Below are 461,373 nucleotides of genomic sequence, written 5' to 3'. Positions count from 1 at the left end.
TCATCCCGAGCGATGTCCAGGTGCTGCCGGACGGTTCGCCGGCGGTCGCGTTCATGCGGCTCGACCGCGGCGACACGCCGGCCGACCATCACACGCTCGCGCTCGCGCAGGGCTTCGTGTCCACCTACAGCCACAGCGCGTTCGAGGTCGTCGACACCGACGCGCTCGGCATGGGCCAGCGCATGCTGCGCGACGCCGGCTGGACCCACGCGTGGGGCATCGGGCGGCACATTCTCGGCAGCCAGGTATTCGATTACTGGCAAGACCCGTGGGGCGCCAAGCACGAGCACTACTGCGACGGCGACCTGTTTACCGCCGACGAACCCACCGGTATCCATCCGGTCAGCCGCGAAGCGATGGCGCAGTGGGGCCCGACGATGCCGCGCAGCTTCACGAAGCCGCGCTTCACGCCGTCGAGCATTGCCGCACTGCTTCGCAACCTGCGCCGCAGCCCTGATCTGACACTCGGCAAGCTGCTGACCCTCGCAAAACTGTTCGCCTGACTCCGACGCCTGTTCGACTCACGAGAGACCCACACATGTCACTGCTAGTCCTGCACTTCCGGCACAACGGCCGCGCCCAGTGGGGCGTCGTCGCCGATGGCGCCGTCACGCCGATTCCCGGCGACTTCGATACGACCGCGCGCTTTCTGGCGGCGAACCCGGTCGAGCGGCTCGTCACGCTCGACGGGCCGACGATTCCTGAGGCCGACGTGGAATGGCTGCCCCCCGTCACCGCCAACCAGCAGTTCGTCTGCCAGGGCGCGAATTATCGCCAGCACATGATCGAATCCGGCATGGATCCGGATGCGAAGAAGTTCAACATGATCTTCACGAAGGCGACGAGTTGCATCGTCGCCGCGAATTCGCCGGTCGTGAAGCCGCGGCACGTGCGGTTTCTCGACTACGAGATCGAGCTCGGCCTGATCCTCAAGCGCGACATCACGAGCCGCCAGCGGATCACGGACGCGAACCTGCACGACTACGTCGCCGCCATCGTGATCGTCAACGACTACTCGGCGCGCGACGTCCAGATCCCGCAGATGCAGTTCTACAAGGGCAAGAGCTTCCGGACGTTCGGCCCGGTCGGCCCTTACCTGTGCCTGCTCGAGCAGCGCGACTTCCCGAAGCTGAAGGCGCTCGACCTGACATTGACGGTCAACGGCACGGTGCGTCAGCAGGATTCGACGTCGAACCTCGTCTATGGCCCGGCCGAGACGTTGACGGAATTGTCGGGCGTGCACGACCTTCACGCCGGCGACCTGCTCGCGACCGGTACGCCGGCCGGGTGCGCCCTCAGCATTCCGTCGCCGCTCAAGCAGCGGGCCGTCGCGCTCTTTCCCGAATCGGTCAAGTGGAAGATGTTCATGAAGGTGCAGGCGGGACGCACGCAGTACCTGAAGGCCGGCGACATCGTCGAAGCCCGGATCGCGAGCCGTGACGGCACGATCGACCTGGGCGTGCAACGCAACGAAATCATGGACGAAGCGGCATGAACGGCATCGCGACCCAAGACGACGTGCTGGCGATCGAAGCGCAGGGCCTTCCGCCGGCGCTGCCTGCCAGCACGTACGAGATGATTTGCGCCGGTGCGGCGATCGATCCGTCCGCTCCCGCGCTGTCCTTCTTTCCGACCGCCGACGCCCACCGCGACGCCGAGCGCTGGACCTATCGCGAGCTGGTGCGCGACATCACGCGGACGGCGAACATGTTCACCCGCATCGGCGTGCGCGCGAACTCGGTGATCGCCTATGTGCTGCCCAATCTTCCGGAAACGCATTTCGTGATCTGGGGCGGTCAGGCGGCCGGCATCGTCTGCGCGATCAATCCGCTGCTGGAAGGCGAAGCGATCGCAAAGCTGCTCGAGGCGGCCGGCGCGAGCGTGCTCGTCACGCTCGCGCCGTTCCCCGGCATCGATCTCTGGCAGAAAGTGGCCACGATCGTCGATCGGGTCGAGTCGCTGCGGCACCTCGTGCTGGTCGATCCGGCGGACCGTCTGCGCGGCCGCACGGTGCCGCCCGCCCCGCGAACGGGCGAGCGCGACGATGGCGGCTTGCGCGCCGCGGTGCCCGCCCACATCGAGATCCACGACTTCGGTACGGCGATTGCGCGGGAATCCGGCGACGCGCTCGATCATCCGCGCCGCGCCCGCCCCGACGACATGTCGTCGTTCTTCTGTACCGGCGGTACCACGGGCCTGCCCAAAATCGCGATGCGCAGCCACGGCAACGAAGTCGCGAACGCATGGAGCGCGAGCCGGTTCCTCGGCGACAGCATCGGCCCCGGCAAGACGACGTTCTGCGGCTTGCCGCTCTTTCACGTCAATGCCGCGATGGTGACCGGCCTGCTGCCGTTCTCGCGCGGCGCCCATGTCGTGCTCGGGACGCCGCAGGGCTACCGGGGGGACGGCGTCGTCAAACGTTTCTGGGAAATCGTCGAACACCATCGCATCAATTTCTTCAGTGGCGTCCCGACGCTCTATGCGTCGCTGCTCGACGTTCCCGTCGACGGTCATGCGATCGATTCGCTCGAATACGGCCTGTGCGGCGCGGCGCCGATGCCCGTCGGCGTGTTCAAGGCGTTCCAGGAAAAAACCGGGATCCGGATCCTCGAAGGCTACGGCCTGACCGAAGGAACGTGCGTGAGCAGCGTCAATCCGCCGACCGGCGAGCGCCGGCTGGGCTCGATCGGGCTGCGCCTCCCGTTCCAGGCGATGAAAACGATCGTCGTGGACGAAGCGGGACGGTACGTGCGCGACTGCGCGGCAAACGAGGCGGGGCTGCTCGTCATCGCGGGGCCGAACGTGTTCAGCGGCTACCTGCGTGCCGACCAGAACAACGGGCTGTGGCCCGATCTCGGCGACGGCCGGCGCTGGCTGAACACCGGCGACCTCGGCCGCTGCGACGCCGACGGGTACTTCTGGCTGACCGGCCGCAAGAAGGAACTGATCATTCGCGGCGGCCACAACATCGATCCCGCGTCGATCGAGGAACCGCTCCATCGGCATCCGGCCGTGCAGGTTGCCGCGGCCGTCGGGCGTCCCGATGCACATGCCGGCGAGCTGCCCGTCGCGTACGTCCAGCTCAAGCCTGGCATGCACGCTACCGAGGACGATCTGGCAGCGTTCATGCAACAGGAAATCGCGGAACGGGCTGCGGTGCCCAAGCACGTGCGGATCGTGGCCGCCATCCCGCTCACAGGCGTCGGCAAGATCTTCAAGCCCGAGCTCAAGCGCCGCGAGACACGTGATGCGTTGCAGGCCGCGTTGGCTCAGGCAGGCGCGCCCTGCACGTCGCTCGACGTCAACACCGACGACGCGGGCAGGATGTCGGTCGCGGTCGCACTGAGCGACCCGGCGCTCGAGGCCGCCGCGCGTTCGGTGCTCGGGCGTTTCCCGTTTGCATTCTCGATCTCGATCGCCGCGCATCCGATGCGGCCGGCCTGACCGACAACGACAGATTCCGGGCGACGAGGGATTCCCGGTCGCCCGGATGACTATCGCGCTTCAAGGCAGTACGCGCCGTTTGATCAGTAATCCATACGAGTTTTGAAAATTGAATCGCCATTCGTAAAACGAATCGAGACGGAGGAGACACGAGATGAATTTCAACAGGACGACGAGCGCCGCAAATATCGCGGCTTGTATCTGCATGGCTTCGCTTGCGGGCCATGCGAATGCGCAGACGGCCGGCAGCATCACGACGTCGGTGGGATGGCTGCACATTGCGCCGCAGGGGGACGCGACGCCGCTGACCGTGCAAAGTGTCGGCGGCGTAACGGTGAATCAGCAGATGACCGGTACCGGCGCACATGCGAGTTCGACCGACACGATGGGCATCACGACCGAGTATTACGTCACGGACAATCTGGGTGTCGCGATACTTCTGGGCATGCCGCTGAAAGTGAACCTGATCGGCGACGGCACCCTGCAGAAGTACGGCACGCTCGGCACGACACGGCCGATGCCGCCCGCGATCGAGCTTCGCTACCACCTCTTTGCAGCCGCATCGAAATTCCGTCCGTACCTCGGCATCGGCGTGAACTATACGTGGTTCACGCAGGTTCGCGCGACCAACAGCCAGTTCATTACCGACAGCTTCGGCCCCGGCGGCTCGGCGCGTGCGACCCTCAGCGCATCGTGGAACCCCGTGTTCGAGATCGGCGCGAATTATGCGCTGACGAAGCACTGGTCGGTCGGCACCTCGGTCAACTACATGCCGGTGAAGACCCACCTCACGCTGTACGGACAAACCGCGACCGGCACGCCGGTGGTGTCCACCTCGACGCTCCGGCTCAATCCGCTGAGCGTGTTCCTGAACGTCGCCTATACGTTCTAGCAGAGCGGGCCGGATGCCGATCGAGGCTGGCCGGGGCAGCGTGTCATCGACCGATCTCGACGCCGGCATCGAGCCAGTCGCGCATCATGATGGCGACCTCGTCACGCAGCCACTGACGGAACAGTCGGTACTCCGGCCGCGAGTGCGCATTCCTGTGCGTGATCAGGTAATGATGGCGATCACGAAACACGAGGACATCCTGCACCGGGCGCACCAGCACGCCCGCGTCGATCTGCCGGTGCACGAGGTGGTGCCAGCCCAGCAGCGTGCCCTCGCCGGCCTCGGCCTGCGCGACGAGCAGCCGGTAGTCGTTGCTTTCCAGATACTTGCTCCCGGCCAGCGTCTCGGTGCCGTCGCTCTGCTGGAACCAGTTGCGCCACACGCGCCAGTCGACGTGCTCGCACACCTGGGCACGGCCGAGCATCGACAGGTTCAGCGTCGGGCACGACAGCAGGTCCAGCGGCTTCAGCGACCGGCCATGAAAATGCCGCTCGCGAAACGACGGACTGCACACCGGATACACGATGTCGTGGAACAGCGGTTCGGCTTCGAACTCCGGGGCGCGCGGCGGGTTCTTCGTGATGATCACGTCAGGCTCGATGAGGCCGTCGAGCTCCATGAAATGCTCGGTGACGATCACGTGCAGCTGGATATCCGGAAACCTTTCGCGAAACGCGGGCAGTCGCGACGACAGCCACAGTGCGGAAAACGTGTGCGACGCGCAGACCATCAGCGCGTGCTTGTCGGTCCGGCGCACGGCCTCCGCCGCCTCGGCGATGTTCATGATCGACAGGTACGACGCGTTGTACAGGACCCGCCCGGCATCCGTCAGCGCGATATGCCTGCCCGTGCGCTCGAACAGCGCGACGTCGAGCGAATCCTCGAGCTCCTTGATCTGCCGGCTGATCGCGGCCTGCGTCACGCACAGCACCTCGGCGGCCTGAGTGAAGCTTTCGTAGCGCGCCGCCGTCACGAAGCAGCGCAGCGCGCGAAGCGACGGCATCTGCGCGAGAAGTCGGTCGGCAAACAATTGCTTCTTCAACATGGCTTCCACTCTCAAAACGGCGGTCGGACGCTGCGCCGACGAACGCGTCGACGGCAGTCCCGCCGGCTGCCTTCGGTCAGTCTCGCCGCAAACCTTTCAATTGGCTGATATCGCAGCTTGCGCATCGGTTGGGCGGTTCGCAAGAACGAGGCGGCCGCGCAAACGGCGTCACGATGACGCCATTTTCGATCGATTGTGCACCGTATCGCTATTATCGGAAGCGATGACGGGGACGGCAACACGCACGTCCGGCAGACACCTACGCTCCATGCCTCGCCGATCCGCGGCACACCGCAGCCGGTACCGTCGCGGTGTCGCGTCGCGCCTCCAGATGCGGATCGCCCTTCCCTTCGCGCGCCACCTGCGGGGCGCTCACGGGCGATCGGCCGGTGACCATGCCCGCACAACAGGGTGCAGCACGACATCGTGGTCGATCAGCGGCAGCGCGCGCGCCGCCGAAACCGCTCCTCCAAGCGCCATCGCGGGCCGTGCGAGCCGTGCGGGCCTGGGATGCCGCGTGCTCCGCATCGCTCAGTCGAGCTTCAGCCAGGTGGTCTTCAGTTCGCAATATTGATCGTGCGCGTACACGGATTTGTCGCGGCCGCCGAACCCCGACTGCCTGAATCCGCCGAACGGCGTCGACAGGTCACCTTCGCCGAAGCAGTTCACCGTGACCGTCCCCGCGCGAATGCGCGCGGCGACCTTGTGCGCACTGTTCACGTTGTCGGTCCAGAGCGATGCAGCGAGCCCGTAGCACGTATCGTTCGCGATCCGCACCGCGTCGTCGACGTCGTCGTACTCGATGAAGCAGACGACCGGCCCGAACACCTCGTCGCGCGCGATGCTCATCCCGGGCGTCACCTGGTCGAAGATCGTCGGCTCGACGAACCAGCCGCCGGTTTCGGCGAGCATTGCCTGCCCGCCGCACACCACGTGTGCGCCTTCCGCCTTCGCCTTCTCGATATGGCCGAGCACCTTGTCGTAGTGCTTCTGCTCGATCAGCGCGCCGAGCTTCACGTCCGGGTCGAGCGGGTCGCCGGTCTTCCAGCCGTCGAGCACCGCCAAAACCTTCTCCAGCAGCTCCGCCTTGAGGCTCGACGGCACGAGGATCCGCGAGCCGGCGCTGCAGTTCTCGCCCATGTTCCAGAACGCGGCCGCGACCGCCTGTTCGGCGACCGCGTCGAGATTCGCGACGTCCGGCAGGATCACCTGCGGGTTCTTGCCGCCGCATTCGAGCACGACGCGCTTCAGGTTCGTATCGGCCGAGTAGTGCAGGAAGCGCTTGCCGGTTGCGGTCGAGCCGGTGAACGCGACGAGATCGACGTCCGGATGGCGGCCAATCGCCTCGCCTGCCTCGCCGCCGAACCCGGTGACGACGCTGAACACGCCCGGCGGCACGCCGGCTTCCCGCGCGAGATCGGCGATGCGCAGCGTCGACAGCGACGTCTGCTCGGCCGGCTTCACGACAACGCTGTTGCCCACCGACAGTGCGGGGCCGATTTTCCACGCGAGCATCAGCGCCGGAAAATTCCATGGCAGCACGGCGCCGACGACACCGATCGGCTCGCGCGTGATCATGCTGACGACACCGCTGCCGGACGGCGACAACGCGTCGTAGCGCTTGTCCGTCACCTCCGCGTGCCAGCGGATGCACGCGGCCGACTCGGGAATGTCGAGCCCCAGGCACTCGCCGATCGGCTTGCCGGCTTCCATTGCCTCGAGCAGCGCGAGTTCCTCCGCATGCTCGTCGATCAGTTGCGCGACGCGCAGCAGCACCGCCTTGCGATGCGCGGGCGCGGCCTTCGACCAGACGCCCGACTCGAATGCATCGCGCGCAGCCGCGACCGCGCGATCGACGTCGCGCTCGTTGCAGCGCGCGACTTCGGCGAGTACCTTGCCCGACGCCGGGTTGAGCGTCGCGAACGTCTCGCCCGACGCCGCCGCACTGCGCTCGCCCGCGATGAACGCGCGGCCGTCGAGCGACAACGCATTCGCCTTCTGCTTCCAATCCTGATGGGTCGTCATGTCGTTTCCTCAATAATCAAAGCTCGGCACCGGCCGAGAATTCCTTCGCCCAGATCGTCGCCGACACGGCAAGGTCGACGAGCGGCCGAACCGGCAGCGGCCGCGGATGCGGCTGCTTCAGCAACTGCTGCACGAGACTGTTCGATTCGCCAAGCGCGTATTCGGCGATCAGCTTGCCGGACGACGATCCGCGGCTCAGCCCGAGACCGTTGCAGCCGATCGCCTCGTAGAGACCGTCGTCGCGCTTGCCGAACAGCGCGCCGTTGTTCGCGGACAGGCACAGCGGCCCGCCCCACGTATATTCGAGTTCGACGCCACCGAGCATCGGAAAGCGGCGCTCGAACGAGCGCTGATGCAGATGCCGCGCCTTCGCAAGATCGGCAGGCGATACCCTCACGTCCGGCCTGAACGCGAAATGGTTGCGCACGCAAATGCGATCGGTGATCAGGCGCCGCACCGTCGTGCCCATCGGATCGGCCGGAATCACTGCCCACGACCGCATTCCGCCGAGCTTCGCGACTTCGTCGGCATTCATCTGCCGCGTGAGCGACGCGAACGTGTAGACCGGCAGCAATCCGTTCGAATGGATGCCGAAGGTCGCTGCGTACGCATTCGTGCACACGATGACCTGCTTCGCGACGATCGTGCCGCCGGCGAAGTGCAGCGCGCGCGTGTCGCCGCGCGGCTCGATCCGCGTGACCGGGCTGAGCTCGAATACCGTCACGTTGTCCGGCTGCGTGGCCGCGAGGCCGCGCATCAGCGCGGCAGGCTGCACCGTGCTGCAGCCCGGCGTGAACAGCGCGCCCGTGTAGAAGTCGGTGCCGGTCACGGCCCGGATGGCCGGCTGATCGAGCCACTCGAACGCTTCGCCGATGCGCGACAGGCCGTCCGCGAAATGCGTGAGCGCGGCGGCGCCCTTCCTGTTGACCGATGCGTGGAATTTGCCGTCGTCGCGCCAGTCGCAATCGATGCCGTAGCGCCGCACGATGTCGCGCACATAGTCGATGCCGTGCCGCTGGAACCGCACGTCGGCGCGGTCCTCGTCGATGCTGCGCGAGTAGCTTTCGCTGCTGATGTCGTGCGGCAGGTCGACGAAGAATCCGGAATTGCGCCCGGCGGTCGTACGGCCGATCCGGTCAGCCTCCACGAGCGCGATCGACGCGCCGGGCGCGAGCTCCGCGAGCCGGCGAGCCGCGCACAGCCCGGTGATGCCGCCGCCGACGACGACCCAGTCGAACCGGCAGTCGGACGTGACGGTGCGCGCGTCCGGTGCGGGCGGCAGGCTCTCCCACCAGCCGTTCATTCCGTCCGGCGCCGGAAACCGCGCGAATTCCAGATTCGAACGCATGATGAATTACCGGCCGTCGCGCAGCAGCGGCTTCACGAGCTTCGCGAACGCGTCGCGCTCGTCGCCCGACAGCGCGCCGAGCGGGGCGCGTGCGACCCCGACCGGCAAGCCGGCCAGTTCGCATCCGTAACGCACGTACTGGATGAACTTGCCGCTGCGCTCGAGCAGTTCGAGCACCGGCAGCAATTGCGCCATCAGCTTGCGGCCGGCCGCGAAATCGCCGCGCGTGACGCACGCGTCGAACAGGTCGGTGTGTGCTTCCGGCAGAAAGTTCGACGCGCCGCCGACCCAGCTGCGCGCGCCCCATGCGAAGAACTCGAGCGCCTGGTCATCCATGCCGCAGCTCAGCACGAGCCGGCCGCTGAAATGTGTGGACAGGTGATGCAGATGCGCGATGTCGCCGGTGCTTTCCTTCATCGCGACGAAATTCTTGCGCTCGAGCAGCGTCTCGAGAATCCCGTCGCCGATTTCGGTGCCGGTGCGGGCCGGAAAGTTGTACAGCATGATCGGCATGTCGAGCGCGTCGTCGATCGTGAGCAGGTGCGCGAGCAGTTCCTGCTGCGTCGGCTGCGCGTAGTACGGCGCCGCCACCAGCAGCGCATCCAGCCCCGCACGTTTCGCTTCGCGGCCGAGGCGCAGCACTTCCTTCGTCGTCGTCGCGTTGATGCCCGCGGTCAGGAACGTCTTGCCGCCGGCGGCAGCCGCGACCGTGTCGAACGTGCGCACGCGCTCGTCGAAGCTCAACGCGTAGTATTCGCCCGTCGTGCCGCCGATGCCGAGGCCGGACACGCGGCCGGCGAGATCGGCCGCATGCCGGCCCAGCAGTGCGTGATCGATTTCGCCGTCCGCGTCGACCGGGGTGACCAGCGGTGTGTGTACGCCCTCGAAGCTCATTTCAATTCCTCATTCAGGTGAGTGGGTGCCCGGTTCCCGCCATCACGCAGGGACGGGCACGGGACAAGACGTCGGCGCGCGCCGCGCGTGTTCCGCGCAGCCACGCCGATCGATTCGTCATGCGGTTCGAACCATGCGTCCGCCCGATCCGGTTCCGGCGATCAGGCAAACGCCTCCGCGTGGGCGTAGATCGGAAACTGGGCGCACAGATCGCGCACGCGAGTGCGGACCGCACGCTCGACGCCCTCGTCCCCGTCCGGATTGCGCGCGAGCGCCGCCAGGACCGCGAGGATCATGTCGCCGATCTGCTCGAACTGCGCGGGTCCGAAGCCGCGCGTCGTGCCGGCGGGCGTGCCGAGCCGGATCCCGGACGTGACGGTCGGGTTTTCCGTATCGAACGGAATTCCGTTCTTGTTGCAGGTGATGCCGGCACGCTCCAGCGCCTTCTCGGCCTGCATGCCGGTAATGCGCCGCGCGCGCAGGTCGACCAGCAGCAGGTGGTTGTCCGTGCCACCGGTCACGAGCGTCAGGCCGCCGGCCGTCAGCACCTGTGCGAGCGCTTGCGCGTTGCGCAGCATCTGGTCGATATAGCGCGTGAACTCCGGGCGCAGGGCTTCCGCGAAGGCCACCGCCTTGCCCGCGACGACGTGCATCAGCGGGCCGCCCTGCAGCCCCGGGAAGACGGCCGAGTTGATCTGCTTCGCGACGTCGGCGTGGTTCGTCAGGATGAAACCGCCGCGCGGGCCGCGCAGCGTCTTGTGCGTGGTCGACGTCACGACGTCGGCGAACGGCAATGGGTTCTGATGGCGGCCGGCCGCGACGATGCCGGCGATATGCGCCATGTCGACCATCAGCTTCGCGTCGACGCTGTCCGCGATCTCGCGGAACGCGGCGAAGTCGAGCGCGCGCGGATATGCGGAATAGCCCGCGATGATCAGCTTCGGCCGATGGCGTTGCGCGAGCCGGCGAACGTCGTCGTAATCGATGCGCAGCGTGTCCGGGCTCACGCCGTACTGCACCGCGTTGAACCACTTTCCCGACAGCGCAGGGCGCGCGCCATGCGTCAGGTGGCCGCCCGCATCGAGCGACATCCCCATCACCGTGTCGCCCGGCTTGACGAGCGCGAGCATCACCGCGCCGTTGGCCTGCGCGCCCGAGTGCGGTTGCACGTTCGCGTGGCTCGCGTCGAACAGCGCGCACGCGCGGTCGATCGCAAGTGCCTCGATCCGGTCGACATGGTCGCAACCGCCGTAGTACCGGCGCGACGGATAGCCTTCCGCGTACTTGTTCGTCAACACGGTGCCCTGTGCTTCCAGCACCGCCGCGGACGCGATGTTTTCGGATGCAATCAGTTCGATCTGCGTCTGCTGGCGACGCAACTCCAACGCGATTTCAGATGCGATCACCGGATCGCGGCTCTGGAGCGTTTCGGCAAAAAAGCGGGCGTTCTCGTTCACTGGGTGACTCCGCGACGCGGTTCATGACGTTCTGCGTGGATTCGAAGCACCGCGCGCTGCAAGGCCGGTGCCGTCGTGACGGCTCCAGGCCGCCGGGCCGCCGGCATCGGCCAGCGTCCGCGCGCGGCTTGCGCGGACGACGCGGCTCGCGTCGTCCACGTGGCCGGCGCGTGGCCTTATTGCTGCAGCCAGGCTTTCAGCTTCTCCGGATGGGTGTCGACGAACTTCTTCGCGGCGCTCGCGTAGTCGTTCGTGCTGTTGCCTTCGAACTCGATCGCCTCGACGTCGGCCAGCGTCAGCTTCAGGTGCTTGAAGAACACGTCGGCGCGCGGAAACTTGCCCGCGAACTTCTTCGACACGAACGCGTGGATCTGCTCGTCACCGCCCAGCGTGCCCTTCGGGTCCTTCAGGTAACGCATCTGCCACTTCTGGAACAGCCAGTGCGGGCTCCACACCGTCGCGACGATCCACTGCTTCGACTGGTACGCGCGCGACACGCTGGCCAGCATCCCGGCCTCGCTCGACGCCTGGAGGGTGTAGCCGTCCAGGCTGTAGCCCTTGATCGTCCGCTCCGACGCCTGCATCAGGCCGCCGCCCGGTTCGATGCCCTGGATCGTGCCGTTCAGCTTGCTCTTGACTTCCGGCTTGTTCAGGTCGGCGATCGACGACAGCGCCGATTCCGGCACGTAGGTCGGCACGGCCCAGCCGTTCTTGCCGCCGGTGTAGATAATGCCCACGTCATCCAGGTCGTTCTTGTACTTCGCGTAGTACGCGCCGTGCGTGACCGGCAGCCAGCCGCCGACCATGATGTCGAGATCGCCGCGCGCGACGCCCTGATACTGGATGCCGATGTCGGCCTGCACGAACTGCACCGGCTGCTTGAGCTGCGTCTCGAGCACGTACTTCGCGACGTTGGCCACCGCGAGCACGTCCGCCCAGTTGGTGACCGCGATCTTGACCGGCTCCGCCGCCGACGCGGCACCCACACCTGCGCTGCAGGCGACCACCGTCGATAGGGCAAGTTTCGCCAGAAGCGACTTGAACACATGGGCATTCATCTAGTACTCCTTTTTAATCACGCGAGTCTTTCGAAGATGAGGAACGCCTTCGATCGGCGTTTCCGGTCTCCACGCACTGCTACACCGGTTCCGCCGCGGCACCGTGGCCGCGGCGCTGCATCGTCCTTCGATGATCTTCGACTGCCGTGTCCGTCAGGTCCGTGCCGCGCCGCGCGGCTCTGCCTTGCCGGCACGCGCGAGCGGCCTTTTCACGTTCTTCTTCGCCTTCACGCCGAAGCTCTCGGTCAGTCGATCCAGCACGATCGCGAGCAGCACGACGCCGAGCCCGCCTTCGAAGCCGATCCCGATGTCGAGACGCTGGATCCCGCTCAGCACGTATTCGCCGAGGCCGCCCGCGCCGATCATCGACGCGACCACCACCATCGACAGCGCCATCATGATCGTCTGGTTCACGCCGGCCATGATCGACGGCAATGCGTTCGGCAGCTGGATCTTCCACAGCAGCTGCCAGTCGGTGCTGCCGAACGAACGGCCGGCTTCGATCAGTTCCTCGCGGACCTGCCTGATGCCGAGCGTCGTCAGCCTCACGACGGGCGGCATCGCGAACACGATCGTCGCGATCACCGCCGGCACGCGTCCGAGCCCGAACAGGATCACGGCCGGGATCAGGTACACGAACGCGGGCATCGTCTGCATGAAGTCGAGCAGCGAGCGCAGGATCATGCCGATCCGGTTGTTGCGCGCGCCCCAGATGCCGAGCGGCACACCGATCACGAGGCTGAAGAACGTCGCCGCGGTGACGAGCGCGAGGGTCGACACCGTCTGCGCCCACAGGCCCATGTAATGGATGACGAGCAGCGCGCAACCGACGAAGATCGAAAACACGACGCCCCGGCGCCACACTGCGAGGCCCACCAGGATCACGACCATCGCGATGAACGGTACGGCGGCGAGACCGTCCTCGAGCAGCTTCACGACCGCGCCGAGCCCCGCCGAGAACGTGTCGAAGCCGCCACGGAAATGCAGAAACAGAAAGTTGACGACGTTCTCCGCGAACTTCCCGATCACCGACGAATTCATGCTGCCCTCCGTTGCATCATCTGCTTGAGTATCGTCCGGCAGGACACGACGCCCGCCAGTCGTCCCGCTCCGTCCGTTACCGGCACGTCGTGCTGCTGCGTCAGCGCGATCGACGCAAGCCGATGCAGATCCGTATCGATCGACACCGCGTTGAAGTCGTTCAGGAACGCGTCGCGAATCGGCTTCGCGCCGGACCGGTGCAGCGTGGCGGGTGTGACGCAGCCAAGGTAACGGCCGGATTCGTCGCACACGTAGCCGCATTCCGCGCCGCTGTCGATCAGCTGGTTCAGATAGCGGTCGGACGGCGTGAGCGCATCGCTGCGAAGCAGCCCGCGCTCGACCGGCGTCATCATGCTTGATGCCTTCATGAAGCGCGACACGTCGACGTTGCGGAAGAAGTCCTGCACGTACGCGTCGGCCGGCGTCTGGATCAGTTCGGCGGGCGTGCCGACCTGGATCAGGCAACCGTCCTTCATGATGCCGATGCGGCCGCCGATCTTGACGGCTTCCTCGATATCGTGGGAGATGAACACGATCGTGCGCTGCTCTTCCTTCTGCAGGCGCAGCAGCTCGTTCTGCATTTCGAAGCGGATCAGCGGATCGAGCGCGGAGAATGCCTCGTCCATCAGCAGCACCGACGGATTCACCGCCAGTGCGCGGGCGAGGCCCACACGCTGCTGCATGCCGCCGGACAACTCGCTCGGCAGCAGTTTCTCGTACGAGCCGAGGCCGACGCGCTCCAGCGCCGCGCGCGCGACCTCGTAGCGCTGCGCCTTCCTGATCCCCGCGACTTCGAGCCCGTACGCGATGTTGTCGAGCACGGTGCGGTTCGGCAGCAGCGCGAACGACTGGAACACCATGGCCATCTTCTGGCGCCGGACGTCGCGCAGTTCCGGCGTCGACATCGGTGCGATGTCGCGACCTTCGAGCACGACCTGCCCGGCCGTCGGCTCGATCAGCCGGTTCAGCAATCGGACGAGCGTCGATTTCCCCGAACCCGACAGCCCCATGATCACGAAGATCTCGCCGGCGCGCACGCTCAGGCTCACGTCGTTGACCGCGACCATGTTGCCGGTTTCCGCGAAGATCTCGTTGCGGCCGACGCCGCGCTTCATCATCTCGATCGCACGCTCGGGCTTCGGACCGAAAATCTTCGACAGGTGCTTGACGGTCAGGATGTCCGTTCCCGTCGCGATACTCGACCGGGCAATCGACGGCGCACCGCCGGTGTGGATTGCCCCGGTGGGAAGTACGTCGCCCGGCGCAAACGTCATATTTGGAGCCATTCTGTCATCCCGACTGACTGGAAAGGGAAGCCGCGAACTTCGTGCGAGTCGTCATCGATAGCCCCCATGGCGTCGGCTCGATGCGGCTCCTGCGTGGTTGACGGCGCTGATGCAGTGAATGCAGCGTATCAATCCAATTTCGTCGCTCCAGATACATTTTCTGTGCGCTTTCCCATACCTTTGGTAATGCATCGTTTCGGGGCGAAAAGGCGTGTTCGCCGCAAAACGGTGCGAAATAGGCGAAACGCAATGCCGGCGCGGCTGTGCTGAATTTTGCGGGGGGGGGGCAGCGGCGCGCGCAGCGCGCGCAAGCGTCCGCTAGGGGAAAATCCCGACGCGGGGACTTCAGGGAAACTACCGAGAAATCAGGCTGGCAACTTCGCGAGCTGCTTTGGACCATGCGTACGCGATGAACTGCCCGCTGCCCCATATCAGGGTGCCGGCGGCGGTCGATCGACAGCGCGCATACCGAACGGCAGCCGCGGCACGCGGATGGCGGCCAATGCCAAGCCCGTCGCGCTTTTTCGCTGCCCGCATCGACAGGTTTCTGCCTAGACTTTCGCTGATCGGCCCACATCACTCAGGGAGCAGCGAGCAGCATGCATGAACGTCCGAAACCCATCGCGGATTTCGTCCGGATCGCCGGCGAACTGTTCCAGTCGGAAAGGCTTCCCGCCGCCGCGCGCGCGTTCGCACCGCACGTATTCGCCCGATTGCAGCAGCCGTCGGACAACGGCTTGCGCAACGCAACGCGCTACCCCGCGCGCGAATGGCTTGGCCCGGCGCTCCAGGCCGTCGCATGCGTGAACCCGACGTTCGCCGCCGTCGCGCGGCTGATCGGGTCGCTGGAGCCGGTAGTCGGCTGGACGCGCCGTACGTCAGGAAAGGACGGTAGCCCAAACTACATCGATGGGCACGTGAACGGAATGATCTGCGGGCCCGGCGGCGCCGAAAGCCGCGACGACATTCAACTCGGCTTCTCGCTGATGATGCCCGGCGTGCGGTACCCCGATCACGGCCACGCGCCGGAAGAAGCCTACGTGCTGATGACCGCCGGTGAATTCCGGCAGCAGAACGGCGAATGGTTCGATCCCGGGATCGGCGGCGGCATCCACAACCCGCCCGGCGCGCTGCATGCGATGCGCTCCGGCGACACGCCGTTCCTCGCGATCTGGTGTCTGCTGAATTGAACCGTCGACCGTTGCGATCAGAACGACGTCCTGATGCCAGCCGTCACCGCCCATGGGTCGAATCCCGGCGTCACCGTCGCCGCCGGGTTGTTCAGAAGTGCGAATCCCTGTGTCGAATGACGGTTGTTCAGGATCGTCGTCGCGAAGCCATACAGCTGCGTGCGCTTCGACAGGTAGTACACGTAGCCCACATCGCAAGCGATCGCACGCGCATCGCCATTCTCGATACGCCGCGACACGCCGACGTTGATGTCGCCGAATCCGACACGCACGCGCGCGTTGAGCAACGCGGCGGACGCGAACCATCCCGTGCCGTCGGTACGCTTCGAATACACGTAGTTCCCGCCCACCACCATGCGACCGAAATCGTATGCGGCGGTCAGTACATGCGTGAGCTGCGACGACGCGTCGGATGCCGTCGCGCTCGCGTAGTACTGGTAGCGGTTGAAGCCATAGCCGACCAGCACGCTGTTCTTCGCGTACTGGAGGTTCACGCCGACGTTGCGCGCGTTCAGCGTCTGCCCGGCAGGATCCTGCGCACCGAACGAATAGCCGATCTCGCTCGACCAGCCGCCGAGCGCTTCCGGCGTCCGGTAGCGCACCGCGTTACGGTAGAACCCGCCGGTGCCGCTCGAACCGAGCGTCGTCGTGTGTTCGAGCGACATGATCGCGGCTGGATTCGCGAGCCCGTACGTGCCGACATCGGACGCGAGAAACACCCAGTAGATCGGCAGGTACAGATAGCCGGCGTCGACGCTGCCGAACGGCCCCGACAGCCCGACCGATGCGCCGCGATTGAACTCGGTCGCGCCGCCTCCCATCCCCGTGTAGATATTGAAGCCCGTCTCGAGGCGGAAATTCGCGCGATAGCCGCCGCCGAGATCTTCCTTGCCGAGCAGCCCGAAGCGCGATGCCTGCAGGTTGCCGCTGGCCGCCGACGCGGTCGTTCCGGTCGTGCTGTTGAAGCGACCGTACTGCACGGCTGCATCGACGATGCCGTACATGACCAGCGTCGACTGCGCGTGCCCGGTGTGGCTGGCGCAGGCGAGCGCGACGGCACCCGCCGTGCGCAGCCCGGTTTTCAGCCGGGGCGTGAAGCGAAAGCGCCAGCGCAATGCGGCGGCGCGGCGAACGGGACGGATGGCGGCGGTACGGGAAGCGAGTCGGTTCATGACAGCGGCTCTGCGAGCGAGTGGAGTATCGAGTCAGCGGGTGAAGGAAACCGGGTGTGCAATGTCAGCGACCTGGATCGCACGCGGAATGACGTTCGCTCGACGGAACGTATCCGCAACGCGTTGCTGCGCGCCGAGCACGGTCGAATTGACGGGCAGCAGCCCGAATGCGGATCGCGCGAGATAGCGCTCGACGACGGGCTGCGGCACGCCGATCTCGCGAGCAATCAACTGCGCGGCGTCACTGCGATGGGCGGCCGTCCACGCGTCGCCGCGCGCGACCGCCGACAGCACATCCGACAACACCTCGGGGTGGGCCTTCGCGAAATCCGGCGCACCGAGAAAGAAGCTGTACGGCTGCACGATGCCCGACGCATAGTCGGCGATCGTGCGCACGCCGAGCGTCTGCTGGACGACCTCGAGATACGGATCCCAGATGACCCATGCGTCGACCTTGCCGCCTTCGAAGGCCGCGCGTGCGTCGGCGGGCGACAAGAAGGCGGGCTTGATGTCCGCATAGGTCAGGCCGGCTTTTTCGAGCGCAGCGACGATCAGGTAGTTCGAACTCGACCCGCGGGCGAATGCCACCGTCCGCCCTTTCAGGTCGGCGACCGATTTGAGCGGCGAGCCGTCGAGCACGATGATGGCCTCGTTGTGCGGGCCAGCGGGTTCGGCCGCCAGGTAGACGATCCGGCTGCCCGCCGCCTGCGCGAAGATCGGCGGTGGCGAGCCCGTATAGCCGAGATCGATCGAGCCGGCATTCATCGCCTCGAGCAGCGGCGGCCCGGACGGGAATTCGGTCCATGCGATGTCGAAGCCGCGCGCGGCGAGCGGCTTGTCGAGCGAGCGCTGCGCCTTCAGCAGCGTGAGCGGCGTGCCCTTCTGGTAGCCGATGCGCAGCGTGCGGGCGGTGTCGGCCTGCGCGCCGCCGGCGAATGGCATGGCGAACGCGGCCACGGCTGCAGCCTGTGCGGTGCGGAGAAACGAACGTCGGGAAAACGTCATGATCGGAGGTTCCTTATCGGATGGATTCGACGGGACGAATGTGTGCGCTACGCACGCACCGGTCGCGGCAGCCCAAGATGCTCGCGCAACGTGGAGCCGGTGTAGGCCGTGCGGAACAGCCCGCGCCGCTGCAACTCGGGCACGACGAGCGAACAGAACGCATCGAGGCCGCCCGGCAGTTCGGCCGGCATCACGTTGAAGCCGTCGGCCGCGTCGCGCTCGAACCACGTCTGCATCAGGTCGGCCACGGTTGTCGCACTGCCGACCACCGTCACGTGCCCGCGTCCCGCCGCGATGCGCAGCACCAGTTCGCGGATCGTCAGGCGCTCGTCGCCGGCCAGCGCGGTCAGGAGTGCCTGGCGGCTGCGCTGGCCGCTGTCCGTGAGCGGCAAATCCGGCAACGGACCGTCGAGCGGATAGCCGGACAGGTCGAAGTTGCCGAGCATCCGCGCAAGCATCGCGACACCCGCGACCGGATCGACGAGCGCCTGCAGCGCGTCGAAGCGCTCGCGCGCCTCGTCGTCGGTACGCGCGACGACGACCGACAGGCCAGGCATGATCTTCACGTCGCCCGGCGCGCGGCCCGCGGCGACCGCGCGCGCCTTCATGTCGCGGTAGAACGCCTGCGCGGCATCCAGCCGTGCGTGCGCGGTGAACACGACGTCGGCCGTCTGCGCGGCGAGGTCGCGGCCCGCCTCCGATGAGCCCGCCTGCACGACGACGGGCCATCCCTGCACCGGGCGCGGCACGTTGAGCGGGCCCGCCACGGAGAAATGCGGGCCGCGATGATCGAGCACGCGCAGCGTGGACGCGTCGTAGTACACGCCGCTCGCCTTGTCGCGCACGAAGCTGTCGTCGGCCCAGCTGTCCCACAGCCCCGTCACGACGCGATGGAATTCCCGGGCGCGCGCATAGCGCTCGTCGTGACCGACGTGTTCGGCGCGGCCGAAGTTGCGCGCCTCCGCCGCGTTGTCGGACGTCACGAGATTCCAGCCGGCCCGCCCGCCGCTGATGTGGTCGAGCGACGCAAACTTGCGCGCGATGTGATACGGCTCGTTGTAGGTCGTCGTCGCCGTGGCGATCAGGCCGATGCGCTCCGTGACCGCCGCGAGCGCAGGCAGCAGCGTCAGCGGATCGAGCCGGTCGGAACGGGCCGATCGCGCGGCGCCGTCACCCACGTTCGCGGCGACACTGTCCGCGATGAAAATCGCGTCGAAGCACGCGCGTTCCGCCGTGCTCGCCAGCGCCGCATACGCACGAAAATCCGTGCCGCCACCGGCCGGCACGTCCGGATGCCGCCACGCGGCTGCATGGTGTCCGGTCTCCATCAGAAAGGCCCCAAGGTGCATGAGGCGGGAAGCTGTCGTCATCCGATATCCTGTCGCGAAAGCAGCGCCTCACCACCGGGCCGCGCATCGTTTCGTGCTGGCGACCGCGCTTGGTTAGCGCTAACATTGCAGGCAGTTTCCCGTGGCGAATTTGCCGCGTCAAATAACGAAATCAGCGGAACATATGTCCGATTCGACTAAAAGCGATGCGCGTCCCCGCCGCACGTCGGGACGCCTGACCCTGCGCGATGTGGCCGAGCACGTCGGCGTGTCGCAGATCAGCGTGTCGCGCTATTTCCAGGATCCGGCGCGGCTGTCCGCGCCGCTGCGCGAGCGGATCGCCGATGCGGTCGCCGAACTCGGCTACGTGCCGAATCTCGTCGCCGGCGGGCTCGCATCGGCGCGCAGCCGTGTCATCGGCATGGTCATTCCGAACATCTCGGGGCCGATCTTTGCGAACACGATCCAGAGCTTCAGCGATGAGGTCACGGCACACGGTTACCAGTTGCTGCTCGCATCGAGCTATTTCTCGACGGATCTCGAGGAGAACGCGGTGCGTGGATTGCTCGGGTGGTCGCCGGCGGCGCTCGTGCTCACGTCGCACTTCCATTCCCCGGGAACCGAGGAACTGATCGAACAGACGCAGGTGCCCGTGCTCGAAACGTGGGACTTCCAGCCGCGGCGCAAACCGCTGCAGATCGGCTTCGTGCACCAGGAAGCCGGACGCATCGCGGCGCGTCATCTGGTGGAACGCGGCTATCGACGCATCGCGTTCGTACTGAACAGCGCGGCGGGCGACGCAAGCGCGCGCGAGCGGTGCGATGGTTATACCGAGATCATGCGCGAGCATGGGCGCGAGCCGATCGTGTTTGCACCGACCGAAGCGCAGCCGATGCACGCAGGACGCGAGGCGCTGCTCGCGCTGTGTTCCGCCCGCCGCACGGCCGACGCGATCGTCTTCGCGAACGACAACCTCGCGTTCGGTGCGCTGCTTTCCGCGCCCGGCGCGGGCATTCGCATACCGGAGCAATGCGCGATCGTCGGTTTCGGCGACTATCCGATGGCGGAAATGCTGACGCCCGGCCTGACGACCGTGCGGCCGCCCGCGAGCGAAATCGGCATCACGGCGGCCGCGCGGATCTTTCAGCTTCTGCAGGAGGATCCGCCGGCGCTCGACGCGCTTCGCAAAAGTCAGCGACCGATGTCGTGCCAACTGATTGTCCGGGCGAGCAGTTAACTGCCGAAGGCAACGAACCGGTTTTCGCGTTCAGCGAACGTAGACCCAAAGGCGTCATCCCGCCTTTCGCCGTCGCCGTCGCCGTCGCCATTGGCCACGACCGCGCGCATACGCGGCGCTCGGCGTTGCGCCCGGCCCGATGGCGCCGCGCACGCGTGCGGCGTGCGGTCGCCCTAATGCGCGGTGCGCCGCAACATCGTCGTGTCGTAACCGAGCGCCCGCACCCGTTCGACGAGCGCCGCGGCCTGTTCAGCGGAAGGCTTCGCATCGCGCGTCAGGATCCACAGGAACCGACCCGACGGTTCACCGACGATCGACCATGCGTAGTCGTCGGCGCGATCGAGCACCCAGTAATCGCCGAGGAAGAACGGCCCGAAGAACGACACTTTCAGCTTTGCGCCCCCGCTGTCCGCCACGATCCTAGCGCGCCCGTCGGCGCTTCGCGCGCGGCCGTCCGGCCCGCCTTCGCGGCAGGTATTGCGCACGCCGACGAGACCGTCTTCCCGCTTCGCATAGTCGGCCGTCACGCCGTCGCATCCGCGCTCGAAGCGGTTTTCATACCGCGCGAACTCGTACCATCTGCCGACGTAGCGATCGAGATCGACGGATTTCGCGGGTTGCGGAACGTGTGCATTCCCGCTGGGCCCGCCGGCGAGGCCTGCACATCCCGCCAGCACCAGGGCGGCGCCCGCCACGATCACGCCCGCCGCCCACAGCGGTCGGCCCACGATACTTCGCTTCATTGAATGACTCTCCAGACACGAAACCCGCTCATTGTGCACGCAACCGACGGTAGTCGGCCGCATCCGCGGCACGTTGCGGCTGCCTGCATCCGCGCGGACGCGTCGCTCGTATCTGGCTGAAGAGATCACAGCGGGCGTTGCGCTGCACAACGTGCAGCGGACGCGCCACCGATCGTTCGATCACATGCATCCGGGAATGCTATATTTCGCTCGACATTCACATCATGGCGGTCCGCGCCATCCACTTCGCATGAGCGACACGCCAGGCGGTGCCAGCGGCTTCGATCAGTCAGCCCCTTCGCGCGATGCCGATGCGGATGTCGCGCGCCGCGAACATCTGAACCGGGTGATGCTTCAGGCAGCAACCGGCGACCAGGCGGCTTTCGCGGAGTTGTACCGGCTGAGCGCGTCGCGGGTGTTCGGGACGATCGTGCGCATGCTTCACGATCACGGGGAAGCCGAGGATCTCCTCCAGGAGGTCTACACGACCGCATGGCGACGCATCGACGCGTTCGACCCGGCGCGCGGCGGCGCGATGACGTGGCTGATCACGCTGGCGCGCAACAAGACGATCGACCGCTTGCGGCAGCATCGCGACGCGCAACTCGACGACGAGCAGGCGCTGGAGCTTCCCGCCGAAGATCCGACGCCCGCCGCGCTGGCGGAGGCCTCGCAGGAGCGCCTTCGCCTCGAGCGATGCCTCGCGCAACTCGATCCGCAGCACGGCCGCGCGGTGCGCGAGGCCTTCTTCAGCGGCGCGACCTACAGTGAGCTGGCAGCGCGACTGCGTGTGCCGCTCGGAACCATGAAGAGCTGGATCCGGCGCAGCCTGATGCAGCTGAAGGTGTGCCTGGAGCAATGAATACGCCGGCCGATCACAATCCCGAATTGCGCTGCGCGGAATACGCGCTCGGCGTGCTCGACGCAGACGCGCGCCGCGAGCTGGAGCAGGCCGCCGCACGCGACCCGGCGTTGCAAGCCACGCTCGAGCGCTGGCAGCGCCACCTCGCCCCGCTCGCGGACGACGTCACGCCCGTCGACCCGCCCGCGCGAACCTGGACGAGGATCCAGCACCAACTGGGCTTCATCCCGCCGTCGCGCCCGCGCAGCGCCGCGCCATCCGACGGATGGTGGAACAACCTGAAACTGTGGCGCTGGGTCGGCATGGGCGCGAGCGTGGCGGCGCTCGGGCTGCTCACGGTCAACGTGATCCGGGTGGGCGAAGCGCCGCCGCGCCCCGCTGCCGAAGACAGCCGCTACATGGCGGCCACGCTGGCACAAGCGGATGGCGTCGCACGGTGGACCGCCACGGTCGACTTGCGGCGTGCCCGGATGGTCGTGGTGCCCGCGAACACGCCGCCGGTCGCCGCGGACCGCTCGACGGAGCTCTGGCTGATTCCGCCGAATGCGAAGCCGATCTCGCTCGGCGTATTCGCGTCGAACGCACCGGCGTCGATGACGCTGCCGCAAGCGATCGTCGCGCGACTCGATGCACGCGCGGTGCTCGCCGTATCGCTCGAGCCTCACGGCGGCTCGCCGAGCGGCCAACCCACCGGGCCGGTGCTCGCCACCGGCGCGATGCATACCACTTGACGCGCGCAACGCGCGCTCGACCCGTAAACGTAAAGCGCGGCGGCGTGCCGCCCGCTGCCGTCTCTCTCGACGAGATCACGCATCTCGTCGCATTCGTCTGCATCCGATCGGCCGCCGGCTCCGTATAAAGGGTATCGCGCCCTCGGAGCCCGTATGCCCGCCGTCGTCGTTGCCCTCCTCGCCTTCGTCGGACTGATCCTGTCCTTCACGGCGGTATGGATTGCCCAATTGCATTCCCGGAACGCCGGGATGATCGATCCGGTCTGGGCCGCGACGCTCGGCGGCGTAGCCGTGTTCGTCGCCGTGCTGGCGACCGGCCCGGAATTGAATCGTGCGCTCGTCGCCGCCGGCGGCGGCATCTGGGGGCTGCGACTCGCGCGACACCTGTGGCGGCGCAATCGCGGGCAGCCGGAAGACCCGCGCTATCGACAGTTCCGCCTGCAGTGGGGCGACGCCGCGCCGCGCAACATGTTCTGGCTGTTCCAGCTGCAGGCGCTGATCTCGATGCTGCTGTCGATCGCGTTCTTCATCCCCGCCTACAGCACGGCAACCCCGTCCCGGTTCGCGATTGCCGCGGCAGTGGCGATCTGGATCGCCGCGGTCGCCGGAGAGACTGCGTCCGACCGGCAGCTCAAGCGGTTTCTCGCGGATCCCGACCACGGCGGCCAGGTCTGTCGCGCCGGCTGGTGGCGCTATTCGCGGCACCCCAACTATTTTTTCGAGTGCGTGCACTGGCTCGCCTACACGGCGCTGGCGATCGGCATGCCGTGGGGCTGGCTGACGCTGTTCCCGCCACTCCTGATGGCATGGCTGCTGCTCAAGGTATCCGGCTTGCCGCTGCTCGAAGCGCGTCTGGTGCAAAGCCGGCCGGGCTACCGCGAGTACATGCGCACGACCAGCGCCATCGTTCCGTGGCCTCCCAGGCCGGCGCCCGGCCCTTCCCCCACTCGATCCGATCACCCTGAAGACCGGAGCACGCGATCATGACTGCTACCACCTCGCAACCGTCGCCGGCCTCGGCGGCGGCACCCAACGACGCCTGGCTGATTCGCTGCTGCGAGCGCGGCTGGCTGCCGGACCGGCTGATCCGGGCCGGCATGCGCTCGCTCATGCGGCAACGCCTGCGCGACGAACACGCGGATGACGGTGAACGGCGCGCGGCGGCCTACGACACGCTGGTGCGTGAACTGGGCGCGAGCCCGATCGCAATCGAGACGCTCGCGGCGAACACGCAGCATTACGAAGTGCCCGGCAGCTTCTTCGAGGCCCATCTCGGCCCGCGGCTCAAATATTCGTGCGGCTATTACCCGCGCGGCGACGAAACGCTGTCGCAGGCAGAAGAAGCCATGCTGGCGTTGTACGCGCAGCGCGCCAGGCTGGAGGACGGCCAGCGCATTCTCGACCTCGGATGCGGCTGGGGTTCGCTGTCGCTTTGGCTCGCCGAACGGTATCCGGCCGCGCAGATCGTCGGCCTGTCGAATTCGCACGGTCAACGCCACTTCATCGAGCGATGCGCGGCGCAGCGCGGGCTGACGAATCTGCGAATCGTCACCGGCAACGTGGTGGAGTTCGACTTCGATCCCGCGGATGCCGGTTTCGACCGCGTGCTTTCGATCGAGATGTTCGAGCACATGAAGAACTACGGGCAACTGCTCGCCAAAATCGCGCGCTGGATGCACGACGACGGCAAGCTCTTCGTGCACATCTTCGCGCACAAGCTGCTCGCCTATCACTTCGCGGTGCACGACGACACCGACTGGATGTCGCGCTATTTCTTCACGGGCGGGACGATGCCGTCGGCCGACCTGCTGCTGCGGTTCCAGGACGACGTGCGCATCGCCCGCCAATGGTGGCTCGACGGGACTCACTACGCCCGCACGGCCAATCAGTGGCTCGCGTCGCTCGATGCGGCGCGCCCCCGGGTCATGCCGATTTTCGAGACGGTCTACGGCGCCGACGCCCGCATCTGGTTCCAGCGCTGGCGGATGTTCTACATGGCGGTCGCCGAGCTGTTCGGCTATGCCGACGGGCAGGAATGGGGCGTCGCCCACTATCTGTTCGACAAGCGCCGGGTTCTCGCATGACGGCCGCGATCGCGTACCGGGTTCTCCGCCGTGCCGCCGTCACGGTCGTGACGGCGCTCGCGATCGGGGCCGCCGGGTGCTCGGGCAGCCCGCCGAACCCGAATCCGCGCGCCGCCGCTCCGCTGTCGACCGTACCCGTCGACCTGCCGCGCTACATGGGCCGCTGGTACGTGATCGCGAACATCCCGTATTTCGCGGAACGCCGCTTCGTCGGCAGCCGGGCCGAGTGGCGCCTGCGCGACGACGGCAGGATCGACGACGCATTCGTCGGCCGCAAAGGCGGCTTCGACCAGCCCGAGACGCACTATCGGTTCGTCGACGCCGTCAAGCCCGGCAGCGGCGGCGGCGAATGGCGCGTGCGGCTGTTCTGGCCGGTGTATGTCACGCAACTGACGCTCTACGTCGATCCCGACTACCGGTACACGATCCTCGGCTACCCGGGCAAGACGCTCGGCTGGATCTTCTCGCGCGAGCCGACGATGGACGAGGCCACCTATCGCTCGCTGCTCGCCCGGCTCGATGCGATGGGTTACGACACGTCGCGCTTCAGGCGGGTGCCGCAAACACCCGACCAGATCGGCAAGCCGGGCTTCGCGTCGCCCGGCGATCGCGAATGACCACCGCGCCTGCATCCGCCGCGTGCGGTGCGACGTATATGAGCACATGTGATTCCCGAACCTGCACTTGTGACTGACGGAGACCATTCGCGATGCACCCGGAACTTTCAATGTCGCTGCCCGGCCGGCGGATTGCCGTCGTCGGCGCCGGCATCGCGGGCCTGGCCAGCGCATACTTGCTGGCCCGCCGTCACCGTGTGACGCTGTTCGAGGCCGCCGACTATCTCGGCGGTCACACGCACACGGTCGACGTCGACCTCGACGGCGCACGCCACCCCGTCGACACGGGATTCCTCGTGTTCAACGACCGGACCTATCCGAACCTGATCGCGCTGTTCGACGAACTGGGCGTGGCCGCCCATTCGACCGACATGTCGTTTTCGGTTTCGGTCGACGGCGGCCGGCTCGAATGGGCCGGCAGCAACCTGAACACGGTGTTCGCGCAACGCCGCAACCTGTTCTCGCCGACCTTTCTCGGCATGTTGCGCGACATCCTGCGCTTCAACGCGTCCGCGCAAGATCACCTCGAATCGGCGAGCCGGCAGCGTCTTTCGGTCGGCGAACTGCTCACGGCCGGCGGTTACGGCGCATCGTTCCAGCATCACTACCTGCTGCCGATGGCGGCCGCCATCTGGTCGAGCGCGGCCAACGACATCCTGCGGTTTCCGGCGGCGACCTTCCTGCGCTTCTGCCTGAATCACGCGTTGCTGCAGGTCAACAACCGGCCGACCTGGCGCACCGTCGCGGGCGGCGCGCGGCAGTACGTCGAGCGCATCGCCGCGACGCTCGACGACGTGCGCGTGAACACGCCGGTCCGCGCGATACGGCGCGACGACGCGGGCGTGACGGTGGCGACCGATACGGCCGGTCACGAGCGTTTCGACGCGGTCGTGCTCGCATGCCATGCGCCGACCAGCCTGCGGCTGCTCGCGGATGCGAGCAAGGCCGAGCGCGACGTGCTCGGCGCCGTGCGCTACCAGCACAACGTCGCGGTGCTTCATACCGATACCGCGTTGCTGCCGCGCCGGCGGCGCGTGTGGTCGGCATGGAACTACCTGGGCGGCCGGCCGAGGCGCACGGGCGGCGAATCGCCGGTGTGCGTGAGCTACCTGCTCAACCAGTTGCAGCCGCTGCCGTTCCGCTCGCCGGTCGTCGTCACGTTGAATCCGGTCGACGAGCCCGCGCCCGACACCCAGCTCGGCCGCTACGATTACGAGCACCCGCTGCTCGATCTCGCGGCCGTGGATGCGCAGCATCGCCTGCCGATGCTGCAAGGGCGGCGCAATACGTGGTTTGCGGGAGCGTGGACGGGCTACGGGTTCCATGAGGACGGACTGAAATCGGCGTTGCGCGTCGCCCGCAGCTTCGGCATCGCGCCGGCCTGGGCTCGCCCATGAACACGCCCTTTGCCCGCGACGGCACGGCCGCCCGGCTTCTCGTCGGCACCGTGATGCATGAACGGCTGCGGCCGGTGCGCCATGCGTTCGCGTACCCGATATTCCAGGTCTGCTGCGACGTCGAGCGGCTGGCCGAGATCGACGCCGGCTGGTTCGGCATCGATCGCTGGGCCCCGCTCGCGCTCGCTTCCCGCGACTACGGCCCGCGCGACGGCCGCGCGCTCGGCCCGTGGATGCGCGATGTCCTCGCGCACGCCGGCATTCCCGCCGACGGCCCGATCTGGCTGCAGACGATCCCGCGCGTCTTCGGCTACGCATTCAATCCGGTGAGCTTCTGGTACTGCTACGACCGCGCGGGCCGGCTGCGCGCGCTGTACGCCGATGTGCGCAACACGTTCGGTGCGCACCACGGCTACCTGCTGAGTGCGATGCGTCACGCGCCGATCGACGCCGACACCGTGCTGGTCTGCCGCAAGACGTTTCATGTCTCGCCGTTTTGCGACATCGTTGGCGATTACGCGTTTCGCGTGCGTCAGTGCGGCGACCACCTGAGCGTGGCGATCGACTATCGCGACGACGACGGCCTGCTGCTGCGCACGGCAATCGCCATGCAGTCCGCGCCGCTGACGGCGGCACGCGCATGGCGCGCGCTGGCCCGGCAGCCGCTGAACGCGATCAACGTCGTCATTCGCATTCATTGGCAAGCGCTGCGGCTGTGGCTCGCGCGCGTGCCGTTCTACGGCAAGACGCCCCCCGGCCGTCCTGCCGCTGCCGATTCGCCATTGTCCCGTTCGCCGGGCGCGTCGCCACGCGGCCGCTCGGCGCTGTCCGATCACGAGGCTCGTCCATGACCTTGCTGCGCCTGCTGTCTCCCGCATCGCAACCGGCGATGCCGCTCTCGGCCCGGTTGTTCCTCGCGCTGCTCCGACAAATCCACGACGGGCACCTGACGCTCGTGACGCCCGAAGGCGCGCAACACGTGTTCGGCGATCCGCACCGCCAGCCGGCCGCGACGCTGCAGGTCCGCGACTGGCGGGCATGCCGTGCGATCCTGCGCGCGGGCGACATCGGATTCGCGGAAGCGTATCGCGCCGGCTGGATCGACACGCCCGAACTCGTCGCGCTGCTGCGCCTCGCGATCCGCAACCAGCCGGTGATCGCGACGACGGTGACCGGCGGCCGCCTGGCACGCCTCTGGTACGCGCTGCGCCACCGGCTGAGGATGAATACGCGGGCCGGCAGCCGCCGCAACATCCACGCGCACTACGATCTCGGCAACGACTTTTACGGATTGTGGCTCGACGACACGTGGACGTATTCGAGCGCCTGCTTCGACGGCGACGCGCAGCGTTCGCTCGCCGACGCGCAAACGGCGAAGTATCAGCGCATCGTCGATTCGCTCGGCCTGCGCGCCGGCATGCGCGTGCTCGAGATCGGCTGCGGCTGGGGCGGGTTCGCCGTGCATGCGGCACGGCAAGGCATCCGCGTGCATGGCGTCACCATCTCGCAGGCGCAATACGCGCTGGCCGCCGAGCGCGTTGCCCGCGACGGGCTGTCCGATCGCGTCACGCTCGAATTGCGCGACTATCGCGACGTCGACGGCCAATACGACGCGATCGTGTCGATCGAGATGTTCGAGGCCGTGGGCGAAACGTTCTGGCCGGTGTACTTCGACACGCTCAGGCAGCGCCTGAAGCCCGGTGCTCGCGCGCTGATTCAATCGATCACGATCATCGATTCGCTATTCGACGCGTACCGCACGTCTAGCGACTTCATTCGCGAGTTCATCTTTCCCGGCGGGATGCTGCCGAGCCCGGAGCGTTTCGTCGATGCCGCGCGGCGGGCCGGCCTGGCCGCCGAACCGGTGCTCGCGTTCGGCGACGACTACGCGCGCACGCTGCGCACCTGGCGGGCCGCGTTCGAGGCGCGCATCGACTCGGTGCGCGCGCAACGGTTCGACGAGACGTTCATTCGCACCTGGCGCCTCTATCTCGCCTATTGCGAAGCGGGATTTGCCGAGCGGCGGACCGACGTGATGCATTTCATCGTGTCGTCGGGCGGCTGACATGCGGCGCCGGCTTGCGATGCTCGCCGCGGTCGCGGCCGCGGCGCTGGCTGCACCCTTGTTCGCCGGCGCGAGCTGCGTCGACGACATCGCGTCGGCGCGACTGATCGGATCCGGCCGGTTCTGCATACTGGGCATTTGCCTGTACGACGCCCAGCTGTGGGCGCCCCGGCCCCCCGGCGCGTTCGACACGCCGTTTGCGTTGTCGCTGGCCTACCGTCACGACGTGAAAGGCGAGCGGCTCGTCTCGACGGGCATGGACGAGATCGAGCGACTCGCACCCGCGCCGTTGCCGGCTGCGACGCTCGATGCATGGCGCCGCGATATCGAACGGGCGTTCACCGACGTATCGCGCGGCGACGTGCTGTGCGGTGTGTATGTGCCCGAGCGTGGCGCACGCTTCTACACCAACGGCCGCCTCACGGCCGACGTGACCGACCCGGCGTTCGCGCGCGCATTCTTCTCGATCTGGCTCGACCCGCGCACGCGGGCAAAGTCGTTGCGCCGTCAATTGCTGGGCGACGATGCGCGCTGATTCGACGGTGAGCGGCAATGGTCCGGTGTATCGACGCCGGCAGCGCCGCGCGACCGGACAGTTCGCCAGGATCCTTCTCGACGCGTGATTCGCCATGGTCAACAAGATGCATTTGCCTGAGAAGACATGCGAGACCTGCGGCTTGCCTTTCAGCTGGAGAAAGAAATGGAAAGCCGCCTGGGACGAAGTCCGATATTGCTCGGAGCGTTGCCGTCGGAATCGGAGGCCGCGCTCCCGCATGAAGCCAAACGCTGCACGTTGGTGACTTCGCGTTGGCGAGCCGGTCGCGAGCAGCGCGCGGGCCCGGATAGCGCTTCGATCCGAGACGGAATGCTCGCGCCTGTTTCGGGGAATCGGGATCGATCGGCGCCGGTGTGCGCATAGGCGCGCTCGTCAGAGCAGTCCTCCCCCTTCCCCGTGGCCCCTTGGCTGCCTACAGGCGGTTCACTCCGCCCCGTTTCAACTGCACGACGCTTGCGGGAACGGCCGCGGACCGGATCCCGCCTTATCGACACGCAAATGTGCGACACGGTCGATGCATGCATCCAAATCGCACATCTCCCGGCGTACTTTCTGGCCCGTCGTGGCACAAATTAACTGCCACCCCATTGACGCCGAAAATCGTTTCATACGCCACACCAACACAAAGTTCCCTTGCATAAATGAGCACTCCCGTGCTCGCAACGCAACCTTACAGCACCGACGAGGCAAATGACTCAAAAGAATCCGGTACATATTGTTATGTGAATCACTTTTCCGCTTCACTTTCCGGAAAATTTGCATACAATCCAGCTGTGACGCATGAATCGACCGAGGGAGGCCCCGTGCCAACACGCAATCACGACATCAAGCCGCGCCGGTTTCCGGCGTGTCCGGCTTCATGGATGGCGCGCGTGTCCGTCGCCCCGGCACGCAGCCCGTCACACCACGCCGGTGCGGCACCCGACCGGCCGATTGCATCGCGTTTGCGGGTCGCCGCGCAGCAGCGCGGCCAACGCTGCCGGCGCCGCTCGCCGCAGGTGACCGACCGGTGTGCAAGCGCCAGCCTGCACGGCGCACTGCCCGAGCGGCGATCGAACACCGTCGCGGCTCGCGTGTGTCCCACGCTACTCGTCACGGGCGTCCTGACTGCATCCGACGAAACGATCGAGCAGGCCGGCCTGCACGTCAGCGAGCGCGTCGAATCGGTGTCGCGGGCGCTACGACAGCCCGGCCAGGCCGTCGACGCGCTGATTGCCGAGGTTTCGTCGTTGCAGATGAATCTGGCGATTCAATTCGTGTCGCTGGCCCAGGCGCGCCGTGTCCGCGCGGCCGCGATCATCTATGAGTACGGCAGCGTGCAGGCCCTCGCGTTGATCCGCCTTGCAGGGTTCCACCTGTTTCACTCGGTCGGCGGCCGCGTCGACCAAGCGTTCGTCCTGGCCAGGTTGCAACAGTCCGCCGCCGTCATGCTCGCGGCGAAGCCGACGGCGAACGACCCGATGTTGCGGTTCCGCCGGGACGTCGGCGGCTGGGCCCCGGCAACGCCAATGGGTCCGTCGTGCGCGATCAGGACCGGATCTCCGGTGACGCTGCCGGGCCGCCATGCACGCCCGCGCACGCCTGGTGAGCGCCACCCCGTCGGCGCGTCGTCGAAATAGCGGCGGCGTTCGCCCGGCTTTTATCCAGGAAACACAGGCAAATCATCGCCTCTGTCGCGATCCATCGCATGACCCCCTAACCTCGAGAAACGAACCGAAATGGGCAATTTGATCGACGCTCCCGAACACACCTTGACTGCGATCGACGAGGGCATTCCTCTGTCGCACATCATCCGTCGTCGGCTCGAGAACGCGGGCGTGCGCTTCCATGCAAACGACAACATCGCCGCGCACCTGCGCGACGGCGAACTGGAGGCGTTGCAGAACGAAGTTGCGCAGGGAATGGAAGCGGTGCTGCGCTCGCTCGTGATCGATGTCGACAACGACCACAACACCCGGGAAACCTCGCGGCGCGTCGCGAAGATGTTCATCCACGAAGTGTTCGCGGGCCGCTACGACGCGGCGCCGTCGGTCACCGAATTTCCGAACGTCGAGCGGCTGGACGAGCTGCTGATCGTCGGGCCGCTGCGCGTGCGCAGCGCGTGCTCGCATCATCTCTGCCCGATCATGGGCCGCATCTGGATCGGCGTGCTGCCGAGCGCCGCGTCGAATCTGATCGGCCTGTCGAAGTACGGAAGGCTCGTGAACTGGGTCATGACGCGCCCGCAGATCCAGGAAGAAGCGGTCAAGCAGATCGCCGATCTCCTCGAATCGCGCATCTCGCCCGACGGGCTTGCCGTCGTACTCGAGGCCGAGCACTTCTGCATGCATTGGCGCGGCACCAAGGACGACCAGGCAAGAATGACCAACAGCGTGATGCGCGGGAAATTTCTCGCGGACGCATCGCTTCGCCGAGAGTTTCTCGCCTTGTTGTCCGGAAAGCATGCGTAATGCGCGCGACAGGCATTCGCGACGAATGCGACGGCACCGTGCCCGGCCATGAGCCGCGCCCGCTCGTCACCGCGGGCGCGCAACAGCAGGAAGCGCAAAGCCATACGGAGTTCCCGATGAACTGCTCGCACGATTCGCTCCGCCCGTCGTCCGGCCAGGGTCGATCGACGAAGCCGCATTCAGGCAGGCAGCAACGCCGGGACGCGTCCCGCGCGAGGTCGCGCCCGGGCGGCAGAACCGAATTCACCGCCGATGCGGTGGTTCAGCCCGACGAAGCACCTGACGCGCATGCGGAACTCGACCAATTGCTGTCTCGCGTCGCTGCCGGCGACGAGCACGCGTTCGCGCAGTTGTATCGATTGACGGCGGCGCGGCTGTACGGCGTGATCGTCCGGATGATCCGCGACCGCCACGAAGCGGAAGACCTGCTTCAGGACGTGTTCACGACGGCGTGGCGTCGCGCCGACTCATTCGACGCCGGACGCGGCACGGCGATGACATGGCTGATGACGCTCGCACGCAATCGGACCATCGACCGGATCAGGCAGCACCGCGAGGTTCCGCTCGACGACGAACTGGCGCTGTCGATCCCCGACGAAAACCCGACACCCGACCTTGGCGCGCAGGCGAGCCAGGAGCGCCTGCGTCTGGAGCGCGGGCTCGCGCATCTGGGCGAACGGCAGGCGTATGTGCTGCGGGAAGCGTTTCATGGCGGGGCGTCGTACGCGGAGCTGGCCGAACGCATGCAGGTGCCGCTCGGCACGATGAAGAGCTGGATTCGCCGCAGCCTGATGCGACTCAAGGTGTATCTCGAGCAATGAGCGCGCGAATCACCTCGCGGTTCGATCGCACTGCGCGAGTCGAACCGCGCGCCGTTGAATCGGCATTTGCAGCGGCGGGGGCAGCGCGCCGCCGACTCGATGGAGACGCGACAGCATCGCCGCCGCGGGCCTGCGATATTTCATCGTGATGCCCCCCGAATTCGATGCTCCGGCATTCGGGTCGGCGAGCTGTTCGGGACGTCGCCACGGAAGGATCCGGATCAACCGTTCATCGAAGGCGCGGCGGCCAGCAGCGAGAGACTTGCCACACTCGTCAACAGGCACCGCAACGCGAAATACCAGGCAGGAGTGAATTCCTTTCTCCACAGCACGCCGTCGACGGCCGCGCAGGCGACGAGCACGATCGCCATTCCCGTGAGCCGCGCGCCAATGCCCGGCATCATGAGCACGGCCCACGCCATCAATGCGGGGATCACGCTCCACCCGTAGAGAATGCGCTGGCGGGGCGGCGATTCGGATGCGCGCAGCGCGACACCCCAATGCACGGCCCCGACGAACGACGCGATACACGCGGCGTAGTTCAGCAGCGCGTGCACGTGATCGTCATTGGCAGCCGACGCGTGGACGCTCAGCCACGACAGCGCGACGAACGGCGCCAGACCGGCCAGCGCCAACGCTGCGGGAACGCGGTAACGATGCAGCGCCGCACGCATGATCATGATCTCGGCGAAACGATCAGCGCGCCCTGGCCGCCATCGACGCCGAATTGCTGGCCGGTCACCCATGACGCATCGGCGCTCAACAGGAACGCAGCAAGCGCGGCGGGATCGTCGCCGACGCCGAGTCGTCCGAGCGGATTGGCGTCCGCGAGTCGCTTCGCGACCTGCGGCGCACTCGTCAGACGCGCGGACATCGCCGAGACGATCAGGCCGGGATGAATGCAGTTGACGCGAATCCCGCGCGCCGCGTAGGTGGCGGCCGCCACCTGCGCGAGCGCGCCAACCGCGGCTTTCGCGCTGGCGATGGCTTCATGGTTCGGGAACCCGGTTCTCGACGCGACACTACCGAACAGCACCGCACTGCCCCCGGCCTGGGCGGCGAGCAACATGCGGACGAACGCGCGCAATGCGTTCCATGCCGAGAAGTAATTCGCCGCGAACGCGTCATGCAGTTCGGAATCCGAAGTCGAATGCATCGGCTTGACGACGATCGAGCCGACGCAATGCGCAAGCCCGTCCGGCACGCCGAATCGCTCGACGCCTGCCTCGAGCGCCCGATCGAGCGCCGCCGCATCAGTCGCGTCGGCGGGCGCAACGACCACACGCTCGCGCGACATCGTGTCGGCAAGGGCGCCGAGACTGTCAGCGTGTCGGGCGGTGAGCACCATTGAAACGCCCTTGGCGTCCAGCCGACGCGCAAGCGCGCTGCCAACGGCTCCCGTTGCCCCGCAAATCCAGACAAAAGCCATGACGACTCCTGTTGCAAGCACCCTTCCCGCGCGGCGACTCCGGCTCCTGCGCGCGCGGCGCTCGACGACCGCCGCACGATGCGCGGCCGGGCCGCGACATGCCGTTTGTTCACAGTTTCTATTCTATGCCAATTCCCGGCAGGATGAAGCGATATGACGACTCACTATGACTTAACGAGTCAAAATTCACGTGTCACATGCCACAAATATCGGCTTCATATGCCCGATCATGACGTAGAATTCAATATAAGCGCGAAGAATTTGCGCAATATTCTGCATTTTCTAAGACGAATCAGATGACTTCATTTTCCGATTCACCCGCCAACATCGCGATCGTCGGCGCGGGAATCGCCGGGCTGGCCTGCGCGCGCGTCCTCACCGATGCGGGCCACCGAGTGACGGTGTACGAGAAAAGCCGTGGCGTGGGCGGGCGCATGAGCACGCGCCGCACGGACGGCTGGCAAGCCGATCACGGCGCGCAGTATTTCACCGCGCAACATCCGGCATTCGTCGCTGAAATATCGCGATGGGTCGCCAGCGGCGCAGCCGCCCCGTGGGCCGCGCGCGTCGCATCGATCGGCTCGCTCTGGCCGCGGGCACTGCTCGCGCCAGCTCAGCGATACGTCGGCGTGCCGGGCATGACTGCGCCGGCGCGCCATCTGTCGGCCGGAATCGAAACGGTGCGCGAGACGACGATCACGGGGTTGATGCGAGACGAACATGGCTGGCAGTTGATCTCGGCCGAGCATCGTGCGCTGGACGCGCGTCACGACGTCGTCATCGTCGCGGTCCCGGCGCCGCAGGCCGTCCGGCTCCTGCAGCGCGCCGAACCGGGTCTCGCGGTGATTGCCCAGCGTACCGAGATGCGCCCGGCCTGGGCCGTGATGGCGCAGTGCGGCCATTTGCCGGACCCGGGATTCGACGCCGCATTCGTCAATTCCGGTCCGCTTGGCTGGATCGCCCACGACACGTCCAAGCCCGGGCGCACCGGCGCGAGCACGTGGGTGCTGCACGCGACACCCGACTGGAGCCAGGCTCATCTGGAGGCGCCGCCCGAGCAGATAACGCGCACGCTGCTGGACGCCTTTCGGGACATCGTGGGCGCCACCGCGGACACGGCAACCGCCCATCGCTGGCGCTATGCCGAGCCGGCGCCGTCGTCTGTCGCGACTCCCGGCCGCTTTGCGTGGCGGGCAGGCCCGCGCATCGGACTGTGCGGCGACTGGCTGGGCGGCGGCAAGATCGAAGGCGCGTGGCTCAGCGGCACCGGCCTCGGCGGCGCGGTGGCCGACACCCTGATCACGCACTGAACGGCGGCGGCCTATGGCGGAACGGCCTACAGCGATTCGATATTCCGCACCACAGTGTCCGCCTGCATGCGAATCGCTTCGAGCGCCTCGTCATCAAAGCGCGCGAGCTGCCGATAGACCATCCCGAGCCGGTTGTTGTGTTGCAGCGCGCCGCGGTGCCGGTCGAAAAAATCCCAGTACAGCGCGTTGAACGGGCATGCGCGCGCGCCGGTTCGCGCATTGCGGTCGTACGCGCAGCCCTTGCAGTAATTGCTCATCCGATGGATGTACGCGGCGCTGGAAACGTACGGCTTGGTCGCCATTGCCCCGCCGTCGGCGTATTGACTCATGCCGAGCGTGTTCGGCATCTCGACCCATTCGAACGCATCGATGTAGACACCGAGGTACCACTCATGCACCTCGTGCGGATCCAGCCCGGCCAGCAGCGCAAAGTTGCCGATCGCCATCAGCCGCAGGATATGGTGCGCATGCGCGTCTTCGAGCGACTGCCGCAGCGCGTGCGACATGCAGGCCATTCGCGTGCGGCCATCCCAGAACCAATGCGGCAACGGGCGGCGATGACCGAACGCGTTGCTGTTTTCATAGCCCGGCATGCGTGCCCAGTACACGCCGCGCACGAACTCGCGCCAGCCGAGTATCTGCCGGATGAACCCTTCGACCGCGGCAAGCGGCGCCGCGCCGCTGCGATACGCGTGCTCGGCCCGCGCGACGACCTCGCGCGGATTCAACATTTTCACATTGAGCGCGAACGACAGCATCGAGTGGAACAGGCGCCGCGCGCTCCCGTGCATCGCGTCCTGGAACTGCCCGAAAAACGGCAGCGCATCCCGGATGAAGGCGTCGAGGCAGGCGAGCGCTTCGGCTCGATCGACGGGCCAGCGGAAGTCGCCGGCCGACGGCTCCCCGAAGCTGCGCACGCCCGCCGCAACGATCTGTTGCCACAGCGCGCGATGATCGTGATGCGGACGCCAGTCGGCCGGTTCCGCGGGCGAGCCGGGCCACGCCTGGCGGTTTTCGGCATCGTAGTTCCACTGGCCGCCTGCCGGTCGCCCTTGCGCGTCGAGCAATACGCGATGCCGCACGCGCATGCTCCGGTAGAAGCGATCCATGACCCATGATCGGCCGGTTCCGAGCACATGTCCGACCTCGTCGCGCGTCGTATGGAAATGACCGGTATCGACCGCGCGAACCGGCACGTTCGCCGCTGCCGCATAAGCGCTCAGTTGCTGGTCGACCCGCCATTCGTCCGGCAGCAGATACTCGATGCACGCTGCGCCGTGAAGCTCGGCGACACTGTCCAGGTTGGCGGGAATGGCCTGACGATTGAGCGGGTCGTCGATCTCGATGTAGTGCACGCGATGGCCCGCATCGCGCAACAGCGTCGCGAAGCGACGCATCGCCGCAAAGATCGCAATCAGCTTCTGAGCGTGATGGAGCGTGTAGTCGGTTTCCTGCCGAACTTCCATCAGCACGTAGATCGTTTCGGCCCGGACATCGGAAAACCAATGATGATTCGGGTCCAGCTGATCGCCGAGAACAAGCCTCAAAGTCTTCATGGGACGCTTCGCGATTGATGATCGCCGCCTGGGTTGTCGAGACACCTGCGCGTGCGCGTCGAACGAAACACCTTGACCCACCGTATGCCCGGCACCGCGCGCGTCCCGGCCGACCTCGCGACACCGAGCGGCACCGCTTCGAAGCATTCTAGCCGGCTCGCGCTTCGCGAACCACCTTTTCGGACGAAAATCCGCACGTTGAATCACTTTCCTGCTTCGTATTTCACGCAAACTGCGTACAATCCTGAGACAACAGTACGTCAACTTCAGGAGAGCAACGATGCCCCCTCGCAAGGATCGCGATACGCCCCATCGCTATCGCAGCGGCGAGGCCGCGCGCCTGGCGCGCATGCCGGCAGCCACGCTGAGAATCTGGGAACGGCGCTATGGCGTGGTTGCGCCGCCCAAAACGCCGTCCGGACAACGGCTGTACTCGGACGACGACGTGCAGCGCATTCGATTGCTGAAAACGCTCGTCAATCAGGGCCACGCGATCGGGTCGATCGCCAGCCTGAGCCGCGAGGAACTCGAGGCGTTGTCGTTGACGAATACGCGTGACCCGGCGTTTCACGAGGCAAGTGTGAGCCTCGCGGTCGTCGGCGCGCTTTCGATTCCGGAAGCCGCGATCGAGCGAATGGGAATCCGGATCGCCGCGCGAATCGACTCGCTCGACGACACGAGCGCGCATGCGGGTACGTCGGTCGATGCCCTCATCGCGACGACCACGTCGCTCCATGAGGATGTCGTTTCGCAGCTCGCTGCCCAGGCGCAACAGCTCAACGCGCACGCCGTGGCCGTCGTATACGGGTTCGGCACGGCAGAAGCGGTCGAGCTGGCGCGTCTGTCGGGGTTCGAGCTGTTCCGGTCGACGGAAGGCCAGACCAACCCGATATCGATCATTTCGAAACTGGCGCAAGCCGTCGTCAAGTCGCGCCAATCGAATGACGCGGATCGCGGGCTCTGGCTGCGCACGCGGCGACGCTTCGACGAGGCGACGCTCGCGTCGCTCAGCGGCCTGTCCACCACCGTCAAATGCGAGTGTCCGCGTCACCTCTCCGAATTGATCATGCAGCTCAGTGCGTTCGAGCGATACAGCGACGAATGCGTGTCGCGATCGCCGGCCGATGCGCTGCTGCACCGCCACCTTGGAGACGCAGCGAACCGGGCAGCCGAATTGCTCGAGACGGCGCTTGCCGTCATTCTCCGCGAAGAGGGATTGGGCGGGACGACGCCGGAACTGAAGGCGCTGTAGCGCGGCACGCGCCGCCGGCTGTTCCGACCTGCCGACGACGGCAGGTGGCGATGCTCTTTCGCGTGCAATGCAGGGCTTGCGTCGATCACTGAGCCGAAACGGAAGAACGAGCCGCTGCGGCAGGCGATGCCGGCGGCCTGCCCGTGGTTCCGGCATTCGACGCATGCGCGACTCGATCCACGAACGCGGAGAGATCGTCGAGCACTGACGCCATCCCTCTCAACGGCGCGCCCAGAACACCGACGATCGACGCATGGCCCACGTTCCGGTAACGCATGACCACGACGGTGTCGCCCTTCTCTTGCAATGCTCGCGCGAAGCGGGTCGTGTTGCCGGGCTCGACCACGGTGTCGTTCTCCGCGGTGGCCAGCCACATCGGCGGCTCCGTACCCTGAATGAACCGGATGGGCTGGCTCGCGGCCCGCACTTCCTGCGGGAATATCCTTTCAAGCGTGGTATCGCGCAGCGGCAGGAAATCATAAGCCCCGGCCAGGCCAATCACGCCGGCGATATCGCTCTTCCGCATCGCCTGTGCCGCCAGATAGCGGCCGTCGGTCGCAAGCAATGCGGCAATCTGCGCGCCCGCGGAATGCCCCATCAGAAACAGGCGATGTGGATCGCCGCCGAACGCAACCGCGTGCTCGCGTGCCCACGCGACCGCCTGCGCCGCATCGTCGACGAAACCGGGAAAGGTGGTCGCCGGATACGTCCTGTAGTCGGGTAAGACGGCAACAAAGCCCCTCGACGCGAGCGCCTCTCCCACGAACAGATAGTCCTTGCGCTCGCCGGACTGCCAGCTTCCGCCGTAAAGGAACACGACCACAGGGGCGCCCGCACTCGCATCGGCCGGCCAGTGATGCAAGACGCGCGTGGGCAAATAGACGTCGAGCACCTGGCGTTCGCCGGATCCGTACGGGATACCTGCGAACAGACTGAACGTGTAGCTCGGCGTCAGCGCATTCAGGAGCCGCACCGGGCTGCACGCGGAGAGGAGACCGGCCGCGAGCAGCACCGACAGGACGACAAGCCCGGCTTTCATGTTCATGGAGATCCCCATTCCTGACGATTCCGGCCGCATCCGCCGCCTGGTACGAGGTTTACGGCGCTTGCGCGCAAGCGGATGCACGCATCGCATGGCAACCGCGCCCCTTGACGGCATCCAGATCTTTCCTGCGCAAGTGCATCCGTCCGCAACGGAGAGTCGTATGTGAATGGATAGGTGAATCAACGCGGAATGCCGACCATCGCTCGCTGCAAAGCAATCGTCCGGTGGCGAGTCCGCTCGTCGACGATAGTGAGAGCCGTCTGCCATGAGCGTTCTACCTGCCACTTACCCCGAGATGCAACGTCGACGTGGCGGCACGGCGACCATGCCGTTACCGATGATCCCGCGCGAACGATCATGAGGAGCGCGCCGAATCAACTGACGTCGAGCACGCAAAAGTCCGGCGCCGCTCGCGTGTACGTCTATCTCGCGACGACCCAGACAGGATGGCTGGTATGCGTGATGACTGCCGCAGCGCATCACGCCGCGTGGGGCGTCACCTATGCGCTGATCGCGACAGCGGGCCATCTTCTCTTCGCGCGTCGGCCCGCATCCGAGGCGCGGATCGTCATCACGGTCACGGTGTCCGGATGGTTATGGGACAGCGCCGTTGCACATTCCGGCCTGCTCGTGTACCCGAACGGCGTTTTTCTCAAAGGTACAGCGCCGTACTGGCTCGCGGGGCTGTGGGCGCTGTTCGCGATTCAACTCAACACCTTGCTGCTCTGGCTTCGGGCGCGACCGCTCGTCTCGGCGCTCGTCGGCGCATTCGCAGGCCCCGCATCCTTTCGCGCAGGTGCGGCGCTGGGGGCCGTTCATTTCAAAGACTCGGCTGCAGCGCTCGTCGTTCTCGCAACCGGCTGGGCGTTCATCTTGCCGGCCGCGCTTGCGATTGCAAGCCATTGGGATGGCGTAACGCCCCCTTCTCCTCCGCCAATCGGCGCAGGCGACATGAATGACGCCCGCGCCGGATAGAGCCGGACGCGTCGTAAGCCAGCGTTATCTCCGATCCCGTTCAAATTGCCAACGTACCTTCTCAGGCACCACACATGACACGCACCGAATTGCCGTATGAATCCCGCCCCGTTATCGTATGGTTTCGGGATGACCAACGACTCAGCGACAATCCCGCACTCTCTCATGCGGTCAGTACCGGCCATCCTGTTGTTTGCGTCTACGTCTACGACCCTGCCCCGAAGCTCGGGCGCGCCATGGGGGGCGCGCAGAAGTGGTGGCTGCACGAGTCGTTGAAAAAACTCGACGACTCGCTTTCCGCTCTCGGCGGCTCGCTGCTCGTGCTTCGCGGTAACGAACACGAAGCCATCAGGAGCCTCGCCGTCGAGACCCGGGCGGCAATGGTTTTCTGGAATCGCCGCTACTCGAAAGCGCAAACGGAAATGGATGCATCGATCAAGAAAGACCTGATCGGGCGCGGCATCGACGTGTCGACATTCAATGGCCATCTTTTGCGCGAACCCTGGACAGTGGCCACGCGCGAAGGCTTGCCGTTCCAGGTATTCAGCGCGTACTGGAGAGCCGCTCGCCGCGATAATTTTTTCCCGCCGTGCCCACTGTCGGCGCCCGCCCGGGTCACGTTCTTTCCCGTCTCCAGAAACGTCAGCGCACACGTCTGTACGCTTCCCGCGCTTGCACTGCAGCCCTCGACGCCGGACTGGGCGGAGGGCCTGCGTGCAACCTGGCGATGCGGCGAGGAAGCGGCCGGGCATCAACTCGAGGCCTTCATTGAACACTCGTTTTCCGACTATGCCGGCGCTCGAGATTTTCCGGCCACTCGAGCGACGAGCCGGCTCTCTCCGTATCTTCGCTTCGGAAATATCTCGGCCCGGCAGGTGTGGTACGCGACGTTATCAGCGGTAGACGCGATGCGAAGCAGGCGAGTTGTTCGCATTGACGATGCCAAAAATGAGTCGTTGAACAAGTTCTTCAGTGAACTCGGATGGAGAGAATTCTCGTATTACCTTCTTTACCACTGCGAACCCCTTCATCAGGTCAATTTCCGGCGTCAGTTTGACGCCATGCCGTGGCGTACCGACGCCAAGGCGCTTCGCGCGTGGCAAAGGGGGAAAACAGGATACCCGCTGGTCGACGCCGGCATGCGCGAGCTTTGGCACACGGGCTGGATGCACAACCGCGTGCGCATGGTGACAGCGTCATTTCTCACCAAGCACTTGCTGATCGACTGGCGCGAGGGCGAAGCATGGTTCTGGGATACGCTGGTTGACGCGGACGAGGCAAGCAATCCCGCCGGGTGGCAATGGGTGTCAGGAAGCGGCGCCGACGCAGCCCCGTATTTTCGAATCTTCAATCCTGTTTTGCAGGGGGAAAAGTTCGACTCGAGCGGCGAATACACGCGGCGGTGGGTGCCCGAACTGTCTGCACTCCCCGCCAAAACACTCCACAGCCCATGGACCGCTTCCGCTGAAGCGCTGCGGGAAGCATCCATCGCGCTCGGCGCAACTTATCCCTTCCCGATCGTGGATCACCAGGTTGCACGCGCGCGAGCCCTCAGTTCGGTAGAGATCCTGAATACACAGAGCCAAATGAAGTGACCTTCGATCGCTAGCCGGGCTCGACCGTGCGACGGGGCGCCCCGACGACATACCGGGGGCGACGTGATGTGCAAGCGCGCACGGCCTGCTTCCGCACATCACGCCTTCCTGCCGATACAGGCTGAAGCATCAGGGCATCAGCACGGAGTCGACCACGTGAATCACGCCATTGGACTGCATGACATCGCCGATCGTGACGTGCGCGACGTTGCCCTTGTCGTCGGTCACGGCCAGCCCGTTCGCGCCACGGCTGACGATCAGGGAATCGCCTTCGACCGTCTTCAGCGTTGCCTTGCCGCCACCTTGCTCGACCGCCCTGGCAAGGTCGAATGCCGTGAGTCGTCCGGATACGACGTGATACGTCAACACCTTGACGAGCATCGCCTTGTTCTCCGGCTTCAACAACGTCTGCACCGTGCCGGCCGGCAACGCGGCGAATGCGTCGTTGGTCGGTGCAAATACCGTGAAGGGCCCCTTGCTCGACAATGTGTCGACCAGCCCACCCGCCTTGACCGCAGCGACCAGCGTCGTGTGATCGTGAGAATTCACCGCGTTTTCGACGATGTTCCTCGACGGGTACATCGCAGCGCCACCCACCTCGACCGTCTGCTCCATCGACATGGATCCTGCCTCGGTGGCAGGCGCGTACACGCACGTTGCGAATGCAAGGGCGAGCGCCGCACCACCCAGTTTAACTTTGCTGCAAGATTTCATTTTCGTTCTCCGAAAGATTGCCGCCGTTGACTGGAAGCAATCGGAGATACGAGTCGAACCGCGCAGCGGATGCGCGATGAGTACTTCATCGCGGACAGATCCGCGATCCAGGGAATGCCGAGGGCGTCGACAACCGTTCGCATCTTCAATCGCCACTGCATCCGTTCTCGCTCGGCCACCGTATCTGCAAATGTCATCCAGCCAAGGTGCTTGGCGTCCCACCTCGGGAAATGGCGTCGCGATGGCATTCAGAGGAGACAACTCATGAAGCTTTTCATCGGTATCGTCGTTGCCGCAGCGGCGCCGTTCGCGCTCAGCGCTTGCGGAGGCGGAGACGACATTGCGCCCGTGGCAGCGCAACATCCGGAGAATCTGGCCATCTGGACCGCGCTCGGCGGTGATTCGGCGGCCCCCGGCGTAGTGGCCGGCGTGGTCAATGCGGCTGTCGCAGGCCTTTTGGCGGACCCGGTCGAAGCGCCCTATTTTGCGGCTGTAACAGGTAATGCCACCCACAGCAGTGCAGCCCATGACACGCCAGCACGGCTTGAAGCCTGTCTCACGCTGCAGTTCGAAGCGCTCCTCGGCGGTCCGTACACCTACCCTGGCCCTGTCAAGGTGGCCGGAGACATCGACGCCCAGCCGGAGATGTGCCAGGACATGACGGCTGCCCATAACGACGTCGGCGTTCCAGGCTGCGTGTTCGACCAGTTCATGGTGGATCTCGTCGCGACGCTGCAAAGCAAGCTCTCGGCCGCGGACTTTGCCGCACTGACGTCGACGACAAATGGAACGTACACGCTCACCGAGAAAAACTCGGCCGGCATCCCGGTCGGCACGAAATTCCAGTTCAGTGCGGTACCTATCCTCTTCAACCTGCGTAATACCATCATCAGCGCCACACCCGGCGGCCCCGTGTATCTGCCCCCGACGGTTGCAACATCATGTACGGGCTGACGGCGGTGCGAAGGACCCACGTGATCGCGTGGGTCGCTGCGGCAATCTCCATGAGCGTTGCCGGGATCGGCTGGTTGCACACGACACAAGGGCGACGGCTCCTCACCGAGCTTGGCGTGAAGTGTCCGGTTGATTCCGTCGATTCCCGAACGGTGCTGTCGATTCGAAACAAAGCCATTTTGCAGGAGAGAGGTGTATCAGCGGCCGCCCACCGTCCTGCGTTCGGCCTGCAGCTCGATCGCAGCACGGAAGCCGAAGTGTTGGAACGAATGTCGCGATACAACGCGCAGTGCCTCGAATTGTCCCGAGGCTTGCGCTACCTGCGCTGTCGAGGCGTGCCTGCCGAATCGCTCGGCTCGAATGGCCCACCCGTGAGCGAAATATGGTTCAGTTTCGCGCCGGATCACACGTTGATGGCCATCAATGTGTACCGTCGCGACATGTCAGCAGATGAAACACGACGGAGCTGGCAGATCGCCGTCCGGAATCTGCACGATGCGCTCGGCGCACCGACATCCGTGTCTGGAGATACCACGCTGGAATCGCTGATAGGCAAACCCGTGGCGGTTGCGCGGGTGAGCTACGCCTATTCGGATTACGTAGCGACGGTCACCGCATCGCACCTGCCATACGGGGGGCTGGCAGTCCGCGAACAGTACATGTCTACCGCGGTCAGGCAGGAGGGGTAAACCGGGCGCGCGAACACGATGCTCGATGCCGCGCAGGTACGACGAGAAACGGATCAGGATCTCGCTTGGGGCACTCAGTCCGATTGACTACAGTGAAAGCTTCGGGCTGACGACACCAACCAGTCCAGGAATTCCGCCGCGCGACGCTCGGTGCATCCTCGCGCGGCGTTAGAATAGCGCCCCTTCTCACAGGAGACGAAAATGTCCTGGTTCGTATACGAAGTGCCCGAATACCACGAAGACGCTGCGCGCATCGAGCCCTTCAGTGACCTGCGTAGCCGTGTGCTGCAAATCAGTGGCCCGGCCATGGCCGACGAACTGGAAAGCGTGCGCGAGAACGCCGCGGCGACGGCCGACAGCCCCGAGCGCCCGCTGCGTACGCCGGAAAATCCGCATGTCTTTCCGATCCCTTACGCCGACTCCATGATCCTGGTCGGGTTCATCTTCGATCTGAAACGCGAATTCCGGCAACTGGTCGTGTCGCCCGTGGAAATGCCCTGGTTGAAAGATGCATAAATGGTGAGCGGGCCTGGTCGGCCCACCGCGGATCATCTCGATCGCATCGCCGCTTGCTTCGGTTTTCCGACTTGCCGCCGCGATCGGCATCCGGGGCGCCGTTATCGCCACGGCATTGCGTTTCATGCAGGGCGTCGGCGTGGGTGGCGAATGGGGCGACTCGGCCCCGATGTCGATGGAGTGGGCGCGCACCCATGCGCATCGCGGTTTCGTCGCGTCGCAGCCGCAGTTCGGCTGGCCGATGGGCTCGTTGTTCGCCAACCTTGCCGTGCTGGCCACGAGCCGGCCTGAAATTGAAAAAGCCGCCGCACGGCGAGATCGTCGCTATCGCGCAGCGGCTCGTCCCGCGGCACCGGATTATCGTTCGCTGACCTTCACGCGCGGCAGCCATTCGGCCTCGGCGCCCTGCGTGACTTTCAGATGAGCAGGCGTCGCGTCCTGCGTGTGTGCGTCGAAGCGGCGTGCCGCCTCGGTGTCGAGATGCCGGCCATCGAACGTCGACTGGCGACGGGTAATCATGTTGATGCGAAGGCGTTTTGCCGCCATGGTCGGTATTCCTTGAGAAAACGGTACCTCGCCGACTGGCGAAGTACCATAGATTTACGCGAGAAAGATGTCGCTGCGATGACGCAGCGCGCGATGCGAATTCCCCGCCGTCGCATTGCTTGCCGCATGCCCCGCAGCGGCGGCACCCGGGCCGCCCGCTCCATCGCCTCAAGGCAGCGATGGACGCAGGCAACTCATGATCGTGATGGACAAGAAGCAGCGCTTCGAGTTCAGTTTGCGCGGCGGCCGCCAAGGTCAAGCGTCACCGCTCGCCGCCCCTTCGTCCCTTTGCCGTTCCAGGCGAACACCTGCGCCGGTCCGTTCACGCATGAACCGGCAAGTGTCGAATGCCGAAACCGAACGGCACCGGCGACGCATCGCGGGGCCGGGTCGATCACTGGATCGGCGACGTCGTACCCAGCTTCTCCGACAGCATCCGCTCATACACGCCGAAGTGCAGATCGACCTCCTTTTGCGTGACGGGCGTGACCGTGATGTTGATCTGGTCGGGCAACAGGCCCAGCACGACCGCCACGGCCGCTTCGAGTTGCGGCGCACAAGACTTGTCCTCCGCGATCGTGGTGCCGACGACGACGTCGTAAGTCTTTTCCTGCCGGCAGACGACCTCGACGAGCCGGGCTCGCGCACTCATGTTGTTGTCGATCGCAAGGCGGCAAACCTCCGCCACGGTGCGCATCGACTCGGTCGGAAACCCCCTCGTTGAACGCAGCCGAATACGATGCCTGCCGAGCGTAAGCCAATCCGTGTCGAATTCCATCGCGTCCTCCGTCATGCAGTACCGATTCGCCGCGATGATAGGGTCCAGCGCAGCAATTTCAAGTGCAAAAAATGACGGTTGCCCCTTGAAATTCTCCGCAGAATTCCTATCTTAGGTTTCGCTCAGGCAGACGCGCGGGTCGCTTCATTCCGCGCGCTGCGTGTTTCGATTTGTTTGCCACGCAGTCAGGCAGGCGAACTGGAGCGCGTAGGCCCGTTCGCCTCCATGCTGCATGCGAGGAGGATAAGATCATGAGCGATCTCTATTTCGGAACCGATCTCTTCAGCGAGTTCGACCGCCTGCGGCAGCAGATGGCGGAACGCTTCGTCGGGTTCCCGTCCAGCATTCGTGCGAGCCGTTTCGGCACTTTCCCTCAGATCAATATCGGTGTGACGGACGATTCAATCGAGATCGTCGCGTTCGCGCCCGGCGTCGACTCCGCCGCGCTCGATGTGTCGATCGACAAGGGGCTGCTGACCATCGGCGGCGAACGCAAACCGGCACAACCCGACGCCGGGGGTGAGCGCCGCACCTATGCGCAAGAGCGCTTTGCCGGGACGTTCCGGCGGGTCATCGAGCTGCCCGAGGCCGCCGATCCCGACAAGGTCCAGGCGCGCTACGAAAATGGGTGTCTATCGATCAGCATTGGCAAGCGTGAATCGTCGAGGCCGCGCGCCATCGCTGTCCAGTAAGAGGAGGAGCCGATCATGAAAGACACGACCCACATGACGGAACGCGACTCGTCCGCCGTGGCGCGTCGCGAAACCGAACAGCCCGTGCGCCGGATGACGCTCGTGCCGGCCGTCGACGTGTACGAGGACAGTCAAGGCGTCACGCTATGGGCCGATTTGCCCGGCGTGACGAAGGACAAGCTGGACGTGAAGGTTCACGACAGCAGCCTCATGATCGAGGCCGAGGCTGTGGTGCCGACGCCGGCAAATCTGCGGCTTCAGCATGCCGAGGTCCGGGAGCCGCATTTCGCCCGCACGTTTACGCTGTCGGCGGATCTCGACTCGTCGAGGATCGAGGCGAGCCTTCAGGACGGCGTGCTGAAGCTGACGATCCCGCGCCGCGACGAAGCGCGTCCACGACGCATCGAAGTCAAGACCGGCTGACGCGTCATGAGCCAAGGCGCAGCGCGGCCCCTGCGTCGACGCAGAACAGGATCGGCGAGGCTTCGCTGCCTGAATTGACGCAGGCGCATGGGTGAGGACACGCGCCCCGGATCCGCACGATCCGCGTGAAACGAATCACGGCGCGCGTGTCCGCACCGGCTGGCTACGCCAGGCTCGAAACAAACTGGAGATCAATCGGAGGACGCCATGAATGTCGATCCGAAAAAGTGGAACCCCTTCAAGTTCCTTCGCGGGGCCACCCGCAAGCCCGATGCGGAAGGCCCGGACAGTACGCCGGCAGGCGAGTCGTGGCGTGCGTCGTGGCCCGACGTTTCGAGACTGTTTTCACGAGAACCATGGCGCGCCATGGAGGAATTCCTGCATGACCCGTTCGCCGGCAACGGCACGCTCGAACGGTGGTTTGGCGACTTCAGTTCATCGCGCTTCCAGCCGCGCATCGACGTCGTCGATGAAGGCCCGGTGCTGCGCGTGACCGCCGAGTTGCCGGGAATGGAGCGCGAAGATCTGAAGGTGAGCGTCGAGGATGGGGCAATCGTGCTGCGCGGAGAGAAAAGGCAGGACGTGCGCAGTGAAGAAAACGGTTGCTACCGGCTGGAGCGCGCCCATGGAAGCTTCGTGCGCACGATCCCGATGCCGGAAAATGCCGACCCCGATCACACCCTGGCAAAGTTTGACAACGGTGTCCTCACGTTGACCGTACCGAAATCGGAGCCGGCCAGGTCCGCCAGTCGCACGATCGAAATCGGCTGATCCGGTTTCCCCTGCCGCGCGACGCATGAGGCCGGAAGCGCTCGACGCATATCGCACTGCGTCGTGCTTCGAGCCCGACTCGATCTCGCACCATAATTCCGGATGACGGGCAGCGGGACGGCGGGCCGCCTCATGCACATCATGCCCCGCGAGCCGACTGGAACCGGCCCGGCCGATTCAGTCGTTCGCCATCAGATAGCCGATCACGAGTGCCGGATCGGCGATATCGAGGATCAGTCGGCGAACGATACGTCGGCGCATGTGTTCCGCGTCCAGGCTCCAGGGCGCCCCCTTCTCGTTCAGATAACGGGTGATGGCGTCCCGGTGATCGGTGTTTGCCGGCAAATCGAGCCGAGCAGCCAGCAGTCCTGCCACGACGTCGTCAAGCTCGATGTCGAGCGGTTTCGAGTCAATGCAAAGTTCGAGTTTCATGTCGATCTTCGGCAAAAAGGGGCGCCGCATGTCCTGGGGCAGCCTGCGGCGCCAAACGACTTGCGCCGGCCGCGACTGTTGGCCGGCGCGTACACGACCCGCTGCCGGGGTCAGTGCTCGAACTCGGGTGCGACCGACTGCGCCGGTTTAGGGTCCTTCGGCGCTTCGGCGACCGTCGCGTCCGTCGTCAGGATGAGCCCGGCAATCGATGCGGCGTTCTGCAATGCCGTGCGCGTGACCTTGGTCGGATCGACCACACCTGCCTCGACAAGATCGCCGTATTCACCGGTGGCCGCGTTGTAGCCAAAGTTGCCCTTGCCTTCAAGCACTTTCGCCACGACGACCGACGGTTCATCCCCGGCATTCGCGGCGATCACGCGCAGCGGCGCTTCGAGCGCGCGCAGCACGATTTGAATGCCCGCATCCTGATCGCTGTTGGCGCCTTTCAGGCTCGTCGCCGTGGAACGCGCGCGCAGAAGCGCCACGCCGCCACCCGGCACGATGCCCTCCTCGACCGCCGCGCGGGTGGCATGCAGCGCATCGTCGACGCGATCCTTTTTCTCCTTCATCTCGACTTCGGTTGCTGCCCCGACCTTGATGACGGCCACCCCGCCGGCCAGCTTCGCCACGCGTTCCTGAAGCTTCTCGCGATCGTAGTCGCTCGTGGTTTCCTCGATCTGCGCACGGATGGACTTCACGCGCGCGTCGATGTGCTGCGCGTCGCCCGCACCGTCGATGATGATCGTGTCGTCCTTGCGAACCTCGACGCGCTTCGCGCCGCCGAGATCCTCGAGCGTAGCCTTCTGCAGTTGCTTGCCGGTTTCTTCCGAGATGACGGTGGCGCCGGTGAGGATGGCGATGTCTTCGAGCATGGCCTTGCGCCGGTCACCGAAGCCGGGCGCCTTGACGGCCACGACCTTGAGGATGCCTCGCATCGCGTTGACCACGAGCGTGGCCAGCGCTTCGCCATCGACGTCCTCGGCCACGATCAGCAGCGGCTTGCCTGCCTTGGAGGCCGCCTCGAGGATCGGCAGGAGATCCCGGACGTTCGAGATCTTCTTGTCGTGCAACAGGATCAGCGCGTCGTCCAGATACGCCGCCTGCTTTTCCGGATCGTTGATGAAGTACGGGCTGACGTAGCCGCGATCGAACTGCATCCCTTCGACGACATCGAGCTCGTTCTCGAGGGACTTGCCATCCTCGACCGTGATGACCCCTTCCTTGCCGACTTTCTCCATGGCGTCCGCGATTATCTTGCCGATCGCCTCGTCGGAGTTGGCCGAGATCGAACCCACCTGCGCGATTTCCCGGTTCGTGGAAATCGGCTTGGACAGTTTGCGCAGTTCATCCAGCACGGCCGCCACGGCCTTGTCGATGCCGCGCTTGAGGTCCATCGGATTCATGCCGGCGGCAACGTGCTTCATGCCTTCCTGCACGATCGCCTGCGCGAGCACGGTGGCCGTGGTGGTGCCGTCGCCGGCCACGTCGGCGGTCTTCGATGCGACCTGCTTGACGATCTGCGCGCCCATGTTTTCGAAGCGGTCCTTCAGCTCGATTTCCTTCGCGACGGACACGCCGTCCTTCGTGATGGTGGGCGCGCCGAAGCTGCGCTCGATCACCACGTTGCGACCTTTCGGCCCGAGCGTGACCTTCACGGCATCGGCCAGCACGTTCACGCCGTCGACGATACGAGCGCGGGCGCTGTCGTGGAATTTGACGTCTTTTGCACTCATCTTCTTGCTCTGGATAGAAGTCGTTGATTCGATGCGTCGCGAACACCCCGTGCGGGGTACGCGATCTGCCCGGTATCTCAGGCGGCCTTGCGGGACGCGCCGGACTCGGCGTCGAAGACGCCCATGACGTCCTCTTCGCGCATGACGAGGAGTTCCTCGCCATCGACCTTGACCGTCTGGCCCGCGTATTTGCCGAAGAGAACCCGGTCACCGACTTTCAACTGGAGCGCGCGAAGCGTTCCATCCTGCAGCAGCCGGCCACTGCCGACCGCGACGACTTCACCCTGCTCGGGCTTTTCCGCGGCCGAATCGGGAATCACGATGCCCGAAGCCGTCGTCCGCTGCGTCTCGATTCGCTTGACGATAACCCGGTCGTAGAGGGGACGAATCTGCATTCTCATCTCCTGAGCGATTAAAGGTTCGAAAAAGGAATCCGCCTGCCAGGCATCGCGACGCAAGCGTCGCTGCCGGGCAGCCGTACCACTGTCTGGCGGAAAGCGAAATAGAGGTGCGCATCGCTCACTTCAAGGGGGGCGAAATCGGCTCTTTGTAACAAATTGTTTCAGCCCGCCAAAACCCTGAACCCACCCGCTGTCTTTGCTCGTTTTATCAAGCGCCAGGAATGGCGGCGGAAAAGCCGGCACGTGATACCGGCGAGCGTTTGACGCATTCCCGGATCGGCCGGCCGCGCAAGATCGCCGGTTTCAGCGAAGCAATCCCGTTGATCACGTTGCGATGGCCTTGGCCGTCTCGCCGCCGTTCACGCCTGTCTGGCCGTGGCCTGCGCCGCCAGCGCGGCCCGCTCGATCCAGCGGATGGCCGGCGCATCCTGCTCGCCCGGTGCGGGCTTGCCGATCAGGAAACCCTGCACCTCGCGGCAGCCGGCATCCGTGATGCACGCCAGTTGCTCCTCCGTCTCGACGCCTTCCGCGACGGTCGTCACGCCGAGGCGCTTGCCGAGATCGGCCACCGTGCGCACGACGGCCGCGCAGTCCGGGCGCGTGACTGCATCGCGCACGAAGCTGCCGTCGATCTTGATCTTGTCGAACGGGAACGCACGCAGATGCGCGAGCGACGAGAAGCCCGTGCCGAAATCATCGAGGGCGACGCGCACGCCCATCGAACGCAGTGCGCGCAGGTCCGCGATGGCCTTGCCCTCGTCGTGCAGCAGCGCGGTTTCCGTCACCTCGATTTCGAGCCGGTCGGGCGCGAGGCCCGCGCCGGCCAGCGCCGCCGCGAAGATCGGCGCGATCGTGCCGTGGCCGAGCTGCCCCGCCGACACGTTGACGGCGACGCGTGCGCCGTCGGGCCAGCGCGCCGCCTCCCGGCAGGCCTGCTCGAGCACGAAGCGGCCGAGCCGGTCGATCAGGCCGCCGCGTTCGGCTACCGGAATGAAGCGGCCCGGCGAAATCCAGCCGGCGCGCGGGTGATGCCAGCGCAGCAGCGCCTCGCGTGTCGTGATCCGGCGGGTGAGGACATCGACGATCGGCTGGTAGAACACGTACAGCCCGTGGTTCTCGTCCAGCGCGACGCGCAGTTTCGATTCGAGCGCGACCCGCTCCTGCGCGCTCGTTTCCATGTCCGGCGAGAACATCCGGTAGGTGCCCTTCCCGGCTTTCTTGGCCGCATAGAGCGCCATGTCCGCGCGTGACAGCAGCACGCCGGCGTCGTTGCCGTGATGCGGCGCCAGCACGCAGCCGATCGATGCACCGATGCGGAACGGCCGGTCGGGCGACGGCGCATAGGGGGCGACGAGCGTGTCGACGAGCCGCGCGGCCGCGCCCATCGCGCGATCCGCATCGGTGTCGCGCAGCAGCACCGCGAATTCGTCGCCGCCGATGCGCCCGAGCATCATCGCCGGCTCCGGGCACTGCCCGCGCAGGCGTTCGGCGACCTGGCGCAGCACCGCGTCGCCCGCCGAATGCCCGCACGCGTCGTTGATCAGCTTGAAGCCGTCGAGGTCGATGAAGAGCAGCGCGAGCACCTTGTCCGAGCGGCGCAGGCTCGCGTCGAATTCGGCCAGGAAGGTCGCGCGGTTCGGCAGGCCGGTGAGCGAATCGTGATGCGCGAGCTGGTGAATGCGCGCCTCCGCCTCGGCCTGCTGCGTGACGATCGACCACGACAGCATCGGGCCGATGTAGCGCCCCTGGGCGTCGCGCACGGCCGAGACCTGGATGTCGAGCACTTCCGGCCCGAGCGGGATGCGGGCGCGATGCGGCAGGTTCGCGGGATCGGCGAGCAGGCGGCGCTGGTGCTGCGGGTGCGGATGGAAGAAGTCGATCGACGCGCCGAGCGCGTCGTCCGCGCGGATCGGCAGCAGGTGCTCGATCGAGCGCAGCAGGTTGCGCGACGTCGCGTTCAGGTAATTGATGCGGAACGTCTCCGGGTCGGCCGTCATCACGGCCACCGGCATGTCGTCGATCATTCGCATCAGCCGCGTCTGCGCCTGCTCGCGCAGACGCGATTCGGCCTGCGCGTCGACGGTGCGCAGGAAGCCGCGGTAATTGACGGAGATGACGGCGATCAGCGCCGCCGACACGAAGGCCATGTTGACCGCGGTGGCGACGAGCGTCGGCTGGCGCGTCGAGAGGAAGAACGCGATGAACGCGACGTTGACGACCAAGGCCACGCCCAGCGCGGCCGTACGCAGGTACATCAGGCTGAAGACGCAACCGATCACCGTGATCGCCATGTAGAACGCCACCTGGGCCTTCTGCCACGCATCGCCGTACGGGAACAGCAGCAGCGCCCAGGTGGTGAACGTCACCGCGACCGGGATCACCACCCAGTTCGTGACCGTGAGCGCGCGCATCACGGCGTCCGGCGTCGGTTCCAGCAGCCGGGTGCGGTGCCAGTGCAGCAGCCGCGCGAGCGCCGCGAGCGTCATCGCGGCCGGCATCGCGACCGACAGCCACCACGGCGTGCTGCCGAAATGCGTGACGGCGAGGCTCCAGGTGCTCGAGATGAGGATCAGGTACGACACCGGGATCTGGCCGGCGAATACCCGGTATTGCGCCGCGAGCAGCTCCGGGTTCCGGGCCGGCGCCGCGATGCTTGCCAGTCTTGCCATCCGTGCGTAGAGGATTTTCATGTGAGCCTGCGGGCTGCAACCCGGGGGCGGGCTGCCGTGTCCGGCGTCGAGGGTTACCCGCGCGGGCCCGGGTCGAGATCGGCCTCGACGGCCGATTCGGACGCAGGAGCCGCCGTGCGGGCGCGGTTGCCGCCGGTCAGCGCAATCTGCCCGCTGCCGACGATCTCGTTGAGGGGAGCGGGCCTGCCGAGCAGGTAGCCCTGCACTTCGTCGCAGCCTTCGTCGGCCAGCAGCGCAAGCTGGTCGTGCGTCTCGATGCCTTCGGCCAGGATCGGAATGCCCAGGCTCTTGCCGAGCGCGAGCACCGCGCGGATGATCGCGCGATCCTGCGGTTTCGCTTCCGCGTCCGCGACGAACGACTGGTCGAGCTTGATGCGGTCGAACGGGAACGAGCGCAGCGTATCGAGCGACGAATAGCCGGTACCGAAATCGTCGAGCGCGATGCTCACGCCGAGCGCCTTGATCTGCCGCAGCGTGTCCAGCGCGCGCTCGCGGCCGGCGAAGATCGTCGATTCGGTCAGCTCCAGCTGCAGGCGCGACGCCGGCAGGCGGGTTTCTTCGAGCACGTTCGCCACGAGCGTCGTCAGGTCCGCATGCATGAACTGCACCGCCGATACGTTCACCGCGACCGCATAGGGCGGCTCCCACGTCGCTGCCCGCGCGCAGGCCTCGCGCAGCACCCACGCGCCGATGTCCAGGATCACGCCGTTTTCCTCGGCGAGCGGAATAAACTCGGCGGGCGGAATCGTGCCGAGCGTCGCGTGCTGCCAGCGCAGCAGCGCCTCGTAACCGCGGATCTCGCCGGTCGCGAGCGACGCCTGCACCTGGTAGTGGACGCTCAGCTGGTTGTCGGCCACCGCGCGGCGCAGGTCGGCCGCGAGGCTGCGGCGCGCGCGGACGATCAGGTCCATCGCCGGCTCGTAGAAGCAGATCGATTGCGCGATGCTGCCCTTGGCGCGGTACATCGCGAGATCCGCGTTGTTGATGAGGATGGCCTTGGTGGTGGCGTCGTCCGGGTAGACGGCGACGCCGAAGCTCGCGCCCGGCACGACCTCGTAGTCGTCCAGCCTGACCGGCTTGTAGAGCGCCGGCTCGAGCCGTTCGAGCAGATCCATCAGGCGCGTGTCGTCGTCCATCCGGCAGAGCGCCGCGAATTCGTCGCCGCCGATGCGGGCGACGAATTCGCCTTCGCGCAGCAGGTTCGCCATGCGGCGCGCAAGGATGCGCAGCACTTCGTCGCCGGCGTGGTGGCCGCGCAGGTCGTTGATTTCCTTGAAGCGGTTCAGGTCGATGCCGATCAGCGCGAGCTTCGTGCGTTGCTCATGCGCAAGCGCGATTTCGAGGTCGAGCCGCTCGTTGAAGCTGGCCCGGTTCGGCAGGCCGGTCAGCATGTCGCTCAGCGCCAGCCGGCGCAGGTGTTCGAGCGATTCGGCCCGCACGTTGCTGTCGATCACGTAGCTCACGAGCCCCGTGCAGACGATCACGAGCGACGTGCCCGCGACCGCCAGCGCGAGCGGACGCAGCTCGCTCACGTCGGCCCAGTTGCCGTCGAGCATCAGCGGCGTGATGCGCAGCGCGGACATCCCGGTGAAATGCAACGCGAGGATCGCGAGCGACAGCACGCCGGCCATCTGGTTGACGGCGTGCGGCGACGGCCGCATCGCGAGGTGCAGCGCGAGCGCGGCGAGCGTCATCGCCAGGACCACCGACGCGATCAGGTAGCCGACGTCCCACGACACGATTCCTTCGACCCGCCACGCGAGCATGCCGGTGTAGTGCATCAGCACGATGGCCACGCCGACGATCGCGCCGCCGAGCGCGGGCGCGACCTTGACGATGCGACAGGTCGTCAGCGCGAAGCCGATCGTGCTGCCGACCACCGCGATCAGCAGCGACACGAGCGTGAGCGGCAGGTTGAAGTGCACGGGCGCGCCGGCTTCGAAGCCGAGCATCGCGATGAAGTGCGTGCACCAGATCGCCACGCCGGCCGAAATGGCCGTCAGCACCTGCCAGCCGAGCCGCTGCGTGCCGGCGGTGTTCACCGTGCGCTGGAACAGGCGCGCGGTAACCCACGAGCCGCCTCCACACAGCAGTGCGGCAAGCAACACCAGCCAGTGATTGTGCCGATGAACGATGCACCCGAAAACTGTCACCAAAACCTTTCTTCCCCTATTCGTCGCATGGGCTGATGCCATTCCCGATCGATGCGGCGGGGGCAATGCCGCTTCGATCAGGCGCGCCCCCGAGATATCGGCATGCGATGAATAAACTGAACGCCGCACGGCCGGGCGCAAACGATTGCCGGCAGATATTTTTTCCGGGGAAAAGCGCCGGGACGACGCGGGACGGGATAGCGGGGGTGCGGGCGATGGCTGGCCTGCCTGATGTGGGGTGCAGGCGACGGGTAATGCTGCGGGTGTAATGAAAGCCGAACTGCAAAAAAAACGACCGCCTGCAATCGCAGGCGGTCGATCAACCTCTGCCCTTCACTCGCCCGGGCATCGTGCGGCTTCGACTGGTTCGCACTACTCCGAAGCGCAGGGTCCGCCACGCGACCCTCGGGCATTCGACGCACTCACACGAGCGCCATCAATTCACCCCGACCGCACTCCACGCGCGAGCGACCGCTGCGCTTTCGGGCGAGTTCGTGCCATACAGGTCGTTCGCCGCCTGGATCGATGCACGGCGTGCGTTCGGGTAGCTGGAGTTGGCGTTCAGATACACGGTCAGCGTCCGGTACCAGATCTTGCCGGCCTTCTCGCGACCCACGCCGCTGAAGGTCGTGTCGCCGTTGCAGACCAGCTGCGCCTTCGTCAGGCCGGTATCGGTCGACGGCACCGTCGGGCCTTCCGCGAGCAGGTAGAACAGGCGGTTGCCGACGCCCGACGTGAAATGCGGATCGTGGCGCGGATTCGACCACGAGAATCCGCCGGACGGGTAACAGCTGAACGACCGGCCGTCGAGATCCTGCTTGTACATCTTGCGCAGGCCGCCGCTCACCACGCGCGCACCGATCACGTAGTTGCCGGGATCGTTCGGGTTGTTGGCGTAGTACTTCACGAGCGTGCCGAAGATGTCGGACGTCGATTCGTTCAGGCCGCCCGCGTCGCCCGAGTAGTTCAGGTTGGCCGTGGCCTCGGTCACGCCGTGACTCATTTCGTGTCCGGCGACATCGACCGACACGACCGGTTTCGGCAGGCTGGTGCCGGGTTGTCCGTCACCGTACACCATCACGTGCGAATCCAGCCACGCCGCATTCGCGCCGGTCGTGCCGCTGCCCGTGTTGAATACGACGTGCGCGTAGCTCTTCACGCCGCGACCGTCATTGAAGATGCCGTTGCGGTTGTGCGTGGTCTTGTAGTAGTCCCAAGTCAGCGCGAGACCATAGTCGATGTCGGCGGCGACAGTCTGCCGGTCGGTGGTCGTATTGTTGCCCCACACGTTCGTGCTGCTCGTGAAGATCGGCAGATCGGTCGCCTGCTCGACGTCGTCCGAGGTCAGCCCGCGGCCGTCGTAGACCGAGCCGGAGCCGCGGCTCGGATCGAGCATCCGGTACGCGTTCGTGCCCGTCTGGTCCGTGGTGAGCGTCAGGTTGCCGTAGTACAACGAACGGCCGGTGCCGGTCGCGGCGGCCGTCTTGATCAGGTCCTGTGCATCGAGCACGGTGCCGGTGCGCGCATCGACGTAGTACAGCACCGCGTCGCCGTGCACATCGGTCGCCTTGCCGTAAACGCGTACCGCGTAGGCCAGCGTCGGCGTGACGTCGCGTGCGAACACGACGAGTTCCGCATCATCGACGCGGCGCACGTCGGAGTCGAAACGCGCGGCTGCGATGCGCTTGACCCGGGCAGCGCCGATGTCGGGTGCGTTGCGTACCACGGCGCGGTTGCCGACCTTGCCGATCGTGCCGGCGAGATTGATCGGCGCGAGCTGCGTCACGCTCGCCTGCTTCAACTGCCCCTTGCTCGAATGGACGACCACGTCGCCGCCGATCACGGGCAGGCCCGCATAGAAGCGGTCGAAACGCACGTGCTCGGTGCCGTCGGGGTCGACGATCACGTCGCGCACCTGGAACTGATCGCCGTCCGCCGGCGCGCTCGCCTGCGGCCCGGCGAACTTCAACGTGCGTGCTGCGCCGCCGGCTGCGAGACTGAAGGCGGACGGGTTCTGCTGGATCAGTTGCAGTGCCTTGTCGACCGCAGCCGACTGGTCACCGGCCTGGGCAAAAGCACTGAGACTCGCGACGGTAATCGCGGAGATGGACAGCAGACGAGACAGTTTCTTCATGTAATCCCCCGGGTTATAAGTGGGTGATGTTCGAGGAATGCATCAAGTACAAACTTTGATTTAAGACATGTCACGAACCGCAGAGGGATGCTAGAAGGTCATTTTTATAATTACAAGATATTTTCTGACAGTTTAATTTTTTCTGTCATCGCTGTTAATCGAGTCATGGTTTGGTGATAAATTCGAAATGATCTTGTCGGCAGCGATGGCGGGATCGACAAGCCTGCATCGGTGGAATGTGCCGGAGAGGCCCGTGACGCCTGGGCGAGGCGGTGCGCGGCACGGGTCGCGCGGGACGAATGAAGTGAAGTCGGCGTGAGGCGCCCGATACTATTTGCTTTATTAAATATTTATTTTGATTGTTGCCATTCCCGATGCATCAATGAAACCTTTAATGGCTGTTCGATTCTCGCTTTCGATGGCGGCGCCCGTGAATTCGTAGCGAAAGTCTTCAGAGCGACGCACGAGGTCATGCTTTCTACGAATCGTTCGCCCGAGCGGCGCGGCGCAATCTATCGCGTGGGGCCGCTGGACGATCCGTCGACGTCCGCCGCCTGGCCGGCCCTCACCTTGAACCGCACCACCAGCCACGTCAGTGCGCCCAGCACGAACACGGCGAGCGTCCACGTGCCGCCATGGTGCTGCAGCACCGCGGCGGTCGCCGCGATGCCCGCCAGACCTTGCTGCAAGAAACCGCACAAGGCCATCGCATGCGCGCCGTGTTCGTGCGCATCGCTGACGGCGGTCGCCATGCTGTTCGGAAACAGCACCGCCTGGCCGAAAATCGCGAGGCAATACAGCGCGATGAAGATCCACAGGCCGCTGAAATGAGCCAGCAGGCCACCCAGCGATGACGCCAGCATCGACGTGGTTGCGAGCGCAACCAGCGCGGCGCCGGCATGCATCAGCCGCACGCCGCCGAGCCGCTTCACGAGGCGATTGACCAGCATCGCGCCACTGAAATAGGCGACACCGAGCAACAGGCCGATACTGCCGAAGCTCGTCACGGCCAGCCTGAAATGCTCCTGGAACACGAACGGACTCACTTCCTGCAAGGTCACGGTCGTCGCGAACCCCAACCCGCCCGCGCAAGCCGGCCAAAGGAAACCCGGGCGCCGCAGCAGGATCCAGTAAGTGCCGGCCATGCCCGACGTGGCCGCGGTGCGGCTTCCCGCCTTCAGCGGCAACGCGTACGACAGGGCGATCGCCAGCGCGGCGATGACGGCCATCAGTACGAAACCGGTTTGCCAATGGCTGTATCGGCCGAACGGGTTTGTCGCTCATGCCAGCCCCCGATTCGCTCGAGACGCGGGCCTGGCCGTTACCCATCCGTGCACACATGCCAGGCTGCTGGCGCGGGTACTACGCACCTGCATGCTGTTCCGCAACCCGGGTTCGGTCGCCATCGTTTCTCTCTCTTGATCTTGTCGGGGTTGGCCGCCGCGGTGTGCGGCAGGATTGTTGTGGTTCGTCGTGCAAAGGCGCAGGCAGCGAACAGCAGACGTCGATGTCACATTCAAATGGCCATTGCGCGGCGGCGAGACTACCCCGCCCGGACACATCTGCTCGCCCCCCGATACAGGCGCTGCCGGCACGTCGCGCCGCGTAATCACGTGTAATCGATTCTGGAAAAAACCGGTCCTATATTGACGTCACTCTTTCGCCATGCGCCTGACTTCAGGCGGATCGAACAGAGCCAATCAAGCGCCGGTCGTCGTTCGATCAACCTCGAGACTGACGGGGAAGAATTCAACGCTCCCGTGCGTACCGTTCGAATGAATCAGGAGAGCATCATGCCAGACATCTTCATCTGGAAGCCCAATGAAAACCAGACATACAGCATGCCGGGTACGAACGAGTTGAGCGCCCCTTCCTTTGACAAGGAAGCCGGCAAATCCTTCTCGATGATCGCGCCCGCTGGAACGTTGACGCTGCTGTCCCGGCAGTCGTCGGTATGGGGCGGAAGTTTCGACAACGACATCCCGCCCGTTGAAATCGATCTTCGTAGCGGTACCCTCGTGATGCGCGGAATCTCCGGCGATGCGCGCGGCGTCGATTTCACGATGGGCCCGTATCCGCACAAGTTCATCGGTCACCCGTTCGTCAACTTCAGGATCGTCGACGCCGCGTTCGAGGCCAGCCGTTTCGATACGGTGAATGCGGGCGGCCTGGTCCCGCCGTTGCTCGGCATGTATATCGACCTTTCCCTCGATCTGGAACTGGCCGGCGCCAGCCTCTATGACGTCTCCTGCCGGTTGTACGCCAGCACCAAGAGGCTGCGTGTTCAGGGCCAGTCCGCGGTGAATGTCCGTGCCGAAGAGATCGTGCTGACATTCAGCGAGTATGCCGTTCTGCCGGCGGCGCTGCCCCGGGGTCCGGGCAACGATTACTCGCTGCACATGGAATCGACGGGCGGCAAGATGGAGATCGCCGAATCGCGTCTCGCGTTCGGAAAGCGTGCGAAGAGCGCGATGACGAGCAAGCAGATTACGTTGCGCAAAAGCGTGCGGGTCTGGGCTCAGGACGATGCAAATGCGAAGTTCGTTACCGACGCGGTCGAGTTTTACGACAGTGCGTCGACGGCAACGTTTTCCATCTCGGACAACGCCAACGTGGAATTCGATACGTATTCCGGCGGAAAACCTTTCGATTTCCTGAGCAACAAGACGTATCCCCAGGGGTTGTTCAACTTCCAGTCGACACCTGATTCCAAGCCGACGGGCAAGTTCACCTTCTACGGCGCCGGCAGCGCGTTCGACCAGTCGGCGATGCTGCACAAGCAGGTCATCGCCATCGACGGAGTACCGCAGTCGAACGACCAGCAACTCCGCTTCGAGTACGTTCGCGTCGGCAACACGCAGAACATGGTGGTATCGCTCAAGAAGTGACCGGAAAGGTTCCGTCTTCAGCCTGCGTGTGACGGGTCCGAGCAACAGCCCGTCAGGCTGATTCGGCGTTGACCAGGCTGCCCCTCCAATGCAGATGGGTTGGCGGAGCAAGCCTGGGCATCGCGAATATTCAACGATGAACCGCGGCATTCGAGGGGCCGCTTCCTGCATGAGGCACGCATGAGGCACAATACGCAGCTTCAAAAATTCAGCTGCGGTCAAACCCATGCGCGTCGTCGTCGTTGGAACCAGCGGAGCGGGAAAATCCACTTTTTCCAGCGCACTGGCGGCAGCAGCCGGCTGCCCGTACATCGAGCTGGATCGGCTCTACTGGGGCCCCGGCTGGACAGCCGTGCCGCCGGAACAGTTCGAGAGCGCCGTGCTGGCCGCGACGGCCGGCGACCGATGGGTCGCCGACGGGAACTACAGCGCCGTGCGCGACGCGCTCTGGTCGAGAGCCACTCACGTGATCTGGCTGAACTTCGGGCGACGGACTGTGTTCTCCCGGGTGCTCTGGCGCACGTTGAGCCGAGGACTCATGCGCACCGAGCTTTCGCACGGAAACCGTGAGTCGCTGCGGATGGCATTCTCCCGGGAGTCGGTGCTGCTGTGGTCATACACCACGTTCGCCAGGAATCGTGTCAAGTTCGCCGGCCTGCGTGACGACCCGAAATTCGCGCATCTGCACTGGGTTGAAATCACCAGCCCATCGCGCACCCGATCGGTCATCGACATGCTGACTCGCGCCGGCGGCTGAGCTTGCGCCAACGGCGCATCACTTCACGGCAGCATTACCGCCGTCGGCGAACAGGGCCGAGCCGGTAACGAAACTGGCCATCGGGCTCGCCAGGAACAGCGCCGCGGATGCGATCTCGTCGGGGCGCGCGATACGCTTCATCGCGTGGAGCCCGGCCGCCCACTCCTTCTGGTCACTGTCTCCCCCCATCGCGGTATCCACACCGCCCGGCAACAGCGCATTCGCCCGAATCCCGCGTGTCGCATAGTCCGCGGTAATGCCCTTCACCAATCCCATCAAGCCGGCCTTGGACGCGCCATATGCGGCCATGCCGGGAAGCCCGACACTGGTTCCGACGAAGCTGGACGTGAAGACGATCGAACCGCCTCCGCGTTCGAGCATCACGGGAATCTGGCTGCTTGCACCCAGGAAGGCCGCCGTCAGGTTGGTAGACAGCGTCTGCTGCCAATCGTCGAGCGAGATGTCGGCGAGCGGTTTGAGCGGCCCGACCGTTCCGGCGTTGTTGATCGCGATGTCGAGACCGCCGAACTCGCGCAGCGCCGTTGCCACGAGCCTTCGATGCGTATCGGCGTGACCGACGTCGCCCGCGCAGGCGCGCGACTGCCCGCCCTGAAGACGGATCGCGTCGGCCACCTGATTCAGTGCGGCTTCGCTTCGCGAGCCCAATACGACTGATGCGCCGTGCGCCGCGAACATCAACGCGATCGCTCGGCCGATGCCGCTGGAGGCACCGGTGACGATGGCGACTTTCCCTTCGAGCAAGGTCATGGTTTTCACATCCCGTGAGTGAGGTTCATCACGGCAATGTAGGCGGCCGTGCGCTGACAGGCACTCCGTTTCTTGCTCTTGAAGTCCTGCGTAGCGGCACAAACCGCGTGTCGGGTGGCGAGTAATGCGAATCGGCGGTGTCGCGCTCTGCGCCGATCTGCACTGGACGGAAATCACCCGGCCTTCGCACACCCGCGCGATCATCGACAGGCTGACTCGCGCCGGCGGCTGAGCGCGGCGCGACGCATCAAACGTCGATGGCCCGAGGGTGAAAAAACCACCCCGGGCCACGGATTTCCAGCCAGTGCCGGGCATCACGACCGATGTCCGGCCCCACCGTTCAATCGATACTGCGCGGACGACTTCAGAACTGGTAACCCGCGCCCACTACCGCGCCGAAGTCCGAGCGCGCGTTGCCAGTCACCGACGCCTTGACGACCCAGCGGTTGCTTTCCGTCACGTACGAGTACCCGGCGGCGAAACCCTGCTGGCCGTGATAGTTCGACGTCGCCGCCGAAACCATCGAGCGGCCCGCGCCCGTCGGTTGCGGCAGGCCGGCCACGGCCATCGCCGATGCCACGCCGCCGTACATGTCCTTCTTCAGGTCGTTGAACGAGTTGTACACCTGGCCGATGCGCTGGTCGGTGTAGCCCTTCGCCTGATTCGACGCGGCCGACAGGTTGTCGTTCAACTGCTGCACGTTCACCGCGTCGGTGGGCGCCGTGCCGGCCGCGACGTTCGTGACCTGGCGCTCGCTGCCCTTCGCGCCGACCGAGAACGAATTGTCGCGATCGGCAACCGAGCCCTGGCCGACCGCCACCGCGTTCTTGCCGGTTGCGGTTGCCGTCGACCCGATCGAACCCGCATCGGCACGTGCGATCCACGACGTGTTCGCATCGGTCACCGCCGCACGGATCTGGTCGTTGGCCGCGACGTTCTTCAGCGCATTGTTGAACTGGCCCATGTTGACCGCGTCGTTGTTGTTCACGCCCGCCGCGACGCCGGTCAGCACGCGGTCGCCCGACGTACCGGAGAAGTTCACGCTGGTGCCGCCGGTGTCCTTCCCGACCGTGATCGCGCCGTTCGGATCCTGCTGCTGCACGAGGCCGGCCTTGCCGTTCGCGATGTTGGTCACGTTCCCCTGCAGGTTCGTGATGTCGGTCGTGTTCTTCGCAACCTGCTGGTTGGTCGCGTTGAGCTGCGAACCGTTCACCGCGTCCGTGCTGGTTGCGCTGAGCGTGCCTGCCTGTACGTTGGTGATGCGCGTGCCGCCGGCGCCGCCGAGCGTGATCGAGCTCTTCGAGCTGTCGTCGTACTGCACCGCGAGCGCGCCAAGCTGGTTGAGACTCGATTGCACGCCCTTCAGCTGCTTCACGTTCACCGCGTCCGTATCGTCGGTACCCGCCGCGACGTTCTTCAGCACGACGGCCGCATTCGTGTCGCCGCCGATCAGCGATACCGAGTTCAGCCGGTTGCCGTTCGTGTCGACGTCGTACTTGACGACGTTCTTCACGGCCTCGCCAGCCTGGTTGGACACCTGCGTGATCTGCTGTTCGAGCGACGACTTCACGCCCGACAACTGGCCGCCGTTCACCGCGTCCGTGCTGCCCGCGGCGATGTTGCCGTCGGCCACGTTCGTCAGCTTCGTCGGTGCGCCGCCGCGCGCCGCGTTGTAGGCGCCGGCCTTCGGGTCGAACTGGAGCGCGTCCTGTTGCAGCCCGGCGATCGCGGCCGTGTTGCCGGCGATGCTCGTTTCGGCGTTGCCGATGCGCGTTTCGTGATTCTCGAGCGTCGTCGTGTTGCTGCCGACGCGGCCGTCGAGGTTCGTGAGCGCATCGCCGACGTTGTTGAACGAACCGCCGCCGACTTTATAGGCCGGCGCGCTGATCGAGCCGTCCGGATTCGCCGTCGCACCGCCGCCCAGCGCGGCCGCCGTGCCGTCGGTCGAGCGGCGCAGTTGCGCGCCGTTCACCGCGTCCGTGCTGCCGGCCGCCACGTTGCCTTCCGCGACGTTGGTCAGGTGCACCGGGCTCCCGCCGTTGCCCGCGCCGAGCGAAACCTGCTTCTTGCTCGCGTCGTCGTACTTCACCGCGAGCGCGTCGAGCTGGCTCGTGCCGTCCTGAATCGCCGCGTTCAACTGGTCGACGTTGACGGCATCCGTGCCGTTCTTGCCGGCCGCGACGTTGCCGATGCGTTGCGGGCCGTTGCCGCCATGGCTCGCATCGTAGGTGCCGAGAGTCGCGTTCCACTGGAGTGCGTCCTGTTGGAGCGCGGCGATGTTGCCCGTGTTCGTCGTCACCTGGTTGCCGAGCGTCGTCACGTTGTTGCTGACGGTCGTGATCGACTGGTTCAGCGTGTCGGTCGCCTTGCCGAGCTGGCCGACGTTCACCGCGTCGCTCGCGGCAACACCATCCGCCACGTTGTGCAGGCCGACCGGCGACTGCGCGCCCTTGCCGCCGAGCGTCACGCCGCTATGTGCATCATCGTCGTACTGCACGGCGTTCTTAGTCGCGTTGCCGATCTGGTTGTTGATCGACGTGCTCAGGTTGCCGAGCGTCGTATTGATGTTGTTCGTCACGCTCGTGCTGAGCGACGACAGGCCGCCGTTCAGTTGCCCGACGTTCACCGCGTCGGTATTCGCGACACCGGCTGCGACGTTGTGCAGCGTCGTGCCGTTCGTGCCGGCGAATGTCACCGAGTCGAAACCGCTCTGCCCGTCGTACTTCACGTTGCGTGCGTCGGCGGCCTGCAGGTTGCTGATGTTCGTGGTTGCGGTGCTCAGCGATGCATTGATGCCCGTGACGCTGCCCTGCAGGTTCGTGATGTTCGACGCCGCCGTCGAGATGGACGATTGCAGCGGTGCGATGCTGCCCGTCAGCTGACCGACGTTGACCGCGTCGGTGTTCGCAACACCGGCCGCGACGTTGCCGATGCGTTGCGGGCCGTTGCCGCCGTGGCTCGCATCGTACGCGCCGAGGTTCGTGTTCCACAACAACGCGTCCTGCTGGAGTGCCGCGATGTTGCCCGTGTTCGTCGTCACCTGGTTGCCGAGCGTCGTGACGCTGTTGCCGACATTCGTGATCGACTGATTCAGCGTGTCGGTCGCCTTGCCGAGCTGGCCGACGTTCACGGCGTCACTCGCGGCAATGCCGTCTGCCACGTTGTGCAGCGCGACCGGCGACTGCGCGCCCTTGCCGCCGAGCGTCACGCCGCTGTGCGCATCATCGTCGTACTGCACGGCGTTCTTCGTTGCGTCGCCGATCTGGTTCGTGATCGACGTGCTCAGGTTGCCCAGCGTCGTGCTGATGTTGTTCGTCACGCTCGTGCTGAGCGACGCCAGGCCACCGTTCAGTTGCCCGACGTTCACTGCATCGGTGTTCGCGACACCGGCTGCGACGTTGTGCAGCGTCGTGCCGTTCGTACCGGCGAACGTCACCGAGTCGAAGCCGCTCTGGCCGTCGTACTTCACGTTGCGCGCGTCGGCGGCCTGCAGGTTGCTGATGTTCGTGGTTGCCGTGCTCAGCGACGTGTTGATGCCGGTGACGCTGGTCTGCAGGTTCGTGATGTTCGACGCCGCCGTCGAAATGGACGTCTGCAGCGGTGCCACGCTGCCCTTCAGCTGGCCGACGTTGACCGCATCGGTGTCGGCGACGCCCGCCGCGACGCCGTTGATCGTCGTGCCATTGGCGCCGTCGAGTGCGATCGCCGCATGCGAATCGTCGGTGTATTTCACGACGTTCTTCGTAGCGGTCACGATGCTGGTGCTGAGGCTGTTGCCGACGCTGGTCACGCGCTGGTCGACATTCGAGATCGTGGTCGACAGCGAATTGCCGACCGACGTCACGCGCGCATCGACCGTGGCGATGCTCGTGCTGAGCGTGCCGTTCACGTTCTTCAGCTGCTGGACGTTGACGGCGTCCGTATCGGCCGCGCCTGCCGCGACGTTCTTGAGCTGGCGCTCCTTGCCGATCGAGCCGAACGACACCGCGCCGCCAACCGGCGCGGCCGTGCCGCCGAATACCGGCGTGCCGCCATTGTTCGCACCGATGCTGCCCGACCCGATCGCCACCTGGTTGTTGTCGTTCGTCTGCGCGCCTGCGCCGATCGCCACGGATTGCGTGCCGCCGGCGCGCGTCTGGGTGGCTGCGTCATACGACGCGCCGGCCGACACGCCGTCGCTCGACGTCGGGTTGGCGCCGCCGATCGCAACCGAACGATCGCCGCTGGCGAGCGCCGAGTGACCCAGCGCGATGGAGCTCGTGCCGTGCGCATCGGCGACGTTGCCGAGCGCCATCGAGAAATCACCGACCGCGGCTGACTGGCGACCGATGGCGAGCGCCGTGTTGCCTTGCGCGACGGCTACCGTGCCAATGGCCGTGGCCGAGTTCGCCAGCGCCTGCGAACCGACGCCGATCGCGATCGCACCGCCGCTGCTGGTGCCGCCATTGCTGCTCGCATTCGACTGGTCGCCGATCGCGATCCCGCTGGTGCCTGCCTTGGCATTCGTGCCCATCTTGACGTTTGCCGTGCTCACTGCCACGTAACTCCCGCTCTTGGTCGCGACGCACAGCGGGTTCGTCCCGTCGATGCACTGGCCGTTCAGCGCGTTGTCCGGGTTGCCGCGGTCGACGAAATTATCCGCATGCACGGCACCCGAGATCAGGACACCTGCACCCGTGAACATGGCGGCGGCAAGCGCCGAAATCTGCTTCCTCTTCATGGTCTTCTGCTCCGTTTTGTAGCGTTTGGTTTGAATACGGACTACTTACTTTTGTTGAAGACTTCACCTGCGATTGCGATTGCGACTTCAGTGCGGAACCCGATTCCCGTGCGTGGCCCGAGCGTGCCGAAGGCGACACGCATCGTTCGCCCGTGGCGACGGGACGTTCGAAAGCGCGGGCACGCCGTTCGCACGACGGCCCGTTCCGTTAATTCATGCAGTGCATTAGGAATGCATATCGTTTTATATGGGCGAATTCACCCAGCGACTGAATCAGGAGATTCAATCCGACGTCATGGACACCCCGTATTTGATGCCGCGCCGACCGCGACCAACCCCGCTTCTTTTATTTCATCCACGGCAACCGGATTTGCGCTTGCGCGTAACGGACATGCGCCCGGAGTGACATCAACTGATGCCTCGGACCCGAATCGCACAACGTCCGTCACAACCTGCCGTGCCTTGTGTTGCTCGGTGCAACCCTTCACTCAAAGTTCGGACGAATTATGAGACACGATTTAAAATTATTGAAGGCGACATTCTTTATAGATTGTAAAATCCCATATATTCAACGAGTTGCGATAAAAACGCGCATCTCGCAAACGATTTCGCACCAGCGAAATTAATTGAGATGTTTTACCGGGAGGATAAAACCTTTGCCGAAACGGATTGAAGAAAAATTCCTCACGAGGTTTTTCCAAAAAAACGCGGAACTGCGCGACTGCACGTGGCGGCACAAATGAAAATGGCGGAAATGGACAGACATCGGCGTGCCGTACCGCAAACAAAAATCGCGATATACGATGAAGTATCCGAAAAACGGCATGAAGCAAATAGAGTCAATGCGTCTGGCGAGAATTGAAATATGCCCCTACAATTCGGCTCGCATCGATACCGGCGGGCGCGCACCTTTCAGCGCGCGACGACGACAACGCTCGGCGCCTTTGCCGGGTCAGTGATCAAAACCCGCCATGCCGGGCATTACGCCGACCGGTTGTCCGTCGTGTCGTCGGGCGAAATCCGACTATCGATACGCTTGTACGTCGCCGTGGAGCAGCTTCCGACGATTGATCCGAACCGGGCCGGCCACCCGCAGGAACGCAGCCAGCAGCCATTCCAGAACAGGTGCACGATGCATCCATCGACCTCCGCATTGGGCGGCGCCCATATCCTGATCGTCGACGATCAGCCCGACCAGCTTCGCTTGCTGATCGACATCCTGCGCGGCACGGGGTGCCGGATCAGCATTGCATCCGACGGGCTGCAGGCGTGCCAGCGTGCGCAGGCGCTGATGCCCGACCTGATCCTGATGGATGTCCGCATGCCGCGCATGGACGGCTTCACCGCGTGCCGGCTGCTTGCCGCCGATCCGCTGACGTGCGCGATTCCTGTGATCTTCCTGACCGTGGCCGGCGCCTTGCACGAGCGCCTCGAGGGGTTCGACATCGGCTGCGTCGACTACGTGGTGAAGCCGTTCGAGCCCGCCGAAGTGCTCGCGCGGATTCGCGTACAGCTCGCGCGGGAGAAGCGCGAGCGGCCCGTCGACGCGGACAGCCCGTTCGCGGCCGGCAAGGACGACGACATCATCGTGCGCGCGGCCATCCGCCACCTGGCACGAACGCTGAACGATCCGCCGACGGTGGAGCAACTGGCCCGCGCGGTCGGCACACATGAAAAACGGCTGTCACGCGCGTTTCGCGACAATCTCGGCCAGACGGTGTTCGAGTATCTGCGCCAAGAGCGGCTGCGGATCGCGCAGGACCTGCTGGATTCGACGTCGCTCAGCATCGCCAGCATCGCGAAGGAAATCGGTTTTTCCACACCGGCGAATTTCGCGACCGCATTCCGCGAGCGTTTCGGCCTCACGCCGACCGAGTGGCGGCGCCAGCGCCACGCCGGCGAACGCGCCGCGCGCCGGGAGCCGCAACGCGACGCGTAGGGCCGTTCCGCGCGTTCGCGATTACCAGTTGTATTTCGCGGTGGCCAGCACGGTCCGCTCGTTGCCGAACACGCAGACGGTATACGACGTGCAGCCGCTGACATAGCGCCGGTCGAACAGGTTCGCCACATTCAGCGCGAACCGCCAGTGCGGCATCTCGTAGTGCAGCGCCAGGTCGTACAACGTCACGCTCGGCACGGTCAACGAGTTGTCGGGCGCGCCGGCCGACGCGCTCTGGTAGCGCACGCCGCCGCCGATCCCGAGGCCGGACAGCGCGCCCGTACGCCAGGTCCAGTCGGCCCACATCGACGCCATCTGCCGCGGCAGCGGCACGGCCACCGGCCAGTTGTTCAACGACGCGTCGTTCGCCTGCACGTTCTTGACGTCCTGATACACATACGACGCGACGACCGACAACTCGCGGGTGACCTTGCCGACCGCGCTCAGCTCGATCCCGCGCGAGCGCACCTTGCCGGTCTGCACGGACGTCGTGCCGGTCGGGTCGAGACTCACCGGTGTCGGCGTCGCGACGTTGGTCTGGTCGATCTGGTAGACGGCCGCACTCAGCAGCAGGTTCCTGCCGGGCGGCTGCCAGCGCAGCCCGGCTTCCGTCTGCTTGCCGCGCGTCGGCTTGGGCATGCCGCCGCCATACATCCTGACGCCGATGACGGGATCGAACGACGTCGAATAGCTCACGTACGGCGACAGCCCGGCGTCGCCCTGATAGGTGAGCCCGACGCGCCCGGAGAACGCACTGACGTCCTGCTGCGCCTGCGTGCCGGCCGTCCGGTTGTCGAACCGCGCATTCACGAAATCCTCGCGGCCGCCGAGCGTCAGCGTCCAGCGCTTCCAGCGGATCTGGTCCTGCGCATACACGCCGAACACGTTCATCGCCGTGTACTGGTCGACGTGGCCGAGCGACGTCGGGCCGGAGAAAATCGCGTCCGTGACGGGACGGTAGACGGGGTGATACAGGTTGAGCGACGGCGCCAGCGCGAGCCACACGCTGTTGGTCGTCGTCTGCCGGTCATATTGCGCGCCGAGCAGCAGCGTATGTTCGAGCGGCCCCGTGCCGAAGCGCGCCTGCGCGTGGTTGTCGATGTCGAACCGGCTGTAGTTGAGCTGGAACAGCCCCGCATAACGCATCATGGTGGTGGTGCTGCGGGGCACGAAGCCGATACCGAACACCGTCGCGTCGTCGAGCGACAGGTGCGACCAGCGCACGTCCTGGTGCAGCGACCAGATCGCATTCACGCGGTGCTCCAGCGCATAGCCGAGCGACCACTGCTTCTTCCGGTAGTCGTTGAACCCGGGGGTGCCCATGTAGATGTCCTGCGACAGCCGGCCGTTCGGGTTCGGCAGCACCGTGCCCGACGCGGGCAGGAAGTTCGACGAAATGTCGCTGCTGTCCTGCAGGAAGGTCGCCGAGAGCGTCAGCGACGTATCGGCGTTCGGCCGCCATCGGAACGACGGCGCCAGCGCGACGCGCCGGTCGCCGTTCGGGCCGGTGACCGCGTTGCCGTCGCGCGCCACGCCGACGAAGCGGTACGCATAGCGGCCGTCCGGATCGAGCGCATCGCCGACGTCGAGCATGAACTGCTTGCGCGCGTCGTTGCCGAGCTGCACGCCGGCTTCGCGGACGCGCTCGCCGTCGGCAAGCTTCGTGTGCGCATCGACGATCGCGCCGGGTTCGCCCGCGCCGTACAGCACCGACGTCGGCCCGCGCAGCACGGCGATCGAGTCGATCGTGTACGGGTCGACGCGCCAGTTCGCGATGACGGCCGTATTCGGCGCGGCCACGCCGTCGACATACAGCGTCGGCGTGAAACCGCGCAGCGCCGCATACCAGTCGGTGCGGCTGTCGGCGCCGAACGTGGCAAATCCCGGCACGTAGCGCAGCGCCTGGTTCAGGTCGGTCGCGCCGGTCATCTCGATCTGCTGCGCGGTCACGAGATTGATCGTCTGCGGAATCTCGGCCACCGGCGTGTCGGTCTTCGTGCCGGCCGTGGTGCGCAGCCCGACGAGCCCGCTCGACGCGCGGTTGCCCTTCCCCGTCACGTCGATCGCCGGCAGCACGGCCGCCGCCGCGCCGGCCGGCGGCGTGGTGGCCGCCCCGATGCCTGCGCGTGTGCGCCGCCTGCCGCCGCCATGACCCACGCGCTCCCGGCAGCGACCGCCCTCGCGCGTCGTGCCGCACCCGTCCCCGTTACCATCGTTCCATGCTCCGTCGTGCTGGTGGCCGAATCGGCCCGATCGCGGCGCGACGCACCGCCGGCGTCCGCCCTGTGTTGTCATGCTTGGGATGCTGGTTGCGCGCGAGTCGGCATGCGCCGGCCAACGGCGTCGTTCACTAGCGCAGCGATGATACCGGGCGAATGTGGCGCAGTCTCAAAAAAGATGCGCCGGCGTTCGGTGCGTGAAAAGCGAAGCCGGTTCGGCATCGGTCCGAGCGGCTTTCGCCAGGCAAGGCAAGGGGGATGAAAGACGGGGACGCCAGACTGCGGGCGCCATTGGAGCGGCCGCGGGTTGCACTGCCACACGTTCGCACCGCTTCCGCTCGTGTTTGCGGCGGAGCTCGTACAGCGGCGCCACATCGATCTCTACCGGGAAAACGACGGCGCGATCGCCGCCTCGCGAATCTCGTCGTCGATGCGGTGGAGAACCCCGCAAGCTTCACGGCCATCACGCCGGTCAGGCAGGAACTGTTCCCGTGGACGTTGCGCAATGAACCGAGCCGGGTCGAGCCCTGCTACGCGCGCTTTCGCGATAGCCGCCTGCCGGCGATCATTGCGCCGCGCCGCCCGTTCGGTGAATGGCGGCTCGGCGTCGACGTGACGGCGGTCCGGGGTGCGCCGCTGCCGTCGACGATCCACGCGCGGGCTACAGCGTGGGTCGTCAACCCCGCCCGCGCCGCATCCTGAGCGTCGCCGACGGCGACTCGCCGAACGCCCGCTTGTACTCGATCGCGAACCGCCCGAGGTGCGCGAAACCCCATTTCATCGCGATGTCCGTCACCGACGCGTGCCCCGGCGCCGCATCGGCCAGCAGTTCGTCGCGCACATGTTGCAGCCGCAACTGCCGCACGAAGCCCATCGGCGTGATCCCGTGGCAATGGCGGAAGCCGGCGAACAGCGTGCTCGGGCTGACGCCGGCGAGTTCGGCGAGCCGTTCGATCGTCAGCGGCTCGTCGAGATGCGCGCGGATGTAGTCCTCGACGCGCCGCACGTAAAACGGCGCAATCGCCACCGGCAGATGCCGCGTGCCGTTGCGCGCGCTGTTCGGGTGGCCGTGCAGCAGCAGGTTGAGCAGCGTCGATTCGAGCTGCTCGAACGCGAGCGGGTGACGCAGCGGATGCGCGTCCGTCGCGATCGCGCCGGCAAGGATCGGCAGCATCTGCGCGAGACACGTTCCCTGTGACGACGACAGGCTGAATTCCGGCTCGAATTCGACCGGCGCGCGCCGGTCGTCGCCGAAATGCCGCTGCGCGTGGCGCTCCATCACTTCGCGCTCGATGCGCAGGATGACTTGCGGGCACGCGTCGCCCCAGCGCATCTTCAGCGACAGCGTCGGCGAGATCAGCGACGCGGTGCCCGGCGACGACACGAAACGTGCGGAGCCGCACTCGATCTCCGCGTCGCCGCGCAGCGGGATCTGCAACAGGAAGAAGTGCTCGAGCGGCCCGGGCTCGATGCTGACGCCGCCGCCATAATCGAGCAGGTTCAACGACAGGTTGCCCCAGCGCGCGTGATGCATGCAGCTGTGCAGCGCGCGCGATTCGCCGGTCGGCGTGAGCCGGTGCGGCTTGAAGACGTCGGCGACGCGTGCGCGCACCTCGTCGACGTCGTTCGACTGCAGCAGCAGGTTGTCGTGATTGAAACAGGCCGTATCCGGCAGCCAGCCCGTTCCGGAAAATTGCGCCATCGATGATCTCCCGTCATGCTCGGTTGCACTCGCGTCGTGCATGCGTTCCCGGTATGGGGGCATTCGCCGCACGATCCGGATAGCGCCCGGAGTATCCGGACAGTCCGGCCGCCAAAGCACGCAAGTCCCGCGCAAACAACGCAAGAAGCGGACCGTTCGCGCATCGTAGAAAACTGTGCGGGCGTTCCGCATCCGCACATACCCGCAGTCAGCCGCGCGCCCGCCCACGCGCGGCGGCCGGTTTCCCAGGTTTCCGGAATTCGCGGATACCGGCCGAAGAAAGCGGATAGAAGTGCCCATTTCGTCCGCCAATACTGGGCCCGTCGCAGCAAAAAACTGGAATGGAGGGACACATGCAAGGACGTCACATCGAGATTCCGTCGCCGGACGGCGGCACGTTTCGCGCGTACCTGAGCACGCCGGCCGCCGGCAAGGGGCCCGGCATCGTGCTGTGCCACGAGATCTTCGGCGCGAACGCGACGATGCGGGAAGCGGCCGACTACTACGCGGAGGAAGGCTATACGGTGCTCGTGCCCGACCTGTTCTGGCGCCAGGCGCCGGCGATCGAACTCGGTTACACGGCCGCCGACATGGAGCGCGCGATGGCCCTTTATCAGGAATACGACGAGAACAAGGGCGTCGAGGACATCGGCGCCGCGCTCGCGGTGCTCACGCAGTTGCCGGAATGCACGGGCGAAGCCGGCGTGCTCGGTTACTGCCTCGGCGGCAAGCTCGCGTATCTCGCCGCATGCCGGCTGCCGGGCGTGGCCGCGGCGGTCAGCTACTACGGCGTGGGCATCGAGCAGGCGCTCGACGAGGCGTCGCACCTGCACGGCCGGCTCGTACTGCAGATCGCGGGGCAGGACCGCTTCTGTCCGCCCGACGCGCAGCAGCGCATTGCCGACGCGCTGGCCGGGCGCGACGGCGTCGAAGTGTATGTGTATCCCGGTGTCGATCACGCGTTCGCGCGCGCTGGCGCCGATCATTTCGACAAGGCCGCCGCGATCATGGCCCATCAGCGCGCGATCGCCGCGTTCCGTGCCGCGCTCGGCCCGCACTACGATCTGTCCACATTGTGGGAAGCGCATCTGAAACACGAATTCGACACGCGCAACGTCGATGCCACGATGGCGACGATGGTTGCCGAACCGTACGTCAACCATGTTCCGACGCTGACGGGCGGCGTTGGCCATGACGAGCTCAAGCGCTTCTACACGCATCATTTCGTGCATGCGAATCCGCCGGACACGACGATCACGCCGATCTCGCGCACGGTCGGCGCGAGCCAGATCGTCGACGAGCTGCTGTTCTGCTTCACGCACACCACCGAGATCGACTGGATGCTGCCGGGCGTCGCGCCGACCGGCAAGCGCGTCGAGATTCCGCTCGTCGCGATCGTCAAGTTTCGCGGCGACAAGCTCTATCACGAGCACATCTACTGGGACCAGGCCAGCGTGCTCGTGCAGATCGGCCTGCTCGATCCGGCCGGCCTGCCGGTCGCGGGTGTCGAAACGGCCCGCAAGCTGCTCGACGAAACCGTGCCGTCGAACGGCCTGATGCGCCGTTGGCAGGACAGCGAACCATCGGCGGGTGCGCATTGACGCGCCCCTTCCCTCACCCCACGATTTCCGGAGACACCCCATGACTGCCCTTGCTGGCAAAGTCGCGATCGTCACCGGCGGCGCCACGCTGATCGGCGCCGCGGTCGCGCAGGACCTGAGCCGCGCCGGTGCGTGCGTCGCGATCCTCGATCTCGATGCCGGGAACGGCGCGCGCGTGGCCGATGCGCTCGGCGAACGGGCGATGTTCGTCGCGCTCGACATCACCGACGATCGCGCGATCGAGCATGCCGTCGCGGCCATCGTCGAGCGGTTCGGCGCGATCGACGTGCTCGTCAATCTCGCGTGCAGCTACGTCGACAACGGGATCCAGGCGACCCGCAACGACTGGCTCGCCGCGATGGACGTCAACGTCGTGTCGGCGGCGATGCTCGCCAAGGCCGTGCATCCGCACCTGGTCCGGCGCGGCGGCGGCGCGATCGTGAACTTCAGCTCGATCTCGGCCCAGTGCGCGCAAACCGGCCGCTGGCTGTACCCCACGTCGAAGGCGGCGATCCGCCAGCTCACGCGCAGCATGGCGATGGATCTCGCGCCCGACCGCATTCGCGTCAACTCGGTGTCGCCGGGCTGGACGTGGTCGCGCGTGATGGACGAGCTGACGCACGGCGATCGCGCGAAAACCGACCGCGTCGCCGCGCCGTTTCACCTGCTCGGCCGGGTCGGCGATCCGTCGGAGGTCGCGCAGGTCGTGACGTTCCTGTGCAGCGACGCGGCGAGCTTCGTGACGGGCGCCGACTACGCGGTGGATGGCGGCTATTCCGCGATGGGCCCCGAACAGGCGTCGCCGGCCATTCCGCGTCTCGCGGAGTGACCGTTCCTCACCGCCGCTTCCCGCAATCAATTCGATTCCGGCCGGCATCCGGCCAACCAAGGACATACCCATGAGACGCATCGCCATCGTCGGCGCCGGCCAGTCCGGCCTGCAACTCGCCTTCGCCCTGCTCGACCAGGGCTACCACGTCACGCTCGCGACCAACCGCGACGCCGAACAGATCCGCAACGGCAAGGTCATGTCGAGCCAGTGCATGTTCCACACGTCGTTGCAGATCGAGCGCGACCTCGGCCTGAACGCCTGGGAGGAAGCGTGTCCGTCCGTCGAAGGGATCGGCATCGCGGTGCCGCATCCGGACGGCAACGGCCGCAAGGTGATCGACTGGTCGTCGCGGCTGACCCGCTACGCGCAGTCGGTCGACCAGCGCGTGAAGATGGCCGACTGGCTCGACGGCGTGAAGCACCGGGGCGCGGACGTGCGCATTGCCGACGTCGGCGTGCCCGAACTCGAGGAACTGACGCGCAGCCACGACCTCGTGCTGCTCGCGGCCGGCAAGGGCGAGATCGTCAACCTGCTCGGCCGCGACGACGCACGCAGCGCGTTCGACCGCCCGCAACGCGCGCTGGCCCTGACCTACGTGAAAGGGATGACGCCGAGCCAGCCGTATTCGCGCGTGCGCTTCAACCTGCTGCCGGGCATCGGCGAGTACTTCGTGTTCCCCGCGCTGACCACGACAGGCCCGTGCGAAATCATGGTGTTCGAAGGCATTCCGGGCGGCCCGCTCGACTGCTGGGCCGACGTGAAGACGCCCGAGCAGCATCTGGACCGCAGCCTGTCGTTTCTGCAGCAGTACGTGCCGTGGGAATTCGAACGCTGCCGCGACGTCGAGCTCACCGATCCGAACGGCACGCTGGCCGGGCGCTTCGCGCCGACGGTGCGCAAGCCGTTCTTCCGGTTGCCGTCGGGCCGCACGATATTCGGAATGGCCGACGCGGTGGTCGTCAACGATCCGATCACCGGGCAGGGATCGAACAACGCCGCGAAATGCGCGAAAGCGTATTTCGATGCGATCGTCGCGCGCGACGCCGCACCGTTCGGCGAAGACTGGATGCAGCAGACGTTCGAAGGTTACTGGGCGTATGCGCAGCACGTCGTGCGCTGGACCAACTCGCTGCTCACGCCGCCACCGCCGCACATCCTCGAGCTGCTCGGCGCGGCCGGCCAGTTGCCGACGCTCGCCGCGGCGATCGTCGACGGCTTCGACGATCCGCGCCGCTTCTCGCCGTGGTGGTTCGAGCCGTCGGCCTGCGCGGCGATGATCCGCGAACACAGCGCACGCACGGAGTAACCGGGATGGAAACGACCGCTACCGATCGCCCGGCCCTTGACTCGCTGCAGTTGCGCGCCGCGTTCGGGCAATTCCCGACCGGCGTGACCGTGATCACCACGTGCGCGGCCGACGGACGCAAGGTGGGCCTCACCGCCAATTCGTTCTCGTCGCTGTCGCTCGATCCGCCGCTCGTGCTGTGGAGCCTGCGCAAGGTCGCGCCGAGCCGCCCGGATTTCGTCGCGGCCACCCATTTCGCGATCAACATCCTCGCGCACGACCAGATCGAGCTGTCGCGCCGCTTCGCGACGCCCAGCGCCGACAAGTTCGACGGCGTGCTTCACGTGGATTCGGAAACCGGCGGCGTGCCCTGCCTCGACGGTGCAAGCGCGCGCTTCGTGTGTCGCAACGTCGGCCATTACGAAGGCGGCGATCACCTGCTCTTCATCGGCCGGATCGAACAGTTCGACACGTTCGGAAAAGCGCCGCTCGTGTTCCACGCCGGCCAGTATCGCGCGATCGCCGATCATCCCGATCTTTTTCGTGTCGTTTGATTAGTTATACCAATAAATAAACAGGAGGTGGTGAACATGAAATTCGGCTCTCGCGTGCTCGTCGTCGCAGGCCTCACGATCGCCGGCATGGCCGCAGGCGTGCCGGCAGGCGCAGCCGACCTGCCGGCGGTCAACCTCGGCATGACCAGCTTCCTCGACGGGATGCCGCCGGCCGGCTCCGGCTGGTATGGCACCCAGTACCTGCAGTACTACACGACCGGCCGCGTCAACGACAATGCGGGCAACAAGATCGGGCTGCCGAAGCAGGACATCGACCTGTTCGCGGGGCTGAGCCAGCTCGTCTATCAGTCGCCGCTGACGTACGCGGGCATGCATCCCGGCCTCGACGTGATCCTGCCGTGGATCGCGTCCGCGCGAACCGACGACGGGATCGGCAACGTCGCGCTGAATGCGCGCGCCGGCTTCGGCGACCTGCTGATCGGCCCGTTCATCCAGTTCGACCCGGTGATGGGCGCGCAAGGCCCGCGCTTCGCGCAGCGCGTGGAGTTCCAGTTCATCGCGCCGACCGGCGCGTACGACCCGTCGCGCGCGATCAATCCCGGCAGCCATGTCTGGTCGTTCGATCCGTACTGGGCAGCGACGCTGTGGCTCACGCCCAAGTGGACCGTGTCGTGGCGGCTGCATTATCTGTGGAACGCGACCAACCACCAGCCGGCCGCGTCGCTCGGGCCGGACGTGACGTCGACGCAGGCCGGCCAGGCGATCCACGCGAACTTCGCGACCGAGTACGAAGTGCGCCCCGGCCTGCGGCTCGGGCTCAACGGCTACTGGCTGCGCCAGACCACCGACATGAAGGAAAACGGGCAGGACGTGCCGGGCACGCGCGAGGCCGTGTTCGCGATCGGCCCGGGGGCGATGGTCAGCTTCTCGCAGCAGGATCATCTGATGTTCAACGCGTACTTCGAGACCTATGCGCGGAACCGGCCGCAAGGCACGCGGATGGTGCTGCGGTATGTGCATCACTTTCAGTGATGGCCGCGCAGGGGACGACGTGCCCCCTCCACCGCTCACGCGCCGTGAACGTCCTCGTCGATCCGCAGCAGCCGCCCCGCGTTCGCGATCACGATGAACGTGCCGACGTTGTGCAGGATCGCCGCCCACACCGCGCCGAGCATCCCGGTCGCGGCGAGCGCGATCACCGCGAGCGTCCACGCGAGGCCGATCGCCGCATTGGTCGTCGCCGTGCGCCGGCATTGGCGGCCGAGGCGGATGCAGGTCGGAATCCGGCGCAGATCGTCGCCCAGCAGCACGACGTCGGCCGACGCGATCGCGATGTCGACGCCGCGCTCGCCCATCGCGATGCTCGTCGAGCCGGCCTTGATCGCCAGCACGTCGTTCAGCCCGTCGCCGACGACGAGCGGATGCAGGCCCGCGCCAATCTCGCGCATCACGTAATCGAGCTTGTCGTGCGGCAGTGCCTGCGCGACCACCGTCTCGATGCCCGTGTCGGCCGCGACCTTGCTGGCCACGCGCTCGAGGTCACCGGTCAACAGGGTCTGCCGCGCAAGGCCCAGCGTCCGCAGTTCGGCTAGCGCGTCGCCTGCATCGGGCCGCAAGGTATCCGCGAAACCGAACCACGCGAGCAGCCGCCCGTCGAGCACGAGGCCGACGATCGGCCCGTCGAATCCCTCGGGGGGTGACGGCAGGTCACCGGCATGGTCGGCGAGCAGCGCGGGCCGGCCGAGTGCCGCCGTGCCGTCCGGCGTGTCGGCGACGACGCCGAGCCCGCGCAATTCCCGCGTGCGCTCGAACGGCGCAACGGCAGCGCTGGCCAGGCCGGACGCGGCGGCATCGCGAACGAGCGCGCGGCTCGCCGGATGCGCGCTGCTTGCGCCGAGACGCGCGGCCAGCGCACGCGCCTGCGCACCGTCGACGCCGGGCTGCAGCCACACCTGCCGGACCTGCAATTCCCCGCGGGTGAGCGTGCCCGTCTTGTCGATGACGAGCGAATCGACCTCGGCGATCTTGTCGAGAAATGCGGCATTACGAAACAGGATGCCGTGCCGCGCGCCGACCGCGATCCCGGCAATGGCCGTGGACGGCGCGGCGAGCACCAGTGCGCACGGGCACGCGGCAACGATGACCGCGAGCATCGCCGACGCATTCGCGGACGTGAACCAGACGATCGCCGCGATCAGCAGGACGAGCGCGAGATACGCGCCCATGTGCCGCTCGAGCACCTGCGTGACGGGCGGTTTCGCCTGTTCCGCATGCTGCATCAGCGCAATGATCTTGCCGAGCGTCGAATCCTTGCCGGTGTGCGTGACGTCGATGCGCAGCACGCCATCGAGATTCAATGCGCCGCCGTACACGGTGCTGCCCGCATCGACGTCGTGCGGCACGGATTCGCCGGTGATCGGCCCGTTGTCGACGCTCGACGTACCCGCCACCACCACGCCGTCGACCGGAATGCGCGCGCCGGCCACCACTTCGATGCGATCGCCCGCACGCAGCGCGTCATACGCGACTTCGACCACACTGCCGTCGGTGCCGATACGTCGCACGCGGCCTGCCGTCAGCCGGCCGAGCGCGCGGATCGCCTCCTGCGAGCCGAGCACGCTGCGCTCTTCCAGTGCATGGCCGAAGGTCATCACGATCGGCAGCAGCGCGGCCGTCGTCATGTCGCCGATCGCCCACGCGGCCAGCATCGCGAGCGCGATCAGGCGGTCGGTCACGCCGTGCAGGCTCGGCGCGCGCAGGCTGTGCCACGCACTCGCAAACACGGGCCCCGCGACGATCAGCGACGCGAGCGCGGCGAGCAGTTGCGCGAGCGTGTCGCCGCCGGCCGACAGCATGCGCCATGCGAACGACAGCACGAGCAGGCCGCCCGCGAGCAGCGCCAGCGCGATCTGCCGCGTGATCGTGCGGCGTTCGTCGGTGGACAGCGCGTAGGCCGTCGCTCCGGCAGGCGCGGCGTCCGACTGGGTGGCCGGTTCGGCGAGCGAATTCATCGGGCGTTTCCGGGCAGGATCAGGTTGGAGGTGTCGTTCGGATCGATCGTCGTCACGCGCCCGGCTTTCGACAGCACGCGCTGCGCGCGATCACGATACAGCCGCGCCAGCAGCCCCGGATCGCCGTTCTCGCGGAGCGTCGCGTCGAGCTGCCGGATTTCCAGCGTGTCGGTCTGCGCGGTCGCGACGCGCTCGGCCGCGTGGGCCTGCGCGTCCTGGACGATGCGATCGGCGTCCTGCTGCGCATCCTGGCGCCGCTGTTCGGCGGCGGTCCGGGCTTGCGCGATGGTCCGCTCGGCGACCTGCAGCGACGTCAGCACCGCGTTGAACGCATCGGCGGCCGCACCCGGAAACGCGGGCTGCACGTCGACGCGCGCGACTTCGACGCCGAGCCCCGCGTGCGCCGCGTCGAGGGCGCGCAGGTGCCGCGCGATCGCATCGGCGAGATCGCCGCGCAACCGTTCGCGACGCGCGGCCATCTGCCGGTCGGCGGCCAGTTGCTCGGGGCGCGCGACCAGGATCGCGTCGAGATCGCGGGCCGCCGCGACCTCGACGGCCGACGCGGACACGATCCGTTCGAGCGCCGCGTCGAGACGGTCCCGCTGCAGCACGTACGCGTACGGATCGCTGACCCGGTAGTAGAGCACCGCGCTCAACGCGACCGCGCCGCCGTCGCCGGTCAGCACGTAGCCGGAACCGGCGAGCGCATCGGGTAGCCGCGCGACGCCCTGCGCGGGCAGCGCAAGCGCGCGCGGATCGCGGTCGAGCGAGCGGATCCGCTGCTCGAGCACGCGCGCGGCGCCCGGCACGAGCAGGACCGATTCGAACGGCTGCGGCCATGCGATCACGAGTCCGGCATCCTGGGTGCGCACGAGCACGCCGAAACGCATCACGACCGCGCGGCTGTCCGCCGGAATCCGCCGGATGTTCGAGCCGGCCCACGCGCATGCGGCGAGCACCGCGAGCGCGGCGACGAACCAGAACGACAGGCGCACGGCCTGCGCGCCCGGCCCGAGCGGCGGTGCGGACGGCTCGCTCATCGCGCGGCCCTGTGCGCCTTCGGCGCCGGCGGTGCCTGCGCCGCCGTGTCGGCGGGGCCCTGCACGAGCACGCGGAACGGTGCGGCGTCGGTGCGCAGGATCAGGTTCGTATTGGTGCCGACCACCGCGTTCAGCGTGTCGAGCGAACGCAGCATCGTGTACAGGTGCGGGTTGCCCGCATAGCTCTTGCCGTAGATGTCGGCCGCGTCCTTGCGCGATTGCGCTTCGATGCCGGCCGCCTTCACGTTCGCATCGGCCAGCGCGATGCGCGCGTCGCGCTCGGCGTCCGAGCGGATCTGTGCGGCCTCGCGATTGCCGTCGGCGGTACGCTGCGCGGCCACGGTCTCGCGTTCGGCGCTCATTCGGTCGACCGTCGCGGCGAGCGTGACGGCCGGCAGCGTGAGCCGTTCGAGCCCCACCTGGGCGACGCGCACGCCGTACGCCGCATAGAGCTGCGCGTCGATCTGCCGGCGCAGTGCATCTTCGAATTCGCCGATCTTCACCTGGGCCGGATCGGTGTTCACGAGCGACGCGAGATCGTACCCGGCGGACGTCGTCTGCAGCGCGGAGCCGACGAGCGAGCGGATCTGCCGCGCCGCTTCGTCCGGCTCGTTGCCGACCGCGCGCATGAAGCGCCCGATGTCGCGCGCATCGGCCGGCACGCGCCATGCGACGTACGCCTCGACGATGATGCGCAGCCCGTCGCGGGTGCCGACGTCCTGCAGGCCGCTCGACGTGGTGTGCAGGCGCAGGTCGACGGGCGTCACCGCATCGATCGGCGCAGGCAGGCGCCACGCGAGCCCGGGTTCGAGCAACACCCGCACGGGCCGCCCGAAGCGCGTGACCACCGACGCCTCGCCGGCACGCACCTGCACGAAGCTCGCGACCGCGAGCGCGACGAGCACGCACAGCACCGCGACGGCCACGCGCAGGCGAAACGCGCCGGGCGGCTGCGGCGCACCGTGGTGCGCGTGATGAGGGTGGCCGTGGCCATGGCCGTGGTGCGCATGGTCATGCGCGTGCGAATGAAACAGACTCACGTTGTCGCCCCGGGTGCGGCGTCGTCCGCGTGCGGTGCGGCGGCACGGCCTGCCGCCGTGTTGCGCCGCCCGCGCGGATGACGCCGCGACATGTCAATGGATGCCGGCCAGATCGCCGGCGGGAGTATTGCGAAGATCGACGGTCGCCCGCGTGCCGTCGGCAAGCCGGTCGTCGATGATCGTCATGCGCGCATTGCGCAGGCCGCGTTGCAGCCGGTCGAGGTAATACTCGAACGGAAACGCGGGGCCGCCGAGCCGGTATGCGACCAGGTCGGCGTCGAAATCGATCTGCTGCACACGCGCCGACGACACCGTGTCGCCGGCCTGCGCTTCGGCATGCGCGACCCGTTCGAGCGCCTGCTGCTGCGCATTGCCGAGCAGGCCGGCCGCGAAGCCGCGTGCCTGCGCGACACTGCCCTGCGCGCGGATCTGCGCGGCCTGCACGTCGTGGAAGGCGGCCGCCGCACCGGTCGGCGGATGCACGCTCTCGATCACGACCGCGATCACGTCGACACCGCTTTGCAGCCGGTCGAGCTGCTGCTGGATCGCGTGCTTCAACTGATCGGCCATCGCGGCCTGATTGGTTTCGAGCAGCGATTCGAGCGTATGCGACGCGAGGTAATGCACGAGTTCGCGATTGGCGCTCGTACGCACCGTGCTTTCCGGGTCGATCGTGCGATAGAGCGCCGCGCGCGCGTCGGCATCGGTCAGGCCGAGCCGGTAGTCGACCCGCACGTCCGCGTTGACGATCTGGAAGTTCTGGCGGTCGCCGTTCGCGCCCGCGATCACCTGGGTGGTTTCCCATGGATGCGGCACATCCCACAAGCGGTCGAGGCGTTCGGGCGTCGGGCCGTCGGCCGGCACGGGCGTCGTATCGGCGCTGCCGTCGTTCGCACTGCCCGCGATCGCGACCTGGTGCACCGCGCCGTTGTCGACGATGCGCGCGCGCCCGAACGGCCAGGGCAAACCGACGTGCAGCCCCGGCTGCCAGACCGCGACCGGCGCGCCGAACCGTTCATAGACCGCGCGCTGCTCCGGGTTCAGCACGACGACGGCGGTGAGCAGCCATGCACACGCGACGGTGGCCGCAAGCGCGCCGGGCAGCAACCGTACGAAGCTGCGCCAGCCCCAGCTCTGCCGCAGGTCGATGCCGTAACGATGGCGCAGTTCCGCGCCGAGCGACGCGAACGGCGACGGGCGCCGGCTCAGCAGCCCGGCGATCGCGCTGGTCGGCACGACGGCGCCGCGCGGCACCGCAAACCACGACAGCACGCCGCGCAAGGCCAGTTCGGCGGCGACGGCCGCATTGAGCAGCGCGGCCGCCTGCACGAGCCTGTCGGCCGTGCGGTGCCGGAACGCGAACCACGCGGCGGCCAGCACACCCGAGAGCGCGGTGACGAGCGCCACGCGCAGCACCCGCGTGAGTGACGCGGACACCGCCGAACGGCTGGCGGCCGCCGCATGATGGCGTTCGGCGACGAGTGTGAGGAAGGCGAGGACGAGGCATGCGGCGCCGGCCGCAAGCGTGGGTTCGGGCGCTGCCATCGCGCGAACCAGCAACGCGGGAGACGGCGGCTGCCACGCGAGCGCGGCGAGCGCGACGGAGAGCACCCCGCCGCCGGCAACGGCCCAGGGCCGCCAGTCGATCGCGGCGGCGATCGCCGGCCACGGATTGTCGTCATGCTCCGGCTCGTGCTTGCGGCTGAATGCATGGCGCAGCCAATCGCCGATCAGCGTGACGGCCGATCCTTCCGGAGGATGGCGGCGTGCGCGGCCCGCGAGCAGCACGCCGATCGCGACGACGAGTACGTTGCACCACGCGCTGGCAAGCGGCGCGCACCAGCGCAGGTCGGCAGGCAGGACGTCGACCGCGCCCAGCGTGCCGAGCGCGGCGACCAGCAACGCGGCGGCGCCTGCGACCGGCGCGAGTGCATCGCGGCCGGCGGGGCTGCCGGGAATGTCGTCGTTGCCTTCCGCCTGTTGCCCCATCGGGGGTTCCTTACGTACGAATTACAGGATGCGCAGGAGTCCGTGCGGAATGCTGCGAGCGGCAATGTAGCGCGGTGGATGATGAAACTCAAGGCATCGATGCGATTGCCGCGACGGATGAAACATGTCGAGCACGAGCTTCCGATTTGCTTTCAGATCGAGCGATACCCTGTGCTCGCTCCGCAGGTCGATCAGGCACGCCGTCGCGATCATCAGCACGATCCCGGATCAGGGCATCCCATGTTCCGAAACCGTGCCGTTGCCCGGCTCGCCCCCGGATCGCGGCCCTCGCGGCCGATACCGCGTCGCGCCGAACGCCGCATAAAAACGGCCGTGCATTCCAGCGATCGTCCGGGCCAACTGCGACCGCACGCTCTTGCGGGTCGTCCCGTACACCTTGGTCAGTCCGTCGGGGGTTTCTTCGAGCATGCCGGATTTTTGCTCGATCACCAGCACACGGCCCGACGGCCCCACGATCACGAAATCAGCCTCGCCGAAAATGGCAAAACCCTTGTCGAGCTGAGTCCAGTGCACGCCGTGGTAGACGGTGTAGCTGTCCGGCAGGCTGGTGCGCAACGTCTCGAGCGTCTCGATTTCGCGCTGTGCCGCGCCACTGACGGGAAGCGCGTCCCAGCCACTCGGAAAGATCGGTGGCATGCGTCGCCCGCTATTCGCCGTAGATCTGCGCGAGCGCACGTGCCTCGGCCGCCAGTTCGGCGCGCAGGCTCGCCGGACCCAGCACCTCGATGTTCGGGCCGAACGATCGCAGCCACCAGCGCAGCCGCTGGCTCAGCATCGCGGTGCCCTGCACGAACAGCGCATCGCCGGCGCGACGCGTCGTCTGGTCGAGCGACAGCGGCGCCTCCAGCAGATGGTCGCCGGCCTGGTTGACGAACTTGAGCGAAAGCGCCACCTCCTTGTCGACCATGAAGTCGAAGCGGCGCTGCTGCTTGACGTAGACTTCGAGCGAAAACGACGCGGGATAGTCGAACGATTCGAGCATCGCCTCGGCGCGCCAGAGCCGGTCCATCCGGTACAGCGTCGGTTCCGGCCGGCCTTCCGTGCCCCCCACCATATAGACGAGACCGCCGACTTCGACGAGGCCGAGCGGCAGCACGACCTTCGACTTCTCGTTGTCCGCGTTGTGGCGCGGCCGGTAAACGATCCTCAATTTGCGCTCTTCGAACAGCGCGCGCGACACCGCCGCAAAAATCTTGCGATCGATGGCCGGATAGTGCAGCGAGAAGCCACCGCTCTCGACCGCGACCTTGGTCGTCCAGCGGGCGTACTTGCGCTCGGATTCGCTGACCGGCCGCTGCAGCCGCGTTTCGGCGATCTGAAACAACGCGGAAATCGAATCGGCCACGAGTCCCGGAATTTGCCGCGACGAAAAGCGCCGTAGCGTCTGCAGCGCGAGCGCCTCGTCGAAGCTCATGATCGACCCGGCCTTCGCGGCCATCCCGCTCGCGCCGGCCTTGCGCCGCCATACCGATGCCGTGCCGCGCCGGTCGGTCTCGACCAGCCCGCGCGCTTCGAGTTCGGCGAGACGACGCAGCACGGTCTTGATCGACGGAATGTCGGGTACGGTCTCCTGCATGCGCACATACAGGTCTGGCGTGGTCACGTAATCGGCCTGAGTGCCGGCATCCGGCAACAGGCGCATGATGTCGCGATCGAGGTCTGGCATAGCGATCAATCCGGGCGTTGAAAATGGAACCTCTCTGGTTAACGGCACCCGACCCGATTTCTTGAATGCCCCCCTACGCTCGGAGATCCGTCCAGACATCGGAGATTCGGGCGAAGCCGCCAACACACACGCCCCCCCGGCATGCCGTTGCCCGACGGCATGCTCAACGGCCTTCCGTGTCCGCCCGCCGTGCATCAGCCGCCACCTTGTCGATGTATTTGGAGAGCGCGGCCGTCGACAACACGCCGGCGGCGAACGCAATGGCAAACGCCGCAAGACTTTCGAGCGGTGACGGGTAATGGGTCATGTTCAAACCTCGAATGAAGTTGTGCGCGCATCGATTTGGTCAGACGGCGTGCCATTGCGACAGCGCCGAAACTGAAACGATGGCACGGGCGCGGCGCCGCTTTCCACGGAAAATCGTGCGCCACGCAACCTCTCCGACCTTTTGTTCGGAGAGAACCTGCCGACCAGATCGACGTACCTCTCGCGGTCGACTCCGCTCGATTGCGAGCGGAGTATCCGGCTGCGTCGATCAGTCGGTTCGCTACGCTAGCCGCGCATCGGGACAAATGACGTCCCGAGATCCGGCCGGCAATAGCGGCGCCCCAAAATAATTCGTGTGGTCCCGCTCGACAACACGAGATCTGCACTTCCGTACGGAACGGGACAGATTTTGACCCGATGGAGGCACACCATCGGCATCCCTTCACTTGCGAATCCCACCCATGACCCGACCCATCGGTAACCCGAACCTCGACAACGCATCGAAAGCGCGCACCGTGCACGGCGACCGGACGGCACTTCGCATTGCGTTGCGGTTGTGGGGAATCGACGAACGCGACGCACAAGCATGGCTCACCGGACCAAGGTCGAAGCCTATGCAACTGGATTGGCGCATCGCTCGCGATCGTGCTGCCGCCGGCGCCGACATCGTGGTGCACGTCGTCAAACAGGCTGCGCGTCGGTCCGATGGATTCTGCTGGAACTGTATCGGCGCAAACGGTGCACTGAACCGGTCGCTCGATCACGCCCGCACCGAAATCGCGCTGTTCGCCGGTGACGCACGCGAGCTTCCCCGGAAGCGCTCGGGCCACTGGGCCATCGCGGGCGCGCTCGACATCCCGTCGGCGCTCGACACGCTCGGCCGTTCCCTGCATGCGTCCGCCGCGCGTCTGCCCGACGGACGAATCACGGTGCGGCGGGATTTGCTCGCGCTGATCGCTACGCGACTCGATGCGATGGTTGCGTCTCACGCCGGGAATCGATAGTCGGACGGCGCAAGCTGCTACCCGGCTTGCGTCGATCCGCATCGACCAAATATGGAATCCGAAACATTACGACAGGCGTCACGACGAATCGGCAGATGGCGAGCATGGTGTCCCGCATCAGGACACCATCTGTCCGAATCGGCATCGACAATATCCGCTCTCCAACGACAGGACACCACGCTTGCTGCCATTCAACCCGGATATTCGCCCCTTTACCTGCCCGATCTGCAACTGCGGAGATAAAAATGACATGAATGGCGAATCGCTTCGGCGTAACAACACGATGTCATTTCATGCGCCGAGCGACAGCGTCGCAAACGCAGGTACCCAGGATGAATCCGCAACGATCCGCGCGCCGCTGAACGAATGGCCAATGCCGATGAAGATTCGGCACGTCGCCGAGTGGATGGCGTGCAACTTTGCCCACCCGGTGACGGTGCGACAGGCCGCCGGCCTCGTCGCCATGAGCGAGCGCACCCTGCTGCGCAATTTCAAGCAGATAACCGGCATGTCGCCCACCGCCTATCTGACGCAAGTCCGGCTGGCCAACGCGTGCCGGATGCTGGAACGCACCGCGCTACCGATCGACTCCATCGCGCGCCGCTGCGGGCTCGGTAACCGCGACTACCTGGCGCACCTGTTTCGCCGGCACTTCAACACGACGGCGACCGATTATCGCCGTGCCTGTGCGCTCGCCCGCGCCGATTCCCCATCGCAGGTCTTGCGAAAGCAGTAGGGGGCCACCCGCGTGGGCGGTGGACTACGGCTTGATCCATGGCCGACCATGGGTCCAGGATGCCTTGACGCCGCTATGGTCAACCTGTCTCGCGGCGCCGCCTGGGGAGGGAGCCTCCATGAAGCCTGTTACCGTGCCGGCCGGCGGGGGTGGCCGGCCGGCACGCAAAACCTTGATCGACGATTCAGACGATCCCGTTGCCCCGGCATGACGCCGGTTCGCCGCTCACGGCGACATCCCGACGAACGTCGGCAGCAACACGCGATAGACGTGAATCATCGCCGGCCCGAGCAACACCATCATCAGTGCGGGGAAAATGCAGAAGATCAGCGGAAACAGCAGCTTCAGCGCGATCTTCGCGGCCCGCTCTTCCGCGCGCATCCGCCGCCGCGTGCGCAGCAGGTCCGACAGCACGCGCAGCGATTCGCTGATGCTCGTGCCGAAACGATCGGCCTGGATGAGCATCGCGCAGAACGACTCGATGTCCTCCACGCCGGTACGCAGCGCGAGATTGCGCAGCGCTGTCTCCTTCGTGAAGCCGGAGCGCATCTCGAGCAGCAGCAGGTCGAGTTCGCTCGCGACCACCTCGCTGCTGAACCGCAGCTCCTCGCTCACCTTCATCAGCGCCGCATCGAGCCCGAGCCCCGCTTCGACGCACACCGTCAGCAGGTCGAGCGCATCCGGGAAATCCTCGAAGATCTTCCGCTGGCGCACCTTGACCCGCTGCGACAGCACGACGTTCGGGATGTAGTAGCCGATGCCGGCGAGTGCGACGAGGATGACCGACAGGATCGCGCGCTCGTCGCCGAGCGACGTCGTGATCAGCACCGGCAGCGCCGCGCACGGCAACCCGAGCGCGAGCGCCGTCTTCGCGGTGAAATACAACGCGGCCGCGCTCTGGTTGCGCCAGCCGGCATTCATGAGCCGGATGCGCAGCGGCGAATTCTCCCAGCCCTCCTTCGGCACCGACAGCTTCGAGATCGGCGTGGACAGCTCGACCAGCTTCGCGACCCAGCGCGACGCCAGGTCGTCGCCGTCGCCCGTGCCCGCCGTGCCCGCCGCGCCGGTCGCGCCCATCCCGGCCCCGCCGGCCTGCTGGATCCGGCGCTGGATGCTGCGCGGCGCGAACAGCAGCATCGCGACGAGCGCGCCGCCGGCCACGAAGAGGAACAAGCCGCCCAGCATCACGGCCTGGACTACGCTCAGGTTTTGCATGACAGCCTCGCAACGGTTCGTTATACGGCTCGCGCGTCAGACGCGAATGCGGACGATACGGCGGATCCAGATCAGCCCGAACAGCATCGACACCAGCATCGTGCCGACCATCCGGATCCCCGCCGGGTCCTCCCAGAGCACGGACAGGAATTCGCGATTCAGCAGCGCCATCACCGCGGCGGTGCCGAACGGCAGCAGCCCGAGAATCCACGCCGACAGCCGCCCTTCCGCCGACAGCACGCGCACCTTGTCGAACAGCTTGAAGCGCTCGCGGATCAGCGCGGCGATGCTGTCGAGCAGCTCGGCGAGGTTGCCGCCCGTCTCGCGCTGGATCAGCACCGCGATCACGAAGTAGCGCAGGTCCTGCACCGGCACGCGCGTGACGAGGTTCATCAGTGCGTCGTGCAGTGACACGCCGTAGTTGACCTCGTCGAACGTGACGCGGAACTCGCCGCCCATCGGCTCGGGAAACTCGTCGCCGACCATCCCGAGCGTACTCGTGAACGAGTGACCGGACCGCAGCGCGCGCGCGATCATGTCGCAGATGTCCGGCAACTGCCGCTCGAGCTTGCGCATCCGCTTCCCGCGGCAGCGCATCACATACATCATCGGCAGGCATCCGGCGAACAGCGCGACCGGCAGCGCAGCGAGCTGCGGCAACGTCGCGAAGCTCAGCGCCAGCCACGCGAACGCCGCGAACACCGTGCTGAGCATGATCAGCTTCGGCAGCGTCCAGTCGAGGCCCGATTGCTGGATCACGAGATCGAGCCGATGCACGCGCGGCATGCGCAGCAGCAGCCGGTCGAACGGCTTCGATTCGTCGAGCATCCGCTTCTTCAGGATCGACAGCCGTTCCTGCTGCACGTTGCCGCCGGCCGACATCGCGCGGATGCGCGATTCGATCCGGCGCGCGGCCGCGCCATGCCGCGCGTTCCACCATTGATAACCGCCTTCGATCGCGAGGACCACCGCGACGAAGGTGAGAATCACAAAACCGTAAAAGATCGTGTTCATGAAGCCTCCCCGGCAGCAAACGGCGCCCTGTCGTCAGTTCGTCTCGTACCGCTGAGACGGGTCGTACAGCGAATCCGGCAGGTTGATGCCGAATGCCTGCAGCCGCTCGACGAACTTCGGCCGCACGCCCGTCGCGCAGAAGTGGCCGCGTACCGAACCGTCGCGGTCCACGCCCGTGCGCTTGAACGTGAAGATCTCCTGCATGTTGATGATGTCGCCCTCCATCCCGGTCAGCTCCTGGATGCTGACGATCTTGCGCCTGCCGTCGGTCAGCCGCGCGGCCTGCACGACCACCGAGATCGCCGACGTGATCTGCTGGCGCATCGTCTTCGGCGGCAGCGTCAGGCCGGAGACGCTGACCATGTTCTCGAGCCGCGTCAGCGCGTCGCGCGGCGTGTTCGCGTGGATCGTCGCGAGCGAGCCTTCGTGGCCGGTGTTCATCGCGTTGAGCATGTCGAGCGCCTCGGCGCCGCGCACTTCGCCGAGGATGATCCGGTCGGGGCGCATCCGCAGCGCGTTGCGCACCAGCGTGCGCTGGGTGATCTCCCCCTTGCCCTCGATGTTCGGCGGTCGCGTTTCGAGCCGTAGCACGTGCGGCTGCTGCAGTTGCAGCTCGGCGGCATCCTCGATCGTCACGATCCGCTCGTTGCGCGGAATGAAGCCGGACAGGATGTTGAGCAGCGTCGTCTTGCCGCTGCCGGTGCCGCCCGACACCAGCACGTTCACCTTCGCGCGCGACAGCGCGTCGAGCAGCTCGGCCATCGGCGGCGTCAGGCTGTGATAGCGCACGAGGTCGTCCATCTTCAGCGGATTGACCGCGAAACGCCGGATCGACATCAGCGGCCCGTCGATCGCGGACGGCGGGATGATCGCGTTCACGCGCGAGCCGTCGGGCAGCCGCGCATCGACCATCGGGCTCGATTCGTCGATGCGGCGCCCGACGCGCGACACGATCTTCTCGATCACCTTCATCAGGTGCGCGTCGTCGTAGAACGTCACGTCGGTCAGTTCGAGCTGGCCGAAGCGCTCGACATAGACCTGCCGGTACGTGTTCACGAGGATGTCGGAAACAGTCGGATCGCGCAGCAGCGCTTCGAGCGGGCCGAAGCCGAACATCTCGTCGTACACGTCGATCGCGAGCTGCCGCCGCTCGATGTCGTTCGCCGGCAGCCGCTCCTCGTCGAGGATGCGCGTGATCAGCAGGCCGATCTCCATGCGGACCGATTCCTGCGGCATCCGCGACAGGCGCTCGAGTTCGACGCGTTCGAGCACGGCCAGGTGGATTTCGCGGCGCAGCTTCTGGTATGCGTCGCGCACGGACGAATGGGCCGGGCCGGTCGGTTCGCTGCCCGTCGCCAGTGGCGGCTGGGCCCGCTGCAACGACATCTGTTCGCGCAATGACATGATGGTTCCCCGAAAGACTTACATGGACTTGAGCTTCGGCGTGGCCTTGCGGCCGAACAGCCGGGACATCAGCGGTTCGCTATGCGTCGCGCCGTGCCCCGCGCGCACCTCCCCTTCGACGAGTTGCTTCGCATACCCTTGCAACGCACGGACGACCCCCGTGCCGCGCGCGACCCGCGACACCGGGTGGCCCTGGTTGATCGCGTCGAGCACGGTGTCGGCATCGTCGGGAATCGTGCAGGCCGCGTGCAGGCCGAGCACTTCCTCGAGCGCCGCCCGGGTGCGGTCGCTCGCGCGCGTCGCGCGGTTCACGATCAGCCGCATCTGGTCGGTCGAGTAGCCGAGCGACACGAGGATCTCCAGCAGCCGGCGCCCGGCCCGCACGTGCGGCATCGCGGGCTGCAGCACGAGCTCGATCTGATCGCTGCGATCCAGCGCGACCATCGACAGCGGATTGATGCAGACGCCGACGTCGAAGATCACGAAGTCGTAACGCGGCGCGGCGACGCCCAGGATCCATTCGAGCGCGTCCTCGCGCATCTCGGCGGCCTTGACCGGGTCGCCGGCGCCCGCGAGCACGTGGAAGTTTTCCGTCACGTGCGCGACGCTCGCATCGAGAAACGCGCTGTCGAGCCGTTCGATCTGCGCGCACAGCTGCGGCAGCGTCGACGGCGGGGTTTCGTCGCTGACGAGGAACGCCGCGTCGGCGAACTGCTGGTTCAGGTCGATCAGCAGCACGCGGCGCTTGAAGCCTTCTGCAATCTCGAATGCGAGGTTGCTGGCCGCGAAGCTCGTGCCGGCCCCGCCCTTGCACGACATGAACGACACGATCCGCGTGTCGTCGGTGTCGCGCCGCGTGCTTTGCGCGGCGGCCCGTTCGAGCGCGTTGCCGAGCGCCTGCGGGTCGAGCGGCCACTGCAGCACGTCGCGCGCGCCCGCGCGCATCGCGTCGAGCAGCACGTGCGGCGACGTGTCCGCCGTCACGAGAATGCAGGTCAGGCTCGCGTGCGCGCGGCAGATCCGTTCGATCGCCGACAGCTCGGACGGCTCGAGCGACGTACCGTCGACCAGCAGGATGTCGAACGCGTCGAGCCCGTCGGTGCGATGTTCGATCTGCGACGGGCGCCCGGTCGCCCGTGTCGCGCGATAGTGACCGCAGTCGGCCACGAGGCGCGCGATCTGCGTGAGTCGCGCGGTGTCGTCGGAAGCTACGAGGATGTTGATCATGTCGTGTGCCTCGCCTGTTCGATCAATTGCAGTTGGCGCCGCCGGTCGCGGAAGTGAGACTTTCGCGCGGCAGTGTCGTCGTGAACGGCGGCATCGTCACCGTGATGTTCACGAACGGGATCATCGTCTTGACGGTGACGTTCGTGACGCTGACCGTCACGAACGCGCACGAATTCACGTCGCAGCTCGCGGGCGAGTAGTTCACCGACACGTTCGCGGTCTGCAGCAGCGGCAGCAGCGCTCTCACCCGCTTCACGACGCCGGCCGCATTCACGTCGCACACCACCGCCGTGCGCGCGCCCAGGCGCACGGCTTCGCTCGCGGTGCCCCAGTAGAACAGCACGCGGCCGAATTCGAAGATGCCGATCAGCAGCATGATCAGGATCCATGCGATCAGCGCGAACTCGACGATCGCCGAGCCGCGTTGGGCACGCCGGCGTGACGGGGGGGCATGGCGCGCGTTCATGAGACTTGCCTCATCACGGTGACGATGTTGTTGAAGGTGATCGACGGCAGCCCCGGGAACGCGGGGATCGGCTGGTACTTGTAGCCCGTGATCTTCACTTCGACGACGCTGATCGCGCCCGTCGCGGTGCCGCCCGACGCGTTGTTGTTCGAGTCGTAGGTCGGCAGGTTCGCGAACTGCGCCGGGTCGGACGGGTCGCTGCAGCCGGTCGTGCGCTGCGCGTCGCAGATCGTCACCATCGACGTCTTGAGCCCCGGCACCAGCTCGGTGCCGGCCGTGCCGCACGTCGTGCTGCCGTAGACGACGAGGCACTGCGCCTGCGAGGCCGGATACGCGCTGTCGGTCGGCAACCAGACCGACAGGTAGCGCGCCGCATCGCGCGTCGCCTTGGTCAGCGTCTCGAACTGGTAGATCGCGCGGCCGAACTCGGCCACGCCGGTCGCGAGCATGATCATCGGCATCAGCACGAGCGCGAACTCGACGGCGACGGCGCCGCGGGTGCGCGAACGGCGAAACGGGGGCTTGTTCATGATCCGCTCTCCGCTATTGGACGAGCATCGGGACCTGGGTCCCGGACGCGCTGCCGCTGCCCGGCAAGCCGTGCGTCGCGCACGGGTTGTTGCCGGAGACCGACGAGCCGAGGTACTCGAGATGCGCGACGATAGCGCCGCTGCCCGCGCTGAACGGCAGCGGATCGAGCATCAGCACGCAATCCCATTGCGTGACGTGCACCTTGCCGCTGCTGCCCTTCAGCGTCGAACAGTCGCCTTCCGGCGCGAGCGCGACACGGCGGTCGCTGCCGTAAGTCTGGTAGTTGCTCGCCGTCGCGGTGCCGTTGGTGTTGATCCCGCTGCCGGTCGGCGGCGCGCCGTCGCCCTGGTAGGACTTGAAGGCTGCGCGGTCGGCCACGAACTGCGTGTACGCGTCGCCCTTGATGCCCGCCGTTCCGGGCGGCCCGTAGTTCGGGCCGACATACGCATAGCCGGTGAAGTCGGGCTGGCCGCTCGAGCCGTTCGCGCCGTTCGTATAGATGCCGAAGCGCGTGTTCCAGGCCCGCAGCGACGCCGACTTCAGGCCCGTGGTGGCAAGATCCGGCGGGCTCGTGATGTTGCAGGTGTTGCCCGACAGCTCGCTCGCGAGAGTCGGTTCGTTCGTCGAGCCGTCGAGCGCCGCCCAGCCGAAGTTGCCCGGCCCGTACGTCGACGACGACCCGGACGGCGACGCGATCCAGTCGCCGACCTTGTAGACCGGATCGGACGGGCCGCGACACACGAACACCGGAATCGCGCAGGTCGTCTGCCCGCCGCCGACGGTGGCGATCGCGCTGGCCGACACCTCCGCCGCATTCGCGAGCTTCGTGCCCGGCAGCACGTTCAGTATCTCGATGAACCAGTGCGCGATGTTGCTCAACGTGGCGGTGCACTGCACGTACTTGATGTTCGCCGGCTTCGTGACCGAGGTCTTCGTCAGGAACGGGTTGGACAGCGAGTCGCTGAACGTGACGTTCGCGTTCGTCGACATCTGCACCGACTTGTTCTGGAAGAACACGAAGTTCAGGTGGCCGGCGGCGATGCCGTCCGCCTCGGCCACCGACAGGCTGATGGCCGACGTCAGGTCACGCGCAGCCGACAGCGCGCAGGCATCGGCGCTGTTCTGCAGTTCGCTGCGCGTGACGTACAGCTTGCCGAGATCCAGCGCGAGGCCGACGAACCCGATCATCACCGCCAGTGCGAGACCGACGATGATCGCGACGGCACCGCGCTGGCGATGCAGGCGGCGACGCATGACTTTCGGATGGCGAGCTGCGCTGTTCATGGCGTTCTCCCTGAGCGTGCCGTCGTTACTGGGTGGTCTTGCCGATGCCGATCACGAACGCATTGGCAGGCGGCACGGTCTGCTTGAACGACTTGTCGTAGTTGTCGAGCGCGGCCGCGGCGGCGGCGCCGTCGACGCCCGGTGCCGACACCGAGGCCGCGTGTTCGCCGGCGTGCGGGTCGATGATCTGGGCCTGCGTCACGGCGCGGACCGAATCGCCGAAGCGGGTGTCCCACACCGGGGTCGACGACATGCAGCCGGCAAGCGCGAACGCGAGCGGTGCGGCGAGCGCCACGCGGCGCACGATGACGAGGTAGGCGGATTTCATGAGCGTCCCCTTGGATGGCTTCAACGATCGGTGGATTCGGGTGCCGCGCTCACGCGCGCGACCTGCTGCGCATGGGCCGCCGCCGGTGTCCGGCGCTTCGGCTGCCCCGCGGGCGGGGCCGGCGTGTCGGAACCGGCTGCCGCAAGACGTGCGGCGGCGGCTTCGATACGCGCGATGCGGGCCGCGTTGTCGGGTTCGTGCTGCGAGACGGCGGCGGCCACCGGTGCAGGCGTCTTCTGCGGCTCGGCCGTCGCCGGCGGCTGCGCGTCCGTCCCCTGCGGCGCGCGCGGTGCGGGCAGCGCGGCGGCCGGGCCGGCGGGCGCTTCCGATTGCGGTGCCGGTGCCGGTGCCGGTGCCGGTGCGGGGCCGGTGCCTGGGCCGGTGCCTGGGCCGGGGTCTGCGGTGCGGCTGCCGCGCCGGTGGCCGGTTGCGCACCGGGCTTGCGCACCCCACCGCGGCCTTCCATGTTGCCGGTCGCATACACGTCGATTTCGTTCGGCTTCGAGAAGCTGTCGGTCGGCAGCGGCACGTCGGCGGTCTGCAGCGGCTTCACCAGGTGCGGCGTGATCACGAAGATCAGCTCGGTGCGGTCCTGCTGGAACGATGTACTGCGGAGCAGCGCGCCGAGCACCGGAATTTCGCCGACGCCCGGGAGCGCCTTCAGTGCGCCGGTCCCGTTGTCCTTGATCAGCCCGCCGATCGCGAACGTTTCGCCGTCGCCCATCTGCACCGTCGTCGATGCGCGCCGCGTCGTGATCAGCGGCAGGATCGACGTGCCGCCGATGTTGGTCGCGCTCAGCGTGACGCCCGTCTGCGACAGCTCCGACACTTCCGGCGCGACCTTCAGGCTGATCCGGCCGTTGCCCAGCACGGTCGGCGTGAACTTCAGCGCGACGCCGAACTCCTCTTCCTGCAGCGTGATCGACGACGTGCCGTTGCCGCTGCTCTGCGGGATCGGGATGAAGATCTTGCCGCCGGCGAGGAACGTCGCTTCCTGGCCGCTGATCGTCACGAGATTCGGCTCCGCGAGGATCTTGACCAGGTTGTCGGTGTTCTGCGCGTCGGCCGCGAGGTTGAACGGCCGGTTGTTCGCCTTGCTGAAGGCGATGCCGGTGGCGACGCCCGCGAGCAGGTTGCTGACCAGCGCGCCGCTCCACGACCCGAAGCCGCCCTGGATGTTGAGCGCGCTGCCCATCTGGTTGATCAGCGTCTTCGACACCTCGGCCACCTTCACCTCGAGCATCACCTGCTGCGGCGACGTGACGTTCAGCATGTTGAGCACCCCGCCCGCCTTGCCGCCGCTCGCCGGATCGCCCGCGCTGTCGCCGTACGCCCGTGCGATCTGCATGGCCTGCTGCGCGGCCATCGAGCTCGACACGGTGCCGGCCAGCACGATCGTGCCGGCGGCGGTCGACACATGGATGTCGCGCTCGCTCGGCATCAGCTGCATCAGCGACGCCTGCAGGCCGCCGGCATCCGCGCCGACCGCGACGTCGATCACGCGGCATGCGCCGCTCTTGCCCTGCACGATCATGTTGGTCGTGCCGACCGCGAGCCCGAGGATGTACAGCGTCTGCGGCGACACCATCGTGGCCTGCGCGACGGCCGGATTGCCGATCGTCCGATTGCGCACCGGCTCCGGCATCGGCACCAGCAGCGACTTGCCGAGCGGCACGCTGACGCTGGTCGATTCGCGCACAGCGCCGACGCAGTTCGGCCCGCGCAGCGGCCCCGCCGCTGCGGCGGGCGCGGCGGCCGCCACCGGCGCCATGCTGATCGTCATCTGCATCGGCCCCTTGCCGACCGCGGCCGGTGCGCTGGCGCCGCCCTTGGTCAGCACGGCCGATTCGACGCCTTCCTGCGCGAGTGCGCCGTAAACGGTCAGCCATCCAGAACAAAGGATCGCGGCCATCATCGTGCCCCGTGCGACGCGTGTCTGCCGCGGGCCGGTACCTGTGCGTTGCGGTTTGATCTTCATTTCGTCTGATCCCCCGAGAGACCGGCGCCGTGCCGGTGATCGACTTCCAGGGCCGCCGCGCGTTGACGGCGGCCGTTTATGTGACTGTAATGAATCGATTCAGAAGCACTCGACGCTGCCCTTCACGCCCGTCAGCACGCCGACGCAGTCGCGCCGCACTTCCGGCGCCGCATGCGATGCGACGTGCACGCGCACCGTCTTCACACGGGCCGGTGCCGGCGCTGCTTCGGGTGCGGGCTCCTTGCCGAGCAGCGTCAGCTTGGTCGCCCCGTCGGTGTTCAGCGTCTTCTGGTCGACCTGGTTGCGCAGCACGAGCGACAGCGTGCCGACGCTGCGTGCGAGGTCGAGCCGTTCGGCCTGGTCGGGCGTGACTTCCAGCGTCACCGCGTTGACCACCTTCGGCGCCGTGTCGTCGCGGCTGACCTGCTGCGCGACGGCGAGCACGAGGATGTGCTCGAGCACGATCTTCGAGATGCTCTGCCCGTCGGTCTTGCCCTGTTGTTCCTGCGTGTTGACGATCACGTCGACGTAGTTGCCCGGCAGCGCGAAGCCCGCGACGCCGACCACGTCGTTCACGCGCACCGTGATCGCGCGGCTGCCGTCGGCGATGACCGCGGACAGCCCGCCCTTCGTGCCGACGGGTGCGAGCTTCGACTCGATCACCGGCTCGCCGCGTGCGAGGCTGGTGCGCACGACGCGCCCTTCGAGTCCCTTCGTATCGGTGAACGCGCCGGTCGGCACGCTGCCCGACGGCCAGCTGACCATGTGGATCTGGTTCGGCCCGAGCGGTTCGCCCAGGTTCAGGTCGGTGGTGGCCACCGCGACCGGCGTGACCGAACTCGTGGATGTCTGCACCAGCCAGTGGGACGCGAACACGACCGCGGCAAGACCCGCGATCATCGCGACGACCAGCATCATGACCGCTCGACTGTTTTTCATGGCAATGCTCCTCGACGAATCGTGAAAGAAACGGCTCAACCGGTGACGTAGGTGCGTCCGCCGCGCTCGACGGGCGGCGGATGGCTGCCGTCCCGTTCGGGCACCGTGCCGAAATAGCTCGCCCATGCGTCGTACAGCGCGTCGTGCGTCACCTCGGGCGGATCGCCGCGGTAGCGCGCGCCAGCGGCCACGAGACGCAGCAGGTCCGCCGGGAAACAGGCGAGAAACGCCTTGCCGGTCGGCAGGTGCAGCCGATGCAGCAGGTAGTCGAATGCATCGCTCGCGGATACGAGCCCGAGCGATGCGCAGGCCGCGTTGTACACCGCGCGGTAGTCGTCGATCGACATCGCGCCGACGTGCAGCTTCGAACCGAGGCGGCGCAGGAACGCGTCGTCGCCCAGTTGCTCCGGCGACAGGTTGCTCGAGAACACCGGCCAGACGTCGAACGGCATCACGAAGCGGTTGCCGGATTCGAGCGTCAGCAAATCGACGCCGCGATCGAGCGGGCGCAGCCAGCGATTGAGCAGGTCGCGCGGCTCGACGCGCTGGCGGCCGAGATCGTCGACGACGTACATGCCCAGGTTCGCCTTCATGTGCGGCGGCGCCTGGTAGAAGCCGGCGGCTTCGTCGCGGCGCAGGTCGAGCTCGTCGAGCGTCAGTTCGCCGCCCGACATCACGACCGGCCGTTGACACAGGCGCCAGCGGCGATCGACCGACAGGCCGCCGGACGGCCCTCCCGCGTCGACGTGCACGAGCGGGTCGTAGATCTGGATCACTTCGCCGGCCGCGCAGATCGCGTGCGGCACCGGCACGCGGCCGCGCATCAGCGAGCCGAGCCGCTCGGCGAGGAAGGTCTTGCCGCTGCCGGCCGGGCCGTGGATCAGCAGCGGACGGCCGGCGTTCAGCGCGGCCGCCGCCGCGTCGAGCAGCGACGTGTCGATCACGATCCCTTCGAATGCCGCCCACACCTCGTTCTGGCTGATGCGAAGCTTGCGCACCGAATGCGCGTCCAGGCACGCGATATAGGCATCGAGCGTCACCGGTGCTGGACCGCTGTAGCCGCTGCGCGAGCGTTCTTCCAGCGCGAGCACGCGGCCCGCGTCGGTCAGGCGGAACGTCACGTCGAGATCGGTCGCGCCGCGATGGGTGAGCTCCACGAGGTGCTCGCGCACCAGGAATGCGAAGACGTCGTCGAGCACCGCGAGCGACAGGCAGTGCCGCTCGACCAGGTCGCCGTACGACGGGCGGCCCAGCATCAGCGTCGACTTCAGCACGAGGCCGGCAACGAACGTCATGCTCAACCCGGTTTCCTCGAGCGAGCGCGGCGCCGCAGGCAACTGCGCGCCCAGCTTCGTATGCGCTTCCCGCGACGGCAACGGATCGGGCAGGCGTGCCACCTGTGCGTCGCGTCTCGGTTCGGTGTGATTCGTGTTCATGATCGTTGCGTCCTCGTTGCGGATGCGTCGCGCTATGCGCACGACACGAACAGCATGCCCAGCGTGCCGGCCGCGATCGCCACGCCGTACGGCAGCGTGCCGACCGATGCGATGGCGACGGGGCCGCCGGCAGCCTCGGCGCTCGCGCCCGGCGAGCGCCGCGCGAGCAACGCGCGCACGTTCGCCCACATCTGGCGCAGCCGCCCGCGCAGCAGCGCGAAGGCGATGGCGCCGATCCCGCCGGCCAGGAAGGTGGCCAGCACGATGTAAAACGTCATTTCCGCGCCGACCCAGGCGCCGATCGCGAGCATCAGCTTCACGTCGCCGGCCGCCATGCCGCGCAACAGGTAGAACGGCAGCAGCATGCCGAAGCCGGTCGCGGCGCCGGCGAGCCAGCCGAGTGCACCGGCCACGACGCCGTGCAACAGGCACTGGGCAACCAGCGCGCCGACCAGGCCGAGCAGGACGAGACGGTTCGGAATGCGACGGGTCGCGATGTCCGTGCTGGCCGCGGCGACCGCGAGCAGCGTCACGCACAACGGAACCGGGTAAGGCGGCGCAACGGGGAGCATGGCGAACCTCGCAGTCGAATCGGTCGAGTCGGTGGAATCGGTGGAATCGATGGATCAGGAAACCATTGCCAGCGCGGTGGCCACGGCAGCCGTCACGGCCGTCGCGATCACCTCGTACGTATCGGCAAGCGAGCCTTTCAGCGTGACGACGCTGCCCAGCACCGCAACGGCAAACATCGCGCCGAGCAATGCATATTCGGTCGACGTCACACCCTGCTCGTCGCTGATCCAGCGACGTACGACGCGCATCCTGGCTTGCATGATGGTCTCCGGTTCCCGGTTGATCAGAGGACCGGGGACGGCTCGCGCGCTGCACCGGCCGAGCCGTCCGCGGCACGATCCATCAGATGGCTGCGACCGCCGAATCGAGGTCGTCCGCGATCGTGGCGAACACGGTCTTGAGGTCCTTGCCGACCGTCGTCAGCGCGGCGATGATGCCGATGGCGATCAGTGCGGCGATCAGGCCGTATTCGATGGCCGTCACACCGTCTTCGTCGCGGATGAAACGGCTGGCTTGTTGAATGAACTTGGACATGATGATCTCCTTGCGTAGTCACTTTCAGATCCCTCGCGCGCCGGCAGGATCGATCGATCCGGCATCGATACGTCGAGGCATGGTGTTAATGCCGTGTGGCGCCAACAAACGAATCGGACGAGCCGTTCGCCGCACCGTCCATCAAATCGCAGCTACTATCGAATCCAGATCGTCGGCGACCGTGCTGAATACGGTCTTCAGATCGGTACCGACGGTCGTCAACGCGGCGACGATGCCGATCGCGATCAGCGCGGCGATCAGGCCGTATTCAATGGCCGTCACGCCGCCCTGATCCTCGACGAGCCAGGCGATCTTCTCGATGATTCTTGACATGAGCATTCTCCTTTCGGACTGCTATGAAATACCCTTCGTCCGTCAGGACGTCGGGGGCGGGCACCACCGGCACTACTCGAAAAATCGGAATGCGTCGCTCAGCCGCGGGAGCGGGGATAGACACCCCTGTCCGTGCGAACGGGTATCAGTGAGGCAGAGAGCGAGAGAGGCGTGTACGGTGCGACCGGCCGGATGAACCGAACGATCCGATCGACCATAACGGCACGACTGCCGTTCGACGCATGGAATCCTGTTGAGCGGGAAACAAACTCCCGGCAAAGCTGCAATGTGTCTTTAACGCGGTTTGCAAGCCGCGGTGTGCTGTGGTCTTTCATTTTTATTCCCCATATGCTGCCATGCCGATTTCTTATTGCCCTGACGATACCGGGTCTCTTGGGTCATTCGACGAAGTCTTGCCCGGTTGATCGACCTGGAGCGCGTGTTCATCGTCGCGCTCCGGCCTTTCTTTCCGCAGGTGATTCCGAAGCGGGTTCCGTCCGACTTTGCTGGAACCGCCCGGTCGTCACCTCGTCGACTGCCGTGCCAACGCTTACGCAAAGAGCAGGCCACCCCGAACGAAATCCAGGCGCATCAAGCGTTCCCGGCATGCCCGTGCGCTTCGGCCCGAGGCGCGATGCGCGAAATGTTTCAAAATTGATCTATCCCGCCGGCGCCAGCGTTGCACGCCGGAACGCCCGCAGCCGCCCTGCAGCAAGGGTCCAAATTTTTTTCTCGGGACTTTCCCGAACACGTCACGCCGCTCGGGCGCCGCGATATCGGCGGCACGCGAACCCGGTAAAAAATGCGGAATGTTTCAAGCCAGATACATGAAATCCGGTCGCGCCGTTTTCTCATACGTGAAAACGCGGTTTTCACGCGCATCGCTGAACAATTTAAATACCCGCCGTCCGGGTGCGGTTTGCATCGCGCGATTTTTTCTTCAACAATGAATTCACCGGACAACGCGATTTCAGCGCGATTCGATCCGCAGGCACGCCAACATGAAAACGGCTGTGAAAGACCACGCAGCCCTCACGACAGACGGGGAATCATGTACACAGCCAACCGTGAAATCCGCGGGCGTGCAATACGCCGCGTCCAATGGCTGACAGCCGATCGGATCATTCCGTACAGCTGCATCATGCTGATGCTCTTCATCGCATTGCTGATCGTATGGGGAATCGTGACCGACGGCTTCACGTCGACCACCACGGTCCGCCCCGGCACCGACTTCTCCGTCTTCTGGACCGCATCGCATCTCGTGTTGCAAGGCCACGCCGCATCGGTCTACGACATTTCGTCATTCAAGCAGGCCGAGTTCGCGCACTTCGGTGCGTCTCTGCAGCATCAGCCGCTTCCCTGGCTCTATCCGCCGACGATGCTGCTGTTCATCGCGCCGCTTGCCCTTGTGCCTTTCCTGCCCGCGTATTTCCTCTTTTTGGCGGGCAGTCTTTTATGCTACGCGTTCGCCGTCTCGCGGTTGTCGGGATTGCGCGCGCATCTTCCCCACCCGCGCGCTGCCACGCTCGTCGTGGTCGCGTACTCGGGGGTGTGCCTGTCCGCGCTGTTCGGCCAGAACAGCGTCCTGACCGCCGGCCTCGCCGCGCTCGCGCTGCATCTGCTGGGCAAGCGCCCGGTCGTGGCCGGCGTGGTGATCGGGTTGCTTGCGATCAAGCCGCAACTCGCCGTCGTGTTCCCGTTCGTACTGATCGCGGCGCGGGCATGGCGCACGTTCGCGGCGGCCGCGCTGAGCGCGACGCTGTTCGCGGCGGCCGGGATTGCACTGACCGGCCCGGGCGCGCTGCACGGTTTGAGCCAGGCCATGGCGACGGTACGCGACATGCATTTCATGCTCGCGTCGTACTGGTTCGCGTCGCCGACGCCGTTCGCCGCGTTGCGGCTCGCGGGTGCGCCGGTGGCCACCGCGCTTGCCGCGCAAGCGGCAGTCGCACTGCTCGCCATCGCCGCGGCTGTCGACGTATGGCGCCGTACGCCCGACATGCGCCTGCGCGGCGCGGTGCTGGCGGTCGCCACGCTGCTGACGACGCCCTATCTGTGGCACTACGAACTGACGTGGCTCGGCATCGCGATCTTCTGCCTGATCGCGCACGGCCTCGACGAAGGCTGGCTGCCCGGCGACCAGGGCATCCTCGTGCTCGCATGGCTGCTGCCCGTCTTCGAGCTGTTCAACCGGTTGACGAAGCTGCCTCAGATCGGGCCGCTCGTGCTGCTCGCGGTGCTGCTCGTCGTCGTGCGTCGCGCGACCCTCGCGTCACGGAACACGCGATGAAAGCGCCTTCGTTCGCCCGTCACGCGCATGCCGCCACCGATGTGCACCCGGAACTCCCGATCGCGGGCCCGCGCCGCTATCCGCACTGGCTCAATCGCGAACGCGTGCGCCTCTATGCGACCGCCGCGCTGATGGCGGAACTGCTGTTCATCGGCATCTACTCGATCCGCGTGCTCCTGTCGCACCACGGCGCACCGGAACCGCTGTCGCCGGATTTCTCACCGATCTGGAGCGCGGCGTGGCTCGCCGCGCACGGGCAGGCGGCCGACGCGTGGCATTTCCCCGCGCTGTTCGCAGTCCAGAAGCTCGCGATTCCGGCGATGAACCTCGCGGACGGCTCAATGCCGTGGCTCTATCCGCCCTCGATGCTGCTGCTCGTGCTGCCGCTCGGCTGGCTGCCGTACACGCTGGCGCTCGTGCTGTGGCTCGGGCTCACGTATGGGCTGTTCGCGGCAGCGATCCACGCGACCGTGCAGCGCGACGCGGCGTGGCTGTGCGCGCTCGCGTTCCCCGGCGCGTTCCTCACGGTGATCGTCGGGCAGACCAGCCTCTTCACCGCGTTGCTCGCCGGCGCCGGCCTGCTCGCGCTGAACCGCCGCCCCGTGTACGCCGGGATCTGCTTCGGTTTGCTGACGATGAAGCCGCAGCTCGCGGTGCTGTTCCCGCTCGCGCTGCTGTGCGCGGGTCAATGGCGCGCACTGGCCGCGTGGGCCGCGACGATCGCGTGCAGCGTCGCGCTCTCGACCCTCGCGTTCGGGTTCGGCCCGTGGCTCACGTTCATGCATGTGATCGACAACGTCTACGCGATCGTCGGCGCCGGCCAGGCCAGGCTCGTGCGCATGCCGTCGGTGTTCGCGCTCGCCACGCTGGCAAGCTGGCCCGCCATCGTCGCGAACGGCCTCCAGCTGCTATCCGCCGCGACCGCGGCCCTCGCCGTCATCTACGCCTGGCGCGGCGCCTGCTCGTACGCACTGCGCGCCGCGACCCTCGCGTGCGCCTGCCTGCTCGTCAGCCCCTATCTGTACGACTACGACCTGACCTGGTACGGCATCGTGATCGCGTGGTACGCGCGCTATGCGTGGACGCACGGCTGGCGCCGCTTCGATCGCGAATGGCTGCTGCTGCTGTGGCTGATGCCGCTCGCGGGCCTCGCGGTCGTGCCGCATCTGTCGTTCCAGTTCATGCCGCTCGTCACGCTGGCGTCGCTCGCGCTGCTCGTCAGCCGGGTCGCCCGGGAACGACACGACGTGCCGTCGATGCCGGACACCCACGACACCTCGACCGAAACCGCGTTCACCCATCAGGCCCGAACGCACCACCGCCCGGCGTACGGAATGCGCCGCACCGGCCGACCGACCATCGGCGCTCATCGGTGAAACGACATCACAAGGGGAATCACCATGCGGGAACCACTCTATACACCGCTCATCTCGCTGGTCGTGCCGTTCTATAACGAAGGCGAGGCCGTCGAGCACTTCTTCGACGTCGTAATTCCGCTGATGACGTCCATCGACGCGATCCGTTTCGAGATCGTCTGCGTGAACGACGGCAGCCGCGACGACACGCTCGACCGGCTGATCCGGATCAGCACCGCCGAGCGGCGCGTGCGCGTGATCGATCTCACCCGCAACTTCGGCAAGGAAGCGGCGCTCACGGCCGGCCTCGACGAAGCGCTCGGCGACGCGGTGATCCCGCTCGACGCCGACCTGCAGGATCCGCCGAGCCTGATTCCCGTGATGATCGAGCACTGGCGCGACGGCGCGGAAGTCGTCGCGGCGAAGCGCAGCAACCGCGCGTGCGACTCGTTCGCGAAACGCACGGCGGCCGCGATCTACTATCGCGTGCACAACCTGCTGTCGGACGTGAAACTGCCGGAGAACGTCGGCGATTTCCGGCTGATGGACCGCAAGGTCGTGAACGCGCTGCGCAGCCTGCCCGAGCGGCATCGCTTCATGAAGGGGCTGTTCGCGTGGGTCGGCTACCGCACCGTGATCGTCGAATACCAGCGCGACGCGCGCAGCGCCGGGCACTCGAAATTCTCCGGCTGGAAGCTGTGGAATTTCGCGCTCGAAGGCATCACCAGCTTCAGCACCGTGCCGCTGCGCAGCTGGACCTACATCGGCGTGGGCATCGCCGCGCTCGCGTTCCTGTACGGCGCGTTCATCATCCTGCGCACGCTGGTGTTCGGCAATCCGGTGCTCGGCTACGCGTCGCTGATCTCGGTCACGCTGTTCATCGGCGGAATCGAGCTCATCGGGATCGGTGTCGTCGGCGAATACATCGGGCGGATCTACGACGAGTCGAAGCAACGGCCCGTCTACCTGGTCCGCCGCCGCTACCAGGCGCACGGCAAGGTGATCGAACTGCCGGTCGCGCGCGACGCGCGCCGCCAGATGGCCCGCCGGCGCGTGCAGCCGACTCGCGCGCGGATCGGCGAACGCTGACGCGCGCCGACGGCCATGATCGGTCTGCTCCAGGCCGAACGCACGCGGCTCGTGCGCTTCGGCGTGTCCGGGCTCGGCTCGACCGCGATCCACACGCTGGTCGCAGCGGCACTGTTCGCGCAGTTCGATGCGACGCTGGTGACGGCGAACGCGATCGCATTCCTCTGCGCGACGGCGTTCTCGTACGTCGCGAATACGCTGTGGAGCTTCTCGTCGACGGTCGGCACGCGCAACGCGGTGCGCTTTCTCGCGGTCACGCTGGCCGGCTTCGGCGAAACGATGCTGCTCGCGCGTGCGACCGAAGCGCTGGACGGCTCCCGCGGGATGAGCATCGCAGCGATCGCGCTGCTGGTTCCGCCGACCACGTTCGCGCTGCACCGGCTGTGGACCTACCGGTAAGCGATCCTTCCCCGCCCCACGGCAGCCGGACATTGCCGGACATAATCGGCGATTCAATTAACAGGTTCAATGTCGTTATATTTATGTAACGCATCGAGCCGATTGAATCCGATTTTCAAATTACCGTCTGAAATAATATTAAATACCCTGTTTACTTTTACAGCTTCCAGAATTAACCGAACGGGATAATCTGCATTCGCCATCCCGCCCGCACGTGCCTTGATCGGCGCGAAGCCTTGCAGGGCAAGGCGATGGCGGCCGCACGAAGAAATTCGCGCAACAATAAGTCCCATTCATTCAAACGGGAGCTTCTATGTCACGCGTCACCGATGTGCTCGTCTCTTTCGATACCGAAACCATTCTCAAAAAATATCCGAATCCCAGCAAGAACCCGGCCGCACCGACGCTGATCGACTGGCGCTATGTCTATATGGTGACCAACCAGGACAACGTGATCTCCGGGCAGGCGGGCGGCGAACTCGACCTGAAGGCGCAGGTCGGCGACCTGATCCGCTGGCGTGAAACGAGCCTGTCGCTGGGCTTCGAGAACCAGGTCGTGTTCTACAAGTTCGTCGGCAACGTCGGCAACGAACTGATCTCGACGCCCACGCCGCGCGTCGCGGAAGCGTCCATTCCGGTGCCGAACACCAGCAAGCCCGAAGTGCCGACCTGCCAGAAGGTCGCGAACTACTACTGGTCGTCGGAATGCCTGAAAGTCGGCCGCGTGACGTACCACTTCCAGTTCCAGATCATCGATCGCAACTGCCAGAGCCAGGGCTGCTTCTCCTGGGATCCGTTCATCTCGATCCATAACTGATCGCGGCAGGCGGGCGGCCGCGCGGCGGCTGCCCGCGTCATCCACTTGTTGCGGAGGAAGCGCTCATGTCTGGTCTTCGTTGCGATGTGCTGGTGATCGTCGATGCCGTCACGTTGCTGTCGGCCTACCCGGAGGCAAGCCGGGACCCGGCCGCCCCGACCGTGATCGACGGCCGGCACCTCTATGTGGTGAGCCCCGGCGACGCCGCGCAGCTCGGCCACAACGACAGCCGCCTCTTTACCGGCCTGTCGCCGGGCGACCAGCTGCGCCTGCGCGAAACCGCGCTGGCCCTGCGCGCCGAGGTGAGCGTGCTGTTCATCCGGTTCGCGTTGAAGGATGCGGGCATCGTCGCGCCGATCGAACCCGAAGTGCGCGATGCGGCCACGCCCGTGCCGAATGCCGACGACCTGCTGCATCCGCCGTGCCATCCGATGAAGGACCACTACTGGCGCAGCGACGTGCTGGCCGCGGGCGCCACCACGTGCACGGCCGATTTCGGCGTATACGACCGCGACGGCAACGTATCCGGCTATTTCCGCTGGGAAACGTCGATCGAGATCGCGGGGAGCCGGCCGGACACGAAGCAGCCCGGTTTCAAGCCGTCGTCGGATCGCAATGGCCGCTTCACGCTGCCGCCGAATACGGCGTTCAAGGCGATCTTCTATGCGAATGCCGCCGACCGGCAGGACCTGAAACTCTTCGTCGACGATGCGCCGGAACCGGCCGCATCGTTCGTCGGCAACAGCGAGGACGGCGTCAGGATGTTCACGCTGAACTCGAAGGGCGGCAAGATCCGGATCGAGGCGTCGGCCAACGGCAGGCAATCCGCGACCGATGCGCGCCTCGCGCCGCTGTCCGCGGGCGACTCCGTCTGGCTCGGCTGGCTCGGCGCGGAGGACGGCGCCGATGCCGACTACAACGACGGGATCGTGATCCTGCAGTGGCCGATCACGTGAGCATCGCGGCAATCGGCACACGGGCGGCTCAGGTGCGCGGCAGCCCCGGCGGGTTGGTCTGCGACCGGTCGATCGCTTCGGCGTCGAGGCTCCAGCGGCCGAGCACCTTCCGGTAGCTGCCGTTCGCGATCAGCGCATTGATCGCGACCGTCAGCGGCTCGGCGAGGCCGCTGCCCTTGCGTGTCGTGATCGCGATGTCCGCGGTGCGCGGCCAGCCGCCGCTCACGGTGCCGATCAGCTTCGCATCGCCGCGCAGCGACGCCTGGTACGCGAGCATCGAATTCACGCTGAAGATCGTGTCGACGCGCCCCGACTGCAGCGCGACCCAGCGCTCGGCCGCATCCGCGTAATACTGGATCTCGACCGGCGCGAGGCCGCGCGCGACGTTCTGCCGGTTCCACTCGAGCAGGATCTTTTCCTGGTTCGTGCCCGAATCGGTCACGACGCGCAGCCCGGCAACATCTTTCGGCTCGCGGATCGCCGCAATCCGGCTGCCGTTCTTCACGTAGAAGCCGAGCTGATCCTTCCGGTAGGTCGAGAAGTCGAATTTCTCCTTGCGCTGTTCGGTCACCGTCACGTTCGAGATCACCGCGTCGACCTTGCCGGACTGCAGCGCGAGCGGCCAGTCGGCCCAGGAAAGCGGCACGATCTTCAGCTTGCGGCCGATGCTGTCCGCGACGAGCTGCGCGAGATCGGGATCGAAGCCGACCACCGTCCGCGCATCGGTCGCATAGGTGCTGAGCGGCGGCAGGTTCGGCGCGATGCCGATCGTCAGTGTGTTCGCTTCCGCAAACCGGAAGCCGGCCGGCAACGCCTGTTCGACCGCCGGGTTCACGGCGCCGCGTTGCCGGCCGGGCTGCTCGGGGCTCAGGTCGAACGTCGCGGCCTGCGCGGCCACGCTGCTGCCGATCAGGACGGCGGCCAGCACGCGAACGACGCGCACGACGGGGAATGCTGTTCTTATCATGTCTTCCGGATTCCTTTGTTTTTTGATGATGCGGGCGCGGAACGCGGGCGGAGCGAACGATTTTCAGCGCCCGTCGCCGCCTGGCGTTCCCGGCCCGCTCAGGCGGGCGTCGCCTCGAGTTCGGCCGCGGCCGCGCGTTGCGTGACCGGTTGCGCAACCGGCGACGGGCGCGTTGCTTGCGACTCGCCCGCATACAGCGCCTTCGGATCGAACACGCGCGCCTGCAGCGGCGTGAACGCGCGGAAGTTCCACAGGCTGCGTGCGACGAACACGCGCTGAACCCAGCGCAATGCCCGGTCGTTCTCGTCGTATTGCGGATCGAAACGGTCGCGCGAATGCAGCGTGAAATGATTGTTGATCAGCACCAGCTTGCCCGGTTGAATCTGCACGCCGAACGACACCTCGCGCACCGCGCGATACAGGTTGGCCAGCGCCTCCTGCGCGCGCGTGTTGACCGCCAGCACCATGTCCGGATAGAACGCGACCGTCACGCGCGGCGCATCGAGCGGCCCCGACAGCACCGCGCTCAGGTCGGTGTTGTCGCGCGGCGTCGGCGCCGCCCCGCGCCACCGGTATGGCACGCGGATGATGTAGTGCTCGCCGTAGAGCTGCGCGATATCCTCCGGCGACAGCAGCTGCAGTGCGCGACGCGCATCGGCGAGCCGCGTGTACGGGCCGCCGCCTGCTTCACTGCGCACGCCGAGCAGCAGCAACGCGAACGGCGACGTATCGCCTTCCGGCATGTGCGCCTGCGCGGCGTTCTCGATATGGAAATCGAGCTCGACCTCGGAGCCCAGGCCCGTATAGTCGCGCGCGGTCGCCTTGTGCGGCGTGAGGTTGTTCACGAGCTCGCGGCCTTCGTGCGCAATCGAATACGGCTCGCCGGCCAGCGTGCTCAACGCGACCAGGACGTTCTCGCTCAACACGCCGGCCTTGAACGAGCGGCCGGTTTCCTCGAACCTCGGGCTGCCCTTCACGCCCTCGTCGATCGGCAGGTTGTCGATCTCGATCGAGCCGTGCGCATCGGCGGTCGGCGCCTTCGCGCGATCGAACGCGTCGACGACCCGGTCGGGAAACGCGTTGTAGGCGAGCTTGCGCACCGCGCTGATGTAGCCCGCGCCGCCGGCCGGATCATAGGCCAGTGCGCCGAGCGTCGTCCGGATATGACTGGATTCCGCTGCCGTCAAAACGATGCGTTCATCTGCGAGATAGGTCATAGGTCTCTCGTATAAAGATCGGGGGTCGATAAGCGGTAGGGCACTACCGCCGCGCGTTGCCGTCCTCGGGGCTCAGCGCTCGACAAGACTAGGAGACCGTCATTGCATTTCGAAATGATATTAATTCGATTGCAAACAAAAAATTTCGATATAAGTTCTGCAATGCTGAGAGTGGCTGTCCACGTCGTTCGCACCGCCGCTTAACACGAATAGTTGTTAAATAATCGCGGCATATTATTTGTATTCGCTAACGGGTCGATGCTAGTTTTCTGTCGGATTCGACGATGCGCCGGCCGTCGATCGGCAGCCGGCGCCCTTCCTCCGCCCCACGGAAACCCGTTAGATGAACCGATTCCATCTGCTGCGCAGTTCGCCCGCAAACGACGCGCCGCCGGCTGCGTGCCGCCCCCCCCGCCACGCGACGCGGAGGACACGATGAGCGATCGCGCGCCGGCACTCGAGCGCTCGCTGCCAGCCGGCGCGAGGCCGTACCGCACGTCGCTGCGCGCGATCTTCCCGACCGTCGCGGCCGCGAGCCTCGGCTTCGCGATCGTCCAGCTCGACGTGACCGTGGTCAACGTCGCGATTCCGAGCCTCGGCCATTCATTCGGATCGAGCGTCCACGGGCTGCAATGGATCGTCGATGCGTACACGCTGTCGTTCGCCGCGCTGCTGCTGACGTCCGGCACGCTGGCCGACCGCTTCGGCAGCCGCCGGCTGTTCGCATACGGTCTCGCGCTGTTCCTGCTGGCATCGCTCGGCTGCGCGCTCGCGCCGTCGCTGGCCGCGCTGATTGCCGCGCGCGTCGCGCAGGGCGTAGGCGCCGCGATGATCCTGCCTACGTCGCTCGCGCTCATCACCCATGCTTGCGCGAACGATGCCGCCGCCCGTGTGCGGGCGGTCGCGTGGTGGAGCGCGACGGGCGGCGCGATCAGCGCGGCCGGGCCGACGCTCGGCGGCCTGCTGATCGATTCGCTCGGCTGGCGCGCGATCTTCTTCATCAACCTGCCGATCTGCGCAGGCGGCCTGTGGCTCACGCTGCGCCATGTGCGTGATTCGGCCGCCGCGCGCACGCGGCTGTTCGATCCGGCCGGCCAGATCGTCGCGGTGCTCGTGCTCGCGCTGCTGACGGGCGGGATCATCCGGGCCGGCGCGCAGGGGATCGGCGATCCGTATGCGGCCGGTGCGCTGGCCGCGTCGGTCGCGCTCGGCGCGCTGTTCGTCGCGATCGAGCGGCGCGTGGCCGCGCCGATGCTGCAGCTCGCATTCTTCCGGATCGCGCGCGTGCCGGGCGTGCTCGCGATCGGCGCAGTCACGAATGCCGCGTTCTACGGGCTGATCTTTTCGCTGAGCCTGTATTTCCAGAACGCGCGCGGCTTCACCGCGACCGAGTCGGGGCTCGCGCTCGCGCCGCTCACGATCATCATGCTCGCCAACATCGCGAGTGCGCGTCTCGCCGTCCGCCATGGATTCCGCGCGACCGTCATCGTCGGCCTCGCCGTGTCGTTCGCGGGCTACGTGTGGCTGTGGCAGACGCTCGGCGCGCACACGCCGTATGCGCTGCTGGCGCCCGGGCTCGCGGCGATGGCGATCGGCGGCGGCATCGCGATTCCCGCGCTGACGTCGACGATGCTCGGCAGCGTCGAGGCCGGCCGCTCGGCCACCGCGTCGGCGATCCTCAATACCGCGCGCCGGTGGGCGCGGCCGTCGGCGTCGCGGCGCTCGGCGCGCTGGTCGCGGGCCGGGGCGCGGCGATCGTGGCCGGCGCGGCGCGCGGGTTCGCGGTCGCGGCCGTGCTCGTCGCCCTCTGCATCGTGCTGGCCGCGCGCTGGCCCGGCGACGCGCCCGACAGCGGCTCGCGGGCCTGAGCCCATCCCCCCTTCAACCGACCCCACAGCACAGCGAGGAATCCATGCCGCATCGTTTCATCGATACCGTCCTGATCGTCGACGGCGCGTCGACAGCCGCCTATCTGGCGCCCGCGTTCCGCGCCTACGGCATCCGTTGCGCGCACGTGATCAGCGATCCCGACCTGCCGGAAATCTACCGGAACCAGTTCGTCCCGTCCGACTATATCCGCCAGGTCCAGCACCACGGCGACGTCGACGCGACGCTCGCGCAGTTGCGCGATCTGCGGATCGGCGCGGTGCTGCACGGCCTCGACGCGGCGCTGGAGCTCGCCGACACGCTCGCCGAGCGGCTCGACGTGCCGACGCGCAATCCGCTCGCGACGTCGGCCGCGCGGCGCGACAAGTACGCGATGAACGAGCGCATTCGCCAGGCCGGCCTGCGTGCCCCGGCGCACTTCCACAGCACGTCGGTCGACGCCGCACTCGAATGGGCGCGCGCGTACGGCAAGCTGCCGCTCGTGGTGAAACCGGCGCGAAGCGCGGGCGTGACCGGCGTGAAGATCTGCCGCACGCTCGACCAGGTCGAGGCCGCCGCGCGCGACGTGCTGGCCACCCGTTCGCTGTACAACCAGCCGAACGACGACATCGTGATCCAGAGCTATTCGGAGGGGCAGGAATACATCGTCGATTCGGTGTCGTTCGAAGGCCGCCACCGGGTGGTCAGCCTGTGGGAAGTGCACCGCGACCGCACGCACGCGCCGCGGCTCGACAAGATGCTGGTGCTGAATCACGCCGATCCGCGCTACGCGCCGCTGCTCGACTACGCGACCGCCGTGCTCGATGCCCTGGACGTGCGCTTCGGGCCGACCCATCTCGAACTGTTCGATACGGCCGACGGCCCGACGATCGTCGAGCTGAACGCGCGGCTGCACGGCAGCCTCGATCCGCGGCTGACGAGCGCGGTCAGCGGCGAGAATCACGTGTCGGCTGCCGTCGAAGCGGTGCTGCACCCGGAGCGACTGTTCGGCGAAGTCGCCGCGCCGACGGATTTTCGCGGTTTCTGCGGGCACGTGCTGCTGCTGTCGTCGCGCAACGGCGTACTGCGGCAGGACTTCACGTGGCAGGCGATCCAGGCGCTGCCGTCGTTCGTCGGGCTCAAGCAATGGGCCAGGGTGGGCGACACGCTGCGCGTGACGACCGACCTGCAGACGGCGCTCGGCACCGTCGGCCTTTACAGCCCGACGTTCGAGCGACTGCTGGAGGATTGCCGGCGGATTCGCGAGATCGAGGCTGAATTCTTCGCGGATGAACGGGCGGTCGTGCCGGCGTAGCGCGACCGGCGCAGCACTTGCGGTGCGGCGCGCCGAAGTGCGCTCCGCTAGCGCCCGAGCAGCGCCCCTGCCTGCCGCCCCAGCACCGCACGCAAGGTATCGAGCTCGGGCAGCTCAGGCGCTTCTTCGGACGTGACGAGATAGGTCGTCACGCTGTCGAGATCGTCGAACGCATGCGCCCGCAGCTCCTTGCGCGCCACGTGCTCGGTCGTGATCCGCTTCGGCACGATCGCGACGCCCATCCCGGCCGCCACGCAGCCGAGGATCGCGCCGAACGTGCCGAACGATGCCACCGACTCGATCGCGACGCCGCGTGCCTTCAGCCAGTGCTCCGCGACCGCGCGATACGGGCAGCCGTCGTGAAACGCGAGCAGCCGCACCGGGTTGTCGGCCAGCACCTGCCGCCGCGTGGCCGTGGCGACGCTCACCAGCACCATCTCTTCGGCGAACGCCGGCTCGTAGCGCAACCCGGGGCGCACGACCGCGCGCGCCGTAAGCGCTGCGTCGATCCGGCCGCGCAGCAGCGCGTCGGCCAGATCCGGTTCGCTGCCGATCTGCACCGCGAGGCCGAGCGCCGGGTCGCGCGCCTTCAACGCGGCGGCGAGCGCCGGCAACCGCGTGGCCGCCGTGCTTTCCATCGAGCCGAGCCGGAAGTTGCGCGCGACCGGTGCTTCGCGCACCACCTGCGTCGCTTCGTCGACGAGGCGCAGGATGCGGTCGCAATACGGGATCAGCCGGCGCCCGGCGTCGTTCAGCACCAGCCGCTTGCCGTGCCGGTCGAACAGCGGCGCGTCGAGCGACGCTTCGAGCTGGCGCAGCCGCGCGGTGACGTTCGACTGCGTGCAGCCGAGCCGTTCGGCCGCGCGCAGCGCGCTGCCTTCCTGAACGACGGCCCGGAAGGTTTCGAGCAGAGGGATGTTCATATCACTTTCTCTTGTTACAGATTGTGTTTATATCATTTTACTTCGCCAAAAATCCGGATTAGCCTAGCGAATACCCGGTGCCCGACGGCCCGCTCCCGAGGAATCCGCATGCCCTTCTCTGCCTGCCCAGGTCGTACGCCCGTCCGCCGTCGCTCCGAGGCGCGCCCGTGGGCACGCTGATCGCCGCGCTGGTGCGGCGCGGTCCGACCGTGCTCGCGTGCGGCGTCGGCCTCGGGCTGCTGGTGCCGCCGCTCGCGGATCTCGCGCGGCCGCTGATGCCCGTCACCGTGTTCCTGTTCGTGCTCGGCACGCTGCTGCGCGTCGAGCCCAGCGCGGTGCGCGCGGTCGCGCGGCGGCCGGCCGTGTCGCTGCTGCTGCCCGCCGCGACGATGATCGCGTGCCCGGTCGCGCTCGGCATCGCCGCCCGGCTCGCCGGCATGCCTTACGACTGGGTCGTCGCGCTGGTGATCGCGTACTGCGCGCCGCCGTCGAGCGGCACGTCGACGATCGCGCGGATGCTGTCGCTCGACGCCAGCGTCGCGCTCGTCGCGACCCTCGCGTCGATGGTGTTCGTGCCGCTCACCGCGCCGCTGCTGACGGCCTGGTTCAGCCACGATGCGGCCGTGTCGATTTCGCCATTGACGCTCGCGTGGCGGCTCGCGCTGCTGATCGGCAGCGCCGAGGGCGTCGCGCTGCTCGTGCGGCGCTTCGCCGGCTCACGGCTCGACCGCTATGCGACGCCGATCGATGCGACCGTCGTCGTCGCACTGCTGGTGTTCGCGCTCGGCACGATGGCCGGCATGCAGCAATCGATCGTCGACGCGCCGCACCGCGCATTCACCGCGATCGCCCTCGCGTTCGCCGTCAACGCGGGCTTCCAGGTCATCGCGTACGGGCTCACGCCCGGCGATGTCCGCACGCGGCTCAATGTCGCGCTGATCGTCGCCAATCGCAACGTCGGCCTGATGTGGGCCGCGCTCGGGCTCGCCGCGACGCCCACCATGGCGCTCGTGTTTACCTGCGCGCAGTTGCCGATCTACACGCTGCCGCGCGTCGTCCAGCATCTGCGGCCGCGCCTCGAAGCACAGCGCCTGCGCCGCCGTGCACGCTAGCCGGCACGCGATGCCGTTCCATCTTTCCGCCTTCGATCAAGGATCCAGCATGAAGCGACTCATCGTGATCGGCGCCCGCGCCACCGGCAGCAGCCTCGCGCTCGTGCGTGGCGCGCTTGCGCGGCAAGCGGCCGTGACCGTGATCACCGCCCCCGGGCACCGTCTCGACGGCGTTTTTCCGGCGGGCGTCGAGACGATCAACCTCGAACCCGATGCCGGCCAGCTCGCCGGCTGGCTGCGCACGCGCTATCCGGACGAGATCGACACGCTGCGCGTGACGACCGCGCACGACACCTATGCGCGCACCGCCGCATGGGTCGCCGACGCACTCGGCCTGCCCGGCCCCGATGCGCGCCACGTCGCGCACGCGGTGTCGAAGTCGAACCAGAAGGCACTGCTCGCCGCGCACGGCATCCCGTCCGCGCAATTCGTCACGGGCACGCTGGCCGCGCCGGCGGCGCTCGCGGCCGACCCGCTGCGCTTCCCGGTCGTCGTCAAGCCGTCGGAAGGCTCGGCGAGCGACGGCGTGCGGCGCTGCGAGAGCATCGCCGAGGTGCGTGCGCAGCTCGACGCCCTCGCCGCCGGACACGCCGACGCGCAAGCGCTCGCGACCGAGCGCGTCGTGATCGAGGAATTCCTGAGCGGCAGCGAATACTGCGTCGAGTATTTCGACGGCCGGTACGTCGGCGCGCTGCGCAAGCTGAAACGGCATGGGGCAGGCTTTCTCGAGCGCGGCTATACGTCCGAACTCGACCTCGATACCAGCACGCTGCGCGCACTGATCGACATCGGGACGCGCGCCACGGCGGCCGCCGGGCTGACCTGGGGGCCCGTGCACCTGGACTGCATCGTGCACGACGGCGTGCCGCACGTGATCGAACTGAATCCGCGCATCGCGGGCAGCTTCATCTGCGACATCGTGCGCGACGGCTATGGCTTCAACATGGCCGAAGCGTTGCTCGACAAACTCGACGGACGCCCGGTGGAGATTTCCGAGCGGTTCGAACCGCAAGCGTATGCGCGCGCGGAATTCCTGCTCGACAGCGATCCCGGCTCATGGCGTTTCGCGCAGGCGGGTGAGATCCACGACGGGACGGTCACGATCAGTTACGGACCGCAGGTGCTGCCCGACCGCGAGCGGCGTGCGTTTCTTTATGTACGGGTTGCGCTGCCGGTCGCGCACGGTGCGGATGGTGCGCCCGCGCATTCCGGTTCGTCGGCCCACGGGAATCCCGTCGGGCAGCCCACCGTTTCCGGCTAGCCGTGAAACGACCGACTGGATGCCTTCCCGGGCTCGGCCGCGAGCCGTCGTGCCGCGCGGCTTCGGTCAGGCGCGGTCACAAACGGCGCCCCAGCAACTGCCCCGGCCACCCTTCCACGTCGAAGGGTGAAATTCGCTCATAGCCGCACGACTCGTAGAAACGCACCAGCGCGCCGGTCCCGCCGCCATAGCAGTCCACCCGCAAGCGCTTCACCCCGGCCGCGCGGGCGCGCTCGTCCGCGAAGGCCATCAGGCGCCGGCCGACACCCCGCGCCCGCGCATCGCGCGACGCAACCAGCACGCGCACATAGATTTCCGGCTCGGTCGCGGGCGGCACGTAGGGCATCGACTCGCCGAGGATCAATGCGCCCAGGACGCGGCCGTCCTGGTCTTCTGCCACCCACGCGTCGGGCAGCGCGCAGGCGTCGGTCACGAGTGCGATCCGCCGGGGTTGCGTCGACCAGGGCTCGCGGCCCCATTGCCCGTCGTTGCCGATGGAGACGAACCACGCAATCACGCCGTCGAAAATCGACAGAACGGCCGGGGCATCGAGTGCGCTGGCACGACGAATTCTCACCTTGTCCCCGCCTGTCAACGTCACGTTCAACACTCCTTCGCCTGTGTCATCGACCGGCGCGCAATGGGATATCGAGCCGGGCGGCCCGAGGACACGCGATGGAAGCCCGGTGATCAAGCCTGCTACGGTACTGAAATTCCACCCGGTTGATCAAGATGTGACAGCCCGCGATTCGACATGACGGGTTGTCTTCGTGAAAAACCCGGGAATCGGCGCAAGGCTGGGTGTCAATCGACCTTCTCAAGCACGAGCCTGGCCGCCCCGCTGCCGGCGGATCGGCACGGCAAAAGCGGCTCGGGGCATAGCAAGGAAGCCGAAAGATCATGCTGCAGCGCATTGCCCACGGCGCTCCGCTGCGCCGGCAAGCCGACGCGCCGCCTGCTCCCCGCCGGATCGCAGCGGATCGATTCCCGCGCGAATGTCGCGGTTCACGGCAAAAATATACAATCGACGCGATGCATCGCAGGCATGACGCGCCAGCCGCCCACTCTCGCTCGCCACCATGAACGCACCCGCTGATTCCTCCCCCTCCGCCGCGTCGGTACTCGGCGTCTATCGTCAACTGGCGGACCCGTCCGCCGGGCAATGGATCGTCAGCCGCTCGGAACGCGCGCACATGTACCGCATCCAGCATCACCGGCCTGACGGCAGCACGTCGGTCGATACGGTCGTCGATGCGGACAACCTCGATGCGAAACTGCACAAGTGGATCCAGGAAGGCTTCGTCCGGCGTGAAGCCGGCGATCGCGCGGCGCCCGCTGATCGCGGCGCGTTCATGCAGGCGCTGCGAAGCGCGCACGCGTCGCGGCCTGCCGCAGCCGGCGATGCGACGCACGTCGCGCAGGTGGGCGGCGTGCCGATGCCGCGCGGCCCGGGCGGGCCGCTCGTGCCGCCGGTGAACCCGGCCTACCTGTTCACCGCGCGCGTGACGAACGTGCTGGAAGACATCGTCGAGAACCGGCGCATCCTGCTGATCGGCCACACCGGCACGGGCAAGACGAGCCTCATCGAGCAGGCCGCCGCGCTGGCCGGCCATGGCGTGCTGCGCTCGAACATGAACGGGCAGACGACGGTCGGCGATTTCGTCGGGTTCTGGACCGTCAAGGGCGGCGAGACGATCTGGGTCGACGGCGTGCTGCCGACCGCGATGCGTGAAGGGCTGTGGCTCATCGTCGACGAGATCGACTTCGCGGAACCGGCGATCCTCGCGGTGCTGACGGCCGTGCTCGAACCGGCCGGCCGCTTGTTGCTGAAGGAGAAAGGCAACGAGATCGTCGTCCCGCATCCGTCGTTCCGGCTGTTCGCGACTGCCAATGCGGTGGGTGCGATGGGGCAGTTCCGCCATCTGTACCAGGGCGCCAACGTGATGAACGAGGCGTTTCTCGACCGCTGGCGAGTTTACCGCCTCGACTACCTGCCGCCGCCCGACGAGGCGCGCGTGCTGCAGCGCACGTTCGGCGCGGCCATGACCTCGGAGATGGCCGACACGCTTGCGGCAATCGCGGCCGACTGCCGCGCCGCGTTCGTCCGCGAGGATCTGGCCAGCGCGTTCTCGACGCGGCGCCTGATCGACTGGGCCGAGCTGATGCTGCGCACCGGCGATCCCGAAGCGGCCGCCGGCCCGACGATCTATGCGAAGGTCGGCGCGGAAGACGCCGACCTGATCCGCAGCATCATCCGCCACTACATCGACGTCGAGGCCTGACGCGATGGACCGGGACGACGACGCGCGGTCGCTCCACCTGACCCGTCTGGCCCGCACGCTCGCGCAACGGCACGGCATCGAGGTACGGTTCGCGCAACACGGGCCCGTCGCGCAACCCGACCTGCTGGTGCTGCCCGACACGCTGCTCGCCGGCGACGTCGACGACGATGCGATTATCGGCCTCGTCGACCTCTACGCGGCGCGCATCCGCTTCGGTGCGATCGATGACATAGCCGCACTGGCGTCGCCCGTGGTGCGGGCCATTGCGCAGGCGATCGACGACCGGCGCGCGGCCGGCTGCCTCGCCGCGATCTATCCCGGCGCGACGACGTTCCTGCAGCGGATGCGCGCGGCGACGGCCGCCGACACGCACCGCCGGTGGCCTCGCATGGCATGGCGCGACAGGCTGGTGTGGCGCATCGAACGTGCGCTGTGGAGCGAGCCGCCGCCTTCCATCGAGCGCGTGCCGTCGCTCGACGCAACGATGGCTGCATCGAGCGACCTCGTCGACGCAGCGCGTGCAGCAACGTCGACCTCCGACAGCATCCGCGCCGCGCACCGGATCGTCGAACGCGTGCGCGCGCTGGCGTCGGCCGGTGCGAACAACATGATGTTCACGGCCGATCCGGGCAGCACGATCGACAGCGACAGCATCGCCGCCGAATTCGAATCGGACGGACAGGGCGCGCCGGACGATTCCCGGGCGCCCGTTTCCGCCGAATCGGGCGGCGGTGCGATCGCCGACACGGCATCGTCGGCCGAAGCGCCGACGCCGGGCGACGCAGCTCCCCGCACGATCCGCCTGTCCGCGGACAACCGGCCGCTGCTGTCGGTCCCGCTGACCACCGCGTTCGATACGGTGACGGACTTCACCGGCAACGGCGAACCGGCGCGCTGGCACCGCCTGCGAAGCGCGGCCCGCGCGCAGACCGAGCCGCTCAAGCTACGGCTCGAACGTGCGTTGAAAGTGGACGAGCAGACGCGCTGGAAACGCGAACAGGAGCGCGGCGAGCTCGACCGGATGTCGCTCGCCCACCTCGTCACGTCGCCCGGCTATCGCACGCCATTCCGCGTCCCGCGCGCCGCCCCCGGGCGCGACGCGGCCGTCAGCCTGCTGATCGATTGCAGCGGGTCGATGGCCGGCAGGAAGATCGAACTCGCCAGGCTGTGCGCGGCGGCGCTGTGCGATGCGCTGACGCAGCTCGGCTTCGCGTGCGAAGTGCTCGGCTACAGCTCCGTCGAGGATGCCGCGATGCGCGCGCATTACCAGCGCTGGATCGACGCCGGCCACGACACGTTCGGCTATAACCGGTTCGTCGAACGGCTCGACCTGCGCGTCTACAAGCGCTTCGATTCCGACAACCCGAGCGGCCTCGCCTGCATCGAATGCGGCCACGAGAATCCCGACGGCGAGGCGTTGAGCTGGGCCGCCGAGCGGCTGCTGGCGAAACGGGCACGGCGGCGAATCCTGATGGTGCTGTCGGACGGCTATCCGGCCACCGGCGACGGCAACCCGACAATCCTGCGCACCGACCTGCGCGCCCGCGTCGATGCGCTGCGCGAGCGGCGCGTCGAACTGATCGGTGTCGGGATCCTCGACGATGCGGTCGAAACGTTCTATCCGGTCAGCCGCGTGGTCGAGCATCTGCATGAATTGCCGGGCGCGGCGTTCAGCGTTTTGAGCGATACACTGCTGGATCGGCGCTAGCCTCGCGCGCGACAGGGTCGAAGCACACTTCGATTCGCCGGCGCGTCACATCGGACGGCTAACATCGCCGATGGCCGACTCGAATCGCCGCGGTGACGCAGGATCGGCGTTGCGTTGCATTCGGCCGGTCGCCCGGTTTCGATGTGCGCGCGGCCCGCAGCACGATCCTTGCTCCGCGCCTCTTTCGATTGTCAACTCGACGGCGGAGTCGGCCGCATCTTCCTGCCACGGTCGGCCGCCGGCACGAAACTGCACATGCCCAGGAAAAAAACCAGCCTCTGGTTGCGGCACCTCGAACTGCTCTCCGTCGCTGCCGGCACGCGCGCGGCGAAGCGCAAGAGCAAGCCGCGACCGGCCGCCAAGCGGGCGGTCAAGCCGGTCGCCCGGCCGGCCGGCACCGTGCGCACCGCCAGGCGCACGGATACCGTGCCTGCCGCCCGCGCACCGGCGGACAAGGCGCCCGGCACGTGGCTTCGCTCGTTTCATTCCGCGGGCCCGAGCGCCGGCCGTTACGTGAACCACGTTGCCTACGCGCTGTATCTCCCCACCGCGCCGGCGGCGACAGCCGGCATGCCGGCCGTCGTCATGCTGCACGGCTGCAAGCAGAGTGCCGAATCGTTTGCCGCGGGCACGCGCATGTGCCGTCTCGCCGAGCGGTCGGGGTTCGCCGTGCTGTTTCCCGAACAGGCCAAGACGGCGCACGCGCACCGCTGCTGGCACTGGCATGGTGATGCGACGGAGTCGGAAGCCGCGGCCGTCACGTCGCTGGTCGACGCAATCGTGCGACAGCACGGCTTCGACCGCGACCGGATCTACCTCGCCGGCATGTCCGCCGGAGCAGGGCTCGCCGCGGCACTGGCGATCCGGTATCCCGACCGCTTCGCGGCAGTCGGCCTGCACTCCGGCCCGGCCATCGCCCCGCCGTCGTCGACGTTGGCGGCGATGAACCTGATGCGCCGAGGCCTGCGCGACGACCCGATACGCGCGGTCGAGGCCTGCGCCGACGTCACGTCCTATCCCGGCATGCCGGCCCTCGTGATGCACGGCGCGCTCGATACGGTCGTGACCGACCGGAACGCGACGCAGCTCGGCATCGCGTTCGCGCGGCTCAACCGGCTCGTCGACGAACACGGCGCGATGCGGGTCGGCGAGCAACGCACCTATGCGCGCGACGATGCCGACTACGTCGACTATCTCAAGGCCGGGCGTCTCGTCGTCAGGGTCTGCATCGTCCGCCGGCTGCCGCATGCATGGAGCGGCGGCGACCCGCGCGAGCCGTTTCACTCCGCCACGGGGCCGGACGCCACCGCGATGTTCTGGCATTTCTTTCGTCGCCAACACCGCCAGCGGCTGAGCTGACCGGCAACAACCGCGCTGGCCCGTGGTGCGCGACGCCGTCGCGCGATCACGCCCGTTGCTCAAGCTCCGCCGTGTTCGCGCGATCGCCGGCCCGCCGGATCGGTATCCGGACGCAGAACGTCGTGCCCCGCCCGGGTTCGCTCGTCACGTCGATGGCGCCGCGATGGCGCTTGACGATGCCGTGCGAAACCGACAGGCCCAGCCCCGTGCCTTGCCCGACCGGCTTCGTCGTGAAGAACGGATCGAAGATCCGGCGGACGACGTCGGGCGTCATGCCCGTGCCCGTATCGCTGATCGCGATCGACACCTGCTCGCCATCGCTCGACGTGCGGATCGTGATCACGCCGCGCTCGGGAATCGCCTGCGCCGCGTTCACCAGCAGGTTCATGAAGACCTGGTTCAACTGCGACGGCAGGCATTCGACCTGCGGCACGTCGCCGTAATCGCGCACGATGTCGGCCTTGTACTTGAGTTCGTTGTGGACGACGTTGAGCGTGCTTTCCAGGCCCGCACGGAGATCGACCACGCTCCACTCGTCGCTGGCCGGGCGCGAGAAATCGCGCAGGTCCTGCACGATGCGCCGCACGCGCAGCGCGCCGTCGATCGATTCGTCGATCAGCGTCTCGATCTCGCCGCGCACGTAGTCCAGGTCCGCCGCGCGGCCCGTCGCCGCCAGCGCGTCGCGCGCGGCCGGGTCGAGCTGCGGCAGCGCGGCTTCATGCGCGGCGATCACGTCGAGCAGACTGCGCACCCACGTCTTCAACGTGTTGAGGTTCGCACTGACGAAGCCGATCGGATTGTTGACCTCGTGCGCGACACCGGCCGCGAGCTGGCCGATCGACGCGAGCTTTTCCGATTGCAGCAGCTGCACGTGGGTTTCCTCGAGCACATGCAGCAGGCGCCGCTGCTCCTCCTTCTCCTGTTCGAGCCGCGCCTGCGCGGCCTTGCGTTCGTCGATCTCGGTCGCCATGTTCTCGCGCGTGTGCTGCAGCATCGCCGTCGTCTGCTCGTAGCGGTGCAGCGCGCGTTCCAGCTCGGCAGTGCGCAAGCGTACGAGCCGCTCGAGCGTATCGGCCATCCCGCGCAGGAAGGTTGTGCGCGCATCGAAGCGGCTCAGCAACAGCGTGACGACCAGGGTGGCCGTCGTGAACAGCGTGACCGTCGTCGCGAGCCACGGCATGTCGACCCCGTTCGCGGCCCCGCACCGCGCGTCCGGCGCGAAATGCGCGGCCGCCATCGCCGTGTAGTGCATGCCGGTGATGGCGATGCCCATCACGAAGGCCGCACCGACCCGCTGGGCGGTAGCATGGCGCGCCTGCTGCACGCGCAACGCCTGTGCGATCCAGAGCGCGGCAGTCGACGCGATCACCGCGATGCCGATCGACGCGGCGAACAGCGCGGCATCGTAGCGGATGCCGGGTTCCATGCGCATCGCGGCCATCCCCGTGTAATGCATGCCGGCGATCCCGGCGCCCATCAGTGCGCCGCCCACGAGCAGCCGCCGCCAGCCCAGCCGTGCGCGCGTGACGACGGTCAGCGCGAAGTACGACACGAGCACGGCAATCGCCAGCGACGCGCCCGTATCCGGCCATGCGTAGCCGAGCGGAATCGGCAGCGAAAACGCGAGCATGCCGACGAAATGCATCGACCAGATGCCGGTGCCCATGGCCACCGCGCCGCCGCCCAGCCACGCACGCTTGAGCTTCGGATTGTCGAGCAGCGAAATGAAGGCGGCCAGGTCGAGTGTCGTATAGGAGGCCAGCGTCGCGATCGCGAGCGACAGCAGGACGAGCGGGAGATTGTAGGTGCCGTACATGATCGAGCGCCCGGATCGAGGTGAGTACGTTGCCGCGGCGCGCAGTCGCGCACCGCGGCCATCAGGCCGCGCGGCCGGGCTCAGGCCGGTGCCGCGCCTGCATTCGGCGCGCCCTGCGCCGGCTTCGCCGCGGCCTGGCCGGCCAGCACGAGGATGTCGAACGACGTCCCCTCGCGCGTCTCGAAGCGGCGCACGAGCTCGATCTGGTGCGCCGACATCACGCTGCCCTTGGTCATCAGCAGCACGCCGCGATGCGTGCGCAGATCGTCGGCGAGTTGCATCCCTTCGCGCAGTTGCGCCGACTTGACCTCCGCGACGGACGCCGCGATGCCGAGGCTCGCCGGGTCCCGCATCAGTTCGTTCAGGCCGTCGACGATCCGCGGGTCGTAACGCACGCCGGCCTGCGAGCGCAACGCGTCGAGCGCCTGCTCGACCGAATGCGGCGCCCCGATGTCGCCATTGCGCAGCCCTTCGAAATCGCGTGCGATCGCCAGGATTCGCGAGCCGAGCGGGATCGCGTCGCCCGCCAGGCCGTCCGGCGTGCCGCGTCCGTTGAAGCGCTCGTACTGGTGCAGCACGATCGACGCGACCTTGTGCAGTTGCGCGACCGGTGTCAGCACCATCTGCGCGCGCAGCGGATGCTGCAGGTACAGGCCGTGCTCTTCCGCCGTCATCTTCGTGAGCGGCTTGCGCAGCAATTCGTCCGGCAGCGACAGCTTGCCGATGCCGTGCAGCAGCCCCGCGAAATAGACGTCCTGCGCATGCAGCTCGCTCATCCCGGAATTCAGCGCCAGCCGCCGCGCAATTTCGCCGACCCGCATCGCGTGACCGCTGGCCGACCCGCAGCGTATCTCGATCATGCTCGCACAGACCTGGACCATCGCGGTGAAGCTGCTTTTCAGGTCGCGTTGCGCGGCTTCGAGGAACATCACGGTCTGGCCGAGTTCTTCCGTGCGCGCGCGAACCTGCGTTTCGAGTTCCGTGTTGAACCGGCGCAGCGCTTCGTTCTGAGCTTCCGTCAGCGCGGCCAGCCGGGCCGCTTCACGCCGCAGGCGCCGTTGCTCCAGCGCCTGTTCGAGGGTCAGCAGCAGGTCGTGATCGTCCCATGGCTTGTTCAGGTAGCGATAGACGCCGCCGTCGTTGACGGCCTGCACGACCGACGCGATTTCCGCATAGCCGGTCAGCAGGATGCGCATCGTGTCCGGGTACAGCGACCGTGCGCGGGCGAGGAACTCCGCGCCGCTCATGCCCGGCATCCGCATGTCGGACACGATCAGGTCGACTTCGGTCGACGCCAGGACCTCGAGGGCCGCCTCGCCGCTTTCCGCGGTCAGGATCTCGTAGCCGGCGGGCCGGAACACGCGCCTGAGCGCCGACAGCACGCTCGGCTCGTCGTCGACCAGCAGGATCGACGGCACGCCACCCGCATCGTCGGAGGTCGCTGCCGCCCCGGTCGTTTCAGGCGATACCGCATTCGGTCCGTTTGTTGCAGATGTCGTCATGATGGCCTCGGATCATGTATTTATAGTCTCTCTGCATCATCGGCATGCGCCGCGCATTCCGTATCCGGGAAAACGCTGATGCGTTCGCCCGGATCGCACCGCGGATGCGATCTACACCGTCGTCGCACCCGGTGCGCGCACGTAGTAGATGTCCCACTCCGCTTCGTCTACCTGCACGAAGCCGTGGCGGGCATAGAAGCGGTTCGAATCGCTGCCGCGCAGCGCGCCGACGCGAACGGGCACGCGCTGCGAGTCGGCGTCGGCAAGGATCCTGCGCAGCACGGCCGCGCCGATCCCCTTTCCCTGATGCTCGGGCACGATGTACAGATGGTCGAGCAACCAGTGATCTTCCTGCGGCCGGACCACGAAGAAGCCCGCGTTCACGCCGTCGGCATCGATCAAGCGGCACAGCGCAGGATCGAACGACGTGAGAAACCGGTCGCGCGCACGCTGGGGATCGAAGCGCCCGATGCGCTCGAGGCTGTCGCGCATCGCGGCGATGCGGATGGCGACCAGCGTCTCGGCGTCGGATCGGGTGGCGACGGGAAAGGTCAGGTTCATGGGCAGGTTGCGCTTGTATGGAGAAGGCGGCGGGCATCACGCGCCGGCGTCGGAGTTTTCTCGCGCCGCGCGCCGGCCGGCGGCGCGAACCGCGTGCGTCAGGGCGTCTCGATGCCGTCCGCCCGCGTCGCCAGGAATCGCAGGTACTTGCCGTCCTCGTCCTCGAACAGCTCCGGGCCGCCGCTCGCATAGGCGCGCATCAGCTCGTCGGCCGCACGGTCGAGATTGCCGAGTTCGAACTGGCACTGACCGAGCCGCAGGTGCAGGAACGGGTTGCCGATTGCGTTGGGGAAATGCATCGACTGGGCGAGCGTATCGCGCCCGGCCGCGTAGTTCTCTTGATGGAAATTCGCGTCGCCGATGGCGGCCATCAACCAGGTGCCGGCTTCCCAGTTGGTCTTGGGTTCGGGAAGCAGGTCGAATCCCGCCCAGAATTTCTCGAGCGCGCCTTCGTAGTCGCCGTCTTCCATCAATGCATCGCCTGCGTCGCTCAGCGCGCCGATCCGTTCGTACAGCGCGTTGTCCAGTTCTGCCATGTCGAGTCCCTGTTCCGGAGTTGAAGTCGGCCCGGTGCGGCCGGTGATTGCGAAGCAATCGCGGTGATTGTGTGCGGTTTTGCCGTCCTGATCGCTCGTCCGGCCGGCGTTCGTCCAGCATACTCGACCTGTATGACGCGCGCGTCTCGACTTTCAGCGACGGCGCATTGCCCGCGAGTCCGACGAGGCGGTAATCCGGATGCTGCGCCGGCAGATACCTGAGCCCGCTTTCGCGTCCGACGTGACGCTTCGCGTTGATGGTTCCTCATACGACACGGCGATCTCATGCGCGTCGCCACGGCCACCGAATACGGATGTGGTTGTGACGCGCCGGCCGCCGTGGCACGATGCCGGGTTCGTTTGCACAGTGAATGGGAGCCGGAAGCGATGTTGTCTTGCCGATTGAGGTGGTACGCGCACGCGACGTCCAGCCTGCTGCGCAGGCATTGGCAGGCACTGCTCCTGCTGGCCATGCTGTTGCTGCCGGCGATGCCGGTGTTTTCGCAAACGCGCATCCTCGGCGCCCCGGTACTCGCCGCGCTGGCGCCGTCGCACGGCATCGAATGGCGGTTCGCGTGGGTGCACCTGCTCGAAGCCGTGGGCATCCTGTGGGTACTGGCGCAGCGTACCGCCATCACCGGGGGGCCGTTCGGCGCCTTCCTTGCGTCGTTGCCCATCCCTGATGGCCGCCGCCGTCTCGTTGACGCGATCGTCGTGATCATCGCGAGCACACCGCTGCTGCTGCCCGTACTGGCTTCAGCAGTCGCACTCGCCTTTCTGCCGCAGAAGGCGATCAACTACCTGTTCGTTCTCGACCTGTTCCTGATTACGCTCGGCTGGCAAATGACCGCGCTGTCGCGTAATACACGCAACGCAATCGCGTTGACGGTTGCCAACGTCTTCCTCGTCGGCGGCTTTCATGCAGACGGCGCGTTACGTCCCGTGTTGCTGACCGTGCCGTTGTTGCTCGCGGCATTCACGATTGCGCATATCGCCCCTGCGTCGGCCGCTCGCTCGCGAGTAGCGGGGGCGTTTTCGCGACGCGTCGCGGATTCCATCCGGACCCGTGTGAGGAACGGACTTTCTCCGGTGGCCAGGCTGCAAATCGGCATCCTGCAGGACCGAGCCGCAAGCACCGTCGGACATTGCCTGATGATGGGTTCGGTCGTCGCTTCGACATGCTTCCTGCTCGCACTCTGGGGTTTCGACAAGCGCGCCGTTCCGCTGACGCTGATGGCGCAGGCCGCCATTTCACTGATCGCGGCGGCGACCTATCGCGATCTGCGGGCAGCTCACCTGCATGCGGCTCACTTCATGCGATCGTTGCCGATGTCTGCTTTTGCGAAGCGCCGTGCCGACTGGCTAACCGTTGCCGCACTGGCGCTGCCGTTCGCCGCCGTCGCTCCGCTGTTGCTGGCGATGCATGGCGTGCTGTCATCGCAGATGGCGATGGCGCTCGTGTGCTCGGGCGCACCGCTCCTCGCATTACACTATCTGCCTCAACGCTTTGCGTCCCGACAATCCGTGTTGCTGGGCCTGCTGCTGACCGTCGTCTGGGTCATGCTCACCTGGCCAATCTTCGTTTGATCACCCGATCCATGCTCCGCTTCGACAATCTCGGCAAGCGCTACGACAAGCGCGTCATCTTTCAAGGGCTCAATCATGCATCCGGCGCCGGATGCGTTGCGCTGTGCGACGAAAACGGCAGTGGCAAATCGACGTTGCTCGCCATTCTCGCCGGCACGATCGACGCGGACGAAGGTGAAGTATGGCTCGGCGGCCATTCGCTGCGCACCGCGCCGCTCGACGCGAAATCCGCGCTGGCATACGTGCCCGACGATTGCCTGGCCTATCCGTTTCAGACCGGGCGCGAGTTTCTCGATCTCGTGGCGGCCGCCAAGAAGACCGTCGTCGATACCCGCACGCTCGAGCTGGCGGATCGGTTCGGGCTTGCGCCCCACATGGAGAAGCGCTTCGAGCAGATGTCGCTCGGCACGCGCAAGAAACTGTTCCTGACGGCGACGATGCTCGGCGCGCCCACCGTCGTGATCGCCGACGAACCGGGCAACGGGCTCGATGCTGCGTCGCGTGCAGTGCTGATCGATCTGTTCAAGACGTTGGCCAAAGACCGTGCCGTCTTTTTCTCGAGTCACGATCCGGCGCTGGCGCGCGCATGCGACGCAAGGGTCACCACGTTTGCGGAGCTTGGATTCGCTGGATAGACGGTAGCGTCGCCGGCGCAGTGCCGGGGAAGGATCGGGTGTGGCGGCTGGCCGGAGGGGGAACTACGCACCGGCAATCGATCGCTGTCTTTTGCCGGAAGAACGTGCGAAGCGGCCCCTCCCGCCCCGCACTTCCGTGACCTTCACGATACGCACGGCCGGCGCGCCGGGCCCCGATCAACCGACTGTCCGACACCCCAGCCGATCCATCGTTCGCCCCGCGCACGCGCCCGGCCATGCGCCCCGTCAGGCCTTCAACGCCCCGAAGACCTCGTCCAGCATCTTCTTCGCGTCGCCGAACAGCATCCGGTTGTTGTCCTTGTAGAACAGCGGGTTGTCGACCCCCGCATAGCCGGACGCCATGCTGCGCTTCATCACGATCGAGGTCTTCGCCTTCCACACCTCGAGCACCGGCATGCCGGCGATCGGGCTCGCCGGATCTTCCTGCGCCGCCGGGTTCACGATGTCGTTCGCGCCGATCACCATCGACACGTCGGCTTCGGGGAAGTCGCCGTTGATCTCGTCCATCTCCATCACGATGTCGTAAGGCACCTTCGCCTCGGCGAGCAGCACGTTCATGTGCCCCGGCATGCGGCCTGCTACCGGATGGATCGCGAAACGCACGTCGACGCCCTTCTCGCGCAGCACCTTCGTGAGTTCGCGCACGGTGTGCTGGGCTTGCGCCACGGCCATCCCGTACCCCGGCACGATGATCACGCTCTTCGCATCGCGCAGCAGCTCGGCCGTCTCCAGCGCGCTCACCGCCACCACTTCGCCGGCCGGCTGTGCACTGCCGCCCGCCGCCGCGGGCGCACCGCTGCCGGTGCCGAAGCCGCCGGCAATCACGCTGATGAAGTTGCGGTTCATCGCGCGGCACATGATGTACGACAGGATCGCACCGGACGAACCCACCAGCGCGCCGATCACGATCAGCAGGTCGTTGCCGAGCATGAAGCCGGTGGCCGCCGCCGCCCAGCCCGAGTAGCTGTTGAGCATCGACACCACGACGGGCATGTCCGCGCCGCCGATCGCCATCACCATGTGCACGCCGAACAGCAGCGACACCACCGTCATCACGATGAGCGGCGTCAGGCCGTCCTGGACCGTCTCCGCATGCAGGAACGCGCGGCCGAACACGATCACCACCACCAGCGCGGCCAGGTTGAGCCAGTGCCGGGCCGGCAGCAGCAGCGGCTTGCCGCCGATCTTGCCGGAGAGCTTGCCGAATGCGATCACCGAGCCCGCGAAGGTCACCGCACCGATCAGGATGCCGACATAAATTTCCACTTCGTGGATGGCGTGCTCGGCACCCGTGAACTGCACCGACGTATCGATATAGCTCGCGAAGCCCACCAGGCACGCCGCCAGGCCGACCAGGCTGTGCATCAGCGCAACCAGCTCGGGCATCTGCGTCATCTGCACCTTCTTCGCAGCGTAGAGGCCCACCGCGCCCCCGACGACCAGCGCAGCCACGATGTACGGAATGCCCTCGGCCGACACGCGCGGGCCGAGTACCGTGGCGAGCACGGCGATCAGCATGCCGATCATGCCGAGCAGGTTGCCGCGCCGTGCGGTCTCGGGATTGGCCAGCCCGCCGAGGCTGAGGATGAACAGAATGGCCGCGCCGATATAGGAGACGGTAGTCAGATTGGAAGTCATTGTTGTCGTCTCCTTACTTGCGGAACATTGCCAGCATGCGACGCGTCACCGCGAAGCCGCCGAACATGTTGACGGCCGTGAGCGTCAGCGCGCCCACCGCCAGGCCCAGGATCAGCCCTGACGGACGGCCCTCCGCCGCCGCGTCGCCCAACGGCGGCGCGACCTGCACGAGCGCGCCGATCGCGATGATCGACGAGATCGCGTTAGTGACGCTCATCAGCGGCGTATGCAGCGACGGCGTGACGTTCCAGATCACCATGTAGCCGACGAAGCAGGCCAGCACGAACACCGTGAAGTGCGCCAGGAACGTGGCCGGCGCGAACTGGCCGACCAGCAGGAACGCCAGTGCGCCCACGGCGAACGTGATGGTGAGCGACTTCGCCGACATCGGCGCGCCGCTGCCGTGGCCGTGGCCCTTGGACGCGGCGGCCGCGACCGGCGGTGTTGCGGGCTTCGGTGCGGCGGCCGGCTGCTGGATCGGCGGCGGCGGCCACGTGACGTTGCCTTCCTTGATGACCGTGAGGCCACGGATCGCGTCGTCGTTGAAGTCGACGTTGATCGTGCCGTCCTTGCCCTTGCACAGCTCCTCGACCACGCGCAGCAGGTTGGTCGCATACAGCGTCGACGACTGGCGCGCCAGGCGCGACGCGAGATCCGTGTAGCCGACGATGGTCACGCCATGACGCACCACCGCTTCGCCCGGCACCGTCAGCTCGCAGTTGCCGCCCTGCTCGCCGGCCATGTCGACGATCACGCTGCCCGGCTTCATCGACTGCACCATCTCGGCCGTGATCAGCTTCGGCGCCGGCTTGCCGGGAATCAGCGCGGTGGTGATGATGATGTCCGCCTCCTTGGCCTGCTGCGCGTACATCGCGCGCTGCGCCTGCTGGAAGCCTTCGCTCATCACCTTCGCGTAGCCGCCGCCGCCCGAGCCTTCTTCCTCGTAGTCGACCTTGACGAACTCGCCGCCCAGCGACTTGACCTGGTCGGCCACTTCCGCGCGCGTGTCGTTGGCGCGCACGATCGCGCCGAGGCCCGCGGCCGTGCCGATCGCCGCGAGGCCGGCCACGCCTGCGCCCGCGATGAACACCTTGGCCGGCGGCACCTTGCCCGCGGCCGTGATCTGCCCGTTGAAGTAACGGCCGAACGCATGGGCCGCCTCGATGACGGCGCGGTAGCCGCTCACGCCGGCCATCGACGTGAGGGCATCCATCTTCTGCGCGCGCGACAGCGTGCGCGGCAGCGAATCGATCGCCAGCACCGTGGCCCGCTTCGCGGCCAGCTGCTGCATCAGTTCAGGGTTCTGGGCCGGCCAGACGAAGCCGATCAGCATGCCGCCTTCGCGCATCAGCGCGACTTCCTCGCTGCTCGGCGGGCGCACCTTGAGGACGATATCGCTGCGGCCCCATAGATCGGCGGCCGTCGGCACGACTTCGGCGCCGGCCGTGCGGTAGTCGTCATCGCTGAAGTTCGCGCCGGTGCCGGCACCGCTTTGCACGGCCACCGAGAATCCGAGCTTGATCAGCTTTTCGACCACGTCGGGAACGGTCGCTACGCGCCGCTCCTCGTGGGCCGTCTCCAGAGGGACCCCAATCAGTAATGTCATATCCTGAATTGTCAGTAGTGGCCGTCGCGAGGAATTACGGCCTGCGTTTCAAGTCACCCAACTCAATCCGTGTCCGACTTTGCTCCGCGCGCAGCTTGGCACTCCCGCGCGGATTTCACAAACGATCGGTCCTCTAATCGGTTGTCTTGTCAGAGCAAACCCGTTCATGCTCTTGCCTGATTATGCTGACGAATATCCGGCGTATGTTCCGATCGGATAAAACCCGTCAAGCATATCCCGTGCCAGAGTCTTTCCAAAATTTATATTTTGAATCGGCGCGCATTCAATCCATGAATCCCCTGTCTGGACACAATGGGGCCGGCACCCACCCGCTCCCGGCCCGCACCGCGCCGCTGGGCTCGGCAGCACGTGAATCCGTTTGAAACCTGACTGAATGGCGATTCGCACAAAAGCATGGGAATCGGTTTCATCGAGAATCCCACCGCTCGTCGGCAGAATACGATCTGTCGCGCACAAACGACATAGTCCATTTGGCCGACGATCTGCGGTGCAGGCGAGTTTAAGGGAGAACGCAGCCGGTCCGGATCCAAAATCCGGCGACGATCATTCACGCTGCGCGTCGACGTGGGCACGAATGCGGCGCGCGCCTTCCTCCGGCGTGCAGGTCGAGGTATCGATGCGCAGCGCATACGGCCGCGAGTAAGCGGGATGCCCGAACTGCGATCGCGCCATGCCTTCGCCTCGATCCACTCTCGCGCGTTCGCGCTGTTCGAGGATATCCAGCGGACACGTAACGCCGATGACAAAGGTCTGACGGGGCGACAGCGCAGCAATGCATGCGTCGAGCGCGCAGAGATCCCGAAGCACGAGGTCCAGCACGATCTCGAAATGGCTGGCCGCAATCCGCGCGAGCGTCGACTGCAGGTTGAGTTGGTGAAGTCTCAGCGCCTGATTCAGTTCTTCTTCCGATCGCATGTCACGCCGGCGCGACATTTCGACGAACGCGTCGAGCGACACGTGAAACATGGGCACGTCCGAGCGCTGCTGGAGCGCCCTCGCCAGGCTGCTCTTCCCTGCACTGGTCGGGCCGTGCAATACGACAGCAACGGGTTTCATGGCGATGGTCCGCGGGAGAGATTGCCGGTTGTCCGGGTGCAGCGCTAGATCAGCTCGGCGACGCGCACGATGACGAGCGCGGCCGGAACGAGCACCGCCTGCGCACACACCGTGCCGAGCACGCGTGCGCCGGCGAGTGTCGTGATGGCCCGCCGAAAGCTGTTCTCCGAGATCCGCCCTTCGATGACGTCGTCGGTCATGACGGAAACCTGCGGGTCGATGACGACCGCCAGCACGACGGTCGCGAAACCGTTGATGACGGACGACAGGTTCGCGCATGTCACTCTCAGCTCGGGCTTCAGGTAGCCCGCGTACAGCGACGCGAATACGCCGACCGTCCAGATCGCCATCGCGGCGACGTTCAACGCAATGACGCGCCACGACACGCCGGTGTTCGCGGTCAGTTGCGTGACGTTCTGGCTCGAAGGCAGTCGCGCGCCGACGCGCAGATAGTTGATCCCGGCGCGACTGCACGCATGCAGCAGCAGGCGGGGAATCGAGCGGTTCACCTGGAAGTGTTCGACGGCGCGACTGAAATAGCGCTGAAATGTCGGGATCAGGAACGACCCGACGATGGTCGCCACGGTGGCGGACAGCAGGAACCACCGGAAGTCGGCCAGCAACCCGCTCCCCATCCGGTGCGCGATGTCCATTTCAACGCGTTTCGCGATGAACGGCCCCTGAAAGGAATTGGCCGTTCGGGACACCAGCGCGATGATCCCGAACAATGAAAACGACAACGCGATGCGACGCGTGCGCACGCCGGCGATCCGCACGGCATACGCCAGTGTCGCGATCATATGGATGACGAAGGTAAGCCCGCAGATGATCCAAAGCTGACTGTCCATGCTGGTGCCGCGTGCGTGACGGGATCACGAGTGTACCCGAGCGCGGCGCGGCGCATCGGCCTGGCGAAGCTGCCTTCGCAAGCGTCACGGTTGGGCGACGAGCGTCAGGCGCTACCGTGCGGCGCCAATCCCCGTGCTTCATCCAGCATCCATGTCGCGAAGGCCTGCAACGGCCCGTTGGCCAACTCGATCGGTTCGGGCAGCACGAGGCAGAAGTTTTTCGTCACCGTCTTTCCCGCCGGCCACGGTGCGACCAGCCGGCCCTGCTCGAGCTCCGCATCGATGTACAGGCGCGGCACCAGCGCGACACCGAGGCCGGCCAGCGCCGCTTCGATCAGCATCGAATGAAGGTCGTAGCGCGCGCCCACCGCCGAGTTGGTCAGCACGATGCCGCACGCCTGCGCATAAGCCTGCCATGCGTCCGGGTTCTGTCGCCGGTGAAGACGCGGCAATGCATCCAGCGACGGGTTCTTCCCGGCGCCGGCGAGCAGCGCCGGACTGCAGACGGGCACCAGCACTTCCTCCAGCAGCGGATGCAGATGCATCCCCACCCAGGCCGGATGCTCGAAATGAATCGCTGCGTCGAAACCGCTCCCGGCCAGCAGGAACGGCTCCATCCGCTCGGCGATATGCACGGTGATGTTCGGATGCCGGTCCTGAAAATGTTTCAGCCGGGGGATCAACCAGCGGGTGGCGAAGGTCGGGATCGCGGCGATATCGAGGCTCGCGCCTTCGATCGGCTGCCCCATCAGGTACAGGCTGTCCCGTTCGAGCCGATCCAGAATCTCGCGAACCTGCACCGCATAGCGCGCACCGTTCGGCGCCAGCCGCACCCGGTTGCCGATTCGCTCGAAGAGCGTGACGCCCAGGAACGCCTCCAGCCGGCCGATCTGACGGCTCACGGCACCCTCGGTGCGTGCCAGCTCCTCGGCGGCTCGGGCAAAGCTGCCGTGTCTGGCCGCGGCTTCGAACACCTGGAGTGCGGAATTGCTTGGAATCTTGCGGGACATGGAAGTCTCGTGGGTCGGGATATGTTCGCCATCAGCTTGAGTAAATGTCACTGAAGGCTGACTTTATTTCGTTTTATGGCGCGGAATGGCGAGCTTAGCATTACGTTAGCGCACTGAACATCACATGTTCGCGGATGGATGCGCACCCTGCCCAAAGGACAAACCCATGATCTACACCGTGGAATGCAGCTTCGCCGACCTCGACAGCGAAGCCGAATGGAACGACTTCTACAGCCTTGAAAAGCTGCCCGCCCTGATCTCGGTCACGGGGTTTCACACGTCGCAGCGGTTCAAGGCGATCACCCGCGGTTGCCCGGTCTATCTGGCGATCCACACGATCGACGGCCTCGATGTCCTGACCGGCGACGAATATCGCCGGAAAGGCGGCGGCAATTTCGCGAAATGGCAACGGCACATCACCGACTGGCACCGGAATCTCTACAGCGATATCGGCTTCGCGCCGGCGGTAAAGGACGGTGAACATCTCGCACTGAGCGCCGATGGCCCGGATTCGCTGCTTCGATTGGGCCTCGAACCGCTGGCCATGCAGGCCGTTGCGCTGGAGAAGTTTCCGGCGCGCCGTTGGCTCGCCGTCGTGCCACGGAATAGCGCGCGGCTTGTCGAGGCGCTCCCCGAAGGTATTCACCTTTACGCACCGATGACGGAGCAGTTGACGAGCACACACGCCCTTTCGATTGCGCAGGAGTAGACCGCGATGCCGAACGTCACGATTTCGGTCGACGCGAAGCGGATGCCGGCTGATGAAAGCCTTGCCGAGCTGTCGCGCGACTGCGTCGAGCTCTGCACGCAGGTGCTTGAGGCTGAACTCAAGAACGTCCACGTCATTTTCCTGGCGGTTCGGCACGGGCATGGACGTCCCGTCTTCGCCGACATCCGGTATCGCGTCGGCACGCGTCGCACGCCGGAGGTCATGAACCGGTTCATGGAAGCGCTGGATCAGGCGATCGTTCGCCGCACCGGCCTCACGGCGCGCATTCGGTGTTTCGGTTACACCGCGTCGAACCTTCACGCCCGCAATTAGCCGATTCGGAGCAACACGATGTCCACCCTTACCTTTCCCGTTCAGCAAGTCGGCGACTTCACGATTACCGCGATCAGCGATGGATACCTCACTGCGAGCCTCGACTTCCTGTCGAATATCGATTCGGATGACGCATCAAAAATGCAGCGTGATGCGGGGCAGAAAGAGCCGGCGGCCGTTCATATCAATTGCTACGTCGTACGCGGAGCGGGCCACACCGTGCTCATCGACGGCGGGGCTGGCGGGTTCAAGCAATGGGGCGGCCAACTCCGGACCAACCTGGCGCTTGCCGGTATCGAACCCGCTGCGATCGACACCATCCTGCTTACCCACGCGCATCCCGATCACGTCGGCGGGCTGGTGAATGATGCAGGACAGGTCGCGTTTCCACATGCCGAGCTGGTCGTCCATCAGCAAGAGGTCAAGTTCTGGCAGGACGACGGAAATCTCGGTCGCGCCAGCGAGCGGGCCCGCGGCAACTTTGCGAAGGCGCGTCAGGTGTTCGACGCTTATGTCGACAGGCTTCGCATGTTCGACGATGGACAAGTGCTCCCCGGTATCAGCGCGCTGCCGCTGCCCGGACACACCGATGGACACACCGGATATGTTCTTGAATCCCGCGATCAAGGTCTGCTCGTGTGGGGGGATGTGGTGCACTTTCCGCATATCCAGATTCAGCGGCCGGACGTATCGATTGCGTTCGATCACGATGCATCGCTGGCAGCCGCTACACGGTCACGCCTTCTCGATCAGGTCAGCGCGGACGGGCTTCTGATCGCCGGCATGCATCTGGGGGAACTCGGGTTCGCACGCATCAAGCGGACGAACGGCGGGTATGGGTTGCTTTACGAGAATGAAGGCTGAGGCCACACGCGTACGGACGTGCGATGCCGCCACCTCACGCCGAAATACATGAGTCACCCGCCTGATCCATGTGGCGTTTTTTGAGGGTTATTCGACCTTTGTGCCATCGGCTTCGCGCTCCATACTGCACGTGGAAGATCGAGCAGGGAAACGCACAAACGCCATCGCGTCTTGCGCTTTCTGCCCGATCAATCACGACGTGGAAAGGAGCAGAAGATGAGGCTTAAAAACAAGTCGGCGTTAATCACCGGCGGTACCAGTGGCATCGGTCTTGCCACCGCGAAGCGGTTCATCGCGGAAGGCGCCCGCGTCGCAGTGACGGGGCGCGACGAGGCTGTATTCGAGCGCGTGAAGGACGAACTCGGTGGTCATGCGCTCGTTCTCAGGGGCGACGTCCGTTCGATCGAGGACATGCGGTCGATTGCCGCCGAGATCGACGAGAAGTTCGGCGGCCTGGATATCGTGTTCGCGAACGCCGGCTGGGCGTTCCCGTCCGCACTCAACGATATCGACGATGCGCTCTACGACGAGATCATGGACATCAACGTCAAAGGCGTGGTGTTCACGCTTCAGGCGGTGCTGCCGCACTTGCGAGAGGGCTCGTCCGTCATTCTCAACACCTCGTTCGTCGCGCAGACCGGCAAGCACGGCATCTCGTTGACGGCAGCCGCGAAGGCCGCCGTGCGATCGCTGGCCCGCAGTTGGTCCTACGAGTTTCTCGACCGGAAGATCCGCTTCAACGCGATCGCACCCGGCGCGATCGACACGCCGCTGCTGACCAGGTGGGGCATGCCGGACGAATGGGTTCGCGACCGCAAGGCCGAGTTCGCCGGCGCCATTCCGGTGGGCCGCATGGGCAGCGCCGAGGACATCGCCAACGCCGCGCTCTATCTCGCCAGCGACGAATCCTCGTATGTCGTCGGCACCGAGCTGGTCGTCGACGGCGGCGCGTCGCAGCTTTGAGCCTGCGGCGAGCCCTGCGCGTGATCGCGGCTCATCCACCTTACTGACCTCACGTCCGCCACGCTTTGAGTCGCGGCGGCTATTTCACTCGGCCCAGCCCGGTAGCGCTCGCAGCGGGGCCGACGTGCAAGGAGAAATGATCTTGACCGACAGTAGCGAAAACAATACTTCCGGACCTCCACTCACCCGAGCCGGTCGATCGCGCCGCGATGCGCTCAAGTTCGGCAGCATCGCCACGCTCGGCGCCGTCCTCGGTGGCGGCGCCTTGCTTGGACACACCGCGCCTGCGCTCGCACAGTCCGGCAGCGACGGCGCACTTGCCCCGAATGATCCGCTCGATATCCTGATCGTCAATTACGACGGCGGGACGCTGCTCGACTTCGCCGGCCCCAGCGAGGTCTTCCATCGGCTACCGAATACGAACGTTCGCTACGCGAGCCTCAATGGCGGCAACGTGACGCTCGAATTCGGCGTCGTGTACGGCAAGACCGAGCGACTGGCCGATATCGACAAGACGGACGTGCTGCTCGTCCCTGGCGGGTCCGATCTGTCGGCGCCGATGCGCCCCGCATATCAAGCGCAGATCCGGCGCCTGGCAGAAAGCGCCAGGCACGTGACGTCGGTGTGCAACGGATCGCTCGTGCTCGCCGCAACGGGCATTCTCAATGGAAAGCGAAGCGCCTGCCATTGGGCCTTCGTCAACAAGCTGGCCGAATATGGCGCCATTCCCGTGCCCGAGCGCTTCGTCGAAGACGACAACGGCCGGTTCATGAGCGGCGGCGGTGTAACGGCGGGCATCGACTTCGCCCTTCGCGTGGCCGCGAAGCTGCGCGGTCAACAGGCCGCCGAGCTCACGCAGCTCGTGATCGAATATGATCCCGCGCCGCCGTTCCACTCCGGCCATCCGAGAGAGGCGCGGCCGGAACTCATCGCGATGGTCGACAAGAAACTGCCCGGTGCATCCAGGGGGCTCGCACGCGTGCCAGGCGTTCGTTGAAGAGCTTGCAGGCAATGTGAGCCAGCCCATCTACAGACTGCGATGAACACAGCGACCGACATTGCCTGCGTCATCCTTTATTTTTTGTAGTCCTCTCAATTTAAACCATGCACGGAAATCACTCGATGCAACAGACTCGTATTTTCACTGCTGCTCTTGCAGCCTGCGTCACCTTTTTCGCGTTCGCCGCACCGGCGGCTGCCGGTGGTTCGCCGCGCCCGCCCGAAGCGGCCATCAAGGCCGAGAATGCGCGATGGGCGGATGCCTTTGCGCGAGGGGATTACGAGGCGATCGGTCGACTCTACACCCGCGACGGTACGCTCCTGCCGCCCGGAGGCGACAAGATCAAGGGAAGCAGTGCGATCGTCGGGTACTTCACCAAGGGGTATGCCGGATCAAAACCCGCCACCGTATCGTTCAGCAATTACGAGTTCTACGGTAACGACCAGGTCGTGACAGAGGTGTCGGATGCGGAGATCCACGACCACGATGGCAAGCTCAAATACCGCGGCAAGCAGACTCTCGTCTTTCTGAAAGAGGGCGGCGCGTGGAAGTTGCATCGTGACATGTGGAACGATGACGGCCCGCTGACCACGGACGACCATTGAGCGTCTGGCGAAACGCATGGCGATCTACCGAAAGCGCCGCCGGTCCGTTGGAAGGACTTCGGCCGGGCAGGGGTCGATGGTCGATCAGCGCGCGCCGTTCGATCGGCTCTCGCGTCGAATCGCTTGCGGCGGGTGCCCATGCAGTTTGATGAAGGCCCGGCGCATCCGCTCCGGGTCGGTGAACCCAACGGCCAGCGCAATCTGTTCTATCGGTTCGCTGCCCCCCTGCAGGCGCAGCCGCGCCGCTTCGACACGCAAGCGCTCGACCGCCTTCGCAGGCGTTTCTCCGGTTTCCCGGCGAAATGCGCGCCCGAACTGCCGCAAACTCAAGCTTGCGGCCTCGGCGAGCCGCTCGACAGGCAACGCTTCCGCCAGATGTTCCCGCGCAAAATTCAGCGCGATGCGGATGCGATCCGATTCCGGCTCCATCTGCGACATCGCCGAGAATTGGGACTGACCGCCCGGCCGACGATACGGAACCACCAAAAGCCGGGAGACAGCGCGCGCAACCTCCGCACCCATGTCTCGTTCAATCATGCCGAGCGCCAGGTCGATTCCGGACGCGATGCCCGCCGACGTCCAGATGCGGCCCTCCTCGATATAGATACTGTCGCCTTCGACCCTGGCGCGCGGGAAGCGCGACTGCAATCGAGCCGCGTATCGCCAGTGCGTCGTCGCTCTCAAGCCGTCCAGCAAGCCGGTTTCCCCAAGCAGAAACGCCCCCGTACACACGCTTGCCACCCGCGCGGCCCGCGCGCCCAGTTTCCTGGCGGCGGCGATGTTCTCCGGCGTCTGCATCGGATCGATGTCACCGCCCACGAAGATGACGGTGTCGAACGTGCGCCTTCCGATCGGCTTCGTGTCGACCGACAGGCCCGTATTGCCCGGAACCGGTCCACCGGGCTGCGAGATGACGTGGAGATCATAGGGCGCGTGGCCTGCCGCCGTGGCGACCTGGTTGAAGGCCGACAGCGGCCCGCCCAGATCGAGCGCATCGTAGCCACGGCAAACGAAGAATCCGATTCGATGCATGACGAAGTCGTTATCTGAAAATCCCGTAAAGTCGCATTTTACGAGGAACCCTCAAATGGCGCCATTCAGCCTGAAATGAGGGAAAAACGTCGTTTACGTCGTGATCGATTGTCCGTATGGCCGCTGAGATCCGAAGCGGGCAACGTGACTTTTTTCAGCAGCGCCCTCATCTTCTCTGTGGAATCCCGAACGACGTCGTGCAACGTCAACAGTCCGTTCAATGGCCTGTCGGCCTGACGCATTCCCCCATTCGCCATTCGAGGCAGGCACCCCGTCGCGTTCCGTCTTCAATGCGCGAGTGGCATGTCGGCAGAAATGGTGTTGGATTGCCCCGCCCTGGCACCCTCGACCACGGGTGCAGGTCAGGCAATCCGTCCTGGCACGCGTCACGCGTGCAGGCTTACGCGGCCTTGGCCAGCTCCGCATCGATAGCGGCGACGAGCTTCGGGTCGTCCGCGGTCGTATCGGGCGAGAAACGCGCAACCACTTCGCCCGTGCGGCTCACGAGAAACTTCTCGAAGTTCCACAGCACCTCGGGCGCCGGGTTCGGTTGAATGCCGTAGCCTTCGAGGCGCGCACGGAACGGGCCGTCGCCGGCGGCCTGCGGCTGCGCCTGGGTGAGCGAGCGATAGAGCGGATGCTGGTCGTCGCCGATCACGGAGATTTTCGAGAACAACGGAAACTTCACGCCGAAGGTGCCGGTGCAGAACGACTGGATCTCCGCGTCGGTGCCCGGCTCCTGGCCCTTGAAGTTGTTGGCGGGGAACGCCAGCACTTCGAGACCTTCCGCGCGCTTGCCTTCGTAGAGCGCCTCGAGCCCTTCGTATTGCGGCGTCAGCCCGCATTTGGACGCCACGTTCACCACCAGCAGCACTTTGCCTTCGTAGGCGCGCAGGGTTGTTTGCGCGCCGTCGATCGCGTTGACGGGAATATCGTAAATCGTGCTCATGTCTGCATCCTTCAATTGATCAAATTGATTGGCGAACCGCCGGAATCGCGGTGTATCGCGTTCATTGAAAACCCTGGACGTCGGACAGCAAAGGCGCGTTGTCGACGCTCGTGATCTGCGCGTAGCAGAGCCCTATCCTACTGCGAACGGTCAACTTCCTGCTTGCAGGCGCGGACCGCGGGGCCCGGCATGCGACCTGGATAGGCCCAGGCTTCGATACAACAGCAGAATGGCCGCATAAGCATCGCCCGTTGCGGGGGGTACGCCATCAGCGGATGCGGTGCTTGGCGACATCCGAGCCTGGGTCATACTTCCGAACGGTCCACTACCACCTCACTGATTTGAAGCACGGGTTGTATATCCGTGTAATTGGCGATGTCGGCCATGATCTCCTGCGCGTGCGGGTCGCGAGCCGCCTGGAAAGCCTCGATAGAAGTGCAGACGAAGTCGCATTTGGCCACGTAGACAGGATCAGTGCCCGGAGCACCGCCTGCGATGCCCTTGTCGACCGCGTAGTACAGACATGCCGCACCGAGCCGCTGCTTCACCATTGGCATGTGCTTGTCGCGGTAGTAAGCATGATCGAATCGCGCGCCTGCGGCGTACGGGTACATGACACTGACTTTGATCATCGGGTTCTCCTGTTGCTGCACGGTAATCGAGGCGCCAACGCTCGCGACACGACATCGAGGCCGCCGATATAGGGCATGGCGAACGCTTCTTGCAGAATCGGCGTACTGAATCATCTGATTGCAAGCACCGATGAATCCGTCTTGCCGGTTTGGCGGCACTGAGTGTACAACGGGCGAGTGGCCGACCTTTGCGCAGCTCCGTTCGGGACCGCAGGAAAACCAGGGCCGACAAAACTCCTTCCCACCCAGATACTTTACGTGGCGCGATGCCACCGAGACCATTCACCAGTCGGTAGCTTACGATTTTCATGCGACGTTCAATTGCCACCGGAGCGGGGGCTTTCAAACGGTCGGGAACAGGCGATCCGACAAGACGGCACGTCCGTCGAAATCCGTGAAGCAGCGCGCTCTCCGCATCCGGTTACGACATGTTGCGGATGCTTGCGACATGGCTTGCAATCAACCGACAACTTCCTGTCGATGCAGACAAGACACGCGCAAATCCATTTCGTACGTGCACCGCAATTCGTAGCGGCATGCTCAACGTCGTGGTAGTTTCTCGCTTCCCTCCTCGCAAGAGGAAAATAAGAAACCACGAGGGCAATCCACATGCTGATTGCGCGAGACGGCCGATCCATTTCAATCGGTTGCATGCTACTGTCACACCTCGCGGTGGCGGTAGCCGCCATGCACGCTGCTGCCGCTTTTTCCGCTGATTTCTCTCCACCCGCAACCGTCTTGTCCGACGACACGCTCTACACGGTGAATCGCGACAGTTCGTCGATTCGTGATCAATCAAGGTCGATCCGGATAGAGACGGAACAGGGCGTCAGGTCGTACGGTCAGGTTTCGTATCGATATAGCCCCGCGTTGCAGAAGTTCGACGTGATCGAGGCTTACACGACCACGCGCGACGGCGTGCGGATCGACGTCTCGCCCAATGCAATTTTCACTCGTCAAAGTGCGTCGGGCGTCCACGCCCCTACCTTCGACGATAACCTCGTCAAGACGATCGTCTTTCCCGGCGTAGAACCTGGCGCGACCGTGACCATGCGCACGCGCGAGACGCAGGTAACGCCGCTATTCCCCGGTCATTTCTCGGCTGACGACACGTTTCCGAACAACAAGCCGATCCAAAGCGCCAGCATTACGATCAATGCGCCATCCTCAATGAAACTGTATACCGATGTCGTCGATATGCAGGGCGGACTGGTTGCAGCGGATGTCGACGGCCGGCAGACTTGGCGCTGGACGATAAAAGGTGCAACTGCGCAGCCACTTGAAGCCAATGCACCGAGCATCGACGATCGCAGCCCACGGATCGCGGTCACGACGTTTCCGGGTTACGCGGCACTTGGGCAGGCATACGCCGCCCGCGCGCTGCCCCAGGTGACCATTACGCCCGACGTGCAAACACTGGCCGACGAAGTCACGAAGGGAGTCGCCGGCCGGCGCGATCAGGCAGATGCGCTCTATCAATGGGTTAGCCGAAACATCCGCTATGTTGCAGTGTTCCTCGGTGTCGGCGGAGTCGTTCCGCATAGCGCACAAGACGTCCTGCATGCGCGCTATGGCGACTGCAAGGACCATACGACGCTGCTGCAGGCGCTGCTCGCCGCAAAAGGCATACCGAGCAACACGGTACTCGTCAATGCGGACAGCCGCTATTGGCTACCTTCGGCCGCCAGTCCATTGGCTGTGTTCAATCACGCGATCACCTACGTTCCCGAGTTCGATATCTACCTTGACTCGACAGCGGGCACGGCACGATTCGGCACGCTTCCTTTCAACGAGCAGGGAAAGCAGGCGTTGTTGACCGGCGTCGGCAATGAACAGTCTCGCCTGGTCGTCCTTCCCGTTGCACGCCCCGATGCCGACACGGTGACGGTCACTACGCACGTCGCACTCGACAAACTCGGCACCGTTCGTGGCGATAGCGAAGTCAAGAACGGCGGCGAATACGACTGGATCGCGCGTTCGATATTCGCCCAGTTGCCGGCTGGTTCGGAACCGGTGTTTGCGCAAGCGTTTCTGACGGCGAGCGGGACGGACGGCACCGGCCGCTACCTCCACGGCGACATCAATGATCTCTGGATGCCGTTTTCGTTTTCCAGTGTGTTCGAACTACCGGACTACACTGCTCTCCCCGGCCCCGGCGCCATGCGCGTCCCAAGAGGATTGGGTGGCTTCAACACGATCTCCAGCGCTCTTGACGGGGTAGGTTCGGCCACGCGTAAAACTCCGTTCCGCTTTAAGGCAGGACACTTCAGCGAAGTCACGAAACTGGAGTTGCCGGCCTCGATGAAAGTGTTGAGCCTTCCCAGGCCCGTCACCGTTACTTCGCCGTTCGGGACTTATACGTCTTCGTATGCGAGCGAAGGCAGAACCATCAGCGTGACCCGGACGCTTGATTTGGTGTCGAAAGTGCCGTATTTGCAGCCGGACGAATATCCTGAGCTCGGAAGAATGGCGACATCGATCAAACATGACCTTGCAGCACAGATCGTCTATCAATGATCGGTTTTGCGGGGTGACAAACCCCTTCGATTGCTAATGTTTCCAAGTTGATCGCAGAAACGCCTGACTAGACCACGCATAAACCATCTGGTCGTCTGACGTCAGTACCCAACGAAAATCAGCCCGCGATCTGGCGCTGCATGAGAAAGAACCTCATGTCATCACGACCCTGCATTGAAATCGGTTTCGGATCGCGATTAAAGCCGAGCATTTCATAAAATGGGCAGGCCGATTCGCGTGCCGTACACCAGAGCAATAATCCATGCTGTTCGCGGGCATAACGAATGGACAGATTGACCAGAAGGCGTCCGAATCCCATACCACGCACCGATGGATGGACGGCCATGCCGCGAAGGCGCCAGGCTTGAGCGTTCAAAACACCGGCATGCCCTTCATGACATACCGACGCCACGGCCACAATACCGTCATTATCATGAACGGCAAAGTGCATTGACGTCGGGGCGAGATCTCCGGGTAGGGCACTCCCTTCCTCATCTCCGGCCATCAGGATTGCGGCCCTGAGTGGATAGGTTTCTTCCGCACGAACGGCGCAGATGGTAAAGCGCACATCTTGTGAAGTCATCTAATTTGTCAGCTCGCTTCATGACGAAGATTTTCTTCCGGATCGCTTTCGGCATACCCACTCGCAAAATTATCAGTTGCCGTGCGCTACCAGTAAGGGTAATTTCCTATCCGTTATCTCTTTTTCAATCATACGCTAACTGCGATCACAGATGACGTTGAAAGTCTCGACAGATGCAGAGCTTGCCTACGACGAGATCCGATCGAGGATCTTTGACGGCCGGCTTGCGCCTGGGCAGAAAGTATCCCATCGAGGCCTGTCGGAGGAACTCGGCTTCGGCCAAATGCCCGTGCGCAGCGCATTGCATTTGCTCGAGTCCGAAGGGCTGGTCGTCGTGATTGAAAAAAGCGGGACGTATGTCGCCTCGCCGACGACGAGCGATCTGCGCGAAATTTTTGAAATGCGGCTGGCCCTCGAGAGTACGGCTGCATTTCTTGCAGCCAGGTCGGGTGTAACAGCGGACCTTCGCGACGCGGCAGAGAAAATGCAGGACCTGATTGAACGGGACGTCGCGGACATCATGCTCGAGCAACGTATCGGCTGGGTGTTTCATCAAGCGTTATTTGCTGCAGCAAGGAACGTGCGAATCTCATCGGCGTATGGCCTATTGCGAGCCCAAACCTTGGCGCTGAACGAACTCCCACGTAGCGACGCCGAAACCGTTCGGCGCGGCACGATCGAGCACCTGCACATCTTTCACGCAATCGAAGCGAACGACGGCGAGCTTGCGCGTCAGCATATGTGGAATCACATCGTTGACGGTACGCCCGCACGGATAAAACTACTAAAGGCGCGGCATGAACACGAAAAATAAGGGCCTTTCCCTTCCGATGCAAATGCTTGGCGGGCTTGTACTTGGCGTCGCTTGCGGCGTATTTGCTCCCGGCTTTGCCGGGAAGCTGGGCTTTCTCAGTGCGATGTTCGGCCACGCGATCAAGATGGTCGTCATGCCGTTGATTTTCCTGTCGGTCACGGTCGGTGTCTTTCGTGCGGGCCGACTGCGCGAACGGCTCGGAAAGGTCGCACTCTCCAGTATCGTCTTCTTCGTTTTGATGACTGGCCTGGCAGCGTCGCTCGGCCTGCTGCTCAATTTTGCATTTCGTCCGGGTCTCGGGGCGAGCCTCACTCACTCCGGATCGATGCCGGCAGCACTCGCATCCAGCATCGACTGGACGAAATTTCTCGTTGATCTGATCCCCGCGAACATCGTCGCTGCGCTCGCTGCGGGCAATTCTCTCCCGGTACTCGTTTTCGGCGTCATTTTCGGTGCGGCATTGGCGGCTGCCCCGGAGCGGGCCGAGCCCGCGATTGCCGTTTTCGAGGCGCTGCTGTCCGGCCTGTTCAAGATGACCCAGTGGGTGATCGCATGGTCGCCGCTCGCGATCTTCGCCGCGATCGCGCAGCTGTTGTCGGCCAAGGGCTTTGCCGGCGTGCACTCGCTCGTCGAGCTTCTGGGCGTGGCCTATCTCGGCATGGCGATTCTGGCGGTGGTCCTCACCCTCGTCATTCGCATCGCCGGTCAGTCGCCTCTCGCCGTTCTCAGGAAGGTGAAGGAACCGCTGATCCTTGGTTTCACGACGCGGTCGTCCGAAATCACGTACCCGTTGCACCTGAAGAAGCTGGTTGAATTCGGCGTTCCCCACGGCGTGGCGTCCACGATTTTGCCGCTCGCCTATATTTTCAATCGCGACGGCGCGGTCCTCTACACGGCCCTCGCAGTCGGCTATCTGGCCGACGCATATCATCTCGCCTGGTCCTGGCCGCTGGTGATTACGATTTTGCTTTTGACGATCATCACCATCGACGGAGCAGCCAATGTGCCCTCTGGAGCGATCGTCGCCATCACCATCGTGCTGACGTCGATCGGGTTGCCGGCCGATGCGGTGCTGCTGCTGTTGGGCGTCGACGCCTTCTTCGACATGGGGAGAACCGCCCTCAACGTCTACGGGAGCACGGCGGCGGCAGCTGTTGCGGTGAAACTTTCCGGTTCGGAGGACAGTCTCGCCGCCGAAACCGCGACGCGTCAGGCGAGCGTGTGAGTGCCTCGGAAGCGACCGGCGCAGCGCGCTTCACTGTTGCGCCCGCCGATTGCAACGCGCCGGGGCACATCCACTCGAGTATCCGAACCGGATTGGATGAACGTTCGGTTTCATTGATCTTCAGTTAGCAGAACGACGGATCTTTTGCAGGAGAAACGGTATGGTTGGTTCAGAGTCCGCAGATTATTTCATGCTGCGCCTAGGCACGCCGCATCCGACATGGGCGTTGACCGATGACAGCAACATGATCGGCATTGGCAATCGTGACGGCGTGGTGAGTGCGCTGTTCGAGCTGGATCGCGACCAAATCGCACGGATCAGAGGATTGGGCCAATCGGTGGAGAGAATCAGGTGTGTGTGCGACCGCGCTGGCCGGGAGCTGCACTTTTATCTCCATGGCAGGCAGGTGTCTCGCGGCGTGTGGGCCGGGGTCGCGTCGGCCGATCCCGACTATCTGCCGACCGCCGCGATGATCGCAACATGGACGGTACCGAAGAAGCCCTGCGATGCCTTCCAGTTTCCGAGCGTGAACACGCGTCTGGTCGCATCGGTTAGCCCAGCCTAAACTGCGATCACAGATTGTTGCGCAAGGTCGAGCCGGATAAGCCCCGCCTTTCGGGGCCGATCGTTCGACATGTTCGCCCGGGTGCACGCGCACGCCGCTCAGTGTCTTTGGTTCTGGCACACTCAACCTCGGATCGCCAGGACCTTTTTGCTGGCCAGTTCACCGGCCAGCGCTTTTCGTTCGTGGGTGGGTGGTCATCGAGCGACGCCCTTTCATCGCGAGGCTCGATCACGAGACTACGCGGAAGCCCGCAAAAAACATCCCGCCAGCACCGCAGCAGTGCCTGCTCCGCACGTGACGAGACGCAACGCGTGACGCTCGCCAAGCTCCACGCCCGCCCGTTTCAAGACCGAGAATTCCGCTCCCCTCAACCGCCCTGCGGCGTTCACCGCATCACCGCCCAAGCCCCCTGCTCGCCCCGAGCACTCCCGGTTCGAACAAAATCCGAAACATTCAGCGAAACCGTATCGGCCTTTGCCTTTGAGCGCGTCTTCCGCGCGACTGCCAGAATCGGCGTCAAATGCTCGTAAAAGCATTCGAGCTGTCGTGCATCAGACGCCAGTCGCTCAAGTTCGCACGCCTTCTCGAGAATCAATCGAGCAATATGAAAACGCTGAAGGCCCTGGCCGACCCGAACCTGAAACACGACGCCATCGCTGCTATGCGGCACCCCCGCCCACACAAGCGAACTTCGATCCATAAAGCCTCCGGAAAATCCCAATCGTCACATCAATATGCCAGCCATCTCCGACGTTGCATATTTGTATTTCAAAATTGTGGCGTTTCACACATTGGCATTTTCGTAAAACTCGAATATTGCGCCGCAGCAAAAGTGTCCGTAGACTGGGTTCGCGCGTCCGATGTAGTTGCCCCGCAGTCGCCCCACGACGGGAGAGCACGCGATGACGACTTCTTCACCAGCACTGAACCAGGCCCCCCCTGCGCTCCACGTGTTCCAGCAAGATGGCGGCTGGCACTGGGGCATCACGGTTCCTCGCTCCGCGGGATCCGGCTTCAAACTGATCGCATTCAGTACCGACATCTTTTCCACTGAAGACACTGCCCAACGCGACGGCGATCGTGCATTGGCCTCCATCGTCGCCACTGACGTGCATTGAATCTGGCGGATCGAGCAATTGCGCCTTCCTTGAATTTTCACAGCCAACTGCAATACTCCTAGCACCCTTCGTTGCGAGACCGCTTACCGCGCACGATGACGGACTTCGCCACTCGCCTGAGCTACCCGATCGTCAGTGACGATCCCGACCAGCCGGTCGCTACGTGCGGTCTCGGTTGCGGTACGTTGCAATCAACTTTCCGGCGAATGTCATACGAGAAAGATGCGGCACGGAGGCTACTGCCCCGGCGCAATCGCGCATCGTGCTCGAAAGCAATCGAGAGACGATCATTGCCGCGGTCAATCGACAGACGTTGCCGAAAGGCGGCCGGCGGCCCCCGCTCGACCAGTCAGACTTCTCAACCGAGGCCTGCTTGCGGGCCGGCATGCCGATAGCAGACGGGAGGCGTTACATGAACATCCGGATCTTGATGCCCTGCACCCTGGTTCTTGTTGCCTTCAATGTTCATGCGGCAGATATCACCGGCGCAGGCAGCACTTTCGCAGCACCGATTTATGCAAAGTGGGCAGATGCGTACAAGAAGGCGGGCGGCGGCAAGGTCAACTATCAAGGTATCGGCTCGTCGGGCGGACTGAAGCAGATCAACGCGAAGACGGTCGACTTTGCCGGTTCGGACGCCCCGCTGAAGGATGACGAGCTCGCGAAGGCGGGCCTGTTCCAGTTCCCGACGGTGGTCGGCGGCGTGGTGCCGGTCGTCAACGTGCCGGGCGTGAAGGCCGGCGAACTGACGCTGTCGGGCCCGGTGCTGGGCGACATCTACCTCGGCAAGATCAAGAAGTGGAACGACCCGGCGATTGCCGCGCTGAACCCGAAGGCCAAGCTGCCGGATACGGACATCGCCGTGGTTCGCCGTGCTGACGGCTCGGGCACGAGCTTCATCTGGACGAACTACCTGTCGAAGGTCAACGGCGAATGGAAGTCGAAGGTCGGCGACGGGACGACGGTCAACTGGCCGACGGGCACGGGCGGCAAGGGCAACGACGGCGTGGCAGCGTTCGTGCAGCGCCTGCCGGGCGCGATCGGCTACGTCGAATGGGCGTACGCGAAGAAGAACAACATGGTCTACACCGCGCTGAAGAACTCGGCGGGCACGGTGGTCGAGCCGAAAACGGAAACGTTCAAGGCCGCCGCTGCAGGCGCGAACTGGTCGAAGTCGTTCTATCAGATCCTGACGGACGAGCCGGGCAAGGGCGCATGGCCGGTGGTCGGCGCGACGTTCGTGCTGCTGCATGCAACGCAAGAGAAGCCGGCACAAGGTGCGGAAACGCTGAAGTTCTTCGACTGGGCGTTCCACAACGGCAACCAGGCCGCCACGGAGTTGGACTACATCTCGCTTCCCGAATCGGTGGTGTCCGAAATCCGCACGCAATGGAAAGCGAAAATCAAGGATGCGTCCGGTAAGTCGATTTCAAACTGAGGAGTCCGGACGAGACGCGCAATCGCCCGCATTCGCCGCGCAGCGCAGGAAGACGCCCCGTTGATGACTACCTTCCGGAAGGTCCGTCACGACCGCCGATCGACGCACACCGCGACGGCGAGCAGGCCTGATTCAAGCATGGAACGGACGCACTGCCGATCACGTTGCAATCAGCGGACAATTTGAACGATGAGCGAAGAAGTGATTCACCGCGCCGACGCGTTCCTGAAAGGCTGACGCACATGCGTTGCGAAGCCTCCACGAACATGCGCATGATGTCCGATCCCGTCGCACATCGCGGACTGGTGGAATTGCACAAGCCAACGAAATTGCGGCCGCTCGGTCGGCCGCCAATCGTCGTGCGACAGTATCGCTGCCGCCTTTGCACGACGAACTGGCTGGTGGAGTCCGATCCGTTGCGGACCGGCGCCACCGAATGGCTCTGCCTGAACGAGTCATCGAACATTCTCGCCCCCTCTTCCACGCGGCAGCCGGACGACGTGGCAACCGGGCACGTGGGAGAAGCCGGCGTCGGGAACCCGACGTCACCGCCGAACCCGGCTCACTGCGATGGTGGCAGCGCGATTTTTTTGCGCGCTACGGCAGGTAAGGCGTGATGTTCGACAACGCACGAGAAACGTACGCCTCCTTCTCCCCGACCGGCGCCACATAGTGCAGTGCGCTCCGCGCGGCTTCCTCGCCCTCCAGGCGCGCAATGATCCACGCGGCCAGATACTGCGAAGCAAAGCAGCCACCTGCCGTTGCGACATTGCCTCGTGCGAAGAATGGCTGATTGAGGACTTCGACGCCCGCCTCGACGACCCAGGGTTTGGTCGTGAGGTCCGTGCACGCCGGAATGTCGTCGAGAAGGCCAAGCTTTGCCAGAACCAGCGTGCCCGAACATTGGGCACCGATCAGTTGCCGGGTCGGATCGAGATTCAGTTGCTCCATCAACGTCGCATCGTTGACGACATCCCGGGTTTGGATACCGCTCCCGACGATGACGGCATCCGCCGCGCGTGCGTCCGCCAACGTCGATTGCGCCTGCACGGTCACGCCGTTCATCGATGTGACGAAATGCTCCGGGCATGACAGCGTCACCCGCCATTCGGGTTTCTTGATTCGATTGAGCACGCCAAGCGCGATGAGGGAATCGAGTTCGTTGAAACCCTGGAAGGTCAGAATGGCGATGTGCATGGGGTGCCCTGGCTGAGGTCGGTCGATGCATATTGCCAGATCGGCGCGATGTATGGATTCACGTTGGCGAAGACCTGACGGTTGCTGTTTCGGGAACGGGGGTCTGGTCGGAGGGTGCGTGTCGTGTTCTCGCATCGGCGCTGCGTTCCTGGCCCGCAGTTATCGACCCGAAGCGGACTTCCGCGCGTGGCAAAAGCGGCCGTTGTGCCAGTGTCTGCAGGTTTTGCGCGACGATCGCGCGCGCCTTACTTCAATACCGTGATTGGATGCGAAAAGTGAATCATTAAATAAAGCGGTATGCAAAACACGACCACGAAGATCGCCCGGATAGATAGGTTACGAAAGCGACCCGGCCCCCAAGCAAAAATCGAGCGGGGAGTCGTATCAAATTCGTGATAATCAAGTTCACCCAATCGTCCCGCAATCATCGCAAGTTTTGAAACCAAATGCCAACCGCCGCTAGGATCGAGCGACAGCGGCCGAGAAATCGTATTCAAGCTCGCGACCAGCCGCATATCAGTGCATTCCAAGTCAAACGCATACTGATCGAGGACGAAGCGTAGCGCAGAACAAAGCTCGTGATCATGTCCAATGACGCGGGACAGAATCTCTGCCCGGTCGCCGTAAATATACAGCCCCTGTGGCATTTCAAAGTGGCGAAGGAATGGAAATAGGCGGCCAAGCCATTCCGCGGAATAAGTCGTCGCGAAGCCTACATCAATCCCTGAAGGTAGTTTCATTGGCATGTGGACGTAAGTGGCTCCCCTGATATGATCCACCGCCCCGCCATACCTTTTTATTAGCGTTTTGAGTTCGCTCATGTCTATAGGTCCCCATCGGATCGGCCTCGAAAGGTCCCAACGACACCGTTCGGTACTTTGCCCGTGGGGCGCTTAAACCCGACACATATGTGAATGTCATGCCAATTCAATGGAGTGTCAGTCTTCTGATGCTCCCCGGTCACTAACAACACTGACGATTGCCGGCAATTCGAACCATTCGGCCCTGTGTCTCCTCCTGGCCGGCCGCTATCCAATGCGGCCGCCCACGCACGCCCCATTGCAGCAGATCGAGCGGTGCACCTCGATGGCAAGTGTCGGAGCACAACAGTCACGCGTTCCGAAGATCCGAAAATCTTCCCCCCCCTTGACGGATCGGCTTCAGCAACCGAAAGCCCGGCGCACCTCGCGCTTGACCGGACTCCAGCGCCGCATCCGGCACGACCTGCGCCCCCAATGGCAAGCAACGATCAGAGATCTCCGCGCACTTCACCGGTTCCCAGCGCGTTCCGCTGCCGGTTGACCTCCGCCCAAAGCTCATCGCTGTCGTCGTCGCGCAGCACGACCATCCAGTCCAGTTGATCGTCGGTCACGTCGAAGTATTCCAGGATTTCCCGTCGAGCCGCGTCGATGAACTGCGCGTATTCCGGGGTTGCCTGGGCCCGCGCGTGCAACGCGTCGTATTCGGCATCGTCCGCGCCGCCGCCGTGCTCGTCGATATAGCGCGAGATCCACTGGTCCCGTTCGCGGTCGTAGTCGGCCTCGGCGCGCATCGCCTGCAACGCCGTGTAGAAATCCAGTTGGGCAAACGCGGCGATCGCCGCCGTTGTCGCCTCGTCGAATGGTGTCGTCATTCCATCTCTCATGTCGTTCAACGCACATCATCGCACGGGCCGCACCGGGGCAAGCGCCTCGAATACGGACCGCACGCACATGCCATAATTCGCCCGTTCCCGAGCTACCGGATACATCGTGTCATACGCGAAATGATTTTGATCAGATCACTTGCCGCCTGTCTGCTGATGGCTGGATGTCTTGCTGCGGCGCACGCCGAGACCTATCCACCCGAAGTATCGAGAAGCATCGACAAGCTTCAGTCCCAATGCGCCCGCAAGTCCAACGATCCGAAGGCGCCAGCCTGCATCGAATACAAGGCCACGTTGGCGCGCACCATTCCCGCCGACGTCCAGGCATTGATGCATCAGGAAGAAGTCGCCAATGACAAATGCCGGAACGGCCCGGCACCCAGATTGTTGCCTGACGGGCAATATGCACCGGGAAGCGCCTGCGCACAACGCGAACAACTGATGAAGACCCTTCACCAGCACAACTGGTGCTGGGGCCATACGGACATGGATAGCTACCTTCCCGGTTGGGTGATCTGTCATCCCGGTGAATGGCAGTAAAGCCGCACCAATAGCAGGACAGAATGCCGCACGGCCGAGGAGCGGATCGCAGGGCCCAGTCTTCACCGGCGATGCTCGCATTCGCAGTTGCCGCAGCAAGCAGTCGAACAGGTTTCCCGGCGATTCGTCCAGTCTCTCGATCTGCCTTTGCAGCGCGAATCCTCACCGCCGCCCTGGCATCAGCAACGGGGCTCGTCCCGGCGGACTTTCCTGAACCTTCCGTTTCAGCCTGAAACGGTGGTTCTGAAATTTGCGCCGACGGATCGCAATTGGCTGCAGATTCAACCCGACGACGCCACACGCTCGAGGTTGCCTTCAGCCGCCGAGCCGCCAGCCAGACTCAATGGCTGGCGAGCGGCATCCCCACGCATCAGGACGGACGTTTCCCGCGAGCGCCAGCGGGTTTGCCAGCCGGCTTGCGCGCGCCCGCCGCCGGCTTGCCGGCAGATTTGCCACGCGACTTCTGCACGCTGAACGGGCTGCCGACGGTGTAGTCCGGTCCGTTACCGGCCGGCTTCGCGTGCGGCGCCGCAGCCTTGCGCTTGTTCTCGCCGCCTTGCGGACGCGGCTTCTTACCCGCCACCGGCATGGCCGCCGACGCAGCTTGCGGCACTTTCGGCTTCTTCGGCTTTTTGGGTTTCTTGATGATCTGGCCCGTCGCGCTGGTTTCCGGCACGCGGTGTTCGGCCTCGAAACCCGGCTCTTCCTCGCGGCGCAGCGTTTGCTTGATCAGCGCCTCGATCGCGGCCAGTTGCGGCGCTTCATCCGCACACACGAGGGACACCGCCACGCCACTGGCGCCCGCGCGGCCGGTACGGCCGATGCGGTGCACATAGTCTTGCGCCACGATCGGCAGGTCGACGTTGATCACGAGCGGCAGGTCGTCGATATCCAGCCCGCGCGCCGCCACATCGGTGGCCACCAGCATCTGGACTTCGCCCGTCTTGAAACGCTCCAGCGCACGCAGGCGCGCCGGTTGCGGCTTGTCGCCGTGGATGGTGTCGACGGCGTAGCCGGCTTCGTCCAGCATCGCCGCCAGGTAATCCACGCCGTTGCGCGTCTTGACGAATACCAGCGCATGCTCCCACTTGTTCTCGGCCACGAGGTGCATGAAAAGATCGGGCTTGTTCCGCTTGTCCACCGTCACCACCCACTGCTTGATCTTGCTGGCCGTGGCATTGGGCGGACTGACGCTGATGTTGACCGGACTGCGCAGGATGGTCGCCGCCATCGCGCGGATATCGTCGGTAAACGTGGCCGAGAACAGCAGCGTCTGGCGCTGCGCGGGCAGCGCGGCAAAGACGGCGTTGAGCTCGCGTGCAAAGCCGAGATCCAGCATGCGGTCGGCTTCGTCCAGCACGAGCGTCTGCACCTGATCGAACTGCACCGCGTTCTGGCGATTGAGGTCCAGCAAACGGCCCGGCGTGGCCACGAGCACATCCACGCCCTTGCGCAACTTCATCATCTGCGGATTGATGCTCACGCCGCCGTAAGCGGCCAGAAACCGCAAATCGAGGCCGTTGCCGTAAGCGATGAAGCTTTGCAGCACCTGTTCAGCCAGTTCACGCGTGGGCACCAGCACCAGCACACGTGCGCGGTTGCTGGACACCGCCGGGCCGTGTTGCACCAGCCGCTGCAGCAGCGGCAGCGCAAAACCCGCCGTCTTCCCCGTGCCGGTCTGGGCGCCCGCCATCACGTCCTTGCCACCGAGCACGGCAGGAATCGCCTTGGCCTGCACCGGCGTGGGGGCCTGGTAATTGAGGTCCTGCAGGTTACGCAGCAAGGGATCGATCAGGCCGAGCGAGGCAAAAGACATGGACGTATTCCGGACTAAAACCGCAATTCTAGCGGTTGCCGGGCGAATCAAGGCCCACTGCGCCCGGCTGGACGGCGCCGGCGGGGTGCGGCATGGCCAACCGGAAGCAACCACGGGGCGACGCAAGGCAGGCAAGCCCGGCACCTTTTCCAGCACTGATGCCCCCTTCGTCGCGACTCTGTCCCTTTACGTGCCCATCACTTCATGGCGGATGGTTCACGCCACTGGACGAGGAAACGGCATATGCCGCGCGTCACCGCGTTCGCAACGAAGGAAGTCAAGCTTGCGCCGCTCGACGGTGCTCGATGACGAAAGCCAGGTGATAAGCTCGATGCCGGCGCGCGGTCGCACATCGACGCGCGCCAAACCCTGCCCCTACGACCGCCACGAGCCACCCATGCCCCTCGCCCCTTCCGTCCTCTCCGCGTTCACGCCGACCGGCAAGCTGCGCGCGTCGATCAACCTCGGCAACCGGATCCTCGCGAACCGCGACCCGGCGACGGGCGAACCGTTCGGCGTGTCGATCGATCTCGCGCGCGCGTTCACCGAGCGCCTGTCGGCCGAGCTGGAACTGGTCGTGTTCGACACCGCCGGACAGTCGGTGCAGGCACTGACCGACGAGCGTGCCGATTTCGGCTTCTTCGCGGTCGATCCGCTGCGCGGCGAAACGGTCGCGTTCACGGCGCCGTACGTGCTGATCGAGGGGTTCTATCTGGTGCGCGACGCTTCGCCGATCCGCACGAACGCGGACGTCGACCGGCCGGACAACCGCGTGACCGTCGGCAAGGGCAGCGCCTACGACCTGTTCCTCACGCGCGAACTGAAGGCCGCGCAGATCGTGCGCGCGCCCACGTCGCAAGCCGTCGTGCAGACCTTCCTCGAACAGCAACTGGAAGTGGCCGCAGGCGTGAAGCAGCAGCTCGAGGCCGACGCCGCCAAAACGCCCGGCCTGCGCCTGCTCTACGAGCGGTTCATGGTGATCCGGCAGGCCATGGGCGTGCCGAAGAGCCGCGGTGAAGCGGCCGCGGCGGCTCTCAATGCCTTCGTCGAGGAAATGAAGGCGTCGGGCTTCGTCGCGGATTCGCTGCGGCGGCATGGCATCTCTGGCGCATCCGTCGCGCCGCAAGCGTGACGGCACGGGGCGTCACCCAGCGATCCAGGATCGGTTATCGCCCCGCTTCCCGCCGGCCGCTTGAGCTTGCACGATTCGGCACGGTGGTTGCGGCCAGCCAGAGCGAGGCCCCGGCGCTCAGTACGACTTGACCGCCACCGTGGCCGGCGACTCGCTCAACGGGACGAACTGGCGCGTCGTGCCGTCGAGTGCGTCGATGCGCCCCATCTCGATGTCGTAGACCCAACCGTGCAGATTCATTCGTCCTTGCTCGAGCGCGAGCGCAACCGACGGATGCGTGCGCAGGTTGGCGAGCTGTGCGATCACGTTCTCGCGCACCAGACCGTCGAGCTTGGCCCGAGGGGAGTCGAACTGATGCGCGGCGTTGATGACTTTCGCGGCATCGGAATGGCGCAACCAGTTCGCGACAGCCGGCATATGGTCGAGACACGTACACCGTGAGATCGCGCCCATCGCGCCGCAATCCGAGTGCCCGCAAATGACGATATCCCGCACGCCGAGCACGGCGACCGCATACTCGACGGTGGCCGACACGCCGCCCGGCTCCGGGCCGTACGACGGCACGATGTTGCCCGCGTTGCGAATCACGAACAGTTCGCCCGGTTCACGCTGCGTCAGCAGTTCGGGCACCACGCGGCTGTCCGAGCACGTCACGAACAGCGCCTTGGGATTTTGGGCAGACGCGAGCTGCTTGAACAGCTCGACACGTTGCGGATAGACCTCGCGCTGAAAGCGCAGAAAGCCGTCGATGATGTCGCGCACGGGACTCTCCTGATACGAATTCACGGCGGGCGGGCAACGCGATCGTACGCTGCCGTCCGCCAGGGCGGCCGACATTATCGCAGATCGGCGACGTCGTGATGAGGCTGGCGCGGACGTCGGCCAGCCGGACTCCCTCGGCGCGCCGCCATGCGCGCACGGCGCATTCGACCCGGTCCGCCCGGGACCGAAAAACCGGCACGATCCCCGGATGTCCGTCGCACCGACGCACCACCCTAACTCGGCAGCGGTGCCCTTGATTCGATGCGGGGTTTCGGTATATTTGCGGGACACACGAGGGGATGGCGCACTCGCAAAAACAGGGCGCCCTCAAACGACCAAAAAGCCTATAACCGAGAATAACGATCATGTCCGGCACCTACGACCTTACGCTCGTCGTACTTTCCTGCCTGCTTTCGATCCTCGCATCGTTCACGGCACTCAATATCTCCGATCGCCTGAATCTCATCGGGAATCGTTCGATCTGGCCCTGGATCGCTTTCGGCGGTTGCATCATGGGGCTCGGCATCTGGTCGATGCATTTCGTCGCCATGCTGGCATTTCACCTGCCGGTGGCCGTCGGATACGACATTCCCACCACCGTCGCTTCCCTGCTCATCGCGATTGCCGCTTCGACAGTCGGCTTCATCCCGCTCGCCCGCTTCGCGCTGCACTGGCCGCAACTCATCGTCAGCGCAGTCGTCATGGGACTGGGCGTCGCCGGCATGCACTATCTCGGCATGCAGGCAATGAGCATCTGCTCCGGCATTCGATACCAGCCCTGGTTGGTCGTGCTGTCCGTCATCATCGCGATCCTGGCAAGCGGCGCCGCCTTGTTGCTGGCCTTCGACCTGCGCCGGCCGAGCGCATTCGGCAGGACACGCCAGATCGGTTCGGCCATCGTCATGGGCGTGGCCGTGTGCGGAATGCATTACTGCGGCATGGCAGCGGCCAGTTTCGAACGAGGCAGCGACTCGGCGGCGACCCTCGCCAATCTGCCCGCACCGTGGCTGGCCGGTATCGTCGTGACTTTCAGCCTGGTGATTTTCCTGGTCGCCGCCGTGATCATGGTGCTGGATGCGAGGATCAACACCCAGGCGCGAGAACGCGTTCAGGCGACATTGAGCAGCCATCTCGATCGACGGAACCCCACGCGCTGACAGGGCCCGCTCGGTTTCATCCGGGCACGTCGAACTCGCCTTTCGCTTGTTCTTCCAGCCCGGCACACCAGGTGCACGAGCGCACGGCCGCTTCGGCGCGCCGCGCAAGCGGAAGGCGCATCCGGTTCTCGAGCGCGCCGCCCCGTGCATCGGCGCGCATCATCCCGATCGACGCACTGCCGTTCAACGGCAACGGCAAGCTCATGCGGCGGGAATTGCTCGCGCGGCTGTAGCGTGTGAAGGCGTGCCGGCGCGATGTCTCCTTCCCCGAAAAACCGCAAAATCTGCAAACCCGCCGACCCTACATTGCTCCTCCAGGAGCACGCAATTGAAAACCCGAACCCTGACCCAATACGCCCGGCGCATGGATCCCGTCCTGCGCTGGCTGGCAAGCCACCCCGACGCCGACCCGGATCTGTATCTGCTGGCCGACCTCGCGTGCTTGTCGCCGTATCACTTTCATCGCGTCTACCGCGCGATGATCGGCGAGACGGTGAACGCCACCGTGCAGCGCATTCGCATGCACCGTGCGGCGGTCGCGTTGGGCGGGACCGGGGTGCCATTGCGCGAGGTTGCGCAGCAAGCCGGCTATACGTCGGATGCTGCCTTCAGCCGTGCGTTCGGCGCGACCTTCGGCCTGTCGCCGGGGCGCTACCGCGCGGCCCGCTCCGTTCCGTTCAATCCACAGGAGCTCGGCATGTATCCCGTTACCATCGAAACGTTCCCTGGCGCCGTACTCGCCGCACTGCCGCACCACGGCAGCTATCAGGCAATCGGCCCGGTCTTCACCCGTGCCTTCATGCTGGCCGCCGCCCGCGGCCTGGCGCACCCTGAGGCGATCGGCTTCGGCGTGTATTTCGACGATCCCGAGCAGGTGCCGGCCGACCGCTTGCGCTCGATGGCCGGCATGTCCGTCGCGCCGGACGCCGAAGTGGGCGACGAGTTGGAACGCTTCGAGATTCCAGCCGGCCGCTGCGCGATCCTGACCTACACCGGGCCGTACAACGAAATGGACCGGCCGTATAACTGGATGTTCTCCGAATGGCTGCCCGCGAGCGGCAACGTGCCGGCCGACTTCCCGATGTTCGAGCAGTACCTGAACGACCCGCGCAGCACCCCACCCGCGCAGTTGCAGACGCGCATCTGCATGCCGTTGAAGTAAGCGCCGCACGGCCCCGCGGAGTCACGCCGGGCCCGCCCCGGCGATGGCTGACTCCGGCCCGGCACGCCGCCGGAGTCAGCCACGATCGCCCTGGAGGCAGTTCACGCCAACAACGGGCTCGTTCTAGCCCAGCCAGCGCGCATCGGGCCAGTCGCCCTGGTCGAACGTAGCCTTCACGCAATCGAGCAGCACACCGACCACGCAGCGCACCGGCGCCGTGGCCTGCCGGCTGCTGGGCGCCGCGAGCACGATCGTGCGCCGGACGCCCGGCGACGCGAGCGGCGCCGCGCTCAGGATCCCGCGCTCGACCTCCTGCGTCACACCGACGGCCGGCAGGATCGTCCAGCCGTGGCCTTGCGCGACCAGTTCCTTCTGCACGCTCAGCGCATTGGTTTCGGCGAACACCTGCAACGTCACGCCCGCCTCGGCCGCCGCGTGCTCGATCGCAGCGCGCAGGCCCTGCGGCGCGGAAGGCAGGATGAACGGCTCGCGCGCGACCCGATCCAGCGACACCGGCCGCTTGTGCGACAGCTTCGCCGACGGCGCCGCGACGGCCCACAGACTTTCGTCGATCAACGCCTTGACGTGCAGCGCGGGCGTCTCCTTCTGCCCGTACAGCAGCGCCGCATCGACATCGCCCGCTTCGAGCCAGTCCTGCAGATGGCCCGCGTAGCCGATCGTGAGCCGCAGGCGGATGTGCGGGTAGCGCCGCGCCACCTCGCCCGCCAGCCGCGTGGCCAGCAGGTCCGACGTGCTGGCCAGCAGCCCGATGCTCACGATGCCCGCCACCGGCCCCTCGGTCGGCTGGATCTCGGCCTTGGCCCGCGCCACCTCGTTGAGGATGCGGCGCGCGTATTCGAGCATCGTCTTGCCCGACGGCGTAAGCCGCATGCCGTGGCGGCTGCGGTCGAACAGTTCCGTCCCCATGTCGTCCTCGAGCAGGCGCAGCTGGCGCGACACGGCCGGCTGCACGAGATTCAACAGGCTCGACGCCCGGGTGACGTTGCCCGTTTCGGCCACGGTGACGAACGCGCGCAATTGCTTGAGATCCATCGCGGATACCTCGATACCAAAAACTGATTCGACGATCAGGAAATTCTATTGTTTAAGAAATCCATCAAAACTTATTATGGGCTCAACCCATGCCAATGACGAGACACGATTCATGAGCGCCTCCGTTTTCTCCGCCCCCGACCAGTACCAGGAAATCCGCGACGCGGTACGCGGCCTGTGCAATCAGTTTCCGGCCGACTACCACCGCAAGATAGACGAGGCACGCGGCTATCCCGAAGCGTTCGTCACGGCCCTCACGCAGGCCGGCTGGCTGGCCGCGCTGATTCCGCAGGAATACGGCGGCCCGGGGCTGTCGATGGCCGAGGCGTCGGTGATCATGGAAGAGATCAACCGCTCCGGCGGCAATTCGGGCGCGTGCCACGGCCAGATGTACGTGATGAACACCATCGTGTTCAGCGGCACCGAAGCGCAGAAGCAGCGCTACCTGCCACGCATCGCGGCGGGCGAACTGCGCGTGCAGTCGATGGGCGTGACCGAGCCCACCACCGGCAGCGACACCACCAAGCTCAAGACCACGGCCGTGAAAAAGGACGGCCGCTGGGTCGTCAACGGCCAGAAGGTATGGATCTCGCGGGTCCAGCACAGCGATCTGCTGATCCTGCTCGCGCGCACGACGCCGCTCGACCAGGTGCAGAAGAAGAGCGACGGGCTGTCGTGCTTCATCGTCGAGCTGGACAAGGCGATCGGCAACGGGCTGACGGTGCGCCCGATCCTCAACATGGTCAACCACGAGACCAACGAGCTGTTCTTCGACAACCTGGAGCTGCCGGAAGACGCGTTGCTCGGCACCGAAGGCAAGGGGCTGAAAGTGATCTTCGACGGCCTGAACGCCGAGCGCACGCTGATCGCGGCCGAGTGCATCGGCGACGGCTACTGGTTCCTCGAGAAAGCGCGCAACTACGCGAGCGAGCGCAAGGTGTTCGGCCGGCCGATCGGCCAGAACCAGGGTATCCAGTTCCCGCTCGCCGAATCGTTCATCGAGCTGGAGGCCGCGAACCTGATGCGCTGGCGCGCCTGCGAGAAGATCGACGCGCGCCAGAATGCCGGCGTCGAGGCCAACATGGCCAAGTACCTGGCCGCGAAAGCGAGCTGGGAAGCGGCCAATGCTTGCCTGCAGACGCACGGCGGCTTCGGTTTCGCCTGCGAATACGACGTGGAGCGCAAGTTCCGCGAAACGCGCCTGTACCAGGTCGCGCCGATTTCCACCAACATGATCCTCGGGCATGTGGCCGAGCACGTGCTGCAGCTCCCTCGTTCCTACTGATTCCGGAAGGATTCCTCTCCATGAAGATGCTCGTACCCGATCGACCAGACCGGCGAGATCGTCGCGCCGCAACAGTACATCGCGGCCGGCATCTCGGGGACGATCCAGCACTTGGCCGGCATGAAGGGTTCAACGGCAGTCGTCTCGATCGACAAGCATTCCGAAGCACTGATCTTCAGCGTGGCCGACTACAGCCTCGAAACGGACCTGCTCCGGCCGTACCCGACCAGGTCAACGCACGCTGACGGCAAGGGCAGCCGGCACCTGAAATACCGGCGTCGATTGCCTGCCGGACACTTCCATCACCTAGTACGAAGCACCATGAATGTCGAGCTTTCCGAATCCTTCGACGCGTGGGTCGGCCGCAGCGAAGGCCATACGGACCGGATTACTCGGGCGCCCGTCCGTCTGTTGCAGGCAACTCTGGACTACGCGACCCCATCCGAACTCCCCGCGACGCTGCCGCCACTGTGGCACTGGCTGTACTTCCTGCCGGGCGAGCGACAGTCGAACATCGGCGTCGACGGTCACCCGCAGCGCGGCGGCTTCCTGCCGCCCGTCACGCTGCCGCGCCGCATGTGGGCCGGCGGACGGCTGCAGTTCCTTCGCCCGCTGGCCGTCGATGCACCCGTGCAGCGCCGCTCCACGATCCTCAGCGTGCAGAGTAAATCCGGCCGCAGCGGCCGGCTGGTGTTCGTCACCGTGCTGCACGAAACGAGCGACGCCGAGGGCGTGGCCATCCGCGAAGAACAGGACATCGTGTATCGCGATGCGCCGCCGCCTGCCACTGCCGGCGCGCCGACACCTGAGCCAGCACCGGCGCCGACCGACGAACAGTTTTCGCGCATCGTCACGCCCGATCCGGTGCTGCTGATGCGCTTTTCCGCGCTCACCTTCAACGGCCACCGGATCCACTACGACCGGCCCTACGCGATGCAGGAAGAAGGCTATCCGGGCCTCGTGGTGCACGGCCCGCTGATCGCGATGCTGCTGCTGGAGGAACTGCGCCGCACGCACTCCGGCAAGACCGTTCGCCGCTTCGAGTTCAAGGCTGTGAGCCCGCTGTTCGACACCGCGCCGTTCACGGTGAACGGCAAGCTCGAAGGACATGCCGCCCGCCTGTGGGCGCGCGGCCCGCAAGGGCGGCTGGCCATGCAGGCCAGCGCCGAACTGGAGTAACGTTCCGACCATGCAAGCTCGCAAAGCTCAACCCGGCCCGCTGAGCGGGATGACCGTCGTCGCGCTCGAACACGCGATTGCCGCGCCGTTCTGCACACGCCAGCTCGCCGACCTCGGCGCCCGTGTCATCAAGGTGGAACGCCCTGGCGTGGGCGATTTCGCGCGGGCGTACGATCACCGCACCCGCGGCCTCGCGTCGCACTTCGTGTGGACCAACCGGTCGAAGGAAAGCCTCACGCTGGACCTGAAGCAACCGGCCGCGCAGGCGGTGCTGGGCGAACTCGTGGGCCAGGCCGACGTGCTGGTGCAGAACCTCGCGCCCGGCGCGGCCGCGCGCCTGGGCCTGTCGTTCGATGCGCTGCACGCGAAGCACCCGCGGCTGATCGTCTGCGACATCTCGGGCTATGGCGCCGACGGCCCGTACCGCGACAAGAAAGCCTACGACCTGCTGATCCAGAGCGAGGCGGCATTCCTGTCGATCACGGGCACGGCAGACGAGCCCTGCAAGGCCGGCAACTCGATCGCCGACATCGCGGCGGGCATGTACGCGTACACCGGCATCCTCAGCGCGCTCCTGCAGCGCGGCGTCACGGGCATCGGCTCGCACGTGGAAATTTCGATGCTCGAAGCGCTGGCCGAGTGGATGAGCTTCCCGATGTACTACGCGTACGACGGCCAGCAGCAGCCGGCCCGCAACGGCGCCGCGCACGCGACCATCTACCCGTACGGCCCGTTCAAGGCCGGCGACGGCCGCGTCGTGATGCTCGGACTGCAGAACGAGCGCGAATGGAAAGCGTTCTGCGATGTCGTGCTGCGCGACCCGGCGCTCGCGACCGACCCGCGCTTCGACGCCAACGTGCGCCGTTCCGAACATCGTGCGGAACTGAAGGCCGTGATCGAACAGGCATTCTCCTCGCTCACCGCGCAGGACGTGATCGCGCGCCTCGACGCCGCGCAGATCGCGAACGCCGCCGTGAACCAGATCGGCGATCTCTGGACGCATCCGCAACTGCACGCGCGCCAGCGCTTTCGCACGATCGACTCGCCGGCCGGCGAACTGCGGGCGCTGCTGCCGCCCGCAACGATCGACAGCTTCGACGCGCGCATGGATGCAGTGCCCGCGCTGGGCGAGCACAGCGCGGCCATCCTGCACGAACTCGGGCGCACCGACGCCGATATCGAACAACTGCGCGCCGCCGGCGTGATCTGAGCCATGTCCAAACCCCTCTCCCCCGTCCATCACGCGCGCAGCCTGCTGTTCGTGCCGGCCACTCGCCCCGAGCGCTTTGCGAAGGCGTTCGACTCGGGCGCCGACTGCATCATCGTCGACCTCGAGGACGCGGTCAGCCCCGACAGCAAGGACGACGCACGCGCGCAACTCGCGCAGCACCTGCCGTTGCTGACGGCCGAGCAGCGTGCGCGCACCGTCGTGCGCGTGAACGCGGTCGGCACGCCGTGGCACGACGCGGACATCGCGCTGCTGCGCGACCGGGCCGCGCAACGCGTAGTCGTGATGCTGCCGAAGTCAGAAGATGCGGGCGCGCTGCGCCAGGTCGCGGAGCAGCTCGGCGCGCACGCGCAACTCGTGGCGCTGATTGAATCGCTGGCGGGGCTCGATGCGGCCGATGCGCTGGCGCGCGACCCGCAGGTCGTGCGTGTCGCGTTCGGGCATCTGGATTTCCAGCTCGACCTCGGCATGCGCGCGACGCCCGACGAGCCGGAGCTGGCCTTTGCGCGCCATGCGATCGTGGCCGCGTCGCGTCGCGCACAGTTGCCCGCGCCGATCGACGGCGTGACCACGCGCACCGACGATGCCGAGCGTCTGACGGCCGATGCCCGACGCGCGCGCGCATTCGGTTTCGGCGGCAAGCTGTGCATCCACCCGGCGCAGGTCGCCGGCGTGAACGATGCGATGGGCTATTCGGAAGACGAGCAGGCGTGGGCGCGCCGCGTGATCGACGCCGCCGCGAAACACGGCGGCGCCGCGTTCAGCCTGGACGGCCGAATGGTCGATCTCCCGGTGATTCGTGCGGCCGAAGCGATCCTCGCCGGTACGCGGAAATGATCCGTCGCTACGACGCGGCAAGATCGGCGACTTCGACAGCCGGCCTCGCGCGGCTCGCGCCGAACGCGCTGCCGGGAAGCCCGGCTCGCCGTTGAACGGCGACACGACCGTCCCGCCGAAGGCGGAGTCGCCGCGACGGTCGCCAAGAGGCTCGCCCCCCGGTCAGACGCCTTCGACCAGCACGGCCCGAAAGCGTCCACCCTTGACGCGATGCTGAACAATGGCCTGGTATGCCGGGCTGTCGTACCACGCGCGCGCGGCGTCCGCGGACGGAAACTCGACGATCACGACCCCTTCCGGGCCGTCACCCTCGAGCGCTTCCTGCGGGCCATACGCGGCCAGCACCTTCAACGGGTGGCCGGCGATCGTCGCGCCGACCTTGTCCTGGTAGAGATCGAGTTCCTGCTGATCCTGCGTGCTTTCATGCGTGAAGACGATATAGGTCGCCAAGATTGCACTCCTGATGCGTTCGAGAATGATGGGACGATCCGAAGATCGTCCGCCGGACAACGACATTCATCCTAACCATCGGGCGCGCTTTCTCTTATCCCCCTGATTCCAACTCTCTATTCGAGCCGCATTAACAATGGACAATGGACGCACCCGATCGGTCGGGCGCGTGTCGCGGCCGCCGCGATGGCGGCAGCCTCGTCATCTTGTTCGCATGCGATGTCCATCAGCCATTCCCGGTGCTCGCCGGGTTCGAGACCTGGCAGCTTGCGTTCATGCCGATCGGACTGCCGGCCTGTGGCGGCGGGTGCACCACGCGATCACGGCGGCGGCATAGGGCGTCGACCGCAGCCCCAAAAGAAAACACCCCTCGACGAGGGGTGCATGAGCCGGATCGCGGTGCGCCCCCAGCCGCTTGCAAGTCAGCTGGGGGCGCACCGCCCGGCACCGGGGCCGTCGAGACGAAGCGTCGCGCTCACCCTACCCGCGCTTCGCCCTCGCGCTCGGCTTCCCCTTCGTCCGACCCGGTTCGCGCCAGCACCGGCTTGAGCGCCTGCCCGGTGTGGCTTGCACTCACCTGGACGAGCGCTTCCGGCGGTGCCGCCGCGACGATCGTGCCGCCGCCCACGCCGCCCTCCGGCCCGAGATCGATGATCCAGTCGGCTTCGGCGATCACGTCGAGGTCATGCTCGATCACGACGACGCTGTGGCCCGCATCGACGAGCCGGTGCAGCACGCGGATCAGCTTCGCGACGTCGGCCATGTGCAGGCCGACCGTCGGTTCGTCGAGCACGTACAGCGTGTGCGGCGCCTTCTGGCCGCGCCGCGTGATGTCGTCGCGCACCTTCGTCAGCTCGGTGACGAGCTTGATGCGCTGCGCCTCGCCGCCCGACAGCGTCGGCGACGGCTGGCCGAGCGTCAGGTAGCCGAGCCCGACATCCTTCATCAGCTGCAGCGGATGCGCGATGTTCGAGATCGGCGCGAAAAACTCCACCGCCTCGTCGATCTCCATCGTCAGCACGTCGCCGATGTTCCGGCCGCGCCACGTGACGGCGAGCGTCTCCGGGTTGAAGCGCTGCCCGTGGCACACGTCGCACGGCACCTTCACGTCGGGCAGGAAGCTCATCCCGATCGTGCGCACGCCTTGCCCTTCGCATGCGGGGCAGCGCCCGTCGCCGGTATTGAACGAGAAGCGCGATGCCGTGTAGCCGCGCGCCCGCGCTTCGAGCGTATCGGCGAACAGCTTGCGGATCGTGTCCCACACGCCGATATAGGTGGCCGGGCACGAGCGCGGCGTCTTGCCGATCGGCGTCTGGTCGACTTCCAGCACGCGATCGATCTGCTCCCAGCCGCTCAGCGACTCGCAGCCCTGCCACGCATGCGTGACGTTCAGCGACGGCCGCGGCGCGCTGCGCGCGAGCACGCTCGACCGGCGATTGGTGGCCGGCGCGTCCTGCTGCGCGGCCTTGCGTGCGCGGCGCGTGGCCGGCGACGACAGCACCGAGCGGCCGACCGCGTCGAGCAGGTTCGTCATCAGCACGTCGCGCGCGAGCGTCGACTTGCCCGAACCGCTCACGCCCGTCACCGCGACGAGCCGCGCGAGCGGAATGCCGACCGTGACGTCGCGCAGGTTGTGCAGCCGCGCGCCATGCACGGTCAGCCAGGCCTCCGGCACCGCGGCGCCGCCTTTCTTGCCCGGCGGGCTCACGCTGCGGCGCGGCTGCAGCGGGTGCGTCATCGGCTGCGCAAGCAGGCGCCCCGTGACCGAATCGGATTGCGCGGCGAGATCCGCGACCGCCCCCTGCGCGACCAGCGTGCCGCCGCGCTTGCCGGCGCCCGGGCCGACGTCGATGATGTGATCGGCGCGACGGATCGTGTCCTCGTCATGCTCGACGACGACGAGCGTGTTGCCCTTGTCGCCGAGCTTGCGCAGCGCGTCCAGCAGGATCTGGTTGTCGCGCGGATGCAGGCCGATCGTCGGTTCGTCGAGCACGTAGCAGACGCCCTGCAGGTTGCTGCCGAGCTGCGCCGCGAGCCGGATGCGCTGTGCTTCGCCACCCGACAGGCTCGGCGCCGCACGATCGAGGCTCAGGTAGCCGAGCCCGACTTCCTCGAGAAACGCGAGGCGGCTGCCGATCTCGCTGACGATGTCGCGTGCGATCTGCGCGTCGCGCCCCGTCAGCTCCAGCCCGTCGATCCAGCGCCGCGTGTCGGACACCGTCCATTGCGCGACCTCGACGATCGGATGCGCGTCGAACGTGACCGCGCGCGCGGACGGGTTCAGCCGCGTGCCGTTGCAATCCGGGCACGGCTCGTTGCCCACGCCTTCCGGTTCCTGCTCGTCGGACGGCAGCGTCTGCTCACGGCCACGGTCATCCCCGGCGAGCACGGTGTCGTCGTACGCGGCGCGCTGTTCACGTGTGAGCGTGACGCCGGTGCCGACGCAGGTCGTGCACCAGCCGTGCTTGCTGTTGTACGAGAACATCCGCGGGTCCAGCTCCGGGTAGCTCGTGCCGCACACCGGGCACGCGCGCTTGACCGACAGCACCTTGACCGTGCCGACGCGCGCGGTCGAATGATCGTTCTGCATCGCATCGTGCAGCCCGTCGAGCGGCGCGAGCAGATGCATCACGCCCTTGCCGAGCTCGAGCGTCTCGTCGAGCACGCGCCGCAGTTCGGCCTCGTTGTCCGGCGACACGACGATGTCGGCCACCGGCAGCTCGATCGTATGCTCGCGGAAGCGGTCGAGCTTCGGCCACGGATCGACCTGCACGAACTCGCCGTCGACGCGCAGATGCGTGCTGCCGCGCGCCTTCGCCCATTTCGCGAGATCCGTATACACGCCCTTGCGGTTGACGACGAGCGGCGCAAGCAGCCCGACGTGCTCGCCGCGATGATCGCGCAGCAACTGCGCGGCGATCGATTCGACGGACTGCGACGTGACGGGCGTGCCGTCGTGGATGCAATGCTGCAGGCCGAGCTTCACGTACAGCAGCCGCAGGAAGTGCCAGACCTCGGACGTGGTCGCGACCGTGCTCTTGCGGCCGCCGCGCGACAGCCGCTGCTCGATCGCGACGGTCGGCGGAATGCCGTACACCGCATCGACTTCAGGGCGGCCGGCCGGCTGCACGATCGAGCGCGCATACGCATTCAGCGACTCGAGGTAACGGCGCTGCCCTTCATGGAACAGGATGTCGAACGCGAGCGTCGACTTGCCGGAACCGGACACGCCGGTGATCACGTTGAACTTGCCGTGCGGGATGTCGACGTCGAGCGCCTTCAGGTTGTGCTCACGTGCATTGACGATCCGCACGACGTCTTCGCCTTCGATCGCACGCCGCTCGCGCGCCGCGTTCAGCACGGCCTGCAGCGGCTTGCCTTCGTCGGCGAGCGCCAGCTCGGCATCCATCGCGCGGTCGTACTGCAGCAGCGCCACGCCGGTATGCGATTCGGCGCAAGCCTTCACGTCGTCGGGTGTGCCCGCGCACAGCACGAGGCCGCCGCCGTCGCCGCCTTCCGGGCCGAGATCGATCAGCCAGTCGGCCGCGCGGATCACGTCGAGGTTGTGCTCGATCACGATCAGCGAATGGCCGGCGGCGAGCAGCTTGCCGAACGCCTGCATCAGCTTCGCGATGTCGTCGAAGTGCAGCCCGGTGGTCGGCTCGTCGAACATGAACAGCTTCGCCCGCGCGATGCGCGCTTCTTCCGTGACGACCCGGCGGCCGTTGACGGCTGCCGCCGATTCGGCGAGGAAGCCGGCAAGCTTCAGCCGCTGCGCTTCGCCGCCCGACAGCGTCGGCACCGGCTGGCCGAGCTTCACGTATTCGAGGCCGACGTCGACGATCGGCTGCAGCACGCGCAGCACCTCGGCGTCGGTCGCGAAGAACGCGGCCGCTTCGCTGACGGTGAGGTCGAGCACGTCGGCGATGCTCAGCGCGCGGCCGTCGCGCTCGATGCGCACCTCGAGAATCTCGGCGCGGTAGCGGCTGCCGTCGCAATCCGGGCAGCGCAGGTAGACGTCGCTCAGGAACTGCATCTCGATGTGCTCGAAGCCCGAGCCGCCGCAGGTCGGGCACCGGCCGTCGCCCGAATTGAAGCTGAACGTGCCGGCGCCATAGCCGCGTTGCAGCGCGAGCGGCGCCTTCGCGAACAGCTTGCGGATTTCGTCGAACGCGCCGACGTAGCTCGCCGGGTTCGACCGCGTGGTCTTGCCGATCGGCGACTGGTCGACGAACACGACGTCGCCGACCTGGTCGGCGCCCGTGAGGCCGCGATACGCGCCCGGCGACTCGGTCGCCTTGCCGTGGTGGCGGGCCATCGCCGGATAGAGCACGTCCTGCAGCAGCGTGGACTTGCCGGACCCCGACACGCCCGTCACGCAGACGAGCCGCTGCAGCGGAATCTCGACCGTCACGTCGCGCAGGTTGTGCTCGGTCGCGCCTTCGAGCACGATGCGCGGCGTGTTCGCGTCGACCACCCGGCGCGCCCAGTTCGACGCATGCGCGACATGCTTGCGGCCGCCGAGATACTCGCCCGTGAGCGTGTGCGCCGAACGAATGTCGCCCGGCGTGCCGTCATACACGATCGTGCCGCCGCGCTCGCCCGGGCCGGGGCCCATGTCGATCAGCCGGTCGGCCGCGAGCATCACCGACGGATCGTGTTCGACCACGACCAGCGTATTGCCCGCGTCGCGCAGCCGCTGCATCGCCTCGACGATCCGCGTGAGGTCGCGCGGATGCAGCCCGATGCTCGGTTCGTCGAGCACGAACAGGGTTTTCGTGAGCGACGTGCCGAGCGCCGTCGTCAGGTTGATCCGCTGCACCTCGCCGCCCGACAGCGTGCGGCTCTGCCGGTCGAGCGTCAGGTAGCCGAGCCCCACGTCGCACAGATATTTCAGGCGCGTGCGCACCTCGGCGAGCAGCAGCTTCAGCGCATCGTCGAGCAGCGCGCTCGGCAGCGTGATGTCATCGAAGAAGCGGCGAATGCGCTCGATCGGCAGCAGCATCAGGTCGTGCACGGTCAGGCCCGGCAACGCTTCGAGCTGCGCGCGGCTCCAGTCGACGCCGCGGGGCATGAAGCGGCCGGCCGGCGCGAGCACGGCGTCCGCGTTCTCTTTCGAGCCGAGCCGCCATTGCAGCGATTCCGTCTTCAGGCGCGCGCCGCCGCACACGTCGCACGGCGTGTAGCTGCGGTATTTCGACAGCAGCACGCGGATATGCATCTTGTACGCTTTCGACTCGAGATAGCCGAAGAAGCGTTTCACGCCGTACCACTGGCTCTGCCACTTGCCGTTCCAGTCGGGCGACCCGTTGACGACCCAGTCGCGCTGGGCGTCCGACAGCTCGGACCACGGCGTGTCGCGCGGGATGCCGGCTTTCGCCGCGTAGCGCATCAGGTCGTCCTGGCACTCCTTCCAGGCTGGGGTCTGCATCGGCTTGATCGCGCCGCCGCGCAGCGTCTTGCGCGCGTCGGGGATCACGAGGCCGAGATCGACGCCGATCACGCGGCCGAAGCCGCGGCAGGTTTCGCATGCGCCATATGCCGAATTGAACGAGAACAGCGCCGCCTGCGGCTCCGCGTAGCGCAGGTCGCTGTCGGGATCGTGCAGGCCGGTGGAGAAACGCCACACCAGCGGCTCGGCAACCGCATTCTCGGCGTCGGCCGGCAGCACATAGACGTTCACGCGGCCGCCGCCGCGTTTCAGCGACGCCTCGATCGCCTCGACCACGCGCACCTTGTCGGCGCCCTGCACGCGGAAGCGGTCGGCCACCACGTCGAGCACCTTGCGCGGCCCGGTGGCTGAAGCGACCTCGCGCTGCGCCTGCACGCGCGTATAGCCGCTCGCCGACAGCCACTGCGCGATTTCCTCATCGGACACCGCTTCCGGCAGCTCGACCGGGAACGTGACGACGACACGCGGATCGTCGGCTCGCGTGCGTTCGACGAGCTCCGCGTAGATCGTCTCCGGCGTGTCGTGCCGCACCTGCCGCGCGGTCTTGCGATCGAACAGCTCGGCCGCGCGCGCGTACAGCAGCTTCAGGTGATCGTTCAGCTCGGTCATCGTGCCGACGGTCGAGCGCGAGCTACGGACCGGGTTGGTCTGGTCGATCGCGATTGCCGGCGGCACGCCGTCGACACGCTCGACCTGCGGACGGTCCATCCGGTCGAGGAACTGCCGCGCGTACGCGCTGAAGGTTTCGACGTAGCGCCGCTGGCCTTCCGCGTACAGCGTGTCGAATACGAGGCTGGACTTGCCGGAGCCCGACGGGCCGGTAACGACCGTCATCTCGCCGGTACGCAGGTCGAGATCGAGGTTCTTGAGGTTGTGCTGACGCGCTCCGCGAATGCGGATCAGATTGCTGGATGACAATTTGCCTGCCCGTCTGAATGAGTTAGCCAGAGTTCACGGTGCCGGAACGCTGCGGCGGATGCCCGCAGGCGCGGCGCACGGGCCGCAAGGTTGTACCCGTGCGACTCGATTTCGACGGACACTATACTGTATATTCATACAGTTTTCCATGACGACCCTTGGGGCGTCATGGGCAGGCGGCTGGCGCAGGGGGAGACGCCTGCCGGAACGGGTGGCGCCGGCCGCGATACGCCAACGTTTCCCCCTTCCCCACGTCTCGCTCGCGCGACGGAGACGGCCGAACAGGCGCCCCGTTGCATGCGGGTTCGCTGCCGTATTGGGAGCGCACTGCCAACCATTCGAATCACCCTGTCGCCGGCTGACGACTGGTGCAGCCGCCCTGCCCAGTAGCGCTCGAAAAAGTTGACTTGTAGATGTCGTAACTCATTAGTAGCATTCTCTACATGAGTACTTCATCGATCTGGTCACTCCTTGTACTGACCCTTCCAACAGAAAACGCGACGGCCCGCATGCGATTCTGGCGTGCGCTCAAATCGAAGGGCTGCGCGGTGCTGCGCGACGGCATCTACCTGCTGCCGCACACCGCAGAGCATGAAGCGACCCTGCGCGAACTCGCGGACGCCATCGCCGACAGCGGGGGCACGGCCTACCTGCTGCGCGCGCCCAGTCTCGACGCGTCGCAGGAACAGGAATTCCGCGCGCTGTTCGACCGCGACGACGACTACGCGACCTTCACGCGCACGCTCGTCGACGCGCGCAAGACACTTGCCGGGCAGTCCCCCACGGAACTCACCCGCCTGCTGCGTCGCCTGCGCAAGGATTTCGACGCCATCCGGGCGATCGACTATTTCCCGGGCGATTCGGCCACCCGTGCCGAAGCCGCGCTGCAGGATTTCGTCGCGCTGGTCGACACCGTGCTGTCGCCGGGCGAGCCGCACGCCGCCGATCGCGCCATTCGCCCGCTGGCGATTGGCGAGTACCAGGGTCGCACGTGGGCGACGCGGCAGCGGATGTGGGTCGATCGCGTCGCGAGCGCATGGTTGATCCAGCGATTCATCGACGCGCGCGCCCGCTTCATCTGGCTGGCGTCGCCGGCGGATTGCCCGGCCGACGCGCTCGGCTTCGATTTCGACGGTGCGACGTTCACGCACGTCGGCGAGCGCGTGACATTCGAGGTGCTACTCGCCAGTTTCGGGCTCGAAAACGACGCCGCGCTGATGCGGCTCGGCGAGATCGTTCATGCACTCGACGTAGGCGGCTCCGCCGCGCCTGAAGCGGTGGGCTTCGAGGCCGTGATGGCCGGCACGCGCCAGCGCACCGAGAACGACGATCAGTTGCTCGAGCAGATGGGCGCCGTGCTCGACGCCCTGTATGCGCACTTCACGTCGAGCGGAAAGAACCCAACCACCGCCAGATCATGACGACTACCATCGCCACCACCGAACCGACCTACTCGCTGGGCGAACTGGTCGCCTACATGCTGCGTCTCGGCACCTTGGGTTTCGGCGGGCCGGTCGCGCTCGCGGGCTACATGCGTCGCGACCTGGTCGAGCGTCGCGGCTGGATCACCGAGGCCGACTACAAGGAAGGCCTCACGCTGGCCCAGCTCGCCCCGGGGCCGATGGCGGCCCAGTTGGCGATCTATCTCGGCTTCGTCCACTACCGCCTCCTCGGCGCGACGCTGGTCGGTTTCGCGTTCGTGGTGCCGTCGTTCCTGATGGTGGTCGCGCTCGGGTTCGCGTACGCGCATTTCGGCGGGCTGCCGTGGATGCAGGCCGTCTTCTACGGCGTCGGCGCCGCGGTGGTCGGCATCATCGCGATGAGCGCCTACAAGCTCACGACCAAGACCGTCGGCAACGACAAGCTCCTTTGGGCGATCTTCCTGACCCTGGCCGCGGTGACCTTCATCACGGAATCGGAAATCGCGTGGCTGTTCGTCGCGGCCGGCCTGATCGGCTGGCTGTGGCGCGCGCCACCCAAGTGGCTGCACAAGGGCGGCCTGAATGCCGTTGCCGCCGCCAATCTTCCCGCAGCCAGCGGATGGCTGAGCGGCATCGATTTACCGCAGCTCGTCCAGATCGGTGCGTTCTTCATGAAGGCAGGTGCGTTCGTGTTCGGCTCCGGGCTTGCGATCGTGCCGTTCCTCTATGGCGGCGTCGTCACCGAACATCACTGGCTGAACGACAAACAGTTCGTGGATGCCGTCGCGGTCGCGATGATCACGCCCGGCCCGGTCGTGATCACCGTCGGCTTCATCGGGTATCTGGTCGCGGGATTCCCGGGCGCACTCGTCGCTTCGCTCGGCACGTTCCTGCCTTGCTACCTGTTCACGGTCATCCCCGCGCCTTACGTGAAAAAATACGGGCACCGACCGGGCGTCAAGGCGTTCGTGAACGGCATCACCGCCGCAGCCGTCGGCGCGATCACGGGCTCCGTCCTCGTGATCGCGAAGCGATCGATCGTCGACATCCCGACCGCCCTGCTCGCCGTCGCCACCGTGCTGCTGCTGTGGCGTTTCAAGAAGCTCCAGGAACCGGTGATCGTGACGGCTGCCGCCGTCATCGGGCTCGTGGCGTTCCCGCTGCTCCATCATTGACTCGCGTCGCCGGGAGGCGAACGTGATGGGTCCGATTGCCGAAACGCTGCGGCGGATGCCCGCTGGCGAACCCCGACCGAGAAACGACTCCCCCTTCGCTACGCCTTTTTCGTATAACTGTTGCACCAGCCTTTCGCATTGACCTGCTTGCCGCCGAAAACCGCGCACGGCCCCGTCGCGGCGCCGGCCTTGCCCTGGAAGAACTGGCAATTCGCACAGGCGTCGCCCGCGTGGAATTTCGGGTACTTCGCATGGTCGACCCGGCCGGCATCCGCCTTGTAGCCGAGCGCCCGGGCATTGGCATCGGTTTCCTGCACGACACCGGTCGCGGTATCGGCCGCCGTCGCGCGGCGTCCAACCGCGAGCGCGGAAGCAAGCACGGTGGTGACTGCAATAAAACGTCGACGTGAAAATTTCATGGAGTCCTCACTTCAGCTTTGCATGACCGGATGTCGGGGAAGCGCCGTTCCCCGATGACGGGACGCCACCCGCTCCGAAACGGCGCCGGCCAATCGCGCACGTATCGCGCCCATCACACCGACGCATGATCGACGCCGGAATCAGTGAAAAAACAACGCCCGCATCCCGAACGTGTGATGCGCTTCCGCCGCCATCAGCACCATGAGCACCAGCAGGCTCAGCGGCGGGATCAGGATCGCGTACACGAGCGCCAGCCGCTCCCACATCATGTGCATAAAGATCGACACGATCAGCCCGGCCTTCGCGATCATCAGCACGACGATCAGCACCCAGCGCATCAGGCCCTGCACGTTGAAGTAGTCGACCAGGTACGACAACGTGCTCAGCACGAACAGCAGCCCCCAGATCTTCAGGTAGAGGCCGATCGGATGCTGCTGGCCGTGCGCGGCGTCGGGTCGATCGGCGGGATCGATGTGCTCCATGGCTGCCTCACCACAAATAGAACAGCGCGAAGATGAACACCCACACCAGATCGACGAAGTGCCAGTACAGCCCGGCGATCTCGACGATCTGGAAGTTGCCGTGTTCGGTGAACCCCGGCTGCAGGATCTTGCGCGCGATCAGCAGCAGGTAGATCACGCCGCAGGTCACGTGAAAGCCGTGGAACCCGGTAATCGTGAAGAAGCACGCGCCGAACTGCGCGGCGCCCAGCGGGTTGCCCCACGGGCGGATGCCTTCACGGAAGATCAGGTTGCTCCATTCGAACGCCTGCAGCGACACGAAGGTCGCGCCCAGCAGCGCGGTGGCCAGCAACAGCGCGGCGGCGGGCCGTGCGTTGCGCCGGTAGCCGAAGTTGACGGCCATCGCCATCGTGCCGCTGCTGCTGATCAGCGTGAACGTCATGATCGCAATCAGCAGCAACGGCACTTCCACGCCGCCCACGCTGAGCCCGAACACCTTCGCGGTATCGGGCCACGGCGCGGTGGTCGACATGCGCACCGTCATGTAGCCGATCAGGAAGCTGCTGAAGACGAAGGTGTCCGACAGCAGGAAGATCCACATCATCGCCTTGCCCCACGGCACCCTGAAGGCTTCGCGGTCGGACGACCAGTCGGTGACGATGCCGCGCCAGCCGTCGGGCCGCGCGTCGGCGGGCATGCCCACGGGCGATTCGGCCGCGGATTCGGTGTGGGCGGTGGGCGCGGTCATGGCGCGGCTCCATACAACGGCCCGCAGATCGCGGCGACGATCCCGGGGGTCAACCACCACATCGCCGCCAGCAGCACGAGCCAGACCACGAGCAGGAAATGCCAGTAGAGCGCGCACAGCGCGATGGCCCGTTGAGCCCGAAACGGGTCCGCGCGCCGGAGCCGCGCGATCGTCACGCCCCACGCCGCCAGCCCGCCCAGCACATGCAATCCGTGCAGGCCGGTCAGCAGGTAGAGGAAACTGTCGGACGGATTGACGGTGACGGTCTCCCCGGCTGCCGACAGCACGTGCCACGCAATCAGTTGCCCGATCACGAACACGGCCGCCAGTATGCCGCCGGCTACCAGCCACACCGTGCGGTACGGGCCTATCCGCCGGGCTCGCTGCATCGCAATGCCGGCCAGCGCCAGCGCGCCGGTGTTCCACCACAACAGCGCCGGATGCGGGATCGGTTGCCAGTCGGATTCACGCATGCGCATCGCATAGGCGAGCAGCAGCAGCGAAAAGAGCGTCGTCGCAACCGCCATGAACACGACCAGGCCGGTGCGCCCCGCATTCGGCAGGCCGGGTGGCGCATCGGGAACGAAGGGGCGCGGCAGCGTAGTCATTCTTGTGCCTCGCCCGGATGCAGCGTCGGATGAGCCGCTTTGGCTTCGGGCGCCGTCGCCGGCGGCTGATTCTGCGGCACGAAGTCTTCCTCTTGCCCCGGCGGACTGTATTCGTATGCCCAGCGGTAGACGACGGGAAGCGTCGGCCCCCAGTTGCCGTGTACGGGCGGCGTTTGCGGCGTCTGCCATTCGAGCGTGGTGGCCCGCCACGGGTTGCCGTCCGCGCGCCGGCCGTGCCCGAGGCTCCATGCGAGGTTGAACAGGAACAGCAACTGCGCCGCCGCGACGATCAGCGCGACGATCGTGATGAACGTGTTGAGCGTCTGCGCCGAATGCGGGATGAAGCTGTAGCCCTGATACGCGTAATACCGCCGCGGCATGCCCAGGATGCCGAGATAGTGCATCGGGAAATAGATCGCATAGGTGCCGACGAAGGTGATCCAGAAGTGCGCGCGACCGAGCGTGTCGTCGAGCATGCGGCCGGTCACCTTCGGGTACCAGTGATACAGGCCGCCGAACACCACGAGGATCGGCGACACGGCCATCACCATATGGAAGTGCGCGACCACGAAATACGTGTTCGACAGCGGGATATCCACGCTCACGTTGCCGAGGTAGAGCCCGGTCAGCCCGCCCAGCACGAAGGTGCTGACGAAGCCGATCGCGAACAGCATCGGCACGGTCAGGTGGATGTCGCCGCGCCACAGCGTCAGCACCCAGTTGTAGACCTTGAGGGCGGTCGGGACGGCGATGATGAGCGTCGTGGTAGCGAAGAAGAAGCCGAAGTACGGATTCATGCCGGCGATGAACATGTGGTGCGCCCAGACCACGAAGCTCAGCGCGCCGATGATGACGATGGCCCATACCATCATCCGGTAGCCGAAGATGCTCTTGCGCGCGTGCGTGCTGATGAGATCCGACGCGATGCCGAAGGCCGGCAGCGCGACGATATAGACCTCCGGATGCCCGAAGAACCAGAACAGGTGCTGGAACAGCAACGGGCTGCCGCCGGCGTGCTTGAGCGTCTGCCCCATCGACACCACGGCCGGGATGAAGAAGCTGGTGCCGAGCGTCCGGTCGAACAGCATCATCACCGCCGACACGAACAGCGCCGGAAACGCCAGCAGCGCCATGATGGTCGCGATGAAGATGCCCCACACCGTGAGCGGCATGCGCATCAGCGTCATGCCGCGCGTGCGCGCCTGCAGCGTGGTGGTCACGTAGTTCAGGCCGCCCATCGTGGCCGCGACGATGAAGATCGCCAGCGACACGAGCATCAGCACGATGCCCCATTCCACGCCCGGCGTGCCCGGCAGAATCGCCTGCGGCGGATACAGCGTCCAGCCCGCGCCGGTCGGCCCGCCCGGCACGAAGAAGCTCGCCACCAGCACCAGCACGGCCAGCAGGTAGACCCAGTAGCTCAGCATGTTGAGAAACGGAAACACCATGTCGCGCGCGCCGAGCATCAGCGGGATCAGGTAGTTGCCGAAGCCGCCGAGGAACAGTGCCGTCAGCAGGTAGATCACCATGATCATCCCGTGCATCGTGACGAACTGGTAGTAGTGGTTCGCGTCGATGAACGCAAACTTGCCCGGAAAGCCGAGCTGCAGCCGCATCAGGTCCGACAATACGAGGCCGACCAGGCCGATCGCGATGGCCGTCAGCGCGTACTGCACGGCGATGACCTTGTGGTCCTGGCTCCACACGTAGCGGGTCCAGAAGCTGTGCGGGACGTGGTCGGTGTGCGCGTAGGTCATGGCGTCTGCTCCGTCTGCTTCGTCCGTTCCGCTAGGGCTGGGCCGCAGTGCCGGCGGACGTCCCGCCTTGCGCCTTGATGTAGGCCACCAGTGCGGTCAGTTCCTGCTCGCTCAGGTCGAAGTGCGGCATGATCGGCGAGAAGCCCTTCACGACGCGGGCCGTCGGATTGCGAATGAACGCGCGCAGATAGGCCTCGTCGACCTTCGCGGTGCTGCCGTCGGTCATCGTTTCCGTCTTGCCGTACAGGCCCTTCCAGGTCGGGCCCACGAGCGGGCTGCCGTCCACGGTATGACAGGCGACGCAGCCCTTGGCCGCCGCGAGCGTCTTGCCCAGGTTGGCCAGCGCCTGCGCGCTGCCGCCTGCCGCGGCCGGTGCGGCCTGCACGTGGGCCATCTGCTGCTGCGCGAACGTGGTCTGCTGCGCGAGCCAGCGCGAGAACGCGGCTTCGTCTTCCACCACCACCACGCCGCGCATGCCGGAATGCCCGATTCCGCAGAGTTGCGCGCACAGGATGTCGTAGCGCCCTGCCTTGGTCGGCGTGAACCAGAAAGTAGTGACCATGCCCGGCACCATGTTCATCCGCGCGCGGAACGGCGGAACGTAGAAGTCGTGCAGCACGTCGCGCGACCGTGTCAGTACCTGGACCGGCCGGTTGAGCGGCAGGTGCACCTCGGGACTTTCGATCAGGTAGTTGTCACGGCCGTTGGGGTCGGCAGGGTTCAGGCCGAACGGGTTGTCGTTGCCGATGTAGCGCACGTCGGTCGTGCCCAGCTTGCCGCCGGGCCCGGCGAAGCGGAAGCGCCATTGCCATTGCTGGCCGAGCACTTCCATCTGCAGCACGTTGCGCGGCGGCCGGATGTAGTCCGCGTAGACGAACAGCCCCGGCGCCAGCAATGCCGCCACGCCGACGATGGTCAGGCCGATCAGCCACCATTCCAGTTTCCGGTTGTGCGGTTCGTAGGCCGCACGATGCCCGCTGCGGTGGCGATAGCGCACCAGGGCGACCACGATGAACAGGTTGATGGCGATGAAGAATGCGCCGGTGATGACGAGCGTGATCGTCAGCATGTCGTCCATGCGCACCCAGTTCGACGCGATCGGCGTGATCCACCACGGACTGGCAAAGTGAAACCCCACCGCCAACAGGATGATCAGGACCAGGGCAATCGCAAGGGCCATAGGCCGCCTCGCTGCATGTCACTCGCCGGAGCCGCCGACACCGGGTTACGCGTCTCCCGCGGGCGCCGCGTGTGCACGGTCGGCGCGGCGGGAAACGCGATGGGTCAGTCGTCCATGTTCTGCTTGCGCAATCGCTCCAGCCTGCCGTAGGTGATGGCCGCAACCACGCCGAACAACAGGTTAGCCAGCAACGGCCCGGAACCGCGCTCGGAGACGAACCAGGGGAACACGGCCGTCATCACGTAGAAGTTCCACCCGTACGCGACGATCCCGAACGCCAGCCCGATGGCGGCTTCCATGCCCACGCTCGAATCGAAGCGGAAAGGCGCCATGATCGCGGCGAGCATCATCCCCATGATCGCGCCGAGCACGTAGTGCAGCAGCAGCGCCATCGCCACGATCTCAAGGTTGAATTGCGTCATCTGGCCGAGCGCGCTGCGGCCCATCACCATCGCCGCGATCTTGTGGGTCGGTTGCCACGGGCTCGAGCCGAGCACCAGGGTCGACCAGACGAATTCCAGCGCGATCACCAGCGCGCCGCCCGCGAGGCCAGCCACGGCAGCGGCGACCCAGTCGGGCGACCGACGCTCCCAATGGTGCGATTGAATGTGCAGTTCCATACGGCCTCCTTGCCGACGGTTCGACGTTGGCACTTCGATTCCCAAGGCATCCCGCGCGTCCAGCCTGCGTCGCTTGCGCGATTCGGCATGGCCGACAGGATTGCCTGCGCAACGTGCGCACGCCCCGCTCCCCGCGCGGCTCGCGGCCGCGGCCGTGCGCTCGACGAAACGCGTCGATCGACGCGGTTGTCGGGCCAGCCGATTTGCTGTCGTGTGTCAGGGGAAGATCGGTGACGTAGGCTCGGCGCCCTCCAGGTCCGCCTTCGGAAAATGCTGGGCGACCATCTCTTCGATTTCCTGTTCTCGCAATGCCGGAACATCGGCCATGATCAGGATCTGGCCTGCCTGGATAGCCTCGCGAAATCGCTGGAGTCGCGCGTTCGGCTCGGCGATGCCGATCATCGCGGCGGTCCACGCCCCGAAACCCGCGCCGGCCAACGTCAAGCCGACGACGGCGCCGCCCGCGATCACGAGCTCCGCCGGAGGAAAGACGAGCGCGACGAGGCCGATCAGCGCGCCGGCCGCGCCGCCGAGCGCGACACCGCGTTCGAGCGCATGCACGACGTCGCTGCTTTGCAGCAACGATGCTTCGGGTAACTGATCGAGTGTAACGCTGTGGTCGGCGAGAACGTGGATATGGCGCCAGGTGATGCGTGCGCGCAATAGATCGTCGACGATGGCCTTCGCCATCTGGGTATCGGGTACGAGGAAATAAAGGCGTCTCATGTTGGCACCCCTTTTCTTGCCATCAACGCGTCCAAGGGACTGCTTTATATTCTATGTCAGCATCGGCAACGTGCCAGGTACATGCGGGCCACGGACGGGGTCGCATGCGAGCATTCGGCACGCGTGGCAGGGGTGGTTGAAGCGCGGTGGGGATCGCGGTCGATCGATGCGGGGGCGCGGGACATTTGCCCCCCAACTGGCGCTATCCGCACTATCCGCGCTTTCGCAACGGCGCCAGCAAGTCCCGCAGACCGTTGTGGTCGATCTCGTGCATCAGCGCGAGCTGCCGGCCAATTTCGCCGCGCGGAAACCCTTCGCGCGCCAGCCAGTTGAGGTAAGGCCCGGGCAGGTCGGCAATCAGCCGGCCCTTGTATTTCCCGAACGGCATGACGACGGTGACGAGTTGTTCGAGGTCTGGATTTTGCATGCGGGTATTGTGCACGGCTTTTGGGTCCCGTCGCTGACCTTGCGAGAAGGATTCAGCGAACCACCTGCGCCCCTTTTCTCGCCTGCTAGACTGGAATTCCCCCCCCTGCACACGATGGAGGGAATCATGATGTCCGTCTATGTCGTGAAGACCGGCGAGCAGTTCCTCTGCACCGCCGAGGATGGCGATATCGGCATGGCACCGGCCGTTGAGGATGCCACGTCGTTTGGTTCGTATGAAGAAGCGGAAAAGGCGGCGCACGTGCATGCCGACCCCGGATACGAAATCGTGGCCGTCTGCGTGATCAGGCACTGACAGGGCGCCCGGCGACGGACGCCCGGCGCGCATTCCCCCGTACGCGGCGCCGCAAGGAATCGGCGCGTCGTTGCGCCGCTTTTATCGTCTGGGCCCTTTCATGCCCTCCGACTCCATGGCCGCGTGCCACTCCTCATTCGCCTCGATCGGGTCCATCGCTTCGTCGACGGAGGCCGTCGCGCGCTCGGCGGCCGCTCTCGTCTCGTCTGCCGGGGAGGCGAAATCATCGTCGCCATCGCGATCGCCATCACCGTCGCCCGGGGGGTGCAGCATGTCCTTGAGCATCGCGCTCAGTTCCGACGTGTCCCACGGCAGCCCACGCCGAGTCCGATCCTTGATGTAGTGCCTCACTTCCGCGTCCTGCTCCACGGTCAGCGGCAGCCCTCGGAAGGTGCTTTTGGGGCCAGCGTCGATCATCGCATTCTCCTGTTTCTAGGGCATTTTCAGTGTACTCGCCATTGGGAACGCGGGCGCCATATTCGCTGCGCGCTTGCGGCAGATCAGACGGGCGGGCTCGACAGGCGAGCCGGTTCTTCGGAGGCGATGCACAACGTGAGCATCGATGATTTGAACGCCGGCATGGGCGGTGTTCGCGCTCGCGTCACCTGCCAACTGCGAAGCCGCAGTACAGGCGCGTGTTCCCCGATAACGATCAGTCTTCCTGCGCCAGCCGAAACAGGACGTCAGCGAGGGCACGAATCTTGGACTGTGCGGCTCGTTGGGATGGGTAGACGACGAAGTACGACAAGCCGTTTTGCGCCACGTCGGCAAAAGGCGTCGTCAGTGTCCCCGCCTGCAGGCGGTCCCTCGCCATCCGGGGATCGCCGATCGCCACTCCATGCCCTTCCGCCGCAGCGGAGAGCGTCAGTTCGAGGGTATCGAAAACGAGCCCACGGCTCGCGTCGATCTGCCGTGCCCCCACGCTTTCCAGCCAGCATCGCCACTCCTCGTGGCCGTGTCCGGGATGAAGCAACGTGACATGAGCAAGGTCGGCTGCCGAGCCAAGTGATGCGGCCATTTCGCTGGTACACATCGGGGTGAGTCGCTCGGCAAACAACGGCACCGCGTCCATACCTGGCCACTGCCCGGTTCCACGCACAACGATGGCGTCGACGTCGGGTGTCGTGAAATCCGGCGTGTCGTCCGCCGATGTGGAGATGCGAAATTCCGTTCCGGGCAACGCGTGATTGATGTCCGCCAGCCGTGGAAGCAACCAGCGAAGCGCAAACGTGGATGGCAACCGCAGCGTGACGACAGGCGCTGCCTTGGCGTGAATGTCTGCGTGCTGAACGAGTTGCGTGAGAACGCTGACAGCCACGGTCAACAGTTCGCTTCCTTCCGCCGTCAGCGTCAACCCTGACGCATGGCGCACGAAAAGTGCACACCGGTAGTGCGATTCCAGTTGCTGGACCTGACGGCTCACCGCACCCTGCGTTCGACACAGATGGTCGGCGGCCCTGCTGATGCTCCCGAGTTGCGCCGCGGCGACGAACGACTGGAACGATGTCAGCGGCGGCAGCGGCCGTGTCAGGTCGCCCAATGGGTATGCATGGGTTGCATACCCGGGTTGCGGATTTTTCGATTGTTCGGTCATCGGGGCATCGCTATCTTGCCTGTACCGGATGCGCGCCCGTCCGAATGCGCGGCGTTGTCAACGAATGATCGGAGAAAAAAGATGGTCTCATCGTCGGAAGCACTATACACCCGGCAGGTTCGCAACTATCTCGCGGAGCTGGAGCGCGGCGATGTCGCGGCGATCTGTGCGTTGTTCACGCCGGACGCCCAGGTCTTCTCGCCGTTTCTCGGCTGGATGAACGCCGCGCCATTCTTTGCGAAGGTCAATGCCGCGTCCGGGGCGAGCAAGATAACGCCCATCGACATCTGCGTCAGCACGACGGGGGCTCGACGTGCGACCGGTTACTTCGTCTATGACTGGGGGCTGAAAGATGGATCCGCGGTGCGTTTCGAGTGCGTCGATGTTTTCGAATTCGACGACGACGGGCGCATCGAGCGGATGATCATCGTCTACGACACCCATCCGATTCGCAGTACCGTGGGCGACAAATACGCGTAGCCGAATCGATGTCGCTCGATACCGAGGCTGGTTTGCGGAGGGCGGGTGCCGACTTCGATCGCCACGCGCGCAGGGCATTCGGTGAACACGCCGACATCCGCCGCGATGGCGGCACCGCACGCGCCCGTCGCGACGCATCGCCTGACTCGACCGCCTGCGCCCCCGGACGGCACCGCTGACGCAAGCGAGCCGTCCGTTCTCGACGGCCACGCCTGCGGCAAGCCGGTGGCTACGTCCTACTTCTGCAACGAGATTTCCACCCGGCGATTGCGCGCCCGCCCTTCGGCGGTCTCGTTCGATGCGGCCGGGTTGGTCTCTCCATGCCCCGTCGCCGCGATCGAATCCGCCTTCAGCCCGTGTTCGCGCAGGTACCCGGCGACGGCATCGGCGCGACGCTTCGACAGTGCCTGGTTGTGTGCATCCGAGCCGGTCGCGTCGGTATAACCGTCCACTTCCACACGCGAGAAATGCCTGTCCCCCTGCTGGTTCAGCAACGTGTCGAGCGCGGCGGTGGCGGCGGACGTCAGCACCGCGGAGTCGGTCGCGAAGTACGCATCGCCGGTCAGGCTCACCTTCTCGACCGCGGCGGGCGCGGGCGCAGCCGCCGCGGCGACCGGCGCGGGTGCCGCACCGCACTGGAACACGATCGAGTGCGGATCGGCGCCGTCGCGGTACGGCGTCGTGGAATCGACCCTGCGCACGGCCTCGTTGCCGCACATGCGCGTCGCGACCTTCATGCAGGTATTGGCGCTCGACAGGATGCCGTGGCAGTCGACGCGGAACGTCCGGATGCCGTCGCGCGGCTGAAGTTCGTATGCGTTGTACGTCGGCCCCGATGCGCTCGAACAGGCCGCGAGGGAAACGACGGACGCCAGCAGTGCAAGATGAATGTTTTTCACTTGATTACTCCGAAAATGCCAGGGGCGCAGCGCGGGCGGCGCAAGGGCGCAGCCGCATCCGCGTGCGTTTGCGTTCAGCGCGGTCCGCTCCGGCAACGCGTGCCGGAACGAACCGCAGCGCGCGATTACTTCCACTGATACAGCATGCCCGCGCCGACGACGCGCTGGCTGCCGGCGAAGCCGCCGTTCAGCGTCGCCTTCAGGTTTTCCGTGACGCGCGCCTGCACGCCGACCGCCATGGCCTTCTGCCCCTGGAACGTCGCCGTGCCGACCCCCATCGCGAAGTTCGAGTCGCGGTCCATGTGCGGGATCGACGCCATCGCGGCGGTGGCCGCGATCCCCTCGCGTGCCATCGAATCGGTCTGCTGGATCTGCTGCTGCATCTGCGTGAGCTGGTTGTTGACCGTGTTCAGCGACTGCGTGAACTGGTTCGACACCGCGTTCAGCTGGTTCACGTTCACCGCATCCGTGCCCTGCGTACCGGCCGCGACGTTGACCACCTGGCGCGCCGAATCCGCCGAACCGACCGCGACGACGTTCGAGCGCCCGCCGTCGTTGCTGCCGGTGCCGATCGCGGTCGAATTGTTACCCGACGCCGTCGAGCCCACGCCGAAGGCGGTGGAACCGTTGCCTGATGCGAGCGAGTTGTTGCCGACCGCCGTGCTGTTCGAGCCCGATGCCACCGCCCCCGAACCACCCGCCGACGAATTCGCGCCGGTCGAGCCCGGCGGCACGTTCGTGCCGCTCGGGTTCGTCGTGTACTGGCCGCCGAGGTTGGTCGTGCGCTGGTCGATCAGCGTCGTCAGCTGGTTCGCGACCGAGTCGAGCTGCGACACGTTCACCGCGTCCGTGCCGTTCTTGCCGGCCGCGAGGCCCGTGATCTGCCGGTTGCCGATGTTCACTTCGCCGGCCGACGATTGCGGGCTGCTCAGGCCGTACGCAACGTAGTTCGTCAGCGCGCCGACCGTCGTCAGCGAACCGGCGCCCAATGCCACGCTGTTCGCGAACGTCGCGGACGCCCCGGCGCCCAGCGCGAGCGCATCGGTTGCGTTGCCGAGCGCGCCGGAACCCAGCGCGACGCTGCCCACGCTGACCGCCTTCGCATTGGCGCCTTGCGCGACCGACTGCGCGCCCAGTGCCGTCGCGCCGCTGCCGAGCGCAATCGCGTCGGCCTGCGCGGAACTCGCCGCCTGCCCGATCGCGACGCCGCCAGGGGCGGTCTGGTCGACGATCGCGCCGTTGCCGATGCCCACGCCGTTGTCGCCGTTGACGACCGACGTCGGCCCCACCGCGACCGATTCCGCGCCGACGGCGAGCGAGTCGGCCGCCGTCGAATTCGCGTGGAAATACTTCTGGCCCGTGACCGCGAACGATTGCAACGCGCCGGCGAGCTGCCGCACGGTCACCGCATCCTGTTGCCCGGTGCCGTCCGCGACGTTGGTGATCTGGCGATACGTCTTGCCGGTTGCGTCGCCGACCGAAACCGCGCCGAGCAGCGTCTGGTCCGTCGTGTTGAACGGGATCGATGCGGTGCCGTTGCGGAGGATGCCCGACGCCGGCGTCGTCGCGCGGTCGGATACCGACCCCGCACCGAGCGCGATGCTGCCGTCCACCTTCGAGATCGCATTCGGGCCGATCGCGACGCTGTCGAGCCCGATCGCCTGGCTGTCCGGCGCGGTCGAGTTCGCGTGGAAATACTTGATGCCGTGCGCGTTGATGTTGTCGATTGCCGAGCCGACGTTGTTGTTGATCGTCGTCGAGCCGTCGCTGTTGTACGTCACGTACGACGGAGCCGAAATCGTGCCGGTCGTCGGATCGTAGGTGGCCCCGCCGCCGATCGCGCCCGCCGTGCTGTTGCCGAGGTTGGTGTTGTTGGTGGCGATCGAGCTGAGGCCGGTGGACAGCGAGCTGATGCCCGTCGACGTCGCGGTGGACAGCGAAGTCAGGTTGCTGTTGGTGCTCGACAGCCCGGTGGACAGCGAACCGACGGTCGTCGAGGTGGACGTCGACAGCGACGCGATCGAGCTCGTCGTCGAACTGAGCCCGGTCGACAGCGAACCGATGCTCGTCGAGGTCGCGGTCGACAGCGACGTGATCGAACTGTTCGTCGAACTCAAGCCGGTGGACAGCGAGCTGATGCCGGTCGAGGTCGACGTGGACAGCGATGTGACCGTGCTGTTCGTCGAACTCAGGCCGGTGGACAGCGAGCTGATGCCCGTCGACGTCGAAGTCGATAGCGACGTCACCGAGCTGTTCGTCGAACTCAAGCCGGTGGACAGCGAGCTGATCCCGGTCGAGGTCGACGTCGACAGCGACGTGATCGAGCTATTGGCCGACGACAGACCGGTCGACGTGGAAGTCGACAACGACGTCACCGAGCTGTTGGTCGAACTCAACCCCGTCGACAGCGAACTGATCCCGGTCGAGGTCGACGTCGACAGCGACGTGATCGCACTATTGGCCGACGACAGACCGGTCGACGTGGAAGTCGACAACGACGTCACCGAGCTGTTGGTCGAACTCAACCCCGTCGACAGCGAACTGATGCCGGTCGAGGTCGACGTCGACAGCGACGTGATCGCACTATTGGCCGACGACAACCCGGTCGACGTGGAAGTAGACAGCGACGTCACCGAGCTGTTGGTCGAGCTCAAGCCCGTCGACAGCGAACTGATGCCGGTCGAGGTCGACGTCGACAGCGACGTGATCGAGCTATTGGCCGACGACAATCCGGTCGACGTGGAAGTCGACAGCGACGTCACCGAGCTGTTGGTCGAGCTCAATCCCGTCGACAACGAACTGATCCCGGTCGAGGTCGACGTCGACAGCGACGTAATCGCGCTATTGGCCGACGACAATCCGGTCGACGTGGAAGTGGACAACGACGTCACCGAGCTGTTGGTCGAACTCAACCCCGTCGACAGCGAACTGATGCCGGTCGAGGTCGACGTCGACAGCGACGTGATCGCGCTGTTGGCCGACGACAGCCCCGTCGACGTCGAGGTCGACAATGACGTCACCGAGCTATTGGTCGAGCTCAATCCCGTCGACAACGAGCTGATCCCGGTCGACGTCGACGTGGAAAGCGACGTGATCGAGCTGTTGGCCGACGACAACCCGGTCGACAGCGACGACACCCCCGTCGACAACGAGCTGACACTCGACGCCGTGGAAGTCGACAGCGAATTCACCGCCTGATTCGTCGCGTCGAGCTGCGACCCGTTGATCGCATCCGTGCTCGCCGAACTGATGCGCCCGGCCGCGACGTTGGTGATCTGACGCTCGGTACCCGCTGCGCCGACGCTGACGACGCTGGTCGGATTCGTACCGTTGAACGTGTACGTCACGCCGCCGATCGTCGCGCTGGCGGTCGGGTTCGGCGCGGCCGTCGTCGAGCCCGAGCCGAGCGCGACGTCGCCTGCATTGTTTGCCACGGCCGACGCGCCGAACGCCAGCGCACCGGCCGCCGCGGCCGTCGACGTGTTGCCGAGCGCGAGCGAACCGGTGCCCTGCGCGATGTTCGAATTGCCGATGGCGACCGCGCCGTTGCCGTTCGCCGTGTTGTTCGCCCCGGCCGTGACCGCACCGGTGCCGATCGCGGTGCTCGGGTCGCCGATCGCCACCGCACCGTTGCCGCTGACCGTCTGCCCCAGACCCAGCGCGACGGCGCCACTGCCGCCCAGCACCTTCGAGTTGTTGCCGCCGGCAATCGAGCCCGCTCCCGCCGCAGCCGCGACCGAGTTGCTGTCGCCGATCGCCACTGTGGAACCCGCCGCCGCGACGCTGTTGATGCCGATGGCCGTCGCATTCGTGGCCGACGCCGTCGCACCGCCCCCCAGTGCGCTCGCCGACACGCCGGTCGCAAGCGCGGCATTGCCGAGCGCGGTCGCGAACTGCTGCGTCGCGCTCGACTGGACGCCCATCGCAATCGAACTGATACCCGTCGCCTTCGTGTTCGTGCCGAGCGCCATCGAGGTATCGGCGCCAGCCGTCGTATTCGAGCCCAGCGCGATCGAACTGGTGCCGAGCGACTGCGTGCCTGAGCCCGGTACGCCTGCGACCCCGCCCCAGCCGATCGCAATCGACGTCGTGCCTTTCGCACCGCTGTTGACGCCCATCGCGACGCCGGAATTGCCGGTCACCAGTGCGCCGCTACCGACGGCCACCCCGGCTCCGCCCGAACTCGTCGCCTGGTTGCCGATCGCGATCGTGCCCGTATCGGTCGCGTGCGACGCGTAGCCGAGCGCGACGCTCTGGACCCCGACCGCGCTCGCCCCAAGGCCGAGCGCGGCCGCGTACTGGCCGGAAGCCAGCGCATTGTTGCCGAGCCCGATGGCGGACACTCCGGTCGCGGCCGCCCCGCTGCCCATCGCCACCGCGCCGCTTTGCGTCGCACTCGACAGGTTGCCGATGGCAACCGAGTAGTCGCCCGAACCGATCGCCTGCACGCCCATCGACGCGCTGTTGACGCCGGTCGCCTGCGCGTTGATGCCGACGGCCGTCGAACCGTCGGCCATCGCGTGCGCACCCGGGCCAAGTGCCGTGGCCGATACGCCCTGCGCCGTCGCCAGGTTGCCCAACGCGGTGGAATTCGTCTGCGCGGCGCTCGACCCGACGCCGATCGAGATCGAGCTGACGCCGCCGGTGGCTGTACCGCCATCCGGGTTGTACTGCGCATGCGCACCGGCATGGAACAGCGCGAGATACGCGGACGCCATCAGCAGGGTGAGCCGCCTGAGCGACGGAGCCACCCCTTCGGCGGCACGCTCCGCCGTGCCACGCGACGACGCAACGCGCTTTCCGCGTGCCCGATCAAGCTCCGAAGCCGCAACCCAGGCTCCCAATGCTTCGTTCCAGATCGACTTGAACGTCTTGTTCATCTTGTCTTCCCTCGGTTCTCATGTGCTGGATGACGCAACGGCGAACACGGCGACCGGCGAGAACACCCTCTGTACGTTCCCGTCCGCCTCGCGACGCCCCGCAACTCACTTTGGATCACTAACTAAACAGCCGGGTAATGCTGCACGACATGCGCGATGGACATCGCGATCACGCGATCGCGCGCCGCCCGTGCCGGTCGACACGATGCGAGGCGACGATCGCCGGTTATCGAATCATGGAAGCCGACACGGCAAGCCCGACGGTCCAGCGCTGGGCGTGCAGTTCATTCGCGCACGCGCGCGCCGTCGCGCCGAACCCGCGACGACCTCGAATCTCATGGGAAAGCGTCATTCAGACGCCGGATAGGCGAAAAGCCGGCCCGCACCCGGGGGCGGCCCGCCCTGTTTCATTCAGGAGGAGAAGGAGGATGGCGCCGTGCGATCCCCGGGACTGAAGCATGCGCGGCCGGTTCGTGCGAACCGGTGCGTTGGCCTGTCATGCCTGTTGTGCTCATCGTTTTCGTACCCGCCTGATTCGAGAGCGCGCCGCGCGCGACCGTCCCCCGATGGATCGAACCCCCGGACGGCCCACGCGCAGCCACTCACCCTTTTCCGTCCGGCATTCAAACGCTTTTCCGGAATCCCGGAAAGCATCGACGACTTGCCTGACGACCCCTGCACCGAATTAATCGATCGAATTTCCTTGACAATTTCGTCTCGACAGGTGCCCCACATCCCAACTGCTTTCCAGAATTCACCGATTTCTCTTATATCGCAACGTATTCGATGAACAATGAAATTTGCATTACCCTCGTGCCAGTTATTTGTTCGCCGCTGCCATCCCATATCCTGGAATCGAACATCGGTCAATGTCTCATTGGTATCGCTTGCATCGGAATGAAACTTCGGCATGCGATCCGCGCGATCCCGACCGTTTCAAAGAACCGATTCCAGCCGCGCCGGGGCTAGTGTGCTGGCATCCGCCAGAACGAACCTTTTCCTGAGCGGAAAAATCCTTTTCCGGAGCGGACAGCATTTACATTCATACATTTCAACGAAAAATGCGATTTCTCGACTAACATGATTCCGACCGGACATCGAGAAAAAATTAATCCTCAGACCCGCGATTTCTTCATTCTCTTTACATGGAAGGTGTCGACGTACTGAACGTACGTCAAACTGATTCCACATCCCTTCCAATTCAAATTATTCCAAATCATTCCGGCAATAAAGACCGATCATTAAATTCCGGTTCGGCATGTTTTTCCACTTCCGTTTCGTCCGGCCGGACGCCGTGGCGGCAAACACGCAACACCCCGCCGCACAAGCCCCCACATGTCGCACGGAATCCTCACAATGTGACTTGTTGTCGGCATATAATTTTTCGCAACAATCGCGCAGACCGCGATGCACATCATCTGACCGGCCACCCTTCCAACGCTTCCGCAACCATGTCATCCCGCTCGTCCAGTCCGGCGCCGCCTCGTCCTACGCCGGATCTTGCTGACGCACATATTCTTGTCGTCGACGATCGCCCGAACGACCTGCGGCTCCTCACGGAAATCCTGCGTGCCGCACGGTGCCGGATCAGTGTCGCGTTCGACGGGCTGCAGGCGTATCACCGTGCCCAGGCGATCGCGCCCGACCTGATCCTGATGGATGTCCGCATGCCGCGCATGGACGGCTTCGCCGCGTGCCGGCTGCTGGCATCGACGCCTTCGACGCAATCGATCCCGGTCATCATCCTGACGGCCGCGGGCGATCTCGAGGATCGCATCGCGGGGCTCGAAACCGGCGCGATCGACTACATCATCAAGCCGTTCGAGCCGACCGAAGTGCTGGCCCGGATCCGCAATCACCTGAAACGCGCGCGGCGCAGCCAGCCGTTCGCGCATCTGCCCGAGCTGCCCGACAACCCGGATGCGGCCCTCGTGCGCGCGGCGTCCGAGGTCCTGCTGCGCGACCTGCGCCATCCGCCGGCGCTCGAGGCGCTCGCCAGACAGGTCGGTACGCACGAGAAGCGCCTGTCCCGCGTATTCCGCGACCATCTCGGCCAGACCGTGTTCGAATATCTGCGCGACACGCGCCTGCGCGCCGCGATGCACTTCCTCGCGGAGACGTCGATGGGGATCGGCGACATCGCCGAGGAAATCGGCTTTTCCACGCCCGGCAACTTCGCCACCGCCTTCCGCGAACGCTTCGGCATCACGCCGTCTGACTGGCGGCGCCAGCGCCATGCGGTCAATGCCCCGCCCGCCACACCCGGGGCGCACCATCACGATGGTTAGGCGCCACGCGGCATGGGCAGCCGGATGTCGCGCGGTGCTGCTGTTTCTGCTCGCGATGGCCGTCATGTGCGCGACGGCGCGCGCCGCGTCGGCGCCGAACCCCGCGCAACTGGACGCCGTGTCGGTATTTGAGGACGCAAGCACCACGATGTCCGCCGATCAGGTAGCCGCGCGGCTCGCCGATCCGGCGCATGGCACGCCGGTGGCCGGCACGTCGTCGTTCAACGTCGAGTTCTCGCGATCGGCGTGGTGGATCCGCGCGACGCTGACCAACCGCGACAATGTCGCGCGCCCGCTGGTGCTGGTGATTCGCGACGCCCGCGTCGACCAGGCGGACTTCTATATAGCCCGCAACGGCCGGTGGGCACTCGACAGCCGCTTCCCGGCCGCCGGCCCCGGCGGTGATGCTGCCGCGCCATCGTCGCGCTACCCGGCACTCGACGTCACGCTGCGCGCCGGCGAAAGCGTCCCCGTGCTGATCCGCGTCACATCGCGCAAGGAAATGCGGCTCGCGCCGGCCGCGTTCACGCGTGCGGCGTGGGATGCGCTGGAACGACGCGCGACGATGTGGGACTTCGGCTTCTTCGGCGGGCTGCTCGCGCTGATGTGGTGCGCGCTGCTGATCGGGTTCTTTTCACGCAGCGGCGTGTTTCATGTGCTGGCCGCGGTGGCGCTGGGCACGACGCTGTTCGAAGCGGCTTACCGCGGCTATCTGGCGATGGCGTTGCCGCCTGCGCTGCGTGAATGGTCGGCGCGCGGCGAAGTGATCTTCGCGTACCTGGCGGTTTCCTGCTTCTTCCTCTTCATCCTGATGGTCGCCCGGCGCGAGCAGGCAAAGCTGCCGATGCGCGCGATCTACATGGCATTCATTGCGCTCGAAGGTGTCGGCATGATCGGCGCCGCCTGCGGCGACCTGCTGACGTTCACGTGGTTCTGCCTGCGGCTGAACGCGTTGACCGCGATCGTCAACATCAGCCTCGCGCTGCTGCTCGCGATCCGCCGGACGCCGACCGGCCGCGTGATGCTGATCGCCATCGCGATCGCCACCTTCAACATGCTGATCCGCGTGCTCGACGGCATGAACGCGCTGCCGCCGGCGCTCGCCTGGCTGAAATCCGACATCTTCCCGAACCCCGTCATCCCGATCGTCGGGCTCGCCACGCACCTGCTGGTGCTGGCCGCGTGGATCCATCACGTCGGCCGCCAGCGCACCGAGGCGAGGAAGCGGCTCGAGCACTGGCAACTCACCGAACAGGATCGCCTGCGCGACGAAGTCGCACGACGCACGCTCGCGCTCAACGACGCGCTGCAACAGGTGACGACCCACATGCAGCAGAAGATCGAGACGCTCGGCTACGTCAGCCACGACCTGCGCGCGCCGCTGTCCACGATCAACGGCTACGCGAAGCTGCTGCTGCAAGGCGCGACGCGCGGCCAGGCGCGGCTGATCCGGTCGATCGACCGCAGCATCCGCTACCAGCTCACGCTGATCGACGAACTGCTCGCGTTCACGAAGGCCGAGCTGCAGCCGCTCGGCGTGACGCCGGACGCCACCGACCTGCCCGGCCTGCTCGACGACATCGGCCACTATGCGGTCGCGCTGTGCGCGCAACAGGACAACCGGTTCGTCTACCGGCCGGCCACGCCGCTGCCGCGCACGGTGTCGATCGACGGCATGCGGCTGCAGCAGGTGCTGCTCAACCTGCTGTCCAACGCATCGAAGTTCACGCGCGACGGCACGGTCACGCTGTCGATTCATGCCGCGCGCGAAGGCGACACCTGGCGCCTGCTGTTCGAAGTGGCCGATACGGGCATCGGAATCGACATCAGCGGAAACCGCGACATCTTCCGCGCGTACCAGCAGGTGCAGGCCGTGAACGGCGGCACTGGGCTCGGCCTGTTCATCGCGCAGCGCATCGTCGGCGCGATGGGGGGCGAGCTGGCCGTCGCCAGCCAGCCGGGCGTCGGCACGGCATTCTCGTTCGCGATCGTCGCGCCGGCCGTCGGGCAGGCGCTCGTGCCGGTGTCGGAGCTCGTCCGGCGGTTCCATCCGGACGGCGAGGCCGAGCCGGACGCCCCCGCGCCCACGATGCCGTGCCCGCCCGACGATGCGCTCGACCAGCTGATCCTGCTGGCCGACAACGGGCAGCTGACCGATATCGAGGAATGGCTCGGCCCGTATGCGGACGAGCCGGATTACGCGGCCTTCGTGCGGGACGTGCGCGAACACCTCGATGCGCTCGATCTGGACGCGATCGGGAAACTGGCCGGCTCGCTGAAACATGCGCGCCGCGCCGCGACGACGTTCGACGCCGAAGCCGACGCAGCCGGATCGGCCTGACAGCAAAGGCCACCGCGTCGCACGCGCGCCGATCGGGCACCGGCGGGCCGCCGGATGCGGCAGCCCGCGCATCGGCACCGCCCGCCGTCGCGTCAGGATGCTTCGTGCCGCTGCCGCCCCCGCGGACCGATGCGCGCGCTACAGCCGCCGCATCGTCGAAACCAGCGCGGCATCCTCGTCGGGCGATGCCGGCCGCGCCTGTGCGGGGCCCCGTTTCGACCTCGGCGCCCCAAGCCCCGTGCCGCCCGTGCGCCGCCGCGCCGCGTGCCGTTCGATCACCCGTTGCAGCACGCAGAACACGCACAGCAGCGCGCCGACCACGATCCGCGTCCACCACGAACTCAACGTGCCGTCGAACGTGATCAGCACCTGGATCGTGCCGAGGATGCCGACCCCGAACACCGAGCCGATCACGTAGCCCACGCCGCCGGTGAGCAGCGTGCCGCCGATCACGGTCGCGGCGATCGCGTCGAGCTCCATCCCCTGTGCCTGCAACCCGTAGCCCGACAGCACGTACAGCGTGAAGACCACGCCGCCGAGCGCCGAACAGAAGCCGCTCAGCGCGTACACGCCGACCTTCGTGCGCGCGACCGGCAGCCCCATCAGCAGCGCCGAACGCTCGTTGCCGCCGATCGCGTAGACGTTGCGGCCGAAGCGCGTGAAATGCGCGACGTAGATCGCGCCGGCCAGCGTCGCAAGCGCGATCAACGCGCCCGCGCTCAACGTGCCGCCGCCCACCGGCACGCTGAAGCCCGCGATCGCATGAAACACCGGCTCGTTGATCGTGATCGACTGCGTCGTGATCAGGAAGCACGCGCCGCGTGCGAGAAACATCCCGGCCAGCGTGACGATGAACGGCTGCAGCCGGAAATAATGGATCAACGCACCCATCGCCGCGCCGTACAGCGCGCCGAACGCGAGCGCCAGCGGCACGATCACCCACACGGGCCAGTGCAGCCGCTCGGCGCCGACCGCGCAGAAGATCGTCGTCAGCGCGACGACCGAGCCGACCGACAGGTCGATCCCGCCCGACACGATCACGAACGTCATCCCGATCGCGACGATCAGCAGGAAGGCGTTGTCGACGAGCAGCCCGGTCAGCACCTGCATCGAGAAAAAGCCCGTGTAGGTCACGGACCCGAAGCCGAACAGCGCGGCGAACAGCACGACCGTCACGACGATCGGCAGTGTGCGCGGATCGGCGAGCCGGCCAAGGAATCGGTTCATCGCGGCGTCGCTCCGGAGGTGGCGCGCGAACGCGCGGATGACAGCAGCCGCGACGCGTGCCGGACGACCAGCGCGCGCGCCGCGTCCGACTGGATCAGCGTCACGACGATCACGACGACCGCCTTGACGACGAGCGTCGCCTCCGGCGGCACGCCGATCGAATAGGTCGTGTAGGTGAGCGTCTGGATGATCAGCGCGCCGAGCACCGAGCCGGCGAGGCTGAAGCGGCCGCCGAGCAGCGACGTGCCGCCGAGCGTCACCGCGAGGATCGCGTCGAGTTCGAGCAGCAGCCCCGCGTTGTTGCCGTCGGCGCTGCGCACGTTCGAGCTGGCCAGGATGCCCGCGAGCGCCGACATCACGCCCGAGCACAGGTACACGCCGAACACGATCGCGCCCGAGCGCAACCCCACGAGCCGTGTCGCGACCGGGTTCACGCCGATCGCACGGATGAACAGCCCGAGCGCGGTGCGGTTCACCAGCAGCGCGGTCGCGGCGATCGTCGCCAGCGCGATCCACACCGCGCACGGCGCGGCCGCGAGATAGCCGCCGCCGAGCGCGAGGTAGCCGGGCGCGCCGATCGGGATGATCTGGCCGCCCGTCAGCAGTTGCGCGACGCCGCGGCCGGCCACCATCAGGATCAGCGTCGCGATGATCGGCTGCATCCCGACGAACGCCACCAGCAGCCCGTTCCATGCGCCGGCCAGCAGCCCGACGCCGAGCGCGGCGGCCAGTGCCGTGCCGACCCGCGACGGGTCCGCGTCGAGCACGATCGCCGCGGCCGCCCCTGCGATCGCGACGATCGCGCCGACCGAGATGTCGATCCCGCGGGTCGCGATCACGAGCGTCATCCCGAGCGACACGATCACGAGCGGCGCCGCGCGGTTCAGGATGTCGACCGGCGCGCCGAACAGGTGACCGTCGAGCAGCGTGATCGACAGGAAGCCCGGGCGATGCGCGACGTCGAGCGCGAACAGCAGCACGAGCGTCAACACAGGCCACGCGAGCGAATGACGAAACAGCGTGCGCAGCAGCGTCATGACTGGCCCCCCGCGATCAGCCGGTACACCTGCTCCTCGGATGCATCGGCGCCGGTGAGTTCGGCGACCTTGCGGCGGTCGCGCAACACCGCGATCCGGTGGCTCACGCGCACGACTTCGCTGATCTCCGACGAGATGAACAGGATCGCGAGCCCTTGCGCGCACAGCGCGAGCACGCGCTCCATGATGTCGAATTTCGCGGCGACGTCGATGCCGCGCGTCGGCTCGTCGAGGATCAGCAGCTTCGGCTCCGTCGCGAGCCAGCGCGCGAGCAGCACCTTCTGCTGGTTGCCGCCCGACAGCAGCCCGATCGGCTGCTCCGCGTCGCGCGCCTTGATGCCGAGCCGTGCGATGTACGTATCGGCGAGCTCGCGCTGCCGTGCCCGCCCGATCAGCCGCCACCAGCCGCGCCGCGCCTGCAGCGCGAGAATGATGTTCTCGCGGATCGACAGCGCGGCGACGATGCCCTCCTTCTTGCGATCCTCCGGGCAATACGCGATGCCGTTGCGGACCGCGTCGTGCGGCGACGCGAGCCGCGTGCGTGCGCCGTCGATCTCGATCGCGCCGGTGTCCGCACGTTCCGCGGCGAATGCCAGCTGCGCGGTTTCGGTGCGCCCCGAGCCGAGCAGCCCGGCCAGCCCGACGATCTCGCCGGGCCGCACGTCGAGGTCGAGCGGGCTCATCATCCCGCGCCGGCCGACCTGCTGCATCGACAGGAACGGTTCCGCCTCGCCCGCGGTGCGTTCGACCGCTGCCGCACCGGCCTGCAGCGTGTCGGACATCCGTTCGCGGCCGGTCATCTTCGCGACCAGCACGTCGACCGGCAAGTCGCGCGCGAGATACTCGCCTTCGCGCTCGCCGTTGCGCATCACGGTGATCCGGTCGGACACCGCATAGGTCTGCTCGAGAAAGTGCGTGACGAACAGGATCGCGATGCCCGATGCCTTCAGCCGACGCAGCACGTCGAACAGCCGCGCGACCTCGCCGTCGTCGAGGCTCGACGTCGGCTCGTCGAGAATCAACACGCGCGCGTCGACCGACACGGCCCGTGCGATCGCCACCATCTGCTGCACGGCGATCGGATACGCGTCGAGCGAGCGCGTGACGTCGAGCGACAGGTCGAGTTCGGCCAGCGCCGCGCGCGAGCGCGCATGGATCGTGTTCCAGTCGATCGCGCCGCGCCGCATCGGCTGCCGGCCCGCGAAGATGTTCTCCGCGACCGACAGGTTCGCGCACAGGTTCACTTCCTGGTAGAGCGTCTGGATGCCGGCCGCCTCGGCCTCACGCGGCGCGGCGAAATTCACCGGCGCGCCGCCGACGCGAATCTCGCCCGCGTCGTGCGCATGCACGCCGGTGAGCACGTTGATCAGCGTCGACTTGCCCGCGCCGTTCTGGCCCATCAGCGCGTGGATCTCACCCGGAAACAGCCGGAAGTTCACGCGCTGCAGCGCGTTCACGCCCGGAAACGACTTGTCGATGCCGATCATCTCGACCACCGGCGATCTCTCCATGCATCCTCCCTCGAAGCGGTCAGTGCCCGGGCGGCCGCCACGCCGCCGCCCGCGCCGGATCGTCGGTACGTGGCTCAGTACTTGCGGGTCGGCAGCACCTGGGCCGCGACGTTCATCGGGAACACCGTCTCGTTCGTCACGATGCGCTTGGGCAACTGCTTGCCGGCGACGACGTCCTTCACCGCGCTCATCAGTTGCGGGCCGAGCAGCGGGCTGCATTCGACGTCGACGTTGATCTTGCCGGCGACCATCGCCTGGAAGCCGCCCTTCGTCGCGTCGAACGACACGACGCTCACGTCCTTGCCGGGTTTGATGCCGGCCTCTTCCATCGCCTGGATCGCGCCGAGCGCCATGTCGTCGTTGTGCGCGTAGACGACGTTGATCTGCTTGCCGTAGGTCTTCGCGAACGCTTCCATCACCTGCTTGCCGCCGGCGAGCGTGAAGTCGCCGCTCTGTGACGCGATCACCTTGAATTTCGGATTGTTCTTGATCACTTCGAGCAGGCCCGCGCGACGATCGTTGGCCGGCGCGGAACCGACCGTGCCCTGCAGCTCGACGATATTGATCGGGCCTGCGTCGTTCTTGTAGCGCTCCTCGAGCCAGTGGCCCGCGCGCCGTCCTTCCTCGAGGAAGTCGGAGCCGATCATCGTCACGTACAGCGACGGGTCCTTCACGTCGACGCCGCGGTCGGTCAGGATCACCGGGATGTGGGCGGCCTTCGCTTCGGTCAGCACGGGCTCCCAGCCCGATTCGACGACCGGCGAGAACGCGATCACGTCGACCTTCTGCGCAATGAACGAGCGGATCGCGCGGATCTGGTTCTCCTGCTTCTGCTGCGCGTCGGAGAATTTCAGGTTGATGCCGGCGTCCTTCGCCGCGCCCTTCACCGACACGGTGTTCGCGGTGCGCCACGCGCTTTCCGCGCCGACCTGCGAGAACCCGAGCGTGATCGGTTTCTGCTGCGCGTGCGCGCCGCCGGCCAGCACCGCCGCCGCGGCAACGATCGCGCCGGCTGCCAGCTTCCTGATGAATGTCATGGTTCGTCTCCGATGATGTCGTTGTCTGCCGCTGCGCTGTTGTGTTTCTGCTTGGCGCGGGCGCGGATCGGGGCTGTGCGCCGGCCGGGGGCATCGCGCCGGCCCGGTCTGCATGCCCCGCATCAGTCTAGAAACAAGTCCGATAACCTTCTAATGAAATATTGGATTGCGGCGATATCGGATTCGGCATACGTATAAACACCTAAACGAACGACCCGGCCCGTTCTGGCCGGCCTTGACCGCGTTTGCGCAGCCTATGCACGGGCCCCGCGCACCACCGGTGCGTTGCCTGGCGGCATCGTAAAACGCTCGTGCCAGCCGACATCGGCGATCTCCATCGCAGCTTCGATGTTCGTCGAACGCGACACGGCATCGACACGATCTGCCCGATGCCGACATCGGGCCGCAGTCATCTTGTCCGGGCGAAGCCGTTGCGTCATTTCGTCCATGCAGCGGTAACGAACGCCCGAACGCCCGTCCGGCGCACGCTTGTGCCGGGCATCCGCGCGCGTGCCGGGAATGGCGCACGGTTCTTGCTGCACGACGCCGAAACGTACGCACAAACAGGAGAAAACCGTGCGCGCAGGATGTCCGCCTGGAACGCAGCCCGACGATACGCGGATCGGCACTGACGTCGATCGACGCGCCGCAGCATGAAGAAGCGCGCCCCGCCGCAGCCGAATGCACGCGTGCCTGCCGGGCCGCTGCGTCACGTCGACGACCGCCGCCCCGGCTATACACGCCGGCCGGTCCGCAATGGGTTCGCGTATTACGGGCCGGACGGTGTGCGAGTGCGCGACGCCGACGAAATTGCCCGTATCAACTCGCTGGCGATTCCACCCGCGTACACCGATGTGTGGATCTGCATGGACCCGCGCGGTCATCTTCAGGCAACCGGCCGCGATGCACGCGGGCGCAAGCAGTATCGCTATCACCCGCTGTGGCGCGAGACGCGAGACGCAAACAAGTACGCGCGGATGGCCGCGTTCGCGCGTGCGCTGCCGCGCATCCGCGCGCGCGTCACGCGCGATCTGGCGTTGCCGGGCATGCCGCGCGACAAAATCGTGGCGACGATCGTCCGCTTGCTCGACACGACGCTCGCGCGGATCGGCAACGCGGAATACGCACGCGAAAACGGCTCGTACGGGCTGACGACGTTGCGCAAGCGTCATTTGAAAATTCAGCCCGGCCAGGTTCAGCTGCGCTTCGCCGGCAAGAGCGGGATCGAACACGACGTGACGGTCGACGACGCGCGGGTCGCGCGGATCGTACGGCGCTGCGCCGAGCTGCCCGGGCACGAGCTGTTCCAGTATGTGGACGACGACGGCGTACGCCGTCCGGTCGGGTCGTCCGACGTGAACGACTACCTGCGCGAGGCCGGCGGCGCCGATTTCACCGCGAAGGATTACCGGACCTGGGCCGGCAGCGTGCATGCGCTCGGGTTGTTGCGGCGCACCGAGCATCGCGGCGTCACGCACGCGCGCAAGCAGATCGTCGAGACCGTGCGCGCGGTGGCCGAGCTATTGCGCAACACGCCGGCCGTGTGCCGGCGCTGCTACATCCATCCGGCCGTGCTCGATGCGTTCGAGGCGGGTGCGCTCGCCACGCTCGCGGTGTCGCGCACGCCGCGTGGGCTGCGCGTGGACGAAGCGGCGTTCGTCGCGTTGCTCCGCTACGCAGGTCGGCGCATCGGGAAATGACTGCGCAGGTTCTCACGGCGGGCTCGCGGTCGCGCTGCTGTCGCAGTTGCTCGCGGAACCGGGCATCGAGCAGGGAATAATGCTTCGCTGCAGCGACGGTAGCGTCGACGTCGCAGTTCGGCGACGATCGGCGAGTCGTTCGCCCGGTTCCCGCAACTGCATGACGGCAACGGCGTCGATCGTCCCGGCAACGCGCCATCCAGTTGCCGACAATCGGCAGGCACCGCGCTCGCCAGTTCGACGATTTCGCAGTACCTGCCGCCGCCGGTCACGCCGGTACACGCTCAACCGGCGTTGCGCTCGATCAGAAAGCGTTCCCGACGGCCTCCCTTGATCCAGCCGGGCTCACGACCGCGGCCGTTCCATGTCGCGCCGGTTTTCGGATCGCGATACCTGGGTTCGGACACGGTCCCTCGCGCGCCCCTTTTTCCGGGGCCGCCCGGACGGCCGAATATCTGACTCGCGGTCAGCCCGTATTCGGCGATACGGTTGCGAACCTCCTGTATGACGACCTCGAGTTCGGCGAGCCGCGCTTCCTCGACACGCTTCATCAACTCGTCGGCTTGCGCCTTCAATTCGCGATAACCGGACATGCACTTCCTCCACACGTTCATTGCGTTGTAAAAGACCGAATGGGCGCGACCGTCGTGGCGCCGGCGATTCGCGCAGCAGTGCCGCGATTTGCGAACCCGGCACGTCCATTCGGGAAACCCGGGAAACCAGTCACGCGCGCCCCGGCGCATTTTCGATACGAAATTCACAGAACAGCTCGCCGCTTGCCGCAATTGCCTCGATCTGATGCGGCGTCAATGCGACGATGGACGCGGCAATGTCGTCCGAGATACCCAATTGCCGCTTGCCCTGCTCGTAGTCGGCACGCAACATGCGCTGCGCCAGCACGAGATAGGCGCGGTTGAATTCCGCGATTGCATCGAAGATATCGCCCTGTCCGGTCATGGCCGCTCCCGAGCCGACGGCGGTTTCGTGGCTGCCAGGCGTGGCGCCGCGACCAGTCCGTCCAGTAATAGATGCCCGAATCTATGTCATGCGGCCGGCATCATCCCGACAATTCCTAGATGGCATCCGACACACTGGAAATCCGCATTCGCCTTTCGCGAATCGACATTCGCGGCTGTCGGATTCAGCCTAGATTCGGTCACCCTCGGAAACCCGAACGCCCCTACGATTTTTCAACGGCGCGCGAGTTCATTCGCGCGATCGGCGCAGCGCCTGCGACCGACGACGACGATATTCGCGCGTCGCCACCTGCCATCGGCATTGTTGGTAATAGTCCTGAACGGATGGAATCCGAAAATCATGTTGAAAGTGACGAAAGCCGTATTTCCGGTTGCCGGTCTCGGCACGCGATTTCTGCCTGCAACCAAGGCCAGCCCGAAGGAGATGCTGCCTGTCGTGGACAAGCCGCTCATTCAATATGCGGTCGAAGAAGCCATCGATGCCGGTATCACCGAAATGATCTTCGTGACGGGCCGCAGCAAACGGGCGATCGAAGACCACTTCGACAAATCCTATGAGATCGAGGCCGAGCTCGAGGCGCGCGGCAAGGAAAAACTGCTGTCGCTCGTGCGCAGCATCAAACCGAGCCACGTCGACTGCTTCTACGTTCGCCAGGCCGAAGCACTGGGGCTCGGCCATGCCGTGCTGTGCGCGGAAAAGCTCGTCGGCGACCAGCCGTTCGCGGTGATCCTCGCCGACGACTTGCTGGACGGCCCGACGCCCGTGTTGCGCCAGATGATCGACGTGTTCGATCACTATCACGCGTCGGTGATCGGCGTGGAGGAGATCGCGCCCGAGGCGTCGAAATCCTATGGCGTCATCGACGGCAAGCGCTGGGAGGACAACCTCTTCAAGCTATCCGGGATCGTCGAGAAACCGGAGCCCGCGAAAGCGCCGTCGAATTTCGGCGTCGTCGGCCGCTACGTGCTGAAGCCGAAGGTGTTCGAACATCTGCGTGCGCTGCGTCCGGGCGCCGGTGGCGAACTGCAACTGACGGACGCGATCCAGTCGCTGCTGACCGACGAGCAGGTGCTCGCGCATCGCTACGACGGCACGCGTTTCGATTGCGGCAGCAAGCTCGGCTATCTGAAGGCGACGGTCGAGTTCGCGTTGCGCCACCCTGAAGTGGCCGCGGATTTCGAGAGTTTTCTGACCGCGCGCATGTCGGCGCTGCAGGCCGCCTGAGCACGCGTCCGTCGGGAACGCAATCATGTGGGCGGCCGTCAGCGATCTCGGCGACGCGGCAATGACGTTGCCGCTTGCCGTCGCCTGCATCGTCTGGCTGACGCGCTCGAGCGTCGGGCGGCATGGCGCGGCGGCATGGGCGCTGATGCTTGCCGCGGGCATGGCGCTGGTCGGCGTCACCAAGTTGCTGTATGCCGGCTGCGGCATCCAGATTCGCGCGATCGATTTCCGCGTGATCAGCGGACATACGATGCTCGCGTCGGCGGTATGGCCGATGGCCTGCGCGATTGCGCTGGCCGGCTGCGCGCCGATCCGGCCGAGCACCTCGCTGTCGCTCGGGCTGGCGCTCGGCGCACTGATCGGCGTTGCACGCGTGTTCGACGATGCGCACACGCCGTCGGAAGTCGTCGCCGGCTGGATCGTCGGCTCCGTGGTCGTGCTGTCGTTCGTGCGGCGGCACGGTGCGCCGCGCATCGACGCCCGCTACCGGATGCTCGCCGCCGGCTCGCTGATTGCCGTGTCGGCCGCCGCGTATGGCCGTCACGCACCGATCCAGGCCGCGATCGAGCTGTACTCGCCATTTCTGTGCGGGCGCTACGCCATGCCGCACTGACGGTTGCGGCTCCGCGTTGTCGTGCCATGCGACGACGCAAAGCGTCCGCTCGACCGGCAGGCGCGCCCGATCCGCGCGGCCGATCCCGCCTGAAAACGACAGAACCCCTCCGCGATCGGACAACCGGGCTCGCCCGGCCCTCCCGCCCTCTATGCTTGATCGCCTGAATGCGCGCCAGCCGTCCCGAACCGCGGGCGCGCATTCCTCGTGCGAACCGGCAAGCCCGCCCTGTCCGACAGGCGCCCCGCCCGTTTCGCACGGCAACTCGCCGCGCGGCGCCGGAACGGCCGGCGCGCGGCGCATCCGGATTCCCCGATCGGGCGCACACATGTCGACCTTGCTATTTTCAGCCAGCGTACTGTTCTTCTCCCTCAATGCGTTCAGCGTGCGGGCGACCTTCGCCGCGTACTTCCTGCTCTGCGCGCTCGCGTTTCTCCGGGCGCCGACCTTGATGACGCGCCAGCGGCACCTGTTCCCGGTTTGCGCGTACTGGCTGATCACCCTCTGCGTCGCGTTCGTCCTGTCCGCGTTCGGCGATTTCTACGTGAACTTCTACATCAAGTTCCTGCTGATCCAGACGTATATCGCGCTGAGCTACTGGATGTTTGCCGGCGGCGTACTCACGCGGCACGCGCTCGACACGGCGTGCAGGACACTCATTTACGTCCACGCCGCGTTCTTCACGTTTCAACTCGTCTATTACCTCGCGACGGGCAACTTCATCGATTTCGACAGCTATATCCGCGAATCCGACTCGGAAGCGCTCTACGCGACCAAGGCCCTGAGCGACAGCCTGATCTCGATCCGCGCGCTCGGCCTGTATTCCGAACCGTCCTTCTACGCGATGACCGTCGTGCCGAGCGCGGTGATCCTGCTGCTGTCGCAGCGACGCATTACGCTCGCGCCTGTCGTCGGGTTCGCCACCGCGCTGCTCAGCTTCTCGGTCGCATCGATGGCCGTATGCGCGGCGCTGTGCGGGCTGCACTTCCTCGCCGGGCGCGGGCGGCTGCGGACCCGGATCGCCGTCATCGTCGTCGCGCTCGCGTGCGTTCCGTGGCTTTACAGCGTGTACGACCAGCGCGTCAACCAGTCCGTCGACTACGATGCGGTCGGCAGCCGAACGCTCGTGCTGACCGAACTGACCGAGCGCGACGCGGTCGCGGGCGTATTCGGCGGCGGCCTGTTCTGGGACGAGCGGAACAACGTCGGGAAAACGCATCTGCGCGGCTACCAGGTGCGGGACAGCTCGTTCTACATCTACCTCGTGTTCGCCGCGGGCGCCGGCGGCTTCGCCGCGTTCTTCGGTACGCTGTTCGCTCTGTTTCGCCGCAAGGGCCGACGGAAATACCTGCTCTATCTGCTGCCGATCCTGCTGTTCAAGTATCACGTCCTCTATGGCATGCTCTGGCTCACCCTCCTGCTGTTCGTCGTGCTGGCCGACCAGGACGCGCCCCGCAGGCGCATCGTCGTGCGCCCGGGCCCGAGCGCGTCCGGCGGCACACCGCTGGTACACGTGACATGACCTCATTCCGGTATCCGCCGCCCCTTGCCGCGGTGAAGCGTTCGATCCTCGCGGTACTGTGCGCCTGCTGCGCGGCGACGGCATCGAACGCCGAACCCGTGCCGGCCCCGCCCGGCCAGGTCGTCGCGCACAGCCGGGCGGCCACGCGCGTCTATCTCGGCTCGCCGTCGCTGGCCGTGCTGCCGAACGGCGACTACGTCGCGACCTTCGACACGTTCGGCGCCGCCGCGTCGCAGAACCACGTATCCGTGTTCACGTCGCACGACAAAGGCGCGACGTGGTCCAGGCTCGGCGACGTGCCGGATCAATACTGGTCGTCGCTGTTCGTGCTGAACGGCTCGCTGTACCTGATGGGCACCAATCGCTCGATGGGCACGCCATCCATCCGTCGATCCGACGACGGCGGCGCAACCTGGACCACACCGGTCGACGCCGCGACCGGGATGCTGCCGTATCCCGGCCGCTATATCACCGGGCCGGTTCCGGTGCTCGTCGACCGCGGGCGGGTCTGGCGCGCGTACGAAAGCGTCGAGGACGGCGACCTGCGCGCGCTGGTGATGTCCGCGCCCGCCGATCGCGATCTGCTCGATGCGCGCAACTGGCGCGCGTCCGTTCACCTGCCGTCGGACAAGCGCTGGCTCGACGGCAGATTCGAGTCATGGGAGGAAGGCAACGTCGTCAGCAGGCCAGGCGCATCGCCCGCGCTCATGCTGCGCGTGAATACCGCGAACGGCCCGGAGAAGGCCGCGCTGGTCGCGACCGGCGGGGACGGCCGGACACTGTCGTTCGACCCGGCGCGCGACTTCGTCGACCTGCCGGGCGCCGGGAAGAAGTTCACGATTCGCTTCGACCCGCGGTCGAAACAGTACTGGACGATCACGAACGCGGTGCCGAAAAGCGTCGGCCAGACGAATCTCGAGCGCGTCCGCAACACGCTGGTGCTGTTGTCCTCCGCCGATCTCCGGCAGTGGACCGCCCGGCGAATCCTGCTGCAACACGCCGACACGAAACGGCACGGCTTCCAGTACGTCGACTGGCAATTCGACGGCGACGACCTCATTGCGGTGCTCCGCGTCGCGTTCGACGATCCGGAAGGCGGTGCGGCGAGCCAGCACGACTCGAATTTCATCACGTTCCTGCGCGTCCCCCGCTTCCGCCAGGACGCCGCAGCCACGGCGCTGACGCAAAGCCTGCAGTAGCACGCCGCGGCCCGCGCCTACTTCTTGAATACGCCGACGATGTTCGTGCCGTCGGACACCAGCAGCGCACCGATCCGCTGCTCCTGCATCAGCAGCAACGCATCCTCGACCCGCGTGCCGGGCGGCACCGTGGACGGCTCGATCGACATCAGGTCGGCCGCCGTGCGGCGCAGGACGGCGTCGCCGTGCCGCTCGATCGCGCGGCGGACATCGCCGTCGGTCACGATGCCCCAGCCGACGTCCCGCTTCACGATGGCGAGCCCGAGGCGCCCACGCGTCATCGCGTCCAGCACGTCGAGCGTCGACGTGTCCTCCGTCACGAACGGCAGATCCCGGCACGCCATTTCGTCGTCGACGGTGGACAGCAGCCGGCGGCCGAGCGAGCCGCCGGGGTGGAAGCGCGCGAAATGTTCGGGCTGGAAGCCGCGCGCCCGCATCAGCGTGATCGCCAGTGCGTCGCCCATTGCGAGCGTCGCCGTCGTCGACGCGGTCGGCGCGAGCTGCAACGGGCATGCCTCGCGTTCGACGCCGATGTCGAGATGGACCCGCGCGGCGCTCGCGAGCGTCGACGACGGATTGCCCGTCAGCGCGATCAGATCGTTGCCGTTGTTCCGCAGGAACGGAATCAGCTTGATCACCTCGTCGGTTTCCCCCGAATTCGAGATCGCGAGAAACGTATCGTCCGGCGTCACCATGCCCAGATCGCCGTGATAGGCCTCTCCCGGATGCATGAAGAAGCCGGGCGTCCCCGTGCTGGAAAGCGTCGCGGCGATTTTCCGGCCGACGATGCCGGACTTGCCCATGCCGCACACGACCACTCGGCCGCGTGACCCGAGGATGGTCTCGACCGCCACGTCGAAACTCACGTCGAGACGCGCGGCGACGCCGGCCAGTGCCCGCGATTCGATCTCGAAGACCTGTCGGGCGGATTCAATGTGGTTCTGTCTCATCTTGGGTTTGCCGTTTGAGAAAGGAGACGACGCGAGCCACGTCGTCGGGCGTATCGACGCCGGCCGGCGGCGCATCGGGCCAGCGCATCACTTCGATCGGCATGCCGAGCCACAGCGCGCGCAGTTGCTCGAGCTGCTCCAGCTGCTCGAGTTCGCACGGCGCGGTATGCGCCAGTGTCTGCAACGCCGCATTCGAATAACCGTAGAGGCCGATATGCCGCAGGTGCCCGCCGAGGTCCGCACCCGCCGGCCGGCCATCGCGACAGAACGGGATCGCCGCGCGCGAGAAGTACAGCGCACGGCCGCGGCGATCGACGACGAGCTTGACGATGCCGGGTTCGTCGAGCAGCGCGGCATCGCCGACCGGGCACGCCACTGTCGCGATGCCGAGATCCGGCACCGCAACGCAGTAGCCTGCAAAGGCCTTCAGCAGCCTCTCGGGCACGAGCGGCTCGTCGCCCTGCACGTTGAGCACCACGTCGGTGTCGCGCCAGCCGGACGCTCGCGCGAGTTCCGCCGCGCGGTCGGTGCCCGACGCATGATGGGTGCCGGTCATCGCGAAGCGGATGCCGCGCGCGTCGAGCGCTTCCGCGATACGCGCGTCGTCGATCGCGACGACGATGTCCGCACCGGGCAGCGCGCGGCTCACACGCGCGTGCACGCGAACGATCATCGGCTCGCCGTTCAGGTCGACGAGCGGCTTGCCCGGCAGGCGGGTCGAACCGTACCGCGCCGGAATCACGACATGTACCGGGCGTGCACTATTGAATGACGTCATGCCCCCTCCACTGTTCGAGCAACGGCCGATAGGCGTCGTCGAGCGACAGGCCTGCGCCGGTCAACACGTGTTCGGCCACCTCGCGCGCCACGCCGCGGCCGCCGGCCGTGCCGGCGACGTGATCGACGCGCGCCCGGACGAGGTGATGCGCGTCGGCCGGTGCATACGACACGCCGACGCGTTCGATGACCGGCAGATCGTTCACGTCGTCGCCGACATACGCGATCTCGCGGTCGTCGATCTGCTGCCCGCGCCTTGATGCCGGCATAGCCGGCCGCCTTGTCGTCGCAGCCGGTCACCAGCACGTCGACACCGAGCTGCGCCGCCCGCCACGCCAGCGCACCGCTGTGCTTGCCCGACAGGATGCCGCTGCGGATGCCATGCGCGCGCAGCAGCGCCACCGCCACGCCGTCGTGCGCGTGGAAGCGCTTCATGACCTCGCCCTCGGCCGTCACGTGCAGGGTGCCGTCGGTCAGCACACCGTCGACGTCGAACAGCACCAGGCGCACGGGCCCGCGATATATCGCGCCGCTCACCGGATATCGAGCAGCGGAAGCCGCTTGACCAGATCATCCACTGCCTTGACCTGCTGCAGGAACGCGTCGAGTTGCGCGAGCGGCAGCGCGCTCGGGCCGTCGCAGCGCGCGTGGTCCGGCTCCGGATGCGCTTCGAGGAACAGGCCGGCCAGCCCGACCGCCATCCCGGCGCGCGCGAGATCGAGCACCTGCCGCCGCCGGCCGCCCGATGCGGCGCCGTGCGGATCGCGCGTCTGGAGGCTGTGCGTGACATCGAAGATCACCGGGCAGTCGCCCGTCGCGTCGCGCATCTGGCGGAACCCCAGCATGTCCACGACGAGATTGTCGTAGCCGAAGGACGCCCCGCGCTCGCACAGGATCACCTTGTCGTTGCCGGCTTCACGACACTTCGAGACGACGTGCTCGATCTGCGTCGGGCTCATGAACTGCGGCTTCTTGATGTTGACGGCGTTGCCGGTCCGCGCGATCGCGACGACGAGATCCGTCTGGCGCGCGAGGAACGCCGGCACCTGCAGCACGTCCACGACGCGCGAGGCCGGTTCGGCCTGCCACACCTCGTGCACGTCCGTGATCACAGGTACGCCGAACCGCGACTTGATCTCCTCGAAGATCCTGAGCCCCTCGTCGAATCCGACGCCGCGATACGAGTGGATCGACGAGCGGTTCGCCTTGTCGAACGAGGCCTTGAACACCAGCGGGATGCCGAGGCGGCGCGTGACTTCCACATACCGGCTGCAGACGTAGAGCGTGAACTCGACGCTCTCGAGCACGTTGAGGCCGCCGAAGAGCACGAACGGCAACCCGTTGCCGACCGTGACGTCCGGCGTAATCGATACATTCATACAGTTCTCCACGAAATTGAATCGGCGTCGTTCGCATCGCGCGCCGGCGGACGCCGCCCGACCGGGTTGCCTGTGACGACTGTCAGCGTGCAGCCCGCGCCGCATAGAGCGGCGCGAGTTCTCCATACAGACGCTCCTCGCCGAAGCGCAGGCGCGCCTCGCGACCGGCGCGCCGGCCAAGCGCCCCGCGCAACGCATGGTCGCCAGCGAGGCGTGCCAGCCAAGCGACCGCATCGGCTGCCGTCGTATAGACCACGCCGGTCTGCAGATGGCGCACGACGTCGACGTTGCCGGCACAGTCGGACACGACGACGGGCCGGCCGGCCAGCATCGCCTCGATGACCGACACCGGCATGCCTTCCCACGACGACGTCGACAGGTACACGTCGGCGCGGTCGAGCCGGCGCGCCACTTCGTCGCGCGGCAACCACCCGGTCACCTCGACGCCGGCCTTGGCCAGCCGCGCCTTCAGCGCATCGTCGCCGTCGCCGATCCAGACGAAGCGCATGCCGCTTGCACGCATGCCCTGCGCAATCTGCGCGAACAGCGCGGGATCCTTTTGCGTGCGGATGCCGCCGACGGTCGCCACGCACAGGGGGCCGTCCGACGACGGCGCCGCGTCGTCCGCACGAACGTGCGCCGCGCTGTCGCCGACGGCGTTCTCGATCACCACCACCGGCTGACGCAGCCACGCACGGATCGCGCGGCCTTCGCTTTCGGAGCAGGCCACGTAAAGACACGTCCGCGCACACGCGATCCTTTCCAGCCCGACGAACGCCAGCCGCTTCACGGTCGAGATATCGCGGCGCATGAACGAAATGCAGTGCGGGCTGTAGAAGAACGCCGCCTTCGGCAGCGCAAACAGCGTCGACAAGCGTCCCAGAAAACCAGCGAACGACGAATGCAGGTGCACGACGTCCGGCCCGAGCGCCGTCAGCGTCGCGCGCAGCCGGAACACGGTCCGCACCAGGCCGGCCCCCTTCATCTGGACGTGATGCAACGCCACGCGTGCATCGAACATCGCGGCGAGCCCCGGTGGCGTATCCGGTCGCACCGAGTAGACGACGTGCACGTCATGGCCTTCGCGGGCGAGACGATTCGCGATCAGGCACACCATCGACAACGTGCCGGTGGCGCTGGATTCGATGAGGTGGACGATCTTCATCGGTTCGCGCCTCATGAACGATGCGCCGCGGCCGTGCCGATATACGCGAGCACGCCCGAGCGCTCGATGACGCGCCCCCATTCGAGCGACTTCATCGCAGCCGGGTCGGTACCGTTCGCGCGGATCCGCGACAGCGGAAACAGCTCGTCGAAGATCGTCGCGCCGGTGACGTGGCACTGTATACCGAGCTCGTTCGCAGTACGCACGTTCGATGGCGCGTCGTTGCAGACGATCTTCTTGCCCAGCGACGCGTATTCGAGCAGCTTCGTCGGCGTCTGGAAGCAGTGCGGCCGGTGGTACGGAAAGAAGCACACCGCGTAGTCGCTCTCGCGAACGATACGCAGCGCGTCCGGCTGCGGCACGCGACCGACGAACCGGATGCCCGGCGTATCGCCGAACGCCGCGTGGATCGCGGGCTCCGGCTGGCCGACCAGCACGAGCGTGTCCGTCTCGTCGCGCCGCGCGTCGCGATAGGCCGCCAGCACCTTGTGAAAGCCGCGCTCGCGGCTCATCTCGCCGATGTAGCAGAACCGGCCCGACGGCGTTGGCGCTGCCTCCGCGTCGACGCCGGCCGGATCGAAGATCCAGTCCGGCACGCCCATCGGCAGCAACAACGTCCGCACGTCGTCGCGGAATGCCATCGCTTCGCGCATCTGCGCGTTCTGGAAGATCCGCAGGTCAGGGCGGACGTTGAGCACGCGCTTCACGCGATCCTTGATCGCGGCGAGCCGCCCGACCGACAGCGAGCGATAGTCGTGAATCACGTACCGGGCCGGCGGCAACGCGCGATAGAAGCCCATGATGCACCACAGGATGCAGGCGTCCCGATCCGGAAAACGCGCGTAGGCGTCGAGATCACCGTCGAACACCTCGAATCCGTGCGCACCCAGGCAATGCCCGTAGGCGGCGATCTCGGGGTAGTTCGCCTTGCCGGGATGCAGAATGAACACTTTCATTTCGGCTCCTGTCGGTTGTCGAGAATGCGTGCCGGGACGCCGACGGCGACGCGATCGTCGGGCACGTCCCTCAGCACCACGGCCCCGGCGCCGATACGCACGCGATCGCCGACCCGAATCGGGCCGAGCACGACGCTGTGCACGCCGAACTCGACGTGATCGCCGATCGTCGGCACGCCGTCGATCGTGCCGTCCTGCCGGGTCGTGTTGCCGATGGTCACTCCGTGACGCAGCGTGCAGTAGTCGCCGATCACCGCGTAGCCGTTGATCACGAGGCCGGTGCCGTGATAGATCGTGAGTCCCTTGCCGATCTTCGTCTTCACGGGAATCTCGATGCCCATCAGCCAGTCGCACAGCACGATGTACAGCACGATGAGCGGTGCGCCGGCCAGCAGCGTGAGCCGGCTCCTGCACGCGAGGTAATGCACGATCCGGTAGAACACCACGACGCAGCGCGTCTTGACGAACGGATTGCGGCGGCAGTCTTCGGCGATCGCCTCGGCGGTCTGTCGCAACGTGGCAGCCATCTCAATGAGGCCTCGCAAACACGCGCCGGGCCGCATCGGCCTGGATGCATGAGGTGCCGAAGTAGTCGATTCCGTCGATCAGGAACGAATGGATGTACTTCAGCAGGCGATCGCGGTCGAATTCCTTGTAGAAACACCGGCCGAGCGACACCACACGCTTGCCGTACAGCATCGCCTCCAGCCCGACCGTCGAATTGATCGTGACGACCGCATACGCGTGCTTGAGCAGGTCCGTGGTCGGCGACGTGACGATTTCGAAGTGGTAGGTGTCCTGCAGGCGCACGATCGCGTCGATCTCGGCCGCGTCGGTTTCGGCCGGATGAAGCTTCACGAACAGGTCGGCGCTCTCGTTCGCCGCGAGCTCGAACGCGTGACGGATGGCCTCGAGATTGCCGACGTCCGAATGCAGCTTGATCTGCGTATCGCCGGACACCTGCAGCGGCAGAAACACATAGCGACAGGTCGACAGCGTATCGGTCGACAGATACGCCGCCTGCCGCGGCGCCGGCATCCCGTTCCGCGCGCGCACGCTGGCGAAGCGCTTGCGGGCCACCCCACGGCTGACCACCTTCAGCACGTAGTTGGCCGCGGACATCGCCTTGCGTGCAAGCGACGTTCTCGCCTGCGGCAGCGGCATCCGCTTGTCGCGCTCGTAGCGCGACAACCACCGCGCATGCGTCTCCTCGTCCGGCAGCGGCAGGCCATCGATGACTTCGGGGTGGTGGCTGATCGTCGACAGCGCGTTGACGCCCAGCGAGTCGACGAACAGCTTGCCCGGGAGATTCGAAATTTCGATGAACCGGGTCGCCACGCCGTACACGATGCAGGCCTGGCGAACCGCACGGCACACCAGTTGTTGCCCGTTCCACATCACGCACTGCTCGATTCGCCAGCCGCGCATCAGCGCCGACGCGATATGGAAAATCGCCGCCGACTCGCGCTTCGCGCGCGCTTCCGTCATTTGCCCGTTCAGCACCTCGATCGACAGCCGGTACGGCGTCCGGTCGGCCGCATCCCCGTCCGGCAGATCGATCGGCATCAGGCGGTTCAGGTACACCGACCGGTAGCCGCCCAGCAGCAGGCCGAGATGCGCGACGGGCTCGCTCGTCAGGAATACGAACTCGTACTCGTGCCTGACGGCGCTCACCAGCCGGGTGGCGAAGAAGTACCGCTCGAGGGAATCGATGACGATCAGGATCATGATGGGTTCATTCGTCGTAGCGGCGCCGTCACGCCGGCGCCCGGGATCGGGACAGGTTCGCGTCGAGTACCCGGTACGTGAGCGCGATGCCGGCCGCCATCAGCACCGCACCCGTCAACGAGAAGATCTGCACGCTTGCGGGCGCCGACAGGTTCATCAGCCGCGCCACACCCAGCGCACCGGCGAGACAGGTGCCGCAAGCGAGCTGAAACAGGAAATCGACGCGCTGCGCACGCGTGGCGAGGAAGATCTGCGACAGCGGGACGTAGATCAGCTGCAGTGCGAAGAGCGGCATCAGGCTCTGATAGAACCCGACCGCGCCCCGCCAGCTTTCGCCGAAGAACAGGCCGACCAGCGGCTCGAACAGCAGCAGCCCCCGCCATATAGACGACCGCGAGCCCCGCGAGCGCACGTGCGTAGGTGCGGTACACCTGCGGCACTGTCGTAGCGGCATCCGGACGCGCCATCGCGCCGATGGCGTCGCGCCGGAACACGCCGCCGACGCTCTGCGCGATCAGCGACACCGGAAAGAAACCGAGCCGGTACGCCGCGGCAAAGTAGCCGGCGCTCTGCGCGTCGAACCAGTGCGGTATCGCGATCGACAGCGCATACGTCAGCACCGACGCGCACAGCGTCGACGGCAGGATGTACAACGCAAAGCGGCGGTTCCGCACGAAGAAGCCGCGCGACAAGCGGAACGAATGGCCGGCCCGGTAGCCGGCCAGCAGGATCGCACCGGCCATCGCGAGCGAGACCGCCGCACTCACCCACGCATACAGGTCGAATACGCCGGTGCCCGCGCAGGCGCTGCACGCCAGCGCCAGCACGAGCCCCGCGAGAAATGCGCCGTTGACGATCACGCGCGACAGCGCGATCCATCCGTACCGCCTCATGCTGTTCAGGTACGAAGCCGCGGCCAGTTGCACGAACGACGCCAGTGCATAGACCGCGACGATGACCAGGTCGGCCCGACCGGCGATGCCGATCGCCGCCACCGACACGGCCACGACAGCCAGGCCCAGCGCCGTCACGTTGACGAATGCATTGAACGACTCGCGCGGGTCGTCGTCGACGCATGCGAGTTCGTAGCGGAATGCGAGCAGCGTGCCGCCGAAGGTCGCCAGTGCAAGCAGGTAGTTGAAGTGGCCGAGCGATTCCGGCCCGAACCGTCGCCCGATCACGAAGATGGACGCGAACAGCGCGATCTGCCCGATCACGACACCGGCCAGCGAAACGACCGAATCCCTGGGATTGATCATCGCGCCTCCCCGCTGCACGCGCATGCCGGGCCCCCTGCGGTCACGCGCGCGTCACGCATCGTGCATCCCGTATTCGTAAGCGACGTAGCGATACCCGCCGTACTTCGAGCCGTACCCGTACTGGCCCAGCCGCGGATTGACGCCGTTGAAGATGACACCGTTCAGTCGGGTGCCGTTTTGCGCGAATCGCTTCGACGATTCGCCGATTTCGCCGAGCTTCGTCTTGCCCGCCATCGTTACGAGCAGCGCCGTGCCGGCGAACGCGCCGAGGATCCCGGCATCGGGCACCGCGAGCACCGGGGCCGAGTCGACGATGACGATGTCGTAACGCGCCGACAGATCGTCGACCAGCGACGCGAGGTTCCGGTTCAGCAGCAGTTCGGCGGGGTTCTTCGGCATCGTGCCGGTCGAGATGAAATCGAGGCCCGTGACCACCTCGCGATGCATCACGTCGTCCACGCGCGCACTGCCGGCGATCAGTTCCGTCAAGCCGCGGCCGCGTGAAAAGCCGAGATAGTCGTGCAGCCGTCCCTTGCGGATGTCGCCGTCGATCAGCAGCACGCGCTTCCCGGCGCTGGCCATCACGACCGCGAGGTTCGACGAGATGAACGTCTTGCCGACGCCCGGCGCCGGGCCGGCGATCAGCACGACGTTGTTCTTCGCCTCGAGCATCGCAAACTGCAGCGCCGTCCGCAGGCTCCTCAGGCACTCGACCGCCGGCTCGTTCGGGAAGTCGATCGACAGGATCGACTTGTGGCCGCTCTTGCGAGCGGCCTCCTCGGCCAGGTCGCGCTGGTGTTCGCTGATCGGCACGGTCGTGTAGACCGCGAGGCCGAGCCGGCGCTCGATTTCGTTGTGGTCCGAGATGCCGTGGAACAGCATCGAGCGGACGATCGCGGTACCGCAACCGGCGAGCAGCCCGAGCAGCAGCGACGCCAGCGCGACGAGCACCTTCTTCGGCCGCACCGCCACTTCCGGCACCGCGGCGGTGTCGACGAGGCGTACGTTGCCGACCTTGCCCGCCTGCACGAGCTGCAACTGCTGCATGTTGTTCAGCAACGCCGTGTAGAGATCCGTGTTGACCCTCACGTCGAGCATCAGGCGCACGGTTTCCTGCTGCAGGTCCGGAAGACGCCGGATCTGCAGCTCGGCGGCGTTCCGGTAGCCGCTCAGCGCCGCGATCTGCTCGTCGATCGCCGTCACGCTCGGATGCCGTTCGGTAAAGCGGGACATCAGCTCCTGCCGCTTCTGCTGCAGTTCGAGCAGGCGCGTCTTCGCGTCCGCGGTCTGGGCCAGCGCGAGTTTCGCCTCCTCGGTCAGGTCGACCGTCCCGCGCTCGTTTCGCACCTTCGTCAGTCGCGCCTCGGAATCGGTCAACTGCTGCTTGAGCTGCGGCAGTTGCGCGTTCAGGAATTCGAGCGACTGCGCGGCCTCGGCCGATTTCCGCTCGATGTTCTGCCGGACGTACTGGCGGCCGATCTCGTTCATCGTGTCGCTCACCCATTCCGGATCGGTATCCTGCAGGGTGGCGACGACGACGTCCGATTGCTTGACGCGCTCCTGGACGTTGAGGCGGTCCCGGATATCCTCGATTGTCTTCAACCGCGAGTTGCGAACGAGCACGAACGCGGCGCCGGGTTTCGCGGCGATCGCATCGACGCGCAGCAGGATCGGGCCGCGCGGCGACCGGAACCGCTCGAGCGTGCCGACCGTGCCCTCGACCGGGGCGTCGAAATCGCCGCCTTCGAGCCGGTAGCGCTTGCCGTCCAGGCGCGTCAGCGTAAACGTGTCGCCTTCGTTCTTGCGCGGCACGTCGAACAGCGGCACGTCGATGCGCTCGCGGCCCCATGCGTATCCGCCGATTCCGGCGAGGCCGGGATCGGACAGGCCGTCGCTGTGGCGCGCGATCCAGTCGCCGATCACCGGAAAGCGCTTGGGCGATGCGTCGATGAAGAGGTGGAGCTTGTCCACCGCGCGTTCGACGACGAGCCTCGACGCCAGGATCTGCTGTTCGGCGGCAGCCGACGACTTGACGTCGAACAGCGCGGACACGTCGCCCAGCAACGACTTGGCGGCGGACGTATCGGGGCTGTCCTCGACCTGGACCATGATGTTCGCTTCGAACACCGGCTTGCCGAGTATCGCGTACGCCAGGCCCGCGGCCAGGACGATGCACGTGATGATCGCGATCAGCCAGCGGCTTTCCATCAGGATGTCGAGCACCGCGACGAAATCGGTCTCGCTGCCGTCTTCGGCGGCTTGCTGCGGCGGGGCGGAGGGTTGAGTCATGGCAACGATAGGGAGCGAATGGGTTCCATAGAGCGTCGGCCTGCGGCCGGCTCAGACGATGCGAAGGCGCTTCGACCACTCGGACACGCCGAGCTCGATCAGTCGCGCGCAGCGTTCGAAGACGAACCTGGGCTGGCGGTAAGGGTCGTGCACGTCGAAATCCGTGTACTCGCCGATGCGGAACACGCGGCCGCGCACGAACGGGAACCGGCCTTCGAGCGACGTGCGCTGCCGCCGGTCCATCACGAGAATCAGGTCCGCGTCGGTACACAGCGTCAGGTCGATCTGCTGCGCGCGATGCGTCGACACGTCGAATCCACGCAGGCGCATCACGTCGTGAACATACGGCGCGACCGGCATGCCGACGAGCGCGTTCAGGCCGGCGGACACGATACGGCGACCGGGCATTGCCCGGCCAAGCATCGCTTCGGCCATCGGGCTGCGGCAGATGTTTCCCTCGCAAACGATCAGGATGGATTCGATCATTTGGTCGCAATCGCCGCGGTCAGGCCGGCATTGATGGCCGGCAACAACAGGCTGAGCACGCGGCTGAACCGGACGAGCCCGTTGCCGTCGACATACACGACGTCCTTCGGCTTCAGCTGAAACTGGTTCGCCAGCACCATGGCCACCGGCGATCGGGCATCGAGGTGGTAGACCTGCGGCTGCTCGTCCTGCATGCCGCGCACCACGTACAGTTGCGCGGCATCGGCCGTGTTCGCGTTGAGGCTGCCGGCCTGCGAAATCGCCTCGCTCAGCGTCAGGCGGCCATTGCGCATCGGCAATGCCGTGACGGGCTTGTTGACCTCGCCCATCACGAACACGCCGCTTTCATCGCGCGGCAGCACGCGCACCAGGTCACCGTTCCTCAGCACGATCTTCGACGGATTGCGCCCCTGTTCGGCCATTTCGGTCAGGTCGATCCGGCGCTCGATGCCGTCGCGCACCAGGACGATCCGGCTCTGGTCGGCCGTTGCCGCAAAGCCGCCGGCGCGGCCGATCGCGTCGTACAGCGTCATTGGGACGTCGTTCACCGGCTGCGAGCCCGGCGTATGCACTTCTCCCTCGATATAGACCTGCTTCGCGCGGAACGACGCGATGCGCACCGTCACCTGCGGATTTCTGAAGTTCTTTTCGAGGCGGCGCGTGAGCTGCGTCTGCACCTGCTCGGCCGTCAGACCGGCGACCTGCACCCGGCCCGCATAGGGAAACTGCAGCGTGCCGTCCTGGTCGACGACAAAACCCGGCGGCGCATCCGCCGCTCGCGGCGCGGCCTGTGCGGGCGCGCCCAGCGCGGCCGCCAGTTCGGGGTGGTCCCATACCGTGATCTGCAGCACGTCGCCGCGCCCGATGGTGTATGCGTCCGGCAACGCGTCGATATCGTGCGCGTCGCCGCGCTGGCCGCGTTCCGCCTCACGCATGCGCCGGATCAGCGACACGTCGATGTTCGTGACCGGAACCGGCAGCGCGACGCTGTCGGCCGGCGTGGCGCCGCTCTGCAGCGGAATCGACGCAGGCGCCTGCATGCGCATACCCGGTGCGATGCCACACGCGCCCAGCAATGCACACAGCGGCAGAATCGCCGCCAGCGAACCGGCACGCACTGGCCGGCGTGGCACGGACAAGCACGCCGGCTCCATTTGACGCAACCTCTGCATGACAACCTCACCCCTGTTTTAATTGGAAATTGCTCCGACCGCCGCGCGCCGCGTCGACGCGCGTACAGCACCCCTGTCGAGATCGGACCTGCTGCCTGCACTTGCAACACCCGGCGCGTGTCGCCGCGGCGCGCCGCCGGTGTGCATCCCGCCCGGCGGGCCCGTGGCCCCTAGTACGCGCCCGACCCTCGCAACACCACGTTGATCGTCCTGAACAGAATCCCGATGTCGCGACGCAGCGACCATTCGCGGACATAGGACACGTCGAGCGATACACGTGTCGAATAGTCGATGTCGTTTCTGCCGCTGACCTGCCAGAGACCGGTCATGCCGGGCTTCGCCATCAGGTAGTAGCGCACGTCGGCTCCGTAACGCTCGAGCTCGGCTTCGACGATCGGGCGCGGCCCGACCAGGCTCATGTCGCCTTTCAGCACGTTCATCAGTTGCGGCAACTCGTCGAGACTGGTCTTGCGCAGGAACCGGCCGACCGGCGTGATGCGAACATCGTTCTTCAGCTTGAACTCGCGATCCCATTCCGCGCGAGCATCGGGGTCGCGCTCAAGCAGCGCCTTGAGCACCGCATCGGCATTCGTCACCATCGAACGGAACTTCAGGCATTTGAACGGCCTGCCATTGCGGCCGACCCGCCCGTGACCGAAGATCGCCGGGCCACCATCGCGCCGCACGGCCCATGCGATGCCCAGCAGCACCGGCGCGAGCAACACGAGAAGCAACGACGCACCAACCAGGTCGAAGCTCCGCTTGACGGTCTGCCTGATCACCCGCTTGATGGGCGCGGCCGGCCGGCGCGCGATTGCCGCCGCGCGAACCTGGTCGCCTGCCCGCTCGACCATCCCGAAGATCGCGAGCGTCAGCGCGCGGAAGGCGATCAGGCCGAGCCCGCTCGCGAGCGTCCAGTACACGAACCATTCGCTCGACAGCACGTGAGCCCGATGCAGCACGTACAGAAGCGCGGTGCTCATGCCCTGTACGACGATCCATGCGAGCACGGTCCTCCCGAGCACGCGCAACATCGATCGCGTCCGCGCCGGCTCATAGATGCCGCAGGCGGGAAATACCGACAACGCGAGCGCCGCGGCGAACGCCACCAGCGCGCCGTCGAACAGCGATCCTCGCGCACCGCCAGTGGCGCCGATCAGCGCCGGAATGAACGCGCCCAGCACGATCAGTCCGATATCGGTCGCTCGATTGATCAACGAATTCATTGATATGAACTCCTAATTCATTGTCCAACACCGGTTCGCGTGGCGCATCGGCGCCTCACGTCTTCACCTCATCCCGCTCGAATCCGTCGTGGCTGATGCAGCCGGATACGAAGCGCGTTCGACGCGACGCGACCGTCGCGAGGTCGTTGCTTCAATGTTTCCGCAGCGCATCATATTCGTCGCGATTCCCGCATTTATCGCTTGCGTCTGAATCCGCCTTGTTGATGGCGGAAAAAATCAAGGCGGTTTTCCGCCCAATATCATTCGATCCGTTTCACGAATTACGCGATGAAATTCCGAACGAGAATGGCGAACGATCGCGATGCGGAATTCCCGAATCGGGTCCGCCATCGCAATGCGCGATTGACTGTCGAAGGCTGATTGATCGCGCCGGTCATCTCGGCGCATCGGGCGGCGATCGCATCACCGGATCGCCGCCCGGAACATGCGGGCAAGCATCGACCGAATGCGATCGGCGCGAATGCTGGCTCGACGAATAAAAAGGCCTGCACAGTGCGCTCACGACGACACGGCAGGCAAAATTCCGAGGAGTGCCGGGGTGCCGACTCCTCGAAAGGCCAGGCGATAACTTAATTCAGTGGAAGCGCGCTTTTGACGCGCCGTGTCGGACTGCGCCACGATTGTGGCTGAATCCGCCTTCGTCGCATTTCGATTAACCGATATCCGGGTCCTGATTCCGGAATGACGACTCTGTCATTCGAATGAAACACGAATATCCCGATGGGGATGACCTGCACGGCATTGAATTCCGCGGACCGATCCCGGGTGGCGAGCCGCGAGCGCACGCGCTAGGAGGTCGCGCCGCTCATCCAGCCGCTCAGATCCGACGCATACAACATCTCTGCAGATGCGTCGCCGCCTTTGCGCGCGGCGGCCCGGTATTCGGTCGGTGACGTCTGCAAGTGCTGGCGAAACAGCTTGGCCATCCGGTCGCCGCTGCCCAGGCCGGTTCGCCTCGCGACCTTGTCCGCCGGAAGATCCGTCTCGATCAGCATGCGGCATGCTTTTTCGAGGCGGATCCTCAATACGAACTCGGTGGGCGTCACGCCGATTTCGTTCTTGAAGCGCCGCAGAAAATTGCGCTCGCTCATCGCCGCGGCCTGCGCCGCATCCGCGATGGAGATTCGATTTTCGCTGTTCACGCGCAGATGATGGGCCGCCATGCGGATCAGCGTGCTCGCCCGCGCGACACGTGCACCGAACAGCACGTCGGTCAGCTTCCGGTTCGCGCCGGACACCATGCACGTCACGATTTCCTGCGCGATTTCGTAGCCCATGTCCACCCGGACGATCGACAGCGCATCCGAGAACGGCCCGTCGTCCTCGTCGCCCGCGTAGTCCGCGTCGTCGCGCCTGGCCTGCAATGCGCCGCCGGCATCCATCTCGGGCGACGCCCGCTCCACCTCCTTTTGGGGCAGGTGAATCTGCGTCAGCAACTTCCGACCGCCACTGCTGCCCCTCACGACGCGTGCACGCTGGTGCGCATACCTCAACCAGGCGATCAGTTGCTCGTCGAGTTTGTCGATCCCGCCTTGACCGCTCAGGACGAACATCGCATGCACGGTGCTGGCGTCCAGCGTACTGGCTGCTTCCGTCCAGATCCCGACGCCCGACGACGAGCGAACCGGCCCGCCATGCACGGAATAGAGCCGTAATTCGTAGTGGTCGACGAATGCGCCATCCTCACGGGCGAGCTGATTGGCGAGTTCGAAAACTGCAGCCAGCTTGCCCATCTGCATAATGGGAAACCCCTCGAGCAACAGTACGATTACGCTTGCCCGTTGATGCCCGTTTACGGGGCCTCTGCCACGATTCACGCTTAACCCCGTCGATGAATGATTCGATACTGTCTGCATTATTACGGACCTTTGACAATTTCTTACATTTCTGATTTTCTGCGCCGCATCATATGGGCGACTGTCGTCCACCGATTTGTCAATGTCTGTTTTCGCCGTGTTGTTGTCGGAATCAATCAAGCAGACGGTATGGCCCCGTTTTAAAGATTCTTCATGTCGAACGGCAACGCATTCACTCAAATCCACAAGAAAACAGATGTACCTCAATGATCCGGAATTAACGTTGTGATAGCGGCAGCGGATCTACCGTCCGATGAATGCCAGGTACCCGATCCCGTTGAATGCGCCACAATTGCCGGCTGGTACGGCCGGTACGAATGAAAGGACAATCAACGTGCAGGCACTGCAGCGTTGCGTGCGAATCTTGCATTGCCCAGGTGGCTCATGTCCGGCATGAAGGGCGCCGCGCGGCGCCCTTCGCGACATGTTGCCGGGCTCCGATCTCCATCGCTGTTCCGGTTAATCAAGCATTTCAGAAACTTTTATGTCAAAACCGGACTCGCTGTAATTTGGCGTAATACTTCAGCGGTTGTTAGCGTTGTCCTGGCTCCATCCGGAATCGCCGAATGTGAATCGGCGAGGGGGTGTCGGCGTAGTACTCACTTCGAATTCGGACATGCGTTCCGGGCAGGAATTTCATCGAATGTTATTGGACATTCAAACCATCCGCGGCTCCTCGCCGGTAATGGAACGCCGGCTTTATTACCGAATATTCCAGAATAGCGACACGCAAACGTTCGCATGTATGACGGAGTGCGTGGATTCATGCGCCGCGAAATTTCTCACCATTGATCGCGATCCTCAACGGTCATTCTTCATACGAAACAACCATGCTGACCGAACGGACGGTCTTGAAAACCGGTGGTGTCTGCCGCGGCACGTAGCGGACGCGACGTCGTCACGCGCTGATGTCCATCAACCACTGCTCGCGCCCATTCAACAGCGCAAGACCGTCGACACCTGCTACAACCTGTGGAGAACCGCTACGCCGTACATGCAGGCCGCGACGGTCAGCCGCTGGGGCAACGAATATCGCGCGCGCTAACGACAATGCGCGCAGTGGCAACCGGCACGGACGCCGACGCAAGCCTCGGGATCTGCGACCTGTTGCGATGCGGAAATCGTAGCCCGTACGACCAACGTTCCGTCGCCTCGCAATGACATTCGCATTCCGAATTAACTTTTTAATTTCACCGCATGTTGGCAAGCCGTTGTGCGGGCATACGCCCATAATTGCGCATCACGCCCTCCTTCTGAAACGCACCGTCCCTCGTCATGTTCCGGGAAAAGGCGCGGTTGCCGCGCATGCCGCCCCGAACGAACCGGTCCGACTATTCCGGGCGCGCTCGTGCGACCTCGCCGATGTCGTTTACGACCGGGTTCCGGGCGCATGACCGATAGTCGCCGGCACCCGTTTCTCTAAACTGGTTCACACAACAAACCTGCTCGATGTCGCCCGCAACGCGCGTCACTTCACCGACATCGAGGCACCCCGAGACACCCGCCTTCGCTGCCCCATCGGCCCGCACGACTCCACTGCACACTCGCCCGGCCGGCTGCCAAGGCAATTCCAGGAGAGTTCATTGAGCCCGTCGCAAGCGCACGCCGCGAAAGCCCGATCTTCGCGCCAGTCCGTCAAGCTGGATGACATCACGATCGTCGACCCCGCCGTCCTCAAGCGCGCGGTCGGCGCCATGGCGTTCGGCAATGCGATGGAATGGTTCGACTTCGGCGTGTACAGCTACATCGCCGTCACGCTCGGCAAGGTGTTCTTCCCGTCCAGCAGCCCGTCCGCGCAGCTGCTCGCGACCTTCGGCACGTTCGCCGCTGCCTTCCTCGTGCGCCCGCTCGGCGGCATGGTGTTCGGCCCGCTCGGCGACCGCATCGGCCGCCAGCGCGTGCTCGCCGCCACGATGATCATGATGGCAGTCGGCACCTTCGCGATCGGCCTGATCCCCAGCTACGCGTCGATCGGCATCATGGCGCCCGTGCTGCTGCTCGTCGCCCGCCTCGTGCAGGGCTTCTCGACCGGCGGCGAATACGGGGGCGCCGCCACCTTCATCGCCGAATTCTCGACCGACAAGCGGCGCGGCTTCATGGGCAGCTTCCTCGAGTTCGGCACGCTGATCGGTTACGTGATGGGCGCGGGCGTCGTCGCGCTGCTCACCGCATCGCTGTCGCAGGAAGCGCTGCTGTCGTGGGGCTGGCGCGTGCCGTTCTTCATCGCCGGCCCGCTCGGCCTCGTGGGGCTCTATGTCCGGCTGAAACTCGAGGAAACGCCCGCCTTCAAGAAGGAAGCCGAAGCACGCGAAGCGGACGAACGCTCGCGGCCGAAACAACGCTTCGCGTCGCTGCTCGTCGAACAGTGGAAACCGCTGCTGCAATGCGTCGGCCTCGTACTGATCTTCAACGTGACCGACTACATGGCGCTGTCGTACCTGCCGAGCTACCTGTCGGCGACGCTGCACTTCCGCGAATCGCACGGCCTGTTCCTGGTGCTGCTCGTGATGGTGCTGATGATGCCGATGACGCTCTACGCCGGGCACCTGTCGGACAGGATCGGCCGTAAGCCGGTGATGATGGCGGGCTGCGTGGGCCTGCTCGTGCTGGCTGTGCCGGCGCTGATGCTGATCCGCACCGGCGGCATGCTGCCCGTGTTCGGCGGAATGCTGATCTACGGCGTGCTGCTGTCGACGTTCACCGGCGTGATGCCGTCCGCGCTGCCCGCGCTGTTCCCCACACGCATCCGCTACGGCGCGCTCGCGATCGGCTTCAACGTGTCGGTGTCGCTGTTCGGCGGCACGACGCCGCTCGTCACCGCGTGGCTGGTCGATCGCACCGGCGACCTGATGATGCCCGCGTACTACCTGATGGGTGCATCGTTCATCGGCATCGTGTCGGTGCTAGCGCTGCGCGAAACGGCGCGCCAGCCGCTGCCCGGCTCCGCGCCGTGCGTCGCGAGCCGCGCGGAGGCGCTGAGCCTCGTTCGACGCCGAGCCGACGAAGCGCGCGGGCGGGACGGGAAGCTCACGCCGGTCAGCGAACGCGCGTGATGCGGGCGCAGGTAGCGCGGGCTCTCACGACATGAGATGACGGGACGCCGCGCGACATGCGCCGGCGTCGCGCGCACCGGCGTCAGCCTGCCGACAGCCGCTGCGCGTCGAACCAGTCGAGCAGCATGCGCGTGACGAACGCGGGATTTTCCAGATTCGAAATATGGCCGGCGTCCGGCACCAGCGCATGGGCGCACCCGATCACGCTCGCCATCTTCACCGTTTCCGACGGCGGGCGCGCCATGTCGCCCGCGCCGCACATCAGCAGCGTGCGTTCGGCGTCCAGTTCGGCGAGTGCCGGCAGCGTGTCGGGCCGGCCGAAGATCAGCCGGCCGAGCGGAACGATCGATTGCCGCAACCGGTCGGCCGGCAGGTTCGCCAGCGCGTCGCGAAACGCAGACGGCACCGGGCCCGCCAGATTGACATCCGGCCGGAAGAACAACGGCACGATCGCATCGAGCAGCGGCGGCGCGATACAGCCCGCCGTGGCGATGGCGTCAAGCATTCCGAAGTAGCGCAGCCGCGTCGCATCGGGCTCGGCCTCGAGCGACGCATCCATCAGCACCAGCGAACGCACGCGCTGCGGTTCGCGCAACGCGAGCCGCGCGCCCCACATGCCGCCGACACTGAGCCCGACCAGCGCGCACTGTTCGATCGCCAGCGCGTCGAGCAGCGCACTCGCCTGCGCGGCAAGATCGTCGAGCGTCTGCGTGCCTTCGGGCAGCGCGCCTGAAGCGCCATGTCCCCACAGGTCCGGCACGATCACACGATACTGGCGCGACAACGCGTCGATCTGCGGCGCCCACATCGCCGCATCCCACAGATAGCTGTGCCCGAGCAGCAGCGGGAACCCGGTACCGTGATCCTGATAATGCAGGGTGCTGCCATGAATGTTCACTGCGGGCATGTCGTCTCCGGTGTCGGCGCGATCGGCAGCGGCCCGGAGCCGGGCGCCGCGGTCGGCGGCGTGCTGCAACGAATGCGAAGCGGCGCATCATCGCACAGGTTGCGGGCGCGGCGCATGACGGATCGCACATGCGTTCGCGTCGAACCTGCTGCATGCCCTTCGACACGCACCCGCGACGGCGTGGCGCGACCGTACTATCCGACGCGATACATCGGCACCACGTTGCTGTCGCCCGATTCCTGGTCCGACGCGAGCGGATGATTCGCCTGTTCGAGCAGCCAGTTGGTCAGCACCGCGATATCGAATTCGTTGCACGCATCCGGGTTCTGCACCAGCACGTAGCTGCCCGATGCGACCGTGCAGTGCGGGAACAGCTCGACGAGCCGGCCCTGCTTCAGCAGCCCGTCGACCAGCGGCCGCCGCCCGATCGCGATGCCATGCCCGTCGACCGCGGCCTGCACCAGCTGGTCGTACTGGCTGAAATGCAGCGCGCCGGCGGGCCGCAGGCGCGGCACGCCCAGCTCCTTCAGCAGATGGCTCCATCCGTGCCAAGGCCACTCGCCGCGCGGATCGTCGAGATGCAGCAGCACGTGCTTGTCGAGATCCTCCGGCTTCATCGATGCGGCGTCGCCGGCCGCCGGCATCAGGCTCGGGCTGCAGACCGCCACGACACGCTCGCGAAACAGCACGTCCGTCTCGTCCGTCGACGTATACGGCCCTGCATATCGCACGGCCAGGTGCAAACGTTTGCGTTTAAGATCTTCAATTTCGCTCGTGGCCGATACGCGTACGTCGATGTCGGGGTAGCTGGCGCGGAACGAACCGAGGCGCGGAATCAGCCACAGTGCCGCGAACGAAACGGTGGTCGACAACGAGATTGCACGCTGGCCCACACTCGACGACAGCTTGCCGATCACCGATTCCAGGTCGGACAACGCGAACGAGATCGCGTCGTACAGCTCCCGCCCCTTGTCGGTCAGCGTCAAGGAACGAATGTGCCGGTGAAAGAGCTCGATACGGAGTTGCTCCTCGAGTGCCTTGACCTGCCGACTCACGGCAGATTGCGTGACGTTCAGTTCCTGCCCGGCACGCGTAAAGCTCAAATGGCGCGCCGCGCATTCGAAGCCTCTCAGGAAATCCAGCGAAGGCATACTTCTCAATCGCTTTGCCAATCTCACATTAGCCATACCGCCGCCTCAAAGTTGCACCCACCGACAGACAAGTCGCCGTTCGTCTCCCTGATTCGTTTCTCCTTATTGGATTCGGAAACGATTTTATATTGAAGCATGGATGCGGATCATTCTTATTTTCAATCGTGACACTCGTATTTATCTATCGATTTTCATCGGCCGGATATTCTTACATCAACCTTATCGAGTAGTGATTTTGTAAATCACCATGCAGTCGAAACGGCGCGAAAGATGAGCGGCGAAGTGGCATAAAAACAGGGGATTACAGGCACAATTCGACGTCATGTCAACCATACCGACGCTACAGCAGACGGCCATCCGCATGCCTACAATCAAATTTCAATTACCAGACAATTTTATTCATTTGCCGGATTACGAAAAGAAAATGCACTCCAACATACACGCGGAATACCATTTAAATTCGCGTTTTCATGTTTACGAAAACATACTAAACGAATGAAATTGAATTGCGCCATTCAATTTCTGCAATTGATGAACCAATTATGTCCGGCAATGAATATTTCACCGACCGGAAAGGGCAACGCGCGTGCATGACGCGGCCCAATTGTCCGGAATCGGTTCCACCCTTTACCGGACGGGATGCGCGTCGCTATACGTTGTCCACCACGTCGTCCGTCACATGGGGCATTCGCGTGGTCACTTCGCGGCGATAGCGGTTCAGCGCCTGCGCGGTCGCGAACGGGCGCTCGAACAGGATCGACAGGTTGTGCAGGATCCGCTCGACCACCTTCTTTTCCCATTCGCCATCGAAGCGAATCTGCTCGTCGAGCCAGCGCTCGAGCCATTCCGGATCGGGCAGGCGCGACTGCACGGTGTCGCGCGGGAACAGCGCCTGGTTCACGTGCAGGTTGGTCGGGTGCAGCGGCTTCTCGGTGCGGCGCGCCGACGCCATCAGCACGCCGATCTTCGCGAACGCGGCACGTGCGACGTCGCCGCAGTCGTTCAGCGCCTTCTTCATATAGCGCAGGTAGGCGCCGCCGTGGCGCGCTTCATCGCGGGCGATCGTCTCGTAGATCTGCTTGATCACCGGCTCGGTGTGCCAGTCGGCCGCGCAGCGGTACCAGTGGTTCAGGCGGATCTCGCCGCAGAAGTGCAGCATCAGCGTCTCGAGCGGCGGCGCCGGGTCGAATTCGAAGCGCACCGCGTGCAGCTCCGCTTCGGTCGGCACCATGTCCGGCCGGAAGCGGCGCAGGTATTCCATCAGCACGAGCGAATGCTTCTGCTCTTCGAAGAACCACACGCTCATGAACGCCGAAAAGTCGCTGTCGTGCCGGTTGTCGCGCAGGAACATTTCCGTCGCGGGCAGCGCCGACCATTCGGTGATCGCGTTCATCCTGATCGTCTCGGCCTGCTCGTCAGTGAGCAGCGAAGCGTCGAACTTGTCCCACGGAATGTCCGTCTCCATGTCCCAGCGCACCGCTTCCAGCGACCTGAAAAGTTCCGGATAGAGCATCGTCGTCACCGTCGTTGAAAGGCATTCGGGCGCGGCACCGGTCGGCACCATCGCGGTCATGCCGATTGCGTGGACGCCGGCGCCGCCACGTCGGCGTCGGGCGCACGGTCGTCCGCGTCGTCGTCCACCGTGCGCGGCGACAGCGTGCCGCGCAGCAGCGCGTAATAGAACTGCCGGTAGGTGCGGTTGTAATAGCGGATGCGCGGCCCGATCGCGCCGTGCAGGTCGTGCAGCCGCTCGATCGGCAGGTTCGGCATCATGTGGTGCTCCACGTGATAGTTGTTGCCGTTCGTGAACCACGTCATGAACGCATTGCTCTCGATCGTCCGCGTGTTGCGGAACGGGTCGGTGCTCGTCAGGTCGCAGCGGTAATGCTCGGGCATCTCGACCAGCGCATGCACGGGCGCGACCACGAACACGAGCGGCACGACCCACACCCACACGGCGAACCACGTATGCAGCGCGATCGACACGCCGGCCAGCAGCGCGATCGCCGCGACCATCAGCAGGTGATCGCGGCGGATCGCACGCGACACGAGCGGGTTGTCGCCGAAGCTTGCGCCCGGCACGACGAGCTTCGCGACGTTCTTCGCGAACTGGATATAGTGCGCGGCCATCGACAGCCGCCAGGCCCACAGGCCGAGATTGACGACAGGGCTCGCGCCGTACTGGTCGCCGTAGTCGAAGAACTCCTTGTTCTCGGGCGTGCCGAGCAGCCGGTGGTGGCGCAGGTGGCTGTCCTGGTACGCATGGAACGACACGAGCATCGGCATGCCGAGCAGCACGCCGAACACCATGTTGAGCCGCTTGCTCCTGAATCCCTGGTAATGCAGCGCCTGGTGTTGCAGCTCGACCCCATGCGCGTACATCGCGCCGATCAGCAGGATGCCGACGATCTTCAGGACGACATACGTCGACAGCGCGAACAGCATGCCGTGCGCGATGAGCGCGACGTAGACCACGAGCTTCAGCGAGAAGACGACGCCGCTCGGGCGGCTCTTCATGTCTGAAACCGGTTTCTGACGGGCGAGAAGCGATGAGGTGACGGACAAAATGCTCTCCTTGGCCGGACCCTGCCCGGCACGATGACGCGGCGACACTGGCGCGCTGCCGGGTTGCAATTCTTCTGTGAGTCGATGCTTCGGACAAACGAATTTTCCGAACGCATTGCATGACGCCCGCGCATGAGCACACCACATCGTGAACTAGACGACCGGTCGAATGCGTACCGACCATTCACCTCGCGCGGGCTCGCACGTATACGCACATGGCAGTGCCGAGTGGATGCGTGCTGCTCATGCATAGCCTGCAAATATTCCGTTTGTCGCGTCATGTCGATCCGGCAAGAATCCCCCTCACTCGACGAACGGCGCCGCCGGCACCGTGGCGCGAGCGGCCGTGTTCCTCAAGGGGAGAATCCTCGTGACGAAGTGCGCATCCACCATTCATCGCCTCATCGAATCGCTCGAGGACGTCGCGGGCGCCATGCATCGCATGACGTTCGTCGACGACGCCGGCAACGAGTCGAGCATCACGTACCGGCGCTTCGCCGAAGAGGTGTTTCGCCAGGCCGGCGCACTGCGCGAACTCGATGTGCGCGAGAACGACCTGGTGATGCTGGCGTTGCCCGCATCGGTCGAGCACGCGGCGGCGATGATGGCCTGCGTGATGACGGGCGCACTGCCCTGCACCGTGCCCGTTCCCGCGCGCCGCGCCACCACCGGGCGGCAGGTGATCGACGTCGCATGCGAGCTGTACCGGCCGCGCCTCGTCATCGCCGCGGATGCGCAGTCCGCCGCGTGGCGCGACGACGCGTTTCCCGCGTCGTCCACGCGCGTCGTCGATCTCGACACGCTGTCGCTCGTCGCCGATGCCGGTGCGCGCGCGCTGATCAGCGCCAAGCATGGCCGCGATCCGCATCACGTCCAGCTCACGTCCGGCTCGACGTCGCATCCGAAAGCCGCGGTGCTCAGCCACGAGAACGTGATCGCGAACGTGCTCGGCATCGGCGGGTCGGTGTGTTTCGACATCGCGGCCGGCGACGGCACCGCGTCGTGGCTGCCGCTCTATCACGACATGGGGCTGCTCACGCTGCTGTCGAACATGCATTACCGCGCGCCGCTGCTGATGATGCAGCCGAACAGCTTCATTCGTAATCCGCTCGGCTGGTTGAAGCGCATCGCGTCGGCGCGCGCGACGACGACATCGGTGCCGACCTTCGCGCTGCGCTATTGCGTGCGCCGTTTCAATGCCGCCGCGATGGAAGGTGTCGATCTGTCCGCGTGCCGCAACATCTTCATCGGCGGCGAACGCGTGGACGACGCGACGCTGCGCGACTTCGCCGCGACGTTCGCGCCGTACGGCCTCGCGGCCTCGGCACTGCAGCCGTGCTACGGCATGGCCGAATCGACGCTCGCGGTGTCGATGCATCGTGCGTGGCACGAAGGCGCCGTCGACGGTGCGCCGTACGTGATCGCCGACACGCTCGACCGGCGCGCGCTGATCGAGCGCCGCGACGCGCAACCGGCCGCCGCGAACGACGGCGCCGACACCGACACCGAAACCGTGCTCGCGATGGGCACGCCGATCGAGGGCATGGCGTTCCGGATCCTCGACGACGGCGACCACGCGCTGGCGAACCGCGCGGTCGGCGAAGTCGCGATCCGCGGCACGTCGGTGATGCTCGGCTACCTGAACCCCGACGACGGCTCGATCGCCGCGCCGCTGACGGCCGACGGCTGGTTCCGCACCGGCGACATCGGCTACGTCGCGGACGGCCAGCTCCATATCCTCGGGCGCAAGAAGGAAGTCATCATCATTCGCGGCAGCAACTACTTCCCGCACGAAATCGAGGAGGCGTTGGCCTCCCATCGCACGCTGCGCAAGAGCACCTGCATCGCGTTCGGGCTGCCCGATCCGGAGACGGGCACCGAGCGGCTGGTCGTCGCGATCGAGGCGCGGCCCGTCGATGCGACGCCGCAGACGCGCGCCGAGTGCCAGCAGTTGCTCGCGTCGCGGATCGGCTTCGCCGCGCAGGATCTGTGCTTCGTCGAGCCCGGCTCGCTGCCGCGCACGACGAGCGGCAAGCTGCAGCGCCTGAAGTGCCGCGACCTCTATGCGAACGGCGCGCTGCCCGTGATCCACGCGACGGCCGCCGCCGAAGCCGGCCAGGGGGCGTACGCATGACGACCGCCACGCTCACGCCGGTGCTCGAACTGCGCGACGTCTCGCGCGTGTACGAGGGTGCGGGCCGCGTCGTCGCGGTGCGCGGCGCGACGATCTCGATCGGCCAGCGCGACGTCGTCGCGCTCGTCGGCCCGTCGGGCAGCGGCAAGAGCACGCTGCTCAACCTGGCCGGTTTTCTCGACGTGCCGAGCACCGGCGAACGCTGGCTCGAAGGCCGCCGGATCGACGATGCGCCCGACACGCTCGAGCGGATTCGCCGCGAGCGCATCGGCTTCGTGTTCCAGCAGTTCAACCTGATTCCGGTGATGTCCGCGCTCGAAAACGTCGAACTCGGCTGCTTCGCATGGGGCACGCCGCGCACGCGGCGCGAGCGCGCCCGCGCGATGCTCGACGCGGTGGGGCTCGCCGCGCGCGAACGCCACCGCCCGGGCGAGCTGTCCGGCGGCGAGCAGCAACGGGTCGCGCTGGCCCGCGCGCTCGCGAAGGAGCCGGCGATCGTGATCGCGGACGAACCCACCGCCAGCCTCGACAGCACCAACGCACGGGCGGTGGCCGAGCTGATCCTCGACACCAATCGCACGCTGGGCACCGCCTTTCTGATTGCGTCGCACGACGATCGTCTGTGCGCGCACCTGCCGCGCCGCATCGAGATGCGCGACGGCGTACCGGGAGTGAATCGTGAACTGGTCGACGTTTGCGTGGCGTAACCTCTGGCGCAACAAGCGCCGCACCGTGCTGACGATGGCGATGATCGGCGTCGCCGCGTTCGCGTCGAGCCTCGCGCTCGGCTACGTGATCGCGACCTTCGACGCGGTGCGCGAAGGGTCGATCGACAGCGGCGTCGGCCACGTGCAGGTGCTGCACCACGGCTATCTCGACCTGATCGGCGAGCGGCCGCTGCAGTACGGGCTGACCGCCGACGAGCAGGCCACCGCCACACAGGCGATCGCGGCGTTGCCCGGCGTCGCGACCACCGCGCGCGGCATCGAATTCGACGGGCTGATCTCGAACGGCGATCTCAGCTACGGCTTCGTCGGCGAAGGCATCGAGCCGAACCGCGAGCCGCCCGGCTTCTTCGACTATCACACGGTGCTGTCGGGCCGCTACCTGTCGCCGACGAATGCCGGCACCGAAGTCGTCGTCGGCGCCGAACTCGCGCGCAAGCTCGGCGTGCACGTCGGCTCGGTCGTGCAGCTGATGGCGTCGACCGCGCACGGCGGCATCAACGCGACCGATGCGCAGATCGTCGGCGTGATGAGCACCGGCAACAAGGACGTCGACGAACGGATCGTCAACGTGACGTTCACCGCCGCGCAGGCGCTGCTGCGCACCGACCGCGCGTCGCGCATCGCGGTGTTCCTGTCGGACACCGCGCACACACCGGCCGCCGCCGCGACGCTGCGCGCCGCGCTGCCCGCGCTCGACGTGAAAACCTGGGACCAGCTCGTGTCGCTCTATCACCAGGTCGTCGCGCTGTACAAGAACCAGTTCTCGGTGTTCGGCGCGATTCTCTGCCTGACGATCCTGCTGTCGATGAGCAACTGGATCCTGATGAGCATCGTCGAGCGCCGGCGCGAGATCTCGACACTGCGCGCGCTCGGCGTGCCGGCCGCGACGGTGCGCGGCGTGCTGATCCAGGAGACCGCCTTCCTCGGCCTGCTGGGCGCGGCCGCCGGCATCGCGGTGGCGCTGCTGACGATGGTTGCGCTCAATCACGCGCAGATCCACCTGCCCCCGCCGCCGGGCCGCGTGAAGTCGATCCTGCTCGAATTCACGGTCTCGCCGGCCGCCGTGGCCGCCGTCGAAGGCGCGTTCGTCGTGCTCGGGGTGGCCGCCGCGCTGCTCGCGACGCTCGGCCTCGCCAAACGCAACATCCTCGAAGGACTCGCCCCATGATTCGCATTCGCCACCTGGCCGCCGCGCTCGTCGCGTGTGCGCCGCTCGTTCATGCCGCCGACGCCCCGACGGCCCAGGCCATGCTCGCCCGGGCCGACGCATACCGCAGCACGGCCGCCGATACGCAGACGAACATCCAGATCACGAACGAGGTCGGCGGGCAGTCCGGCGACGCGACGCGCTACCTCGTCTATACGCGCGGCAACGGCGACACGCTTGCGCTGACGCGCAGCGGCGAGAACGACGGCCAGAAGTATCTCGCGACGACGCGCGGCCACTGGTTCTACGTGCCGAACACACGCAGCGCGGTACGTATCAACGGGATGCAGCGGCTGCAGGGCGAAGTCGTGATCAGCGACATCACGCGCACGCACTGGGCCGACAGCTATCACGCGTCGGCCGCGCCGGGCGCGACGACGATCGCCGGCAAGCCGGCCACCGAGCTCGACCTGACCGCGACCGATCCCGACAACGTCTACCCGACGATCAAGCTGTGGGTCACGCCCGACACCGACGTGCCGGTGCGCGCGCAGTTCTTCCTCGCGAGCGGCCTGCTGTTCCGCAGCGCCGACTTCTCCGCGCCGGTCGACGCGAACGGGCGCAAGGTGATCCGCAAGATCACGTATCGCAACGAGATCGAAAAGCAGCGCGCGAGCGTCGTCGACATCCTCGACGGCCAGCCGCGCAAGATTCCGTCGGGCTGGTTCAACCCCGACACGCTTGCCGATGGCCAGTGACAACAACGCCCATGTCGACGCCCATCGTGACCGCCTCCGCCCATCATCCGGCCGCATCTGGCCCGCCGCCGCGCTCGCCGTCCCGCTTGCGCTCGGCTGCACGCTCGCGCACGGAGAATCGCTGATGGAACAGTTGAGCACGCTGAACGGCATCGCGTACGCACGCACCGTCGACAGCATGGACGGACACGCGCTGCTGGGGAACCTGATCGGCGACCAGCCGCGCAACCTGCAGGAAGCCGGCCTGCTCGCGCGCATCGACGGCGAGAACCTGTTCATGAACGCCCGCGCCGTGGCCGGCAATCACTCGCTCGGCGCGCAGTCCACCCGCTTCAACGAGGCCGGCGTGCGCTACGCGTTCGACAACGGCATCACGCTCACCGCCGGCAAGCGGATCGATCCGCTCGACACGTCGCAGGCGTTCTTTCCGCTCGGCTTCTTTCAAAAACGCGCCGCGACGGCCGACATCTACGACCGCTACGGCGATGTCGAAGGCACGCCGCTCGTCGAAGCGAAATGGGCCGGCGAGCAGACCACGCTGCAGTTCATCGCCGGCGAAAACCGCACGCTGCGCAGTGACGTCGACAACCGCGACGTGCAGGGCGCGACGCAGCTCGTGCGCGGCGCATACAACTGGTCGGGCGGCTCGGCCGCGTTGCTCGCCGGCCGGCATGCGGGCCACGGCGGCGCCGGTGCGACGCTGTCGTTCGACGTTGCGCGCTCGAACACGGTCTATGCGAGCGCATGGCTCGAACGCGGCACGACGCGGCCGCTGCCGGCGTTCATCGCGAACGGCACGCCGCTCGATTCGCCCGCCGCGTACGACGCGGTCGATCGCCGCAACGATCGCCAGATCATGTGGCGCAGTGCGGTCGGCATGCAGAGCGCCCTGCCCGGCAACTTCTCGCTGATCGTCGAGTGGTCGCACGACGAGGCGCGCTACGACGCGAACCAGTGGCGCCAGATGGTCGGCGCGGCGCGCGTGAACAACGCGCTGCTGCCCGTCGCGCCCGGCGCGGCGCTGGCCGGCCTCGGCGGCACGGCCGATTTCGTGAGCGTCGACGGCAACCTGCGCGACTACCTGTTCGCGCGGCTCGGCAAGAAGATCGGCCGCGTCGAGTATTCGCTGCGCGGCGTCTATTCGCCGCAGGACAAGGGCCTGCTCGCGATCGCGCAGGTCGTCGCCGACGTGAACAAGCGCGTGAGCGTCGATGTCGCGGTCACCCGCGCGTTCTCCGACAGCAACTCCGAGTACCGGATGGTCGGTCTCGGCACCCGTATCGACGCCGCCGTGCGCGTGCGCTTCTGACAGGAACCCTGACCCATGTCCACGCTTTCCGCTCCCGCTTCGTCCGCCAGCCCGCTCGCGACCGCACCGCTGCTGCTGCGCGTGGCCGACCAGGCCGCGTATCCGGTGCTGCGCCACTTCGACACGATCGCGTCGCTCGGCACGCCGCCGCGCGCGGCGGCCCGGCTCGTCGAAGCGGCCGCCGTGCGGCTGCTCGACAGCGAGATGGTGATCGCGCTGCATGCCGCCACGCCGGACGTGCTGCCCGATTCGTCCGCATCGACGCCGCTGCGGCACGACGAAGCGCCGCTCACCGAAGCGCTGCTCGAACAGATCGGCCGCGAAGGGTTTCATCACCTGTTCAAGCCGTTCATGCGCGCGTTCATCCGCATCATGTTCGGGCTGTTCTTCTCGGACGACCAGAACCGTCGCGCATGCGAATGCATCGACAGCGGCCACAACTTCGCGTTTCTGATGAGCGACGGCGGCGGCCCGACGCTCGCCGCATGGCGCACCGTCGTGCGCAGCGACGACCACGGCCTCGCGCTCACCGTCGACAAGGTGTGGGGCATCGAAGCGCATCGCGACTGCATGGCGGTGGTCGCCGCGCGGCTGCCGGGCGTGATGTTCCCGGCTGCCTACCTCGTGTGGCCCGACGAATACCGGAAGCTGAAGCGCACGACCTGCGGCGCGCCGTTCCTCGCGGGCAACCTGCAGCTCGCGAACGTCGGCGGCCAGGTACGCGTGAACGCCGAAGATCGCCTGCGGATCGGCGGCCCGACCGTCTTCAACAAGTACCTGACCGTCGTGCGCCCCTACTTCGTGCGTGCGCTGATGGCGCACGTCGGCTGGCTCGAACGCACCGGCCGCGTCGAACTCGATGCCGACGCGCGCGCCGTCCACCAGTTCATCGCCGACGCCGCGCGCAGCCAGACCGACGACGCGCACTACAGCTTCGGCAAGGTGCAGCGCGTGCTCGCGATCAAGCTGCTGTCGAACGAATTCCTGACCGCGCTCGTGCGCGACGGCAGGGTCGCCACGTTCGACGACCAGCGCGACCTGCTGGCGTTTTCGAAGATGGAAGGCAGTTCGTACCGTTGTTATCACGAGCTTCGCAAGAGCCTGCGCTGCGAAGCCGGCAGTTGACCCACGCGACAGGCCGATCGATCCCGATCAACCCACTTCATTATCAGGAGCTCCTCTCATGACGACCCAGAACGTTCCGGCCGACGCGCTCGACATCCTGTCCCGCGAAGTCGCGAAGATCCTCAACGTCGAGACCGTCGACACCGACGCCGGCATCGGCGAACTCGGCATCGATTCGCTGAACATCGTCGAGCTGATCGTGTTCTGCGAACAGCTCTACGGTTCGATCGACCCGGAAGCGCTGAACATCACGCAGTACACGACGCTGCAGCAGCTCGACGCGCAACTGCGCCGCCAGCAGCACGCCGCCTGACACGACGATGCTCGCGCCCCTTGCGACCGCGGCGGCTCCCGCCGCCCAGCCGGCCCCGGCGACCGCGCTGACCGTGCAGGCGCTCGCGTACCGGCGCGTCGCGCCGTCGCGCGACGGCGCGGCCGTGCCGCTCGACGACACGGCCCGCGCGATCGGCACGCTCGCGTGCGCCGAACGCGAGCGGCTGTGTGGCGCGGTCGGCGCGGACGACTACGTGGTCAGCTCGACGATCCTGTCGATGCTGCTGATGAACGATTCGCCGCAGCATCGCGTGTTCGCTCAGGCACTGGCCGGTGCAAACGACTACACGCCCGACTGGATGACCTGCTCGTACGAATGCGCGGGCTGGGGCTACGTATTGCGCCGCTCGCTCGCCACCGCGGCCGAGACCGGGCCGCGCACGCTGCTGCTGCAGATCGTCGACATCGACGTGCACGGCTACACGTACTGGCACGGCAACCCCGCCTGGGGACGCTCGGGCTTCGGCGTGTGCACGCTGCTCGTCGATGTCGGCCGCGAAGCGTCATCGTCGGCGCCGTCGGTTCTGGCCGAGGCCGCGCCGCCGGCCAGCGCGGTCGTGCGGCTGGGCCGCGACATCCGCACCTTCTGCGCGGCCCGCCCCGGCTTGCACGCGGCGCTGCCCTTCTTTCCGGCGACGTCGCGCCGTGCGCTGCTCGCGTCGGTCGGCAAGACGCCGCTGCTGCCGGACGGCCACGGGGTGTTCGGTCATGCGTTCGGCAGCGATCCGTGGCTGTCGGTGCTGCTCGCGCATCGCGACGGCGACACGCCGCGCCGCGCGGCCGTCTGCTCGCTCGCGCTGAACGGCTATTACGCGGTCGCCGACGTCGCGTTCGCGCCGGACGCGACGTTCTCTCTCGACGACGAGGCGTGACATGGTGCGACCCGTTCACTTCACCTACCGGATCGAGCGCGACGCGCGGCGGCCGGTCGCGGTCGCCGCGAGCGCGTACCGGATGCCGCTCGACACGCCGGCCGACTATGCGCGTGCCGCACTCGCTGAAGCGGCCAGCGACGTGTACGACGCCGGCGCCACGCATACGGGCGACGCGCTCGGCGGCGATCGCCGTGTGCTGCTCGACCACGTCCAGTACTTCGCATTCCTCGCCGAAATCACCGCGCGTATCCGCGACGCCGTGCATCCGGATGCCCGCCTGTTCATCGAAGTCTGCGCGCCGTACTTCGGTGCGTTGCCGGCCGAACTGCTCGCGCCGCACGTGCTGCTTGGCGTGCACCTGTACGACGAAGCGTTGCGCGATGCCGCGCGCGGCGCACCCGTCGTGTGGATCGGCGACCGGATCCTGCGCGACGCGGAGTTCGCCGGCGACAACCGCGTGTGCTGCGCGATCTGGCCGGCGCGGCTCGCCGACGCCTTCGACGCGCAATTGCGCGGCGCATGGCCGGCGTATGCGATCCGCCTCGACCCGCACCCGGCCGCGCCGCGCGCCGCCGCCATGACGCTTACCGATTCCGCCCATCATTCCGGCGCCGCCGCGCGGCCGGGGAGACCTTGAAATGACTGACACGCTCAACGTTATGCAGGACACGGCCGACATCCGCTGGTCGATGCCCGTCGACGCCCTGATGTCGAACGACTACGCACTGCGCGAAGAGGCGCTGAACCGGTTGTACGAAAAGGCGAAAGCCGCGCAGTGGGACGTCGCGACCGATGTCGACTGGAGCCACGATCTCGATCCGGCGAACCCGCTCGGCATGCCCGACCCGACGCTGCTGATCTACGGCACCGAGCTGTGGGGCAAGCTTTCGGACACCGACAAGCGCGAGGTGCGCCACCACGCGCAGGGCTGGCTGCTGTCGCAGATCCTGCACGGCGAGCAGGCCGCGCTGATCTGCGCATCGAAACTCGCATCGGCCGAGAACGGCCTGAGCGCGCGGCTGTGCGCGGCCGCGCAGATGATGGACGAAGCGCGCCACGTCGAGGCGTACGCGAAGCTCGTGAACGAGAAGCTCGACGTCAGCTACCCGATGAGCCGCTCGCTGAAGGGGCTGCTGCACGACACGATCACGAGCAGCGCGCTCGACATGACGAACCTCGGGATGCAGGTGCTCGTCGAGGGCATTGCGCTGTCGATCTTCCAGAGCGTCGTCGCGTACAGCACCGATCCGTTCATCAAGGACCTGTTCGTGAGGATCCAGCGCGACGAATCGCGCCACTTCGCGGTCGGCCGGATCACGCTGTGCCGCGTGTATGCCGAGATGAGCGCGGTCGAACTGCGCGAGCGCGAGGAATTCGTCTGCGAAGGCGCGGCCGTGCTGTACGAGCACCTGTGCGCGGACGACATCTGGGAACCGATGGGGCTGTCGAAGCGCGAATGCAGCGCGATGGTGCGCGAGTCGCCGGTCTCCAGCTCGATCCGCCGCTCGATCTTCCGGCGCCTGGTGCCGACGATCCGCGAGATGGGCCTGCTCACGCCGACCGTGCAGGCGACCTTCGAAAAACTCGACGTCCTCGACTACGCGGCAATGCCGCTCAACTGAACCATGACGACGACCTCCTCCCAAGCGTCACGCGATTTCTGGATCGGCATCGATGCGGTGGCCTACGAGCTGCCCGGCCTGCCCGTCGACATCGAGGCCTGGGCCGCCGAGCGCGACTACCCGGCGCAGCGGGCCGCGGCGATCGCGCAGTCGGGCAGCCGCTATTTCCACATGGCGCTCGACACGAGCGAGACCGATCTCGCGATCGCCGCGGCCGGTCGCCTGCTCGACACCGCGCACGTGCATCCGTCCGACATCGGCGCGATCGTGCACGTCCACACGCAACAGTTCAGCGTGCCGCCCGCGCCGCGCAGCCTGCCGCACGAGCTCGCCGCGCAGCTCGGCATCGAGCCGTTGTGGCTCGGCTCGGTCGCGCAGCTGAACTGCGTGTCGGTCGCGGCCGGCATCGAGACGGTGCGCGCGCTGATGCGCCGCTATCCGCAGCTCGACGCGGCGCTCGTCGTGTCGTCCGACCGCGTGTACGGCGAGGATTACCGGATGCGGCAGATGACGGGCGTGCAGTGCGACGGCGCGGCCGCGATGCTGATCGCGCGCAACAGCACGAAGAACCGGCTCGGCGGCATCGCGATCGAGACGCATGCGAAATGGCATCGCGGCTCGGATACCGTCGCCGCGAACGAGGCCGACCTGATCATGATGGAGTGGCCGTACACGCGCAAGGCGATCGACGCGGCGGTCGCGCTCGAGCCGCACGCGCTCGACGCGTACGAGCTCGTGCTGCCGCACAACGCCGACCTGCCCGGCTGGAACGCACTGTGCCGCGCGATGCGCGTGCCGGCCGAGCGGCTTTATGCGGAGAACATCCATGCGCGCGGCCACGCGTGCTGTTCGGATTTTCCGATCAACCTGGCCGACGTCGGGCTCGACGCGGTCGCGCGCGGCCAGCGCGTGCTCGGCGTGATGCAGTCGAACTGCGGCGCGTACGCGGCCGCCACGCTCCATCCGGTGGGCCGCCATGACGCCTGAGCGCCCGCTTCCGCCCGCCGGCGACCACGCGTGGATCGCCGACCTGCGCACGCCGTGCTACGTGTACGAGCCGGAAGTCGCGATCGCGCGCTACCGGTCGCTGAAGGCGCGGCTCGGCACGCGGCTGATCGTGTCGCTGAAGGCGAACCCGAACCAGGACATGCTCGCCCGCTGCGCGCATGCGTATGAGGATGGCGTCGAACTCGCGAGCCGTGGCGAACTCGATGCGGTGATCGGCCGGATCAAGACGCCGCGCTACCTGAACAACCCGTCGATGGACGAGATGTTCATGCGCGCCGGCCTCGCGTCGCGCTGCCACTTCGTGCTCGACAACCCGGACGCGGTCGCGCGCTTCGTACCGCTGGCGCGCGAGGCGGCGGCCGGCGGCAGCACGCCGGGCTCCGTGCTGCTGCGCGTGAATGCCGGCGCGCTGGCCGGCGACGATGCACGGGCGCTGTGGCACGACCACTTCGGGATGACGCCGAACGAGGCGCACGACGCGGTGCGCACGCTCGCCGCTGCCGGTTTCCCGGTGGCCGGGCTGCACGTGTTCTCCGGCCCGCATTCGTTCATCCGCCAGGACGCGACGCAGCCCGACACGCTCGTGCTGCCCGAGCGGCTCGCCGCGCTCGCGCGCGATCTCGCGCCCGCCAACGGCGCGCCGCTCGCGTCGCTGAGTCTCGGCGGCGGCTTTGCCGACGATCATCCGGGCGATGCCGCGTTCGAACGCTATGCGACCGCACTCGCGCCGCTCGCCGGCCAGTACTCGCTCGCGCATGAATCCGGCCGCGCGATCTTCGCCGATGCGGGCGTGTTCGCGACGCGCGTCGTCGCAGTGAAGACGTGGCAGGACCGCACGATCGCCGTGTGCGACGGCGGGCTGTCGCATGCGTTCCTGCTTGCGCAGACCGAGTCGGTGATGCGCCGCCTGGCCGCGCCTTCACTCGTGCGCCGCTCGCCGGCTCAGCCGGCGCGTGGTGTGCCGACGATCTACGTCGGCAGCACGTGCAGCCGCGCGGACGTGATCGGCCGCGACGACACGAGCGCGCCGCCGCAGGTCGGCGACATCGCCGTGTTCGCGCGCTGCGGCGCCTATCACCGCACGTACTCGATGGCGCATTTCCTGTCCCACGAAGCCGCGCACGTGTACGTGCGGCCCGCCTAGACCAACCTGAGAGAGAAGCCGATCATGAACGCCCTGATCAGCGTCGCCGACCTGCTCGAACACGGCGCCGCGCGCTGGCCGCAGCATCCCGCGTATGCCGACGGCGGCGGCACGATGACCTACGAACAGCTCGCACGCGCGGTCCGCCGCGCGGCCGCCGCGCTCGCGTCGCGCGGCGTGCAGCCCGGCGAGCGCGTCGCCATCTACGCGCCGAAACGCATCGAAACCGTGGTCGCGATGCTCGCGGCCAACGCGCTCGGCGCGATCTTCGTGCCGGTCAATCCGCAGTTGAAGGAAGCGCAGATCGAACACATCGTCGCCGACAGCGGCGCGGCGCTGTTCATGACCGGCGCGCAGCGGTTGAAGCGTCTGCCTGCGCTCGCCGCGCTCGTCGGCGAACGCGCGATGCTGATCGAGGAACTGGCCGACGCGATCCACGCAGCCGGCACCGACACGCCGGCATCGCCTCCCGCCGGCCGGCCGGTGGACGACGACCCCGCCGCGCTGCTCTACACGTCCGGCTCGACCGGCAAGCCGAAAGGCGTGGTCGTGTCGCACCGCAACCTCGTGTCGGGCGCGTTCAGCGTCGCGGCGTACCAGGGGCTGGCCGACGACGACGTCGTGCTCGGCGTGCTGCCGCTCAGCTTCGACGCGGGCCTGAGCCAGCTCACGACCGCGCTGGCCGCCGGCGCGTGCTATGCGCCGCTCGACTTCCTGCAGCCGGCCGAAGTGCCGCGCCATTGCGACGCGTTCGGCGTGACGTCGATCACCGGCGTGCCGCCGTTGTGGATGCAGCTCGCGTCCGCCGGCTGGAGCGACACGGCCCGCACGCGGATCCGCCGCTTCGCGAACACCGGCGGCCATCTCGCGACGCCGCTGCTGCATCGCCTGCAGGCGGTGTTCACGAACGCCGCGCCGTACCTGATGTACGGGCTGACCGAGGCATTCCGCTCGACCTACCTGCCGCCGGCCGACGCATCGCTGCGCCCGACGTCGATCGGCAAGGCGGTACCGAACGCCGAAATCCTCGTGCTGCGCGCGGACGGCAGCGAATGCGCGGCCGACGAGCCCGGCGAACTCGTGCACCGCGGCGCGTTCGTCACGCTCGGCTACTGGAACCGGCCCGAGCTGACCGCGCAGCGCTTTCGCCCGCTGCCGCGCCGGCACGGCGAGATTCCGCGCCCCGACGTCGCCGTGTGGTCCGGCGACATCGTGCGGCGCGACGCGGACGGCTACCTGTATTTCGTCGCGCGCGGCGACGACATGATCAAGACGTCCGGCTATCGCGTCAGCCCGACCGAAGTCGAGGACGTGCTGTTCGCGCTGCCCCACATCCGCGAGGCCGCCGTGTTCGGCGTGCCGCACCCCTCGCTCGGCGAAGCGATCGCCGCCTGCGTCGTGTCGACGCTCGACGCCGACGCGTGCCGCGCCGACATCGCGCGCGCCTGCCGCGACGCACTGCCGACCTACATGAGCCCGCTCGTCGTCGAGCCGCTGCCGGCGTTGCCGCGCAACCCGAACGGCAAGATCGACCGCCCCGCGCTGAAAAACCAGTATCGCGACGCGTTCGCGCCCACGAACGAGGAGACCGCCGCATGACCCTGTCGACGCTCGATGAAACCTGCCTCGGCGCGCGCCGCGTCGCCGAGCCCGGCACGCTGGCCCTGTCGGGCGGCGTCGTGGTGCTGCCGCCCTCGGTCGTGTTCAGCGCGATCCAGGCGCAGGAACGCCATCCCGGCTACCGGCACCTGCTGCTGCCGCAGGCGCGCTTTGCCCGGCCGCGCGGAATGGGCGCACTGACCGCTGACGAAAGCACGCGCCTCGCACCGGGCGGGCGGCCCACGCTGCGCGTCGCGCCGCCCGGGCGCAGCCTCGCCGATCTCGCCGCCGACGCGGCGCTCGACCTGCGCGACCAGCTCGGCTCCGGGCAGCTGGCCCGCACGACCCACGTGATCGTCGCGAGCTGCGCGCTCAACGAAGGCATCGGCGATTCGGTCGTCGGCCGCATGCAGTACGAGCTCGGCCTGCAGCGCGTGACGCCGTTCGCGCTCGGCCAGAACGGCACGCTCGGCTGGTATTCGGCGCTGATGCTGCTCGACGGGCTGCTCGACGAAGGCGACCAGGCGCTCGTGATCCTCAGCGACAAGTGGCTCTACCCGTTCTTCCGCCAGTTCGGCGACCGGTCGGCTACGGCGACGCGGCCGCCGCGCTGCTCGTGTCGCGCGCGGGCCCGGCGCCCGAGCCGGCCGACTGGGGCGGCGTGCGGTCCGTCGCGGTCGAATTCGGGCCGTCGATCGCCGACCCATGGGCCGACGCGCCCGGCACGTTGCGCGACACGCTCGCGCCGGTCGCCGCGCGTGCGATCCGCCGCGCGCTCGACATGGCCGGGCTGCGCGCCGGCCAGATCGACTGGTGCGTGCCGCCCGGCTTCGATCCCGGCTTCGCGGCGCGCGTGGCCGACGCGGCATCGATCCCGGTCGCCGCCCGCATCCAGCATGAATCGGACGGCCATCTGTCGTCGGCCGAATCGGCGGCCGCGCTGATCCGGCTCGCCGGCGCGCTGGACGAAGGCGAACGCCGCACGGTGCTCGTGTGGGATGCGGCACTGCATGGCGCGGCGGCAGCGGCCGTCGTCGACCTCGCCGGCGGCCTCGATGCCGCGCTCGATATCGAAGGAGACGCGTGATGAGCGCCTACAAGGTGAGCCTGCGCGAGCTGCGCTTCTTTCTGTGGGAACTGTTCGAAGCCGACAAGCGGTTCCTCGCGGAACACGGCCTGTACGGCACGCATGACCGCGCGTCGATCGATGCGCTGCTCGAGCGCGCACGCGATTTCGCGCTCGACCTCGGCCGCAGCTACCAGCAGGCGGACGTCGAAGGCTGCACGCTGCTCGACGACGGTCAGGTGCGCATTCCGTCGCATTTCCATGCGCTATGGGCGCGCTTTCGCGACGAATGGTCGAACACGCTGTTCGGCACCGCGCACGGGCTGCCGCCGATCGTCACGCAGATGATCTACGAGATGTTCATGGGCGCGAACCCGTCGTTCATGACGTATGGCGGCTTCACGCGCCCGGCGATCAAGCTGCTGCAGATGCACGGCACGCCGCACCAGAAGGCGCTGATCGCCCCGCTCGAGGCGTACCGCTGGGATGCGTGCTTCTGCGCGACCGAACCGCAGGCCGGCACCGACCTCACCGCGGTCGCGCTGCGCGCGACGCCGCTCGAACGCGACATCTACGCAATCGACGGCGAGAAGGTCTACATCTCGGCCGGCATGCACGAACTGACCGAGAACACGCTGTATTTCGTGCTCGGCCGCATCGACACCGCGTCGCCGGACTCGTTCTCGCTGTCGTGCCTCATCGTGCCGCGCTTCTGGCCGGACGAGGAGACGGGCGAGCTGCAATCGAACCATGTCGACTGCATCGGCCTGCCGCGCAAGATGGGGCTCAAGGGCTGCGCGAACACGCACCTGGTGTTCGGCGCGAACGGCACGACCAGGGGCTGGCTGCTCGGCGGAAGGCGCAACGTCGGCCTGCTGCAGCTGATGCCGCTGATGAACCAGGCGCGGATGAGCACCGGGATGTTCGGCGTCGGTGTCGCGTCGAGCGCGTACCTGCATGCGGTCGAGTATGCGGGCCGCCGGCTGCAGGGCCGGCCGATCGAGCGCGCGTCGAACACCAACGCAGCGCGCGTCGCGATCGTCGAGCACGCGGACGTGCAACGCATGCTGGTCGACATGAAGAGCCGCGTCGACGGCTGCCGCGGCCTGCTCGGCAAGCTCGCCGCGACCGCCACGCGCGCGGCGATGCTCGAAGCGACGCCCGATGCCGATCCGGCCGAGATCGAGCGCCACCGCAAGCTCCAGCTGCTGCTGACGCCGATCTGCAAGGCGTTCATCTCCGACCAAGCGTGGCGGATCTGCGAAACCGCGATCCAGGTGCACGGCGGGCTCGGCTATACCGATGCGAGCCCCGTCGAGCAGAACGCGCGCGACGTGAAGATCCTGTCGATCTGGGAAGGCACGAACTACATCCAGGCGCAGGATCTCGTGCGCGACAAGCTCGGTTTCGGCCGCCATTCGCGGCTGATCCAGTACTACCGCGACGAACTCGACGTATTCCTCGCGCGCCAGCATCACACCGGCACGCATGCGGAGCTGCGCCCGCTGTTCGATGCGCTGCGCACGGGCGCCGACCGGATCGCCACCGCGCTCGACGACATCGCGCGCGACGTGCAGGACGGCCATACGCACCGCAGCAGCCAGTTCTACACGCGCTTTCTCGAGATGTTCGGCGTGGTCACATCGGCGTGGGTGCTGCTCGAATCGGCGACGATCGCCGCGCGCCGGCTCGACGCACCGGACACCGCCGATACGCCGGCCGAACTCGCGTTCTATCGCGGCAAGCTGAAAAGCGCGCGCTACTACTTCGCGAACGTGCTGCCTGTAGTGGATCAGCACGCGGCCGTGATCGCCGCGATGGCGCATGCGGCAATCAGCGTCAGCAGCGAAGAACTTGCGCAGGTGGAATGACATGGATACGACGCTCGATTCCGGCGCGACCGCTTCGACCGCCATGCCTACTTCAGTTGGCGACGCGCCGCGCAACCTGCTCGGCCGCCCGGCGACCCGCCATCGCGGCACCGACATCGACGGCGCGACGCTCGAACCCGAAGCGCTGCGCGTGCGCGATCTCGACCTGAACGCGCTGATCGGCGCGACGACGTTCGAAGGCGCGCTCGCGCACCTGTGGTTCGACGTCGCGCCCGGCAGCGCCGAGCATCGCGCACACGAGGCGGCAATCGGCGCGCGGCTCGCGGCGTTCGCCGATGCACTGGCGCCCGGCTCCGCCGCGCAGTCCGTCGCCGCGGATCTCGGCGCGGCGGGTGTCGCGCCGGTGTTTGCCGCGGCGTCCGGCCTGCTGCGCGGCTTCGACGACGTGGCGGCCCGTGTGCACGGCGAAGCACCGGACGACGCGGATCTCGACACGATGCTGCTATGCGCGGCGGCCGCGCCGTTCCTGCTGCACGCGGCAATCGAAGGCCGCCCGTTCGCCGCACGCGACGACTCGATCGGCGCATCGCTCGCCGGCACGTCGAGCCACGCGCAACGCATGCTCGTGCTGACCGGCGCGACGCGCAACGACGCCCCGGCGCAAGCCGCAATGGACATGCTGCTCGTCGCGTGGCACGCGGGCTTCGGCTACATCACGCCGACCGTGCTCGCGCCGCGTGTCGCGATCGGCACCGGCGTCACGCTCACGCAGGCCATCGCGTCCGGTTTCCTTGCGAGCGGGCCGTCGCACGTCGGCGCGGCGCTCGAAGCGATGCACTGGCTCGCCGCGCTCGCGCAGTCGGTCCCGGGCGGCACCGGCGCACCGCCTGCCGCGCTCGACGCAACCGGGCGCGCGGCAATCGATGCCGCGCTCGATGCGAAACGCACGCTGTACGGCTTCGGCCATCCGCTGTTCGTCGCCGACCCGCGTCCGCCGCACATGCGCGCGCGGTTCGCGGCGCAAGGCTTCGACGGCGCGTACATGACGCTGTTCGACGCGTGCTGCGCGCAAGCCGACGCCCGCCGCGCGTTGCGCCCGAACATCGATTTCCTGACGGCCGCGACGTTGCTCGAACTCGGTGTCGCCGCGCCGTCGTGGGGCGTCGGCGTCGGGCTCGGCGCGCGCATCGCGGCGATGGCCGCGCATGCGGTCGAGCGCCGCCGCCGCCCTGCTTTCGGCGTCAACAGCGCGACCGCGCGACGGCTGCTGGCCGCCGTGCCGGTCGGCTGGCTGTGAACCCTCATCCCTCCGCACTCCGCAAAAGGACCGTCATGCTGCTCAAGAACCTGCGCCCGGCGAACGACTACGATCGCTTTGCCACCGAAACGCTCGAACCGTGGGACCTGCTGTTCATCAGCCGCATTCGCCAGCTCGCGCGCGGGATGACGCCCGGCGTGATCGCCGACATCGGCACGGCCACCGGCGTCGTGCCGGTGCGGCTCGCGACCGACCCGGCGATGCGCGGCTGGCGCTACGTCGGCATCGACCTCGATCCCGCGATGCTCGACGAAGGCCGCCCGCGCATCCATGAACTCGACCTCGACGACACGATCGAGATGCGCGTCGGCGACGCGCTCGCGCTGCCGTTCGACGACGGCACGCTGACGATGGCCGTCGGCCGCGCGACGCTGCACCACCTGCCGGACAAGGCACTCAGCCTCACCGAGATGTACCGTGTGCTGGAACCGGGCGGCATCGCGCTCGTGCACGACATGCGCCGCGACGCGCCGCAGCACCTGCTCGACCGCTTCACCGAGATGCGCGCCGCCGCCGACTATCCGCCGACCCACGTCGAGGAAAAGATCACGCTCGACGAAGCGCACGCGCTCGTCGCCGAAGCCGGTCTCGCGGCAGTCGCGTCGATCTACAGCCCGAGCGCCGGGCTCGGTGCGCTCGGCTTCGAGATCCTGCTGAAGAAACCGGCGCTGGCCTGAGTGATGACCGACCTCGCCTTCCTCGCCGCGCACGCCGCCGCACGGCTCGGCGCCGACGACGTGCACTGCTCGGCGGTCGCGCCCGGCGCGACGCTGCCGTTGTGCGTGACGCCGCGCAGCGCCGAACTCGCGACCTCGCCGGAGATGTTCGTCGCGTGGTACCGCTCGCGGCTCGACACGATCGACACGCTGCTCGACGCGTGCGGCGCGCTGCTGTGGCGCGGCTTCGCGGTGCCCGACACCGCCGCGTTCGGCCAGCTCGGCGCGCTGTATCCGGCGTACGCGAACGGCTACACGGCCGGCGCCGCGCCGCGCAAGCAGATCGACGGCCAGGTGTACGAGTCGACCCGCATGCCGCCGCCGTTCAAGATCGGGCTGCACCAGGAGATGGCCTACATGCCTGCGTTCCCGCGCCTCGTCGCGTTCTATTGCCGGCAGCCGGCCGATGCGGGCGGCGAAACGCCGATCTGCGACATGCGGCGCGTGACGGCACGCGTGCCGGCCGCGCTGCGTGAACGGTTCGCCGAACGCGGCGTGATGTACCTGCGCAATTTCGCGGCGCCCGGCGAGCGCGCGGACGGCCTCGCCGCCAATCCGGGCATGCCGTTCGCCGAATACCACCGGCCGTGGGATGACGCATTCGGCACGCGCGAGCGCGACGAGGTCGAGCGGCTGTGCGCGGAACGCGGTGTCGGCTGCCGCTGGCTCGACGACGGCAGCGTGACCGTATCGCACGTCGGCAGCGCGCTGCGCGCGCATCCGCGCACCGGCGAAACCGTGTGGTTCAACCAGGCGAGCGCGCAGCACCCGAACCCGCGCTCGATGGGCGAGCTCAGCTACCGCTACCTGCAGCGCATGTACGGCGGGCGCGCCGCGTTCCCGTACGAGATCCGCTATGGCGACGGGTCGCCGATGCCGTTCGACGATCTCGTCGCGATCTACGACGCGCTCGACGACGAGGAGCTCGCCTTCCCGTGGCAGGCCGGCGACGTGCTCGTCGTCGACAACATGCTGGTCGCGCACGGCCGCAACCCGTACCGGGGCGCGCGCGACACGCAGGTCATGCTGTTCGACTGACAGGAAGCCAACGATGAGCGATTCGTTCCTCGCCTCCGTGCGCGCGCTGTTCGGCCCGCACACCGCGTTCGACCGGCCGCTGCGCACGGCCACGCAGCCGCTGCCCGATGCCCACGCGCCGGGCGCGGCGCTCGGCGCGCGCGCGATCGACGTCGCGGCCGGCGATTTCCGTTTTTCCGCGCGGCACGTGCGGTTCCGGCTCGGCGCCGTCACCGCGATCGTCGGGCCGAACGGCTCCGGCAAGACCACGCTGCTCGAAACGCTGCTCGGCTTCCGGCGCGGCGGCACCGACGTGCGCGTGCTCGACGTGCCGGCCGCGCGTTTCATGCGCGATACGCCGTCGCTGCGGCGCATCGGCGCGCAATTGCAGAAGGTCGAGTATCCCGACCATCTTCGCGTGTCGGAGATCGTCGCGCTGCACCGCGCGATGTACGTGCACGCGGATGCCGCGGTCACGGATGCGCTCGGCATCGCCGAACTGCTCGACAAGCCGTGCCGCGCGTTGTCGAAGGGGCAGCGCCAGCGCATCGACCTCTACGTGGCGCTTGCGCACCGGCCGGAACTGGCCGTGCTCGACGAGCCGTTCACCGGCCTCGACCGTCGTTACGCGGGCGTCGTGATCGACCTGCTGCGCCACCGTGCGCGCGGCACGAGCGTCGCGATGATCTGCCACGCCGAGGAAGAGCTCGCCGTCGTCGACGATCTCGTGTGGGTACGCGACGGCGGCGTGCGCTACCAGGGCGACAAGGACGCGCTGCGCGCCGAACTCGTCGGCGAGGCGCGCGCGGTCCTGCACTGCCGCGACGAAGCCGATGCACGTGCGCTGCGCAAGCGGCTTGCAGCGCTGCCCGGCGTGACCGGCGTGCGCGTATCGGCCACGCACGTCGTCGAGGTGTTCGGCGATGCGACGCTGCATCCGAACGTGCACCGCATCGTCGGCGAGCAAGGCATCCAGCATCTCGCGCTCGCGCCGAGCACGCCGGGCGACCTGCTGCGCCTCTGTACCGAGGGCCCTTCCCATGACTAAGGTGTTCCTGATCCTCGTGCGCAACGAGCTGCTCGGCTATCTGCGCAGCCGCTCGTCGCTGTTCTGGACGCTCGTGTTCCCGGTGTTCCTGCTGAGCGTGATGCTGTTCGCGTTCGGCGGATCGGGTTCGCTCGGCACGGCCGACGTCGCATTCGTCGTACCCGGCGGCGCGACCCCGTACAGCCGCGCATGCGAAGCGCAGATCGTCGAGAGCCTCTCGCACAGTGACACGGTGAAGGCGACCTTCGACGGCCGCGGCGCGGCAGCCGATCGCGTGACCGTCGTGCTCGGCAACGACGAGCGCACGCCTGCGACGATCCGCTACGACTTCAACGGCTCGCTCGCGGTCAAGGCCGCGTCGCGCGTCGTCGAGATCGCGCTCGCGCGCTGCGCCGCGCAGCGGCTCGGGCTGCCCGCCGCGCAGGCGCGTTTCGAGAACGCGGCACCCGCGCGCCGCCCGTTCGACTACGGCGCGTTCTTCGCGACCGGCATTCTCGTGATGGCGTTCATGGCGATCGGCCTCAACTCGACGACGACCGCAATCGCGTCGCTGCGCGAACGCAATACGTTCAAGCTGTACGTGTGCTTCCCGGTCTCGCGCGGCGTGTTCCTCGCGGCGCTGATCGTCGCGCGGATGATCATGATGGCGCTGTCGGCGCTCGTGCTGCTGACCGTCGCGCGCGTGGCGTTCGGCATCGCGCTGCCGATCGCCACGCCCGACGGGCTGCGCGCATTGCCGATCGTGCTGCTCGGCGCGGCGATGGTGCTCAGCATCGGCGTGCTGCTCGCGAGCCGCGCGAAGTCGCTGGCCGCGGCCGAACTCGCGTGCAACGTCACCTACTACCCGCTGCTGTTCTTCAGCGACCTGACGATCCCGATGCATGACGCGCCGGCCTGGCTGAAGGCGGTGCTCGCGTTCCTGCCGACCAACCAGTTCGCGGTCGCGCTGCGCGGCGCGCTGGTCGACGGCGCCCCGTATGCGCAGCTCGCGCCGCAACTGCTCGGCATGGCCGCGAGCACGGCGCTGTTCCTGTTCGCCGCCGCGCGGCTGTTCCGCTGGCACGACGCTTGACGCGTCGCCCGCCGTTTCGAATTTCGACGTTTCGACGAAGGAGAACCCCCCGATGAAATCGAGCAATCCCATAACCGACTACCTGCTGCACGCGAGCAACTTCCTGCCGGCGATCGTGTTCCTGTTCTACGGCCGGCTCGGGCCCGAGCAGCCGGACGTGCGCTGGACGCACGCGTTCCTGATCGGCGGCGTGCTCGCGCTCGTGCACGGCGCGTGGCTGATCCGCCGCGCGGACCGCAACAGCATCGCGCTCGGCGTCGACCTGTTCCTCGTGATCGGCGCGGTGCTCGCGCTCGTGTCGCCGACAGGTAGCCGCCTGTGGGGCGAGGAACTCGGCCCGGCCGCGATGCTCGTCTGCGTGCTGGTCGTCGGCATCGTGCACACCGCGTGGTCGGACGGCGGTTTCGTCGACGGCACGTTCGTCGACCATGCACGCGCCCGTTCGCTGTCGATCGTGCTGCTCGCCGTCACCGTCGTCGCGCTCGCGGTGTCGATCACGATGCGCCACAGCCCGCTGTGGGGCGGCGTCGTGCCGCTGATCGCGCTGGTCGTCGTGCGCGGCCGCCTGCGCAAGCAGCTCGTGCGGGCCGGCTGACGATGAGCGCGCTGCCCGACCGCGCCGCGCAGCGGCACGCACTCGCCGCAACGCTCGGCGACGGCTGGCTCGATGGCGCATCTCCCGACGCGTGTTCATCGTATGAAACGGACGTGACACTGCACGGCGGCATCGCGCTCGGCATCGCCCGGCCCGCGTCGACCGCCGACACGAGCGCACTCGCCCGAGTCGCCGTCGCGCACCGCATCGCACTGGTCGCGCAGGGCGCGCGCACCGGGCTCGTCGGCGCGGCCGTGCCCGATCGCAGCGGCACGCAATGCGTGGTGTCGTTCGACCGGATGCGCGCGGTGCGCGCGTTCGACGCCGCGAATCGCAGCATCACGGTCGAGGCCGGCGTGCGGCTGTCGGACATCAATCGCGTGGCCGCCGAAGCCGGCCTGTGCCTGCCGATCGACCTCGGCAGCGATCCGGCGGCCGGCGGCCTCGTCGGCGCGAACGCGGGCGGCAGCCGCCTGATCAAGTACGGCGACGTACGCCGCAACGTGCTCGGCGTCGAAGCCGTGCTCACCGACGCGGCGGGCACCGTGATCGATGCGCTCGCGCCGCTGCGCAAACGCAACGCGGGCTTCGACGTCACCCAATGCTTCATCGGCGCGAACGGCGCCAACGGGCTCGTGACGGCCGTGTCGTTCGCGCTCGCGCCGCTCGAACGGTCGTCGTGCGCCGCGTTCGTCGCGTTCGCGTCGTACGACGCGGCGCTCGCCGGCCTGCTCGCGTTCGAACGTGCGTTCGGCGAGATGCTGTCGGCATTCGAATTCATGTCCGCGGCGGCCGTCGGCTGCGTCGCGGCCGCGTATCCGGCGTCGCGTATTCCGTTCGAAGCCGACGCTGCCGCGTGCTATGCACTGGTCGAGATCGCGACCGGCATGCCGGGGCTCGATGCACTGCTCGAGGAGCGAACGATCGCGACACTCGACACGCTGGCGGGCGAACACGTGGTGCTCGACGCGGCCTGCGCACCGGCCGAACGGTTCTGGCGGATTCGCGACGCACTGCCGGCGGCGGTGGCGCAGGACGGCATTCCGTTGTCGTTCGACGTGTCGTTTCCGCGCGGCGCGCTGGCCGCGTTCGTCGCCGACGCCGAGCAGTGGATCGCGGCTGCGCATCCGTCGCTGCGCTGTCATACGTTCGGGCATTTCGGCGACGGCGGCTGCCATCTCGTCGTGTCGATCCCGCACGCCAGTGCGGACCGCTACGGGCCGCTGCAGCAGGTGGCGCTGCGCGGCGCGCTGTACGACCGCGTCGTGCGGGCCGGTGGCTGCTTCAGCGCCGAGCATGGCGTCGGGCCGGTCAACGTCGCGTACTACCGCAAGCATGTGCCGGCCGCACAACGGCAGGTCGCCGCCGCCATCCAGCACGCCGTCGACCCGCTGGGTCTGATCGGGCGTGTCCGCTATTGACGCGCCGCTGCGCGGCGCCACGGAGAATTCGCATGATCCTTCGACATCCACCCGGCCCGGATTCCGATTCCGAACCGGATGCCGACCCGCCGTTCTCCGGCATCCCGGCCACGCTGCCCGACTCGGGCGTCGTGGTCAACGTGCGAGGCGTGGCGTACGTCATCAAGCTGCCGCCGCGCGATCATGCGCGCCCGGCGCTGTGGCGCGAGCTGGAAGATTGGCGTGACGACCGGTCGGCGGGCGGTAACGGCGAGCCGGACGCGCGGCAGGATTGACGTTCATGTGCGCTCCGGTGCCTTGAAGGGCCGCCGCCAAAACGACCGCGGCGCCGGACAACCCAGGTCGTCCGGCGCCGCAGTCGGGCGAAGCATGCGATCGGAGAATCAGAACACCGCGTGCCCGCTGATGACGCTCGGCAGCCACGTCGAGAAGAACGGCAGGTACGTGACGATGTTGATCGCACTGAAGATCGCGAGGTAGTACGGCCACGCCATCTTCGTGGTCTCGCCGATCGACACGTTGCCGATCGCGCAGCCGACGAACTGCACCGAGCCGATCGGCGGGTGCACGAGGCCGAGAGAGCAGTTCAGCAGCAGCATGATCCCGAACTGCACCGGCCCGACGCCGCACGCCATCGCGATCGGCAGGAACAGCGGTGTCGTGATCAGGATGTGCGCGGCCATGTCGACGAACGTGCCGAGGAACACCTGGATGATGTTGATGTACAGCAGCATCAGCCACGGCGCGGCGGTCGACTGCTTCAGCAGCCCTTCGATCGCATCCGGGATCTCCAGGTACGACATCTGAAAGCGCAGCATGTTCGACACCGCGATCAGCAGCAGCACGACGCCCGTGGTGCGCGCCGCATGCGACAGCGCGCGGCGCAGCTTCTCGGCCGTCAGCGTGCGGTACACCACCGCGGTCAACACGAGCGAGTACACGACGGCGATCGCCGCGGCTTCGGTCGCGGTGGCAATCCCCTTCGCGACGCACACGAGGATGATCGCGATCACCATCAGGCCGGGCACCGCGCCGACGAAGCTGCGCAGCACCGCATACCAGCCGGGAAACGCGGGCAGCGCGGACGAACCGTCTTCACGGCGCGGATAGCCGTGACGCACGGCCTGCCAGTACGCGGCGGCCAGCACGAAGCCCATCACCCACAACACCGGCAGCAGCCCCGAGAACAGCAGGTCGCCGATCGACACGCCGCTCACCGGCTGGCCGTGCAGCATCCCGGTGATGCCCTGCGCGGCGAACGCGTAGATGATCATGTTGGTCGACGTCGGCATCAGCGCGCCGGCGAGCGACGCATGCGTCGTCACGTTGACCGCGTACGCCGCGCTGTAGCCTTCGCGCTTCATCAGCGGAATCACCACGCCGCCCATCGCCGACGTATCGGCGGTCGGCGAGCCCGACACGCCGCCGAACAGCGTGCAGGCGACGACGTTCGCCATCCCGAGGCCGCCGCGGAAGTGGCCGACCGTCGCCTGCGCGAAGCGCAGGATCCGGTCCGCGATGCCGCCGTGCAGCATCAGTTCGCCGGAGAAGATGAAGAACGGCACCGCGAGGAACGAGAACGCATTCATTCCCGAGATCATCGCCTGCATCGCGGTCGCGATCGGCAAGCCTTCGACCATATAGGTCAGCACGCACGCTATCCCGAGCGCGAACGACACGGGCACGCCCAGCACGAGGAAAATCAGAAAACTGACGGACAGGATCGCGAGTTCCATGGCGTTATTGTCCCGACGAAGAACGACGAAGCGCGAGCAAATGCTCGAGCGAGAAGAGGACGATGGCGATCGCCGCGGGCATCGCGATCAGGTAGCGCACGCCTTCGGGCAGCCCGATGATCGGGATGCGGTCGCCCATCGTCTCGGCGGCCATGCTGCCGCAGCCGACCATGATCATGATCGCGAACGCGATCAGGCTCAGGTGCTGGATCGCGATCACCACCGTGCGCGACTTCGGCGGCAGCCGGCGCACGAGCGAATCGAGGCCGATATGGCCACCGTCGCGCACCTTCATCGCCGCACCGAACATCGCGATCACGATCACGAGCAGCAGCGCGATCGGCTCCACGAAATCCGGCGCGTTCTCGAACACGTAGCGCATCACGACCGCGTAGAACACCAGCACCGTCAGCACCGCGAGGCACGCCGACGCAATCACGGCCAGCACGCGGAACAGCACGTCGTTCACGCAGCGCAACAGCGGCGCAGCATGCGGCCGCGCCGGCGCGGTGCCGTCCGGCGCGTCGCCGGGCGAACCCGCAGCCGACGCGCCGTTCAGGGAAGTGTGACGTGTCACTTGGTGGCCTCGATCTCGTCGACGATCTGCTTCATCTGCGGCGTCTTCTCGTACTTCGTCCACAGCGGCTGCATCGCCTTCACGAACGCCGCGCGGTCGATCTGCGCGGCCGGCAGCACCTTCGCGCCGCCCTTCGTCACCGTCTGCTGCGCGGACGCTTCGCGCGCGGTCCACAGCTTCTGGTAGTAAGGCACCGAATCGGCCGCCGCCTTCCTGATCGCGGCCTGCTCCTGCGGCGACAGCGTGTCCCACACCTTCTTCGAGAACACCAGCACTTCCGGCGTCATTGCGTGCTGCGTCTCCGAGTAGTCGGGTGCCACTTCGTAGTGCTTGGTTTCCTCGTACGACGGCATGTTGTTTTCGGCTGCGTCGACGAGGCCCGTCTTCAGGCCCGTGTACACCTCGGCGAACGGCATCGGCGTCGGCGTGCCGCCCATCGCCTTGATCTCGTCGACCATCAGGTCCGACGGTTGCACGCGCACCTTCAGCCCCTTCATGTCGGCCGGCGAGCGCACCGGGCGCTTCGCGTAGATCGAGCGCGCGCCGCTCTCGTAGAACGTCAGCGCGATCATCCCTTTCGCGGTGAACGCGTCGAGGATCTTCTGGCCAGCCGGGCCGTACATCGCCTTGCGGAAATGATCGACGTCGCGGAACAGGAACGGGAACGACGGGATCAGCGATTCCGGCACGATCTCGTTGAACGACGCGCCGTTCACGCGCGCCATGTCGATCGCGCCGATCCGCACCTGGTCAACCGTGTCCTTCTCCGAGCCGAGCGCGCTGTTGCCGAACACCTTGATCGAATCCTTGCCGCCCGTCAGCTTCGACAGCTCGTCGCCCATGGACTTGACCGCCATGTTGGTCGGGAAGCTGTCGCCGTGCACGTCCGCCGAGCGGAACACGCGCGCCTGCGCGGACATCGCGAAGCCGGCCATCAGCGCGACGGCCAGGGCGATACGGGAGCGGTTGAATCGGTGCTTCATCGTCAGTCTCCTTGATGGTTGTGCTCGTTGTTGCGCGGCGATCCGCCGACATGCGCATTCTTCGGCGCCGTGCTCGCGGACCGCTGAGTCATACGTCGTATGACATGTTGACGCGAATGTACGTCGGTTAATCGTTTAACTCACTTGGTGCATACCCGTAGAGCTGTCTCCATGACGGGTTTCGGGTGAGTTTCAGGGAATCGTTTTCTCTGTTTAGATGAATTTACGCGAAACGTTTTCCGGGAACGGGTTCGTGTCTTAGCTGGGTGGTCAGCTGACCGCTGCCGCCGGCATCGGAAACCAAACTTTCGCTTCGTTTTCTATTGTCGTAGGATGACTGATCACAATGATGACAGGTCGGCGCGATGTCAGGAGCGCACGCCGGCCATGCACCGTCGCGTGTAGGGCGACCGGACGGAACGAAAGGGAATCCGGGCAGCGGCTGGCGCCTGCGCCTGCCCCGCCGTAGGGCGCCAGAGTGCGCGTGACTGGCGCCACGGTTTTGCGACTCGGCGCGCCTAAATTACTGCGACTGGCCTACTCATTGTCGACAACACGTCGCGATGTCGACGTTCCGAATACATACCTCCCAAGTCGCATGTTCGCGTAGGGCGCACGGCCGGTGCCATGCTTTTCCGACTTTCGACCCAGTCGATTTAACCGGCTTAACTCGCAACTCCGGCGGCGGTGTGCGGCCATTAACTGCCGGTCGGCTCTGCTTTACCACCGACACCAAGATGTCAGCTTCGCGCGCAACAGCAGACATTTCCCCGTTACTGGAAAAGTGCGCGTTAGGTCTGCTGGGCATTGCAGATACCGACAATGCATGCTCGGTCGCAGTTGTGGCGCTACGCCTACCGCCGCCAAGCTTCAATCAAGCTATCTGTATTGGCTTGTGATGAGGCGGTCGTACATGCGGTCGGACAATACATATCGCAGGAAGAGGATCAGCCCCGCACCCGATGCGCCATGGTAACGAGCGCGTGGCGACCTGGCTTTGAGCGCTTTGACAACGAGATTCGTAATGCTCTTGGGGGCCGGCATCTTTCTTTTCCATGACGGCGATTTCCGGATCGCGGTTACAAGACCGGCGTAAGCGCTTTTCGCGGAATACCGCTCAAGCTCTGCAATCGCTACGGGGAACCATTCGCTGTCCGTGCCACCCGGCTCGATCACGATGACGTCTATGCCAAAAGGCCGGACTTCCATCCTCAGCGAATCGGAATACCCTTCCAGTGCGAACTTCGACGCGTGGTACCAGCCAGCCATCGGGAACGCGCATTTCCCGCCGATCGACGAGATGTTGATGACCTTGCCGAATTTCCGTTCGCGCATGTGCGGAAGGCAGAGCTGCGTAAGTCTTCCAACGCCGACGAGATTCACCTCAATCTGGCGGCGCGCGGCTTCGACAGGCACATCCTCCAACGCGCCCATCTGCCCATATCCGGCGTTGTTAATCAGCACGTCGATCCGGCCTTGTTCGCGAATGATTCGATCGACCCCTGTCACCATCGTGGCATCGTCCGTGACATCCATTGCCAGCGCAATGCCGCCTGCGGCCTCGATGTCTTGCATGCGCTCGACCCGACGAGCTGCCCCGTAAACGGTGTAGCCCTCGGCAAGCAATCGCAGCGCGAAGTCCTTGCCCATGCCGGAAGACGCTCCGGTTATCAGGGCAACAGGCTTGGTTCCAGTAGTCATGTTCGCAGTTCCAGTGGTTTTTGGCGTCTCCCTTTGTCAGGCGGTCTGTATCGACAAGGGAGGCACATAACGCACGTCATGATGCGTTATCTCATCCAGATTAACACAACACCCTATGTAACGCACATCGAGATGCGTTAAACTACGCCGAATGAGAGAACGAGCCCGATCAACTGAAGATAAACTCCAGCGCTCCGAGGACTTACTCGATGCCGCGGAGTCGCTTGCACTGGAGCTGGGTGGGGTGCGATTCGTGACTGTGGCAGCCGTGACCGAACGGGTGGGGTTACACCGGACGGGAGTCCGTCGCTATTACGCCAATCGGGAGGAACTACTCCTCGAACTGGCCGAGCGCGGTTGGAGGCGATGGTGTGACGCAATAAAAAACGAACTCGGCGATCGAACTGGGTTAGCCCCGGCCTCAGTGGCTGAGGTTGTTGCCAATACAATGATTTCCCTTCCAGTGTTCTGCGACCTCCTGACGCATGTCACCCTGAGTCTGGAAGGCGATGTCGACATAGAGCGTGCCCGCCGCTACAAAACCAGTGCTTTCGCGAACCATGACGCCATCGTCACTGCTCTGGTCGAAGCCAGCCGAATGACCATTGAGCAAATTCAAAGCCTATTGGCAACATCGCTCATGCTGGCGGCAGGCTTCTGGCAGGTTTCCCATCCGACGCCGACGCTTGCCCAGCTCTACCGGGAGGTGCCGGAATGGGGACATGTAGCACTCGATTTCGGTCCGCGCCTGCGCTATCTGCTTCAAGCTATGGCTACGGGACTAACGGAGGGATAGCCTAAACTGTCATCGCCAAGTACTCGCTTTACCGCCACAGCGAGCAGGATAAAGTCTTTGGAGTTCACGGACGTCATGGGCCGCGGTTAATGCGTCTACGCCAACGTAGATGGCTTCGTGCTCTTTCCCTTATCTCGACGATGCGCCGGAGATGGGGGCAGCCCCAGGTCGAATGCGCCGCAGCCGGCGAGAGTTCGCTTCCCGGCGTCTTGGGTCGGTCGCCGGAGGGGACATTCGAGTGGCCGCAGGAGTTCGAAAACTGCCACAAGGTCGACGTGTACCGAAGAACCGTTCCGGGTCGATCTGTGCCGGTCGTGTGCGCTGGGCGGCGGCCGGCCGAGTTCGGCCACGAAGCGACATTCACTGCGCTATCCAGAATAGCCGTTAGTCGCCTCTGAGGAGCCGATCGCACGCCGCAGAAAGCGGTAACGAAATTGCACCGCAAGGAGAGAAGGTACAACCCGGCGTGCGCTCCGATCTCACACGTGACTGCAATGGCCCGGTTGACAACTTCATTACGGAAATCCAATACTTCCTTTCCTCAGACGTTGTAGACGCGACATTGCCGGGTAATCAATGCGCAGCAGGCGAACGTGAGTCGCCTTCGCAGCGAGCGTCGGCGTCGAGCGATCTGCGATCACCAACACAGCGTGAGGAATTGCCATGCGCCGCCCTATTCGCGTCGTTCTGACCTGTCTCGCCGCAGCAGCGACGCTCCTCGCCGATTCGGCCGGATCGCTAGCCTGCACACGCCTCGTCTATCTCGGCAACAACGACGACGTCATCACCGCCCGATCGATGGACTGGAAACTCGACGTCGCCACCAATCTTTACATCCTGCCACGCGGCATCGCCCGCACCGGTGAATCCGGTCCGAACTCCATTAAATGGACCGCCAAATACGGTAGCGTCGTGGCGACGGGTTATGACGTTTCCACCACCGATGGCATGAACGAAAAGGGGCTGGCCGCTGAACTGCTCTGGCTCGTCGAGTCGCAATATCCCCCCTTCGACAAGAACTCGAAACCGGGGCTCACCATCGCCGCATGGGCGCAGTACGTGCTGGACAATTTTGCGACCGTCGCGGAAGCCGTGGCTGCGCTCGAGAAAGAGCCATTCACGATCGTGACTGACAACGTCCCCGGAGAACAGCGCCTCACCACACTGCACCTCGCGATGTCGGACGCGACTGGCGACAGCGCGATCGTCGAGTACATCGGCGGAAAGCAGATCATCCATCATGGTCGACAGTATCAGGTCATGACCAACTCACCGACCTTCGACGAGCAGCTTGCACTGAACGAATATTGGAAGCAGATAGGAGGCACCGTCTGGCTGCCCGGCACCAATCGCTCTGCTGACCGGTTCGCGCGCGCCTCGTTCTACGTCAATGCTATCCCCAAGAGTGAAGACCCCGCCATTGCACTTGCCAGCGTTTTCAGCGTGATTCGTAACGTCTCGGTGCCGTTCGGGATCACCACCCCGGGCGAGCCGAATATATCGTCCACACGCTGGCGCACTGTTGCCGATCACAAGCGCATGCTTTACTTCTTCGAATCGGCCGTCACGCCGAGTACTTTCTGGGTCGATCTCAACAAGGTCGACTTCTCCGCCGGCGCACCCGTCAAACGTCTCGACCTCGGCAAGGATCAGCGCAATGCATTCGGCGGCGAAGTCTCGAAGGACTTTCAACGCGCACCCGCGTTTCCGTTCCTCGGCCCCGGCGCGAGCAAGTCCCTCTGAGGCGGGGCGTCAAGGCTTCGTCGTGGACGCACTCTGCAAGTGCCATGACGCGTGCCGGCCGGATGCCTTTCGCCAGCACGTTACATCTCGCGGAGATATCGCCGGCGCTGAGCCGGCAACCTGGCCCTGTGGCGCCCGTTGGGTTCCGTTGGCGGGTAGCCTCTGGAAACGGACATCGAGAGTGGAGGCAACCAACGGCTGCCCTGGGGCGACTGCCGTCGACTCATACTGCGGAAGTGGCAATTCATGCACAATGTCGAACCGTCGCCATTTTGGCGGGAGTCGGCGTTCAAACAGCGTGAGGTTCCGCAGGCCATTGTCCGTTCGCTCACACTTTCGCACGAACGGATTGCCCATACGGAGCTGCGACCCAGCGACAGTGCTGCCACTGTTGCAGCGCGCTCCTCACGTGCGTGCGAACCGCGTATAAGTCCTTCAACTCATGCGGACGTTCTTGTCATGCCAGAAGATTTCGAAGTTCACGGCCCACACGATCATGCAGTAGAGCACCCTGCGGCGCATGAAGAGAGCCACGGAGCGGCGCGCATCGCCGTGATGACTGCTGTCCTCGCCTGCGTCGGCGCGATTTCCGCATACCAGAGCGGTGCGGAAGAGAATTTAGCGTTGCTGCACAAGAACGAGGCCGCGATCCAGAAAACCGAGGCAGCTAACCTGTGGGCCTATTACCAGGCAAAGGGCGAAAAGCAGAATCTAGCCGAGCTCGGTGCGGCGTTGAGCCAGGAAGCGTCGCCGCAAAGAAAGCGTTTCGATGCAGACGCGGCGCGGTATCGCGAAGAGAAGGAGCCGATCCGCAAACGCGCCGAAGCGCTCGAGCAAGAAGTCGTGAAGAGCAATGCTGCAAGCGAGGAGCGGCTACACCGGCATCATCGTTGGGCGCAGGCCACTACCATCATCCAGATCTCGATCGCGCTTGCTGCGATCACGATTCTCACGCGGCGGAAATGGATGCAACACCTGTCGATGGGGGCTGCCGCGATTGGCGTCGTACTGACAGGGCTGGCGCTCTTCGGTGTGTAGCGGCCCGACGAGCGGGCGCTTGTGGGCCATCAACAGTCAATCGATAAAACTATCTAGCTCATCGAAAATCGCTTCAAACGCCTCCGGAAATTCTTCGTTGGCGTTTTCGCTGCCCCCGCTCTTGCCGGCCTCTACAATTGATCGATGAAACCCGCGATCATGCTCGTGACTTCCTGTGGCCATTCGAGGGACGGCAAATGCGCGGTCCCTGATATTTGGTGGAACGTCCCGCAGGCTACGTTAGCCGCGACGTAACGACTTCTTTCCTGAATACCGACCAGGTCCAGATCCCCACACGCCACCAACGTCGGCACTGATATTTCGCCCAACCGCCCGTAAGCGATCGGTGCATCGGTGTTCGTACCCGTTGGTGGCAAACCGAGCGCAACAACGTTCATCTCATCAAACAATTTGCGAGCTTCACCCGTCACGCGCCCCTCAGGTTGAAGTGGACCATCAAGCCAGAGCGTCCGGCGAATCGCGATGGCCTCTTTAATATCATGCTTCGCTTCAGCCGCCGCGAGACGCGTGACCAACTCTTCAACCCGCGTTGCATGAGTGATTTTCGGCGCACCGGTGACGTTCGGTGCGATAAGAACGAGACCGCGGACATGCGACGGATACCGAAGCGCCGCATCGAGCGCAATGCCTCCGCCTTGAGAACAGGCAACAAGTATCGCAGGGAACCCGCGTGCGACCGACTCCAGAACCGCGATCAAATCTCGAACAGCAGAGTGGTCCTCTGCTTCGGCAACTGTTTCTCCAAATCCGCGTCGATCATAGGCGATAGCTTGGTGGCTAGCGCCAATTTCGCGCATCTGGTGGGCCCACATCCGGCGATCCGCGACGCGAGCGTGCAAAAACACAATCGGTTCTCCGCTACCGATGACTTGCGTCGACAGCGTGGCACGGCCTGAACTCGTTATAAGGCTTTCCATCGCGACCCGTCCTGTGTCCACGAACGTGCATGGTACACGCTGCGCTGCCCTGGAGTTTTCGCCGATGCATGGCCGCTTCGCAAGAAACCGACGACCGCAAGGGTGTCGGCTGCAGTCAACCGCGTACAACGAAATGCCACTACGTTGGCGCCGTAGCAAACCGATAGCACGAAATCCGACGCCCGCCCCTTCACGTCTGCATAACCAGCGACGTCAGCTGCGCCGCCCGCGCCACCGCCGTTTTCGCGTAGATCGACTTGATCTGCGTGCGGATCGTGCCGATCGACACGCCGCGCAACCCGGCGCATTCCTGCGGTGACAACCCGTCGCAACACAGCAGCACGGCAAGATCAGCCTCGGCCGACGACAGCCCGTAGAACACACGCAGCCGCTGCGCGCGGGCCGACGGCGAACGCAGGTCGGCGGCCGTCATCAGCGTCGCGACGCCCGGCCGCTCGCGCATCAGGCGCGATTGCTCGGGCACCGGCATCAGCGCCAGCGGCAGCGGTTCGCCCGTTGTGCGCCGTAACAACAGCCCACCGCGCGCGTGCGCTTGCCGCCATTGCGCATCGTCGACGCAGCCTTCCGGCGCGAATCGCCCGTTCACGACCCGCAGCGCCGGTTCCGCCGCGATCAGCTGATCGGCCGCGCGATTCGTGTAGCGCAGCTCACGCTGCGCGTCGAGCAGGAACACCGGCACCGGAATCGCATCGAGCACCGATTCGGCGGCGGCCACGCGCGCCTCGAGCTCGCCGATCCGCGCCTGGATCTGCAGCGCGCGGCTGATGTGCATCCCCATGTTTTCGATCGCATGGCGCTGATCGTCGGACAGCCCCTGCGATTCGAGGCCGCCCTGGACGCTGAGGAATGCGCCCGAGCCCTCGCTGCGATGGATGTACAGGCCCGAGATGCTGCCGAGCCCGAACGGGTGAAGGAATTCCTGATAGAACGCGCTGTGCGCTCGCTGGTGCGCGGAGAGGTGCTTGACGTCCTCGAACCAGCGGCCCGCCGGCCAGTCGGCGGCGACCGGCACGACCGGGTCGTACCGATAGAACTCGGTGTTGTAGGTGTTGTAACACGCGGCGACCCATGACGCGTCGTCACCCGCCGCCTGCTCGATTGCCGGCACCCGCGCCGCGTCGTCGAAAGACAGCAGCGTGACCATGCGCACGCCGACCCACGATCGCAGCCCGTCCAGCACCGTTTCCCATCGCTGATCGCCCAGCGCCGCAGCGTAGACGTCATCGATCCATGCGGATGGAATCAACCCGTTCATTTGCATCTGGCCACCCCGCGCCGTGCGTTGTTGTCGAACGTCTTCTGCGCATCTTAGTCAATCGGCACGCGCGTTTAAATCACTCGTTCGCGTTTGATCGAAATACCACGTTTGTTACCGCTTATCATCAGACGTAATGGCCGTCATTCCGGCACGCACGATGCCGCCCGCTTTTCATCCGGATCACGGTATGCCATGATGCAGCGCATGACGATTCGAAACACCACGCTCTCGCTGCACCATCACCACGGACGCCCTCTGTTGCGCCGTGGCTCGTTTCGCATCTAGCAATTGCATCGGGTGAATGCCCGATCAAGACGACAACCAAGGCGCCTCCGGCGCCTTTTTTGTTTTTTGCCGCCTTGAAAGCGGACTGCGCCGATCATTCGAACCCGTACGGAGTGTTTTCAATGCAACAGCCCTGGAAAGACATCGCCTTGCCGGATTTACCGCTCCGCGAGGACCTCAAGTCGCAGCACGCGTACGGGGCGCCGCAGCTCGATGTGCCGGTCTGCCTGAACGTCAACGAGAACCCCTATCCGCCGTCGGCCGCGCTCGTCGAGCGCATCGCGACCGCGGTGGCCGACGCCGCGCGCGCGGCGAACCGCTATCCCGACCGCGATTTTGCCGAGCTGCGCGCGCATCTGGCGGCATATCTGACGCACGACACCGGCGTGACGATCGACGCATCGCGCGTCTGGGCGGCCAACGGCTCGAATGAAGTGATCCAGCAGGTCCTGCAGGCATTCGGCGGCCCCGGGCGCTCGGCGCTGGCCTTTACGCCCGCGTATCCCATGTATGACGAATACTGCCGCACGACTTTCACGCGCCTGCATACGTTGCCGCGCACCCGGGATTTCGCGCTGGATCTGGGTCAGGCGCTCGACAGCATCCGCGAGCACCAGCCGAGCGTCGTACTGCTGACGTCGCCGAACAACCCGACCGGCACCGCGCTGCCGGTCGACGATATCCGCGCGATACTCGACGTCGCGCCGGGCATCGTCGTCGTCGACGAAGCCTATGCGGAATTCCGGCGTCGCGGCGTCCCCAGCGCGGTGACGCTGCTGCCGGACCATCCTCGGCTCATCGTCACCCGCACGCTGAGCAAGGCGTTCAAGTTCGCGGGCGGCCGCGTCGGGTATTGCGCGTGCGCGCCTGCGATCGTCGAAGCGCTGAAGCGGGTTCGATTGCCCTACCACCTGTCCGCCTTCACGCAGGCGGCGGCCTGCGCGGCACTGGCCGCACGCGACGAGATGCTGTCGCAAGTGGAGGCGATCAAGGCCGAGCGCGATTCGACCGTCGCGTGGCTGCGTGGTCTGGGCCTGACGGTGGCCGATTCCGACGCCAACTTCGTGATGTTCGGCGAGTTTGCGGATCGGCACCGGATCTGGAGCGGACTCCTGCGTCACGGGGTCCTGATCCGGGAGTCCGGGCCGCCGGCGTATCTTCGCGTGTCGATCGGCACCGGCGCGGAGATGGCCGCGTTTCGTGCTGCGCTGCTTGACGTGATGGCGCTCGAATAAGCGACCGGCCATCCGGTCGACGATGCGATGAAGCGCATGCCCGCGCCGTATCCGACGATGTGCTTACTTCATCGTCGCGAACCGCATTTCCATCGCGTCGATCTTCGCGAGCACCGCTTCGCTGAGCGTCCTGACGTGGCGCGGCACATCGGGCGTCGACAGCAGTTCCTCGATTCGCCCGCGCCAGTAGCTCGGATGCCGCACGCGCCCCGCACCCGCCATCGACACATCGTCAGCGTTCGTCTCGCTGTCCAGGAGAGCCACCATTCTCTGAATGTGAGAGAGCTCTCGTTCTGCATAGTCTCGCGCCAGCATAATGATTGAAATTCCCCCGAAATACGACAGCAGGCCTTCCGTCATCAACGCGCCATCGTGTCGCGGTGCAAAGCATTCACCGCACACGTTTGTCGCCATCGTACGCAGAAGCCGTGTCAGTAAACTGCGTGGGCATTTGCTGATTTCGATACGGAATGGGGAGCCTGTCCGAATGTTCTGACGACTTCCGGCCCCGATGCCCTGTAGTCAATCGTAGGCTTACTGTTGGGCGATGACATCTCCCAAAATGGAGATGCGGGGCGATATCGGCGGGGCGGTGTTTCCGGCATTTCCAGGTCGTCGGACGTCGCGCGGAAGGCATGCGGTTGCCGGCTGGAGCAAATTCGCGATCAGCTCACTACCTCGACTCCACGCGCGTCCGGCGCATGACTGACCGGCAAGCACGAGGCGGGCATTTGCCGTGTGCACATTTTGCTTTCCGCATTGCTGGCGCGCGCCTTCACCAGCAGGCGTGTCGTGCATCGGGTGTCGAAATGTTTCGTGGAACTACATACTTGAGAGACACGGCCCGCTGAAGTCAGATACCGACATCGCCATGCTTCAGCCCGAAAATGAAATCGACCTCCACCGAAGCCCCTTTGGGCAATTGCAGCACACCGACCGACGTACGCGTATGAACGCCTGCGTCGCCAAGCACCGCATACAACATGTCGGATGCACCATCGGCGACTTCACTTTGCATCGTGAAGCCGGGTGCGCTTCGCACATAGACGGTGATGCGCGGCACTGTCGCTATCGCGTCGAGCGTGCCGCAGTGCTTCCTGATCAACGACAACGCACGCAGCGCCGATACGCCGGCGGCCCGGCGACCTTCGTCGAGCGAAACGGATTCCCCCACTATGCCCACGAAATGCACCACGTCGCCGATCCGCGGAATCTGGCCCGCAACGTAGGCCGTATTCCCGTCGACCAGAATGGGCGTGTACTTTCCGCCAATCCTGATTTCCTCGTCCGGATTGAAGCCGAATTCGGTCGCGACCTGTGTCAGCTTATCGTCTCGGTTCATCAGTGAATCCCCCGATACTTCAGAAAAATGTAAAAAATAATTAAGCCTCGCCCGCTTGTCTCGAGGAAGAAATCCCGCCGCGAACGATCAAAGAGACGTGCCGCTGCCGTTAAAAGTTTCCGGGTAATCCTCTACGTTTTCTCATACATGACACACTTTTCAGGTGTTCGAAGCAGTCCAGCATCGCTTTATCGATGCCAAATCTCGTAGTCGACGAGAATTTGCTCAAAATTTTCCGCTGAAAACGCTATCATATGTGTACTCAACCTGAAGAGTGATATATGGCAACGTACAAGGAACTGAAAGCTCAAATGGAAGCTTTGGCCGAGAAAGCCGAAGCTGCACGTGCTGCGGAATTCCAGGCGATCGTCGACGACATCCGCACCAAAGTTGCGGAATTCGGCATTACCGAGAAAGACATTTTCGGTACGCGTCGTGGTCGACCGGCCAAGCAAGCGTCCGCCCCGGTGCAGGCAAAGTATCGCGACCCGAAGACCGGAGCAACCTGGTCGGGCCGCGGTCGCGCGCCCGCATGGATCAAGGACGCGAAGAATCGCAATCGATTCCTGATCCAGGAATAAGATTCTCGACGCGCACCGGCGCGCGCTCTGGCGCGCCGTCCTGCTATTTGAGCATCGATACCGGCGGTATTAAAGCCGCTCCGGTGCGGTGAAGGTTTGTGCCATCCGGCGCGTGGTTGCACGCTACGCGTCGGATTGCGTGCTGCCCGATCTTTCCCGATTCAACGTTCGTAATAGATCGCAAGCCAGACGGTTTGCGTTTCTTCGTGCGTCCACGCGACGCGATGACGGCAATGCGGCTCGATCAGCACGTAGTCGCCGGGATGCATTTCATGACGCGCCGGGCCTGCTTCGAATTCGAGTACGGCCGCGCCCGATAGCAGCACGACCCATTCGGCGCGTGCGTCGTCATACCAGAAGCCGTCGGGGCTCGTGTGCCCCATCGATACGATTCGCTCGACGTTCAGACGCTGCCCGGTGACAAGGAGGTCGATTTGTTCATCGTCGCCGCGCTGGCCTTCCGTGGTGAACAGGTTGCCGGTTTGAAGGTGCATGGGGCGGCCTCGTCGATGATCGTCGGTGGAAGGAATCGCGCGTTGAGTGACGCGCAATATTCACCGTAGTCTAACGATCACCGTCGACGCTGACTCGTTTCGTCGGAAAACGCATCGTAGCGTGTCGCGTGCCTGCAATCGGGCATCAATCCGTTCAAGCGAGATCCCGTACTGTTCGGGATCTCGCCCACCGAACGTGTTGCGATTGATGCCGTCAACATCAGCATGCTTTCATACCGCCTCCCGTTCACACTCGATCCAGCGGAACGGTAAGCAGGTCGATCACCGCTTGCGTCTCGGGGCGCACGCCGCGCCACCACGCAAAGGCTTCCGCCGCCTGCTCCACCAGCATGCCGACACCATCGGCTACGCCGGCGACCCCCGCATCGCGCGCCAGTCGCAAGAACGGCGTGAGGCGCTTGCCATAGGCCAGTTCATAAGCCGTACCATGCGGGCTGAAAACGCCGGGCGGCACGGGCGGCAAATCGCCTGTCAGACTCGCGGACGTCGCGTTGACCACCAGATCGAAGCGGCCCATGCGGTCGAGCTCCCCGTAAGCGCACGCCGTTATCGGGCCGTACGAAGCCAATTGCAATGCCAGCGCTTGCGCTTTCTCGACGTGACGATTCGCCATCACCAGTTGCGCGGGGCCCGCGCCCAGGAACGGAAGCAACGCGCCGCGCGCCGCGCCGCCGGCACCGAGCAGCAACACACGCTTGCCCGCGAGCGGCGTGTGAAGATTCACCTCGATATCGCGCAGCAGACCGATGCCGTCGAAGTTTTCCGCGAGAATCCGATCCCCCTCGAACTTGAACGCATTCGCCGCGCCTGCGAGCGTCGCGCGCTCGCTGCGCTCATCGGCCATGTCGAACGCCGCGAGCTTGAACGGTGCCGTGATGTTCATGCCCTTGCCGCCGGCCGCGATAAAGTTCCGCACCGTTACCGCGAACGCATCATCCGGTTCGCACGGCCCCTCGATGGCCGTGTAGTGCATCGCCTGTTGCGTCGCTTCGGCGAAAAGACCATGAATCAGCGGGGATTTCGTATGGCCAATCGGATTGCCGATCACCGCATAGGTATCGCTCATCGTCGCCTCACTTGTCGAACAGCACGCCATCGGTTTGCATCGCATCGATCTCGGCGGGCGTGAAACCCAGCGATTGCGCGACTTCGGTATTGTGCTGGCCCAGATCGGGGGCAACCTCGCGAATCGTGGTATCGCACCCGGAAAACCGGAACGGCAGATTCGGCAAGCGCAGCGTGCCGTAACGCGGATGCTCCTGTTCGACGATCATGCCGCGTGCCTGAATTTGCGGGTCGGCGATCACTTCGTCGATGCGTTGCACCTTCGCGCAAGGCACATCGATGCCGTCGAGCAGTTCGAGAATCTGCGTCACCGTGCGCGCGGCTACCCACGGCTCGACCACGCCGAGAATCTCCAGCCGATGCGCATTGCGTCCCACGCTATTGTGAAACCGCTCGTCGGCGCCGAAGCCGCGGGGCCCGCCGCTCGCTTCGATCAGCGACGCGAAGCGCTTCCAGGCATCGTCCACCTGCGCGGCGATCACCAGATCGCCATCGGTCGCGCGAAACACGCCATAAAGCGTCGAGCCGGGCATGTCGTGCCCGGTCTGTTCGGGAAGCACATCGGCAAGCGTGTAGCACTGCACTGCATATTCGTGCATCGAGACGAGCGTGTCGTAAAGGGCCATGTCGATGTGCTGCCCTCGCCCGCTTTTCACGCGGCCGAGCAGTGCCGCATTGATGGCCGCGACCGCGTGAATGCCCGTGTACATGTCTCCGAGCGAAATACGCAGCAGCGGCGGCCGATCGCCCGGCGTGCCGACCATCTGCATGATGCCGCTCTTGGCCTCGGCGATCAGTCCGAAACCCGCGCGATGGGCGTCCGGCCCCGTGTGGCCATACGCGGAAATGGAGCAGTAGACCAGCCCTGGATTGCGCGCGGAAAGCGCTTCGTAGCCCAGCCCGAGTTTGTCGAGCGCGCCGGGCCGGTAATTCTCCACGAATACGTCGGCCGAATCGCACAGCCGCTCCATAAAGGCCTTTCCGCGCGGGTCCTTCATGTTCACGCTGACGCCGCGCTTGCCCATATTGAGCTGCAGAAAATAGCCGCTCGAGCGATCGTCGAGCACGGTCGCGTGCTGGCGTCCCGCGTCGCCGCCGCCGGGTCGCTCGACCTTGATCACTTCCGCGCCCAGTGCCGCGAGGCAACGCCCCACATACGGACCCGCGAGAAAGTGGCTGTAGTCGACGACACGTATCCCTTCGAGTGGACGAGCCTGTTTCATCGTTCAGCCCCCGGCCGGCGCGGCACCATCAGACGATGCTCGCCTCGCTGCACGACTTCGCCGTGCTGATTGATCAGCTCCGACGGAAGCGTCACGATGCCCCAGTCCGGGCGACTCTTGCTCGGGCGCATCGCGCCAATGCGAAACTTCACATGCAGCACGTCATCGACCTTGATCGGCAGAACGAAGTCCCAGCTCCAACCCAGCGACATGCCCGGCACAAAGCGATAATCGCTCCGGGTCTTCAGGCCATCGGCAATCGAAAGACCAAACAGTCCATGCGCAACAAGGCAGCCAAAGTGGCTCGCGTTCGCATACGCTTCATCGACGTGCACAGGGGTGTGATCGCCCGTGAGATCGGCATACGCGAGAATGCGCTCCTTCGTAACGGTGTAGCTCGGGCTCACGCATTCGTCGCCTTCGCGTGCGTCGTCCCAGTATTTTTCGACGATGGTCATGTCATGCCTCCGCGCGCGGATCGATGGCGAGCGCCTGCTCCACGCAGCGCACGGGTTTCGCCTGAATGAATTCGACGGCAAGGCCATCGGGCAAACGCAACCAGTTCGCACCTTGCGGCATGGGCTGCACGTCGTAGCGGCGGGCGGCGGCAAGCGACGCTTCGACGTCCTCGCACATGATGCCGAGATGGCCAAGCCTCCCTTCGGGGCCCGAAAAATCCGGCTGGTGGATGAACTGCATGCCGCCAAGCGTCCAGTACTGGCGCGGCGCTTCGGTCGTGCCGTCGACCTCGCGCATCGTCATGCCGAACACCTCCTCGAAAAAGCGGATGTGCCAGTGGATGTCGCTCACGAAGACGGCGACGTGTTCGAGATAGGCTTTCGGCTGGCTCATGCTTGCGCCTCCGCTTTCCGGCGGTCGACCATCGCGCGCTCGATGCCCTTGATGCACGCAACCAGCGTGGCGTTGACAGGCGTCGGCACACCGTAACGCGCGCCCCAGCGCACGACCGAGCCGTTGATGAAGTCGATTTCGGTCACGGAACCTTTTTCGAGGCTTTGCAGCATCGACGTTTTGAACGCAGCGGGCAAACCCTCGGCGGCAAGCAACCACGCCTGCTCCGGATCGTTCATCGAAAGTGTGACGCCTGCCGCCTTCGCGGCCGCGATCGCTTCCGCGACGGCCGCCAGCGAAGTGGCCTTGAGCAGCGGCTCGTCATAAAGCTGGCCGTAAGTCAGCGACGTGATGCCGGTCAGCGCGCCCGTCGCGACATTCACGAGCAGCTTGTCCCACATGGTGCCGACGATGTTGTCGCTTACCTGCGTGTCGAGGCCCGCGTTGCTGAATGCGTCGGCAATACGTCGAACGCGATCCGTCACGCGTCCGTCCAGTTCGCCGATGATGGTGTGCTTGCCGACGACGCCCGACTCGATATGCCCGATGCCGCGCAGTACGCCACCCACATAGGTCTTGCCCGCGAGCACACGTTCGCGGCCTACGGCGTCGGCAAGGATGTCTTCGTGGCCGAGGCCGTTTTGCAGTGACAGCACCCGTGTTTCAGGCCCCACCAGCGCTTGGGCGCCGCGAATCGCCGCATCGGTATGGAACGACTTGACGAGCACGATCACGACCTCGGCCACCCCCGCTTCGTCCGGCCGGGTAGTCGCGCGGACTTGTACCTGGCGCGTGCCGCTCGCGTCGTCGACACGCAGGCCGTGGGCTCGCATCGCATTGACATGCTCGGGCGAGCGGTCGATCAGCCAGGTCTCGTGGCCGCCTTCGGTGAGTGTCGCGCCAATCGCGCAGCCCAGCGCGCCGGCACCCAGAATGGCAATTTTCAAGAGCGTCTCCTTGATGTGTGACGTCACGATAGGAGCCGCCGCATCATGTCGCAATACAATGGATACAATGACATCATTGCATTACGCAATAATAGAGACCTGCGATGATCCCGACCGATCTGCCCGACCTCAAGCTGCTGCAATTGTTCGACCTGCTCTACGACACGCGCAGCGTCACGCGCGCGGCCGAACAACTCGGTCAGAGCCAGCCGACCGTCAGCATCTGGCTCGCGCGGTTGCGCGAGCATTTGCACGATCCCCTCTTTATCCGGACGCCCGGCGGCATGGCGCCCACACCGCAAGCAGATGCGCTGATCGGCCCGTGTCGGGAAATTCTCGAATCGTTGCGGCGCTTCTCGGCCTGGGAAATCGACTTCGATCCAGCGACCGCGCAGAGACGTTTTCGCATCTGCATGACCGATGCGAGTCACGTGACGCTGCTGCCGCGCCTGCTCGCATACGTGCGCGCGCAAGCGCCTCGCGTGCGCCTGGAAGCTGCGCGGATCGACGGCAACACGGAACGCGCGCTCGAATCCGGCGAGGCCGATCTTGCGATTGGATACGTGCCGTGGCTGAGCGGCGGCATCTATCAGCAACAGCTCTACGAGCAGGATTGGGTATGCCTTGCGAATCGCCATCATCCGCGTATTCGCAAGCGGCTCGGCGTCAACGCGTATCGCACCGAAGGCCATGTAGCGATCACGGGAGGAACGGGCACGGCGCTGCTCGAGCAGGCGCTCGTGCGCGAGCGCATTGAACGGCAGGTGGTGCTTGAACTGCCCGGTTTCCTGGGGCTCGGCGCCATCGTGCAGACCACCGATCTGATCACGACCTTGCCGCGCCATATCGGCGAGACGCTGGCTCAGGCCAGCGATCTTTCGGTCCATCCATGCCCCATTCCCGTCGCGGGCTTCGCCGTTCGGCAACACTGGCACGCGCGCTACCATCAGGAGGCCGGCAATCGCTGGCTACGTTCGGTCGTCGCCCGGCTGTTCGGCATGTCTGGCGCGGACGTCACAGGCTGACGGATTTACGGTTTCGGTATCAACGTCTGCCGGTCCGTCTCAAGCGGACAATTGCGCCCGGTCGCTCGTCGTCTCTTCAGGATCGGGGATCGCCGCCCACGCTAGGCGGCTCGCGGCCGGGAAGCGTCGTTGACGGTGACGCAGGATCCGGCGTCAGTCAGTCCGTGTCCGTTTCGACTGGAACGGCGGACGCCCGTAGTGGATTCGTACGGATCGCGAAAAGGGTGTCATCCACATGACGAGCAAGCGCGCCGAGCTGGAATTACTCGACGCCGTCAGCGCATGTTTTCACCACGCCACGCCAGATCGATCCGTATCGCGGGAATAAAACCATGCCGGCTCCGGTATATCGGGGCGTCAGGCCGCTCACCACGCCGAACGAGCCGGTGCACGACGCCCAACCGAAACGGAGAGACCGCAATGTCACAGCCCACCCACGTCGCCTACACACGCTTCGCGATCGCCATGCACTGGTCGATCGCCATCCTGATCCTGTTGAACCTGATGATCGGGATCTACATGGATACCTTTCCGCACAACTCGACTCAGTTCAACGGCATCCTGTTCTATCACGCGTCGATCGGCAGCCTGATCTTCATGCTGACCGTGCCCCGCCTCGCGTGGCGTGCGACGCATACGCCGCCGCCGCTGCCGCCCAGCGTTCCGGCGTGGCAGGCGCGGATCGCCGGCGCACTGCACGGCGTGCTGTACCTGCTGCTGTGTCTCGTGCCGCTGACCGGCTACGTGCATCGCCTCGCCGGCGCCCATCCGGTCAGCTTCTTCGGAATCACGGAATTGCCGGTGCTGGTTGGCCGCGACGAACCGCTGCGACTCCTGACCGATTCGCTGCATCGCGCGCTGGTGCTGACGCTTGGCCTGCTGCTGGTCATGCACGTCGCGGCCGGGCTGAAACACAAGTTCGTCGATCGTGACGGTGTCGCGGAGCGGATGGGAATCTGAGCGCGACCCGGCGGTTGATGTTCGCCCGAAACGGCCCCTCGAACATCGGAAATCCCGGCAGCCGCCATTCGCCGCTGTACGCAGTGCGGATGCGGATGCGGATGCGGATGCGGATGCGGATGCGGGATGATCGTCTTGCCATGCAGCAACTTCGTCACTGCCGGCAGAACGAACGATCGATGAGTGGAATTTTCAGCTCACGACACCCGCTCGAGGTGAAGTGCCGCGAGCAGGATGCTGCTGTGCCGGAGTAGTGCAGCCACTACTCCGGACTTCCACGAGGCGATCAGAAGCCGTGGTACATGCCGATGTTGACTTGAAGCTGGTTGCCGCCCGATGCGGTGTTGCCAAAGTCGGCGACGGAAGCCTGAGCGCCCTTGGCATGAACGTACCCGCCCATCGCGTACAGCGCGGTGCTCTTCGACAGCGAGTACGTCGCACCCAGCGACACCTGGTTGATCGACGCCATCGTGCGGCCTTCGGCAGCCAGCGCGGGCGTGGCCGCAGAACCGTACACATACGTGTACCCGGTCGCCAGCGACAGTGCCGGGGTGACCTGGTACTGCAGGAGGGCGCCCAGCACGTTGAAGTGGATCGACGGCTGGCCAGCGTTGCCCTGGTACTGCGCGTTCGAGTAGCGCAAGCCAGCCGTGTACGGACCAATCTGGTATTGAGTGGCGACTTGCGCGATGCCCGCGCTCTTGAATGCATTCCCGCCGTTGTAACCCGAACTCGGATAGCCCAGCGCACCACCGAAACTGGGTTGCGCCGTGGCGTTCGTCCACCCGTTCGCTCCCTGGTTGACAGCACGGAAGTAGCCGCCGGCGACCGTCAGACCACCCTGAGCGTAGTTCGCGGCCACCGACCACGATTGGCCCGAACCCGTCGAACCGGCCACGCCGCCGAACGAGTACGCGCCTTCAGCCTGGAAACCGTGAATCAGCGGCGAAATGTACTTCACTGCGCTGTTCTGGTTCGTCGTGTTGTCGTTGTTGTCCACGTCGCCCGGGGTCGAGAATGTCGACGCCGAAATGGCGTCGCCCGTCAGGACCTGAACCATTTCCGTCACGGCGTCGAGCTGGCGCCCCAGCCGCACGGTACCGTACTGATCGGAAGCGAGGGATACGTATGCCTGGCGGTTGAACAACGAACGCGTGGAACCAATAGGCCCCTGGCCGCCAATGCCGCCCGTACCGATGTTGAAGCCGTTTTCGATCTTGAAGATCGCCTTGAGGCCGCCGCCGAGATCTTCCGTTCCCCTGAGGCCCCACTTGTTCGAACCGGCGGCACCACCATCGAGGCCGTACCGACTGTGACCGTTGATGTTCGACGTGTAGCCGATACCTGCATCGAGCATGCCATACAGCGTGATCGACGACTGTGCCATCGCTGCCGACGATGCTGCGAAGGCGGCAACAGCGATAACGCTGACCTTGATTTTCTTGTTTTTCATCTGTCTTTCACTGTCAGGAGTGGTTGCGGGATTGTTTGAAACGGGTTTTGTCGTATTCGAATGCAGATGACGGCGCACGGCCTGCACGTCGTCTCAGGTTGCAACAGGTGGCTTCGTGTTCGTCAGATCGGCATATTTGACTCGATCGTTTCGTCATCCTCAAAATTTCATGCCGAAGGACGCCTCGCATCTCGTCCTGTCCGGCGTCTCATCGATTCGAACCATCGCGGCGTCCCGACCGGACGAAAGCCGCTTCCTTGCTTTTGCTGTTGCCCGAGCCATGCGGCACCGTGGATGGGTCGTGTGCCGATTCCACAAAGCCGAAAACTCAAGCGGATTACCGCGCTAAGCCGAACGTTTCTCCGATGGCATTTCGAAGAAGTACTCCATTGCGATGGTCCAGGCCCACGCACTACCCGCGAGCGCGGTCAGCGATGACGAAAGCGGACCACGCTCCACCCGCGACGACAAACGGCCTGAGCGTACCCAACTCGCTCGCAGATCGATCGAGCGGCCGGCCAGCCGCTGGCGACGGGCGCGAACCCTTTCGCCACGCACCAACGCAGCCGGGACGCGCTTTGCAGGTGCGAAAAACCATATCAGGAACATAAATCGTCGTCAAAATTTGTTTGATATAAGTTAATCGCGTCTGATAACCCTTAGCTTTATCGGGATTACCCTAATAGAAACCGGCGCCAAGGTAATGCACCAGGGAGATCTGTGACTGCACGCAGATGCACGGAATCGAACCGGCTGAAATGGCCTATTGGGAGGAGCGCCTGGCTGCCTCCAGTACCTCACTTCGAAATCCGCAGTGAAGCGGTCGATCGCTACGACATGCAGGCATGAACCCGCTGACTGTACCAATCGTTGAATGTTGGCGACGAGTCGCATCCCCGATCGGCGTCCATCACCTTCGACGTCACCGGCCGCCCCTCTTCGTCGGACTGCATTCGGCCAGTATGCGAAGCTCACCACATAGATCGGATGGACATTCAAGTGGCGCAGGTTTCTTGCGGATTCAACCCGTCGATGCAACGAATTGATGAAAGCGCTCAGCCGGTGTATCGAAGTCTGGCGTCTTTCGAGGACGCTCATTGAGCCGGCCGATGCGGACTCAGAACCGGGCAATGGGAGCGGCCCTGACTTGTCGGATCGAGAACACGCGGCAAAGCCGAAAAATGGATTTCCATATTCACTTTCCTTGGTTCCCCTGCTTTATCACGACCTATAGATTGGGCGCGCCCATGCGTTTTCGAATATTTAGAAAAAACACACGCCCCATATGTTCAATAGACGTCTGCTAGCACTTGCCGTACTTCCGTTCCTCCTGGATGCGTGCGGCGGAGGAAGCAGTTCGATTACTGCAGATGGCCAGAACCCGTTGGCGACGCCAGATCAACTGGCAGCAGAGAAACTCGCGATCACCGCGGTAGCGGACCCTTCCGTCATTGCGGCAAAAGCCACGTTGAAAGCCAACTGGCTAGCAGCTGCTCAAGCAAAAGGCGGGGTATCCAGTGAGGCATTGACGAACATCGATCAGGCCGTCGACGAAGCTGTTTTTTCTGTGGCGCTGGCGATTGCCGCAGGCGATCCCAGCGCGCCGAAGGTGGTATCGATTCTCGCGGCCCCGCACAATTGGTACGGAATGAACGTGCCAGGCTCGCGGACGACATTTGACAACCCGGACACCATCTATCGCCGCATCCAGGTTGACCCGGCGTCGAGCTATGTCTTGACGGGCAAAGTCCACGCGCAAAAACCGGTCGATTTCAATTTCAGCGTCTACAACAGCGCAAGCGCGACGGTCTTCAATTTGCCGGGCGACCTGCTCGCCACCACCGCGGACGGCAGTTACGTCATTAACGCCACCTCGACCGCGACAGGGAATGGCAATGCCATCCCGCTCGCTTCGGGAGCGGCGTCGCTCTTCGTTCGAGATACGATCACCGAATGGGGCGTGCAACAGTTCAACAGCCTGGCGATACAGCGGGTCCCGTCCGTCTCGGCGCAACCGCTATCCGCTCAGGCGGTCGCGCAGACCCTCGCGGCGACGCTGCAGAAGCCGGGTGCCGGCGCCTCCTTCGCTGCCTTCAATGCGCTGGGATATGCGCAGGCTGTCAATACGCTTCCAGCGCCATCACTTGGCGGCTCGGGCGGACGCCTTGCAAATCAGGCGGCGACCTATTCCGCTTTTCAGCTTGCCGATGATGAAGCACTGGTCGTGAACGTCAACCTCGGCGGGGCCAAATACTTCATCGCGCCAGCTTATGGACGTTGGACGATCACGACCGACTATATCAATCACACCCAGACGTTGAACAACGCCCAAGCGGTGGCCAACCCGGATGGCACCTACACGTTCGTGGTGTCCCCGACGGACCCGGGCGTTTACAACTGGGTCGATACCGTAGGTCTGCATCAGGGCTTTCTCAACCTGCGCTGGCAAGGATTGCCGGCGACACCCGCGCCACAGGGGCCTTCGGCGACAGCCCAGCTCGTGAAGATCAGCGACCTTCGGACTGTTCTCCCCGCGACAACGAAGTACGTCACTGCGTCAGAACGACAAACTCAACTGGCCGCGCGCGCCGGGAGTTATTCATCGCGATACGCACCTTGATGCTTTCGCGTTGGCGCCAATGAGCCGCTGGCGTCAACGCGAAACGTGCGCTGCACGTGCCCCCTTTGCGGTAACGCTCATTGGGAACGTGTATACCCGAACAATCAGTCAACCCGGTACCAGCGACCAGATTCCGGACACACGGCGGCTGGTGCGCCGTTCGACCAGACTTGCTCCTCATCCAGGTGCAGCGAGGTCGAAGGGGCGATGTCGAAGACTACCTCGAGTGCTTGCCCGACATGGACATCTTCGATGGGAAGCTCCCAAGTCAGGAATATCTGGATGCAATCCCGGTCCGTCGCGAAGTCGGCCGCATCAAAGCCGCTGCTGCGGCGCTGAATGACACCATGAGGCTGGCCGGTATCGAATATCACGGCTGTCCCCCGGGTCAGGGGAATGCGATGGCCCGTAGCGGGAAAATGCAAGTCCAGCCCCCGGTCGTCGCTCAGGAATAGATTGCAGAAGGCCGCACCGCCATATTGCGCACCGTCATGGTGGTACTTCGCGCCACGACAGGCCATGAGGGCTACGTCACTGGAGGCAAGCACGTTGGGCAGCCCCAGTGCGCACGTCCAGTCGGACATTGCCTGCACGCAGCGCTTATAGTCCGGCCAGCGCGCTTGCGTTCGCGCCAAAGGCATCGCCTCGACGTCCCCGGGTTCCAGGACGAGTCGCGACGATGTTTCTCTGTCCCAGTCTGCAAGCACGCGTGCGGAGGGAACGGGCACGTCGACCGTGCTTGAAAGAACGATGTCACTTACGCGTCGACTGCGGATGGTGTCGCCGCTCCAGAAATAGGAAGTCAGCATGTCTCGAATTCGACGCTGTCGATAGGGGGGATCTGCGCGATTGTAACGATTCAGCCTGATCACGTCGGCGAAAATCGGCCAGGGGAGCGCGGCCGGCGGCGATTGACGTCGAGGCGGCGGCGCTTGAAGTGAATGACCAGGCTAGTCACGCGCCATTGCCCGGCAACGTCTTCAAATGGGCTATTCGCCCAAGTCGGTCGTGGCCATAAACCGGCTTTTCAGAGGGGATCGATGCGTTTTCGAATGGCCGCTCTCGAGAACGCCGATTGACCGCCTGCGGCCCGGGCACGTTTATCGACGCTGGTAGACAACGCCCTGAATCAAGACCTGATCTGGCTCCGGCGCCTCGTCAAAACGCTTGTGCGCCTCGGCAATGGCGACCTGATTCTCGCTCGCCCAGTTGACCAACGCCATGACAGGCTTCAACAGCGTTCTGCCCATGTCAGTCAGTTCGTAATCGACGCGTGGAGGAATCGTTGGATACATCGTTCGCGTTATCAGTCCGTCGCGTTCCAGCCCGCGCAAGGTCAGTGTCAGCATCCGCTGCGAAATGCCGTCGATGCCGCGCTTCAATTCGTTGAAGCGCCGCGGGCCATTGGCCAGCATGGCAACGATATAGAGGCTCCACTTGTCGCCGATGCGATCCAGGATTTCGCGGGTCGCCAGGCAGCCGCCACTGTCCGGTGCAGGCATATCGGCGGGTAGCTCAGGGTGACTAAGTGACATGCGTGTGCCTTCTTGTGAGGACAGGGAAGGAACCATACCATCCTACGTATGAATTGGTAAGTCAGGCTAATAAGCCAACTTAGTTCTTATTTTATACCTGGGAGCCATCATGAGCCGCACCCTGCTTGTCACGTCCAGCCCGCGCGGGGGTGACAGCCTGTCCACCCGCTTCGCAACCGAAATCGCAGAGGGCATCCAGGCCCGCACGGGCGGCCTGCTGACCGTGCGCGACCTTGCCGCGAATCCTCCCCCCCATATCGCACCGGCCTACATCCAGGGGCGAATCATGTCGCCCGGAGATCGCACGCCGGAACAGGTGGAGGCGGTGAAGGTCGCGCAAGACCTGGTCGATGAGTTGAAGGTCGCCGATGTCATCGTGCTCGGTTCGGGCATGATCAACTTCAGTCTGCCCTCGCAGCTCAAGGCGTGGTTCGATCACGTCACCTGGCCGGGCGTCACCTTCGGCTACGGCGATACTGGGCCGAAGGGGCTGCTGACCGGCAAGAAGGTCTATCTCGTTACCGCTGCCGGCGGCGTGTTCTCGGAAGGTGCTTGGGCACCGTTCGACTTCCAGACCAACTATTTGCTGCATCTGCTCGGTTTCATCGGCCTGACCGACGTTGAAGTGGTGCGTGTCGAAGGCACGGTTTTCGGCCCCGATGCGGCGAAGGCCGCAATCGCCAACACCGAAACGGCCATCAAGACCTTGTTGGCGAAGGCTGCGTGACCTCATGGCCGGGAAAAAAACGTCGCGCTATTCGGTGCAACCGGGCCGACCGGAACGCACATCATCGAGGAAGCCCTGAAGCAGGGCTACACCCTGTCGGTCTATACGCGCGACGCAAAGAAACTCGCGTCGTTCGCGGGAAGGATCGAAATTGTTGTCGGCGACCTGCAAGACCAGAGCGCCATTGCGAAGTGCATCCAAGGTGCCGATGCAGTCATCAGCGCCCTTGGCCCCAACGGTCTCAAGGTGCAAGGCGACAAGCCGGTCATGCACAGCTTGAGCAACATCATCGCCGCGATGAAGCGCGCAGGCGTGCGCCGTCTTGTCCAGATTTCAACGGCTGCCTATCGCGATCCCAAGGATGGCTTTGCCTTCAAACCCCATGCGTTCGCGCTGTTGTTCAAGGTTATCGCGCGCAAGGGGTATGAGGACATCAAGGCGACTGGCGAATTGGTCGCCAACTCGAACCTGGACTGGACACTGGTACGCATTCCTAACCTCAAGGATGGCCCCGCAGACGGCAGCGTGGATGTGGGTTGGTATGGTACGACCAGACTCGGCATGAGGCTCTCCAGAGGCAATCTTGCGAAGTTCCTGGTTGACCAGGTGACCGACAGGAAGTTCGTGCGTGCCGCGCCTGGCATCGCTGATCATTGACCCGGCAGCATCTCGACAAGGTTCACGCCATGAGCGGATTCACCGATGCCGATGTACCCGATCAATCGGGAAAGACTTTTGTCGTCACCGGCGCCAACACCGGCATAGGCTTTGAAATAGCGCGTACGTTGGCGGCGCGGCGAGCCAGGGTGCTTCTCGCGTGCCGTGACGAGTCGAAAGCGCAAGCGGCTATCAGCCGGATTCGTCTGAAGACCCCTGGAGCAAATCTCGCATTCCTGCCGCTCGATCTCGCAGACCTGACGAGCGTGCGGAACGCAGCAAAACTGGCCGACAAGGAACCGCGTATCGACGTGCTCATCAATAACGCGGGCGTGCAAGGGCCGAAGCTAAGGCACACGGTGCAAGGCTTCGAGCTGACATTCGGCGTCAATCATCTTGGTTGCTTCGCGTTCACTGCGCTCATGTTGCCCAAGCTCGCGGAAACATCCGGGTCGCGCATCGTCGTTACGAGCAGCGGTCTGCACAAGGACGCGAAGATCGAGTGGGACGATCTTGATGCGAAGAAGCGTTACAAGTGGATGCCTCGCTATGCAGCCAGCAAGCTTGCGAATCTGCTTTTCATCTTTGAGCTGGATCGGCGATTGCGAGCGGCGGGTACGCCTGTTACGGCAGTGGCCTGCCATCCTGGCCTTGCTGGAACCAACCTAGCGCGCGATAGCTGGTGGGGCAACGCCGCCATGTCATTGATCGGGCTGTTTTTCAACACGCCTGCACAGGGCGCGTGGGGCGCATTGCAAGCGGCGACCGGACAAATAAAGCCCGGCGGCTATTACGGGCCGACGAAAACTTCCGAATTGCGAGGCCCCTCTGGTGAATGCACTCCGTCTGAGGACGCACGGAATCCGGAACTCGCACGACGACTGTGGGACGTATCGGTTCAACTGACCGGAATCGATGCCGAACTGCCGGCAAGTTCATAGCGCGAAGATCGGATCCCGAGAACGTCGTATGCAAATAGACCTCTATACTGAAATCACGTGCCCGTGGTGCATCGTCGGGCATCACCGTCTCGATAAAGTGCTGGCGGAGCGTTTCCCCAACCTGGCCGTCGGCATTCGGCAGCATCCAGCCCTGCTGCTGCCGGATGCGCCGGCAGGCGGCCTCCACATTCCTGATTTGCTGCGCTCGCGCAACGGCATAACCGATCCGAAAATCGCGTTCACTCGCCCTGAACGAGAAGCCCGCGCTTCGGGCTTCGACCTGGATCTTGGTCGCCAGCTCCGGGCCTATCCGACTCAAGCTGCTCATGCCGTGATACTGGCAGCCGCCGGGCTTGACACGCAGCACAGGCTCGCAGTTGCAATCAGTCATGCTTATTTCATCGCAGCGAAGAACATCGCCAATGCGGACGTGCTGGCCGACATTGCCGCCGACTACGGTTTTGACCGCGATCAGGCGCGCGCCATCGCTCTTGATCCCGAACAGCACCGTCGCGTCGAAGCGGAAGCGCTCAAGGCGGCCAATGCTGGTGTCCGTTCGGTTCCTCACTTTGTCTTTGGGGGAAGCATTGCCATCAATGGCGGGCGCAGAGAAGACGAGATTGCCGCGGCGATACAAGCAGCTTCCGGCGCAATCTCTCTCTGACGCGGCTTCGACAAATCCAAAGACTCGGGTCTCTGCGTACGCCCAGTCGATAAGGTTCTGCGGAGCTGTTGACTGTGTTCGCCGATGGCCGGCCAAAAAGACAGGCCGCCGGATCATCGCAGTACTTCAAAAAGCGATGAAGGGACCACGATCTTGCGACCGACTGCAACGGGTCGACTACGCGCCACTCCCCTAAGCCCCGTCCCTTCCCCCCACCTGCTCAATCAAATACTCGACAAATCGTGTCAGCTTCGGCAGCGGCCGCCGGTCCTGCCGATACACGACATGAATCGGATGCGGCTCGGGCAAGTATGCTTCCAACACCGGCACCAGCGCCCCGCTCGCCAGATCGTGCGCGACCAGAACTTCAGGCTGCAACAACAACCCCGCGCCCGCGATGGCTGCCATACGCAGTCCGTTCCCGTCGTCGCACGTAAAAACCGGATCCGTCGACACCTGCGGCCCATCCCACCCACCGAGTTTCCACCCGCCACGACCACTCCACACCGAGTGAGACAGGCAGTGATGCGCGCCCAGGTCCTGCGGCGTCTCCGGACGCCCATGCCGCGCCAGATAACCGGGCGAAGCACAGATCACCATCCGGTACATGGCCAGTGGCTTCGCGACCAGATCGACATCGCCCAGCTCACCAATGCGAATGGCCAGATCGAACCCTTCATCAATCAGGTCAACGACACGATTGCTCAACGCCAGCTCGATGCGCACAAGCGGGTACATCTGCTGGAACGTCGCCGCCAACGGCGCGACGACACACGCGCCAAAGGTAATCGGCGCACTGATACGCAACGTGCCCGAGGGCGACGCGCGCAACCGCTCGACCGACGTCTCGGCGATCCGCACTTGTTCGAGCGCGCGCCTGGCATCTTCGTAGAACACGCGCCCCGCATCCGTCAGGCTCTGTCGTCGCGTAGTGCGCTCCAGCATGCGCGCCCCGAGGCGCTCCTCAAGTTCACGCACGTACTTGCCCACCATGACCGCCGACATGCCAAGCCGCTGCGCCGCCTCGGTGAAGTTGCCGCCTTCGACGACGGCGACGAAGGTTTCCATTGAACGCAGCTTGTCCATATTCCGAACTTCTGGTTAGCAGTGTCGGAAATTAAAGCACGTTTATCCCAATATTGGTTCGCTGAACAATGGCTGCTCCAACCCGAAATCGAAAAGGAGTCGTTCCATGAAGATCGTTGTAATCGGCGCCGGCGGGGACGTCGGTCGTGCCGTGGCAGATGAGCTGGCGCGTGACAAAAAACACGAAGTCATTCGCGTGGGTCGTACCTCCGGCGACCACCAGGTCGATATAACCCGCGACGAGAGCGTGAGTGCGTTGTTCGAAACGATCGGCCCGGTCGACGCGATCATCGTTGCCGCAGGCAATGTCATCCTGGCGCCGATTGAAAAGATGACGGCGGCCGAATTCCACCACGGATTGCAGGACAAGCTACTGAGCCAGGTGCGCGTCGCGCTGGTGGGTCAGCACTATCTGTCCGATCGCGGGTCGATCACGCTGACCTCAGGCATCGCGGTCGATGACCCGATCGCGCAAGGCGCCAACGCCGCAACCTCGAATGCCGGGATTGAAGGATTCGTGCGCGCAGCCGCATGCGATTTTCCACGGAGCATCCGGATCAATGCCGTGAGCCCGACCGTACTGACCGAATCCGTGGGCCGGTTCGGTCCGTTTTTCCCCGGCTGCGAAAGTGTGCCGGCGGCACGTGTGGCAATGGCGTATCGACGCAGCGTGGAAGGCGTGCACAGCGGCCGCGTATATCGGGTGGGTCACTGACGCTGAGGGCTCGCCCCGCGAGCCCGAATCCCGCGCGCCGCCGGCTGCCCCAGATTCCGCCAGGCCATCGCCGCACCGACCACCAGCAGCAGCACCGAAACGATCAACGCCCGCTCCATCCCGTGAACAAACGCCCCACCCCCTGCCTCGCGAACGAAGAAGCCGAACAGCGCGACGCCCATCACGCCGCCCACCTGTCGCGCCGTATTCAACAACCCCGACGCCACACCTGACTGCGTGCCGCTCACGGCCGCGAGCGCCGCATCCATGATGGTCGGTATCGTCAGCGCGATGCCGCTGCCCGCAAGCAGCATCGGTATCGCAAGCAATCCGCTGGATTGCGCAGCGATCGCCGGCCACATCGCCAGATAACCGAACGCTGAAATCGACAACCCGGCCGTCGCCAGTGTGCGCGCCCCCAGCCTGCCGGTCAGTCGCCCGGCGACGATGCTCATGACCATCAGCACGCCCATCATCGGCAAAAACGCGACACCCGCGCGCACGGGCGTCATATGCCAGACCGACTGAAACAGCAGGCTCAACGTAAAGACGATGCCGTAGAAGACCAGGTTCGCGATCGCGCCGATCACGATCGAGCTGCGGACGATGCGGTCCTGCCACAACCCGGCCGGCAGCATCGCGTCCGGATTGCGCGCCGCCAGCCGGACGAACGCGATGCCCAACGCAGCGCACAACGCGAACGCACTCACGATGACCGGACTGCGCCATCCCAGCGCACTGATCTCGGTCGACGCGAACGTGAGCGCCGCCAGCGCAAACGCACCGGTCAGTTGCGCGGGAAGATCGAGGCGCCTGCCGCCCTGCGCTTTCGTGTCGGGTGCAAACCGCCACGTCATCCAGATACCGGCGATGCCGACCGGCACGTTGACCAGGAAAATGCTGCGCCAGCCGACTGCAGCGATGAGCAACCCGCCGGCCAGCGGCCCCGCTGCCAGCGCAATGCCGCCGCCGGCGCCCCACCAGCCGATCGCACGGCTACGCGCTGCCGAGTCGTCGAATGCGAGACGCAGCACGGCCAGCGAGTTCGGCACCAGCAGCGACGCACCTATTCCCTGAACGAGACGCCACGCGATCAACGCGCCGATGGAATGCGCCATGCCGCAGCCGATCGACGACAGCGTGAAGATCGCGTAACCGGCAATGAACACGCGCTTTGCGCCAAGCCGGTCGCCGAGCGCGCCTGCCATCAGCAGGGTCGCCGCGAACACGAGCGCATACGCGTTGACGACCCATTGCAGGTCGGTGAGCGCTGCGCCAAACGCCGTTCGCAAGGCATCGAGCGCAACGTTGACGACGCTGACGTCGATCAGGACGACCGCATAACCGAGGCACGCCGCCGTTTGAACCAGCCGCGGGTGATGTGTTGATGATGTCTGCATCGGCAATCCTTCGCATTCGGAGGATTGAAGCGTAGAGGATCGCCTTCTGTGCGAATATTCCGTAAAACAGCACAGCAACCTGGAGAAAATGCACCGATGTTCGACTGGGAAAACCTGCGTTACTTCGTTGCCGTCGCTCAAGCGGGGAGTCTTTCCGCGGCCGCCAGGCGGTTGAACGTCGACCATGCGACAGTCAGCCGTCGCCTAGCCGCACTGGAATCCGAATTGAAGATGCGCGTGATCGACAGGTTGCCGCGCGCGTGCCGGCCGACCGCCGCCGGCCGGCAGATTCTCGAATTCGCCGGGAAAATGGAAGAACACGCGTTTGCGATCGAGCGTCTCGCGCTCACGGAACACCTGCCGATGCACGGCACCGTGACGATCAGCGTGCCGCCCGTGCTCGCCAACAATTTCTTCGCGAATCATCTGTATGCATTCGCGCAATTGCATCCGGGCATCCGGCTGTCGATGGCCAGCCAGGCGCAAAGCGTATCGCTCGCCCGTCGTGAAGCGGATATCGCCGTGCGCCTGTTCCGCCCCGAGGAGCCGCAAAACGTGACGCGCAAGCTGGGCGAGATGGCTTTCGGGCTCTATGCGAGTCGCGACTATGCGCACGCGTCGACGCCCGACGATTGGGCCTTCATCTGCTACGACGCGCAATTCGCGGAAATGCCGCATCAGAAGTGGCTCGAGTCGATCGCCCGAGGTCGCCGCATCGCATGCGAAGTCAGCGATATCACCACGCAGCAGGTCGCGGCCCGGACGGGAATCGGCGTAGCGGGCCTGCCGGTGTTCATGGGCGACAGCGATCCCGGACTGCAGCGCCTGCCGTTCGACGGGGAACCGTACGCCCGCGACATCTGGCTGGTCGTGCACGCCGATCTCAGGCATTCACCGTCGATTCGCGCGGCAATCGACTTCATCGCTGACGTGACGAGCAGGACCTTCTCACCGGATTCGTAGCAGTAGCGACGTCGATCACCCTGGCGTGCGATACCGGGCGCCGGGACGACCGATCGCGATGCCTGCGCCGAGCTTCGCCACACCCCTTCGATGGGGGCGCGCGGCGTCTCCTCATCTGCGCACACACGCCCCATCAAACCGCCGCCCTCAACCACCCCAGCACATCCCCCTGCGCACTCCCCGCCACCACCGGTTCCGGCGTCAACAAGCAGTAGTGCGAGCCATCCTCGACGAACCCCATTGGCGCGACCAGCACACCGCTTTCGATGTCGTCGCGAACGAGATGCCACGGGCCGATGGCGACACCGAGCCCCGCGACGGCCGCCTGCAGACTGAAATAGAAATGATCGAACGTCTGCCCGCGCCCGCCTGCCGCCGGCTGATTCGCCGCCACCGCCCATTCCTTCCACGCGTCCGGCCGGGTCCGCGTGTGCAATCGCGGCGCGTCCGTCTTCAACGAACGACTCCCACGACGCGCGGAAAACCACGCATCGACCTTATCCGGCCGGCAGACCGGCCCCACCTTCTCCGCGAACAGCCGCTCCGCGTGATAGCCCGCCGGCCACGCAAAGTCATTGCGTCGAATCGCCATGTCGATGCCGCTGTCGAATGAAAACGGGCCGCCCGCGGCAGCCAGGTGAATGTCGACGCCCGCATGCCGCGCCTGAAAATCCGGCCAGCGCGGAATCAGCCAGCGCATCAGAAGCGTCGGTTCGCACGACAGGACCCAACGCCGCGCGCGGGCGGCCTCGGTACGCAATTCCTGCGCGGCGTGACGCATCAGCCCCAGCCCGTCATGGACGGCCTGCGCCAGCTTGCGGCCCGCATCGGTCAGGAACACACGGCGGCTGCGCCGCTGGAACAGCGCGACGCCCAGGTCGTCCTCGAGCAATCGCACCGCGCGGCTGACCGCGCCGTGAGTCAGGTACAGCTCGTCGGCGGCGCGGCTGAAATTCTCGTGCCGCGCCGCCGCCTCGAAGCAACGCAGCGCCATCAGCGATGGCAGGTTCGTGCGAATGGACTGTGAGTCAATCTCACCATTCTGGTCAGAAATCATCGCTTTTCCCGATGGAACATGACTCATAAGATTGCGCCATCAAGCCATCAATCGCAAGGACAAGACGATGACCGAACTGATAGTTGTAGTCACCATCACGCTGCTGGCCGTCATCAGCCCGGGGCCGGACTTCGCGATGGTCACGCGCAACAGCCTGATGCTGTCGCGCCGCTCGGGCGTGCTCACCGCGCTGGGTATCGGGCTCGGCGTGACGGTTCACGTGAGCTACACGCTGCTGGGCGTCGGCCTGCTGATCCGCCAGTCGCTGTGGCTCTTCAATGCCGTCAAGCTGGTCGGCGCGATCTACCTGATCTACCTCGGCGTGAAGATGCTCATGACGAAGGCCGGCAACGGGCACACGGATGCACCGGCCGCGCCGCTATCCGACCTGGCCGCGCTGCGCACCGGCTTCCTGACCAATGCGCTGAACCCCAAGACCACGGTGTTCATCGTCAGCCTGTTCATGCAGGCCGTGCGGCCCGACACGCCGTTGATCGTGCAGATCGGCTACGGCGCGTTCATCGCCGCCGCGCATGCCGGCTGGTTCAGCCTGGTGGCCCTCTGCTTCTCCGCAACGGCCGTCCGCGATCGCCTGCTGGCGCTGCGGCACTGGATCGACCGCACCTTCGGCTGCCTGCTCGTGGGCTTCGGCGTCGCGCTTGCCATCGCCCGCGGCGGGCGCTGACTCCAAACGGCGCGCCACGCGCCGAGGCAACCGACGGGCGCGCTTCGCCGGCGCGCCGGATACATCGTTCGGCAGCGTCAGAACGTGCGCGCGATGGTGCGGGCCTCGTCGATCGCGCGACTGCGATCGACCGCTCCGTCGGGACCGAACAAGGTGCGCTCGACGACGATCCCGGTGACGTCCGTCACGCCCACGAACTTGAGCCAGGTCTCCATGTACGGACGCTGAAGATCGAATTCGGCAGCTGGCGTAAGCGAGCCCGGCGACTGATAGCCGAGCCCGCGCGCATAGACCACCGCCGCCTTTTTCCCGGCCAGCTTGCCGGCAAAACCGGCGCCGTCGAACGTGAACAGCACGTCCTTCTGCGAGATCGCATCGATCATGTGCTTGAGTTTGTACGGAATACTGAAATTCCACAGCGGCACGCCGAACAGGAGCTTGTCCGCTTCGTGAAACGGCGCCGCGAGCTGCTCGATCCGTTGCCATGCCGCCGCCTGAGCCGGCGTCAACGCCTTGCCGCTCAGTCCCGCATATTTCGCGGCGAGCGCGGCTTCGTCGAATTCGGGTATCGCCAGGTTCCAGATGTCGAGCTTCTGTATCTCGTGATCGGGATGGGCGAGCCGGTACGCATCGAGAAAGGCATTGCACACGTCGATGGATGCCGAGTAGTCCTTGTTGGGTGAGCCTTCGATATAGAGCACGCGTGTCATGAAACCGGTCCTTGCCGAAAGTGACGGCGATGCGCGGGATGCGCGGTCGCCCACTGCACTTCGCAGCCTATCGGATCGACCTATAATCCTGAAACGATATGAATTGATCGAATTAACCCGATTTGGTGATGAATGAACATGCCCCTCGACACGTCGCTGCTTCATACGTTCGTCGCCATCGCCGACGTGCGGAGCTTTACCGGCGCAGGTCGCCGGCTGAATCTCAGCCAATCCGCGGTCAGTGCGCAGATCGCTCGCCTCGAGGAGCAGGTCGGCCGGGCGCTGCTCGCCCGCAATACGCGCAGCGTCACGCTCACCGAGCACGGCCGGATGCTGCTCGGCTACGCGCGCGCGATGCTCAACCTGAGCGACGAAGCGAAGACGAGGCTGGGCGGCGGCAAGGCAGTCGATGTGACGCTGCGTATCGGCGCATCGGAGGATTTTGCGGGGGGCTGGCTTCCCGACGTGATGCGCCGCCATGGCGCCGCGCGGCGCGGCTTGCGGCTGAATCTGACGGTCGACATCGGCGACAGCCTGTTTCAACGGCACGCAAACGGCGAATTCGATCTCGTGATCGGCAGCCGGTGCGCGCACACGGGCCAGGGCGCGACGTTGTGGCGGGAGCCGCTCGTCTGGGCGTTTGCGCGCCACGAGCCGCTGCCGGAAGGCGATGTGCCGCTCGCGTGCTTCCCCGATCCGTGCCCGTACCGGGGCGCTGCCATCAAGGCGCTCGCACTGGCCGGCATGCCCTATCGCATTGCATGCGAAAGCCCGAGCGTCACCGGCATCCTCACGTTTGCACGCGCCGGCATCGCGATCGCGCCGGTGCCGCGCAGCGCGATCGACGACACGCTCCGCGAGCTGGGCGTGGCCGAAGGCTTGCCGGCGCTGCCGGACATGGCATTCGTGATGATGCATGACGCGAAAATGCCGGCCGCCGTCGAATTCGCCGCGACGCTTGTCGATGAAACCGCCATTCGCAACGGGGCCGTCTCGCGCAACCGGCCTTAGCCGGCATCCTTCACGGTCGAGATTCGATCCAGCCATTCACCGACGCACGCGCCCTCGACCACAACGGCGCGCCGCTCGCGAAACAGCCGCGCGCCGGCGCCGGTGCATCATCGGTCTCAACGCTTCGCGCTCAACCCCGCCCGTGCACCCGCCGGTTCCCGGCTGCGCCCGAGCAGCGCCGCCAGCGACAGATCCGCGAGCTTACCGAACGGCGCGCGCAGCAGGCTCGGCAGGTTCCAGCGCCCCAGCACGAACACGCCCTTGGCATGGCACATCGCGCGGAATCCCTCGATGCCGTGATACGCGCCCATCCCGCTCGGACCGACGCCGCCGAACGGCAAGTCTTCCTGCGCGACATGCAGGAGCGTGTTGTTGATGCCGACATTGCCCGACGTGGTGCGTTTGAGCAACGACTCGCAGTCGCTGTCCTGCGCGCCGAAGTAATACAGCGCAAGCGGCCGCGGGCGCGCATTGACGTAGTCGACGACTTCGTCGATCGTGCGATACGTGCGCACCGGCAGGATCGGCCCGAAGATCTCTTCCTGCATCACGGTCGTATCGTCGCCGGCCCCGACGATCAGCGTGGGCGCGAGCGTCCGCTTGCGGGTGGCCGCCTGCTGCGGGTTCACGCCCGCCTCGATCACGCGCGCGCCCTTGCTGCGCGCTTCGTCGACGAGGTATTTCAGGCGATCGAAATGCCGGTCGCTGACGATCGACGTGTAGTCGGGGCTGGTCGGCCCGTCCGGATAGAAACGCGCGACGGCCGCATCGTATTGCGCGACGAACGCGTCCAGGTCGTCTTCATGCACCAGCGCATAGTCGGGCGCGACGCAGGTCTGCCCGCCGTTAGACAACTTGCCGAACACGATGCTGGACATCGTCCGGCCGTCGACGTGCCCTCTCGCGACGATCGCCGGGCTCTTGCCGCCGAGCTCGAGCGTCACCGGCACCAGATTGTCGCTGGCCGCCTTCATCACCTTGCGGCCCACCTGCGTGCTGCCGGTAAACAGCAGATGGTCGAACGGCAAGCCGCTGAAGGCGGCGCCGACTTCCGGGCCGCCGAGCACGACCGCGACTTCTTCGCTCGGGAAGGTTTCCGCGAGCATCCGGCGCATCAGCTCGCTGGTGCGCGGCGTCAGTTCCGACGGCTTGAGCATCGCGCGGTTGCCCGCGGCCAGCGCGGTGGCGAGCGGAATGAACGTGAGCGCGAACGGATAATTCCACGGCGCCATCACGCCGATCACACCCAGCGGCTGGTACTCCACGTGCGCCTGCCCGGCCCGGTAAAAGATCCCGACGTGCCGGCGCTGCGGCTTCGTGAAGCGGCGCAGGTTGCGCGTCAGGTAGTCGATCGCCTGGATCACGCCGACCAGTTCCATGATCGCGGTCTCGTGTCGCGAGCGATGCCCGAAATCGGCGCTGACCGCCTCCTCCACTTCGCTGCGATACGCGAGCACCACGGCGCGCAGCCGCGCGAGCCGTGCCTTGCGCTGTTGCACGCTCGGCGGCCCCTCGCTCACGAACGCGTTGCGCTGGCGGGCCAGCAACACCGCCGGGTCGAAGCTCGAGCTGGATTCTGCGGAAACGGCCATGGTGCACCTCACGGGGTTGCGTCGATGTAGACACTGTCAACTTGCATGCGGCGGATCATAGGACCACAATGTGTTCCCTGTCAACATAGGAGCTACACGATGTCGTCGGATGCGGATTCGGACGCCGGGCAAAAGGCTTATCACCACGGGGATCTGCGTCGCGCGATCATCGAAACGGCGCTCGACACGCTGCAGGAGCAACAAGGCTGGCAGTTCACGCTGCGCGAAATCGCGCGGCGCGCGAACGTCAGCCACTCGGCGCCGTACCGGCATTTCCCGGACAAGGCCGCGTTGCTGCACGAGCTCGCGCTGATCGGCTTCGATCGCCTGCACGAAGACCTCAAGGCGTCCGTCGATCCCGCGGCGGACGCACCGGACGTGCTGCTCGCGCTCGCTTACGCCCATCTCGCGTTCGGGCAGCGCAATCCGGATCTCTATCGACTGATGTTTGCCGCGGATGCTGGCGAGCCCACGGACATCCATCTCGATCCGCGCGTGCAGGCGCCGTTCCTGCTGGTCGTCGACATCCTGGAACACGGCCAGCGCGCCGGCACGATCCGTCCGCGCCCCGCGCTCGGGCAGGCGACGGCCTGCTGGGCGCATCTGCATGGCCTGACGATGCTGGCGATCGACGGGCGGCTGGTGCGCGAGAAAGTCGGCGATCACGCGATCGAAGATGCGCTGACCACCTTGCTGGACGGTCTCGTGCTGCCCGCCAGCCCCGCGCGGGCCGCGAAGGCGAAAAGGGCTTGACCTTCAACCTCGCTCAAAGGTTATGGTTTGCCTCGGCAGCGTATCGAGGCCGTGGGTATGAGGACTGCCATCCGACAATCCGGCAGCGCGTCGACGACGTCCGCCCATGGCCGATGAAAGGGAACCGCATCATGAGCAAGCGCATCCTGCACGTCGTCAGCAACGTCGCGCACTACGCCGATCCGTCGCAACCGACCGGCCTGTGGCTGTCCGAGCTGACCCATGCGCATCACATCTTCGCGGCGAAGGGCTATGAGCAGCGGCTCGTGAGCCCCAAGGGCGGCGTGTCGCCGCTCGAACCGCGCTCGCTCAAATGGCCGCACGCCGACGCCGCCGCGAAAGCGTGGCGCGCCGACAAGGCCAATGAAGCGCTGCTGGCCACCACCGCACGCCCCGACGAGATCGATCCGGCCGATTTCGATGCGATCTACTTCACCGGCGGCCATGCGGTGATGTGGGACTACCCGGACGATGCGGGGCTGCAGCGGCTCACGCGCGAGATCTACGAGCGTGGCGGCGTCGTGTCGTCGGTCTGTCACGGCTATTGCGGGCTGCTGAACACCACGCTGTCGGACGGCTCGCTGCTGGTTGCCGGACGCCGGATCACCGGCTATTCGTGGGTGGAGGAAATCCTGGCCGGCGTTGCGAAGAAGGTGCCCTACAACGTCGAGGCGCAGATGCGGCAGCGTGGCGCACGCTACGAGAAGGCGCTGCTGCCGTTCACGTCGAATGTCGTCGTCGACGGGCGGCTCGTGACCGGCCAGAATCCGCAATCGGCGAAAGCGACTGCGGAACAGGTCGTCGCATTGCTGTGATTGTTGTTTCGCAATCCGATCTTTAACGGCTTTCCGACGAATGGCGACCAGGCGGCACGCGCGCTCAAATCACCTCGAACCGCAACCCCGCATGGCGCACCAGGCGCTCGACGTAGCGCGCGTCGAACATCGTCGCGGGCGTCCAGAAGCCGCCGCCGCGACCGGTCTTGACGCCGTCTCCCGTGCAATCGAGTGCGAGGCTGATCGCAGCCTGCCCGAGCATCTTGCCGGTGGAGCCATAGCCCGGATCGCGGTCGCCGGTGACTTTCACGCGCAAGGTCTTCCCGTCGTCGGTGCGGCCGAAGAATCGCAAATCGTAGCGGCCGGCCAGCTGCGCCGCGGCGCTCGGCCCCTCGCCGGGTTTCGGCAGCAGGAAGCGCTCCATCACGCTGCGCACCGGCTGGATGACGACACCCACCATGAACGCACCGAGGCCCGCCACCATCGCCACCGCGCTCAGGCGGCCCTTGAGGCCCGTGCCCGTCATCACCGCTTCGTCATACGTGAAGCGGCTGCCGTACGCGTTGCCGGCAAGCGCATTGGAGCGATGCACGACACGCTCGTTGATCGCCGCCATCACGAAGGGCGCGATCCATGCGTCGAAGTCGCGATCGAATGCGGCCGATCGCACCGCATGCTGGCGCATCGTGAAGCCATGCCCGTTCGGACACAGTGAATAAGGATCGAGCAGTTCGCGACGCAACGCGGGATCGGCCGCGGCTTCCCGGACGACGTTGATCACGCTCGCCACCGTGCCGCCCGACGCGCCGCCCTTCAATGTCTTCACCCGCATCTTCACCTGCGTGGCCGGTACGCCCCACTGCTGCCGCGCCTGTTGCTGCAGGAAGAACACGCCCATGTCCGACGGCACCGAATCGAAGCCGCAGCAATGGACGATGCGCGCGCCGGATTGCCGGGCCGCGGGCTCGTACCTGTCGATCATCCGTTTGATCCAGTGCGTCTCGCCGGTGAGATCGCAGTAGTCGGTGCCGGTTTCCGCGCAGACCCTGACCAGCGGCTCCCCGTAAAGCGCATAGGGGCCGACGGTGGACACGACCACCCGCGTCTGCGCGCAGAGCGCGCGAAGCTGCGCTTCGTCGGCTGCGTCGGCGACGATGATCGGCACCGACTGCCCGGCCGCGCCCAGCGTCTCCCGGACCTGCCTGAGCTTCGCTTCGGAGCGGCCGGCGATGGCCCAGCGCAGCGTCTCGCCAGCGCCCGACAGGTACTCGGACAGGTAGCGGGCGAGGATCTGCCCGACGAAACTGGTGGCGCCAAATACGACGAGATCGTGGGTCGGACGGGTCATGGGCGATTCCTTCGGCGCGGGCGTGCCGCGAAGTGGCGTGGCGTCAGCGTGACTTTCCGGGTTCATCGAAGGCCTTCAACGGGGTCGGCAGGTTCAGCACCAGTTGCGCGTCCTTCACCACGTCGAGACGCAGGATGGTGGACGCGCCCAGCCCGTCGAGCAGCTGGCTTAGCGGGCCGCCGTGCCGCACGAGCTCGACGTTGCGCGGCAACAGGCGCTGGGCGAACGATAGCGCATTCGTCTGCACGAGTGTCTGGTGCCATTCGCCGTCGATGCGGTTGATCATCGTCGACGTGCCCATGTGCGACTGCGACGCGACGTTCGTCAGCCCGGGCATCGGCACGCTCAGGCTCAGGTCCGGCCGCCCGCCCGGGCCGGCAATGCGTGCGCGGGCAGTGGCGCCGAGGTTCACGTCGATGTCGGCGAGCCACTTGGGCAGCTGGTAGCCGTGCACGCCACGCACCCGCGCGATTTCCGTGGTGACGGGCAGCGCGAGCACGTGCGCGAAGAAGCTGCGGCGCCGCATCGAGTCGATCAGTTCGAGCGTGTGCGACCCGGTCGCGCCGGGCCGGCGGATCACCACCGCGACCGACACTTCGTCATACGGATCGTTGTCGCATACCGAATACGAGAAGAAGGTCAGCGCGACCAGCCCGTACCCGGGGAGCGCGCGCAGCGGCTCGAGCGGCACCGGCAGCGTGGTCCGCAGGCGTTCGAGCGGCGCCAGGAACAGCAGCTGAATGCTGCTGGAACGGTAGTAGAAATTCGGCGCCCAGGTCGGGCCGACCCGCGACTCGACCTGACGCTTCGGAATCCAACGGAAAAAGTCGATGTTCCCCGCCGCGGGATCGCGCGCCACCTCGTCGAGGTCGGGGTTCATCCGGAACCGGTCGTAATACCCGCCTTCGGGCACGTCGACCTGGTGTGGACCGAATTCGACCTGTGTCAACCGCCTGTCCATGTTCGTCGCCTCTCGTCGATGATCGACCGTGGCAGGCAACACCCGATGCCCGCTGACTCACTGCCGTCAGCAAGCACTCTAAGATTCAAGTCAACTTCAAGGTCAAGGCGCCGAGTAGAGGGGCACGTCGGATTGCGTTCGAGCGACTGGCCGACGCTGCCCTGCGGGAGCCAAACCACCCGGCGGGCGCGCGACGGTCCTTGCCGCGTATCAATACCTCGCGGTGGTTACGCAACCGCACCCGTCACCCAACGTGTGCACGCCCGGCAATCCGTCCGCTCGCATCTCAGCTGAAGGCCGCCTATTCCGCAAGGCCGGAGGCCCGAAGGCCCTAGTCGAGCCCGCGAAGAAAATCAGGAACCGCTTCTCCGATCGAGGCAAGATAGCCGGCCATCGCACCGGCGACCTTGCGCACGGCGGGACGCGCCGTCATCCGCTCGCGCCAATCGAGCAGGCGGGGCGTTTCGTCCGTCATCGGTGCGCCCTTGCGCGCACCGAACAACTGCGCCATGTAGAACGCGATGTCGGCGTAGGAATACGATTCGGCCAGAAACTCGCGATCCGCCAGCACGTGCTCCATGCGCCGATAGTATTGAGCCGCTGCGGCGCGTGCAGCCTGTGCCGCCGGATCGTCCGGTGTCTCCTCCAGCCCCATCAGCCTGACGACATGCGGAAAATAGATTTCGTCGCTGCAGTGTTCGAGCTGACGCGCGATCGCGCGCGCCGCCGGATGCGCCGGCCATAGCGCGGGGTCGGGCTGCAGATCCTCGAGATACTCGAAGATCTGCGTGGAATCGAAAAGCTCGAGATCACCGTCGATCAGCACCGGCACCTGCCGCTTCGGGTTGATGCGCAGCACATCCGGATGTTTGGGGTCGTAGCCGCGACGCTGGCTGAACGGCACCATCACCAGCTCGAAACCGATGCCCTTCTCGTGCGCCGCTATCTCGACCTTCGCCCCGAACATGCTCAGCGGCCCGGAAATGATCTTCATCGTTTGATCCTCTGTGATGTCGTGATGCGTAACCCGCGTCGCTGGAACGGATCGGGAATACGGCCAAGCATAAGCCCGAAAACATGACACCTCATGTCAGGTATTTGAGGTAACGTGTCGCTCATGAAAGCGAGCCGACTGTTGTCGATCATGATGATGCTGCAGGCGCGCGGCCGGATGACCGCGCCGGCGCTCGCCGAAGCGCTGGAAGTATCCGAGCGCACGATCCTGCGCGACATCGACCAGCTCTCCACGGCCGGCGTGCCGATCTGGGGCGATCGCGGCCGCAACGGCGGCTTTCAGTTGAGCGACGGCTGGCGTACCGATCTCACCGGGCTCACCGAGCACGAAGCGCACGCGCTGATTCTGGCGGGCTTGCCCGGGCCGGCGAGAGAACTGGGCCTCGACGGCATGGCGACTTCCGCGCGGCTGAAGATGATCGCGAGCCTGCCGCCCGGCTCGCGCGAACACGCCGATCGCGTCGCCAGCCGGCTGCACGTCGACACCGTCGACTGGTACCGCGCGCAGGAAACGCCGGCATTCCTGCGCGAAGTGGCCGATGCGGTGTGGGGTTCGTACCGTATCGACGTGACATACCAGAGCTGGAGCGGCGTGTCCCGCCGCGAACTCGAGCCGCTCGGCCTGGTGCTCAAGGGCGGCGCGTGGTACCTGGTTGCCAGGGTGGTCGGCAAGCCCGGCGCACTCACGTTCCGGCTCGCGAATATCCTCGAACTCGATGCATCGCGCCGCCGCTTCAAGCGTCCCGCGCGATTCGACCTCGCGACGCACTGGCGCGACGCGATGAGCCGGTACGAAGCCGAGCTCGATCGGCTCACCGCCCATGTCGCCGTGTCGCCGCGCGGCGAAACCTGGCTGGCCAACGCGCGGATCAAGGCCGAACCTGCGGAGCAGGAGGCAGGCAGCGCGGAAGTGCCGCCCGGATGGAAAGCGTTCCTGATGCCGATCGAATCGATCGAGCACGGCGCGCGGAAACTGCTGGGGTTCGGCGCACACGTGAAAATCCTCGGGCCGCAGGCGCTCAAGGATGAATTCCTCGAAGCGTTGGTACAGGTGAACGCGCTTTATCAGGTAGGTGACGATTGAAGCATCGACTTCCGCACCGACGCGGTCGAGACGAGTCGAAACAATGGAACCGTTGAGTCTCCGCCAAGTTCGAAGTCGCGCGTTTCAATGCAACGGAGGTTTCGCGGGCAGAGCCGGATGATCACTCGTGTCGACACGACCATCACCCGCATCGAGCCGTGCGCGTCAGACAACGGCGGTATCTGAAGGCCGCATCGCCACGATCAGATCTCGTCGGAAAACTCGTCGAGAAAGCGCTGCAATCGATCACGGCGAACGATCGCCATACGCGTACCCGTGACGGTCTGGAAACCGGTTGAAAGCCGCAGCAGTTTCGTGCGGAAGTGATCGATCGCGAATCGCTTGTCGTCGAGTTCCCGCGCCGATGCATGCGGATCGACCGGGTCATACAACGCGCTGCCCATCCGGCCCGCGACGTAAAAGCACCGCGCGACGCCCACCATGCCGATCGCATCGAGCCGGTCGGCATCCTGCAGCACCTTGGCTTCCAGCGTCTTCGGCGCGATACGGGCCGAGAAACTGTGCGCCTCGACCGCATGCGCAACGGCGTCGCGCTTCGCGTCCGGCCAATCCAGCGACTTCAGCACCTGCCGGGCCTTTTCCGCCGACAGCCGCGATGCCTGCGCGCGAAGCGGGGAATCTTTCTCCACCGCCACGCAGTCGTGCAGCAGTGTCGCCGCAAACAGCACTTCGGCGTCTCCGCCCTCCTTCGCGTGGATCGCGGCCGCGTTCTTCCACACGCGTTGCAGATGCGACGTGTCGTGCGAGCCATCGCCATTGGCATCGCGCCAGTGCACCAGCAACGCGTTGGCCAGATCCTGAAAGGGTGCGAACGGGGGGAGCGTCATCGGGGAGAGCGGTCGAGGTCGGGATGCCGATTATCGCCGCAAGCGCCGCATGGCAGACGATCCGCCCTCGATTCCGGCATATCAGGCAAACTGCCACCGCCAGCAGAACCCGGTTGGTTTATAGTGCGGGTTGCCAATTCGACGAGGAGCGCTGCAATGACGCGGGTGGCCAATGGTCCGTTTGAAGTGAAGCTGAATCCGGAATCCCTGAGTCCCGTCGCGGAACAGACCGGGCTCGGCCGCATGTCGCTCGACAAGCAGTATCACGGCGACCTCGAAGCCGTCAGTCACGGCGAAATGCTCGCGTTTCGAAGCAGCATCCAGGGCTCCGCCGGCTATGTGGCGATGGAAACCGTGCAAGGCACGCTGGGCGGCCGGCAAGGCAGCTTTGTCCTGCAGCACAGCTCCGCCATGACGCGCGGACAGCCGCAGCAGTCGATCACCGTCGTGCCCGATTCAGGCACGGGAGAATTGCTGGGGCTCGCGGGCTCGATGATCATCACCATCGACAACGGCCTGCATTCGTACCGCTTCGAGTACACGTTGCCGGAATCGCCTCAGTAATCCGGCTCATGCAGCGGATGCGGCTGCTTCGTGGTGTCGCCGCGCCGGGGCAATGACACGTTCCATCCCGCATTCATTTGCCCGATACCCGGCAATTGCACTTCGACGAAGTGCATTGCCGCGTTCGCCCGTAATCGCGCGGATGCGTTCGACCGTGGCGACACGCTCACCCATCACCAAGCCATGACACCACGATCGCCACGCGTTCAATTCCACGCATGGCGCGCCGGCCGCACGCCGTTCAGGTAGTAGTTGCCGACGAGGTGATATTTCCACCGCACCGGATCGTGCAGCGTATGCGTGCGTGCATTGCGCCAGTGCCGGTCGAGGTTGTGCTCGGCCAGCGTCGACTGCGTACCGGCCAGCTCGAACAGCTTCTCGCCCGCGAGCAGTGCGACTTCCGTCGTCAGCACCTTCGCCTCGCCCACCGCCACGGACGCGCGTGCGACATCGTCCTCGGTCACGTCGCCGCGCGCCGCGATCTCGTCGAGCGTACGTGCCGCGCGCTCGAGCAGCGCCTCCGCTGCGTGCAGCTGGATATGCAGATGGCCGATCTCGCGGATCGTCAGCGGATCGTCGGCCGCCCGCTCGACACCGCTGTCGACCCACGGCCGCGTGCGCGTGCGCACGAACGCCAGCGTATCGTCGAGCGCGGCCTTCGCGATGCCCGCGTCGATCGCGGCCTGGATGATCTGCGACAGCGGCCCGTTCAGCGTCGGCAGATCCGACACGCGCTGGGCCGGCAGCACGTGCGACGCCGGCACACGCACGTTGTCGAGCACGACGGTGCCGCTCGCGGTGGTTCGCTGCCCGAACCCCGACCAGTCGTCGATCACGGTCAGCCCAGGCGTGGGCTGGCGAATGTACGCGAGCCACGCGCGGCGCTCGTCGTCGAGGCCGAGCACCGGCACGTAATGCGCGAACAGCGCGCCGGTCGAATAGAACTTGGTGCCGTCGACGACATAGTCGTCGCCGTCCCGGCGCACGCGCGTCTTCAGGTCGAGCACGTGCTTCGTGCCCTTCTCCGAAAAGCCGTTGCCGAACCGCTTGCCGCTCAGCACTTCCGAGAACAGGTGGCGCTTCTGCGCGTCGGTGCCGGTCAGCGCGATCACATCGACCAGCCCGAAATGATTCTGCGGCAACTGCCCGAGCGACGGATCGGCCGACGCGACGATCTTCACCACCTCCGTCAGCGTCACGTGCGACACGCCCGCGCCGCCGTAGGCCTTCGGCACGGTGATGGCCCACAGCCCCGACTGCGAGAACCATTCGATCTCGTCACGCGGCAGCCGGCGCTCCCGGTCGCGCTCGGCCGCCCCTTCCGCGAGCCGCTGCGCAAGTGCATGCGCGGCGGCGATGGCCTGCGCGTCGTCGGCGATCACGCGGGCCGCCTGCGGTTGCGTTTCGGCCGGCCGTTCCTGGATCGTGGCGCTCGTCTCTGACATCGGGCTCTCCTGCTGATTGACGGAAACGTTCAATCTAGCAGCGCGCCGCACGCCGGAAAACCGAGCGATTCGCACAACGATATTCCTTCGCATGACAAACGATGCAGTGTGCGGCCCGCGGTGAACCACGCGTCAGCGACGATATCGACGCCTCCGCATCGACGCCGCGCCGCCTCGCCCGCGTAATGCCCGATGACGATAACGATGTACGAATCCGTTATTGGATCGTCCGCAGTGTGCTTCCTATACTGGCCTGCCGGCATCGACGGCCCCGCCTTTCAAGGATCTCTGCATGACTTCCTCTCCCGCAGCAACCGAACTTTCCATCGGCACCGACTATGACGCGCTTGCCAGCCGCTTCAGGCCGATCTTCGAACGCATCGCAGCCGGCACCGCGGAACGCGAACGCCGCCGCGAGCTGCCGCACGAGGCGATCGGCTGGCTGAAAGCCGCGGGCTTCGGCGCCGTGCGGCTGCCGGTGCGCGATGGCGGCGCCGGCGCGTCGCTGCCGCAGCTGTTCCGGCTGCTGACCGAACTCGCCGCCGCCGATTCCAATCTGCCGCAGGCGTTGCGCGGGCACTTCGCATTCGTCGAGGACTGGCTGAACGCGCCGCCCGGCGCCGATCGCCAGACCTGGTTCGACCGCTTCGCGAGCGGCCAGCTCGTCGGCAATGCGTGGACTGAAACCGGCGACGTGGCGCTCGGCCAGACCATCACGAAGGTATCCGAAAAGAACGGCCGGCTCGTGCTGAACGGCCGGAAGTTCTACAGCACCGGCAGCCTGTTCGCCGACTGGATCGACGTGTTCGCGCAACGCGCGGACGACGGCAGCGACGTGATCGTCGCCGTCTCGACCGCGCAACCCGGCGTGATCCGTGAAGACGACTGGGACGGCTTCGGCCAGACGACGACCGGCAGCGGCACCACGCGCTTCGAAGATGCGGCGGTCGACGCACGGGACGTGATCGACTTCGCACGACGCTTCAAATACCAGACGGCGTTCTACCAGCTCTTCCACGTCGCGACGCTGGCCGGCATCGGCCACGCGATCGTGCGCGACGCGGGCGACCTGGTGCGCCGCCGCACCCGCGTGTACAGCCACGGCAACGCCCCGCGCGCGGCCGACGACGCGCAGCTGCAGCAGGTGATCGGCGAGATCGCGTCGTGGGCCTATGCGGCCGACGCGCTCGCGCTGCGCGCCGCGCAGCCGCTGCAACAGGCCTACGAAGCGCACTTCGGCGGCGATGAGGCGGCCGAGCACGATGCGAACGTCGCGGCCGAGATCGAATCCGCGCAAAGCCAGCTCGTCGTGTCGGAACTCGTGCTGCGCGCGGCGACGCGCCTGTTCGACGCGCTCGGCGCGTCGGCGACCCGCAGCACGACGGCGCTCGATCGTCACTGGCGCAACGCGCGCACCGTGTCGTCGCACAATCCGCTCGTCTACAAGGCGCGGATCGTCGGCGACTGGATCATCAACGGGCGCACGCCGCCGTTCGTCTGGCAGATCGGCAACGGCCCGGGTGCGAGCACGAACACACACGCAGAGACGGGAGCCGCCCAATGAGCAAGACCATCCGCTTCAACGCATTCGAGATGAATTGCGTCGGCCACCAGTCGCCCGGGCTGTGGGCCCATCCGCGCGACCGCTCGTGGCAGTACAAGGATCTCGACTACTGGACCGACCTCGCCCGTGTGCTCGAACGCGGGATTTTCGACGCGATCTTCATCGCGGACGTGATCGGCTACTACGACGTCTACAAGGGCAGCAACTACCACGCGCTGCACCAGGCCGCACAGATCCCGGTCAACGATCCGCTGCAGCTCGCCGCGCCGATCGCGATGGCGACCGAACATCTCGGCATCGGCATCACCGCGTCGACGACCTTCGAGCACCCGTACACGTTCGCGCGCCGGCTGTCGACCGCCGACCATCACACGAAGGGCCGGCTCGCGTGGAATATCGTCACGTCCTACCTTGAAAGCGGCGCGAAGAACGTCGGCGACAACGGCCTGCGTACCCACGACGATCGCTACGCGGTCGCAGCGGAATACGTCGAGGTGCTGTACAAGCTGTTCGAAGGCAGTTGGGAAGACGGTGCGGTCGTGCGCGATCGCGACGGCCGCGTGTTCACGCATCCGGAGAAAGTGCACGAGATCGGCCACAAGGGCCGCTTCTTCGACGTGCCCGGCTACCACCTGTGCGAACCGTCTCCGCAGCGCACGCCGGTGCTGTTCCAGGCCGGTGCGTCCGGCCCCGGCAAGGCGTTCGCCGCGCAGCACGCGGAATGCGTGTTCGTCGCCGCGCCGACCCGCCCGCAGCTCGCGCGCTACGTGGCCGACGTGCGCGCGCAGGCCACGGCCGCCGGGCGCGACGCAAGCAAGGTCCTGATCTACAACCTCGTCACCGTGATCGTCGACGAAACCGACGAGAAGGCGCAGGCCAAGTTCGACGAATACCGCAAGTACGTGTCGTACGACGGTTCGCTGGTGTTCATGTCCGGCTGGACCGGCATCGACTTCGGCCAGTACGCACCGAACGATCCCGTCCGCCGCGTCGAAACGAATGCGATCGTGTCGGCGGTCGAGCATCTCGCGGGCGGCGACACCGCATGGACGATCGAGGAACTGGCGGCCTGGGGCGGCATCGGCGGCCTGGGCCCGGTGTTCGTCGGCTCGGCCGCGACCGTCGCGGACATCCTGCAGGAATGGGTCGCCGCCACCGACGTGGATGGCTTCAACCTCGCGTATGCGGTGGCGCACGAAACCTTCGAGGATGTCGTGCGTTATCTCGTCCCCGAACTGCAGCGGCGCGGCGTGTATCCGACCGGCTATGCGCCGGGTACGCTGCGCGAGAAGCTGTTCGGCGGGTCGGCGCGGCTGCCGGACGAACATCCGGCCGCGCAGTATCGCGACATCGAGCAGGTCAAGCGCGATGCCGAGCAGGTGGCTGCCTACGCGTGACTTCGATGTGACGCCGGGTCGGCCCGCGTGCGGGCCGGCTTCATGACGCCCGGCTGACCAGTGCACCGGGCCGCTCGCCCGGCACGCCGCGCGAGCGAGCATTCTCCTCCGTCCGGTGTGCATTTGAGGCCTGATGCAAAACGACGGCGTTGGCCGGGAAGTCGGCTTGGACCCACGCACGTCGACAAGAAAGGGCAAGCACATGTTGATCACTTTCAGCGGCTTGCCCGGCACCGGGAAAAGTACGCTCGCGAGCCGACTTGCCGTTCGCCTGCAGGCGGTCTATCTGCGCGTCGACTCCATCGAGCAAGCGATCCGGACTTCGGGCGTTCTGGACGAAGGCGCTGAAATTGGCGGAGCCGGCTATGCGGTCTGCTACAGCGTGGCGGCAGACAATCTGGCGATCGGAACAACCGTCGTCGCGGATTCCGTCAACCCGCTCGAGGTGACGCGAAACGCATTCAGGAACATCGCGGCGCGCATCGGTGTTCCCGTATTCGAAATCGAGATCGTATGTTCCGATCGGCAGCAGCATCGACAGCGTGTCGAAACACGGCAGTCCACCATTGCGGGGCTCGTGTTGCCCACATGGCAGGACGTCGTTGATCGCGATTACAACGCGTGGGACCGCCCGCACCTGCAGATCGATACAGCGTTCAAGTCCGTCGAGCAATGCGTCGACCAGATCCTTCGCGCGTTGCCGGTGGCATGAACAGGTTGCGTGCAGTCGCGATCCACTTGTTCCGATTCCGGGATGCGGGAAACCGGTGGTTGCGCTCCCGGTCGCGTTCAGGCAATGCCTTCCTCGTCGTCGATGTCACGCGCCGTCGGCTCGTAACGCACGATCAACAGGAACACGATCGGCGTGGCGGCGCTGATCGCGACGACCCAGAACATGTCCGTGCCGAGCCGCGCCTGCAGGATCGGCAGCACGAACAGCGCGAGCGCCTGACCGATGCCGCACAGCGAACGCCCGAAGCCGACGCCCGTGCCGCGAATCGCCGCCGGATACGACAGCGTCGGATAGATCATCATCTGCGCACCTGGCCCGAACCCTTCGGCGAACAGCCAGGTGCCGAGCATCAGCAGCACGAAGCCGATCGCGAGTGCGCCATGCGGATGCCCTGCCAGCGCGAGCGCCACGAGCGCGACGAACTGCAGCGCGAACCCGGCGATCGCGACATGCCGCGACGCATGGCGATGGGCGAGACGCATGCCCAGCAAGCCACCGGTGAACGCAAACAGCACGTTCAGCGCCAGCGACGCCGCGATCGTTTCGAACACGCCCGCGCCGAGAAACTGCGACAGGATCGACGGCAGGAAGAACGCGATCGCCGTGTATTCGAACGGAATGCACAGGTTCATCACGCTGGCGACGATCGTGCGCCCCTGGTACGGGCGCTGGAACAGCACGCGAATGCGCACGGGCGGCTGGCTCGGCGCGCGTCGGGCGTCCTCCGCTTCGTGTGCATGAATCCCGTACGACTCGCGCAGAATCCGCGCGGCGTTGGCCAGGTCACCCTGGTTCGCGGCCCACAGCGGCGATTCGTTCATGAACCGGTTCCGGAACAGGATGATGACGAGGGCCGGCACCGCGCCGAAGATCAGCGACGCGCGCCACAGCCATCCCGCATGCTCGGCGGGCAGCAGGAAATACAGCCCGAAGATCAGCAGGAAGCAGGCCGACGACGCCACGTACCACATCGGGCACCACGCCGCGAGCCGCGATGCCTTGTTGCCGCGCCCGTTGAACTTCGAGAATTCCGCAAGAAACGCCATCGCGACGGGCAGGTCGATGCCGACACCGAGTCCCATCACGAAGCGCGCGCCGATCAGCACCCAGACGTTCGGCGCGAGCCCGGCCGCGATCGCCGCGACCACGAAAAACAGCATGTCGGCCATGAACACCTGATAGCGGCCGATCTTGTCGGTCAGCCATCCGCCGATCAGGCTGCCGAAGATCGTGCCGATCATGATCGCCGACCCGACCAGCCCGGTCAGCGCCGGTGTCAGGCCGAACTCGCGCGCCACGTCGTCGATCCCGTAGGACAGCGTCGTCAGGTCGTACGCATCGAGAAACACGCCGCCGAGCGCCAGCAGCACGATCATTCGGGCATGGCTGACCGAGCTGTCCACCGTGTTGATGAGTCGCGCGACGTCGCTGGCCGAACGAATGGGTGAGGAAACCGGGGTGACGGCGTTCAGATCGATCGAACTCATCGCATTCCTTAGTTTTTCGCCGAATGACCGGCGAGGTCCGCATGGAGCCGGAAGTCGCACGTATTGCTTCGCGATCGACAGAGGCCGTGTGCAGCCAGGCACCGCTCGACACGCCACGCCATCACGTTCCGGCAGCACGCATTCTGTTCTCCCGTTCCGGTTATCCCAAGCGATATAAACCGATAAATTAATCGGCCCGCGTCATTAAGTTGCCCGGCGTCCGCGCTTAGCAGCAGCGTGCATGTTCAATCGCGGATTTCTTCGTTCGCGGATCGCCGATGCTTCGTTACATTAACCGGTCACCCTGCCTGTTCGCGGCGCGTTGCCGCCCTTCCGGAGAATCCCCGATGAAGCTGTCCTGGTCCCGCGCGTGGCAATCCGCGGCCCTCGTCGTTGCCGCGTTCGCCAGCCTCGTTTCGGTGCACGCACGCGCCGCGACGCCCGCGGAGATCCGCGTCGACTACGCGTACTACTCGCCGGAGAGCCTGGTGATTCGCCACTTCGGCTGGCTCGAAGACGAATTCAAGGCCGACCGCACGTCGATTCGCTGGGTGCTGAGCCTGGGCAGCAATCGTGCGCTCGAATACCTGAACAGCGGTGCGGTCGATTTCGGTTCCGCCGCGGGCCTCGCGTCGGTGCTCGCGCGTGCGAACGGCAACCCGATCCATACGGTCTACGTGTTCTCCCGTCCCGAGTGGACCGCGCTGGTGGTCCGCAAGGATTCGCCGATCCGCTCGCTCACCGACCTGAAGGGCAAGAAAATCGCGGCGACGCGCGGCACCGATCCGTTCCTGTTCACGCTTCGCGCGCTGCACACGGTCGGCCTGACCCGCGACGATGTCGAGATCGTCAACCTGCAGCATCCGGACGGGCGCACCGCGCTCGCGAACGGCCAGGTCGATGCGTGGGCCGGCCTCGATCCGCACATGGCCGCGGCGCAGCTCGATGACGGCGCGCGCCTGCTCTATCGCAACGTCGCATTCAACACCTATGGCTTCCTGAACGTTCGCGACGCGTTCGCCAGCCAGTACCCGCAGGCAGTCACGCGCGTACTGAAGGTCTACGATCGCGCACGCCAGTGGATCGTCGCGCATCCGGCCGACACCGCGCAGATCGTCGCCGACGAATCGAAGGTGTCGCTGCCGGTGGCGAAACTGCAACTGCAGCGCAACGATTTCAGCGATCCCGTTCCGGGTGATACCCAGCGCGCGGCGCTGAAGGCGGCCGCCCCCGTGCTGACGTCCGAGCAGCTGACCAAGCCCGGCGTCGATCCCGCGAAGATCGTCGATACGCTGATCGATCCGTCGTTCGCGCGCCCGCTCGTCGACGCATCGCGCTGAAACTGCCGACCATGCCCGACACCGCCGCCCGCGACGACGCCCTCGCGCCTCGCCGCCCCGCTTCGCCGCCCGCCGGCCGGCGCGACCCGCTTCGCCGGTGGCGGATCGCGGGCCTCGCGCTGCCGTTCGCGGCGCTCGCGTTGCTGGAGGTGGTCGTGCGGCAGGGCTGGCTGCCGAACCATCTCGTCCCGGCGCCGAGCGAAATTCTCGACACGCTCGCCCGCCTGGGCATCACGCGCGTGGCGCGTCATGTCGGCGCGAGTACGCTGCGGGTCGCGGCGGGGTTTGCGGCGGGCGCCGGCTTGGCGCTCGTCGTCGGCGCCGCGATGGGCCTGAGCCGCCGGATCGACGCGCTGTTCGAACCGACGTTCCAGGCGCTGCGCGCGATTCCATCGCTCGCGTGGGTGCCGGTGTTGCTGCTGTGGCTCGGCATCGACGAAGCACCGAAGATCACGCTGATCGCCATCGGCGCCTTCTTCCCGGTGCACCTCGCGGTGGTCGCCGGCATTCGCGACGTCGACCGCAAGCTCGTCGAACTCGGCGCGGTGTACCGGCTCGGCCCGTTCGCGCTGTTCCGTCGCATCCTGCTGCCGGCCGCGCTGCCGCAGATCGTCACCGGCTTGCGCACCGGTCTCAGTCTCGCGTGGATGTTCATGGTCGCCGCGGAGCTGATCGCGGCCACGCGCGGGCTCGGCTTCCTGTTGAGCGACGGCCGCGAAACCGGCCGCCCGGATCTCGTGTTCGGGGCGATCCTGCTGCTGGCGTTGCTCGGCAAGCTGACCGACGGCGCGATGGCGCGCATCGAGTCGCACTGGCTCGGCTGGCGCGACGCCTACGACCACACGCCACGCAAAGGGTCGGCATGAGCACGCGTTCTTCTGCACCCACGGCGGCGAGCACCGCGACACCGCTGCTCGACCTGCGCATCACCCGCAAGCTTTACGGCGATCGCACGATCCTCGCCGACGTCCCGCTGCAGGTTGCGCGCGGCGAGATCGTCTGCGTGGTCGGCCCGAGCGGTTGCGGCAAGAGCACGCTGCTGCGGATCGTCGCCGGCCTCGACACCGATTTCCGCGGCAGCGTGAAGCTGGGCGGCGTCGCGCTCGACGGCCCCTCCCCGCGTGCGGGCGTGATCTTCCAGGAGCCGCGACTGCTGCCGTGGCTGTCGATCGCGGACAACGTCGGCTTTGCGGCCGGCCCGCGCGGCGGGCGCGAGCCGGCCGTCGCCCGGCTGCTCGACGAAGTCGGCCTGGCCGGGGTCGCCCGGCAGCTGCCGGCCACGTTGTCGGGCGGGATGGCGCAGCGCGCGGCGATCGCGCGCGGGCTGTTCGGCGAGCCGGACCTGCTGCTGCTCGACGAACCGTTCAGCGCGGTCGATGCGATCACCCGGATGCGGTTGCAGTCGCTGCTGCTCGATGTCGTCGAGCGGCACCGGACGGCCGCGATCGTCGTCACGCACGATCTCGACGAAGCGCTGTATCTCGGCGATCGCGTGCTGATGCTCGCGCCCAACCCGGGCCGCATCGACGACGAGATCCACGTCGGGGTCGTCCGGCCGCGCGATCGACGCGACCCGGCGCTGGCCGTGCTGCGCGCACGGCTGCTGGACGCATTCCAGCAGCTTCAGGATCGTGCCGACGAGACGAAGCGCCGAACGCACGACCTTCAGGCCTCCGAAGCCTGACTTCGCGCCGGCCGATTCACGACCGGCGTCGCCCGGCCTCGACTCGGCACGCGTTCAGCGCCGGCATGACGCTTCCGTCATCGGATACGGGTACGACAGGAATCGCAGTCGCACCGGAACCACGATCGATCGGTGCGCGGAAAATCGCGCGCCCGCTCACCCCGTAGCGGCGTGACAGGCTGCAACGTACCGGTGCACCGGCGCACTTCAACCGTGCGTATGCCGCAACTCGCCGTCGATCGTCTGCGGCAGTCGCAGCAGGTTGAAGATCGGGCATACGGCCTCGACTGCCTGATGCAGTGCACGAATCGATTCCGGCGGTTCGGGCGAGACGATATCGAGGGTGTAGCGGAGGTTATGCGGGAACACCGGCACATGCTCGAAACCCGGTTGCTGCGCGAGTGGATGCTGGTCGCCGGTCACTTCGACCTCGATCGAGTCGATTTTCAGGCCGCGCTCCGCGGCCTGAATCAGCGTGATGTGCGTCAGGCAACTGCCCAGCACGCCGAGCTGCAGCTCCGGCGATGCCGGCCCGAGGTTGTAGCCCGCGAAATCGGGCGGGCTGTCGCTGATCACCTGGAAATCGCGAATGCGGATCTCCCGCACGCCGCTGCGGCCCAGCGCGCGCACGGTCGCTTTCAGCGGGGTGGCCTTGAGTTCCGGATTGCTGCGCGCGGCTTCCTTTTTCGCGAGCCAGGCGTCACGCTTTTGTTCGAGATAGTCGTTCAGTGTCGTCATGTCGGGCCGATACGGTCGCAATGACTGGCCACGCACACGGCGGCCAATCGGGAGGGAGCTTCATGCTATTCCCTTCCGCGACCGCCACTAAACGATCAATCCAGCAAAGCAATTCGCAGTATGTGATGTCGCATTGCGGCACGCGCGCGCGGGAATTTCAACTGTCGTTCATCCACCTCGAGTTATCCACAATTTCCGTGCATAACCCTGTGGAGAACGTCGGAGAAATTGCCCGTCCGCCTTTACCGGCAAGGATCGCGGCGACGCGGTGCTGCCTCGCGGGCCCTGCACGCAGACAGCGTCGCATCGGGTTCGGCGATCGTCAGATTGTGTGCTTCACCGGCGCCGGCGCATCGATCGCATCGACGTCGGCAGTCACGAAGTCCGCACCGGAAACGTGCCGTGTCGACACCGATGCACCGTGTGGGACACCCGTCCTGCCCGACGATCCCGCTCCGGCGCCGACATCGATGCATCAGGCGAGCGCCTCGTCACGCAGACGGAATTGCGCAACCGCCGCACTCAGCCGCGCGCCCTGTTCGTCGAGCGACAGCGCCGCGGCCGCGGCCTCCTCGACCAGCGCGGCATTGCGCTGCATCGTCTGCTCCATCTGGATGACCGCGGCGTTCACCTGCTCGATGCCCGACGCCTGCTCCTCGAACGCCTGGCCGGTTTCGCTCATGATCATGTTGACGCGCTCGACCGCCGCGACGAGTTCGGCCATCGCCGAGCCGGCCAGTGCGACGAGGCCGCTGCCGTCTTCGACACGCTGCGCGGAATGGCCGATCAGTTCGCGGATCTCCTTCGCCGCCGACGCGCAGCGCTGCGCGAGGCCGCGCACTTCCGTCGCGACGACCGCGAAGCCGCGCCCCTGCTCGCCGGCGCGCGCGGCTTCGACGGCAGCGTTCAACGCAAGGATGTTGGTCTGGAATGCGATGCTTTCGATCACGCCGACGATCCCGGAGATCCGCGTGGAACTGAGCGAAATCGCCGACATCGTCTCGACCACGCGCTGCATCGCCTCGCCGCCGCGCGACGCGATGCCGGACGCGCCTTCGACATAGGTGCGTGCATCGCGTGCGTTGTCAGCGTTCTGGCGCACGGCCGCCGTCAGTTGCTCGACGCTCGCCGCCGCCTGTTGCAGCGAGACGGCCTGCTGCTCGGTGCGCGCCGACAGGTCGACGTTGCCGCTCGCAATCGTGCGGACGTCGCCGACGATCGTCTCCGTGCTCGCGCGCACCTGGTTCACGGTGACGACGAGGCCGTCCTGCATCCGCTTCAGCGCATGCAGCAGATAGGCCATCTCGTTCTCGCCGGGCACGACGACCGTTCCGGTCAGGTCGCCTTTCGAGATCTTCTCGAACTGGCCGACCGCGAGCTTGATCGGCTCGATGATCGCCTTCGCGAGCACGCGCTGCGCCAAGAAGCCGACGACGAGTGCGAAGGCCGCGACCGCCGCCATCCCCCACACGATCCGGTGGAACTGCACGCCGGCCGCGTCGTAGCGCGCCTTTTCGCGCGCGACCTGGAACGCCTCGAGCGCATCGATCGCCTCCTGATAGGCGGCGAACAGCGCGGGCGGCGCGGTACGCTGCGTGTCGAGGAAGCCGAAACCGTCGTCGGCGTCGAGTTGCGAGAGGGCCTTCAGGAACACGCCGTCGAGCAACGCCCGACGGCGATTTTGGAGCGTGTCGAAGAGCGCCTGCTCGTCGGCGTTGCGCGCGTGCAGGCCCGCATAGGCATCCAGTTCGTCGTTGCTCTGCTTGAGAAGCGTGCGGAGTTTCGCGATCTCTTCCTTGCCCGAGTGGCCGGCGCTGATGATCTGCGCGACGTCGCTCATGCGTTCGCGCATCACGAGCATGCGCTCGGAGCTGGTCTTCAGGTGCAGCAGCGACGCGGTGTCGTCGCGGTACATCGCCTCGAGCGAACTGTTGCCCATATAGAGGGCCGCGATGCTTGCGCCGACCACCAGCACGAGCAGCACGGTATAGCCGGCGATGGTCGCGACGAGACCACCACGGATAGTGAGTTGTTTTCGCATGACGTTCCCTTGCGCCGGCCGGGCGCGGCCAGCGGCGGATGTGGATTCCGGATCACGAAAGACGCGCGCAGTGTCGCAACACGGGGCGCATGGGCTGCGAACGGGTTAACGGCGGCGGGAACGGGGAGGTTTTACTGATACGCGACGTGAATCTTGACGATTGCGACAGGGGCGTGGGGATGAATGCGCCCGATTTTCGCCCCCAGCAGTGCCAATGATCGCGTCGGCGGATTTCCGCGAGCGTCGTGCGGCACCCGACGCCTTCGAGTCGCTCGACGCGCCTCGACGGGCAACTAGCCGCCGTTGGCCAGCCTTGAACGGATCTCGTCGGTCGAGAGGTCGCGCAGATGCGTGGCAATCTGCCAAAGATTCCCCCACGGATCCTTCACCATCGCCCGCCTGTCGCCGTACGGCATGTCGGCCGGGGCTTCGAGCGGCGTCGCGTGTGCTGCAAGCGCCCGCCGATAGGTCAGGTCGGCATCCTCGACATACACGTACAGAAATGCCGGCATCGGCTCACGCAGGCCGTCTTCCCCGCTGATCATCAACACGGAATCACCGATCCGGATTTCCGCAGGCAAGCCCGGGCGGTATTCGCCCTGCGCATGAAAAACCGTCCGGATGAATCCGATCAGATTGTGCGGATCCGGCACGACGATCCGGGGCGTGACGGTGTGCCATCCATCGGGCACGAACCTGGTCATGTCGGGCAGCCTCCGAAGAGATTTCCGGGGGTATTGTGCGCCGGGCGCCCTCTGTCGGCAAAGGGGGCGACGCAACGCGGCAAGCGCCGTCAATCTCCGGGCGATCCACGCACCGCGGGCGCGAGTCGCCCATCCCCCGCATCGAGCGACCGCGCCACGCGAAACCCGAGATCGTCGATTGCAAAGGTCGGATGACTGCGACGGCGATTCGTCGCAAGGCAGCCCCGTTCGACATCGGCCCAGCCCCCGCCGCGAAACACGCGATACGAACCGTAGACCGCCGGGTCGTACTGATCCACGCACCACTCCCACACGTTGCCCAGCATGTCGTGCAGCCCCCAGCCATTGGGTTGTTTCCGGCCGACGTCGTGCGTGCGGCCGCCGGAATTGTCCCGGTACCACGCGATGGCATCGAGTTCGCCATACCTCGCGCCCTGCGTTCCCGCGCGGCATGCGTACTCCCACTCCGCTTCGGTGGGCAGCCGGTAGCCGTTGCTGCCCGGAATCGGGGAGGCACCTGTGCCGTCTTCGCCGATTTCGTAAACGCAAGGCAGACCGTCGGCCGTCGACAGCCGGTTGCAGAACCGGACGGCATCGATCCACGACACGTTTTCCACCGGGCAATGCGCTCCGCCATGCGACGACGGCGATAGCCCCGTTACCGCCGCATATTGCGCCTGCGTCACCGGATAGCGGCCAATCGCAAAGCGTTGCAATTCGACGCACCAGGTGCGGCCGATCCGGTCGTCTCTCAATGCGATGGTCCCGGCGGGAACCTGCACCATCGGCAGATCGAGTGTTTCAGATGGATATTCGATGTTCTCCATGCTGCCGCACCGTTACGAAGACAGCCTGACGGAACCGGCTTCGTCATAAGCCACGATGTTCAGCCCTTCCGTCGCAGCCGGCGCGACGAGCGTCGATTTTCCAGACGCGATCTTGCCGCATACCATGTGGAGCAACACGGCATCGTCCGATGCGGTCGCATGAAATGATTTCGCTGTCTGCATTTCCAGGCTCTCCCTCGAACGCCCAGAAAGCGAAAACCCGCCTTCCGGGCGGGTTTTGACGATATCCATTCAGTCGATCGCTATCCCGCCGGCAACATTGCGGCGCAAATAATCGAACGGGTTTGCGAATGGATCATGGGCGTCAGAATAACCAACTGTTCGATCGCGAGCAAGCGGGCTGGAAGCGGTGCACGTCAACCTGCGCGCGTGAAACCGGTACACCAGCCGGAAATGAATATTGAAATATCGGCGCTCCGTCGTGTCTGCGCCGCCATCCATTCAGATAGGGATGGGTTCGACATGGCCGACTACGCGCGTCCCCTCTTCCTACGACATACATCCACGCGGCCTCATGTTTAACTCATGCCCAACCGGATCGGGCTCACTCCGAATCCGGGCGGCGCGCGCACCTTGAAGGTTCATAAAGCCAATCAATGCTTCGATGACTTCCGATGTGCTTGACGCACTGCTTGTGCACAGCGATGACGAACCGGCTATCGGCATGTGAACCAACACGTGCGTCGCAGCCGCACCGGTCGCTCTCCAAGTGAGGATTGCCGACGCATCGCCATGCCAACAACGACTGGAACCTGAATGGTGAAAAACGCCGAACACATGAATTTCCACAGCGCGATCGCCTGTGCGCCGGCAGCAGATGAGCCGCTCGAGTACCCGCCCGCATGCGTCTGATCTGTTTTCCCTATGCGGGCGGCTCGGCCGCCGTCTATCGCGCGCTGCAAGCGTCGTTACCCGGCATCGAAGTGCGCCGTCATGAACTTGCAGGCCGGGGCAGCCGCCTGTCCGAGCCTGCCGTCCGAGACATGTCGACGCTGGTCGACACGTTGCTGCGCGACCTGGACGACTGCTTCGATCGACCCTTCGCGCTGCTCGGACACAGCATGGGCGCGGCGATTGCGGCCGAACTGGCCCTGCGGCTTCCCGCCCACGCACGACCGAACCTGCGGCATCTGTTCGTGAGCGCGCGTGCCGCACCGGGCCACGAGCGCCACGATCGGCGCATGCAGGCGCTGGACGACCGCGCCTTCATCGATGCGCTGCGCGAAATGGGCGGCACACCGAGGGCGGTGCTGGACAACAGCGAACTGATGGCGCTGCTGATGCCGGCGCTGCGCGCGGATTTCACGATGATCGAAAACCACCGGCCCGTGCCCGGGCCCGGGCTGGCGGTGGACATCACCGCGTTCGCGGGCCGGGCGGATAAAGAGGTGCCCGTCGATGCCGTTGAAGGTTGGGGCGCCGCGACGACCGGGCGCTTCGATTTTCACGTCTTCGACGGAGATCATTTCTTTTTGAGAAACGAAATGCGGACGATGGCCGGCATCATCGCGGCGCGCATGCGGCGCCCGGAGCACGCCGCATCGAGCGCACTGCAGGCATGACGGGCCGATCCTCGCGATCGGCGTGCCGGCCGGTGCCGTGATCGTCGAATGAAAACGCCCGTGCGCCTGATCCGCTTCCCTGCCGGAGCTGCGGGCCGGTCAAGCATGCGGGGAGGCAGCGTGGCTTCCCTGCGCGCGATACCTGGAGTGCAATTGTGCAACGTAATCGAAAGCGAATCCTCGTAACGGGTGGCGCGGGTTTCCTCGGTTCGCATCTTTGCGAGCGTCTCGTCGAACTCGGTCACGACGTATTGTGCGTCGACAACTATTTCACCGGCACGAAGCAGAACGTGGCCGCGCTGCTCGGCAACCCGAGCTTCGAGGCGCTGCGCCACGACGTCACCTTTCCGTTGTACGTGGAGGTGGACGAGATCTACAACCTCGCCTGCCCGGCTTCGCCCGTCCACTATCAATTCGATCCCGTGCAGACCACCAAGACCAGTGTGATGGGTGCGATCAACATGCTGGGGCTCGCCAAGCGCACGCATGCGCGCGTCCTGCAAACCTCGACGAGCGAGGTGTACGGCGACCCGGACGTGCATCCGCAACCGGAGAGTTACCGCGGCAACGTCAACCCGCTCGGGCCGCGCGCCTGCTACGACGAAGGCAAGCGTTGCGCGGAGACGCTGTTCTTCGACTATCACCGCCAGCAGAACGTACGAATCAAGGTGGTACGCATCTTCAACACGTACGGGCCGCGCATGCATCCCAACGACGGCCGCGTGGTGTCCAACTTCATCGTGCAGGCGCTGCGCGGCGAGGACATCACGCTGTATGGCGACGGCAGCCAGACCCGGGCATTCTGCTATGTCGACGACATGGTCGACGGTTTGATCCGGATGATGGCCGCGCCCGCTGAACTCACCGGCCCGATCAACCTCGGCAATCCGCACGAGATCGCGGTCAGCGAACTGGCGCAGATCATCTTGCGCCTGACCGGGTCGAAGTCGCGGCTCGTCTTCCGTCCGCTGCCGAAGGACGATCCGACGCAACGTTGCCCCGACATCAGCCTCGCACGCACCCACCTCGACTGGGAGCCGACGATCGGGCTCGAAGCGGGGCTCCGGCGGACCATCGATTATTTCTGCTCGACCCTCGCTGCCTGACGCCGCGCCCGGAAGCCCCGCTTCGATGATCGGGAGGCAACGGCATGACGTGGCGACGTCGCAGGGACGATGTCCCATTTTCAGGTGACAGACGCGATACGGAGACCATGCTCCAATCCGGTCGTACCGTTAACACCATTGGCCAGGATGAAGCGATTCTCGTGCGCCAGTGTCCATCAATCCGCCTTGCAAGCCGGATCTGCGCGCATGGAAAAACTCGAGTATCTGAAGCAGGTCGAATCGAACGCGCGAACCTACGCGACCTCCTTCCCGCGGCTGTTCACCCATGCGAAGGGCATACGCGTACGCGACGCCGACGGGCAGGAATACATCGACTGCCTGTCGAATGCGGGCACGCTCGCGCTCGGACACAATCACCCGGAAGTCAATGAAGCCGTGATGCGGTTTCTATCGTCCGATCAGATGCAACAGGCACTCGACCTGGCGACACCGGCGAAGCACGCATTCGTCGAGCAGCTTTTCTCGCTCCTGCCCGGGAAGATCGCCGAATCCTGCAAGATCCAGTTTTGCAGCCCCAGTGGCGCGGATGGCGTCGAAGCGGCGATCAAGCTGACCCGGCACTATACCGGCCGCCCGACGATCATGGCGTTCCACGGCGCTTACCACGGCATGACGTCCGGCGCACTCGCCGCGTCGGGAAACCTCACGCCCAAGTCGGCCGGCGGCAATGGACGCGACGTTCATTTCCTGCCCTATCCCTACGCCTTTCGCTGCCCATTCGGCACCGACGGCTCGGCGACCGATCAACTCAGCATCAACTACATCCGGACCGTCCTGTCCGATCCCGAGAGCGGGATCACGAAGCCTGCGGCCATCATCGTCGAAGTCGTGCAAGGCGAAGGAGGCTGCATCCCGGCACCCGACACCTGGTTGATCGAGTTGCGTGAGCTGACACTGCGGCATGAAATCCCGTTGATCGTCGATGAGGTGCAGACCGGACTCGGTCGCACCGGCACCCTGTTCGCGATCGAACATTCCGGCATCCGGCCGGACGTACTGGTGCTGTCGAAGGCATTCGGCGGCGGCTATCCGTTGTCGGTGGTGGTCTATGACGAGCGCCTGGACACCTGGCCGCCCGGCGCGCATGCCGGCACCTTTCGCGGCAACCAGATTGCGATGGTGGCGGGCTTGTCGACCATGCGCATCGTCGAGAGAGAAGATCTGTCGGCGCACGCGGACAGGGTCGGCAAACTCCTGGTTGCCGGCCTCGAGGGGCTTGCCGAACGCTTCCCCTGCCTGGGCCAGATACGCGGCCGCGGCCTGATGATCGGCGCCGAAGTCGTCGTGCCCGGCACGCACGGCCGAGCCGGCCCGCCCCACACGGAACGGGCCAAGGCCATCAAGCGGAACTGCCTGCGCAACGGGCTCATCGTCGAAACCGGCGGCCGCAACGGCGCGGTACTCCGGTTCCTGCCGCCGCTGATCGTTTCGGAAGCGGACATCCACGACATTCTCAATCGCTTCGAGCATGCCGTGGAAACGGCCTGCCGCGCATAGCCGCACCGCGGCGCGACCACGCGGGCCGACCCGTTCGTTTTCGCCGTGATCCACGTACAGGAAAGGACTATTGACGATGCTGGGCATGACGGAACGCAAGCTGCTTGCCGAGGGAAGCTCGCCGTGGCTGCTGGAGCCTGTGTCGAATGGACGCGATCTGGCACAGGCGGTGAACGACAACCGGGCGGCACTCGAATCCCGGCTTCTGGAACACGGCGCACTCCTGTTTCGCGGCTTCGACGTTTCATCCGTGGGCGGCTTCGAAGCGTTTGCTCACGCGATTTCGGCCCATCAGTCCGACTACGTCTATCGTTCCACGCCACGCACCTCGATCGGCAACGGCATCTTCACCGCGACCGAGTATCCGCCGAGCGAGACGATCGCCCTTCATTGCGAAAACGCGTATCAACGAAGCTGGCCGCTGAGAGTGGCCTTCTGTTGCCTGACGCCGGCCGCGACTGGCGGCGAAACGCCGATTGCCGACATGCGGGAGGTGAGCCGCAGGATCGGACCGCGCATCCTGGATCACTTCGAGGCGAGACAGGTCCGCTATGTCAGGCACTACCGGCGGCACGTCGACATTCCGTGGGAAACCGTGTTCCAGACCAGCGACCGCAGTGAGGTTGCAGCCTTCTGCGCAGACAACGGCATCGAGCACAAATGGCTCGACGACGACACGTTGCGCACCGCCCAGGTCAACCAGGGCGTGGCCTACCATCCGGTCACCGGCGAGCGGGTGTTCTTCAATCAAGCCCATCTGTTCCACATCTCGAACCTGGAAGCATCGCTCGCCAGTTCGATCGTCAGCCTGTTCGGCGAGGATCGCATTCCGCGCAATGCCTGCCATGGCGACGGGAGTCCATTCGATCTCGCCGACCTCGAGCAGATCCGCCGCGCGTTCCGCGAATGCGCGATCACGTTTCCCTGGCAACGAGGCGACGTCCTGCTGGTCGACAACATGCGCTTCGCGCATGGCCGCAACCCGTTCGAAGGCGAGCGCAAGGTCGTCGTGTCACTGCTGGACCCGTACACGCCCGACATCGAAGGAATCGCCGGTCGTTAGCGAGCGCGAGCGTACACGTCAACGACAAGCGGAATCGATCCAGTGCGCGAAACGCCGTGTCCTTGGATTACGGGGCAGACGCCGGATTAGAGCAATGCTCTAATTTCAATACCGTCCGATGAAGCACGCTTGGCGGATCGCCACAACCGGTCCTGAGATATTCAACGTTTAGAAGACAACGAAGGTTGAGCATGCTTCCCGATACAAAATTCAGGACTGTTACAGAAATTTTGTTGTTTCGCGGCAAGGTCGAACCGGAGAAGACCGCATTCATTTTTCTCGAGAACGGCGAAGCGGAGCTGACCCGCCTCACGTTCGGCGACCTGGACAAGCGGGCACGCGGCATCGCCGCCAGGCTGCAAGATATCGCGCAACCGGGCGATCGCGTCCTTCTGGTTTATCCGCCCGGGCTGGAATTCATCTGCGCATGGGTGGGATGCCTGTACGCCGGCCTGATCGGCGTACCCGCCTATCCACCGCGCAGGCATCGTCCCGCCGATCGTCTCAAGGCCATCGTCGCCGACGCCACGCCGGTCGTCGCGCTGACGGACGCCGCGACGCTCGACGGCATCGCGCATCAGGCGGACGGTTATTCCGACACGCTGGAACTGAAGATCCTGGCGACGGACCAGCGCTTCGACGCCCCGGCCGAACAATGGCGCGCACCGGACATCACGCCGCAGACGCTGGCGCTTCTGCAATACACGTCAGGCTCCACCGGTACGCCCAAAGGCGTGATGATCAGCCATGCGAACATCCTGAGCAACATGGCGGTCATCGCCGAGGCGAGCGATGCCGATGTGTCGGCGGTGTTCGTCAGCTGGCTCCCGGTGTTTCACGACATGGGTTTCTTCGGGAAGGTGCTGCTGCCGATCTATCTCGGCGTGCTGTCGGTGCTGATGGCGCCCGCGGCATTCGTGCAGAAACCCGTGCGATGGCTGCAGGCCATCACGAAGTATCGCGGCACGCATTGCGCCGCGCCGGATTTCGCGTATGACCTGTGTGCTCGCAAAATCTCCGATGAAGCGCGCGCGCAGCTGGACCTGAGCAGCTGGCGGGTTGCATTCAACGGCGCGGAACCGGTGCGCGCGGAGTCGGTGGCGCGTTTTTCGCGCGCCTTCGCCGCATGCGGCTTCCACGCGCACACCATGCGTCCCGTCTACGGGATGGCCGAGGCGACCTTGTTCATCTCCGGCCAGCCGGCACGCTCGCTGCCGCGCGTGGCGGACTACGACGCGGACGCGCTGGCACAAGGCGTGGCAACGAGAAGCGACTCCGGCAAGCGCCACGCGCTGGTCTCATGCGGCCGGACCTGGGCGGAGCACCGCGTGCGGATCGTGAATCCGGATACCGGTGAGCGCTGCGCGCCCGGCCGGATCGGCGAAATCTGGCTGACCGGGCCGAGCGTCGGCGTCGGCTACTGGAACCGTATCGACGAAACGGAGCGCACCTTCCGCGCGAAGCTGGACGGCGATGACGCGCGTTACCTGCGCACGGGCGATCTCGGCTTCGTCGACGGCGAGGATCTCTTCGTTACCGGCCGCTTGAAAGACCTCATCATCGTCGCCGGCCGCAATCACTACCCGCAGGATCTCGAGCAATCCGCGGAGGGCAGCCACCCCGCGCTGGCGCCGAACGCATCGGCGGCTTTCTCGATCCACGTCGATAACGTGGAGCGGGTCGTCGTCGCCTGTGAAGTGCGCCGGGAAGCGCTCAACACGCTGGACGCGGAAGCCGTGGCCGCCGAGATCCGGCACACGCTCGCCGAAGTGCACGACGTCGATCTGTATGCGGCGGTCCTGTTGAAACCCGCCACGATCCTGCGCACGTCCAGCGGAAAAATCCAGCGGAGCCGGATCAGGCAGGCATTCCTCGATGAACAGGGGCTCGCGATCGCGGGCGAATGGCGGCGTGCGTTCTCCGCGCCGCCAGCCCCCACGCAGACTGCCGAGCCACGCGACACGCAAGCGCTGGTGCAATGGTGCATCGAACGTGTCTCGCGCCTGTCGGGAATCGCTTCCGGCAAGATCGACCCCGACGCGCCGTTCAGCGTCCACGGGCTCGATTCGAAGGACGCCATCATGCTCTCGGGCGAGCTGCAGGACTGGCTCGGGCGGCCGGTTTCCCCGACCGTCGTCTACGATTTTCCGAGTATTTCCCTGCTGGCGCGCCATTTGAGCGGCACCGGGAATGCCATGCCGGAGCAGGCGCCGGGCTCGGCCGAAGCACGCGCGGATATCGCGATCGTCGGGATGGGATGCCGCTTCCCCGGCGCCGGCAATCCCGACGCATTCTGGCAGCTTCTGCTGGAGGGCCGGGACGCGGTCGGTGCGGCGACGCAGCGCGCCGCCGGCCTTCCGCCCGCCGGACTGCTGGACCAGGTCGATCAGTTCGATGCGGCGTTCTTCGGCATCAGCGCCCGCGAAGCCGAATCGATGGATCCGCAACAGCGTCTGCTGCTGGAGGTGGCCTGGGAGACGCTCGAGCATGCGGGCGTCGCACCCCGCAGCCTCGCCGGCGGACGCACCGCGGTCATCGTCGGCATCAGCAATTCCGACTACATCCGTCTGGCGCAGGACGAAGTCGCGGACGTCGGCCCTTATGTCGCGACGGGCAATGCGCTCAGCGTCGCCGCCAACCGCATTTCCTACGCGCTCGATTTGCGCGGCCCGAGCTGGGCGGTCGACACCGCGTGTTCGTCCTCGCTCGTCGCGGTTCATCAGGCGTGCCGCGCGCTGCAGCGCGGCGAGTCCGATGCGGCGCTGGCCGGCGGGGTCAACCTGATTCTGGCGCCGCAATTGAGCGCGTCCTTCACGCAAGCGGGCATGCTGTCGCCGGACGGCCGATGCAAGGCGTTCGACGCGGCAGCGAACGGCTATGTGCGCGGCGAAGGCGTGGGCATGGTGCTGCTCAAGCGGCTCGACGATGCGCTCGAGAACGGCGACACCGTGTTCGCCGTGATCCGCGGCTCGGCGGTGAATCAGGACGGACGCAGCAACGGCCTGACCGCGCCGAATGGCCCGGCCCAGCAGGCCGTGATTCACGGCGCGCTGCGCGACGCCGGCGTGCGCGCGCAGGACATCGGCTTCGTCGAGGCGCACGGGACGGGCACGCCGCTCGGCGACCCGATCGAGTTGAACTCGCTGGCGGCCGTGCTGAACGAATCCCGCCGCCCGGACGATCATTGCTGGATCGGGTCGGTCAAGACCAACATCGGCCATCTGGAATCGGCCGCGGGCATCGCCAGCCTGATCAAGACTGCCCTGGCGCTCCACCATCGCGCGATTCCGCCGAACCTCCATTTCCGGTCGATCAATCCGCAAATCGCGCTCGACGGCACGCCCTTCCGGATTCCTCGGCAGGTCACGCCCTGGCATTCGGAACACGGGCCGCGCCTGGCAGGGGTGAGCTCGTTCGGCTTCGGTGGCACCAACGCGCACCTGATCCTGTCAGAAGCGCCGCGGCCCGCAGCGGTCGAAGCCGAAACGGTTGCACCCGCGACGCGCGTCGTGACGCTCTCCGCGCGCACGCCGGAAGCGTTACAAGCGCTCGCTGCGTCCTATGCGGCCTATCTCGACGCCCATCCCGAGGCCCGTGTGCGAGACGTCGCGTTCACGGCCAATACCGGGCGCACCCACTTCACGCGGCGCGCGGCCATCGTCGCATCGAGCCTCGATTCGTTGCGTGCGCAACTTGATGCTGTTGGGTCCGGCGAGCCTGCCGAAACACCGCCCGCGGTGACGTTCCACTTTTGCGCCGACGACGGCGCCAGCGCCGACGCGGTTCGGCAATTGCGCGCGGCCAGCCCCGCTTTCGACGCGCTGATGCAGCGGCAATCCGACGCATCCGACGCGCCCGCGCTCGCCCCCGACGAAGCCGGTTTCACGACATTCCAGCGCGCGCTTGCGCAACTGTGGATGTCCTTCGGCATCACGCCGGATGCGGTCAGCAGCACCGGCGACGGGCATCGCGCCGCAGCCGCGTGCGCCGGCGTGCCGCAGGTGCCGGACGGCGGTGCGGCAGGACACCCCGGCATCGTGATCGACATCGGCGCGCACACGGCCGCGTGGGACGCGATCCTGCACACGCTCGCCGCGCTCTACGTACGCGGCGCGTCCATCGACTGGGATGCCGTGGAGCAAGGTGCACCGCGCCGCCGGCTCGCCCTGCCGACCTACCCGTTCGAGCGTCGCGGCTTCTGGTTCAGCCCACGTGCGCCTCGGCATCCGTTGCTCGGGCGCCTCATGGAGCAGCACGCGCATGCGCCGGCCACGTGGATCTGGCAATCGCGTCTCGATGCGCCGGCAACCACCTTTCTCGACGGTCATCGCGTCAAGGGGTCGCCCGTGCTGCCCTATGCCGCCTTCGTGGAAATGGCGCTGTCGGCAACGTCGGAAATCGGCGCTGCCGGCCATACGACATTGAAGGACCTCGCACTGCATGCGCCCCTGCCGCTGCATCCGCACGAATCGCGCACCGTGCAGACGGTGCTGAGCCGCCGGTCCTGGGGACCGTTTTCGTTTGCCGTCTATCACCGGATCGACGACACCCGCGCCACCGCGACATGGCAGATGTGCGCGAGTGCCGAAATTCACGAATCGGATCGGAGCCACGCATGAAATTCGGCCTGATGTTCTTCGCCAGCAGTGAAGAGGCGCTGTCCGGCAACAAGTACCAGCTCGTGATGGAAAGCGCGCGTTTCGCCGATGCGAACGGGTTCTCCAGCGTCTGGGTGCCGGAGCGCCATTTCACCGAATTCGGCTCGCTTTACCCGAATCCCGCCGTCCTGCACGCCGCGCTCGCCGCGGCCACCCAACGCGTGAAGCTGGTCGCGGGCAGCGTGGTCGCCGCGCTGCACAACCCGATCCGGATCGCGGAAGAATGGTCGATGGTGGACAACCTGTCGAACGGCCGCGTGGGCGTGTCGTTCGCCTCCGGATGGAATCCTGACGACTTCGTGTTCGCCCCGGACAAATATGCGACCCGGCAGGACGACATGCTGACCACGATGCGCGCCGTCCAGCATCTGTGGCGCGGCGGCACGCTGGACGCGACGAACGGCGTCGGCAAGCCGGTGCGGTTGCGCATCTATCCGACGCCGGTGCAGCCGGAGCTGCCCGTCTGGGTGACCGCCGCGAGCAATCCGCAGACGTTCGTACGTGCCGGCGAAGCCGGCGCCAACCTGCTGACCCACGTGCTCGACCAGGATCGGGACCAGCTCGCGCACAAGATCGCCCTCTACCGCGAAGCGCGTGCGAACCATGGCTTCGATCCGGCGGCCGGCACCGTGTCCGTGATGCTGCACACGTTCGTCGGCGACGATGCGGCGCAGGCGCGCGAACAGGCGCGTGTGCCGTTCTGCAACTACATCCGCAGCAATATCGGGCTATTGAACGGGCTGGCGCAGAGTCGCGGCCAGTCGGTCGACGTGCGCGCGATGGGCGCACGCGAACTCGACGAGTTCGTCGAGTTTCTCTATGAACGCTTCGCGCAATCGCGCGGGCTCATCGGCACGCCGGAAACCTGCGTCGAACTGGTGCGGGATCTCGAGTCGATCGGCGTGGATGAAGTGGCCTGCCTGCTCGATTTCGGTCCGCCGGTCGAGCGGATCCTCGGCAATCTTCCGCAGCTGCGCCGGCTCCGGGAAATGTGCGCCTCCAGGCGATCCGCCGCGCCGACGCGATTCGATGCCGCCGAGGTGCAGGCCCGCTGCACCGAAACGACGTCGGGCGCGGATTTCAACGGCGAAATCCGGCAGCACGGCGTGCAGATCGACGGCGTGTTCGACGCGATCCGGCAGATCTGGCGCACGACCGGCGAGGCGCTGGGGAAAATCAGCCTGCCGGCCGATGCGCTGGCGTCGTCACCGTACCAGGTCCACCCCGCCTTTCTCGACGCGTGCAGCCGCGTACTCGCCGCCGCCATCGATTCGGACGCGCTGGAGTCGGGCGACCTGTACCTGCCCAGCTCGATCGGCGCGGTACGGGTCCATCAGCCGCCGGCGTCGACCGAGGCATGGAGTCACGCCACGCTGCGCACGCCGATCGGACAGGGCGCGCTGGAGGGCGACATCCGCGTCCATGACCTGGCCGGCCGACTGCTGATCGAGATCGACGCACTGCGGTTGCAGCAGGTGCGCGCGGCGCGTGCCGTCGAGCGCCACGACTTCGCCGCGCTGCTTTATCAGCGCGTGTGGAGACCGTCGAACGTCGACGCGGCAACCGGCGGTTCGGCGCCCGGCGAGTGGCTGATTCTCGCGGACCGCGGCGGCGTGGGCGCCCAGCTGTCGACTCTGCTGGAAGCCCACGGCGATACATGCACGCTGCGCTTCGCCGACGCGACGCCGGAACTGCCCGCGGCCGACCGCCCGCTAAAGGGCGTCATCCACCTGTGGAGTCTTGATCTCGCGCCCGCCGACATCGCGGCGAGACGGCGTGCCAGCGCGAGCGTGCTGCACCTGGTCAGGGCGCTTGCGTCACGCGCGCCGTCGGCCCGGCAGGCTCGCCTGTGGCTGGTGACGTCGGGCGCGATGCATGTTCTGGATGGCGAATCGATCGCGGTGGCACAGGCGCCGCTGTGGGGATTGGGCCGCGCGATCGCGGTGGAGCATGCGGCGCTGTGGGGCGGGCTCGTCGACCTCGATCCCGCGCAGCCGTCGGCAGCGGACATCATGCAAGCGGTACAGGCTGGCGGCCGTGAGGACATGATCGCGTTTCGCCGCGACCAGCGCTACGTCGCGCGCATCGCCCGAGACAATCGCGAATACGTCAGCCACCGGCCGATCCGGTTCCACGGTGACGCGACCTATCTGGTGACCGGCGGGCTCGGCGGGCTCGGCCTGCGGCTCGCGTCCTGGCTTGCCGACAACGGCGCCGGAAAGATCGTGGTGCTCGGGCGCAGCGAGCCCTCCCCCGCGGCCGAGAAAATCCTGCGCACGCTCGACGCGCGGTTCGTTCGCGCCGACCTGTCGCGTCGCGAGGACGTCGCGGATGCGATCAGCGAAATCGCGCGTTCGATGCCGCCGCTCAAGGGAGTCTTTCACCTCGCCGGCGCACTCGACGATGCGCTGCTGACACGCCAGGACGACGACTTCTTCCATCGCGCCGGCAGCGGCAAGGCCGACGGCGCGTGGTATCTGCACGAGCTGACGGCCGACCTGCCGCTCGACCATTTCGTCTTGTTCTCGTCGATGGCCGCGCTGATCACCATGCCAGGCCAGGGCAACTACGCGGCCGCGAACAGTTTCCTCGACGCGCTCGCCCAGCATCGGCGCGCGCAGGGGAAACCGGGGCTCAGCGTCAATTGGGGGCCGTGGGCGGAGATCGGCCACGCCGCCACCGACTACGGACGGCGCGCGCACGAACAACTCGGCGCGCTCGGCGTCGGCACGCTGCCGCCCGAACTGGCCATCGCGACGCTGGAACGGCTGATGGCGTCCGGCGTCACCCAGTCCGGGGTCGCGCAAATCGACTGGCCGACCCTGTTCCGGGTCGATGCGCCGGCCGCCGGGTCCGCGCTGTTTTCCGAGCTGGCGCAACCGGCCGCGCAGCCGGCGCAGCAGGAGACGGCGTTGCTGCGCCAGCTGCATGCGCGCGCGCCGCGCGAACGGGTCGAACTCATCACCGACACGCTCGCGGCGATGCTGGCCGAAACCTTGCGCCTTTCCAGCCCCGATGCCATCGCGCCCGAGCAATCGCTGCTCGATCTCGGCCTGGATTCGCTGGTCGCGCTCGAACTGACGGATCGCCTCACCAAGGTGTTCGGAAGACCGTTTCGCGCGACGTTGTTCTTTTCCTATCCGAACCTGCAGACGCTCGCCCAGTACGTGCTCAACGAACTGTCGCCATCGCTCCCCGCGCCGGTCGTCGACGAAGCATCCGGCGACCTCGACGAGGACGACCTTTCCGAACTGATCGCCCAGGAGATCGGCGCCCAATGAACGCCAAGGCCACGCATGCACTGAAAGCCGCGCTCGACGAACTGCGCCTGCGGCGCGCGGAAATCGCGGCGCTGCGTTCGAACCGCAACGAACCGATCGCCGTCATCGGCATGGCTTGCCGCTTCCCCGGACGCAGCGATACGCCGGACGCGTTCTGGCAATTGCTCGACGGCGCGCGCGATGCCGTCACGGAAGTGCCGGGCGAGCGCTGGGACATCGATCGCTACTACGATCCCGATCCGTCCACGCCCGGCAAGATGGCGACCCGCCACGGCGCCTTTCTCGAACGCGTGGATCAGTTCGACGCGGCGTTCTTCGGGATCGCGCCGCGCGAAGCGACCTACCTCGATCCGCAACAACGGCTCCTGCTCGAAGTGGCGTGGGAGGCGCTCGAGAACGCCCATCTCGCGCCCGAGCGCTTCCGGCAGTCCGCCACCGGCGTGTACGTCGGCATCACCTGCTTCGACCACGCGATCCAGGTGTCCAATGCGTCGATGCCGTCGAGCAGCTACGCCGGCACGGGCAGCGCGCTGAACATGGCCGCGGGCCGGCTGTCGTTCGTGCTGGGCCTCACCGGCCCGAGCATGGCGATCGATACCGCCTGTTCGTCGTCGCTGGTGTGCCTGCACCTCGCCTGCGAAAGCCTGCGCTCGCGCGAAAGCAACATGGCGCTCGCGGGCGGCGTCAACCTGATGCTGTCGCCCGAGGTGATGGTCAGCTTCTCGCAGGCGCGCATGCTGTCGCCGGACGGACGCTGCAAGACCTTCGACGCGGCGGCGGACGGCTATGTGCGCGGCGAAGGGTGCGGCATAGTGGTGCTCAAGCGCCTCGCCGACGCGCTCGTCGACGGCGACCGGGTGCTCGGCATCGTGCGCGGCACGGCGGTCGACCAGGGCGGCGCGGGCGGCGGGCTGACCGTGCCGAGCCGCGATTCGCAGGAACGGGTGATCCGTCGCGCGCTGCACCAGGCCGGCCTCGCGCCCGGCGACGTCTCCTACGTCGAGGCCCACGGCACCGGCACGTCCCTCGGCGACCCGATCGAGGTCGAAGCGCTGGCCGGCGTCTACGGCCCCGGGCGCGCGGCGAACGAGCCGCTCGTGATCGGTTCGGTCAAGACCAATATCGGGCATCTGGAGTCGGCCTCCGGCATCGCCGGCCTGATCAAGGTGCTGCTGTCGTTCGAGCACGACCGGATTCCGGCGCACCTGCATTTCACGCAACCCAATCCGCATACGCCGTGGCAGGACATCCCGATCCGCGTCGCGGCCGATCCGGTCGCGTGGCAGCGCGGGGAACGCAGGCGCATCGCCGGGGTGAGCGCGTTCGGATTCAGCGGCACCAATGCCCACGCGATCGTCGAGGAACCGCCCGTCGCGCCGGCACGCGCCGCGCAGCGCGCGCTGCTGTTGCTGTCGGCAAGGTCCGAAGCGGCGCTGGCGGCGCTCGTGCAACGCTACGAGCGCGCGATCGCCGGCGCGACGCCGCAGGAGCTGGCCGCGATCTGCCGCGCCGCCGCCACCGGGCGGAGTCACTATCCGTTTCGCGCGGCCTATGTATCGGGCGTGCCGGCATCGTCGGCGGCCGCGCCGCGCACGGGCAAGGCGTTGCGCATGGGCTTCCGGTTCGGCGTGCCGGACAGCGGCGTCGCGCACGCGCTCCACGCGTCGGAACCGCTGTTCCGCGACGCGTTCGCGCGTTGCTCGGTGCCGCTGGACGCACTCGAGACCGACGCGGGCCGGTTCGCGATCCAGTTCGCGTGGGCGGAACTGTGGAAGGGATGGGGCATCCGCCCGGCCGTCGTGTCGGGCCATGGCATCGGCGAATATGTCGCGGCCTGCGTGGCGGGCGTCGTGAGCGTGGCCGACGCGCTGCGCCTCGTGGCCGCCCGTTCGAATGCCGAAGCGTTGCGCGCCGTGCTTCGGGACATGCCGCTCGCACGGCCGTCGGTCCGCCTGATTTCCGGCTGTCTCGGCGCCGACGTGACCGACGAGGTGACGCACCCGCAGTACTGGTTGCAACTGGCCGGCGCGTCGGATCAGGCCGACGCATCGCACCCGCCGGAGGGGCTCGCCGACGGCTGGCTGCCGCCGCCCTGCGCGGGCGATGCCCTGGAGCGCGCACTCGCGGCGCTGTACGTGCAGGGCGCGCAGTTCGACTGGCGTGCGCTGTTTCCGGCGCCCGCCCAGCCCGCCACGACCCTGCCGAACTACCCGTTCGAGCGTCAGCGCTTCAGCCTGGAGAAGATCCCGTCGCCGATCGTCGGCATGGATGCCGGCAGCATCGACGCAGCGTTGCGGCACCTCAAGTCGTCCGGCAAGTACCCGGAGGACATGCTGAACGCGTTTCCGGACCTGCTCAGGACTGCATTCGCCCCCGCCGAAACCGTCGCGCCGCACGCACACCCGCTCTATCACGTGGTGTGGGAGCAGCAAGCGGCGTTGCCGACGGCACAGGTCGCCGCCGATGCGTCCCCGTGGCTGATCTTCGCGGACGCAAGCGGTGTCGGCGAGCGGCTTGCGGTGCTGCTGCGCGCGCGCGGCGCATCCTGCTCGCTGGTGCGCCCCGGCCCCGACTATGTCGCCGGCGCGGAAGCGGGCTGGCAGGTCGCGCCCGAGCGGCCGGACGATTTCGTCCGCCTGCTGAACGAGACCGCCGCCCCCGGCCAACGCATCGTCTTTCTATGGGCGCTGGACGAAGCCGTCGGCGAAACGCGCATGTCCACGGCCCTGCTGCATCTCGTGCACGCGCTGGTCGGCAGCGAGCGCGAGTGGACACCGTCGACCCGGCCCAGGATCTCGGTGGTCACGCGCGACGCGGTGGAAGCCGGCGAAGCGCCGCACGTATCCGGGCTCGCCCAGGCTGCGCTGTCGGGCCTCGCACGCGGGGCGATGATCGAGCATCCGGAATGGTTCGGCATCGCGATCGATCTCGATCCGGCCGCGCCGGAGGACGAGACGCACGCGCTGCTTCAGGAGATGCTCGGCGAGAGCCGCGAGGAGCAGGTGGCGTTGCGGCACGGCGCGCGCCATGTCGCGCGCCTGAGCCCGCTCGCGCAAGCCGAAACGGCCGCGCTGCCGGTCGACCCGGACGCGGCCTACCTGATCACCGGCGGGTTCGGCGCGCTCGGGCTGCACACCGCCCGATGGCTGGCGGCGCGCGGTGCGGGCACGCTGATCCTGGTCGGCCGGCAAGGGGCCGCGAGCGACGAGAGCCAGCGGGCGATCGCCGAGCTGCGTGAGCGGAACGTGACGCTGCGCTGCGAGCGCCTCGATATCGCCGATCCCGCAGCGGTCGCCGCTTTCTTCGCCGCGCTGCGGCGCGACGGCGTGCCGCTGAAAGGCATCGTGCACGCGGCCGGCATCGTCGGCTACAAGCCGATCATGCAGGTCGAGCGCGACGAACTGGACGCGGTCCTGCAACCGAAAGTTGCGGGCGCGTGGCTGCTCCATCAGCAGAGCGAGCACTTCCCGCTCGATTTCTTCCTCCTGTTTTCGTCGATCGCGTCCGCGTGGGGCTCGCGCGAGCAGGCGCACTACAGTGCCGCGAACCGTTTCCTCGACGCGCTCGCGCATCATCGCCGCGGCCAGGGCCTGCCGGCGCTGAGCGTGAACTGGGGGCCCTGGGCGGAAGGCGGCATGACGTTCCCCGAGGCGGAAGCGCTGCTGCGGCGTGTCGGCATCCGGTCGCTGGCGGCAGATCGCGCGCTCGACGTGCTGAATCGCCTCCCCGCCGTGCCCCAGGTCGCGGTCGTCGATATCGACCTGGCGCTGTTCCAGGGCTCCTACGAGGCGCGCGGACCCAAGCCGTTCCTCGACCGCGTGCGGGTGGCCAAAAGCGCGCCGAGCGCGCCGGCGATGCCGGCGTTGAGCGACGCATCGCCGCGCGAGCGGAAGCGCCTGCTGGCGGACAGCATCGATCGCGCGGTGGCCCAGGTGCTCGGCTACGACGCGGGGACGCTGGATCGCGATCTCGGCTTCTTCGAGATGGGCATGGATTCGCTGATGGCGCTGGACGTGCGCACGCACCTCGAAAATGCGCTGGGCATACCGCTGTCGGTCGCGCTGTTGTTCGATCATCCGACGGTCAACGCCCTCGCGGATTTCCTGGCGGAGCAGGCGTCCGGCACGGCGCCGGACGCGCACGTGGCGCCGGCTCAGGCGCAGTCCGTGCCGCCGCCGCAGCAGCCGCGACCGGTCGCGCCGGCCATCGATGCCCGCGAGGCCGGCACGCCGGAGCCGATCGCGATCGTCGGCATGAGCTGCCGCTTTCCGGGCGCCGCGCACGATCTCGACGCCTATTGGCAGCTGCTGAACGACGGGGTGGATGCGATTTCCGAAGTGCCGCGCGAGCGCTGGGATGTCGACGCGTACTACGATCCCGATCCGGAAGCGCCGGGGCGTATGTACAGCCGCTTCGGCGGTTTTCTCGACGACGTCGATCAGTTCGATCCGGCGTTCTTCCGCATCACGCCGCGCGAAGCTGCCGCGATGGACCCGCAGCAGCGCCTGTTGCTCGAGGTCAGTCACGAAGCGCTGGAGCATGCCGGCATTCCGGTCGACAGTCTCAAGGGCAGCCGCACCGGCGTCTTCGTCGGCATCACCACCAACGATTACGCGAACCTGCAGCTTCGCAACGGCGGCGGCAGCGGCATCGACGGCTATTTCTTCACCGGCAACCCGCTGAACACGGCGGCCGGCCGCATCTCCTACGGACTCGGCGTGCAGGGGCCGAGCATGGCGATCGACACCGCCTGCTCGTCGTCGCTCACCGCGATCCATACCGCCAGCCAGAACCTGCGCAGCGGCGAGTGCGATGTCGCCATCGCGGGCGGCGTCAACCTGATCCTGTCGCCGGACAACTCCATCGCCGTCTCGCGCACGCGGGCGCTGGCGCCGGACGGCCGCTGCAAGACCTTCGACGCGGCGGCGGACGGCTTCGTGCGCAGCGAAGGCTGCGGCGCGCTGGTGCTCAAGCGCCTGTCCGATGCGCTCGCCGCGGGCGATCGCGTGCTGGCCGTGCTGCGGGGTTCGGCGGTCAACCACGACGGCGCGTCGAGCGGCTTTACCGCGCCGAACGGGCGGGCGCAGGAAGCCGTGATCCGCCAGGCGCTGGGCGGGTTGCCCGCCGCGTCCATCGATTACGTGGAAGCGCACGGCACCGGCACCCCGCTGGGCGATCCCGTCGAGTTGCAGGCGCTGGCGACGGTGTTCGGCGCAGGCCGCGATGCGAGCCGGCGGCTGCGCGTCGGCTCGGTGAAAACCAACATCGGCCACACGGAGTCCGCCGCCGGCATCGCGGGCGTCATCAAGGTCGTGCTGTCGCTGAACCACGACCGCCTGCCCGCCCACCTGCATTTCCGCCAGCCGAGCCCGCTGGTGCAGTGGGACGCGCTGCCCCTCGAGATCTGCGCCGAGGCGAGCGCGTGGCCGCGTGGCGAACGGCCACGGCGAGCCGGCGTCAGCGCGTTCGGCGCGAGCGGCACCAATGCCCACCTGGTGCTGGAAGAAGCGCCCGCGCCGGCGCTGCAGGCGACGCCGTCGAGACACAAGGTGCATCCGCTGGTGCTGTCGGCCAAGACCCCCGCGGCGTTGCGCGAGCTGGCCGGGCGCTATCAGCGGCGGCTCGAAGCCGAACCCGGTCTCGACATCGCGGCCGTGGCCTTTTCGGCGGCGACCGGCCGCTCGCATTTCGCGCATCGGCTGGCATGGCCGGTGACGTCGCTCGACGACGCCATCGACAAGCTGCGCGCGTTCCACGCGAAGGAACCGGCCGGCGCGGCGCAGCCCGCCCCCCGCGTGAAGATGGCCTTCCTGTTCACCGGCCAGGGCTCGCAATACGCCGGCATGGGCCGCCGTCTGTACGACGCGTATCCGGTGTTCCGCGACGCCATCGACCGCTGCCGCGCGGTGGCCGATCCGCTGCTCGACAAGCCGTTGCTCGAGGTGCTGTCGGCCCAGGGCGAGGACATCCACCAGACCGGCTACAGCCAGCCGGCCCTGTTCTCGCTGCAGTACGCGCTCACCACGTTGCTGGCGTCGTTCGGCGTGGTGCCCGACGCCGTGATGGGCCACAGCGTCGGTGAGTACGCGGCCGCTTGCGCGGCCGGCGTCTTCTCGCCGGAAGACGGCCTGCGGCTGATCGCCGAACGCGGCCGGCTGATGCAGGCGTTGCCCCGCGACGGCGAGATGGCGGCGATTTTCGCCGACCTCGCCACGGTCGAGCGCGCGATCGACGCGTGGCCGCACGAAGTCGCGGTGGCGGCCGTCAACGGCCCGGCGAGCATCGTGATCTCCGGCAAGCGCGAGCGCATCGCAATGCTGGTCGATACGTTCGCCGCGCGGGACATCCGGTCCGTGCCGCTCAATACGTCACACGCGTTTCACTCGCCGCTGCTCGAGCCGATGCTGGACAGCTTCCAGCTCGCGGCGAAAACCGTGCCCGTCGCACGCCCGGCGATCCCGTTCTATTCGAATCTCACGGGCGCCGTGATGGACGAGGCGCCCACCGACACGTACTGGCGCCGCCACTGCCGGGAGCCGGTGCAGTTCGCGAGCAGTGTCGAGCGCCTCGCCGAAGCCGGTTTCAACGTGCTCGTCGAAATCGGCCCGAAGCCGGTGCTCGTCAACCTGGCCCGCGCGTGCTGTGCGCCGGACGCCGGGATCCAGTTCCTTGCCCTGCAGCGGCCGCAAGTCGAGCAGCAAGCGCTGATCGAAACGCTGTCGAGCCTGTATGCCCGCGGCGTCGACGTCGACTGGGCCCCGACCGAAACACCCGCGCCCGCGCGCATCGCATTGCCGTCCTATCCCTTCCAACGCAGCCGTACCTGGTTCCAGAAAGCGGACACGTCCATGACTCAGACAAGCGCATCACCCATCGCCGCAGCACCGACGCACAATCGCAGCGGCGAGATTCTCGAATGGCTTCGCGGCAAGATCGGCGAATTGATCCAGGCCGATCCCGCCACCATCAACATCGAACTGCCCTTCCTCGAGATGGGCGCCGACTCGATCGTACTGATCGAGGCCATCCGGCACATCGAGGCGGAGTACGGCGTGAAGCTGGCCATGCGCCGCTTCTTCGAAGACCTGGCGACGGTGCAGGCGCTCGCCGAATATGTCGCGGACAACCTGCCGGCAGCCGCCGCGCCGTCCGGGGCCGAGGCCGTAGCCGTGGCCGTGGCCGTGTCGGAACCGTCCACGCCGGCGGTCGCGGTCGCGCCGTCCGCGGCGGGGCTTGCGCCGCTCGCCGCCGCCCCGGCGGAATGGGTGGCGGCCGAAGGCGACTCGACGGTCGAGCGCGTGTTGCGGGAGCAGAATCAGCTGCTGTCGCACGTGATGAGCCAGCAGATGGAACTGCTGCGCACGTCGCTGACCGGCCAGCCCGGCGTCCGGCCGGCAACGGCCGCCGTGCAAGCCGTCGCGAGCACGGCGAGCGTCGCACCCAGGCGGCGAGCGCGGCCCCGGCCGCCGCACCCGCGGCGAAGCCCGCGCCTGCGGCTGCCGCGGCGCCCGCGGCCGACAATCCGCCGCCCAGCCGATGATGCCGTGGGGCAGCCCGGTCCAGCAGCGGGCGCGCGGGCTGTCCGCCGCGCAGCAGGAGCATCTCGAGGCGCTGATCGTGCGCTACACGACGCGCACCCGGAAATCGAAGGACTCGGTGCAGGCGTCGCGCCCGGTGCTGGCCGACAGCCGCGCCACGGTCGGCTTCCGCTTTTCGACCAAGGAGATGCTGTATCCGATCGTCGGCGATCGCGCGGCCGGTTCGCGGCTGTGGGACATCGACGGCAACGAGTACATCGATTTCACGATGGGCTTCGGCGTGCATCTGTTCGGCCACACGCCGGATTTCATCCAGCAGCAGGTCACCCGGGAATGGCAGCGCCCGCTCGAACTGGGCGCGCGCTCCAGCCTCGTCGGCGAAGTCGCCGCGCGCTTTGCCCGCGTAACCGGCCTCGATCGCGTGGCGTTCTCGAACACCGGCACCGAGGCCGTCATGACCGCGATGCGGCTCGCGCGCGCCGTGACCGAGCGCGACAAGATCGTGATGTTCACGCATTCGTATCACGGCCATGCCGACGGCACGCTCGCCGCGGCGAACGCGGAAGGCGTGACGGAAACCATCGCCCCGGGCGTACCGTTCGGCTCGGTCGAGAACATGATCCTGCTCGATTACGGCAGCGACGCCGCGCTCGAGGCCATTCGAGGAATGGCGCCGACCCTCGCCGCCGTGATGGTGGAGCCGGTGCAGAGCCGCAACCCTTCCCTGCAGCCCGTCGCATTCCTCAAGGAACTGCGTCGCATCACCGAGGAGGCCGGCGTCGCGCTGATCTTCGACGAAATGATCACCGGTTTCCGCGTCCATCCGGGCGGCTCGCAAGCCATGTTCGGCATCAGGGCCGATCTCGCGACGTACGGCAAGATCATCGGCGGCGGCCTGCCGCTGGGCGTCATCGCCGGCACCAGCCGCTTCATGGACGCCATCGACGGCGGCATGTGGACCTACGGCGACCACTCGTTCCCCGCGGCGGACCGCACCGCGTTCGGCGGCACGTTCTGCCAGTATCCGCTCGCGATGGCGGCCGCGCTGGCCGTGCTCGAGAAGATCGAGCAGGAAGGGCCGGCGCTGCAGGCCGCGCTCAACGAACGCACCGCGCAGATCGCCGGCACGTTGAATGCGTTCTTCGCGGAGGCCGAGGCGCCGATCAAGGTCACGTGGTTCGGCTCGATGTTCCGCTTCGAATTCACCGAGAACCTCGACCTGTTCTTCTATCACATGCTCGAAAAGGGCATCTACATCTGGGAATGGCGCACCTGCTTCCTGTCCACCGCGCATACGGATGCCGATATCGACCGCTTCATCCGGGCGGTGAAGGACAGCGTCGCCGACCTGCGCCGGGGCGGCTTCATCCGGCCGCACTCGAAACACGGCACGGTGGCCGCGCTGAGCGAAGCGCAACGCCAGCTGTGGGTGTTGTCGGAAATCGATCCCGAAGGATCGCTCGCCTACAACGTCAACACCACGCTCGAACTGAACGGCCGGCTCGACGAAGCCGCGATGCGCGCCGCCGTCCAGAGCCTCGTCGATCGGCACGAGGCGCTGCGCACCACGATGATGGCGGACGGGTCGGGCCAGATCGTGCATCCGTCGCTGACACTCGAGATTCCGCTGATCGACACGGACCCGAACGCGTGGCGGGAGCAGGAAAGCCGCCAGCCGTTCGACCTGGTGAACGGCCCGCTCTTTCGGGCCGCGCTCGTGCGCCTGGGCAGCGAGCGTCACCTGCTGGTGATGACGGCCCATCACATCATCTGTGACGGCTCGACGTTCGGCGTGCTGCTCGAGGATCTGGCCCGCGCGTATGCCGGTGCGGCGCCGGCCGACGCGCCGCTGCAGTTTCGCGCGTACCTGAAGCAGCTCGACGGCCAGCGCCACAGCCCGGAAACGAAGGCGAATCGCGAGTACTGGCTGGCGCAATGCGCGCGTCAGGCCGCACCGCTGAATCTTCCGCTGGACTACCCGCGGCCCGCGGTGAAGACGTTTCACGGCGAGCGCGTGTCCCTGCATCTGGACGCGGCGGCGGCCGCGACGCTGCGTACCGCGGCCCGTCAGAACGGCTGCACGCTCTACATGGTGCTGCTCGCCGGCTTCAATCTGTTCCTGCACCGCGTCGCCGGCCAGCAGGAGATCGTCACCGGCATCCCGGTGACCGGCCGCTCCGTGGCCGGCAGCGACCGCCTCGCCGGCTACTGCACGCATCTGCTGCCGCTGCACTCCACGCTGCCGGAGCAGGCCACCGTGGCCAGTTTCCTGGCCGGCACCCGGCAGAACCTGCTCGACGCGCTCGAGCACCAGGATTATCCGTTCGCCGAACTGGTCCGCGAAATCGGCGCACAGCGCGATCTCAACGCCGCGCCGCTGGTATCGGCGGTCTTCAACCTCGAACCGGTGTCGGCGCTGCCCGAACTGCGCGGCCTGACGGTCGGCCTCGTGGCGCCGCTGATCCGCCATACCGCGTTCGACCTGAACGTCAACGTGCTCGACGCGGGGCAGGCACTCCTGATCGATTGCGACTACAACACCGATCTGTTCGACGCGAGCACGGTACAGCGTTTCCTCGACATCTACCGGACCCTGCTGACGCATCTCGCGGAAGATGCGTCAGCTGCCGTTGCCCGTCTGCCGTTGTCGAGCGATGCGGAGCGGAAACTGCTGACCGTCGAGTGGAACCGCACCGACACGGATTTCGGCGACGCCGCCGCACAACCGCTGCACCGCCTGTTCGAGCAGCAGGTCGAGCGCACGCCCGATGCCGTCGCTGTCGTCTTCGATGACACCGCGCTCACCTACGCCGAACTCAACCTGCGCGCCAACCGCCTCGCCCACCACCTCATCGCGCTCGGCGTCGGCCCCGATGCACTCGTCGGCGTCGCGATGGAGCGCTCCCTCGACATGAGCGTCGCGTTGCTCGCGATCCTCAAGGCCGGCGGCGCTTATGTTCCGGTCGATCCCGACTACCCCGCGGAGCGCGTGCGCTTCATGATCGACCACGCGCAGTTGCGCTGGCTCCTCACCCAGCAGCATCTGCGCGACGCGCTGCCCGACACCGACGCGCACGTGATCGTCGTCGATCGCGACGCGCTCGACCTCGATGCCGCGGCGACGTCCAACCCCGCCCCCGCGCTGAACGGCGACAACCTCGCCTACATGATCTACACGTCCGGCTCGACCGGCCGCCCCAAGGGCGCGCTCAACACCCATCGCGCGATCACCAACCGCATCCTCTGGATGCAGCACGCCTACGCGCTCGGCGCCGACGATGCCGTGCTGCAGAAGACCCCGTTCAGCTTCGACGTCTCGGTCTGGGAACTCTTCTGGCCGCTCGTCACCGGCGCGCGCCTCGTGTTCGCCCGCCCCGGCGGCCAGCGCGAGACCGACTACCTGGTCGAGCTCATCGAGCGCGAACGCATCACCACGATCCATTTCGTGCCGTCGATGCTGCGCGCCTTCCTCGATCATCCGGACCTCGACGCGCACTGCGCGTCGCTGCGCCGCGTCGTGTGCAGCGGCGAAGCCTTGCCCCACGACCTGCAGCAGCGCTGCCTCGAGCGCCTGGACGTCGAGCTCTACAACCTCTACGGCCCCACCGAGGCCGCCGTCGACGTGACCGCGTGGGAATGCCGGCGCGACGATCCGCACCGCATCGTGCCGATCGGCCGGCCCATCGCCAACACCCGCCTCTACATCGTCGACGCGCAGATGCAGCCCACGCCGATCGGCGTGGCCGGCGAATTGCTGATCGGCGGCACGCCGGTCGGGCGCGGCTACCACGGCGAACCCGAACTGAGCGCCGAGAAGTTCATCGCCGATCCGTTCTCGGCCGACCCGCTCGCGCGCCTCTACCGCACCGGCGACCTCGCACGCTACCGGCACGACGGCAACATCGAGTTCCTCGGCCGCATCGATCACCAGATCAAGCTCCGTGGCCTGCGCATCGAACCCGGTGAAATCGAGGCGGCGCTGACGTCGCACCCGCTGGTCGATGCCGCCGTCGTCGCGCTGCGCGGCGTGGACGACGGCGCGAGACTGGTCGGATGGCTGTGCTCGTCGCACCCCGAAGCCGAACTGGTCGAAGCGGTGCGCGGCCACCTGCGGCAGCGGCTGCCGGATTACATGGTGCCCTCCGCGTTCGTCGTCGTGAGCGCGTTCGAGCATCTGCCCAACGGCAAGCTCGATCGCGCGAGGCTGCCCGAACCCGGCGACGGCCTGGACCACGTTGCGCCCGTCAACGCGCTCGAAGCGCAGTTGGCGGCCATCTGGCAGGAAGTGCTCGGCCAGGCGCGGATCAGCACGACCGCCAATTTCTTCGAGCTGGGCGGCAATTCGCTGCTGGCGACGAAGGTCGTCGCGCGCATCCGGCGCGACCTGCATGCGAAGCTGGAAATCCGCAGCCTGTTCGCACTCCCCACCATCTCGAGCCTGGCGAAGCGCATCGCCGATACGCAGCCGATCGATTACGCGCCGGTGACGCCGCTGCCGGCGCAGGCAAGCTACGCGCTCTCTCCCGCACAGACGCGGCTGTGGGTCCAGGATCGTCTCCATGCGGCGCAAGCCGAGGGGCCGCTGCCCACGTCGCTGCTGTTCGAGGGCGTGCTGGACGTGGATGCGCTCGTGCGGGCGTTCCGCGCGTTGAGCGAGCGTCACGAGATCCTGCGCACGCGTTTCGTGCTGGAAGGCAACCAGCCGGTCCAGCACGTGCTGCCGCCCGGCGAAGCCGCGTTCCCGGTCGAGATCGTGGATCTGCAGGATGCCGAGGACCGCGATGCCCAGGCGGCGTCGATCCAGGCGAGCGAACGGCTCGTGCCGATGGATCTCGCGACCGGCCCGCTGTTCCGCGTCAAGCTGCTGAGGCTCTCCGAAGTCCGTCACGTCTGCATCTGCACGATGCATCACGTCGTGAGCGACGGCTGGTCCACGGAGGTACTGCTCGACGACCTGTCCGCGCTCTACGACGCATTCGTCCAGCGTCGCGACGATCCGCTGCCCGCCCTCCCGATCCAGTACAAGGATTACGCCGGCTGGCTGAACCGCCTGCTCGCCGGGCCGGAAGGCGCGCGCATGAAGGACTACTGGATGACCAAACTGGGCGGCGGCCTGCGCGCACTGGAACTGCCGGGCGACGTCGAACAGCCGGCCGCGCCGAGCTGGAAATCCTGGCGATTCGACCTGCCCGCCGCCGAGACTGCGGCGCTGGAATCGCTCGGCAAGCGCCACGGCGCGACCTTGTTCATCGCGCTGCTGTCCGCCATCAAGGCGCTGTTCTACCGCCGCTCCGGCCAGGAGGACATCGTCGTCGGCACGCCGGTCGCGGGCCGCGAACTGCCCGAACTCGAGTCGCAGGTCGGCCCCTACCTGAACGTGCTGGCACTGCGCGATCGTGTCGCGGGCGACGACCGGTTCGACACGCTGCTCACCCGGGTACGGGACACCACGCTCGAAGCGTTCTCGCACCCGCTGTATCCGCTGGATCGCCTGCTCGACGAGCTGCACATCAAACGCGTGGCGGGGCGCAATCCGCTCTTCGACATCGGCCTGACGCTGCAGAACCAGCGACACGGCCCCGTCGATCGCTACGCGGGGCAGGTGCATATCGCCGAGCTGCCGGACCACGACCCGCAGCGCGCGGACACGGAAGCCGCGACCGACTTCTGGTTCCTGGCCGAGCCGCACGCCGAGGGCCTCGCGATCCGCGTCGTCTATCACGCGGGGCGGTTCAGCGAAGCCCTGGTGCAAGGCCTCGCGAACGAGCTGACGTCCGTCATCGGCGAGGTGCTCGCCAATCCGGGCGTTCGCGTCCGGAACCTGACCCTGGGACAACGCGCGCTGCGCGCCGAAGCCCGCCAGCCCACCGTCGAACTCAGCGCATTCTAAGGAGCCTTCGTTGACTATTTCGTCCAGCACGCAGGTCTACCTGCGCCAAAACATCCAGTTCGAACCGCTGATCAACAGCTGGTACGCGTGGTATCACACGCTTCCGCCGTTGACCGCCGCCCTCAACGTGGCGGAGCGGTTCCTGCCGCTGCTGAAGTCCTATGCCGCATCGCCGATGATGCATGCGGCGGCCTGCAAGGATCCCGCGATGCGCGGCGGGCCGTTCCTCGACCTGGGCGGCCAGCGCGTCGACGAAATCCGCGCGCTGATCGAGCAGACCACCCAACGCGCGACCCGGCAACTGGAACTGGCGAAGGCATACAAGGCGTTCTCCACGCTGCTGCTGGAACGGGCCACGGGGATGGCGTCGGACCCGCTCTACCCCGAGATTCCGGAGGTGCTGAAGGGCTATGTCGAGATCTACTACGACCTGAACCACAACCCGTCCTTCCGGGTGTTCGAAAGCCTGCTGTACGCGAGCCCGTTCTATGCGCGCGATGCGCAGAGCATCGCGCTGTCGGCGATCGATGAGCACACGCCGCGGCCGTTCATCCTCAGCACGCCCCGGCTCCGCGACGAGCGCACGGTGTTCAGCAACATGGCCTTCGACGACCGCGCGCTCGACACGCTGTTCCGCATGCGCGACACGCCCGGCAGTTACGCGAAGATCGTCGACCTGATGCGCGTGGAGGAGAAGGACGAGCCGCTGTTCCGCTCGTTCTTCGTCGAGGAGGCGCCGGTGCCGAAACCGGATCGTTCGTTCGACGGCGACGACATCCGCATCCGCTACTACGGCCACGCGTGCGTGCTGATCCAGAGCCGGGGCGTGAGCATCCTGATCGATCCGGTGATCAGCTACGGCTACGACACCGCGCTGCCGCGCTATACGTTCGCCGACCTGCCGGACCAGATCGACTACGTGCTGATCACGCACAGCCATCACGATCACATCGTCCTCGAAACGCTGCTGCAGCTTCGCCACAAGGTCAAGACCGTGGTGGTCGGCAGGAATCTCGACGGCTTTCCGCAAGATCCGTCGATGGAGCTGGCGTTGCGCAAGCTCGGCTTCGACGACGTGCTGGAAGTTCGGGATGCGCAGGAAATCAAGGTGCCCGGCGGCGCCATCACCGCCATTCCGTTCATGGGGGAACACAACGACCTGGCGATCCACAGCAAGCAGAGCTTCATGATCCGCTTCGGCTCGCGCTCGGTGCTGTGCATCGCCGATTCGTGCAACCTGGACCCGTGCCTCTACGAGCATGTCTTCCGCCTCGCCGGCAAGCCGGACACGCTGTTCGTCGGGATGGAAACCGAGGGCGCGCCGCCGTCATGGGTCTACGGCCCGCTGTTTCCCAAGGCGCTGCCGCGCGACATCGATCAGTCACGCCGGGCACGCGGCTGCCAGTTCGGCGAGGCCGCCGCGCTGGTGGACGATTTCGCGTTCAACGCGGCGTACGTCTATGCGATGGGTCAGGAGCCCTGGCTGAACCACCTCCTCGACAACACCTTCGACGAAAACTCGCCCAGCCACATCCAGTCCACCCAGTTCGTCGCGCACTGCAAGGCCAAGGGCATCGCTTCCGAAATCCTGTACGCGACGAGGGAGATCGTGCTTTGTCAGAACTGAATCTCAACGCGCTCTCGACCAGCGGGCAATACCAGGAACACGTGGCGTTCTGGAACGACGCGCTCGGTCGCATCGATGAAGATTTCCGCCTTCAGCAGGCGTGGCAGGCGTATGCGCTGCCGCTCGGCCCCGAGCCGGCCCTGACGTTCGCGCTCGACGGCGACGCGGCGCAGGTGCTGGAGCGACTCGCCGCCGGCAACGAGCTGGGCGCGTTCGTCGTGCTGCTGGCCGCGCTGTTCCGCGTGCTGGGGCGCTACGACGGCGCGGCCGGCCTGTTCGTGGCGTCGCCGCAGCTGATCGTCGAACCCGCGAGCGGCTGCGCCGAGCCCGTCCCGCTGCTCGACGCCGGCGAGCCCGGCCCCACGGTTCGCGCGTACCTGAACCAGCTGCGCGACAGCGTGCAGCGCAGCTATTCGTACCAGGATTTCCCGATCGCCGCCCTCGCGCACAAGCTGCATGGCGAACGGCGCGCGACCAACGTCGGCGTGCGCTTCGACGGCCTTCACGAAGCCTGGGCAGCGGCCGACTACGACCTGTCGATCGAGATCCGGCGTCGGGAGCGCTACGAGATCGTGCTGACGGGCCGGCCGACGGTATTCACGCTGCACTATCTGCAGCATGTCGCACGGCACCTGCGCAACGTCGTGGCCGGCTTCGGCGCACTGGATGCGCCGCTCGACACCGTCTCGCTGCTCGACGACGAAGAGCGCGCGCGCCTGCGCTCGCATGCGGCGCCCGTCGCGGTACAGGGCACCTTCCTGGAGCAGTTCGCACAACGGGTCGCGGCCGCGCCGGACAGCGTCGCGGTGGTGACCGCCGACGCATCGCTGACCTATGCCGAACTCGACGACCAGGCATCCCGGCTGGCGAGCTTCCTGCTCGCGGAATACGCGATCGAACGCGGCGACGTGGTGGGCGTGGTGGCCGACCGTTCCGAGCGCTGGATCGTCGGCATGCTCGGCGCCCTCAAGGCGGGCGCGGTGTATCTGCCGCTCGACCCGGAATTTCCGCGGGAGCGGCTGCGCTTCATGATCGAGGACGCGAAGGTCAAGGCGCTGCTGACGCACTCGGAACACCTGCCGTTGCTCGCCGATTTCTGGGCGATCCCGATGTTCGCCCTCGACTTCCAGCTCGACACGCTGGCCCCCGCGTCGGCATCGGCGCCGGTCGAGGTGCGGCCGGACGATGCGGCGTACATCATCTATACGTCCGGCTCCACGGGCGTGCCCAAGGGCGTCGTGCTCGAACACGCAGGGCTCCTGAACATGGCGCAGTACCACGTGGACGCATTCGGTTTCGATGCCGCCGACCGCTTCGCCCAGTTCTACTCCCCGGGCTTCGACGGCTCGATCATGGAGATCTTCGTCACGCTGCTGGCGGGCGCCCGCCTGGTGCTGGCGAAGACCGCCGTGATCCGGGACGTGCCGCGTTTCGTCGACTACATCGCGCAACAGGGCGTCACCACCGTCAACGCGACGCCGGCCTATCTCGCCGCGCTCGACTGGCACGCGCTCGGCGCCGTGAAACGGGTCATCAGCGCGGGCGACAGCGCCCGCGTGGCGGATCTGCGCGAGCTGGCCCGGACCCGCACCTGCCACAACTCGTACGGCCCGACCGAGGCAACCGTGTGCATCGCGGACTACGTGGTCGACCCGGCCATCACCTACGGCGCCCGTCTGCCGGTGGGCCGCCCGATCCATAACACGCACCTGTACCTGCTCGACGAGCACGGGGCGCTGGCCCCCGAGGGCTGCACGGGCGAGATCTGCGTGTCCGGCATCGCGCTGGCGCGCGGCTATGTCGGCCGCGACGACCTGACGGCCGCCGCGTTCGTCGACCACCCGTTCGAGGCGGGCGAGCGCCTCTATCGCACCGGCGACCTCGGCGTCTGGCTGCCGGACGGCAACCTGGAAGTCACCGGGCGGCGCGACACGCAGGTGAAGATTCGCGGCTACCGGATCGAAATGGGCGAGATCGAGGCGGCGCTCAGGCAGCACGCCGGCGTCGCCGACGCGATCGTGTTCGTGCGCGAGGACACGCCGCAGCACAAGCAACTGGTGGCCTGCGTCGCGACGGCGACGGCCAGCGTCGCCAGCCTGCGGGAACACCTGAAGGAACGCCTGCCCGAGTTCATGGTGCCGGCGTCGATCGTGACGCTCGAACGCCTGCCGCTGACGCCGAACGGCAAGCCCGACCGCAAGGCGCTCGCCGCGCTGGAACTGGCGCCCGCGCCGAGCGAAACCGCCTACGTCGCACCGGCCAATGACGTCGAGGCGCGCCTGGGCAGGATCTGGTGCGACGTGCTGGGCCGCGAGCCGATCGGCGTGCACGACAATTTCTTCGAACTGGGCGGCGACTCGATCCTGATCATCCAGGTGATGTCGCTGGCCCAGCAGGTCGGGCTCAAGTTCACCGCCGACCAGTTCTTCGTACACCCGACCATCGCCGAGCTCGCCCAGGTCGCGACGGAGGCGCCGTCGATCCGGATCGCGCAGGAGCCGGTGGTCGGCCCCGCCCCGCTGACGCCGATCCAGCACTGGTTCTTCGCGCAAGACGTCGCCGATCCGCACCACTACAACCAGTCGACGATGATCGAGGTGCCCGCATCGCTGCGGCCGGACACGATCGAGCGCGCGCTGGCGGCCGTCGCGACGCATCACGACGCGCTGCGGCTGAGTTTCGCGTGCGTCGCCGGCGTGTGGCAGCAATCGCATGCCGCGCCGCCGCTGGCCATTCCGCTCGGCGTCACGTCGCTGGCGGACGCGGCGCCTGCCGCACGGCAGGCCGCGATGCTCGCGACCGCCACCGGCATGCAGGAAAGCTTCACGCTGTCGGCGCCGCCGCTGCTGCGCGCGCACCTCTTCCAGTTCGGTCCCGACGCGCCGCAGCGCCTGCTCGTGGTCGCGCATCACCTGGTGATCGACGGCGTGTCGTGGCGCATCCTGTTCGAAGACCTGTACGCCGCATGTCGCCAGCTCGAAGCGGGCCACGCGGTACAGCTCCCGGCCAGGACGACGGCCTGGCGCGACTGGTCGACGCGCCTGTCCGGACTCGGCGCGACCGCGCTCGACGGCCTGGGGCTGGACTACTGGCTCCAGGGCAACGCCGGCGAGCCGGCGTGCTTCGACGACATGCCGGCCGGCACCGTCGCCGAAGCGGGCTCGACGATCGTCGAGTTCGATGCGCAGCAGACGCTCGCGCTGTTGCAGGACGTGCCGCGTGCGTTCAACACGCAGATCAACGAAGTCCTGCTGACGGCCCTGCTGCTCGCGTTCGGCGACTGGACCGGCAACGCGTCGCTGGTCGTCGATCTCGAAGGCCACGGCCGCGAGGACGTTTTCGACGGCGTCGATACGTCGCGCACGATCGGCTGGTTCACCACCCACTATCCGGTGTGCCTGAACGCCGGCGACGCCACCGTGGCGGTCGACGCGCTGCGCCACGTCAAGGAGCAGCTGCGCGCGGTCCCGATGCGCGGGCTCGGCTACGGCATCGCCCGCTACCTCGGCCACGACGCCGGCATCGCGGCGGCGCTCGAACGGCAGCCGCCGGCGCCGGTGCGCTTCAACTATCTCGGCCAGGTCGATCGCGTGCTGGCCGACGACACGGGCTGGAAGCCGGTGCTCGACTTCCAGAGCCCCGAGCACAGCTCGCGCGCACGTCGCGGCCACCTGTTCGAGATCGACGGGATGGTGTTCGACGGCCGTCTGCGCCTGACCTGGCGCTACAACCGCGAGGCCTGCGCACCCGGCGTCATCGAACAGCTGACGCAGTGCTACCGCAGCCGCCTGCTGTCGATCGTCGCGGCCAGCGGCGACGGCCCGCGTGCGCTGAGCCCGTCGGACTTTCCGGCCGCGCGCATCAGCCAGGAAGCGCTGGACGCCCTTGTCTCAAGGATCAAATCGTGACATCCCCCACCATCGCCGATATCTACGAGCTCTCCCCGATGCAGGAGGGGATGCTCTTTCATGCCGTGCACGAGCCCGGCTCGAGAAGCAGCTTCAACCAGCTCAGTTGCCGGATCACCGGCAGCCTCGATCCCGCGCTGTTTCATGCCGCGTGGCAGCAGCTCATCGATCGGCATCCGGTGATGCGCACGTCGTTCCATTGGGAGGAGTTCGACAAGCCCATGCAGGTCGTGCACGCGCACGCCACGCTGCCGTGGGTGCAGGACGACTGGCTCGACCTGCCGGAACACGAACAGCGCACACGGTGGCGCGCGCATCTCGACAACGACCTGGCCGAGGGCTTCGCGCTCGATCGCGCGCCGCTCGTGCGCTGTCGCCTGGTGCGCGTCGCCGCCGACGCCTACCTGTTCAGCTGGAGCCACCATCACATCCTGGCCGATGGCTGGTGCCTGTCGCTCGTCATCGAGGAGATCTTCGAGGTCTATGGCGCGCTCGCGCGCGGCGTGCCGCCGGCGCTCCCGCCGGTGCGCCCCTACCGCGACTATATCCAGTGGCTGCAGCAGCACGAGCCGCAAGCCGCGCAGCAATACTGGACGCGCTATCTCGAAGGGTTCCGCACGCCGACCCCGCTGCCCACGGCCGCGCGCGCGGGCGCGGGCGCGGGCGAACGCTTCGGCCAAGGCCTCGCGCAAGTGCAGGCCGACCTGTCGGCCGACCTGAGCGCGCGCCTGCGGCAATTCGCGGCCCGCCATCACGTCACCCTCAATACCCTCGCGCAAGCGGCGTGGGCGCTCGTGCTGTCGCGTTACAGCGGGGAAACCGACGTGGTGTTCGGCGCCGTCGTGTCCGGGCGGGGCGCCAACCTGCCGGGGATCGAAACCATGCTCGGCCTGTTCATCAATACGGTGCCGGTGCGGGTGCGGGTCGACCCGAGGCAGCCGCTGGTGCCGTGGCTGAAGATGATCCAGGCGCGCGTGGCCGCCCGCGCGCCGTTCGAGCACACCCCGTTGCCCGACATTCAGCGCTTCAGCGACGTGCCGCCGACGGCGCCGCTGTTCGAGAGCAACATCACGTTCATGAATTACCCGCTCGACGCGTCGCTCACGCATGGCGCGCACGGGCTGGCGGTCGACGAGGTGCAGCTCTACAACCGCGCCGACATTCCGCTCGAATTCGTGGTGACGGCGCGCGACGACTGGAAGATGGAACTGTCGTTCGACCCGCGGCGCTTCGATGAAGACACGATGCAGCGGATGCTGGGCCACGTGGCCGCGACGCTCGACGCGTTCGCGGCCGATCCGAACCGGCTGCTCGGCCGCGTGCCGATCTTGCCCGACGCGGAACGCCGGCAGTTGCTGGAGACCTTCAACGACACCACCGTGCCGTTCGACGCCGCGCTCACCGTGGTGCATCGCCTGGAGCAGGCCGCCGCGGACCACCCCGAGCGGCCCGCGGTCGAGTACCGGGATGGCGTCCTGAGCGCGGGCGAACTGAACGCGCGCGCCAACCGCATCGCGCACCGCCTGCTCGCCGCCGCCGACCTGGGCCCGGACGCGCTGGTCGCGATCTGCATGCACCGGTCCGCCCAGCTGATGGAGGCGATCCTCGCGGTCTGGAAGTGCGGCGCCGCCTACATTCCGGTCGACCCGAATTATCCGGTGGCCCGCATCCGCACCATCCTCGAGGATTCCGGCGCCGCCCTCGTGATCACCTGCGACGGGCTCCTGCCCCCGGAGCTGGCCGGGATCGCGCCGGTCGTGTCGCTCGACGTCGCCACCGACACCGTCGACGACACCAATCCCGGCCGCCCCGTGTCGCCCGACAGCCTCGCCTACGTGATCTACACGTCCGGCTCCACCGGCAAGCCCAAAGGCGCGATGGTCGAGCACGCCGGCATGCTGAACCACATGCTCGCCGAGATCGACGAGTTCTCGATCTCGGCGTCGTCGGTGATCGCGCAAACCGCGCCGCACTGCTTCGATATTTCGGTCTGGCAATTTTTCACGGCACCACTCGTCGGCGGCAAGACCGTGATCGTCGAGGACGACTGCATTCGCGATCCCGCGCGTTTCGTCGCGTACCTGGAAACCACCCGGATCAGCATCCTCGAACTGGTGCCGTCCTATCTGTCCGCCGTGCTCGAGCGCGCGTCGGAACGGCCGGCGATGATGCGGCACCTGCGGCACCTGCTCGTCACCGGCGAGATGGTCAGCCCGGCCCTGGTGAAGCAGTGGTTCGACGTGTTCCCGGCGATCCCGCTGGTGAACGCGTACGGCCCGGCCGAAGCGTCCGACGACGTCGCACAGCACCGCATGACGAGCGCGCCGTCCACGCCTTACGTACCGGTCGGCAAGCCGATCCGCAACGTTCGCCTCTACGTCGTCGACCCGCAGATGAACCTGTGCCCGATCGGGATTCCCGGCGAGCTGTGCGTGTCCGGCATCGCCGTCGGCCGCGGCTATCTGAACAACGAGGCCGCCACGCGGGACGCGTTCGTCGAGGATCCGTTCCATCCGGAGCGCGGCGTCCGCCTGTACCGCACCCGCGACATCGGCTGCTACCTGCCCGATGGAACGATCGTGCTCCACGGCCGCAAGGACCACCAGCTGAAGATCCGCGGCTACCGCATCGAGCTCGGGGAGATCGACAACGCGCTGGCCGCCATTCCGGAAATCCGCCAGGCCGCCGCGCTCGACTATCGCGACGAGGCCGGCCGCGCCGCGCTGTGCGCGTACGTCGCGTTCCGCGCCGGCGCGTCGCTGAGCGACGCCGGGATCGCCGCCGCGCTGTCCGCCACGCTGCCGGACTACATGGTGCCCGGCATCTACGTGGTGCTCGACGCGCTGCCCCTGAGCGGCAACGGCAAGATCGACCGCAAGGCGCTGCCGCCGCTGGACCGCGCGCGACTCGCCGCCACGGCACACGCGCCGACGCCGCCCCGCACGCCCACCGAGACGCTGCTGTGCCGCATCTGGGGCGAAGCGCTGGGCATTCCGTCGCCCGGCATCCACGACAACCTCTTCGCGCTGGGCGGCGATTCGATTCTGAGCATGCGCATCGTGTCGCTGGCCGCGAAGGCGGGCCTGAAGCTCACCACCCGGCTCATCTTCCAGCATCCGACGGTGGCCGAACTCGCCGCCGTGGCGACGCGCGGCACCGTCGGCGCGGCGGCGTTCGTCGCGTCGTCCGGCCCGCTGCCGCTGACGCCCATCCAGAAGCGTTTCTTCGCGCAGAGCAAGCACGACCCGGACCAGTACAACCAGGCGGTCCTCCTCGACGTGCCGGCCGACCTCGATCCGGCCTTGCTGCGCCAGGCGCTGCGGCACGCGGTCAAATGGCATGACGCGCTGCGGCTGCGCTTTCGCGCGGGCGAGAGCGGCTGGACCCAGGAAGTCGTCGACGACCCGGAGATCCCCGTCGTCGTGTCCGACATTGCGCGCGACCAGCTCGCGGAATACGTCGCGCAGTCGCATGCGAGCCTGAATCTCGCGGACGGCCCCGTCGTGCGCGCGGACCTGTTCCGCGTCGACGAAGGCCGTTCGCTCCGCCTGCTGCTGGTCGCCCATCATCTGGTCGTCGACGGCGTGTCGTGGGGCGCGCTGCTCGAAACCGTGTACGACGCCTATACCCGCCTGCGCAACGGCAAGGCACCCGAATTCGCGGGCGGCAGCGCGACCTGGACCGCATGGACCCGGGCGATCTCGACCTGGGCCGGCTCCAGCGCCGCCGACGCCGACCTCGCCCATTGGCAGGCCCTCGCGCGTGCCGCCCTGCCCGGCCTGCCGCTCGATCGCGATGCGCCTGCCGACGCCAATACCGTGTCGTCCGCCGAAACGATCGTGGTCGAACTGGGTGAAGCCGCGACGACGGCCTTGCTGGGCGCCGCGCCCCGCGCCTACGACGCGCAGGTCAACGACGTGCTGCTCGCCGCGCTCGCGCGTGCCGTCAGCGAATGGAGCGGATGCGCCGACGTGCTGCTGGATCTCGAAGCGCACGGGCGCGAGGAACTGATCGACGCGCTCGACATCTCGCGCACGGTGGGCTGGTTTACGTCGGTCTTCCCGGTCTTGCTGACGGTCGATGCCGGTTCGCACGATCCGGCCGGCCTCGTCGCATCGGTCAGGACGCGGCTGCGCGCGGTGCCGAACGCGGGCATCACCTACGGCCTGCTGCAGGACCGGCTCGACGGCCCGCTTCCGCAGCCGCGACTGCAGTTCAACTACCTGGGCCAGACCGACCAGCTGTTCACCGCCGCACGCGACTGGAAACAGGCCGCGGAATCGAGCGGGGACGGCCGCCATGCGAACCAGCTGCGCGAGCACCTGCTCGACATCAACGCATACGTGACCGGCAACCGCCTGCACGTCGCGTGGGAATTCAGCCGGGCCTGCCACGACACGGACACCATGCTGCGCGTCGCGCAAGCCTACATCGCGGCGCTCGAAACCCTGGTCGCCGGCCACGCCGTCCCGTCCGCATCGACCCGGCCCGCGACCGCCTTGCCGCAGGCGCCGGCATCGGTGAGGCCGGACGAGATCGCCGACGTCTACCCGCTGACGCCGACCCAGCAGGGCATGCTGTTCCACAGCCTGTACGAACCCGCGTCGGATGCGTATTTCAGCAGCCTGAATTTCGGTATCGACGGGGCGCTCGACGTCGAACGGTTCCGCCGCGCGTGGGAAACCGTGGCGCACCGGCACGACATCCTGCGTACGTCGTTTCACTGGGAAGACATCGAAAGCCCCGTGCAGGTCGTGCATCGCCGGATCGACTTGCCGTGGCACGACGAGGATCTGCGCGCGGCGTCCGCCGCGGAGGCCGAACAGCGCCGGGAAGCCTACGTGGCGCAAGACCGGGCGCGCGGCTTCGACTTTACCCGCGCGCCGCTGATGCGGCTCGCGCTGTTCCGCGTGGGCGAGCACGCATGGCGCTTCCATTGGAGCCATCACCACATCCTGCTCGACGGGTGGAGCTCCGCCCGGCTGCTGAGCGAAGTGGCCGCCGCCTATCAGGCGCCGCCGGCCGACGGCGCGCCGCAGCGGGACGCGCCGCCTGCCTTCGCCGATTACGTGCGCTGGCTGGCACGCCAGGACGACGCCGCCGCGCAACGTTTCTGGAAGACGAAGCTGGCGGATTTCCCGGCGACGACACCGCTCGTGCTGGGCCGCCCCGAACTCGACGGCACGGCCACGCCGGGCGCCTACGTGGAAGAGCCGCTGCTGCTCTCCGAAAGCGACACGCAACGGCTCGTCGCGTTCGCGCAATCCCGCCGCCTCACCCTGAACACACTCGCGCAGGGCGCATGGGCGCAGTTGCTGAGCCGCTACAGCGGCGAATCGGACGTCGTGTTCGGCACGATCGTTTCCGGTCGTCCGGCGTCGCTGCCGGCGTCGGACGAAATGGTCGGGCTGTTCATCAACACGCTGCCGGTGCGGGTGCGCATCGACGCGCGCCCGACGTCCGCGTGGCTGGCGCAATTGCAGATGGATCTCGCGCAGCAGGAGGACTATGCGCACTATCCGCTGGCCGACATCCAGAAATTCGCCGGCCTGCCGCCCGGCGTGCCGCTCTTCGAAAGCCTGCTCATCTTCCAGAACTATCCGGTGGAAGAAGCGCTGGCCGATGCGCTGCCCGGCCTGCGGATCGGCGCATTCGAGGTGTCCGATCCGAACAATTACCCGCTGACGCTGGTCGTGACGCCGGGCAAGCGCCTGTCGCTGCAGGTGCTGTACGACGACGGCCGGTTCGATCGCGACACGATCGTCCGCCTGCTGCGCCATGTCGAGACCCTGCTCACCGGCCTGGCCGGCGCGGAAGATCGCCCGAACCGCAGCGTGCCGCTTCTCGCTGCCGCCGAGCGGGACGCCATCCTGCTCGGCTGGAACGACACGTTCGCGCCGGTTCCGTCCGACCGGACGCTGCCCGAACTGATCGAGGCCGTCGCCGCCGCGCATCCCGAGCGCGTGGCGGTTCGCTGCGGCACGGAGGTTCGCACCTATCGTGACCTCGTCGAAGGCGCCAACCGGATCGCCGCGCATCTCCTGCAGACGGCGCCGCTGCAGCCGGACGACCGGATCGCCGTCTGGATGCCGCGCTCGCCGCTGATGCTGGAAACGATCCTGGCCATCTGGAAGTGCGGCGCGGCGTACGTGCCGGTCGATCCGGCCTATCCGGCCCAGCGGGTCGAGACCCTCCTGACGCTCGCGCGGCCGGCCGTCATCGTCACGACGGACTGCGTGCCGCCGCCGGCGCTGGCGTCGGTCCCGCTGGTCGATCCGGCCCGCCTGCCCGGCCATCGCGGTGCCGAAGCGCCGACGCCCGTGACGCCGCGTTGCCGGCCCTCGGACCTCGCCTACGTGATCTTCACGTCGGGTTCGACCGGCCAGCCGAAGGGCGCGATGGTCGAACATCGCGGCATGCTCAATCACGTGCTCGCGATGGCGCGCCGGGTCGGGCTCGGTGCGCAGAGCGTGGTCGCCCAGACTGCTTCGCACTGCTCCGATATTTCGGTCTGGCAGTGCTTCGCGGCGCTGGCGTCGGGCGGCACGACGGTGATCTATCCCGATGCCGTGATCCTCGAACCCGCGCGCCTGATCGACAGCCTGCACCGCGACCGCGTCACGGCGATGCAATTCGTACCGTCCTATCTCGCGACCTTTCTCGGCGAACTGGAACGGCACGCGGCACCGGCCTTCCCGCACCTCGACACGCTGCTGACGATCGGCGAAACGCTGCAGCCCGCCACCGCGCAAGCCTGGTTCCGCCTGAATCCGGCCGTCCGGCTCATCAACGCCTACGGGCCGACCGAAGCGTCGGACTCCGTCGCGCATTACAGCCTGACGCGCGCGCCGGATGGGCCGGCGATTCCGATCGGCCGGCCGATCGAGAACCTGCGCCTCTACGTCGTGGACGCCGACATGAATCCGTGCCCGGCAGGCGTCAAGGGCGAGATCTGCATCGGGGGCGTCGGCGTCGGGCGCGGCTACCTGTTCGACGAAGCCCGCACCCGGGCGGTGTTCCGCGATGATCCGTTCAGTCCGGAACCGGGCGCGCGCCTGTATCGTACCGGCGACATCGGCTGCTTCGGGGCGGACGGCAATCTGCACTTCTTCGGCCGCCGCGACTTCCAGGTCAAGATCCGTGGCTATCGCATCGAGCTCGGGGAAATCGAAGCCGCGCTGACCGGTCTCGCGGGCATCTCGCACGCCGTGGTGGTCGCCCGGGAAACGTCGGATGCCGAAATGACCCTGTGCGGCTACGTATCGGGATCCGGCTGGACGCCCCAACGCTTGCGCGACGCACTGCGCGACGCGCTGCCGGCGCACATGGTGCCCGACACCATGATGCTGCTGCCGGCGCTGCCCGTCATGCCGAACGGCAAGATCAACCGCGCCGCGCTGCCGCTGCCGGAAGCCGCGTCCGTGCCCGACGGCGTGCGGGCCGATCCGCAGACGCCGGTCGAAGCGGCGCTGCTGCGCCTGTTCGCCGAGGTCCTCGGCCGCCGCCCGAACGGCGTCGACGACGATTTCTTCGAGCACGGCGGCCAAAGCCTCAAGGCGATCCAGATGGTCAGCCGGATCCGGCGCGAACTGAAACTGGACGTCGCGGTCGCCGACATCTTCCATGCGCCGACGCCGCGCGCGCTCGCACGGAGGCTGGCTGCCATGCCCGTCGACGGCGCCGCCGACGACGACGCGATCATTCCGGCGCTGGCCGCACAACCGTCCTACGCGGTGTCTCGTGCACAGAAGCGGATCTGGCTCGCCAGCCGCGGCGCGGATCCGTCCACGTACAACATGGCGGGCGCGCTGCAGCTGGACGGCGCCGTCGATACCGCGCGCCTCGTCCGTGCGTTCGACATGCTGGTCGATCGCCACGAGAGCCTGCGCACCGTGTTCGCGATGATCGAAGGCGAGTTGCGGCAACGCATCCTCAGCCGCGAAGCGTCCGGATTCCGGGTCGAGCAGCGCGATCTCGCAGACGATGCCGGCCCGCAAGCGATCGATGCGCTGATTCGCGCGGAAAGCGAGCAGCCATTCGATCTCGCGTCGGGACCGCTCTTTCGCGTCAAGCTGGTGCGGCTCTCGCAGGAGAAGCATCTGCTGTTGCTGAACATGCACCACGTGATCTCGGATGCATGGTCGATCCGCGTGCTGACCGACGACCTGCATGCGCTGTATGCGGGACGCGACCTGCCGCCGCTACCGATCCAGTATCGCGACTACGCCGCGTGGCACAACGCGAGCCTCGCGGGTCCGCGCGCCGCCGCGCATCGCGCGTACTGGCTCGAACAACTGGCGCCGCCGCTGCCCCGCCTGCAACCGGCATCCGACTTCCCGCGTCCCGAGCGGCTCGGCCATGCCGGGCAGACACTCGAAGTCGAACTGCCGCAGCCGCACGCGGCGGAACTCGCGACGCTCGCCCGCGCTCACCATACGTCGCTCCACGCGGTGCTGCTGGCGTCGTTCTGCGTGCTGATGCACCGCTACACGGGGCGTGAGGACATCGTCATCGGCAGCGTGTCGGCCGGACGCGACAGCGAGCAGCTCGAGTCGCAGGTCGGCGTGTACCTCAACACCGTCGTGCTGCGCGTGCCGGTGCGGAAATCCGCGACGGTCGCGGAGGTGATCGACGGGGTGGCGAAAGCCTCCGCGCAAGCGCTGGAGCATGCGTCCTATCCGTTCGACGTGTTGCTGGAAGACCTGAAGATCCGCACGCCGGCGAACCATTTCCCGATCTTCGACATTCAGGTGAACCACGTTTCGATGCCGGCGCCGCAGCCCGGCCTGCGCATCACGGACATCTCGCCGGCGGACGCGACGGCCAAGTTCGACCTGTCCTTCCAGGTCGTGGAAAGCGAAGGCCGGCACCTGATCCAGTTCATCTACAACACCCACCTGTTCCGCCCGTCGACCATCGCCGCGATGCGCGATCGACTGCTCGCGATCCACGACGTCTTCCGTCGCGATCCGGCCACGCCGGTCGATCGCATCCCGCTCTCCGACGACGCGCCCGCCGCCGGCCCGCGAGTCCGGGTCGGCCTGCGCCTGAAGCACGCGCCCGCGGTCACGGCCGACGACGCGCTCGAGGAGAAGACGTGATGCGCGCCCGCCGGGGTTCGGGCGGCGCGCGCCGTGCGCGCCGCTTCGGGTTGTTTCAGGTGAACACAACGTCTCAAGGAGTTTCCCGTGCAAGACAATAACGTGCTGGTCACCGACCATCGCTATGCAGCCACCGCGCGTTTCTGGCGCGAAAGCCTTTCCCGGGTCGCCGGCGTGTACGGAATCGCGGCGTACGCCCCGAGCCAGCAGCCGGGCCGCCAGCTGTCCCGCTCGGTGCGGCTCACGCCCGCGTCGCTCGACCTGTTGCGGCGCATCGGCGACGGCGAGCTGGCCGAATTCGCCGTCACGGCGGCGGGCATCGCGTTCCTGCTCTGGAAATACTTCCGGATTCCGGTCACGGTGCTCGGCACGCCGGGGCTGGCCGGGCATCCGTCGGCCCGGGCCGCCATCGTTCCGCTGATCATCGAGGTCCGCCCCGACGAGCGCATCGAGGACTACCTGTCGCGCGTGGCCGGGATCGTGGAAGACAGCTACGCCGAGCCTCGATTCCCGCTGGAAACGCTCGTGCGCAACGAAAAGGACATGGCGCTCGCGCAGCTCACGAAAGTCGCGCTGGCGGACGACCGCGTGCACCACGCACCGACCGGTCGGGACGACGATCTGCAGTTGCACCTGCGGCTCGCGCGCGGCGAAATCGAGCTTCGTTACAGCGGGGCCATCGAGCCTTTCATCATCGACGGTTTCGCCGGCAGCCTCGCCGCGGTGCTGGAGGCATTCGAACACCTCGACGGGGCCGTCGGCGACATCGAAGCGGCCCCGCCGGAAGAGGGCCCGCTGCTGGCCGCGTTCAACGAAACCGCGACGGCCGGCCCCAGCCATCCGACGGTCGTCGCCATGTTCGAAGCCCAGGTCGCACGCACGCCGACGGCGCCGGCCCTGGTCACCGACAGTTCGCTGATGACCTACGCCGACCTGAACGCGCGGGCCAACAGCCTCGCGCATCACTTGCGCGAGCACCACGGCGTCGGGCCGGAATCGCTGGTCGGCATCATGCTCGACCGTTCCGAATGGATGATCGTCGCGATTCTCGGCATCCTGAAGGCAGGGGCGGCGTTCGTTCCGCTGGACCCGGCGTATCCGGCCGAGCGGATCAATCACATCCTCGGCGACACCGGCCTGTCGCTGCTGGTGACCCAGTCGAGTCAGCTCGCGCAGTGGTATGAATTCTCCGGCGTGACGCTGCTGCTGGACCAGGAACTCCCCGGCTGGGCGCCGCTGCCGGACAACCCGCCGCACCGTGCAGAACCGGCGCACCTGGCCTACGTGCTCTACACGTCGGGCTCGACCGGGAAACCCAAAGGCTGCCTGCTCGAACACCGGAACCTGGCCCACTACATCGCGTGGGCCGCCGCGTATTACTTTCCGGAAAGCACGACCGGCAGTTTCGGCCTGTACAGCTCGCTCTGCTTCGACTTCACGCTCACCAACATCTTCTGCCCGCTGGTGCGCGGCAAGACGCTGCGCATCTATCCGCAGTCGGAAAGCATCGACACCATCCTGGCCCGGATGTTCCAGCCCGGCAGCGGCGTCGACACCCTCAAGCTCACGCCCACCCACATTCACCTGCTGGAATACATGAACCTGGCACGCTCCGGCGTGCGCAAGGTGATCGTGGGCGGCGAGGAACTGACGCCCCAGCACATCGCCACGCTGCGCAAGATCGATCCCGCGATCGAAATCTACAACGAGTACGGTCCCACCGAGGCGACGGTCGGCTGCATCGTCGAGCGCGTCGAGGACGCGCCGCCCACGGTGCTGATCGGCCGCCCCATCGCCAACACCCGGGTGTACATGCTCGACGACGCGCTGCGGCCGGTTCCGCTCGGCGTGCCAGGGGAAATCTGCCTCGCCGGCGCCGGCCTTGCACGCGGCTACCATCAGCGGCCCGACGTCACCGCCGCGAAATTCGTCGAGCATCCGTTTCCCGGCGAAGCGCGCATCTATCGCACCGGCGACATCGGCCGGTGGCTGCCCGACGGACGTATCCAGTGCTACGGACGCGTCGACCACCAGGTCAAGATCCGCGGGCACCGTGTCGAACTCGGCGAGATCGAGGCCGCGATCGCCGCGCACGAGGACGTCGGCGGCGCCGCGGTCATGCTGCGCGAATCCGCCCACGGGGTGCGCAAGCTGGCGGCCTACGTCAAGGGCGCCGCGAGACTGAGCGTGCCGGACCTGCGGGCCTACCTGGCCGGGAAGCTGCCGGACTACATGGTCCCGTCCGACATCATCCCGATCGCCGAATTCCCGCTCAACGCCAACGGCAAGCTGGATCGCCCGGCGCTCCTGGCCCTGGAGCCCGCCGCCGCGCCCGAGGAAGCCCCTCTCGACGCCACGCCGATTCAGCGCGAACTGGTGCGCATCTGGCGCGACGTGCTCGACAATCCGGCCGTCGATCTCACCGGCCGCTTCTTCGACTACGGCGGCGATTCGCTGCAAGCCATGCAGCTGGTCTCGCGGATCTGGAGCAGCTTCTCCGTCGAGATCGGTATCGACGCGATCTTCGAACTCCAGACCATCGGCGCTGTGTCCGACCTGATCGAAGCGTCGTCGCCCCACCCCGGTTCGACGGCCGGCGCCATCCTGCCCCGCTCGCGCGCGAACGACCTGCCGCTGTCCTTTCCGCAGCAGCGGCTGTGGTTCCTCGCGCAACTGGAAGGCCCGTCGGCCACCTACAACATCTCGAGCGCGCTGCGCTTCGAAGGCGAACTCGACGTCGCGCGCCTGCGGTTTGCCGTGTCCGAGATCAGCCGGCGTCACGAGATCCTGCGCACGACGTTTCCCGCCGTCGACGGCCGCGGGGTTCAACGCATCGCGCCGCCGGCGCCGGTCGCGCTCGACGTCGTCGACGTCGCCAGCGAATCCGACACGCTCGCGCTGCTCGCGGAGGAAGCCGACCGCCCGTTCGATCTCGCCGCCGGGCCGCTCTGTCGCGTCGTGCTGTATCGCGTCCATGAGCGCCTGCACGTCTTCGGCATCGTGATGCATCACATCGTCTCCGATGCATGGTCGTCAGGCATCCTCATCGGCGAGCTGGCCGCGCTCTATGCCGGCGAGTCGCTGCCGGAACTGACCGTGCAGTACGCGGACTACGCCGTGTGGCAGCACGAGCGCCTGGCGTCCGCCGACACGCATCGGGAACTGGCGCTCCTGAGCGCCGCGCTGGCGGACGCGCCGGACCTGATCGAACTGCCCACCGACCGCCCCCGGCCCGCCGTCCAGCAGTTCCGCGGCGCGGTCCTGCCGTTCCAGCTGAGCAGCGAACGCGCCGACGGCCTGCGCGCGCTTGCCCGTGCGTCCGGCACCAGCACGTTCATGGTCGTGCTCGCCGCGTATGCGCTGCTCCTGTCGCGATACAGCAACCAGCAGGACCTCGTCATCGGCTCCCCGATCGCCAATCGGCGTTCCAGCATGACCGAGCCGCTGATCGGCTTCTTCGCGAACATGCTCGCGCTGCGCGTGGACCTGTCGGGCAATCCGACCTTCGGTGAACTGCTGGCGCGCGTGAAGCGCGTCGCGCTGGACGGCTACAGCCGCCAGGAGATTCCGTTCGAGCAGGTGGTGGATTCGCTCGAGCTCGAACGCAACCTGGGCCGCACGCCGGTGTTCCAGGTCGTGTTCGCGTACGAGAAAGCGCAATCCCGGGCGGTGAGCTTCCCCGGTCTCGTGGCCACGCCGGTGGCGGTGGAGACCCACACCGCGAAGTTCGACCTCACGCTTCATGTTCAGGATGCCGACGACGGCCTCGCGGGCTCGCTGGAATACAACCTGGATCTGTTCGACGCCGCCACGATCGATCGCATGGCGGAACACTTCCGCACGCTCGTCGATGCCGTGATCGCCGATCCGGACCGCCCGCTCGGCGCGCTGTCGTTGTCGAATGAAGCGGAGCGGAACCTGCTGACCGTCGAGTGGAACCGCACCGACACGGATTTCGGCGACGCCGCCGCGCAACCGCTGCATCGCCTGTTCGAGCAACAGGCGGAGCGCACGCCCGATGCCGTCGCTGTCGTCTTCGATGACACCGCGCTCACCTACGCCGAACTCAACCTGCGCGCCAACCGCCTCGCCCACCACCTCGTCGCGCTCGGCGTCGTTCCCGACGCACTCGTCGGCGTCGCCATGGAGCGCTCCCTCGACATGAGCGTCGCCCTGCTCGCGATCCTCAAGGCCGGCGGCGCTTATGTTCCGGTCGACCCCGACTACCCCGCCGAGCGCGTGCGCTTCATGATCGACCACGCGCAGTTGCGCTGGCTCCTCACCCAGCAGCATCTGCGCGACGCGCTGCCCGACACCGACGCGCACGTGATCGTCGTCGATCGCGACGCGCTCGACCTCGATGCCGCGGCGACGTCCAACCCCGCGCCCGCGCTGAACGGCGACAACCTCGCCTACATGATCTACACGTCCGGCTCGACCGGCCGCCCCAAGGGCGCGCTCAACACCCATCGCGCGATCACCAACCGCATCCTCTGGATGCAGCACGCCTATGCGCTCGGCGCCGACGATGCCGTGCTGCAGAAGACCCCGTTCAGCTTCGACGTCTCGGTCTGGGAACTCTTCTGGCCGCTCGTCACCGGCGCGCGCCTCGTGTTCGCCCGCCCCGGCGGCCAGCGCGAGACCGACTACCTGGTCGAGCTCATCGAGCGCGAACGCATCACCACGATCCATTTCGTGCCGTCGATGCTGCGCGCGTTCCTCGATCATCCGGACCTCGACGCGCACTGCGCGTCGCTGCGCCGCGTCGTGTGCAGCGGCGAAGCCTTGCCCCACGACCTGCAGCAGCGCTGCCTCGAGCGCCTGGACGTCAAGCTCTACAACCTCTACGGCCCCACCGAGGCCGCCGTCGACGTGACCGCGTGGGAATGCCGGCGCGACGATCCGCACCGCATCGTGCCGATCGGCAGGCCCATCGCCAACACTCGCCTCTACATCGTCGACGCGCAGATGCAGCCCACGCCGATCGGCGTGGCCGGCGAATTGCTGATCGGCGGCACGCCGGTCGGGCGCGGCTACCACGGCGAACCCGAACTGAGCGCCGAGAAGTTCATCGCCGATCCGTTCTCCGCCGACCCGCTCGCGCGCCTCTACCGCACCGGCGACCTCGCACGCTACCGGCCCGACGGCAACATCGAGTTCCTCGGCCGCATCGATCACCAGATCAAGCTCCGCGGCCTGCGCATCGAACCCGGTGAAATCGAGGCGGCGCTGCGCGCGCATCCGTCGGTCGACGACTGCGTCGTGATCGCGAAAACCGAAGGAGCCCGAACGTTCCTGATCGCCTATGTCGCGACCGCCACGCCGGACATCGCCGGTCTGCGCGGTTATCTGAGCGGCAAGCTCGCCGACTACATGGTGCCGTCGCAGTTCGTCGCCCTTGAATCCTTGCCGATGCTGCCGAACGGCAAGATCAACCGCAAGGCGCTGCCGCTTCCGGCGGATCGGGTCGACGCGGCCCAGCCGCACGCACCCGCCGTCACGCCGCGGGAAATCCTGCTGGCGTCGATCTGGCAAGACGTGCTGCAGCTGCCTTCCGTCGGCATTCACGACAATTTCTTCGAACTCGGCGGCGACTCGATCCTGAGCATCCAGGTGATCGCGCGCGCCAATCAGGCAGGGCTGCGCGTGACGGCGAAGCAGCTGTTCCAGTATCAGACGATCGCGCAGCTGGCCGCCGCGCCCGAGGAGCGGGCAACCTGCGCGCCGACCTTGAGCCCGCTGGGCGATGCGCCGCTCACGCCGGTGCAGCACTGGTTCTTCGAACAGGAGATCGATGCGCCGTCGCACTACAACCAGACGGTCCTGATCCAGGTGCCGGCGGATATCGACGCGTCGAGGCTGGCCGACGCGTTCCGGCAGGTCTACGACCATCACGACGCGTTGCGACTGCGTTTCTCGCGCGATGCGGGCCGCTGGACCCAGCAGGTCGTCGCCGGCGGCGAGATGCCGGCGCTCTTCGAGAAGCAGGTGATCGCCGGCGACGCCGGCGAGCGCCTGGCGGCGATGCGTGCCGCCGCCGCTGACGCGGAGCGCGGCATCGACATCACGCATGGCCCGTTGCTGGCGGCCCGGCTCTTCTGCCTGGCCGATGAACCGCTCGCCCGCCTGTTCGTGTCGATCCATCACCTCGCGGTGGACGGCGTGTCATGGCGCGTGCTCCTCGAGGACCTGCATGCCGCCTACCACGGCCAGCCGCTGCCCGGGAAGACGACTTCGTTCCGCGAATGGGCGTTGCATCTGCAGCAACTGGCCCGGTCGCCCGCGATCGGCGACGAAGCGCGGCTGTGGCAAGCCCTCCTCGCGCAGCCCGTCGAGCCGATGCCGGTGGACTATCCGGGCACGGGCGCGGCCAACAACGCGGTCGACGACGCGTCGTCCGTTTCATTCGAGCTGGACGAAGCCGATACCACCGCGTTGCTGCGCCGGCTGCCGCGGGCCTACGACACCCGCATCAACGACGTCCTGCTCGTCGCGCTCGCACAAGCCTGCAGCATGGTCACGGGCAACACCCGCACGCGGATCGATCTCGAGAGTCACGGCCGCCACGTGTCGGATGCGCCGCTCGACCTCAGCCGGACGGTGGGCTGGTTCACGTCCATCTACCCGGTCGTGCTCGACGCCGACGCGATGCACGCGCCGGAGCAAGCGCTGCGTGCCGCGCGGCAGCAGCTGCGCCGGATTCCGGCCGACGGTCTCGGTTATTCGCTGCTCCGCTACCAGAGCCCCGACGCCGCCGTGCGCGACAGTCTCGCCGCGTTGCCGAAGGCCGATATTCTCTTCAACTATCACGGGCAGCTCGATACCGTATTGCGGCAATCCGATGGCTGGCGCCCGGCGGCCGAAGACCTCGGTTCGCTGCGCGCCGGGCGGTCGCAGCGCACGCACGCCTTCGAGATCGTTGCGGCCGTTGCCGACGGCAAGCTCCAGGTGGACTGGCGCTACGGCGAGCGGCTCCACCGGCGGCAGACGGTCGAGAACCTGGCCGCGCACTTCAGGGACCGGTTGCTCGACTTCGCGGCGTCGGTCCCCGACACCGCAGCGAACGATATCGAGGACAGCTACCCGCTCTCGTCGCTGCAGCAGGGCATCCTGTTCCATTCGCTGTACGACCTCGATCCTGCCGCCTATTTCCAGCAGTTCAGCTTTGTCGTCAGCGGCCCGCTCCAGGTGCCGGCGCTCCGGCAGGCGTGGGCCCATGCGCTCGCGCGCCATGCCGTGCTGCGCACCGCGTTCGCGTGGGCCGATCGCGACCATCCCGTCCAGACCGTGCAGCACACGGTCGACCTGCCATGGACCTTCCTTGACTGGCGGCACCGCGATGCGTCCCGCCGCGCGCAGGATTTCGATGCGTTCCTCGCCGACGACCGGAAGCGCGGCTTCGATCTGCAGCGCGCGCCGTTGTTCCGCTGCACGCTGATCCAGGAAACGGACACGCGCCATCGCTTCTGCTGGAGCGCGCACCACATCATCCTCGACGGCTGGAGCACCGCGACCCTGATGAAAGAGGTGTTCGACGACTACCTGTCGCTCGCCCGCACCGGCATGCCTGCGGTCGCGGCGTCGGCGCCGGGATACCGCGCGTACATCGACTGGCTCGCGCGTCATCCTCGCTCGGCCGACGAAACCTGGTGGCGCGCCGAGCTGGCCGGCTTCCGGGCCGCCACGCCGATCGCGGCCAGTCCGGCCCGGCAGGCGACCGGCGACGCCGCGCGGCAGGACAAGCGCCGGACCCAGCAATTCCTGCTCGACGAGGCGCTGGCCGCGCGGCTGCAAACGCTCACGCGCACGCATCGCGTCACCCTCAACGTGCTGATCCGCGCGGTCTGGGCGTTGGTGCTGCGGCGCCGCGCCGGAACGGACGACGTCGTCTTCGGTGTCACCGTGTCCGGTCGCCCGCCGATGCTCGACGGCGTCGAGTCGATCGTGGGGCTGTTCATCAACACGCTGCCGCTGCGCCTGCGGATCGCGCCCGAGCGCCCGTTCATCGAATGGCTGGCAGAGGTCCACGCAGCCCAGACGGCGATGGAGCCGCATTCGTACAGCTCGCTGGTCGATATCCAGTCGTGGAGCGAACTGCCCGCCGGCGACAGTCTGTTCGACAGCCTGCTGGTCTTCGAGAACTTCCCGGTTGCCGCCGCCCCCGATCTCGGGCCGGACGACATCGAGATCCTCGACACCCGCGCGTTCGCGGAATCGAACTACCCGCTGACCCTGACCGTGCACCCGAACGAGCGCATCGGCTTCCATATTTCGCACGATGCCCACCGCATCGCGCCGGAGGTCGTGCGGCAGATGCTCGATACCCTCCGCACGTTGCTCGAGCGATTCGCCGAGAACCCGGGCCAGCTGACCGGCCAGCTCGCCGCTCCGCCGGCCGCCGACGGCCAGCCGAGCGCGCCGCGCGGTGCGGCCGGACCGGCAATCGAAGCCGCTGCCGGTGCGGCCACGGCGGCACGCGCCGTCGCGCATACAGCGGACGAAAGCACGTTGCTGGAGATCTGGCGGCAGATCTTCAAAAGAGACGACATCGCGGTCAGCGACAACTATTTCGACCTGGGCGGCCACTCGATCATCGCGATCCAGCTGATGGCCCATGTCGAGAAGGCGTTCGATCGCCGGCTGCCGATTTCCTGTCTCTTCGAGAATCCGACGATCGAGAAACTGGCGGCGGCGCTGGCCGCGAAAGAGCCGTCCGCGCCCGCCGGCGGACTCGTGCCGATTCGCGACGGCGGCCCCGCCGCGCCGCTCTTCCTGCTGCCGGGCGCCGGCGGGAACGTGGTCTACTTCCACCCGCTCGCGAACCACCTGAGCGAGGCTCACGCGATTCACGGGCTGGAAGCGCTCGGCCTCGACGGCGCGTGCGAGCCGCTCACCCGCGTGGAAGACATCGCGGCCCGTCATATCGAACGCATCTGGCCGCTGGTGGGCGCGGGTCCGTACTACCTCGCGGGCCACTCGTTCGGCGCGCACGTGGCGCTCGAAATGAGCCGGCAACTGGTCGCCAAGGGCGCCGACGTGAAACTGCTGGCGATCTTCGACGCGTCAGCGCCCATCGACAGCTCGGCCGCCACTTACTGGCAGGACTGGGACGACACCGAATGGCTGGTCGCGATCGCCCACGAAATCGGCACCTTCCTCGGGACCGACCTTCAGGTGACGCGAGCAGACCTCGTCCATCTCGATCCCGACGCCCAGGCCGGCCTGATCCTCGCACGGATCGGCGACCGCGGCAGCTGGTTCGCGGACGCCGGGTCCGACCGCCTGCGCGCCTACCTGCGCGTCTATCAGGCCAACTTCAAGTCGCACTACGCGCCGCAAGCCACCCCGCTGCCCGTGCCGATCGCGTTGTTCCGCAGCACCGAGCGCGATCCCGGCGACTACGCGCCGTCGACCGAGATCGCGCAGCTTCGCCTGGACGCGACCTGGGGATGGTCCCGCTTCTCGGCGCACCCCGTCGCGGTAACGGACGTCCCGGGCGACCACCTGACCATGCTGCTCGATCCGCATGCTGGTGTCCTCGCCGCCCATGTCAATTCGTTTCTGGAAAAAACGCCCTCATGAAATCAACGCCGACGATCGACAATACCTTTGCCCGCAAGGTCTGCATCAACCTGGACCGGCGCCCCGACCGCTGGGAAGCGATGCAGCGAAAATTCGCAGAGCAGAACATCCTCACGGTGGAGCGGCTGCCTGCCGTCGATGCAAGGCTGGTGAGGGTGCCGGAATCGTTGAGCCATATGCGTGCGCAGGACTACGGCTGCACGATGAGCCATCTCGCCGCGGTGAAGCAGGCGAAGGCCGCCGGTGCGAGCGAAGTCCTGATCTTCGAGGACGACGCGTTCTTCGACGCCGATTTCGCCGCGCGCTTTCCCGAGTTCATCGCGCAAGTGCCGGACGACTGGCACATGCTGTTCCTGGGCGCGTATCACTTCACGCCGCCGATTCCCGTCGCGCCGAACATCGTCAAGGCCGTGGAGACGCTCACCGCGCACGCGTACGTCGTCAGGGCCTCGCTTTACGACGCCTTCATCGCGATCAACGAAAACCCGCCGGCGATCAACGACCGCAACAACCTCGTCCTGCAGCAGACGTTCAACTGCTACTGCTTCGAGCCGAACCTGGTCGGACAGGAGTCCGGCTACTCCGACATCATGGACGAAGTGATGCCGGAGAAGCCGCTGACCTATTCCATGCCCATTCCGGACGGCTGGTAACACCTGCCGCCCGTGCTCGCCGCGATCCATCACTCGACAGGCCATTGAACATCATGCAACTCACCACCGTTGACCTCGAAGCGGCGTTCGTGCAGGCCGCGCTGGATGCGCTTCACCGGGACTGCAAGCTCGGCGACGCGATTTCACTGGCTTACGGGAAATGCGAATCGACCGCCGGCGTGATCGACCTGATCTTTCCGCTGATCACGAAGAAACTGCGGATCGATTACATCCTCATGTACAGCATCGAAAGCAATTCCCGCACGCTCCTGCAATTTCTCCGGCAGACCGAGTCGGGGCTGGCACGGAGCGAAAACTGGACGGCCGCCTCGGTCGAGGCCGCGTTGCGAAGCGTGGCCGATTCACCGGACGGCGTCGGCTGGGAGCGTGCGCAGCGCCTGCTGAAGTGCTGCATCCTGTTTTCCGATTCGCCGCTGGGAATCGTGGAAAGCATCACGTTCCTGGGCAAGCCAGAAACCTCGTCGAGGTTGAGATCAGCGGCAAGCAATGTCGAACTCAGCCACCTGATCAACTGAGACCTATTGGCCACTCATGGATTCCGCTCAAAGCAAATCGCCGCCATGGCATTCCGCCGCCACCCTGATGTGGCGCAGTCATCCCTGGCTGACGCTGGGCACGGTCCTGACGGGCCTCGTCAGCGGCATCGCGTCGATCGTGGGCGTCGGGTTGATCAGCACCGTGCTGCACGACCAGGATGATCGACGGACGCTGTTGCTGCTGTTCATCGCGGTGAATGTCGTCGCGGTGGTCTGCAGGAGCTGCGCTGCCGTGATGCCCTCCTATGCCTGCATGAAAGTCATGACGCGATTGCGCGTCAACCTGTGCAAAAGGATCCTGGCGACCCCGCTGGATGAAATCGACAGACGCGGCGCCCCCAACGTGCTGACCATGCTGACACAGGATATTCCGCAGCTGAGCCAGACCCTGCTGACCATCCCGACGATCATCGTTCAATCAGTCATCCTGATCTGCAGCATCGCCTATCTCGCCTATCTCTCGTGGATCGTGTTCGCGTCGACGATCATCCTGACCCTCGTCGGCCTGGTGCTTTATCTGTTTTTCTATCGGAAGGCGGTCAATTTCACGGAGCGGGTTCGCGATGAATTCGTCCAGTTCAACGAATACACACATGGCCTCGTGTTCGGCATCAAGGAGCTCAAGCTCAACCGGGCCCGGCGACGCTGGTTTACCCGCGCCGCGATCGAATTGTCATCGAAGCGCGTGGCGGGATTCAATTACGTAGAGCGTTTCTGGTTCATGAGCGGCGACAGCATCGGCCAGATCACGGTAGCGGTCCTGCTCGGATGCCTGCTGTTCGGCGTACCTTCGCTGGGCGTCGTGGATCCCTCCGTCCTCACGGCGAGCATCCTGGCCGTGCTCTACATGATGGGGCCCTTGACCATGCTGATCAATATTCTGCCGGTGGTGGCCGAAGGCAAGACCGCGCTCGCCCGGCTGGCGGAATTCGGCTTTCTGATCGACGACACGCAGGCTTCGCACGAGGAACCGCGCGCTGCCGGCAACGTGGAATCCCTGTCGGCCAAGTCATGGAAGGTCATCGAGTTGAAAGACGTGACGATGAACTACCGTGACAACGAAGCGTCGGTCGACTTCGTGCTCGGCCCCATCGACATGACGATTCATGCCGGAGAACTCGTCTACGTGATCGGCGGAAACGGCAGCGGCAAGAGCACGCTGGGCAAGGTCCTCAGCGGCCTCTATGCGCCTACCGGCGGCACGATTTCCCTCGACGGAAAAGTCGTTGACGACGCTGCCAGGGAACGGTACCGAAACCTGTTTTCCGCCGTCTTCACCGATTTCCATTTGTTCAATCGCATCATCGGACCGGATCGGGGCAATGAAAGCATCGAGCTTGCCCGGAAATACCTCGACACCCTGAAACTGGCGGACAAGATCGAGATTTCCGGCCGGACCTACTCGACCACCCGCGCGTTGTCGACAGGGCAACGCAAGCGCTTGGCGTTGCTTTGCGCGTACATCGAGGATCGTCCGATTTATATCCTGGACGAATGGGCCGCCGATCAGGATCCGGTGTTCAAGCGATTCTTCTATGAAGTGCTGGTTCCCGATCTGAAATCCCGCGGGAAATGCGTCGTCATCATCACCCACGACGATCAGTACTTCAAGCTGGCGGATCGGGTCATTCGCCTGGATAGCGGCCGCATCTTCTCCGATACGGCCATGTGTGCCGTGCGGGCCGAGGCTGCCGGATGAGCAGCGATCCGGATGCAGAGAAGGTGCGCACCGTCTGTCGCAGACGCGCGGAACGGTCGCCGTGCGCCGTACCGGCTTCGACGGCCGGCGATGTAGCGTCTGTCCCGGCAATCCGTTACAGACGCGTTCGCATCCGGGTGTTTAAATCATGTCGGCATTCATGCGCACAAGCGCAGCTTCAACGTCTCATCAGGAATCCCTTCATGGAGTTCAGCAGATTGTTCGCACACGTCGGCGAAGCGATCTCGAGCAGCGGGAGCCGACGTTTTCCCCGGATGATGTACAACCTGATCGCCGCGGCGGTCCCCGTCGACGAGATCCGCATTTCGGAGCTGGCGGTCGACGACGCGCCTGACGGCCATCCCGAGGTGCGCAGCCTCGGCGCGGTCGGCGCGGCGCTCGCGAAGGCCGGCGCGGCCGCTGTCCGTTGCGGGCCGCAGATGCCGCCGCGCGCGGGCGCGAGCCCCTGCACGTCGACGACACGCTCGCCGGCCACGGCCCGATCCACGCGCAGCTCGACCGCTTCATCCTCATGCAGGCGGCGATCGTGTCGCCGCGTTACGCGCAATTCCACCTCGTGACCCGCAAGCGGGGCCACTGTTATGTGATCTCGTTGTATCGCACCTGTACGTTCGACGATTTCTCGCCGCAGGAGCGGACCTTCCTCAAGGAACTCTCGCACGTGCTGTTTCCGATCGTCGAGAGCCATGTCGCGGCGCTCGATTCGGCTCCGCCGTCCGCCCGCGTGACAGCCGCCGCGCCGCCGGCGACGCAATCGGGCCGGGAGCGCGTGGCGCGGCGGTTCGCCGATCGCCTGGAGCAAGCCGGCGTCAAGCTGTCGACGCGCGAGATCGAGGCATGCACCGCACTGCTGGCCGGTGACACGGTGCCCGCCATCGCCATGCGCTTCGCGCTGCGCGAAAGCACCGTCGAAACCTACCTGAAGCGGGCGGCCGTCAAGCTGGGCTTCAGCGGGCGTCATGGGCTGACGCGCTGGATGCTCGACGAGACGGCCGGGGCCGCGACGGAAGCTGGCGGGGGCGAGATGAGAACCGTGCGGCGCGACTACGTGGCGCCGCGCATCGGAACCTGAGGGCCCGCGGCCCGAACGCGCATGCCCGGTGGCGTGCGTCGCGCGTCCGCGGCGTGATGGCGTGACGGTGTCACGCCGCCGACGCGCACGGAACGGAATCGTCGATCATCCATTTCGTGAGCCCGTGCCGGCCGCTGATGCCGAGCTTCACCGCGGCGCGCTTGATGTACGTCTCGATCGTGCTCTCCTTCACACCGAGCTCGCCGGCCATTTCGCGCAGCATCTTGCCCGCGAGCAGGCCGAGGCACACTTCGTTTTCACGCGCGGACAGCACGACCCTCGCGCGCGCGAGCCGCGATTCGAACTCGTGGCGCAGCGCCTCGACACCGGGCATGCCTGCCGTCGCACCGGGTGCCGTCGCGCCTTCACGCTCGCCGTGCCGGCACGTCGACGCATGCCACTCGACGAGCGGCAGCAGCGTATCGGCGAAGTTCTTCAGGAACGACATCTCCTGCAACGAGAAGTCGCGATGCGATGCCGTGCGATGCAGCGAGATCACGTAGCGGCGATTCGCCTTGCCCGACACGAGATGGCACTGAAATCCGCCGCCCGGCCCGCGCGGCGGCGCGACTTCGCCGCCATTGCCGCGCCGCATCAGCGGATTGATGTGAATGAGCTGCCGGTCGCAGGCCGCCAGGATCCGGTTCAACGGCGGATGCGCTGCCGGTTCCCGCTCACCGTGCGCGGCCGGCGCGCCGCGCCCGTCATCGCCCGGCGCGCCGGCCGCGCCGAGCGATTGCACGCGGACGACTTCGCCCGCCGGCTCGTCGAGCGTCCATTCAGTCATCCGGGTGATCGCGAGCGGAATCGACTCGACCAGCAATGCATGCATGTCGGATGCGAACCGCTCACTGCCTGCGCTCGAAATCACCTTCCCGAGCTTCGCGAACATCTGACTCTCCTTGTTGTGCGTGCTTGAGGACCGGACGCAACGCAAGCGCCGGCGAACCGGCACGGCTTGCGCGGCGCGCGTCGGGTCGCGCTGCGTCGCGCGCCTTCTCAGGAGGGCAACGCGCCGCCGCCAGCGCGCGCCGATGCGTCCGGCTCATGCGAGACGACGGCGCGCCGTTCCCTGTTCAGCCCGATGCGAGCGACTCGCGAAGCCGCGAAAGGCTGAAACGTCCATTTCGGCCGATTCGCGTTGCCGGATGAAAACGCGCCGCCGCCGGACGTGCCGAAAACCTGAATCGGAAAACCCGGCGCCGGCTCGACGCGGGCGCGTTCCCGGCGAATTCAACGAAAAATCTCGATCAAAAAGCGAAACGATTCTTTCCATTGAATTTGATCCACGTATATCCCAGCCGCGTATGATAGCGACGATTCAAGACATTTGCAGTCAACCCGACATCTATTTTTTAAAACACATCATTCACAAACTGGAAATCAATCAATTCGCGAGCCGTTCATTGGCATTATTACGGATACAAGGAAAAATCGACATCCATTTACCACGAACTTTTGTAATAATCACCCACGCGACGCATACCACGAATTTTCATCCGGGAGCCTTATTCGAGAGAATAATTACCGGATTTCACCATACCCCCGCCCATCGACCCGGTTTCAGGTATTGTCTTCCGGGCGTCATTTCGATTCGCTCAACAATCGATTCTATATACGCGGCGGCAAAGCATAATTTGCGCTCCAAGCCCACGGCGGCAAGGCGCCGGCACTTGCGTTGCATAATACCCACAACGGACGAAGCCATTTCCCGTCATAAAATTTCCATATTAAATGACGCGAAATTCGTCAACTCCGCCGCTTGTCACCCGATAGATAAATTGCTACGCTTCCGACCGAAATATACGACGCATCGTCAATCAACCTTGAACTGCGACCGGGTTTATTTAAAAAATCGAAACATGAAGATTAATATTCACGTGAAATCATTTTTTACCGATCGTCGCGGCTAGCGCTTCGCCACACGCGATTCCGTCGAATCTCCCTATCTGCTTGCCGACAGAACAGGCCGACGGCCAATTGAAGCAATCGCCAGGCGGTTTTCCGATTTCCTATTAGACGTCCGTGGTGATGTGCGGCTGCGTATTGCCGAACGCACCGTCTTTTTCAATCCTGGCCCACCCACGCGCAACGCTTCCCGCGCGTCGCACCTGCTCGAATTGCCACACGAGTCTCAACGCGTCATTTGTCGTCTTTCCAATCTGCAAAACAATTCCGAAAAATTGGAGCACACCATGAGTCACGACTTCAGAGACGAACCTGCGCCGCGTCGCGCCTTCCTGGCCGACATGGCGAAGCTCGCGGCGGCCGGCATCGTCACCGGCTGGACACCGCTCTACCAGGTTGCGGCGCACGCGCGGACGGCCGGCGACACACCGCCCGGCTTCCCGGCCGACATCCCGCTTTACAAGCAGGCGTTCCTGAACTGGAGCGGCGAGATCGCCGTGCAGGACGTATGGACCGCCGCGCCGCGCTCCGCCGACGACGTCGTCGCTACCGTCAACTGGGCGCGCGCAAACGGCTACCGGATACGCCCGCGCGGCTACACGCACAACTGGTCGCCGCTGACGCTGGACCCGGGCGCCGGCGCCGCGAACCTCGTGCTGCTCGATACGACGAAGTCGCTGACGGCCGTCTCCGTCGACACGTCGGCGCGTCCGGCGCGCGTCACCGCCCAAACGGGCGTCTCGCTGGAGTCGCTGCTCGCAACGCTCGAGCAGTACGGCCTCGGCGTGATTGCCGCGCCGGCCCCGGGCGACATCACGCTCGGCGGCGCGCTCGCGATCGATGCACACGGCACCGCCGTGCCGGCGGCCGGTGAAACCTTGCAGCCGGGCCATACCTACGGCTCGCTGAGCAATCTCGTGGTCGCGCTCACGGCGGTCGTGTTCGATCCGGCCCGGCAGCAATACGTGCTGCGCCGGTTCGAGCGCACCGATCCCGAGATCGGCGCGTTTCTCGCGCACATCGGGCGGGCGCTCGTCGTCGAGGTCACGCTGACGGCAGGCCCGAACCAGCGGCTACGCTGCCAGAGCTACGTCGATATTCCGGCATCCGAACTGTTCGCCGCGGCCGGCGCGACAGGCCGCACGATCGCGTCGTTTCTCGACGGCTCGGGCCGGGTGGAAGCCATCTGGTTCCCGTTCACGACCAAGCCGTGGCTCAAGGTCTGGACGCCGACGCCCAGCAAGCCGTTCCTGTCGCGCGCCGTCACGCAGCCGTACAACTATCCGTTCTCCGATTCGATCTCGCAGTCCATCTCGGATCTCGTCAAGCGGATCGTGATCGGCGGCGAAGGCGCATTGACGCCGCTGTTCGGCCAGACGCAGCTGGCCATCACGACGGCCGGTCTCGCACTCACGCTCAGCGGGGACATCTGGGGCTGGTCGCGCACCGTGCTGCAGTACATTCGGCCAACGACGCTGCGCGTCACCGCGAACGGCTACGCGGTACTGGCGCGGCGCGCCGACGTGCAGCGCGTGATCAGCGAATTCGTGCAGTTCTATCAGAACCGCGTCGACACGTACAAGGCGCGCGGCGAGTATCCGATGAACGGTCCCGTCGAGATCCGCGTCACCGGTCTCGACAAGCCGGCCGATGCCGGCCCGGGCGCGGCCGTACCCGCCTTGTCCGCGCTCAAGCCGCGCCCCGACCGGCCGGAATGGGATACCGCCGTATGGTTCGACATCCTGACGTTGCCGGGCACGCCGGCCGCCGATCGCTTCTATCGCGAGATCGAGCAATGGATGCTCGCGAACTACACCGGCTCGTATGCGACGGTGCGCCCGGAATGGTCGAAGGGCTGGGCCTATACCGACACGGCCGCCTGGCAGGACGACACGATGCTCACCACCACGATTCCGAACCTGCATCGTGAGGGCCAGCCGCCGTCGAGCAACTGGGATACGGCGCGCGCGACGCTCGAGCGCTACGACCCGCACCGGATCTTCCGGTCGCCGCTGCTCGACCGGCTGATGCCGTAGCGATCCCGGCGCAAGCCGTCCGCCACGGCGGCCAGGCGCCACGACGCACGCATCAAGCGGCGCCGTCGCGCCCCTTCGGAAACACGCCGTGGCTCATCGCATCGAGCTGCCGGCCGATCTCCGCGCGCAATTCGGCGGATATCTCGAGGCTGTCGAGCAGTTTCGAAATCCACAGCCCGTCGGCGGCGAGCCGGCAGATCATCAGCGTCGCGGCCTGCTCGAGCGGCACGGGATCAGGCCGCGTCCATTCCCGCATCGGCACCGACCAGCGCGCGCGCGTGTCCTGGTCGGTAATCATCGACGCGACCAGCACGCGCAGCACATCGGTACTCGCGACCGCGTGCGACTCGTCGAGCACCGCATGCATGTAGGCCCGCGCCACCGCGCCGGCGCCGTCGCCGTCCGCCGCCACCCGCGCGGCCATCTGCGCGGTGAACCGCTCGGTCGCCTGACCGAACAGCGCATCCAGCAACCCCTGCTTGTTCGCGAAGTGATATTGCAGCGCGCCTTTCGTCACGCCGGCCCGCTCGGCCACAGCATCGAGGGTCAGCGCGGCCACGCCGTGATGTGTCGCGATTTCCGATGCAGCCGCCAGCAACTGCGCACGCACCTGATCCGGCGCTTTTTTCCGACGCACGCCGGCGGTGGGGACGGCCGGCGCCGATGATGCTTCAGGCGCCCGTGCGCCGGCCGTTCCAGCCGGTTCGACGGGCGCGGACGCATCGTGCGGCGCGGGTTCGAGGTGTTTTTTCATGGTGCGGATGGTAGCACCCGGCGTCTCGATATAAACATTCCGGCCGGATGGTATGATCCGCCGCATGACTACAGCCACCCCCTCCCCCTGGTCCGCGCTCGACACCGCGATCGCCCGTGGACGCGACGCCCTCGTGCGTCTCCAGCAGCCCGACGGCAGCTGGTGTTTCGAACTCGAATCCGACGCGACGATCACCGCGGAATACATCCTGATGATGCATTTCATGGACAAGATCGACGACCTCCGCCAGGAGAAGATGGCGCGCTACCTGCGCGCGAACCAGCGGCTCGACACGCATGGCGGCTGGGCGTTGTACGTCGACGGCGATCCGGACGTGTCGTGCAGCGTGAAGGCGTACTTCGCGCTGAAGGCGGCCGGCGACAGCGAACATGCGCCGCACATGGTCCGCGCGCGCGACGCGATCCTGAAGCTCGGCGGCGCGGCCCGCGCGAACGTGTTCACGCGGATCCTGCTCGCGACGTTCGGCCAGGTGCCGTGGCGCGCGACGCCGCTCATGCCGGTCGAATTCGTGCTGTTCCCGAAGTGGGTGCCGATCTCGATGTACAAGGTCGCGTACTGGGCGCGCACGACGATGGTGCCGCTGCTCGTGCTGTGCTCGCTGAAGGCGCGCGCGCGCAATCCGCGCAACATCTCGATCCGCGAGCTGTTCGTCATGCCGCCGGACGAGGAGCGCCGGTACTTCCCGCCCGCGCGTGGCATGCGCAGGCTGTTCCTCGCGCTCGACCGCACGGTGCGCCATGTCGAGCCGCTGATGCCGAAGGGCCTGCGGCAGCGCGCGATCCGCCATGCCGAGGCGTGGTGCGCGGAGCGCATGAACGGCGAGGACGGGCTCGGCGGCATCTTCCCGCCGATCGTGTACGCCAACCAGATGATGCAGGTGCTCGGCTATCCGGACGATCACCCGCTGCGGCGGGATTGCGACAATGCGCTGGAGAAGCTGCTGGTCACGCGGCCGGACGGCAGCATGTATTGCCAGCCGTGCCTGTCGCCGGTGTGGGACACCGCGTGGAGCACGATGGCGCTCGAGCAGGCGCGTGGCGTGGCGGCGGCGGAAGACGGCGAGCCGGGCGACGCACGGCGCGCACTCGACGAACGCATCGCACGCGCTTACGACTGGCTGGCCGAACGCCAGGTGAACGACCTGCGCGGCGACTGGATCGAGAACGCGCCGGCCGATGTCCAGCCGGGCGGATGGGCGTTCCAGTACGCGAACCCGTACTACCCCGACATCGACGACACGGCGGTCGTCACCGCGATGCTCGATCGCCGCGGCCGCACGCATGCGAACGCGGACGGCACGAACCCGTATGCGCCGCGCGTCGCGCGCGCGCTCGACTGGATGCGCGGGCTGCAATCGCGCAACGGCGGCTTCGCGGCATTCGACGCCGACTGCGACCGCATGTACCTGAACGCGATTCCGTTCGCCGACCACGGCGCGCTGCTCGATCCGCCGACCGAGGACGTGTCGGGCCGCGTGCTGCTGTGCTTCGGCGTGACGAAACGCGCGGAAGAACGCGCATCGGTCGCGCGCTGCATCGACTACGTGAAGCGCACGCAGCAGCCCGACGGCAGCTGGTGGGGCCGCTGGGGCACGAACTACATCTACGGTACGTGGAGCGTGCTGGCCGGTCTCGCGCTCGCCGGCGAGGACAAGTCGCAGCCGTATATCGCACGCGCGATCGAATGGCTGCGTTCACGGCAGCACGCGGACGGCGGCTGGGGCGAGACGAACGACAGCTACATCGACCCGAAGCTGGGCGGCACCAATGGCGGCGAGAGCACGTCGAACTTCACCGCGTGGGCGCTGCTCGCGCAGATGGCGTTCGGCGACTGCGAATCCGATTCGGTGAAGCGCGGCATCGCGTATCTGCAGTCGGTCCAGCAGGAAGACGGCTTCTGGTGGCACCGCTCGCACAATGCGCCGGGCTTTCCGCGCATCTTCTACCTGAAGTATCACGGCTATACCGCGTACTTCCCGCTGTGGGCGCTCGCGCGCTACCGGCGGCTGGCGGGTGCGGCGGCAGCGCGGGCGTCGGCCGCGCAAGGTGCGACGGCCGTCGTCAAGGCAACGGACTCGGTTGTCGCCTGAGCGGTAACGTGACGGCGCAAGGCCGTCACACGAAGCCCTCTTTGACCAGCGTGCAGCCGCGCGCCGTGATCTCGTGCCGCTGGCCCGAGCCGCCGACCACGCGGCTCCAGCTTTCGGACACGAGCACGGCCGCGGCGCCGTCGGTGCGCAGCGCATAGCCGAATCCGCCGTACATGCCCGGCACCCCGAACCACACGCGTTCGGCTTGCGCGTCGAGTTCAAGCAGCGGTTCGAGTTCGGGCAGGCGCAGCGCGTCGGCACGCAGATATGCGATGCGGCCGAGAATCCTCTCGTGGAAGTGGCGCTGGATGTCGCGCAGCGTTTCGTCGGGCACGACGCGTCGCGGCTGCGGCGTCAGCAGATCGATCAGGTGCCGATGCCCGCGCTGCGCGGCGATATCGACCGGGCGCGCGCCGGTGGCATCGCGCAGCATGCGCCACGCGCCGCGCTGCAACAGTTCGACGACGACCGCTTGCGGCGCGCCGCCGTAGGCGGCCTGGTGCAGCGGGGTGAGAAGCGACGTCCCGCCGAGCCGTGTCGCGTTGACGAGCTTGTACTCTTTTGCAATGCAGTCGAGCATCGTCGCCCAGTCGCCCTTGCGCGCCGCGTCGGCCAACGCGTGCCGGCTCGCGACCTGCGCGTCGTCGAGCACGTCGGCGCCAGTGATTCCATCCCATGCGATGCTCAATCGCTCCTCCTTTCGTCTCTCGCGCATCCAGCTGCCGCGTCGTCCGCTCATCATAAGCGCTCGTCACGGCCGTGCGCTCGCGACAGGGGAAGCGACGCCGGTAACCGCCAATATCGCCCGCAAGTATGGAATCATGCGAACGCGCCGTCGGCGCGTTCATTTCACTTCGACGAAGGATGCCAGCCGTGCTCGACATTACCACCATCACCGATGCCCTCACCCCCAGCGGCGAACCCGTGCAATACCGCGTGCCGCCCGAGAAGCTGATTGCCGGCGACCCGCTGCAGACACTCACGCCCGGCTTCACGAGCCCGTGCGGCCGCTTCTCGACCGGCATCTGGGAAAGCGCGCCCGGCCGCTGGCGGGTCGCCTACACCGAAGCGGAATACTGCGAGATCCTGGCAGGCACGTCGGTGATCACCGATGAGGAAGGCAACGCGAAAACCCTTCGCGCCGGCCATCGCTTCGTCATTCCGCCGGGCTTTCGCGGCACGTGGGAAGTCGTCGAGCGCACGCGGAAGATCTTCGTCGCGTACGAAGAGCAGGCGCCGGAGTAAGCCGCACCGGCCCGGCGCCGGAAGCGTCACCGCCGGCCGTCGAGCGCGCCGAGGATCCCGTACGCGGCCTTCACGCGGTCCTCGTTCGGATAGCTGCGGTTCGCGAGCATCACGATCGCGATCCGCTTCGACGGGACGAACGCGACATAGGTACTGAAGCCGTTGGTCGAGCCCGTCTTGTTGATCCACGTATCCGCGCTCGGCGCGAGCGGCGGCTTGATCGCGGTGGCCTGTATCCCGTCGCGCAGCATCTTCATCGAGTTGCCTTCGAGCAGCGTCGGCAGCGCGACCGGATACGGGTACTGCTCCCAGATCAGGTCCTGGGTCAGCGGCCCCGCGCGGAAATAGCCGGTGTGCGTGCGTTCGAGCGCGCGCTGCAGGCGCGGTGCGGTTTCGATCAGCCCCATGTTCGCCTGCACGAAGCGCAGCAGGTCGGCCGCCGTGGTCCGCACGCCGTAGGCCGGCTGCCACAGCATGCCGCCCGTCATCCGGATCGGCTTGCCGTCCTGCGTATAGCCCTGTGCGTAATCGGCCTGGCGTACTTCCGGCACGTTGATGTACGTGTGCGTCATGCCGAGCGCGGGAAAGAGCCGCTGCTCCATCAGCGCCGCGAAATCCTTGTGCATCGCCTTCGCGGTGAGCCACCCGAGCATGCCGATCGCGACGTTCGAATACGTGCGATACGTGCCCGGCGCATACGCGGGCCGCCACGCCTCCAGATAGCGGATCAGGCCCGCGTCGTCGCGGATGCTGTCGGGCACCTGCAGCGGCATGCCGCCGGGCGTGTGCGTGCCGAGATTGAGCAGCGTCACGACGCCGAACGGCTTGCCCTGCACCGCGGGCAGGTACTTGCCCGCCGGGTCGGCCAGCGACAGTTCGCCGCCCTCCTGCGCGTCGGCCGCGAGTGTCGCGGTCAGCGTCTTGCTGACGGAGCCGATTTCGAACAGCGTATCGCCGGTGACGGGCTTGCCGGTCTGCGTCGACATCACGCCGTAGTCGAACACGTAGGGCTTGCCGTCGGCGACGATGCCGATCGCCATGCCGGGAATCGCGTACTGCTTCATCAGCGGCGCGATGTGGCGGGTGACGGTGTCGTGGAGGTCGTCCTGCGTGGCGGCGGCCGCGCGGCCGGCCGTGGCGGTGACGCACGCGGCGACGAACAGGGTCGCGGCGAAGCGTGTCGCGTTGAATCGCATGGTTGCGGTTCCTTTGATTTCTGATGGTTGCGTGGACAACGGTTCCGGCCGCGCCGTGCGGAAAGCACGGCGGCCGGGCTGCCGAAGCAGGACTATCCGCTGTCGCCGCGCCGCCAACAATCGACGATATGTTGCGCGAGCCTAAAGAAAAACTTTTGGCGCCGCCCCGGGCCGAACGGCGGGGGGATGCCCACGCCTGACGATGCACGTCCGCATCGGAAGATGTTCAACGCAGCGTGGGTATCTCGATCATGCGAGACACCGCATTCCCGTCAGGCCCACGCTCTTGTTCGCAGCCCAGCGATACTTTTCGGCCGCGTCGCGCTGTCTTTCGCCCCGCACGCAGCACAGGACCGGGTAGAACCGCTTTCGTCGAACTGATGAAATCGGCAATGCGGTGGAGAATGCGGCCGCCGGCGGGCCGCGCGACGGTCACCCCGGCAGCCGCTCGAGAAACGCCAGCATCGCCGCGTTGAACCGCTCGGGCCGCTGCAGCGGCGCGAAATGGCTCACACCGGGCAGGGTCGTCAGCGTCGCGCCCGGAATCGTGCGCGCCAGGTACGCCGCGTGCTCGGGCCGGATGAATTCGTCGTGCTCACCCATCACGACGGTCACCGGCACGGCAATCGCCGCGAGATCCTGCGCGCGGTAATCCGGTTGCGTGCGCATCATTTCGCTGACCGCCGCGACGAATGCGTCGAACTGGTCCGGCGTCGCCGACAGTGCTGCGTAGTCCTTGCGGTGCCGCGCGAAGCAGCGGTCGAGCAGCGGGCTCGGCACGATCTCCTTCGTACCGCTCGGGTCCATGTTGCACGCGAAGAAGAACACGCCCGCCGCCCGTTCCGGCGCGCGAGCGGCCAGCACGAGCGCGATGCACGCGCCGTCGCTCCAGCCGACGAAGCGTGCACGGTCGACGTGCAGCGCGTCGAGCACCGCCAGCACGTCCGAGGCCATGCGTTCGTAGGAATAGGGTTGGGCGTCGCGCGTGCTGCGGCCGTGGCCGCGGCTGTCGATCACGATCGCGCGGTAGCCGGCCGCGAGCAGCGCCGGCACCTGGTTGCCCCAGTTGCCGCTGTGGCCGAGCCCGCCGTGCAGCAGCACGACCGCCGGGCCCTGGCCGAACGACGCGTGCCAGATGCGCGCGCCGTCGTGTTCCAGCCACCCTTGCTCGTCGGCCGCCGGCAGCGGCGTGCCGCCTTGCGATTCGAAGCGGGCGAGGTCGTCGTCGTTGAATTCCGCATTCATCGTTCAGCCGTCCTGTCGAGGGAGACGAGCTTGCGATTGTAATGCGGGCGGCCGACACGGCCGCGACCGGTCAGGCCTGCGTCGACACCAGCCCGCCCGCCTGCGAGCCGCCCGATTTCGCGATCGCCGCCGCGAGTTGCGAAATCGCGGTCGAAAGCGCCGCCGAGATCGTGCTGGCTTGCGCGCTCAGCGACTGCTGCTGGATCGCCGCGGCCGGGTCGTCCTTCGCGCGCTGGCCCGCGCTCGCTATCTGCTGCTCCAGTGCCGCGAGCTGCTTCTGCAGCCGCTCGATCAGCGCCTTCAACTGGCTGACCGCCGGGTCGTCCGACGACGCGCCCGATGCGCCGAGCGTTTGGCCGCTGGCGCCGGTCGCATCCTTCGTGCCGGAAGTGGCGGTCGCGTCAGCCGTGCTGGTGCCGGTGGTGCCGGTGGTGCTCGCGGCGTCGCCGGTAGACGGCGTCGCGGCGGGCCTGGTTGCGGTCGCGCTGCTGTCGGCCAGCGGGGATCGCGTCGTCGTGGAGAAGTCGATCTGCATGATGTCGGTCCGTGTGTCAGGAGGCGTCGTGACGGAGTAGGAAACGTCTTCCAGATTGTTTACGGCATTCGTCATACGAAACTTGAGCATCGGGGACGGACTGACTTGCCCGAAGATCGACGGGTTTAACCGCGAAAGGGCCAGATTGGGGGCACCGCAGCGCTGATAAAATCGCGGCTTCGCCAGCAGCATTCGCGCGCCGACCGCCTCCGGGCGCGAGCGCGCAATGCCGCCGGTCTCGACTCCCGCCCTTCCGGGCACGGCACGCAGCACGTGCCGGCGCCGCGGTCGCGGCTGCGCGGGTCGCCTTTCCCGTCTGCATGCGCGCCCCGCTCGCCGTTTCGAGCGGCGAACGCCATGCGGCGCACACACACTTCTCACGCATTCGAGGAACACACGATGGCCCGCATCGGCGCCTTCTGCATCACGACGTGGCTTGCCGCCGCGATTCTCTACTTCGGCCAGCACTCCGTCGCGATGATCGTATTGAGCGGTGTCGTCGTATTCGGCGGGTTCGACCTGCTGCGCCCGTAAGCGCGTCTGGCGACGCCACCGCGCACGGCCGCGCTGGCCGATGCGATTGTGATAGCCTCTCCCGCACCATCCGTCAGACGCACGCGTCGCTGGCGAGAACAGGAGAACGGGAATTGAGTCACGACCTGAATCGCCACCCGGCGGCCCTTGCCTGCAAAGTGTGTGCTGCCCCCGCGCCCATCTGCGGCCTGGTCGATTTTTCGCGCTGCGGCGCCGACTTCATTGCCGGGAAAAAGGTCGACCCGTATGCGGGGGTGCCGGTCTACTACCATGCGTGCGAGCAATGCGGCTTCACGTGGGCCCCGATGTTCGACAGCTGGACCCACGACGATTTCGCGCAGCATGTGTATAACGCCGACTACCCGCGCCACGACCCCGAGTATCTCGAGATCCGTCCGCAACAGCATGCCGACCTGATCTGCACCAGCTTTCCGGAAATGCGGGAAGGCCGCGTGCTCGATTTCGGCTCGGGGCTGGGCTTGCTGGAACGGAAACTGGTATCGCGCGGCTTCACCGACGTGACGTCGTACGATCCGTTCTCGCACCCGGTTCCGCCCGAAGGCCGCTTCGATACGATCCTGTCATTCGAGGTGTTCGAGCATCACCCGGCGCCGGTCGATCTCTTCGACCAGATCATGCGCTATCGGAAGCCCGACGGCGCGCTGCTGTTCCAGACGTCGCTGATCACCCGGGACATCCTCGACCAAGGCATCGATCAGTGGTGGTACTGCGTGCCGCGCAACGGGCACATCTCGTTTCACACCGCCCAGTCCCTGACGCTGCTTGCCCAACGACACGGGCTCGAATATGGCGCATTCGGTCCGTCGCTGCACGTCGTCTTCGATCGCGCGGCGACACCGCGCTGGCTCGACAAATTCCTCAAGCAGTAGCAGCCGGCGAGCCAGCTCGTACCGGCGAGTGCTGCGCTGTAAGACAGGCATTTCCGGCGCGATTTCGATTGCATGTTGTCGTTCTCCCGGATGGCATCGTCTCGACGCGCACGCACGGTGGCCGTTGCGCGTGCCCGCTGGCGTTCATCGCGCGCCGGCCTGGCGCATGCGTGTCGCGGCTGACGCTCCGCCGGCCGTCATCTGCGTGTAGTCCGCGTTCGGCCCGGACGGCGGTGTCAGGTTGTCGGCCGCCGCCCACTGCGTCGGCGTCGCGGACAGCGCGTAGCTCATCGTGCCGCCGTTGGCGATCTTGCCCAGCGGCAACCATGACCCCGCGTAATCCGCGCCGTTGACCTTCAGCGACTGGATATATGCAAACGACGGGCGCCCCGCACTGTCCATCGCGACCTGCTTGTCGCTTTCGAGCCGCAGCGTCTTGCCGTTGCCGAACCAGACGGTGATCCCGCTGAACTGCGGCGTGGACAGCGCCAGTCCCGCTTCCGACGGAATGACAGGGAACATCCCGAGCGACGCCCACACGTACCAGCTCGACGTCGCGCCCATGTCGTCGTTGCCCGGCAGCCCGTCGCGGGCGGTCGTGAACGACTTCGACATGATGATCGGGAGAACGTACTGTGCGCCACTCGGCTGCCCGGCCCAGTTGTATCCCCACGGCGACTGGAACGACGGTTCGTTGCCGATGTACAGGTTGTTCGACGATTCGCCGCCGTTCAGGCTGCCGGAGGACGGCACGGTCGAGAACGGCGTCGTGATCGCGAACAGGGTGTTCAGCCGCGTGACGGCTGCCTGCTTGCCGCCGATCGCATCGATCAGCGCGCTCCAGTCCTGCGCGAAGGTCCAGAAGTAGTTCGGCTCCGTCGATTCGTGGAACGAACCCTGCACGAGCGTGCCCAGCGTGCCGGGCGCCGAGCCGGCCGGCGGCGCGTTGCGCGCGGCGATCACCTTGTTCGTGTAGTCGAAGATGTTGCGCCACCAGCCGGCTCGCGTGTACAGCGTGCCGATGCCGTCGGTCGTCACGCCGACCGACGGCGCGGTCAGCACGCTGGCGGGCAGCGCCTGCAGGAACGCGGCCGCGGAACGGTCGCTCAGCACGCGCTCGATGGTCGCCGACGACGAGTGACCGTCGTCGCTCTGCGACAGGTAGTGGGCCGTCAGGAAATTGGCGAGGCCCGCTGCGCTCGTGCGGTCGTTGCACGCGCTCGACGGATCGAACGCCGACTGCTTCGTCAGGCGGGCGGCCGATACCAGGTCGAAATCGGTCGCGCCGAACTTGTACGCGCCGGCAATCACGTTCAGTGCGTTGTCGCCCGCCATCGGCGTCGAGTCGTCGCTGCCGTCGACCCAGTGCGGGAATGCGCCGCACTGCAACCCGTCGACGACGAGCGACTGCATCATGTCGCTCGATTCCTTCGGCGCCAGCAGCGCCAGCAACTGCGCCTGCGACCGATACGTATCCCACAGCGAGAAACCCGTGTAGTGGTTGCCCGCACCGCCCTGCGATCCGTCGGCGCGCCGGAACGCGTAATCGCCAACCCTGGCCGTCGCGCGCGGCGGAATCGTGCCGGTCTGGTCGACCGACTTCGGATAGCTGCCGTCCGCGTTCCTGGGCTGGCGCATGCTGCGGAATTCTCCGTTCGTGTCGCTGTAGAGCGTCGGCGTGCCGAACACGCGATAGAGCGCGGTATAGAACTTCGTCAGGTTCGCCTTCTGCGTCGCATTCAGCGCGGCGGGTGTCGCGGCCTGGTCGATCTGGATCGTGTTGAGCCGGTCGTTCCACAGACCGGACGCGTTCTTGCGTGCATCGTCGAATGCGAGCGTCTCGCCCTCGGCTTTCAGGTTCGCCTGCGCATTCCGGACGCTGACGGACGACACCCCGACTTTCACGGTGACGGTCCGGTCCGCGTCGGTCAGGTCGAACTGCAGCGTCGCCGCGCCGTTGCTGGCAGTATTCACCGCCGAGGTGCCCGCCTGCTTGCGCAGCGGCTTGTCGAAGGTCGCGTAGAAATACACGGGCGCATTCCATACCGTGCCGTATGGCGTGCAGAACGCCGGCGCCACGGCTTGCCCGCTCATCGACTTGCCGTCGCTCGCGAGCGCCAGCGCGACGTTGTTCGCGGTGACCTTCGTGCTGCCCGAATCGCTGTTGCCGTTCAGCTTCGCGTCGATCGAGAAAAAGCCCTTGTCCTTGTTCGTGTACGTGAAACGCGCGATGCCGGAGCGCGCGGTCGCGCTCAGCTCCGTCACGATGCCGTTCGCGAGACGCACCTTGTAGTACCCGGGTTCGGCCGTTTCATCCGCGTAGCGGTACCCGACGCCGATCGGCCGGCCGCCCGATGCCACGGCCGTCGCCGCATCGGTCGGCAGCATCGCGACCGCGCCCTGCCCCGGGCACCCGACGCCGCTCAGGTGCGTCACGCTGAAGAAGTCGATCGTGCCGCCCGACCCGCCCGACGACAGGTAGCCGCCCGAGCCGTTGAAGTCGTAGCGCGGCGTGTTCGGCCCGAAATTCACCATCCCGAACGGCACCATCGCACCGGGGCTCACGTTGCCCGCGTAGCCGGAATCCGCATTGACCTGCGTGCCGATCAACGGATTGACGAACTGCGTCAACGCCATGTCGGTGCGCTTCGGCGGAGCCGGCTGACCCGGCTGATCCGGCTGCGAAGGTTGTGACGGTTGCGACGGCCCCGAGGTCGGCGGCACGGTCGACGGCGTCTCTCCTGCGCCGTTGCTGCCCGTCTGGACACCGTTCATGTCGTCGCCGCCGCACGCGGCCAGTGCCGCGCAAGTCAGTGCGGCGACGAGCAAGAGTCGTGGATTTTTCATTTCTTCGTTTAGTACCGTTAATTAAAACGATTGGTCCGGCGCCGACGATCATCCGGCACGCCGCCCGGCTTGCGGCCCTGCGCGGCACATCGATGCCGCGCGGCGTGACTTCGGCTGGTCCCCCCTAGCGACGTCACGCTGACCTTCACATGCGACTACCCGGCGACGATCGTTGCCGCCGCAACCTTCGCCTCCTTTACCCTGTCTCCTGGAACGTCACCAGCTTCCCGAGCGCTTACAGTGCCGCAACGACTGTTTATTCACTACAGGAAGTTTCCCGAATTTTCAGTTTGTTTAACTAAACAATTCGGCGTTAAGTGGCTTTGGGTACACATTCCCGCCATTGTTGCGTTGCAACGGCGGCGCACGAAGGGTGTGCTTTGACAGGCGCCCGGCGAACCCGGGCGCCGCATGAACCTACGAAACTGAACGGGGCAATGCCGTGCGTATCAGCGCGGCAAAGTGCGCAACGACGACGGCCCACCCGTCAGCGCGATCCGCTTGCCCGTATCGTGCAGCTTGCCGCCTTCGACCGAATAGAGCGCCAGTTGCCGTTCGACGTTGAACTGCACGATCACGTGCCGGCTGTCGGCGGTGAACACGATGCCTTGCGCGGCTTCGCCGCCGGGCAGCTCGCTCACCTTCACGGCCTGCCCGTTGCGGATTTCGAACAGCAGCACCTTGCCGATCTTGTGGCGGCCCGGGTTGTCGGCCGTCAGGTTCGAGCCGTCCATCGCCTGCACGGCGATCCACTTGCCGTTCGGCGAGATCGCGACGCCTTCCGGCAGCGACGGCACCGTCAGGTACTGGACCGTGCGGAACGGCACGCGCGACACGTCGATCAGCGCAACGGTATCGGCGTCGCCCGCGAGCGTGCCCGTATAGCCCGGCAGCCCCGCGAGCCCGACGTTGCTGACGACGGCCCAGCGGTTGTCGCTCGACACGTCGATCGTGTAAGGCGCGACGCCGGTGCTCAGGCGCGACCCGCTGTCGGTCACCTTGCCGTCGTCGACGTTCAGCACCGCGATGCCCTGCTCGTCGCGCAGCGACACGAGCGCATGCTTGCCGTCATGGGTGAAGCTGATCCCGGCCAGCCGCTTCTTGCCGATCTTCAGGCTGCCGTCGAGCGTCACGTTCGTGCCGTCGATGCGCAGGATCGACACGCTGCCGTCGACGTTCGCGACCAGCGCGAGCTTGCCCGCGCGGTCGATCGCGATCCCTTGCGCATGCGTGCCGAGCTCGATGCGCGTGATCGACGGCGGCGCGGCATCGAGATTCACGACCTGCAGGAACGTGTCGAACACGAGCTGCTTCGCGGCCGTGTCGTAGCGCGTCGGCGCGCCGACGAGCGCGAGCTTCGCGTCGGGCGTGATCGCGACGGCCTGCGGCGGCCCCTGGATGCCGTTCTCGACGTCGACCTGCAGCGCGACCTTCGGCGGGAACGTGCTGGCATCGAGCAGCGTCAGCGTATCGGCGGGCGGCGAAGCCAGATAGGTGTCGCGGCCCTCGACGCGCTGGTACTTGCCGTCGTTGCCGGACACGATCCAGTCGGCGGCGTGGGCGGCAACGGCCGTCGTGGCGAGGGTCAGCGCGGCGAGCAGGCGCGCACTGCGCGGGCGAAAAGGATTCGAATGCATGTCGGTCGATTCTCCGGATCGGTTGCGGACACAAGGGATGGCATCGACCCTGCTGCTCGACGGGTCGGCGCCATCGCATGATGCCCGAAAGCCGGCATATCCGGCGTCTCGCGCCCGGTTCGTTTCCGTCAATCCATCCGTCGTGTGCCGGACGACGACCACTCGCCGACATCGTCGAGCGGATACACGGGCCGCGCAAGACGCTCGTAATGGAACAACCCGTAGTCCGAACCCGTCACGCCGCGGCTGTCGCACTCGACCAGCGCGGCCGCGATCGGCACGAACACCGGCCGGCAATACATCCGCGACTTCAGCAGCAGGAAGCGCGCGCGGCGCGGATCGACACCGACGCTCTCGAATACGCCGAGATCCCACGGCTCCTGCGTACGCTCGGTGATGACCAGCACGGCCGCGCCGATGTCGAGCACGGCCGTGCGGCCCATGTACGCACGCTGGCCCGTGTAAGTGGGCCCCGTGATCACGTATTCGCCGTCGGTGAGCGCGCGCACGATGCCGGTCGCGCGAAACGGTGCGCGCCGCACGCCGCCGTGTGACGGCAGGCGGTTGCCGACCGATACCGTGACGGTCGCGCCGACACCCGCGTCGATCAGGGCCGCGACGGCTTCCGGGTCGCACAACGGCCCGCTGACGATGCCGTCCAGCCCGTGCGCGAGCGCGGCTTCGAGCAGGTCCATCGTGTCGCACGGGCCGCCCGACATGCAGTTGTCGCCGTGATCGAGCATCAGCACCGGGCGATCCGCGTCGCGCGCGAGCGCCGCGGCCTGCGCCACCGATTCGGCGAGCGGCGCGCTGCGATACACGAAGTCGTCGCGCGCGTCCCAGATCTGCCGTGCAATACGCTCGGCCACCGCGTCGGCCGCGGCCCGGTCGCCATCGGCCACGACCACCACGCTGATGCACGGTGCGGGAATGTCCGCGAGCGAGAAGCCGGGCAGCACCGATACCGCGAGCATCCCGTCGGCCTCGGCCGCACGCGCGGCCTCCACCGCGCGCCGCATCGCGCCTTCCGCGCTCGCGCTGCGCAGCGTCGACGTCATCAGCGGCGGCTGCCGCCACGCGAGCACGGGCCGCGTGCGGCCGTGCAGCCGGTCGAGCAGCACGCGCGCCGCATGCTCACCGGTCTCGTACATATCGACGTGCGGGTAAGTCTTGAAGCTGACGATCACGTCCGCGTGATCGACCATCTTCTGCGTGACGTTCCCGTGCAGGTCGAGCGCGACCGCGATCGGCGCGCCGGGCAACGCCGCGCGCACGCGCTCGAGCAGGTCACCCTCGCCGTCCGCGCTCTGCTCGGCGACCATCGCGCCGTGCAGGTCGAGCATCACCGCGTCGCAGCCGGGCGCGGCCGCGACGATCGCGTCGCAGATCGCCGCATACGCGTCGGCCGCGACCGGCCCGCTTGGATTCGCGGCCGCGGATACGGGCGTCACGATGTCGGCGCCTTCGCGCTCGGCGGCGTCGAGGAACGCGGCCATCGCGGTACGCATCCCGCGATTCGCGCGATACGCGTCGTCGCCCCAGTCCGGGCCGTTGCGGCCGAACGCGGCAAGCGGCGTCGGCACGGGCGAGAACGTATTGGTCTCGTGGTTCATCCGGGCGATCAGGATTTTCATCGTGCCGAGCCCTCCGCGATCCCGGCGGCGCCCAGCATCGCATGCAACAACACGTTGCAGCCGGCTTCCAGGTGGGCCGGATCGGCGTCTTCGATCTCGTTGTGGCTGATTCCGTCCTTGCACGGCACGAAGATCATCGCGGTCGGCGCCACGCGCGCGAGATACACGGCGTCATGGCCTGCGCCGCTGATCACGTTCATCGACGACAGTCCGAGTGCGCCCGCGCCGGCCCGCACCTGCTCGACCAGCGCCGGATCGAACGGCTGCGGCGGGAAGCACACAACTGCAGCGATGTCGATCTGCATCCCGGCTGCCGCCCCCAGGTTCGCACATGTCGAGCGCAATTCTGCATCCATCTCCGCCAGCGTCGCGTCGTCGGCCGCGCGCAGGTCGACGGTCAGCGTCACGCGGCCGGGAATCACGTTGCGCGAATTCGGGTGCACGTCGACCCAGCCGACCGTGCCGCGTCCATGCGGCGGATGCGCGCACGCGATGTCGTTCACCTTGCGCACGAGATCGGACGCGACGAGCAGCGCGTCACGCCGCAGCGCCATCGGCGTCGGGCCGGCGTGCGCCTCCATGCCGTGCACGGTCACGTCATACCAGCGCTGCCCGAGCGCACCCTCGACCACGCCGATCGTCGTGTCGTGCGCCTCCAGCACCGGGCCCTGCTCGATATGCGCTTCGAAATACGCGCCGACCGGATGCGCGCCGCGCCCGTCGTTCGCATCGCCCGCATAGCCGATCGCGGCCAGCGCATCGCGCACCGACACGCCGTCGCGGTCGCGTTGCGCGAGCGCATGGTCGAGTGTGAACGCGCCCGCGAACACGCCGGAACCCATCATCACCGGAACGAAGCGAGACCCTTCCTCGTTAGTCCACACCGCGACCTCGAGCGGCGCCAGCGTGCGCACCCCGGCGTCGTCGAGCGTACGCAGCACCTCGAGGCCGGCCAGCACGCCGTAGTTGCCGTCGAACTTGCCGCCAGTCGGCTGCGTATCGATATGGCTGCCCGTCGCCACGGGCGGCAGGTCGTCCCGTTCGCCCGCGCGCCGCGCAAAGATATTGCCGATCGCGTCGACACGCACCGTACAGCCGATTTCCCTCGCCCATGCGACGAACAGGTCGCGCGCCTCGCGATCGAGTTCGGTGAGCGCGAGGCGGCACACGCCCCCTTTGTCGGTCGCGCCGATCCGCGCGAGACGCATCAGGCTGTCCCACAGCCGCGCGCCGTCGACGCGCAAGCCGGACGCCGCGACGCCCGGTGTCGAATCCTGAACTTGCATCGATGGAATTCCTCGCATTGAAAGGGCGCGGCGCTTACGCGACGCCGACACCCAGGTAACGGTCCTTCACCTCGTGATCGGCCGCGAACGCCGCGTTGCTGCCCTCGTAGACGATCACGCCCTGCTCGATCACGAAGTGGCGATCCGCGAGCTGCGTGCACACTTCGAGGTTCTGTTCGACGAGCAGGATCGCGACGCCGGCCGCCTTGATCTGCTTCAGCTGCTCGACGATCTCCTCGACGATCACCGGCGCGAGCCCTTCCACCGGCTCGTCGAGCATCAGCAGCCGCGGGTGGTTCATCAGCGCGCGGCCGATCGCGAGCATCTGCTGCTCGCCGCCCGACAACTGCGCGCCGCCGTTGCGGCGGCGCTCCTTCAGGCGCGGGAAGATCCGGTAGATGTCGTCGAGCTGCCACGGTGAATCGCGGCGCGCACCGAGCCGCAGGTTCTCCTCGACCGACAGCAGCCGGAAAATGCCGCGATGCTCCGGCACGAAGCACAGGCCGCGCGCGGCGATCCGGTGCGCGGGCTGCCCGGACACCGGCCGTCCCGCGAACGTCACCGCGCCGCCGGTCGGCGCGACGACGCCCGCGATCGTCTTGAGCGTCGTCGACTTGCCCGCGCCGTTGCGGCCGAGCAGCGTCACCGTCTCGCCTTCGTTCACGTTCAGCGAAATGCCCTGCAGGATGTGGCTCTTGCCGTAGCAGGCGTGAACTTCCTTCACGTCGAGCATCATGCGCGGCCTCCCGTGATCATGTTGCCGAGATACGCGCTGCGCACGCGCTCGTCGCCGCGAATCGCGTCCGGCTTGCCTTCGACCAGCACACGGCCCTGCTGCATCACCGTGATCGTGTCCGAGATATCCATCACGATGCCCATGTTGTGTTCGATCAGCACGACGGTGTAGTCGTCGCGCAGGCCGCGGATCAGTGCCTTCATGTCGTCGAGATCGTCGATCCCCATGCCCGACGTCGGCTCGTCGAGAAAGATCGCGCGCGGTCGCGCCGCCAGCGCCATCCCGACCTCGAGCCGGCGCTGCTGGCCGTGCGACAGCACGCCGGCCGCCGTATCGGCGAAGCGCTGCAGGCCGAGCCGCTCGAGCACGTCGTCGACGATGCCGTCGTGCGCAAGCGCTCCGCGCGGAGGCGCCCACGGATTCAGCGCGCGCCGCGATTCGACGCCCTGCGCGGCGACGCGCAGGTTCTCGCGCACGCTCAGGTTCGGAAACAGGCTCGTCACCTGGAACGAGCGCGCAATGCCACGCCGCACGCGCTTGTGATCGGGTTCGCGCGACACGTCGTGACCGTCGAACAGGATCGAACCCGACGTGATCGGCAGCGTGCCCGTCAACGTATGGAACAGCGTCGTCTTGCCGGCGCCGTTCGGCCCGATCACCGAATGCACGGTGCGCGGCATGATCCTCAGATCGACGCCGCCCAGCGCCGTGAACTTGCCGTAGCGCTTGACGATGCCGCGCGCCTCGAGAATCGCTTCGCTCATTGCCGCTCCCCGGTCGTCGTCGCCGTCCGTCCGCCGCGCCGCAGCGACGCCACGACGCGTTCCCCCAATCCCCACAACCCGCGCTGCATGAACAGGCTGACCGCGATCAGCACGAGGCCGAGCAGCAGCAGCCAGCGCGGCCACAACGTCGACAGCCAGTCCGCGAACAGCACGTAGAATGCCGCGCCGAGCACCGACGCGAACAGGTTGCCCGTGCCGCCGATCACCGTCATCACGAGGATCATCTCGCTCGTGTGATAGTCGATGTTCGACAGCGGCGCGATGCCCGTCATCAAGGCATGCAGCGCACCGGCGAACCCCGTGACCGCACCCGACAGCACGAATGCCGCGAGCTTGAAGCGCTTCACGTCGTAGCCGGCCGCCGCCGCGCGCGCCTCGTTGTCGCGGATCGCGAGCAGCGTGCGGCCGAACACGGAGCGCGATACGCGCAACAGCAGCCAGAACACCGCGACGAACAGCACCGCGACGAAGCCGTAGTAGCGCCACGGCGAATCGAGTGAAACGAGCGGATGCCCGAACAAGGACAGCGCGGGGCGCGGGATGTCGAGCAGCCCGTTGTCGCCGCCCGTGACGTTCGGCGTCGTGTAGGCGAGAAAGTAGAACAGTTGCCCGAACGCGAGCGTCAGCATCACGAAGTAAGTGCCGCGCTGCCGGATCGAGAACCAGCCGACGAGCGCGGCCGCCACGGCACCGAGCACGGTGGCCGCAACCAGCGCGGCAGTCACCGATGCGAAGCCGTGCGTCAGCACCAGCCCCGCCGCATAGCTGCCGAGCCCGAAGAAGATGCCCTGCCCGAACGACAGCAGCCCCGTGTAGCCGAGCAGCAGGTTGCAGCCGAGCGCGGCGAGCGCGAACACCAGCACCTCGGTCGCGAGCGAGCCCGAGCTCAGCGCAACCGGCAGCGCGCACACGACGGCCACCGCGAGCCAGCCTTCCGGCCGCTGCAATGCGCCGCGCCACGGCTGCGGGCGTGACGCGGCCGCCGTCCCGGGCGACAGCGGTTTCGACGATTCGATCATGCGGCCCTCCCCAGCAACCCGTTCGGACGCAACAGCAGCACGGCCGCCATCGCGACATAGATCATCAGCCGCGCACCTTCCGGCCACAGCGTGCTCATCAGGCTCTGCACGATGCCGACCAGCAGCCCGCCGACCAGCGCCCCGAGAAAATTCCCCATCCCGCCGACGACGACCACGACGAACGCGACGCCGAGCGCCTCGATGCCCATGAACGGGTCGACGCCACGGATCGGTGCGGCGAGCACGCCCGCGAGCGCGGCCGTCGCCGCGCCGAGCGCGAACACGAGGCTGAACACGCGCGTCACGTTGATGCCGAGCAGCGACACCATCTCGGACGATTCGCTGCCCGCGCGCACCGTGCTGCCGAGCCGCGTGCCTTCGAGCACCCACCACAGCAGCGCGGCGAGCACGGCCGTGAACGCGATCACGAACAGCCGGTATTTCGGGTAGACGAAGCCGCCCCAGATCACGACGCCGTTCAGCGCATCGGGCGGCGGCACGTTGTCGCCGAGCGGGCCCCACGCGAGGATCGCGCACTCCTGCAGCACGAGCGCGAGCCCGACCGTCGCGAGGATGTGGAATTCGTGCTGCTGCGCGTACACATGACGCAGCACGAGCTTTTCGACGCTCCACGCGAACGCGCCGACGACGAGCGGCACGACCGCGAGCGCGACCCAGAAATTCGCCGACCATTGCAGCGCCTGGTAGCAGAGATACGCACCGAGCAGGTAGAACGCGCCGTGAGCGAAGTTCACGAAGCGCAGCAGGCCGAACACGATCGACAGGCCGACGGCGAGCAGGAAATACAGCATGCCCACGCCGATGCCGTTGACGATCTGCAGCAGATAGACGTTCATGGCTTCCGTGTCAGAAAGGAAGGTAACGGACGTCCGCGGCGCGCGACGGCCGCGGACGCGTGCACTGCGTCACGCGAGCTTGCAGCTCGTCTTGTCGACCGGCAGGAACGACTGGCCCGAGCTGACGATGTCGGCGTAGTCGTCCGCGTTCTTCATCCGGCTCTTCGGCTTGCCCTTCAGCAGGTAGTAGTTCTTCAGCACCTGATGGTCGCCCTTGCGGATTTCCTCCGGGCCGGTGAGGCCGTCGTACTTCATGCCCTCCATCGCCGCGACCACCTTCTTCGGATCGGCGCTGCCGGCCTTCACCATCGCGTCGACCAGGATCTTCGAGCAGATGTACGAACCCGCGAGGCTGTAGTTCGGGTTCGCCTTGAACGTGGCGTTCGCGCGCTTAACGAGGTCGCGGTTCAGCGGCGAATCAATGGCGTGCCAGTACTGCGCGCCGAAATACACGCCGTCGCAGATGTCGGGCCCGAGCGCCTCGAACTGCTCGAGGCCCGACGCCCAGGCGAGCAGGATCGTGCAGTTGCGCTTCATCCCGAAGCTGACGGCCTGGCGCAGCGTGTCCGACGACTGCGAGCCGAAGTTCAGGATCAGCAGCACGTCCGGCTGCGCGGCCGCCGCGTTCGTCAGGTAGCCGCTGAACTCCTTCTCGGCGAGCGAGTGGTAGCTGTTGCCGACATGCTCGATGCCCTTTTCCTTGAAGATCGCCTTCGCGGCCGACAACAGGCCGTCGCCGAACACGTATTGCGGCGTGATCGTGTACCAGCGCTTCGCCTTCGGCAGCATCTGGGTCAACGGGCGCACCGTCTGCTCGATCGCGCCGAAGGTCGGCACCGACCAGCGGAACGTCGCGGCATTGCAATCCTTGCCGGTGATCTCGTCCGCGCCGGCCGTCGTGATGAACACGCCGCCCGCCTTCTGGACTTCCTTGCCCATCGCCAGCGATTCGGACGACAGGATGCCGCCCGCGAAGAAACGCACCCCCTTCTGCTGTGCGATCTCCTGCACGCGCCGCACGGCGGTCGCGGGCTTGCCCTCGGTGTCGAGCGCCGTGTAGGCGAGCGGCGCGCCGAGCACCTTGCCGTATTGCTGGACGACGAGCTGCATGCCGAGATCGGCGTACTTGCCGTTGGCGGCGAACGGCCCCGACATCGGCACCGGGCACGCCAGCTGAATGGATGAACCCTGCGCGAACGCGGCTCGGGACGACATGCTGCCGAGCGTGCCCGGCACGGCCGACAGCGCGGCCAGTTTCAACAGTTCTCGGCGATTCAAGTTGACGCTCCTGATAAAGGGGGACACACGCGATGCGACCGACTGCCAAACCGTGCCCACGCCCTGCTGGATGCGCGCCGCCGGTTGATCCTATTTATCATGATAAATAGAATGAACCTGATGCTAGAGTTGATCAAAATTGGTGTCAATCAGGCAAAATTCCGTACCCGCGCCGGCACGGATCGTCGACGATGACGCGGCGCGCAGTCAGACAAAGGAGTCGTAAAGATGGTCATGGACCGAGCCAGGGCGGGCCTCGCGGTCGAAATCAAGCAGCCGAAGCGGGCCGATCTCGTCGCCGAGGAGATCAAGCGGCTGATCACCGAGAAGGACCTGAAGCCGGGCGATCGCCTGCCGCGCGAAGCCGAGCTGCAGCAGCTCTATGCTGTGAGCAAGAGTACGATCCGCGAGGCGCTGAAGTCGCTCGAGGTGCAGGGGCTGATCAAGGTCACGACGGGGCCGTCGGGCGGCGGGATGGTCGTCGAGGTGCCGCTCGACCGCACGCTGCAGCTCCTGCAGAACTACCTGTTCTTCAAGGACGTGACGATCGACGACATCTACACCGTGCGCAAGCTGCTCGAACCCGAGCTGGCGGCCGGTGCCGTGCCGCATCTGAGCGAGCGCGACTTCGCGGCGCTGGAGGCGAACATCGCGTGCTGCGACGGCGCATCGGGCGTGCACGACCGCGGGCACATGCTGCGCCAGCGCCAGGAGGACACGACATTCCACGACATCCTCGCGGCCGCGAACCCGAACCCGTTCCTGCGCTTCAGCTGCGAGCTGATCAACGAGATGATCCGGCAACTGATCGAGTTCCGGAACGATACGCCGCTCGTGGAGCACAAGCGCTTCGGCGAAGCGAACGTGTCGATCCACAAGGCGATCCTGCAGGCCGCGCGCGAGCGCGACACCGAGCGCGTCCGGGCGCTGATGGTCGAGCACATGACCGAGGCGCCCAAGCATGTGAAGCGGATGAAGGGCAAGCTGCGCGGGCGGTTGATCCTCGATTCCGAGATCCGCCGGCGGGCCGCCGCGCCCGTTGCGGGATCCGATGCGGGCGCAACGGATCCCGACGAGGATTGATTGCCGGCGAGCGCGGCGTCGGCTCGACGCCGCGTGCTTCGCAGCGCACGGGAAGTATCCGCCACGCCGCAACTGCCGACACTGTGCGTGGCCGTGGCGGCCAGCCGCCGCGAGCGGCGCAGGTAACGGCGCATGCGCGTCGCGACTCGCCCGTGCGGGCGCAGCATCGTACGTACGCTCAAGCGTACCCCGTCGTCCCCTTCGTCTCCAGATACTCGACCAAGCCGAACTCCGCATACTCGCGGCCGTTGCCCGAGCGCTTGTAGCCGCCGAACGGCGCGGCCGGGTTCCATGCCGGGTAGTTGATGTGGACGTTGCCCACCCGCAACCGCGTCGCCACCCTGCGCGCACGCTCGATATCCTTCGACTGCACGTAGGCCGCGAGCCCGTAGACGGAATCGTTCGCGAGCGCGACGGCTTCTTCTTCGGTCCGGTAGGTCATGATCGACAGCACCGGCCCGAAGATCTCCTCGCGCGCGATCGTCATCGCCGGCGTGACGTTCGAGAAAACCGTCGGCCGCACGTAGAACCCGTCACCGAGCCCGTCCGGCCGCCCCGGCCCGCCGGCGACGAGCGTCGCACCCTCTTCGACCCCGAGCCGGATGAAGTGCTGGATGCGGTCGAACTGCGTGCGGCTGACCACCGGCCCGATGCCGGTTTCCGTCGAACGCGGATCGCCGACGACCGTGCGCTCCGCCTCCCGCCGCGCCGCTTGCTCGGCCCGCGCAAGATGGTCGGCGTGCACGAGCATGCGCGTCGGCGCATTGCATGACTGGCCACTGTTGCTGAAACAGCTGCGCGCGCCGCGCGTGACCGCATCCTCGATATCGGCGTCGGGCAGGATCAGGTTCGGGCTCTTGCTGCCGAGCTCCTGGTGCACGCGCTTCACGGTGTCGGCGGCCGCCTTCGCGACTTCGACGCCCGCGCGCGTCGACCCGGTAAACGACACCATGTCGACATCCGGATGCCGCGACAGCGCGTCGCCCACGTCATGCCCGTAACCATGCACGAGATTGAACACGCCGGGCGGCACGCCGGCCTCGTGCAGGATCTCCGCGAACAGGATCGCGCTGAACGGCGCGATCTCGCTCGGCTTGAGCACCATCGTGCAGCCAGCCGCGAGCGCCGGCGCGACCTTGCACACGATCTGGTTGATCGGCCAGTTCCACGGCGTGATCAGCGCGCATACGCCGATCGGCTCGTGCGACACCAGCAGCGAATCGGTCTGCGTGCTGAAGCGGAACGACTGCAACGCGCGGATCGTCTGCTCGAGGTGCGCGGTGCCGACCGCAGCCTGCGCCGCGCGCGCAAATGCAATCGGCGCGCCCATCTCCTGGCTGATCGTCTGCGCGACCTCCTCATAGCGGCGCTGGTAAATGTCGAGCACGCGCCGCAGCAGCGCGACGCGCTCGTCCACCGGCCAGCGCGAATACGTGTCGAAGGCCTGCTTCGCCGCGCCGACCGCGCGATCGACGTCGGCCGCGCCGCCGATCATGAGCTGCGCATACGGCCGCGCCGTGCTCGGGTCGATCACGTCGATCGGCTTCGCATCGGCCGGGTCGAGCCACTGGCCGTCGATATAGGACTGTCGTGACGTTCTCATCGAATGCTCCTGGAATGAAGGACGCCGCGCTCAGCGCGTCGCCCGCGCATAGGTGTCGACGAGGATGTCGCGAATCTTCGCGACGAACCACACGATCTCGTCGCGCGACATCACGAGCGGCGGCGAGAACTGCACGATCGGCGTGCCTTCGTGATCGACGCCCGCGCGGCACAGCAGCCCTGCGTCGAAGATCGCGGGTGCGAGCAGCGTCGACACGAATGCCTGCGCGCTGATGCCGGCCACCCAGCGGCGCGCGGCCTTGTCGGTCACGAGTTCGAGCGAGTAGTGGTAGCCGTCGCCGCGCACGTCGCCGACGCACGGCAGTTCGAGCAGGCCGTCGAGCGTCTGGCGGAACACGGCCTCATTGCTGCGGACGTTCTCCAGCACGCCTTCGCGCTCCATGATCGCGAGGTTCGCAAGCGCGGCCGTGCACGCGACCGGGTGGCCGCCGTAGGTCGCGCCGTGCAGGAACATCTGCTGCGGGCCGTCGAGCACCGTGTCGACCACCGCGTCGCTCGCGATCACGCCGCCGAGCGGCACGTAGCCCGATGCGATGCCTTTCGCGAACGTGATGATGTCCGGCTTCAGCCCGTAACGCGCGGAGCCGAAATATTCGCCGAGCCGGCCGAACCCGCAGATCACTTCATCGGCCACCAGCAGCACGCCGTGCCGGTCGCAGATGTCGCGCAACCCGGCCGCGTAACCGGCCGGCGGCGTCAGGCTGCCGCCCGCATTCTGCAGCGGCTCGACGACGATCGCGGCGACGGTATCCGGCCCCTCCTGCACGATCAGCGATTCGATCTCGTCGAGCAGGTGGCGCGTGAACTCCGCTTCCGTCTCGCCCATCGGGCGGCCGTAGCGCTTCGTGTTGCCCACGTGCCGCACGCCCGACATCAGCGGCTCGAAATGCTTGCGGAAGTTCGTCATCCCGTTCAGCGCGAGCGCGCCGAACGACGTGCCGTGATACGCGACCCGCCGCGCGATGAACTTGCGCCGCTGCGGCTCGCCGCGCGACTGGTGATACTGGCGCACCAGCTTGATCGCCGATTCGTTCGACTCCGAGCCGCTCGACGTGAAGAACACGCGGTTCAGCCCCTCCGGCGCGAGCGCGGCGAGCTTGTGCGCAAGCTTGATCGCCGGCTCGTGACCCACACCCCAGTTGGTCGCGAACGGCAACCGCACCATCTGCTCGCGGATCGCGTCGCCGATTTCCGCGCCGTGGCTGTAGCCGACCTGCACGCAGTACAACCCCGCCAGCCCGTCGAAGTAGCGCTTGCCGTTGCGATCGACGAGCCAGCAGCCTTCGCCGCGGTCGAACACGGTGAGCGCGTTGTCGCGATACGCATCGGCATGCGTGAAATGCATCAGCAGGTGGCGTTTGCCGATAGCCTGCAGGTCCGCATCGAGATTGACGTCAACAGCGTTCATGGATGATTCCTCCTTCAGGGTTTCAGAGCCGGTGGCCGGCGGTCGGCCACCGGTCATTCAATTCATCGACAGCGTCGGCGCCGGGCGCGTGAAGCCGCGCGTCAGCCACACGAGCTGGCAGAGTCCGAGCACGAGCCAGCCGATACCGACGTAGAACGTCTGGCGCGACAGGCCCGACCAGAGCCACACGTTCATCGCGAAGCCGATCGCCGGCATCACGCCGAACGTGATCCAGCCCGCGAAGCGGCGATGCTCGGGGCGGCACAGATAGCTGCGCATCACGCACAGGTTCACGACCGCGAACGCGACGAGCGCACCGAAGCTGATCATCGTCGACGCGAGGTCGAGCGTGATGAACAGTGCCGACAGCGACACGATGCCGACCGCGAGCGTCGCGCGCACCGGCGTGCGCAGCCGTGCATGCAGATGGCCGAATACGCGTTCGGGCAGCACCCGGTCGCGGCCCATCGCGAACAGCACGCGCGTCACGCTTGCCTGGCCCGCCATCGCGCTCGCGAAGCAGCCGGCCACGTACACCGCGACGAAGAACGCCGACAGCGTCCCGCCGCCGATGCGCCGCATCAGTTCGAGGCTGGCCGAATCGAGATCCTTGAATGCGTGCCAGTCGGGAAACACCACTTGCCCGACGTAGGCGACCAGCATGAACAGCACGCCGCTCGCCAGCGTGCAGAGCAGGATCGCGCGCGGCACCGTGCGCTTCGGCTCGCGCGTTTCCTCCGACAGCGTGGTGACCGCATCGAAACCGAGGAACGACAGGCACAGGATCGCGGAGCCGGCGAAGATCGCACGCGCATCGCCCGACGACGGCAGCGCGACGGCCATCGACAGCCCTTCTCCCGATGCGACTCGCGCGGATGCGATGAAGAAGATCGCGATGAACACGAGCTGGCTCGCGATCAGGATCAGGTTCACGCGATTGACGAGCCGGATGCCGACGATGTTCAGCCCGGTGATCAGCACGATGCTGCCGACGATCCACACGCTGGCCGGCACGCCGGGGAAAATCTGCTTCATGTAGATGCCGATCGCGAGGTAGCTGATCATCGGGATGAACAGGTAGTCCATCAGCAACGCCCAGCCGACCATGAAGCCGGCCGACGTGCCGAAGTTGCGGCTCGCGAACGTATAGGCCGACCCGGCGCTCGGCATCAGCCGCGCCATGTGGCCGTAGCTGCGCGCCGTGAACAGCATCGCGACCAGCGTGACCGCGTACGCGGCCGTCAGATGCCCGTTCGTCTCGCTCGTGACGATCCCGTAGGTCGTGAACACCGTCATCGGCAGCATGTACGCGAGGCCGAAGATCACCAGCGTCGCGAGCCCGAGCAGGTGCGGCTTGCGGCGTTCGTCCGCGTCGCCTCGCATCGCGTGCGCGCCGAAGTCATGCGTCGCGGCGGCTGGTGCGTATCGACCTGGGCTGTCGTTGTCCATGCTGTCCTCACGTGGGTGGCGTTCACGGCTTCAACACTCGTTCGCCCGGCATGGCCGGCGGCGCACGACTGGGAGAAAGTGTGGTGCGCCAAAAAATCGGCCACGAATGAGAAAAGCGGACGTAATCGGGGGATATTTCCGGACACATCGCCGCGTGTCGCGCCGACGAGCCATGCATGCTGCTGTGCGGCACTGGCGTTTTGCGGACATTCCGGCTATGTTCTACGCGACCCGTCGCCCCTTCAGCACCATGAACAGCCGCTCCCATCCCGACCAGAGCCGGGCCGAACGCAGCCTGCGTTCGTCGCTCGGCCTCGCGCGCCCGGCCGGGCGCCAGGAGGACATTCCCGCCACCGTCCACGCGATCGCGGTCGCGCTGGACGAGTGCCGCGTGCGGCATATCGACGGCGCCGCGCTGCTCGAAGGCACGGGGCTCGGCGCGGAAGAAGTCGCGTCGCCGAACCTGCACGTGAATCGCGGCCAGGAGCAGCGCTGCTTCCACAACCTGCTGCAGCGCAGCGGCGTGCCGTCGATCGGGCTGTCGATCGGTGCGCGGCTGCACGTGTCGACGCTCGGCCTCGCCGGCTATGCAATGCTGATCAGCGGCTCGGTGATGCAGGCGTTCCGGTGCATGGGCCAGTTTCCGCTGTTCATGGGGCTGTATTTCGATGTACGTATCGATGCGCATGCGGACGGCATGAGCGTGACGATCAGCCGCTACAACGGCGAGCCCGATCTCGAGGGGTTCCAGGTCGACATGTGCCTGTCGAGCCTGCGGCTGATCGTGTCCGATCTCGTCGGCAAGCCCGTCTGGCCCGAGCAGGTGCAGCTCGCGCGCCGCACGCCGCGCAACGCGGCCGACTACACGCGCCACTTCGGCTGCAAGGTCACGTTCAATGCAGCCGACAACCGGCTCGTGTTCACGTCGGTGAACGGCACGGAGAGGCCGCTGCTCGCGAACGAAGTCAGCTTCAATGCGCTGCACGGCCAGTGCGAGGCGCTCGAACGGCAGTGGGCCGCGTCGGTCGGCACGCGCTTCGCCGATCGCGCGAAGGAGCTGATGGCGCGCGATCTCGCGCGCTTCAAGTCGATGACGTCGCTCGCGGATGCACTGCACCTGACCGAGCGCACGCTGCGCCGGCGGCTCGACAAGGATGGCCTCACGTTTCAGTCGCTGCTCGACGACGTGCGCCGCGACGAAGCGGTGCGGATGCTCGACGATCCCGAGCTGACGGTCGCCGCCATCGCGGAACGGCTCGGCTACAGCGAGCCGCGCAGTTTCCGTCATGCGTATCGACGCTGGACCGGCAGGACGCCGCGCGCCGATCAAGATGCCGACGCGTAACGCGCAATCGACGCCCGCTCGGCAGACCTGCAGCAGAAGCCTTCCCGACGCACGTCGGCAAGCCGGTTTCATCGCCGACATCGACACTTCGCGCACACGCCGTTCATGGCCGGCGCCTGAACGGCGTCGCGCTCGACATGGCTGCAGTCATCCGAGTCTTCTCGCGTAGAATGCCCGCAACAATCAAATCAAGCATCAAGCCGAGCGGGCCGCCCTTCCATTCCACTCGCACCGGCGCAACGCGAACACGACAACACGAACAAGACCCGCGGCATCCACCGGCGGCGCCGACCCGACCGGGCGTGTGCCGCCACGACGATCGCCCGCCGACGACGCCACCATGAGCAAACCGATCCTGTACCTCCTCGCCGGCAACGGCAGCGCGGCCGACTGGTGGGACGATGCACTGCCCCACTTCCGGCATTACCGGCCCGTGCCGCTGGAACTGCCGGGCTTCGGCGACAACCCGGCGCCGCCCTGCGAGGATCTCGCCGCGTATGCGCAAGCGCTGCTGGACCTGACCGAGGCGGGCCACGCGATCATGGCGGTCGGCGTGAATGCGCTGCTGGTGCTGCACGCATTGCAGCGACGCCCCGGCCACTTCAGCCGCAGCGTGCTGCTCGCGCCTGTCGGTGCGTTCCTGTGGGAACGGCGCCTGCCGAAACTGATGGCGCCGAAACCGCTGCGCAAGACGATCCACTGGCTGCTCGCGCACTACCCGACGCTGTTTGCCCGCAAGTTCTCGAACCTGACCTGGACGCGGGCCCAGTACCGCCGCATGGGCGCCGGCTACGCGCGCTGCCGTGCGTTCCTGCCGCACTGGGATCTCGTGCGCGCCGATACCGCGCTGCCGCTGCTCGAGTGGGTCAGCGATCGCATCGAACTCGTGTGGGGCGACCAGGACAACGTGCTGGGCGTGCGCCAGGCCGCCGCGTGGTCGGCCATCCTCGCGCGCGCCGACCTCACCGTCACGCTGCAGGCCGGCTGGGGACACTATCCGTGGATCGATGCGCCGGCGGCGTTCGTGCACTGGCTCGAAGCGGGCGACGCCGGCTTCGTCGCGCATACCAAGGGCGGGCGCCTCGCGCTGGCCACGATGGCCGGCCTGCCCGTGCCGCCCGCGCTGTCGCTGACCCGCGCCGACGATCCGCGCCTGCCCGGTTTTCTCGCGAGCCAGCCCGACGCCGAGTGGGCGATCCGCTCGTCGAGCCACGGCGAAGACCAGGCCGATGCAGCCAACGCCGGCCTGCATACGACGTTCCTGCGCGTATCGGCAGCGCAGGCGGCCGCGCGCGTGGCCGAGCTGCTCGATGGCGGCCTCGAGGAAGCGGTCGTGCAGCGCTTCATCACGCCCGTGCTGTCCGGCATCGCGTTCGTGCGGCATCTGGCAGTCGAAGTCGAATGGGTGGAAGGCCACCTCGAAACGCTCGCCGACGGGCAAGCCAGCCCGCAACGCGCGATCCTGTCGCGGCTCGGCGAACCCTGGCAGCGCGGCACGTTCCCGACCGCGCACGGCTTGAGCGCGACGCAGCTGTGGGCCTTCCTGCAGCGCGTGCTGCGCGCGTTCCATTACGTGCCGGGCGACGTCGAATGGGCGTGGGACGGCAAGCAGCTGTGGCTGCTGCAGTACCGTCCGATCAGCAGCTACGGCTGGCACCGGCACCTGACCGCCGCGAACATCGCCGAGATCCTGCCGCCGCAGCCGAGCCGGCTGGTCGAGTATGCGCAACGACGCGCGTCCGGCAGCATCCCGGCGATCATGGCGCGCTGGGATGCACGCGTACTGCAGGACAACGAACCATTCACCGCAGTCTATGGCGGCGCGTCGTACATCAACAACGACCTGTTCCTCGCCCGCCTCGCCGACTGGGGCGTGTCGGCCGGCAACTACAGCGGCGAGATCGGCGGCGCGACACCGCCGCTGCGCTGGCGCCCGCTGCGGCTGCTGCGTTCGCTGCCGGTGTTCTGGCGCATGCTGCGTGTCGCGCGCGGGCACCTGCCGACGCTCGAGCGCGGCTTGCAGCGCTTCGACCAGGAACTCGCGACGCTCGTCGAGCGACGCGCCGACGGCCAGCAACTGGCCGACTGGTTCACGCGCTTCTACGTGTTCGTCGTGCAGGGCAACCTGTGCATCGCGTCGTCGCTGGCCAGCAGCGGCGGCGCACTGTGGGGCCGTCCGCCGACCGCATACGGCCAGCTCGACGACAGCCCGCACCGGCTGCCGTGGGAAACCGATCCGGGCACCGCACGGCCCGCGCCCACCCACCTGCCGCTGCAGGCGTTTCCCGCCTGGCCGCTGCCGGTCCGCGTGCTCCACGCGCTCGGCGCGCCCGGCATGCGCGGCTGGTATCTGCAGGTGCGCGAGTGGTATCGCGACAACCTGATGCGCGTGTTCTTCCGCCTGCATCATGCGATGCCGGCCGCCGATCGCGACACGTGGTTCGCGCCCCATCCCGATCGCCGCGAACGCAACGGCAGCTTCTGGCAGGACGGCGGCGAAGGCACCGACGAGGCAGCCGGCTTCATGATCTATCCGGGCCACACGCAAGGCGTGCTCGGCCACGACATCCTGCTGGAAGACACGCTCGACCCGGGCCGGCACGCGCAGTACCAGGCCGCGCGCGCCGTGATCGCGCGCATGGGCGGCCGGCTGTCGCACGGCGCGACGCTGCTGCGCGAGCTGCGCAAGCCGTCGGCCGTGCTGCCGCGCGTCGATGCGGCGTGGATCGGGCGCGAGGTGCGGCTCAGCGACGGCCAGCTGACGCTGGTCGAATGAACGCGATGCGGTTGCCGCGCACCCGAGCACGGGCCCGGGCCTGAACTGCCGATCAGCGTACCGGCGTGCGGACGACTCCGTCGACCTTCAGCGTGCGCCGGTCGTGCGCGGCTTCGTATTCGACCGTCTGCGCAGGCGTGACGGCGCCGTATGAATGGCCGTTCACGTAGACGGTGCCGTCCCGCAGCTCGACCCGGTCGCCGTTGACCGTCGCTGTGGCCCGTTCACCCTGCAGCACCGCGCCCGAACAACCTGCAGTCGAAAAACTGCGGACCGACGTGCCCGGCATCGCGGCGATCCCGCCCTGGTCCGCCGCATGCGCCGCGCTGCACGGCGGCGCATCCATGCTGCCGGCAGCGTGGACCGCGCCGGCGCTGATGCCGCATCCGGCAAGCAGCGCAATCGTCATCGGCTTCAGATGGTTCATGGTGAGCTCCGTTGTCCGCCGCCGCGGATCGATGACCGGCCGACGCCCGTGCTCGCATGGCAGGCCGGCCGGCCGGATGCATCCAGTATGCGTCCGGTTCGCGGCATTCCGCCATCGTCGCCGATACCGCTCATCGCCGCCCGGTTCGCTCCCGCAGCGGCCTCTGGAAGCACCTCCCGCGGGGCAACCCGTCCCCATGAAAATCCACCTTGATCAAGTTGCGACTCGCAACTATTATTGATTGCGATCCGCAACCTTTCCGGACCCGCCATGGACCTCATCGACGCTCCCGCCAAGCCCCGCGAAGCCACGATCCTCGAGCTGCGCGACTTCTCCCGCAAACTGGTTCGCGAGCTCGGCTTCATGCGCGCGACGCTGGCCGACAGCGACTGGGCGCCTTCGGCGGTCCACGCGATCCTCGAGATCGGGATGGCGCCCGGCATCAACGCCCGCGATCTGGGCAACATCCTGCGGCTGGACAAATCGAACACGAGCCGGCAACTTGCGCGGCTCGAGGCCGCCGGTATCGTCGAGCGGCGCGTGTCGAGCGACGATGCGCGCGCGATCGAGCTGTACCTGACCGCCGACGGAAAAAAGCTCCAGAAGAGAATCGACACGTTCGCGACGGACCAGGTATCGAATGCGCTGCGCCGCATGGTGCCTGCCGACCAGCAGGCACTGCTGCGCTCGCTCGCGCTGTATGCCGATGCGCTCGCGCAGGACAACGCCGCGAAAGCGCCCGTCGCGACACTCGATGCGCCGGCGATCCGCGAAGGTTACCAACCGGGCTGCATCGGCGATATCGCGAGCCTTCACGCGCGCTTTTATTCGGAACACTGGGGCTTCGGCGCGTTTTTCGAAAAGCGGGTGGCGACCGAGCTGGCCGAGTTCGTGGGGGCGCTGCCGGCCGACGGCAAGGCGCTTTGGCTATGCCAGGAGGACGGGCGGACCCTCGCGTCGCTCGCGATCGACGGCGACCCGGCAACCGGCGTCGCGCACCTGCGCTGGTTCATCGTGAACGATGCGCTGCGCGGGTCGGGCATCGGGCGCCGGCTCATGACGGAAGCCATGCGCTTCGTCGACGCACAGCGGTTTCGCGAGACTTACCTGTGGACGTTCAAGGGGCTGGACTCGGCACGCCATCTGTACGAGTCGTTCGGCTTTGCGTTGACCAGCGAATCCGCGGGCACGCATTGGGGAACCGAGGTGGTCGAGCAGCGCTTCAGCCGGCCGGGGCCGTCGGGTGGTTGAGGGTCAGCAAGCGTCGAAGTAGCGGGCGTCGGACGACGTGCAGGGTCGCGCGCCCGTTCTACTTCGAACACCGCAGGACTGCGCCGGGCAGTATGCGGTGGGCAAGTTCACGGCTCCACGCGACTCGCGAGGAATTCGAAGAGCAAGGCGACCGGCCGGCCAGTCGCGCCTTTCGTCGTGCCGCTTCGCCATGCGGTGCCTGCGATATCGAGATGCGCCCACGAATATGCCTGCGCGAAACGTGACGGAGAACGGGCCGCGGTAATACTGCCCGCCACGGGTCCGCCAATATTCGCCAGACCGGCGAAATTCGATTTCAGCTGCTCGCCGCCCTCGTTCGGCACGTCGCCTCATAACGATTCGACGATTCATTGGTTCCCTCGATCACGCGGCGCTCGTATCGTTCACGATTCATCCGACTTATCGGCCGATGGCTGCATGGCTGATCGTCGGCGAAATGACAATGCGGAATATTGCGTTGGTTTCAAGCCACTTTGAGTCTGGCGTTTTTTGCAATGGCATACTCAAGCTGAGACGCTGCGCAGAGACGTTGTTACTTCCAGAGGTGTGGCGGCGCAAATAATGTGCGCCTCTTCATGTGCTGTTTTCGTGCACGCTTTCGTGCCTTGACGCCCCTCGTCCAGGAATCAGTTTCAGATGAATTACAGTTCACCGATCAGTGGCGCCCCCACAGGATGCGATGTCGACGAACGCACGCGCTCGCGCGCGGCGTGGTTGACGAGTGAATTTCGCACGAGCTATGCGTGGCTGAAGTCGAAACTGCAAAGACGTGTCGGCTCGCCGGCCGACGCGGAAGATCTCGCATCGTCGTCGTTCGCCGAACTTGCGGATGTGCAGGACGTGACAGCCGTGCGCGATGCGCGGGCCTTTCTGACGGTCATCGCACAGCGCCTCACCTACGAAATGTGGCGGCGCCGCGACCTGGAACGCTCGTACCTTGAATCGCTCGCCCATCGGGAAGAAGCAGTCGCGCCGTCGGCAGAAAGCCTCGCGGAAGTCACGCAGGCACTCCTGCTCGTGGATCAGGCGTTGAACGGCCTGTCACCTAACGCAAAAAGCGCCTTCGTCATGAGTCAGATCGACGGCCTCACGCACGCCGAAATCGCCGAGCGGCTCGGCGTGTCGGCGAGCATGGTGCGGAAATATATCGCGCAGGCTTTGACGCAGTGCTATCTGATGACGTGAACCGGCTGCACCAGCGCCGGTGCTCGGCTGCCGGCCGGCATCCTCCGATGCCGATCGTTGTCGCGAATACGTCTCTTTCACTGGGCTGCGCTGGGGCGCTCCAGTTGCCGTGCGACGATGTCGATCACTCGGACGGGCGCTATCTCGAGTTGTAAATCATGATCCGTCACGAGCGCCGCAAAGGTGAGAAAAGCGGCGGGATCGAATCCGTAGCGGCCTTCCTCTCCCGATTCATATGCGTTGCCGGCGATGCGCTCGTACTCGTCGGCTGTATGCAGGCGTCGTCCGCCGTAGCCGAGCTCGCGCAGCATCGCGGCGGCCATCGCCACGCGCAACAGGATGCGCAGCGCAGTCAGCGAGCCGGCGCCGGCGCGCAGCGCTTCGAGCTGAAGGTGATACTCCAGTGAGAGTGCATCGCGAATGGCCTTCGGTAAAGGCAGGAGTTCCGTCTTGTCCGCCCGCGACCGGACTCTCGACTGGTCGAGACGCTGCGCCCAGCCTCTCATCTTCGGCTCACCACCTGTCCGCACGCGTTCATCACGCCGTTCCGCCCACCGTCATGTCGTCCACGCGAACGGTAGGCTGCCCCACGCTCACCGGCACCGACTGGCCGGCCTTGCCGCACACGGCACGGCCCGTGTCGAGTTCGAGGTTGTTGCCGACCATGCCGATTTTCTGGATCGTTTCGAGCCCGTTGCCGGTGATCGTCGCGCCTTTCACCGGTGCGCAGAGCCTGCCGTTTTCGATCAGAAATGCTTCTGATGCCTCGAACACGAACTGCCCGCTCGTGATGTCGACCTGCCCGCCCTCGAGCCCCGCCACATATATCCCGCGCTTCACCGACTCAATGATCTCCTCGTGTTCGCAATCGCCGTTGAGCATGAACGTATTGGTCATGCGGGGCATCGGCAACACCGCATAGCCCTCGCGCCGGCCATTGCCCGTCGGCTTCATGTTCATCAGGCGCGCGCTGAGCGCGTCCTGCATGCAGCCGCGCAACACGCCGTCCTCGATCAACACCGTGCGTTGCGTCGGACAGCCCTCGTCGTCGAAATTGAGCGAACCCCGGCGGCCTTCGAGCGTGCCGTCGTCGACGATGGTGACGTTACGCGCCGCCACGCGCTCGCCGATGCGGCCGGCGAACACCGAGGTCCTGCGGCGGATGCCGTCGGCCTCGAGACCATGGCCCACGGCTTCGTGCAACAGCACGCCGTTCCAGCCGGGCCCGACGACGACGGTCATTTTTCCCGCCGGGGCGGCCCGTGCATCCAGTTTCGTCAGCGCGGCGTCGACGCGGTCGCACACCAGCGTGCGGATGTCGTCATCCGACCACGAAGCGATCCCGTAGCGACCGCCGATTCCCCCGCTCGCGCTTTCGATCCGGTCGCCCGATTTGACCCGAACGTTGATCGCCAACCGCAGCATGGGCCGCACGTCGCCGACGCTGAGCCCGTCGCAACGCGCGACCCACACCGTCTCGTGCGTCGCGGCGAGCATCGCGTTGACCTCGACCACGCGCGGATCCTTCGAACGCGCCAGTTCGTCCACGCGCTTGAGCAGCGCGAGTTTCCGCTCCGCGCCGATCGCGCCGAGCGGGGCTCGCGGGACATAGATCGATCGCGCCGCCGCGAGACCGGCCGGTTCGCCGCGGGGCGCTGCGTGGGAGAGCTCGTCCGATCCCGAACGAATCTGCCGCGCGATCGTGCGCAACGCGTCCGCCCCGATCCGTTGCGAACTCGCGAACGTCGTCTCCTCGCCGTTCAGCACGCGCATGCCGAATCCCGAATCGCACTGCCAGGCGCCGCCCCGCACGGCGCCGCCTTCGAGCGACCACGATTCCGCGATCGACTCCTTCAGATAGATGTCGGCGAAGTCGCCGGACTGCCCGAGCGCGCTGTTCAGCGCGGCGAACAAGTGCGTTTCGTCGATGCCGTGTTTGTCCAGCAGCCCCGCATACGCCGCGCGACGCATGTCGTGGAGCGAGGGGCCGCGGGTGTCGGTCAGGGTTTGGTTCGTGTCCAGCATAGTGTCGTACCGGTGTGTGACGGAAAAGGATGGTCGCGCGCACCGAGCGCGTCAGCTCCCGCCGATTCGCATTTCATCGATCAGCCACGAGCCCGTGCGGAAGCTTCCTCTGGTCGCGGTGTCGGCCCCCACGGCGAGCAGGCCGGAAAACATCGCATCCAGATTCGACGCGATCGTGATGCCGGTGACCGGAAAACTGATCTGGCCGTTCTCCACCCAGAACCCTTTAGCGGCACGCGAGAAATCGCCGGTCAGCCGATTCACGCCGCCGCCCGCCATCTCGGTGACGAACAAGCCTCGACCAAGCCTTTCCAGCATCGTGTCGATCCCGTCCGAGTTGGCGGTTTTCGCGCTACGCACTTCGAGGTTGTGCGGGCCCCGGCCGTTGCCGGTCGGTGCCATGCCGAGGCGCCGGGCGGCATACAAGCCCAGAAAATAGCCGCGCAACACACCTGCCTCGACGACCGATCGCCGGGACACGGCAACACCGTCCGAGTCGAAGCAGCGACTCGCCATGCCTTTCGGGACGAACGGATCTTCGTACACCTGAATGTGATCGGCAAAGATGCGAGTACCGAGACGGTGGCTCAGGTATGAGCCCGTCCGATAAAGCGCATCGCCGGATGCCGCGTTGACGAACTCGCCGAGTAGCGACATTGCGGCCAACGGCTCGAACAACACGGAGCAACGCTGCGTTTCGACCTGCGTGCTGCCCAGCAGCGCGAGCGCGCGCGTCGCGGCTTGCGTGCCGATCCGTGCGGGTGCGTCCAGGTCGGCATAGGCGCGCGCGCCGTCGCTCCAGAATCCCATCTGCTTCTCGCTGGTGCCTGCCGCGACAGGCATGCACGACAAAAAATGCGTGGACCACGGCACGCTGTGCCCAAACCCCTCGCTGGTCGCAAGCAGCGACAACCCCGCGGAAGTCCCGACGCTGGCACCGTTGGTCGTCACGATGGCCGGGCTCGTGGAGAACGCGGCCTCTTCCGCGCAACGGGCGTCTTCGAGCATGTCATCGAGCGACAGATCGAGCGGATGATACAAGTCCAGATCGATGAAGTCCGTCGCGAGCAAGTCCGCCCGAGCCAGGCCGGCGGCGGCATCGGCGTCCGTGACCGACGCGATGTCGATGGCCGCCGCGACCGCGCCGGCGAGACCGTCGGCGGACAAATCGGACGAGGTCGTCGCACCGCGCCGGCCATTGCGATAGACCACGAGCGAGACAGCCGAAGACAGTCGAAGGCTTCGTTCGGCCGGCACCCGGTTGCGCACGGTGGCTGTCCGTGATTCGACATGATCGATCTCCACACGGACGCCGTCGGCCCCTGCGCGTCGGGCAAGATCGAGCGCACATTCGGCCGCTGCCTCCAGGCTGGATTTCACGTTGCGCCACTGCGTACCGCCGTCATGCATGGAAATCACTCCGAGTGTTGAACTGCCGTGTGCCCGTGAATCCGACTTTCCGTCGGGACGTTTTCGCGTCGCTTCGAGCGGAAGCACATTGAAAACAGTGTATCGAGGGCGATCGAAATTTTTTTATGAAACAAATCGCCGTATCGCGGAATCGTGGAATCGTTTTGCGCGCGCGCCAGCGCATCCGGAATTTACGTTCGACGCGCGCCTTTTCGACGATGATTCACGCGCAGCGCTTCGTCAGCCCGATCAAACGATCGCCGATGCTCGCGCCGACCTTTTTCAGGGCCTGCGTGCCATTGCCGTAGTGCGATCGAAACCGCGCAATGAGTTCGGCATCCACCAACCCAATTCGCTCGAGAGTCTTGTCGCCTTGCGAAGCCTCTTCGCCGCGCTCCACCGCGCGATTCGACGTTTCTTCCGCGAGCTGCATGAAGCGTCGGTCGTCATCGCGCGTCCAGTTGCAGGCCGCGCGCAACAACTCCCAATGCGCGCCCGCAAGGCCGAACATGAAATCGGTGACGATTGCGGCATCGCCGAGCGGTTGAGCGACCAACACGAGAAGCCGTGTCGCCAACGCGTGCGCAGCGCCAGCCGGGGTGGCATCGGCCTTCGCGAGCGCCTGCTTGATCGCGGCCAGCTCCGAATCGAGCGGCCCTTCCGCCCGAGCGGGGTCATGCTGCGCGGCAAGCCGATCTCGAATCAATAGCAACGTGGCGTCGCCGCGGATCAACTCGGTCATCTCGCCGCCGGACAGCAGATCCGTGAGCAGCATTTGCGGCAGCCGCGCGAGATTCGCACCCACCGGAACGGCATCCAGCCAGTGCGCGATGAACTCCGCGCCGTTCAGATGCGTGCTGCGATAGCTCGACAGTGATTCCACCACGGCCAGCACGTTCGCCGGAATGCCCAGCATCCTTGCGCAATCGTCCACGTCCGCGGTATTGCAGACGAACTGAATGGCGCTGCCGATTTCACCATCCCACATCGCTTCCGACGGCGCGGCCCGCTTGCGGTCCAGCCACGTGCGCAATGCGGCAAGGCGCTCCGCCTTGAGCTGGGCGTCGCCGCCGAACGCGTTCGGCGCAACGGCGATCGCCGCCGGCAACGGCGTGACGGAGCCGAGGTGATTGTCGATGAAGCCGGCCAGTTGCGTGGCGGAGCGATTACCGACCACGCGGCCGAGCTCCTTGCCGCCGCGCAGCAGGATCAGCGTCGGAATACCGCGGACACCGAATCGTTCGCGCACGCCGGCATTCTCGTCCACGTCGATCTTCACGAACGCCACGTTGCCTTCAAACTGCTCGCTCAATTTCGACAACGTCGGCGCGAGTGCCTTGCACGGACCGCACCACGGCGCCCAGAAGTCAATCAGCACGGGCAGCGGGTTGTTGATCACGTCGGCTTCGATTGTTTCCAGCGTCACTGATTTCAGATTGCTCATGGATCGACCTTGTCCTGTTTCACGTGTTGGCGCGCCGTGCATTGTTCAAATGCACGGCGTCGGTTGGGATCGTGGCGCTCAGCACAGCTGCGTTCCCGCGTATGCTCCGCTGCTGGTGTGTGCGCCCTCTGCTTCGTCGGCCGCATCCCGTCGTGCTTCCGGTGCGGGGAAATCGAGCGTCGTGTCGTGAAACGCCAGCAGTTCCTTGCGATGCGCGACGCTGACGACCGTGGCCTGAGGCAAACGCTCGATCAAAAGACCGTAAAGTTCCTTCTCGCTTTGGCTATCGAGCGCAGACGTGCATTCGTCAAGGAACACCGTGGAAGGTCTGGCGAGCAGCACGCGCGCAAATGCCACGCGCTGTTGCTCGCCGCCGGACAGCCGTGTGCTCCAGCGATCCTCGACATGGAGCTGGGAGGCATAGGCCGACAATCCGCACGCGCGCAGCAGTTCCTCGCACTCGCTGTCCGGGTACGCCGACGCGTCGCGCGGATAGGTCACGGCCGCCTTCAGCGAGCCCGGCGGGATATAGCTGCGTTGCGGCAAGAAGAACGTGCCGGCCGCCGGCCGCAGGATCGTGCCTTCGCCGTAGGGCCATAGGCCGGCCAGCGCCCGCAGCAACGTGCTTTTCCCGCATCCCGAGCGACCGCGCACGAGGCACCTCCGGCCGGCCGGGAGCACGAAGTCGGGCACGCGCGACAGCGTGTCGCCGGACGCGTCGCGCAAGACGAGCCCGCTCGCGGCGACCGCTCCTGTGCGGCTTTCGTGAAGCGCGATGTCCTGCCGCGGCTCATGCTCGCTCACGTGCAGGAATTCGCGCAAACGGTTGGCTTCCGCGCGCCACGACGTAAATCCCGTATAGGCTTGCCAAAAAAATGCCAGCGACCCCGTGACGGAATTAAATGCGCTGTTCGATTTCATCAGCCCGCCGAGCGTCAGCCCGCCCGACATCAGCTGCGGCAGCATCAGCAAGGTCGGAATGATCGGAATGGCCGAACTCAGCTGACCGACGATATTGTTAAAGAACGAGACGCGCGTATTCACCCACAGCGTCGCGTAGAGATTCGATACCACGAACCGAAACGATGCCTGCAGACGCCCATGCTCGGCCGTTTGCCCCCGAAAGAACGCGATCTGTTCCGCGAATTCACGCACGCCGACCATGAGCACGCGAAAATCGCCTTCGAGACGATGCTGCCTGGCCGTCAGCGTAATCAGCCTGCGGCCCAGATAATGCGTCGCCGCGAAAATGACACCGGTGTAGGCAAATGCGGCGAACACCAGATAACCGTGCAATACGTACGACGATCCGCCGACATCGACCTGCAACGGGCCACCCATGCGCCACAGCACGATGCTGAACGACACGACGCTGACCGGCACCGAAAGAAACCCGAGCCCCAGCAGCAGCGTGTCGTTGACGAACAGTTTCACGTCCTCCGCGATACGCTGATCGACGTTCTCGAGTTCCCGGTCGCGTTCGATCCGGTAATAGTTGTTGCGTGCGAGCCATTTTTCGGCGAGCCATGTCGTGAGCCACCGGCGCCAGCGAATCTGCACGATCTGATGCAGCACCACCCCGGTAATCTGCACGACCGCGCCGGCCATCGCCACGAGCAGGAAACGTACGAGCAGCTCCGGCAGCACCTTGAATCGGGACGCGCCGATCGCATCGTAGAACGTGCCGGTCCAGTTGTTGTTCCATAGCATCACGTACGTCGTGGCCCAACTCGACCCGATCACGAGCATCAGCAATATCAGCGAGAACACGCCTTCGCGCGTACGCCAGTACGGCAGCAGGAGACGCCACACCGGTGGAAAACGGCGGCGTGCTTCCGCGTCTTCCGCGCGATCAATCGGGAAAGCGCGATTCACCGTCATTGGTGCGCCTCGGGCGGTTGCATCACGAAGTTGATCTTGTTGAGGCCGCCGCCCTGGAGCGCCGCGAGAATGGTCGCGACCTTGCCGTACTCGACGTGCTGATCCGCGTTGATGTTGACCGCCGGCGGCTCGCCCTTCGCCGCGGCCTCGGCCACGCGCGCCTTCAACGCCTCCGCATCGACCGGCTGCTTGTTCCACAGCACCGTCTTGTCCGCCGTGATCGACAGATCGATGTCCTGCGTCTTCGACACGGCCGGCTGCGCCGCCGCCTGCGGAAGATCGACCTTCACCGCCTTGTTGATGACGGGCAACGTCACGATGAAGATGATCAGCAACACGAGCATGACGTCGATCAGCGGCGTCATGTTGATGTCGTTCATGACGCCTTCGTCGCCGCTGCCCTCGGTAATCATTGACATGGCGGGCTCCTTCAGGCGGCCAGGTTGGGCGTGGCGCGCTTGCTCGCGACCGATGCGCTGGCCGGCCGGTTGGCGTCGGCACGGGCCTTCGCGCCGGTGACGAAATACACGTGCAGCTCGTGCGCAAAGCGGTTCAGCCGATGGCTCACGCGCTTGTTGCCGCGGTTTACGTAGTTGAAGCCGAGCACCGCCGGAATGGCGACGAACAGCCCGATCGCCGTCATGACGAGCGACTCGCCCACCGGGCCAGCAACGTGATCGAGACTGGCTTGCCCCGACATGCCGATCGCCATGAGCGCGTGATAGATGCCCCAGACGGTACCGAACAGCCCCACGAACGGCGCCGTGCTGCCGATCGAGCCAAGCACGGCCAGGCCGTTTTGCAACCGCGCGACTTCGTCGTCGAATGCATTGCGCAACCCGCGCGCCACCCATTCGCTCGCGCTCAGACTGCCCTGCATCGACGGTTCATTGCCCGAGTGCTGCTCATTCGCTTCGCGCCCGGCAAGCACCAGTGCACGATAGGGATTGTCGCCGCCCTCGCCCAGCGCCTCGATGCCCTCGCTGATCGACGAGCTGGACCAGAAACGCGTTTGCGCGCGCTTGCCGAGCGATTCGAGGCGCCGATTGGCAAATCCTTTCGTTAGTATCACGAACCATGAGACGACCGACATCCCGATCAGGAAAACGAAGATGAAGCGGGTGACGAAGTCACCCTGTTGCCAGACGTTGGCGATGCCATACTGTTCCATGTGTTGCTCCGATTGGTGCGGGTTCAGTCGTTCAGGTTGAATGCGATGGGTTGGGTAGCTTCTACCGAGCGCGCGATGCCCGCCGTCTCGTACGGATGACAGCGCCCGGCACGGATCGCCGCGACGGCGGCCGCGTCGAGCAGCGGCGAGCCGCTGCTCTGCGCCACGCGCGCGGACGTCACCGCGCCGTCGGTGCCGATGCTCAGATGCACGACCACGGTGCCCTCCTGTTGCAGCCGCCGCGCTTTCGCCGGATAGTCGGGTCGCGGCATCTGGCATCCCAACTGCTTCAACTCGCCCGCGCTGATTTGCTTCGGCGCGTCCAGCACGTTTGGCCCCGGCGCGGGTTGTGCGACAGGTTGGGCCGGCGCCGCTTCAGGTGCGGGATGCGGCGCGGGCACCGGCGTGACCGGCCGCGTTTCGGCGGGTTTCGGCGCCTCCTGCGGCGCTGCTTCCACCGTGCGCGGGCTCGGCGCCCGCGACGCCAGCACGTGCGCCTTTTCCGGCTTTGCCGGCGCCACGGGTTTCGGCGGCTCGGTGCGCGGCTTGGGCGGCGCCGGCGGGGTTGGCGCAGGCCGCGGTGCCGGCGCGGCAACCAGTTGCACCTGCACCGTGCCGCCCGCGGGACGCCCGGCCTCGAGCCTGAGCGTCACCGCACTCTGGTGGACTGCAACGTACAGTCCCAGCGCATGCGCGAGCAGCACCCCTGCGGCACACGCGAGGCGGCGTGTGCGTGCATAAGGCGCCTGGGACGTGTTCTCGCGCACGGCGATGTCGTCCCAGGGGCGGGCGGGCAAGGAATCAGAAGTCATAGGTTCCGGTCAGCATGACCGTCCGCTCCGGACCCATCGGGATCAGGCTGGACGTCGTGCTGCTGTAGTAGAGCTTGCGATTGAACACGTTCTTGATCGAAAGATTCAGGCCGTACCCCTTCTTCCGATAGAACACGCCGAGGTCCGTCTCCACCTGGCTCGGGATGCGGTAGGCCGAGCCCGATTCGACGTACTGCCCGCTTGCAAAGAACAGCCCTGTGCCGACCCCGAAGCCCTGGAGTGCTTCGGTCTGGAAGTTGTAAGTCGCCCACAGGCTGGCGCTGTTCTTGGGTAGGTTCACCGCAAGCTTGGTGCCGGCGGGCTGCACGAAGTCGTTGTACGTGTAGGTACCGACCACGTTGACGCCGGGCAGCGGCTGGCCGTTGATCTCCGCTTCGAATCCGCGGCTGACGGCGCCGCCGGCAGGAAGATAGAAGCCGCGATGACGCGGATCGGCGACGTTGTAATTGCTGAACGAGGTGCGGTAAGCCGAGGTCGTGATGGCCAGCTTGTCGTCGAGCAGATTGAACTTCATGCCCACTTCGACTTGCTGGCTGATCTGCGGAGGCAGGATGCCGCCACCGAACTGAGGCGCCGAGCCAGGCCGGAAGCCACGGTTGTAGCTGGCATAAGCCGAAACCTCGGAGGTCAGTTCATAGAGCAGGCCGAGACTTGGGCTATAGGCGTTCTGATGGTTTCCCGGCGACGCCGTTCCGCCGATCGTACCCGTCAGATAAGTGTCCCGCCTCACCGAAGCGAGCGCATGGAAATTCCTGTAGGAAAACTGATCCTGAAGATACAAACCCGTTTCCGTGTACCGACTGGCGGATGTCGGCGCAAGGTTACCCGTATCGGACGAGGGCAACGAAGGGGGGCCGAAAACGTTCGGAACGGAAATGAATTTCGAGGTCGTGGTATCGACCTGATACCGGTTGTAATGATTGAAATCCCACCCTGCTATCACGGTGTTTTTCACACCGCCGATATCGAACTTGGCTCGCAGGTAATTCTGGAAGCTCCAGCTGTAGTAATCCGAAATAGAATCGAAGTTGAAGAACGCCGCACCGTTGGTCGGCGAGAGCGTCGTCGCCGTCGCCCAAGCCTGCTGCGTTTGCTGGGTACGCGTATAGGAACCCTTGCTCACGAAGGTCAGCGCCTTGCCGAGCTTTTGTTCGAGGTGAAAGAAAATACTGTCGGTTTGCGCGCCGAAGTGGTCGGACGGTGAGCCGAGCGGACGGTCGATATAGTTTCGGTAGATGTCGCCCGCGGCATAGCCGACCGTGAACTGCGGAACCGGCTGGCGATCGACCGTGCGCTCATAGCCGACCGTCAGGTCCGTGGTCGAATCCTTCCATTGCACGGTCGGCGCAAAGTAGAAATTTCTCTGGCCGTCATACCCCATGGCATTCTGGCCGACCCGCTCCCCCGAGATGATGAAGCGATACCGGAGCTTCTTGTCGTCGGTAATCGCGCCCGTGGTGTCCAGCGCGATCTGCGTGTCACCGTACGTGCCATAACCCAGTTTGATTTCGTGAAACGGGTCAGCCTGCGGCGTCTTCTTGACGATATTGATCACGCCTCCCGGCGGGCTGTTGCCGTTCACGATCGCCGACGGCCCCTTGATCACTTCCACGCTCGAGATCGCTATCGTCGGCGTGACGTTGGGCGCGGACCCGACAGTCGCAAGCCCGTCCGAAGTCAGATTTTCCGCTGCAAACCCGCGAATCATGTACTGCGGCACACCAAGCGGCCCCGGCCGCGTGACGACACCGGACGCATTCCTCAGCACATCGGAGAGCGACTGAGCGGCCTGACTCTGGATCACCGCCGCGTTGATGACGCTGACCGATTTCGGCGTCTCGCTCAGCGGCACGTCCGAGCGCGCATAGGTGGACGACGATTCCGCGACGAAGCCGGTGCCGCCGGAGTCCCGGCTGGCCGCCACGCTGATGAGCGGAAGCGTGGTATCGACAGGCCCCACGGAGGCTGCCGCCGCCGACGCCGCGACGGGCGCTGCCGCAACCGGCTTCGCAACCGCCTTCTGGATGGTCAGGCCACCGCTGCCCGTCGCGACGAGATCGAGACCGGTGCCCCGGAGCGCTTGTCGAATCGCGGCCTCGGCGGTATAGCTGCCCTCGACGGGCGACGATTTCAACGATTGCACGAGGCCCGCGTCGTAGCTCAACCTCACGTTGGCCGCCTGGGCGATTTCGACCAGCGTGCGGTCCAGCGGACCGCTTGCGAGATGCCATGACTGCTGTGCGGCCTGTTGTGCATGCGCCGACGCCGCCATGAAAACCTGTGCAACGGCGACCGCGATGGCAACCCCTGATGCCTGGCTCGAGATGGCCCGGCGAGTTCCGATATTGAGCTTCACGTTTGAACCGCTCCCTTGTCGAATGTATTGGCTCTTCGTCCGTTCTATCAGTATTCCTACGCGTGACCGCGTCATCATCGTGTCGCAAAGTACCGTCATGCTTTCAATCGGGCTTCGGTCAGCCTCTTGCCCGAACGCGTCATCGATGAAACAAGTCTATCGTCCGGGCCTGGAATGTTTTTTTGAAACAATTCGCTTGCGCCGCCCGTTTTGGAATTCCATTCCGCGGTTTCCGCCGCGCCGGTGAAATTCCGTCCTTCTCCGTTCCTGTCGATACACTGCCCGGCCCGTGCGGTCACAGCATGTAATCGAGCGGTAATACGGTGGTCTGTTTAATGGTCTCCATCGCGAAGCTGGAACTGACGTCGAAGATGTCGACCGCGCCGATCAGACGCCTGTATACGCTGTCGTACGCGTCGATATGCGGCACCACCACCTTGAGCATGTAGTCGATGTGCCCGCTCATGCGATGGACTTCCACCACTTCGGGGATCGTCGCCACGACGTCGCAGAAACGCTGCAACCACGCGGCGGTATGTTCCGCAGTCTTGATCTCCACCAGAACGGTCACGCCCACGTTGAGCTTCTTCGCATCCAGAAGCGCCACGCGACGCGCTATCACCCCGTCCTGCTCGAGCTTCTGAATGCGTCGCCAGCATGGCGTGGTCGAAAGATTCACGCGGTCGGCGATCTCGGCCACCGAGAGCGTGCTGTCCTGCTGCAGCACGGACAATATGGCCTTGTCGATAGCGTCGAACACACTTCCTCCACTCGAGTGCACGGGTTGATGTCGAGCGATTTGATGCGCTCTTGATTACCTTGTGCAACGAGCGGCGAAAAGTGACACCGCAAGTCGAAAAAAATCTGGAGGGGGGACTGGAGGGGCTGCCTGCGGTTTCAGGCAGGTGTGGCGACGGCGAGCATCTTGCCGTACAGATTCAGGGAAAACCCGAGGCTTTCGGCCAGTTGCCGGAGCGCGGCCGGCGCGTCGTCGAGCGGAAAGACGCCGCTCACGCGGCGCGACAGCGCGGCCTCCGGAAAACGGATATAGCCGCCGAAGTAACGGCCCAGCGTTTCGATCACGTCCGGCACCGCGCGGTCGAGCACGACCAGCGTGCCGCGTGTCCACGAGAAGATGTCGACCGACGTTTCGGGCATGCGTGCGATCTGTCCGCCCGACAGGGACCACGCCGATCCATCGGGTACCCGCAAGCGGCGCCCGTGAGGCACGGCAAGGACTGCGTCGCCGCCTTGCACGGCCACGACGGTATGCAGCCGCAGGACGTCCACGCTCACGCGCGCCCGCTCGGTGCGGACCGTGCCGTCGCGGGTAGTCACGACGACAGACTGATGGCCCGCGCGATTCGGATCGGTTGCAACCTGACCGGCGGCAAGATAGAGGTCGGCTTGCTCACGTGCACGGGTATACACCCGCGTGGCCGCGCCGGCCGTGACCGAAACGTTGCCGTCGAACTGGACTCTTTGTGGGACCACATCGCCATTGTGGTAGTCCGCGTCGAGCGAAAACGTCGAAACGAGCTGGCGCGTGGCGATCCCCGCAAGCACGATGCCCCCCAGGCCAGCGCCGGCTTTCAGCAATCGTCTGCGGTGACGCGACGGCTCGTCGAGCGCCCGCCGCACCGCCTCACTCGACGTGCCCTGCAACGGCCCCAGCCTGCCGAGCCGCTGCTGCAGCCGCGCCCACGCTTCTTCGTGGGCCGGATCCGCGCGCCGCCATGCCGCGAATGCGTCGCGCTCCTCCTGCGAAATCTCGCCGGAGCGCAGCCTCACTTCCCAGTCAATCGCCTCTTGCGCCACCGGATCGAGCGTGGAGTTACCGTTCATGAGCATCAATCAATCGCGGGCGAACGGCCGTGCCGCAAACGCGGCCCGTTGCCGAGCGGATAATTCCGGAACATGTGTTTCGCGCGGAGCATATCACGCTCTCGCGTTGGCATGCGGCTCCTCAATGTCTGCCGACAGCCACGCACGACATCGCTCGCACCGGCCCGTCAGGTACGAGCGGCCCCGATTGGCCAGCCCTCGTCAAGACGTGCTCGAGCGTCATCGAACTTGTCGTCGCACTGCCATCCATCGACCGTTCCATGCGCGATCCCTGGATAACCACTTCATTCCCGACGCCACCGCGGAAGGTGAACCTGCTCGTCTTCACGGCATCCCTCCTGGTCTTGATGAAAACGTCACGCCGGAATTCTCGATTTCCAAATGGGACGGTTTCACAAACCAGGGGCACATGCAGATGCCCGACCCTTCACATTTTGGAAACGGTGCGTACACCAAAACGCTCAACGCGTGCCTTGTCACTTGATCACAATGACCTCATGGCGCACGGGCTTTTCTTATTCCAGATATCCGGGCGCACAGCATAGGCAAACGAGATAGTGGTAATGGAGACGATGCTGGCCCTGAATATTCTTCTCTCCGATGTGGCCGCGCGCCACTTCGACGGCGAGATCGCGCGAACGCTTGGCGCAACGCCGTTCCGCCTGCTGTCGCCTGGCGACGCATCGAGCGCCGAAGCGCATATCGCATTCGTGAGCCGCGACGTGACGGGCCGCTCGACCAAGCACGACTTGACGCCGGAAACCCGCCACTTCTACGACGCGCTGCGCGCCGCACCGAACCTGCGCTGGGTGCATGCTCATTCCGCGGGCGTCGATCGTCCGATCTTCATCGAGATGCGGCAACGCGGCGTGCAGGTGACGTCGTCTTCCGGCGCAAACGCTCGCACGGTCGCGCATACGGCGCTGGCCGGTCTGATGGCGCTGGCACGCCGCCTGCCGCTGCTGCACGAAGCGCAGCGCGAACACGCATGGCGCCCCTTGCTGCTCGACGCCGCGCCGCGCGATCTCGCCGCTCAGACCGCGGTGATCGTGGGCTACGGTGCAATCGGTCAAAGGCTCGCCCGCTTGCTGGATGCGCTGGAAATGGCCGTCATCGTCGTACGCCGCGAGGCACAGGGCGAAACCTTCATCGATTTCTCGATGCTCGATGACGTGCTGCCGCGCACCGACTGGCTTGTGCTCGCCTGCCCGCTCACGCCGCAGACGACGAAGCTGATCGACGCAAGCCGTCTCGCGCGTCTGCCGAAGCAGGCGCATCTGGTCAACGTCGCGCGCGGCGAGGTCGTGGTCGAAGCGGATCTGATCGCCGCGCTGCGTAGCGGTGCGCTGGCGGGCGCCTACCTCGACGTGTTCGAGCACGAACCCCTGAGTGCGGCATCGCCCTTGTGGGATATGCCGAACGTGATTCTCACTCCGCATATGGCGGGACAGTCAGACAGTCAGTACGCAGCCGTCGGCCGCATCTGGCTCGACAACCTCGCGCGCTGGCATCGAGGCGAACCGCTGCTCAACCTCGCGCGCTGAAACAGCGACCGAACGATGGCGCGCCGCTGGCACGCGACACCGGCGTGGATCCGACGCATACGCCATTCCCACAATACAAGGAGACGACCATGCACGAAACGATACCCGCCGACGTCGATGCCGCAACGCGTCCGCTACGTCGCCGCGGCGCGCTGCGATCGATTGCGGGCGGTTCCATCGGCAATCTGATCGAATGGTACGACTTTCACGTTTATACGACTTTCTCCATCTTCTTCGCCGCCTCGTTTTTTCCCCGCGAGAACCGCACCATTCAGTTGCTTTCGACGGCGGCGATCTTCGCCATCGGCTTTCTGCTGCGGCCAGTCGGAAGCTGGCTGATCGGCCTGTATGCCGACCGGCGCGGACGCCGCTCCGCACTCACGTTGTCCGTCATCCTGATGTGCGCGGGCTCGCTCGCCATCGGCCTGTGTCCGACCTATCCGCAGATCGGCATGGCCGCACCGCTCGTCCTGCTGCTCGCGCGGCTCGTGCAGGGCTTTTCCCTCGGCGGCGAGTACGGCGCGAGTTCGGTGTACCTGAGCGAGATCGCGAAGCCCGGCCATCGCGGCTTCTACAGCAGCTTCCACTACGTCACGCTGATTCTCGGCCAGTTGCTCGCCACGCTCGTGCAGGTCGTATTGCAGGCGCTGATTCCGCGTGCGGAACTGATTGACTGGGGCTGGCGCGTGCCGTTCATCACCGGCGCGGCGCTCGCGCTGGTGGCGTGGTGGGTGCGCCGCAATATCGATGAAACCCCGGACTTCCGCGCGCTCGGCGAGAAGGACAAGCGCGGCGTGTCGCTGTTGGCGCTGCGCGAGCACTGGCGGCCCGTTTTGCTCGTGTTCGGGCTCACCACGGGCGGCACGCTCGCATTCTTCACCTACACGGTTTATATGCACAACTATCTCGTCAATACGGTCGGACTGAGCCCGCAGACGAGCGCGTGGCTTTCGCTGTCCACGCTGACGCTGTTCATGGTCATGCAGCCGTTCTTCGGCGCGCTGTCGGATCGTATCGGGCGACGCGCACTGCTGCTGTGGTTCGGAATTGGCGGCACGTTCGCCACCTGGCCGCTGCTCACGGCGCTTGCGCGCACACACAGCGCAACAACCGCGTTCCTGCTGCTCACGCTCGCACTGATGATCGTGTCCGGCTACACGTCCGTGTGCTCCGTCATGAAAGCCGAGTTGTTTCCCGCGCGGTTGCGGGCGCTGGGCGTGGGCGTGCCGTATGCCATCGCGACGGCCATATTCGGCGGCACGGCCGGTTACGTCGGACTCTGGTTCAAGAGCATCGGCCATGAAAGCGGTTTCTACCTGTATGCGTCGGCATGCATCGGCTGCACGCTGATCGCCACCTTGAGCCTGCGCCGCAGCGACATGCAAATGCAGTCGTAGGCGACGCACGGCCTGCTCTTTCCGATCAACTTCGACGAGGAATCTCGAATGACCACGCTCCCCGAATTCTCCATTCCATCGATGCGCGAGCAATGCTCCGAAGCCGAATGGAAAACGCGCGTCGATCTGGCCGCCTGCTACCGGCTGACCGAGCTATACGGCATGTCGGACATGGCCGCGAACCACATCTCGGCGCGCGTGCCGGGCGAGGAAGGCGCGTATCTCATCAACGCTTACGGCATGCTGTACGAGGAAGTCACGGCATCGAGCCTGATCAAGATCGACATCGATGGAAATATTCTCAGCAAGCCCGTGTTCGTCGGCATGGACTACGGCATCAATCGCGCGGGCTACGTGATCCACGGCGCCATCCACGAAGCGAACCCCGAACTCGAATGCGTGATTCATACGCACAGCTGGCCGGGCATGGCCATATCGGCGCTCAAGTGCGGGCTGCTGCCGCTCACGCAGACTTCCATGCGCTTCTACAAGATCGGCTACCACGATTACTGCGGCGTGGTGCTGGATGTCTCGGAGCGCGAATCGCTGGTGCGCGATCTCGGCGAGAACAACGCGCTCATTCTGCGCAATCACGGCCTGCTCACCGTCGGCAAGACCATTCCCGAAGCGTTCAACGCCATGCATCGGCTGGAGTTGTCGTGCAGGACGCAGCTCGCGGCCATGGCGTGCAATACCGAACTGAACGCAGTTCCGCACGACGTGCTCGAAGAGACGTACATGAACTATCAGCCGCAGACACGCCGCCCTTATGGTGTGATGGAATGGCCCGCGCTACTGCGCAAGCTGGATCGCATCGACCCTTCCTATCGACGATGAAAACAACGAAGCCCGACGCAAGGCCGGGCTTCGGTCGCGACGCATCGAAACGGCGTCCATCAGGCCGACGCCGACGCCGACGCCGACGCCGAAGCATTACGTGCGGCGCCGCGCCGATATAACCCAGGCTTTCGCACAAAAGGCCGCGAACCGCAGCGAAACCCCTGCCAGTAGCCAGACGCGGCCCAGTCATGCATCACCTGAGTGAGACAGGTGGACACGGCCGGCGTGAAACCGCCAAGCAGCGCCGTCGCATGACTGAACGCCAGCGAAATACCCGCGACGCGCGCTTCCCCCGGCATCACTTCGGTCAACGCGACGACCAGCTTTTCCCTCGTCCGCGAAGTTGCCATTGCGAATTTTTGGGGATCTCACCCCCGTTGCAATCGCCGAGCACTGGTCCGAAGGGGCGACCATGGCAAGCGAACGGTTCGTACAGGTGAGCGACAGAAGACGTATCTTCCCTATTGGCCGGCGTCCAGCTGTTCAAACCATGCTCAAGGAAGTTGCAGGCGACTCACTTCGTCGCCGTCTCATCAACCCTGTCCCGGATTGTTATAGTGCCGGGTCAGGAAGTGAACGATTCAACAGCGATGAAAGAGGCCCTACCGCCTCCGACAAATGGCTTCCGATCAACAGGCTCGCGACCGAACATGATGAAACTTGATCTTCAGAGTCTTCGCATCTTTGTTTCGGCTATCGAGTCGAAGAGCTTGACCAAGGCAGCAGAAGATAATGCCCTCGTAACGTCAGGAGCCAGCAAGCGAATCGCCGACCTCGAGAGCCGGCTCGGCGTGGATCTCCTGATCCGCCATGCGCGCGGCGTTCAGGGCACGCCGGCGGGTTTGTCGCTGTATCATCATGCGAAAGCGATCTTGCGCCGCGTCGAAATAGCGCAAGACGTTGTGGCTGAATTTGGAAAGGCAGGAAATCCAAAAGTCAGATTAGCCGCGAATCCGTCATCAATCATCGCGTATATACCTGCGATAACACGGAGATATCTTGCGGAGTCTCCTGCCGCTCGTATCGATCTGCAAGAGCGCTACAGCTACGACATTCCGCGGCTGGTCGCGGAAAATGAAGCGGATGTCGGGATTTATCACGCATTGTCGCCGGCGCCCGGCGTGACGTCCTATCCATTCCGGCGGGACCGCATTGTCCTGGTTACACGCCGAGATCACGCGCTCGCGGTTTTTGATGAGCTGTTCCTGGAAGCTGCCAATTCCTACCCGTTCGTCGGGTATTTTCCTCGGCACACCTATGACGCATTCTCATCGCTTGCCGGACGAGGCTTGTCACGTCCGCTCGATGTCAAAATCGAAGTTGGAAATTACGAGGCAAGATGCCGCCTCATCCAGGAAGGAATAGGAATTGGCGTAATTCCGGAACCAAACGCCTCCCCATATCTGAATCTTTACAATCTGAAGGCGATAAGACTGCTCGACGAGTGGGCGGAACGACAACTTTACGTGTGCGTCGCGAATGATCGAGATTTGTCGGATTATCCGGAGACGAAACGATTTCTTGAATGCCTGTTGGATAAATCCGATTAAAGCGTAAAATCCCGCCCGCAAGCCGTCATTCATGACGGCGCGCCACCATGCCCGTTCATCACGATCGGCCCCGAACAGTCGGCACCCGCGCCTTACCGCGCCAAAACCCGCTCCACCAACCTCACGAAATAACTCGCTCCCACCGGCAGCAACGCATCGTTGAAGTCGTAACTGGCGTTATGCAGCAGGCAAGGCCCGCCGCCATGCCCATGCAGGCGATGATCGCCGCTCCCGTTCCCGAGGAATGCACAACAACCCGGCCTCTCGCGCAGCATGAACGAGAAATCCTCTGCCGCCATGGTCGGATCGACGGCCGCGTTCACATGCGCGTCGCCCACCAGCTCCCGCATCACCGCCACCGCCACCGCCGTCTGCCCGGCGTCGTTCACGGTAGCCGGATACTGGCGCTGGAAATCCACCTCGCTCTCGCAATCGAAGGCCACGGCCGTCGCGGCCACCACGGCGCGCATGCGCGTCTCGATCAGGTCGAGCGTCGCATCGGAGAAAGTCCGCACCGTGCCGCCGAGCCAGGCATCGGTCGGCACCACGTTCATCGCCTCACCCGCATGCACTTGCGTGACCGACAGCACCGCGCCGTCGATCGGATTGCGGTTGCGCGTGACGATTCCCTGCAGCGCACTCGGTACTCGGTGAGGGCTTCGTCTCGGATCTAATGGCCGGGCCGATGCCGCAGTTCTGCCGGCAGTTCCCCGGGATCCGCGTCAACCTCGACTTGGGCAGCACCAACGATGTGATCCGCAAAATCTCGAACGACGAGGGCGAGATCGGCCTGGTCTACAACCCTCCCGCCGAACCCAAGCTGGTGTCGCGCGCCTCGAAGCGGCAGCCGATGATGGCGATCGTCGGCCCCGGCTTCCCGCGCCGCAGCCACAAGGTGCTGACGGTGCAGCAGCTCGCCGCCTACCCGCTGGCGGCCACCCACCCGTCCTACGGTACGCGGCAGATGATGGAGGCCGTGGAATACGCCGAACGCGTATGGCTCACGCCGAGCGTCACCACCAATTCCTTTGCTATCCTGAATGAGTTCGTGAAATCGGGGCTCGGCATCGCGCTGATGCCAGCCTTCGCGGTGGCGACCGAACTGCAGGCCAAGGAACTGTTTGCGATCGAGATCGCGCATCCGATTCTCGAGAACGCCGAGGCGCACATGGTCACGCGCGTGGGCCGCAAGCTCTCGGTGGCCGCCAACAAGATGCTGCAGATGATGACGGGGCAGATGCAGGCGTTCCGCCAGGAGCCCTGCCCCGGCTCGTAGCCCTGCTCCTGCCCGCGACGCGAGGCCGCCGCCAACGCAGCCGGGCGCGATCGATGCGATCCGAATCCAGGCCAGCGTGACGAGCCGGCCGACGCGCACGCCCTGGATCGACGAACTGTCTTTCGAAGGCGGCGCTTGCCTCGCTGCACTCAATTCCGCAGGAAGTCGACCACCATCCGGTTGAATGCATCCGCATGCTCCCACTGCGCCCAGTGCCCGCACCGGTTGAACACATGCAGTTGCGCGTTCTGCATGCCGGCGATCAGCCGCAGGCCGGTATCCATCGGTACGAACCGATCGTCGCGCCCCCAGATCACGAGCGTCGGCGCCGCGATCTCGCCCAACCGCGGGCCGTAATCGGTGAACTGCTTCGGATTGGCCGCGAGGCTCTTCACGAAGTTCTCGAGGTGATCGCGCCGCGCGAGCATGTTGTCGAGGCGCGCCTTCATCAGCTCGTCGGTGAGCGCGCTCGCATCGTAGACGAACACGTCCATCATCCGCTTCAGGTTCTCGATCGTCGGCTCGCGATACAGGCCCTGCAGCAGCTTGATGCCCTCGGTCGGCATCGGCACGAAGTTGCTCGGCCCGCCCGTGCCGCCGCCCATCAGTACCAGCTTGCCGACACGCTCCGGGTTGCCGAGCGCGAACGCAACCGCGCTATGCCCGCCCATCGAGTTGCCGAGAATATGTACGCGCTCGATATCGAGCACGTCGAGCAGCCCCTTCAGCACGCGGCCGTTGAGTTCCGAGCGCGACGACGTACAGACGATCGGATCGCTCTTGCTCCAGCCCGGGCAGTCCATCAGGATCACGCGATAGCCTGCCGCGACCAGCGGCTCGACGTTGCGGTTGAAGTTCGCCCAGCCGCTCGCGCCAGGCCCCGAACCATGCAGCATCACGACCGTCTCGCCGGTTGGTCCGGCGCCCGTGTCGTTATAGTGGATCCGCAGTTCGAGGTCGCCGTCCTTCACGCGTGCAAACCGGCTCGTCGACGCTTCCGTGATCGGTGATGTCGTCGCAGTCATGATGATGTCCTTTCCGAAAAAATGAATGATCTCGATCGCGGGCCGCGCTCGCGCGGCCCGCCCGAATCGCTACGCGCGCTGCGGCTCGCCCGTGCGCTGCCGCGCAAACGCACCCACCACCGTCAACGCCGCCACCGCGGCGATCACGATCAGCGGGATGCTCGCCGACACCAGCATCGACGGGCTCTGACCGAGCGCGAACAACTGCCCTGCCACCAGCGGCCCGAGAATCGAACCGAGCCGCCCCACCGCAACGGCCGCACCCACGCCCGTGCCGCGCACTTCGGTCGGATACGCATGGCCGGCCAGCGCATACAGCACCGACTGGCCGCCGACGAGGAACAACCCGCACAGCAAGCCGCCGATCGCCATCGACGTCGCGCCACCCGCGCTCGCCAGCGTGATCAGCGCGACAGCGACGCCGACATACATGCCGATCACCGTGCCGCGCCGTCCGAAGCGGTCCATCAGCGTCGCGATCGCGACGGCCCCGATACCGCCGCCGATGTTGAACATCATCAGCACGACGTTGGCCTGCACGCGTGTCAGCCCCCGCGACAGCACCATCGACGGCAGCCAGTTCATCAGGAAATACAGCACGACGAGCGTGCCGAGATAGCTGATCCACAGCGCGATGGTCGTACGCGCGCGGCCGTGTCGCCACAGCGCGTCACGCACGCCGGGCAGGCCCGCGACATGGGCCGCCACGGTCGAACGGGTCGCCACGAACTGCCGCGACTCGTGCAGGAACATCCCGAGCAGCGGCACCATGACGAGCGGCCCGACTCCGCCGACGTAAAACACGTGACGCCAATTCGCATCGCCTGCGCTCGCGATGCCGATCACCGCGGCGATCGCCGCGCCGAACGGCATCCCGCAGTACATCGCGCCGACCGCCGTGCCGCGCTGCCGCGGGCCCGCCGCCTCCGAGCACAGCGCGATCAGGTTCGGCATCGCGGCGCCGAGCCCGCAGCCCGTCATCAATCGCGCGACGAGCAGGCTCTCGAAGCTCCAGACCTGCGTCGTCGCGAGCGAGAACAGGCCGAACATCGCGACCGACCACATCAGCACGCGCTTGCGGCCGAACCGGTCGGCCAGCCGGCCGCCGAGCGCGGCACCCGGCAGCAGGCCGAGCGCGCCCGCGCTGAACGCCCAGCCCATCTGCGCGACGGCGAGCGAAAACTCCTTCGCCATGCGCGGGCCGGCCACCCCCGCCGATTGCAGGTCCAGCCCTTCGAGCAACGCAATCGCGAGGCACAACATGATCGTCGCGTGTCCCGTGCGTCCATGTCGCGCGGTATCGCCTTCCGTTCGTGACGTATTCATTCAAAGTCTCCAATGATTGATAGGCAGGCCGCTCTTGCCGGCGGCTGTCATGTATCGGACCGCGACGTGTGCGGTCCTGCCGTGCGTTCCTATGCGGCCTCGCCACGCTTCTTCAGATCGAGCGCGACGTCGACGATCATGTCTTCCTGGCCACCCACCATCCGGCGCTTGCCCAGTTCGACGAGGATGTCCACGGTGCTGATGTCGTACTTCTTCGCGGCCGCTTCCGAGTGACGCAGGAAGCTCGAATACACGCCCGCATAGCCGAGCGCGAGCGTTTCGCGGTCGACGCGCACCGGACGGTCCTGCAACGGCCGTACGATGTCGTCGGCCGCATCCATGAGCGTGTAGAGATCGGTGCCGTGGTTCCAGCCCATCCGCTCGGCCGCCGCGATGAACACTTCGAGCGGCGCATTGCCGGCGCCCGCGCCCATTCCCGCGAGCGACGCATCGATCCGGTCGCAGCCTTCCTCCACCGCGACGATCGAGTTCGCGACGCCGAGCGACAGGTTGTGGTGCGCGTGCATGCCGGTTTCCGTTTCGGGCTTCAGCACCGCCTTCACCGCACGGAACCGATCGCGCACGTCCGACATCGTCAGCGCGCCGCCGGAATCGACGACGTAGATGCAGGTCGCGCCGTAGCTTTCCATCTTCTTCGCCTCGACGGCCAGATTCTCGGGCGTCGTCATGTGGCTCATCATCAGGAAGCCGACCGTGTCCATGCCGAGTTCGCGCGCATATTCGATGTGCTGCTTCGAGATATCCGCCTCGGTGCAGTGCGTCGCGACACGCACGATGCGCGCGCCGGCGTCGTATGCGGCCTTCAGGTCGTGAATCGTGCCGATGCCCGGCAAGAGCAGCGTCGCGATCCTCGCGTGTTCGACGACGTCCGCTACCGCCTCGATCCATTCGAGATCGGTATGCGCGCCGAAGCCGTAGTTGAAGCTCGATCCTTGCAGGCCGTCGCCGTGCGCGACCTCGATGCTGTCCACCCTGGCGCGATCCAGCGCACGTGCGATGTCCTGCACGTTCGCGATCGAATACTGGTGTCGAATGGCGTGACTGCCGTCGCGCAGCGTCACGTCGGAGATATACAGTTTCTTGCTCATCGCCGTTTGCTCCTTACGCGCTCACGCGCGCCTGCGCCATGCGTTCGCCGGTCGCGAGCGCGGCGGAAGTCATGATGTCGAGATTGCCCGCGTAGGCAGGCAGGTAGTGCGCGGCGCCCTCCACTTCGACGAACACCGACGTTTTCAGGCCGCTGAATGTTCCCAGGCCCGGAATACGGATCGGTGCGCTCGCCGGAATCTCGTCGAATTGCACCTTCTGCTTGAGCCGATAGCCAGGCACGTACGCGTGTACCTTCGCGACGGTGTCCTCGATCGACGCCTCGATCTCCGCGCGAGACGCGAGGTCGGACAGCGTATAGACCGTGTCGCGCATCATCAGCGGCGGCTCGGCCGGGTTCAGCACGATGATCGCCTTGCCCTTCGCGGCGCCGCCGACCACCTCGATCGCCTTCGACGTCGTTTCGGTGAATTCGTCGATGTTCGCGCGCGTACCGGGGCCCGCGGACTTGCTGCTGATCGACGCGACAATCTCCGCGTAGTGCACCCTCGCGACGCGCGACACAGCCGCGACGATCGGAATCGTCGCCTGGCCGCCGCACGTGACCATGTTCACGTTCGGCGCGTCGATGTGCGCGTCGAGGTTGACGACCGGCACGCAGTACGGGCCGATCGCGGCGGGTGTCAGATCGATCATGCGAATCGACGGCTTGAGCGTGCGCAGCAGCGCTGCGTTGCGAACGTGCGCGCCTGCGGACGTCGCGTCGAACACGAAATCGATCTGGTCGAATACCGGCAGACGCGTGAGCCCTTCGACGCCTTCGTGCGTGGTCGCGACACCCAGTCGCGCGGCACGCGCGAGACCGTCCGAGTTCGCGTCGATACCGACCATCGCCGCGATTTCCAGATGCCTGCCGTGACGGAGGATCTTGATCATCAGGTCCGTGCCGATGTTGCCGGAGCCGATGATCGCAGCCTTGAGTTTTTCGGAAGCCATGCGAGTTCCTGAGTTAAGCCGTAAAAGTTGCCCGGACGCTGCCGAGCCCGTCGATCTGCGCGACATAGGTGCCGGCCTCGCGGACGGCGACCATCGGACCGAGCGCGCCGGTCAGCACCACGTCGCCGGCGCGCAGCGGCGTGCCGAGTTGCACCATCCGGTCGGCCAGCCACACGGCAGCGTTGAGTGGATTGCCGAGGCAGGCGGCGCCGCTGCCCTTCGACAGCACTTCGCCATTGCGGGCGAGCGTCATTGCGCAGCTCGTCAGATCGAGCTGCGAAAGCGGCACCGGACGGCTGCCGACCACGAAGCGCGCGCTCGATGCGTTGTCGGCGACCGTGTCGACGAAGCGGATGTCCCAGTCCCGGATGCGGCTGTCCACCACCTCGATCGCGGCGAGCGCATAAGCGCTTGCGCGCAGGATGTCGACGAACGTGTGCCTGTCATGCGTGAGGTCGCGATCGAGCACGAGCGCGATCTCCGCTTCGACCTTGGGCTGTATCAGTTGCGCGAGCGAAATCGGCGCGCCGTCGCCGCAAGCCATGCTCGCGAACAACGCACCGAAATCGGGCTGGTCGACGCCCAGTTGGGTCTGCACCGCGAGCGACGTCAGGCCGATCTTGCGGCCGACGATGCGCTCGCCGTTCGCGACGCGCCGGTCGACGTTGGCCTGCTGCACCGCGTAGGCCAGCGTCATCGCGTCGAGCGGGATGCCGCCCGCGGCGGCTTCGCCGCGCAGCGGCGCGATCGTGCTGCGCGACGCCTCGGCTTCGCGCAGTCGCGCGGCCAGTGTCGTCACAAGGTTCGAATCGGACATCTAGGTCTCCTGGAGTTCGGTCACGCCGCCGCCGCGACGGCGGTCGACGACGTGGCGTGCATGGTGGCGAAACCCGCGATCCACTCGGGAATCGCGCGGTAGTAGTCGAGCGACGCGTGATACGGGCCATATGCGGCGAGCGCGGCGAATGCGGCGACCCACGTGCGGATCTCGTGCGCGGACTTGCCGCCGTCGCGCGTGATCGCGTCATTGGTCATGCCGTCCAGTGCGGTCAGTTCGCCGGATGCGAGTCTGGCAAGGAATGCGCGATCCCATTCGGGATTGAGCGGATGCAGCGGACTGTCGCCGGCGGCAAACGAACGGGCGGCGGCCACGGTACGCGCCTGGCGCGCCGCGCGCGACTCGGCTGACGGATGGCGACCGGCGATCAGCCGCTCCGCCACTTCGGCGGTCGCGCCGATCAGTTCCGGTACAGGCGGCTCGTGCGAGATGCCGCCCGAGCCGACCACCAGCACGCGGCGGTCGGTACGCGCGAGATGGCGGCCGATCGCATCGCCCAGCAAACGCGCGCGGCGCAGCGTCGCCATCGGCGGCGCGACAGAGTTGATGAATACCGGGATCACCGGATAGCGATCGAGTCCGCCGGTGAGCACTTCGAGTGCCTGCGCACAGCCGTGGTCGACCTGCATCCGGTACGACAGCGCGACATCGACGTCGGCGGCCAGCACGCTTTCCGCCAGCCCGTGCGCGAGATCGCCCGGCACCGGCAGCGTGCCGGCCAGGCTCTTGAAATCACCGATCGCGTCGGCGCGTGCGCCGATGCAGAACGGCGGCATCATGTCGTAGAAGAATCCGTTGAAATGATCGGGGGCGAAAACGACGATCAGGTCGGGCCGGAAACGCTCGACACGTTCGCGCGCGGCCCGGCCGATGCGCTCGACTTCGGCAACCACGTCGGGCGCCGGATCGACGTAACCGTGTAGCGGCGTATGGGACAGACATTCGAGATGAATCGGCATGCTCATGCTCCTGCCACGTGTGTGAGGACATCGCGATCGAACACCGGGCGCTGCGAAGATGGCGCAACGTCGCCGTGCTCGTGCCGCGCGCCTGCCGTCATGCCGAGCTTTTCCGCGAGCGCGACAATCGCCGAGGACACCTGCTGTGGCGCACATGCACCCGCGACGAAACGATCGGGACGCAGCAGCACGACCGACTCCGGCAGACGGCTGAACCAGTCCTTCAACCGCCCCGTCACGTCACCGATCGCGAGCACGTCCGACGGCACGTCGTCGGCGTAAGCGAGCTGCGCGTCCGGCTTCGCAACCACGAAGCGGCCGCCGAGCCGTGCCCACGACGCACGCGCCTGCGGCGTCATGCCGAAGGTCGGATCCGCGCCCCAGCCCAGCAGGACGAAACCGGTGCCGATCGCGTCGTCGAGCAGCACGGTGCGGCCGTCGGTCAGCCGCACGCGCGGCTGGATGAACATGCGACCGACCGGTGACGCGGCAAACGGATCGCGACCGTATGCGAGCCGGCCGATCAAGGAATCGCGCTTTTCGCTCATCAGGCCAAGCAGCCGGCCCGGCGCGGAATTGCCCGATCGTTCGAGCACGCGTGCAAACCAGCCGTGCCTGCATGCATGCGCGGGCAGCAGTACCGCGCCCGCCTCGTAACGCGGCATCGGCTTGAAGCGCATTTCGACGAAGTAGCGCTTCACCATCGGGAACAGGTTCAGCGCACGCACGAAGGTGTCGCGAAAGCGCGCGCCGAAACGTGTCGTCGGCGCGAATATATCGCCCGCCACTTCGGAAAGATGGATCATCGAACGCGCATGCGCGCGACGCTCGACGGTATAGGTTTCGAGCAAGCGGCTGTCTGCCAGCCCCCGCGCGACCATCGCGAGCTTCCAGCCGAGATTGTTCGCGTCGCGGATTCCGCTGTTGTAACCCTGCCCCTGCCACACCGGCATGATGTGCGCGGCGTCTCCGGCGAGCAGGACGCGGCCCACGTGAAACGTCGACGCGAGACGCGCATTGTGCGTATAGACGCGCTTGCGGATGTAGTCGACCGCATCCGGATCCGCGACCACCTTGCGGATCAGCGCAGCCATGTTGTCGGGTTTCGACAGTTCTTCCTCGGTCTCGCCCGGCATCACCATGAACTCGAAGCGGCGAATACCGTGCGGCAGCGCCGCCGACACGTATGGCCGTTCATGATCGCAATGCATGTAGACGTGCGGCGAGCCGATCGGGTCGTTGCGCACGTCCACGACGATCCACTGGTTCGGCTTCGTACGCCCTTCGAACGGCACGTTCAGCACGCGGCGCACGAAGCTGTTGCCGCCGTCCGCGCCGACCATGTACGCTGCGCGCACGGTCCGGCGTTCGCCATCCGCATCGTCCACGTCGATGCTGACGCCGTCGGCGTCCTGCGTGAACGATGCAACGCTGTGCCCGAACAGCACCTGGACATGCGGGAAACGCGCGAGGCCTTCGTGGAGCACGCGATCCGCGAGCGGCTGGATGAACGCGTTGCGGCGCGGCCAGCCGAATTCGTCGGTGCGCGGCTCGATCGATGCGAAGCAGTGACCGTCCTTCGTCACGAAACGCATCCAGTGATCGGGCGTCGTGTGCGGCACGAGTTCGTCGGCCAGGCCGATCGACTGGAACACGCGCAATGCTTCGTCATCCAGACCAATTGCGCGCGGGTAATCGATGATCTGTTCAAGCTTCTCGATCAGCGTGACACGCACGCCCTGAAGGCCCAGAATGTTGGCGATCATCAAGCCGACCGGGCCTGCGCCAATGATTGCGACGTCGGTGGAAAGCGGGTCGCGCGGGTCGCGATGCGCGGCTGGACTGGGTGTGGGATTCATGTGTCTCCTTCCTCGCGCGACTCGGTGGTCGCTGCGTATGCCGATGGATACCGGCCGGGGCACGTCGCGGGTTCCGTGTCGCGTCGTGTGGCGGCGGGATGGAGGCAAGTCTAGGGAGCGGCAGATACGCACTCAACAATTTCAACCAAATGTGCAAGGAATGCACGTCGTTGATTTTTAATACATTTTCCGATGAGCAAGTACGCAAATGTCCGAGGATTGTCGCGTGGCCTGCAGGTGCTGCAGGCCCTCAATGCGCTGGAGAACGGCCGCGCGACGAGCCAGCAGCTGAGCGAAGTCACGGGGCTGCACCGCACGACCGTGCGGCGGTTGCTGGAAACGCTGGTGGAAGGCGGATTCGTGCGACGCAGCGAGTCGGATGACACGTTCCGACTGACGCTGCGTGTGCGCACGCTGAGCGAAGGGTTCACCGACGACGAACACATTGCGACGGTCGCGCCGCCGATCATGGCCACGTTGCTGCAGCGCATCGTGTGGCCGTCGGACCTGACGACGCCGGACGGCGATTCGATGATCATTCGCGAGACGACTCATCGGTTCAGCCCGCTGTCATTTCATCGTTCGATGGTCGGGCGCCGACTCCCGATGCTGCTGACGGCATCGGGCCGCATCTACTTCGCGTCGTGCCAGGACGCGGAGCGCGAGGATATTCTCGACCTGCTGCGCACCGGTGCCGGCGGTGAACAACAACAGCGACTCGCATCGGACGATGCATTCATTCGCAATCTTGTAAGGCGGACACGCGCCGACGGTTTCGGATCGAACCATGGCGACTGGACCGAACAACGCAAAATCGGCTCGCTCGCCGTCGCGGTCAGCGCGCATGATCGAGTGATGGCGGCGCTGAACGTGATCTACCTCGAACACGCGATCAATCCGGCGGACGCCGTGAGACGCTTTCTGCCTTCGCTGCAACACGCCGCGCAGGAGATGACGAGCGCGCTCGATGCACCAGGGAATTAGCCGGGATGGGTGGCCAGAGCTGATACGCCGCCGTGATCCCAACCCGCAGGAATGTCGCAGATCACGTGGAAAACCGGCATGACGCTGCACTCAGGATCAAACGGCCATGCCATCAAGCAACGGCGCCAGGCGCGAAATCGACGTCCGGCGCGAGCACTTTGACGATGCTCCCTGTCATCGGGGTACGGGTACGGTCTAAGCCCCCAGGTGCGATCCTTTTTGCAGGTCTACGCGTTCTGCCGCTCCCACATCGCGACCTGCGCGAGTTCGGTCGCGAACGCGTTCGTGTCGAATCCAGGTCTTTCAACCGGCTTTCCGACGATCATTCGGTAGCGATCCGGACTGCAAGCCGTCGAATATTCTCATCACTTCGTGCGGTTGCTGACCACCCGAAGCAGCGTTGCCGACGCGATTTTCCCGTCATCACCACCGCGCCGAACACGCTCATCGGCCCTCCAATCCCTAGGGAAAATCCTGAGACATCCTTACAGCGATTTACCTGATGATTCATGGAAGCGTCATGTTTCGGCGATTCAGGTGTCTGCCAAGCTTTCAATTCGCGTCGCGCAGCCGATGCCGCCACGCGGCAATTGCGATGACCGATACCTGAAAACGGCAGCCGCCGGCGAATCGTCAGGTGTTCAATACTTTCAACAACCCGGTCGAGAGTAATCGTGAGATTCCGTGGCCCGCTGGTGCGGTGGAGACGAGGCGATGCGCGAAACCTGCGCGCTACGATCGCGTCCCCCGACGACAGTGGCGGCGGCCAAAGCCCTCGCCTGCCGCTGTCGATCTACACCATCCTGTCCCGCCGCTCCGTTCGCCGTCATAACGCGGTCGCCGCGCGTGCATACGTCGCGATCCATACCGACGACGTGGCATCGCTGCTGCCTTAGCGCCCCTCCGCTTTCCCTGATTCCGTTCGACCCACTCGCCGTGTCACCAGACCGGTGACGAGATCGGCTCGCGCTTCGTTTCCGCACGACCCGGCCTGAAATCAAACGGACTCCTGATCGACGTGCACCACGCTCGCTCGCCGCGAGCGGCGGTCACGCACGTCTGCTTCATCCGATGAACCATCGCGCCTCGACCCGCCCTTCGCGGAATCGACACGCGCACCGAAATGGAAAACCACGTCATGCGAATCCGCACGCTTCGCCGCGCCCTTGCAACCGCCGCCATCCTGTCGGCCACCGCGGCTGCCGGCACGACCGCCCGCGCGGCCGGCGAACTGAACATCTACAACTGGTCCGACTACATCGCGCCGGACACGATCCCGACCTTCCAGAAGCAGACGGGCCTCCACGTCCGCTACGACAACTACGACAGCGACGACACGCTGCAGGCAAAACTGATGTCGGGGAATTCCGGCTACGACATCGTCGTGCCGACGTCGAACTACATGGCCAAGCAGATCCAGGCGAGCGTCTACCAGCCGCTCGACAAGTCGAAGCTGCCGAACCTGGCGAACCTCGATCCGCTGTTGATGAAGATGGTCGCCGATGCCGATCCGGGCAACCAGTACGGCGTGCCGTGGGCGTATGGCACCGACGGCATCGGCTACAACGTGCAGGCCGTGAAGAAGGTGCTCGGCGACAAGGCGCCGGTCGACAGCTGGGCGCTGGTGTTCGATCCGGCCAACATGGCGAAGCTGAAGAGCTGCGGCGTGTCGTTCCTCGACCAGGCCGTCGACGTGTTCGCGGCCACGCTGCAGTACATGGGCAAGGATCCGAACAGCACGAACCCGGCCGACTACCGCGCGGCGTACGAGGTGCTGAAGAAGGTGCGCCCGTACATCACGCAGTTCAACTCGTCGGGCTACATCAACGATCTCGCGAACAACGACCTGTGCGTGGCGTTCGGCTATTCGGGCGACGTCGGCATCGCGCACCGTCGTGCCGCCGAAGCGAAGCGCCCGTACGAGATCGGCTTCGCGAACCCGAAGGAAGGCGGGCTGCTGTGGTTCGACATGATGGTGATTCCGAAGGACGCGCCGAATCGGGACGCCGCGCTGAAGTGGATCAACTACGTGCAGGATCCGAAGGTCAACGCCGGCATCACCAACGCGGTGTTCTATCCGACCGCGAACAAGGCTGCACGCCAGCACGTGAAGCCCGCGATCGCGCGCGATTCGTCGGTGTATCCATCCGATGAAGTACTGAGCAAGATGACGCTGCTCAAGCCGATGCCGCCCGAGATCCGCCGGCTGCAGAACCGGCTGTGGGCACAGTTGAAGACGGGCCGCTGAACCGCCCGCCGCGATAACGAATTGTGCCGCCGGCGGCTTGCGCGCGCCGGCGGCACGTCGTCGCATCGAAACCGGTGACATCGCGTGCCAGCATCGCAACGACGGTAGTCAAACCGGCCGCGCGAATTATCGCAGCGGCAGCTCCGCCGAAAACGCACGTTCCACGAAGCTGATCACGTCGTCGAGCGACGACGTGCACGTGGCCCCTGCCGCAAGCTCGCGAAACGCATCGTCCGGCCCGAAACAGATGAGCGGCTTGCGCCAGCGCCGCGCGAGCGCGATCTCCTCGGCCGTGCCGGGCCCGCCCGGCAGCGCGACGATCAGGTCGCTGCTCAGCACGTTCACGTAGTTGCGGTTGATCGTATCCGGCGCGGCGCCCGGCTCGCGGCGCGGCAGCGGCGTGAGGATCGGGACGTCGACGAACGGATGCGGATAGCCGTCGAGCGGCACGAAGCCCGCAAGCGGATCGGCCCGCGTCGGCAGGATGCCGATCGATCGGCCGGCCCGCCCCGGCACGCCGGCGAACGCGCGCGCGACCGCCAGCATCACGCCCTGCCCGCCGCCCGTCAGCAGGTTGAAACCGGCCTGCGCAAGCCAGGCGCCGAGCGGCTCCGAGAACGCGAGCCACGGCTCCTTGCCCGAGCCCATCACGCCGATCGTCTTGTTCTTCTGTTGCATCGTGGTCATGAGTGAGGTCGTTGGGTGGTGCGCGACGGCCGCGCTCATTCGAGTTCTACGCCCTTGAGCTCGGGAATCAGGAACAGCGTCGCGACCATGTCCAGCACGTAGAGGCCGGCAAGCAGCGCGATGGCCGTCTGGAACGAGTAGTGCGCGGCCAGCGCGCCGACCGCGACCGGGCCGAAGCCGCCGACCGCGCGGCCGATGTTCCACAGCACGTTCTGCGCGGTGGCGCGTGCGGCCGTCGGATAGCCTTCCGACATCAGCGTCCCGTAGCCGCCGACCATCCCGTTGACGAACATGCCCATCAGCGCACCGGCCCACAGCATCGCGGTCGGGTCCGACAGCCGCGCATACGCGAGAACCGTCACGACCGCGCCGAGCTGGTACAGCAGGAACGTCGGCTTGCGCCCGATGCGGTCGGCCAGTTGCCCGAACACCCAGACGCCGATCATCATCCCGACGACCGTCGCCGCCGTCCACAGCCCCGACTTCGTCAGCGAGAAGCCCATCTGTTTCGACAGGAAGGTCGGCAGCCAGATCATGATCCCGTAGTAGCCGAAGTTCTGGACCGAACACAGAATCACGATGCCGAGGCTCGTGCGCGCGGTACGGCCGTCCGCGACGAGCAGGCGGAATGCGTTGGCCTTCGGCTGCGCTGCGCGCTGCACGAACGCTTCAGGCTCGTGCAGCGTGTTGCGCATCGCCCACGCGAGCACTGCCGGCAGCACGCCGACCAGGAACATCCCGCGCCAGCCGATGTGCATCAGCAGGAACGGCGTCAGCAGCGCGGCCAGCAGCACACCGGCCTGCCAGCCGAGCGCGACGTAGCACGACACGCGTGCGCGCTTGCTCGCCGGCCACGCTTCCGCCGCGAGCGCCATGCCGATCCCGAATTCGCCGCCCAGCCCGATGCCCGCGATGGTGCGGTACACGAGCAGATCCTCGAAGCCCTGCGCGAACGCGCACAACCCGGTGAAGATCGCGAACAGCAGGATCGTCCAGGTCAGCACGCGCACCCGCCCGTAACGGTCGCTCAATGCACCGAACAGGATGCCGCCCGCCACGGCGCCGATCAGCGTCCACGTGACCAGCGCGCCGCCCTGCCCGGGCGTCAATTGCAGCGCCGACGTGATCGCCGGCAGCATGAAGCCGAGGATCAGCAGGTCGAAGCCGTCCATCGCATAGCCGATCGCCGATCCGGCCAGCGCTTTCCACGCGTACGCGCCGACCTGCTCCACGCGCGGGGCCGACGGGCCCTCGAGCGACGAAGATTTCATGTTTGCTGCCATGGTGTCCTGCCACGATTGTCCGGCGACATTCTAAGGCCTGTGCCGGTGCCCGACGGGCCGGCAGACCTGCCGGCGGCGGCGGTGCGCGCACGGCGGCATCCGCTTGCAGGACGTCGAGCGGGAATCCGCTGGCAATGTACGGGAGGGGAATATAAGCGATCCGGTGTCGGCGGCGAAGCCGGTGATGTCGCGGTCAGGCCGGACACCGGATGAAAGACAGCATGCTGGCGGAGTGTTACCGGCCGGTTCGCGCCAGCGGACCGGCCGGCGCCGGGCGGCCTCGCGGCCCGGCCGGCTTCAGCCTTGGTCGTCTCCGGGCCACCAGGTCTTGGCCTCGCGGTCGACGGCGAGCGCGGCGAGATCCTTGCCTTCGAGCCATTTCGGGCGCGGGCCGCGGCCCGACCATGAGCGGCCGGTCGTCGGATCGTAGTACTTGGCAGGCGCCTTGCGTTTTCGCTGGACGATGTAGCCAAGCGCGCTCAGCACTTCCTGCTGCGAAATTCCCAAAAGCTCGACCTGTTCCTTGAATGCCGCGAGCGCGGCCTGCTTCTCCTTCTGCTTCGCATCCGACAGCTTGATATTCAGGTCCCGAAGTTGTGCTTCGAGTTCCTGCAGGGCCTGGGTCATGTATTCATCCTCTTTGGGCATGTTTTCGCAAAAAGCTCCGATGGCGGAACCTACCACGAAGTTCCGCCGATGGGGGCTGTCAAATCGGTGCATCGTTTGCCTGAGCCGGCATGGCTTGCGCGATACGCACTAAACGACGTCGCGCGTCAATCAATTGGACAAGACCGGCCGGCAACGCGCAGCCCGCCATGTACGTAGGCACGGCGAACGGCTGCAGCAAGTAAGCGCCGCACCTGACACGGGCGCGGCATGGCGCGAATGATAGCAGTGCTCGGCGTCGTATTACAGAAGGCGTCGATGCGGATACGTCCGATTACAGGCCGACGTCGCGGGCGTCCCACGCGATCCGGTCGAACAGCGCGCGCAGCTTCGCGCCGCGCGCCGCGTTCAGCGCGGCCGCATGCGCGACGCGCCCGGCGAGATGCGCGCGGAAATCCGGATGCGCGTCGCGATTCTGTGACGCCGGGCCGTGGCGGATGCAGTTGGTCAGGATGGCCTTCAGGAGATCGAACGCATCGCGCGCCAGGTTCGGATGACGGTTGACGACCACGCCGGCCAGTTGCTGCCGCACGCCGCGCCGCATCACGCGGGTTTTGCGCAGTTGCAGCGCAAAGCCTTCTTCGAGCGCGATCGCGGCAACGCGGACCTGCAGCCGCTCGACGTCGCGCGCCAGCGCGCCGCCGCCGGAAAAGGCGAGATCGTCGGCATAGCGCGTGTAGGTTGCACCGAGCGAACGCGCGAGCGCGGCGAGCCGCATGTCGAACCGGAACGCGCACAGGTTCGCCAGCGCCGGCGACGTCGGCGCGCCCTGCGGCAGATGTCGTTCGCGATAACGCTGGCGGCCGATCCAGTCGAACCGGTCGCGCAGGTCCGGCGCGAGCAGCCGCGCGGACGGCACGCGGTTGGTGCACAGCCCGGTGAGCGTGCGCGCGACTTCGGCCGGATACCCGAGCGTGACGAACAGCGCGTGCACGCGGGCGGCGCGTATCGACACGAAGAAATCCGCGAGATCGAAACGGACGACGACCTCGCGATCCGCATGGGGCGCGGCGAACGACACGATCCCGTGCCCCTTGCGAAAGCCGTGTACCGCACCGTGCGGCGCGATGCGATCGAGCAGCCCGTGCAGGATGCGGCGCTGCGCTTCGCGCAGCCGGCCTTTCGGAATTTCGACGAGGCGGCTGCCGCCGCTGCGCTTGTCGTGCGCCACGTACGTGTAGTGATGCAACGGCGTGGCGCTGCTGCGCGCGTCGACGCGCCAGTGGTCGGACAGCCAGTCGAGCTCCGGCGCGCTCACGCCGAGCCAGCCGGCAAGATCGCCGGGCGTCGCCCATTGCGGCACGTCGCAGCCGGCGAGCGGCGCCGGCAACGGCCGCTGGACGGGCGGACGCCGCACGACGCGGATCACGTTCGGCCGATCATCGCGATACCAGGCGCGCACGAACGCGGCCGCATCGGCCAGCACCGCCGCAAGCACGTCGATGTCGACGTCGTCCCAGTTCGCGCCGAAACGGGCGAGCGCGGCGTCCGCACATTCGTGCACCCACGGTTGCGCATCGCCGAGCACGGCCGCCATACGCGCGATGACGCCGCCGCGCTCGGGCGGCCCGGCGAGCATCGCCTCGGCAATCGTGCGGGTGGTATCGCGCAGGGATGAATGCATGGAGAAAGATGGGCGGGACGATGAGCCAACGTGACTGGTGCTGCGAGGAGTCGCGTTGCGCAACGCGCAACCGTGCTCCTTGCGACGCATCGGGGTGTCAATCTGATCCACGGGGTAGCCCCGTAGTCCTGGAACATCGGCTGCCTGTTCCGGGCGTGTGCTTGACCCACCGGCCCGCGATGCGACTTTAATGGCCGCGAACGCGGCGTGTCAAACCGGGTGGCGATCCGGCGCCGCCGGGGCGCGCCGGATCCCGGCGAACGACCTACGCGTGCCGGGAAAACAGTTCGCGGAACGCGATCGGCGCGATGCCGACGCCGGCCATGTTGTTCAGCATCGTGGCCCACGTCGCGTTGTCGACGCTGACCGGAAACGATCGCACACGGTTGGCGAGCAGCCAGAAGGTGCGCGTCATGCCGTTGCTCATCGCGACTTCGTACCCGCTTCCCTCGAGCCAGTAACCGACCGGCGGCAGCGCCACCGGTTCGAGGCGGCCGGCCCGGAACGCGGCGGCGGCCGACGCGTACTTGCTGTCGAGCGGCATGACGCGGCGCGGCACGCAGTCCTGCGAATTCAGTTGCGGAAACGCCGGGCTCGTGCCGAGCCACCGGCCATAGAACTTCTGCGCGTCGAGATGCACGACGAAGCGCTCCGTTTCGGCGGGCATCGCCGCCATGTAGCAGTCGGCCTGGCCGGGAACGACCACGCGCCATGTCGCGCGCTGCGCGCTCAGGTCGACCAGCTCGCTCGGCAGCGGCCGCGGCTGGATGGGAGACGGACGTCCCGCTTCGCGCAGGTCGCGTGCGCGATCGAGTCCGATACGAAGACGTGTCAGCATGGGCCCTCTCTTTCTCTCGTGATTTGTTCGAATCTGTCAGGGGGCGGGCGATTACATCGTCACCTGTTTGCAATACGCGGGCCCGGTGTCCTGATGCTCCCTGTGTGGTCGGGAACTGGCGCAGTGTAGCGTCTTTCCGGGGCGGCACGAATCAATTCGGCCGGCGCCGGCTGCAGTATCGACGGATATGCGCTGCGCAGTCCGCGCGCCAGGCGAACCACGCACCCGAACGCTCGATCCCACATGAACGCCCATGCGCTTCGCCCGCCACACCATCAACCGTCGAATCAATATTCGCCGTCGATTATTTAAATATCGAAACAATCAAAAACAAAACAACATCCCGCATAATTCAATAAAATCAAATTCAAACAAAAATTATCGAATTTTATTAACGATAAATTAATACGATTGGCGCACTCAAAATCAACTAAATAATCTGTGTTGTGCGCCGCAACACCGTGATTCAAAGATCAACGAGATACGGAGGCGCAGCACGAATCGCTTCATTCGTGCTTTGTCGCGAAAGTTTCCACCTTGTCAGGCCACCGTTGATTTCCACGCATTTGTGAATCAGCAATCCGGAAAGGCATACCTGTCTTCCCGGACGTGACCGATGTCGTCAAATCGCATAAATCATTCAATATCAAAGGAAAGTCATGAAGAAGATTGCAACCGTGCTGTTTTCAGCACTGATGCTCGCCTCCACGTGCGCGTCCGCCCAGGCGCTTTGCAAGGCCGGCAAGATCGACAAGATCGAAACCGACGCCACCGGCAACCTGCTGGTGACCATTAACGACGGCATCTACTCGTTCAGCGCGAAGGAAGTTTATTCAATTATTTACCAAGCGTATTCGGAAAACAGGAATCTGTTTATCTACGGAAACAATTGTTCGAATGGCTCGCCGGCAACCCGCTTTGCCATTCGTTAATCGACCTTAAACGCTCGACGATTATCAATACGTGGAGCACGGGGCTGGATTGACTTCCGAATCCAGCCCCGTCGCGGGCTGTGGTGTCGGCGCTGCGCGTCATGACATCCCAGCCCGCGGCCCGCCGCACTCCCGTTCCGGTATCCATCGAGCAGCCGTGCTTGCCGCTACGAGCCAAACGTTGCCGGGTATTTTTCATCCCGACCACCTTCGGCGCCTGCAAGGACAGCGCCAACCCGCATCGCGACGGCCTTCGTGCTCAATCGGCGAACGCGGGCCGAATCGAACGTCTTCACGCGCCACCTCGACGAACGCAGAAAGCCTGCGATCGCGGGAAACTACCGCAGAAACGGCGCCAGCGCGTCGGAAGCTTCGGAGAACCGCTGCTCGAGGAAGTCGAGCAATGTACGCACGCGCGGCGCCATATAAAGCGTTCGTTGAAACAGCGCGTTCACCGGCACGTCCGGGCAGCGCCATTCCTGCAGGAGCAGCTTGAGCCGCCCGGCCTGAAGATCGGCGCCGATGTCCCAGATCGATTTCATTGCCACCCCGCGCCCCTCGATCGCCCATTCGCGGGCAAGGGAACCATCATTGGTCTGACGGGAACGGTCGAGCGGCGCGGTGAACGACGCGGTCTCCCCGTCGCGCGCGAAACGCCAGTTGTTCGCCGCGCCGGCCGCCGAAGAAAGGACGATGAATCGATGCTCGCGCAAATCGTCGGGATGGTTCGGCATCCCGTGCTCGGCGATGTAGTCCGGCGACGCGCATAGCGCGCGGCGATTGTCGGCCATGCGCTTGGCGACCATCGAGCTGTCCGCCGGCACGCCGAACCGGATCGCAAGATCGATATCGTCCTGCAGCAAGTGTGACAGTGAATCTGAGAGCACGAGCGTCAGCGTGACGTTCGGATGGCGTTCGTTGAATTCGTCGAGCCATCGACGCAGCACGGTGCGCCCGAAATCGGAAGTGGCCGATACGCGCAACGCCCCGCTCACCGATGCGCGCCCGGCCTGCAACGCGGCACGCGCATCTTCGAGCGTTTGCAGCGCATGCTGGCAATGTACGAGATACAGACGACCTTCATCCGTGAGCCGCAGCTTGCGGGTCGAACGCTCGAACAGCTGAGTGTGGAGCTCTCCCTCGAGCTTGACGAGCCGGGCGCTCGCCGCTGCGGGGGACAGTCCGAGCTTTCTGCCGGCCGCCGAAAGACTGCCCAGGCTTGCTGCTTCGACGAAAAGGCGAATGTCACCGAGATTGTCCATGGTCGCGTCGCGCGAAAGGGATGTTGGATTGTGCCGCGCGATGCGCCGCGAGGACCGGGCATGGTAACGCGATGCGGACCGGCGAGGAAAAGGCCGATCGGCAGGATCGGCCCCCGCCCGCTTACTTGGCGACCACGCCGAGCTGTTGCAGGAACGTCAGGTTGTCTTCGAGATGCCAGTTGTCGGTGATCTTGCCGTCGCGAATGCGATAGATGTCCGTGGCGATGAAGTCGACCGCCTGCCCGTTGCCCTGCACGCCGTTGAAGGTGCCGGTGAAATGACCGGTGAAGTGCAGATGGGTGACGACGCGGTCGCCGGCGACGATCATCTGTTCGACGTCGGCGTGGACGTCCGGCACGGCGCGATGGAAGCCTTGCGATGCAGCCAACGGCCCGGCGATGCCCTGCGGCCGACCGACGGGCAAGGTGCGGTCGGTGAAATCGGCCGCCAGCGCCTCGCGGGCCTGGGCCTCGTCGCCCGTGCTCCAGAAGGTATCGTAAAGGCGTGCCGCGCGGATCTGTTGCTCGGCCTGCCGCTTCGAGAGGCTCTTGTCGACGATCAGCGTTTTCGGCTGCACGAGATCGTCGCCGGTCGCGGCAACGGCAGGCAACGCGGCAGCGGCGGTGGCTGCCGCCAGCGCGATGCGGGAAACGGCGGAAAGGACGGTGCGGGTTTTCATGACGTGCTCCTTGAGTGAGTACTCGATGCTCGATGAACGGATTGAATCCGACAGTGGTGCGACTTGGGTCATTCAGGCTGGAAAGCGGGCGGTGCGATTCGCTTGTGCCGTCTCGCGTCGATCAAGCCGGGACGCGAAAGCGGTCACCGCAATCGCCATCGGCGTCACTGCGGCGGCCACGAGCGTGCCGCTGCGCAGGTGGGTTCTGGCGAGAAACTCGGGGGAACCGTGCGAGGCCCGCGCCAGGGCGCGGCAGCTTCGGCGAGCGCTTCACCGTGGTTGATGCGGAAGCGGGACTCGATGGTCAGCGCGACCGTTCGCCGGTGTTCGACGAACTCGAGTGGCCGGTCGCGGCCCGTGGTCGGCATGCGAAACGCCATGAGGCGATGCTTCCGTCAATCGTCAACCGTACGAGTCGTCGGATTGGCCGCCAGGTAATCCGGATGCGTGCACTGAATCAGCGCCCCTTAGCCACTTCGCCGATGCGACGGGCGACAAGCCAAGCGTCGTCCAGCGCATTCGCACGCTCGAACCGGTGCGAAGGCGCCGGTGCAACCCGCTAGATCGTCTCGCTTTCGCGTACCGTAATCGGGCTTTGCAGGACGAACCGCGCGATGTCGTCCTTGCGCATGAACACAACGCCGGGATGGCTCTTTGCATGACGCAGGAACGCATCCCATGCACGCGTCATCTGCGGCGTGCCGCTGATGCGGTCGTGCGCGCTGATCGACATCATGCGCCGACGCGTTCCCGCTTCCTCGTACAACTGATCAAAATCGAACTTGATCTGTTCGAGGAATTTCTCAGGCGAGTAATTCCGCCCCTCCACCAGCAGGATGTCGTTGTTGCGCAGCGTATACGGAATCACGACGAAATCCTTGCCGTTGACCTTTTCGATGAACGGCTCGTCGCGGCTCGTATCATCGATGTGATAAACGTAGCCCAGCTCCTGCAGCAGCGACAGCGTGTTCGGCCCGCGTCGCAGCCAGTTCGCGTTGTAGCCGATCGGACGTTGGCCCGTCACCTCCTCGACCATCGATCGCGCCTGGATCAGAAACTCGCGTTCCTGCGGTCGCGACATCGCATACTGCGAGTTCCACGTCGGCCCATGGCCCGCCGCTTCGTGGCCGCGCGCCACGATTTCGCGCGCCACCTGCGGATGCCGCTTCGCCGCCTCGCCGATCATGTGACTCGTCACCTTCACGTCGTGACGATCCCACAGATCCAGCATTCGGGGAATTCCCTCGCGATACCCGTACGCAAACCACGCTTGCGCGGCAAGATCGGCGGGAACGCTCGCCGGGAAATCGACTTTCGGAAACGGATTGTCGGCACCCTTAGGCGGCTGCCCGCCCGCCTCGAACTGCATCGAAATCGAAATGACCAGCCGTGCACCGTTCGGCCAGAATTCCCCCTGCGCGGGCGCGGCTACCGGCTTCGATCCGGTGCTGCCCGTTTGCGCACCGACCCCGGTGGATTGAAGCATCGCACCGACGGCGAACGCGCCCGTGCCGATTCCGGCCTTGGTCAGGAAGGAACGGCGCGCCGGTTGATCGGGCGCCTGCTCGGCCGGATCACGATCCACATGATCGATTTGAATTGCCATGGACAATCTCCTCATGACGCGCAAGCGCGTCTCTCGCACCGCAACGCGATGCATGATGACGAATGAACGGGTTTGGAATGTCACGCAGATTGATGCGCGTACAACCAATTTTCGGAAATCGGTCCCGCTTTGAAAATGGGCCTTGAAATGAATAGACTTTCAATCCAGACCAAAAAATCGGTGTTCCGTCCGGATACGGCAAGCCTGCTCGGCCTGCCGCGCCTCAATGCGTCGATATCCTTCGGTACGCGACGGTGAGCGCCATCGCCGCCGAAGCGCTCAGTGCCAGCAGCAAGGTCGGCGCCGTCGCATCGTGAAGGCGATCCTTCAACCATCCGAACACGATCGGCCCCGCGAATCCCGCCAGGTTTCCGAAACAATTGATCGTTGCGATCCCCGCCGCCGCGGCCGCGCCGGTCAATCGCATGGTCGGCAGGTGCCAGAACAGCGGCAGCGCCGTCAGCGTGCCCGCAGCGGCCAGCGAGAGCCCCGCGATCACGGCAGGCAGAACGCCGCTGAACAACGCGCTCACGACGAAACCGGCCGACGCCATGCAAGCGCCCCCCGCAACATAGGCTGCCCAGTTGCCACCGCGGTCCGCGCGACGGGCGCCCATATTCATCACCAGCACCGCGATCAGATAGGGAATTGCACTGCAAAGGCCGATCCACGACAGTTTCGTCAGCCCCGTTTCCTTGACAAGCGTCGGGAGCCAGAAGCCGATCCCGTACAGACCGACGAGAAGCAGGAAATAGATCGTCGTCAGCAACGCCATCTCCGATGCCGGCAACCGGGGTGCGCGCCGCGCATCCACGGTATGACCCGCATCGACCTCGAGGCTTCGCAATACCGCGTCCGTCTCGTCCGGCGACAGCCAGCGCGCATCCGTCGGACGGCTCGGCAACAGATAGTGCACCGCGAGCCCCACGCCGACCGTCGGCAGGCCTTCGATCACGAACGTCCATTGCCATCCGGACAGCGCACCGAAGCCGTCGAGATGCGTCATGATCCAGCCCGACAACGTATTGCCGACAATGCCTGCGACCGCTGTCGCGCTCATGAACAGTGTCGTCATCCGACCGCGCCGGTGAGCAGGAAACCAGTAGGTCAGATACAGCACGATGCCGGGGAAAAATCCGGCCTCCGCCACGCCGAGCAGCAGCCGCTGCAAATAGAACGTGCCGGGAGAATGTACCCATGCCGCAGCCGCCGAGACGATGCCCCAGGTCACCATGATGCGGGCGATCCACACGCGCGCACCCACCCGATGCAGCAGAAGGTTGCTCTGCACTTCGAACAAAAAGTAGCCGATGAAGAATAAACCGGCGCCGAGACCGTAGACGGTGTCGCTCAATCCGAGCTCGCCCGCCATCTGCAGTTTCGCGGCCCCGACGTTGACCCGGTCGAGATACGCAAGAACCTGTGCCACCAGAAGCACCGGCATCAGCTTCCAACCGATGCGCCGATACAGTGCGTCGAGATACTCCGGCGACCTGTCTGCCGGCATTGCCTTTCGTTCGTCGGGCGTATCGCACCCGGTGCTGCGCGTGATGTCCATTGCTGTCTCCATGAATTCTTGTCGACGCGGGCCGCGTCATGCAGACGCGCCGGTGTCGGAGCGGGTGCCGTCACGGACCGTCTTGATGTAAGGCGCACCGCTGAAATCGCATACGAGTACGCAGCACTGCCAGCCGAACGCCGGTTCGACCCGCTCGACGGCATCTCGCACGACGTCGTGGATCAGTCTCCCCATGTCGTTCAGTACCGGCTCGCTCCTCGGTTTCGTCAGCAATAGCCTGACGACGATGAATTCGTGTGTCGGGTCATCGCCGGACAGGAATTGATCGGCCTTATAGACACGACTCTTCAATTCGGCGAGTAACGCGTGCCCTTGCGCGGCGAGCTGTTCGTGCACCGCCCCCATCAATGACCGGAAATCGAGCAGGCGCGCAATGTGGGGCGTGGCTTCGATGATCAGATGCGGCATCTCTTCACCTCCGTTGAAAGAATGCATCGACGGGAGGTTAGGATTCGGTGTGCCTGATGTAAATTAATGTTTTGCGTGTTGATTCATCAGGATCCGTTATGCATTCAGCGATCGATCTTCGCCTGCTGCGCAGCTTCATTGCAGTCGCTCGCGCCGGCAGCGTGACGCGAGCCGCAGCTCGGCTGCACCTCACTCAACCCGCACTGTCCCAGCATCTGCGCGAGTTGGCGGATCTGCTCGACGTGACGTTGTTCGATCGGGTGGGCCGCGGGATACTGTTGACGCAAGCGGGGGCGGATCTGTTCGCGGAAGTCGAGCCGATCCTGTCGAAACTCGATGTGACGCTGGCCAATGTCCGAAACCGCTCGCGCGAAGTTCACGGCGCGTTGCGCATCGGTGCGATCGACACGTACGCACGATCGCTCGTCATGCCGACGATATCGGCCCTGCTCGCACGACACCCGCAGTTATACGTGTCCGTTCAGGAACTTCCGGCTGCGGCGATCGACCAGGGGCTGGTGGAAAATGAACTGGACATCGGCGTGTCGTTCTCCCATCTGTCGCATGCGGACATCGAGCAGAGAACGTTGTTCATCGAACGGCTGGCGCTGGTGCAGCGATCCGCCGGTCGCAAGATCCGGAAGACCGTCAGCCTGCGGGAAGTGGCGACGCATCCGCTTGCGCTGCTGAATCGGACGTTCGCCATGCGCGGGCAGATCGACACCGCATGTGCTGGCGCAAACGTTACGCTGAACGTGCGGGTCGAGGCGGCCAATGTCGACTCGCTGATACGGCTCGTCGAGCGCGCCGACTACGCGACCATCGCGAGTCCGCTCGCGATTCCGCACCGCTCGAGGATCGTGGCGGCGACGATCGCGGACGATGGCCTGTCGCGCATCGCCGCGTTGCGCTGGCGTCGCGGCAAGACGTTCACGCCTGCCATGGAGCGTTTTGAAGAAGCGTTGTCGCACACGATCCGCTCGTCCGGCCTCGACATGCCGGACAACGATTCGGTACGGACATCGAAACGATCGCCGCCTGCTGACACCAGAAAGCGCTGACGGCATCTCGAATACGCCTGCGCCCCAAAACGGTTGCGGCGCAGACGCTCATGCTCGCCCGCGCGCCCGAGATCATCCGGCGCCGCACACGGCGCGCGGAATCCGGGCACGCGCGCACGGTCAACCTGCGACGCGCCTCGATTCGAACTTCAACCGACCGGGCCGCTACGCGATCGCACCGCCTCCGTCGACCAGCACCGTCGAGCCGGTCGCGTACGGGGTCGACGCGAGGTAGAGCACGGCGTTCGCAACGTCCTCGGGTTGACCGACACGGCCGGCCGGCAAGCGCGCCGCAGCGCCTTCGTACATCCTGTCCCGCGCCTGCGCATCGAGCTTCGACCAGAGCGGCGTCGCGATCAGGCCCGGGGATACCGTATTCACCCGCACGGGCGACAGCTCGAGCGCAAGCCCGCGCGCCAGCGATTCAAGCGCCGCGTTGATCGCGCCTTGCAGGACCGAGGTCTTGCTCGGCCGCACGCTCAGGAAGCCCGACACGAACGTCAGCGACCCGCCCTGCCGAATACGTACGGCCCGCGCGACGCGATAGGCTCCCCAGAACTTGCTGTCCATCGCCGCGTACGCATCGGCGAGCGCGAGACCACGCATCGGACCGGTGGGTGTCTGCGCGGCCGACACGACAACGTGGTCGAATTCGCCCGCCGAATCGAAAAATGCACGTACGCTGGTGTCGTCGGTCGTGTCCATCACACCGGTTCGCACGCCGTGACCGATCCTCGCTGCGCTCGCCGCCAGCCTGGCCGCGTCGCGCGACGCGATCGTCACGCTCGCCCCGCCCGCCGCAAAGGCCCGCGCGGCCGCTTCGCCGATCCCGGAACTTCCGCCGACCACCAGCACGTTTTGTCCATCGAATTGCATCGCTCGTTTCCTCCGATCAAAAGCGTGTTCCCGAGCGTGAAGCAGTGCCCGTCGCACGCGTCAAATGTTCTGAATACCGCTTGCGGCCAAGGGTTGTGCCGCCCACGCCGAATCGCCGTTGTCGCCGCCTGTCGCCGGCAAAGTCGGCAAGCGCCATGTGTTTCGCAAGACGATTCGGCAGATCCGGTCATCCGTTCGGAATCCCGTACAGCTTGTCGGCGCCGAGCGTCGTCACGAATTCGACGGAAACCCCCGGCGCAATGGACACGAACAACTGCAACTCATTGGACAGCGGTACTTCGCTCAACGAGTAGTCGATCCGACTGCTGGACAGTCGATCGATCAACGTCGCCCACTCGTGATGCGTGTCGACGCGAAGCGCAATGTGATCGATGCGCGGCGTGCTGCGGCCTTCGCGCGCAGGCAGCGTTGCGCGCGTGACATGAATCATCGGGCGGCTATCGAGGTACAACCAGTAGCCGTCGACCCTGAACGGCGGTCGAGGCCCGGTATCGAGACCGACGACCTCATCGAAAAAGCGGCGTGTACCGTCAATGTCATCGGTAACGATGGTGGCGTGGTCGAAATGCATGCTTCGTGTCCATGCTGGAAAGCCTGGTACGCATTCTGTCGCACGTCGGTCGGTCTTGATAATTGGCTTCGCCATTGAATGATCTTCAATGGCGACAAGAAGGTGGGGGGCCGCGACGGGCGCCCGATCCTACAGCCCCTGCGGCGCATCTCGCAGCACGGCGCGTAGCGCGGCATCGAACGGCGTCGCGTGGTCGATCCCGGCGGCACGCACGCGCGATGCGTCCAGGTGGCAGTCATATGGGCGCGGTGTCGCGTCGGTCGGCTGGTCGATTCGCTTGAGCGCGGCTTCGATGCCGAGCGCGGCCGCGATCCGCTGCGCAATGTCGTACTTCGTCATCGGCTCCTCGCCCGACCAGTGACGAAGGCCCGTGATCGACGCGCCCGCGAGATGGCGCAGCGTGAGGTCGCGGATGACGTCCGCGACATCCGGCGTATACGTCGGGTAACGGATCGCCCATGCGTCCATGCCGACCGCGTCGGCGCCCGGCCGAGCGGCAGCGACGATCGCCGGCACGAGGCTCGTGACGGCCGATTCGCTCCAGTCGACGATCGGGCCGAAGAGCAGCGGCAGGCGCAGCACACACGACAGCGGCGACGCGGCGAGCAGCGCCGCCTCGCCTTCCAGCTTCGTGCGGCCGTAAATGTTCAGCGGGTTCGGCGCGGCGTCCTCGCGGTACGGGGCAGCCTTGCCGTCGAAAACGTAATCGGTGGAGATGCCGAGCGTCCATGCGCCGTAGCGCGCGGCGAGCACGCCGATGCGGGCCTGGGCCGTGACGTTGATGGCGCGTGCGGCCGCGGGATCGCGTTCGCAGACATCCGGGCGGCGCTCGGCCGCGCAGATGATCACGGCGGCCGGTCGGCAGGTGGCGAAGAGGTGTTCGAGGGCTGGCTCGTCGAGGACGTCGAGTTCGGCGAGGTTTTCCGGGGGCAGCGCCAGGCGTTTTGCGCCTGCGCTCTGCGGGTTCCGGATGGTCGCGACGAGGTTCAGCGACGATTCACGGGCCAGGGATGCGGCCACCGCGCGGCCGAGCAGGCCGGCGGCGCCGATGAGGAGGACGGTCGGGAGGTCAGTCGACGAGGTCGGGTTTGGCATGGGCGGTCATTCGGGTGACTTGGAAGTGCACGAGGTCGCGTTCGACGCTCGGGCCCGGGTGGCGGGGAGCATAGCCGAGTATGACAGTCGGTACGGCGTGATGACAGATCGGCAACCCCGCGACGGACGTGCGTCATGTGCGCCGCGGCCGGCGCTCGGCACGGCGCCCCCGTCCACCGGGACGACGCCCGCTCTGCCGGCGACGCCGACACGCCGCGCGGCCGCCCCTGCGCGCGAGCAAGCCGCGGCGGCGCCGCCTCACGAAGATCGCCCAAAAGCAAAGCCCGGTGCGCTTGCACGCACCGGGCCGTCACCTCTGCGGAAAACCGCGCCCCGCGTTACTTCCGGTCGAGCGAATAGCGCCCCGGCCCGGTCAGTGCGAGCAACAGCAGCCCGCCGATGATGCTAACGTTCTTGTAGAAGTTGATCATCGCCATGTATTGCTCCATCCCTTGCAACGCCCAGTAGCGATGGCCGATCAACGCGGTCGCGAGCGTATAGGCGGCGAACACCAGTGCGAGCGGACGCGTGTAGAAGCCGATCGCGATCAGCAGGCCACCGGCCAGCTCGACCGCCACCGCGATCGCGGCCGCCAGCTCGGGCGCCGGGTTCCCCGTCGACGCCATGTACGCGACCGTGCCCGAGAAGCCGGTCAGCTTCTGCCAGCCGAACAGCACGAACAGGATCATCAACAGCACGCGAGCCGCCAGCAGCAGCTCGTCCTTCTTCGACTCCAGTGAAACGTAACGCATGACAATCACCCTTGAATTGACGGTTTGATGCGTCCGGTGCCGAGATGCGCCGAATCGGCGCGCCAGGTCGGCAACGAACCACTCCTCGCACGATCGGACAGCAAGCCGGCTGGCCCGCCGCCGAAGAATCCGTCTGGGCGCGCCGCTCGTGGCGCGCTCCGGATCGGTTCTGGCGAAGCACGGATGCAGTCTACTGTCTCCGCACAAATCATCAATCCGTCAAAACAAGATTCGCTGTCACACCAAAGTGGACAATCGAGCGAAACAAGGCCGCGACGCTGGAGCAATGAATCCGACCCAATGGATCTGCTCTTATGTTCCAAGGACATGAAACCGCCCCTTCATATCCAGCTTCCGTGCCCCGTCGATATTGAAGCGCCAATTAGTGCTCACGGGCCACGACAAAGTATCTCGATCGCCATTCGACGATATGTTATGTGTACAAGCCTGCCATATGTGAATTAAGTTTAACACTCGACTTTCTTTCCAATCTGCGAAGCCCCCTGTTCCGGGAAAAGACGTCTGGACTGGAAATGCGTATTGGCAAACGAAATCGTTTCACGGGCAAGCGGGTTGACGTCATCCGCGGCGAAGGTAGTCCAGTGGGCAAGGATTTCAACCCGATGGCAGCAAAGAAGAACACTTTCCGCACACTGCCGACCGATCCAGTGTTTAGCAGAGCAAGCGAAAAAACTCATCAAACATTCACGCTCTCTGCAGGTTTTAAATTCCAGTAAAAATCCATCAATAAATACAATCAAAACGATGTGTTTACGGCAAAAAATCTCAATCCTTTAATCCGCACTCCACCATCGCATTTCCAACCACACTTTTCCCAACAATCATTACAAAAAATTACTAACTAGTGCAGATTTAAATATACGATAGCGCACGACCTTACGTTTTCCCGACACTCCCGTGACTCCCGGAACGCGTCGCTCCGGACACGGCCCGCAGGCGCATCGCCGCAGGCCGTCGACACGCTCGTCACGGGATCGCCTTTCAACCGGAGACCACCCATGACAACGAACACGCCTGTGAACAGCAGCGCGAACACGAACAGCCTGTTGCAACAGGCGGCGCAATCGATCATCAACGGCTCGACCGGCAATGCGTCGATGGATGTCGGCTTGCTCGTCACGACGCTGGTGAACGCAAAGACGGCAGGCCGGGCCGCGGCGCTCGCCGCGTCGCAGCAGACCGGCACCACGCAGATTTCCGCATTCGGCGCGCTGTCGTCCGCGCTGGGCGCGCTCGAGGCGGGCCTCGCCACGCTGGCGAACGGCGGGCTGCAGTCGACGTTCACCGCGGTCGCGAGCGGCAAGGGCCTGACCGCAACGCCGAGTGCAGGCGCGGTTGCCGGCACCTACACGGTCGGCGTCACGCAGATCGCGACCGCGCAGGCGCTGGCTTCGTCGGGCGTCGACGGGAAGAAGCCGCTCGGCACCGGCACACTGACGCTGTCGCTCGGCAACCAGTCGTTCAAGGTTGACGTCAACGGCACGAACAACACGCTGTCAGGCATCGCGGCCGCGATCAACTCCGCGGCGAACAACCCGGGGATCAGCGCGACGGTCATCAACGGCACCGACGGCGCGCACCTCGTGCTCGCGTCGTCGAAGACGGGCTCGGCGAGCACCATCAGCGTCGCGGTCGGCAACGTGGCCAACGACAACGGACTGTCGAACCTCGGCGTCACGTCGACGGCCGACACGACGGGCGGCCCGTCGAAGATCGATTCGGCGAACGGCGCGGCCGCGTGGCGGCAAAGCGCCGCCGCGCAGGACGCGAAGTTCACGGTCAGCGGCATCGCGTCGACCAGCGCGAGCAACACGGTGTCGGGCGTGCTGAACGGCGTCACGCTGAACTTGTCGGCGGCTGCGGTCAGCGCAACCGATACGCAGACGCTGACGATCAGCCCCGACACGAAGTCGCAGGCGGCCACGATCACGAATTTCGTGAACCTGTACAACGCCGTCGTCAAGACGATGGGCGCGCTGTCGAGCTACACGCCAGGGGCAAGCACGCAGGGTACGCTGATCGGCGACTCGACACTGCACACGATCCGCAACGCCCTGGCGTCGATCGTCGCGCGCGGCGTTCCCAACAAGGACGGCAACGGGCACACGAACCTGGCGGCGATCGGCGTCTCGCTCGAGAAGGACGGCACGCTGAGGGCCGACAGCGCGAAGCTCGACATTGCGCTGACCGGCAACCCATCGGGGGTCGCGCACCTGTTCAACTCGACGAACGGGATGGGCAAGCAGTTGACCGACAAGATCGCGACCTTCACGAAGAGCGGCGGGATGATCGACCTGCGCACGAACGCACTGGGCGCCGACCTGAAGCGCGTCACGCAGCAACAGACGAATCTGGCCGACTACGCCGCGCAACTGACCAAGCAGTACCAGGCGCAGTTCACGGCACTCAACGCGTTGATGGCCAAGATGAATTCGAACACGCAGTACCTGACACGGCTGTTCGGCGGTGCCAACAGCAGCGGCACGCTGGCGAACAAGTGACGAGCGTCCGGGCCGACCGACGATCGTGGCGGCGGCCGCCGGTCAATGGATCGACCGGCTCGCGCCGCCGCGCAGGGTGTCCCGGCTGGAAACCTCACTCACGCTCGGCAGTGCGCAAGCATGCGCCGGGTTCGGTTCCCCGTCTCGCACCGTGAACCTCGGACGGCAGCGCGCGCACGATTACGCGGCGATCCTTCGCCGGAAATGCTCGGTCCCGGCCACGATCTTGTCGAGCACCGCATCGAGCGCCCAGAACCGTTCACGCACGTCGTAGTCGATCACGCGGCAACGGATCGACGCGAAGGTGCCGATCCGCTGGTGATAGAGCTTCGCGAGCGCCGGGTACCCCAGCGCTTCCGACACCGCCGAGACGACGAGGAACGTCGACAGCTCGTCGGCCAGCGCCGGATTCGACTCCCCTTGCGTACGCAACCACCGGTACAGGTCCGGATGGAAGTTGGTGAACACACCGTTGAAGCCGGCGGAACCCGCCTTCATCGCGTCCCACGCAATCGCGGCGTTCGCGTTGAGGATCTTCAGCGGCGAGCCCTCGGCGAGCGCGACCCGCCGCTTCACCGTCTCCAGGTCGCAGCTCACGTCCTTGAGCATCACGAAGCGGCCCGTATCGATGCACGCGCGCAGTTCGTCATCCGACAGCAGCCGCCGGTAAGGCGCCGGACACTCGTACAACCCGAGCGGCAGGTCCGACGGCAAGCGCGCGAGCAGCCGGTGCAGATGGTCGAGCAGCGCGGCGCTGCCCTGGCGCTGCGGATCGAGTCGGTTGGTCACGAGCACGACGCCCTGCGCGCCCGATTCGGCCGCCGCGCACAGCTCCTCGGCCTGCGCGTCGAGATCGTCGCTGATGTGTCCGGACGCGACGACGGGCACGCGCCCGGCCACCCGCTCGACCACGAAGCGCGCGAGTTCCGCGCGTTCCGCGAGGCTCAGGAACTGCATCTCGCTCGACTGGGCGACCGCGAACAACGCGTCGGCGCCGTGCGCCAGGTACCACTCGATGAGCCGTTCGAGCCCGGCGTAGTCGATCGCGCCGGCGTCGTCGAACGGCGTCAGCATCACCGGAACGATGCCCTCGATGGTCACGTTCGATTGCTGCGGGTGTTGCATCTGTTTCTCCTTGCTTCAGTGAATGCGTGGCGCATGCCGCGTGCTCAGGCCGGCAACGGTCTGGATGCAGCGTTCGCGGCCTGCTCGGGAATCGGCTTGCGCACCAGCAGCAGGTACGCCATTGCACCGGCGAACGCGATCGCCGCGGCCGCCAGAAGCGCCGGCACGAACGACCACTTCTGCGCAATGATGCCCGTGAGGATCGGCGCGAGCGCGCCGCCGATGAAACCGCCGAAATTCTGGATCGCACCGAGCGACGCGATGCGGCTCGGCGGCGCGGCTGCCGTCGCGAGCGCCCACGAACAGGCCGACGCCGCGTTGGCGAGAAAGATCACGACCGAAATGCAGGCAAGCGCCACCGTATTGCTCTGCACGAGCGCGGCGGGAATCGTGAACGCGACCATCCCGAGCATCGCGACCACCACCGCATTACGCCGGCTCACGACCGGCGAACGGCTGCGGCGCGTGACCAGGTCCGACAGCCAGCCGGCCAGCAGCGAGCCGACGAACCCGCACAGGAACGGCACCGACGCGGCAAAGCCGGTGCGGATCAGGCTCATGTGCCGCTCCATCGTCAGGTAGCCCGGCAGCCAGGTGAGGTACACCCAGTTCAGGTACACGGAACCGAAATAGCCGATCAGCATCCCCCAGGTCGTGCCGTGCGAGAACAGGCCGCGCCATTCGGCGAACGTCAGTTTCGGCGCCGCGACCGTGCTCTGCGCGTCGGCGTCGAGATAATTGCGCTCGGTGGCGGTCAGTTGCGCGCGCACCGGATCGCGATACAGCGCGAACCAGACGACGGCGACGACGAGACCGGCTGCGCCCGTCGCGATGAACGCCCAGCGCCAGTCGAACGACGCGACGAGGATCGACAGCAGCAACGGCGCAAGCGCGGTGCCGAGCGGCGACGCGGCGTTGAAAATGCCGGTCGGCGTGCCGCGTGCGCGCAGCGGAAACCAGTTGCTCACCACCCGCGCGGCCGACGGGAACTGCGGCGCCTCGCCGATGCCGAGCACGATGCGCGCGACGATGAACCAGCCGAAGGTCGATACGATGCCGCCCGCCGCTTGCGCGATCGACCACACGATCAGGCCGATCCCGAGCAGCCGGCGCGGCCCGATGCGGTCGACGAGGCCGCCGACCGGGAACTGGCACAGCGCGTAGCTCCACGAGAAGGCCGACAGCAGCAGCCCCATTTGCGCGAGCGACAGGCCGAGATCGGCGCGGATCGCCGAACTCGCGACGGCCAGCGTGCCGCGATCGAGGTAGTTGACGATGCCGCTCACCATCAACAGCGCGAGCGCGATGCGTTGCCCGCGGCGGATACGCGGCGGAGCGGGCGGAATGGTCGGGGTTTCGTTCATTGCGGTTGTCTCCATGTCAGTGATGTCGGCCGGTTCCGGCCTGTCCGTCTGATGCGGAATTCAGGGTTCCAGGCGCGCCACTTCGTCGCGCGTCGGAATCGAGGTCTGCGCACCGTAGCGCGTCACGCTGATCGCGGCGGCGCGCTGGCCGAAGCCGATCGCGTCGTCCATCGACGCGCCGCCCGCGCGGGCGGCCGCGAACCCGCCGACGAACGTGTCGCCGGCCGCGGTCGTATCGACCGCGACCACCGACATCGCCCGCAGGCGGCCATTGCCCGCACCGCCGCGCCAGCACACGCCGCGCGCGCCAAGCGTGACCAGCACGTTGCCCACGCCCTTCGCGCGCAGCGCATCGGCGGCGCGCACGGCGGACGCATCGTCGCCGACGGCGATGCCGGTCAGCGACTCGGCTTCGGTCTCGTTGACGACGAGGTAGTCGACCCGTGCGAGCAGCGCGTCGAACAGCCGCTGCGCGGGCGCGGGATTGAGCAGCACCGGCGTGCGGTGCGCGGACGCACAGGCAATGGCTCGCGCCACGGTGGCGACAGGCACTTCGAGCTGGCTCACGAGCATCGCGGCCCCGGCGATCGCTTCGCGCGCCGCGTCGATCCGGTCGGCATCGAGGCGCGCATTCGCGCCGGGCACGACGACGATGCTGTTCGCGCCGCCTTCGCCGACCGTGATCGTGGCCACCCCGGTCGCCGTACCGCCGATCCGGTCCAGGTGCGTCACGTCGATGCCCTCTGCCGACAGTGCGTCGTGCAGGCGCGCACCGAATGCGTCGTCGCCGACGCAGCCGATCATCGCGACCGACGCGCCCAGGCGCGCGGCCGCGACCGCCTGGTTCGCCCCCTTGCCGCCATGGACGGTCTGGAAATCGGTGCCGAGCAGCGTCTCGCCCGGCACCGGCAGGCGCGGCGCGCGTGTGACGAGGTCGATGTTCACGCTGCCGACGACGGCGATGCGCGGTGGACAGATGTTGCTCATTTCCGAATGTAACCGCTTACATTTGAGACGGACAAAAAGGCCGGAATGGCCGTCGTCGATGAAAATTTCACGATATGGATAGAATATGGGTCTGACATAATGTGGAAGCACGCCAAGATAGCGCTTACATTCTCACAGGGTCGAGCGAGAATGCAAGCGGCGCCACCATGAATCGAGGGTAAACATTGACGCATTTGACAACGCGTAGCGCCGCCACCACCGCCATGCCGGGAGTCGCCCGATGAGCGCGCCCCGTCCCGTGGCGGCGCGCCGCGCGCGCGCCGCGGCAGCGGCCGCTCGGTGCTCGGCGATGTCGCGAAGCTGGCCGGCGTGTCGACCGCGACCGTTTCGCGCGTGTACAACGATCCCGGCAAGGTGTCGGCCGACGTGCAGCAACGCGTGCGCGACGCGGCGCGCGCGCTGAACTGGATCCCGAATGCGGCGGGCCGCGCACTCGCGTCCACGCGCACCCACATCACGGGCGCGATCATTCCGACGCTCGACGACCAGGTGTTCGCATCGCAAGTCGCGGGCATGCAGACGGTCATGGCCGAGCACGGCATCACGCTGTTCCTCGGCTGCTCGAACTACGATCCGGCGCAGGCGCTCGACCAAGTACGCGCGATGCTGTCGCGCGGCGTGGAAGCCGTGTCGCTCGTCGGCGAAGCGTATCCGCCGGAACTGTTCGAACTGCTTGCGATGCACCGCGTGCCGTACGTCGTCACTTATGCGTATCGCGACGACAGCCCGCACTGCTGCATCGGCTTCGACAATCGCGCGGCGTTCGCGCAGCTCACCACCCACCTGCTCGACCTCGGCCACCGCGATTTCGCGATCATCATGCAGCCGTCCGCCGACAACGACCGTGTGCAGGCCCGCCTGCGCGGCATTCACGACACGCTGGCCGCGCACGGGCTCGCGGTGCGCCCCGTCCATCAGCACGAAGGCGCGGCCACGATCGCGTTCGGGCGGGCGAGCCTGCGCGCGATCGCCGACAGCGACGCGGCCACGCGGCCGACGGCCGTGATCTGCGGCAACGATGCGCTCGCACTGGGCGCGTTGCTCGAGGCGCAGGCGCTCGGCATCGACGTGCCCGCGCAATTGTCGATCACCGGGTTCGACGACATCGCGCTCGCGCGCGAGATCCAGCCGCCCCTGACGACGATGTGGGTCGACACCAACGCGATCGGGCGCCAGGCCGCGCACGCGTTGCTCGACGCGCTCGAGAACGGCGCAACGGGGCCGGGTCATGCGGTGCTGCCGGAGTTGCGCACGCGGGAATCGGCCGCGGCGCCTGCACACGCTCGGGCAGGACTTAAGAAATAAAGACGCACCGGGCGCCTTCGGCTGCCCGGCTTGCCCGTCAATCACTGCATCACGTCGACCGGCAGCGTCTTGTCGAGATTGTCGTGCCACGCCTGGATGGTCTTCGGCACGCGCTTCTTCCACGCCGGCACGTTCGTGTAATAGCGCATCCGGACATCGTTCTTCGCGTCGAACACGAGCAGCCCGATCCACAGGTCGTTACCGCGGCGCATCACGATCGCCGCATTCGTCGTCGCGATGCCGCGCACCCAGTACGACGCCACATGCGCGTTCAGCCCGTCGAGATCCTTTTCGTCGGCGCTGTAATTGACGTTGTCGACGAGCGTCTGGTAATCGGCGCCGAGCAGTTTGTGCGCGGTCGCGTTCTGCGTCGCGTCGTCGACGACCTTGAGGCTCAGCAGGTCGGCCGCCGGTTTGGCCTGGAACTGCGACGCGGTCACATACTGGCCGCCGTAGAAAACTCCCGAGCCCGCACCGCAATCGACATCCGCGCCGTGTTGCGTGATGCCGATACGCCCGCCCTTCCGTTCGAAATCGAGCCGGCATTTGTCCTGGCGATAGGTGCCGCTGTCGCCGTGCAGCACGATGTCGCCATCGAGCCCGCCCGTATTCGCGCCGTTGTTGCCGCTCAGCTCGAAATGCAGGCGCGGCGCCGTGCCGGTGAACGTCAGCACGCCGCCGAACGACGGGTTGTCGCTCGTCATGTACCACGTCTGCTGCCAGCGGTCGGCGGCCAGCGGCTTGCCGTTCAGGCTCGCGAGCCGTTCGCGGTAGCGGTCGCCGAGGCACTGCTCGTCGCCGCCGCACCGGTCGCGCTGCTTGAGCCATTTCAACTGCGCGGCTTTCAGCGCGGCCGTGTCACCGCCTTTTCCGAGCGCCTGCTTCCATGCCACCGCCAGATCGCCGTCGAGCTTCGACAGCGCGGCGTTCGCGCAGATTGCCTTCTCGGTTGGCGACGCGGCTTTCGCGCAGTCGAAGCCCGCGGCATGCGCGGCGAGCGGCAGCAGCGTCAACAGTGCAGCCGCCACGATGGATCGCAGTGGCGTGCGCGCTGCGTCACTGGCGGGAAACGCGGTTTGCCCGCGCGCATTCGATCGGTTCTGGAGGGTCATCGGCTTGGCTCGTCGCACGATCGCGCGCCTGTAGACGCTACCTGCACGCGGCATTCGAGGTAAAAACGCCCGGCCCGGCATGCGGCGCAGGCCGTTACTCGCCGAAGCCTAACCCGAATGCGGGGCGCCGATCAATCGATCGGTCGATGTCAACTCAACCGTTCCTGCGGCCACGCGGCATTGGACAAACAGGCGCGGGCAATCGCTTGGGTCACGGCCATGCGGACAGGTGCGGACCGAAGCGAGCCACCGCCCGGTCGATGAGGAAACGATCGGAGCGGCAACACGACTCCGCTCCGTCGCGGCCAACGCCCGCCGGTCATGACCCCGGCCGGCGTCAGCCGTCGACCGGCGCCAGCTCGTAACTCGTGCTCCGCCCACCGGACGACGAGCGGCGCAGCACACCGTGCTCGACGAGTTCGGTGATGTCCCGCAGCGCGGTGTCTTGCGAGCATTTCGCGAGCGCCGCCCACTTGGTGGAAGTCAGCTTCCCCTCGAAGCCGTCGAGCAGGCGATTCATGACCTTCACCTGGCGTTCGTTCATCGCGAGGCCCGCGCAGCGCTGCCAGAAGCGCGCCTTGACCAGCACCGCGTCGAGCGTCGTGTGCGCGTGATCGATGGCCCTGCCGAGCGCGGTCAGGAACCACGCGAGCCATTCCGTGACGTCGAGCGAACCGCGTTGCGTCCGCTCCAGCACGTCGTAATACGCGTTGCGCTCGCGCTGGATCTGCGCCGACAGGCTGTAGAAACGCTGCGGGCTGCGGTCGGCGCGCGCGAGGACCAGATCCCCGAGCGCACGCGCAATCCGGCCGTTGCCGTCGTCGAACGGATGGAGCGTGACGAACCACAGATGGGCAAGGCCGGCGCGGATCAGCAAGGGCTCGGCCGGTGCGGCATTGAGCCACGCGAGAAAGCGCCCGATCTCGCTGGCGACGCGCGCGGCGGGCGGCGCCTCGAAATGCACGCGCTGCCGGCCGATCGGCCCGGACACGACCTGCATCGGCCCCGTCGCGTCCGTGCGCCAGCCGCCGACCGTGATCCGCGACATCCCCGAGTAGCCGGTCGGGAACAGCGCCGCATGCCACCCGAACAGACGGGCGTCCGTGACCGGCGCCGCCGCATGGGTCGTCGCGTCCAGCACCATGTCGACCACGCCCTCGACATGACGATCGACCGGCGCCAGCGCGCCGATATCGACGCCGAGCCGGCGCGCGATCGACGACCGGACCGACGCGACGTTCAGGCTTTCGCCCTCGATGGCGCTCGTCTTGACGACATCTTCCGTCAGCGCGGCGAGGCTGGCCTCGTCGCGCA

380 protein-coding genes and 16 pseudogenes (2 of these 396 only partly in view) are annotated in these 461,373 nt (G+C 66.1%); 184 read left to right on the top strand and 212 right to left on the bottom strand.

Annotated elements, in window-relative coordinates:
• The 4 genes from LXE91_RS35280 to LXE91_RS35265 form a co-directional block, all read left to right on the top strand.
• A protein-coding gene (locus LXE91_RS35280) for a VOC family protein (RefSeq protein ID WP_039371909.1) crosses the window boundary here: on the top strand, positions 1-503 show its final stretch. 568 nt of this gene lie to the left of the window's left edge; the window shows 503 of its 1,071 coding nt (coding positions 569-1,071); its start codon lies off the left edge, out of view; it ends in the stop codon at positions 501-503.
• Positions 504-538: 35 nt separating this feature from the next.
• Entirely contained in the window at positions 539-1,495 is a 957-nt protein-coding gene (locus LXE91_RS35275; RefSeq protein WP_039371910.1) for a fumarylacetoacetate hydrolase family protein, read from the top strand.
• Entirely contained in the window at positions 1,492-3,444 is a 1,953-nt protein-coding gene (locus LXE91_RS35270) for an acyl-CoA synthetase (protein WP_039371911.1), read from the top strand. Before LXE91_RS35275 ends, LXE91_RS35270 begins: the two co-directional genes overlap by 4 nt.
• A gap of 154 nt (positions 3,445-3,598) precedes the next feature.
• Positions 3,599-4,336: an OmpW/AlkL family protein gene (locus LXE91_RS35265; protein WP_039371914.1), complete on the top strand. Its 738-nt coding sequence runs from the start codon at positions 3,599-3,601 to the stop codon at positions 4,334-4,336.
• Positions 4,337-4,379: 43 nt separating this feature from the next.
• Here the strand turns inward: LXE91_RS35265 and LXE91_RS35260 are convergent, their stop codons facing one another.
• From LXE91_RS35260 to LXE91_RS35225, 8 genes are all read right to left on the bottom strand, one after another.
• A complete protein-coding gene (locus LXE91_RS35260) occupies positions 4,380-5,381 on the bottom strand; it encodes a LysR substrate-binding domain-containing protein (protein ID WP_039371915.1) in 1,002 nt (333 codons plus the stop codon).
• Positions 5,382-5,912: 531 nt separating this feature from the next.
• The gene (locus tag LXE91_RS35255; RefSeq protein WP_039371916.1) at positions 5,913-7,406 is read right to left on the bottom strand and encodes an aldehyde dehydrogenase; all 1,494 of its coding nucleotides are present in this window, start codon (positions 7,404-7,406) and stop codon (positions 5,913-5,915) included.
• Between the two features lie 16 nt (positions 7,407-7,422).
• The gene (locus tag LXE91_RS35250; protein ID WP_039371917.1) at positions 7,423-8,754 is read right to left on the bottom strand and encodes an NAD(P)/FAD-dependent oxidoreductase; all 1,332 of its coding nucleotides are present in this window, start codon (positions 8,752-8,754) and stop codon (positions 7,423-7,425) included.
• A 6-nt stretch (positions 8,755-8,760) separates the two neighbouring features.
• Complete coding sequence (locus LXE91_RS35245; protein ID WP_039371918.1) at positions 8,761-9,648, bottom strand: dihydrodipicolinate synthase family protein; 888 nt, start codon at positions 9,646-9,648, stop codon at positions 8,761-8,763.
• Between the two features lie 161 nt (positions 9,649-9,809).
• Complete coding sequence (glyA, locus tag LXE91_RS35240) at positions 9,810-11,105, bottom strand: serine hydroxymethyltransferase (RefSeq protein ID WP_039371920.1); 1,296 nt, start codon at positions 11,103-11,105, stop codon at positions 9,810-9,812.
• Positions 11,106-11,281: 176 nt separating this feature from the next.
• A complete protein-coding gene (locus LXE91_RS35235; RefSeq protein WP_039371921.1) occupies positions 11,282-12,163 on the bottom strand; it encodes a glycine betaine ABC transporter substrate-binding protein in 882 nt (293 codons plus the stop codon).
• A gap of 153 nt (positions 12,164-12,316) precedes the next feature.
• Positions 12,317-13,204 (bottom strand): ABC transporter permease, encoded by an 888-nt coding sequence (locus LXE91_RS35230; RefSeq protein ID WP_039371928.1) that lies wholly within the window; start codon positions 13,202-13,204, stop codon positions 12,317-12,319.
• The gene (locus LXE91_RS35225) at positions 13,201-14,490 is read right to left on the bottom strand and encodes a quaternary amine ABC transporter ATP-binding protein (protein ID WP_039371930.1); all 1,290 of its coding nucleotides are present in this window, start codon (positions 14,488-14,490) and stop codon (positions 13,201-13,203) included. Before LXE91_RS35225 ends, LXE91_RS35230 begins: the two co-directional genes overlap by 4 nt.
• Before the next feature lie 599 nt (positions 14,491-15,089).
• On the opposite strand from LXE91_RS35225, the gene LXE91_RS35220 reads away from it, so the two are divergent.
• Positions 15,090-15,680: a dimethylsulfonioproprionate lyase family protein gene (locus LXE91_RS35220; RefSeq protein ID WP_039370035.1), complete on the top strand. Its 591-nt coding sequence runs from the start codon at positions 15,090-15,092 to the stop codon at positions 15,678-15,680.
• Positions 15,681-15,697: 17 nt separating this feature from the next.
• Here the strand turns inward: LXE91_RS35220 and LXE91_RS35215 are convergent, their stop codons facing one another.
• From LXE91_RS35215 to LXE91_RS35205, 3 genes are read right to left on the bottom strand one after another with little or no spacing between them, the layout of a single operon-like run.
• Complete coding sequence (locus tag LXE91_RS35215) at positions 15,698-16,852, bottom strand: porin (protein ID WP_039370033.1); 1,155 nt, start codon at positions 16,850-16,852, stop codon at positions 15,698-15,700.
• A gap of 33 nt (positions 16,853-16,885) precedes the next feature.
• A complete protein-coding gene (locus tag LXE91_RS35210) occupies positions 16,886-17,857 on the bottom strand; it encodes an aliphatic sulfonate ABC transporter substrate-binding protein (RefSeq protein ID WP_039370030.1) in 972 nt (323 codons plus the stop codon).
• Positions 17,858-17,904: 47 nt separating this feature from the next.
• The gene (locus LXE91_RS35205; RefSeq protein WP_039370029.1) at positions 17,905-19,227 is read right to left on the bottom strand and encodes an LLM class flavin-dependent oxidoreductase; all 1,323 of its coding nucleotides are present in this window, start codon (positions 19,225-19,227) and stop codon (positions 17,905-17,907) included.
• 142 nt (positions 19,228-19,369) lie between these two features.
• Here LXE91_RS35205 and LXE91_RS35200 point away from each other — a divergent pair, with 142 nt between their 5' ends.
• Positions 19,370-20,422, top strand: a complete 1,053-nt coding sequence (locus LXE91_RS35200) for a LacI family DNA-binding transcriptional regulator (RefSeq protein ID WP_039370027.1) — start codon at positions 19,370-19,372, stop codon at positions 20,420-20,422.
• Positions 20,423-20,595: 173 nt separating this feature from the next.
• Here the strand turns inward: LXE91_RS35200 and LXE91_RS35195 are convergent, their stop codons facing one another.
• A complete protein-coding gene (locus LXE91_RS35195; protein ID WP_039370025.1) occupies positions 20,596-21,165 on the bottom strand; it encodes a lipocalin family protein in 570 nt (189 codons plus the stop codon).
• 250 nt (positions 21,166-21,415) lie between these two features.
• On the opposite strand from LXE91_RS35195, the gene LXE91_RS35190 reads away from it, so the two are divergent.
• The 13 genes from LXE91_RS35190 to LXE91_RS35130 all read left to right on the top strand — a co-directional run bounded on the left by LXE91_RS35190 (position 21,416) and on the right by LXE91_RS35130 (position 32,748).
• Positions 21,416-22,027, top strand: a complete 612-nt coding sequence (locus LXE91_RS35190; RefSeq protein ID WP_039370023.1) for a sigma-70 family RNA polymerase sigma factor — start codon at positions 21,416-21,418, stop codon at positions 22,025-22,027.
• Complete coding sequence (locus LXE91_RS35185; RefSeq protein WP_039370020.1) at positions 22,024-22,758, top strand: anti-sigma factor; 735 nt, start codon at positions 22,024-22,026, stop codon at positions 22,756-22,758. Before LXE91_RS35190 ends, LXE91_RS35185 begins: the two co-directional genes overlap by 4 nt.
• Positions 22,759-22,911: 153 nt before the next feature.
• Positions 22,912-23,745: a DUF1295 domain-containing protein gene (locus LXE91_RS35180; protein WP_039370018.1), complete on the top strand. Its 834-nt coding sequence runs from the start codon at positions 22,912-22,914 to the stop codon at positions 23,743-23,745.
• Positions 23,742-24,842, top strand: a complete 1,101-nt coding sequence (locus LXE91_RS35175) for an SAM-dependent methyltransferase (RefSeq protein ID WP_039370013.1) — start codon at positions 23,742-23,744, stop codon at positions 24,840-24,842. Before LXE91_RS35180 ends, LXE91_RS35175 begins: the two co-directional genes overlap by 4 nt.
• A complete protein-coding gene (locus LXE91_RS35170; protein WP_039370010.1) occupies positions 24,839-25,459 on the top strand; it encodes a lipocalin family protein in 621 nt (206 codons plus the stop codon). The genes LXE91_RS35175 and LXE91_RS35170 overlap by 4 nt, the downstream gene beginning before the upstream one ends.
• 92 nt (positions 25,460-25,551) lie before the next feature.
• Positions 25,552-26,856 carry an NAD(P)/FAD-dependent oxidoreductase gene (locus LXE91_RS35165; RefSeq protein ID WP_039370008.1) on the top strand — a complete coding sequence of 435 codons (1,305 nt, stop codon included), beginning with the start codon at positions 25,552-25,554 and terminating at the stop codon, positions 26,854-26,856.
• Complete coding sequence (locus LXE91_RS35160; protein WP_039370005.1) at positions 26,853-27,707, top strand: DUF1365 domain-containing protein; 855 nt, start codon at positions 26,853-26,855, stop codon at positions 27,705-27,707. The genes LXE91_RS35165 and LXE91_RS35160 overlap by 4 nt, the downstream gene beginning before the upstream one ends.
• Positions 27,704-28,921, top strand: a complete 1,218-nt coding sequence (locus LXE91_RS35155; RefSeq protein WP_039370001.1) for an SAM-dependent methyltransferase — start codon at positions 27,704-27,706, stop codon at positions 28,919-28,921. The genes LXE91_RS35160 and LXE91_RS35155 overlap by 4 nt, the downstream gene beginning before the upstream one ends.
• A 1-nt stretch (position 28,922) precedes the next feature.
• Positions 28,923-29,456 (top strand): chalcone isomerase family protein, encoded by a 534-nt coding sequence (locus tag LXE91_RS35150; protein WP_039369997.1) that lies wholly within the window; start codon positions 28,923-28,925, stop codon positions 29,454-29,456.
• A 94-nt stretch (positions 29,457-29,550) separates the two neighbouring features.
• The gene (locus LXE91_RS35145) at positions 29,551-29,721 is read left to right on the top strand and encodes a DUF2256 domain-containing protein (protein WP_009687752.1); all 171 of its coding nucleotides are present in this window, start codon (positions 29,551-29,553) and stop codon (positions 29,719-29,721) included.
• 409 nt (positions 29,722-30,130) lie between these two features.
• On the top strand, positions 30,131-31,096 hold the full coding sequence (locus tag LXE91_RS35140) for a hypothetical protein (RefSeq protein ID WP_223274485.1): 966 nt from the start codon (positions 30,131-30,133) through the stop codon (positions 31,094-31,096).
• Positions 31,097-31,195: 99 nt separating this feature from the next.
• Entirely contained in the window at positions 31,196-31,927 is a 732-nt protein-coding gene (gene folE / locus LXE91_RS35135; protein WP_039369991.1) for a GTP cyclohydrolase I, read from the top strand.
• A 116-nt stretch (positions 31,928-32,043) separates the two neighbouring features.
• Positions 32,044-32,748 carry a sigma-70 family RNA polymerase sigma factor gene (locus LXE91_RS35130; RefSeq protein ID WP_039370051.1) on the top strand — a complete coding sequence of 235 codons (705 nt, stop codon included), beginning with the start codon at positions 32,044-32,046 and terminating at the stop codon, positions 32,746-32,748.
• 221 nt (positions 32,749-32,969) lie between these two features.
• Here LXE91_RS35130 and LXE91_RS35125 read toward each other — a convergent pair whose 3' ends face one another.
• Both LXE91_RS35125 and LXE91_RS35120 read right to left on the bottom strand, forming a co-directional pair.
• Complete coding sequence (locus LXE91_RS35125; protein ID WP_052760055.1) at positions 32,970-33,428, bottom strand: DUF3429 domain-containing protein; 459 nt, start codon at positions 33,426-33,428, stop codon at positions 32,970-32,972.
• On the bottom strand, positions 33,425-34,177 hold the full coding sequence (locus LXE91_RS35120; protein WP_039369986.1) for an SDR family NAD(P)-dependent oxidoreductase: 753 nt from the start codon (positions 34,175-34,177) through the stop codon (positions 33,425-33,427). The genes LXE91_RS35125 and LXE91_RS35120 overlap by 4 nt, the downstream gene beginning before the upstream one ends.
• Positions 34,178-34,473: 296 nt before the next feature.
• On the opposite strand from LXE91_RS35120, the gene LXE91_RS35115 reads away from it, so the two are divergent.
• Positions 34,474-35,487, top strand: coding sequence for an NAD(P)/FAD-dependent oxidoreductase (locus tag LXE91_RS35115; protein WP_039369983.1), 1,014 nt, complete (start codon positions 34,474-34,476; stop codon positions 35,485-35,487).
• 26 nt (positions 35,488-35,513) lie between these two features.
• Here LXE91_RS35115 and LXE91_RS35110 read toward each other — a convergent pair whose 3' ends face one another.
• Entirely contained in the window at positions 35,514-37,043 is a 1,530-nt protein-coding gene (locus LXE91_RS35110; protein WP_039369980.1) for a cryptochrome/photolyase family protein, read from the bottom strand.
• Between the two features lie 280 nt (positions 37,044-37,323).
• Between LXE91_RS35110 and LXE91_RS35105 the strand changes: the two genes are divergently transcribed.
• On the top strand, positions 37,324-38,295 hold the full coding sequence (locus tag LXE91_RS35105) for a MerR family transcriptional regulator (RefSeq protein WP_039369977.1): 972 nt from the start codon (positions 37,324-37,326) through the stop codon (positions 38,293-38,295).
• 85 nt (positions 38,296-38,380) lie between these two features.
• Here the strand turns inward: LXE91_RS35105 and LXE91_RS35100 are convergent, their stop codons facing one another.
• Positions 38,381-39,340 (bottom strand): alpha/beta hydrolase, encoded by a 960-nt coding sequence (locus LXE91_RS35100; RefSeq protein WP_039369974.1) that lies wholly within the window; start codon positions 39,338-39,340, stop codon positions 38,381-38,383.
• A gap of 414 nt (positions 39,341-39,754) precedes the next feature.
• Here LXE91_RS35100 and LXE91_RS35095 point away from each other — a divergent pair, with 414 nt between their 5' ends.
• Positions 39,755-40,315: a DUF2878 domain-containing protein gene (locus tag LXE91_RS35095; protein ID WP_046197125.1), complete on the top strand. Its 561-nt coding sequence runs from the start codon at positions 39,755-39,757 to the stop codon at positions 40,313-40,315.
• A 74-nt stretch (positions 40,316-40,389) separates the two neighbouring features.
• Positions 40,390-41,910, top strand: coding sequence for a cryptochrome/photolyase family protein (locus LXE91_RS35090; protein ID WP_039369971.1), 1,521 nt, complete (start codon positions 40,390-40,392; stop codon positions 41,908-41,910).
• Between the two features lie 129 nt (positions 41,911-42,039).
• Here LXE91_RS35090 and LXE91_RS35085 read toward each other — a convergent pair whose 3' ends face one another.
• The gene (locus LXE91_RS35085) at positions 42,040-42,531 is read right to left on the bottom strand and encodes a fasciclin domain-containing protein (RefSeq protein ID WP_223274486.1); all 492 of its coding nucleotides are present in this window, start codon (positions 42,529-42,531) and stop codon (positions 42,040-42,042) included.
• Between the two features lie 357 nt (positions 42,532-42,888).
• Here LXE91_RS35085 and LXE91_RS35080 point away from each other — a divergent pair, with 357 nt between their 5' ends.
• From LXE91_RS35080 to LXE91_RS35065, 4 genes and pseudogenes are all read left to right on the top strand, one after another.
• Positions 42,889-43,578 carry a hypothetical protein gene (locus LXE91_RS35080; RefSeq protein ID WP_039370041.1) on the top strand — a complete coding sequence of 230 codons (690 nt, stop codon included), beginning with the start codon at positions 42,889-42,891 and terminating at the stop codon, positions 43,576-43,578.
• Positions 43,566-44,267 carry a hypothetical protein gene (locus LXE91_RS35075; protein ID WP_039369966.1) on the top strand — a complete coding sequence of 234 codons (702 nt, stop codon included), beginning with the start codon at positions 43,566-43,568 and terminating at the stop codon, positions 44,265-44,267. Before LXE91_RS35080 ends, LXE91_RS35075 begins: the two co-directional genes overlap by 13 nt.
• A 201-nt stretch (positions 44,268-44,468) precedes the next feature.
• A complete protein-coding gene (locus LXE91_RS35070) occupies positions 44,469-44,783 on the top strand; it encodes a hypothetical protein (protein ID WP_039369963.1) in 315 nt (104 codons plus the stop codon).
• Positions 44,784-44,859: 76 nt separating this feature from the next.
• A pseudogene (locus tag LXE91_RS35065) lies at positions 44,860-45,066 on the top strand (MFS transporter); the annotation flags it as partial.
• A gap of 74 nt (positions 45,067-45,140) precedes the next feature.
• On the opposite strand, the gene LXE91_RS35060 reads toward LXE91_RS35065, so the two are convergent.
• Positions 45,141-45,329: a hypothetical protein gene (locus tag LXE91_RS35060; RefSeq protein ID WP_039369960.1), complete on the bottom strand. Its 189-nt coding sequence runs from the start codon at positions 45,327-45,329 to the stop codon at positions 45,141-45,143.
• A 394-nt stretch (positions 45,330-45,723) separates the two neighbouring features.
• Complete coding sequence (locus LXE91_RS35055; RefSeq protein WP_039369958.1) at positions 45,724-46,107, bottom strand: hypothetical protein; 384 nt, start codon at positions 46,105-46,107, stop codon at positions 45,724-45,726.
• A 251-nt stretch (positions 46,108-46,358) separates the two neighbouring features.
• Here LXE91_RS35055 and LXE91_RS35050 point away from each other — a divergent pair, with 251 nt between their 5' ends.
• From LXE91_RS35050 to LXE91_RS35040, 3 genes are all read left to right on the top strand, one after another.
• Positions 46,359-46,799, top strand: a complete 441-nt coding sequence (locus LXE91_RS35050) for an Hsp20/alpha crystallin family protein (protein WP_039369955.1) — start codon at positions 46,359-46,361, stop codon at positions 46,797-46,799.
• A gap of 15 nt (positions 46,800-46,814) precedes the next feature.
• Positions 46,815-47,222 carry an Hsp20/alpha crystallin family protein gene (locus LXE91_RS35045; RefSeq protein WP_039369951.1) on the top strand — a complete coding sequence of 136 codons (408 nt, stop codon included), beginning with the start codon at positions 46,815-46,817 and terminating at the stop codon, positions 47,220-47,222.
• Positions 47,223-47,429: 207 nt separating this feature from the next.
• Complete coding sequence (locus tag LXE91_RS35040) at positions 47,430-47,993, top strand: Hsp20/alpha crystallin family protein (protein ID WP_039369948.1); 564 nt, start codon at positions 47,430-47,432, stop codon at positions 47,991-47,993.
• A gap of 177 nt (positions 47,994-48,170) precedes the next feature.
• Here LXE91_RS35040 and LXE91_RS35035 read toward each other — a convergent pair whose 3' ends face one another.
• The 7 genes and pseudogenes from LXE91_RS35035 to LXE91_RS35005 all read right to left on the bottom strand — a co-directional run.
• On the bottom strand, positions 48,171-48,425 hold the full coding sequence (locus tag LXE91_RS35035; protein ID WP_039370038.1) for a hypothetical protein: 255 nt from the start codon (positions 48,423-48,425) through the stop codon (positions 48,171-48,173).
• Positions 48,426-48,535: 110 nt separating this feature from the next.
• A complete protein-coding gene (gene groL / locus LXE91_RS35030) occupies positions 48,536-50,158 on the bottom strand; it encodes a chaperonin GroEL (protein ID WP_039369946.1) in 1,623 nt (540 codons plus the stop codon).
• A gap of 77 nt (positions 50,159-50,235) precedes the next feature.
• Positions 50,236-50,553 carry a co-chaperone GroES gene (locus LXE91_RS35025; RefSeq protein ID WP_039369943.1) on the bottom strand — a complete coding sequence of 106 codons (318 nt, stop codon included), beginning with the start codon at positions 50,551-50,553 and terminating at the stop codon, positions 50,236-50,238.
• A gap of 365 nt (positions 50,554-50,918) precedes the next feature.
• Complete coding sequence (locus LXE91_RS35020; RefSeq protein ID WP_039369940.1) at positions 50,919-53,249, bottom strand: putative bifunctional diguanylate cyclase/phosphodiesterase; 2,331 nt, start codon at positions 53,247-53,249, stop codon at positions 50,919-50,921.
• A 53-nt stretch (positions 53,250-53,302) separates the two neighbouring features.
• Positions 53,303-55,402 carry a putative bifunctional diguanylate cyclase/phosphodiesterase gene (locus LXE91_RS35015; RefSeq protein ID WP_223274484.1) on the bottom strand — a complete coding sequence of 700 codons (2,100 nt, stop codon included), beginning with the start codon at positions 55,400-55,402 and terminating at the stop codon, positions 53,303-53,305.
• Positions 55,403-55,838: 436 nt separating this feature from the next.
• Positions 55,839-57,536, bottom strand: a complete 1,698-nt coding sequence (locus LXE91_RS35010) for a M4 family metallopeptidase (RefSeq protein ID WP_039369936.1) — start codon at positions 57,534-57,536, stop codon at positions 55,839-55,841.
• 512 nt (positions 57,537-58,048) lie between these two features.
• Positions 58,049-58,783: pseudogene (locus LXE91_RS35005) on the bottom strand (MFS transporter); the annotation flags it as partial.
• Between the two features lie 546 nt (positions 58,784-59,329).
• Here LXE91_RS35005 and LXE91_RS35000 point away from each other — a divergent pair.
• Positions 59,330-60,424: a hypothetical protein gene (locus LXE91_RS35000; RefSeq protein WP_135370811.1), complete on the top strand. Its 1,095-nt coding sequence runs from the start codon at positions 59,330-59,332 to the stop codon at positions 60,422-60,424.
• A 226-nt stretch (positions 60,425-60,650) separates the two neighbouring features.
• Complete coding sequence (locus tag LXE91_RS34995; protein WP_039355552.1) at positions 60,651-61,181, top strand: P-loop NTPase family protein; 531 nt, start codon at positions 60,651-60,653, stop codon at positions 61,179-61,181.
• Positions 61,182-61,199: 18 nt separating this feature from the next.
• Here the strand turns inward: LXE91_RS34995 and LXE91_RS34990 are convergent, their stop codons facing one another.
• Together LXE91_RS34990 and LXE91_RS34985 are read right to left on the bottom strand one after the other, a co-directional pair.
• Entirely contained in the window at positions 61,200-61,949 is a 750-nt protein-coding gene (locus LXE91_RS34990; protein WP_039355550.1) for an SDR family oxidoreductase, read from the bottom strand.
• Positions 61,950-62,313: 364 nt separating this feature from the next.
• A complete protein-coding gene (locus tag LXE91_RS34985) occupies positions 62,314-66,669 on the bottom strand; it encodes a YadA-like family protein (RefSeq protein ID WP_039355548.1) in 4,356 nt (1,451 codons plus the stop codon).
• A 1,132-nt stretch (positions 66,670-67,801) separates the two neighbouring features.
• Here LXE91_RS34985 and LXE91_RS34980 point away from each other — a divergent pair.
• Positions 67,802-68,608: a response regulator transcription factor gene (locus LXE91_RS34980; RefSeq protein ID WP_039355578.1), complete on the top strand. Its 807-nt coding sequence runs from the start codon at positions 67,802-67,804 to the stop codon at positions 68,606-68,608.
• A gap of 21 nt (positions 68,609-68,629) precedes the next feature.
• Here the strand turns inward: LXE91_RS34980 and LXE91_RS34975 are convergent.
• Positions 68,630-70,821 (bottom strand): annotated as a pseudogene (locus tag LXE91_RS34975) (TonB-dependent siderophore receptor).
• Between the two features lie 441 nt (positions 70,822-71,262).
• Between LXE91_RS34975 and LXE91_RS34970 the strand changes: the two are divergent.
• Positions 71,263-71,529: a hypothetical protein gene (locus LXE91_RS34970; RefSeq protein WP_223274491.1), complete on the top strand. Its 267-nt coding sequence runs from the start codon at positions 71,263-71,265 to the stop codon at positions 71,527-71,529.
• Here LXE91_RS34970 and LXE91_RS34965 read toward each other — a convergent pair.
• Positions 71,504-72,529, bottom strand: coding sequence for an AraC family transcriptional regulator (locus tag LXE91_RS34965; RefSeq protein WP_039355544.1), 1,026 nt, complete (start codon positions 72,527-72,529; stop codon positions 71,504-71,506). The genes LXE91_RS34970 and LXE91_RS34965 overlap by 26 nt on opposite strands.
• Positions 72,530-72,882: 353 nt before the next feature.
• Between LXE91_RS34965 and LXE91_RS34960 the strand changes: the two genes are divergently transcribed.
• The 5 genes from LXE91_RS34960 (at position 72,883) to LXE91_RS34940 (ending at position 77,794) form a co-directional block, all read left to right on the top strand.
• Positions 72,883-74,130 carry a dienelactone hydrolase family protein gene (locus LXE91_RS34960; protein ID WP_039355542.1) on the top strand — a complete coding sequence of 416 codons (1,248 nt, stop codon included), beginning with the start codon at positions 72,883-72,885 and terminating at the stop codon, positions 74,128-74,130.
• 40 nt (positions 74,131-74,170) lie between these two features.
• A complete protein-coding gene (locus tag LXE91_RS34955; protein ID WP_039355541.1) occupies positions 74,171-74,959 on the top strand; it encodes an SDR family oxidoreductase in 789 nt (262 codons plus the stop codon).
• Positions 74,960-75,029: 70 nt separating this feature from the next.
• Entirely contained in the window at positions 75,030-76,268 is a 1,239-nt protein-coding gene (locus LXE91_RS34950) for a styrene monooxygenase/indole monooxygenase family protein (RefSeq protein WP_039355539.1), read from the top strand.
• 5 nt (positions 76,269-76,273) lie between these two features.
• Positions 76,274-76,801 carry a flavin reductase family protein gene (locus tag LXE91_RS34945; RefSeq protein WP_039355536.1) on the top strand — a complete coding sequence of 176 codons (528 nt, stop codon included), beginning with the start codon at positions 76,274-76,276 and terminating at the stop codon, positions 76,799-76,801.
• A 36-nt stretch (positions 76,802-76,837) separates the two neighbouring features.
• On the top strand, positions 76,838-77,794 hold the full coding sequence (locus tag LXE91_RS34940) for a SphA family protein (RefSeq protein WP_039355532.1): 957 nt from the start codon (positions 76,838-76,840) through the stop codon (positions 77,792-77,794).
• Between the two features lie 35 nt (positions 77,795-77,829).
• Here the strand turns inward: LXE91_RS34940 and LXE91_RS34935 are convergent, their stop codons facing one another.
• From LXE91_RS34935 to LXE91_RS34900, 8 genes are all read right to left on the bottom strand, one after another.
• Complete coding sequence (locus LXE91_RS34935) at positions 77,830-79,773, bottom strand: heavy metal translocating P-type ATPase (protein ID WP_082139468.1); 1,944 nt, start codon at positions 79,771-79,773, stop codon at positions 77,830-77,832.
• Positions 79,770-80,813 carry an SPFH domain-containing protein gene (locus LXE91_RS34930; RefSeq protein WP_039355530.1) on the bottom strand — a complete coding sequence of 348 codons (1,044 nt, stop codon included), beginning with the start codon at positions 80,811-80,813 and terminating at the stop codon, positions 79,770-79,772. Before LXE91_RS34930 ends, LXE91_RS34935 begins: the two co-directional genes overlap by 4 nt.
• Positions 80,810-81,853, bottom strand: a complete 1,044-nt coding sequence (gene hflC / locus LXE91_RS34925) for a protease modulator HflC (RefSeq protein WP_039355528.1) — start codon at positions 81,851-81,853, stop codon at positions 80,810-80,812. Before hflC ends, LXE91_RS34930 begins: the two co-directional genes overlap by 4 nt.
• A 93-nt stretch (positions 81,854-81,946) precedes the next feature.
• The gene (gene hflK / locus LXE91_RS34920; protein WP_039355525.1) at positions 81,947-83,842 is read right to left on the bottom strand and encodes a protease modulator HflK; all 1,896 of its coding nucleotides are present in this window, start codon (positions 83,840-83,842) and stop codon (positions 81,947-81,949) included.
• 21 nt (positions 83,843-83,863) lie between these two features.
• A complete protein-coding gene (locus LXE91_RS34915; protein WP_039355523.1) occupies positions 83,864-84,061 on the bottom strand; it encodes a hypothetical protein in 198 nt (65 codons plus the stop codon).
• A gap of 9 nt (positions 84,062-84,070) precedes the next feature.
• Positions 84,071-84,499: a nuclease-related domain-containing protein gene (locus LXE91_RS34910; RefSeq protein ID WP_039355521.1), complete on the bottom strand. Its 429-nt coding sequence runs from the start codon at positions 84,497-84,499 to the stop codon at positions 84,071-84,073.
• 10 nt (positions 84,500-84,509) lie between these two features.
• On the bottom strand, positions 84,510-85,529 hold the full coding sequence (locus tag LXE91_RS34905) for a helix-turn-helix transcriptional regulator (RefSeq protein WP_039355519.1): 1,020 nt from the start codon (positions 85,527-85,529) through the stop codon (positions 84,510-84,512).
• Positions 85,530-85,692: 163 nt separating this feature from the next.
• The gene (locus tag LXE91_RS34900) at positions 85,693-85,836 is read right to left on the bottom strand and encodes a hypothetical protein (RefSeq protein ID WP_172625608.1); all 144 of its coding nucleotides are present in this window, start codon (positions 85,834-85,836) and stop codon (positions 85,693-85,695) included.
• Between the two features lie 421 nt (positions 85,837-86,257).
• Here LXE91_RS34900 and LXE91_RS34895 point away from each other — a divergent pair, with 421 nt between their 5' ends.
• Positions 86,258-86,800, top strand: a complete 543-nt coding sequence (locus LXE91_RS34895; protein WP_039355517.1) for a hypothetical protein — start codon at positions 86,258-86,260, stop codon at positions 86,798-86,800.
• Between the two features lie 181 nt (positions 86,801-86,981).
• On the top strand, positions 86,982-87,536 hold the full coding sequence (locus tag LXE91_RS34890) for a helix-turn-helix domain-containing protein (protein WP_158077518.1): 555 nt from the start codon (positions 86,982-86,984) through the stop codon (positions 87,534-87,536).
• A gap of 225 nt (positions 87,537-87,761) precedes the next feature.
• Here LXE91_RS34890 and LXE91_RS34885 read toward each other — a convergent pair whose 3' ends face one another.
• From LXE91_RS34885 to LXE91_RS34815, 15 genes and pseudogenes are all read right to left on the bottom strand, one after another.
• The gene (locus tag LXE91_RS34885) at positions 87,762-88,751 is read right to left on the bottom strand and encodes a type II secretion system F family protein (RefSeq protein WP_039355515.1); all 990 of its coding nucleotides are present in this window, start codon (positions 88,749-88,751) and stop codon (positions 87,762-87,764) included.
• 36 nt (positions 88,752-88,787) lie between these two features.
• Positions 88,788-89,765, bottom strand: coding sequence for a type II secretion system F family protein (locus tag LXE91_RS34880; protein WP_039355513.1), 978 nt, complete (start codon positions 89,763-89,765; stop codon positions 88,788-88,790).
• Positions 89,766-89,798: 33 nt separating this feature from the next.
• A complete protein-coding gene (locus LXE91_RS34875) occupies positions 89,799-91,169 on the bottom strand; it encodes a TadA family conjugal transfer-associated ATPase (RefSeq protein ID WP_039355510.1) in 1,371 nt (456 codons plus the stop codon).
• Between the two features lie 18 nt (positions 91,170-91,187).
• On the bottom strand, positions 91,188-92,396 hold the full coding sequence (locus LXE91_RS34870; protein ID WP_039355508.1) for a CpaE/TadZ family protein: 1,209 nt from the start codon (positions 92,394-92,396) through the stop codon (positions 91,188-91,190).
• A 22-nt stretch (positions 92,397-92,418) separates the two neighbouring features.
• A complete protein-coding gene (locus LXE91_RS34865) occupies positions 92,419-92,862 on the bottom strand; it encodes a TadE/TadG family type IV pilus assembly protein (RefSeq protein ID WP_039355506.1) in 444 nt (147 codons plus the stop codon).
• The gene (locus tag LXE91_RS34860; RefSeq protein ID WP_039355504.1) at positions 92,859-93,392 is read right to left on the bottom strand and encodes a TadE/TadG family type IV pilus assembly protein; all 534 of its coding nucleotides are present in this window, start codon (positions 93,390-93,392) and stop codon (positions 92,859-92,861) included. The genes LXE91_RS34865 and LXE91_RS34860 overlap by 4 nt, the downstream gene beginning before the upstream one ends.
• A 13-nt stretch (positions 93,393-93,405) precedes the next feature.
• Entirely contained in the window at positions 93,406-94,677 is a 1,272-nt protein-coding gene (locus LXE91_RS34855) for a TadE/TadG family type IV pilus assembly protein (protein WP_039355503.1), read from the bottom strand.
• 25 nt (positions 94,678-94,702) lie between these two features.
• On the bottom strand, positions 94,703-95,005 hold the full coding sequence (locus LXE91_RS34850; protein WP_039355501.1) for a hypothetical protein: 303 nt from the start codon (positions 95,003-95,005) through the stop codon (positions 94,703-94,705).
• Positions 95,006-95,025: 20 nt separating this feature from the next.
• Positions 95,026-96,983 (bottom strand): annotated as a pseudogene (locus tag LXE91_RS34845) (type II and III secretion system protein family protein).
• Between the two features lie 99 nt (positions 96,984-97,082).
• Positions 97,083-97,922 (bottom strand): Flp pilus assembly protein CpaB, encoded by an 840-nt coding sequence (gene cpaB, locus LXE91_RS34840; protein WP_039355496.1) that lies wholly within the window; start codon positions 97,920-97,922, stop codon positions 97,083-97,085.
• Positions 97,923-97,957: 35 nt separating this feature from the next.
• Complete coding sequence (locus tag LXE91_RS34835; RefSeq protein ID WP_039355494.1) at positions 97,958-99,358, bottom strand: P-loop NTPase family protein; 1,401 nt, start codon at positions 99,356-99,358, stop codon at positions 97,958-97,960.
• Between the two features lie 32 nt (positions 99,359-99,390).
• Positions 99,391-99,930: an A24 family peptidase gene (locus LXE91_RS34830; protein WP_039355492.1), complete on the bottom strand. Its 540-nt coding sequence runs from the start codon at positions 99,928-99,930 to the stop codon at positions 99,391-99,393.
• A 54-nt stretch (positions 99,931-99,984) separates the two neighbouring features.
• On the bottom strand, positions 99,985-100,191 hold the full coding sequence (locus tag LXE91_RS34825) for a Flp family type IVb pilin (protein WP_039355490.1): 207 nt from the start codon (positions 100,189-100,191) through the stop codon (positions 99,985-99,987).
• A gap of 82 nt (positions 100,192-100,273) precedes the next feature.
• Positions 100,274-100,465, bottom strand: a complete 192-nt coding sequence (locus LXE91_RS34820; protein WP_039355488.1) for a Flp family type IVb pilin — start codon at positions 100,463-100,465, stop codon at positions 100,274-100,276.
• A gap of 141 nt (positions 100,466-100,606) precedes the next feature.
• Positions 100,607-100,798 carry a Flp family type IVb pilin gene (locus tag LXE91_RS34815; protein ID WP_039355485.1) on the bottom strand — a complete coding sequence of 64 codons (192 nt, stop codon included), beginning with the start codon at positions 100,796-100,798 and terminating at the stop codon, positions 100,607-100,609.
• A 1,051-nt stretch (positions 100,799-101,849) separates the two neighbouring features.
• Here LXE91_RS34815 and LXE91_RS34810 point away from each other — a divergent pair.
• Genes LXE91_RS34810 through LXE91_RS34795 form a run of 4 tightly spaced genes read left to right on the top strand, consistent with a single transcriptional unit; the run spans position 101,850 to position 105,931 of the window.
• Positions 101,850-103,088, top strand: a complete 1,239-nt coding sequence (locus tag LXE91_RS34810) for a glycosyltransferase family 87 protein (protein ID WP_039355483.1) — start codon at positions 101,850-101,852, stop codon at positions 103,086-103,088.
• Positions 103,085-104,464, top strand: coding sequence for a glycosyltransferase family 87 protein (locus LXE91_RS34805; protein WP_039355481.1), 1,380 nt, complete (start codon positions 103,085-103,087; stop codon positions 104,462-104,464). Before LXE91_RS34810 ends, LXE91_RS34805 begins: the two co-directional genes overlap by 4 nt.
• 24 nt (positions 104,465-104,488) lie before the next feature.
• Complete coding sequence (locus LXE91_RS34800) at positions 104,489-105,532, top strand: glycosyltransferase family 2 protein (RefSeq protein ID WP_039355479.1); 1,044 nt, start codon at positions 104,489-104,491, stop codon at positions 105,530-105,532.
• A gap of 15 nt (positions 105,533-105,547) precedes the next feature.
• Complete coding sequence (locus LXE91_RS34795) at positions 105,548-105,931, top strand: GtrA family protein (protein ID WP_039355477.1); 384 nt, start codon at positions 105,548-105,550, stop codon at positions 105,929-105,931.
• Positions 105,932-105,984: 53 nt separating this feature from the next.
• Here LXE91_RS34795 and LXE91_RS34790 read toward each other — a convergent pair whose 3' ends face one another.
• On the bottom strand, positions 105,985-106,224 hold the full coding sequence (locus LXE91_RS34790) for a hypothetical protein (RefSeq protein WP_135370809.1): 240 nt from the start codon (positions 106,222-106,224) through the stop codon (positions 105,985-105,987).
• Positions 106,225-106,244: 20 nt separating this feature from the next.
• Between LXE91_RS34790 and LXE91_RS34785 the strand changes: the two genes are divergently transcribed.
• Entirely contained in the window at positions 106,245-106,748 is a 504-nt protein-coding gene (locus LXE91_RS34785; protein WP_011349899.1) for an inclusion body family protein, read from the top strand.
• A 65-nt stretch (positions 106,749-106,813) separates the two neighbouring features.
• The gene (locus LXE91_RS34780) at positions 106,814-107,704 is read left to right on the top strand and encodes an AidA/PixA family protein (protein WP_076841482.1); all 891 of its coding nucleotides are present in this window, start codon (positions 106,814-106,816) and stop codon (positions 107,702-107,704) included.
• 28 nt (positions 107,705-107,732) lie between these two features.
• Here the strand turns inward: LXE91_RS34780 and LXE91_RS34775 are convergent, their stop codons facing one another.
• Both LXE91_RS34775 and LXE91_RS34770 read right to left on the bottom strand, forming a co-directional pair.
• The gene (locus tag LXE91_RS34775; protein ID WP_039355474.1) at positions 107,733-108,671 is read right to left on the bottom strand and encodes an ABC transporter substrate-binding protein; all 939 of its coding nucleotides are present in this window, start codon (positions 108,669-108,671) and stop codon (positions 107,733-107,735) included.
• Between the two features lie 98 nt (positions 108,672-108,769).
• The gene (locus tag LXE91_RS34770) at positions 108,770-109,888 is read right to left on the bottom strand and encodes a TauD/TfdA family dioxygenase (RefSeq protein WP_039355472.1); all 1,119 of its coding nucleotides are present in this window, start codon (positions 109,886-109,888) and stop codon (positions 108,770-108,772) included.
• A gap of 258 nt (positions 109,889-110,146) precedes the next feature.
• Here LXE91_RS34770 and LXE91_RS34765 point away from each other — a divergent pair.
• The 3 genes and pseudogenes from LXE91_RS34765 to LXE91_RS34755 all read left to right on the top strand — a co-directional run.
• Positions 110,147-111,532 (top strand): annotated as a pseudogene (locus LXE91_RS34765) (MFS transporter); the annotation flags it as partial.
• A gap of 50 nt (positions 111,533-111,582) precedes the next feature.
• Positions 111,583-111,756: a hypothetical protein gene (locus LXE91_RS34760; RefSeq protein WP_278068184.1), complete on the top strand. Its 174-nt coding sequence runs from the start codon at positions 111,583-111,585 to the stop codon at positions 111,754-111,756.
• A gap of 44 nt (positions 111,757-111,800) precedes the next feature.
• Entirely contained in the window at positions 111,801-113,069 is a 1,269-nt protein-coding gene (locus LXE91_RS34755; RefSeq protein WP_039355468.1) for an ATP-grasp domain-containing protein, read from the top strand.
• A gap of 47 nt (positions 113,070-113,116) precedes the next feature.
• On the opposite strand, the gene LXE91_RS34750 is transcribed toward LXE91_RS34755, so the two are convergent.
• Positions 113,117-113,992, bottom strand: coding sequence for a LysR family transcriptional regulator (locus LXE91_RS34750; RefSeq protein ID WP_039355466.1), 876 nt, complete (start codon positions 113,990-113,992; stop codon positions 113,117-113,119).
• A 167-nt stretch (positions 113,993-114,159) separates the two neighbouring features.
• Here LXE91_RS34750 and LXE91_RS34745 point away from each other — a divergent pair, with 167 nt between their 5' ends.
• Both LXE91_RS34745 and LXE91_RS34740 read left to right on the top strand, forming a co-directional pair.
• Complete coding sequence (locus LXE91_RS34745) at positions 114,160-115,104, top strand: hypothetical protein (RefSeq protein WP_052760051.1); 945 nt, start codon at positions 114,160-114,162, stop codon at positions 115,102-115,104.
• A gap of 49 nt (positions 115,105-115,153) precedes the next feature.
• Positions 115,154-116,365 (top strand): ATP-grasp domain-containing protein, encoded by a 1,212-nt coding sequence (locus tag LXE91_RS34740; RefSeq protein WP_039355464.1) that lies wholly within the window; start codon positions 115,154-115,156, stop codon positions 116,363-116,365.
• Between the two features lie 76 nt (positions 116,366-116,441).
• Here the strand turns inward: LXE91_RS34740 and LXE91_RS34735 are convergent, their stop codons facing one another.
• Entirely contained in the window at positions 116,442-116,966 is a 525-nt protein-coding gene (locus tag LXE91_RS34735) for a GNAT family N-acetyltransferase (protein ID WP_039355568.1), read from the bottom strand.
• 478 nt (positions 116,967-117,444) lie between these two features.
• Between LXE91_RS34735 and LXE91_RS34730 the strand changes: the two genes are divergently transcribed.
• From LXE91_RS34730 to LXE91_RS34720, 3 genes are all read left to right on the top strand, one after another.
• Positions 117,445-118,647 carry an ATP-binding protein gene (locus tag LXE91_RS34730; protein ID WP_039355462.1) on the top strand — a complete coding sequence of 401 codons (1,203 nt, stop codon included), beginning with the start codon at positions 117,445-117,447 and terminating at the stop codon, positions 118,645-118,647.
• Between the two features lie 4 nt (positions 118,648-118,651).
• On the top strand, positions 118,652-120,355 hold the full coding sequence (locus LXE91_RS34725; protein ID WP_039355460.1) for a cobaltochelatase CobT-related protein: 1,704 nt from the start codon (positions 118,652-118,654) through the stop codon (positions 120,353-120,355).
• Between the two features lie 255 nt (positions 120,356-120,610).
• Positions 120,611-121,714: an extracellular catalytic domain type 1 short-chain-length polyhydroxyalkanoate depolymerase gene (locus LXE91_RS34720; protein ID WP_039355458.1), complete on the top strand. Its 1,104-nt coding sequence runs from the start codon at positions 120,611-120,613 to the stop codon at positions 121,712-121,714.
• A 46-nt stretch (positions 121,715-121,760) separates the two neighbouring features.
• Here LXE91_RS34720 and LXE91_RS34715 read toward each other — a convergent pair whose 3' ends face one another.
• From LXE91_RS34715 to LXE91_RS34700, 4 genes are all read right to left on the bottom strand, one after another.
• Positions 121,761-123,530, bottom strand: coding sequence for a histidine kinase (locus LXE91_RS34715; protein WP_039355456.1), 1,770 nt, complete (start codon positions 123,528-123,530; stop codon positions 121,761-121,763).
• An 80-nt stretch (positions 123,531-123,610) separates the two neighbouring features.
• The gene (gene nosR, locus LXE91_RS34710; protein WP_039355454.1) at positions 123,611-125,032 is read right to left on the bottom strand and encodes a response regulator c-di-GMP phosphodiesterase, NosR family; all 1,422 of its coding nucleotides are present in this window, start codon (positions 125,030-125,032) and stop codon (positions 123,611-123,613) included.
• Between the two features lie 111 nt (positions 125,033-125,143).
• A complete protein-coding gene (locus LXE91_RS34705) occupies positions 125,144-125,593 on the bottom strand; it encodes a GNAT family N-acetyltransferase (protein WP_039355452.1) in 450 nt (149 codons plus the stop codon).
• 98 nt (positions 125,594-125,691) lie between these two features.
• Complete coding sequence (locus tag LXE91_RS34700; protein WP_039355450.1) at positions 125,692-126,129, bottom strand: tetratricopeptide repeat protein; 438 nt, start codon at positions 126,127-126,129, stop codon at positions 125,692-125,694.
• A 285-nt stretch (positions 126,130-126,414) separates the two neighbouring features.
• Here LXE91_RS34700 and LXE91_RS34695 point away from each other — a divergent pair, with 285 nt between their 5' ends.
• Together LXE91_RS34695 and LXE91_RS34690 are read left to right on the top strand one after the other, a co-directional pair.
• Entirely contained in the window at positions 126,415-127,716 is a 1,302-nt protein-coding gene (locus LXE91_RS34695; RefSeq protein WP_135370808.1) for a DUF6136 family protein, read from the top strand.
• A gap of 11 nt (positions 127,717-127,727) precedes the next feature.
• The gene (locus LXE91_RS34690; protein ID WP_039355445.1) at positions 127,728-128,351 is read left to right on the top strand and encodes an ABC transporter ATP-binding protein; all 624 of its coding nucleotides are present in this window, start codon (positions 127,728-127,730) and stop codon (positions 128,349-128,351) included.
• 246 nt (positions 128,352-128,597) lie between these two features.
• Here the strand turns inward: LXE91_RS34690 and pntB are convergent, their stop codons facing one another.
• From pntB to LXE91_RS34665, 5 genes are all read right to left on the bottom strand, one after another.
• The gene (gene pntB, locus LXE91_RS34685; protein WP_039355444.1) at positions 128,598-130,010 is read right to left on the bottom strand and encodes a Re/Si-specific NAD(P)(+) transhydrogenase subunit beta; all 1,413 of its coding nucleotides are present in this window, start codon (positions 130,008-130,010) and stop codon (positions 128,598-128,600) included.
• A gap of 13 nt (positions 130,011-130,023) precedes the next feature.
• The gene (locus LXE91_RS34680; protein ID WP_039355442.1) at positions 130,024-131,616 is read right to left on the bottom strand and encodes a Re/Si-specific NAD(P)(+) transhydrogenase subunit alpha; all 1,593 of its coding nucleotides are present in this window, start codon (positions 131,614-131,616) and stop codon (positions 130,024-130,026) included.
• A 564-nt stretch (positions 131,617-132,180) separates the two neighbouring features.
• Entirely contained in the window at positions 132,181-132,693 is a 513-nt protein-coding gene (locus tag LXE91_RS34675; protein ID WP_082139466.1) for a chloramphenicol phosphotransferase CPT family protein, read from the bottom strand.
• Positions 132,694-132,737: 44 nt separating this feature from the next.
• Positions 132,738-133,541, bottom strand: a complete 804-nt coding sequence (locus LXE91_RS34670; RefSeq protein WP_039355440.1) for a lipid II flippase Amj family protein — start codon at positions 133,539-133,541, stop codon at positions 132,738-132,740.
• 104 nt (positions 133,542-133,645) lie between these two features.
• Positions 133,646-134,551: a LysR substrate-binding domain-containing protein gene (locus LXE91_RS34665; protein ID WP_039355438.1), complete on the bottom strand. Its 906-nt coding sequence runs from the start codon at positions 134,549-134,551 to the stop codon at positions 133,646-133,648.
• Between the two features lie 166 nt (positions 134,552-134,717).
• Between LXE91_RS34665 and LXE91_RS34660 the strand changes: the two genes are divergently transcribed.
• The 6 genes from LXE91_RS34660 (at position 134,718) to LXE91_RS34635 (ending at position 139,025) form a co-directional block, all read left to right on the top strand.
• Positions 134,718-135,260: a hypothetical protein gene (locus LXE91_RS34660; protein ID WP_039355435.1), complete on the top strand. Its 543-nt coding sequence runs from the start codon at positions 134,718-134,720 to the stop codon at positions 135,258-135,260.
• A 6-nt stretch (positions 135,261-135,266) separates the two neighbouring features.
• Positions 135,267-135,593 carry a hypothetical protein gene (locus tag LXE91_RS34655; protein WP_039355433.1) on the top strand — a complete coding sequence of 109 codons (327 nt, stop codon included), beginning with the start codon at positions 135,267-135,269 and terminating at the stop codon, positions 135,591-135,593.
• 18 nt (positions 135,594-135,611) lie between these two features.
• Positions 135,612-136,457, top strand: coding sequence for an MBL fold metallo-hydrolase (locus LXE91_RS34650; RefSeq protein ID WP_039355431.1), 846 nt, complete (start codon positions 135,612-135,614; stop codon positions 136,455-136,457).
• 216 nt (positions 136,458-136,673) lie between these two features.
• Positions 136,674-137,420 carry a glucose 1-dehydrogenase gene (locus tag LXE91_RS34645; protein WP_039355429.1) on the top strand — a complete coding sequence of 249 codons (747 nt, stop codon included), beginning with the start codon at positions 136,674-136,676 and terminating at the stop codon, positions 137,418-137,420.
• 142 nt (positions 137,421-137,562) lie between these two features.
• Positions 137,563-138,417 carry a DJ-1/PfpI family protein gene (locus tag LXE91_RS34640; protein ID WP_039355564.1) on the top strand — a complete coding sequence of 285 codons (855 nt, stop codon included), beginning with the start codon at positions 137,563-137,565 and terminating at the stop codon, positions 138,415-138,417.
• Positions 138,418-138,542: 125 nt separating this feature from the next.
• Complete coding sequence (locus LXE91_RS34635; RefSeq protein WP_039355427.1) at positions 138,543-139,025, top strand: YybH family protein; 483 nt, start codon at positions 138,543-138,545, stop codon at positions 139,023-139,025.
• An 84-nt stretch (positions 139,026-139,109) separates the two neighbouring features.
• Here the strand turns inward: LXE91_RS34635 and LXE91_RS34630 are convergent, their stop codons facing one another.
• From LXE91_RS34630 to LXE91_RS34620, 3 genes are all read right to left on the bottom strand, one after another.
• Complete coding sequence (locus tag LXE91_RS34630) at positions 139,110-140,057, bottom strand: GlxA family transcriptional regulator (RefSeq protein WP_039355425.1); 948 nt, start codon at positions 140,055-140,057, stop codon at positions 139,110-139,112.
• A gap of 400 nt (positions 140,058-140,457) precedes the next feature.
• Complete coding sequence (locus LXE91_RS34625) at positions 140,458-141,006, bottom strand: glutathione peroxidase (RefSeq protein WP_039355423.1); 549 nt, start codon at positions 141,004-141,006, stop codon at positions 140,458-140,460.
• Positions 141,007-141,311: 305 nt separating this feature from the next.
• Positions 141,312-141,638 (bottom strand): EthD family reductase, encoded by a 327-nt coding sequence (locus tag LXE91_RS34620; RefSeq protein ID WP_039355422.1) that lies wholly within the window; start codon positions 141,636-141,638, stop codon positions 141,312-141,314.
• 609 nt (positions 141,639-142,247) lie between these two features.
• On the opposite strand from LXE91_RS34620, the gene LXE91_RS34615 reads away from it, so the two are divergent.
• Positions 142,248-144,155: a DUF3857 domain-containing protein gene (locus LXE91_RS34615; protein ID WP_052760049.1), complete on the top strand. Its 1,908-nt coding sequence runs from the start codon at positions 142,248-142,250 to the stop codon at positions 144,153-144,155.
• Positions 144,156-144,273: 118 nt separating this feature from the next.
• Here the strand turns inward: LXE91_RS34615 and LXE91_RS34610 are convergent, their stop codons facing one another.
• Positions 144,274-144,738, bottom strand: coding sequence for a GNAT family N-acetyltransferase (locus LXE91_RS34610; RefSeq protein WP_039355420.1), 465 nt, complete (start codon positions 144,736-144,738; stop codon positions 144,274-144,276).
• A 151-nt stretch (positions 144,739-144,889) separates the two neighbouring features.
• On the opposite strand from LXE91_RS34610, the gene LXE91_RS34605 reads away from it, so the two are divergent.
• The 3 genes from LXE91_RS34605 to LXE91_RS34595 all read left to right on the top strand — a co-directional run bounded on the left by LXE91_RS34605 (position 144,890) and on the right by LXE91_RS34595 (position 147,342).
• Positions 144,890-145,552 carry a GntR family transcriptional regulator gene (locus LXE91_RS34605; protein ID WP_046197118.1) on the top strand — a complete coding sequence of 221 codons (663 nt, stop codon included), beginning with the start codon at positions 144,890-144,892 and terminating at the stop codon, positions 145,550-145,552.
• Complete coding sequence (locus LXE91_RS34600) at positions 145,536-146,777, top strand: dicarboxylate/amino acid:cation symporter (RefSeq protein ID WP_063779154.1); 1,242 nt, start codon at positions 145,536-145,538, stop codon at positions 146,775-146,777. The genes LXE91_RS34605 and LXE91_RS34600 overlap by 17 nt, the downstream gene beginning before the upstream one ends.
• A gap of 160 nt (positions 146,778-146,937) precedes the next feature.
• Positions 146,938-147,342, top strand: a complete 405-nt coding sequence (locus LXE91_RS34595) for a hypothetical protein (RefSeq protein WP_039360432.1) — start codon at positions 146,938-146,940, stop codon at positions 147,340-147,342.
• A gap of 385 nt (positions 147,343-147,727) precedes the next feature.
• Here LXE91_RS34595 and LXE91_RS34590 read toward each other — a convergent pair whose 3' ends face one another.
• On the bottom strand, positions 147,728-148,042 hold the full coding sequence (locus tag LXE91_RS34590) for a hypothetical protein (RefSeq protein ID WP_046197119.1): 315 nt from the start codon (positions 148,040-148,042) through the stop codon (positions 147,728-147,730).
• A gap of 202 nt (positions 148,043-148,244) precedes the next feature.
• Between LXE91_RS34590 and LXE91_RS34585 the strand changes: the two genes are divergently transcribed.
• The 3 genes from LXE91_RS34585 (at position 148,245) to LXE91_RS34575 (ending at position 150,515) form a co-directional block, all read left to right on the top strand.
• On the top strand, positions 148,245-148,460 hold the full coding sequence (locus LXE91_RS34585) for a hypothetical protein (RefSeq protein WP_046547012.1): 216 nt from the start codon (positions 148,245-148,247) through the stop codon (positions 148,458-148,460).
• A 412-nt stretch (positions 148,461-148,872) separates the two neighbouring features.
• Positions 148,873-149,898: a phosphate ABC transporter substrate-binding protein PstS gene (pstS, locus tag LXE91_RS34580; RefSeq protein WP_039360429.1), complete on the top strand. Its 1,026-nt coding sequence runs from the start codon at positions 148,873-148,875 to the stop codon at positions 149,896-149,898.
• Positions 149,899-150,170: 272 nt separating this feature from the next.
• A complete protein-coding gene (locus LXE91_RS34575) occupies positions 150,171-150,515 on the top strand; it encodes a hypothetical protein (protein WP_135370807.1) in 345 nt (114 codons plus the stop codon).
• On the opposite strand, the gene LXE91_RS34570 is transcribed toward LXE91_RS34575, so the two are convergent.
• From LXE91_RS34570 to LXE91_RS34560, 3 genes are all read right to left on the bottom strand, one after another.
• The gene (locus tag LXE91_RS34570) at positions 150,496-151,095 is read right to left on the bottom strand and encodes a DJ-1/PfpI family protein (protein ID WP_039360426.1); all 600 of its coding nucleotides are present in this window, start codon (positions 151,093-151,095) and stop codon (positions 150,496-150,498) included. The two genes, LXE91_RS34575 and LXE91_RS34570, sit on opposite strands and share 20 nt — an antisense overlap.
• Before the next feature lie 245 nt (positions 151,096-151,340).
• The gene (locus tag LXE91_RS34565) at positions 151,341-151,916 is read right to left on the bottom strand and encodes a hypothetical protein (RefSeq protein WP_046543603.1); all 576 of its coding nucleotides are present in this window, start codon (positions 151,914-151,916) and stop codon (positions 151,341-151,343) included.
• A gap of 428 nt (positions 151,917-152,344) precedes the next feature.
• A complete protein-coding gene (locus LXE91_RS34560; RefSeq protein ID WP_039360423.1) occupies positions 152,345-152,728 on the bottom strand; it encodes a hypothetical protein in 384 nt (127 codons plus the stop codon).
• Between the two features lie 132 nt (positions 152,729-152,860).
• On the opposite strand from LXE91_RS34560, the gene LXE91_RS34555 reads away from it, so the two are divergent.
• Positions 152,861-153,280 (top strand): hypothetical protein, encoded by a 420-nt coding sequence (locus LXE91_RS34555; RefSeq protein ID WP_076841479.1) that lies wholly within the window; start codon positions 152,861-152,863, stop codon positions 153,278-153,280.
• Positions 153,281-153,650: 370 nt separating this feature from the next.
• Here the strand turns inward: LXE91_RS34555 and LXE91_RS34550 are convergent, their stop codons facing one another.
• Complete coding sequence (locus LXE91_RS34550) at positions 153,651-155,096, bottom strand: DEAD/DEAH box helicase (protein ID WP_039360420.1); 1,446 nt, start codon at positions 155,094-155,096, stop codon at positions 153,651-153,653.
• Positions 155,097-155,493: 397 nt separating this feature from the next.
• Between LXE91_RS34550 and LXE91_RS34545 the strand changes: the two genes are divergently transcribed.
• Positions 155,494-156,228, top strand: coding sequence for an ABC transporter substrate-binding protein (locus LXE91_RS34545; protein WP_039360417.1), 735 nt, complete (start codon positions 155,494-155,496; stop codon positions 156,226-156,228).
• Between the two features lie 117 nt (positions 156,229-156,345).
• On the opposite strand, the gene LXE91_RS34540 is transcribed toward LXE91_RS34545, so the two are convergent.
• Positions 156,346-156,990 carry a carbonic anhydrase gene (locus tag LXE91_RS34540; protein ID WP_039360414.1) on the bottom strand — a complete coding sequence of 215 codons (645 nt, stop codon included), beginning with the start codon at positions 156,988-156,990 and terminating at the stop codon, positions 156,346-156,348.
• A gap of 365 nt (positions 156,991-157,355) precedes the next feature.
• Here LXE91_RS34540 and LXE91_RS34535 point away from each other — a divergent pair, with 365 nt between their 5' ends.
• Positions 157,356-158,147 carry an MHYT domain-containing protein gene (locus LXE91_RS34535; protein ID WP_052760048.1) on the top strand — a complete coding sequence of 264 codons (792 nt, stop codon included), beginning with the start codon at positions 157,356-157,358 and terminating at the stop codon, positions 158,145-158,147.
• Between the two features lie 328 nt (positions 158,148-158,475).
• Complete coding sequence (locus tag LXE91_RS34530; protein ID WP_039360412.1) at positions 158,476-159,309, top strand: AraC family transcriptional regulator; 834 nt, start codon at positions 158,476-158,478, stop codon at positions 159,307-159,309.
• A gap of 123 nt (positions 159,310-159,432) precedes the next feature.
• Here LXE91_RS34530 and LXE91_RS34525 read toward each other — a convergent pair whose 3' ends face one another.
• Positions 159,433-160,362: a LysR family transcriptional regulator gene (locus tag LXE91_RS34525; RefSeq protein ID WP_046197122.1), complete on the bottom strand. Its 930-nt coding sequence runs from the start codon at positions 160,360-160,362 to the stop codon at positions 159,433-159,435.
• A 112-nt stretch (positions 160,363-160,474) separates the two neighbouring features.
• Here LXE91_RS34525 and LXE91_RS34520 point away from each other — a divergent pair, with 112 nt between their 5' ends.
• The 5 genes and pseudogenes from LXE91_RS34520 to LXE91_RS34505 all read left to right on the top strand — a co-directional run bounded on the left by LXE91_RS34520 (position 160,475) and on the right by LXE91_RS34505 (position 164,891).
• Positions 160,475-161,647 carry an acyl-CoA dehydrogenase family protein gene (locus LXE91_RS34520; RefSeq protein WP_046543602.1) on the top strand — a complete coding sequence of 391 codons (1,173 nt, stop codon included), beginning with the start codon at positions 160,475-160,477 and terminating at the stop codon, positions 161,645-161,647.
• Positions 161,648-161,686: 39 nt separating this feature from the next.
• Positions 161,687-161,734 (top strand): annotated as a pseudogene (locus LXE91_RS43820) (hypothetical protein); the annotation flags it as partial.
• A 234-nt stretch (positions 161,735-161,968) separates the two neighbouring features.
• Positions 161,969-162,826: an HTD2 family dehydratase gene (locus LXE91_RS34515; RefSeq protein ID WP_039355647.1), complete on the top strand. Its 858-nt coding sequence runs from the start codon at positions 161,969-161,971 to the stop codon at positions 162,824-162,826.
• A gap of 10 nt (positions 162,827-162,836) precedes the next feature.
• Positions 162,837-164,036, top strand: coding sequence for a CaiB/BaiF CoA transferase family protein (locus LXE91_RS34510; protein WP_039355649.1), 1,200 nt, complete (start codon positions 162,837-162,839; stop codon positions 164,034-164,036).
• Between the two features lie 3 nt (positions 164,037-164,039).
• On the top strand, positions 164,040-164,891 hold the full coding sequence (locus tag LXE91_RS34505) for an HpcH/HpaI aldolase/citrate lyase family protein (protein WP_039355652.1): 852 nt from the start codon (positions 164,040-164,042) through the stop codon (positions 164,889-164,891).
• A gap of 162 nt (positions 164,892-165,053) precedes the next feature.
• Here LXE91_RS34505 and LXE91_RS34500 read toward each other — a convergent pair whose 3' ends face one another.
• Both LXE91_RS34500 and uvrA read right to left on the bottom strand, forming a co-directional pair.
• On the bottom strand, positions 165,054-165,341 hold the full coding sequence (locus LXE91_RS34500) for a DUF1330 domain-containing protein (protein WP_039355654.1): 288 nt from the start codon (positions 165,339-165,341) through the stop codon (positions 165,054-165,056).
• A 475-nt stretch (positions 165,342-165,816) separates the two neighbouring features.
• The gene (uvrA, locus tag LXE91_RS34495) at positions 165,817-171,711 is read right to left on the bottom strand and encodes an excinuclease ABC subunit UvrA (RefSeq protein WP_039355657.1); all 5,895 of its coding nucleotides are present in this window, start codon (positions 171,709-171,711) and stop codon (positions 165,817-165,819) included.
• Positions 171,712-172,154: 443 nt separating this feature from the next.
• Here uvrA and LXE91_RS34490 point away from each other — a divergent pair, with 443 nt between their 5' ends.
• Positions 172,155-173,132: a chromate resistance protein ChrB domain-containing protein gene (locus tag LXE91_RS34490; protein WP_039355659.1), complete on the top strand. Its 978-nt coding sequence runs from the start codon at positions 172,155-172,157 to the stop codon at positions 173,130-173,132.
• Positions 173,129-174,307, top strand: a complete 1,179-nt coding sequence (locus tag LXE91_RS34485; RefSeq protein WP_039355661.1) for a chromate transporter — start codon at positions 173,129-173,131, stop codon at positions 174,305-174,307. Before LXE91_RS34490 ends, LXE91_RS34485 begins: the two co-directional genes overlap by 4 nt.
• Positions 174,308-174,405: 98 nt before the next feature.
• Here the strand turns inward: LXE91_RS34485 and LXE91_RS34480 are convergent, their stop codons facing one another.
• The 9 genes from LXE91_RS34480 to LXE91_RS34440 form a co-directional block, all read right to left on the bottom strand.
• Entirely contained in the window at positions 174,406-174,726 is a 321-nt protein-coding gene (locus LXE91_RS34480) for a high-potential iron-sulfur protein (RefSeq protein ID WP_039355664.1), read from the bottom strand.
• A 141-nt stretch (positions 174,727-174,867) separates the two neighbouring features.
• Positions 174,868-175,209 carry a cytochrome C oxidase subunit IV family protein gene (locus tag LXE91_RS34475; RefSeq protein ID WP_039355667.1) on the bottom strand — a complete coding sequence of 114 codons (342 nt, stop codon included), beginning with the start codon at positions 175,207-175,209 and terminating at the stop codon, positions 174,868-174,870.
• Between the two features lie 7 nt (positions 175,210-175,216).
• Positions 175,217-175,936, bottom strand: a complete 720-nt coding sequence (locus LXE91_RS34470; RefSeq protein ID WP_039355671.1) for a heme-copper oxidase subunit III family protein — start codon at positions 175,934-175,936, stop codon at positions 175,217-175,219.
• Entirely contained in the window at positions 175,933-176,544 is a 612-nt protein-coding gene (locus tag LXE91_RS34465) for a cytochrome c oxidase subunit 3 (RefSeq protein ID WP_039355674.1), read from the bottom strand. The genes LXE91_RS34470 and LXE91_RS34465 overlap by 4 nt, the downstream gene beginning before the upstream one ends.
• Positions 176,541-178,301 (bottom strand): cytochrome c oxidase subunit I, encoded by a 1,761-nt coding sequence (gene ctaD / locus LXE91_RS34460; RefSeq protein ID WP_039355677.1) that lies wholly within the window; start codon positions 178,299-178,301, stop codon positions 176,541-176,543. Before ctaD ends, LXE91_RS34465 begins: the two co-directional genes overlap by 4 nt.
• 31 nt (positions 178,302-178,332) lie before the next feature.
• A complete protein-coding gene (locus LXE91_RS34455) occupies positions 178,333-179,481 on the bottom strand; it encodes a cytochrome c oxidase subunit II (protein ID WP_039355679.1) in 1,149 nt (382 codons plus the stop codon).
• Positions 179,482-179,585: 104 nt separating this feature from the next.
• On the bottom strand, positions 179,586-180,101 hold the full coding sequence (locus tag LXE91_RS34450) for a hypothetical protein (RefSeq protein ID WP_039355680.1): 516 nt from the start codon (positions 180,099-180,101) through the stop codon (positions 179,586-179,588).
• A gap of 216 nt (positions 180,102-180,317) precedes the next feature.
• Positions 180,318-180,827 carry a hypothetical protein gene (locus LXE91_RS34445; RefSeq protein ID WP_039355682.1) on the bottom strand — a complete coding sequence of 170 codons (510 nt, stop codon included), beginning with the start codon at positions 180,825-180,827 and terminating at the stop codon, positions 180,318-180,320.
• A gap of 211 nt (positions 180,828-181,038) precedes the next feature.
• Entirely contained in the window at positions 181,039-181,254 is a 216-nt protein-coding gene (locus LXE91_RS34440; protein WP_039355770.1) for a DUF3820 family protein, read from the bottom strand.
• A gap of 126 nt (positions 181,255-181,380) precedes the next feature.
• Here LXE91_RS34440 and LXE91_RS34435 point away from each other — a divergent pair, with 126 nt between their 5' ends.
• Positions 181,381-181,569 (top strand): hypothetical protein, encoded by a 189-nt coding sequence (locus LXE91_RS34435; RefSeq protein ID WP_039355684.1) that lies wholly within the window; start codon positions 181,381-181,383, stop codon positions 181,567-181,569.
• An 81-nt stretch (positions 181,570-181,650) separates the two neighbouring features.
• On the opposite strand, the gene LXE91_RS34430 is transcribed toward LXE91_RS34435, so the two are convergent.
• Together LXE91_RS34430 and LXE91_RS34425 are read right to left on the bottom strand one after the other, a co-directional pair.
• Complete coding sequence (locus LXE91_RS34430; RefSeq protein ID WP_039355686.1) at positions 181,651-181,986, bottom strand: hypothetical protein; 336 nt, start codon at positions 181,984-181,986, stop codon at positions 181,651-181,653.
• A 235-nt stretch (positions 181,987-182,221) separates the two neighbouring features.
• Positions 182,222-183,163, bottom strand: coding sequence for a LysR substrate-binding domain-containing protein (locus tag LXE91_RS34425; RefSeq protein ID WP_039355688.1), 942 nt, complete (start codon positions 183,161-183,163; stop codon positions 182,222-182,224).
• Between the two features lie 81 nt (positions 183,164-183,244).
• Here LXE91_RS34425 and LXE91_RS34420 point away from each other — a divergent pair, with 81 nt between their 5' ends.
• Positions 183,245-183,643 carry a nuclear transport factor 2 family protein gene (locus LXE91_RS34420; protein WP_039355689.1) on the top strand — a complete coding sequence of 133 codons (399 nt, stop codon included), beginning with the start codon at positions 183,245-183,247 and terminating at the stop codon, positions 183,641-183,643.
• A 236-nt stretch (positions 183,644-183,879) separates the two neighbouring features.
• Here LXE91_RS34420 and LXE91_RS34415 read toward each other — a convergent pair whose 3' ends face one another.
• Positions 183,880-184,542: an OmpA family protein gene (locus LXE91_RS34415; protein WP_039355692.1), complete on the bottom strand. Its 663-nt coding sequence runs from the start codon at positions 184,540-184,542 to the stop codon at positions 183,880-183,882.
• A gap of 125 nt (positions 184,543-184,667) precedes the next feature.
• Positions 184,668-189,422, bottom strand: a complete 4,755-nt coding sequence (locus tag LXE91_RS34410) for a YadA-like family protein (protein WP_039355694.1) — start codon at positions 189,420-189,422, stop codon at positions 184,668-184,670.
• 1,451 nt (positions 189,423-190,873) lie between these two features.
• On the opposite strand from LXE91_RS34410, the gene LXE91_RS34405 reads away from it, so the two are divergent.
• Complete coding sequence (locus tag LXE91_RS34405; protein ID WP_039355697.1) at positions 190,874-191,710, top strand: response regulator transcription factor; 837 nt, start codon at positions 190,874-190,876, stop codon at positions 191,708-191,710.
• Positions 191,703-194,051 (top strand): sensor histidine kinase, encoded by a 2,349-nt coding sequence (locus LXE91_RS34400; RefSeq protein WP_039355700.1) that lies wholly within the window; start codon positions 191,703-191,705, stop codon positions 194,049-194,051. Before LXE91_RS34405 ends, LXE91_RS34400 begins: the two co-directional genes overlap by 8 nt.
• A 138-nt stretch (positions 194,052-194,189) precedes the next feature.
• On the opposite strand, the gene yjfF is transcribed toward LXE91_RS34400, so the two are convergent.
• From yjfF to LXE91_RS34375, 5 genes are all read right to left on the bottom strand, one after another.
• Entirely contained in the window at positions 194,190-195,278 is a 1,089-nt protein-coding gene (yjfF, locus tag LXE91_RS34395; RefSeq protein ID WP_039355702.1) for a galactofuranose ABC transporter, permease protein YjfF, read from the bottom strand.
• Entirely contained in the window at positions 195,275-196,315 is a 1,041-nt protein-coding gene (locus LXE91_RS34390; RefSeq protein WP_039355704.1) for an ABC transporter permease, read from the bottom strand. Before LXE91_RS34390 ends, yjfF begins: the two co-directional genes overlap by 4 nt.
• Positions 196,312-197,826, bottom strand: a complete 1,515-nt coding sequence (locus tag LXE91_RS34385) for a sugar ABC transporter ATP-binding protein (protein ID WP_039355706.1) — start codon at positions 197,824-197,826, stop codon at positions 196,312-196,314. Before LXE91_RS34385 ends, LXE91_RS34390 begins: the two co-directional genes overlap by 4 nt.
• A gap of 74 nt (positions 197,827-197,900) precedes the next feature.
• Positions 197,901-198,863, bottom strand: a complete 963-nt coding sequence (locus LXE91_RS34380) for an ABC transporter substrate-binding protein (protein WP_039355709.1) — start codon at positions 198,861-198,863, stop codon at positions 197,901-197,903.
• A 254-nt stretch (positions 198,864-199,117) separates the two neighbouring features.
• Positions 199,118-199,492, bottom strand: a complete 375-nt coding sequence (locus tag LXE91_RS34375; protein WP_158077517.1) for a hypothetical protein — start codon at positions 199,490-199,492, stop codon at positions 199,118-199,120.
• A gap of 24 nt (positions 199,493-199,516) precedes the next feature.
• Between LXE91_RS34375 and LXE91_RS34370 the strand changes: the two genes are divergently transcribed.
• The gene (locus LXE91_RS34370; protein ID WP_039355715.1) at positions 199,517-200,563 is read left to right on the top strand and encodes a DNA topoisomerase IB; all 1,047 of its coding nucleotides are present in this window, start codon (positions 199,517-199,519) and stop codon (positions 200,561-200,563) included.
• Positions 200,564-200,847: 284 nt separating this feature from the next.
• Here the strand turns inward: LXE91_RS34370 and LXE91_RS34365 are convergent, their stop codons facing one another.
• Together LXE91_RS34365 and LXE91_RS34360 are read right to left on the bottom strand one after the other, a co-directional pair.
• Positions 200,848-201,156 carry an H-NS histone family protein gene (locus LXE91_RS34365; protein ID WP_039355719.1) on the bottom strand — a complete coding sequence of 103 codons (309 nt, stop codon included), beginning with the start codon at positions 201,154-201,156 and terminating at the stop codon, positions 200,848-200,850.
• A gap of 130 nt (positions 201,157-201,286) precedes the next feature.
• On the bottom strand, positions 201,287-201,448 hold the full coding sequence (locus LXE91_RS34360) for a flagellar transcriptional regulator FlhD (RefSeq protein ID WP_232736616.1): 162 nt from the start codon (positions 201,446-201,448) through the stop codon (positions 201,287-201,289).
• A 432-nt stretch (positions 201,449-201,880) separates the two neighbouring features.
• Here LXE91_RS34360 and galU point away from each other — a divergent pair, with 432 nt between their 5' ends.
• The 4 genes from galU (at position 201,881) to LXE91_RS34340 (ending at position 206,099) form a co-directional block, all read left to right on the top strand.
• A complete protein-coding gene (gene galU, locus LXE91_RS34355) occupies positions 201,881-202,765 on the top strand; it encodes a UTP--glucose-1-phosphate uridylyltransferase GalU (protein WP_039355724.1) in 885 nt (294 codons plus the stop codon).
• Between the two features lie 25 nt (positions 202,766-202,790).
• Positions 202,791-203,378, top strand: coding sequence for a phosphatase PAP2 family protein (locus LXE91_RS34350; RefSeq protein ID WP_039355726.1), 588 nt, complete (start codon positions 202,791-202,793; stop codon positions 203,376-203,378).
• Positions 203,379-203,706: 328 nt separating this feature from the next.
• The gene (locus LXE91_RS34345; RefSeq protein WP_046196636.1) at positions 203,707-204,900 is read left to right on the top strand and encodes a hypothetical protein; all 1,194 of its coding nucleotides are present in this window, start codon (positions 203,707-203,709) and stop codon (positions 204,898-204,900) included.
• Positions 204,897-206,099 carry a sialidase family protein gene (locus LXE91_RS34340; protein WP_039355729.1) on the top strand — a complete coding sequence of 401 codons (1,203 nt, stop codon included), beginning with the start codon at positions 204,897-204,899 and terminating at the stop codon, positions 206,097-206,099. Before LXE91_RS34345 ends, LXE91_RS34340 begins: the two co-directional genes overlap by 4 nt.
• Before the next feature lie 17 nt (positions 206,100-206,116).
• Here LXE91_RS34340 and LXE91_RS34335 read toward each other — a convergent pair whose 3' ends face one another.
• The 13 genes and pseudogenes from LXE91_RS34335 to LXE91_RS34275 all read right to left on the bottom strand — a co-directional run bounded on the left by LXE91_RS34335 (position 206,117) and on the right by LXE91_RS34275 (position 219,486).
• Positions 206,117-207,049, bottom strand: coding sequence for a KpsF/GutQ family sugar-phosphate isomerase (locus LXE91_RS34335; protein ID WP_039355732.1), 933 nt, complete (start codon positions 207,047-207,049; stop codon positions 206,117-206,119).
• Entirely contained in the window at positions 207,030-207,827 is a 798-nt protein-coding gene (gene kdsB / locus LXE91_RS34330; protein WP_039355735.1) for a 3-deoxy-manno-octulosonate cytidylyltransferase, read from the bottom strand. Before kdsB ends, LXE91_RS34335 begins: the two co-directional genes overlap by 20 nt.
• Positions 207,811-208,363: pseudogene (locus LXE91_RS34325) on the bottom strand (KdsC family phosphatase). The gene kdsB and the pseudogene LXE91_RS34325 overlap by 17 nt, the downstream one beginning before the upstream one ends.
• On the bottom strand, positions 208,360-209,205 hold the full coding sequence (gene kdsA, locus LXE91_RS34320; protein ID WP_039355738.1) for a 3-deoxy-8-phosphooctulonate synthase: 846 nt from the start codon (positions 209,203-209,205) through the stop codon (positions 208,360-208,362). Before kdsA ends, LXE91_RS34325 begins: the two are co-directional and overlap by 4 nt.
• A gap of 82 nt (positions 209,206-209,287) precedes the next feature.
• On the bottom strand, positions 209,288-210,370 hold the full coding sequence (locus LXE91_RS34315; RefSeq protein ID WP_039355742.1) for a glycosyltransferase: 1,083 nt from the start codon (positions 210,368-210,370) through the stop codon (positions 209,288-209,290).
• Between the two features lie 11 nt (positions 210,371-210,381).
• Positions 210,382-211,326, bottom strand: a complete 945-nt coding sequence (locus LXE91_RS34310; protein ID WP_039355745.1) for a glycosyltransferase — start codon at positions 211,324-211,326, stop codon at positions 210,382-210,384.
• On the bottom strand, positions 211,323-211,853 hold the full coding sequence (locus LXE91_RS34305) for a serine O-acetyltransferase (RefSeq protein WP_039355748.1): 531 nt from the start codon (positions 211,851-211,853) through the stop codon (positions 211,323-211,325). Before LXE91_RS34305 ends, LXE91_RS34310 begins: the two co-directional genes overlap by 4 nt.
• A gap of 1 nt (position 211,854) precedes the next feature.
• A complete protein-coding gene (locus LXE91_RS34300) occupies positions 211,855-213,054 on the bottom strand; it encodes a capsular polysaccharide export protein, LipB/KpsS family (RefSeq protein WP_039355751.1) in 1,200 nt (399 codons plus the stop codon).
• A 28-nt stretch (positions 213,055-213,082) separates the two neighbouring features.
• Positions 213,083-214,313, bottom strand: a pseudogene (locus tag LXE91_RS34295) (lipopolysaccharide biosynthesis protein).
• 51 nt (positions 214,314-214,364) lie between these two features.
• Positions 214,365-216,602 (bottom strand): polysaccharide biosynthesis tyrosine autokinase, encoded by a 2,238-nt coding sequence (locus LXE91_RS34290; RefSeq protein WP_039355754.1) that lies wholly within the window; start codon positions 216,600-216,602, stop codon positions 214,365-214,367.
• Positions 216,603-216,653: 51 nt separating this feature from the next.
• Complete coding sequence (locus LXE91_RS34285) at positions 216,654-217,088, bottom strand: low molecular weight protein-tyrosine-phosphatase (RefSeq protein ID WP_039355756.1); 435 nt, start codon at positions 217,086-217,088, stop codon at positions 216,654-216,656.
• Entirely contained in the window at positions 217,085-218,260 is a 1,176-nt protein-coding gene (locus LXE91_RS34280) for a polysaccharide biosynthesis/export family protein (protein ID WP_039355759.1), read from the bottom strand. Before LXE91_RS34280 ends, LXE91_RS34285 begins: the two co-directional genes overlap by 4 nt.
• 170 nt (positions 218,261-218,430) lie before the next feature.
• The gene (locus tag LXE91_RS34275; RefSeq protein ID WP_039355761.1) at positions 218,431-219,486 is read right to left on the bottom strand and encodes a sugar transferase; all 1,056 of its coding nucleotides are present in this window, start codon (positions 219,484-219,486) and stop codon (positions 218,431-218,433) included.
• Positions 219,487-219,506: 20 nt separating this feature from the next.
• Here LXE91_RS34275 and LXE91_RS34270 point away from each other — a divergent pair, with 20 nt between their 5' ends.
• Positions 219,507-219,986 (top strand): hypothetical protein, encoded by a 480-nt coding sequence (locus LXE91_RS34270; protein ID WP_135370806.1) that lies wholly within the window; start codon positions 219,507-219,509, stop codon positions 219,984-219,986.
• A 309-nt stretch (positions 219,987-220,295) separates the two neighbouring features.
• Here the strand turns inward: LXE91_RS34270 and LXE91_RS34265 are convergent, their stop codons facing one another.
• The gene (locus tag LXE91_RS34265) at positions 220,296-221,366 is read right to left on the bottom strand and encodes a helix-turn-helix domain-containing protein (RefSeq protein ID WP_082139495.1); all 1,071 of its coding nucleotides are present in this window, start codon (positions 221,364-221,366) and stop codon (positions 220,296-220,298) included.
• A gap of 640 nt (positions 221,367-222,006) precedes the next feature.
• Here LXE91_RS34265 and LXE91_RS34260 point away from each other — a divergent pair.
• Entirely contained in the window at positions 222,007-222,408 is a 402-nt protein-coding gene (locus LXE91_RS34260; protein WP_135370805.1) for a hypothetical protein, read from the top strand.
• Positions 222,409-222,946: 538 nt separating this feature from the next.
• Positions 222,947-224,416: a glycine betaine/L-proline transporter ProP gene (gene proP / locus LXE91_RS34255; RefSeq protein WP_046543601.1), complete on the top strand. Its 1,470-nt coding sequence runs from the start codon at positions 222,947-222,949 to the stop codon at positions 224,414-224,416.
• Positions 224,417-224,498: 82 nt separating this feature from the next.
• Here proP and LXE91_RS34250 read toward each other — a convergent pair whose 3' ends face one another.
• From LXE91_RS34250 to LXE91_RS34235, 4 genes are all read right to left on the bottom strand, one after another.
• Positions 224,499-225,323: an alpha/beta fold hydrolase gene (locus tag LXE91_RS34250; RefSeq protein WP_039347895.1), complete on the bottom strand. Its 825-nt coding sequence runs from the start codon at positions 225,321-225,323 to the stop codon at positions 224,499-224,501.
• Between the two features lie 194 nt (positions 225,324-225,517).
• Complete coding sequence (locus tag LXE91_RS34245) at positions 225,518-226,510, bottom strand: LysR substrate-binding domain-containing protein (protein WP_039347715.1); 993 nt, start codon at positions 226,508-226,510, stop codon at positions 225,518-225,520.
• 613 nt (positions 226,511-227,123) lie between these two features.
• Positions 227,124-227,996 carry a ferritin family protein gene (locus LXE91_RS34240; protein ID WP_046196386.1) on the bottom strand — a complete coding sequence of 291 codons (873 nt, stop codon included), beginning with the start codon at positions 227,994-227,996 and terminating at the stop codon, positions 227,124-227,126.
• A 47-nt stretch (positions 227,997-228,043) separates the two neighbouring features.
• A complete protein-coding gene (locus LXE91_RS34235; protein ID WP_039347718.1) occupies positions 228,044-228,991 on the bottom strand; it encodes a fatty acid desaturase family protein in 948 nt (315 codons plus the stop codon).
• Positions 228,992-229,409: 418 nt separating this feature from the next.
• Between LXE91_RS34235 and LXE91_RS34230 the strand changes: the two genes are divergently transcribed.
• From LXE91_RS34230 to LXE91_RS34115, 23 genes and pseudogenes are all read left to right on the top strand, one after another.
• Entirely contained in the window at positions 229,410-231,173 is a 1,764-nt protein-coding gene (locus LXE91_RS34230; protein WP_223274385.1) for a fatty acyl-AMP ligase, read from the top strand.
• Complete coding sequence (locus LXE91_RS34225) at positions 231,170-231,880, top strand: ABC transporter ATP-binding protein (RefSeq protein ID WP_039347725.1); 711 nt, start codon at positions 231,170-231,172, stop codon at positions 231,878-231,880. Before LXE91_RS34230 ends, LXE91_RS34225 begins: the two co-directional genes overlap by 4 nt.
• A complete protein-coding gene (locus LXE91_RS34220; RefSeq protein WP_039347729.1) occupies positions 231,852-233,069 on the top strand; it encodes an ABC transporter permease in 1,218 nt (405 codons plus the stop codon). Before LXE91_RS34225 ends, LXE91_RS34220 begins: the two co-directional genes overlap by 29 nt.
• Positions 233,066-233,806 carry an outer membrane lipoprotein-sorting protein gene (locus LXE91_RS34215; RefSeq protein ID WP_039347732.1) on the top strand — a complete coding sequence of 247 codons (741 nt, stop codon included), beginning with the start codon at positions 233,066-233,068 and terminating at the stop codon, positions 233,804-233,806. Before LXE91_RS34220 ends, LXE91_RS34215 begins: the two co-directional genes overlap by 4 nt.
• The gene (locus LXE91_RS34210; protein ID WP_039347735.1) at positions 233,796-235,115 is read left to right on the top strand and encodes a hypothetical protein; all 1,320 of its coding nucleotides are present in this window, start codon (positions 233,796-233,798) and stop codon (positions 235,113-235,115) included. Before LXE91_RS34215 ends, LXE91_RS34210 begins: the two co-directional genes overlap by 11 nt.
• A gap of 15 nt (positions 235,116-235,130) precedes the next feature.
• Positions 235,131-236,240, top strand: coding sequence for a hypothetical protein (locus LXE91_RS34205; protein WP_039347738.1), 1,110 nt, complete (start codon positions 235,131-235,133; stop codon positions 236,238-236,240).
• Between the two features lie 58 nt (positions 236,241-236,298).
• Positions 236,299-236,553, top strand: a complete 255-nt coding sequence (locus tag LXE91_RS34200; RefSeq protein ID WP_011350104.1) for an acyl carrier protein — start codon at positions 236,299-236,301, stop codon at positions 236,551-236,553.
• 7 nt (positions 236,554-236,560) lie between these two features.
• Positions 236,561-237,445: a hypothetical protein gene (locus LXE91_RS34195; protein WP_039347748.1), complete on the top strand. Its 885-nt coding sequence runs from the start codon at positions 236,561-236,563 to the stop codon at positions 237,443-237,445.
• Position 237,446: 1 nt separating this feature from the next.
• The gene (locus tag LXE91_RS34190) at positions 237,447-238,085 is read left to right on the top strand and encodes a hypothetical protein (protein ID WP_039347751.1); all 639 of its coding nucleotides are present in this window, start codon (positions 237,447-237,449) and stop codon (positions 238,083-238,085) included.
• A gap of 1 nt (position 238,086) precedes the next feature.
• Complete coding sequence (locus LXE91_RS34185) at positions 238,087-239,070, top strand: ferritin-like domain-containing protein (RefSeq protein ID WP_039347754.1); 984 nt, start codon at positions 238,087-238,089, stop codon at positions 239,068-239,070.
• 3 nt (positions 239,071-239,073) lie between these two features.
• The gene (locus LXE91_RS34180; RefSeq protein WP_039347756.1) at positions 239,074-240,057 is read left to right on the top strand and encodes a beta-ketoacyl-[acyl-carrier-protein] synthase family protein; all 984 of its coding nucleotides are present in this window, start codon (positions 239,074-239,076) and stop codon (positions 240,055-240,057) included.
• Positions 240,047-241,222, top strand: a complete 1,176-nt coding sequence (locus LXE91_RS34175; protein WP_039347758.1) for a PLP-dependent decarboxylase — start codon at positions 240,047-240,049, stop codon at positions 241,220-241,222. Before LXE91_RS34180 ends, LXE91_RS34175 begins: the two co-directional genes overlap by 11 nt.
• A 24-nt stretch (positions 241,223-241,246) precedes the next feature.
• Positions 241,247-242,821, top strand: a complete 1,575-nt coding sequence (locus LXE91_RS34170; protein WP_039347762.1) for an acyl-CoA ligase (AMP-forming), exosortase A system-associated — start codon at positions 241,247-241,249, stop codon at positions 242,819-242,821.
• Positions 242,818-243,908: pseudogene (locus LXE91_RS34165) on the top strand (hypothetical protein). The gene LXE91_RS34170 and the pseudogene LXE91_RS34165 overlap by 4 nt, the downstream one beginning before the upstream one ends.
• The gene (locus LXE91_RS34155) at positions 243,908-245,758 is read left to right on the top strand and encodes an acyl-CoA dehydrogenase family protein (RefSeq protein ID WP_039347768.1); all 1,851 of its coding nucleotides are present in this window, start codon (positions 243,908-243,910) and stop codon (positions 245,756-245,758) included. Before LXE91_RS34165 ends, LXE91_RS34155 begins: the two are co-directional and overlap by 1 nt.
• 1 nt (position 245,759) lies before the next feature.
• Positions 245,760-247,016: a citrate/2-methylcitrate synthase gene (locus tag LXE91_RS34150; RefSeq protein ID WP_039347771.1), complete on the top strand. Its 1,257-nt coding sequence runs from the start codon at positions 245,760-245,762 to the stop codon at positions 247,014-247,016.
• Between the two features lie 35 nt (positions 247,017-247,051).
• Entirely contained in the window at positions 247,052-247,714 is a 663-nt protein-coding gene (locus tag LXE91_RS34145) for a class I SAM-dependent methyltransferase (RefSeq protein WP_039347774.1), read from the top strand.
• 3 nt (positions 247,715-247,717) lie between these two features.
• Positions 247,718-248,791 (top strand): TauD/TfdA family dioxygenase, encoded by a 1,074-nt coding sequence (locus tag LXE91_RS34140; RefSeq protein WP_039347901.1) that lies wholly within the window; start codon positions 247,718-247,720, stop codon positions 248,789-248,791.
• A 13-nt stretch (positions 248,792-248,804) separates the two neighbouring features.
• Entirely contained in the window at positions 248,805-249,818 is a 1,014-nt protein-coding gene (locus LXE91_RS34135; protein WP_039347776.1) for an ATP-binding cassette domain-containing protein, read from the top strand.
• Positions 249,811-250,890, top strand: a complete 1,080-nt coding sequence (locus LXE91_RS34130; protein ID WP_039347779.1) for an ABC transporter permease — start codon at positions 249,811-249,813, stop codon at positions 250,888-250,890. The genes LXE91_RS34135 and LXE91_RS34130 overlap by 8 nt, the downstream gene beginning before the upstream one ends.
• A 52-nt stretch (positions 250,891-250,942) precedes the next feature.
• A complete protein-coding gene (locus tag LXE91_RS34125; protein ID WP_039347782.1) occupies positions 250,943-251,485 on the top strand; it encodes a hypothetical protein in 543 nt (180 codons plus the stop codon).
• Positions 251,486-251,487: 2 nt separating this feature from the next.
• A complete protein-coding gene (locus LXE91_RS34120; RefSeq protein ID WP_039347786.1) occupies positions 251,488-252,906 on the top strand; it encodes an FAD-binding oxidoreductase in 1,419 nt (472 codons plus the stop codon).
• 32 nt (positions 252,907-252,938) lie between these two features.
• Positions 252,939-253,181 carry a hypothetical protein gene (locus LXE91_RS34115; RefSeq protein WP_039347788.1) on the top strand — a complete coding sequence of 81 codons (243 nt, stop codon included), beginning with the start codon at positions 252,939-252,941 and terminating at the stop codon, positions 253,179-253,181.
• A gap of 108 nt (positions 253,182-253,289) precedes the next feature.
• Here the strand turns inward: LXE91_RS34115 and LXE91_RS34110 are convergent, their stop codons facing one another.
• The 4 genes from LXE91_RS34110 to LXE91_RS34095 all read right to left on the bottom strand — a co-directional run bounded on the left by LXE91_RS34110 (position 253,290) and on the right by LXE91_RS34095 (position 257,903).
• A complete protein-coding gene (locus LXE91_RS34110) occupies positions 253,290-254,642 on the bottom strand; it encodes a TRAP transporter large permease (RefSeq protein WP_039347791.1) in 1,353 nt (450 codons plus the stop codon).
• A 4-nt stretch (positions 254,643-254,646) separates the two neighbouring features.
• Positions 254,647-255,219: a TRAP transporter small permease gene (locus LXE91_RS34105; RefSeq protein WP_039347793.1), complete on the bottom strand. Its 573-nt coding sequence runs from the start codon at positions 255,217-255,219 to the stop codon at positions 254,647-254,649.
• On the bottom strand, positions 255,216-256,202 hold the full coding sequence (locus tag LXE91_RS34100) for a TRAP transporter substrate-binding protein (RefSeq protein WP_039347796.1): 987 nt from the start codon (positions 256,200-256,202) through the stop codon (positions 255,216-255,218). The genes LXE91_RS34105 and LXE91_RS34100 overlap by 4 nt, the downstream gene beginning before the upstream one ends.
• A gap of 879 nt (positions 256,203-257,081) precedes the next feature.
• Complete coding sequence (locus LXE91_RS34095; RefSeq protein ID WP_039347800.1) at positions 257,082-257,903, bottom strand: oxidoreductase; 822 nt, start codon at positions 257,901-257,903, stop codon at positions 257,082-257,084.
• A gap of 244 nt (positions 257,904-258,147) precedes the next feature.
• Here LXE91_RS34095 and LXE91_RS34090 point away from each other — a divergent pair, with 244 nt between their 5' ends.
• From LXE91_RS34090 to LXE91_RS34080, 3 genes are all read left to right on the top strand, one after another.
• A complete protein-coding gene (locus LXE91_RS34090) occupies positions 258,148-258,699 on the top strand; it encodes a hypothetical protein (protein WP_198113749.1) in 552 nt (183 codons plus the stop codon).
• A 663-nt stretch (positions 258,700-259,362) separates the two neighbouring features.
• A complete protein-coding gene (locus LXE91_RS34085) occupies positions 259,363-260,442 on the top strand; it encodes a linear amide C-N hydrolase (protein WP_039347802.1) in 1,080 nt (359 codons plus the stop codon).
• Positions 260,443-260,901: 459 nt separating this feature from the next.
• Entirely contained in the window at positions 260,902-261,480 is a 579-nt protein-coding gene (locus tag LXE91_RS34080; protein WP_039347805.1) for a DUF4337 domain-containing protein, read from the top strand.
• Positions 261,481-261,611: 131 nt separating this feature from the next.
• Here the strand turns inward: LXE91_RS34080 and LXE91_RS34075 are convergent, their stop codons facing one another.
• Both LXE91_RS34075 and LXE91_RS34070 read right to left on the bottom strand, forming a co-directional pair.
• Positions 261,612-262,418 (bottom strand): alpha/beta fold hydrolase, encoded by an 807-nt coding sequence (locus LXE91_RS34075; protein ID WP_046196383.1) that lies wholly within the window; start codon positions 262,416-262,418, stop codon positions 261,612-261,614.
• A 190-nt stretch (positions 262,419-262,608) separates the two neighbouring features.
• Complete coding sequence (locus LXE91_RS34070; protein WP_223274384.1) at positions 262,609-263,694, bottom strand: helix-turn-helix transcriptional regulator; 1,086 nt, start codon at positions 263,692-263,694, stop codon at positions 262,609-262,611.
• Between the two features lie 410 nt (positions 263,695-264,104).
• Here LXE91_RS34070 and LXE91_RS34065 point away from each other — a divergent pair, with 410 nt between their 5' ends.
• Complete coding sequence (locus LXE91_RS34065; RefSeq protein ID WP_039347812.1) at positions 264,105-265,217, top strand: histidinol-phosphate transaminase; 1,113 nt, start codon at positions 264,105-264,107, stop codon at positions 265,215-265,217.
• Positions 265,218-265,280: 63 nt separating this feature from the next.
• Here LXE91_RS34065 and LXE91_RS34060 read toward each other — a convergent pair whose 3' ends face one another.
• Together LXE91_RS34060 and LXE91_RS34055 are read right to left on the bottom strand one after the other, a co-directional pair.
• Complete coding sequence (locus LXE91_RS34060; RefSeq protein WP_039347905.1) at positions 265,281-265,532, bottom strand: hypothetical protein; 252 nt, start codon at positions 265,530-265,532, stop codon at positions 265,281-265,283.
• A gap of 538 nt (positions 265,533-266,070) precedes the next feature.
• Positions 266,071-266,559 (bottom strand): RidA family protein, encoded by a 489-nt coding sequence (locus LXE91_RS34055; protein WP_039347815.1) that lies wholly within the window; start codon positions 266,557-266,559, stop codon positions 266,071-266,073.
• 281 nt (positions 266,560-266,840) lie between these two features.
• Here LXE91_RS34055 and LXE91_RS34050 point away from each other — a divergent pair, with 281 nt between their 5' ends.
• Positions 266,841-267,140: an H-NS histone family protein gene (locus tag LXE91_RS34050; protein WP_039347818.1), complete on the top strand. Its 300-nt coding sequence runs from the start codon at positions 266,841-266,843 to the stop codon at positions 267,138-267,140.
• Positions 267,141-267,301: 161 nt separating this feature from the next.
• Here the strand turns inward: LXE91_RS34050 and LXE91_RS34045 are convergent, their stop codons facing one another.
• The 6 genes from LXE91_RS34045 to LXE91_RS34015 all read right to left on the bottom strand — a co-directional run bounded on the left by LXE91_RS34045 (position 267,302) and on the right by LXE91_RS34015 (position 271,742).
• The gene (locus LXE91_RS34045; protein WP_039347820.1) at positions 267,302-267,634 is read right to left on the bottom strand and encodes a cupin domain-containing protein; all 333 of its coding nucleotides are present in this window, start codon (positions 267,632-267,634) and stop codon (positions 267,302-267,304) included.
• A gap of 247 nt (positions 267,635-267,881) precedes the next feature.
• Complete coding sequence (aroE, locus tag LXE91_RS34035) at positions 267,882-268,721, bottom strand: shikimate dehydrogenase (protein WP_039347822.1); 840 nt, start codon at positions 268,719-268,721, stop codon at positions 267,882-267,884.
• Between the two features lie 7 nt (positions 268,722-268,728).
• Entirely contained in the window at positions 268,729-269,943 is a 1,215-nt protein-coding gene (locus tag LXE91_RS34030; protein WP_039347825.1) for a CaiB/BaiF CoA transferase family protein, read from the bottom strand.
• A complete protein-coding gene (locus tag LXE91_RS34025; RefSeq protein ID WP_039347828.1) occupies positions 269,940-270,401 on the bottom strand; it encodes a MaoC family dehydratase in 462 nt (153 codons plus the stop codon). The genes LXE91_RS34030 and LXE91_RS34025 overlap by 4 nt, the downstream gene beginning before the upstream one ends.
• A gap of 1 nt (position 270,402) precedes the next feature.
• Entirely contained in the window at positions 270,403-270,795 is a 393-nt protein-coding gene (locus LXE91_RS34020) for a VOC family protein (protein WP_039347830.1), read from the bottom strand.
• Complete coding sequence (locus tag LXE91_RS34015; protein WP_039347908.1) at positions 270,792-271,742, bottom strand: ketopantoate reductase family protein; 951 nt, start codon at positions 271,740-271,742, stop codon at positions 270,792-270,794. The genes LXE91_RS34020 and LXE91_RS34015 overlap by 4 nt, the downstream gene beginning before the upstream one ends.
• Before the next feature lie 104 nt (positions 271,743-271,846).
• Between LXE91_RS34015 and LXE91_RS34010 the strand changes: the two genes are divergently transcribed.
• The 3 genes and pseudogenes from LXE91_RS34010 to LXE91_RS34000 all read left to right on the top strand — a co-directional run bounded on the left by LXE91_RS34010 (position 271,847) and on the right by LXE91_RS34000 (position 273,727).
• Positions 271,847-272,767, top strand: a complete 921-nt coding sequence (locus tag LXE91_RS34010) for a LysR family transcriptional regulator (protein ID WP_046196382.1) — start codon at positions 271,847-271,849, stop codon at positions 272,765-272,767.
• Between the two features lie 205 nt (positions 272,768-272,972).
• Positions 272,973-273,071: pseudogene (locus LXE91_RS34005) on the top strand (glutathione S-transferase); the annotation flags it as partial.
• A gap of 116 nt (positions 273,072-273,187) precedes the next feature.
• Positions 273,188-273,727 (top strand): cytochrome b, encoded by a 540-nt coding sequence (locus LXE91_RS34000; RefSeq protein ID WP_039362493.1) that lies wholly within the window; start codon positions 273,188-273,190, stop codon positions 273,725-273,727.
• 286 nt (positions 273,728-274,013) lie between these two features.
• On the opposite strand, the gene LXE91_RS33995 is transcribed toward LXE91_RS34000, so the two are convergent.
• The gene (locus LXE91_RS33995) at positions 274,014-275,180 is read right to left on the bottom strand and encodes a porin (protein ID WP_039362490.1); all 1,167 of its coding nucleotides are present in this window, start codon (positions 275,178-275,180) and stop codon (positions 274,014-274,016) included.
• A 1,285-nt stretch (positions 275,181-276,465) separates the two neighbouring features.
• Between LXE91_RS33995 and LXE91_RS33990 the strand changes: the two genes are divergently transcribed.
• Entirely contained in the window at positions 276,466-277,800 is a 1,335-nt protein-coding gene (locus LXE91_RS33990) for a hypothetical protein (RefSeq protein ID WP_039362487.1), read from the top strand.
• Positions 277,801-277,904: 104 nt separating this feature from the next.
• On the opposite strand, the gene LXE91_RS33985 is transcribed toward LXE91_RS33990, so the two are convergent.
• Both LXE91_RS33985 and LXE91_RS33980 read right to left on the bottom strand, forming a co-directional pair.
• Complete coding sequence (locus LXE91_RS33985) at positions 277,905-278,609, bottom strand: hypothetical protein (RefSeq protein WP_039362484.1); 705 nt, start codon at positions 278,607-278,609, stop codon at positions 277,905-277,907.
• A 291-nt stretch (positions 278,610-278,900) separates the two neighbouring features.
• On the bottom strand, positions 278,901-279,335 hold the full coding sequence (locus tag LXE91_RS33980) for a winged helix-turn-helix transcriptional regulator (protein ID WP_039362482.1): 435 nt from the start codon (positions 279,333-279,335) through the stop codon (positions 278,901-278,903).
• Positions 279,336-279,444: 109 nt separating this feature from the next.
• On the opposite strand from LXE91_RS33980, the gene LXE91_RS33975 reads away from it, so the two are divergent.
• From LXE91_RS33975 to LXE91_RS33960, 4 genes are read left to right on the top strand one after another with little or no spacing between them, the layout of a single operon-like run.
• The gene (locus LXE91_RS33975) at positions 279,445-280,062 is read left to right on the top strand and encodes an FMN-dependent NADH-azoreductase (protein ID WP_039362479.1); all 618 of its coding nucleotides are present in this window, start codon (positions 279,445-279,447) and stop codon (positions 280,060-280,062) included.
• 60 nt (positions 280,063-280,122) lie between these two features.
• The gene (locus LXE91_RS33970; protein WP_046196381.1) at positions 280,123-280,719 is read left to right on the top strand and encodes an NAD(P)-dependent oxidoreductase; all 597 of its coding nucleotides are present in this window, start codon (positions 280,123-280,125) and stop codon (positions 280,717-280,719) included.
• A gap of 29 nt (positions 280,720-280,748) precedes the next feature.
• Positions 280,749-281,660, top strand: a complete 912-nt coding sequence (locus tag LXE91_RS33965) for an oxidoreductase (RefSeq protein WP_039362510.1) — start codon at positions 280,749-280,751, stop codon at positions 281,658-281,660.
• A 28-nt stretch (positions 281,661-281,688) separates the two neighbouring features.
• Positions 281,689-282,324: a DsbA family protein gene (locus LXE91_RS33960; RefSeq protein WP_039362476.1), complete on the top strand. Its 636-nt coding sequence runs from the start codon at positions 281,689-281,691 to the stop codon at positions 282,322-282,324.
• A gap of 192 nt (positions 282,325-282,516) precedes the next feature.
• Here the strand turns inward: LXE91_RS33960 and LXE91_RS33955 are convergent, their stop codons facing one another.
• Positions 282,517-283,410: a LysR family transcriptional regulator gene (locus LXE91_RS33955; protein WP_039362473.1), complete on the bottom strand. Its 894-nt coding sequence runs from the start codon at positions 283,408-283,410 to the stop codon at positions 282,517-282,519.
• Between the two features lie 106 nt (positions 283,411-283,516).
• On the opposite strand from LXE91_RS33955, the gene LXE91_RS33950 reads away from it, so the two are divergent.
• On the top strand, positions 283,517-284,125 hold the full coding sequence (locus LXE91_RS33950; RefSeq protein WP_039362470.1) for a short chain dehydrogenase: 609 nt from the start codon (positions 283,517-283,519) through the stop codon (positions 284,123-284,125).
• Here the strand turns inward: LXE91_RS33950 and LXE91_RS33945 are convergent.
• On the bottom strand, positions 284,119-285,525 hold the full coding sequence (locus LXE91_RS33945; RefSeq protein ID WP_039362461.1) for an MFS transporter: 1,407 nt from the start codon (positions 285,523-285,525) through the stop codon (positions 284,119-284,121). The two genes, LXE91_RS33950 and LXE91_RS33945, sit on opposite strands and share 7 nt — an antisense overlap.
• 96 nt (positions 285,526-285,621) lie before the next feature.
• On the opposite strand from LXE91_RS33945, the gene LXE91_RS33940 reads away from it, so the two are divergent.
• Positions 285,622-286,488 carry a LysR family transcriptional regulator gene (locus LXE91_RS33940; RefSeq protein ID WP_039362458.1) on the top strand — a complete coding sequence of 289 codons (867 nt, stop codon included), beginning with the start codon at positions 285,622-285,624 and terminating at the stop codon, positions 286,486-286,488.
• A 133-nt stretch (positions 286,489-286,621) separates the two neighbouring features.
• On the opposite strand, the gene LXE91_RS33935 is transcribed toward LXE91_RS33940, so the two are convergent.
• Positions 286,622-287,545 (bottom strand): LysR family transcriptional regulator, encoded by a 924-nt coding sequence (locus LXE91_RS33935; RefSeq protein WP_039362456.1) that lies wholly within the window; start codon positions 287,543-287,545, stop codon positions 286,622-286,624.
• Positions 287,546-287,612: 67 nt separating this feature from the next.
• On the opposite strand from LXE91_RS33935, the gene LXE91_RS33930 reads away from it, so the two are divergent.
• A complete protein-coding gene (locus LXE91_RS33930; protein WP_039362507.1) occupies positions 287,613-288,230 on the top strand; it encodes a LysE family translocator in 618 nt (205 codons plus the stop codon).
• Positions 288,231-288,307: 77 nt separating this feature from the next.
• Here the strand turns inward: LXE91_RS33930 and LXE91_RS33925 are convergent, their stop codons facing one another.
• The gene (locus LXE91_RS33925) at positions 288,308-288,940 is read right to left on the bottom strand and encodes an FMN-dependent NADH-azoreductase (RefSeq protein ID WP_039362454.1); all 633 of its coding nucleotides are present in this window, start codon (positions 288,938-288,940) and stop codon (positions 288,308-288,310) included.
• A 132-nt stretch (positions 288,941-289,072) separates the two neighbouring features.
• Here LXE91_RS33925 and LXE91_RS33920 point away from each other — a divergent pair, with 132 nt between their 5' ends.
• The gene (locus tag LXE91_RS33920; RefSeq protein ID WP_039362452.1) at positions 289,073-289,951 is read left to right on the top strand and encodes a LysR substrate-binding domain-containing protein; all 879 of its coding nucleotides are present in this window, start codon (positions 289,073-289,075) and stop codon (positions 289,949-289,951) included.
• A gap of 116 nt (positions 289,952-290,067) precedes the next feature.
• Here the strand turns inward: LXE91_RS33920 and LXE91_RS33915 are convergent, their stop codons facing one another.
• Positions 290,068-291,543, bottom strand: coding sequence for a coniferyl aldehyde dehydrogenase (locus tag LXE91_RS33915; RefSeq protein ID WP_039362450.1), 1,476 nt, complete (start codon positions 291,541-291,543; stop codon positions 290,068-290,070).
• Between the two features lie 99 nt (positions 291,544-291,642).
• Between LXE91_RS33915 and LXE91_RS33910 the strand changes: the two genes are divergently transcribed.
• Both LXE91_RS33910 and LXE91_RS33905 read left to right on the top strand, forming a co-directional pair.
• Complete coding sequence (locus tag LXE91_RS33910) at positions 291,643-292,296, top strand: TetR/AcrR family transcriptional regulator (protein ID WP_039362447.1); 654 nt, start codon at positions 291,643-291,645, stop codon at positions 292,294-292,296.
• Positions 292,297-292,427: 131 nt separating this feature from the next.
• Positions 292,428-293,111: a type 1 glutamine amidotransferase domain-containing protein gene (locus LXE91_RS33905; RefSeq protein ID WP_039362504.1), complete on the top strand. Its 684-nt coding sequence runs from the start codon at positions 292,428-292,430 to the stop codon at positions 293,109-293,111.
• 64 nt (positions 293,112-293,175) lie between these two features.
• Here LXE91_RS33905 and LXE91_RS33900 read toward each other — a convergent pair whose 3' ends face one another.
• From LXE91_RS33900 to LXE91_RS33890, 3 genes are all read right to left on the bottom strand, one after another.
• Complete coding sequence (locus LXE91_RS33900; protein ID WP_039362444.1) at positions 293,176-294,420, bottom strand: saccharopine dehydrogenase family protein; 1,245 nt, start codon at positions 294,418-294,420, stop codon at positions 293,176-293,178.
• Positions 294,421-294,463: 43 nt separating this feature from the next.
• Positions 294,464-295,381, bottom strand: a complete 918-nt coding sequence (locus LXE91_RS33895) for an acetoacetate decarboxylase family protein (protein ID WP_039362441.1) — start codon at positions 295,379-295,381, stop codon at positions 294,464-294,466.
• Between the two features lie 331 nt (positions 295,382-295,712).
• Positions 295,713-296,375, bottom strand: a complete 663-nt coding sequence (locus tag LXE91_RS33890) for a glutathione S-transferase family protein (RefSeq protein ID WP_039362438.1) — start codon at positions 296,373-296,375, stop codon at positions 295,713-295,715.
• Between the two features lie 123 nt (positions 296,376-296,498).
• Here LXE91_RS33890 and LXE91_RS33885 point away from each other — a divergent pair, with 123 nt between their 5' ends.
• Entirely contained in the window at positions 296,499-297,479 is a 981-nt protein-coding gene (locus LXE91_RS33885) for a helix-turn-helix transcriptional regulator (RefSeq protein ID WP_039362501.1), read from the top strand.
• A gap of 203 nt (positions 297,480-297,682) precedes the next feature.
• On the opposite strand, the gene LXE91_RS33880 is transcribed toward LXE91_RS33885, so the two are convergent.
• Positions 297,683-298,327 (bottom strand): HD domain-containing protein, encoded by a 645-nt coding sequence (locus tag LXE91_RS33880; protein WP_039362436.1) that lies wholly within the window; start codon positions 298,325-298,327, stop codon positions 297,683-297,685.
• A 156-nt stretch (positions 298,328-298,483) separates the two neighbouring features.
• Between LXE91_RS33880 and LXE91_RS33875 the strand changes: the two genes are divergently transcribed.
• Complete coding sequence (locus LXE91_RS33875) at positions 298,484-298,891, top strand: DUF3224 domain-containing protein (protein ID WP_039362432.1); 408 nt, start codon at positions 298,484-298,486, stop codon at positions 298,889-298,891.
• A gap of 206 nt (positions 298,892-299,097) precedes the next feature.
• On the opposite strand, the gene LXE91_RS33870 is transcribed toward LXE91_RS33875, so the two are convergent.
• Positions 299,098-300,336, bottom strand: coding sequence for an SfnB family sulfur acquisition oxidoreductase (locus LXE91_RS33870; protein WP_039362429.1), 1,239 nt, complete (start codon positions 300,334-300,336; stop codon positions 299,098-299,100).
• 292 nt (positions 300,337-300,628) lie between these two features.
• On the opposite strand from LXE91_RS33870, the gene LXE91_RS33865 reads away from it, so the two are divergent.
• The 3 genes from LXE91_RS33865 to LXE91_RS33855 all read left to right on the top strand — a co-directional run bounded on the left by LXE91_RS33865 (position 300,629) and on the right by LXE91_RS33855 (position 304,009).
• The gene (locus LXE91_RS33865; RefSeq protein ID WP_039362427.1) at positions 300,629-301,900 is read left to right on the top strand and encodes an acyl-CoA dehydrogenase family protein; all 1,272 of its coding nucleotides are present in this window, start codon (positions 300,629-300,631) and stop codon (positions 301,898-301,900) included.
• The gene (locus LXE91_RS33860) at positions 301,897-303,297 is read left to right on the top strand and encodes an LLM class flavin-dependent oxidoreductase (RefSeq protein WP_039362424.1); all 1,401 of its coding nucleotides are present in this window, start codon (positions 301,897-301,899) and stop codon (positions 303,295-303,297) included. The genes LXE91_RS33865 and LXE91_RS33860 overlap by 4 nt, the downstream gene beginning before the upstream one ends.
• Before the next feature lie 202 nt (positions 303,298-303,499).
• Positions 303,500-304,009, top strand: a complete 510-nt coding sequence (locus LXE91_RS33855; protein ID WP_039362421.1) for a P-loop nucleotide/nucleoside kinase family protein — start codon at positions 303,500-303,502, stop codon at positions 304,007-304,009.
• 77 nt (positions 304,010-304,086) lie between these two features.
• Here LXE91_RS33855 and LXE91_RS33850 read toward each other — a convergent pair whose 3' ends face one another.
• Positions 304,087-305,517: an MFS transporter gene (locus tag LXE91_RS33850; RefSeq protein WP_039362418.1), complete on the bottom strand. Its 1,431-nt coding sequence runs from the start codon at positions 305,515-305,517 to the stop codon at positions 304,087-304,089.
• A 347-nt stretch (positions 305,518-305,864) separates the two neighbouring features.
• On the opposite strand from LXE91_RS33850, the gene LXE91_RS33845 reads away from it, so the two are divergent.
• Genes LXE91_RS33845 through LXE91_RS33835 form a run of 3 tightly spaced genes read left to right on the top strand, consistent with a single transcriptional unit; the run spans position 305,865 to position 308,541 of the window.
• Entirely contained in the window at positions 305,865-306,857 is a 993-nt protein-coding gene (locus LXE91_RS33845) for an aliphatic sulfonate ABC transporter substrate-binding protein (RefSeq protein ID WP_039362416.1), read from the top strand.
• A gap of 11 nt (positions 306,858-306,868) precedes the next feature.
• Positions 306,869-307,723, top strand: a complete 855-nt coding sequence (locus LXE91_RS33840) for an ABC transporter permease (protein ID WP_039362413.1) — start codon at positions 306,869-306,871, stop codon at positions 307,721-307,723.
• Positions 307,720-308,541 carry an ABC transporter ATP-binding protein gene (locus LXE91_RS33835; protein WP_039362411.1) on the top strand — a complete coding sequence of 274 codons (822 nt, stop codon included), beginning with the start codon at positions 307,720-307,722 and terminating at the stop codon, positions 308,539-308,541. The genes LXE91_RS33840 and LXE91_RS33835 overlap by 4 nt, the downstream gene beginning before the upstream one ends.
• Positions 308,542-308,748: 207 nt before the next feature.
• Here LXE91_RS33835 and LXE91_RS33830 read toward each other — a convergent pair whose 3' ends face one another.
• The 5 genes from LXE91_RS33830 to LXE91_RS33810 all read right to left on the bottom strand — a co-directional run bounded on the left by LXE91_RS33830 (position 308,749) and on the right by LXE91_RS33810 (position 313,103).
• Positions 308,749-309,279, bottom strand: a complete 531-nt coding sequence (locus tag LXE91_RS33830) for an OsmC family protein (RefSeq protein ID WP_039362409.1) — start codon at positions 309,277-309,279, stop codon at positions 308,749-308,751.
• Between the two features lie 475 nt (positions 309,280-309,754).
• Entirely contained in the window at positions 309,755-311,320 is a 1,566-nt protein-coding gene (locus tag LXE91_RS33825; protein ID WP_039362406.1) for a methyl-accepting chemotaxis protein, read from the bottom strand.
• A 293-nt stretch (positions 311,321-311,613) separates the two neighbouring features.
• A complete protein-coding gene (locus LXE91_RS33820; RefSeq protein WP_261336591.1) occupies positions 311,614-312,117 on the bottom strand; it encodes a VOC family protein in 504 nt (167 codons plus the stop codon).
• Entirely contained in the window at positions 312,114-312,851 is a 738-nt protein-coding gene (locus tag LXE91_RS33815) for a formylglycine-generating enzyme family protein (protein ID WP_039362399.1), read from the bottom strand. Before LXE91_RS33815 ends, LXE91_RS33820 begins: the two co-directional genes overlap by 4 nt.
• A 12-nt stretch (positions 312,852-312,863) precedes the next feature.
• On the bottom strand, positions 312,864-313,103 hold the full coding sequence (locus tag LXE91_RS33810; RefSeq protein WP_174990631.1) for a hypothetical protein: 240 nt from the start codon (positions 313,101-313,103) through the stop codon (positions 312,864-312,866).
• A 611-nt stretch (positions 313,104-313,714) separates the two neighbouring features.
• On the opposite strand from LXE91_RS33810, the gene LXE91_RS33805 reads away from it, so the two are divergent.
• The 15 genes and pseudogenes from LXE91_RS33805 (at position 313,715) to LXE91_RS33735 (ending at position 366,615) form a co-directional block, all read left to right on the top strand.
• Complete coding sequence (locus LXE91_RS33805) at positions 313,715-314,434, top strand: thioesterase II family protein (RefSeq protein WP_039362396.1); 720 nt, start codon at positions 313,715-313,717, stop codon at positions 314,432-314,434.
• A gap of 155 nt (positions 314,435-314,589) precedes the next feature.
• The gene (locus tag LXE91_RS33800) at positions 314,590-315,540 is read left to right on the top strand and encodes a UDP-glucuronic acid decarboxylase family protein (protein ID WP_039362393.1); all 951 of its coding nucleotides are present in this window, start codon (positions 314,590-314,592) and stop codon (positions 315,538-315,540) included.
• Positions 315,541-315,747: 207 nt separating this feature from the next.
• A complete protein-coding gene (locus tag LXE91_RS33795; RefSeq protein ID WP_039362390.1) occupies positions 315,748-317,058 on the top strand; it encodes a diaminobutyrate--2-oxoglutarate transaminase family protein in 1,311 nt (436 codons plus the stop codon).
• Between the two features lie 76 nt (positions 317,059-317,134).
• The gene (locus tag LXE91_RS33790; protein WP_039362498.1) at positions 317,135-318,121 is read left to right on the top strand and encodes a TauD/TfdA family dioxygenase; all 987 of its coding nucleotides are present in this window, start codon (positions 317,135-317,137) and stop codon (positions 318,119-318,121) included.
• A 191-nt stretch (positions 318,122-318,312) separates the two neighbouring features.
• Positions 318,313-322,740, top strand: a complete 4,428-nt coding sequence (locus LXE91_RS33785) for a beta-ketoacyl synthase N-terminal-like domain-containing protein (RefSeq protein ID WP_039362388.1) — start codon at positions 318,313-318,315, stop codon at positions 322,738-322,740.
• Entirely contained in the window at positions 322,737-326,060 is a 3,324-nt protein-coding gene (locus LXE91_RS33780) for a bifunctional LLM class flavin-dependent oxidoreductase/SDR family oxidoreductase (RefSeq protein ID WP_039362385.1), read from the top strand. The genes LXE91_RS33785 and LXE91_RS33780 overlap by 4 nt, the downstream gene beginning before the upstream one ends.
• A pseudogene (locus LXE91_RS33775) lies at positions 326,057-333,118 on the top strand (SDR family NAD(P)-dependent oxidoreductase); the annotation flags it as partial. The gene LXE91_RS33780 and the pseudogene LXE91_RS33775, both read left to right, overlap by 4 nt.
• 478 nt (positions 333,119-333,596) lie before the next feature.
• Positions 333,597-339,488, top strand: a complete 5,892-nt coding sequence (locus tag LXE91_RS33770; RefSeq protein ID WP_341348850.1) for an amino acid adenylation domain-containing protein — start codon at positions 333,597-333,599, stop codon at positions 339,486-339,488.
• A gap of 10 nt (positions 339,489-339,498) precedes the next feature.
• Complete coding sequence (locus tag LXE91_RS33765; protein WP_039355055.1) at positions 339,499-341,115, top strand: MBL fold metallo-hydrolase; 1,617 nt, start codon at positions 339,499-339,501, stop codon at positions 341,113-341,115.
• Positions 341,103-345,023, top strand: coding sequence for a non-ribosomal peptide synthetase (locus LXE91_RS33760; protein ID WP_039355058.1), 3,921 nt, complete (start codon positions 341,103-341,105; stop codon positions 345,021-345,023). Before LXE91_RS33765 ends, LXE91_RS33760 begins: the two co-directional genes overlap by 13 nt.
• A complete protein-coding gene (locus LXE91_RS33755) occupies positions 345,020-354,124 on the top strand; it encodes a non-ribosomal peptide synthetase (RefSeq protein WP_076841474.1) in 9,105 nt (3,034 codons plus the stop codon). The genes LXE91_RS33760 and LXE91_RS33755 overlap by 4 nt, the downstream gene beginning before the upstream one ends.
• Positions 354,125-354,211: 87 nt before the next feature.
• Complete coding sequence (locus LXE91_RS33750; protein ID WP_046543599.1) at positions 354,212-363,706, top strand: non-ribosomal peptide synthetase; 9,495 nt, start codon at positions 354,212-354,214, stop codon at positions 363,704-363,706.
• A complete protein-coding gene (locus tag LXE91_RS33745; protein WP_039355063.1) occupies positions 363,703-364,359 on the top strand; it encodes a glycosyltransferase family 25 protein in 657 nt (218 codons plus the stop codon). Before LXE91_RS33750 ends, LXE91_RS33745 begins: the two co-directional genes overlap by 4 nt.
• 53 nt (positions 364,360-364,412) lie before the next feature.
• On the top strand, positions 364,413-364,895 hold the full coding sequence (locus LXE91_RS33740) for a hypothetical protein (RefSeq protein ID WP_046196791.1): 483 nt from the start codon (positions 364,413-364,415) through the stop codon (positions 364,893-364,895).
• A gap of 16 nt (positions 364,896-364,911) precedes the next feature.
• Positions 364,912-366,615 (top strand): cyclic peptide export ABC transporter, encoded by a 1,704-nt coding sequence (locus LXE91_RS33735; protein ID WP_039355066.1) that lies wholly within the window; start codon positions 364,912-364,914, stop codon positions 366,613-366,615.
• Between the two features lie 178 nt (positions 366,616-366,793).
• Here LXE91_RS33735 and LXE91_RS33730 read toward each other — a convergent pair whose 3' ends face one another.
• Entirely contained in the window at positions 366,794-367,123 is a 330-nt protein-coding gene (locus tag LXE91_RS33730) for a hypothetical protein (protein ID WP_278068180.1), read from the bottom strand.
• Between the two features lie 24 nt (positions 367,124-367,147).
• Here LXE91_RS33730 and LXE91_RS33725 point away from each other — a divergent pair, with 24 nt between their 5' ends.
• Positions 367,148-367,708 (top strand): LuxR C-terminal-related transcriptional regulator, encoded by a 561-nt coding sequence (locus LXE91_RS33725; protein ID WP_249215635.1) that lies wholly within the window; start codon positions 367,148-367,150, stop codon positions 367,706-367,708.
• Positions 367,709-367,778: 70 nt separating this feature from the next.
• Here the strand turns inward: LXE91_RS33725 and LXE91_RS33720 are convergent, their stop codons facing one another.
• Positions 367,779-368,600, bottom strand: a complete 822-nt coding sequence (locus tag LXE91_RS33720; RefSeq protein WP_039355071.1) for a response regulator transcription factor — start codon at positions 368,598-368,600, stop codon at positions 367,779-367,781.
• Positions 368,601-368,856: 256 nt separating this feature from the next.
• Between LXE91_RS33720 and LXE91_RS33715 the strand changes: the two genes are divergently transcribed.
• Positions 368,857-369,621: a hypothetical protein gene (locus LXE91_RS33715; RefSeq protein WP_135370803.1), complete on the top strand. Its 765-nt coding sequence runs from the start codon at positions 368,857-368,859 to the stop codon at positions 369,619-369,621.
• A gap of 282 nt (positions 369,622-369,903) precedes the next feature.
• Complete coding sequence (locus tag LXE91_RS33710) at positions 369,904-371,652, top strand: cholesterol oxidase substrate-binding domain-containing protein (protein ID WP_039355078.1); 1,749 nt, start codon at positions 369,904-369,906, stop codon at positions 371,650-371,652.
• 52 nt (positions 371,653-371,704) lie between these two features.
• On the opposite strand, the gene LXE91_RS33705 is transcribed toward LXE91_RS33710, so the two are convergent.
• Positions 371,705-372,406, bottom strand: a complete 702-nt coding sequence (locus LXE91_RS33705; RefSeq protein WP_039355081.1) for a TetR/AcrR family transcriptional regulator — start codon at positions 372,404-372,406, stop codon at positions 371,705-371,707.
• 52 nt (positions 372,407-372,458) lie between these two features.
• On the opposite strand from LXE91_RS33705, the gene shc reads away from it, so the two are divergent.
• On the top strand, positions 372,459-374,516 hold the full coding sequence (gene shc, locus LXE91_RS33700; RefSeq protein ID WP_039355083.1) for a squalene--hopene cyclase: 2,058 nt from the start codon (positions 372,459-372,461) through the stop codon (positions 374,514-374,516).
• A 25-nt stretch (positions 374,517-374,541) separates the two neighbouring features.
• On the opposite strand, the gene LXE91_RS33695 is transcribed toward shc, so the two are convergent.
• Complete coding sequence (locus LXE91_RS33695) at positions 374,542-375,204, bottom strand: ankyrin repeat domain-containing protein (protein ID WP_039355087.1); 663 nt, start codon at positions 375,202-375,204, stop codon at positions 374,542-374,544.
• A gap of 176 nt (positions 375,205-375,380) precedes the next feature.
• Between LXE91_RS33695 and LXE91_RS33690 the strand changes: the two genes are divergently transcribed.
• On the top strand, positions 375,381-375,761 hold the full coding sequence (locus LXE91_RS33690) for a cupin domain-containing protein (RefSeq protein WP_082139463.1): 381 nt from the start codon (positions 375,381-375,383) through the stop codon (positions 375,759-375,761).
• A gap of 26 nt (positions 375,762-375,787) precedes the next feature.
• Here the strand turns inward: LXE91_RS33690 and ampC are convergent, their stop codons facing one another.
• The 4 genes and pseudogenes from ampC to LXE91_RS33670 form a co-directional block, all read right to left on the bottom strand.
• On the bottom strand, positions 375,788-376,957 hold the full coding sequence (ampC, locus tag LXE91_RS33685) for a class C beta-lactamase (RefSeq protein WP_039355089.1): 1,170 nt from the start codon (positions 376,955-376,957) through the stop codon (positions 375,788-375,790).
• A gap of 92 nt (positions 376,958-377,049) precedes the next feature.
• Positions 377,050-377,343: pseudogene (locus LXE91_RS33680) on the bottom strand (zinc ribbon domain-containing protein); the annotation flags it as partial.
• Positions 377,344-377,389: 46 nt separating this feature from the next.
• Entirely contained in the window at positions 377,390-378,202 is an 813-nt protein-coding gene (locus LXE91_RS33675; RefSeq protein WP_039355092.1) for an alpha/beta fold hydrolase, read from the bottom strand.
• Positions 378,203-378,272: 70 nt separating this feature from the next.
• The gene (locus tag LXE91_RS33670; protein ID WP_039355095.1) at positions 378,273-378,737 is read right to left on the bottom strand and encodes a hypothetical protein; all 465 of its coding nucleotides are present in this window, start codon (positions 378,735-378,737) and stop codon (positions 378,273-378,275) included.
• A gap of 399 nt (positions 378,738-379,136) precedes the next feature.
• Between LXE91_RS33670 and LXE91_RS33665 the strand changes: the two genes are divergently transcribed.
• Together LXE91_RS33665 and LXE91_RS33660 are read left to right on the top strand one after the other, a co-directional pair.
• Positions 379,137-379,271, top strand: a complete 135-nt coding sequence (locus LXE91_RS33665) for a hypothetical protein (protein WP_006767081.1) — start codon at positions 379,137-379,139, stop codon at positions 379,269-379,271.
• Between the two features lie 113 nt (positions 379,272-379,384).
• Positions 379,385-380,161 carry a class I SAM-dependent methyltransferase gene (locus LXE91_RS33660; RefSeq protein ID WP_039355109.1) on the top strand — a complete coding sequence of 259 codons (777 nt, stop codon included), beginning with the start codon at positions 379,385-379,387 and terminating at the stop codon, positions 380,159-380,161.
• Between the two features lie 144 nt (positions 380,162-380,305).
• Here LXE91_RS33660 and LXE91_RS33655 read toward each other — a convergent pair whose 3' ends face one another.
• The 9 genes from LXE91_RS33655 to LXE91_RS33615 form a co-directional block, all read right to left on the bottom strand.
• Positions 380,306-383,008: a glycoside hydrolase domain-containing protein gene (locus tag LXE91_RS33655; RefSeq protein WP_039355111.1), complete on the bottom strand. Its 2,703-nt coding sequence runs from the start codon at positions 383,006-383,008 to the stop codon at positions 380,306-380,308.
• Positions 383,009-383,457: 449 nt separating this feature from the next.
• The gene (locus LXE91_RS33650) at positions 383,458-384,645 is read right to left on the bottom strand and encodes a YncE family protein (protein WP_039355114.1); all 1,188 of its coding nucleotides are present in this window, start codon (positions 384,643-384,645) and stop codon (positions 383,458-383,460) included.
• Positions 384,646-384,773: 128 nt separating this feature from the next.
• Positions 384,774-386,279, bottom strand: coding sequence for a M81 family metallopeptidase (locus LXE91_RS33645; protein WP_039355117.1), 1,506 nt, complete (start codon positions 386,277-386,279; stop codon positions 384,774-384,776).
• Positions 386,276-387,565: a Zn-dependent hydrolase gene (locus tag LXE91_RS33640; RefSeq protein ID WP_039355120.1), complete on the bottom strand. Its 1,290-nt coding sequence runs from the start codon at positions 387,563-387,565 to the stop codon at positions 386,276-386,278. The genes LXE91_RS33645 and LXE91_RS33640 overlap by 4 nt, the downstream gene beginning before the upstream one ends.
• A gap of 34 nt (positions 387,566-387,599) precedes the next feature.
• Positions 387,600-388,301 carry an ABC transporter ATP-binding protein gene (locus tag LXE91_RS33635; RefSeq protein ID WP_039355122.1) on the bottom strand — a complete coding sequence of 234 codons (702 nt, stop codon included), beginning with the start codon at positions 388,299-388,301 and terminating at the stop codon, positions 387,600-387,602.
• A complete protein-coding gene (locus tag LXE91_RS33630; protein ID WP_021160139.1) occupies positions 388,298-389,065 on the bottom strand; it encodes an ABC transporter ATP-binding protein in 768 nt (255 codons plus the stop codon). The genes LXE91_RS33635 and LXE91_RS33630 overlap by 4 nt, the downstream gene beginning before the upstream one ends.
• The gene (locus LXE91_RS33625; protein WP_039355125.1) at positions 389,062-390,105 is read right to left on the bottom strand and encodes a branched-chain amino acid ABC transporter permease; all 1,044 of its coding nucleotides are present in this window, start codon (positions 390,103-390,105) and stop codon (positions 389,062-389,064) included. Before LXE91_RS33625 ends, LXE91_RS33630 begins: the two co-directional genes overlap by 4 nt.
• Entirely contained in the window at positions 390,102-390,962 is an 861-nt protein-coding gene (locus tag LXE91_RS33620; RefSeq protein ID WP_039355129.1) for a branched-chain amino acid ABC transporter permease, read from the bottom strand. Before LXE91_RS33620 ends, LXE91_RS33625 begins: the two co-directional genes overlap by 4 nt.
• A gap of 69 nt (positions 390,963-391,031) precedes the next feature.
• Positions 391,032-392,240 (bottom strand): ABC transporter substrate-binding protein, encoded by a 1,209-nt coding sequence (locus tag LXE91_RS33615; protein WP_039355132.1) that lies wholly within the window; start codon positions 392,238-392,240, stop codon positions 391,032-391,034.
• Between the two features lie 228 nt (positions 392,241-392,468).
• Between LXE91_RS33615 and LXE91_RS33610 the strand changes: the two genes are divergently transcribed.
• On the top strand, positions 392,469-393,323 hold the full coding sequence (locus tag LXE91_RS33610) for a FadR/GntR family transcriptional regulator (protein WP_039355135.1): 855 nt from the start codon (positions 392,469-392,471) through the stop codon (positions 393,321-393,323).
• A 178-nt stretch (positions 393,324-393,501) separates the two neighbouring features.
• On the opposite strand, the gene LXE91_RS33605 is transcribed toward LXE91_RS33610, so the two are convergent.
• Genes LXE91_RS33605 through LXE91_RS33595 form a run of 3 tightly spaced genes read right to left on the bottom strand, consistent with a single transcriptional unit; the run spans position 393,502 to position 397,803 of the window.
• Positions 393,502-394,926, bottom strand: a complete 1,425-nt coding sequence (locus tag LXE91_RS33605; RefSeq protein ID WP_039355137.1) for an aldehyde dehydrogenase family protein — start codon at positions 394,924-394,926, stop codon at positions 393,502-393,504.
• Between the two features lie 30 nt (positions 394,927-394,956).
• Entirely contained in the window at positions 394,957-396,354 is a 1,398-nt protein-coding gene (locus LXE91_RS33600) for an aspartate aminotransferase family protein (protein WP_039355140.1), read from the bottom strand.
• A gap of 57 nt (positions 396,355-396,411) precedes the next feature.
• Positions 396,412-397,803: an APC family permease gene (locus tag LXE91_RS33595; protein WP_039355144.1), complete on the bottom strand. Its 1,392-nt coding sequence runs from the start codon at positions 397,801-397,803 to the stop codon at positions 396,412-396,414.
• Between the two features lie 250 nt (positions 397,804-398,053).
• On the opposite strand from LXE91_RS33595, the gene LXE91_RS33590 reads away from it, so the two are divergent.
• Together LXE91_RS33590 and LXE91_RS33585 are read left to right on the top strand one after the other, a co-directional pair.
• Positions 398,054-399,148, top strand: a complete 1,095-nt coding sequence (locus LXE91_RS33590; protein WP_039355379.1) for an AraC family transcriptional regulator — start codon at positions 398,054-398,056, stop codon at positions 399,146-399,148.
• Positions 399,149-399,488: 340 nt separating this feature from the next.
• Positions 399,489-401,924, top strand: a complete 2,436-nt coding sequence (locus tag LXE91_RS33585; protein WP_039355146.1) for a PEP-utilizing enzyme — start codon at positions 399,489-399,491, stop codon at positions 401,922-401,924.
• A 52-nt stretch (positions 401,925-401,976) separates the two neighbouring features.
• Here LXE91_RS33585 and LXE91_RS33580 read toward each other — a convergent pair whose 3' ends face one another.
• On the bottom strand, positions 401,977-402,351 hold the full coding sequence (locus tag LXE91_RS33580) for a S26 family signal peptidase (protein ID WP_039355148.1): 375 nt from the start codon (positions 402,349-402,351) through the stop codon (positions 401,977-401,979).
• A gap of 270 nt (positions 402,352-402,621) precedes the next feature.
• On the opposite strand from LXE91_RS33580, the gene LXE91_RS33575 reads away from it, so the two are divergent.
• The gene (locus tag LXE91_RS33575) at positions 402,622-403,602 is read left to right on the top strand and encodes a bifunctional helix-turn-helix transcriptional regulator/GNAT family N-acetyltransferase (RefSeq protein ID WP_039355152.1); all 981 of its coding nucleotides are present in this window, start codon (positions 402,622-402,624) and stop codon (positions 403,600-403,602) included.
• A 107-nt stretch (positions 403,603-403,709) separates the two neighbouring features.
• Here LXE91_RS33575 and LXE91_RS33570 read toward each other — a convergent pair.
• Positions 403,710-403,940, bottom strand: a pseudogene (locus LXE91_RS33570) (leucyl aminopeptidase); the annotation flags it as partial.
• 319 nt (positions 403,941-404,259) lie between these two features.
• On the opposite strand from LXE91_RS33570, the gene LXE91_RS33565 reads away from it, so the two are divergent.
• Positions 404,260-404,808 carry a sigma-70 family RNA polymerase sigma factor gene (locus LXE91_RS33565; protein WP_082139462.1) on the top strand — a complete coding sequence of 183 codons (549 nt, stop codon included), beginning with the start codon at positions 404,260-404,262 and terminating at the stop codon, positions 404,806-404,808.
• A gap of 77 nt (positions 404,809-404,885) precedes the next feature.
• Here LXE91_RS33565 and LXE91_RS33560 read toward each other — a convergent pair whose 3' ends face one another.
• The 11 genes from LXE91_RS33560 to LXE91_RS33510 form a co-directional block, all read right to left on the bottom strand.
• Entirely contained in the window at positions 404,886-405,314 is a 429-nt protein-coding gene (locus LXE91_RS33560; RefSeq protein ID WP_046196784.1) for a hypothetical protein, read from the bottom strand.
• A gap of 31 nt (positions 405,315-405,345) precedes the next feature.
• A complete protein-coding gene (gene tldD, locus LXE91_RS33555; protein ID WP_371295203.1) occupies positions 405,346-406,779 on the bottom strand; it encodes a metalloprotease TldD in 1,434 nt (477 codons plus the stop codon).
• A gap of 105 nt (positions 406,780-406,884) precedes the next feature.
• Positions 406,885-408,243, bottom strand: a complete 1,359-nt coding sequence (locus tag LXE91_RS33550) for a TldD/PmbA family protein (RefSeq protein WP_039355164.1) — start codon at positions 408,241-408,243, stop codon at positions 406,885-406,887.
• A 223-nt stretch (positions 408,244-408,466) separates the two neighbouring features.
• Entirely contained in the window at positions 408,467-409,687 is a 1,221-nt protein-coding gene (gene trxA, locus LXE91_RS33545; RefSeq protein ID WP_039355167.1) for a thioredoxin, read from the bottom strand.
• A gap of 78 nt (positions 409,688-409,765) precedes the next feature.
• A complete protein-coding gene (locus LXE91_RS33540; protein ID WP_039355171.1) occupies positions 409,766-411,568 on the bottom strand; it encodes an ABC transporter ATP-binding protein/permease in 1,803 nt (600 codons plus the stop codon).
• Entirely contained in the window at positions 411,565-411,987 is a 423-nt protein-coding gene (locus tag LXE91_RS33535) for an ExbD/TolR family protein (RefSeq protein ID WP_039355173.1), read from the bottom strand. Before LXE91_RS33535 ends, LXE91_RS33540 begins: the two co-directional genes overlap by 4 nt.
• A gap of 11 nt (positions 411,988-411,998) precedes the next feature.
• On the bottom strand, positions 411,999-412,739 hold the full coding sequence (locus tag LXE91_RS33530; protein WP_039355175.1) for a MotA/TolQ/ExbB proton channel family protein: 741 nt from the start codon (positions 412,737-412,739) through the stop codon (positions 411,999-412,001).
• Between the two features lie 23 nt (positions 412,740-412,762).
• Complete coding sequence (locus LXE91_RS33525; protein ID WP_039355178.1) at positions 412,763-413,551, bottom strand: energy transducer TonB; 789 nt, start codon at positions 413,549-413,551, stop codon at positions 412,763-412,765.
• Positions 413,541-415,928, bottom strand: coding sequence for a TonB-dependent siderophore receptor (locus LXE91_RS33520; protein WP_223274472.1), 2,388 nt, complete (start codon positions 415,926-415,928; stop codon positions 413,541-413,543). The genes LXE91_RS33525 and LXE91_RS33520 overlap by 11 nt, the downstream gene beginning before the upstream one ends.
• A 295-nt stretch (positions 415,929-416,223) precedes the next feature.
• Entirely contained in the window at positions 416,224-416,688 is a 465-nt protein-coding gene (locus tag LXE91_RS33515; RefSeq protein ID WP_039355180.1) for an Lrp/AsnC family transcriptional regulator, read from the bottom strand.
• A gap of 137 nt (positions 416,689-416,825) precedes the next feature.
• Positions 416,826-417,773, bottom strand: coding sequence for a FecR family protein (locus LXE91_RS33510; RefSeq protein ID WP_039355385.1), 948 nt, complete (start codon positions 417,771-417,773; stop codon positions 416,826-416,828).
• A 187-nt stretch (positions 417,774-417,960) separates the two neighbouring features.
• Here LXE91_RS33510 and LXE91_RS33505 point away from each other — a divergent pair, with 187 nt between their 5' ends.
• The 4 genes from LXE91_RS33505 to LXE91_RS33490 all read left to right on the top strand — a co-directional run bounded on the left by LXE91_RS33505 (position 417,961) and on the right by LXE91_RS33490 (position 421,551).
• Positions 417,961-418,257, top strand: coding sequence for a hypothetical protein (locus LXE91_RS33505; protein ID WP_158077516.1), 297 nt, complete (start codon positions 417,961-417,963; stop codon positions 418,255-418,257).
• Positions 418,258-418,327: 70 nt separating this feature from the next.
• A complete protein-coding gene (locus LXE91_RS33500) occupies positions 418,328-419,317 on the top strand; it encodes a D-2-hydroxyacid dehydrogenase (protein WP_039355182.1) in 990 nt (329 codons plus the stop codon).
• A gap of 89 nt (positions 419,318-419,406) precedes the next feature.
• Positions 419,407-420,714, top strand: a complete 1,308-nt coding sequence (locus LXE91_RS33495) for an MFS transporter (RefSeq protein WP_278068179.1) — start codon at positions 419,407-419,409, stop codon at positions 420,712-420,714.
• A gap of 48 nt (positions 420,715-420,762) precedes the next feature.
• Entirely contained in the window at positions 420,763-421,551 is a 789-nt protein-coding gene (locus tag LXE91_RS33490) for a class II aldolase/adducin family protein (protein ID WP_039355186.1), read from the top strand.
• A gap of 59 nt (positions 421,552-421,610) precedes the next feature.
• Here the strand turns inward: LXE91_RS33490 and LXE91_RS33485 are convergent.
• Positions 421,611-421,877, bottom strand: a pseudogene (locus LXE91_RS33485) (citrate-proton symporter); the annotation flags it as partial.
• 327 nt (positions 421,878-422,204) lie between these two features.
• Between LXE91_RS33485 and LXE91_RS33480 the strand changes: the two are divergent.
• Complete coding sequence (locus LXE91_RS33480) at positions 422,205-423,104, top strand: LysR family transcriptional regulator (protein WP_076841470.1); 900 nt, start codon at positions 422,205-422,207, stop codon at positions 423,102-423,104.
• Positions 423,105-423,196: 92 nt separating this feature from the next.
• On the opposite strand, the pseudogene LXE91_RS33475 reads toward LXE91_RS33480, so the two are convergent.
• Positions 423,197-423,751 (bottom strand): annotated as a pseudogene (locus LXE91_RS33475) (M20/M25/M40 family metallo-hydrolase); the annotation flags it as partial.
• Here LXE91_RS33475 and LXE91_RS33470 point away from each other — a divergent pair.
• Positions 423,748-424,380 (top strand): annotated as a pseudogene (locus tag LXE91_RS33470) (LysR substrate-binding domain-containing protein); the annotation flags it as partial. The pseudogenes LXE91_RS33475 and LXE91_RS33470 sit on opposite strands and share 4 nt — an antisense overlap.
• A 149-nt stretch (positions 424,381-424,529) precedes the next feature.
• Here LXE91_RS33470 and LXE91_RS33465 read toward each other — a convergent pair.
• The 7 genes from LXE91_RS33465 to LXE91_RS33435 all read right to left on the bottom strand — a co-directional run bounded on the left by LXE91_RS33465 (position 424,530) and on the right by LXE91_RS33435 (position 432,451).
• Positions 424,530-425,405: an alpha/beta fold hydrolase gene (locus tag LXE91_RS33465; RefSeq protein ID WP_039355193.1), complete on the bottom strand. Its 876-nt coding sequence runs from the start codon at positions 425,403-425,405 to the stop codon at positions 424,530-424,532.
• A gap of 69 nt (positions 425,406-425,474) precedes the next feature.
• On the bottom strand, positions 425,475-426,731 hold the full coding sequence (gene mhpT, locus LXE91_RS33460; protein ID WP_039355195.1) for a 3-(3-hydroxy-phenyl)propionate transporter MhpT: 1,257 nt from the start codon (positions 426,729-426,731) through the stop codon (positions 425,475-425,477).
• A gap of 89 nt (positions 426,732-426,820) precedes the next feature.
• Positions 426,821-427,840 carry a 4-hydroxy-2-oxovalerate aldolase gene (gene dmpG, locus LXE91_RS33455; protein WP_039355196.1) on the bottom strand — a complete coding sequence of 340 codons (1,020 nt, stop codon included), beginning with the start codon at positions 427,838-427,840 and terminating at the stop codon, positions 426,821-426,823.
• Positions 427,841-427,853: 13 nt separating this feature from the next.
• Positions 427,854-428,795 carry an acetaldehyde dehydrogenase (acetylating) gene (locus tag LXE91_RS33450; RefSeq protein ID WP_039355197.1) on the bottom strand — a complete coding sequence of 314 codons (942 nt, stop codon included), beginning with the start codon at positions 428,793-428,795 and terminating at the stop codon, positions 427,854-427,856.
• 13 nt (positions 428,796-428,808) lie between these two features.
• A complete protein-coding gene (locus LXE91_RS33445) occupies positions 428,809-429,612 on the bottom strand; it encodes a fumarylacetoacetate hydrolase family protein (protein WP_039355198.1) in 804 nt (267 codons plus the stop codon).
• A gap of 20 nt (positions 429,613-429,632) precedes the next feature.
• Positions 429,633-430,592: a 3-carboxyethylcatechol 2,3-dioxygenase gene (locus LXE91_RS33440; protein WP_039355199.1), complete on the bottom strand. Its 960-nt coding sequence runs from the start codon at positions 430,590-430,592 to the stop codon at positions 429,633-429,635.
• A gap of 2 nt (positions 430,593-430,594) precedes the next feature.
• Positions 430,595-432,451 (bottom strand): bifunctional 3-(3-hydroxy-phenyl)propionate/3-hydroxycinnamic acid hydroxylase, encoded by a 1,857-nt coding sequence (locus LXE91_RS33435; protein WP_039355200.1) that lies wholly within the window; start codon positions 432,449-432,451, stop codon positions 430,595-430,597.
• A gap of 192 nt (positions 432,452-432,643) precedes the next feature.
• On the opposite strand from LXE91_RS33435, the gene LXE91_RS33430 reads away from it, so the two are divergent.
• The 3 genes from LXE91_RS33430 (at position 432,644) to LXE91_RS33420 (ending at position 435,683) form a co-directional block, all read left to right on the top strand.
• A complete protein-coding gene (locus LXE91_RS33430) occupies positions 432,644-433,435 on the top strand; it encodes a DNA-binding transcriptional regulator (RefSeq protein WP_039355201.1) in 792 nt (263 codons plus the stop codon).
• A gap of 674 nt (positions 433,436-434,109) precedes the next feature.
• Positions 434,110-434,331 (top strand): hypothetical protein, encoded by a 222-nt coding sequence (locus LXE91_RS33425; protein ID WP_076841468.1) that lies wholly within the window; start codon positions 434,110-434,112, stop codon positions 434,329-434,331.
• Between the two features lie 242 nt (positions 434,332-434,573).
• Entirely contained in the window at positions 434,574-435,683 is a 1,110-nt protein-coding gene (locus tag LXE91_RS33420) for a polyamine ABC transporter substrate-binding protein (protein ID WP_039355393.1), read from the top strand.
• Positions 435,684-435,809: 126 nt separating this feature from the next.
• Here the strand turns inward: LXE91_RS33420 and LXE91_RS33415 are convergent, their stop codons facing one another.
• The 5 genes from LXE91_RS33415 to LXE91_RS33395 all read right to left on the bottom strand — a co-directional run bounded on the left by LXE91_RS33415 (position 435,810) and on the right by LXE91_RS33395 (position 440,781).
• Positions 435,810-436,361, bottom strand: coding sequence for an SLOG cluster 4 domain-containing protein (locus LXE91_RS33415; protein ID WP_172625619.1), 552 nt, complete (start codon positions 436,359-436,361; stop codon positions 435,810-435,812).
• Positions 436,362-436,405: 44 nt separating this feature from the next.
• Entirely contained in the window at positions 436,406-437,653 is a 1,248-nt protein-coding gene (locus LXE91_RS33410) for an MFS transporter (RefSeq protein ID WP_039355203.1), read from the bottom strand.
• 297 nt (positions 437,654-437,950) lie between these two features.
• Complete coding sequence (locus tag LXE91_RS33405; protein ID WP_039355204.1) at positions 437,951-438,280, bottom strand: H-NS histone family protein; 330 nt, start codon at positions 438,278-438,280, stop codon at positions 437,951-437,953.
• 313 nt (positions 438,281-438,593) lie between these two features.
• Positions 438,594-439,943 (bottom strand): reverse transcriptase family protein, encoded by a 1,350-nt coding sequence (locus LXE91_RS33400; protein WP_039355207.1) that lies wholly within the window; start codon positions 439,941-439,943, stop codon positions 438,594-438,596.
• Positions 439,944-440,208: 265 nt separating this feature from the next.
• Complete coding sequence (locus LXE91_RS33395) at positions 440,209-440,781, bottom strand: plasmid fertility inhibition factor family protein (RefSeq protein ID WP_039355208.1); 573 nt, start codon at positions 440,779-440,781, stop codon at positions 440,209-440,211.
• Positions 440,782-441,440: 659 nt separating this feature from the next.
• On the opposite strand from LXE91_RS33395, the gene LXE91_RS33390 reads away from it, so the two are divergent.
• On the top strand, positions 441,441-441,713 hold the full coding sequence (locus LXE91_RS33390) for a hypothetical protein (protein ID WP_039355209.1): 273 nt from the start codon (positions 441,441-441,443) through the stop codon (positions 441,711-441,713).
• Between the two features lie 338 nt (positions 441,714-442,051).
• Here LXE91_RS33390 and LXE91_RS33385 read toward each other — a convergent pair whose 3' ends face one another.
• From LXE91_RS33385 to LXE91_RS33365, 5 genes are all read right to left on the bottom strand, one after another.
• Complete coding sequence (locus LXE91_RS33385) at positions 442,052-442,975, bottom strand: LysR family transcriptional regulator (protein ID WP_039355210.1); 924 nt, start codon at positions 442,973-442,975, stop codon at positions 442,052-442,054.
• Positions 442,976-443,096: 121 nt separating this feature from the next.
• A complete protein-coding gene (locus LXE91_RS33380; RefSeq protein WP_039355211.1) occupies positions 443,097-443,654 on the bottom strand; it encodes an ester cyclase in 558 nt (185 codons plus the stop codon).
• 559 nt (positions 443,655-444,213) lie between these two features.
• Positions 444,214-445,254, bottom strand: a complete 1,041-nt coding sequence (locus LXE91_RS33375) for a polysaccharide deacetylase family protein (protein WP_371295206.1) — start codon at positions 445,252-445,254, stop codon at positions 444,214-444,216.
• Positions 445,255-445,483: 229 nt separating this feature from the next.
• Positions 445,484-446,818, bottom strand: a complete 1,335-nt coding sequence (locus tag LXE91_RS33370) for an MFS transporter (RefSeq protein WP_223274473.1) — start codon at positions 446,816-446,818, stop codon at positions 445,484-445,486.
• A gap of 36 nt (positions 446,819-446,854) precedes the next feature.
• Positions 446,855-447,247 carry a 5-carboxymethyl-2-hydroxymuconate Delta-isomerase gene (locus LXE91_RS33365; RefSeq protein WP_039355217.1) on the bottom strand — a complete coding sequence of 131 codons (393 nt, stop codon included), beginning with the start codon at positions 447,245-447,247 and terminating at the stop codon, positions 446,855-446,857.
• A gap of 71 nt (positions 447,248-447,318) precedes the next feature.
• Here LXE91_RS33365 and LXE91_RS33360 point away from each other — a divergent pair, with 71 nt between their 5' ends.
• A complete protein-coding gene (locus LXE91_RS33360; protein WP_141716949.1) occupies positions 447,319-448,308 on the top strand; it encodes a LysR substrate-binding domain-containing protein in 990 nt (329 codons plus the stop codon).
• A gap of 165 nt (positions 448,309-448,473) precedes the next feature.
• Here the strand turns inward: LXE91_RS33360 and LXE91_RS33355 are convergent, their stop codons facing one another.
• The 4 genes from LXE91_RS33355 to LXE91_RS33340 all read right to left on the bottom strand — a co-directional run bounded on the left by LXE91_RS33355 (position 448,474) and on the right by LXE91_RS33340 (position 451,623).
• The gene (locus LXE91_RS33355; protein WP_039355220.1) at positions 448,474-449,184 is read right to left on the bottom strand and encodes an SDR family oxidoreductase; all 711 of its coding nucleotides are present in this window, start codon (positions 449,182-449,184) and stop codon (positions 448,474-448,476) included.
• Between the two features lie 187 nt (positions 449,185-449,371).
• The gene (locus LXE91_RS33350; protein ID WP_039355221.1) at positions 449,372-449,776 is read right to left on the bottom strand and encodes a VOC family protein; all 405 of its coding nucleotides are present in this window, start codon (positions 449,774-449,776) and stop codon (positions 449,372-449,374) included.
• Positions 449,777-449,905: 129 nt separating this feature from the next.
• Positions 449,906-450,871 carry a dTDP-4-dehydrorhamnose reductase family protein gene (locus LXE91_RS33345; RefSeq protein WP_039355223.1) on the bottom strand — a complete coding sequence of 322 codons (966 nt, stop codon included), beginning with the start codon at positions 450,869-450,871 and terminating at the stop codon, positions 449,906-449,908.
• Between the two features lie 338 nt (positions 450,872-451,209).
• Positions 451,210-451,623, bottom strand: a complete 414-nt coding sequence (locus LXE91_RS33340; protein ID WP_039355276.1) for a DoxX family protein — start codon at positions 451,621-451,623, stop codon at positions 451,210-451,212.
• Positions 451,624-452,060: 437 nt separating this feature from the next.
• Here LXE91_RS33340 and LXE91_RS33335 point away from each other — a divergent pair, with 437 nt between their 5' ends.
• Entirely contained in the window at positions 452,061-452,360 is a 300-nt protein-coding gene (locus LXE91_RS33335; RefSeq protein ID WP_135370802.1) for a hypothetical protein, read from the top strand.
• Positions 452,361-452,642: 282 nt separating this feature from the next.
• On the top strand, positions 452,643-454,145 hold the full coding sequence (gene fliD, locus LXE91_RS33330) for a flagellar filament capping protein FliD (protein ID WP_039355278.1): 1,503 nt from the start codon (positions 452,643-452,645) through the stop codon (positions 454,143-454,145).
• A 180-nt stretch (positions 454,146-454,325) separates the two neighbouring features.
• Here fliD and LXE91_RS33325 read toward each other — a convergent pair whose 3' ends face one another.
• From LXE91_RS33325 to rbsK, 3 genes are read right to left on the bottom strand one after another with little or no spacing between them, the layout of a single operon-like run.
• Positions 454,326-455,270 (bottom strand): dihydrodipicolinate synthase family protein, encoded by a 945-nt coding sequence (locus LXE91_RS33325; protein ID WP_039355280.1) that lies wholly within the window; start codon positions 455,268-455,270, stop codon positions 454,326-454,328.
• Positions 455,271-455,314: 44 nt separating this feature from the next.
• Positions 455,315-456,649: an MFS transporter gene (locus tag LXE91_RS33320; RefSeq protein ID WP_371295164.1), complete on the bottom strand. Its 1,335-nt coding sequence runs from the start codon at positions 456,647-456,649 to the stop codon at positions 455,315-455,317.
• A 45-nt stretch (positions 456,650-456,694) separates the two neighbouring features.
• Positions 456,695-457,621, bottom strand: a complete 927-nt coding sequence (gene rbsK, locus LXE91_RS33315; RefSeq protein ID WP_039355284.1) for a ribokinase — start codon at positions 457,619-457,621, stop codon at positions 456,695-456,697.
• Between the two features lie 300 nt (positions 457,622-457,921).
• Between rbsK and LXE91_RS33310 the strand changes: the two genes are divergently transcribed.
• The gene (locus LXE91_RS33310; RefSeq protein ID WP_278068178.1) at positions 457,922-458,947 is read left to right on the top strand and encodes a LacI family DNA-binding transcriptional regulator; all 1,026 of its coding nucleotides are present in this window, start codon (positions 457,922-457,924) and stop codon (positions 458,945-458,947) included.
• 41 nt (positions 458,948-458,988) lie between these two features.
• On the opposite strand, the gene LXE91_RS33305 is transcribed toward LXE91_RS33310, so the two are convergent.
• Both LXE91_RS33305 and LXE91_RS33300 read right to left on the bottom strand, forming a co-directional pair.
• Positions 458,989-460,059, bottom strand: a complete 1,071-nt coding sequence (locus LXE91_RS33305) for a lysozyme inhibitor LprI family protein (RefSeq protein WP_046196788.1) — start codon at positions 460,057-460,059, stop codon at positions 458,989-458,991.
• A 337-nt stretch (positions 460,060-460,396) separates the two neighbouring features.
• A protein-coding gene (locus LXE91_RS33300) for a Fic family protein (protein WP_220497355.1) crosses the window boundary here: on the bottom strand, positions 460,397-461,373 show its 3' portion. 145 nt of this gene lie beyond the right edge of the window; only the last 977 of its 1,122 coding nucleotides appear in the window; the start codon falls outside the window, past its right edge; the stop codon is at positions 460,397-460,399.

The organism is Burkholderia contaminans, assembly GCF_029633825.1.
In the GTDB taxonomy this organism is placed as follows: domain Bacteria; phylum Pseudomonadota; class Gammaproteobacteria; order Burkholderiales; family Burkholderiaceae; genus Burkholderia; species Burkholderia contaminans.
Note: the sequence above shows the minus strand (reverse complement) of the source record. Positions and strands in the feature narration are given on the sequence as shown.

Coding starts and splice junctions, on each gene's coding strand:
- LXE91_RS34195 (WP_039347748.1), top strand. CDS start 236,561: ATGCTCGCGCCCCTTGCGACCGCGGCGGCTCCCGCCGCCCAGCCGGCC.
- LXE91_RS33690 (WP_082139463.1), top strand. CDS start 375,381: ATGCCAGCCGTGCTCGACATTACCACCATCACCGATGCCCTCACCCCC.
- LXE91_RS35090 (WP_039369971.1), top strand. CDS start 40,390: ATGACACGCACCGAATTGCCGTATGAATCCCGCCCCGTTATCGTATGG.
- LXE91_RS33405 (WP_039355204.1), bottom strand. CDS start 438,280: ATGACCCAGGCCCTGCAGGAACTCGAAGCACAACTTCGGGACCTGAAT.
- LXE91_RS33365 (WP_039355217.1), bottom strand. CDS start 447,247: ATGCCGCATCTGATCATCGAAGCCACGCCCCACATTGCGCGCCTGCTC.
- LXE91_RS33790 (WP_039362498.1), top strand. CDS start 317,135: ATGCTGGGCATGACGGAACGCAAGCTGCTTGCCGAGGGAAGCTCGCCG.
- LXE91_RS34955 (WP_039355541.1), top strand. CDS start 74,171: ATGACTGCCCTTGCTGGCAAAGTCGCGATCGTCACCGGCGGCGCCACG.
- LXE91_RS35110 (WP_039369980.1), bottom strand. CDS start 37,043: ATGAAGACTTTGAGGCTTGTTCTCGGCGATCAGCTGGACCCGAATCAT.
- LXE91_RS35215 (WP_039370033.1), bottom strand. CDS start 16,852: ATGAACCGACTCGCTTCCCGTACCGCCGCCATCCGTCCCGTTCGCCGC.
- LXE91_RS33590 (WP_039355379.1), top strand. CDS start 398,054: ATGAACAGCCGCTCCCATCCCGACCAGAGCCGGGCCGAACGCAGCCTG.
- LXE91_RS33890 (WP_039362438.1), bottom strand. CDS start 296,375: ATGAAGATCATTTCCGGGCCGCTGAGCATGTTCGGGGCGAAGGTCGAG.
- groL (WP_039369946.1), bottom strand. CDS start 50,158: ATGAGTGCAAAAGACGTCAAATTCCACGACAGCGCCCGCGCTCGTATC.
- LXE91_RS33795 (WP_039362390.1), top strand. CDS start 315,748: ATGGAAAAACTCGAGTATCTGAAGCAGGTCGAATCGAACGCGCGAACC.
- LXE91_RS33770 (WP_341348850.1), top strand. CDS start 333,597: ATGATGCCGTGGGGCAGCCCGGTCCAGCAGCGGGCGCGCGGGCTGTCC.
- LXE91_RS34885 (WP_039355515.1), bottom strand. CDS start 88,751: ATGCAAAACCTGAGCGTAGTCCAGGCCGTGATGCTGGGCGGCTTGTTC.
- LXE91_RS33905 (WP_039362504.1), top strand. CDS start 292,428: ATGAGCAAGCGCATCCTGCACGTCGTCAGCAACGTCGCGCACTACGCC.
- LXE91_RS35260 (WP_039371915.1), bottom strand. CDS start 5,381: ATGTTGAAGAAGCAATTGTTTGCCGACCGACTTCTCGCGCAGATGCCG.
- LXE91_RS34525 (WP_046197122.1), bottom strand. CDS start 160,362: ATGGATCTCAAGCAATTGCGCGCGTTCGTCACCGTGGCCGAAACGGGC.
- LXE91_RS34020 (WP_039347830.1), bottom strand. CDS start 270,795: ATGAGCCAGCCGAAAGCCTATCTCGAACACGTCGCCGTCTTCGTGAGC.
- LXE91_RS33780 (WP_039362385.1), top strand. CDS start 322,737: ATGAAATTCGGCCTGATGTTCTTCGCCAGCAGTGAAGAGGCGCTGTCC.
- LXE91_RS34315 (WP_039355742.1), bottom strand. CDS start 210,370: ATGAAGATCGTCCACCTCATCGAATCCAGCGCCACCGGCACGTTGTCG.
- LXE91_RS35160 (WP_039370005.1), top strand. CDS start 26,853: ATGAACACGCCCTTTGCCCGCGACGGCACGGCCGCCCGGCTTCTCGTC.
- LXE91_RS33835 (WP_039362411.1), top strand. CDS start 307,720: ATGAGCACGCGTTCTTCTGCACCCACGGCGGCGAGCACCGCGACACCG.
- LXE91_RS34990 (WP_039355550.1), bottom strand. CDS start 61,949: ATGACCTTGCTCGAAGGGAAAGTCGCCATCGTCACCGGTGCCTCCAGC.
- rbsK (WP_039355284.1), bottom strand. CDS start 457,621: ATGAGCAACATCTGTCCACCGCGCATCGCCGTCGTCGGCAGCGTGAAC.
- LXE91_RS33880 (WP_039362436.1), bottom strand. CDS start 298,327: ATGACGCTCCCCCCGTTCGCACCCTTTCAGGATCTGGCCAACGCGTTG.
- LXE91_RS34905 (WP_039355519.1), bottom strand. CDS start 85,529: ATGCCAGACCTCGATCGCGACATCATGCGCCTGTTGCCGGATGCCGGC.
- LXE91_RS34045 (WP_039347820.1), bottom strand. CDS start 267,634: ATGCACCTTCAAACCGGCAACCTGTTCACCACGGAAGGCCAGCGCGGC.
- LXE91_RS35155 (WP_039370001.1), top strand. CDS start 27,704: ATGACCTTGCTGCGCCTGCTGTCTCCCGCATCGCAACCGGCGATGCCG.
- LXE91_RS33840 (WP_039362413.1), top strand. CDS start 306,869: ATGCCCGACACCGCCGCCCGCGACGACGCCCTCGCGCCTCGCCGCCCC.
- shc (WP_039355083.1), top strand. CDS start 372,459: ATGATCCGCCGCATGACTACAGCCACCCCCTCCCCCTGGTCCGCGCTC.
- LXE91_RS34055 (WP_039347815.1), bottom strand. CDS start 266,559: ATGAACCGAGACGATAAGCTGACACAGGTCGCGACCGAATTCGGCTTC.
- LXE91_RS34185 (WP_039347754.1), top strand. CDS start 238,087: ATGACTGACACGCTCAACGTTATGCAGGACACGGCCGACATCCGCTGG.
- LXE91_RS33865 (WP_039362427.1), top strand. CDS start 300,629: ATGACTTCCTCTCCCGCAGCAACCGAACTTTCCATCGGCACCGACTAT.
- LXE91_RS33390 (WP_039355209.1), top strand. CDS start 441,441: ATGAAGAAGATTGCAACCGTGCTGTTTTCAGCACTGATGCTCGCCTCC.
- LXE91_RS34755 (WP_039355468.1), top strand. CDS start 111,801: ATGCCGCATCGTTTCATCGATACCGTCCTGATCGTCGACGGCGCGTCG.
- LXE91_RS33845 (WP_039362416.1), top strand. CDS start 305,865: ATGAAGCTGTCCTGGTCCCGCGCGTGGCAATCCGCGGCCCTCGTCGTT.
- LXE91_RS34935 (WP_082139468.1), bottom strand. CDS start 79,773: ATGAATTCGCTCGCCGAACCGGCCACCCAGTCGGACGCCGCGCCTGCC.
- LXE91_RS34425 (WP_039355688.1), bottom strand. CDS start 183,163: ATGACCGAACAATCGAAAAATCCGCAACCCGGGTATGCAACCCATGCA.
- LXE91_RS33450 (WP_039355197.1), bottom strand. CDS start 428,795: ATGGCTTCCGAAAAACTCAAGGCTGCGATCATCGGCTCCGGCAACATC.
- LXE91_RS34215 (WP_039347732.1), top strand. CDS start 233,066: ATGATTCGCATTCGCCACCTGGCCGCCGCGCTCGTCGCGTGTGCGCCG.
- LXE91_RS33370 (WP_223274473.1), bottom strand. CDS start 446,818: ATGGACATCACGCGCAGCACCGGGTGCGATACGCCCGACGAACGAAAG.
- LXE91_RS33900 (WP_039362444.1), bottom strand. CDS start 294,420: ATGACCCGTCCGACCCACGATCTCGTCGTATTTGGCGCCACCAGTTTC.
- LXE91_RS34725 (WP_039355460.1), top strand. CDS start 118,652: ATGGACCGGGACGACGACGCGCGGTCGCTCCACCTGACCCGTCTGGCC.
- LXE91_RS33995 (WP_039362490.1), bottom strand. CDS start 275,180: ATGAAAAACAAGAAAATCAAGGTCAGCGTTATCGCTGTTGCCGCCTTC.
- LXE91_RS34860 (WP_039355504.1), bottom strand. CDS start 93,392: ATGAACAAGCCCCCGTTTCGCCGTTCGCGCACCCGCGGCGCCGTCGCC.
- LXE91_RS34795 (WP_039355477.1), top strand. CDS start 105,548: ATGATCGGTCTGCTCCAGGCCGAACGCACGCGGCTCGTGCGCTTCGGC.
- LXE91_RS34335 (WP_039355732.1), bottom strand. CDS start 207,049: ATGAGACAGAACCACATTGAATCCGCCCGACAGGTCTTCGAGATCGAA.
- LXE91_RS33735 (WP_039355066.1), top strand. CDS start 364,912: ATGGATTCCGCTCAAAGCAAATCGCCGCCATGGCATTCCGCCGCCACC.
- LXE91_RS34595 (WP_039360432.1), top strand. CDS start 146,938: ATGGTTGGTTCAGAGTCCGCAGATTATTTCATGCTGCGCCTAGGCACG.
- LXE91_RS34260 (WP_135370805.1), top strand. CDS start 222,007: ATGTTATTGGACATTCAAACCATCCGCGGCTCCTCGCCGGTAATGGAA.
- LXE91_RS33955 (WP_039362473.1), bottom strand. CDS start 283,410: ATGGACAAGCTGCGTTCAATGGAAACCTTCGTCGCCGTCGTCGAAGGC.
- LXE91_RS35245 (WP_039371918.1), bottom strand. CDS start 9,648: ATGAGCTTCGAGGGCGTACACACACCGCTGGTCACCCCGGTCGACGCG.
- LXE91_RS34285 (WP_039355756.1), bottom strand. CDS start 217,088: ATGATCGAATCCATCCTGATCGTTTGCGAGGGAAACATCTGCCGCAGC.
- LXE91_RS34900 (WP_172625608.1), bottom strand. CDS start 85,836: ATGACCCATTACCCGTCACCGCTCGAAAGTCTTGCGGCGTTTGCCATT.
- LXE91_RS33525 (WP_039355178.1), bottom strand. CDS start 413,551: ATGACTTCTGATTCCTTGCCCGCCCGCCCCTGGGACGACATCGCCGTG.
- LXE91_RS34450 (WP_039355680.1), bottom strand. CDS start 180,101: ATGGAACTGCACATTCAATCGCACCATTGGGAGCGTCGGTCGCCCGAC.
- LXE91_RS34655 (WP_039355433.1), top strand. CDS start 135,267: ATGCCGAACGTCACGATTTCGGTCGACGCGAAGCGGATGCCGGCTGAT.
- LXE91_RS33655 (WP_039355111.1), bottom strand. CDS start 383,008: ATGAAAAATCCACGACTCTTGCTCGTCGCCGCACTGACTTGCGCGGCA.
- LXE91_RS33530 (WP_039355175.1), bottom strand. CDS start 412,739: ATGGAACAGTATGGCATCGCCAACGTCTGGCAACAGGGTGACTTCGTC.
- LXE91_RS33990 (WP_039362487.1), top strand. CDS start 276,466: ATGTTCAATAGACGTCTGCTAGCACTTGCCGTACTTCCGTTCCTCCTG.
- LXE91_RS33625 (WP_039355125.1), bottom strand. CDS start 390,105: ATGATCGAATCGTCGAAACCGCTGTCGCCCGGGACGGCGGCCGCGTCA.
- LXE91_RS34600 (WP_063779154.1), top strand. CDS start 145,536: ATGAACACGAAAAATAAGGGCCTTTCCCTTCCGATGCAAATGCTTGGC.
- LXE91_RS35250 (WP_039371917.1), bottom strand. CDS start 8,754: ATGCGTTCGAATCTGGAATTCGCGCGGTTTCCGGCGCCGGACGGAATG.
- LXE91_RS35075 (WP_039369966.1), top strand. CDS start 43,566: ATGTACGGGCTGACGGCGGTGCGAAGGACCCACGTGATCGCGTGGGTC.
- LXE91_RS34290 (WP_039355754.1), bottom strand. CDS start 216,602: ATGACTCAACCCTCCGCCCCGCCGCAGCAAGCCGCCGAAGACGGCAGC.
- LXE91_RS33705 (WP_039355081.1), bottom strand. CDS start 372,406: ATGAAAAAACACCTCGAACCCGCGCCGCACGATGCGTCCGCGCCCGTC.
- LXE91_RS34850 (WP_039355501.1), bottom strand. CDS start 95,005: ATGAAATCCGCCTACCTCGTCATCGTGCGCCGCGTGGCGCTCGCCGCA.
- LXE91_RS34625 (WP_039355423.1), bottom strand. CDS start 141,006: ATGAGCACGATTTACGATATTCCCGTCAACGCGATCGACGGCGCGCAA.
- LXE91_RS34275 (WP_039355761.1), bottom strand. CDS start 219,486: ATGAATTCGTTGATCAATCGAGCGACCGATATCGGACTGATCGTGCTG.
- LXE91_RS34475 (WP_039355667.1), bottom strand. CDS start 175,209: ATGGAGCACATCGATCCCGCCGATCGACCCGACGCCGCGCACGGCCAG.
- LXE91_RS33490 (WP_039355186.1), top strand. CDS start 420,763: ATGACCACGCTCCCCGAATTCTCCATTCCATCGATGCGCGAGCAATGC.
- LXE91_RS34510 (WP_039355649.1), top strand. CDS start 162,837: ATGCAAGCTCGCAAAGCTCAACCCGGCCCGCTGAGCGGGATGACCGTC.
- LXE91_RS34490 (WP_039355659.1), top strand. CDS start 172,155: ATGAGTACTTCATCGATCTGGTCACTCCTTGTACTGACCCTTCCAACA.
- LXE91_RS33640 (WP_039355120.1), bottom strand. CDS start 387,565: ATGCAAGTTCAGGATTCGACACCGGGCGTCGCGGCGTCCGGCTTGCGC.
- LXE91_RS33630 (WP_021160139.1), bottom strand. CDS start 389,065: ATGAGCGAAGCGATTCTCGAGGCGCGCGGCATCGTCAAGCGCTACGGC.
- LXE91_RS35265 (WP_039371914.1), top strand. CDS start 3,599: ATGAATTTCAACAGGACGACGAGCGCCGCAAATATCGCGGCTTGTATC.
- LXE91_RS33385 (WP_039355210.1), bottom strand. CDS start 442,975: ATGGACAATCTCGGTGACATTCGCCTTTTCGTCGAAGCAGCAAGCCTG.
- hflK (WP_039355525.1), bottom strand. CDS start 83,842: ATGGGGCAACAGGCGGAAGGCAACGACGACATTCCCGGCAGCCCCGCC.
- LXE91_RS34060 (WP_039347905.1), bottom strand. CDS start 265,532: ATGCTGGCGCGAGACTATGCAGAACGAGAGCTCTCTCACATTCAGAGA.
- LXE91_RS35115 (WP_039369983.1), top strand. CDS start 34,474: ATGACTTCATTTTCCGATTCACCCGCCAACATCGCGATCGTCGGCGCG.
- LXE91_RS33635 (WP_039355122.1), bottom strand. CDS start 388,301: ATGATGCTCGACGTGAAGGAAGTTCACGCCTGCTACGGCAAGAGCCAC.
- LXE91_RS34120 (WP_039347786.1), top strand. CDS start 251,488: ATGAGCGCGCTGCCCGACCGCGCCGCGCAGCGGCACGCACTCGCCGCA.
- LXE91_RS34705 (WP_039355452.1), bottom strand. CDS start 125,593: ATGAACCTGACCTTTCCCGTCGCCACCCGATCCGACGCCGAGACGCTG.
- LXE91_RS33745 (WP_039355063.1), top strand. CDS start 363,703: ATGAAATCAACGCCGACGATCGACAATACCTTTGCCCGCAAGGTCTGC.
- LXE91_RS34430 (WP_039355686.1), bottom strand. CDS start 181,986: ATGATCGACGCTGGCCCCAAAAGCACCTTCCGAGGGCTGCCGCTGACC.
- LXE91_RS34605 (WP_046197118.1), top strand. CDS start 144,890: ATGACGTTGAAAGTCTCGACAGATGCAGAGCTTGCCTACGACGAGATC.
- LXE91_RS35130 (WP_039370051.1), top strand. CDS start 32,044: ATGAACTGCTCGCACGATTCGCTCCGCCCGTCGTCCGGCCAGGGTCGA.
- LXE91_RS34750 (WP_039355466.1), bottom strand. CDS start 113,992: ATGAACATCCCTCTGCTCGAAACCTTCCGGGCCGTCGTTCAGGAAGGC.
- LXE91_RS33435 (WP_039355200.1), bottom strand. CDS start 432,451: ATGAATCCCACACCCAGTCCAGCCGCGCATCGCGACCCGCGCGACCCG.
- LXE91_RS34075 (WP_046196383.1), bottom strand. CDS start 262,418: ATGGAAAGCCTTATAACGAGTTCAGGCCGTGCCACGCTGTCGACGCAA.
- LXE91_RS34700 (WP_039355450.1), bottom strand. CDS start 126,129: ATGGCAGAACTGGACAACGCGCTGTACGAACGGATCGGCGCGCTGAGC.
- LXE91_RS34875 (WP_039355510.1), bottom strand. CDS start 91,169: ATGTCATTGCGCGAACAGATGTCGTTGCAGCGGGCCCAGCCGCCACTG.
- LXE91_RS34070 (WP_223274384.1), bottom strand. CDS start 263,694: ATGAACGGGTTGATTCCATCCGCATGGATCGATGACGTCTACGCTGCG.
- LXE91_RS35200 (WP_039370027.1), top strand. CDS start 19,370: ATGTCCGATTCGACTAAAAGCGATGCGCGTCCCCGCCGCACGTCGGGA.
- LXE91_RS34555 (WP_076841479.1), top strand. CDS start 152,861: ATGATTTTGATCAGATCACTTGCCGCCTGTCTGCTGATGGCTGGATGT.
- LXE91_RS33395 (WP_039355208.1), bottom strand. CDS start 440,781: ATGCTGACACGTCTTCGTATCGGACTCGATCGCGCACGCGACCTGCGC.
- pstS (WP_039360429.1), top strand. CDS start 148,873: ATGAACATCCGGATCTTGATGCCCTGCACCCTGGTTCTTGTTGCCTTC.
- LXE91_RS33785 (WP_039362388.1), top strand. CDS start 318,313: ATGCTTCCCGATACAAAATTCAGGACTGTTACAGAAATTTTGTTGTTT.
- LXE91_RS34570 (WP_039360426.1), bottom strand. CDS start 151,095: ATGCACATCGCCATTCTGACCTTCCAGGGTTTCAACGAACTCGATTCC.
- LXE91_RS34340 (WP_039355729.1), top strand. CDS start 204,897: ATGACCTCATTCCGGTATCCGCCGCCCCTTGCCGCGGTGAAGCGTTCG.
- LXE91_RS34110 (WP_039347791.1), bottom strand. CDS start 254,642: ATGGAACTCGCGATCCTGTCCGTCAGTTTTCTGATTTTCCTCGTGCTG.
- LXE91_RS34115 (WP_039347788.1), top strand. CDS start 252,939: ATGATCCTTCGACATCCACCCGGCCCGGATTCCGATTCCGAACCGGAT.
- LXE91_RS34125 (WP_039347782.1), top strand. CDS start 250,943: ATGAAATCGAGCAATCCCATAACCGACTACCTGCTGCACGCGAGCAAC.
- ampC (WP_039355089.1), bottom strand. CDS start 376,957: ATGCGATTCAACGCGACACGCTTCGCCGCGACCCTGTTCGTCGCCGCG.
- aroE (WP_039347822.1), bottom strand. CDS start 268,721: ATGAGCGATACCTATGCGGTGATCGGCAATCCGATTGGCCATACGAAA.
- LXE91_RS34380 (WP_039355709.1), bottom strand. CDS start 198,863: ATGACATTCATCAGGAAGCTGGCAGCCGGCGCGATCGTTGCCGCGGCG.
- LXE91_RS34225 (WP_039347725.1), top strand. CDS start 231,170: ATGACGACCGCCACGCTCACGCCGGTGCTCGAACTGCGCGACGTCTCG.
- LXE91_RS34485 (WP_039355661.1), top strand. CDS start 173,129: ATGACGACTACCATCGCCACCACCGAACCGACCTACTCGCTGGGCGAA.
- LXE91_RS34420 (WP_039355689.1), top strand. CDS start 183,245: ATGGTCTCATCGTCGGAAGCACTATACACCCGGCAGGTTCGCAACTAT.
- LXE91_RS34410 (WP_039355694.1), bottom strand. CDS start 189,422: ATGAACAAGACGTTCAAGTCGATCTGGAACGAAGCATTGGGAGCCTGG.
- LXE91_RS35170 (WP_039370010.1), top strand. CDS start 24,839: ATGACGGCCGCGATCGCGTACCGGGTTCTCCGCCGTGCCGCCGTCACG.
- LXE91_RS35275 (WP_039371910.1), top strand. CDS start 539: ATGTCACTGCTAGTCCTGCACTTCCGGCACAACGGCCGCGCCCAGTGG.
- LXE91_RS35205 (WP_039370029.1), bottom strand. CDS start 19,227: ATGACGACAGCTTCCCGCCTCATGCACCTTGGGGCCTTTCTGATGGAG.
- LXE91_RS33825 (WP_039362406.1), bottom strand. CDS start 311,320: ATGCGAAAACAACTCACTATCCGTGGTGGTCTCGTCGCGACCATCGCC.
- LXE91_RS34985 (WP_039355548.1), bottom strand. CDS start 66,669: ATGAAGAGGAAGCAGATTTCGGCGCTTGCCGCCGCCATGTTCACGGGT.
- nosR (WP_039355454.1), bottom strand. CDS start 125,032: ATGACGACATCTGCAACAAACGGACCGAATGCGGTATCGCCTGAAACG.
- LXE91_RS34775 (WP_039355474.1), bottom strand. CDS start 108,671: ATGATAAGAACAGCATTCCCCGTCGTGCGCGTCGTTCGCGTGCTGGCC.
- LXE91_RS33950 (WP_039362470.1), top strand. CDS start 283,517: ATGAAGATCGTTGTAATCGGCGCCGGCGGGGACGTCGGTCGTGCCGTG.
- LXE91_RS33895 (WP_039362441.1), bottom strand. CDS start 295,381: ATGGACAGGCGGTTGACACAGGTCGAATTCGGTCCACACCAGGTCGAC.
- LXE91_RS34245 (WP_039347715.1), bottom strand. CDS start 226,510: ATGGCTAATGTGAGATTGGCAAAGCGATTGAGAAGTATGCCTTCGCTG.
- LXE91_RS33550 (WP_039355164.1), bottom strand. CDS start 408,243: ATGCATGACGGCGGTACGCAGTGGCGCAACGTGAAATCCAGCCTGGAG.
- LXE91_RS34995 (WP_039355552.1), top strand. CDS start 60,651: ATGCGCGTCGTCGTCGTTGGAACCAGCGGAGCGGGAAAATCCACTTTT.
- LXE91_RS33805 (WP_039362396.1), top strand. CDS start 313,715: ATGCGTCTGATCTGTTTTCCCTATGCGGGCGGCTCGGCCGCCGTCTAT.
- LXE91_RS35150 (WP_039369997.1), top strand. CDS start 28,923: ATGCGGCGCCGGCTTGCGATGCTCGCCGCGGTCGCGGCCGCGGCGCTG.
- LXE91_RS34545 (WP_039360417.1), top strand. CDS start 155,494: ATGCCCCTCGCCCCTTCCGTCCTCTCCGCGTTCACGCCGACCGGCAAG.
- LXE91_RS35180 (WP_039370018.1), top strand. CDS start 22,912: ATGCCCGCCGTCGTCGTTGCCCTCCTCGCCTTCGTCGGACTGATCCTG.
- tldD (WP_371295203.1), bottom strand. CDS start 406,779: ATGCGTCGCGCGGCGTATGCGGGGCTGCTGGACAAACACGGCATCGAC.
- LXE91_RS34810 (WP_039355483.1), top strand. CDS start 101,850: ATGTACACAGCCAACCGTGAAATCCGCGGGCGTGCAATACGCCGCGTC.
- LXE91_RS33875 (WP_039362432.1), top strand. CDS start 298,484: ATGACGCGGGTGGCCAATGGTCCGTTTGAAGTGAAGCTGAATCCGGAA.
- LXE91_RS34590 (WP_046197119.1), bottom strand. CDS start 148,042: ATGGATCGAAGTTCGCTTGTGTGGGCGGGGGTGCCGCATAGCAGCGAT.
- LXE91_RS34865 (WP_039355506.1), bottom strand. CDS start 92,862: ATGAACGCGCGCCATGCCCCCCCGTCACGCCGGCGTGCCCAACGCGGC.
- LXE91_RS33480 (WP_076841470.1), top strand. CDS start 422,205: ATGATGAAACTTGATCTTCAGAGTCTTCGCATCTTTGTTTCGGCTATC.
- pntB (WP_039355444.1), bottom strand. CDS start 130,010: ATGACTTCCAATCTGACTACCGTCTCCTATATCGGCGCGGCCATTCTG.
- LXE91_RS34365 (WP_039355719.1), bottom strand. CDS start 201,156: ATGTCCGGTTATCGCGAATTGAAGGCGCAAGCCGACGAGTTGATGAAG.
- LXE91_RS34620 (WP_039355422.1), bottom strand. CDS start 141,638: ATGATCAAAGTCAGTGTCATGTACCCGTACGCCGCAGGCGCGCGATTC.
- LXE91_RS33560 (WP_046196784.1), bottom strand. CDS start 405,314: ATGAGAGGCTGGGCGCAGCGTCTCGACCAGTCGAGAGTCCGGTCGCGG.
- LXE91_RS33920 (WP_039362452.1), top strand. CDS start 289,073: ATGAACATGCCCCTCGACACGTCGCTGCTTCATACGTTCGTCGCCATC.
- LXE91_RS35035 (WP_039370038.1), bottom strand. CDS start 48,425: ATGAAACTCGAACTTTGCATTGACTCGAAACCGCTCGACATCGAGCTT.
- LXE91_RS34770 (WP_039355472.1), bottom strand. CDS start 109,888: ATGACCTATCTCGCAGATGAACGCATCGTTTTGACGGCAGCGGAATCC.
- kdsA (WP_039355738.1), bottom strand. CDS start 209,205: ATGAATGTATCGATTACGCCGGACGTCACGGTCGGCAACGGGTTGCCG.
- LXE91_RS33720 (WP_039355071.1), bottom strand. CDS start 368,600: ATGTTCGCGAAGCTCGGGAAGGTGATTTCGAGCGCAGGCAGTGAGCGG.
- LXE91_RS33980 (WP_039362482.1), bottom strand. CDS start 279,335: ATGTCACTTAGTCACCCTGAGCTACCCGCCGATATGCCTGCACCGGAC.
- LXE91_RS34080 (WP_039347805.1), top strand. CDS start 260,902: ATGCCAGAAGATTTCGAAGTTCACGGCCCACACGATCATGCAGTAGAG.
- LXE91_RS34670 (WP_039355440.1), bottom strand. CDS start 133,541: ATGGACAGTCAGCTTTGGATCATCTGCGGGCTTACCTTCGTCATCCAT.
- LXE91_RS34310 (WP_039355745.1), bottom strand. CDS start 211,326: ATGAAAGTGTTCATTCTGCATCCCGGCAAGGCGAACTACCCCGAGATC.
- LXE91_RS34800 (WP_039355479.1), top strand. CDS start 104,489: ATGCGGGAACCACTCTATACACCGCTCATCTCGCTGGTCGTGCCGTTC.
- LXE91_RS33585 (WP_039355146.1), top strand. CDS start 399,489: ATGAGCAAACCGATCCTGTACCTCCTCGCCGGCAACGGCAGCGCGGCC.
- LXE91_RS34505 (WP_039355652.1), top strand. CDS start 164,040: ATGTCCAAACCCCTCTCCCCCGTCCATCACGCGCGCAGCCTGCTGTTC.
- LXE91_RS34835 (WP_039355494.1), bottom strand. CDS start 99,358: ATGAACACGAATCACACCGAACCGAGACGCGACGCACAGGTGGCACGC.
- LXE91_RS33910 (WP_039362447.1), top strand. CDS start 291,643: ATGTCGTCGGATGCGGATTCGGACGCCGGGCAAAAGGCTTATCACCAC.
- LXE91_RS33675 (WP_039355092.1), bottom strand. CDS start 378,202: ATGAATGCGGAATTCAACGACGACGACCTCGCCCGCTTCGAATCGCAA.
- ctaD (WP_039355677.1), bottom strand. CDS start 178,301: ATGACCTACGCGCACACCGACCACGTCCCGCACAGCTTCTGGACCCGC.
- LXE91_RS33645 (WP_039355117.1), bottom strand. CDS start 386,279: ATGAAAATCCTGATCGCCCGGATGAACCACGAGACCAATACGTTCTCG.
- LXE91_RS34945 (WP_039355536.1), top strand. CDS start 76,274: ATGGAAACGACCGCTACCGATCGCCCGGCCCTTGACTCGCTGCAGTTG.
- LXE91_RS34665 (WP_039355438.1), bottom strand. CDS start 134,551: ATGTCCCGCAAGATTCCAAGCAATTCCGCACTCCAGGTGTTCGAAGCC.
- LXE91_RS33860 (WP_039362424.1), top strand. CDS start 301,897: ATGAGCAAGACCATCCGCTTCAACGCATTCGAGATGAATTGCGTCGGC.
- LXE91_RS34085 (WP_039347802.1), top strand. CDS start 259,363: ATGCGCCGCCCTATTCGCGTCGTTCTGACCTGTCTCGCCGCAGCAGCG.
- trxA (WP_039355167.1), bottom strand. CDS start 409,687: ATGAGCAATCTGAAATCAGTGACGCTGGAAACAATCGAAGCCGACGTG.
- LXE91_RS35145 (WP_009687752.1), top strand. CDS start 29,551: ATGGTCAACAAGATGCATTTGCCTGAGAAGACATGCGAGACCTGCGGC.
- LXE91_RS34820 (WP_039355488.1), bottom strand. CDS start 100,465: ATGTCCAAGTTCATTCAACAAGCCAGCCGTTTCATCCGCGACGAAGAC.
- LXE91_RS33870 (WP_039362429.1), bottom strand. CDS start 300,336: ATGTCAGAGACGAGCGCCACGATCCAGGAACGGCCGGCCGAAACGCAA.
- LXE91_RS33355 (WP_039355220.1), bottom strand. CDS start 449,184: ATGCAATTCGATGGACAAAACGTGCTGGTGGTCGGCGGAAGTTCCGGG.
- LXE91_RS33340 (WP_039355276.1), bottom strand. CDS start 451,623: ATGCGTTACGTTTCACTGGAGTCGAAGAAGGACGAGCTGCTGCTGGCG.
- LXE91_RS34585 (WP_046547012.1), top strand. CDS start 148,245: ATGACGACTTCTTCACCAGCACTGAACCAGGCCCCCCCTGCGCTCCAC.
- LXE91_RS34680 (WP_039355442.1), bottom strand. CDS start 131,616: ATGACATTACTGATTGGGGTCCCTCTGGAGACGGCCCACGAGGAGCGG.
- LXE91_RS34370 (WP_039355715.1), top strand. CDS start 199,517: ATGAAGAAGCGCGCCCCGCCGCAGCCGAATGCACGCGTGCCTGCCGGG.
- LXE91_RS33510 (WP_039355385.1), bottom strand. CDS start 417,773: ATGAACGGTAACTCCACGCTCGATCCGGTGGCGCAAGAGGCGATTGAC.
- LXE91_RS35190 (WP_039370023.1), top strand. CDS start 21,416: ATGAGCGACACGCCAGGCGGTGCCAGCGGCTTCGATCAGTCAGCCCCT.
- LXE91_RS35165 (WP_039370008.1), top strand. CDS start 25,552: ATGCACCCGGAACTTTCAATGTCGCTGCCCGGCCGGCGGATTGCCGTC.
- LXE91_RS34635 (WP_039355427.1), top strand. CDS start 138,543: ATGCAACAGACTCGTATTTTCACTGCTGCTCTTGCAGCCTGCGTCACC.
- LXE91_RS35220 (WP_039370035.1), top strand. CDS start 15,090: ATGCATGAACGTCCGAAACCCATCGCGGATTTCGTCCGGATCGCCGGC.
- LXE91_RS34305 (WP_039355748.1), bottom strand. CDS start 211,853: ATGGCTGCCACGTTGCGACAGACCGCCGAGGCGATCGCCGAAGACTGC.
- LXE91_RS33715 (WP_135370803.1), top strand. CDS start 368,857: ATGAAAACGCGCCGCCGCCGGACGTGCCGAAAACCTGAATCGGAAAAC.
- LXE91_RS34400 (WP_039355700.1), top strand. CDS start 191,703: ATGGTTAGGCGCCACGCGGCATGGGCAGCCGGATGTCGCGCGGTGCTG.
- LXE91_RS33495 (WP_278068179.1), top strand. CDS start 419,407: ATGCACGAAACGATACCCGCCGACGTCGATGCCGCAACGCGTCCGCTA.
- LXE91_RS34825 (WP_039355490.1), bottom strand. CDS start 100,191: ATGCAAGCCAGGATGCGCGTCGTACGTCGCTGGATCAGCGACGAGCAG.
- LXE91_RS33815 (WP_039362399.1), bottom strand. CDS start 312,851: ATGGAGAACATCGAATATCCATCTGAAACACTCGATCTGCCGATGGTG.
- LXE91_RS33915 (WP_039362450.1), bottom strand. CDS start 291,543: ATGGCCGTTTCCGCAGAATCCAGCTCGAGCTTCGACCCGGCGGTGTTG.
- LXE91_RS33350 (WP_039355221.1), bottom strand. CDS start 449,776: ATGCATTTCGACCACGCCACCATCGTTACCGATGACATTGACGGTACA.
- LXE91_RS34350 (WP_039355726.1), top strand. CDS start 202,791: ATGTGGGCGGCCGTCAGCGATCTCGGCGACGCGGCAATGACGTTGCCG.
- LXE91_RS34815 (WP_039355485.1), bottom strand. CDS start 100,798: ATGTCAAGAATCATCGAGAAGATCGCCTGGCTCGTCGAGGATCAGGGC.
- LXE91_RS33935 (WP_039362456.1), bottom strand. CDS start 287,545: ATGATTTCTGACCAGAATGGTGAGATTGACTCACAGTCCATTCGCACG.
- LXE91_RS35230 (WP_039371928.1), bottom strand. CDS start 13,204: ATGAATTCGTCGGTGATCGGGAAGTTCGCGGAGAACGTCGTCAACTTT.
- LXE91_RS34095 (WP_039347800.1), bottom strand. CDS start 257,903: ATGACTACTGGAACCAAGCCTGTTGCCCTGATAACCGGAGCGTCTTCC.
- LXE91_RS34880 (WP_039355513.1), bottom strand. CDS start 89,765: ATGAACACGATCTTTTACGGTTTTGTGATTCTCACCTTCGTCGCGGTG.
- LXE91_RS34830 (WP_039355492.1), bottom strand. CDS start 99,930: ATGCTCCCCGTTGCGCCGCCTTACCCGGTTCCGTTGTGCGTGACGCTG.
- LXE91_RS34145 (WP_039347774.1), top strand. CDS start 247,052: ATGCTGCTCAAGAACCTGCGCCCGGCGAACGACTACGATCGCTTTGCC.
- LXE91_RS34170 (WP_039347762.1), top strand. CDS start 241,247: ATGAACGCCCTGATCAGCGTCGCCGACCTGCTCGAACACGGCGCCGCG.
- LXE91_RS34520 (WP_046543602.1), top strand. CDS start 160,475: ATGAGCGCCTCCGTTTTCTCCGCCCCCGACCAGTACCAGGAAATCCGC.
- LXE91_RS34695 (WP_135370808.1), top strand. CDS start 126,415: ATGCGCGTCGCCACGGCCACCGAATACGGATGTGGTTGTGACGCGCCG.
- LXE91_RS35080 (WP_039370041.1), top strand. CDS start 42,889: ATGAAGCTTTTCATCGGTATCGTCGTTGCCGCAGCGGCGCCGTTCGCG.
- LXE91_RS33445 (WP_039355198.1), bottom strand. CDS start 429,612: ATGTCCGATTCGAACCTTGTGACGACACTGGCCGCGCGACTGCGCGAA.
- LXE91_RS34435 (WP_039355684.1), top strand. CDS start 181,381: ATGATGTCCGTCTATGTCGTGAAGACCGGCGAGCAGTTCCTCTGCACC.
- LXE91_RS34950 (WP_039355539.1), top strand. CDS start 75,030: ATGAGACGCATCGCCATCGTCGGCGCCGGCCAGTCCGGCCTGCAACTC.
- LXE91_RS33380 (WP_039355211.1), bottom strand. CDS start 443,654: ATGAAAACCCGCACCGTCCTTTCCGCCGTTTCCCGCATCGCGCTGGCG.
- LXE91_RS33830 (WP_039362409.1), bottom strand. CDS start 309,279: ATGACGACACTGAACGACTATCTCGAACAAAAGCGTGACGCCTGGCTC.
- LXE91_RS34155 (WP_039347768.1), top strand. CDS start 243,908: ATGAGCGCCTACAAGGTGAGCCTGCGCGAGCTGCGCTTCTTTCTGTGG.
- LXE91_RS33540 (WP_039355171.1), bottom strand. CDS start 411,568: ATGACGGTGAATCGCGCTTTCCCGATTGATCGCGCGGAAGACGCGGAA.
- LXE91_RS34780 (WP_076841482.1), top strand. CDS start 106,814: ATGTCTGGTCTTCGTTGCGATGTGCTGGTGATCGTCGATGCCGTCACG.
- LXE91_RS33670 (WP_039355095.1), bottom strand. CDS start 378,737: ATGCAGATCGACTTCTCCACGACGACGCGATCCCCGCTGGCCGACAGC.
- cpaB (WP_039355496.1), bottom strand. CDS start 97,922: ATGAAAAACAGTCGAGCGGTCATGATGCTGGTCGTCGCGATGATCGCG.
- LXE91_RS33710 (WP_039355078.1), top strand. CDS start 369,904: ATGAGTCACGACTTCAGAGACGAACCTGCGCCGCGTCGCGCCTTCCTG.
- LXE91_RS34515 (WP_039355647.1), top strand. CDS start 161,969: ATGAATGTCGAGCTTTCCGAATCCTTCGACGCGTGGGTCGGCCGCAGC.
- LXE91_RS33595 (WP_039355144.1), bottom strand. CDS start 397,803: ATGGACAACGACAGCCCAGGTCGATACGCACCAGCCGCCGCGACGCAT.
- LXE91_RS33345 (WP_039355223.1), bottom strand. CDS start 450,871: ATGCCAAACCCGACCTCGTCGACTGACCTCCCGACCGTCCTCCTCATC.
- LXE91_RS33440 (WP_039355199.1), bottom strand. CDS start 430,592: ATGCCGATTCATCTCGAATGTCTGTCCCATACGCCGCTACACGGTTAC.
- LXE91_RS35070 (WP_039369963.1), top strand. CDS start 44,469: ATGTCCTGGTTCGTATACGAAGTGCCCGAATACCACGAAGACGCTGCG.
- LXE91_RS34690 (WP_039355445.1), top strand. CDS start 127,728: ATGCTCCGCTTCGACAATCTCGGCAAGCGCTACGACAAGCGCGTCATC.
- LXE91_RS33420 (WP_039355393.1), top strand. CDS start 434,574: ATGCGAATCCGCACGCTTCGCCGCGCCCTTGCAACCGCCGCCATCCTG.
- LXE91_RS34050 (WP_039347818.1), top strand. CDS start 266,841: ATGGCAACGTACAAGGAACTGAAAGCTCAAATGGAAGCTTTGGCCGAG.
- LXE91_RS35040 (WP_039369948.1), top strand. CDS start 47,430: ATGAATGTCGATCCGAAAAAGTGGAACCCCTTCAAGTTCCTTCGCGGG.
- LXE91_RS34930 (WP_039355530.1), bottom strand. CDS start 80,813: ATGAGCGAGCCGTCCGCACCGCCGCTCGGGCCGGGCGCGCAGGCCGTG.
- LXE91_RS34730 (WP_039355462.1), top strand. CDS start 117,445: ATGAACGCACCCGCTGATTCCTCCCCCTCCGCCGCGTCGGTACTCGGC.
- LXE91_RS34715 (WP_039355456.1), bottom strand. CDS start 123,530: ATGTACGGCACCTACAATCTCCCGCTCGTCCTGCTGTCGCTCGCGATC.
- galU (WP_039355724.1), top strand. CDS start 201,881: ATGTTGAAAGTGACGAAAGCCGTATTTCCGGTTGCCGGTCTCGGCACG.
- LXE91_RS34130 (WP_039347779.1), top strand. CDS start 249,811: ATGACTAAGGTGTTCCTGATCCTCGTGCGCAACGAGCTGCTCGGCTAT.
- LXE91_RS33965 (WP_039362510.1), top strand. CDS start 280,749: ATGAGCGGATTCACCGATGCCGATGTACCCGATCAATCGGGAAAGACT.
- LXE91_RS33580 (WP_039355148.1), bottom strand. CDS start 402,351: ATGAACCATCTGAAGCCGATGACGATTGCGCTGCTTGCCGGATGCGGC.
- LXE91_RS33535 (WP_039355173.1), bottom strand. CDS start 411,987: ATGTCAATGATTACCGAGGGCAGCGGCGACGAAGGCGTCATGAACGAC.
- LXE91_RS34210 (WP_039347735.1), top strand. CDS start 233,796: ATGGCCAGTGACAACAACGCCCATGTCGACGCCCATCGTGACCGCCTC.
- LXE91_RS34180 (WP_039347756.1), top strand. CDS start 239,074: ATGACGACGACCTCCTCCCAAGCGTCACGCGATTTCTGGATCGGCATC.
- LXE91_RS34805 (WP_039355481.1), top strand. CDS start 103,085: ATGAAAGCGCCTTCGTTCGCCCGTCACGCGCATGCCGCCACCGATGTG.
- LXE91_RS34250 (WP_039347895.1), bottom strand. CDS start 225,323: ATGCCCGCAGTGAACATTCATGGCAGCACCCTGCATTATCAGGATCAC.
- LXE91_RS35025 (WP_039369943.1), bottom strand. CDS start 50,553: ATGCAGATTCGTCCCCTCTACGACCGGGTTATCGTCAAGCGAATCGAG.
- LXE91_RS33430 (WP_039355201.1), top strand. CDS start 432,644: ATGAGCAAGTACGCAAATGTCCGAGGATTGTCGCGTGGCCTGCAGGTG.
- LXE91_RS34445 (WP_039355682.1), bottom strand. CDS start 180,827: ATGAGACGCCTTTATTTCCTCGTACCCGATACCCAGATGGCGAAGGCC.
- LXE91_RS34140 (WP_039347901.1), top strand. CDS start 247,718: ATGACCGACCTCGCCTTCCTCGCCGCGCACGCCGCCGCACGGCTCGGC.
- LXE91_RS35100 (WP_039369974.1), bottom strand. CDS start 39,340: ATGAACATGAAAGCCGGGCTTGTCGTCCTGTCGGTGCTGCTCGCGGCC.
- LXE91_RS35045 (WP_039369951.1), top strand. CDS start 46,815: ATGAAAGACACGACCCACATGACGGAACGCGACTCGTCCGCCGTGGCG.
- LXE91_RS34740 (WP_039355464.1), top strand. CDS start 115,154: ATGAAGCGACTCATCGTGATCGGCGCCCGCGCCACCGGCAGCAGCCTC.
- LXE91_RS34720 (WP_039355458.1), top strand. CDS start 120,611: ATGCCCAGGAAAAAAACCAGCCTCTGGTTGCGGCACCTCGAACTGCTC.
- fliD (WP_039355278.1), top strand. CDS start 452,643: ATGACAACGAACACGCCTGTGAACAGCAGCGCGAACACGAACAGCCTG.
- LXE91_RS34360 (WP_232736616.1), bottom strand. CDS start 201,448: ATGTTGCGTGCCGACTACGAGCAGGGCAAGCGGCAATTGGGTATCTCG.
- LXE91_RS33325 (WP_039355280.1), bottom strand. CDS start 455,270: ATGCAACACCCGCAGCAATCGAACGTGACCATCGAGGGCATCGTTCCG.
- LXE91_RS34440 (WP_039355770.1), bottom strand. CDS start 181,254: ATGCAAAATCCAGACCTCGAACAACTCGTCACCGTCGTCATGCCGTTC.
- LXE91_RS34280 (WP_039355759.1), bottom strand. CDS start 218,260: ATGCAGAGGTTGCGTCAAATGGAGCCGGCGTGCTTGTCCGTGCCACGC.
- LXE91_RS35185 (WP_039370020.1), top strand. CDS start 22,024: ATGAATACGCCGGCCGATCACAATCCCGAATTGCGCTGCGCGGAATAC.
- LXE91_RS33415 (WP_172625619.1), bottom strand. CDS start 436,361: ATGCAACAGAAGAACAAGACGATCGGCGTGATGGGCTCGGGCAAGGAG.
- LXE91_RS33650 (WP_039355114.1), bottom strand. CDS start 384,645: ATGCATTCGAATCCTTTTCGCCCGCGCAGTGCGCGCCTGCTCGCCGCG.
- LXE91_RS34390 (WP_039355704.1), bottom strand. CDS start 196,315: ATGACGCTGCTGCGCACGCTGTTTCGTCATTCGCTCGCGTGGCCTGTG.
- LXE91_RS35050 (WP_039369955.1), top strand. CDS start 46,359: ATGAGCGATCTCTATTTCGGAACCGATCTCTTCAGCGAGTTCGACCGC.
- folE (WP_039369991.1), top strand. CDS start 31,196: ATGGGCAATTTGATCGACGCTCCCGAACACACCTTGACTGCGATCGAC.
- LXE91_RS34470 (WP_039355671.1), bottom strand. CDS start 175,936: ATGACCGCGCCCACCGCCCACACCGAATCCGCGGCCGAATCGCCCGTG.
- LXE91_RS34065 (WP_039347812.1), top strand. CDS start 264,105: ATGCAACAGCCCTGGAAAGACATCGCCTTGCCGGATTTACCGCTCCGC.
- LXE91_RS33945 (WP_039362461.1), bottom strand. CDS start 285,525: ATGCAGACATCATCAACACATCACCCGCGGCTGGTTCAAACGGCGGCG.
- LXE91_RS34190 (WP_039347751.1), top strand. CDS start 237,447: ATGGTGCGACCCGTTCACTTCACCTACCGGATCGAGCGCGACGCGCGG.
- LXE91_RS34790 (WP_135370809.1), bottom strand. CDS start 106,224: ATGGGACTTATTGTTGCGCGAATTTCTTCGTGCGGCCGCCATCGCCTT.
- LXE91_RS34660 (WP_039355435.1), top strand. CDS start 134,718: ATGATCTACACCGTGGAATGCAGCTTCGCCGACCTCGACAGCGAAGCC.
- LXE91_RS34205 (WP_039347738.1), top strand. CDS start 235,131: ATGTCCACGCTTTCCGCTCCCGCTTCGTCCGCCAGCCCGCTCGCGACC.
- LXE91_RS35085 (WP_223274486.1), bottom strand. CDS start 42,531: ATGTCGATGGAGCAGACGGTCGAGGTGGGTGGCGCTGCGATGTACCCG.
- LXE91_RS35210 (WP_039370030.1), bottom strand. CDS start 17,857: ATGACGTTTTCCCGACGTTCGTTTCTCCGCACCGCACAGGCTGCAGCC.
- LXE91_RS34235 (WP_039347718.1), bottom strand. CDS start 228,991: ATGAAGAGCCGCCCGAGCGGCGTCGTCTTCTCGCTGAAGCTCGTGGTC.
- LXE91_RS35225 (WP_039371930.1), bottom strand. CDS start 14,490: ATGGCTCCAAATATGACGTTTGCGCCGGGCGACGTACTTCCCACCGGG.
- LXE91_RS34565 (WP_046543603.1), bottom strand. CDS start 151,916: ATGAGCGAACTCAAAACGCTAATAAAAAGGTATGGCGGGGCGGTGGAT.
- LXE91_RS34980 (WP_039355578.1), top strand. CDS start 67,802: ATGCATCCATCGACCTCCGCATTGGGCGGCGCCCATATCCTGATCGTC.
- LXE91_RS34785 (WP_011349899.1), top strand. CDS start 106,245: ATGTCACGCGTCACCGATGTGCTCGTCTCTTTCGATACCGAAACCATT.
- LXE91_RS34385 (WP_039355706.1), bottom strand. CDS start 197,826: ATGGAGAGATCGCCGGTGGTCGAGATGATCGGCATCGACAAGTCGTTT.
- LXE91_RS34455 (WP_039355679.1), bottom strand. CDS start 179,481: ATGGCCCTTGCGATTGCCCTGGTCCTGATCATCCTGTTGGCGGTGGGG.
- LXE91_RS34550 (WP_039360420.1), bottom strand. CDS start 155,096: ATGTCTTTTGCCTCGCTCGGCCTGATCGATCCCTTGCTGCGTAACCTG.
- LXE91_RS35055 (WP_039369958.1), bottom strand. CDS start 46,107: ATGGAATTCGACACGGATTGGCTTACGCTCGGCAGGCATCGTATTCGG.
- LXE91_RS33610 (WP_039355135.1), top strand. CDS start 392,469: ATGGTCATGGACCGAGCCAGGGCGGGCCTCGCGGTCGAAATCAAGCAG.
- LXE91_RS33855 (WP_039362421.1), top strand. CDS start 303,500: ATGTTGATCACTTTCAGCGGCTTGCCCGGCACCGGGAAAAGTACGCTC.
- mhpT (WP_039355195.1), bottom strand. CDS start 426,731: ATGAATACGTCACGAACGGAAGGCGATACCGCGCGACATGGACGCACG.
- LXE91_RS33320 (WP_371295164.1), bottom strand. CDS start 456,649: ATGGAGACAACCGCAATGAACGAAACCCCGACCATTCCGCCCGCTCCG.
- LXE91_RS33725 (WP_249215635.1), top strand. CDS start 367,148: ATGCAGGCGGCGATCGTGTCGCCGCGTTACGCGCAATTCCACCTCGTG.
- LXE91_RS34010 (WP_046196382.1), top strand. CDS start 271,847: ATGATCCCGACCGATCTGCCCGACCTCAAGCTGCTGCAATTGTTCGAC.
- LXE91_RS34960 (WP_039355542.1), top strand. CDS start 72,883: ATGCAAGGACGTCACATCGAGATTCCGTCGCCGGACGGCGGCACGTTT.
- LXE91_RS34675 (WP_082139466.1), bottom strand. CDS start 132,693: ATGAAACCCGTTGCTGTCGTATTGCACGGCCCGACCAGTGCAGGGAAG.
- LXE91_RS33410 (WP_039355203.1), bottom strand. CDS start 437,653: ATGGCAGCAAACATGAAATCTTCGTCGCTCGAGGGCCCGTCGGCCCCG.
- kdsB (WP_039355735.1), bottom strand. CDS start 207,827: ATGACGTCATTCAATAGTGCACGCCCGGTACATGTCGTGATTCCGGCG.
- LXE91_RS34480 (WP_039355664.1), bottom strand. CDS start 174,726: ATGAAATTTTCACGTCGACGTTTTATTGCAGTCACCACCGTGCTTGCT.
- LXE91_RS35235 (WP_039371921.1), bottom strand. CDS start 12,163: ATGAATGCCCATGTGTTCAAGTCGCTTCTGGCGAAACTTGCCCTATCG.
- LXE91_RS34855 (WP_039355503.1), bottom strand. CDS start 94,677: ATGAACAGCGCAGCTCGCCATCCGAAAGTCATGCGTCGCCGCCTGCAT.
- LXE91_RS34465 (WP_039355674.1), bottom strand. CDS start 176,544: ATGACTACGCTGCCGCGCCCCTTCGTTCCCGATGCGCCACCCGGCCTG.
- LXE91_RS35270 (WP_039371911.1), top strand. CDS start 1,492: ATGAACGGCATCGCGACCCAAGACGACGTGCTGGCGATCGAAGCGCAG.
- LXE91_RS34100 (WP_039347796.1), bottom strand. CDS start 256,202: ATGAAGCACCGATTCAACCGCTCCCGTATCGCCCTGGCCGTCGCGCTG.
- LXE91_RS33665 (WP_006767081.1), top strand. CDS start 379,137: ATGGCCCGCATCGGCGCCTTCTGCATCACGACGTGGCTTGCCGCCGCG.
- LXE91_RS34615 (WP_052760049.1), top strand. CDS start 142,248: ATGCTGATTGCGCGAGACGGCCGATCCATTTCAATCGGTTGCATGCTA.
- LXE91_RS33960 (WP_039362476.1), top strand. CDS start 281,689: ATGCAAATAGACCTCTATACTGAAATCACGTGCCCGTGGTGCATCGTC.
- LXE91_RS35105 (WP_039369977.1), top strand. CDS start 37,324: ATGCCCCCTCGCAAGGATCGCGATACGCCCCATCGCTATCGCAGCGGC.
- LXE91_RS35195 (WP_039370025.1), bottom strand. CDS start 21,165: ATGAAGCGAAGTATCGTGGGCCGACCGCTGTGGGCGGCGGGCGTGATC.
- LXE91_RS34300 (WP_039355751.1), bottom strand. CDS start 213,054: ATGATCCTGATCGTCATCGATTCCCTCGAGCGGTACTTCTTCGCCACC.
- LXE91_RS34870 (WP_039355508.1), bottom strand. CDS start 92,396: ATGATCAACATCCTCGTAGCTTCCGACGACACCGCGCGACTCACGCAG.
- LXE91_RS34610 (WP_039355420.1), bottom strand. CDS start 144,738: ATGACTTCACAAGATGTGCGCTTTACCATCTGCGCCGTTCGTGCGGAA.
- LXE91_RS35000 (WP_135370811.1), top strand. CDS start 59,330: ATGCCAGACATCTTCATCTGGAAGCCCAATGAAAACCAGACATACAGC.
- LXE91_RS33465 (WP_039355193.1), bottom strand. CDS start 425,405: ATGACTGCGACGACATCACCGATCACGGAAGCGTCGACGAGCCGGTTT.
- LXE91_RS34630 (WP_039355425.1), bottom strand. CDS start 140,057: ATGCATCGAATCGGATTCTTCGTTTGCCGTGGCTACGATGCGCTCGAT.
- LXE91_RS35120 (WP_039369986.1), bottom strand. CDS start 34,177: ATGGCTTTTGTCTGGATTTGCGGGGCAACGGGAGCCGTTGGCAGCGCG.
- LXE91_RS34650 (WP_039355431.1), top strand. CDS start 135,612: ATGTCCACCCTTACCTTTCCCGTTCAGCAAGTCGGCGACTTCACGATT.
- LXE91_RS34025 (WP_039347828.1), bottom strand. CDS start 270,401: ATGACCATCGTCGAAAAATACTGGGACGACGCACGCGAAGGCGACGAA.
- LXE91_RS33740 (WP_046196791.1), top strand. CDS start 364,413: ATGCAACTCACCACCGTTGACCTCGAAGCGGCGTTCGTGCAGGCCGCG.
- LXE91_RS34345 (WP_046196636.1), top strand. CDS start 203,707: ATGTCGACCTTGCTATTTTCAGCCAGCGTACTGTTCTTCTCCCTCAAT.
- LXE91_RS33930 (WP_039362507.1), top strand. CDS start 287,613: ATGACCGAACTGATAGTTGTAGTCACCATCACGCTGCTGGCCGTCATC.
- LXE91_RS34200 (WP_011350104.1), top strand. CDS start 236,299: ATGACGACCCAGAACGTTCCGGCCGACGCGCTCGACATCCTGTCCCGC.
- LXE91_RS33975 (WP_039362479.1), top strand. CDS start 279,445: ATGAGCCGCACCCTGCTTGTCACGTCCAGCCCGCGCGGGGGTGACAGC.
- LXE91_RS33575 (WP_039355152.1), top strand. CDS start 402,622: ATGGACCTCATCGACGCTCCCGCCAAGCCCCGCGAAGCCACGATCCTC.
- LXE91_RS34560 (WP_039360423.1), bottom strand. CDS start 152,728: ATGACGACACCATTCGACGAGGCGACAACGGCGGCGATCGCCGCGTTT.
- yjfF (WP_039355702.1), bottom strand. CDS start 195,278: ATGAACCGATTCCTTGGCCGGCTCGCCGATCCGCGCACACTGCCGATC.
- LXE91_RS33305 (WP_046196788.1), bottom strand. CDS start 460,059: ATGACCCTCCAGAACCGATCGAATGCGCGCGGGCAAACCGCGTTTCCC.
- LXE91_RS35010 (WP_039369936.1), bottom strand. CDS start 57,536: ATGAAGAAACTGTCTCGTCTGCTGTCCATCTCCGCGATTACCGTCGCG.
- LXE91_RS34575 (WP_135370807.1), top strand. CDS start 150,171: ATGATGTCCGATCCCGTCGCACATCGCGGACTGGTGGAATTGCACAAG.
- LXE91_RS35125 (WP_052760055.1), bottom strand. CDS start 33,428: ATGATCATGCGTGCGGCGCTGCATCGTTACCGCGTTCCCGCAGCGTTG.
- LXE91_RS34000 (WP_039362493.1), top strand. CDS start 273,188: ATGTCACAGCCCACCCACGTCGCCTACACACGCTTCGCGATCGCCATG.
- LXE91_RS33925 (WP_039362454.1), bottom strand. CDS start 288,940: ATGACACGCGTGCTCTATATCGAAGGCTCACCCAACAAGGACTACTCG.
- LXE91_RS33605 (WP_039355137.1), bottom strand. CDS start 394,926: ATGAGAACGTCACGACAGTCCTATATCGACGGCCAGTGGCTCGACCCG.
- LXE91_RS34135 (WP_039347776.1), top strand. CDS start 248,805: ATGAGCGATTCGTTCCTCGCCTCCGTGCGCGCGCTGTTCGGCCCGCAC.
- LXE91_RS34535 (WP_052760048.1), top strand. CDS start 157,356: ATGTCCGGCACCTACGACCTTACGCTCGTCGTACTTTCCTGCCTGCTT.
- LXE91_RS35020 (WP_039369940.1), bottom strand. CDS start 53,249: ATGAAAATCCTCTACGCACGGATGGCAAGACTGGCAAGCATCGCGGCG.
- LXE91_RS33600 (WP_039355140.1), bottom strand. CDS start 396,354: ATGAACGCTGTTGACGTCAATCTCGATGCGGACCTGCAGGCTATCGGC.
- dmpG (WP_039355196.1), bottom strand. CDS start 427,840: ATGAGCAAGAAACTGTATATCTCCGACGTGACGCTGCGCGACGGCAGT.
- LXE91_RS33885 (WP_039362501.1), top strand. CDS start 296,499: ATGAAAGCGAGCCGACTGTTGTCGATCATGATGATGCTGCAGGCGCGC.
- LXE91_RS34645 (WP_039355429.1), top strand. CDS start 136,674: ATGAGGCTTAAAAACAAGTCGGCGTTAATCACCGGCGGTACCAGTGGC.
- LXE91_RS34910 (WP_039355521.1), bottom strand. CDS start 84,499: ATGCCACCGATCTTTCCGAGTGGCTGGGACGCGCTTCCCGTCAGTGGC.
- LXE91_RS33400 (WP_039355207.1), bottom strand. CDS start 439,943: ATGCATTCATCCCTGCGCGATACCACCCGCACGATTGCCGAGGCGATG.
- LXE91_RS35060 (WP_039369960.1), bottom strand. CDS start 45,329: ATGGCGGCAAAACGCCTTCGCATCAACATGATTACCCGTCGCCAGTCG.
- LXE91_RS34030 (WP_039347825.1), bottom strand. CDS start 269,943: ATGAAACAGGCTCGTCCACTCGAAGGGATACGTGTCGTCGACTACAGC.
- LXE91_RS33985 (WP_039362484.1), bottom strand. CDS start 278,609: ATGCTGACTTCCTATTTCTGGAGCGGCGACACCATCCGCAGTCGACGC.
- LXE91_RS34940 (WP_039355532.1), top strand. CDS start 76,838: ATGAAATTCGGCTCTCGCGTGCTCGTCGTCGCAGGCCTCACGATCGCC.
- LXE91_RS35255 (WP_039371916.1), bottom strand. CDS start 7,406: ATGACGACCCATCAGGATTGGAAGCAGAAGGCGAATGCGTTGTCGCTC.
- LXE91_RS33565 (WP_082139462.1), top strand. CDS start 404,260: ATGAATTACAGTTCACCGATCAGTGGCGCCCCCACAGGATGCGATGTC.
- LXE91_RS33810 (WP_174990631.1), bottom strand. CDS start 313,103: ATGGATATCGTCAAAACCCGCCCGGAAGGCGGGTTTTCGCTTTCTGGG.
- LXE91_RS34405 (WP_039355697.1), top strand. CDS start 190,874: ATGTCATCCCGCTCGTCCAGTCCGGCGCCGCCTCGTCCTACGCCGGAT.
- LXE91_RS33940 (WP_039362458.1), top strand. CDS start 285,622: ATGTTCGACTGGGAAAACCTGCGTTACTTCGTTGCCGTCGCTCAAGCG.
- LXE91_RS33850 (WP_039362418.1), bottom strand. CDS start 305,517: ATGAGTTCGATCGATCTGAACGCCGTCACCCCGGTTTCCTCACCCATT.
- LXE91_RS34895 (WP_039355517.1), top strand. CDS start 86,258: ATGACCCGACCCATCGGTAACCCGAACCTCGACAACGCATCGAAAGCG.
- LXE91_RS34175 (WP_039347758.1), top strand. CDS start 240,047: ATGACGCCTGAGCGCCCGCTTCCGCCCGCCGGCGACCACGCGTGGATC.
- LXE91_RS35175 (WP_039370013.1), top strand. CDS start 23,742: ATGACTGCTACCACCTCGCAACCGTCGCCGGCCTCGGCGGCGGCACCC.
- LXE91_RS33620 (WP_039355129.1), bottom strand. CDS start 390,962: ATGAACGTCTATCTGCTGCAGATCGTCAACGGCATCGGCGTGGGCATG.
- LXE91_RS34150 (WP_039347771.1), top strand. CDS start 245,760: ATGGATACGACGCTCGATTCCGGCGCGACCGCTTCGACCGCCATGCCT.
- LXE91_RS34965 (WP_039355544.1), bottom strand. CDS start 72,529: ATGGCGCAATTTTCCGGAACGGGCTGGCTGCCGGATACGGCCTGTTTC.